The following is a 461373-nucleotide window of genomic DNA, read 5'->3' as shown; positions in this document are numbered from 1 at the left end:
TTCCCTGCCACTCGAAATCGAAGGCGATGCCCGCGTCCAGCAGCCGCAAGCGCAGGCTGCGCCCTTCCAGGCTGCTTCGCACGTCGTCGGGCAATTGCGGCGCCAGCAGGCGGTTCAAGCCTTGCACGAACAGCCAGGAGGCGGGATACGGCGGCAGCTTGGACAGCAATTCGGCCAGCGGTTCGGGCAGCCGGTATGACGCGGCGGGCTTGCTCATGGGAGGCTTGGCCGGGACGGGCAATCTTTCCAGTTGATCTTGCATGGTGCTTCCTTTCGATGCGTTCAATGGGCGGCGTGCTGGTGCTGTTCCATGCCAGGCTGGCCGTGCCAGTAGCCGTCGCAGGCGCCGGCCGGCTGGCAAGCCGCCAGCTGGGCCTGGGCGCCGATGCCGCTGACCTGGCCGCGGCGCGCGCGGTCGAAGATGGCGATGACTTGTTCCGTGTGCATGGCTTGCGGGCTGATGCGCGCCACCGACACGCCCATGTCGCGCATGGCGTCGAGTTCGCGCACCAGGTTGTAGACGAGCGCCGACTGCGTCTGCGTGCCATTCAACACGAGGAACGGCACTTCGTCGCGCGTGCGCAGCAGCAGGCCGTCCGGCTCTTCCAGGCAGCTGTAGCCGCAATCGTCCTTCGGCAGGTTGCGGTTGCGCGCCGTGAAGCAGCGCGCGGAAAACGCCAGCGGCATGCGGCCGTAGGCGAATACCTCCGTCTCCAGCCCTTCCGGTTTCTGGCGCTGCATCTCGGCCAGCGCCGTCTGTCCCATTTCCAGCGGCATCACCCAGCGCCGCGCCCCGAGGCGCGCCAGCAATTGCAGGCTGGGGCCATTGAACAGGTTCAGATGGGGACCGGCGACGAAGGGCGTGCCCTTTTCCATGCAGTGCACAGCGCCCATGTCGTTGGCCTCGACGCCGTAGCGGCCATTGCCCGTGATGCGGCGCAGGGTCGCCAGTTCCGCACCCGCCTCGATCAGCGCCTGCGTCGACAGCACCACTTCCTTGCCGGCGGCGGCCAGCATGTCGGCGATATCGAGCCAGTCGGCCAGGCGCACCTCGTGCCGGCGCGAGCAGACGGTTTCGCCCAGGTACACGATATCGACGGCCGTGGTGGCGATCTGCTGGTAAAACTCGAAAACGGTGGCGCGCGGCCAGTAGTAGAGCAAGGGGCCCAAAGAGAGTTTTAACATGCCTTTTCCAGTATTTTTAAAGTTTACAAAACCGTAGCGAGCGGTTCGCGGCGAGGCCGAGAAGCGCAGCTGTGCTAGAGCACAGCGAGCATCGCAGGCCGCGCCCCGGGACGCGCAGTAGGTTTTGCTATTTCCAGGAGCGGTGGTAGGCACCCAAGGTGTGCTGCTGGCCCTCGGCCAGCTTGTCCATGGACGCCATCCAGGCCGGCTTGACGGCGTAGCGCGCATTGCCTTCGCGGCAGGCGTCGATCGCTTCGCGCCACACGCGCGTCACCTGCGCCACGTAGGCGGGGCTGCGCTGGCGTCCTTCGATCTTCACGGCGCGCACGCCCATGGCGATCAGCTGCGGCAGCAGCGCCAGCGTGTTCAGGCTGGCCGGCTCCTCGATCGCGTAATACTCTTCGTCGTTGACTTCGAAACGTCCCTTGCACAGGGTCGGATAGCTGGCGTTTTCGCCTGGCGCATAGCGGTCGATCAGCACGCCGTTCAGGCGCGATTCGAGGCCGTTCGGTGTTTCCAGCCAGCGCACGGATTTCGCCGGCGAGCACACACCGTGGGTGTTCGGCGCCTCGCCCGTCGCATACGACGACAGCGCGCAGCGCCCTTCGACCATCACGCACAGGCTGCCGAAGCCGAAGACCTCGATCTCGACTTCCGTCTTGGCGATCAGTTGCTCGACCTGCGCCATCGACAGCACGCGCGGCAGCACGGCGCGGGCGATGCCGAAGTGTTCATGGTAAAAATTGATCGCTTCGTAGTTGGTGGCCGAACCCTGCACGGACAGGTGCAAACGCAGCTGCGGGTGGTGCTCGCTTGCATACGCCATCAGGCCCGGATCGGCCACGATCATGGCGTCGATACCGGCCTGCGCGGCGCGGTCGATGGCGCTGCGCCAGACGGCCCAGTTGTGCGGCTGCGGATAGGTGTTCAGCGCCAGCAGCACCTTGCGTCCATATTGGTGGGCGTAGCGCACGCCCTCGGCGATGGCCTTCTCGTCGAAATTGAGGCCGGCGAAATTGCGCGCATTGGTGGCGTCGCGAAAACCCAGGTAGACGGTATCGGCGCCATTGTCGATGGCCGCTTTCAAGGCAGGCAGGCTGCCGGCGGGGCAGACCAGTTCCAGCGGTCCGGCCACGCGGGTGGCGGTGGTTGATTCAAGCATCATGGTGTTCACAGTCCTGTATCGGCTCAGGGTGCAGACTATAGCCCCGCCCATACCGCCCAGTCCTTGACGCAGGTGAAGGAATGCATGCATGGCTGGCGCGCGTTCAACTTGCTTGACCTGGCTGTAAAATGCCCCACTTTTCTCCCTCACCGATTCCCCGCCATGCCCCACAAACCGCTGCTGCTATTCCTGCTCACCCTATTCCTCACCGTGCTGCAAATACAGTGGGCTTCGCCCGCCGACGGCTATGTCGAAGAAACGCTCTCCGTGCTCTCGCCCGAGGCGCTGGGCGTCTGGGCCGGCGTGCTGCTGCTGTTCCTGCAAGCCGTCTTCGCCCGCCGCGCCATGCCCGTGCTGCGCCAGGCCGGCATCTGCACGGGCCTGCTGGCCGTCTACTGGCTGCTGGCGAACTACGTCACGTTCGACGCGCGCGTGGCCAGCTGGAGCACCTTCTCGGCACGGGAAATCTGGGCGCACGTGCTGCCCGCCTCCGTCGCCAGCATCGCCGTCTGCGGCGCCATGTACTTTGGCCTGAGCTGCTTCATCCCGCGCCTGGGGCGCGCGAAAAAAAGCCGCTGACGCGCTTTCTTCACCTGCATCAAGGATTCGTCACGCAACTGCACGCGCCCTTTGACGCCACTATATTTAGTGATTAATCTCCATAAAAACACCGCATGTTGTGTTTATTGGAGGTTTCATGACGACAAATGCAGTTTCCCCCACACGCGGCCAGGTCGACGTCGCCGCGTCCATCAATGAATACCTGGACCGGCGCGACTGGCGTGTCAACGCCAACGCCAACCAGGGCTACTCGCTGGGCGGCCTGATACTCAACGTGTCGGGCAAGGTCATCGCCAACTACTGGCTCGACCAGGTGTATCCGCCGGAAGTGGGCGCGGCGCACCGCGAAGCGGCGCTGCACATCCACGACCTCGACATGCTGGCCGGCTATTGCGCCGGCTGGTCGCTGCGCACCCTGCTGCACGAAGGCTTGAATGGCGTGCCGGGCAAGATCGAATCGGGTCCGCCGAAACACATGTCGAGCGCCATTGGCCAGATTGTCAATTTCCTCGGCACCCTGCAAAACGAGTGGGCCGGCGCGCAGGCGTTCAGCTCCTTCGACACCTATATGGCGCCCTACATCCGCAAGGACAGCCTGCGCTACGAAGACGTGCGCCAGTACATGCAGGAGCTGATCTTCAACCTCAACGTGCCATCGCGCTGGGGCACGCAGACGCCGTTCACCAACCTCACCTTCGACTGGATCTGCCCGGACGATTTGCGCGAGCAGATTCCCGTCATCGCCGGCCAGGAGATGGACTTCAGCTATGGCGAGCTGCAGGTGGAAATGGACATGATCAACCGCGCCTATATCGAGATCATGATGGCGGGCGACGCCAAGGGCCGGGTCTTCACCTTCCCCATCCCCACCTATAACATCACCGAGGATTTCGACTGGCACAGCGACAACGCGGAGCGCCTGTTCGAGATGACGGCCCGCTACGGCCTGCCCTACTTCCAGAATTTCATCAATTCGGAACTCAAGCCGAACATGATACGTTCCATGTGCTGCCGCTTGCAGCTGGACTTGCGCGAACTGCTCAAACGGGGCAATGGCCTGTTCGGTTCCGCCGAGCAGACGGGCTCCCTGGGCGTGGTCACCATCAACTGCGCGCGCCTGGGCCACTTGTGGCGCGGCGACGAGCCAGCGCTGATGGCGGACCTGGACCGCCTGCTGGAACTGGGCAAGACCAGCCTGGAAATCAAGCGCCGCACCATCGAGGAACTGATGCAGCAAGGCCTGTTCCCGTACACGAAACGCTACCTGGGCACCCTGCGCAATCACTTTTCCACCCTGGGCGTGAACGGCATCAACGAGATGATCCGCAATTTCAGCGGCGACGCTTACGACATCACGTCCGCCGAGGGCCATGCGCTGGCGATACGTCTGCTCGACCACGTGCGCGCCCGCATGGTGCAGTTCCAGGAAGAGACGGGCCATATGTACAACCTGGAGGCGACGCCGGCCGAAGGCACGACCTACCGCTTCGCGCGCGAAGACCGCAAGCGCTATCCGGCCATCCTGCAGGCGGGCACGGTCGACAATCCGTACTACACGAATTCGTCGCAGCTGCCCGTCGGCCATACGGACGACCCGTTCGAAGCGCTGGAATTGCAGGACGCGCTGCAGCGCAAGTACACGGGCGGCACGGTGCTGCACCTGTACATGACGGAAGCGCTGTCGGATGCGAATGCCTGCCGCGAGCTGGTAAAACGCGCGCTGAGCCGCTTCTCGCTGCCCTACATCACCGTCACGCCCACGTTTTCCATCTGCCCGCGCCACGGCTACCTGGCCGGCAAACATGAATTCTGCCCCACCTGCGACGCGGAACTGATCGCCCGCAAGCAGTCCGATTTCGCTCACCCACTCAAGGAAACGCCATGAACGCACGTCCCGACTTCACTCCCGCCATCACCCTGCTCGATACGGAACGCCAGCGCTGCGAAATCTGGACGCGCGTGATGGGCTACCACCGCCCCGTTGCCTCGTTCAACATCGGCAAGCAGGGCGAATTCCACGAGCGCCAGTATTTTACGGAAGCGAGCGCCCGCGTGGGCCAGCCCGCCTGCCATGGCGTTTGAGCTGAAAGTGGGCGGCCTGACGCCCTTTTCCGCCACCGACTACCCGGGCAAGCTGGCGGCCGTGGTGTTCGTGCAGGGCTGCCCCTGGCGCTGCGGCTATTGCCACAATCCGCACTTGCAGGCGCGCACGCCGGAAGGCGCCATGCCGTGGCAGGACGTCCTGACCTGGCTGCGCCGCCGCGTGGGCCTGGTCGACGCCGTCGTCTTCAGCGGCGGCGAAGCGTGCATGGATCCAGCGCTGGCGCGCGCCATGCAGGACGTCAGGGCGCTGGGTTTCGGCATCGGCCTGCACACGGCCTGCATCTATCCGCAGCGCCTGCGGGAAGTGCTGCCCCTGGCCGACTGGGTGGGTTTCGACATCAAGGCGCCGTTTGCCGACTATCGTCATGTGACCCGCGTGGCCGGCAGCGGCGACCCGGCACGCGCCTGCCTGGACGCCATCCTTGCCAGCGGCGTGGCCTACGAATGCCGCACCACCACCCACCCCGACCTGCTGCCGGACGAGCAGTTGCTGGCCCTGGCCGCCACCCTGGCCGCGAAAGGCGTCGATAACTACGTGCTGCAGCAGTTCCGCGCCGAAGGCTGCGCGGACGCGGCGCTGTCCGGCCGCCCCTTGCACGGCTATCCGGCGGCGACGACTTTGGCGCAAATCGCCGCCATGTTTCCGCGATTTACATTCCGTAATCATGGCAGTTGAGCCTGCAGCCACATACTTGCTGAAAATTCCACAAAATTCCCCGTTCTGCAACGCTGAAATGTCTTGCGTACTGTAATGTATCAACTGTGCCGCGCGCCATGCGCAGCCCATCAGATTCCTCACTCCGCATTACAGATAAGCGTCATCCATGAACGATTTCACCGCAGTCAGTCCAGGCATCCCTTCCACCCACGCCGACATCCTGTACGGCCCGCCGCGACCGGATCTGCTGCGCGAGGAAGTACTGGCCGACCTGCTGGAAGCGACGGCCCGCCGCTGCCCCGAGCAAATCGCCCTGATCGATGGCGAACGCCGCATCACGTATGCGCAGCTCGATGCGCAAGCCAGCCTGGCCGCAGCGCGCCTGGTGGCGGCCGGCGTCAAGCCCGGCGACATCGTGGGCCTGTGGCTGCCGCGCGGCGCCCATCTGCTGCTGATGCAGGCGGCCATCGCCAAGGCGGGCGCCGCCTGGCTGCCCGTCGATGAAGACACGCCCGTCGAGCGGCTGCAGGTGTGCCTCGATGACGCGAATGGCTTTGGTGTCGTCAGCTGCGCCCAATTCGCGCCGCGCCTGGCCGAGGCAGGCATTGGCCGCCCCGTATGGACGGCGGAAAGCCTGCTGGTCCCCGCCGCGCCGGGCGAACTGCTGCCCGCGCGCGCAACCGTGCTGCCCGAGCACCCGGCCTATGTGATCTACACGTCCGGCTCCACGGGCAAGCCCAAGGGCATATTGATCAATCAGCGCAGCATCTGCCACTTCCTGCGCAGCGAAAACGCCGTGCTGGAAGTGACGCAAGCCGACACCGTCTACCAGGGCTTTTCCGTCGCCTTCGACATGTCGTTCGAGGAAATCTGGATAGCCTACCTGGTGGGCGCCACCCTGTGGCTGGGGCCCAAGGAGATTTCGGGCGACCCGGAAGCCTTGCCGCGCGCGCTGGCCACCAATCAAGTCACGGTGCTGCACGCCGTGCCGACCTTGCTGGCCCTGTTCGCCGAGGAAGTACCGAGCCTGCGCCTGATCAACCTGGGCGGCGAGATGTGCCCGGAATCGCTCGTCGAGCGCTGGTCGCGCCCGGGCCGCGCCATGTTCAACACCTATGGCCCCACGGAGGCGACCGTCTCGTGCAGCCTGGCGCGCCTGCGGCCCGCCGAACCGGTGACCATCGGCACGCCGCTGCCCAACTACGGCTTGCTGGTGCTGCAGGTGGCCGAGCCGGGAGAAAACCGTCCCTTGACCTTGCTGGCGCGCGGCGAGACGGGTGAGCTGTGCATCATCGGCCCCGGCCTGGCCGAGGGATACCTGGGCCGCCCCGACCTGACGGTGGAAAAATTCCTGCCCAATCCCTGGAGCACGGGACCCGATGATGCGCGCCTGTACCGTACGGGCGACCTGGCGCGCATTGATGCGGATGGCCAGGTGCTGTGCCTGGGCCGCGCCGACGACCAGGTGAAAATACGCGGCTTCCGCGTGGAACTGGGCGAGATCGAAGCCGTGCTGGCGCAGCAGGCAGGCGTCGGCACCGTGGCCGTCTTGCTGCGCAAGGATGACGGCATCGACCAGCTGGTGGCCTACATCGTCGGCAGCGACGATGCGCCGGCCGACGCCCTGGCCGCGAAAACCCTGCGCGCGGCATTGAACCTGCACTTGCCGCCGTATATGGTACCGGGCCGTTTTGAACTGCTGCCGCTGATGCCGCGCCTGACCTCGGGCAAGATCGACAGAAAAGCGCTGAAAGCCATGCCGCTGTGCGCACCGCCAGCCGGCGAGGCGGGTGTATCGGACGTGCCGGAAACGCCTGCCGAAGCGGCCCTGTTCGCGGCGCTGGCCAAGCTGTTCCCGGGCCAGGCGATCTTGCGCCAGCTGGACTTTTTCAGCGACCTCGGAGGCCACTCCTTCCTGGCCGCCCGCCTGGCATCCGCCCTGCGCGCCGATCCGGCCTACGCCCACATGACGGTGCGCGACATTTACCAGAACCGGCAGATCGGCAAGATCGCCGCCGTGCTCAATGAAGCGCCGGCGCTGGCCACGCCGGAAGCGCAATGGACGCCGCCATCGACGTGGAAGCGCTGGACCTGCGGCGCGGCGCAGGCGGCGGCCGTGCCTGGCCTCGTCACCCTGCGCATGGCGCAGTGGATGGCGCCCTTCTTCACCTACCACTTCTTCACGGGCGACACGGGCGACACCGTGCCGCGCGCCATCGCCGCCTCGATCGCCGTGTTCCTGCTGGCCACCTTGGCCGAATTTGCCATCGCGATTGCCGGCAAGTGGCTGATCGCCGGGCGCTTGAAGCCTGGCAGCTATCCGCTGTGGGGCGTCACCTACTACCGCTGGTGGCTGGCCGACCGCCTGGTCGAATCGGCGCCCGCCTACCTGCTCAGCGGCTCGTCCCTGAACAGCTGGTGGCTGCGCGCGCTCGGCGCGAAAGTGGGCAAGGAAGTCGTCATCGGCTCGATGACCCTGCGCGCGCCCGACCTGCTGGCCATCGGCGACAACGTCAGCGTGGGCAATGCCGTCAACTTTGAAAACGCCCGGGTCGAGCGGGGCCGTTTGCTGCTGGGCCAGATCGACATCGGCGACGATGCCTGCATCAGCTCTTATGCGATTTTGGAAGGCAATACCAAGGTGGGCGCGTTTGGCCACCTGGAGGGACAGTCCGCGCTGGCCGATGGCGCCGCGGTACCGGCCGGGCGCGTGTACACGGGCTCGCCCGCGCGCGACATTGGTGAGTTCGACCCTGCCAGCCACCCGCCGCGCCCCGCCGTCTCGCGCCTGCGGCTGACGGGAGAAACCGTGTTCTTCTGCTTCGGCATGGTCCTCATCGCCGTGCTGTTCTTCATGCCCGTCTTCCCCAGCTTCGTGCTGATCGACTGGTTCGACGAGCGCGAAATGATGCCATGGCTGCAGGGCCGCGACGTGACGACCCAGCTGGCCCGCTACTTCCTGCTGGCCTTCCCCGCCAGCGCCGTGCTGATCGTGCTCACCGCCCTGCTGTCGGCCGCCATCCGCTGGGGCGCGCTGCCCCGCTTGAAGCCGGGCAGCTCGCCCGTGCACAGCAATATCTATTGCGCCAAGTGGCTGGTCAGCCATATCCAGGAATCGAGCCTGAACGTCCTGCACGGCATCTACGCCACCGTGTACGCGCCGTACTGGTACCGCCTGCTGGGCGCCAAGGTGGGCAAGGGTGCCGAGATTTCCACGGCCCTGGGCGTCGTGCCCGACATGCTGACCCTGGGCGACGACACCTTCATCGCCGACGCCGTCATGCTGGGCGACGAGCAGATCGACGGCGGCTGGATGACCATGCGCCCCACTGTCATCTCGCACCGCAGCTTCGTCGGCAACGGCAGCTACATCCCGGATGGCACGGTGCTGCCCGAGCACGTGCTGATCGGCGTGCACACGCATGCGCCGCGCAATGAGCAGATGCACAGCGGCGATACGTGGCTAGGTTCCCCGCCCATGCATTTGCCCGCGCGCGAACAGGTCAGCGGCTTTGCCGAGCACCTGACGTTCAAGCCATCGCTGTTGCGCCGCCTGGGCCGCAGCCTGATCGAAGCGTTCCGCATCGTCGCGCCGCACGCCGTGGTGATCGCCGTCGGCTATACCCTCGTGCTGGACGTGATGCCAATCGCGGGTGCCGGGCGCTGGGGTGAAGTGGTGAGCGACCTGGCCATTGCCGGCCTAGCCTACGGCATCGGCAATTTCCTGGTCGTCGTGCTGTTCAAGTGGCTGCTGCTGGGACGCTACCGCAAGCACGCGGCGCCCATGTGGACGCCATTCGTGTGGATTTCCGAAGGCGTGACCAATCTGTATGAAGGCATCGCCGTGCCCAACTTCATGCGCTACCTGCGCGGCACGCCGTGGCTGCCGCTGGCCTTCCGCCTGTTCGGCTGCAAGATCGGCCGCGGCGTCTACATGGACACGACGGACATCACGGAATTCGACTGCGTGCACATCGGCGACTACAGCGAATTGAATGCGCTGACCTGCCCGCAAACGCATTTGTTCGAAGACCGCGTGATGAAGATCGACCACGTGGAGATCGGCCAGCGCGTCTACATGGGCCCGCGCAGCTCCGTGCTGTACAGCGCCAAGGTGGGCGACAACGCGCGCCTGGGACCGTTGACCCTGGTGATGAAGGGCGAGCACATCCCCGCCGGCAGCAATTGGGCGGGCTGCCCGGCTGCGCCTTTACGCAACTGATCACAGCTGATGGCTTTTACGGTGCTCTGGTCAGGGGATGGCGTGCTGGTGATCGGCATCGCCGCCGTGCTGCCGCGCTTGGAGGCCCGGTTGCGCATCCGCGCCGCCGTACGCGAGGCGGCGGCGCACTGGCTGAAGCTGGACATCGAGGCGATCTCGGTGGCGTCGACGCCGGGCGCCCCGCCCCGTTTGCTGTTTCCCGGCGGCGTTGCGGGCCTGTCGTTCAGCCATGACGAAGGACTCTCGCTGGCCGCCATCAACCTGCAAGGCGCCGTTGGCGTCGACGTGATGCGCGTGCAGGACATTGCCGACTGGTTCACTCTGGCGCGCGATTACCTGGGGCCGCAGGTGGCCGAAGCACTGAGCACCTGCACCGATGCGCAGCGCCCATTGGCCCTGGCGCAGGCGTGGACGGCGCGCGAGGCGGCGCTCAAGTGCGCGGGCAGGCAGTTGGCGGAATGGGATGCACGGCCCATAGACTGCCATTTACAGCCCCTATCCCTGCCTGCGCCTTACGTCGCGACCCTCGCCTCTTAGTCCTCCTTTCCTTTTCCAGCGCCTCCGATCTGGACGAAAATCAGTTTTGCGATAATACTGACGAGCAGTCCCAGCACCCCGATCAATTCCAGCATGGCCTTTCCTTTGCAGTGACAGCAGACCAGGCACTGTAGCGCGAACGGCGGGGCCGGGCCAATATCAAATCAGGCAGTTTCCGATCTCGAAAAGGCATACGATTGATTTCCATCAGACAGTTCCGCTACTTTGTCGAAGTCGTCGATGCGGGCAGCTACTCGCGCGCGGCGGAAAAGCTGTACATCGCGCAGTCGGCCCTGAGCCGGCAGATCAAGGAGCTGGAAAGCGAGGTGCAGGCGCTGCTGCTGACGCGCGACGCACGCCATATCGAACTCACGCCCGCGGGCCAGGTGTTCTATGAACGGGCCAAGCGCATCCTCGACGACGTCGAGGAAACCGTGCGCCAGACGCGCCATGTGGGGCAAGGCGCGCAAGGCATCATCCGCCTGCTGCATTCAAGCTCCGTCACCCTCACGCCCGCCATCGGCGCCGTGCTGAACCGGCTGCTGGCGCAGTTCCCCGGCGTTTCGCTCGATGTGTCGAAGGGATCGTCGGAAAACCAGGCGGCCGACATCGAGGAAGGCCGCGCCGACCTGGGCCTCGTGCGCCTGCCCACCTTGCGCAAGCACGCCAACATCGTCGTGCGCGAACTGTTTGCGGAAAAGCTGGTGGTGGCCGTGTCGGCGGCGTCGCCGCTGGCCGCGCTGGAACGCACGACGATTGCCGCCCTGCGCGACGAAGCGTTCGTCTCGATCCCGCACAAGGACCGCGGAGGCCTCAGCTACCTGGTGGCGGGCCTGTGCCTGGCGCAGGGTTTCTTTCCGAAGGCGGCGCGCGCCCTGTCGCGCAAGACGTCGCAGCTGAACCTGATCGAGGCCAACATGGGCATCGCCATCGTCCCCGACAGCATGCGCCTGGTGGCGCCGCCGGGCGTGCGTTTCATCGCGCTGCCGGACGAGGAATCGCATTCCGTCGTGGGATTGATCTCGCCGCGCGCGGCCAGCGGCATGGTGGCCGCATTTACGGAAGCGTTCGTGCGCGAGATGAATACACTCTAGCCTTCCGCATACAGCGCCGCATCGACGTCGCGCACGGCCGCCATCAGCAAGGCCAGCTTCATGACATCGAGCTGGCCGTCCGTGCGCACGCGCGAGCACAGGTCGATGCCGTAGGGGCGAACCTGGCGCAGCGCTTCCATCACATTGTTCGCATCGAGGCCGCCGGCCAGAAAAACGGGACGGGGGCTGGCGCGCACGAAGCGCGCGCTGACGGACCAGTCGTGCGTGCGGCCCGTGCCGCCCAGTTCCGGCACCGCCGCGCCAGGACGCCCCGAGTCGAGCAAGAAAGCATGGACGTGGGGCGCGTAGGCGGGAATCAGGTCCAGCGCCTCCGGTCCCTCCACGTGGATCACCTGCACGCGCCGCACGTGCGGCAGCAAGCGCGCCAGTTTCTCGACCTCGCCCGGGTCGATATGGCCGACGATCTGCACGGTGGACGGCTGCGTGGCGCGCACGTGTTCGGCGATGGCTTGCGCCGTCGTCTCGGACGTCAGCAGGAACGTGGCCACGGGTGGCGGCGTCCAGGCGGCGATCTGTGCGATGCGCGCGTCGGGAATCGGGCCGGGGCCGGACGGCATGGCCGCCACCAGGCCCAGCGCGTCGGCGCCGGCGGCAATGGCCAGTTGCGCTTCGTCGATGGAAGCGATACAGCAGATCTTGATGCGGGTTCTCATGGCCTTGCGTGTGCAGTCTGGATGATCAACATTACAACACAGGGCGGCGCGCGCGCCAAGACACGCGGTCAAGGCCGCGCACGATTTTGTACCAGAATAGGGAGCACCCACTTCGTCCCGACGGCAGGCCATTCATGCCGCCTGATCGCCAGCCCGCGCTGATTGACACGCGCCAGGTGGCGGACGATACTTGACATCCGGGGTTGCTATTGGAAGCCGTACATGCGTATCGTCGACTTTGAAGTCCGCAAGGAGTGTCCGCCGCAGTTATGCGACTGCGGGCGCGAGCGCCTGCTCGGCGATGCGCAGGCGGACCTGTCCATCCTGCGCCTGAACCTGACGGAAGAAAAGCGCCTGCTCGCGCACATCGAGGGCATCGCCACCCATTCGCAGCTGCGGAAACTGCAACTGCTGTTGCAGAAAAACCTGGGCGTGGAATTGCAGATTGCACCGGGCAGCGGCGAAGTGCGCACCGTGCGCGGCTTCCAGATCCGCCTGCTGGAGCGGCCCGGCCTGTGCCGCAAGACGCGCGCCGCCATTCCAGCCGCCGTGCGCCGCTGCCTGGCCGCGCATCCAGAGATCGCGTTTGCGATCTTGAATGAAAACGATTTGCTGGGCGGGGTGTGAGCCGACACCATTGTTGGCGTATGCTCGAATGTCGGATTACGCTCCGCTAATCCGACCTACGCCGCCACGCTGACGTGGATGGGGATGACCTTGCCCTTCGCTTCGCGCGCCCGTAACTGCCCGCAGCCACCTTCCACGGCCGAATCGCGCAATTTGCTCAGTCACGTAGGTCGGATTAGCGGGCACCGCGTAATCCGACACCATTGTTAGCGTATGCTCGAATGTCGGATTACGCTCCGCTAATCCGACCTACGCCGCCACGCTGGCGCGGATGGGAATGACCTTGCCCTTCGCTTCGCGCGCCCGCAACTGCCCGCAGCCGCCCTCCACGTCCTGTCCGGCCGAATCGCGCAATTTGGTCAGCACGCCGCGTGCGTGCAGGGCGGCGGCAATGGCGCGCGCCTTTTCCCAGCTGGGGCGCTTGAACGGCAAGTCGGCTATGGTGTTATACGGGATCATGTTGAGCACCGCGTACTTGCCCTTCAGAAGTTCCACGATGCCATCCATCTCGTCCTCGCCATCGTTGACGCCTTCCATCAGGGTCCACTGGTACTGCACCGGGTAGCCGGTCAGGCGCGCATACGATTCGCCGAAGTCCACCAGCTCGCGCGGCGACAGCCTGGGCGCGCGCGGCAGCAGCTGTTCGCGCAGCACCGGCTTGGTCGTGTGCAGCGACAGGGCCAGCGCCGGCTTCACCCTGCCTTGCGGCAGGCGTTCGAAGGCGCGCGGGTCGCCCACGGTGGAAAACACGAGGTTCTTGTGGCCGATATTGCCCTCGGTGCCCAGCAACTCGATCGCTTCCATCACATTGTTCAGGTTATGCGCCGGCTCGCCCATGCCCATGAAGACGACTTTTTTCACGGGGCGCAAGGTGCGCGCCAGTACCACCTGGGCGACAATTTCTCCGCTGGTGACTTGCCGGATCAAGCCGTCGCGGCCCGTCATGCAGAACTGGCATCCCACGGCGCAGCCGACCTGGCTCGATACGCACAAGCCATCGCGCGGCAGCAGCACGCTTTCCACCGTCTGGCCATCGTGCAGTCCCACCAGCAAGCGCGCGGAACCGTCTGCCCCCGGATGGGTGCTGAGCAGCTTCAGCATGCCCCGCAATTCGAGGTCGAGCGCGGGCAAGGCCACGCGCACGGGCAGCGGCAAAAAATCCTCGGCGCGGCGCCGGCCCTGGTCGTGCGGCTGGCCCTGTATCCAGTCGCGCAGCACGCGCTGTTCGTGCAGGGGCTTGGCACCCAAGGCGCGCAGGCGCTGGCGGAGGTGATCGATTTGCATGGCGTCCGAATAAAAAAAAGGCGCGCCGGAATGAAGCCAGCGCGCCGTATGACAGGTAAAAGCCTTAGACCTTCTTGACGAATTCCGTCTTCAGGCTCATGGAACCGAAACCGTCGATCTTGCAGTCGATATCGTGGTCGCTGTCGACCAGGCGGATGTTCTTGACCTTGGTGCCCATCTTGACGACACCGCCGCCGCCCTTCAATTTCAAGTCCTTGATGACGCTGACCGTGTCGCCGTCCTGCAGGATATTGCCGGCCGAATCGCGGTACACCTTGGCGCCCTCTTCGACCGCTTCGCCGGCCGTGGCCGACCATTCATGCGCGCATTCAGGGCAGATCAACTGGCTGCCGTCTTCGTACGTGAATTCGGACTTGCATTGCGGGCATGGTGGTAATGTGCTCATTTTCTTCTCTGTCTGGTGAACAGCGCGTGCTGTAAAAGCCGACATTATACTGCCTACGCCCCGCATCAGCGGGCTTGTTTCACCATCATTGTCAAGGCCGGCGAATAATCTCGATGGTGCTGTGGACGATTTCCTCGTGAATGCCGATGCGCGCGCGCAGCTCGGCGGCTGTCAACGCGGCATCGCGGCTGACGACGGACAAGGCGCACGAATACAGCTGCTTGCCGACTCGCCACACATGCAGGTCGACGATGCGCGGCGTGTCGCCGGCACTTTCCACTTCCACGGCCTCGCGGATTTCATCCACCACGGGGTGGTCCATCTCGCGGTCCAGCAAGACCTTGCCCGTCTCCTGCATCAGCTTTTTCGCCCACAGGGCCACCAGCACGGCGCCCGCGATGCCCATCACGGGATCGAGCCACTGCCAGCCGTAAGCCCAGGCGCCGGCCAGCGCAAGGATGGCCAGCACGGACGTGGCGGCATCGGCCAGTACGTGGATGTACGCGGCCTTCATGTTCAGGTCTTCGCCATGGCCATGGTGATCGTGGTGGCCGTGATGATCGTGATGGTCATGCCCGTGGCCATGGTGGTGATCGTGGTCGTGATGCCCGCCGAGGATCAGCGCGCACACGAGGTTGACCGCCAGGCCGATGGCCGCCACCGCCATCGCCTGCGGATAGTGAATGGGCTGCGGCGAGAACAGGCGCTCGAGCGAGGCGACGACCATCAGCACGGCCACGCCCAGCAACAGGATGGCGCTGGTATAACCGGCCAGCACTTCGATCTTCCACGTGCCGAAGGCAAAGCGGGGATCGCGCGCATAGCGGCGCGCGGCTGCATACGCAAACGCGGCCAGGCCGATGGCCAGCGCGTGCGAACTCATATGCCAGCCATCGGCCAGCAGGGCCATGGAGTTGTACCACCAGCCAGCGACGATTTCCAGCACCATGGTGGCCAGGGTGATCCACATGACGATGCGCGCGCGGCGTTCGGCCTTGTCGCTGGCTGCGCCAAAGACGTGTTCGTGCTGCCAGGCGGACAGGTCTTCCGCGATGTATTGTTGTTTCATGCTGGTCTTTCTGATCGATTATTTGAGGTAGGTGCGCAGGATGCCCGCGATGTCGTCGGCGCCCCTGGCCCGCTCGTCGCCGGAGATATCGGGACTGGCCACGTGCTCGCGCAAGTGTTCTTCGATGACTTCGGCCATCAGGCCATTGACGGCGCCGCGCACGGCGGCGATCAGCTGCAGCACTTCGCCGCAGTCGCGGCCCTCTTCCAGGCCCCGCTCCAGGCCTTCCACCTGCCCCCGGATACGCTTCACGCGATTGAGCAGCTTGGTCTTGTTGTGCGCCGTGTGTCCCATGATTTCATCTCGATAAATACTATAGGGGGGTATACTATCAGAAAGCACTACACTACATCGACAAGGCATGCCCGCCTCAAGGCACAGGCGCGATTTTTTGCAGCTTGCTGGCCAGCGAGGCATCGGACAGTTCGCCCAGGTGCGTGTCGACCAGGCGCCCCCGCGCGTCATAAAACAGGGTGGTGGGCAGGGCCGAGGAACCGGCCGCCTTGCCCAGCGCCGCCCCGCTGTCAAGCACCACATTGCGCAGGGTCACGCCGCTCCTGCCCAGGAAATTGCTGGCCGCCGCCGCATCCTCGCGCTGGTTCGCATACACGAAGACGATATCGGCACGCGCCTGCTGCGCGGCCGCCAGCACGGGCATCTCGCGCCGACATGGCGGACACCAGCTGGCCCACAGGTTCACCACCAGCGGCTTGCCGCCAGCCAGCGCGGCCAAGGTCGTTGGCGCGCCGTCGAGCGCATGCAGAGCCACGGCCGGCAAGGCCGCCGGCTTGTCGTAGGCCAGCGAGATCCCCGCGCTCAACATGCCCCAGGCCAGCGCGCCGGCCGCCACGCTGATGGCCAGCGGTCGGCGCATGGACGCCATGGCGGGACGCCGGCAGCGCCACGCGGCAATGGCCAGCGCGGCCGCGATACCGGCCGGCGCAAGGAAGCCGCCATCGCGGATATTGATGATGGACCAGGGCGCGGCCAGGTACTGTTCGTGCCAGCGCAAGACGAAGGCCAGCCGCGCCGCCAGCAGGCCGGCGATCAGCATGTCGGAAACGAGGGGGCCGGCGTCCGGCAACTGGCGGGATCTGCGCAGCCACCACGCCACGCCGTAAGCGACGCACAGGGAAACGAACAGCAGGACGAGGCCCGTGGGCAGGGCCAGGGGACCGATTTGCAGGGACAGCATGGGCGCTTTCATCAACAGTCAAGGCGCCCATTGTGCCTCAAGCTCCGCCGGGCAGCGCCACACGGCAAAGACGAACGGGCCTTTTTCCTACGCCATGCACCGCAGCGCGCCTACCGCGCCAGCGGGCTGGCATGGGCATCATGGGTGCCTGCACACTCGCACGGGAGCAAGAGATGAATAAAGACATCAACAAGGTGATGGCGAAGGGCGCGCCGGTGCCGGCACAGGCAAATACGGGCTGGGTCCTGGGCGCGCTGGCCCTGGGCGCGGCGTGGCTGTTTGTCCGCAGCCGCAGCCGGCAGGCGGAGCGCGCGCATCCGCCGGCGGGCCAATTTCTCGATGTGCACGGCACGCGCCTGCATTACCTGAGCCAGGGTGAAGGTCCCGTCATCGTGCTATTGCATGGAAACGGCGTGATCGCCGAGGATTTTCGCCATGCGGGCCTGTTCGAGCAGTTGGCGCGCACGCACCGCGTGATCGCCTTCGACCGGCCCGGTTTCGGCTACAGCAGCAGGCCGCGCGGCACGCTGTGGACGCCGGCCGCCCAGGCCGCGCTGCTGGCGGCCGCGCTCGAGCAGCTGGGCGTACACCGCGCCGTGGTGCTGGCGCACTCGTGGGGTACCCTGGTGGCGATCTCGATGGCCGTGCAGCACCCGCAGCTGGTGCAAGCCCTGGTGCTCGCTTCCGGCTACTACTATCCCAGCGTGCGCTTCGATGTGCTGACGGCAACGCCGGCCATCCCCGTCATCGGCGACGTGCTCAGCCATACCGTGTCGCCCCTGCTGGGGCGCCTGATGTGGCCCCTGCTGGTCAAACGCGCGTTCGCGCCCTCGGCGGTGCCGAACAGCTTCAAGCGCCTGTCGCCGTGGATGATGCTGCGGCCCGGCCAGTTGCGCGCCGAGGCGGAAGAAACGGCCATGATGATCCCGAGCGCGGCGGTGCTGCGCAAACACTACCCGGAACTGCGCATGCCCGTGTCCATCGTGGCCGGACGCGAGGATGCGATCGTCAGCGCCAGCTACCATTCCGCGCGCCTGCACGATGCGCTGGACAACAGCGCACTGACCTTGCTGCCCGGCGCCGGCCACATGATCCAGCACCTGTCGCAGCCCACCCTGCTGCGCGAAACGGCGCGGGTCGGATACGACGCCGGCATCGGACTCGGCCAGGGAGAAACCGGCGTCAGGTAAGCAGCGCCTCCTTGCGCACGAAATGCATGGCTTGCGGCTGGTCCACCAGCACGCACCGCTTGCCCGTGCGCTTGCAGTGGTCGTGCACGCGCCAGTAGGCGTCGTGGCTGACGCAGCCCGTCTGGCAAATCACCAGATCGGCCGCGACCAGGCCCGCTTCCAGGGCGGCTACGTCATCGGCGCCGTCGTCGCCGCCCGCATGGTGCAGGAAGCGCCCGCCGGCCTGCTCGATGGCCTGCTGCGCCACGTTGGCGCCGGCGGCCTGCTGGCCCGCATTCGGGTCCAGATAGCTGCCCACATACAGCACGGCTTTTTCGTGCACATCGGCCTGCATGGCTGGCATGGGCAACCACTGCTGGCGCAGCAACTCGCGCATCAGGTCCTGCACGCGCTCACCGAGCCATTCGACCTTGCGCGCCAGCCTGGCACGCGTCGGCAAGCCGGGCGCGCTGGCCGCCAGTTCGGCCAGTTCGTCGCGCGCCAGCGCCAGTTTGGTATCGCGGATCACGACCTGCGCCCGCGAGCGCATCAATTCCGATTCCAGCTGCGCGATGCGGGCCGCCTGCGCGGCCAGCTGCGCACTGCAGCGCGCCTGCGCGCGGCCATACTCTCCCATCAGCACGCGATGCTCGTGCGCGATCACATCCTCGTTGCCATACACACTGCCCATCATGCCTCCTTCACCGCCCGTGGCGCCATGGCGCCAGCCCATGCTACCCCATTGACCAGAATTATAAATGAGAATCATTATTATTTGTGTATGCGCGCGTGCGCCGTAGGGGTATGCGGGGCTGTCGGCCAGCGATTGTGCGCATTCTTTCTGGCAAACGATTCATTGAGTCGCGCTTGTTCGATCACTTTTTATAAGATGTAATCTTGCAAAAATTCATTGAGCCACCGTACGTTCACCACTCCATGTCGGCATGGATGCTGGTGTGGGGCATGGCGCCGGTGGGAGAGCTGGCTGCTAGTGCCTGAGATGAGGGGACGGCGCTGGCCGCTGCGCGGCCACCGGGGCCGCGCAGGGCGCGGCAGAATGGCGATTCGAATAGCCTCGCGCCCCCTAGGGCGCTCCGTCTTCGAATCCCACCGTTCCGTCCAGACAAATAAAAAAGCCTCCCGCAGGGGAGGCTTTTTTATTTGATTCTGGCGGAGACGGTGGGATTCGAACCCACGATACAGGTATAAGCCGTATGCATCCTTAGCAGGGATGTGCCTTCGGCCACTCGGCCACGTCTCCTAGCTGATTACTCAACTATGTCTCTGTAGCTAACTGCGCTGCAGCGACGAACGTCATAATATCGATTGCCCCCCCTTTGGTCAAGGGCGTAGGGCAATATTTTTGGATATTTAAGCTTTTTCCAGCTCGAACGCTTTATGCAGCGCGCGCACGGCCAGTTCCATGTACTTTTCGTCGATCAGCACGGATATCTTGATCTCGGAAGTGGAGATCATCATGATGTTGATGCCCTCTTCCGACAGGGTGCGGAACATTTGCGATGCGACGCCAACGTGGCTGCGCATGCCCACGCCGACGACGGACAGTTTCGACACTTTCGCGTCGCCCGTGATGCTGGCCGCGCCCAGCGATTCGCGGTTCGCTTCCAGCACGGCCAGCGCGCGCGTGTATTCGCCGCGCGAGACGGTGAAGGTGAAGTCCGTTTTACCGTCGACCGACTGATTCTGTATGATCATGTCGACTTCGATGTTCGCGTCCGCCACCGGTCCCAGGATGTGGTAGGCCACGCCTGGACGGTCGGGCACGCCGAGCACGGTGATTTTGGCTTCATCGCGGTTGAAGGCGATGCCGGAGATGACTGCTTGTTCCATGTTTGTATCTTCCTCAAACGAAATCAGGGTGCCTGAATTGGCTTCTATTTCCAGCGGCAACATCGGGTCGGTCAGCGACGACAGCACGCGCGTGGGCACGCGGTAGTTGCCGGCGAATTCCACCGAACGCGTTTGCAGCACTTTGGAGCCCAGCGAAGCCAGTTCCAGCATTTCTTCAAAGGTGATGGTCTTCAGGCGGCGCGCCTCGGAGACCACGCGCGGGTCGGTCGTGTAGACGCCGTCGACGTCCGTGAAGATCAGGCATTCGGACGCCTTCATGGCGGCGGCGATCGCCACGGCCGAGGTGTCCGAACCGCCGCGGCCCAGGGTCGCGATGTTGTCGTGTTCGTCGACGCCCTGGAAACCGGTAATGATGACAATCTTGCCCGCATCGAGGTCGCGTTTGACTTTTTCGTCATCGATCGACTGGATGCGTGCCTTGGTAAAGGCGGAATCGGTCTTGATCGCGACTTGCCAGCCAGCATAGGATACGGCTTGTTTGCCGATCGCCAGCAGTGCCATCGACAATAGGCCGACGGACACTTGTTCGCCTGTCGAGGCGATCATGTCAAGTTCACGGGGATCGGGTTGATCCATGATTTCCTTGGCCAGTCCAATCAGGCGGTTGGTTTCGCCCGACATGGCGGATGGCACCACCACGATTTGATGCCCAGCGTCGTGCCACTTGGCAACGCGCTTGGCGACATTCTTGATACGGTCAGTCGAGCCCATCGACGTACCGCCATATTTGTGGACGATTAAAGCCATAAGAGTGAAGTTTCCGCTCAAGAAGAATAAAAAAGGAGGGCTTTACTCTACATGCCGCAATGCAAAATAACAAGCTAAAAAGCGCATTAGCTCATACCGATTGCGCATATGGAAATAACCAATCCATGCAGTCCAGCCGGCTTGGGCAGCCACTTGCCAGCCACCCCGGGAGTGGCCGTGGCGGCTGCCCCTGCGCTCAGCAGGAGACCCAGCGCAAGGTGACGCGGGGACGATCCAGCAGACTCAAGCAATGGCAATCGAGGCCAATACCGGCCGCGAACAGCAATTGTTGCGCCGCACAGACAAGCGGCAGGCGTTCGCGCTCCCAGGCGGGCACGTCAAACGCCTGGTAATGGTATTTCAAGCTCTTCGTGGGTCGGTTCAAGGCCAGTTTCAGGCGCTCGCCGCCCTGGCGGAAATCGATGGTCAAGGTTTGAGATTGCAGCCAGGCAATATCGATACCCTGGCCGCCCTCTTCCACCGCATCGAAATGCAGCACGCCGCCATACGCGGGAAAGGCCAGGCTGGCCTCGCCTTTCCACACAAATTCCTGGCTGGCTTTTTCCAGGCCGGGAATGCCCGCGTCGCTCTTGTCGCGCATGCCGGCCAGGTCATCGAGCTTCGGCGTCAGGTACAACCGGTCGCGGTGGCGCCGCACGTGGCATTCTGGGTGCGTGACCAGCAATTGCGCATCGGGCCGCGCTTCCAGCAATTGCGCCAGCATTTCCGCCAGCCACGCCGTCGACGGCATGCGCAAGCCGCGCGTGCCGAACCAGTGGCGCAGCAGGTTGTAGCAGCGGTCCGCGCTCAGCTCGCGCAATTTCGCCAGTTCGATGCAGTCGCCATCGAGGCACGCCGCCAGATCCTGCGTCGCCAGTTCCGTCAGCAGGCGCTGCGCCGATTGCGCGTGCTGGGCGCTGCGGGCGAAACGCTCCTGGAAACCGGGAAAGGCCTGCGCCAGCACGGGCATCACCTGGTGCCGCAAGGCATTGCGGGCAAAGCGGGGATCGTCGTTCGATTCGTCGTGGATGTGCGCGATCGCATGTTTTTCCACGTAGCTTTCCAGCTGTTTGCGCGACACGGGCAGCAAGGGGCGCGCCATCACGAGGTCCGGATTGCCCAGCAGCTCGGGCGCGCTGTTGGCGCCATCCATGCCGGACAAGCCCGCCGTGCCTGAGCCGCGCAGCAATTGCAGCAGCACGGTTTCCGCCTGATCATCCTGGTGGTGGGCAGTGAGCAGCAAGCGCACGCCGTGCGCGGCGCACAGCTCGCCCAGGGCCGCGTAACGGCGCTTGCGGGCCGCCTCTTCCGTGCCCGTCTTCGCATTTTTTTCCAGGGTGACCTTGCGCGCCTCGAAAGCGATGCCCATGCCGGCGCACAATTGTTCACAGTGGGCCAGCCACGCGTCCGCGTTCGGACTCAGGCCGTGGTGCACATGAAACGCGTAAAGAAACACGCCGTGCTCTTGCGCCCAGGCATGCGCCAGGTGCAGCAGGGCCGAGGAATCGAGGCCGCCGCTGAGGGCGATGGCGACCGTCTCGCCGGCTTGGGGTCCGCAGACGTCCAGCGCATGGGCAAAGATATCGGCGACGGTGGCGGTTTGTTGCTTTTTCAATCAGGACTCCGGGAATGCAAAGAGGGACAGGCAGCTAAACGGATGGGTTCGTTTAGCTGGCTGTCCCTGGTGTTTGAATGCTATGTTGGCTTACATTTGGGGTCAGACCCGACGGGTCTGACCCCAGCCTTACTCGCTCGGCGTCGTTTCCTTGAACTTGCCGTAGCTCAGCAGTTTTTCGTGGCGCGCGGCCAGCAGGTCCTTGGTTTTCATGCCGTGGAACTGGCGCAGGGTGTCGGCCAGTGCGCGCTTGAGCAAGGTGGCCATCTGTTTCGGATCGCGGTGGGCGCCGCCCAGCGGTTCGTTGATGATCTTGTCGATCAGGCCCATGGCTTTCAGGCGGTGGGCGGTCAGGCCCAGCGCTTCGGCCGCGTCGGAGGCGCGCTCGGCGCTCTTCCACAGGATCGAGGCGCAGCCTTCCGGCGAGATCACGGCATAGGTCGAGTATTGCAGCATCAGCACGGCGTCGCCCACGGCAATGGCCAGCGCGCCGCCGGAACCGCCTTCACCGATGATGGTGGCGATCAGCGGCACTTTCAGCTCGGCCATCACGTACAGATTGTGGCCGATGGCTTCCGACTGGCCGCGCTCTTCCGCGTCGATGCCGGGGAAGGCGCCTGGCGTGTCGACGAAGGTGAAGATGGGCAAGTTGAACTTTTCAGCCACTTTCATCAGGCGCATGGCCTTGCGGTAGCCTTCCGGTTTCGGCATGCCGAAATTGCGCATGGCACGCTCTTTCGTGTCGCGGCCCTTCTGGTGGCCGATGACCATGCACGGCTGGCCGTTGAAGCGGGCCAGGCCACCCACGACGGACAGATCGTCCGCGTAGCTGCGGTCGCCATGCAATTCGTGGAAATCGGTAAAGATTTCATTCACGTAATCCATGGTGTAGGGGCGCTGCGGGTGGCGCGCGATCTGCGCCACTTGCCAAGGGGTCAGCTTGGCGTAGATATCTTTGGTCAGCTGCTGGCTCTTCTTGGCCAGGCGGTCGATCTCTTCGGAGATATCGACGGCCGAATCGTCTTGCACGAAGCGCAACTCTTCGATCTTGGAATCGAGTTCCGCGATCGGCTGTTCAAAATTGAGGAAAGTCGTTTTAGTCATTGTACCTCCAGGTTTTACCGGCCACGGCGCCAGGGCGCGCGGCGTCATCTATGTTTATTTTACCGTACCGGCTGGTGCACCGGGGGCTGCATCGGGTGCGGCAGGGGCGGCTGCAGGGTCGAGACTGCGCCACAAATACCACGTCGCCACGGTGCGCCACGGTTCCCAATTGGCGGAAACTTCGCGCGCATCGCTGCGGGAAACTGGTTCGCCGGAGAAATAATTGACGCTGATTCCCTGGATCAAACCGGGGTCGTCGAGCGGCAAGACATTCGGCCGGAGCAGATTAAATATCAGAAACATCTCGGCTGTCCAGCGGCCGATGCCGCGGATTTGCACCAGTTCGGCGATGACGGCTTCGTCATCCATCTGGTCCCACTGGCTCGCGTGCACGCGCTTGGCCTTGAAATGGTCGGCCAGGTCGAGGATGTATTCGGTCTTGCGTTTGGACAAGCCGCAGGCGGACAGCTGCTCGGCGCCTGCCTTCAATACTTGCGACGGCGTGCATTTCGGGCAAGCGAGCAGCAGCTTTTTCCAGGCAGCATCGGCCGCCTTGGGCGTGATCTGCTGTCCCACCAGCGAACGGGCCAGGGTGGTAAACGGGTCGCTATGGCCGACCAGGTGCAGGTCGCCAAATTGCGGGATGAGCTTTTTCATGATGCGGTCGCGCTTCATCAGCTCGATCTTCGCCTCTTCCCAGTAATGCGGCACCTGGATCACCTGCGCTTCCACCGGCGCTTCCCCGTTTTCCCTGGACGTTGGCATCATGCGCGGCGCCAGTTGGTCGAGCCGTCAGGCTTGTCTTCGAGAATGATGCCCGCCGCCAGCAAGTCGGCGCGGATCTTGTCGGACTGAGCAAAGTCGCGCGCCTTCTTCGCCGCGCTGCGCGCCGCGATGGCCGATTCGATGCCGGCCGCTTCGTCCTGGCCACCGGCGGCGGCGCCGACGGTCGCTTGCAGGAATTGCTGCGGCGTGCGTTCGAGCAAGCCGAACACGCCCGCCAGGCCCTTCAATTGACGCGCCAGGGCTGGCGACTTGCTCTTGTTGACTTCCGTTGCCAGATCGAACAGGGCGGCCACGGCCAGCGGCGTGTTGAAATCGTCATCCATCGCTTCGCGCACGCGCACGGCATGCGCTTCGCTCCAGTCGATGGCGCCCTCTTCCACCACCACGTCGGCCAGCGCCGTGTACAAGCGGGTCAGCGACAGGCGCGCATCGTCGAGGTGCACATCCGAGTAATTGAGGGGGCTGCGGTAGTGCGCGCGCAGGATGAAGAAGCGGATCACTTCGGCATCGAACTTTTGCAGCACTTCGCGGATGGTGAAGAAGTTGCCGAGCGACTTGGACATCTTTTCATTGTCCAGGCGCACGAAACCGTTATGTATCCAGTAATTGACGCTGGTATGGCCGAAGGCGCCTTCGGATTGGGCGATCTCGTTTTCGTGGTGCGGGAATTGCAAGTCCGCGCCACCACCATGGATGTCGAACTGTTCGCCAAGCAAGGCGCAGGACATGGCCGAGCACTCGATATGCCAGCCCGGGCGGCCCTTGCCCCATTTCGAATCCCATTTGACTTCTTCCGGCTCGGACTCTTTCGACGACTTCCACAGCACGAAGTCGAGCGGATCGCGCTTGCCCGTGTTCACGTCGACACGTTCGCCCGCGCGCAGGTCGTCGAGCGACTTGCCCGACAGCTTGCCGTAATGGGGGAAATTGCGCACGGCATAATTCACATCGCCGTCCGCGCCCTGGTAAGCGAGGTCCTTCGCTTCCAGCTGCTCGATCAGGCGCAGCATCTGCGGCACGTATTCAGTGGCGCGCGGCGTATGGTCGGGCGTCAGGATGCCCAGCGCGGCCGTGTCTTCATCCATGTACTGGGTGAAACGCGTCGTCAGCTGGGAAATCGTCTCGCCGTTTTCCACGGCGCGGCGGATGATCTTGTCGTCGATGTCCGTAATGTTGCGCACATAGGTGACGTCGAAACCGGAGGCTTTCAGCCAGCGGTAGATGACGTCGAACGCCATCATCATGCGCGCATGGCCGATATGGCAATAATCGTAGATGGTCATGCCGCACACGTACATGCGTACCTTGCCCGCTTCCATCGGGACGAATACCTGCTTCTCGCGCGCCAGGGTGTTGTAAATCTTTAGATTGCTCATCGTACTTTGCAAGTGGAGCGGCCGCCAGCCTGGCAAAACGACAGACAGGCGCGGACACCGGGGGTGCCGCGCCACAGAACTGCCGTGTGCGCCGAGACGGGACGACCCGCTGTATTGTTGTTCTTGTTTGTTAGAATTAGGGCGTTAGCGGTCAAGTATAACATTGATAAAAACCATACTGGCCCGATATGAATCAGGTTTTTACGATGTTCAACCGAATTTTCATTTCTTTACAATTAAAGCAAGTTTAGAGAAAAATAACGATCAAGGACACCTTCATGCAAGAAATCAAATCGAAACGCCTGTCTTTCCTGGCCCGTTTTTGCACCCTGTTTGCCGGCCTGACCCTGGGCAGCGCCGTCGTGGCAGCCGCCCCGGCGACGGCCCTCGACCCCACGCCACATGTGGCCCTGAAAACCACCATGGGCGAGATCGTGCTGGAACTGAACCAGGAAAAAGCGCCGCACAGCGTGGCCAATTTCTTGCAGTATGTCAAAAGCGGTTACTACAAGGGCACGGTGTTTCACCGCGTCATCGACGGCTTCATGATACAGGGCGGCGGCTTCGACAAGAACATGAAACAGAAAGCCACCAAGGCGCCGATCAAGAATGAAGCGCAAAACGGCTTGCAAAACGTCACCTACAGCATCGCCATGGCGCGCACGGGCGACCCGCATTCGGCCACCGCGCAATTCTTTATCAACGTCAACGACAATGGCGCGCTCGACTACCCTGGCCGCGACGGTTTCGGCTACACGGTGTTCGGCAAAGTCGTCAGCGGCATGGACGTGGTCGACAAGATCAAGGCCGTGCCCGTTGCCGACAAGGGCCCGCACCAGAACGTGCCGGTCACCCCCGTGGTGATCGAATCGGCGACTTTACTCAAATCCGCGCCAGCAAAACTGTAAAATAGCGTTTTTGCGGCGCCGGCCTGCCTGGCGCCGCTGAATCAATTATTCATCCAATTTATTAAGGATCATCATGACCTCCGTCATCATCACCACCAATCTGGGCAAGATCACCGCTGAACTGGACGCCGAGAAAGCGCCGAAAACGGTTGCCAACTTCCTGGCCTACATGAAAGCCGGTCACTACGACAACACGATTTTCCACCGCGTCATCGACGGCTTCATGATCCAAGGCGGCGGTTTCGAGCCAGGCATGAAACAAAAGCCAGCCGACACCACCGTGGAAAACGAAGCCAAGAACGGCCTGAAAAACGATACCTACACGCTGGCCATGGCCCGCACGTCGGATCCGCATTCGGCATCGGCCCAGTTCTTCATCAACATCAAGAACAACAGCTTCCTCGACTATCCAGGCCAGGACGGCTGGGGCTACGCCGTGTTCGGTAAAGTCACCGAAGGCAAGGAAGTCGTCGACGCCATCCGCGCCGTGAAAACCTCGCGCGCCGGCATGTTCGCCGACGTGCCAGTGACGGACGTGATCATCGAGAAGGTAGAAGCCGCGTAATCAGGCTTCAGCATCATGAATAACAGGCATTGCAACGTTTTCGCCTCTCCATGCACATCACTTTTTGGGAGCGTTGAACGATGACAATGCCTGCCGCACTCTTTATTTCCGACCTGCATCTGCAGAGCTCGCACCCGCGCACCAGCGCGGCGTTTCTTTCTTTCCTGGAACACCATGCGCAATATGCGCAAGCGCTGTATCTATTAGGCGACCTGTTTGAATACTGGGCCGGCGACGATGACCTGGAAGACCCGTTCAATGCGCGCATGACGGCCGCCATCCGCGCCGTCAGCGATGCTGGCGTGCACGTCTACTGGATCGCCGGCAACCGCGACTTTCTCGTCGGCTCCGGCTTTGCCGCCGCCGCCGGCGCCACCCTGCTCAGCGAACCGCACGTGGCCACGATAGCGGGCCAGCGCATCGTCCTGCTGCACGGCGACGCCGAATGCACGAAAGACGTGCAATACATGGAATTTCGCGCCATGGTGCGCCAGCCCGCCTGGCAAAAACAGTTCCTGTCCATGCCGCTGGCGCAGCGCAAGGCCATCATCGACGGTTTGCGCAAGAGCAGCCGCGAGCACAATGGCGAAAAATCCATGGACATCATGGATGTCACCCCCGATGCTGTGGCGCAAGTGTTTGCCGAACATGCGAGCACCGTCATGATTCACGGCCATACGCACCGCCCCGCCCTGCACCAGGTCGGCCATACCCTGCGCTATGTCTTGCCCGACTGGGAATGCGATGTCACGCCGCCGCGCGGCGGCTGGATCGCCATCGATGCGCGCGGCAACATCACGCGCCACGACCTGAACGGCAACATCATCGACTAGGCCCGCGCCGACGGCGGCACGGGCGTTTGTCCGATAGCCGCGCCCGCCTGGGCTTGCTGTAATGGCGCCATGCATACTGTTTACATCGGCACGGCCGGCTGGAGCATTTCCAGCGCCGCCGCCAGCCACTTCCCCCTCGATGGCAGCCACCTGCAGCGCTATGCCCAAGTGCTCGACTGCGTGGAAATCAACAGCTCGTTCTACCGCCCGCACCAGGGCGCCACCTATGCGCGCTGGGCCGACAGCGTGCCCGCTCATTTCCGCTTCAGCGTGAAATTGCCGCGCAGCATCACGCACGAACGGCGCTTGCGCGATGGTGAGGCCGAACTCGATCGCTTTGCATCGGAAGTGGGGGAATTGGGAAACAAGCTGGGCTGCGTACTGGTGCAGCTGCCGCCCAGCTTGCGTTTCGAGGCGGATGTGGCCTTTGACTTCCTGACTGCGCTACGGCAACGCTTCGATGGCATGCTCGCGTGTGAAGCGCGCCATCCCAGCTGGTTCGAGCAAGGCGCCACCGAGCTGTTAACAATGCAGCGCATCACGCGCGTGCGCGCCGATCCGCCCGCAGGCCAGCCGGGCCCGCACGTGCCGACGACGGATATCGCCTACGTGCGCCTGCACGGCAGCCCGAGAATATATTATTCGGACTACCCTGCCGATTACCTGGCGACGCTGGCCGCCGAATTGCACGCATCGGCGCAGACGGACAGCTGGTGCATCTTCGACAATACGGCGGCCGGGGCCGCTCTGTTCAATGCGCTGGATCTGCAGGCGCGGATGACCTGAAAATACGTGTTGATTTTTTGGGTCTTAGTGTTATAGTTAACTACAACACCAACTCAATACATCACGGAGCTTCGATGCCTACCGCATTTTTCACGCGCCGCGCCGCACCACCCTTATGGGAGCGCATCCCATGAGCGCGGAATGGAACGACAATAGCCCCATCTACCGCCAGCTCAAGGCCAGGGTGGTGGGCATGATGCTCGATGGCGTGCTGCAGTCCGGCGACGCCCTGCCTTCGGTGCGCCAAGTGGCGGCCGACTATCAATTGAATCCCATCACGGTGTCGCGCGCCTACCAGGAACTGGTCGACGATGCCCTGGTGGAAAAACGCAGAGGACTCGGTATGTATGTCTTGGAAGGCGCCCGCGACAAATTGCTGGCCAGTGAACGCGAGCGCTTCATGCGCGAAGAATGGCCGGCGATGCTTGAACGCATCACGCAACTGGGCCTGAACCTCGAGCAACTGCTGCAAGCGAGCCGCGACAGCGACGCACACGGAGAGAGCGCATGAATGCATTGAACAAGGATAGCGTCATCAGCGCGCGCGGCTTGCGCAAGCAATATGGCAAGCAGGTGGCCATCGATGGCATCAGCTTCGATATCGCGCCGGGACGCATCGTCGGCTTGATCGGGCCGAACGGTTCCGGCAAGACCACCACCCTGAAAGCCATCCTGGGCCTGACGGGCTTCGAAGGCGACTTGTCGGTGCTGGGGCGCGATCCCCGTGTGCAGCGCGATGCGCTGATGGACGATGTGTGCTTCATCGCCGACGTGGCCATCCTGCCGGGCTGGCTGCGCGTGGCCGACGCCATCGATTTCGTTGCTGGCGTGCATCCACGTTTCGACCGCAGCAAGGCCGAGCGCTACCTGGCCCACACCAAGCTGTCGCCGAAGATGAAGGTCAAGGCCATGTCGAAAGGCATGGTGGTGCAGCTGCACCTGGCGCTGGTGATGGCCATCGACGCCAAACTGCTGGTGCTCGACGAGCCGACCCTGGGCCTGGACATTCTGTACCGCAAGCAGTTCTACCAGAACTTGCTGGAAGACTATTTCGATGAAAACAAGACCATCGTCATCACCACACACCAGATCGAGGAAGTGGAACACATCCTCAGCGACCTGATGTTCATTCGCGACGGCAAGATCGTGCTGGCCTCGAGCATGGAAGAAGTGGGCGAGCGCTATATCGAAGTGATGGTGGGCCCGCAGCACGTCAATCCGGCGCGCGCCCTGCAGCCGATCAGCGAACGCAGCGTATTCGGCAAGTCGGTGATGCTGTTCGACGGCGTCGCCCGCACCCAGCTGGCCGCCCTGGGCGAAGTACGCACGCCCAGCCTGGCTGACCTGTTTGTCGCGACCATGAAAGGATCGTACCAATGAGTATTTCCCCTGCCAACAAGCTGCAATGGCTGATCCGGCGTGAACTGTGGGAACACAAGGGCATGCTGGTATGGACACCCGCCCTGATCGGCATCGTCATGACCGTGCTGGGCGCCTTGATGACGATAGGCACCATCGCCAAGACCAAGATGCGCACGGCGCTCATCGTCAATGGCGAGGAAGTGTCCTGGAGCACCGTCTTCAATACCCGCACTTTCGGCCCGCGCCGCACGGAAATCATCGACGCCGTCGCCAACAACTACACGTACGCGGCCGCGCCGCTGTTCCTGGCGCTGGGTTTCCTCGTGTTCTTCTATTGCCTGAGCACCCTGCATGACGACCGCCGCGACCGCAGCGTGCTGTTCTGGAAATCGCTGCCCATCTCGGATGCGCAGACAGTGCTGTCGAAAGCGGCCATCGCCCTGCTGGTCGCGCCGCTCATCGTGGCCGCCGCCGCCAGCCTGACTTCGCTGGCCCTGATCCTGATACTCAGCGGCGTGCTGGCGGCCAACGGCATCCACGTGTTTGCCGAACTGCTCGCCACCCCCGGCCTGTACCTGGGACCGCTGCGCGTGTTCGGCTTGCTGCCCGTGTATTGCCTGTGGGCCTTGCCGACGGTCGGCTGGCTGCTGATGGTATCGAGCTGGGCCAAGTCGAAAGTCTTCCTGTGGGCCGTCGGCGTGCCGCTGCTGCTGCTCATCCTGACAGTGTGGGCCGGCAAGCTGACGCAGACGGAAAGCAATGTAAGCTGGATACAGATGAATGTCATCGGACGCGCCCTGCTGGGCACCCTTCCCGGCAGCTGGTATCTGTTCGAGCCGCAACTGCTGTCGCAAATGCATGCCCTGGCAGAAGGGGGATCGCACATGACGCGCATCGATGTGTTCAGCAACTCCTGGTCCAGCCTGGCCTTGCCAGCCGTCTGGCTGGGTGCGGCGGCAGGCGCGGCGCTGATTTACGCCGCCATCCGCCTGCGCCGCTGGCGCGAGGAAGGCTGACAGCGCCATATCACCTCCCCCACAAAACGCCTCGCCCGCCGGGGCGTTTTTCATTTCTACTCCATTCAGCCCCAAAAAATAATAACTACCTTAGCGATAGTTATTCTGAAAACTCCCCATCGCCACATCAAGACTATTCATTCGATAGCATTAATTCGATATAAAAATTACAAATAATTATTTCTATCGTATTTTATTACCAATCACATTTGATAATCGACAGTTAAAAAACAACAACTAGCAATTCGATAGGAAGGCGTTTTTTTGGATAAAAAGCGCAGAAATACGCGGTCACGACAGCAGACTCAGCCGAAAACACCTGTTTCGTGACAATTCGTGAGTATTTACCCGCATGACGCCAGAGAAAATAAGACCGTTGGAAGTGATCAAAATGAAATTGGAAGTTTCAAAATTGAAACTATCCTCATAGTGGAATCCAGCACATACGTCGTGCAAACGCTGCATCCTGCCGTTACGTCTCGCCGGACCAGCCAGTTGCCGGCGCCACAAAATACAGGAAAGCGGCAACGCATAAAACGAATATGGAAATAACATTTTAAATATCGCCGCAATCGCGTTCTTTTGCCCCAACGTTTTTTTCCCAATTATGTTTTACTTGCCACTATCAACATCGGAAACACCAGAGTTCAACCACGGCCCAAGCCTCGCCGGAGCAAGCAAGGAATCGAAGCGGATTATTGATTTTTTATTATTTTAGAAAATTGTACGAATACTTAACCTTTTCCGGAGACTTTCAAATGGCCACCACCCAAAACCCAGCACAAGTTCCCGTCAATGCCGAAGGCGCTGGCGCCAAGATCGCGACGCCCGCAAAAAAAGCCGTCGACCCAAAAAACGGCGACCGCAAGCAGTATGACGAAGATGAACTGATCAAAGGGGACGATGCCAGCGCGACCATGCCGCCTGAAAATGTCGTGGAAGTCACGGGAAGCGCCGCCAACGGCAATGCCGGCGCCGTGGGCGCGGCGGCCGCTGTGGCGGCAGCCGCCCTGGCAGCCGGTGGCAGTGGCGCGGCCGCAGGCCAGGCCGGCAATGGCAGTGCCGACCTCGGCACGCCGCAAAGCGATAACAATGGTGGCGCCGCAGGCGCCGCGGGCACAGGCGCCAGTGCTGCCGGCATCCCCAGCGGCAGTGTCGTGGATGTGGCCGGCGCATCGGCTGGCGCCGGTAGCGGCGCGGGCGCTGGCGCTGCGGGTGGCCTGGGCGGACTTGGCGTGCTGGGCGCGCTCGGCGGCCTTGGCCTGGTCGCCGCCGCAGCCGGCGGTGGCGGAGGCGGTGGCGCCGCGGCTGGCGGTTCCGGCACCGGAGGCGGCACCGGTGGCGGCACGGGCACAGGCGGCACCGGTGGTACCGGAGGCGGCACGGGGACGGGCGGTACCGGCGGCACAGGTGGCACAGGTGGCTCGACCGGCGGTGGCACGGGCAATCAATCCACCACCACCGTCGTGAGCAACACGGCCGTGCTGGCCGCCGCTGCCGCCGCGGCGGCCGCCGCCAATGCCCTGGCCGATGACGCCGCAGCGGCGGCTGCAGCGGCCACGGCCGCAGCTTCGCTGGCCGCGGCAAATGCGGCCATCCTGGCCGACCAGCTGGCGGCGCAAGCGGCCGCTGACGCGGCGGCAGCCTTGCTCGCCGCCAATAGCGCCACCAGCGACGATGCGCTGGCGGCCAGCACGGCCGCTGTCGTGCCCGGCGCGCAAGCGGCAGCGACCGCCGCCACGAATGACGACAGCGCTGCCGCCGCCGCTGCCACTGCCGCCGCCATATCCCAGGCCGCCGCCACGTCGGCGCAAAATGCCGATGCGGCTGCCGCCACGGCCGCCGCCAACGCCGCCGCCGCACACGCCGCCGCCGATGCGGCGCAAACACAAGCGGACCAGACCAACGCCCCTGCCCTGCAAGCCATCGCCGATGCGGCCGACGTGGTCGCCGCCGCGGCCATCACGCAGGCGGCGCTGACCGATGCGGCCGCGCTGGCCGTCATCGCGGCCAATGACGCCGCCGCTGCAGCCGCCGCCACGGCGCTGGCCAATGCCACGGACGCCGCCGCGCTGGACCTGGCGGCAACCGCCGCCGCCAACACCGCCGTCTCCGCAGGCATCCAGGCCAGCTTTACCGATGCCGCTGCCCTGGCCCTCATCTCGGATGCGGATGCCGCCGCGTCTGCCGCCGCGACCGAACTGGCCGATGTCACCGATGCCGCCGCCCTGGCCGCCGCCGCGAGCGCCGCGGCCACGGCCGCCGCCGATGCGGCGACAGCGGCCAATGCCAGCGACGCCACGGCACTGGGCATTGCCGCCACCGCCGCCGCAAATACCTCCATTGCCGCCGATGCACAAGCAAACCTCACCGATGCCGTCGCGCTGACGATGGCAGCGGACGCCGCCGCCGGTATTGCCGCCCAGGACGCCGCCATCGCCAACGCCACGGACGCCGTCGCCCTGCAAGCGGCCGCCAATGCCGCCGCGACGAACGCCGCCAATGCACAGACGCAAGCGAACATGACGGACGCGCCCACCCTGGGCCTGATCGCCGATGCCGCTACCCTGGCGTCGGACGCGGCACAACTGCAGGCCGGCTTGACGGATGCGGCTGCGCTGGCCCTGATTTCCGATGCCGACGCTGCCGCCGCAGCCGCAGCCGCATTGGCCGCCAGTAGCGATGCCGCCGCGCTCGACGCCGCCGCCGCCCTTGCCGCCACCGTGGCGGCCAACGCCGTCGTCACAGCCAGCCTGAGCGACGCGGCCGCCCTGCAAATCACGGCCGATGCGGCCGCCAATACCTCCATCGGCGCCGCCGCGCAGGCAGCGTTGACGGACGCGGCCGCCCTGCAACTGGTTTCCGACGCCGATGCCGCCGCCGCGCTGGCCGCACAAACGACGGCCAACCAGACGGATGCGGCAGCCCTGGCAGCCGCCGACGCAGCGGCCGCCAGCGATGCCGCCAATGCCCAGGCAGTGGCCGACCAGACCGATGTGGTCGCCTTGCAGCAAGCGGCCGACCAGGCCGATGCCGATGCGGCCGCCGCCAATGCGCAAGCCAGCCTGCTGGACGTCAATGTCGCGCTCAACGCCTTCAACCTCGCCAGCATCGCCGCCGTGGCCGCCAACGTCACGGCCGGCCAAACCAGCGTGCTCGATCTGACGGCCGTCGTCAATACCCTGCAGCTCGGTGCCGATAATGCCGATATCACTGCCTCCCTGTTCGATGCCACCATCCTTGCCGGCATCTCCACCGCCGATGCGCTGACGGCAGCCGGCCTGCAAACCCTCGCCGCCGCGACCGATGCCGATGCACTCATCACTGCGGCGGCCGCTGCCGTCTCGGCGGCGGAGGTGGCCGCCGGGCTGGGCGGGATCGATATCTCGGCAGTCAGTGCTGCCGCCGCCGCACAGGCCGCCGCCGCGGCTGCCGCCGCCACGGCCCTGCTGACCGATGCCGGCGCGCTGGGCCTCGTTTCCACCACCGACGCCGCCGCCGAACTTGCCGCCCAGACGGCTGTCACCACCTTGACGGCCGCCAACACGCTGGCGCAAAACGCGCTGACGGCGGCACAATCCGTTGCCAACCTGACCGACGCCGTGGCCCTGGGTCTGGTCTCTTCCGCAGCCGACGCGGCCGCAGCCCTGGCCGTCACGACGGCTGGCCAGACCGATGCCACCACGCTGAGCCTCATCTCGAATGCCGATGCGCTGGTCGCCTCCTCGGCAGCCAGCCTGGCGGCGCTGACGGACGCCACGGCGCTGGGCTTGATCTCGACCGCCGATGCCACCGTGGCCGCCACCCTGCAGGCAACAGCCAACCTCACGGACGCCGCCGGCCTGGGCCTGCTCGCCACGGCCGCCGCTGCCGCCGCCAATACGGCGACGAATGTTGCCAACCTGACCGATGCGGTGGCCCTGGGCACGCTCTCGGCAGCGGCCACCACGGCCGCCAATACGGCTGCCGCCACCGCCGCGCTGACGGACGCCACGGCATTGGGCCTGGTCGCCACGGCCGACGCGACTGCCGCTGCCGCCCTGCAAACGACGGCCAACCTGACCGACGCAGTGGCACTGGGCCTCGTGTCGACGGCCGCCAACACGGCCGCCAGCGCCGCTGCCGCCGTCGCCAGCCTGACCGATGCCGTCGCCCTGGGCACCGTGTCGACTGCCGCCACGGCCGCCGCCAACACGGCAGCGGCCACCGCCGCGCTGACCGACGCCGTCGCCCTGGGCCTGGTGTCCACCGTCGATGCGGCCGCCGCCACCGCCGCGCAAACGACGGCCAACCTGACGGACGCCGTCGCCCTGGGCCTGGTCGCGACCGTCAATGCCACCGCCTCGACGGCAGCAGCCGCCGTCGCCGGTCTCACCGACGCCGTCCTGCTCGGTACCGCCCACACGCTCAATGTGACGGCCGCCACCGTGGCGGCCACCAAGGCTGCCCTGACGGATGCCGCCGCACTGACCACCGTCGCCAGCAACGATGCGGCCAATGCCGCCGCCCTGGCCGCCTATTCAGCTGCCCACCCGTTCGACCTGGTGGCGGCGCTGGCGGCCACCACAGCGGCCACCACGGCGGCCCTGTCGCAGGCCGTCGCGCAGTCGGCGCAAGCCGATGACGCGGCTGCCGCCTCGACAGCCGCCACGGCGGCAGCATCCCTGACCGCCCTGAACAATGCTCTCGCGGCCGACAGTGCCGCCACCGCCGCCGCCACCCTGGCCCTGACTTCCCAGGCGGCAGCCACGGCGGCGGCGCTGGACGACACGCTCGCGGCCACGGCCGCTGGCGTGGCCGCCACCTCGCTGGCAGCGGCCCAGGCGGCGCAGGCGGCCGATGCCGCCGCCGCCGCGACGGCAGCGACGGCGGCCAACGCCCTGGCCGCCCTGAATGCGGCCTTGCAGGCGGACGCGAATGCGGCCGCCACGGCCGCTGCCGCCATCACGGCGAGTGCGGCCACCGCTACCGCCATCGCCGACGATCTGGCCGCTGCGACGGCCGCCACTGTCGCCAGCGTCTCGCAAGCGGCCGCGCAAGCGGCGCAACTGGCAGACAATGCCGCCGCCAGCGCCGCCACCATCGCCGCCAACGCGCTCGCTTCCCTGAATGCAGCCCTGGCCGACGATGCGGCTGCCGCTGCGGCCGTGCTGAACTCCACCAATGCAACGGCCGCCGCGGTGGCCGCCGCCACCGCCGACACGGCTGCTGCCGCGGCGGCCGCCGTGGCCGCCATCTCGGCCGCCGCCACGCAGCACGCGCAAGCGGACGATATCGCCGCCGCCGCCGCCGCCCTCACGGCATCGATCTCGCTGGCAGCCACGCAAGCCGCACAGGCCGCCGATCTCGCCGTCGGCACGACCGCGGCAACGGCAGCGAGCGCCCTGGCCGCGCTGAACCAGGCCCTGGCCGACGACGGCGCCGCTGCCGCCGCAGCCACGGCAGCGGCCAACGCACAAACGGCCTTGAACAACGCCACGACCACACTCAACGCGGCGATATTGACGGCCAGCGCCTCGCTCGCCGCCGCCAATGCCGCTGCGGCAGACGACGCCACGGCGGCAAGCACGGCAGCCGCGGCCGCAGCGGCCCAGCTGCTTTCCGATGCGGCCTTGGTGGCCGATGTCGCCCTGGCGGCCCTTGCCACGGCGGCCAACAACGCACTGGCGGCAGCCAGCGCGGCGCTGGCCCTCGACGATGCAGCCGCCAATGCCGCGCACACGGCCGCCCTCTCGGCGGCCGCCACCCTGGCGGCGCAACTGGCCGACACGGCAGCCCTCAACGCCCATGCCGCACTCGATGCGGCCATCCTCAACCTGAACGCCGCCGTGACGGCCGATATCAACGCCACGGATGCCGACAATGACAAGACGCTGAAACTGAACCTCCTCATCGCCGCCCAGAGTGCGGCCGATGACGCGGCCCAGGCCAATGCCAATGCGGCTGCCGCCCATGCGGCGCTGGCGGCGGCCCAGGCCGACGATGCGGCTGCAGCCACCGCTGCCGCCAATGCCACTGCCGCGCATGCGGCGGCGGTCGCGGCGCAAAACGCCGATGCCGCCGCAGCAGCGGCAGCAGCGCAAGCGGCCATTTCCCTGGCCGCCACTCTCAATGCCCAGGCGGACGACGCCACCGCGGCAGCAGCCGCCACCGCCGCAGCCAATGCGCAACTGGCACTCGATGCAGCGCTGGCCGCCGACGCCGACGTCGCCGCCACGGCCGCCGCCGCGGCGGCAGCCCAGCTGGCGGCGCAAAACGCGCATGACGCCGATGTTGCGGCAGCGGCAGCGGCCGTTGCGGCCGCCATCACCCTGGCCGCCACTCAGGCGGCGCAGGCCGATGACGCGGCAGCCGCGCTGGCAGCGGCCAACGCGGCCAACGCCCAGGCGGCGCACAATGCCGCCGTCGCCGACGACCAGGCCGCAGCCGATGCCGCCGCAACCGCCGCACTGGCGCAAGCGGCTGCCACGGCAGCGGCAGCCGCCGATGCCGCCGCCACCACCAGCGCCGCCGCAGCGGCAGCATCGCTGCTCGCAGCCCAGGCGGCGCAGGCCGACGACACGGCCGCCAACCAGGCAGCGGCCAATGCCGCTGCCGCCACCGCCGCGCACACGGCAGCCATCGCCGCCGACGCGCTGGCCGTCAGCACGGCGGCAACGGCCGCCAGCGCACTGGCAGCGGCCACGGCAGCGCAGAACGACGATGACGCCGCAGCAGCCGCAGCGGCCCAGGCCGCCGCCTCGCTGGCAATCACCCAGGCGGCACAGGCCGACGATGCGGCGGCAGCGGCCGCCACCGTCAACGCCAACAATGCGATAGCAGCGGCAGCGGCCGCCCATGCGGCCGATGCCGCCGCGCCGCTGGCGCAGGCACAGGCCGCCGCGTCCCTGGCGGCCCTGCAAGCGGCGCAAGCGGACGATGCGGTCGCCGCCAGCGCGGCAGCGGCTGCGGCGCAAGCACATGCCAATGCGGATGCCGCGCAGGCGGACGACGCGGCGGCGGCCCAGGCCAATGCCGACGCGCAGGCAGCCGACGCGGCACTGGCGCAAGCGAACGCCATCGCGGCGCAGACCGACGCCAGCGCGCTGGCCGTCGTGGCGAATGCGGATGCGGCCAACGCCGCCGCCGTGCAAGCGATCGCCGACCAGACCGATGCCGTGGCGCTCACGCAGGCCGCCGATGCGGCAACGGCAGCAGCGCTGGCAGCGGCGCAGACGGCCGCCCTGACGGACGCCAGCGCACTGCAACTGGCCGCCGATGCGGCCGCGGCCGCGGCCCTGCAGGCGCAGGCGCAGGCGGACCTGACGGACGCAGGCTCGCTGACGGTGGCGGCGAATGCCGATGCTGCGGCGGCAGCGGCGGCCCAGGCCCAGGCCGACCTGACGGACGCGAGCCAGCTGTTCGTGCTGAGCCAGAATGCCCTGCACAACCCGCTGACGGTAGCCGACTTCAGCACGGGATTGCCGGCCGCCGGCGGCGACGTGATCGACATGTCGGCCATCGCCGACCTGACGGCATCGGTGGCCGTGGGCGTCAACGTGAGCACGGACTTTGGCAACAACAACCTGTTCATCTTCGACGGCACGTCCGTGTCGATCGGCGCGGCGGCCAGCGCCATCGCGGCCGACGACAGCGTCTTGTCGGGACAGGGCTACATCGTCATCGCCGATGCGCAAAACAGCGGCGCCGTGACCGTGTATCACTCGACTGACCTGAGCAACGCCAATGCCATCGACACGGCGCTGGTGCTGCTCAGCGGTGTGAACATCACGCAGCTGACGGGCGCCAACTTCGTCGTCTGAAGCAGTCCACCCACGCCAGGCAGCGCGCCTGGCACGGCAGCGGGAGCGTGCGGCAGCGCGCTCCCGCCCCTACCTTGAAATGCGTCAGGCCTGGTGCCGGAAAAATACGGGATGAGATTACGCGGTTTCCCAGCATTGTTTGTACTGCCACGCATCGCGGCCTTACTGGCGGCCATGGCGATGACATCCATCAACTCCTTCGCCCAGGCCCAGGGCGCCACCGCCTGGAGCTTCGACCAGGTCTTGCAGCAGGCGCTGCAAAGCCATCCCGCCGTGCAGGGCAAGCGTTCGGCGCAGGCTGCCGCGCGCGCCGACCTCGATGGCGCGCAATGGCAGCGCTTCCCCAGCCTGTCGGCCGAAGTCCCCACGGGTTCGCAGGAAACGGGCGGCGTGGTGCGCATCGAGCAGCCGCTGTGGAGCGGCGGGCGCATCGACGCCGGCATCGATGCGGCCGGCAGCCGGGTCGACGCGGCCGGCGCGGCCATTGAGGAAGAACGCCTGACCCTCTCGCTGCGCGTGATCGCCGCCTACACGGAAGCGCTGCGCCAGACGGCGCGCATGCGCTCGGCCGAAGAGGGGCTGGCCGAGCACCAGCGCCTGCTGGACATGATCAAGCGCCGCGTGGCGCAGTCGGTCAGTTCGCAAACGGATCAGCGCCTGGCCGAGTCGCGCGCCTACCAGGCGGCCAACGACGTGTCGAATGCGCGCCAGGCGCAGGAAAACGCGCTGGCGCAGCTGTCGCAGCTGGCCGGCAAACCCGTGCGCCTCGTCACCGCCGCCGGCATCGGCGTGGGCGAACCGCTGCCCGACGCCAGCCTGGAACGGGTCATGCGCCAGGCCATCGGCTACTCCCCTACCCTGCAGCGCCTCGATTTCGAGGCGCAGGCGGCCGATTCCGAGATCACCATGCAGCGCTCGGCCTACATGCCGAAGGTGGTGCTGCGCATGGAAAAGCCCACGGGCGGCGGCATCAATGCCGACAACCGCGCGCGCGCCATGCTGGTGCTGCAGGCGCAGCCGGGCGCCGGCTTGTCGGCCAAGGCCGGCGTGGACGCGGCTGTGGCCCGGCGCGAAGGCGCGCGCGCCGCGCACGACGTGGCCGAACGCGAGGTGCGCGAGCGTTTCACCCTGGACTGGAACGAGGCCGAGGCAAGCCGCCAGCGCCTGGGCAACGCGGGCGAGGCCAGCACCACCTCGACGCAGGTATTCGAATCGTATGCACGCCAGTACGTGATCGGCCGCAAGAGCTGGAACGACGTGCTCAACGCCGTGCGCGAAGCAACCCAGGCGCGGTTTTCGCTGGAAGACACGCGCGCGCAGGCGATTGCCGCCAGCCTGCGCCTGGCCGCGCAGACGGGCACCCTGGCCGGGCGCACGGCGCCGCCGGGCCTGGCGCGCGCGAATTGACACCGACATGATGCAGACAGGAGACAGCGTGGATACCTCCATCAAACATGGCTTGCTGACACTCGTCGAACGGGCCGCCCGCCTGACAGGCCAGCATCTGGCGGCCGCGCGCCTGGCCGACCTGCAGCGCCAGCTCGAAGATATCGACGGCAGCGGCGCGCCCGCCATGGTGCTTACCGCCATCTGGCAGGCGGCCGGGCTGGAAGGCGCGGCGCGCCCGCTGCACGAGCCGACGCCGGGCGAGCTGCCATTCGCCGTCTACAGCGCCAGCACGGGCTGGGGCTTGCTGCAGTCGCGCGGCGCCGACGGCGCCTGGCGCGGCGAAGGCATCGACGGGCGCGCCTTGCAACTGGCCTCGCTGGCAGGTTTAGCTTGCGTGGGCCTGCCGCGCCGCAGCGGAAAAAGCGGTGCCCGCCCTGGCGCACTGGATCTGGTGCGCAAGGCCCTGTGGCTGAAGAAAAGCGTGTTTGTCGACGCCGTGCTGGCCACCGCGCTGGTGACCCTGCTGACCATGGCCACCTCGCTGTTTTCCATGCAGGTGTACGACCGCGTGATCCCGAACCAGAGCTTCAGCACCCTGTGGGTGCTGGTGGTGGGCGTGGCGCTGTCGATCGGCCTGGAATTCATCCTCAAGCAGGTGCGCAGCCGCATCGTCGACCACTCATGCAATGACGTCGACCATGAATTGTCCGAATGGTTTTTCCAGCGCATGCTGGGCATCCGCATGGAGGCGCGTCCCGCTTCCGTCGGCACTCTGGCGGCGCAGGTCAAAGGCTTTGAAATGGTGCGTGGCGTGCTCACGTCGACCTCGCTGTTCGTGCTGACGGACGTGCCCTTCGCCGTGATTTTCCTCGCCATGATCACCATCATCGGCGGCTGGCTCGTGGTGGTGCCGCTGGTGGCCCTGCCGCTGGCCCTCGTGTGCGGGCTGATGTTCCAGCGCGCCATCCAGATCCATACGCGCAAGAACCTCAACGCCAGCAACCGCAAGGCAGGCTTGCTGGTGGAAGCCGTCGATGGTGTGGAAACGCTCAAGGGCAGCAGCGCCGAATGGATGATGCAGGCGCGCTGGGCCGAACTGGTGGCCGAGACCAGCCACGCGGAACAGAATATCCGCGACTATGCGGCCCTGTCGCAAAACATCACGGCCGCCTTCCAGCAGCTGACCAACGTGGCGCTGATCTCCATGGGCGCGTGGTTCGTGGCCGAGAACCAGATGACCATGGGCGCCCTGATGGCGTGCACCATCATCAGCAACCGCGCCCTGATGCCCATCGTGCAGCTGCCCGCCGTGATGGTGCAGTGGGCGCATGCGCGCGCCTCGATCGACGGCCTGGAACAGGTCATCAGCCTGCCCAACGAGGCCGACACCGCGCAGTTCGCGCTGACGCCGCGCAGCCTCGATACGGGATTGCGCTTCGAGCGCATCCGCTTTACGTACGGCGGCGCGCAAAAGGTGGCGCTGGAAGTGGAAAATCTCGCCATCCGCCCCGGCGAACGGGTCGGCCTGGTGGGCGCCATCGGCTCGGGCAAGAGCACCCTGCTGAAACTGGCCTCGGGCCTGTACCAGCCGGCCGAGGGCAAGGTGTACCTGGGCGACGTCGACATGGCCCTGCTGGCGCCGGCCGTGGTACGCGAAATGGTCGGCTACCTGCCGCAGGAAACGCGGCTGTTCAGCGGCACCCTGCGCGACAATCTGTTATTGGGACTGGCCGACCCGGGCGAGGAAGCGATCCTCGCGGCGGCAAAGCGCACGGGCCTGATCGAGCTGATACTGGGCCAGCCACGGGGACTGGCGCTGGGCATCACCGAAGGCGGGCGCGGCGTGTCTGGCGGCCAGCGGCAATTGATCGCCGTCACGCGCCTGCTGCTGGCCAAGCCGCGCATCTGGCTGCTCGATGAACCGACGGGCGCCATGGACGCGAAGACGGAAGCGCGCATCGTGGGGCTGCTGGGCGAACTGGCGGCCGAAGGCGTGACCATGGTCGCCACCACGCACAAGAACGCCCTCTTGCCCCTGCTCGACCGCCTGGTGGTGCTGCAGGCGGGACGGGCGCTGCTCGACGGCCCGCGCGACTTTGTCCTGGCCAAGCTGTCGGGCAAGCCGCAGGCCGTGCCCAGTTCCGCAACGGCGCCGGTGGCGCAAGGAGCCGTCGCATGAAACTGGCCAAGGTCGAAGCGAAAGAGGAAGCGAAACGGGGACGGGTGCTGATCTGGAGCTGCACGGCGGCGCTGGCCGGCATCATCGCCTGGGCTTCGTGGGCGGAGCTGGACCAGGTCACGCGCGCCAACGGCCAGGTGATCGCCAGTTCGCGCAACCAGATCATCCAGGTGGCCGATGGCGGCGTGCTGGCCGAACTGCGTGTGCACGAAGGCAGCGTGGTGAAAAAGGGAGCATTACTGGCCCGCTTCGACCGCACGCGGGCCGAGACAAGCTACCTGGAAAGCACGGCCAAGGCGGCGGGACTGAAGGCGGCCGTGGCGCGTTTGCAAGCCGAGGTGTTTGGCGGCGCGCCGAAGTTCCCGCCCGAACTGCAGGCGTTTCCGGAGTTTCGCGCCAACCAGCTGGCCCTGTTCAGCAAGCGCCAGGGCGCCGTGCAGGCGGAGGTGGGCTCGCTGGAAAGCGCCATGAAGCTGATCAAGGAAGAACTGGAAATGAACCTGCCGCTGCTGGAAACGGGAGACGTCAGCCGCGCCGAAGTGCTGAAACTGCGGCGGCAAGTGGTCGACATCCAGGCGCAGATCACCAACCGGCGCAACAAATATCTGCAGGATAGCCAGACGGATCTGGTGAAAGCCCAGGAAGACCTGGCCGGCGTGCTGCAGACGGTCACCCAGCGCAAGGAGCAGCTGGGTTCGACGGATATCTACGCCCCCACGGACGGCATCGTGCGCAACGTGCGCCTCACTACCCTGGGCGGCGTGGCCAAGCCGGGCGAGGAAATCCTGCAGATCGTGCCGACAGACGATGACCTGATCATCGAAGCGAAAGTCAAACCGGCCGACATCGCCTTCATCAAGCCTGGCCTGCCCACGGCCGTGAAGCTCGACGCCTACGACTACGGCATTTACGGGCGCCTGCGCGGCACCGTCAGCTACATCAGCGCGGACACCTTAAGTGAAGATAACAAGGGCAACGAGCAGCCGTACTACCGCGTGCAGATCAAGACCAGCGGGCGCAACCTGATGGGCAAGAATGGCGAGCCGATCCTGATCCAGCCCGGCATGACGGCCACCGTGGAAATCAACACGGGCCGCAAGACGGTCTTGCGCTACCTGACGAAACCGATCACCAAGACGTTCTCGGAATCGATGGGGGAACGGTAAGCTGGCGGGCTGTTAACCGGCAGGCTTCAGGCGGCCGATGACACTGGCCACCTTGGCCGTGATCATGTCGACCGCGGGGCCGTTGGCGCCATGCGGCAAGATGACATCGGCATTGCGCTTGGTCGGCTCGATGAATTGCTTGTGCATCGGGCGTACCGTTTCCAGATACTGCTCGATGACGCTTTCCACCGAGCGGCCACGTTCCGTGATATCGCGCTGCATGCGGCGGATGAAGCGCACGTCGGAAGCCGTGTCGACAAAGATCTTCAGCGACATCATGTTGCGCAAGTCTTCGTCATACAAGGCAAACAGGCCTTCGATCACGATCACGGGCGCCGGCTTGACGGGGATGGTCCGGTTGGAGCGGTTGTGCAGCGTGAAGTCGTACTCGGGCATCTCGATCGCTTCGCCATTGCGCAAGGCCTGGATATGCCGCACCAGCAATGGCCACTCGAACGCCTGCGGATGGTCGTAATTCTGCTGGCGCCGGACTTCAGGGGAGAGATGGGTTTGGTCGCAGTAGTAGTCGTCCTGCATCACGACCGAGACCATGTCGGCGCCGAAGGACGCGAGCACCTGCTGTGATACGGTGGACTTGCCACTGCCGCTTCCGCCAGCGACACCAATAACAAACGGTTGGAAGGAAATATTATTCATGCCGAATGATACCGGAAACGCGAGCGGACTGACAGGGCGCGGCGGCAAAGCCGGGCCTGTCACGCGGCAGGCACCAGCCGCGCATACAGCTCGGCCACCCGCTCTGCCGTGATGCCGTCGCGCTGTTCGATGGCCAGCGGATGCTCCGTCGGCTCCAGCTCGATGGATGGGCGCACGCCATCGTCGCGCAGGTGGACGCGGGTTTTCAGGTTCAGGGTATCCGGGTACACGGGCAGCTGAGTGCTGAGCCAGCCGAAGAAGGGGCCGATGTGCGCCCGCTGCGCGTCATTGAAGCAGGCATCCCAGGAGTCGAAGCTCTCGCCGCTCAAGGACACCCACACGCCCCAGCTGAACGGCTCATCCGAGCCATGCACGGGGATGTCGATGGTGGCGCGCACGAAACAGTGTTCTTCGTCGACGATGCAGGCGTCGCTGTCGAGCTGGCAGCGCGCTTCGCGCTCGGCCGGCGCCATCTGCTCATACAGCCACGGCGCATCGGCGCCGAAGCTGGGCATGCCCGTGTGGGTTTCGCCGCAGGAGCGGCACAGGAAGGAAAAAGTCATGCGTGCAGTGACGTTATTCGAACTGCTTGCGGAACGCCTCGAACTGCGCCGCCAGGCCATCGAAGTCGCTGCGCAGCTGCAGCACTTCCTGTTCCAGCTGCGCGACGCGACTGCCCTGTTGCGGCGCGCTGACGGCGCCGGCGTAGCCCGCCGCCGTCTCGATCTGCGCCAGCGCCTCTTCACCACCCAGCAAGTGTCCGTAGCGCGGTTCCTTGGCGCCAGGCGCGACGGCCAGCTTGGCCACCAGCGGCGGGTATTTGTCGATCAAAAATTGCAGGCCGGATTCCACTTCCGCCACGGACTTGAATTCATGCACCCTGCCGCTGCGGCTGCGGATTTCGCCCGCTGTCTGCAAGCCGCGCAGCATCAAGATCGTCAGGATGGCCAGCTTGTCCTGTTCCAGCGACCACTTGATGCGCATGCGGTGTTCGTACTTGGCGACCCGGGCGCCCGCCTGCGTGATGCCATTGACGAACTTGCGCTGCATCAGGCGCTGCAGCACGTCGTAGACGGTTTCCTCGGACAGGGCCATGACGGGGTCGCGGCTCGATAGCTGGTTGCAGCCGTTCGTCAGCGCGTTGAGCGAGAGCGGATAGCTGTCCGGCGTCAGCGCTTCCTTTTCGGCCAGCACGGCCAGCACGCGGATCTCGAAAGGGTCGAGCAGATTCGGATTGTCAGTGCTTTTTTCTGCTGCGTTTTCAGCTATGTTTGCGTCTGTAGTCATGCCTGTATCCTTAATCAACCAGCTTGTTCATTTGCTCGGAATCGAATTTATCACACTCGGGCACAGCCTGGCAGCAGATACCGGCCGCCTTCAGCGTGGCGAGGATGGTTTCGATGCGCTGTTCCTGTGCCACGGCATGCGTGATCAAGCCTTGCAGGGCTTTCGACAGCGGATCGTCGCCGTTGGGCGTGACGCCATACGCGGCGAACAAATGGGCCGTGCTGCCTTCGCGCAGGGCGCTGACATCCTTTTGCACGATGTGCGCGGGGTTGCCGACGGCCGTCGCGCCGGACGGCACGGGTTTCAACAGCACGGCGTTCGAACCCACCTTGGCGTACTCGCCCACCGTGAAGCTGCCCAGCACCTGCGCGCCGGCGCCGACGATGACGCCGCGCTCGAGGGTCGGATGGCGCTTGGCGCCGCTGTGCAGCGAGGTGCCGCCCAGAGTCACGCCCTGGTAGATGGTGCAGTCGTCGCCGACGATGGCCGTCTCGCCGATCACCACGCCGAAGCCATGGTCGATGAAGACGCGCCGGCCGATGACCGCGCCCGGATGGATCTCGATGCCCGTGATGATCCGGGCGATATAGGAAATGAAGCGCCCCACCCACTTCATGCGCCGCGTCCAGCACCAGTGCGCCCAGCCATGCATGACGATGGCGTGCAAGCCCGGATAACAGGTCAGCACCTCCCAGCCATTGCGGGCGGCCGGGTCACGTTCAATGATGCTGTTGATGTCTTCGCGCAGGTGGTGGAACATAATGAAAATGGATAAGGTGGAACGCAAATGGTAGCGTATTCGGCGGCGTGCTGCCGGAGAGGCAGATAAACAACCGCCGCCTCAAGGGCGGCGGCTGATTTTCTGGAAGCGTTACAAAACGTTCAGGGCAAGGCGCATTGCCGAAGACAGTACGAATGTACGGCGAGGCAATGCAACGCCGCCATGGACGTTTTTTAGGCTTCCAGCGCGATGCGCTGGCGGCGGGCTTCATAGAGACATACGCCCGATGCCACGGACACGTTCAGACTCTCGACGGAACCGAACATCGGGATGCTGACGAGGATGTCGCAGGTGTCGCGCGTCAAACGGCGCATGCCTTCGCCTTCGGAACCCATGACGAGGGCCGTCGGGCCCGTGAAATCGGCTTCGTACAAGCCTTTTTCGCCGTCATCCGAGGTGCCGATCAGCCAGATGCCGCGCTCTTTCAGTTCACGCATGGTGCGCGCCAGATTCGTCACGGTGATGTACGGGACGGTTTCGGCGGCGCCGCTGGCGACCTTGGCGGCCGTGGCGTTCAAGCCCACGGCGCGGTCCTTCGGCACGATGACGGCATGTGCGCCGACGCCGTCGGCCACGCGCAGGCAGGCGCCCAGGTTGTGCGGGTCGGTGATGCCGTCGAGTATCAACAGCAGCGGCGGGCCGTCGATGGCGTCCAGCAGCTCATCGAGATTGCGCGCCAGCGACAGTTGCGAGGCAAACGCGATCACGCCCTGGTGGCGGCGCGTGCCGACGATCTTGTCCAGACGCGACGAGTCGACGGGCATGACGCGCACGTTGGCAGCCTTGGCGGCGGCGATCATGTCCTTCATGCGGCCGTCGACGCGGCTGGCATCGACGAAAATTTCTTCCACGGACGACGCTTCATGACGCAGACGCGAGGTGACGGCGTGGAAGCCGAAAATCATTTTATTCTTCATTATCTATCTATCGCTTATCGCTTGTTCTTGCTTGATTTTGATACAGTTTTTGCTGCACGTGGTGCCGCCGCAGCGGGTGCCGCGGCTGGTTTCTTGCTGCGCTTCGGCGCGGCGGCCTTGGGGGCTGCCGCCTTGGGGGCTTCCTTGGCTGCAGGCTTGGCTTGCGCCTTGGCGCCGTTGGAACGGCCGCCGGAACCCTTGCCGGGTTTGCCACCATTGTTGCCGCCGCCATTGACGCTGGTTTTGATCTCGTGACGCTGCTCGGTCGCGGGACCGGGCTTGACCATCGATTTCTTTTCGCCCTTGCGCTTGCCGCCAGCTTGCTTGGCTGGCGCTTCTTCGCCCGCCAGTTCCGCATCGGTGACCAGGCGCAGGTCGATCTTGCGCGTTTCCAGATCGACACGCGCCACTTGCACCGTCAGACGGTCGGTCAGCTGGTAGCGCTTGCCCGTACGTTCGCCGCGCAATTCATGGCGCGCGTCGTCGTACTGGAAGTAGTCGGTGCCCAGCTCGGTGACGTGCACCAGGCCTTCGACAAACAGGGTGTCCAGCTGCACGAACACGCCAAAGGTAGTCACGCCGGTGATCGTGCCGGTAAACTCTTCGCCCAGCTTGTCCTGCATGAAGTAGCACTTCAGCCAGGCTTCCACGTCGCGCGATGCTTCGTCGGCGCGGCGCTCGTTGGCCGAGCAATGCACGCCCAGCGCGTCCCAGATCGTCAGATCCGTCTTCTTCGGCTTGCCATCGGCCTTGTCCTTGGCCTGCTGCTTGCGCGTGGCGTTCGACACGTTCGTGTTCAGCACGGTCTTCTCGGACAGCTTCGGCTCGTACTTCTTGCCTTGCAAGATGGCCTTGATGGCGCGGTGCGTCAGCAGGTCGGGATAGCGGCGGATCGGGCTGGTGAAGTGGGCATACGCCTCGTACGCCAGGCCGAAGTGGCCGATATTGTCCGGGCTGTAGACGGCTTGCTGCATCGAACGCAGCAGCATCGTTTGCAGCAGGGCCGCGTCGGGACGCTCCTTGATCTGCTGCATCAGGGTCTGGTAATCGGATGCCGATGGCGTGTCGCCGCCCGTCAGGTTCAGGCCGACCTGTTTCAGGAAAGTGCGCACTTGCGTGAGCTTTTCCTTGGTCGGGCTGGCGTGAATGCGGTAGGTGCCTGGGTGCTTGTTACGCAGCAACAGATCGGCCGCGCAGACGTTGGCCGCCAGCATGCACTCTTCGATGATCTTGTGCGCTTCGTTGCGCGTGCGGGGAATGATCTTTTCGATCTTGCCGGCGCTATTGCAGACGATATACGTTTCCGTCGTTTCGAAATCGATGGCGCCCCGCTCCGTGCGTGCTTTCAGCAAGGCGCGGTAGACGGCTTCCAGGTTTTGCAGGTGCGGCAGGATGTCCGCGCGGCGTGCCGCTTCGGGACCCTTGGTGTTGCCCAGCACGGCAGCGACTTCGTCATACGTGAGGCGCGCGGCCGAATGGATGACGGCCGGATAGAACTGGTAAGCCTTCAGCTCGCCCTTGTCGCTGACGACGGCGTCGCAAACGAGGGTCAGGCGGTCGACGGCCGGGTTCAGCGAGCACAGGCCGTTCGACAGTTTCTCCGGCAGCATCGGGATCACGCGGCGCGGGAAGTAGACGGACGTGCTGCGCTCGAGCGCGTCGATATCGAGCGCGTCGTTCGGTTTCACGTAATGGCTGACGTCGGCAATCGCCACGATCAGGCGGAAGCAGTTGGCGCGGCCGATCTTGACGGGCTCGCAATATACGGCATCGTCGAAATCGCGCGCGTCCTCGCCATCGATGGTCACCAAAGGCACGTCGCGCAGGTCGACACGGTCTTTCAGGTCGGCGGCGCGCACTTCGAACGGCAGCTTTTCAGCTTGCTTGAGGGCGGCGGCGGAAAAGATGTGCGGCACGTTGAATTTGCGCACGGCAATTTCAATTTCCATGCCGGGATCATCCAAAGCGCCCAGCACTTCGACGATCTTGCCGACCGGCTGCTTGAAGCGCATCGGTTGCTCGGTCAGCTCGACGCTGACGATCTGGCCGGCTTTTGCCTTGCCCACCGAACCGGTGACCAGAATGTCCTGGCCGATGCGCTGGTCTTCCGGCGCCACGACCCAGGTGCCGTTTTCCTGGATCAGGCGGCCGATGACGTGGGTATTGGCGCGGTAGGTGACTTCGACAATCGTGCCTTCCGGGCGGCCGCGGCGGTCCGTGCCGACGATGCGGGCCATGACCTTGTCGCCATGCAGTACTTTCTGCATTTCTTTCTCAGGCAGGAACAGGTCGGCGCTGGCGTCGTCGGGAATGACGAAGCCGAAGCCATCGCGGTGGCTGGTGACGCGACCGGCGACAAGCGCGCTCTGGTCGGCCAGGCTGAAAACACCGCTGGCGTCAGACCTGAGCTGGCCGTCGCGCTCCATCGCTTTCAGGCGACGGACCAGGACATCCATGGAATCGGCATGCACTTGCAGCGTTTTCCCGAGAGACTGCGGGTCGAGAGGCGCGTTGACGCTGCGGAATATGCCGAGAATGTCCTCCCGGCTGGGGATGGTGTGGGTATTTTGGCTCAAAAGTATTTCTATAGTTGTTATTGACAGTGATCAAACGGAAGACAAAGACCGATGACATCACCGTCAATATTGACACGGTGATGTCCGGTAGTGTACCGGAGGACGCCTTGGTTTGCCTAACGGACAGCGTAGCGGAAACCGAACAAGTGCCCCGCCGATGAAAAAAAGGAGAAAAGCTGCGCAATGCATTTGACTTCGGCAAATATTGCTCTATAATCTCGGTCTCTTGCAGCGACAAACCTTCACGGGAATGCAGTTGCAGGAAAGCGGTACAGGGTTGATGTGCAGTATGGAGCGAAAGCTCATCTGGCGCAAAACTCTTCAAGTCGCTATAATAGCAGAATTGTTGCTAAGTTATTTGGCAACAAGTACTCGAGCAGTAATGTAGTAAGTCACAGCAGCATCAGTGCCCACGTGGCGGAATTGGTAGACGCGCATGGTTCAGGTCCATGTGCCTTCGGGTGTAGGGGTTCGAGTCCCTTCGTGGGCACCATTACCTAATTCGCAAAAAAGCCGCAAACTTTCACGAGTTTGCGGCTTTTTTCATTTCCGCAGCGAAAAGCCCTCTCCTTCCGGCAAGTAACTCACCCGGCATGGCTGCGGACAAAAAGCTGCGGAAAACGCTGAAAAAATAGGCAGACTCAGCCTTTCTTCATAGGGAACAGCCCTTTTCAGACGAAAAAACATGTTTCTTGAAGAAAAGTGCAAAATGTTGATTGACCGAATGCGCGCCAGCCCTTATGATTTTGTCCTCGCTGCAGAACACGCAGCGACAAGCCGCAAGCAGTAGCAATGCCCACGTGGCGGAATTGGTAGACGCGCATGGTTCAGGTCCATGTGCCTTCGGGTGTAGGGGTTCGAGTCCCTTCGTGGGCACCACCAGCAACGAGTTGTTCATCGTTGTGATCCGCAGTAAAGTAGTAAGATTGCAGTAACAAGCAGCACAATGCCCACGTGGCGGAATTGGTAGACGCGCATGGTTCAGGTCCATGTGCCTTCGGGTGTAGGGGTTCGAGTCCCTTCGTGGGCACCACCAGCAACGAGTTGTTTTCGTTGTAGTCCGCAGTACAGTAGTGAGATATAGCAGTAAGCAACAAGCAGCATCAGTGCCCACGTGGCGGAATTGGTAGACGCGCATGGTTCAGGTCCATGTGCCTTCGGGTGTAGGGGTTCGAGTCCCTTCGTGGGCACCATTACCTAATTCGCAAAAAAGCCGCAAACTTTCACGAGTTTGCGGCTTTTTTCATTTCCGGACGCCGCGTTGCCACGGCATCCTCCCCCCTTATTTCGCCAGCGCCGCCTTCACGGCGTCAAGCAGGCTCGTCGTCGGACGGCCGATCAGCGCGCTCAATTGCTTGCCATGGTCTTCCAGGCCGCCCTTGGCCGTGCCCGCATCGGAGTCGGCCAGCAGATCGGCAAAGCCTTCCGGCACGCCCACGCTCACCAGCGCCGCCTTGAAATCCGCCTGCGGCAAATCCTTGTACACGATCGCCTTGCCCGACTGGCGCGCCACTTCGGCCGCGTACTCGGCCAGGGTGAACCCTTGGTCGCCAGCCAGTTCATAGATGGCCTGCGGCTGGGCCGCCGTCAGCACGGCGGCAGCTGCCGCTGCGTAGTCGGCACGCGCGGCGGACGAGAAACGCCCGTTTTGCGCCGCACCCAGCACGACGCCATGCTCGAGCACGGGCGCCAGGTGTTCCGTATGGTTTTCCAGGTACCAGCCGTTGCGCAGGAAACTGTAAGGCAGGCCGGAGGCGCGGATGGCCGCTTCCGTGATCACGTGCTCGGCGGCCAGGCCCAGCGGCGACGTGTCGGCGCGCAAGACGCTGGTATAGGCCAGCAGGGATACGCCGGCGCGCTTGGCCGCATCGATGACGTTCTGGTGCTGCTGCGCGCGCTGACCTACTTCGCTCGACGAAATCAGCAAAACCTTGCTTGCGCCCTTGAACGCCACGTCGAGGCTGGCCCCATCGTTGTAATCGGCCTGGCGCACTTGCACGCCCCGGGCGGCCAGGTCGGCGGCCTTGGCCGGGTTGCGCACGGCGGCGATGATATTGGCTGCGGGGACGGATTTGAGCAGGCTGGCGATGACGTGCTGACCCAGATTGCCTGTGGCGCCGGTGATGACGATCATGATTTCTCCTTGGTACGTGGGTGGTAAAACCCTATAATAGGACTATTACTTACTTATTGTAAGTACGTACCTTTTGGTAAGTATGAATGCAATCCACCTCAACAAGGCCAACTATCATGTCCACAGACACTCCCGGCGCCAGCCTGCGCGCCGCCCTCGCCCGGCAAACCCAGGACGCCCACCTGCTGGCGGCCACCTGCCCGTCGCGCGCCGTGCTCAGCCACCTGACCAGCCGCTGGGCCGTGCTGGTGCTGGTACTGCTGCTGAGCGGCACCCGGCGCTTCAGCGAACTGCGCCGTGAAGTGGGCGGCGTCAGCGAAAAAATGCTGGCGCAAACCCTGGAAGCGCTGGCGGGCGACGGCTTCGTGCTGCGCCAGGCGTATCTGGTGATACCGCCCAAGGTGGAATACAGCCTCACGCCGCTGGGGCGCGAGGCGGCAGAACGCCTGGCCGTGCTGGTCGACTGGATCGAGGATAATTACCCGCGCATCGAACAGGCGCGCGCCGACCTGGCAACGGCGCCCGCGGCACAAAACGCCGCGTGAACGAGACCCATCCGCATTGCCTTGAGTCATCAAGAATTATCGTTTACTCCTACTTGCCTTGATGTAATACTAGGCCCATGAAACGCGTAAGGGCGCGACACCATGAACCAGTTGATTTCTTCCATCACCGACCGGGCCAATGTACTGTTGGTCAGCAATTCGCCGAACGATGTGCGCGAACTGCTGTATGTGCTGGACAGGCATAATCTGGGCACGGGACTGGCGGGCGATATCGACGAAGGCGTGGAACTGGCGGCCGGCGGCACGGACCTGATCCTGCTCGACGCGGCCCTGGCGGGCTCGAATATCGGCGCCACCTGCATGCGCCTGCGCAATGCGGGCGGACGCCACAGCGTGCCCCTGCTGCTGATGTCGGCCACGCCCAGCGCCGAGGAACAGGGCCGCAGCGTGGGCGCCGGCGCCTCCGACTACATCAAGATGCCCTTCAACGCGCGCGACGTGGCGGAAAAAATCCTCATGGAACTGGCGCTGCACAAGGCCGAGGCGCCCGCGCCGCGTGCGGCCACGCCGCCGCGCCCCCTGCATCCGCAAACGCTGGAAGTCAATTACCACTCGATCCTGGCAGGCTCGCCCGACGCCGTGCTGCTGTTCGATATCGACAACGGCCTGCTGATCGACGCCAACCACCTGGCCGAAGAATTGTTCGGCATGCCGCTGGCCGAGCTGCTGCAAGGCGGCATGGAGCCGCTGTTCCCCCAGCATCAGAGCGACGGCCGCGCCTCGCCGCAGCTGCTGGAAGAAAAGATCCGCGATACCTTGCAAGGCAAGATCGTCGTCTTCCGCGCCAGCTGCTGCCACCGCGACAGACGCCCGATCGCCTGCGAAATCCGGCTGATGCGCCTGTCCGTGCCGGGACGCCAGCTCGTGCATGCGCGCATCATCGACTTGACTGAACGCAACCTCGCCGAAGCGATGCGCTCGGGCCAGAGCGCCCTGCTGGAAATGGTCGCCAAGGGCGCGCCGCTGATCCCGACCCTGAACCAGCTGCTGCTGCTGATCGAAGGCCAGTCGCGCGGCGTGCTCTGCTCCATCATGCTGCTCGACGACGACGGCGTCCACATGCACAGCGCGGCCGGCCCCAGTCTGCCGCCAGACTACATGGCCCTGCTCGAAGGCGTGGCCATCGGCCCCGGCGTGGGTTCTTGCGGCACGGCCATGTTCCTGCGCGAACCGGTGGTGGTCAGCGACATCATGTGCGATCCGCTGTGGGCGCCCTACCGCGAACTGGCCGCGCCGTTCGGCTTGCGCGCCTGCTGGTCGCGCCCCATCTTCGGCCAGGATGGCGCCGTACTCGGTTCCTTCGCCATGTACTACCGCGATGTGCGCAAGCCCGATGCGCGCGACCTCGAGCTGATCGACACGGCGACCGACCTGGCCGGCATCGCGATTGGCCGCATGCGCCACGAGCGCGAACTGGAGCGCCACCGCGCCCACCTGGAAGAGCTGGTGGCCGAACGCACGGCGGCCCTGACGCAGGCCAAGGAACACTCGGAACAGACGAACCGCGAATTGGCCGCCGCGCTGGAAAACCTGTCCATCACGCAGGAAGAACTGGTGCGCCGCGACAAGCTGGCCGCGCTCGGCGCGCTGGTGGCCGGCATCGCGCATGAACTCAATACGCCGATCGGCAACGGCCTGGTGGTGGCCACCACGATGGCCGAACGCACGCGCGAAATCCAGGCCAGCTTCCTCGACGGCTTGCGCCGCTCCGAACTGGGCGCCTACCTGACGCAGGCCAGCGAGGCCGACGCCATCATGCTGCGCAACCTGCAGCGCGCCGCCGACCTCGTCTCGAGCTTCAAACAGATCGCCGTCGACCGCGCCAGCTCGCAGCGCCGCCACTTCCTGCTGCGCCAGTTCGTGGCCGAGCTGATGCTGCCCCTGTCCACGCAGCTCAAGGCGGCCGGCTTGACGCTGACGCAGGACGTGCCTGAGGGCCTGGCCATGGACAGCTATCCGGGTCCGCTGGGCCAGGTGCTGAGCAACCTGCTGGAAAACTGCCTGCGCCACGCCTTCGAGGGCCGCAGCGGCGGCACCATTCACATCAGGGCGCGCGGCAGCGACGACGGCAAGACGATCACCATGTCCATCGCCGACACGGGCGTGGGCATCGCCGCCGACGATCTCGTGCACGTCTACGACCCTTTCTTCACAACCAAGCTCGGTTCCGGTGGCTCGGGCCTGGGCCTGCATGTGGCGCACAACATCATCACGGGCGTGCTGGGCGGCCATATCGACGCCACCAGCAGCACGGGCCACGCCAGCGGCACCACCTTCACCCTGCAGCTGCCCGCCGTGGCGCCGCAATCGCCCGCGCCCTGAACGGCAAGCGCGCTACAATGCCCGCAAGCATTCTTTCGGAGCACCCATGAAATACCTGATCGCCACGGCCTTGCTGGCAGTGTGCGCCTGCGCAATGGCCGGACCTGCCCCCTGGTACAAATGGCGCAGCAAGATCGACGGCACCCTGTCGTGCGCCCAATCGACCCTGGGATTTGGCTGGGAACTGGCCTCGGGACCGTACAAAGATAGCCGTTGCGAAAAACCGGCGCTTGTTAAATAATGGGGCCATGACCACACGGGGGCACCGGCTTGATTGCAAGCGATGGCATTGCGGCGTCGAAAGAGTATGGAACGATAAGAACGTATCTATTCAAACCGAGGAGACCACATGTTTACGAATCCCGAACAATTCGCATCGGCCACCAAGGCCCTGTTTGAATTCCAGCTGATGACCTTCAACACCCTCACCTCGAAGGCCGTGCAAGGCGTGGAACAGGTGCTGGCGTTGAACATGGCCACCGCCAAGTCCGGCATCGAGGATGGCATCGCCGCCGGCAAGGAAATCAGCCAGGCCAAGGATCCGAAGGCCGCCATGGCCGCCGCCGCTGCCCAGCTGCAACCGGGCGTGGCCGGCGCCAAAGCGTATAAACAGCAACTCGACGACATCATCAAGGAAATCCACACGGAATTCACCACGGCCGCAGAAGCCCACGTGGCCGAAGCGAAAAGCAATCTGAGCGCCCTGATCTACGACGTCACGAAAAACGTGCCCCCAGGCTCGGAAAACGCCGTCGCCATCGTCAAGGCCGCCATCGACAATGCCTTCCTCGGCTACGAGCAAGTGACCAAGGCCACGAAACAGGCCGTGAAGACCGTCGAAGAGCAGATCGCCAAGGCCAGCGCGCAAGTGGCGCAGGCCACGGAAAAAGCCACGACCGGTGCCACTGCTGCGCCTGAAAAAGCAGCGCCGGCGGCCAAGCCGAAGGCTGCCAAAAAGTAATCCGACGCATTGTTGGCGTTAATGGTGATGTCGGATTACGCGCTTGCGCGCTAATCCGACCTACCACCTACAAGAATCCACCGGCAGGGTCCGGTATTCGCCCCCTCCCATCCCCCCGAAATAGCCTGAGCCTAGCTGCAGAAATCCTGGCATGCCTTCGCCTCGACGGCGCCGTCCAGCTGGCGGCGCCAGGCCGCCATGCGCCACGCGGCCCAGGCGGCGGACAAGGCGCCTGCGACGAGGATCAGCCGCGTATCGATCAGGGTCAGCACGGAACCGCTGAGGGCGACGACGATGTTGGCGATGCAAAACGTCGTGGCCAGCAAACCCATCACGGCGCCCTGTCCGTGCGCGCTGAAGCGCTCGGCGCACCAGCCCTGTATCACCGTGTTGTACAGGGCATTCGGAATGCCGAACAGCACGATGGCGGCGATGCCTACCCAGATATTACCCAGCGCCAATATCCCTACGGCCAGCGCCACACCGCACGCATACCAGCAGGCCCGCAGCAGCGGCGCATGGCGGCTGGGACCGCCCGCCAGCAAGGACGTGATGGTCATCGTGCCGCACAGGCCCACATTCACCCAGGCAATCTCCTGTGCATGGTAATTGGCCGTCTCGACCAGCCACAGCGGATAGAACTCGTAAAAACTGGCCACGCCGCACGTAAACGCCAATTGCACGATGAACAGGGTGCGCAGCTCCTCATGGCGCAGCAAATTGAGCGAATGGCGGTCGCGCGCCACTTGCCACCACGACGTCGTCAATAGCGAGGGCGTTTCACGCTGTAAACCCACGGCCACCAGCACGGCGACGAGCATCAGGGCGGCGGCGGCAATCCAGAACGGTACCGTCACACCCCAATGCAGGGTCGCGCCCGCCAGGATCGGGCCCACCAGCCAGCCCAGGTAAAACGCGCCATTCAGCCACGACATGGCGCGCAGGCGCAGCGGCCCCGTCAACTGGTCGGCCAGCATGGCGCGCGCCACGGCGCCGTTCCCTTCCAGCAAACCCGTGATGAAACGGGCCACGATGAACAGAGGGTAGGACTGGATCACCAGCGCCCAGGCCGTGATGGCGTGGCCGATGGCGGCGCCCACGGCCGTACGCATCAGCAAGGGACGGCGGCCATAGCGGTCCGACAAGGGGCCCAGCAAGGCCGAGCCGATCAGCAAGCCCAGCGGGTTAATGGTCAGCGCCAGGCCGAACAGCAATTTGGACGGCAAGCCCAGGAAATTGTTGAAGGCATTCGGCGCCTCGGCCGCGAACAGGGGTGGCAGGATCGGGTATGGCAGCGAGGCGCCGATGGTCGACAGCAGCGCCAGCAGGCAGGCGGCGGAAATCAGGATGATGTTTTTCATGCGGGTTCGGCGGATGTTAGTCTGGCAAGCATACGTGACCATGCCACATAAGCAAACTTAAATGTTTATTAATGATGTCCATCGTTGCTGCCGTGAAGCGTGCGAGGCACGGCCTCGGCTATCATGCCCACACGAATCACGTTGAACGGGGCAAACATGACACTGTCAGAAATTGAACAGCAGCACGGCTTCACCTATCCCGCATTGTATCGGCAGCTGGAGCGCGACGGCATGCTGGCCGTGGGCGAATACGGGCCCGACTGGTACAAGCTCGTCTATCCCACCTTGACGGAGCGGCCCACCCTGCTGCTGCATGCGGACGATTTCGAATTGCTCAACATCGAAGCCGTCGCCGCGGAAGCCGAAACCTTGCTGGATACGGACGATTACCGGCAGATCGATCCCGCCTTCCAGTTCATTCCGTTTGCGCAAACGGGCGCGGGCGACCACTACTGCTTTTTCGCGTCAAGCACGCAAGACGGCGAGATGCCCATCGTGCTGCTGTGGCATGACGACAATGAAGCCCAGTACCTGGCGAAAAACCTGCAAGATTTCATGGTTCACATGTTGTTGAACAGCATGGCGGACCAGGATACGTACAACGGCGTCAGCGACGAAGCATTCAAGGAGCAACTGGCTAAAACCTTGGGCACGCACGCGCGCTACCTGACGGCGCGGCAAGCCGAAGTGTTGCACGCCTTGCTGGTCAGGGACATCATCGATTACGAGGTGGCGCTGCCGAAGGGACGCACGGAAACGCACCGGGGATTGCTGACCGATATCGAACTGGCCAGCCTGCGCGCAGAACTGATTCCCTGTGAAAAGTTCGACAGCTATTTTGCCTACAGCACGGCTGACTGAACATAAAATCACTGGGCAAGCGGCGGCTGAAGGTTTAAACTGTATATAAACACAGTAAAACCGTTCACCTTGCCCTATTGCCCCCCATGTTGAGAGTCCTGGAAAATCCCCTGTACTATCTGGATAATTTCCAGGACGTGCTGAACTGGATCAGCGCGCGTTACGCCGATCTGCTGAGCGTTGAAGAAACGCAGTTCATCGCCGCCTTCAGCGCACTGCCGCAGCCGTCGCGCGCCCTGTTCGTGCGCCTCGTCATGCGCAAGGGCTGCCTATTTCGCGCCAGCAAGCTCAATTACCCGGAAATCGGCGACGCGCGCGCGGCCGCCCTGCCCTTGCTGGCCACGGGCTGGGTCGAGGCTGATCCAGCGATCTCGCTCGATGAACTGTTCGAACTGCTGCTGAAAGCAGAAATCGTCCAGGCCTTCGCCCTCGCCGCCCCGCTGAAAGCGGCGCGCAAGGCCGAGCAGCTGGACGCCTTGCGCGAGCAGCATGGGGAAAGTAAACCGTTTTCCGCTTGGCATCCAGCCTGCACCGACGTGCTGTACCGCATCGGCTTGCAAGTGCTGTGCGACCGCCTGCGCCTGATTTACTTTGGCAACTATCACCAGGACTGGTCGGAATTCGTGCTGTCCGACCTCGGCGTGTACCAGTATGAAAAAGTGGAATTCTCGCCGCAGTCGCGCGGCTTTCGCACGCGCCAGGATATCGAGCACTATGAAGTGCTGCACCAGTGCCGCGAACGCTACAACGACAGCGCGCCGGCCGACGAGGTGCTGCAGGAACTGGCTGCGCTGCCCTTGTCCGAGGACAATACCTGGCTGGCCAGCCGGCGCGACAAGCTGCGCTTCCAGATCGCCCAGCACCTGGAAAAATGCCAGGACTGGCCGGCCGCCTACCGTGCCTACGCCGATTGCCGCTATCCGGGCGCGCGGGGCCGCGCCATCCGCGTGCTGGAAAAAGACGAGCAGCCGCAAGCGGCCTACGAACGCTTGACGATCGCCCTGGCCGCGCCGGAAAGCGAGGCGGAACAGCAATTGCTGCTGCGCATGGCGCCCCGTTTGCGGCGCAAGCTGGGTCATGCCAAACAGGCTGCCAGCGCGGCCGCCGCCGTGGAACGCATCGACCTGCTGCTGCCCTATCCTGAACAAGCATGCTACGTGGAAGGCGTGGTGCAGCAACACCTGATGCGGGAGGATGCGCCCGTGTATTACGTGGAAAACACCCTGATCAACTCGCTGTTCGGCCTGCTGTGCTGGCCCGCCATCTTCAAGCCCATGCCGGGCGCCTTCTTCCACCCGTTCCACCGTGGCCCGGCCGACTTGCACAGCGCCGATTTTTACCAGCGCCGCAGCAAGGACTTTGCCGCCTGCCTGGCGCAACTGGGCGACGGCAGCTACCACGCGGCCATCCGCGCCACGCTTGCCGCCAAGCACGGCATCGTTTCGCCCTTCGTCAGCTGGGACGTGCTGGACGACGGCTTGCTGGACCTGGCGCTGGCCTGCATCCCGGCCGCGCACTTGAAAAAGGCGTTCGAGCGCATCTTGCTCGACATTAAAAGCAACCGCAGCGGCTTTCCCGACCTGATCCAGTTCTGGCCGGCCGAACAGCGCTACCGCATGATCGAGGTCAAGGGTCCGGGCGACCGCCTGCAAGACAACCAGCTGCGCTGGATCGCGTATTGCGCCGAGCACGCCATGCCCGTCAGCGTGTGCTACCTGCAATGGCAGGCGGCAGCATGAGCAGCAACACTTACACCATCGCCGTGCGCGCGCTGTGCGAATTCACGGCCAAGGTAGGCGACCTGGACCTGCGTTTCACACCGTCGCCCACGGCGCAGGAAGGCATGGCCGGCCACGCCACCGTCACGAGCCGGCGCGACGATGATTACCAGCGTGAAATTAGTCTTTCCGGCGACTTCGGCCCCCTGCACGTGCGGGGACGCGCCGATGGCTACGACCCGACGCGGCGCCAGCTGGAAGAGATCAAGACCTTCCGGGGCGAACTGGACGCCATGCCCGCCAACCATCGCCAGTTGCACTGGGCGCAGGCGCGCATCTACGGCCACTTGCTGTGCCAGCAACTGAACTTGCCGATGCTGCGCGTGGCGCTCGTGTATTTCGATATCGTGAGCCAGAAGGAAACCGTCATGCACGAGGAGTGCACGGCCGAGGCGCTGCGCACCTTCTTCGAACAGCATTGCGCGCTGTTCCTCGACTGGGCCGAGCAGGAAATGGCGCACCGCGCCAGCCGCGACGCACAACTCACGGCCATGGCCTTTCCCCATGCGGACTTTCGCCCGGGCCAGCGCCAGCTGGCCGAAGCCATGTACAAGGCCAGCAGCCGCGGCTGCGGCTTGCTGGCGCAGGCGCCGACCGGCATCGGCAAGACGGTGGGCAGCCTGTTCCCCATGTTGAAAGCGACGGCCGCGCATGGCCTCGATAAACTGTTTTTTCTGGCCGCCAAGGTACCCGGCCGCCAGATGGCGCTCGACGCCTGCGCCATCCTCAAGGATAGCGCCCCGCTGCTGCCCTTGCGCGTGCTGGAATTGAGCGCCAAGACCAGCGCCTGCGAACATCCTGACAAAGCCTGCCATGGCGAATCGTGCCCGCTGGCCAAGGGTTTCTACGACCGCCTGCCACTGGCGCGCGAGGTGGCCCTGGCCAGCGGTTTGATCCTCGACAAGGAAGCCGTGCGCGCCGTCGCCTTGCAGCAAGGTATTTGCCCCTACTACCTGGGCATGGAGCTGGCGCGCTGGAGCGACGTCGTCATCGGCGACTACAATTACTATTTCGACCTCAGCGCCATGCTGTACGGCATGACCCTGGTCCACGACTGGAAAGTCAATGTGCTGGTCGACGAGGCGCACAATATGGTGTCGCGCGCGCGCAGCATGTATTCGGCCGAGCTGGCGCAGATCGACCTGAAGATGCTGCGCAAGTTCGCTCCCGAAGCGTTGAAAAAACCGCTCGACCGCCTCTCGCGCCAGTGGACGGCTTTGTTGAAAGAGCAGGATGGCGATTACCACGTGCATGCGGCCTTGCCCGACAAATTCTTTGGCGCCCTGCAAGGCGTGGCCACGGCCATCGGCGACTACATGGCCGAACACGCTACGGCCCTGGACGAGGACTTGCAGCGCTTTTACTTTGACGTGCTGCTGATCAACCGCCTGGCGGAAAGTTTCGGCGAGCATTCGCTGTTCGACGTCAGCAAAACAGACACTGGCTCCACCGTCTGCATCCGCAACATCGTGCCGGCACCGTTTCTCAAGGAACGCTTCGCGGCCAGTCACAGCACGGCCCTGTTTTCCGCCACCCTGAGTCCGTGGAATTACTACAGCGACACCCTGGGCATGCCGGCCGACACGGCCTGGGTCGACGTGGAATCGCCATTCCAGGCGGAACAATTGTCCGTGCGCGTGGCCGACACGATTTCCACGCGCTACCAGCACCGCGCCGCCTCCTTGCTGCCCATCGCCCAGCTGATGGCGAAGCAATACGCGGAAACGCCGGGCAACTACCTGGCCTTCTTCAGCAGCTTCGACTACATGGAAAAGACGGCCCACTTGTTCGCCCAGCATTATCCGGACGTGCCCCTGTGGCAACAGCCGCGCCGCATGGATGACAGTGCCCGCGCACAATTCCTCGGACGTTTCGGCCTGGACACGCGCGGCATCGGCTTTGCCGTGCTCGGCGGCGCGTTCGGCGAAGGCATCGACTTGCCCGGCGCACGCCTGATCGGCGCCTTCATCGCCACCCTGGGTTTGCCGCAGATCAATCCCGTCAACGAGCAGATCCGCCAGCGCATGGGCGACATCTTCGGCGCAGGCTACGACTACACGTATCTGTATCCGGGCATGCAGAAGGTGGTGCAGGCTGCCGGCAGGGTGATCCGCACGCAGTCGGACAAGGGCGTCGTCTACCTGATCGACGACCGTTTTTCGCGCCCGGAAATCCGGCAACTCTTGCCCACGTGGTGGGATGTGCAGCTAGCCAACCAGTAACTTCAGCTTCTGGTAGCCCGCCTTGCTCACGGGAATGCGCGTGTCATCGCGCAGGATGGCCACGTGGCTGTCTTTCGTTGCCGCCTCGATGCGGCGGATGCCGTCGATATTGAGCAGATACGACCTGTGCACGCGCAGGAACTTGGCGGGATCGAGCTGGGTTTCCAGCTCCGACAGTCGCTGGCTTTTCAGATAGGACTTGCCTTCGGAACGGATGCTGATGTAATCGTCCTGCGCCTCGATGTAGTCGATGCGCGCGCTGGCGATGACGTGGACCTTGGCGCCGTCGCGGATCAGCACGCGGTCGAGGGGCGCGGCGCGCGTGGCCGCCTCGCGCGCCAGCGTTTGCACAGCAGTGGACGCGGCCGGCGTGCTGCGGTTGGCGCGCGCATGGGCCAGCGCCTGGTCGAAGCGCTGTTCACTGAACGGTTTCAACAGATAGTCGAGGGCATGGCATTCGAACGCTTTCAAGGCGTACTGGTCGTAGGCCGTGACAAAGATCAACTTTGTCTTCGCGCCGATCAATTCGGCCACTTCAAAACCGTCCAGGCGCGGCATCTGGATGTCGAGGAACACCAGCTCCGGTTCCAGTTCCGCGATGGCCTTGACGGCGTCAAAGCCGTTGGCGCACTCGGCGACGATCTCGATATCGTCATGGCGTGCCAGGTATTCGCGCAGCACGCTGCGCGCCAGTAATTCGTCATCGACGATGGCCACCCGCATTCTTGCCTGCATCATGCTTCCTCCGTGTCGCCGGTCTGTGCCGGCATCGATAGCGTTACTTCAAACGCCGCGCCGCGCCGCGCCCAATGCACGCCCGCTTCGTGGCCATACGCACCGGCCAGGCGCTGGCGCACATTCTCCAGGCCCACGCCGTTGCCGCGCGCCGGCCCCTGATCCGCATCGACGGGATTGCGCACGGCGATCTGCAGCAAGCTGCCTGCGCGCCGGACCTCGATGGCGATCAGGCCGCCCTCCGTCAAGCCGCAGATACCATGCTTGACGGCATTTTCCACGAGCGGCTGTATCAGCATGGGCGGCAACAGACACGCCAGCGCGGCAGTGTCGATGCTTTCCGCCACCTGCAGGCGCGCGCCGAAACGCACTTGTTCGATGGCGAGAAAGTGGCGGATCAGCACGAGTTCCTCTTGCACGGTGATGTGCTTGTGCGCTTCCAGGCTCAGGCTCTGGCGAAAGAAACTGGCCAGTTGCACCGTCATCTGGCGCGCGCCCGCCGCATCGATAGACGTCAGGGCGCTGATGGAGTTCAGACTGTTGAACAGGAAATGCGGATCGATCTGCGTGCGCAGCATGCGCAGTTGCGCTTCCTGCGCCATCAGCTGCGCTTCCAGGCCCCGCTGCTCGGCCATCCTGGCGCGCACGAATTCGAGCAGCAGATAATGCACGGCGGCGGCCAGGCAATACAGCAGCGCGCCCAGGCCGAAGAACAGGGCCAGCAGCGATGGCGTCAGGTTCACGCCCAGCCAGTGCTGTTCCGTCAACAGGCTGACGCTGTTCAAAAATTGCAGCAGGGTCGCCCACAGCAAGCCCGCGAACAGGGCCGCCACGCCCATCACGCTGGCAATGGCGAACGGATGGCGGGCGTGCAAGGGATAGGCGCGGCACAAATAAAACGCGGAAAACCCCGAGCCGATCGCATACACGAGCGTGGCGGGTACCACCAGCAGCATCGCATTGAGCCAAGGCGCGTGCGCCACCCTGGCCAAGATGGAGGCCAGGGCCAGGCCCAGCGCGATGCAGACCAGGAACACCACCACGGCGCCGCGCCGCTTCGACAAGGGTCCGGACATGCGCGCCTAGTTGCGGATTTCCAGGCCGCCCATGATGGCGTAGCCCGTCACGTACAAACGCTTGTTCTGGTTCGGCGGCACGATGGTCTTTTCTTCGAAGCCGCCAAGGATGGGCGTGCCCTGCAGGACCACGCTCCAGTCGGGCGGGATCTTGATGGTGACGCCGCCGCACAGGGCAAATACGTTGAGCACGGCTTCGCCTTCGATCGATGCCTGGCGCAAGTCGATTTCGCAGCCGGCCATGATGACGTTGATATCGCCGCCCCTGAAGCGCTGCGACGACACGCGCCGCACATAGCCGCCCAGGATGGCCGTCACTTCGATGATGCTGTCGTCGTCCGCCTGGCTGCCGGCGCCGGGCGCTGCAGTGGCATCGGCCGGTTCCTTGTCCAGGGATACGGCGCCATTCCTGGCCTGGCCGAATGCGTCAGGCGCGGCGCTGGCATCGGGCGGTGCCTCAAAGTGCCGGCGGCGCTGGCGCTGCCGCCCGCCGGGCAGGGATTTCGACACGACGGCCACGCCGGCGGCAATGATGAGCAGCGGCCACAGCATGCTCCAGTTGATGTAGAACAATCCCATGGCTTTCAAGGTCCAGCTCAGGCCCAGCAAGACCATCACGCCGCCGACGATGTAGCCGGAGCGGGAATGGCTTTGCGATATTTTCAGCAAGCCGAAAATGATGAGGATGGTCGGCCAGAAACGGAAGGTATAGCGCACATTGATGAAGCCGAGGTTATCGAGCAGGAACAGCAGCCCCAGGCCGATGACGATGACGCCCAGCACGATCTGCGATGGCGAGTGCAGCGGCGGTCTATTTTTCATGCTCGGACTCCTGGTAGGCAATAAAATGTTTGTTCAACAGCGGTTCGAGCACGAGGCCCACGCCCCAGGCGATCAGCAAGGCTGGCCAGCTATTGTAGAAATTCAAGTTCCACAGTTCTTCATACGACACATACCACCAGGCGGCGAAGAAGATCAGCCACAGGCCGCTCAGCACCTGCTTGGCGGACACGGGCGTGAGCAGCTTGTTGAGGCCGAAGACGGCCAGTATCACTGGCCAATAATGCCATAGTGCATAGTAGTCATGGAGATAGATCACATCGAGCCGGTCCAGCAGGATGATGGCGCCGATGGCGATCAGCAGCACGCCCCACAGCAGCTGGGTACGGCGGTAATACGCTGGTTCAGGTTTCACGGTCACCCCTTGAAGTTGGTTGATCGTAAAGATACGCGGATTTCGGGCGCGCGAAAACAGCGCTTCGGCGAATGGCGGACAGGTGGCGGTGAATGGCGCAACGGCAGAAACAACAGACAAAAAACAGGCAAAAAAAAGACCGGCTAGGCCGGCCTTGAAGGGGTTCGCAGCACACACCGCGACCTGGAGTGGCAGTGCACAGCAGCAGAGCGCAAACGGCGCCGGCGGCGGAAATCTGGTGCCGATCCTTGAGGCGACCGGCTGACCTGCTGGAAGATCGAACATGCCGCCAACTTCACGGCAGTGCGTCTCAACCAAGCAAAGCCATCATACTCCCGATCGCAAAACAGCACCGTTCGCTAGCGCACACTGGTGCGGTTTTGCTGAGCTGCATCAACCGGCGGTGGCGTGCGGCGGCTTAAGCATATCGTTCTCGATCCACTCCAGCACGGACGGACCCTGCGGCTGCCAGCCCAGCAGCTTGCGTGCACGCTCGCCGCGCACGCGGCTGTTGGAGCCGAGGCCGTAGGAAGCCATCTCGTAGCCCCATTCGGCAATCGCTTCCGGCAGCGGCCAGTCCTGCGCAGGTCCCAGGTCCAGTGCGGTGGCGATGGCGGCCGTCATGTCGCGGAAAGCCGCTTCGCCCGATTCAACGAAGTAAAACGTGCCGGCCGGCGACTTTTCCAGCGCCAGCAGATACAGGCTGACGACATCGTCGACGTGCACGTTGGACCAACTATTGCGGCCCGGCCCCACGTGGCGCACGATGCCGCTCTTGCGCGCCTGTTTCAATAAGCGGGGCAATTGCACGCTGTCGCGCGGCAAGGCGCCGTGGCCGTAGATCAGGGTGTTGCACAGCACGCTCGCGCGCACGCCCTTGCCTGCGCTGGCCAGCACCAGGTCATCGATGGCGACCCGGGCCGCCTTGTCAGCCGTCGGTGCCGGCAGCTTGTCTTCAAAGTAAATCTGTTCCGTACCCTCGCCGCCCGACGCATCGCCCACGATGGACGAGCCGCTCGTGTGCAGAAACACCTTGTTGGTGCCGGCCAGCGCTTCAAGGATCGCCTCGACGGCGCCCCGGTGGTCGCTGCTGGCCGCATTGATGACGGCGTCCGCCGCCTTCGCCTGCTCGATGAGCAATGCGCGGTCGTTCAAATCGCCGTGCACGCCCAACACACCGATGGTGGCCAGCTCGGCCACCTGCTCTGGCTTGCGCACGAGGCCCGTCACCTGGTGGCCGGCGCTCACGAGGCCCGCCGCGATGGAACTGCCGATGAAACCTGCCGCGCCTGTCAAGAAAATCTTCATGCTTCACTCCTGTCTGGTTAGATTGCTGTCAATCACACCAGTCCAGTATGCCCGCTTTCGTCTTTCGCAAAAAGCGGCCACACGGCAAAAGATCTATGACTTTGAGGCAATAATCTTCTGTTTCAGCTGCAGGGCGGCGATGTAACGGCTCCGGTAGGCGGGATCCTCCGGCGTGAGCAAGGTGAGCCTGTCGCGCGCGCGCGTGGCGGCCACATAGAAACGGTTTTCCTCTTCCAGCGGGTCGGTCTTGCTGCGCGGGAATTCGTCGACGGCCAGGTAGGGCAAGATCACATGGTTGTATTCGAGGCCCTTGATCTGGTCGATGCAGGCGATGACCAGCTTGGCCTTGCCGGTCGAGACCGTCACGGCCTCTTCCATCTCGCCCAGCCAGCCGGCAAAGCCGCCCAGCGCCACGCCCGCTTCGCTGCACACGGCGATAAAACCGTGCAGGGAGCGGGCGACAACCCGCGCCTGGGCCGGATCGACGTAGATGCGGCGCGCCGTCTGTTCCAGCTGCATCAAGCCAAAGATGTGCTGCAGCGCGTCACCCGCCAGCGCATCGGGAGGCAGCGCACGCAGATAATCGACGGCGGCCAGGGTCAGCGCCGCCTTGTCCTGGTTCTGCGACTTGGCCAGCTGGTTCGTCAAGAAGCCTTCCAGCAAGTCGGGATAGTTGGCCACGTCGGCCTTGGCTTGCTGCAGCTCCGCGCGTGTAAACGGGATTTCCGCGAACGCCACCAGGGCTTCGAGGATCTCGCCGCGGCGCGGGCCGCTCTTGATCGCATGCAAATCCTTGCGGGCGATGGCAACCATGCCGCGCAGCATCAGCACTTCCAGGCTCAGCAGATAGCTGTTCATGTCCACCAGGCCATACGCGATGCCGCTCTGGAACAGCGCCGTTTCCACGCGGATGGCCTGGTCGCGGTCGCGCAGCAAAATGGCCGTCGTGCCCGCATGCGCGTGTTCGAGCGCGGCGATCAGCTGGGCGCTGCACGCCTGCGGCTGCGCGTGGTCATATTCGAGCAGCTCGATGTGGGTGGCGCGCGTGAGAGCCGACACGCTGGCCTTGTTTTTCAGCACGCCCACGGCCTGCGCCAATTGCGGGCCGTAGCGGTAGGATGCCGTCAATGGCAAGCGCTGCAAGGTGGGGAATTCCTGCTCGAAGCGCTGGCGCAGGAAGCGGTGGTCGGCGCCCGACCACGTGTAAATGACTTGATCCTTGTCGCCGGCGCCGCAGAAAAACGCGTTGCCGCGGCGTATCAGCATGGTCAACAGGCGGAACGACGCTTCATTCAAATCGTGCAATTCATCGGCCACGATGATCTGGAAGGCCGGCAATTGCTGGCGCAGCGGCTCGTCGCCGTCGAGCATGCGCACGAGGTCGTAGGTGGCGTCGAACGGTGCGCGGAACTGGATGTCGCCCGTGTCGGCGCCGCGCAAGCCTTCATATTCGCGCAGCCACAGGTAATGCGTGCGCGACATGCCCAGCAGCTCCAGGTTGTCGTCCAGGGAATTGCTCTCGAAGTCAGGATTCTGGAAATCGAGGCGCGCCTTGGTGCGCAGCTGCAATTTCAAGAATTCGGCGATGGCCCCGTTCGTCGTGTTGATTTCCAGCGGATAGCGGTGAGCATATTTTTCCGACACGACTTCCAGCGCTTCCCAGGCAATCGGGCGCAGCTCTTCATCGCTGCGCATGGCTGCCACCTGCATGTTTTCCAGCTGCAACAGCACCTTGGCGGCAAAGGCGTCGAAGGTGTCGACCGTCAGGCGCTTGACGACACCGAGCGGCACACCCACTTCCAGCAGGCGCTGGCGCAGGGCCACGCGCGCCGCTTCCGTGAAGACGAGGGCCAGCATGCGTTCGGGCGCGCGTCCCCGGTGCAGCGCTTCGGCCAGGCGCAGGGCCAGGGTCGTCGTCTTGGCCGCGCCGGCATTGGCGTCGATCAAGACCACCTTCTTTTGCGCCGTCTGGATGGCGACCTGCTCCGGCGTGGGCGTGATGCGTTTGGGAATGAACTGCGGGGCGTTATCTGTACTCAAAAGAATTCCTGAAATGGTTGCTACTCTCTGCGCCGTTACCAGGCGCAAGTGCGCAGGCCGGCAAAGACGTCGCCCCGTTCGGGCGCGTGGAAAGCGCGCATGCGGGGCGAATGCAGGCGCGGCGGCGTGGCGAAGGCGGCGCCGCGCAGCACCTGGTGCTGCATGAAATACGGCGCCGAATATTCGCGCCAGGCATCGACCGCAAAGCCCGGATACGGTTCGAACGGCGTCGCCGTCCACTCCCACACCTGGCCCCAGTGGAAGCGCGGGTGGCCGGACAGCGCAGCATACTCCCATTCCGCCTCGGTCGCCAGGCGGCGCCCCGCCCAGGCGCAGTACGCCTGCGCTTCATACAGGTTGATGTGGCGCACGGCTTCATTCGGCGGCAAGGTCGTGCGCTGACCGAAACGCATGGTGCGCCACTGCGTTGCTTCGCGCAGCCAGTACAGTGGCGACGAGCGCTCCTGCTGCATCAGCCAGGCGCTGCCGGCCGCGCTCCAGAACTGGCGGTTCTGGTAGCCGCCGTCGGCGACAAAATCGGCAAACTGGGCGTTCGATACGGCGCAGGCATCGATGGAAAACGGCGGCACGTAGCAGGCATAAGGCGGCGATTCATTGTCGAAGGCAAACCCGGCCCCGCGCGGCGAGCCCAGTTCGATGGTGCCACCTGGAAAAGCGATCTCGCCCGCGCCTGGTGGCAAAGCCGGGCTGGCAGCCAGCGATTCCGGCGCTTCCAGGCCCAGCCATTGCAGGCCGGCCAGCATTTCCTCGCCACACAAGTCTTCGTGCACCAAGGCCAGACGGTACGGCGCCAGGGCGCTGTCGACATTGGCTTCGCGCGACAGTTTATCGAGCACCCGGTCGAGCACTTCGCGGCAATACGTCTTCACGGCGCCCGGACTGGGCAATTCCAGCTTCCAGCGCGTACGGTGCGCCACCATGTTGGCGTCGAACAAGTCGTCGCCGCGCGTCAGTAGCGAGTTATAAATGGCGTCGGCCGGATGGCTGGAAGCGGCTTCGCGCAGGATGTACCATTCGGCAAACCAGGCGATCTGTGCGAGTTGCCACAAGGGCGGATTGAGGCGCGGATGACGGGGCATGCCGGCCACCACGTCCAGGCCGGCAGTAACGTAACAGTCGAACAGCGATAAAGTAGCGTGGCGCGCAGCCTGCAGCGACTGGGCCAGTTGTTGCGCGCCGGCGTGGCGAAAAGAGGTGTTGATTAAAGTCATGGCCTGATTGTAACGACTTATGCCAACCTTGCACTAGTCGCAGAGGAAACAGGGAAGAAGTCCTCCCCTTCCCTCGCTTACTTGACCAGCAGTTCGCCCTGCAGCGGCGTGACGACGGACTTGGGCATGCTGACGATGAAGCTGCTGCCCTTGTCGGCCACGGACTGGATAGCCAGCGTACCGCCATGGCGCAGCAGCACGTGCTTGACGATGGCCAGGCCCAGGCCCGTGCCCTGGGTTTCGCGCGAACGGCTCTTGTCGACGCGGTAGAAACGTTCCGTCAGGCGCGAAATATGCTCCTGGCTGATGCCGATGCCCGTATCTTGCGCAATGAATTGCGGTCCCGCCGGGCCATCCTGCCAGCGCAAGGTGATGGTGCCGCCGGCCGGCGTGTAGCGCACGGCGTTCGACGCCAGGTTGCCGAAGGCGCTGTACAGCTCGTCATAGCTGCCCAGCACGTCAGGGCCGTCGCATTCCATGGTCACTTCATGCTTGCCGGCTGACAAGCCCTTGGCGTCGCGCAAGACTTGCTGCATCAGTTTCTTGATATCCACGGGCTCGGGGCGCAGCGGGTAGTCGACCGACTCCAGGCGCGACAATGTCAGCATGTCCTCGATCAGATGCTGCATGCGGTGCCCCTGCTCCGTCATCAGCTTGAGGTGGGAGGCGCGCGTGGTGGCGTCCAGATCCAGCTCGGCGGAAGCGATTTCCAGGAAGCCGACGATGACTGTGAGTGGCGTGCGCAATTCGTGCGACGCGTTGGCGATGAAGTCGCGACGCATCATTTCGATGCGTTCCGTCTCCGTCACATCGTGCGTGACGAGGATCTGGCGGCGGTTCTCGAATGGAATGATTTGCACGATCAGCTTGCGGTTGCGGAAGGTGATCGTCAGCGGCTGGTCGTAGCGGCCCAGGATGATGTAATCCATGAACTCGGGGCTGCGGATCAGGTTGGTCACGCGCATGCCCTTGTCGCGCTCGTGCGTGAGACCCAGGTGTTTCTCGGCGGCCGGGTTGCACCATTCGAGGAACAGCACGTCGTCCATGATGACGACGCCGTCGGGCAGCAGGTGCATGGCCTGGCGGAAACGCGCCAGCCATTCCGTCAGCTCGGCCTGGTTTTTCTCGTCGTCGCGGCGCATGCGGTACAGGCGCGCGAAAATGCTGGTCCAGGCGCCCCAGCCGTCGGGCAGCTTGGCGCTTTGCGGATTGTCCAGCCAGTTACTCAGCTGGAACAGATACGACAGCTGTACGAACACCATCATGGCCATCAGCACGAAGGCGATGCCCAGCGCATACGTGGCGCCAAACAGATACCAGACGACGGCCACGCCCAGCAGCGCCAGCACCATGCGCAAGGCGGCCGGTACCCAGAACAGCAATTTCGGATTCATAGAGTCAAGCTTTACTTTTCAGACAACATGTAGCCGACGCTGCGCACCGTCTTGATCAGGCTTTCCGCCTCTTTCAAGGCTTTGCGCAAGCGCAATACGTGGACATCGACCGTGCGTTCCTCGATCACCACATGGTCGCCCCACACCTTGTCGAGCAGCTGGCTGCGCGAAAACACGCGCTCCGGATGGGCCAGCAGGAATTTCAGCAACTTGTATTCGGCGTGGCCGATATCGATCTTCTGTTCATCCATCATCACCGTGCAGCTGACGGGGTCCAGGGCCACGTTGCCGGCGCGCATGGGCGCCTGCGCGTGTTCCGGACTCTTGCGTCGCAAGAGAGCCTTGGCACGGGCCAGCAGTTCGCGCGGCGAGAACGGCTTGGTGACGTAATCGTCGGCCCCGCTGTTCAGGCCGGCCAGCTTGTCTTCTTCCATGCTCTTGGCGGTGAGCATGATGACGGGGATGGCGGCGAAATTGCGGTCGGCGCGGATGCGCGACAGCAGGCGCAAGCCTGTTTGATCCGGCAACATCCAGTCCAGCAGGATCAGGTGCGGCGTGCGGTGCTGGATGAATTCCCAGGCATCGGCGACGTTTTGTACGGAACAGCAATTCCAGCCGGATTCGCGCAGCGAATAGGTCACCAGTTCAACGATGGCCGGCTCATCTTCAACAATCAATACCGTGGTTTTATCAGATGCCATAAAGCTTACTCAGGGAGCTCCTCGGAAATGGCGGGAGCAGCCACCTTGGTGTGGCGGATGTCCTTGCCTTCAACCACGTAAATCACGTATTCGGCGATGTTTTTCGCATGGTCGCCGATCCGTTCGATGGCCTTGGCCACCCACAGGGTGTCGAGCGCCGCCGAGATCGTACGCGGGTCTTCCATCATAAAGGTAATCAGGTTGCGCATGATAGACCGAAACTCATGGTCGATGATGGCATCTTGTGCAATTAATTGTAATGCCTGTTTGCCATCGTTGCGCGCGAATGCGTCGAGCGCGTCGTGCAGCATGTCGGTGGCCGTATTGGCAATGCCGCGCACCATCTCGTAGTGATTGACGACGCCGTTGCCGCGCTTGTGCAGATTCTTCGCCACGCGGGCGATTTTGGTCGCCTCGTCGCCTACGCGCTCGAGGTCGGTAATCACCTTGATGGTGGCCATGATGGTGCGCAAGTCGTTGGCGGCCGGCTGGCGGCGCACGATCAAGTGGCTGCACGCGTCGTCGAGCGACACTTCGAGCTGGTTGACGACGTCGTCCTCGCGCATCACGCGATCCGCGCGCTCGGCATTGCCGATGCGGAAACACGTCATCGCGTCGAGGAACTGGGTTTCAACGATGCCGCCCATCAGCAGCACTTTCGAGCGGATCGCTTCGAGTTCGTTGTCGTATTGCTTGGATGAATGTTCGCCTATCATGCTGTCTCTCCGTATTCAGTTGTTGTGTATGCGCGGGGCGGATCAGCCGAAGCGGCCCGTGATGTAATCCTGCGTTTCCTTGCGGGCCGGATTCATGAAGATCTGGTCCGTTTCGCCGAATTCCACCAGCTCGCCCAAATACATATAGGCCGTGTAGTCGGAGCAGCGCGCCGCCTGTTGCATATTGTGCGTCACGATGGCGATCGTGTAATCCTGTTTCAGTTCGCTGATCAGTTCTTCCACCTTCGAGGTCGAGATCGGGTCCAGCGCCGAGGTCGGCTCATCGAGCAGCAAGACGTCAGGCTTGACGGCCACGCCGCGCGCGATGCACAAGCGCTGCTGCTGGCCGCCCGACAGCGACAGGCCGCTCTTGGTCAGCTTGTCCTTGACTTCGCCCCACAGCGCCGCCTTTTTCAGGGCCCACTCGACGCGCTCGTCCATCTCGCCCTTCGACAGGTCTTCATACAGGCGCACGCCGAAGGCGATGTTGTCGTAGACGGACATGGGGAACGGCGTCGGCTTCTGGAACACCATGCCGACCTTGGCGCGCAGCATGTTGACGTCCTGGTCCGCGTCGAGCACGTTGCGGCCGCGGTACAGGATCGAGCCTTCCGCGCGCTGGCCCGGGTACAGGTCATACATGCGGTTCAGCGTACGCAGCAGGGTCGACTTGCCGCAACCGGACGGGCCGATGAAGGCCGTGACCTTCTTCTCGTGGATGTCCAGGTTGACGTTATGCAAGCTTTGCGTTTTGCCGTAAAAAAAGTTCAGGCCCGAAATCTCGATGGTTTTTTTCTTTGGTGCCAGGTCTTGTGCTGGATTCATTTGCGTATTCATATGGGTTCGCTTCGCTCGGTATCTGTTTAATTAGGGACTTTTTGGCTGAACACGGTGCGCGACAGGATATTCAAGGCCAGCACGCTGAAGGTGATCAGCAGTGCGCCGCCCCAGGCCAGCGAGCGCCAGTTGTCGTACGGGCTCATCGCAAACGATGCGATGACGGACGGCAAGTTGGCCATCGGCGCATTCATGTTGAAGCTTTGGAACTGGTTATTCAGGGCCGTGAACAGCAGCGGCGCCGTTTCGCCGGCGATGCGGGCCAATGCCAGCAGTACGCCGGTGATCACGCCAGCTTTCACGGCGCGCAAGCGCACGAGGGTGGCGACTTTCCAGCGCGGCGCGCCCAGGGCAAACGCGGCTTCCAGCAGGCTGTTCGGTACCAAGCGCAGCATATTATCCGTCGTGCGCACAACCACAGGCACGGCGATCAGCGACAGCGCGATGGCGCCCGCGTAACCGGAGAAGTGTTTCACGTGGGCCACGTACAGCGCATACACGAACAGGCCGATGACGATCGATGGCGCCGACAGCATGATGTCCGTCACAAAACGCGTCACTTGCGCCAGCTTGTTTTCTTCGCCGTATTCGGCCAGGTAGATGCCGGCCAGGATGCCGATCGGGGTGCTGACGACGGTGGCCAGGCCCACCATCAGGGCGCTGCCGACGATGGCATTGATCAAGCCGCCGCCTTCGCTGCCGGGAGCCGGCGTCGTTTGCGTGAACAGGTCGATGGACAGCGCGCCGAAACCCTTGATCACCAGGGTGAACAGAATCCACACGAGCACGGCCAGGCCCAGGGCCATGGCGGCCACCGACAGGGCGATGCCGACACGGTGCATCAGCAGGCGCTTGCGGTAGACGGGATTCATGGCCGGCTTGGCCGGAGCGTCGAGAGTGCTTACTTGGCTCATTTCGTGCCTTCCTTGCGGGACATGCCAGCCAGCATCAGCTTGGCGGCGGATAAGACGATAAAGGTGATGACGAACAGGATCAGGGCCAGCGAGAACAGCGAGGACACGTGCAGCGCCGATTGCGCTTCGCCGAACTCGTTCGCCAGCAAGGAGGTGATGCTGTTACCGGCGGCAAACAGCGACCACGACAGTTTATTCGCGTTACCGATGACGAAGGTCACGGCCATGGTCTCGCCCAGCGCGCGGCCCAGGCCCAGCATGACGCCGCCGACGACGCCGGTCTTGGTGTATGGCAAGACAATCTTGCGCACCACTTCCCAGCGCGTGCAGCCCAGGCCGTATGCGGATTCCTTCAGCACGGCAGGAACGATCTCGAACACGTCGCGCATCACGGAAGCGATGAAGGGGATGATCATGATGGCCAGCACCAGGCCGGCCGTCAGCAGGCCGATGCCCATCATGGGGCCGCTGAACAGCTGGCCGATGACAGGCACGTTGCCGAGGGTAGCTTTCAGGATGGGCTGGACGTGGTCGGCAAACAGGGGCGCAAACACGAACAGGCCCCAGATGCCGTAGATGATCGATGGCACGCCGGCCAGCAGCTCGACAGCCGTGCCCAGCGGGCGGCGCAGCCAGGCCGGGCAGATTTCCGTGAGAAACAGGGCAATGCCGAAGCTGACGGGAAAGGCGATCAGCAAGGCGATGACCGACGTCACCAGGGTGCCGATGATGGGGATCAGGGCGCCGTACTGGTCATTGACGGGGTCCCATTCCGCGGACACGATGAAATGCAGGCCGAAGGTCTTGAAGGCCGGTATCGATTCCATGATCAGCGAAATGATGATGCCGACCAGGACGATCAGCACCGACAGGGCGAACAGCATCGTCACCTTGTGGAACATGAAATCCTGGAAGCGCTGCTTGCGCATGGTGGAAAGCATTTGCGCGTGACTGATGGAATCGGTCATGGTGCCGCCTGGCATGGGGATCGTGGAGGAGGTAGATTGTGCGCTCATAGTGTGCCATATGGGTGGTACTGCAGGTACTGCTATTTTTATCGTGCTCTTTTAGCCGGGAACGCCTGCAAGGGCTTGCGGGCGGTCCTGGCTAACTCCCTGCCCCGCCGTGCTGCTGGCGGGGCAAGGATGTCAGGTACTTATCTGGTCAAGCTATCGAATTAATAGATGGCTTTGCCCGATGCATCTTTCAGGTTGGCTTTCCACGATTCCTGCACCAGTTTCACGACCGATGCCGGCATCGGCACGTAGTCCAGTTCAACGGCAGCGGCGCCGCCGTTCTTGTAGGCCCAGTCGAAGAATTTCAGGACTTCTTTGGCCTTGGCTGCGTCAGCCTGGACTTTGTGCATCAGGATGAACGACACGCCCGTGATAGGCCAGCTGTTCTTGCCAGCCTGGTCGGTCAGGACCACGCCGAAGCCTGGGGTTTGCGTCCAAGGTGCCGAAGCGGCTGCTGCCTTGAAGTTTTCGTCGTCAGGCTGCAGGAAGTTGCCGTCCTTGTTTTGCAGCTGGGTGTGCGACATCTTGTTTTTCTTGGCGTAAGCCCACTCGACGTAGCCGATCGAGCCCTTGATACGCTGCACGTTGGCGGCGACGCCTTCGTTACCCTTGCCGCCCACGCCCACGGCCCATTTCACAGCCGAGCCAGCGCCGATTTTCGATTTGAATTCCGGGTTGGTTTTCGACAGGAAGTCGGTGAACAGGAACGACGTGCCCGAACCGTCGGCGCGGTGCACCACGGTGATTTCCGTGTCCGGCAGCTTGACGCCACTGTTCAGGGCGGCGATTTCAGGCGCGCTCCACTTTGTGATCTTGCCCAGGTAGATGTCGGCAACGACTTTACCCGTCATTTTCAGCTGGCCTGGGGTTACGCCGTCCAGGTTGACGATGGTGACCACGCCGCCCATGATGGCCGGGAACTGCATCAGGCCCGCTTCTTCCAGCTCTTCCGCCTTCAAAGGCATGTCCGAAGCGCCGAATTCAACAGTCTTGGCCTTGATTTGCTTGATACCAGCGCCGGAACCGACGGACTGGTAGTTCAGGCCGTTGCCCGTGTTGGCTTTGTACGTCTCAGCCCATTTGGCGTAGATCGGGTACGGGAAGGTTGCACCAGCACCTGTCATATCTGCCGCCATGACGGAAGCGGAAGAAAATGCCATCGCTGCCGAAGCACCCACGACGATAAATTTGAACATTTGCTTCATTTGCATATCAAGTCCTCAGGGTTGTTGGGGCTCAAAGTCCCGGTTGAATGCTGCGCAGTCTAGCAAGCGAATATGACAGCTTTATGACATGGCCAAAAAATCCTGAAATAATTGCCTACGCCCGGGGAATTGCCATTTTCGGCGCGAAAAATGACAGGACCGGCGACGCTTTATGACAGCTTATGTCACGCTTACGTCATATTTCATGATTACACTCACAACGCGTCATACATGATGAAATACGGCTAGAATTAACTATCTGCAAAGACAAAAGAATATGAAACCTGAACTGCACACGGAAGTGACCAAATCGGGCATCCTGCTTGACCGCGAGCTGTCGCAACTGACTTTCAACCGGCGCGTGATGGCCCAGGCGGAAGACCCGAACATTCCGCTGCTTGAGCGCCTGCGCTACCTGTGCATCGTCAGCAGCAATATGGATGAGTTCTTCGAAGTGCGCGTGGCCAGCCTGCTGGCGGCCGGCAGCATCGGCGGTTCGCTGGCCGGCCACCCTGCCCTGGCGGCCAACCTGGAGCGCATCGGCAAGGAATGCCATGCGTTGGTGGAACGCCAGTACGAGATATTAAATAGCGAAGTCTTGCCGGCCCTGCGCGAAGCGGGCGTGCATTTGCTGCGCGACAGCGACCGCAACGAGGCGCAGCGCGCGTGGGTCAAGCAGTATTTCGACCGCGAAGTACGCCCCCTGCTGACGCCCATCGGCCTCGACCCGGCCCACCCGTTCCCGCAAGTAGTCAATAAAAGTCTCAATTTCATCGTTTCGCTGAGCGGCAAGGACGCGTTCGGCCGCGGCACGGCGATCGCCATCGTCAAGGCGCCACGCGTCTTGCCGCGCGTCATCAAGCTGCCGGACGAGATTTCCGGCGATGGCGTGTCCTTCTGTTTATTGTCGTCCGTCATCCATGCGCACATCTCGGACCTGTTCGCCGGGCGCGAAGTGATTGCCTATTCGCAGTTCCGCGTCACGCGCGACAGCGACCTGTGGGTGGACGAGGATGAAGTCAAGAATCTGCGCCAGGCCCTGAAAGGCGAGCTGGTCGGCCGCCAGTTCGGCACCTCGGTGCGCCTGGAAGTGGCGCGCAATTGCCCGCCAGAATTGTCGCAATTCCTGCTCGACCAGTTCAGCCTGGATCAAAGCCGGCTGTACCGCGTCAACGGCCCCGTCAATCTGGTGCGCCTGTCGGAAATGATCGACCACGTCAAGCAGCCCGAGCTGCGCTTCCCGCCGTTCTTCCCCGGCCTCGCGCATAAAGCCATCGGCAACGACATCTTTGCCGCGCTGAGCAAGCACGACATCCTGCTGCACCACCCCTACCAGTCGTTCCAGACGGTGATCGACTTCATCCGCAGCGCCGCCTACGATCCGTCCGTCGTCGCCATCAAGCAGACGATCTACCGCACGGGCATGAACTCGGACCTGATGGAGTCGCTGATCACGGCGGCGAAGATGGGCAAGGAAGTGACCGTCATCGTGGAATTGATGGCGCGTTTCGACGAAGAGGCCAATATCAACTGGGCCGACAAACTGGAACAGGCGGGCGCACAGGTCGTGTACGGCGTCGTGGGATTGAAAACCCATGCCAAGGTAGCGCTCGTCATCCGCCGCGAAGAAGGCGCGCTGCGCTTCTACGCCCACTTGGGCACCGGCAACTATCACCCGACAACGACCAAGCTGTACACGGACTTCGGTTTGCTGACGGCCAACCAGGACCTGGCCGTCGAAGTCAATGAAGTCTTCATCCACCTGACCAGCCTGACCAAGCCGCACAACCTGAACCACTTGTGGCTGGCGCCGTTCGGCCTGCAAAGCGAGATCATCAAGGCCATCCGCAACGAGGCGAAGATCGCCAGATCCGGCCGGCGCGGGCGCATTATCGTGAAAGTCAACGCGCTGGTCGACGAATCCGTGATCCGCGCCCTGTATGCGGCCTCGACCGATGGCGTGAAGATCGACCTGATCGTGCGCGGCGCCTGCACCCTGAAGCCGGGCGTGCCTGGCCTGTCGGAAAACATCAAGGTGCGCTCCGTGATCGGCCGCTTCCTCGAACACAGCCGCATCTATTACTTCCGCAACGACCTGGCGCACGATGTGTACCTGGCCAGCGCCGACTGGATGAGCCGCAACCTGTTCCGCCGTGTGGAAGTGGCGTTCCCCGTGCTTGACCGGGCGCTGAAACGGCGTGTGATCGCCGAGGGCTTGAATCCGTATTTGAAGGATAATACAAATGCATGGGAACTGGAGCCGACCGGTCATTACGCACGCCGCAAGCCGCGCGGCAAGCAAACGCCGTTCAGCGCCCAGCAATACCTGATGCACACACTGGGCACGCCGGGCGCGGAGGTCGGCGAATAGGCAATTCTACACAGAGGAGTACAGCATGGATCTCATCTTGTGGCGACACGCAGAAGCCGAGCCGGGCGTCCCCGACCTCGAACGCGCCCTGACCGTCAAAGGCCAGAAACAGGCGCGCCGCATGGGGGAATGGCTGGCCTCGCAACTACCGGAAAATTGCCGTATCCTCGTCAGCCCCGCCCTGCGCACCCTGCAAACGGCGGAGGCGCTGGGGCGCAAGTTCAAGCTGATGCCGGAACTGGCGCCCGGCGCCGAGGCGGAAGACATCCTGAAGGCGGCCAACTGGCCCGGCGGCAAGGAAACCGTGCTCATCGTCGGCCACCAGCCCACCTTGGGCCAGGCGGCCGCCCTGCTGTTGACGGGCGAGGAGCAGGAATGGGAAATGCGCAAGGCCAGCGCCTGGTGGTTTTCGCAGCGCGAGCCAGGCGACCCCGTCAGTATCTATTTGAAGGCGGTGATGGCGCATGACCTGGTGGTGAAGTAAGGGGCGTGAAATAAGGGGGCGAAGCGGGGAAATGCGCAAAAAGTGCGCTGGGACAAATACTAGTGGCGTTCGCAACTCAGCAGCCTTGTAAAGCGCTGCCGATCTGCTAGAGTTTAATTGCATCAACTACGTGCAAGAGCCCTGCTCCCGCACATTGAGCAACCCAGCGGACAGCCGTCCAACGGCGGCTGAAAGACCATGTTAATCACCTTCCTCGTTTTTCTCTTCATCGCCATCTTCGCCGCCATCATCGGCTTTGTCGCCTTTGAACTGGTCGAAGAAATGCGCGGCAGCCACCATAAGCTGATGGACCGCTATCACGAGTAGCGCTCACCTCGGCACTATCGCATGGCGCCAGCGACGGCCCAACAGGCCCGTCCCTCGCGCCATCATCGTTTTTATACTCCCGTCTTACACTCCCGTTTTGAACTTCGTATAGATGCGCGTCATCAAGCGGCGGATATCGGCCGTGGTCGCTTCAGGCGCGGCCATGCGCTGCTTGTCGGCGTCCGACAGGAAGATGGCCTTGTTCTCGCCGATGTCCTTGCGCACATATTTGATGCTGGCCGGATTAGGGTTCGCATAGAACACCTTGTTGCTCAGGCTGGCATGCACTTGCGGGCGCAAAATATAGTTGATGAACAGGTGCGCATTGTTCGGGTGCGGCGCGTCGGCCGGGATGGCCATGGTGTCGAACATCAAGGCGGCCGTCTTCGGCACCAGCACCTGGATCACATTGCCGTTCTTCGCATCGATGGCGCGCTGGCGCGCGATATTGATGTCGCCCGACCAGCCCAGTGCCACGCAGACGGAACCGTTGGCCATGTCATTAATGTAGCCGGACGAGCTGAACAGGGTCACGTAAGGACGGATCGCCTGCAGCACCTTGCCCGCCTCCTGGTAATCGGCGGCCGTTTTCGAGTACGCGGGCTTGCCCAGGTATTGCAGGGCGGCCGGTAGCACTTCCGACGGCGAGTCGAGGAAGGATACGCCGCACGATTTCAGCTTCGATGCATATTTCGGATCGAAGATCAGTTCCCACGCGTTGTCGGGCATGGGCATGCCGCCCAGCGCGGCCTTGACCTTGTTGACGTTGATGCCCACCGTCGTGTAGCCCCATAGCCAGTCGACCAGGTAATCGTTGTTCGGGTCGATCTTCGACAGCTTGGCCTGCAGGTTCGGGTCCAGATTGCCCAGGTTCGTCAGCTTGCTCTTGTCGAGTTTACGCAGCAGGCCCGCATCGATCTGCAGGCGCGCCCACTGGGCCGTCGGCACGACGATGTCGTAGCCGGACTTGCCCGCCACCAGTTTCGCATTGAGGATTTCGTTATTGTCGAAAACGTCGTAGCGCACCTTGATGCCCGTTTCCTTCTCAAAATTCTTGATCGTATCGTCGCCGATATAGTCGGACCAGTTATAGATGTTCAGGACCTTCTCTTCCTGAGCCTGAGCGTGCGCAGGCAAGGCCAGTACGGCCGCCGCCAAGGCCAATCCCACTCCAATGCGCCGCCCTGCTTGCCATGTGTTTGCCATCGTACCGCCTCCGGAATTAGTCAGAAAATAGTGACGATGATAGCAAGAAGGGCGGCATCAGGTCTAGCCTCATACCGCCCTGCTTTCACCGCTGGGGTCAGACCCCCAACACCGCCAACGCAAAATTCAGCGCTAACAATGACGAGGGTCTGACCCCGGCCTTTGCGACATTACACCTTGTCCAGCCCCACCTGCGCACCCGTAAACACCAGGTTGCCGTTCTGGGCGTCGATGCGGATCTCGTCTTTCGGGCCGAACTTGCCTTCCAGGATCAGCTTCGACAGCGGATTTTCGATCTGCTGCTGGATCGCCCGTTTCAGCGGACGGGCGCCATACACCGGGTCGTAGCCCGCTTCGGCGATTTGCTGCAAGGCCGCGTCGGTCAGGCTCAGCTGCATGTCCATGCGCGCCAGGCGTTCTTCGAGAATCTTCAGCTGGATCTTCGCGATCGCGCCGATGTTTTTCTCGTCGAGGCCGTGGAACACGACGATTTCGTCGATGCGGTTGACGAACTCGGGACGGAAGTGCGAGCGTACCTCGGCCATCACGGCCAGCTTCACGACACCGGGATCATCGCTTTCCATCGCCTGGATTTTATGCGAACCCAGGTTCGAGGTCATGATGATGACGGTATTCTTGAAGTCCACCGTGCGGCCCTGGCCATCCGTCATGCGTCCGTCGTCGAGCACTTGCAGCAGCACGTTGAAGACGTCGGCATGCGCCTTTTCCACTTCGTCGAGCAGGATCACGCTGTACGGCTTGCGGCGCACGGCTTCCGTCAGGTAGCCGCCCTCGTCGTAGCCCACGTAGCCCGGTGGCGCGCCGATCAGACGGGCGACCGAATGCTTCTCCATGAACTCGCTCATGTCGATGCGGATCATCGATTCTTCCGTATCGAACAGGAAGGTCGCCAGCGCCTTGCTCAATTCCGTCTTGCCGACGCCCGTCGGTCCCAGGAACATGAAGGAACCATACGGACGGTTCGGATCGCTCAAGCCGGCGCGCGAGCGGCGGATGGCGTCCGCGACGGCCGTGATCGCTTCATCCTGGCCCACGACGCGCTCATGCAGCTTCTCTTCGATGTGCAGCAGCTTGTCGCGTTCGCCCTGCATCATGCGCGACACGGGTATGCCCGTGGCGCGCGACACCACTTCGGCGATTTCCTCGGCGCCCACTTCCGTGCGCAGCAGCTTCGGCTGGTCGGGGTCGAGTTTCGGGATGCCGCTGTCAGCCTGCTTGAGCTGGGCTTCCAGCTGCGGCAGCTTGCCGTACTGCAGCTCCGACACTTTCTGCCAGTTGCTCTCGCGCGTGGCCTGCTCCATCTGCAGCTTGACGTTCTCGATCTCTTCCTTGATGTGCGTGCTGCCCTGCACCACGGCTTTTTCCGCCTTCAGGATTTCCTCGAAGTCGTTGTATTCGCGCTGCAGCTTGACGATCTCTTCCTCGATCAGCCCCAGCCGGCGCAACGACGCTTCGTCTTTTTCCTTCTTGACGGCTTCGCGCTCGATTTTCAGCTGGATCAAGCGGCGTTCCAGCTTGTCCATCACTTCCGGCTTCGAATCGATCTCGATCTTGATCTTCGCCGCCGCTTCATCGATCAGGTCGATCGCCTTGTCGGGCAGGAAACGGTCCGTGATGTAGCGGTGCGACAGCTCGGCGGCGGCGATGATGGCCGCGTCCGTGATCTCCACCTTGTGGTGCAGCGCGTATTTATCCTGCAAGCCGCGCAGGATGGCGATCGTCGCTTCCACGGTCGGCTCGTCGACGAGCACTTTCTGGAAACGGCGTTCCAGCGCGGCATCCTTCTCGATGTACTTGCGGTACTCGTCGAGGGTCGTCGCGCCCACGCAATGGAGCTCGCCGCGCGCCAGCGCCGGTTTCAGCATATTGCCCGCGTCCATCGCACCTTCGGCCTTGCCCGCGCCCACCATGGTGTGCATCTCGTCGATGAAGACGATGGTTTGCCCTTCATCCATGGCCAATTCCTTCAGCACGGATTTCAGGCGTTCCTCGAACTCGCCGCGGAATTTCGCGCCGGCCAGCAAGGCGGCCATGTCCAGCGACAGTACGCGCTTGCCTTTCAGGGACTCGGGCACTTCGCCATTGACGATGCGCTGCGCCAGGCCTTCGACGATGGCCGTCTTGCCCACGCCCGGTTCGCCGATCAGCACGGGATTGTTCTTGCTGCGGCGCTGCAGGATCTGGATGGTGCGGCGGATTTCATCGTCGCGGCCGATCACAGGGTCGAGCTTGCCCTTGCGCGCCCGCTCCGTCAGGTCCAAGGTGTATTTTTTCAAGGCTTCGCGCTGGCCTTCGGCCTCTTGCGAGTCGACCTTGTTACCACCGCGCACTGCGTCGATGGCCGCTTCCAGTGCCTTGCGGGTCAGGCCGTTTTCACGCGCCAGCTTGCCGCAGTCGGACTTGTCGTCCGTCATCGCCAGCAAGACCATTTCGCTGGACACGAACTGGTCGCCCGCCTTTTGCGATTCCTTGTCGGCCAGGTTCAGCAAGGCCACGAATTCGCGGCTGACCTGCACGTCACCGCCCGTGCCCGATACCTTGGGCAAGCGTTCGATCGAGGCGCCCAGGGCTTTCGACAGGCCGCCCACGTTGACGCCGGCACGCTGCAACAGCGAGCGGGCACCGCCGTCATCCTGGTTCAGCAGGGCCGTCAGCAAATGGACTGGTTCGATATAGGGGTTGTCGTTGCCCACGGCCAAGCTTTGCGCATCGGCCAGGGCTTCCTGTAATTTGGTAGTGAGTTTGTCTTGTCGCATGAAAAGCGCTCCCGGTTAATTAGTTGTTAACCAAATTGGGGTGAGAGAGTACTTTTCAAGCATACACAAAGCAGAAAACCGATGCATTTGGGCAAAATCTACGGTGCGGGACCCGTACGATTCAAATGGCGCTTGCTTTTGCCGCCCACTTGTTTAACGCCGTCTCGTCGCTGTCGCGCGCATCGACCCAGCGCGCCCCTTCGGGCGTGTCTTCCTTCTTCCAGAATGGCGCTTCCGTCTTCAGGTAGTCGATGATGAATTCGCAGGCGGCGAAGGCCTCGCCCCGGTGAGCGGACGAGACCGCCACCAGCACGATCTGCTCCTGTGGCAGCAGGGGCCCTACACGGTGGATCACCAGCGCCCCGGACAGGGGCCAACGGCCCCGCGCCTGCTCGACGATGGTTTCGATGGACTTTTCCGTCATGCCCGGATAGTGCTCGAGCTCCATGGCCGCCACGTCCAGTCCTTCGTTCATGTCGCGCACCGTGCCGACGAAGCCGACGACGGCGCCCACCTTGGGATTGCCTGCACGCAATTGTGCGATTTCTTGACTCAAGTCAAAATCGGCTTGCTGGACGCGGACGGTGGTACTCATTTGACGTTTCCTCCGATACGGCGCAGCAGGGTTTCGATGCGGCTGGCCGTGCGCGCATCGGTGGCGGCGGCAATCGCGCACAGCTGCATCAGCTGCGACGCTTGCGTGAGCGGCTTCTGGCCCGATTTCAGCGACGATTGCAGCACTTCCACCTGCATTTTCAGGCGGTCGCGGGCAAATTCGGCGCCGCTGTCGACGCCGGCGACGATTTCCAGGCGCAAGACTTCAGCCAGCAAGCGCTCCTCGTTGGCCTGCAATTGCCGCACGTAGGCAGCGCTGCCCTCGCCCAGCGCGGCCTGGGCGGCGGCAAAGCGCTGCTGCAGGCTGCGTTCGTATTGTGCGTCGAGCGGCGGCAAGGCGCTCCAGCGCTCGCTCCATGCTTGCGCATCGGTGCCAGCGCCATCAGCCAGTGCCGCTTCCAGCGACTGCACCAGGCGCAGCTTGTCGCGCAGGGCATTGGCCTGGGCCGCGCCAGCCCGTTCGGCGATGGCGTCCGCTTGCGCTTGCACGCCGGCGACGGCCGCCTGGTAGCGCTGCTCGATCTTCGCTTCGCTGGCGCGCGGTACGGGGCCCGTGGCGTTCCAGGCGGCGCGCGTGTCGCGCAGCAAGTGATTGATGAAGGCGGTGCGGCTCTTGTCGTCGCCCTCGGGCACGACGGCCGTTTCCAGCGCGGCGCACAGCGCTTCGCGCGCATGCAGGTGTTCGCGGCGCTCGTGGTCGGCCGCGTGGGCCGTTTCCTTGCGCTTGGCGAAGATGTCGTCGCAGGCGGCGCGGAAACGCTGCCACAGCGCCTGTTCCGCGCGGCGCTCGAGCGGCAAGGCTTTCGCCAGTTCCTGCCATTTATCCTGCAAGGCTTTCAGCATGTCGACCGTGTTGCGCTCTGACGGCTTGAGCAAGCCCACTTCGACGATCAATTGTTCGCGGCGCGCCGTCTCGATCTGGCGCTGCGTATCGAGCGGCTTCGACAGGGCGTCCAGCGCGGCGCCAAATTCCGCGTCCAGGCGTTTCTTTTCCTTGCGGTCGATGGTGCCCAGGCGCGTCCACGCCTGGCGCAAGCGCTGCGAGGCGGACGCGACGTGTTTCCAGTCGGTACTCTCCTCGGCCGCCAGGGCCGCCGTTTCCGCGATCAGTTCCTGGGCCTTCGCCGCATTGCCGTGGCGCTCTTCGGCCAGCTGCTTGAAATGCTGGGCCGCCGGCGCATAGGCCACGCTGCAGGCCGCGTCGAAACGCTCCCACAAAGACTTCGGTGCGGGACCGGACAAGGTGTCGAGCGACTTCCAGCGCTCGCGCAGGCTGCCCACTTTCTTGGCCAGCTCGGCCATTGGGAGTTGCTGCGCCGGCAATTCCTCGCCCGCCTTGACCAGTTCCTCGCGCGACACGTTGCCGCCCCAGCGCGCCCAGTCGGCCAGGCGCTTGAACTCTGCGCGCACATGGGCCAGGCGGTCAGCTTGCGCCGGCGTCAAACGGCCGTGCTTGGTGTCGCGCAAAGTCTTGTCGTGTTCGGAAGCCACGTGCAGCAAGCCATCCTGCAGGGCCGCTTCCATGGCGTCGAGCACCTTGAAGAATTGCTCTGTCGCTTCTTTCGACACGGGTGCGTGTTCCTGACGCGGCTTGCGCGGTACAGGTACAGGCTCGGCATGGGCCGCTGCGGCCTCTGGCACCGCGTGCACGGGCGCCGGCGCGCTGGCCAGCACGGCCGCAAATTGCTGCTGCAAGCTGTCGGACAATGGCGACTCGGGCAGGCGCGGCAAAGCTTGCCAAGCGCGTTTCAAGACATCCACGTCAAGGGTGGCGGCGTCCTGCGCCTGCCATTCGGCCAGCGCGGCCTGACGCGCGTCGAACACGGCCTGGTGCTGCTGCAGCGCTTGCAAGGCGGACTGCGCCTGCTCGCGCGCCTGCGTGAAATCGGTTTCCAGGTGTTTCGGCACGGAGGCGCGCTCGGGCGATTGCGCATGCTGCGCATGTTCTGCGTCGAGGCGGGCCAGCGCCTGCGCCAGCTCGCCGGCGGACTGGCCGCTGGCAGCCAAGGCGCGCGCGGCGGCGACGGCGTCAATCACGGCGCGCTGCAGCGCCACTTGCGCTTCCAGGCGGGCGGCCAGCGCGGCGCGCGCGGCGGCAAACGCCGTCGCCAGCTCGGGCGTGGCCTTGATGACTTGCCATTGGCGGTCCAGCTCGGCCACCTGGTTCGGGCTCAGCTTTTCATCGTTCAACAGGCGCTGTGCCGTGTCGATGCTGGCCTGGGCGCGTTGCGTCTCGGCTGCCTGGTGGCGGATCAGGTCGATGCGGCCCTGCATCAGCTTGGCCACGCGGCGGTCGGTATTGCGCATGGCGTGGTGGACTTTTTCCAGCAAGGGCAAGGCATGGACGTGTTCGGCCGCGATCAGACGGGTATCGGCAAATTCGCTGGACATGATGAAATCGGCAGCGGCGGTTTCGTCACCAGCCACGGCATGGGCACGCGCAACCTGTTCGGCGCGGCGCGATGCGCTCTGCGCCGAGGCGGCGGCCTGTTCTGCCACGACAGGATCGGGTGCGGCAGTCTTGCTGGCAGAACGCTTGAAGAGAAATTCGAACATGACGGGTTTCGCGTGGATCAAAACCACCATCATAACAAAGCCCGGGGTATTGCATCGGACAGGTATGTACAAGTTACCAAATCAGTAACATAGTAAGCAAGCTGGCATTTCTCCTATGAGAGCGCCAGTGCAAAACCACGGACGCGTCCCCGGCGCAAACGCGAGAACGGGGTGTGCGCTCGCTCCCCGTTCAAGCCTGCGCGCGCAGCGGCTGCGGCGGCACGGGCGGCGCGGACTCTGTGCCATCCGCTATCGTTTCGGCGCTGCCGCCGGCTGCCGGCAAAACAAAGGGCAGCACCTGCGCCTTGCCACGGCGCGCTTCCTGCGCGCGCGCATCGTGGGCGAGGAACTGGTAGGCGATGGCAAACCATGTTTCGCCGACGATGACCTTGCGCGCCAGCGCGAACAGCTCGCGCTCTTCTTTTTCCAGGCGCTGCAGCAAGGCCGCGCAAAAGGCGTCGATGGCGGCGCACAGCTGCTCGGCCTGCGATTCGGAATGGTCGATGGCGGCGCCCGCGCGCTGCTGCACGACGTTGATGCTTTCCAGCGCCGCATGGTTCAAACCGTTGAGCTCATTGAGCAAACCGTCCGCATGCGGCGCGGCCTGGCGGATGGCGGGGATCAGATACATCTCCACCTTGCGCCAGTAGCCGCCCTGGTACAGCCGGCTCAGCCAGTCGCCCGCATACTGAAGTTGGGCCAGATTGAGCCTGCTCTGGTGGCGCAGCTGCACATGCATGTATTTCTGAAAAGCCAGCAGACTCATGCGGATGCTGGCCTGTTCCACCGACAGGGAAACCAATATATATGTTGCCGTAAGCATGCACTCACTCCCGAAAATGGGCTGGATATCTGATCCTGGAAGTGAAAGTGTAAAGACTACCGACAGCGGCCGGTTTGATCCTGCACAAACCCGCGACGGGCCAGCCGCGCTTTCTTTACGGCGCGCGCAAGCCGATATGCAGATTGACAACACCAGGCTCTTCCGACGGCGTGACGTCGCCGCCAAAGCTTTTCACCAGCCGCTGCATGCCCTTGTTGCGCGCCATGGCCTCGCCCACCAGCGCCTCCGTGCCCCGACTGCGGAAATAATCGACGAGCTTTTCAAACAGGATATGGCCCAGGCCCTTGCCTTTCAGGGCCGAGCGCACGGCGATGGCGAAGTCGGCGTGGATATTGTCCGGGTCGGCCACGGCGCGCACCACGCCCAGGGTTTCCGGCTTACCGTCCGGGCCCGTGTGCGTGGCGATGAAGGCCATGGCGCGGTCGTAATCGATCTGCGTCAGGCGCGCCAGCTGCGACACGGGCAGCTCGCGCATGGAAGTGAAAAAGCGCAGGCGCACGTCGTCCGGGTCCAGCGCGTGGAACAGGTCCATGTGCTGCGGCGCGTCCTCGGGGCGGATGGGGCGCAGCAGAATCGGCTGGTCCATCCACGTCACCTGCTCTTCGAGCTCCTGCGGATACGGGCGGATGGCCAGGCGGTCGCGCTGCTGGCCCGGTTGCAAACGGATGCGCGCGTCGAGGGCGATCACGCCATCGGCGTCGGCCACCAGCGGGTTGATGTCGAGTTCGGCCAGTTCGCCGATGTCGGCCACCAGTTCGGCCACCTGGATCAGCGTGTAGCAGATGGCGTCGATGTCGGCCGGCGGCTGGTTGCGGTAGCCGGCCAGCAGTTTCGACACGCGTGTGCGCGCCAGCATGTCGCGCGCCAGCACCATGTTCAGCGGCGGCAGGCCGATGGCGTGGTCGGCCGTCACTTCCACGGCGATGCCGCCCTGCCCCACGAGGATCACGGGGCCGAAGGCGGCGTCGGTCGTCACGCCGACGATCAATTCATGCGATTGCGGCCGGCGCGCCATCTGCTGCACCGTGAAGCCGTCGATCAGCGCGTCGGGCCGCATGCGGCGCACGCGCTTGAGCATGGCGGCGGCGGCCGTGCGCAGGATGTCGGGCGTGTCGAGGTCGAGCGCCACGCCGCCCACGTCGGATTTGTGCGCGATGTCGGGCGAATGGATCTTCAGCGCGACGGGATAGCCGATGTCGGCCGCCACGGCCAGCGCCTCTTCCACGTCGGCCGCCATGCGCGTGGTGGCGACGGGAATGCCGTAGGCGGCCAAAATCTCTTTCGAGCGGCATTCGCCGAGCACCGTCTGGCCGGCCGCCAGCGCGGCGGCGACGATTTCGCGCACCCTGGCGCGGCGCGGCGTGGCCGACATGGGCAGCTGCGCCGGCACCTGCATCAGGGTTTCCTGGTTGCGCCGGTACTGCACGATCTGCATGAAGCCATGCACGGCCTTTTCCGGCGTATCGTAGGTGGGAATGCCGGCCCGGTTGAAGACCTGGCGCGCGGGCGCCACGGTGGTGCCGCCCAGCAGGCATGACAGCACCGTGCGCGAAGTGGCCTTGATCAGCGGCGTGACGGCTTCGGCGATGTCGATCGACGAGACCATGGCCGTGGGCGCGTGCAGCAGCAGCAAGGCGTCCGCCTGCGGCTCGTCGAGCAGCGGCTTGATGGCGTCGGCATAGCGCTGCACGGCCGCGTCGCCGGGCAAGCCCACGGGGTTGTCGTGCGACCAGCCGCGTGGCAGCGCCTTTTCCAGCGCGATCACGGTGTCGGGCGACAGCTCGGCCAGCTTGCCCCCGCTGCTCACCAGGGCGTCGGTCGCCATCACGCCCAGGCCGCCGCCGTTGCACAGGATCGCCAGGCGCTCGCCGCGCTGCGAGCGGATATGCGTGAGGGTTTCCACGGCGTCGAACAGTTCTTCGGCCGAATACACGCGCAGCATGCCGGCGCGGCGGATGGCCGCGTCATAGACGGCATCGGAACCGGCCAGCGCGCCCGTGTGCCAGGCCGCCATGGCCGCGCCTTCCGCCTCGCGCCCCGCTTTCAGGACGATCACGGGTTTGCTGCGCGCGGCCGCCCGCGCGGCCGACATGAACTTGCGCGCGGCCTGGATATCTTCCATGTACAGCAGGATGGCGGCCGTGTCGATGTCGCCGGCCAGGTAGTCGAGCAGGTCGCCGAAATCGATGTCGTAGCTGGCGCCGAGCGAAATGAACTTGGAAAAGCCCACGCCGTGCGCGTTGGCCCAGTCGAGCACGCCCGACACCAGCGCGCCCGATTGCGACACGAAGGCGATCTTGCCGCTCGTCGCGCCGACATGGGCGAAGCTGGCGTTCAAGCCCAGTTTCGGCACGAGCAGCCCCATGCTGTTGGGCCCCAGGATGCGCAGCAGGTGCGGCTTGGCCGCTTTCAGCATGGCCAGGCGCAGCGACTGTTCGCGCACGGGATCGAGGCCCGACGTCATGACGATGGCCGCGCGCGTGCCCAGCGCGCCCAGTTCGCGGATCAGCGCCGTGATGGTGGCGGGCGGCGTGCAGATGATGGCCAGGTCCGGCGCCTTCGGCAAGTGCGCCAGCTTGCGGTAGCATTTCAGGCCCATCAGCTCGTCGTACTTGGGATTGACGGGCCAAATCTCTCCCTGGTAGCCGCCGCCCAGCAAGTTGTACAGGGCGATGGCGCCCAGCTTGCGCTCGCGCGCCGTGGCGCCGATCAGGGCCACCGAGGCCGGCTTGAACAGCTTGTTGAGATTACGGATACTCATGTTCTGGCCTCATGGTTTGCCGGAGCGGCTTGGTCACGTCCCAGTGTATAGGATGCGTTGCCAAAAAAACTTGACCTTGTCACGCGTTTCGCAAAAAATCACGCGCCTACCAGCGCGAACGGTGGCTTTCCGTGACGCCCGCCAGCTGCGCCACGATGCGCTTGGGAGACTCCGCGCTGGTGCGCACCCAGCCGCTGAACGTGCCGATGGGCTGGATGTAGCGGCTGGCGGCGATCCACAGGTTCTTGTCTTCGCGCCGCGCGCCTTCCGGCTTGAAGTGCAGGTCGAGCAAATCGTCGTCCGTCCACACATGCCACGGCGCCAGCGGATTGTCGGGATTGAAATCGAAATGCGCGCGGCCCAGCGGATACAGCTGGCCATCGAGCCACAGCGCGTTTTCATGCGCGCCGAAATAGCCGGCCTGCAGATTGAAACCGAGGTCCAGGCTGTGCGCCGAAGCCCAGCGCCACTCCGTCTCGCGCGCCAGCAGTCCGTTCGAATAATCGAAGCTGGCCACGCCGTCGTCCAAACTGTAGCCGACGGCGCCGCAGCGCACGGTGCCCCACAAGGGCAAGCCGCCCGACTTTTGCGTCGCATGCACGCTGCCCCCCTCGCCCACAGGGCCGATGGCCAGCAGGGTGGGCGCCACGGGCGGGCCGCATTCCGCATCGATGCCGAAATGGCCGCAATCGAGCCGCAAACGGTAGCGCTGCTGGGGCTGGGCCTCGATGCTGATTTTTTGCGACAAAAAACGGAAACGGCTGCTGACGCCCGCATGCGGCGCCACCGATGCGCACAGGCCGGGGATGCCATCCTGCGAAAAGCTGGCCACGATCTTGCCCTTGTGGCGGTCGAAGGCATACGCGAAGGCCGTGCTGGTCCAGCCCAGGTCGACGATGGCCACGCCGCAGAACACGGCAGGTGTCGACAGGGCCACGTAATGCCAGCGCTTGTGGTGGAACAGGCGCCAGAGACCGCCGCGCGCATAGGGCGGCGCCAGCGCGGCCCAGTCGAAGGCGTCCAGCTGGCCCGTGTAGCGGCCGAAGCATGGCTGGCCGTCGGCATCGAGCAGTGTGGGCGGAGCCGGCGGCAGCATCATGCGGCCTGCCTTGCGGCGGCGCCGCCATCGTGCAGCGCCTCGGCCAGCAGCGCACCGAAGGCTGCCGGCTGCGCCTGAACTATCTCGATATCCGGGCAGGCATGCCAGAGCGCCAGGCGCCGCACGGCGCCAGCCACGTCCTGCACCAGGCGGGGAATGACGCGCACGCCGTCTTCCAGCGCCAGCGACTTGATTTCGAAGCGCCCCTGCGCACGGTGCGCCTTGGCGTCCAGACGTCCCACGAGCGCGCCACGGCGCAAGATCGGCAAGGTGAAGTAGCCGTAGCGGCGTTTTTCAGCGGGCGTATAGCATTCGAGCCGGTAGTCAAAACCGAACAATTCCAGCGCGCGGCGGCGGTCCCAGACGACGGGGTCGAACGGCGACAATATCGTCGTCAGGGTGGGCGCCAGCTTGCCGGCGGCCGCCGCGCGCGCCAGTTCCGCGTGATCGGCATGCACGTACACGGCGTCCATCCAGCCATCGACCGTGCAGCGCAGCAGCGTACCCTCGTCCACCAGCGCCTGCAAATCGTGCGCCAGGCTGGCGCGCGACTGTTTGGTGCGGAAGTAGTCGCTGATCCAGCTGGCGCGCGCCAGGCCCAGCGCCTTCACGCTGGCCAGCAGCAGGCGCCGGCGCACCTGCTCTTCCGGCGGCAGCAAGCCGTCGTGCCAACCCGGCAGCACCCGTTCGGCCAGGTCGTAATAGCGCTGGAACTGATGGCGTTTGGCGATCATCAGCACGCCCGATGTAAACAGTACTTCGAGCGAGCGCTTTTCCGGCTTCCAGCTCCACCAGCCACCCGCCTGGCCATCCGTGCGTTCAAAGTCCGCCGAGCGCGCGGCGCCGTTGGCGCGGATATGTTCGAGCACGGAAGCGACGGCTTCGCCCTGTTCGGCCATCCATTTGACGGAGTATTTCCAGCCCATGGCGGCCGGGTCCAGCATGCGGTGGCGGTACAAGCCATAGTCTTCAATGGGCACAAAGCACGCTTCATGCGCCCAGTATTCGAACAGCGCGCCCTCGGCCAGCAATTGCTCGAGCCACGGCTGCGGATAGTCGCCCAGCCGGCTCCACAGCACCAGATACGGGCTGCGCGCCACCACATGGATGGTGTCGATCTGCAGCACGCCCATCTGGCGGATGGCGGCCAGCACGTCGGCCTTCACGGCCTTTTTACGCCGCGCCTGCAGCAAGCCCTGTGCGGCCAGGTGCAAGGCGCGCGCGGCGGCCAGGGAGAGGGGCGCGAGTATCGGTGCGGCGGGCGGAATCGGCAAGGTCAGTTCTTCCTCAAAAAAAGGGGACGCGTCGGCGGCAGGCATTTCAGGAAGATACCGCATTCCCGTCGCGCACCATGCATTTTTTTCTTGAATTTTATGGCTCTGTCATCGGCAAGTAGGGGAAATGCCGGAATCTTCCCTTGGATGTCTTGTCTGACTCTGCATACTTACCCTGCAGGAGCAGATCATGCGGTCAGCCGAATGGATCACCTTGATTGCGCAGTTTGCTCGTTTGAGCAGACGCCAGCGGCAGGCAGGCATTGCCCTGCTGCATGGCAACGCGCCACACGACGCGACCGTCGCGCTGCTGGAAAATGTGGCGCAGCCGCGATTGGCCTGTCCCGCCTGCGGCTCGGCGCACCTGCACCGGCATGGTCATGCGCACGGACTGCAGCGCTACCGTTGCGTGCCCTGCGGCCGCACCTTCAACGCCTTGACGGGCACGCCGCTGGCGCACCTGCGCCACAAGACCTTGTGGCTCGATTACGCCGATTGTCTGCTGGCATCGGATTCCGTGCGCAAGGCGGCGTTACAGCTGGGCGTACACCGCAATACCACGTTTCGCTGGCGCCACCGTTTTTTGTCGTTGGCAAAGACGGACCGGCCGCATGGCCTGCACGGCATCGCCGAGGCAGACGAGTTATATCTGCTGGAATCGGAAAAGGGATCCAGAAACATGACGCGTCCGCCCCGCCGCCGGGGCGGCCATGCCCATAAACGCGGCATATCGAACGAACAGGTCTGCATCCTGGTGGCGCGCGACCGTACGGGACAGACCCTCGATTTCGTCACGGGAAAAGGAGCGCTAACCAAGGCGCAGTTGCATCACTGTTTGTTGCCCGCCATCGACAAGGATGTGCTGCTGGTCACCGATGGTCATGCAGCCTATCGGGCCTTCGCCAGGGAAGCGGGGATCAGCCACCAGGCCGTCAACCTGCGCGCCGGCATCCGCGTGCAGGGCGCCGCCCACGTGCAGAACGTCAACGCCTATCACAGCCGTTTGCGACAATGGATGGGGCCGTTTCACGGCGTGGCGACGCGCTACCTGCCGAACTATCTGGGATGGCGTTGGATACTCGACGCCAGGCGTATCCGTTCACCGGAAACGCTGTTGAAAGCAACGCTGGGTGCATTTCCACATCTAACGGTGACATAGCCAATTTTATTCATGCTTTCGCACATTTTTACTCACCTTGCGCACCAGCATAGTGCAAAAAACCCGGGCTATATGAACAGTTGATGACAAGCGCACGAGACTTCTTGACATGCCTCATGCGCTTCTATAACTTAAGAATAATATTGCCATAAGGCAATTAAATTGTTCCCCTATCTTTGCCCCGCAAGGCGCTGCCGTGGCGGTGAAGCACGCGCAACACCATAGGCGGGGATGCGGAGGTAGCCCGTCTGACCAATCTCGCATAACCAATAAAAACAAGGAAGATCGCATGCACACATCCCTGCTTCGGCCCCGGCAGCACCAGGCCGGCTTTATCCACTTTTCCAGGCGGCGCCTGCCGCTGGCCGTGGCCCTGCTGCTGGCGGCATGCGGCGGTGGCGGCGACAAGCCGGCCACGCCCGCCATGGCCCAGCACCTGCTGGCGCAGGCATCGGCCGAAACGGCACTGACGCCAGTCGCCGCCACGGCCAGCTCGGCGGAACGGGGCGACCTGTCGGCCAGCGCCGCGATCGACCGCAACGACGGCACGCGCTGGGGCAGCGCGTTCTCCGACAATGAATACCTGACCCTCGATTTCGGCATCTCGCAGCGCATCACGCGCGTGCATATCGCCTGGGAAAACGCGCACGCCAGCGCCTACCTGCTGCAGGTATCGGACGACAATACGCACTGGACCACCATCCAGAACGTCAGCGACAGCAAGGGCGGCATCGAGGACATCACGGGGTTCGACGCGCAAGGTCGCTACCTGCGCATGCAGGGCGTCAAACGCGCGGGCCAGTATGGTTACTCCATCTTTGAAATCCAGGCATTTTCGGGCACACCCGTACTGCCGCCCGTGACGCCGCCCGTCACCGAACCGCCCCCGGTCACCATCGATCCGGGGCAGCCCGGCGTGGCCATCTCGCCCGTGGCCGCCACTTCCTCTCCCGTGGAAAACGCCGGCATGTCGGCCGCCATGGCGATCGACGGCAAGACGGGCACGCGCTGGGCCAGCAAGTTCGAGGACGGCGCCTGGATACAGTTCGACTTCGGCGCGAAGACGCCCGTCGGCTACATGAAACTGCTGTGGGAAAACGCGTACGGCAAGCAGTACGCGCTGCAGGTGTCCGACGACGGGCAGAACTGGTCGCAAGTGCGCTACGTGAGCAATGGCCACGGCGGCACCGAGGAATTCTTCAACCTGGGCATCCATGCCCGCTACATCCGCCTGCAGGGCGTGGCGCGCGCCACGCAGTATGGCTATTCGCTGCTGGAAGTGAGCTTCAAGACGCCGGGCAGCGACAACAGCCTGCCGTCGACCGCGACGTCGGCGCTGAAATTCCCCGCCAACGGCGCCGACTGGACACCGCTGCCCGCCGCCGCGCAGCCGCTGGAAAGCCTGCAATTCACGCTTGCCGACGGCACGCTGGTGACGCGCTTCGGCGCGCGCGGCCTGGCGCGCCATGGCCGCGAGCGGGGCGAGGAATGGAATGAGATCGGCTACGGTCCGAATGAAACGGTCGATCCCGTCACGGGCCTGCCGCAGGACAAGGGTCCGGGCAATTACCTCACTTTCGTGCCGCAGTACTTCAAGAACCGCACCTGGGGCGTGGAAATCATCGACAACAGCAAGGTCCGCGGCGTCACCAAGCCTACGCTGATCGTCAACCAGTACACCACCGTCGATTTCCTGTCCGGCGGCGTGGCCTTCTTCCGCGGCTTCGACCGTCCCGGCGTGACGGGCTATGGCTGGATGTCGCCCGGCGAACTGGTGGACCGCAACGTCCCCGTCTGCAAGCCGATGGCCTATCCGGCCAACGACAGGCTGACGAACGCCAACGGCATCAACGGCGCCTGCACCTTGCTGATCAAGGAGTACCCGGGCCATGGCGGCCTCGATGCCGGCGGCATGCCGAATGGCACCGACGTCAAGGCGCGCGCGCTGACGGCTGGCGACATCATCGAAGTGTCGCCATCGATGTTCTCCACCACCGCCGCGATGGCATCGAAAGGCGATGATGGCGGCATCCGCTACTACTCGTACGAATGGACGTATGTGGTAGGCGCGGGACTGCGGCCGTGGTATGGCGTGCAGCCGCGCCTCAATGGCGTGCCCCTGCCGGAAGAAACGCTGTCCGGCGGCCTCGGTTCCGTGTCGTATAACTACTCGGACAACGCCCTGTTCATGTTCCAGCAGCCGCACAACAACATCGGCATGCAGAACATGCAGCGCTTTGTCGAGGGCCGCCGCCTTGTGCACACCAACTTCACCACCGGCGAGCACAACGAAGGCGGCAACGACCGCTACGCGCCCGCCGTCGGCCTGCAGGGACAGCGCTACGGCCAGTCGGCCTGCATCGCCTGCCACGTCAACAATGGCCGCAGCCCCGCGCCGATGGCCATGAACCAGCGCCTCGACACGATGGCCGTGCGCGTCGCCAGCATCAATGCGGCGGGCCAGCAGGTGCCGCATCCGCAATACGGCACGGCGATCCAGATGAATGCCGTGTCACCGTCCGGCGTGCCGCAAAACTGGGGCAACAGCGTCAGCGTGGGCGGTTTTACGACACGCAAGACTACCTTGGCCGATGGCACGCAGGTCGAACTGCGCAAGCCGACCTTGGCCTTCGAAGGCCCGGTGCCGCAAATCGTCTCGCTACGCGCGGCGCCGCCAATGATCGGTACGGGCCTGCTGGAAGCCGTGCCGGAAGCCGACATCCTGGCGCGTGCGCGCAGCACGCCGGATGCCGACGGCGTCATGGGCCTGCCCAACTATGTGTATGAACCGGAGACGGGCGCCGTGCGCCTGGGCCGCTTCGGCTGGAAGGCCGCGAAAGCCACCTTGCGCCACCAGGCCGCCGACGCGCTGCTGCTGGACATGGCCGTCACCTCGCCCGTGTACCGCAACCGCGCCTGCACGGCGGGGCCGGTGGCCTGCGCGGCGGGCGGCGTCCAGCCGGGCATCTCGGAAGCGGACCTGCAGTCGATCACGCAATACCTGGCCCTGGTGGCCGTGCCGGCCCAGCGCAGCATCGCCAGCGGCTTCCCGAAAGGCGTGGCGCCGATCGAGGAACTCAAGGTCGACCCGCAGCAGGTGGCCGCCGGTTCGAAGCTGTTCCAGGGCATGCGCTGTGCCGCCTGCCACACGGTGGAAATGAAGACCGGTGCGGGACATCTGTTCGCGGAACTGCGCAACCAGACCATCCGCCCGTACACCGACCTGCTGCTGCATGATATGGGCCCCGAACTGGCCGACACCTTCAAGGAAGGCCAGGCGCAAGGCAGCATGTGGCGCACGGCGCCCCTGTGGGGCATCGGCTACACGGAAAAAGTCATGGGCAATGGCGGCAAGGCCGGCTACCTGCATGACGGCCGCGCGCGCAGCCTGACGGAAGCGATCCTGTGGCACGGCGGCGAAGGGACCAAGGCGCGCCAGCGTTTCGAGAATCTGTCGAAGACGGACCGCGAGACGCTGCTGGCTTTCCTCAAGTCGCTGTAAAGTCGGTCTAAGCAGCTTGCCCTGGCGGGGCCGTCATGGAAACACGACCGTCACCGCCAGCCCCCTGCCCTGCAGCCCTTCGCCAAGGATGATGTGCGCGCCATGCCGTTCGGCGATGCGGCGCACGATGGACAGCCCCAGGCCGCTGCCGGGCAGCTGTCCGCCGCCCAGGCGCACGAAGCGTTCGAACACGCGCTCGTGCAGTTCTGGCGCGATGCCGGGCCCCGTGTCGGCCACGCGCAGATAGCTGCGCCCCTCCTCCACGCCGCAGTTGACGGCCACAAAACCCGGTGTAGGCGTGTAGCGCAGCGCATTCTCGACCAAGTTACGCAGCAGCAGCTGCAGGCTGTCCGCATGCAGCGCGCACGGCGCCGGCGCCATGTTCACGCTTAGCGACAGCCCGTACTGCGCGGCCAGCGCCTGCCATTGCGCGCCCTGCTGCGCCAGCAAGTGCGCCAGGTCGCCCGGCGCCAGCGCTGTCTCCGCTTGCGACTGCGGATCGAGCTGCGCCAGCGCCAGCAGCTGGTTGACGAGGCGCGTGGCGCGCTCCACGCTGGCGCCCAGGGCGGCGATGAATTCCTCGCGTTCGTCCGCGCTGCGGGCCCGCTGCAGCACTTGCAGATTGGTTTTGATGGCGGCCAGCGGCGTGCGCAGCTCGTGCGCCGCATCGGCCGTGAAGCGCTGCTCGTTGTCGCGGCTTTGCCGCACCCTGCCGAACAGGCGGTTTATTTCCAGCAGCAGCGGATGCAGTTCGGCGGGCGCGCCCGCCAGCCTGACGTCGGCCAGTTCATCGGGCGTGCGCGCCGACACTTCATCGGCCGACGCCTGCAGCACGCGAAACACGCGGTGGATGCTCCACCAGATGGCGATCGTGGCCAGCGCCACCAGCAGCAGGCCGAACAGCGCGATGCGGTAAAAGAAGCCGCGGCTGATGTCGTCGCGGTGGCTGGTCGGCTCGGCCACCAGCAGTTGCAAAGTGCGCTGCGGGTCCCACAGCGAAAACAACCGCCAGCGCTGGCCGCCGATGCTGGTCCAGGACAGGCCGTCCGGCGCGCTGCGCGACAGGGCGATATCGGACGCCGCGTCATTGCGGTACAGCACGCGCTGCTGCGCGTCGCGCACCTTGAACAGCAAATACTGATGGGGATTCGGATGGCCGCGCAGCGGCACGTCGATCGGCCCCGTCAAGCCGTGTTTGCGCGCATCCTTTTCCACCAGCGACAGCAGCAGATGGCCCGTCTCGATCAGCGACTGGTCGAACAATTCCTGGCTTTCGCGGCGCGCTTCCACGTACACGATGGCGGCGCTGCCCACCCACAGGGCCAGGGTCAGGCCCAGCAGCACGGCCAGCAGGGTGCGCCGCAAGGACCAGGTTTTCACGCCGCCGCCAGCCGTTAAGAATCTCTTAAGAACTTCTGCGCAAGATCCGGAGCGAAATATTTTTTGGGATGCCATGTCCGCAATTGTAAATGATTCTTATTGCCTCAATGATTCCCATTAGCTTGCACAGCAACACACACCAATAACTCATCCACCATCAGGAGTTTGCATGTCCAACAGCACCCGCCGCGCGCCCCTGCCGCGTCCCACCACCCTGGCCCTGGCCGTGGCCGCCCTGTCCTGCCTGCCGGCGCACGCCCAGACGGGCGCGCCTGCCAGCATGCCGGAAGTGGTGGTCTCCGCTTCCGGTTTCGAGCAGGACATCAAGCAGGCGCCCGCCTCGATCACGGTGCTGACGCGCCAGGAACTGTCGAAGGAGCGTTTCGGCAACCTGACGCAGGCGCTGGAAAGCGTGGAAGGCATCGACGTGGGCGCGGCGGGCGACAAGACGGGCGGCATGAACATCAGCATCCGCGGCATGCCCAGCGACTACACGCTGGTGCTGATCGACGGACGGCGCCAGAACGCGGCCGGCAATGTCACGCCGAACGGCTTCGGCGGCACGCAAACGAGCTTCATGCCGCCGCTGGCCGCCATCGAGCGCATCGAGATCATCCGCGGCCCCATGTCGACCCTGTACGGCTCGGACGCCATGGGCGGCGTGATCAACATCATCACGCGCAAGGTGGGCAAGCAGTGGATGGGCTCCGTCTCGGCCGACTACACCGTGCAGCAGGAATCGGACTTCGGCGACGTGAAAAGCGGCCGCTTCTACCTGAGCGGCCCCATCGCCACCGACCTGCTGGGCCTGTCCCTGCGCGGCAGCAAGCAGCGCCGCGACGCGGCCGATATCCGCTCCCCGAATGCGGCCGGCGGAAGTACGGCAGCCAGCATGGGCGCGAACCCCGTGCGTGCGGACATCGAAAACTTTGGCGCGCGCCTGGCCTTCACGCCGAACCGCTACCACACCGTCATCCTCGACGCGGACGCGGGCCGCCAGACCTACGACAATTCGAACGGCCAGCTCGGCACCAAGACCGTACAGGGCGGCTACGGCCCGGAACAAAAATACAAGCGCGACCAGTGGACCCTGTCACACACGGGCCGCTTCGGCTTCGGCACTGTGGACAGCAGCTATATGGTGAACAAGACGGAAACCCTGGGCCGCACGATCCCGCCAGGCACGCCCGGCGCCGTCGCCGGCAGCGCGCGCACGCTGGAAGTGGAAAGCCAGGTGTTCGACACCAAGCTGGTCATGCCATTAGGCAAGCACATGGCGACCATCGGCGCGCAGTGGTGGAAGGCGGAAATGACGGACGGCGTGGCGCCGAAAAAATTCGAGTTCACGCAAAAAGCCCTGTTCGTGGAAGACGAATGGCAGGTGCTGGAGAACGTCGCGCTGACCTTTGGCGCCCGCTATGACGATCACAGCATCTTCGGCGGCCAGACCAGCCCCCGTGCGTATGCCGTGTGGAACGTGACGCCGAGCTGGACCGTCAAGGGCGGCGTCAGCAAGGGCTACAAGACGCCGCGCGTGGAGCAACTGTCGCCCGGCATCAACGGTTTCGGCGGCCAGGGCACGATCCCCCTCGTCGGCAGCCCGGAATTGAAGCCGGAAACGAGCACGACGACGGAAATCGGCACCTACTTCGACAACCTGGCCGGCTGGACGGCCAGCGGCTCCCTGTTCAACAACGAATTCAAGGACAAGATCACGACGGGCACCGGTCTCGTCAACTGTGACTACCGTCCATCGCCGAACCGTCCAGGCTGCGTCAGCTTCGGCAACTGGCCCAACGTCGATGCGTTTGGCCAGTCCGTCAACGTGGATGAGGCCGTCACGCGCGGCGTCGAGCTGAACACGCGCTTCCCGCTGGGCAAGACCTTGTCGGCCAGCGCCAACTACACGTACACGGAAAGCGAACAGAAGAGTGGCAGCAACGCGGGCAAGCCGCTGAGCGACACACCCAAGCACGCCGTCAATGCGCGCCTGTCGTGGGATATCTCGCGCGAATGGAATGGCTGGCTGCGCGCCGAATACCGCAGCGAGCGCTTCCGCGATCCGGGCACCTCGGCTTCCACGCGCGCCGCCAAGGCCGCGCTGGGCGACTACAAGGGCTACACCATGCTGCACCTGGGCACCAGCTACCAGCTGAACAAGCGCGTGACATTGAACGCGGCCGTGTACAACCTGCTCAACAAGGACTTCATCGACTACCAGCCGTACCGTGGTTCATCGGCGCCGACCTTGACCTACGCCAACCGCTATGTCAACAGCCTGGACGGACGCCGTCTGTGGCTGTCGGCCACCGTCGATTTCTGATGAGTTGATGGCTGACCAGCCATAGAGCACAACGGGCTGCCTCAGGGCGGCCCGTTTTCTTTGTCAGGCCGCTTTCGGCTTGTCGATGCAATAACCGATCGCATGCACGGTGCGTATCAAGTCGCGCCCCAGCTTCTTGCGCAGGTGGTGGATATGCACTTGCACGGCATTGCTTTCCACCTCGCCGCCCCAGCTGTACAGGTTTTTCTCCAGCTGCTCCCGGCTCAGCACGCGCCCGCCGTGTTCCAGCAGCAGTTGCAGGATGCGAAATTCCTTCACTGTCAGCATCACGGGCAATCCCCCTTGCGTCACCTGCCGGTCCGCGATATCGAGCACAAGGTCGCCGTGCACGAGGTGCTCGCGCAGGCGGCCCGCGGCGCGGCGGCAGGCGCTGCGGATGCGCGCGGCCAGTTCGTCGAGGTCGAACGGCTTGACGATGAAGTCGTCGGCGCCCGCGTCGAGGCCGGCGATGCGCTCGCCCACCGTGTCGCGCGCCGTGACGACCAGCACGGCGCCGCTGTAGCCGTTATCGCGCAGCACGCCCAGCGCCTGCATGCCGTCCTGCCCGGGCAAGCCCAGGTCGAGCAGGATGCAGCCATAGTCGTGGAGACGCACGGCCGTGTGCGCGTGTTCGGCGCTCGTGACCCAGTCGACGGCATAGCCGCCCTGCTCCAGGCCGATCTGCGTGGCGCGGCCCAGCTGCGGGTCGTCTTCGGTCAGCAAGATGCGCATGGGGAAGCGGCGCGGCCCGCTCAGTCCTTTTTCTTGATCAGGCCCGCCAGCGCGGCAAACGGATTGTGCGTGGCCGGCGCCACCTCGGCCGACAGCAAGCCCGCGCCACGGTCCGCTTCCAGGTAGCGCGAGTGCTCATTGTCGTGGCAATAAAGGCACAGCAGTTCCCAGTTGCTGCCATCGGGCGGATTGTTGTCGTGGTTGTGGTCGCGGTGGTGCACGGTCAGCTGCTGCACGTTGGCACGCGTAAATTCGCGCATGCAGCGGCCGCAGACCCACGGATACATCTTCAGCGAGCGCTCGCGGTAGCCGCTCTCGCGCTGGTCGGCGGCGCGGCGCGCTTCGGCCACGATCTTGTCCAGCCGTGCCGCATCGGGCTTTTTACTCTGCATGACAACTTTCGATATGGGAGGTAGAAGCATCCATTTTAATGAGGATGGGGGCGCAATTGTACTTTTTCTGCCACGCCGCCAGCCCGTGTCGCCACCGGCGCACCTTTTTTAGCGTGCGCGGCACCACAGATACTTGATTTAACGCAAAATAAGCCCAGCGACAGACCGCGAACAGACGATGGGCGTGGCGGCGACGGGCTTATGCGCAAGGCAGCCGATTTCGGCTATCATGCGCGCCACGCCGCCCCTCCCTTTTTCCATGAATCTAGCCTGCAAGCGCCCGTGATAGCGATAACGAGACCCCTGCAACGCCTTGCCCGCCGCCTGTACCGCATCAGTCTGGTGCCCCTGTTCGCGCTCATCCTGCTGCTGGCGCTGTGGGCGGCCGTCTACTATCAGGTGGGCCAGGAGCGGGCCAGCGCCGTGCGCGACGCCGTGGCCGCGAGCCAGTCGCTGGCGCGTACCCTGGCCGACCATACCAGTTTCACGCTGCGCCAGACCGACCATGCCACGCAATTGTTCAAGCTCAAATACGAGGAAACGGACGGCGGCCTGCGCCTCAATGAATTCACGCGCCGCCAGGGCCTGCTCGACAGCGTGCTGCCATCGAAGCTGGAACTGCCGATCGCCCTCATCGACGCGCATGGCAACGTCATCGACAGCGCCCACGCCTATCTGCCGGAAAACCTGGCCGCGCAGCCATTTTTCAGGGCGCTGGCCGCCAATGCATCCGACACGGTTTTGGTCGACACACCGATGCTCGACGCGGACGGCAAGCGCTGGACCATCCGCCTGGCGCGCCGCCTGAACGATGCGCGGGGCCGCTTTGCCGGCGCCATCGTCATCCACGTCGACCCCACGTATTTTGTCGACGACTACGACCGCCTGAACCTCGACGAGCATGGCGCGCTGATGCTGGTGGCGCGCGACAGCGGCCTGACGGTGGGCCGCATCGGCGAGCAATTGATCCTCAGCGACCGCATCGACTTCCGCATGCCGGGTCCGCCGCGGCACGCCCCCGAGGAACTGCTGATCGAGCCGCCCGTCGACGCGACGCCGCGCATCTACAGCTACCGCGAGCTGCCGCGCTACCCGCTGCTGGCCGTGGTGGGCGTGAGCCGCGCCGTTGCCCTGGCCCGCTTTGAACACCGCCGCCTGTTGTATGTGGGCGCGCTGCTCGCCGCCAGCGTGCTCATCGCCGGCTTTACGGCCCTGCTGATGCGCCAGAGCGCACGCCTGCGCCGCAGCATCCGCCAGGCAACGGAAACGCAGGCGCTGCTGCGCGCGGCGCACCACGGCAGCCTCGACTCGGTGCTGCTGCTGAAAGCCTGGCGCCCCGCCCCGGGCAAGCCGGTGGAAGACTTCATTTTCGCCGACGTCAACGAGCGGGCCGCCGACATGCTGGGCAAGCCGCGCTCCGAACTGCTGGGCCAGCGCGTGCTGCAGCAGATGCCGCTGCTGCGCGGCGAGCGTTTCTTCCAGCGCTTCGTGCTGGTGATGGAAACGGGCCAGCCGCTGGAAGATGAATTCGAGCTGCCGCTGGCCTCGGGCGGCACGCGCTGGCTGCGCCACCAGGTGGTGCCGATCACCGACGGCGTGGCAGTCACTTCGCGCGACATCAGCGCGCGCAAGCACGACGAACTGGCGCTGCAGGACAACCGCAGCTTCCTGCAGTCGCTGATCGACCATTTGCCCGTGCTGGTCTACGTGAAAAGCGCGCGCCCGGAAAACTTCGGCCAGATGGAAGTGTGGAACAAGGCGGCCGAGGACATCACCGGCCACCTGGCCGCCGACGTCATCGGCAAGACCGATTGCCAGGCATTCCCGCCCGACTTCGGCCTGCACGATGCCGAGGACGACCGCGCCATCCTGGCCGAGCACGGCGTCATCGACCATACGGAAAAGCCGCTGCGCCTGGCGGACGGCAGCCTGCGCTACCTGCGCGCCGTCTCCGTGCCCGTGTTCGACGAGCGCCAGCAGATCGAACATATCCTGTGCATCGCCGAGGATATCTCGCAGCGCCGCCAGCAAGAGCTGGAACTGCGCCAGAAACAGGCCGAACTGGCCGCCGTCAACGACGCCTCGCCGCTCGGCCTGGTGCGCCTGGACCGCCAGCGCCGCTGCACCTATGTCAACCGCACCTTTGAATCGATCACGGGCTTGCCGCGCGCGGCCGCCCTGGGCGCCGGCTGGACCAGCGCCCTGCACCCGGGCGACTATCCGCTGATGCACGTGGCGCTGGAACAGCTGACGCGCAGCCATGCGCCATTCCAGTCCACCTTGCGCTGCCTGCAGCGCGACGGCCGGCTGGTCTGGGTCTCCGTCAAAATTGCCCCCATCCTCATCGACGGCAAGATCGAAGGCTACGTGGGAACCCTGGACGACATCACCACCTTGCGCGAATCGGAAGTGGCGCTGCTGGAAAGCGAAGCGCGCCTGCGCACCATCGCCGACACCTTGCCAGCCATGATCGCCTACATCGACGCCGACCAGGTCTACCGCTTCCTGAACATCGCCTATGAACGCGAATTCGGCCTGACGGGCCGCCAGGCGCTGGGCAAGCGCGTGCGCGACACGGTGGGCGAAGCGCGCTACCGCACGGTGGCGCCGTATATCGAAAGAGTGCTGGCCGGCGAAACCCTGAGCTTCGAGGAAGAAGACGAGAAGGAAGGCATCGAGCGCTGCCTGGAAGTGATCTACATCCCGCAGATCGGCGAAGACAAGCTGCAGGTGGTGGGCTTTCACGTGATGCGCCAGGATATCACCGTGCAAAAGCGCGAAAAACAGCGCCTGCTGAAGCTGGCCCAGGTCGATGCGCTCACAGGCCTGTCGAACCGCGCCGGCTTCCAGCAAAAACTCAGCGACGCCATGCACGCGAGCCGCCAGCAGCAGCACCTGATGGCCGTCATGTACATGGATATCGACCGCTTCAAGCCCGTCAACGACACGCACGGCCACGGCACCGGCGACGCCCTGCTGCGCGCCTTCGCCCAGCGCCTGACGCACACCATGCGCGCCACCGACATCATCGCCCGCCTGGGCGGCGATGAATTCACCATCATCATGGAACAGATCACCCGGCCAGAAGACGCGGCCGTGCTGGCGGAAAAAATCGTCGCCGCCATGCAGCAGCCGTTCGAGCTCGACGGCATCACCGTGCGCATTTCGGCCAGCATCGGCCTGGCCTTCTACCGCGACGAAGACATTTCCCCCGCCGTGCTGCTGCAGCGCGCCGACGTGCTGCTGTACAAGGCCAAGCAGGATGGACGCAATACATACAGAGCTGGCGCATTGACGGCTTGATGGTTGAGAGCAAGCCCAACTGAAGGCTGGGGTCAGTCGCTTCGCGATCGGCAAGTTCCCTACCAGGAAACATGCCCCCAACGGGTCTGACCCCTATCATTCCTGCTATATTGGCGCCTGTCCTCCCTACCGTTGCCACACCATGCGCCTGCTGCACACTTCCGACTGGCATCTGGGCCAGACCCTGCACAATTTTGAAAGGGGCTACGAACACCAGTGCTTCCTCGACTGGCTGCTCGACACGCTCGTGACGGAGCAAGTCGACGTGCTGCTGGTGGCGGGCGACGTATTCGACAACGCCAACCCGTCGGCCGCCTCGCAAAAGCAGTTATATGTCTTCCTGCAGCAGGCGCGCGCGCGCCTGCCCGCGCTGCAACTGGTCGTGGTCGCCGGCAACCACGATTCGGCGGGACGGCTCGAAGCGCCCGGCCCCCTGCTGGCCGCGCATGGCACCCACGTAATCGGCCATCTGCTGCGCGACGAGGCAGGCAATATCGACCTGGAACGCCTGCTGCTGCCGCTCGCCGGCGGCGACGGGCAAGTGCAGGCCTGGTGCCTGGCCGTGCCTTTTTTGCGCCCCGGCGACGTGCCGAAACTGCCGGCCGGCGACACGCAGGACGCCTACCTGGGCGGCATCACCCTGCTGTACCGGCAATTGACGGACCTGGCGCTGGCGCGCCGCCAGCCCGGGCAAGCCATCGTCGCCATGGGCCACTGCCACATGGTGGGCGGCGAAATGTCGAACGACTCCGAGCGCCGCATCGTCATCGGCGGCACGGAAATGCTGCCGTCGGGGATTTTCGATACCGCCATCGCCTATGCGGCGCTGGGCCATCTGCACAAGGCGCAGGCCGTGGGCGATCAGGAGCACATCCGCTACTGCGGCAGCCCGATTCCCCTGTCGTTCGCGGAGGTGAATTATCGGCATCAGGTGCTGTGCCTCGATATCGATGGCGAGCAGTTGACTGAGGTGCGCGCCATCGAAGTGCCGCGCGCCGTGCCCTTGCTGCGCGTGCCCGCCACGCCGGCGCCCATCAACGAAGTGCTGGCGCAGCTGGCCGCCCTCGACGTGCCCGCGGCGCCAGCGGAAGCGCAGCCCTTCCTGGAAGTACGCGTGCGCCTCGATGCGCCAGAGCCGGGCCTGCGCACGCGCATCGAAACGGCGCTCGACGGCAAGCACGTGCGCCTGGCGAAGATCGAAACGTCGAGCGCCGCGCGCAGCAGCGCGCCCGAGAACCTGACGCTCGACCAGTTGGCACAGCTGCAGCCCGACGACATCTTCCGCCGCCTGTACCTGCAAAAATACGGCAAGGAAGCGCCACCCGAACAACTGTCGGCCCTGGCCGAACTGCTGCTGCCCGGCGCGTGAGCGCAACTGAAGAACCATGAAAATACTGAACATCAGCGGCAAGAACCTGGCCTCGCTGGCCGGCGAATTTGAAGTCGACTTCCAACAGGAGCCGCTGGCGTCTTCCGGCCTGTTCGCCATCAGCGGCCCCACGGGCGCGGGCAAGAGCACCTTGCTCGACGCCTTGTGCCTGGCCCTGTACGACGCCACGCCGCGTTTGCTGAAAGTGCTGGGGCGGGGCAGCGCCCTGCCCGACGTGGGCAAGGAAACCGTCAATGCCCAGGATACGCGCACCCTGCTGCGGCGCGGCACGCCCGACGGTTACGCGCAAGTAGACTTCGTCGGCAACGACGGCGCCAGCTACCGCGCGCGCTGGAGCGTGCGCCGCTCGCGCACCAAGGCGGAAGGGGCGCTGCAGGCCACCGCCATGAGCTTGCACCAGCTGCCCGCGCTGCAGCCCATCGGCGGTACCAAGACGGAAGTCAAGGAAGAGATCGAAAAGCGCATCGGCCTGTCGTTCGACCAGTTTACGCGCGCCGTGCTGCTGGCGCAGAACGAGTTTTCCACCTTCCTCAAGACGGAAGACAATGAACGGGGCGAGTTGCTGGAAACCCTGACGGGCAGCAGCATCTATACCGACATTTCCATGCGCGCCTTCGAGCGGGCGAAAAAGGAAAAACAGGTCCTCGAACGCCTGGGCGAAAAACTGGCCGACCAGCGTCCCCTGTCGCCGGAAGAACGGGCCGATACCGAAACGCTGTGCGGCGCGGCCGAAACCACCCTGCACACCATCGACTTGCGCAAGGCCGTGCTGGAACTGCAGCAGCGCTGGCACCAGGAGACGCACAAGCTGCAAGCCCAGGTGGCGGCGGCGAAAGAGGCGCTCGATGGCGCGGATGCCGAACGGGCCGCTGCCGAAGCGCGCCGCACGGCGCTGGCGCAGTGGGAATTGCTGCAGCCGGCGCGGCCCCTGATCGACGACGTGGCGCGTCTGGCGAACGACATCGCCAGCACGGGCGCGGCCTTGGAAGCGTCGCGCGCGCAGGCGGCGCAGGCCGAGGCCAGCGAAACGCAACTGGCGCAGGCAGTACAACTGGCGGCAGCGGCCTTGCAGGCCAGGGAAGCGGCGCAACACGATGCGGCGCCCCTGCTCGACCAGGCCAAGGCGCTCGATGCAGGTATCCTGGCCCAGCTGCCCGCGCATGAGCAGGCAAAGCAAGCGGCGCAAGGTGCCGACCAGGCCAACGAGGCTGCGCGCGCCGCGCTGCACACGCTGCAGCAGCGCCAGCAGACCGCGCAGGCGGAACAGGAAGCGGGCAGTCAGTGGCTGGCATCGCACCAGCAGTGGCAGGCGCTGGCGCAATCGTGGCAATTATGGGATCAATTGTTTGCCCAGGCCGGGCAAGCGGCCGCGCAAGCCGATGCGGCCGACGCCAGCATGGCCGCATCGGCGCGGCAGGTGCGCCAGGCCCTTGACACCACGCAGGCGGCGCAAGATGCGCTGGCCAGCGCCGCTGCCGAACTGGCGCTGCGCGATGCCGAACGGCGCGAGGCGCTGGCGGCCGTGCAAGCCATCGATGGCCTGGGGCTGCAGGAACAGCGCGGCCAACTGGAAGCGCACGCGCGCATCTTGACCAGCGCGGAAAAAACCTGGAGCGAACTGGCACGCCAGCGGCAGGCGCTGGCGCACTGGCAAGCGAAGGCGGCCCAGCTGGCGCAGGCCGCGCAAACGGAAAGCACGGCACTGGCGGCGGAAGCGGCGCAAACGGCGCTGCTGGAGGCTCGCCTGGCGCAGGCGGAAAAATCGTTGAAGGGCGCCGAAGCGGCATGCGCGGCCAGCGTCGAGCAGCTGCGGGCCAATTTGCAGGACGAGCAGCCCTGCCCCGTCTGCGGCGCGCTGGAACACCCGTACAGCCACGCCGACGATGCCTTGCAGGCGATGCTGGCCAGCTTGCAGGATGACGTGCTGGCCTGCCGCACGCAGGTGCGCGGCAATCTGGAACGACTGGCCACGCACAAGGCGGCACTAGCCGCCCATATGCGCGAACGGGCGCAAACGGCGGAAGAACTATCTGCCCTGCCGCCCGCCATCGATAGCCTGAACGCACAGTGGCAACCGCATGCGGATACCTTGCAGCTGCCGCAGGAAGACGAGCGCACGGACTGGTTCACGCAGCAGCTGGCGGCCAATGCGGCAGGCTTGCAGGCGCTGGCGCAACAGGAGGCGGCGCTGCGCCAGGCCGGCGCGCAGCGCGAGCAGACGCAGGAGGCGCACGAACTGGCGTCCAGCGAGCACGCGCGCTGCACCAGCACCGTCGCCGATGCGCAAGCGCGGCTGGCGCAGTTGCAGGCGCAGCAAGCGGGCAACGCCGACAAGGGCGAGACGGCGCGCGCCGCGCTCGATGCCTTGCTGGCGCAGCTCGATGGCGCCTTTGCCGACGCCGACGGCGCCGAGGACTGGAAAGACAGCTGGCGCGCCGGCCCGGCCGCCTTCCGCGCGGCGCGTGAATCGGAAAGCCGGCAATGGCTGAAACAGCAGGCGGACCAGGACAAGCGCGGCCACGCGCTGGCGACCCTGGCCGCGCAACTGGAAGCGGCGCTGCTGGCCGCCGGCAAGGCGCGGCACACGGCGCAGGAAGCCCATGCCGCCTTTGCCGCCGCCGACAAACAGCGCACGGCGCTGCAAGCGCAGCGCAACGCGCTATGGCAGGGCCAGAGCGTGGCCGAGGTCGAGCGCAGCCTGGCAGCGGCCATCGCGCAGTCCAAAGAACAGCTGGCGCGGCAGCAAACGGCGGCGCAGTCGGCCAGCCAGCAACGCACGCGCCTCGACGAAGCGTGCGCGCAGTTGTCGCGGCGCCTGGCCGCCTTGCGCGAACAGGAACACGGCGCCGCCGCCGCCCTGCACGACTGGCTGCGCCAGTTCCAGGAAGCCCATCCGGCCCAAGCTCCCGCCGACATGGCCGGCTTGCGCGCGCGACTGGCCATCGCGCCGGACGCCATGCGCGCCGAACGCGACGCCCTGCAAGTGATCGCCGACCGCCACACGGCAGCCGTCTCCGTGCTGGCCGAACGCCAGCAGCAGCTGGCCGCGCATGTGCAGCAGCCGCCGCAGGCGCTGGAAATGGACGTGGCCGCGCTGCAGGCGGCGCTCGGCGCCCTGCTGCAGGAACGCCAGGCGGCCAACGAGGAAGCGACGCGCTTGCGCCTGGCCATCGCGCAGGACGACGCCCGGCGCCACAGCGCGCAAGCGATGCTGGCGCAAATCGAGGCGCAAGCCGTCATCGAGCGGCGCTGGGCCAGCCTGAATGAATTGATCGGCTCGGCCGACGGCAAGAAATTCCGTAACTACGCGCAGCAATTCACCCTGGAAGTGCTGCTCGGCTATGCCAACGCCCACCTGAACCACCTGGCGCGCCGCTACCAGCTGGAACGCATCGACAACCCGAACAATCCGTCGCTGGGCCTGATGGTGCGCGACCAGGACATGGGCGGCGAGCTGCGCTCCGTGCACTCGCTGTCGGGCGGCGAATCGTTCCTCGTCTCGCTGGCCCTGGCGCTGGGCCTGGCCTCGCTGTCCTCGAACCGCGTGCGCGTGGAATCGCTGTTCATCGACGAGGGCTTCGGCAGCCTGGACACGGAAACCCTGCGCGTGGCCATGGATGCGCTCGACGGCTTGCAAGCGATGGGCCGCAAGGTGGGCGTCATCTCGCACGTACAGGAAATGACGGAACGCATCGCCACCCGCATCCTCGTGCAGCCGGGGTCCGGCGGTAAGAGCGTGGTGACGGTGCGTTAGGTCGCTAACGGCTGGCCGGCTCCCGGCACAATCTGAGCATATCCCAGCCCAGCTCGCGGCGGATCTGCTCGGGGTCGGGCGGCGGCCGGCGCTGTTCCAGCTCCGCTTTCAGCCACTTCCTGACCAGCTCCTTGGCGGGCTGTGCAGGCTTTTCCTTGTCATGCTTGTCCATGGTGCTACCTCGTCAATGGATGCCAGATGGCCTCCGTAGTGTCTCAACGTGATAGACCGGATTCAGTTGACTTCAGCGTGGCGCAGTTGCAACAGTATGTAACGGCAGGCGGAGTGGGTTAAAATCGCCGCCTTCGCGCAGCTACCGCCTGCGCCCCGCAACAGTTCAAGGAACCCCATGAAAGCCGCCCGCAGCCTCACCTTCAAGTGCGTCAAATGTCACAAATCCATGCAGGTCTACCTGCAAAAAGTCTCCGCCTGCTCGCATATCCAGCCGTACCAGGGCATTTGCGCATGTGGCGAACTCAAACGCCACGCTACGGGCCAGGCCGATGCCGTCAAGTCCTACCTGGAATCGGCGGACGGTAGCTGGTCGCACCACCACTAATGGTTAAAGAATGGGCGTAGAACGCCGTTAATAACGGTACTTCGCTCATTGAGAAATCGCCATGTCCCAGCTTCCCGCCCTCGCCAGCCGTCAACCCGCCTCGAATACGCTGGCTGGCCAGCAGCCGTCCCGCACGGGCAACAGCGCCACGGGCCTGGCCGGCTCACCCCTGATGCAGCGCACGGCGCAAGACGTCGTGGCCCTGTCGAAGAATGGCCTGGACCTGTCGGCCAAGGGGCTGTCGCAACGTACCGATGCGCTGGGCAACGCCACCGTCGACGTGGCGCAGGATTTTCTGAGCAACATGACGCGCCAGCTGTTCGGCGACGGCGCCACCATTGCCTTCGATTCCGTCGATCTGCAGGCGGGAGCCAGTTTCAGCAGCGACAGCGCCAGTGTTTCGGGCCCCAATGGCAGCAGCCGCGCGGCCGCCTTCAGCCTCGATGAAAACGCGCATTTCATCGGCAAGGGCAAGATCACGACGGCCGACGGCCAGACCTTCGACTTTGAAGTGGAAGTGCAATATCAATCGAATATCAGCGCGGGCGTGCTTGAGCAAACCCAAAACGAAACGCCGGAAGCCCCGGCATCCGATGACGGTGCCCTGCCCGCCAAACAGTTGCCCGACACGCATTTCGCCGGCAATCTGCACGACCTGTTCAAGCTGCTGGGCCAGCAATTGCAAAGCAATCTCTATCAGGGCATGTCCGACGGCGCCAGCGCCAGCGGCAACGATGGCGACCTGGCGGGCAGCCTGAGCTTGCGCTTGCTCAAGCTGGTGCAGCCGGACGCGGTGGCCGACGCCGGCAAGAAAATCGTGGAAGCCACGCCGGAAGACCAGGCGCGCGCCCGCGCGCTGGCGCTCGCCTATGGCACGGACAGCGCCGGCAGCACAGACGGCACGGCCAGCAACGTATAATGGAAGACGGCCTGCGCAGGCGACCATGCCGCGCGCCCCCTTCTATCGATTGAATCCCATGTCCGACACCTCTTCACCTACCGTTCATCCGCAGATCCACTGGAGCGAAAACGGCGCCGAACACGCGGCCCGCTGGCGCTCGGAAAGCGGCATGCCGCCGCCCAAGCGCGTCGTCATCGCCGATGACCGCACGACGGCCGACCAGGCTTACCGCCTGGCCTGCGAAGGCACGGCCATGCTGTGGCGCGGCGACTTCCAGAACGCGCGCCAACTGCTGCAGGCACTGGCGCGGCGCGCCGACCACAAGAACGACAAGCCAAGCAAGAAGGCCAAGGCCGCCAAATTGGCCAAGCCGGAACCGACCGCCACGGAAGCGTTCCATCTGCACCGCCAGGCCCAGTCGCAGCGCGCCCGCACCCTGGCCATGCTGCTGCTGCCCTTCGATGCCGACTACACGATCCCGCTGCGCCGCGCGCCGGACGTGAAACTGGCGTGCAATGAAGCGTATGGCCGCGGCGAAGAGCCGTTTATCGCCTCCTTGCGCGAACTGCTGGGCCTGATCGGCGCGCACGAATGGCGCCGCACGGGCGTGGAACTGCCGGCCCTGGGCCAGCGCATCCATCCGCACTACGGCGTGTTCGCGCCGATCCGCGGCGAATACGTGGGCCTGGTGGCGGAAGCGCCGCTGCCCGCGCGCGCCAGCCTGGCCTTCGACATCGGCACCGGCACGGGCGTGCTGGCCGCCGTGCTGGCGCAGCGCGGCGTCGCCCGCATCGTTGCCACCGACCAGGACCCGCGCGCCCTGTCCTGCGCGCGCGAAAACCTGGCCCGCCTCGATGTGGCCGACAAGGTCGAGGTGGTGCAGGCCGACCTGTTCCCCGCCGGCCGCGCGCCGCTCGTCGTGTGCAATCCGCCATGGCTGCCGGCCCGTCCCAGCTCGCCGATCGAATACGCCGTCTACGATCCGGACAGCCGCATGCTGCGCGGCTTCCTCGCCGGCCTGGCCGACCACCTGGAGCCAAACGGCGAAGGCTGGCTGATCCTGTCGGACCTGGCCGAGCACCTGGGCTTGCGCCCGCGCGCGCAATTGCTCGAGTGGATACAACAGGCGGGCTTGAAAGTCATCGACCGCCTGGACGTGAAACCCACGCACCCGCGCGCACAGGACGCCACCGACAGCCTGCATGCGGCCCGTTCGAAGGAAGTCACGTCGCTGTGGCGCCTGGCGGCGGCGTAATCGGGGGTCTAAAACCCGGCCATTGCGCATTGCAGCAAACCCCGCTATAATTCGCCTGCGGGGTGGAGCAGTCTGGCAGCTCGTCGGGCTCATAACCCGAAGGTCACAGGTTCAAATCCTGTCCCCGCAACCAATATATAAAAGCCGCTGATTCTGCAAAGGGATCGGCGGCTTTTTCCATTGCGGCGCAGCATGCCTACCGCCCTCATGCAAAGCAAATGCCCTTCGTGTCAATCCGCTCTTTCGCAATGCAACAAACTCGGTTATAATTCGCCTGCGGGGTGGAGCAGTCTGGCAGCTCGTCGGGCTCATAACCCGAAGGTCACAGGTTCAAATCCTGTCCCCGCAACCAATACATAAAAACCGCTGATTCCTGCAAGGGAGTCAGCGGTTTTTTTCATTCCGGGTCAGGCCCGCTTTTTACACGGCGACGCTGGCCCTGATCTGCCTGGCCGCCGCGTGCAGGCTGGCCGCCACTCTTTCCAGCTTGTCGGCGCCCGCCGTTTCGGACAGGGCGGCAAAGGCGCTGATATGAAACGTCGCTACCATGGCTGGCGACACTTCGAGCTCGAGCGCCGTCTTGCTCAACTCCGTCGACGCCTCAAGATAGGGCTCGCTGCCCGCCTCGAACGCCTGCTTGGTTTCCAGCAATTCCTGGCCGCCTTCGGCCTTGGCCAGGCAGGCATCGACTTTTTGCTGGAAGGCCGGCAAGGTGTCGCGCACGGGGCCGGGCTCAGGCGCCGCTTCCGGTTCCGGTTCCACTGGCGCAGGCGTGGCTGCGGCCGGCTTGCCCGCCGCCGGTATGTCGCGCATCGTCAGCCAGCGCTCGACGGCGAGGAAATCGGCAAACGGCTCGGCCACCTTGGGGTTCATCAGCCAGACTTCGCCCGTGCGCCAGTCGATCCGGGCGCCGCGCTCGTTTCTGGCCAACAGAATATCCTTGCCGCCATCGGGGTTCGACACCCGGCCGATATCGAGCCAGTTCATCAATTCCGCCTGGCGCGACATCGCGTTGACCCGATGAAAATAGGCCAGCCATAAAAATCTGGCGACCAATAGAATCAGGGCACCGCCAACCATCCACATCATTTTTCGCTCCGCTCCGCACCACATCGACAAGCCGCATTTTCTCACATGAAAGCTTGCGCTAAGGAAACTTTTACATCTACCGTGTGCAGGCGCAAATCCGGCACAGCGCGTGGCCCGGGCGCGCAGTCGCATTTCAGCAACGCCGCGTTTTCCTGATTGCCTGGCGCGCGCCGCTGCGTTATTATGAGAACAATTCTCATTTAGATTAAGCTATCCCGCCCTCTTCGCATGCTGTCCGCCCCTTCCCCTCCGTCCGACTTCCAGGCCCTGTATGCCGAGCACCATTCCTGGCTGCTGCACTGGCTGAAGCGCCGCCTGCACGATGCGGGGCTGGCCGGCGACCTGGCGCAGGATACCTTCATCAAGATCTTCGTTGCGCGCAGCAGTGCCGGGATCGCGCAGCCACGCCCTTTCCTGGCCACCATCGCGAAGCGCCTGCTGGCCAACCACTGCCGGCGCGAAGAACTCGAACGGGCTTACCTCGACGCCCTGCTGCACCAGCCGCAAGCGAGCACGCCGTCGCCGGAAGCGATGTCCATCCTGCTCGAATCGCTGCAGCTGGTCGACCGCGCGCTGGACCAGCTGTCCGCCAAGGCCAGGGCCGCTTTCCTGCTGGCACACCTGGACGGCATGACCTACGCCGAGATCGCCGCCGAACTGGACACCACCACGCATTCCGTCAAAAAATACCTGAGCAAGGCCAACCTGCTATGCTTTTTTGCCGTGCCCGATTTTGCCGCGTCCTGACATGCGCGGCGCCACCGTCTACGCACAGGGCCAGCCCATCGACCTGGCCATCGCCATGCAGGCAGCCGAATGGCTGGCCACCCTGATGAGCGGCGAAACGACGCCGGCGGAAAAAACGGCCTGGCAGCAGTGGCGCCAGGCGCACCCCGACCATGAACGGGCGTGGAAACACATCGAAAGCGTCAGCGGCAGCTTGCGCGAACTCGATGCGCAGGCCAGCCGCACAGCGTTGACACAGCGCTCCCGCCCTGCCTCGACCATCTCGCGCCGCCGCAGCCTGCAGTTGCTGGCGTGGGTATCGGCCATCGGCCTCACGGGCTGGTTCGGCGCGCGCTCGCAATATGCGCCCGACATGGCCCGCGCCGCGCTGGCCGACCTGTCCACCGGCGTGGGCGAACGCCGCGAACTGACCCTGCCCGACGGCAGCCGTCTGCACCTGAACAGCGGCAGCGCCGTCAACATCCGCTACACGGGCACGCAGCGCCTGCTGCAACTGGTGCAGGGCGAAGTGTTCATCGCCACGGCCCGCGAAACGGGCATGCCCTACCGCCCCTTCCTCGTCGAAACGGCGCAAGGCCACGCGCAGGCGCTGGGCACGCGCTACTCGGTGCGCCAGGCGGACGGCAGCACCCTGGTCGCCGTCGAGGAAGGCGCCGTGCGGCTGATGCCGCGCCATGGCAACGCCAGCCCGGTGCTCCGCGCGGGCCAGGGCGGCGGCATGACGGCGCAGAATACCTTGCCCGCGCACGCCGTCTCACCCGATGTCTGGGCCTGGCGCCAGGGTTTGCTGCTGGCCGACGCCATGCCGCTGCGCGACTTTCTGCATGAACTGAGCCGCTACCGCCACGGCTTGCTGGGCTGCGACGACGCCGTCGCCGGCCTGCGCATCTCCGGCGTCTTCCCGCTGGCCGACCTGGATGCCGTGGTGCTGTCGCTGCCCGACTCCCTGCCCGTGGACGTGCGCCTGCGCACGCGCTACTGGGTGCAGGTCGAGGCGCGCCAGCCGCGCTGAAAATATATTTTGACGCCGGCGCAAAAAAAAGTACCCGCTTCCGATTCTCGCGTGACCTGTGTAGGCAACGTTCTTTTTTGACGACTACACCACAAGGTAACCATGTCTCCTGCCATTCATTCCAAGCCGCGTATCAAACCCATGGCGTATGCCATCGAGCTCGTCTTCATCGGTTCGGCCCTGCTGCTGAACGTCCAGACGCCAGCCCTGGCGCAGGAAAGCGCGGCCGCCGCTGCGGCCAGCCTCGACTTCCAGGTGCCGGCCGGCGACCTGGCCACGGCGCTGCGCCAGGTCGCCAGCCAGTCGCGTGTCATCCTCAGTTTCACGCCGGAGCAGACGCGCGGCAAGACCTCGGCCGGCTTGAGCGGCCGCCACGACGTGCTGGCCGCCCTGAACGGCGTGCTACGCGGCACGGGCCTGAAGGCCGAGCGCAGCGCCAACGGCAGCTATGTGCTGCGCCCGGCCGATGCGGCGGCGGGTGGCGAAGCGATGGCGATGATGCCGGAAGTATCGGTCAAGGCGCAGCAGGATGCGACGGAAGGCTCGGGCGCGTATGTCTCCACCCTGCCGATCGCCACGGCCACGCCGCTGGGCCTGTCGGTCAGGGAAACGCCGCAGTCGGTCAGCGTCATCACGCAGCAACGCATGCAGGACCAGGGCTTGAACACGATCGCGCAAGTGATGGCGCAGACGCCGGGCATCACCCTGTTCTCGCTGGGCAGCGAACGCACGGGCTTTACTTCGCGCGGCTATTCGATCACCAATTACCAGCTCGATGGCGTCAGCACGCATTCGGAAAACCTGGGCCTCAATGCGATACCGTCGCAAAGCCTGGCCGACATGGCGCTGTACGACCGCATCGAAGTGCTGCGCGGCGCCTCGGGCCTGATGACGGGCGCGGGCGACGCGTCGGGCGCCATCAACATGGTGCGCAAGAAGCCGACGGCGCAGTTCCAGGCCTCCGTCGAGGGCGAGCTGGCTTCCTACGATGAGCGGCGCGCCATGGCCGACGTCTCGGGTCCGCTGAACGAGACTGGCAGCGTGCGCGGCCGCCTGGTGACGGTGTACGAAGAAGGCGACAGCATCATCGACGGCTACAGCCGCGACAAGAAAGTGGTCTATGGCGTGGTCGAGGCGGACCTGTCACGCGACACGAAGCTGACGGCCGGCGTCACGCACCAGCGCAAGCGCTCGAACGGATCCTTGTCCTACCTGGGATTCCCCCTGTTCTACAGCAATGGCGTCATGACGGACCTGCCACGCTCTTTCAGCCCGGCCGCCAAGTCGAACCGCTTCGACACCAATTCGACCGACCTCTTCGCCACCGTGGAGCACGCGCTGGCCAACGACTGGAAGCTGAAAATCTCGGCCAACCGCGTGCAATCGTCGCAGGAAGAACGCGCCGTCTACCTGAGCGTGAGTGGCGGCTTTCCCGACCAGGCCACGGGCGATGGCCTGAGCTTGAACGCCGACTACCGCGACTACCAGCTTCAGGTCAACAGCGTGGACGTCAATGTGCGCGGGCCGTTCAGCGCATTCGGCCGCCAGCACGAGCTGGTGCTGGGCATGGACTACAGCGAATTTCAAAGCACGACCGATGGCCGTTTCGACCGGGGCGTCGAAAACACGCCAGTCAACCTGTACCGCTGGAATCGCACGGCAACGCCCGTGTTTGGCGGTACCACCGTTATCTACGACAGCACGCGCCGCCAGGCCAGCGCCTACGCGGCCAGCCGCTTCAACCTCTCCGAACACCTGAAACTGATCGCCGGCGCCAAGGTGCTGCGCTACAGCGAGAACTACATCTCGGACGCGCCGTCCGTGAATTTTTACAGCGCGTCCCCGGCCTCGGAGAGCCGTGTCTTCACGCCGTATGGCGGCCTCGTATTCGACATCGACGGCACGCACAGCGCCTACGCCAGCTACTCCACCATCTACCAGCCGCAAGCATCGCAAGACCGCTACGGCAAGCTGCTGGCGCCGCGCGAGGGCAAGACCTTTGAAGCGGGCATCAAGAGCGGCTGGCTCGATGGCCGCCTGAACACCTCTGCCGCGCTGTACCAGATCCGCCAGAGCAATCTGTCCGAATCGGACCCCGGCTACACCGTGCCTGGCACGAACAATCCTGCCAACCGCGCCATCAAGGGCGCCAAGACCCAGGGCGTGGACGTTGAAGCGACGGGCGCCATCACGCCGGACTGGAATATTTCGGCATCGTGGTCGTACAGCCAGACGGAAAACAATGCCGGCAAGGCCATCCTGACCACCTTCCCGCGCCACCTGGTGAAACTGTGGACCACCTACCGCCTGCCCGGCGACCTGAATCGCCTGACCATCGGCGGCGGCGTGAACTGGCAAAGCCGCGTGTATTCGGACATCGACGCGTGGCAGATCAATAGCACCATGCACTGGGAACAGAAGGCGTACTCGGTGGCCAGCCTGATGGCGCGCTACGACGTCAACGACAAGCTGTCTGCCACCGTCAACGTGGCCAACCTGTTCGACAAAAAATACACGGCGTCCGTGTCAGACTGGTGGTACTCAGGCATGTATGGTCCGGCGCGCAAGGTGGCGCTGAGCGTGCGCTACCAGTTCTAGTATTTCACACCGGCGCAGGGCCGGTGATACAATTTTCCCGCTTCACGGGCGTTGCCGGCGATTGCCGCCAACGCCCGTGCCCATAGAGACACCCAAGGAGAATGTGTGAAGGACCTCGCCACCGCCCTGCCAGCCGATCCGGCCGACCAACCCGCCAATCCCTCGCGCCGGCGCATTTTCCAGGCTGCTTCCGCAGTCGGCCTGGCCGCCAGCCTGCCGGCGCTGGCCGACGCCGCGCCCGCCAAAAAGACCATCGCCAAGGGTTCGCTCGACGCGAAACTCAAGGCGCACGTCAAGAACGTGGTCGTGATCTACCTGGAAAACCGCAGCTTCAACAACCTGTTCGCCAACTTCCCCGGCACCAGCGCGCCCCTGTCCGCCGTCACGGCGGAACAGGCGCAGCAGCTGGACCGCGACGGCAAGCCGCTGGCCACGCTGCCGAAGATCTGGGGCGGCCTCGTGCCGAACCAGCAAAATATCGGCGGCACCGATTACCTGATCAAGGAAGACCAGATTTCCGGCCTGCCCAACGCGCCCTACAAATTGAGCGACGCGGCCGGCAAGCCCCTGCCCGAGAGCATCATCACGCGCGACCTCGTGCACCGCTTCTATAACAACCAGATGCAGATCAACGGCGGCAAGAACGACGGCTTTGCCGCGTGGGCCGACAGCGGCGGCCTGGTGATGGGCCATTACGGCGAAACGTCGAAAAACCTGAACCTGTGGCAGATCGCCGAGCAATACACGCTGTGCGACAACTTCTTCATGGCAGCCTTCGGCGGCTCCTACATGAACCACCAGTTCCTGGTGACCGGCCGCGCCAACGAATACTTCAACGCGGCCGAAACGGCGGCGAAGAAAAAGATCGCCGTACTGTCCGACGGCCCGCAAGGCGTGCGCCTGGCGATCTCGCCCGACTGCCCCGCCTCCGCGCTGGACGGCAAGCCGAAATATGTGAACGACGGCGCCATCACGCCGGACGGCTATGCCGTCAACACCATGGCCCCGCCATATCAACCGAGCTACATCCGCCCCGCCTTCGACGGCGACCCGCTGCATGCCGACCCGGCCGACGCGAACACCCTGCCGCCGCAAACCTATGACACCATCGGCGACCTGCTGTCGCGCAAGGGCGTCAGCTGGGCGTGGTATGGCGGCGGCTGGCAAGCGGCGCTCGACCAAAAAGGCGGCGGCAGCAAGCCGAACTTCCAGTTCCACCACCAGCCACTAAACTACTTCAAGCAGTTCGCGCCAGGCACGGCTGCGCGCGCCGAGCACCTGCGCGACGGCGGCACAGGCGACAGCCCGATCTCGAACAAATTCCTCGCCGCCGCCGTGGCGGGCAAGCTGCCGGCCGTGACCTTCTACAAGCCGCAGGGCAATCTGAACCTGCACGCCGGCTATTCCGATATCGAATCGGGCGACCAGCACGTGGCCAACGTCATCCAGCATTTAAAGGAATCGCCGCAGTGGAAGGACATGATCGTCGTGATCACCTTCGATGAAAACGGCGGCTGGTGGGATCACGTGGCGCCGCCGAAAGGCGACCGCTGGGGTCCGGGCACGCGCATTCCCGCCATCGTCGTCTCGCCGTACGCGAAGAAAGGCGCCGTCGACCACAGTTTTTATGACACGACGTCGATCCTGCGCCTGATCACGCGCCTGCACGACCTGCCGCTGCTCGAAGGCCTGAAAGTGCGCAACGACGCCTTTGCGTCGCGCGGCGCGCTGCCGCCGGGCGACCTGACGGGCGCTCTGAGCTTCCGCTAAGCCACCCACAATGCGGCACGCCTGTGATACACTGCGTGCCGCACTTAAATCCGCAGGACAGGTATTCCTGACGGTTGTTCCAACAATGAGCCCGACTCCAGTAGCCGGGCTTTTGTTTTGTGGATGAAGTTAAAGCGTATAGACATAGGCGGGCAGCACCTTGCCCGCCCCCTGGCTTTCGCAAGCCAGGGAAAGAGGTTAGCAAATGAGAGATAAAAAAGACAACGCCACCATCGACTTGCCCGGTTTCGGCCCGCCGCCAGCGCACGAGGCGCCTGAGCCGGCGCCGGAACCGCAACGCCGCACGCGCGCGCGCAAGGTGGCTTTGAAGCAGGTGCAGCTCGAATTGCTGGAGCCGACCGACGCCACGGGCTTGCCCGTATGGACGCGCGACGCCGGCCTCGATCTGACCGGCTTGCCCATCTGGGCGCCCGACAACTAGTACCCCAACGCCGGCGGCCGTTTGCCGCCAGCTTCCACAACCATCCGCACAAGGGCGTATAACGCCTGTAGACTGTGCCCATCCACCCGCTTTTTACCGGCTCCGCCCTTATGAACACCACATCCGCCACCACTTCTTTTTCCAGCCTGCCGCTGACGCCCGCCTTCCTGGCCAACCTGGATTCGCTCGGCTACCACGAGATGACGACCATCCAGGCGCAAAGCCTGCCGGCGGTACTCGATGGCCGCGACCTGATCGCCCAGGCGAAAACGGGCAGCGGCAAGACGGCCGCCTTCGGCATCGGCATCCTGCACAAGCTCAATCCGGCCTGGTTTGCCGTGCAGGGCCTGGTGCTGTGCCCCACGCGCGAACTGGCCGACCAGGTGGCCAATGAGCTGCGCCGCCTGGCCCGCGCGGCTGGCAACATCAAGATCCTGACCCTGACGGGCGGCGCGCCGATGCGCCCGCAAATCGCCTCGCTGGAACACGGCGCGCACATCGTCGTCGGCACGCCGGGCCGTTTGCGCGACCACCTGGGCCGCGGCACCATCAACCTGAATCACGTGCAAACCTTGGTGCTCGATGAAGCGGACCGCATGACGGACATGGGCTTTTACGAAGAAATCGCCGGCATCGTCAGCGCCTGCCCCGTACGCCGCCAGACCCTGCTGTTCTCGGCCACTTACCCGGAAGATATCCGCCGCGCCACGGCGTCGTTCCTCGTCAATCCGCTGGAAGTGACGGTCGAGGCGCAGCACGACAACGACAAGATCGAGCAGCGCTTCTATGAAATCGGCTTCGACGAGCGCAATAGCGCCGTTGGCAAACTGCTCAAGCACTTCAAGCCGGAATCCACGCTGGCCTTCTGCAACACCAAGGTGCATTGCCGCGAGCTGGCCGACGAACTGCGCCAGCAAGGCTTTTCCGCGCTGGCCCTGTACGGCGAGCTGGAACAGCGCGAGCGCGATGAAATCCTCGTGCTGTTCGCCAACCGCAGCTGCTCCGTGCTGGTGGCCACCGACGTGGCCGCGCGCGGCCTCGATATTTCCGACCTGGGCGCCGTGATCAACGTCGACGTGTCGAAGGACACGGAAGTGCACATCCACCGCATCGGCCGCACGGGCCGCGGCAGCAAGAAGGGCCTGGCCCTGTCGCTGTGCGCACCGAACGAGAAAAAATGGGTCAAGCTGATCGAGCAATACCAGAACAGCGCTGCCGAATGGCACGACCTGAAGGAACTGGCGGAAGATGACGGCATGGAGGCGCTGCCGGCGCCGATGGTCACCCTGTGCATCATGGGCGGCAAGAAAGACAAGCTGCGCCCGGGCGACTTGCTGGGCGCGCTGACGGGCGACGCTGGCCTCACCAAGGAGCAGGTGGGCAAGATCAACGTGTTCGAGTTCATGACCTACGTGGCGCTGGACCGCAAGGTGGCCGAAGCGGCCTTCAAGCGCCTCAACGCCGGTAACTCCCTTGGCCGCGACTTCGGCAATATCAAGGGCCGCAGCTTCAAGATGCGCTTTATCGAGGCGTAAGCTGCTGCAATGCACGCAGGGCCGCCATGGTCCTGCGTCCCGGGTAGCTATCCCACGCGGGATGGCGCCGGCGGTAGTAGCAGCTCCAGTAACTGATCGTGCGCCGCTCCAGCGTGTCCACATAGGCGGGGTTCTCCCGCAGGTAGCGCGCCAGCGCCTGCGTATTCCAGGCCGGCAGCGCCGCGCCAATTATCTCGACAATCTCCAGCACGTATTCGCCGCACAGGTGCACGACGAACGGCACCGTCCACGCCCGCTCCTGCAGCAACAGCTGCCTTGCACACGCTTCGCGCACATGGCCGTCATGGTGGCGCGCGCCCAGGCACAGGGCGATCACGCCCGCGTCGCCGGGCAGCCGCGTACAAGCCAGCAGCCGCTCGCTATCGTAATACGTGCGCGTCGGGATCAGCAAAGTCTCGCCATCCTGGCATACCGAAAACGACCGAACGGGCGCATGCAACTGGCCATATGCCAGCGCAGGCAACAGCTGCGCCACAGTGCCTGCCAGTGCGGCCGGAAAAGCGTCCGCTTCAGCCATCGCGAGCTTCCTTGCAGACCTTGCGCACGCCCAGCGCAGGCTGGTCCACCTTTTCAAAGATCACATTCGAATACCATTCAGCAGGATCGCCTTCGGTGGGCTTGCCCAGCGAGATATAAAAGCCGCCATGCGTGAATAGAGCCGTGGTTTCCTTGCCCGGCCTGGCCCCCTGCAGGAAGGCGGGCCAGGCCGCCCTGTCGACAGGTGTAAAACGCGCCGACAGCAGCGCCAGCAAGCGCGCATGGGTGGCCGGCGCATACGGGAACAGATACAGGTATTCAACCAGTTCACCGCCATCGGCCAGGCGCGTGACGGCGGATGTCGCCGCCTCCACTTCACTGCCAAAACGGCACAGCACCCCGCCGCTGTAGGCAAAATCGATGACGGTCGCCGGCGCGCACGCCTGCCGTTCGCGGTCGATGCCGACGGGCGGCAGCGCGCGCACTTGCGCCAGCAGCGTTTCGCTGGAAGTGGCCAGCGCGGGAAAGCCCGGGCATTCGCTGGCCGCCCGGGCGGCAGAAAAAGCAAGGCAACAACTCAATAGCAGCAAACGGCGCTTCACGGCATCTCCAGTGTCATCAAGCGGCCATTATGCCGGACATCTTCACAAAGGCCGTGCCTGTTGCCCCTGCGGCGTATCGTCGATGTCATAGCCGGCCGCGCGCGCCAGTGCGCGCAAGCGGTCCGCCTCGGCCCACTGGCGCTGCGCGCGGGCGATGGCCCGTTCCGCCATCCACGCCTGCACGGGCTGCGGCACATCTACCTGCGCCGGCTGCCAGGCCAGCAGATCGAGTCCCAGGGCCGCATCGAAGCGGGCCATCGTAGCTTTCTTTACGGCGTCCGGCAGCTCGCTTTTCAGCAGTTCCCAGGCCACGGCCAGGGCGCGCGGAAAGTTCAGGTCATCGTTGACCTGCGCCGCAAAGCGCGCCAGCCATGCAGGATCAGGGGCGGCCTCACTATCCACCTGGCCAAGGCCATGCACGCTGACGCGCAGGCGCGCCAAACCGCTGGCGGCGGCACGCAGCGCTTCATCCGTGAAATTGAGGCTGCTGCGGTAGTGGGCGCCCAGGCACAGGTAGCGGTAGGCCAGCGGATCGATGCCCTGCTCCACCAGGCTTTGCAGGCGTAAAAAGTCGCCCGACGATTTCGACATCTTCGCATCCTGTGTTTTCAGGAAAGCGCCGTGCAGCCAGAAGTTGGCCAGGCGCGTGCCGTGGCGCGCCTCCGTTTGCGCGATCTCGTTACTGTGGTGGACGGCCACGTGGTCTTCGCCGCCGCAATGGATGTCGAAGTACGCGCCCAGGTGCTTTTCCGCCATGGCCGAGCATTCGATATGCCAGCCCGGGAAACCCAGGCCCCACGGGCTATCCCACTCCATTTGCCGCTGTCCCGGCACGCCGCTGAACTTCCACAGCGCGAAGTCGCAGATGTCGCGTTTCTCTCCCAGGTCCACGCGCTTGCCCGCCTGCAGGCCGTCGCGGTTCAGACGCGCCAGTTTGCCATAGCTGTCCTGGCGCGTCGTGTCGAAATAGATCCCGTCGTCCGTGCGGTAGGTATAGCCTTTCGCTTCCAGGTCGAGGATGAAGGCGATCTGCTCCGCGATGTGGTCCGTGGCGCGGCACCAGACGGTGGGCGGCAGGATATTGAGCTGGCGCAGATCGCCCTCGAACGCGCGGGTAAATTCGGCAGCGATGTCCCAGGCGGACTTGCCGCTGCGGGCGCTGCGCGCCTCGATCTTGTCGTCGCCGCTGTCCGCATCCGACGTCAGATGGCCGACGTCCGTGATGTTCATCACGTGGCGCACCTGCAAGCCATTGAATTCGAGCGCGCGGCGCAAGCCGTCGACGAACAGATAGGTGCGCAGGTTGCCGATGTGCGCGTAATCGTAGACGGTGGGACCGCAGGCATACAGGCCCGCCTGGCCCGGGGCGATGGTTTCGAAGGGCCGTAGGCTGCGGCTATACGTGTCGTACAAATGAAGTGTCATGCGGGGCTTTCATGCGCGTTGCGGAAAAGAAAATGGCCACAGGTTTTTCAACGCTGTGGCCATCGGAATGAGGAGTAAAAAGTTTAACGGCGCCGGGCCGCATCCTCGCGAAGCCAGGTACACGGACACAGCGCAGCGGCGGCGCGGTATGCAAGGACTGGAGGGAGGATGGAAGAGATCATGGGACAATATCGCATGCGCGCGGGCGGGCCGTCAAGCCCTCCTGCGGCGCCAGCTTATTTTTTCGCCTGTTCGATATGCGGCAGCAGCACCGTCAGGATGCCCAGCAGCGGCAGGTAGGAGCAGATTTTGTACACATAGGCGATGCCCGCCACGTCGGCCAGGTGGCCCATCGCGGCGGCGGCGATGCCGGACACGCCGAACATCAGGCCAAAGAAAATCCCCGCGATCATGCCCACCTTGCCCGGCACCAGTTCCTGCGCGAAGACGACGATGGCGGAAAACGCGGATGAAATCACGAAGCCGATGATCACCGTCAGCACGGCCGTCCAGAACAGGTCGACGTAGGGCAGCAGCAGGGTAAATGGCGCGGCGCCCAGGATGGAAATCCAGATCACGCGCTTGCGGCCGATACGGTCGCCGATGGGGCCGCCCATGAAGGTGCCGGCCGCCACGGCGGCGAGGAACAGGAACAAATACAGCTGGGCATCGCCAAGCGACAGGTGGAATTTGTCGATCAGGTAGAACGTGTAGTAGCTCGACAGGCTGGCCATGTAGATGTACTTGGAAAACACCAGCAGGGCCAGCACGCCCAGCGCCCCCATCACCTTGTTGCGCGACAAATTAGGGCCGTGGCCGCCCGCCTTCGGCTTGAAGCTGGCCAGGTGGCCGCTATACCAGTGGCTGACCTTGTACAGCACGCCGATGGCCAGCACTGCCAGCAGGCTGAACCAGGCGATATTGCCGTGGCCACGGTTGACGATGACGGCGGCCGCCAGCAGCGGTCCCAGCGCGGAACCGACATTGCCGCCCACCTGGAACAGCGACTGGGCAAAGCCGTAGCGCCCGCCCGAGGCCATGCGCGCCACGCGCGACGCTTCCGGGTGGAAGGTCGAGGAACCGACGCCGATCAGGCCCGAGGCGATCAGCAAGGTGGGAAAGGTCGAGACGACGGACAGCATCAGCACGCCGGCCAGGGTAAAGCACATGCCGACGGGCAGCAGGAATGGCAGCGGACGGCGGTCCGTGTACAAGCCGATCCAGGGTTGCAGCAAGGAAGCCGTGCACTGGAACGTCAGGGTTATGAGGCCGACCTGGGTAAAACTGAGTGAAAACTCAGCTTTCAGCATCGGATAAATCGACGGCAATAATGCCTGGATCAAGTCATTGAGCAAATGCACGAAGGCGACGGCGCCCAGGATGTGCATGGCCAGACCGGATTGTTGTTGGGAACTATGAAGCGAAGGAGCCGCCGGCACGGACTTGGCCAATGCTGGAGCAGTTGTGGTTGTGTGCATGTGTCATCCGCAATAATCGGGCTCGGCGGGCGGCCCGGCAAAGAAGCCAGTATAGTATGGTCACTGAACTGATAACTTCCAATAATCGTCGCCCAAGTGACAACTAGGTGACAATTAAGAGCGCATCCAACGACCAGCATGTACACCCAACCCCTCGTCCAGACCCACCCCGATGGCGTGCCGTTCAGCCGCAGCACCAGCTCGCACGATTACCAGCACGTGCCGCGCCCCGTGACGGCCATGTCCCGGCAATATGCGGCGGGCGACTACACGGCGCCGCACAGCCATGTGCGGGCGCAACTGCTGTATGCGACGGAAGGCGTGATGCGCGTGTCCACCGAGCACGGCGTATGGATGTTGCCGCCGCGGCGCGCCCTGCTGATCCCCGTGGGCATCGTGCATGAAGTCCACATCTTGAGCGAACTGAGCATGCGTACCGTGTACATCGACGCACAGGTGGCGGCCCGATATGGTGCCGATTGCAAGGTGCTGGAAGTGAGCCGGCTGCTGCGCGAACTGATCCTGGCCTTGCTGGCCGAACCGGTCGAATATGCGCTAGAGGGGCGCGGCGACTGGCTGGCGCACCTGATCCTGTCGGAACTGGCGGCGGCCGATACCGTGCCCCTCGCTATCCCCTGGCCGCGCGACCGCCGCCTGGTGGCCGTCTGCTCGGCCATCATGGACGCGCCCGGCAGCCGGCGCAGCATCGAGGACTGGGCGCAGGATGCGGGCGCCAGCGCGCGCACCCTGATCCGTTTATTCCCCAAGGAAACGGGTCTGCACTACCGCCAATGGCTGCAGCAAGTCCACCTGGCCGAGGCCTTCTGCCGCCTGGACCGGGGCGAAGGCGTGGCCGCCATCGCCTATGCGCTGGGCTACGCCAGCCCCAGCGCCTTCAGCGCCATGTTCCGCCGCATCCTGGGTCGCACGCCGCAGCACTACCTGAGCGAGTGGCGCGCGGCCGAGTAAACGAAAAAAGCAGCCCGTGGGCTGCTTTCGTCAAATCGTTTGCCGGCAATCGGGCGGTAGGCCAGCCGCGTAGGTCGGCTTAGCGTGGCAAGGCCGCGCGTAAGCCGACAAGCTGCGTTGCCGGCATTGTCGGCTTACGCCCTGCGGGCCAAGCCGACCTACTCTTTTTCGCCGGCAATCAGGCGGTAGGCCAGCGCACCCAGCAAGGCGCCGATGATCGGTGCCAGCCAGAACAGCCACAGCTGGCTCGTCGCCCAGTCGCCCACGTACAGGGCCACGCCCGTGCTGCGGGCCGGATTGACGGAGGTATTGGTGACGGGGATGCTGATCAGGTGAATCAGGGTCAGCGCCAGGCCGATCGGCAGCGGGGCGAAGCCGGCCGGTGCGCGCTTGTCGGTGGCGCCCAGGATGACGATCAGGAAGAACATCGTCAGCACGATTTCAATGACCAGCGCCGACAGCATCGAATAGCCGCCCGGCGAGTGGGCGCCGAAACCGTTCGAGGCAAAGCCCTTGCTCACATCGAAACCGGCCTGGCCGCTGGCGATCACGTACAGCACGCCGCCAGCCACGATGGCGCCCAGCACTTGCGCGATGATGTATGGCAACAGTTGATTGGCAGGGAAACGGCCGCCTGCCCACAGGCCGATCGAGACGGCAGGATTCAGGTGGCAGCCCGAGATGTGGCCGATGGCGTAAGCCATGGTCAGCACCGTCAGGCCAAACGCCAGCGCCACGCCGACAAAGCCGATGCCAAGACCAGGGAAGGCCGCGGCCAGCACGGCGCTGCCGCAACCGCCCAGTACCAGCCAGAACGTGCCGAGAAATTCGGCGCCATATTGTTTCATGATGTATTCCTTTACATTGTCGAAAAAACGTACCCAGGGGACGACCAGTCAGACCGCTCATTCAGCTCGCCCTCACCGTATGGCGATGGCAAGGCAAAAACACCAGCAAAGTACGGCTGCGCAATCGCAGCAGAGCGCGCATAATGACATATTGTCATTATCAAGGCAATATTAATCTGATACGACAATATCAATAGTTTTTATGGAATCAACTATTCTTTTGATAATTTTACTGGCGCCGGGCGGCGCATGTACTTTTGCGGCGCCTCCAGCGGCGTAAAACCAAAGCCAGCATACAGGCCATGCGCATCGTCGGTGCCCAGCATCCAGGCGACATCGCGCAAACGCGCATCGCCGAGCACGGCGGCCACCATCTGCTTGCCATAGCCGCGCCCCTGGTATTGCGGCAACACAAACACGTCGCGCAGGTACGCAAAATCCGTGTAGTCGGTGACGACCCTGGCGAACGCCACTTGCTGCCCATCCACATAGCCGCCGAAACACAGCGCGTTGGCGATCCCCTTGCGCACCGTGTCGATTGCCACACCGCGCTTCCAGTACGACTGCTCGCTCAGGTAGCGGTGAATCATGGGCACGTCCAGTTCGTTGCGCTCGCTGGAAATGTGCAGTGGCGCGTGCATCAGTTCTTGTACAGCAGTTCGGCTTCTGCGATGCTGGGCTCGCCGAAGTAGACGGTGCGCACGCCGCCCTTGCCATCGCTGCCCATGTACACGCCCGTCATGCTGCGCGCGGCCGGGTCGTACAAAATCGAATAGCGGTGGCCGCAATTGTGCGGTTCGCAGACGCTGCTCAGCAGGCGCGCCTTGCCGTCGATCTCGACCGGCTTGAGCGGGCTGGCCACGCCATCGGGCACCCAGCGCTGCCGCTTCAGGCCCGCCTTTTTCAAGCCGACATTAAAAGCCTTGCGAAAGGCGTAGTCCGCCTTGTAGACGTCGGGAAAATACGGACAGGTAGCGCCGCCGTCGCAACTTTGCGCCTGCTCGATCAGCGACAGCCTCGGCGTACGGGCCTGCGCCGGCATGGCGGCCAGCGCCACGGCAGCGCCCAGGAACAGGGGCAAGAGCAAACGTGCGGACATGCAATTTCCTAACAATATCGAATAATGCCGAAAGCATAGCAGAATGGCATGCTTGTGCGCGCGCCTCAGGGAGAACAGCGGATGCCGACCACCCCGTTGACCTTGCCTTCGGGCCAGCCCGTCTCGCGCCAGCGGTACACGCCGGGCGCGACGATGATCAATTGCCATTCCACCAGCTTGCCGGCGGCATTGAGGCGGGTTTCATTGTCATAGCGTAACGTCAGGCTACGCTCCGTTTCCGCCACCACCGTCGCGGCAAAGCGGTTGGTTTCGCCCAGCTTGCTTTTCCACGTGCGGTCGTTGAAGATCGCCAGCCGCTGATGGTCGTCTGACAGCTGCATGCGCGTGAAGTGGCGCGCTTCTTCGCACACACTATTTGTATTCACGCTGTCGGACCAGCTGCCGGACAGTTGCTCGGCATCGAAAGGAGTCGGGGTGGCGGCCACGGCCGCACTCAGCAGCAAGGTTGCAAGCATAGTTTATCGAAAGAAAACGAAAGGAATCATCATGGTCGGCGCAGCGCCAGGGTGATGCTTGATGGCAGTGCGGGCGTACGCCGGTGCAAAGTCGCCTGCTCGTAGGCATACGCCATCGCAATGAGCGGCTTCTCGCCGTGGGCAGGACCGATGAAGGACAAGCCGACCGGCAAGCCCCCGAGCACGCCGGCAGGCACCGTGATGTGCGGCAAGTCGGACTGCGGCTGCGCTACGCCGTGGCAGGTCGGCCCCACCAGCGCATCGAGGCCATGCGAGCGCAGCAGCGCGTCGATGCCGCCCGGCCCGGGCGCGGGAGGCAATTCGATCAGTTCCGCGCCCTGCTCGCGCAACACGTTCAGCGCCTGCTCGATCAGGGCATCGGTGCCGGCGCACAGGCCGAACAGGCTGCGCGCCACGCCGATGCGGCGCCCGCGCAAGCCGGCGGCATCAAACACCATGCCATCGGCCAGGCGCTCGCCGCTCAAGGCGGCAAGCAGCCAGGCCGCCTCGCGCACGCTGGGCGCCATCGGTCCGGCAGTGGCTGGCTCACCACCCTGCCCGCCAGCGGCCCTGCCCGTGGGCTTGATGGCGACCAGGCCGCAGTTTGAAGCAGGCGCGACGATGGAGCCGTCCGCCGCGCTGTCGACGGCCAGGATGGTGAGTCCGGCCCAGCTGGCACTGGCATGCGGCACGCTGACGGCCGCCCACTGGCGCAAATTGCTTTTGCCGATGATGACGGCGCCGGCCGCGCGCAAGCGCGCCGCCACGAAGGAATCGCAGCTGGCGTGCGTGGCCAGGGGCGCCTGCGTGCGCGTCTTCATGCGGTCACCCGTGGCGATGTTGTCGCGCAAGACGACGGGGATGCCGTGCAAGGGGCCGCGCACCTTGTGCACTTGCCGCTCGCGGTCCATTTCCAGGGCAATTTTCAAGGCGTCGGGATTGATTTCAATGCCGGGATAGGCGCGCGCGCCGATGCTGCACAGGGAGCGGATGCGGGCCAGGTACTGCGACGTCAGTGCATGGGAACTGAGTTTGCCTGCCTGCATCATCTGCTGTTGCGGCAAGACGCCGGCGTCGAGCAGATGGGCCATGGGGCTGGCCGGCGCCGTGGCACGGGCCAGTACGGGGCGCGACACGCTCCGGGACGCGCCACTGCGTAACATCTGACTGCGCTGCATCGTATCTCCAAGAAACTTCAATGTTTCTACCGCAATAATGTGCTAGCCATAGCATAGCAGTCCTTGCAAGCTAATAGTTGTGATAAGGAATTATTTTCCAAGCAAAAAAAAACGCCGCCCGAAGGCAGCGTTTCTTGATGGTCCAGTACTGGAGCAAATCAGTTGCGTACGACACGCTTGTATTCGTTGGTGCGGGTGTCGATTTCGATGACGTCGTCCTGTGCCACGAACAGCGGTACTTGCACGGTGTGGCGGTGAGCGTCGATGGCGTTTTCGATCTTGGCTTCTTTCAGGACGTTGCCCGAAGTGTTGCCTTTGACCGCTGGCTCCGAGTACACCACTTGACGGGCGATGGTCGTAGGCAGTTCAACGGAGATAGCTTTGCCGTCGTAGAAAATGGCTTCGCATTCCATGCCATCTTTCAGGTAGTTCAGCGCTTCGCCCAGGTTTTCTTCTTCGATTTCGTACTGGTTGTACTCGGTGTCCATGAACACGAACAGCGGGTCGGCGAAGTACGAATACGTCACTGGCTTTTTATCCAGAACAACAACGTCGAACTTGTCGTCGCCGCGGAACACGTTTTCCATCGGGGTGTTCGTCAGAAGATTTTTCATCTTCCATTTGTAGGTGAAGCCCGTGCGGCTCGAACCGTTGACATCAGAACGCAACACGATCATAGGCTTGCTGTCGACCATGATGATATTGCCAACACGAATTTCTTTTGCGGGTTTCATAGGAATGTACGTAAAAAGTGGGTTGCATGAAGACCATCTGCCGCCTGTGCGCCATCAGCGCCGCAAGCTTGCGTTTGATCGGTTAAAAATACGTTAGAAATAACCGGGCATTTTACCTTAATTTTGGGCAAGCGCCTATCTCGTCGCGCCAGCGAACGCCAGCAAGTTACTTGCCAGATCGCCATTAGCCTGCATCTGCCGCTGCCAGGCCTGCGCGCACGCCCGGATGCGCGGCAGATCGGCCTGCAATGCGGGCCACAGCTGCGCCCACGGCAAGGCGTCCGCGCTGGCGCCATTCCAGGCCAGCGCCGCCTGTACCAGGCTGTCGATGGGGCCGTCCGCATCCGCCGCATAGCGCTGCAGGAAGGCGCGCAATTTCACGTGATGCAGGTTTTCATCCTGCAAATAGATATGCCAGAGAAACGGCTGGCCGGCCCATTGCGCGCGCACGAACGAGTCCTCGCCGCGCACCAGGTTCACGTCGCAAGCCCACAACAGGCGGTCGTAATCGTCCTGCGGCACGAAAGGCAGCACGCGCACGGTAAGCGCGCCGCGCGTGCGCGCCACACCGGGCACCGCCGCATCGTCGCCGATAAACGCTTGAACGGCATCGAACGCGACGCCTTCCGGCACCAGGCAGGTCACGGGCTCGCTGCCCGCCTGCCAGGCAGCAAACAGCTCGGCGACGGGAGCGGATGGATAGCAGAACAGCGACACTTTCAAGGCGCGCATGTCCGCCGCCGTCACGCCGAATTGCCCGAGGAATGCCGCCATGGCGGCGGCATCGGCCTGGAACGCCAGCCGCTGCTCGTCGAGCGCCGCTTCGCGCAGCAAGCCGCCCGTTTTATCCGTGAAGCCGGGGAAGAAGAAATGCTTGATCATGCCGTGGCGCGGCGACGTCAGCGCATGGCAGCCCTCGACCCACTCTTCCGCTGTCAAGCCTTCCAGGTTCAGCCACACGGGCTGCGGCGAACACTGCGCCATGGCGGCGATATAGCCGGGCGGAATGTCGCAGGCAAAGAACTCAATGACGATATCGGCGATATCGGCGGGCGCAAACACGCCATCCTGGCCGCGCCAGTGGCGTATCGTGACGCCGGACACCTGCTGCGCCTCGGCTGCTACGTCGATCGCGGGGCAAATGCGCTGGAAGCTGACAAGATCGTCGACCCACAGGGTGACGGCCACGCCGTGCTCGCGCTGCAACTGCCGCGCGAGGCGCCAGCAAATGCCGATATCGCCGTAGTTGTCGACGACTTTGCAGAAGATGGCCAGGGATGGCGCGCGATCGGTAGCTAATGGCATATTCAAAGGAGAAGAGAAAAACGTGGCATGGCAGCCCATAACAAAAAAGCCGCACTGTTACCAGGCGGCTTTGTTGTTGGCTGATTCAGCCGGTCTGGCGTCCCCAAGGGGATTCGAACCCCTGTACTCACCGTGAAAGGGTGATGTCCTAGGCCTCTAGACGATGGAGACAGAAAATCTGTCCTGAATGCGCTGCTTTGCATCCCGACCTGTTGCTTGTCTTACTGCTTGCGAATCTGGCGTCCCCAAGGGGATTCGAACCCCTGTACTCACCGTGAAAGGGTGATGTCCTAGGCCTCTAGACGATGGGGACAGAAATCTGTCCTGAATGCGCTACTTTGCATCCTGACCCGGTACTGCAGCAATATTGCAGAAACAAAAAAAGCCTGACTTGTCAGGCCCGTTCAGCACTGCACTCTTACTTTACAACGAAATCCTGGCGTCCCCAAGGGGATTCGAACCCCTGTACTCACCGTGAAAGGGTGATGTCCTAGGCCTCTAGACGATGGGGACCTGTGCTGGCTTACCTCTCAGCGGACTCTTCGTTGAAGGCTTTGCTTAGCCCCTCAAAAAAGCGTGCGCGAAGTATAGCATGGGGTGATTCACGAAATCAACTGCCGGGGGGGTTATTTTCCATCTATTTGCAGAGATCTCTCTATGGGGACCGGATGTTGATTTAGAACGGTGGCATTGTCGGATTACGCGTGCCGCTAATCCGACCTACGCCTCTCACCCGAGGGGTATGACGATGAATAAACGGACGTAAAAAAAGCCGCTCTAGGCGACTTTGATTACTGTGTGATTTCTGCGCTGTTGGTGGAGGTAAGCGGGATCGAACCGCTGACCTCTTGCATGCCATGCAAGCGCTCTCCCAGCTGAGCTATACCCCCCGGGCGCAGAAACACTGCTACTTCTTTACTACAACACCAGACTGAACTGGCGTCCCCAAGGGGATTCGAACCCCTGTACTCACCGTGAAAGGGTGATGTCCTAGGCCTCTAGACGATGGGGACCTCGGCACTACATTTACTTCTTTACGTCTGCGCTGTTGGTGGAGGTAAGCGGGATCGAACCGCTGACCTCTTGCATGCCATGCAAGCGCTCTCCCAGCTGAGCTATACCCCCCGGGCGCAGAAATAATAAAAGCCGCACTTGGCGACTTTGTTCCACTACTTGCTTTCCATCCAGGTTCCGTTTTTACGGGCCTGAACTTACAACAATCAGTACAAACAACTGCCACTACTATACCACAACAACCTGGCGTCCCCAAGGGGATTCGAACCCCTGTACTCACCGTGAAAGGGTGATGTCCTAGGCCTCTAGACGATGGGGACCGCGGAACTTCCAAACAACATCTGCACCGCTTCAGCGACTAACAAAACCTGACTGCGATTTTGCTGCTGGTGGAGGTAAGCGGGATCGAACCGCTGACCTCTTGCATGCCATGCAAGCGCTCTCCCAGCTGAGCTATACCCCCGTTGGTGCAGAAACAAGAGTATAGCAAAGAAGTTTCACTCTGCAAATACCCTTTTTCGTCTATGAGCAACTTTTCATAGGGGCGGTTTCCGCACCGTATTTTTACGCGTATTTAAGAGCGGCGATTACAGCCACTTTGCCAGACGCGCCAGCACGGTGTCGCGGCCGAAGATCACCACTACCTGGTCGATGGCCGGGGTCTGCAACTGGCCCGTCAAAATCAAGCGCAAAGGCATGGCCAGCAGCGGCATCTTGATGGTATTGGCGGCCAGCACTTCCTTGATCATGGCGGCGACGGCTTCCTTGCTCCACTCCACCGTGGCGATGCGCTCGGCGAATTGCGCCAGCACGGGCTTGATGGCATCCGTGATGTGCTGCGCCACCAGTTCCGCTTCCGGCTGCGGCTCGCGGAAGAACAGCATCGAAGCGGCAGCCAGTTCATTGACCGTGTTGGCGCGCTCTTTCATCATGCCCAGCACTTGCGCCAGGTCCGGCGCGCCTTCGAAGACGGCGCCGACGGCGACCATTTGCGGACGGGCCAGGTCGGCCAGACGCGTGTTGTCGGCCTGCTTGATATAGTGGTTGTTCAGCCAGGCCAGTTTTTCATTGTTGAACTGGGCCGCCGATTTCGACAGGTGGTTCAGGTTGAACCACTCGCAGAACTGCTCGGTCGAGAACACTTCATCGTCGCCATGGCTCCAGCCCAGGCGCGCCAGGTAGTTCAGCATCGCTTCCGGCAGGAAGCCTTGCGCCGGGTAATCCATCACGCTGACGGCGCCGTGGCGCTTCGACAGCTTTTCGCCATCCGCACCAAGGATCATCGGCAGGTGGCCGTACAGCGGCAGCGGTGCGCCGATGGCGCGCAGGATATTGATCTGGCGCGGGGTGTTGTTGACATGGTCGTCGCCGCGGATCACGTGGGTGATCTGCATGTCCCAGTCATCGACGGCCACGCAGAAGTTGTATGTCGGCGTGCCGTCCGGACGCGCGATCACCAGGTCGTCCAGCTCGCGGTTCGAGATCGTGATCGTGCCCTTGACCACGTCGTCCCAGCTCACATCGCCATCGAGCGGATTCTTGAAGCGCACGACGGGCTTGCGGTCGGCAGGAATGGCAGGCAGCGTCTTGCCTGGTTCCGGGCGCCAGGTGCCGTCGTAGCGCGGCTTTTCGCCAGCGGCGCGCATGCGTTCGCGCATCGCTTCAACTTCTTCCGGCGACGAGTAGCAGTGGTATGCCGTGCCTTCGGCCAGCATCTGCGCCACCACTTCGCGGTAGCGGTCCATGCGCTGCATCTGGTAGAACGGGCCTTCGTCGTGGTCCAGGCCCAGCCACTTCATGCCTTCGATGATGGCTTGCACGGCTTCCGGCGTGGAACGCTCCACGTCCGTGTCTTCGATGCGCAGCACGAAGGTGCCGCCGAAGTGACGGGCATACGCCCAGCTGTATAAAGCGGTGCGGGCGCCGCCCAGGTGCAGATAGCCGGTCGGGCTGGGAGCGAAACGGGTACGGACGGGAGTAGCGGTTGTGGTCATCGAAGTAATCAGGCTTGAATAAGTAAAACGCCATTTTACTACCTAAGCAAACCCCAAAGGCAAACCCCGGGGTCAGTCACTTCGTGATCGAAATGGGGCCCACTGGGTCCCATTTCCCCTGAGGGTCTGACCCCGGTCCTTCAAGGGGCTTGTCTTATAGTGCCAGCAGCCGCCTTTTCACCTCGTCCGCCTGCGCATGCAGCGCCTGCTCGAACAGGGCCACCAGTTGCGACAAGGGCCGGTGCAAAGGCTTGACCAGATTCACGGTGAACGGCAAGGACACGGCAAAGCGGCGGATCTGCAAGCCCTGCCCCGCATAGTCGAGGGCCGTAAGCGGATTGACGATGGCCAGCCCCACGCCTTCGCGCACCATCGCGCAGACGGAAGCGGCGCTGTGCGTGTCGAGCGCCAGGCGCCGCTCCACGCCGGCCTGCGCGAAGATGGCGTCGATCTGCTGGCGATACGGGTCGACGGCGGCCAGGCTGATGAAAGGCTGGCCCGCGAAGTCCGCCGGCTGCAGCACGGCCTTGCCGGCGAGCGAATGGCCGTCGGGCAGCACGCACACTTCATCGACGGACATCAGGGTGGCGAGCGCCGTACCCGGCGGGGCATTGTCCACTTCCGTCAGGCCGATATCGTGGCGCTGCGCCGACAACCACTCTTCCAGCAGCGGCGACTCCTGCGGCGTGATGCTGATGCTCACCTTGGGAAAATCGGCGACGAAGCGCTTGCACGCCTGCGGCAGCAAGGACTGGGAAAACACGGGCAGGCAGGCGATCGACAACTGCCCCTGGTCGAACTGGCGCAGGGCCGCCGCCGTGCTGACGATGCGTTCGAGGCCGAAGTACGCGCGCTGCACTTCCTCGAACAGCTGCAGCGCCTGGGCCGTCGGACGCAGCCGCCCCCGCTCGCGTTCGAACAGGGTCAAGCCCGTCAAATGCTCGAGGCGCGCCAGCTCGCGGCTGACGGTGGGCTGCGACGTGTGCAGCATGGCGGCGGCGGCCGTCACGCTGCCCGTCGTCATGATGGCGCGGAAGACTTCGATATGGCGCAGGGAGATAGTCATGGTCATATCATAAATGAATAAGGTCAGCCTAAATGGATATTTTATGTTTAGCCAAAAAACCCGCATCATGGCCAGCATCGTAGGTCGGATTAGCGGGCAAAGCCCGCGTAATCCGACACCACCCCACAACATGACAAAGACAGCCACCATGAAACCAGTGTCAGACGCCACCCTCGCCCAACTCGCCCAGGAACACGGCACGCCATTGTGGGTGTATGACGCGGCCACCATCCGCGCGCGCATCGCCCAACTGGCGCAGTTCGACACCGTGCGCTTCGCGCAAAAGGCCAATTCGAACATCCATCTGCTCACCCTGATGCGTGAAGCGGGCGTGCACGTGGATGCCGTCTCGCTGGGCGAAATCGAACGCGCGCTGCAGGCGGGCTTTACGCCGGCGCAAACGAACGGCGCCGCCGGCGTGGTGTTCACATGCGACCTGTTCGACCGCGCCACCCTGGCGCGCGTGGCGGCGGCAAAAATCGAAGTCAATTGCGGTTCCGTCGACATGCTGCGCCAGCTGGGCCCAGTATCGCCCGGCCACCGCGTCTGGCTGCGCATCAATCCCGGCTATGGCCATGGCCACAGCAACAAGACCAACACGGGCGGCGAAAACAGCAAGCACGGTATCTGGCACGAAGAGCTGCCGGAGGCGCTGGCCGTCATCCGCGCGCATGGCCTGCACCTGGTGGGCCTGCACATGCACATCGGCTCGGGCGTCGACTACAGCCACCTGGAAACCGTCTGCGGCACCATGGTCGACCTGGTGAAGAACATGGGCCATGACATCGAAGCCATTTCCACGGGCGGCGGCCTGTCCGTGCCTTACCGCGAAGGCGAGCAGCCCGTCGATACGAACCATTATTTCGAGCTGTGGGATGCGGCACGCAAGCAGATCGAGGCGCACCTGGGCCATCCCGTGCACCTGGAAATCGAACCGGGCCGCTTCCTCGTGGCCGACGCGGGCTTGCTGGTGGCCGAAGTGCGCGCCACCAAGCAAATGGGCGGCAACCACTTCACCCTGCTCGACACGGGCTTCAATGAACTGATGCGCCCCGCCATGTACGGCAGCTACCATGAAATGTCGGTGATCGCGCATGACGGCCGTGCACTGGACGCCAGCCCCGCATGCGCCACCGTCGTCGGCGGCCCCTTGTGCGAATCGGGCGACGTGTTTACCCAGCGTGATGGCGGCGTCGTCGAAACACGTCTGCTGCCAGCAGCGCAGGTGGGCGACTACGTCGTCTTCGAAGGCGCGGGCGCGTATGGCGCGTCCATGTCGTCGAACTACAACAGCCGCCCCCATGCGGCCGAATACCTGGTCGATGGGGAGCAATCCCGCTTGATCCGCCGCCGCCAGACGGTGGCCGAACTGATCGCGCTGGAACAACTGTAAAACCGCGCCCGCGTGCGGGCATGCGCATCTGCTAACATCGTGCAACTCGATGAAAGCCCGCCATGCCCGCCACCACCCTTGCCCGCCGCAGCGGCAGTTTCTTGCTGCCCCTGCTGCTGTCCGCCGTCCTCGCCGGCTGCGCTTCACTGCCCTCGCTGGAAAGCCGCATCCCCTCCAGTGTCATCGCCGACACAAAGCACACCCAATTGGCCACGGCCATTGCGCCCATGGTGGCGCAGCATCCGGGCGTGTCCGGCATCTATCCGCTGGTCGACGGGCGCGATGCGTTTGCCGCGCGCGCCCTGCTGGCCGCCGCCGCCCAGCGCAGCCTGGACGTGCAGTACTACATCTGGCACAAGGACATCACGGGCACCCTGCTGTTCGACGCCCTGCGCCAGACGGCCGAACGGGGCGTGCGCGTGCGCCTGCTGCTCGACGATAACAACACGGCGGGCCTGGACCAGATCCTGACCATGCTGGGCAAGCAGCAGAATCTGGAAATCCGCCTGTTCAATCCCTTCCTGCCCCGCGCTCCGCGCGCGCTGGCCTTTGCCACGGATTTTTCCCGCCTCAACCGGCGCATGCACAACAAATCGTTCACGGCCGATAACCAGGCCACCATCGTCGGCGGGCGCAATGTGGGCGACGAATATTTTGGCGCGGCCGGCGACGTGCTGTTTGCCGACCTGGACGTGCTGGCCATCGGCCCCGTTGTCGATGACGTCTCGCACGATTTCGACCGCTACTGGAATAGCGCCTCGGCCTACCCGGCCAGGCTGCTGCTGACGAGCCCAGTCGAAGGCGACGCGGCCACTATCGCCGCCGAGGCGGACCGCATCGACGACACCAAGGCGGCCGAGGAATACGTGCAGGCGCTGCGCACCTCGCCCTTCGTCAAGCAGATGATGGAACGCACCCTGCCCTTCGAATGGGCCAGGACGCGCATGGTCAGCGACGACCCGGCCAAGGTGCTGGACAAGGCCAGGCCCGGCACGGGCGTGGCGGAAAGCCTGCAAAACCTGCTGGGCGTGCCAAAAAAGGAAGTGGACCTGGTATCGCCGTATTTCGTGCCCGGCAAATCGGGCACGCAAGCCTTTGCCGACCTGGCGAAAAAGGGCGTGGGCGTGCGCATCCTGACGAATGCGCTGGAAGCGACCGACGTGGCGGCCGTGCATGCCGGTTATGCGAAGTGGAGGAAACCGCTGCTGGAAGCGGGCGTGCTGCTGTACGAATCGCGCCGCTCGTGGGAAGCAGGCGATGCGCGCGAGCAGACGGGCCGCTTCGGCAGTTCCGCATCGAGCCTGCATGCGAAGACCTTTGCCGTCGACGACCAGCGCATCTTTGTCGGCTCGTTCAACTTCGACCCGCGCTCGATCGAGCTGAATACGGAAATGGGCCTCGTCATCGACAGCCCCGCGCTGGCCAGCCAGCTGGGTCTAGCCATGCGCACCACGATCCCGCAGCGCGCCTACCAGGTACTGTTGGGCGACGACGGCGCACTGTACTGGATCGCCCGCGACGCCAGCGGCGCCACCACGCGCTACGACACGGAACCGGGCACCAGCGTGTGGAAGCGCATGGGCGTAGCGATTCTGTCGGTGCTGCCGATCGATTGGTTGTTGTAAGCGGTTTTGCCAACGTTGTTGTCGGATTACGCGGGGCTTTGCCCCGCTAATCCGACCTACGCTCTTCACAAGGCCAAGGCCGGTCGTGTTGGTGGCGGCACCGAAACGCAAACAACGCCGGTCAAATTGGCGGCGGCGCCGACATGCAAACCCCGTAGGTCGGCTTAGCGCGCAGCGCGTAAGCCGACAACACCACTGCCCAAGAGCCTTAGCGCACCGCTTCCGTCAAAATCCGCCCTTCCGACGCCGACGGCTGGCGTATGCGCAGCAGATGGGCCAAGGTCGGTGCGATGTCGACCACTTCCGCGTACTGGCCATAGGCGCCCGGCTTGATCCAGCGGGGGCCGAAGACCATCAGCGGCACGTTGGTGTCATACGTATACGGCGTGCCGTGCGAGGTGCCACCGCTGCCCTTGCCGAAGTACCAGGCCGGCTTTGTCACCAGCATCAGGTCGCCCGACAGCTGGCGGTTCCAGGCGCGACGCATCAAGGTGTCCATGCGCGTGGCGACGGCTCCCGTTTCCATCTGCGTGCGCGTGTAGACTTGAGCCAGGCCGTCCTGCTGCATCAGAAAGCGGGCCGCCGCGTCTTCCAGGGTGGCGCGATGGACGCCGCGCTTTTCCGCCAGCGCGTAATCGAGGTAGATATTCGGCAGCGACGACGCCGTCACCAGCTTGTCGATGCCCAGGTTTGTCGCCAGGTGCTGGTTCAGCGCATCGACCAGTTTGGCGCCATCGATGCGCCTGGCGGAAAAGCCGCGCGTTTCGGAAAATTCCGGCACGTTGGCGAAGCCATGGTCGGCCGTCAGCACCACGAGCACGTTATCCATGCCGACTTTTTTATCCAGGTCGGCAAAGAAGCCGGCCAGCATGCGGTCCAGGCGCTGCAGATGGTCGTGCGACATCTTGCTTTCCGGGCCGTAGGCGTGATTCACATAGTCGTGCGCGGACAGGCTCACGCCGAGGATATCGGGCACGCCGGCCGGATTGCGGCCCAGGTTTTCGCCATCGATGGCGGCGCGGGCGAATTCCAGGGTCAGCTCGTCGAGGAAGGGGCCGGATTTCAGGCGGCTGTAGTACTCGCCATCGAGCTTGCCGCTGTCGCTGTAGTAGGCAAACGGGAAGGTGTTGCGCGTGCCCGGCTTGGCAGCAACAAGATCATCCCGGGCATCGCGCGCATAGGCCGAATCGGCCAGTAGCGGCGTCCAGCTCTTGCCGTAATAGCGGTCCTGCGGCTTGGCCGCCTGGTAGCGCTGCACCCACTGCGGGTGCTGCTGCATATAGTAGGTGCTGCTGGCGAAGTTGCCCGTCTTTTCCATGTACATATAGGCCGTGCCCGTTTTCCCGGCCAGCAGGATGGCGCCACGGTCCTTGCCCGACACGGTGACGACCTTGGCCTTGTCACCCGTCGAATAACGCAGTTCGTCGCCGAGGGTGCTCACGCGCAGCTTGGTCGGCGCCGTGCCGTCATCGGGCTGCGTCTCTTCGCCGATGTAATGGAAATTGCCATCCTCGGTGCAGTACACGGATTTCTTCGTGACGGGATCGATCCAGTTATTGCCGATCACGCCATGCTGATACGGGTAGGCGCCCGACAGCACGGCCGAGTGGCCGATGGCGGTGACCGTGATGCCGTGCGCCTGGTGCGCATCGCTGAACCACGCGCCCTGTTCCAGCAGGCGGCGGAAACCGCCCTGGCCGAACTGGTCGCGGTAGCGCGTCACCTGCTCTTGCGGCAAGCCGTCCACTACCAGCACCACGACCAGCTTCGGCTGCGTCGCAGCATTGGGCACCGCCTTGGCCGCATGCGCGTGGCACGCCGCCACGCCAGCGGCCAGCAGCAGCGCCTGTGCCAGTTGCCGGGAAAGGGAGAAAGGTTTCGTCATATCCGCTCATCAAAAGTTAGGCCACCGGGCAGCATACGCCGACTATATGACGCAATGATGACAGAAGCAATAACAAGAAAAAGGCCGGGGCCCATTGCTGGAACCCGGCCCGATGCCGAACAGATGAATTTGCCTGGCTTACTTGACCGTCACCTTGATGCTTTTGGCCAGCTCCGGACCATACGACTGGTGTGCGCCGTTGGCGAACTGCATCGTCAGGGTGTACTGGCCCGGCGGCAAGGTGACGTCCGTTTCCGTTTGTCCTTTGCCGAAATGCAAATGCTTTTCGTCCATGGGTATCATTTCGCCCGCCTTCATCGGCCCAGTATTGATGAGCAGATGATGGTGGCCCGTCTTGGCCGTCATGTCGCCGGCCGGCTTGACGTCCATGCCACTGACGGCAAACTTGACCTTGAACGGGCTCGCCACTGTCGCGCCATCGGCTGGCTCGACGAAGGAAACGGATTGCGCAAACGCGCTGGCGGCCAGCAGGCTACCGGCGATCACGGCGGCTGCTTGACGCAGGAATACGGTGTTCAATTGCATGATGTCTCCTCTTGTTAAATAACAACACGGACTGCATGAAACCATATTCCTGGCGACCATGGCGCCGGGGAGCTGCTGGGGTCAGTCGCTTCGCGATCGGAGCGCATCCCATTGGGATGCACTCCCCCGGCGGGTCTGACCCCATGGCCGATCATCAATCGTTCTTGATGACGATCGACGGGAATTTACTTGTCATATCCTTCGCCTTTTCCGCCACCTTGATCGCGATGGTGCGGGCGATCTGCTTGTAGATCACGGCGACGGGGCCTTCCGGCTCGGCCACGACGGTGGGCGTGCCCGAATCCGTTTGCTGGCGAATCGCCATGGTCAGCGGCAAGGCGCCGAGGAATTCCACGCCGAAGTCGGCGCACATCTTCGCACCGCCGCCGGCGCCGAAGATTTCTTCCGCATGGCCGCAGTTCGAGCAGATGTGCGTGCTCATGTTTTCCACCACGCCGAGGATAGGAATGCCGACCTTCTCGAACATTTTCAAGCCCTTGCGCGCGTCGAGCAGCGCGATGTCCTGCGGCGTCGTGACGATCACGGCGCCCGTGACTGGCACTTTCTGCGACAGGGTCAGCTGGATGTCGCCCGTGCCTGGCGGCATGTCGACGATCAGGTAATCGAGGTCGCGCCAGTTGGTCTGGTCCAGCAATTGCTGCAAGGCTTGCGTGACCATCGGGCCGCGCCACACCATCGGCTCGTCCGGATCGATCATGAAGCCGATCGACGACACTTGCAGGCCGTGGTTTTCCATCGGCTCCATGCTCTTGCCGTCGAGCGTCTTCGGCTGGCCGCTGATGCCCAGCATCATCGGTTGCGACGGGCCATAGATATCGGCGTCCAGCATGCCGACGGTGGCGCCTTCAGCCGCCAGGGCCAGGGCCAGGTTGACGGCCGTGGTCGATTTACCAACACCGCCCTTGCCGGAAGCGACGGCAATGATGTTTTTCACGTTGCTCATCGGCTTCAAGCCGCGCTGCACCGTGTGCGAAATGATTTTCGACGACACGCCCACGCTGACGTTGCCCACGCCTGGCAGCACGCGCAGGGCGGCCAGCACGGATTTGCGGATCAGGTCGATCTGGCTTTTGGCGGGGTAGCCGAGCTCAATGTCGAGGGAAATATCATCGCCGTCGACCTTCAGATTCTTGACGGTTTTGCTGGAAACGAAATCTTTATGTGTATTTGGGTCAATAACCTGGGCCAGCGCGGCCTTGACGTCTTCTACTGTGATGCTCATGTAAATCTCCGTGTGTACTACATATGTGCAATACGCGCAGTCTAGCGCAAATTTGCATGGTGCGATGGCGGCAAAAGCATCACTTGCCGGCGCTGCATCTGCTCATATTGCCTTTCCGCTGTTAAAATGTCCTATTATCCATCCCAAAAGTGCATCAATCATGACTCGCAAGCTGTTCGTCACCACTGCCCTGCCTTACGCAAACGCCGCTTTTCACATTGGCCACATCATGGAATACATCCAGGCCGATATCTGGGTCCGGTTCCAGCGAATGCAACGCGATGGCGCAGCCGGCCGTGAAGTGCACTTTGTGGGCGCCGACGATACGCATGGCACGCCCATCATGATCGCCGCCGAAAAAGAAGGTATCACGCCGCAGCAATTCGTCGCCAACATCGCGGCCGGCCGCGCCCAGTATCTCGATGGCTTCCATATCGCCTTCGACAACTGGTATTCGACCGACTCGCCGGAAAACGTCGACCTGTCGCAATCGATCTACCGCAAGCTGCGCGATACGGGCCTGATCGTCACGAAAACCGTCGACCGCTTCTTCGACCCGGTCAAAGGCATGTTCCTGGCCGACCGCAACATCAAGGGCGAATGCCCGAAATGCGGCGCCAAGAATCAGTACGGCGACAATTGCGAAGTGTGCGGCGCCGCCTATCAGCCGACCGACCTGGTCAACCCGTTCTCCGTGTTTACCAACGCGACGCCCGTGATGAAGCCGTCGGAACAGTATTTCTTCAAGCTGTCCGATCCGCGCTGCTTCGAATTCCTCAAGGATTGGCTCAACACGCCAGGCCGCTTGCAGCCGGAAATGGTCAACAAGGTCAGCGAATGGCTGGGCGAAGCCGGTGAAAAGCTGGCCGACTGGGATATCTCGCGCGACGCGCCCTACTTCGGCATCCCGATTCCCGATGCACCAGGTAAATTCTTCTATGTGTGGATGGATGCGCCCGTCGGTTACCTGGCGAGCCTGAAAAACTATTGCGACAAGAAAGGCATCGATTTCGACGCCTTCCTGAATGACCCGTCGACGGAACAGATCCACTTCATCGGCAAGGATATCGTTTCCTTCCATTTGCTGTTCTGGCCCGCCATGCTGAAGTTCGCCAATCACCCGGTGATCGACAAACTGAAAGTCAACGTCCACGGCTTCCTGACGGTCAACAACGAAAAAATGTCGAAGTCGCGCGGCACGGGCATCTCGCCGCTGCGCTACCTGGACCTGGGCATGAACCCGGAATGGCTGCGCTATTACATCGCCTTCAAGCTGAACTCGAAAGTGGAAGACCTGGACTTCAACGGCGAAGATTTTGTCGCCCGCGTGAACAGCGACCTGATCGGCAAATACGTGAACATCGCCAGCCGCTGCGCCGGCTTCATCGCCAAGCGTTTCGACGGCAAGCTGGCGTCGACACTGTCGGAAGGCGCGCAAAGCTGGATCAACCGCGCGCTGACGGTGGACGTCAACGGCGTCATCGTCGAGCGCCAGTCCAGCATCGCCGCGCACTTCGAGAACCGCGAATTCGGCAAGGCCTTGCGCGAGATCATGGAAATCGCCGACATCACCAACCAGTATGTCGATGAAAACAAGCCGTGGATCCTGGCCAAGGATGCGGACAAGACCGCGGAGCTGCATGACGTATGCACGACGGCCCTGATCCTGTTCCGCCAGTTGACGATCCTGCTGTCGCCGGTCCTGCCGGGCGTGGCGAAGAACGTGGCATCGTTCCTCAACGACGCAGAATTCACTTGGGCCGACACGCAGGTGTTCGGCGACGCCGTCTCGAACAGCATGCTAGGCCGCACCATCGGCGCCTACAGCCATTTGATGACGCGCATGGATGCGAAGATGATCGAAGCGCTGTTCGACGCGCCGCAAGCGGCCGCCGCCATTGCCGCACCGGCCGGCGACGCCGCGAATGACGCCGCAGCTCCAGTGGCAACCGCTGCCGCCATCGAGGAACTGGCGCCCGAAATCAAGATCGACGACTTCCTCAAGGTCGACCTGCGCATCGCGAAAATCGTCAACTGCGAACTGGTCGACGGCTCGGACAAGCTGCTGCGCCTGACCCTGGATGCGGGCGAAGGCCGCTTGCGCAATGTGTTCTCCGGCATCCGCTCGGCTTACCAGCCGGAAGAGCTGATCGGCAAGCTGACGGTGCTGGTAGCCAACCTGGCACCGCGCAAGATGAAGTTCGGCATTTCCGAAGGCATGGTCATGGCCGCGTCCGCCGCCGACGAGAAGGCGAATCCGGGCATCTACATCCTGAACCCGTGGCCGGGCGCCGAACCTGGCATGCGCATCCGCTAAGCGCCCACAAGGACCGATGATGAATATCGTGGTGCGCGAAGCAACGAATGCCGATGCACAGCTGATGGCCGAGCTGACCCGCGCCGCATGGGCCGGCAAGGTAGCAGCCTCGTCCAGTGGACACCACGAGACGGCCGAGCAAGTGGCGGAGCAATTGCGCCACGGCGGCGGTTTTCTGTTGCTGATCGACGACATTCCCGCCGGTTCGCTGCGCTGGATGCCGCTCGACAGCGACCCCGCCATCTGGAAGATTTCACGCATGGGCGTGCTGCCCGCCTACCGGGGCAGCCACGTCTCGCAGCACTTGCTCGAAGCCATCATTCATCACGGCCTGTCCTGCCAGGCCGAGGAATTGCGCCTGGCCGTGCGGCGCGACCAGCGCAAGCTGATCGATTTTTATGCGGCCTTCGAATTCGACCTGGCCGAAGAACTGGAATATTCGCACGCCAACCCCGCAGAACCGGCACCGATGGTGATGCGGCGTTTGCTACGTTATTGATTTTTAGCAATTTCGCCCCGGACTTGCCGATACAACAACCCGCCAAGCCGCACGGCGCGGTAAAATACGGCCGGCTGACCTTACCCATAAGACACTCAGAAGAGAATATGAAACTGCCTGCAAAACACAACAACTACGTATCCGACCACACCTTGTTCATCGCCGAACTGAAGGCCAAGAACCCTGGCATGGAAGCGGGCCAGCAAGCGGGCCGCGCCCTGCTGTGGGACAAGCCGGCCGTCAGCATCGATGAGCAGGAACGCCAGCTGGCGTCGGCCGTCAAGCAACAGGCTTACGTTTACCAGAACAAGAACTAAGATCTGGAACCGGCACGATGTTGCCTGAAGAGTCTGCAGTCACGCCGGAAGCCGACGCTTCCGGTGCCGGCGCAGTCATCGAGTCGCCCCCACCTGTCGCTGACGGCGACGGCAGCGGCGACCCTGCAACAACGGTAACGGACGCGGCGCCCGCCGCCGACCCGCTGGGCATCGCCCGCCTGTATGGCGAGCCGATGATGCGCATGCCGACGGATTTGTACATTCCGCCGGACGCGCTGGAAATCTTCCTCGAAGCCTTCGAAGGCCCGCTCGACTTGCTGCTCTACCTGATCCGCAAGCAAAACTTCAACATTCTCGATATTCCGATGGCGCAGGTGACCCTGCAATATCTGAAATATGTCGACCAGATCCGCGTGCGCAACCTGGAACTGGCCGCCGAGTATCTGTTGATGGCCGCCATGCTGATCGAGATCAAGTCGCGCATGCTCTTGCCTTCGCGCAAGAGCGACGTCGAGGAAGATGGCGGCGACCCCCGTGCCGAACTGGTGCGCCGGCTGCTCGAGTACGAGCAGATCAAGCTGGCCGCCTACGACCTGAACGCCATCCCCCAGTTCGAGCGCGATTTCGTGCGCACGCAGATTTTCATCGAGCAAAGCCTGACGCCCACCTGGCCCGACGTGGAACCGGTGGACTTGCAGCAGGCGTGGCTCGACGTGCTGAAACGCGCCAAGCTGACCCAGCATCACCGCATCAGCCGCCAGGAACTGTCCGTGCGCGAGCACATGTCGAGCATCCTGCGCCACTTGCAATCGTCGCGTTTCGTCGAGTTCAGCGAGCTGTTCGACATTGCCGGCGGCGTGCCCGTGGTGGTGGTCAACTTCGTGGCCCTGCTGGAACTGGCCAAGGAAACCCTGATCGAAATCACGCAGGCAGAACCGTTTGCCCCCATCTACGTCCGGCTGGCCTATTCGCCCGCCTGACCCCTTCCCTTTGTCACTGACCACCGTACAACGGGGTTTTAGCGAAAGCAATCCATGAAAATTATTTCCGACATCGAAGAATTGCGCGACCAGCTCAGCGGACAGCTGCGCACGGCGTTCGTCCCCACCATGGGCAACCTGCACGAAGGCCATCTGTCGCTGATGCGCCTGGCGCGCAAGCATGGCGACCCGGTCGTCGCCTCGATCTTCGTGAACCGCCTGCAATTCGGCCCGAACGAAGACTTCGAGAAATATCCGCGCACGATGGCGGCCGACATCGCCAAGCTGGAAAAGGAAGGCGTGTACGTGCTGTTCGCGCCGACGGAAAAGGAACTGTACCCGGAACCGCAGGAATACCGCGTGCGCCCGCCCGATGACCTGGGCAATACCCTGGAAGGCGAGTTCCGCCCCGGCTTCTTCGAAGGCGTGTGCACGGTCGTCACCAAGCTGTTCTCGTGCGTGGGCCCGCGCGTGGCCGTGTTCGGCAAGAAGGATTACCAGCAGCTGATGATCATCCGCAACATGGCGCGCCAGTTCGCGCTGCCGACGGAAATCATCGCTGCGGAAACCTACCGCGCGGACGATGGCCTGGCCTTATCGTCGCGCAATATGTATCTGTCGGAAAGCGAACGCGCGGAAGCGCCGGAACTGTACAAGGGACTCAATTTCGTGGCCGAAGAAGTGCGCAAGGGCAATCTGGCCGTGGGCGAACTGGAACAGGCCAGCATGCAGCTGTTGAACAGCCGCGGCTGGAAATCGGACTACATCGCCGTGCGCAAGCGCGCCAACCTGCAAGCGCCTAGCGCCGCCGAACTGGCCGCCGGCGAGCCGCTGGTGGTGCTGGCCGCAGCCAAGCTGGGTCAAACCAGATTGATCGACAACCTCGAAATTTAAGCATTGTCACAACGGGGCCATTCGGCCCCGTTTCTTTCTCTACTTCTCCATCCCTACCAATTTCAGTTCGGCAAACAGCGGCTTGTTGCTGCCGCGCGCCGCTTGCAACATGTCGTAGCTGGCCGCATCGAGCACGATTTCCTCTCCCGCCCACAGCTTGCGCTGGTTGGCAGGCAGCCTCAGGCTGCGCAGAATGGCACGTACCTGGGCAGGATCGGCCGCCAGCAGGCGAATGGCGCGCGCATGGCGCTGCGTACCCGTGAGGATAGGCAAGCCGCCCTCGGGGCCACTCTGGCTCAGGCTGACATAATCCTGGCCGCCCACGCGGTGCAAATAGGCATGCCGGCCATCACCTTCGGCAGGCGGCTGCGCGGCCGGCTCCTGCATCTCGACAGACGCGACAGGCGCAGCGGTGGTTTGCTCAAGGCTCACGCCACAGGCCGCCAACAGGGCCGTGCTCAGGGCGAAAAATAATACGGGTGCTCGGCGCATCGTGCGCTCCTTCGTGTCGGGGTCGGGGACAGAGGTGGAATACTGCAGCGATCATGGGCCAAATTATTTGACGTGTAAAGTTAACTTTAGGAAATATTTCATTCCTTTGCGCAATCTCCTGAAACCTGCGGGATCTTGCCTGTCCTGCCAGGCAGGCCAGGCATCATTGTTAATGCAATTTGCACATTGAAATCAAAACTCCCATCTTTATCCATCCATGAATAAAGATCAAAATAATGGCACTGGCTCGCGGCAACAGCATGCGGACCTCCCACCATCACAGGAGAACATCCATGAACACAACATCCAACTCTGCCAAGGTAGCCATCGTCACGGGCGCCTCGCGCGGCATCGGCGCGGCCATCGCCCGCCGCCTGGCGCGCGACGGCATCCAGGTCGTCGTCAACTACGCCAGCGGCAAGGATGCGGCGGACGAGCTGGTGGCAGCCATCATGGCCGAAGGCGGCGCCGCCATCGCCGTCAAGGCCAACGTGGCCGAGGCAAGCGACGTGCAAGCGCTGTTCGATGCGGCCGAAGCGGCTTACGGCGGCGTCGATGTGCTGGTCAACAACGCCGGCATCATGCCGCCCGCACTGCCCACTTTGGCCGAGACCGACGACGTCACCTTCGACAGCCTGTTCGCCATCAACGTCAAGGGCAGCTTCAACACCATGCGCCAGGCGGCGACGCGCTTGCGCCACGGCGGCAGCGTCGTCAATTTCTCGACCAGCGTGATCGGCCTGGCTCTGCCCGGCTATGCCGTCTACGCCGCCACCAAGGCGGCCATCGAGACGATGACGAATATCTTTGCCAAGGAACTGCGCGGCAAGAACATCACCGTCAATGCCATCGCCCCCGGCCCCACGGCCACGGCCCTGTTCTTGAACGGCAAGACGGAAGAAACGATAGCGCGCATGGCCAAGATGGCGCCCCTTGAACGCCTGGGTACGCCGGACGATATCGCCGCGGCCGTGGCTTTTTTGGCCGGGCCGGATGGCCGCTGGGTGAATGGACAAACGTTACGTGCGAATGGCGGCCTGGTGTAAGCAAGGCGCGAACTGACGAAAAAAACGCTGCCGGTTTGCACGGGCAGCGTTTTCTTGATAACGGTCAAGCCTGGATCAGGCGCCGGCTTTTTCCAGCTTCTCGAAAATCTTGTTCAGCTTTTCATCGAGGGTCGCGGCCGTGAACGGCTTGACGACATAACCGCTGGCGCCAGCTTGCGCGGCGGCGATGATGTTTTCTTTTTTCGCTTCGGCGGTGACCATCAGCACGGGCAGCTTGGCCAGTGCGGGATCGGCGCGGATATGCTGCAGCATCGTCAGGCCATCCATGTTTGGCATGTTCCAGTCCGACACGACGAAATCGAACGATTCCGCGCGCAGCTTGGCCAGGCCCATCACGCCGTCTTCCGCCTCATCGACGTTGGCATAACCCAGTTCCTTCAACAGATTCCGGACAATGCGGCGCATCGTCGAAAAATCGTCAACGACTAAAAATTTCATCTTTGGATCAGCCATGAATAACTCCGTTGTTTCTGTAGCGGTTTGTTAATAATATCGACATGAATGCCGACATTATGGTCGACACTACGGCAGCAAGTTGTAGGATAGCATTTTCGTTGCTTTTAGGCGAACAAACTTGCCTCAGATCATATAAAACGTGGCTTACACGCGCAAAGCACGCATACCATGCGCCGCCAGGTGTCCCAGCACCATGCCAGGCAGCGCCGTCAAAGCGCCGACCTCATGCGTAGCACCGACAGCGATCGCCTCGCGCGGCATGCCGAACACCACGCAACTGGCTTCATCCTGCGCAAAATTATACGCTCCTGCGGCCTTCATCTCCAACATGCCTTGTGCGCCATCCTTGCCCATGCCGGTGAGGATCACGCCGACGGCATTTTTACCGGCCGATTGCGCGGCCGAACGGAACAGCACATCGACGGACGGGCGGTGGCGGTTCACCGGTTCGCCCTGGTCGATCTTGGTCATGTAGTTGGCGCCGCTGCGCGTCAGGGTCAGGTGCGAATGGCCGGGCGCGATGTAGGCGTGGCCGGGCAGCACGCGTTCGCCGCCTGCCGCTTCCTGCACCGAAATCTTGCACAGCGAATCGAGGCGGCGCGCGAACGAGCGCGTAAAGCCTTCCGGCATGTGCTGCGTGATCAGGATGCCGGGGCAATCGGACGGCATCTGCATGAGGAATTCGCGGATCGCTTCCGTGCCGCCCGTCGAGGCGCCCACGATGATCAGCTTTTCGCTCGACGTCAATGGACTGCGCAGGGCAGGCAGCGGCGCGGCCACCTTGTCGCCGGCCGACGGCAGGGTGCGCGCGCGGATGCGCGCCTTCGAGGCGGCGCGGATCTTGTCGGCGATCATGTCCGTGTACTCGCGCATGCCACTCTGGATCGAAATCTTCGGCTTGGTGACGAAATCGACGGCGCCCAGTTCCAGCGCGCGCATGGTGATTTCCGAACCGCGCTCGGTCAAGGACGACACCATCAGTACCGGCATCGGGCGCAAGCGCATCAGTTTTTCCAGGAAATCGAGGCCATCCATCTTCGGCATCTCGACGTCGAGGGTCAGCACGTCGGGATTGGTCTGCTTGATCATCTCGCGCGCCACCAGCGGATCGGGCGCCGCGCCCACCACTTCCATGTCGGGCTGGCTATTCACGATTTCCGTCATGACGCTGCGGATCAGCGCCGAGTCATCCACGATCAATACCTTGATCTTCATAGTTATCCTTCCAGGCCTTGCGGCCCGTATTCTTTATTAAATTAGTACACCGGACAAACCGCCGCAAGCCGCACAGCGCGACGCGCAGCAGGTTTGGTCGGGTGTTTGTCAGAACAGTTCGACTTCGCCGCCCACCGGCGCGACCTTGAGGCGGCTGGCGTAATCGAGTTCGCGGCGCACCAGCGTATCGTTATGCGTCTGCATCAGCTTTTTCACCAGCACCTTGCCGCTACGGGGGAAGAAGTACACCTTGCGCGGGTGGATGTCGTTGAGATCTTCGGCCACCACGCGCATCTTTTCCGCTTTCAGGTAGTTGATGACGAAGGCCGCATTGCGTTCGCCGACGTTGATCGCCGTGAAGCCGCGCAGCACGGCGCCGCCGCCGAACACTTTCGCTTCCATGTTCTCGCGCCGCGCGCCCGCCTTCAGCAAATCGTTGATCAGGATTTCCATGGCGTAGGTGCCATAGCGCATCGACGCGGAAATCGGACTGTTCGGGTCGCTGCCGCCATCGGGCAACATGAAGTGGTTCATGCCGCCCAGGCCCGTGACGCGGTCGCGGATGCAGGCCGAGACGCAGGAGCCGAGCACGGTGACGATCAGCATGTCCTTGTTGGTAAAGTAGTACTCACCAGGCAAGATCTTGGCGGCGTCACAGTTGAACGTCCTGTCGTAATAGACGTTAGTGGCGAATTGCTCTTTGGATTCCAGGCTCATATTTCACTCTCATGTACGATGCGACGTTGCCTTGGGCGCGGCGCCCCGGGGCTGGTCGAGCTCATAGACTGTTTTACCGCGCAGCTTCAATGAATCCGACACGTACAGAAAATTCTCCGAATGGCCCGCAAACAGCAGGGCATCAGGCTTCATCAGTGGCACAAAGCGCGACAGGATCTTGCGCTGCGTCGCCTTGTCAAAATAAATCATCACGTTGCGGCAAAAGATGACGTCGAACTGCCCCGTCAATGGCCAGCCATCGGCCAGCAGGTTGAGCGGCTTGAAGGTGATCATCTGGCGCAGTTCCGGGCGCACCCGCACCTGTCCTTCGCGGTCGCCCTTGCCGCGCAAGAAAAAGCGCCGCGCACGGTCGGCCGGCATCTTGTCGAGCCGGTCCAGGTTGTAGACGCCATTGGCGGCCGTGGCCAGCACGTTCGTGTCGATGTCCGTGGCGATGATGGTGACGGGCGGCGTGAGCGTATTGAACGCCTCGCACACCGTCATGGCGATCGAGTACGGCTCCTCGCCGGTGGAACTGGCCGAGCACCAGATGGTGATCGGCCCGTTCAGTTTTTTCACATGCTCGGCCAGCAGCGGGAAGTGATGCGCCTCGCGGAAGAACGACGTCAGGTTGGTCGTCAGCGCATTCGTGAACGCTTCCCACTCGTCGCCCATGCGGCCAGCTTCCAGGTCGTCCAGGTAGCGGACGAACGAGGAGATGCCGGTCGCGCGCAATCGCCTGGCCAGGCGGCTGTAGACCATTTCCTGCTTGCTGTCGGCCAGCGCGATGCCGGCCCGCTTGTAAATCATGGCGCGGACCCGTTCAAAGTCCTTGCCAGTGAAATCAAATTCCTTGACCGAATCCGTTTTAGTTTGCGGCATTTGTTTTTACCTCTCTATGACTACTCTGACCAATGCCTTTGCAAGTATAACTAGCGGGACCGGGTTGGCGTTAGAACTCTTCCCAATCGTCGCCGCCGGCCGCCGCCAGCTTTTTCGCGGGCGGTGGCGAGCCGGCTTGCGCCGACTTTGCCAACCGCCGTGTATTTGCCGCCACACTCGGTGCCGGCCGTGCCGCCACATGCACAGGCACCAGCGCGGGTGCGGGCATGGCCGCCTGCGCCGCGCTCTCGCCATCGAGCTTGAAGATGCTGACGGCGTCGCCCAGATTCTGCGCCTGCTCCTGCATGCTTTCGGCGGCCGCCGCCGCTTCCTCGACCAGCGCCGCATTTTGCTGCGTCATCTGGTCCATCTGCGCGATGGCCTGGTTGACCTCTTCGATACCGTGGCTCTGTTCCTGCGTCGCCGCCGTGATCTCGCCCATGATATCGGCCACCTGCCGGATCGACGTGACGATCAGGCCCATGGTCTGCCCCGCCTCGTCCACCAGGCGGCTGCCGGCATCGACCTTGTCGACCGAGTCGCCGATCAGGCCCTTGATTTCCTTGGCTGCGCCGGCCGATCGTTGCGCCAGATTGCGCACTTCCGACGCCACCACCGCAAAACCGCGCCCCTGTTCGCCTGCGCGCGCCGCTTCGACGGCCGCATTCAATGCCAGGATATTCGTCTGGAACGCAATGCCGTCGATGACGCCGATGATGTCGACAATCTTGCGCGAGCTGTCCTTGATGGAACCCATGGTATCGACCACTTGCGCCACCACCTTGCCGCCCTGCTCCGCCACCGACGACGCTGACACGGCCAGCTGGTTGGCCTGGCGCGCGTTGTCCGCGTTCTGCTTCACGGTCGACGTCAGCTCTTCCATCGACGACGCCGTCTCTTCGAGCGAACTGGCCTGCGTTTCCGTGCGCGCCGACAGGTCCGCATTGCCGCTGGCGATCTCGCGCGAGGCCACGGTGATGGTTTCCGTTCCCTTGCGCACGTCGCTGACCGTCTGCACCAGGCTCTCGTTCATGTCCTTCAATGCCTGCTGCAGCGCGCTCGTTTCATCCTTGCCTTCGACCACCACGCGCGACGTCAGTTCGCCGGCCGCCACCTTCTGCGCCACGGCCACAGCGCCGGACAGCGGCACCGTGATCGAGCGCGTGATGAAGATGGCGCACCAGGCGCCGATCGCCACCGCCGCGCCGCCCAGGATGAACAGTACCGTCATCAGGCGCGCATCGGCCGCCAGCGAGTCGTCCATGAAGCTTTGCTGCGCCACGTGCTGCAAGTCGAGCAGCTTGTTGATATCGGCCAGGGTCGTCTTGTTCAAGGGATCGATGCGGGTGGCGATCACCTTCGCCGCGCCCTCGCTGTTAAACGCCAGCACCTGCCCCATCGCTTCCTTGAAGGCGGCATCGACTTCGCCGTCGACCTTGGCGATATTGGCCAGCAGCGCCTTTTCGCCATCGGACAGGCCCAGGGTGGCCAGCTTGCCGCGCGCGCCGTCGTACAGCTTGCGCTGCGCGCGCACCTTGCCCTCTTCCGCCTGCATCAGGGCCACATCGCCCTGCAAGCCGATATTGCGCATGGCGATACCGGTTTCCAGCATCGCGCTTTTCATCAGCGACGCCTGCGTATTCTTTTCGCTTGCCAGCTCAAGGCCCGTGAGCAGCTGGGCCTTGTTACGGTAATTCAGTGCATTCGCCGAAACGATCACCACCACCAGGATGGCGAGGATGCTGCCAAAACCTATCCCCAGCCGGGTGCCTATCTTGAAATCGCGCAAACTCATTACAGTCTCCAATATTTATGTGAACGGCGCCCGTTCAACCGGACGGCGCCGTGTTGTGGCCTGGTCTCTGTCGGACCTTGCAGCCTGCCGGCGCGCCTCTAGATGCTGCTCGCGCCGGTACATGCATATCTGTAGTGATTCTTTGCGTGGTAAAAACGGCGGCGCACCGGGCGCCGCCTTGCTGCCATGCGGTGGCTTACGCCGCCAGCTTGTCGATCAGGCCCATCTCGCTGCTCGACATCAGCTTGTCGATGTCGACCAGGATCAGCATGCGCTCGTCGATGGTGCCCAGGCCGATCATATAGTCGGTCGAGAAGGCGGTGCCCATTTCCGGCGCCGGTTTCACCTGCTCCGGCGTCAGGGTGGTGACGTCGGAAACGCTGTCGACCACCATGCCGACGATACGGCCGCCGATGTTCAGGATGATCACCACCGTGAACTGGTCGTACACGGGCGTGCCCAGATTGAACTTGATGCGCATGTCGACCACGGGAATGATGATGCCGCGCAGGTTGATCACGCCCTTGATGAATTCAGGCGCGTTGGCGATGCGGGTGACCGCTTCGTAACCGCGGATTTCCTGGACCTTCAGGATATCGATGCCGTACTCTTCGGAGCCCAGGGTGAAGGCCAGGAATTCACGGCCGGCGATGTCCTTGCCGTCGCCCGCATTGCTTCCGGATGTTTGTTGAGTATCTGACATGGTGCGTTTTCCTATCTTTATCTATCGGTATTACGAAAAAATGGACTCGTCAGCCAGCTGGCGCGAGGAACGGATCAGGGCGGCGACATCGAGAATCAGCGACACGCCGCCATCGCCCAGGATGGTGGCGCCGGAAATGCCCACCACCTTGCGGTAATTCGATTCGAGGTTTTTCACCACGACTTGCTGCTGTCCCACCAGGTCGTCGACAAACAGGGCCGCCTTGCGCCCTTCCGTCTCGAGGATCACGCAGATGCCTTCCGAAGGGCTGGTAAAGCGCGGCGCGATGTCGAACATCTGGTACAGCGGGATCAATGGCAGGTATTCGCCGCGCACTTTCACCACCTGCCCCTTGCCGCTGATGTCCTTGATATCCTCAACGGCTGGCTGCAGCGATTCGATGACAAAGCCCAGCGGTAAAATATACACTTCGTCGCCCACGCGGATCGACATGCCGTCGAGGATGGCCAGGGTCAGCGGCAGCGAGATGGAAATCGTCGTGCCGAAGCCTTTCGCGGAACGGATGTCGACGACGCCGCCCATGGCGCTGATATTGCGCTTGACGACATCCATGCCCACGCCGCGGCCCGACACGTCGGTGACGGCTTCGGCGGTGGAAAAGCCGGGCGCGAAAATCAGCTGCCACACGTCCGCGTCGCTCATCGTCTCGGACACGTCCAGCCCCTGCTGCGCGGCCTTGGCCAGGATGCGCTCGCGGTTCAATCCCGCGCCGTCATCGGATACCTCGATGATGATGTTGCCGCCCTGATGGCTGGCCGAGAGGAACAGCCGGCCGGCCTCGGTCTTGCCGGCGGCCACGCGGGCGGCCGGCATTTCCACGCCATGGTCGATGCTGTTGCGCACCAGGTGCGTGAGCGGATCGACGATGCGCTCGATGAGGCCCTTGTCCAGTTCCGTGGCGGCGCCATTCGTGATGAAATCGACCTTCTTGCCCAGTTTCGTCGCCAGGTCGCGCACCATGCGCGGGAAGCGCGAGAAGACGAAATCCATCGGCATCATGCGGATCGACATCACCGCTTCCTGCAAGTCGCGCGTGTTGCGCGTCAGGTGGCTGACGCTGTCGAGCAGTTTTTCATGCAGCATCGGGTCAAGCGCACTGGCGCGCTGCTCGATCATCGCCTGCGTGATCACCAGTTCGCCCACCAGGTTGATCAGCTGGTCGACTTTCTCGATCGAGACGCGGATCGACGACGATTCGGCGCCGGCCTTGTCGCCTTCTTTCTTGGCCGGTTTCTTTTCCTGCTCCGCTTCGGCCACGGCGCTGGCCACGGCCGGCGCGGCGGCGCTGGCGTTGCCCGCCTTGGCCGCATCGGCGCGTATCTGTTCGAGGGGCTGGAAGAAACCGTAGCCCTGTTCGGCGTCGCTCTGCACGCCGGCGGCGGCGCGGATATCCTCGAGCGGCTGGAAGAAGCCATAACCGGGGTCCGTCGCGCCCTGCGCAGCAGGCGTGCCTGGCAGCGGGTCGAAGAAACCGTAGCCCTGGGCTTTTTCCTGCGCCGCACGGGCCGCTTCGGCTTCGCCTGGCGCCAGTGGCGGCGCCTGCGTGATCACCATGTCGTCGGGATTGAGCACGAACGAGCAGATGGCCAGGATATCGTCCAGGCTTTCATGCGTCGTCACTTCCAGCACCTTGCGCGCGTCGGGCAAGGCGGACACGGCGACATCGCCCAGCAAACCCAGTTCGGCCGCCAGCGCATCGACTTCGCGCGGCTCCATGGCCGGCAGTTCCAGGCGGATGCGATGGCCGCCGGCATGGCTGACGGCGGCTTTTTCCGCCGTATGGAAGGCCGGTGCGACGGGCGTAAGCGCAGCCACGGGCACGTCCTGCGAAAACGACTGCAGCATCATGCGCACATTTGCCACGGCATCCTGGTCGACGGCACTGCCCAGACGGTGGCCGTCGAGCTGCATCTTGAGGATATCCTTGGCCGCCAGGAAGGCGTCGACGTGTTCCGCCGTCAGGGCCATCTGGCCCTGGCGGATACGGTCGAGCAGCGACTCGAGGATGTGCGTCACCTCGCTCATGTCGGAGAGGCCGAACGTCGATGCGCCGCCCTTGATCGAATGGGCGGTACGGAAAATGGCATTCAGGTCTTCGGCGTCGGGCGCCGCAATATCAACGGCCAGCAGCAGCCGTTCTTTTTCAGCCAGCAGTTCTTCGGCCTCATCGAAAAAGACCTGAAAAAACTGGCTAATATCGATGGTCATAGGGTGACTCCGTCAATTGCATCGTTGCACTGCGCGGCTGGCATCAGCCGATCACCTTCTTGACCACTTCGATCAGGCGTTGCGGATCGAACGGCTTGACCAGCCAGCCATTGGCGCCGGCGGCACGTCCTTTCGATTTCATCTCGTCCGACGACTCCGTCGTCAGCATGAGGATGGGTACCTTCTGGTAGGTCGGCAGTTCGCGCAACAGCTTGATCAGTTCCAGGCCATCCATGCGCGGCATGTTCTGGTCCGTCAATACCAGGTCCACGGTTTGCAGCTTGGCTTTTTCCAGTCCGTCCTGGCCGTCGACGGCCTCCACCACCTGGTAACCGGCGGCTTTCAGGCTGAACGCCACCATCTGGCGCAATGAGCTGGAATCGTCCACTGCAAGTATCGTTTTGGCCATCTTTGCTCCCACTTATTCCGGGCATCCTGCCCGAGTATTTGATTAATCAATCCATGCAACCACAAGCGCTCCGCACTGGCATGCTAGAACAGCTCGATGTCGCCACTTTCCAAATGCTGTTGACTGACAGCCTTGCGCAGCACGCTGCGCAACTCCAGGCTTTGAATCGCCAGCGCCATGCTGACCCGCCCCAGCAAGGCGACAATTTCTTCATTGTCGCTCTCCGGCAACATCTCCGCACCATGCTCGCCCAGGGTCCCGAGGAACTCGCGCAAGCCCGTCACGCGCTTCAAGGTGCGCTCGATCAGCTGGCTGGTCATGTCCTGGAATTGCATGCTGGTGATGGCCGCATTCACATAGCCCCCCACCTCATCCTGCAACGCCAGCAGTTTTTCGCGCTGCTGCTCGGCCGGAATACCGCCGTCGAGCAGCAAGGCGATGGTGTCTTGCTGCGCAGCGACGGCTGCGTGTATCGCCATGAAATTGAAGGACAGCTTCTCGATCGCCTCTTCCAGCAAGATGCCGGTCTGCACCAGGTCGGTTTCCACCTCCGTCAAGTGCTTGCGGCCATGGTCCGACACGCCAGACAGCAGGCGCTTTACATGCGAGCCAAGTATTTTCTTTCTTGTCATAAAGGTCTCATTGTTTCAATACACCACGCGTCGACAGCCTTGCGTGTTATTTTTTCGCCGCTGCCGGGGCGGGGACTGGCGCCGCGGGCGGCGCACCGGCCGCCAGCCCTGACGCGACAGCGGCGGAAGCGGCATCGGTCACCGGCAGCTCGATCGCCGAACCATCGCGCAGGACATTTTCTTCCGTGCGTTTGTTCATGACGATGATGCTGATGCGCCGGTTGATCGGATTGAAGGGGTCGAGCTTGTCCAGGTGGGCGGCCGAACCGAGCCCCACCACGCGCAAGACTTTTTCTTCCTTCATGCCGCCGATCACCAGTTCGCGCCGCGACGCATTCGCGCGGTCAGCCGACAATTCCCAGTTGCTGTAGCCGGCATCGCTCATGTAGGGCGTCGAATCCGTATGGCCGGACAGGCCGATGCGGTTTGGCACTTCATTGAGCACGAAGCCGATCGCGTGCAGGATTTCCTTGGTATACGGTTGCAGATTCGCATTGGCGAGCGCAAACATCGGACGGTTCTGCTCGTCGACGATCTGGATGCGCAAGCCTTCGCTGGTGATATCGAGCAGCAACTGGTTCTTGTATTTTTTCAGCAGGGGATTGGCGTCGATGGTCGCTTCGATGCGCGCCTTGAGCGCCTGCAGGCGCTTGCCCTCTTCGCGCTCGAGCGCGGCCTTGGCGGAATTGAGGTCGAACGATTTGCGCTGCTGCTCTTCCTGCGCCTTGCGCACCTGCCCATCCTGGCGCGACAAGTCCTGGCCGCCGCCCTGGATCACGGAATTGCTCTCGCCGCTGCCTGAGCCGCCCGCCATCGCCACTTTCAGCGGCGTCTTGAAGAATTCGGAAATGCCGTTCAAGTCGCCCTTCGAGGTGGAGCCCAGCAGCCACATCAGCAGGAAAAAGGCCATCATGGCCGTGACAAAGTCGGCGTAGGCGATCTTCCACGCCCCGCCATGGTGCCCGCCAGCCGTCTTCTTGATACGCTTGACGATAATCGGGCGCATGCCTTCATCGGCCATGGCGTCCCCCTTCCGTGTGCTGCAAATGACTCATGGTATCCAGGCGTATATTCACTGCTTACTTCGTTTTCGATTTCTTGATATGGTCTTCGAGCTCGTTGAACGTCGGGCGCTCGGTCGAGAACAGCACCTTGCGGCCGAACTCCACGGCCAGCGCCGGCGCATAGCCGTTCAGGCTGGCCAGCAAGGTCACTTTCACGCACTGGAACATCTTGCTCGACTCTTCCAGCTTCTGCTCGAGCAGGCTGGCCAGAGGACCGACGAAACCATACGCCAGCAAGATGCCGAGGAAGGTGCCGACCAGCGCGTGTGCGATCAGCATGCCCAGCTCGGCCGGCGGGATGCCCACCGACTCCATCGTGTGCACCACGCCCATCACGGCGGCAACGATACCGAACGCGGGCAAGCCATCGCCCACCTTGGCGATCACGTGGGCCGGCACGGCGCCTTCGTGATGGTGCGTCTCGATTTCGTTGTCCATCAGGTTTTCGATCTGGAACGCGTCCATATTGCCCGACACCATCAGGCGCAGGTAATCGGTCATGAATTCGACGATGTGGTGGTCGGCCAGCACGGCCGGGTACTTGGAAAACAGCGGGCTTTCCTCGGGCTTGTCGATATCGCCTTCGATCGACATCAAGCCTTCCTTGCGCACCTTGCTGAGCACCTCGAACAGCAGGGACATCAGTTCCATGTACAGCTCTTTGGTATAGCGCGAACCCTTGAACAGGCTCGGCAAGGCTGCGATCGTCGCTTTGATGGCCTTGTTATTGTTACCAACAAGGAAGGCGCCCAGGGCGGCGCCGCCGATCATCAGCAACTCCAGCGGCTGGAACAGCGCCGCCAGATGGCCGCCGGCCATTGCGAAGCCGCCAAAGACCGAGGCGCAAACGATGATGTATCCGATTATGACTAACAAGTGCCCTGACTCCCAATAATGGCCGGGGCTGTGTGCCCGGCATGTTCAAACCTGTTCCTGTCTTCTGGCGGCTGCGCCGCCGGCAAGGACAGTGGCAAAAAAGTAACCGAAAGTTAATTGAAATGCTCTGCTTTTCAACGCAATTCCGAGAAAATGCCGTGTGGAACTACAATAACGTGAGATTGCCCCACGGGCAAGCAAATAACGCAGACAATTGCTTAAAAGCACCATATGTAAAGCAAAGGACCACCCTCTGTGGCGGCGATGGTCTTATCGGGCTTGCGTGCCGCAATCTGGAATTCGTAACTAAGAAGCATGCTACCGGGCAACATTTCCCTTTCCGCCTTGCTCCACAGGGCTGCCATCGCCGCCGGCGACAGGTAGGCAAACACCACGTCGTAGCGGCCGAAATCGAGCGCTTCGTAGTCGCCGCGCAGGAAGCGCGCGCGGCTGCCCGCCAGCTTCGCGCGCAAGCGGCTTGCCAGCCACGGCAGCGGCGCCAGTTCGATGCCGAAGAACTGCCCGTCGGACCGGCGCCGCGCCAGGTCCAGCACCAGGCCGCCCAGGCCGCTGCCGATATCGATCAGGCGCACGCCGGGACGGTCCGCGATCAGCCCGGCCACGGCCTGCCACACCTTCGGCCCCGACGGATAAAACGGCACTTGCGTGCGAAATGTGGACCAATACAGGCTCAGCAGGAAAACAAAGGCCGCCAGGAACACGGCCGGGGGCAAATCGAGCAGGCTGGCGGCCAGCAAGGCGGGCGCAAACAGCAGGCCGATGGCGCACCACCAGCGCGCCAGTCCCGCGCGCCACGTGATGAGCGCCGCCAGCACGCCCTGCACCAGCGCCACGGCCGGCAGCGACATGGCGACGCCGGCGCGCGCCAGGCCATATACCAATAACAACATCAAGGGAAAGGCCAGCACCTGGATCAGGATGGCCTTGAGCGCGGGCGCGCGCAGGATTTGTTGCAGCATGGGCAAGTTAAAGGAGGAAAACGCCAGTGTAAGCGAAAGCACCATGAAAAAACCGGAGTCCGGTCTGGCGACCGCTCCGGTTTTTACTGAGGCTATATTGGGACAATAATTCGGGCAGTATCAGGCGGCGACACCCGGCGATGCACCAGCGGCCGCTTCATCGCGCGCCTTCTTGGTCTTGCCTGCACGCGAAGGCATGTGGCACAGGCCGCACACATAATCGGCGTTCAGGTCGAGGCAGTTGACGACGAACTTGCCGCCGCACTTGCCGCAGGGCGCCATGTCCAGCATCTTGCTGCTGAAAAAGCGCACGAGGGTCCAGGCCCGGGTCAGCGACAGCAGCGGCTCTTCGCCCGCTTCAGGCGGCATCTGTTCCAGATACAGTTTATAGGCCTTCATCACGGCTTCGATGCCCGTGGCGCCGGCGTGGTCGACGAGGAATTTGTGGATATTGATGAACAGCGAGGAATGGATATTCGGTTGCCAGGTGATGAACCAGTCGGTGGAAAACGGCAGCATGCCCTTGGGCGGCGAGACGCCCTTCAATTCCTTGTACAGATTCAGCAGGCGTTCGCGCGACAGCGAGACTTCCGTCTCCAGCAGTTGCAAACGGGCGCCCAGCTGTATCAATTCGATGGCCAGCTGGATTTCCTGCGCTTCCGATACGACACTTTTCTTGGCCATGCTGTGTACTCCGCGACTGACTGATACTAACTAACTGCTACTGACTGAAATCTTGCTGAATCAAGCGATTTCTTCGACGCCCTGACCAGCCATCAAGATGGCTGCATGCGACTGGGCCAGCGAACGGTCTTTATTGTAGTTCGTCAACATGCCCAGGATGGCGCTGTCGTCAAAGCGGAAGCGGGCCAGCATCATGTTGCCGCCAGCAAGCTTGAGGATCTGCGCATTGCTCATGCCTTCGATCAGTTCGGCGATTTCGGCGGCGATGCCCAAACGGAAGATGGCCGTTACCTTGTCCGCACGAATCATTTGCTGGGCCAGCATCAGGTAGCTCAGGTTAGCGTCGCGAATCTCAGCCATCATGTCGTTAGCAGTCATTTCCATCTCCTCAATCCGTTGAATTCAGCTGGCATTGTTTGTTGCCAGTGAGATACATTCTGCAGGAGCAACATTAAACGCAACAGAGGCGCAGCGCTGTATTTTTGGTCGGGGAATAGCGGATGGGATCGTAGGTGTTTGTCTGACAAACACTGCTCGATCATGGTCGCACGCCAGTAACGGCGCGGATGTCGGTGGTTGGCTGCATGCCGGATTTAGCCAATTTTTGGCCTGTAAAAAATATCACTTTTTTACAACAACTTGATCGGAATCAAGCCTGTCTACCTAGATAACGGCTGCCTTGGCGGGAACTTTAGGGCTTTTTTGAAAAATATTTCAAAAACCTGCATTCTTTTTTGGCCGGTTTGACACCGTTCATGTAATCGTTGACGGCGGCGCCTGGCGAAACTTTAGGGTTATTTGAAAATATTTTTAAAAATCGTGATTTTTTTCGTTGACGCCCCGCAGGCTGGCACTTCGCGCGCCTCCTCGAACGCGGAAATGCCGCTTTCCGGCGTGGATTTGCTACACTGCCTGCTTCCGCACAATACTTTAAGCTTCAAGCAATATCGTGCCACTGAGACAAGTATCAATATGAAAGCCACCATGATTTCTCGACATGACTGCAGCGCACGCGACCTCGACGATCCCTTGGCGCCCTTGCGCCAGCAATTCGACTTGCCGCAAGGCGTGATTTACCTCGACGGCAACTCCCTGGGCGCGCGGCCGAAAGCGGCCCTGGCCCGCGCCCAGCACGTCATCACGGCAGAATGGGGCACGGACCTGATCCGCAGCTGGAATACGGCCGGCTGGTTCGACCTGCCCAAGCGCCTGGGCGACCGCCTGGCCCCGCTGCTGGGCGCCGGCACGGGCGAAGTGGTGATCACCGACACCACCTCCGTCAACCTGTTCAAGGCCCTGGCCGCCGCCCTGCAGATGCAGGCCAGCGATCCGGCACGCGCCGCGCGGCGCATCATCGTCAGCGAACGCAGCAACTTCCCCACCGACCTGTACATGGCACAAGGCCTGGCCGCCTGGCTGGACCGCGGCTACCAGCTGCGCCTGGTCGACAGTCCCGAGGAACTGGCGCAAGCGATAGCTGCCGATTGCGCCGTCGCCATGCTCACGCACGTCAACTACCGCACCGGCTACCAGCACGACATGGCCGCCATCAGCAGCCATTGCCACGCGCAGGGCACGCTGGCGCTGTGGGACCTGGCCCATTCGGCCGGCGCCGTGCCGCTGGACCTGAACGGCGCCGGCGCCGACCTGGCCGTCGGCTGCACCTACAAATACCTGAATGGCGGCCCCGGCTCGCCCGCCTTCATCTGGGTGCCGCAAAAACACCAGGCGCGCTTCCGCCAGCCTTTGTCCGGCTGGTGGGGCCACGCCACGCCGTTCGCCATGGACCCGGGCTTCGCGCCCGCCGACGGCATCGCCCGCGCCCTGTGCGGCACGCAGCCGATACTCTCGCTGGCCCTCGTCGAATGCGGCCTCGATATCTTTGCGCAAACAAGCATGGAAGCCATCCGGCGCAAGTCGCTGGCCCTGACAGACCTGTTCATCGCGCTGGTGGAGCAGCGCTGCGCCAGCCATCCGCTGGGTCTCGTCACGCCGCGCGAGCATGCGCGCCGCGGCAGCCAGGTCAGCTTCACGCACCCGCATGGCTATGCCGTCATGCAGGCGCTGATCGCGCGCGGCGTGATCGGCGACTACCGCGAACCGGCCATCATGCGCTTCGGCTTCACGCCCCTGTACACGAGCTTTGCCGACGTGTGGGATGCCGTGGAAATCCTGCGCGACATCCTCGACACACTAGCCTACGACATCGCCGCCAAGCGCGATGCCGTCACCTGAATCCCCCCATGAGCGACGACAAGAATATGAACAAGGAAAACACCAGCGGCTGCCCCATGCATGCGGGCGGCCAGGATGCGCAGTGGCATGGCGCGCAGATGGATTTCAGCGAATCGATGAGCTACGGCAATTACCTGGCGCTGGACCGCATCCTCACGGCCCAGCATCCGCTGTCACCGAACCACAACGAAATGCTGTTCATCGTGCAGCACCAGACGAGCGAATTGTGGATGAAGCTGATGCTGCACGAAATGCATGCCGTGCGCGCCAACCTGCAAAGCGGCGACCTGGCGCCCGCCTTTAAAATGCTGGCCCGCGTGGCGCGCATCATGGACCAGCTGGTGCACGCCTGGGACGTGCTGGCCACCATGACACCGCCCGAATACACGGCCATCCGCCCCTACCTGGGTGCCTCGTCCGGCTTCCAGTCCTTCCAGTACCGCGAGATCGAATTCATCCTGGGGAACAAGAACGCCGCCCTGCTCAACGTACACACGACGGCGCCGGACACCTACAAGGTGCTCGACGCCGCCCTGCGCACGCCCTCCGTCTACGATGAAGCCATCAAGCTGCTGGCGCGCAGCGGCCTGCATATCGCCCCCGAGCGCCTGGACGCCGACTGGACCCTGCCGACCAGCGCCGACGCCTCCGTCAAGGCGGCGTGGCTGGAAGTCTACCGCGACCCGTCGAAACACTGGGCCCTGTACGAGCTGGCCGAAAAGCTGGTCGACCTGGAAACGGCCTTCCGCTTCTGGCGCTTCCGCCACGTGACGACGGTCGAGCGCATCATCGGCTTCAAGACGGGCACGGGCGGCACGGCAGGCGTCAGCTATTTGCGCAAGATGCTCGACGTGGTATTGTTCCCTGAGCTATTCGCCCTACGCACGGAGTTATAACTTTAAGGAGCATTGATGTCGCCTCTCGTCCTGACCCTGGCCGGCCTGTGGAATTCCGGGCCGCAGCACTGGCAAACCCATTGGGAAGCGCGCCACCCGCAATGGTCGCGCGTGCCGCACGGGGAATGGCAGACGCCGGACAAGGACGAATGGGTGGCGGAGCTCGACCGCGCCATCGCCGCCTGCGAGCGCCCGCCCGTGCTGGCGGCGCACAGCCTGGCCTGCACGTTGGTGGCCCATTGGGCTGCCAGCGGCTCGCCGCACAAGATCGCCGGCGCCTTCCTCGTCGCCCCCAGCGATGTGGAAGCGCCCTCCTACCCCACCGGCACGACGGGCTTTGCGCCGATGCCGCTGCAAGCCTTGCCGTTTCCCAGCCTGGTGGTCGCCAGCGGCGATGATCCCTACGTCAGCTTCGCGCGGGCACGCGCGTTTGCCGCCGCCTGGGGCAGCGATTTCACCATGATCGGCGACGCCGGGCATATCAACGGCGACGCCGGCTACGGCCCGTGGCCAGACGGCGAACAGCTGCTGCTGGACTTCTGCGCCGCGCACCAGCCCTGAACAAGGGCGCGCACACGATAGACGCGCGCCCATTTGCCCACAAGTAAGAACGCAGGCAGAATCGTGGCCTTTCCATTGCGGCGCCCCGGCGCCAGCCTCACGATGAAACGTCTGCTTCTGCCCTTGCTGCTCTGCTCCGCCTTCGCCCACGGCGCGCCCTTCTACGAAGGCAAGACCCTCGCCCATCCCGCCATCACCACGTCGCAGGACAGCGGCTTCGACATCGCCTTTCTCAAGGAAAAAGAGGGCGTCAACGGCTATTATTGCGAATGCAAGAGCGACACATCGAAACCCATTTTGCTCGACCAGTTCGGCAACGCCGTCATCCGTTCCGTCTTCTACGCCTCGCTGGACAAGGAATCTGACGACAGCGTGCAAACCATGCTGGTGCTGTTCCGGCAGGACGGCAAGAACGGCTTGCGCGCCTACCGCTACCACCGCAGCTCCGGCAAGTACCGGCGCCTCGACGGCTTGCAGCCGGCCCTGAACCGCATCGTGGCGCAAGGCGCCGCGCCCAACGCGGGCCAGGTCAAGGCGGCGCTGGCCAAGCTGGCGCCGATGGACTACAGCGTCGCGCGCGGCAAGAGCGGCAATGCGGACTTCGACGCCATCGACCATACGCAGGGCACCGTCGTCGGCTACTACAGCGACGAGGGCAAGCCCGTGGAGGCTGGCAGCCAGGACGCCATCATCTACAAGAAAACCTTCGAGAAGAAAGGCGACCGTTTTCTCACCGCCAGCTACACCCTGTACAGCGATGCGGGCGCCGGCATCCTGCGCAATTACCGCCTGTGGCAAGTGACGTGGGAAACGGCGCCGAAGCAGTTCACGGGCAGCCAGGAAGGCCCTTCCGTCATCTACAGCCTGGCCTGGGACGACGGCTCGGTGGTCGAGCGGGGCCAGTACGCGAAAGGCAAGCGCCAGGGCCTGTGGGTGCGCGAAGGCATGCACGAAGGCAGCGAAAAAGGCCATTTCGTCGATGGCCTGCAGGAAGGCATGTGGTACTTCAATTACCCAAAACAGAGCGAGAGCGGCATGTACCGGGCCGGCAAGCGCGAAGGCCGCTGGACGGTCGTCAACTATGCCGATGCGGAGGAAGTGACGGGCTTCGACACCTACGCGGGCGGCCAGCTGAACGGCCCGCACGAACGCCGCATGGGCGGCAAGCTGCAAACGCGCGGCAACTACGTGAACGGCTCGCGCCATGGCGCATGGATCACGGAAGACGGCGACGGCAGCTTCATCGAAGGCTTGCGCGACGGGCCATGGAAGCTCAAGCTCAAGGACAAGGCCACGCAAAGCGTCACTTTCGTGCAAGGCAAGAAACAGGGCGAAGCGATCGACACGGATGCGCAGGGCGCGCTGCGCCTGCGCGACCATTACCAGGCCGGCGTGCTCGAAGGCAGCCGCACGCGCTATCTGGGCCCGGCCGGCAAGGAATACGTGGTCTACACGGCCACCTACCGCAACGGCCAGCTCGATGGGCGTGAACAGGCATTCGACGACAGCGGCAAGATCCTGCGCCTCGATACCTTGTGGGAGATGGGCAAGAAGCAGGGCCTGGACGCGCGCTACTACCCGAACGGCAAGCCGGAGCGCCTGGCCGTCATCGACCAGGGCCGCCTGCTCACGCACCTGCGCGAATACTATGAAGACGGCCAGCTGCTCAACGACATCCACCGCTGCACCTTCAAGGAATACGGCAGCACGCGCGACGACGTGTGCGAGTACCACCATATGTACTACCCGGACGGCAAGCCGCAGTATTACTACGCCTTCCAGTACGGCCAGCGCCAGGAAGGCTATTCGAATTACCCGAACGGCAAGCGCAAGGATGAACTGCTGGTCGACCGCACCGCCGACACCTCGGTCTTGAACGTCTATTACGAAAGCGGCCAGCTCAAATGCACAGAGCCGCGCAGCGGCCACAGCACGCGCACGGTCAACGGCGAGACCATGATCAGCTATGCTTCGTCCGACCGCGACGGCGACAATATCTGCTACCACCCGAATGGCAAGGTGGCCAGCATCTACACCTTCCGCAAGCGCGTGCTCGTGGAGTGCGGCAAGCGCTACGACGACACGGGCAAGCAAACGTTTCCGGGGCCGGAAGGCTGCCCTCCTCCCAGGAAAGTGGACTACCCGATAGGACTATGACCATGACGCAAGCAACACAGCCGCTACGCATCCAAAATCCCGAACGCATCGACGCCAGGGCGATCCGCGCCGCCATCGCGGGCGGCCAGCAGGTACTGGTGCAGTTCGATACCCTGGGCGAGCCGGAGCCGCTGCTGGCCGACCTCGACGCCCTGGCCGCCACCTGCGGCACGGCGCTGACCATCCGCATCTACGGTTACGACCCGAGGGTGTTCGATGCCCGCATCCTGCGCGCGCTGCCGCATGTGGCCAGCCTGTCCATCGACTGCCACTGGCAAGCCATCCATCTGGAAACCCTGGGCGAGCTGCGCCACCTGAAGCGCCTGAGCCTGGGCGTGTACAAGCTGGCGCAGGCCGACATCCTGCAGCTCGATAATTTGCGCGGCCTCGAATACCTGAACCTGGGCGAGTCGGCCAAAAACAATATCGACCTGGCGCCGCTGCGCCACTACACGCAGCTGGCCAGCCTGGTCATCGAGGGCCACGACCAGCATATCGAGACCGTAGCCGGCCTGCCGGCGCTGCACGAGCTGTCGCTGTACCGCATCAAGAACAAGGTGCCATTGGATTTCATCTCGGAGATGGCCCGCCTGGACCGGCTGCTGTTGCAGCTGGGCGGGCGCGAGTCGCTCGCGCACATCGAGGCGCCCCTGTTGCGGAAACTGGAAGTGGTACGCGTGCGCGGTCTGGAAACCCTGGGCGACATCGGCCGCTTCCCGCTGCTGCAGGCGCTATGGGTGGAAGACCAGATCAAGCTGCGGCAAATCGCGCTGGGGCCCAATCCCGTGCTTGAGCGCCTGCATCTGCACACCTGCAAGACGCTCGAGAGCCTGCCCGGCCTCGCCGCCCTGCCCGCCCTGCGCCAGCTGTCGGCATCGGAAACCATGCTCGACATCGACGCCCTGCTGGCGCATGGCTTGCCCGCGTCCCTCACGCATGCGCGCCTGCGAACGGGCAAAAAAACCCGCGACGACGCCATCGCCGCGCAGCTGGCGCAACTAGGCTACGAGCAGCCAGGTCCCTGCTAGATCAGCGGCTGGCGGCCAGCTTGCGCTGCCATAAAGCCACGTCGATCATGACGCCATCGGCGCCCGTGTTGCGGATATAGACGCGGTAGCTGCCCTGCCCCATGTTGCCATCGAGGTAGGCCGTGCGCTCATTGCGCTGCAGCCGGGCGCCCTTGGCCAGCTGGCGATAGCGCTCGACCACCGTGTCGAAACTGGCATAGCTGCGCAGCGCCACTTCCAGGTCGCGCGGCGGGCGGCCTTCCGCATGGTCGAGCACATTGTTCTGTTTCTTGCCCTTCAAGGTGAGCGGATAGGCAAACACGCCCGCGCCGGCCGACGTCAGCACCGTGGATTTATCGAGCAGCAGCGGCAGCAGCGCCGGCGGATACGCGGGCGGCAGCTGGGCGCGGTTCCAGCCCGGCAGGGCCGGTTGCGCCAGCACATATTCGACCGTGGCGATCTTTTGTCCATCGGCGCCCGCTTCCTTGTCGCCCGCGATCAGCGCCAGCATGGGCGGCAATTGCCGGGCCCAGGCCAGCAAGGGCGCCGCATCGCCGACCAGCATGCCCTTGCGGTGGAACACGGTCAGCACGGCATTCGGATCGGGATTACAGACCTTCGCCAGCGGCTGGCCCTCCAGGCGGCAATGCCCGTTGACGAGGCCAAAGGCGATGACGGCGCCGCGCTTGTCGAGCAGCATGGCACCGCGTTCGCGGCCCTGCTTGCGGTCATTCATCGACGCCAGCAACTGGCGGCCGTCGGCCAGCACGGTGCGCGTGGCGTCGCGCTTTTCGCTGATCGCTTCGAGCGCCTGCGCCAGCAGCAATTCATCGTCTTCCGTATAGCTGCCGCGCGCGTAACCGAAGAAATCGAACAGGGCCGCGCGCACTTGCGGGTCTTCGCTCAGGCGCGGCAAGGGACCGCCGGCCAGCAAGGACGACAGGCTTTTCCCGGCCGGCGCCGAGGGCGCCGCCGTGGCGCGGGCGGGCTGGGAAAGGATGCAGGCCGCTGCCAGCAAGGCGCCGCCCAGGGTGCGGTAATTCGAAAAAATGATATGCATGATTCTGTCTGTCGGGGATTTGGCCGCTCTTGCGGCCACGCATGGCGCGCCGGCGATTCTAGCATGGCGCCAGCCCCCATGCCGTGCGGCTGGCGGACGGCGCGTGCGCCGGCGCGGCTGTTATGATGGCTGCAATGACCATCTCTCCTACCGCTTCGACACTGCTTGTCCTCCTGCCCGGCATGGATGGCACGGCCAGCCTGTTCCACCATTTCGACGCCGCCTTGCGCGCGCACAGCGCCATCGATACCTTGGCCATCGCCTACCCGGCCGCGCCACTCGACTATGCGGCGCTGGAAGCATTCGTGCGCGAACGCTTGCCGCGGGACCGCCCTTTCGTCGTGCTGGCCGAATCGTTTTCGGGACCGCTGGGGGCGGCTTTGCGCGCCGATCCGCCGCCTGACATGCGCGCCCTGGTCCTGTGCTGTTCGTTTGTGCGCAATCCGCGCCCGGTGCTGGCGCCGCTGCGCCACCTGCTCGGCCTCGTGCCCTTTGGCGCCATGCCCGGCTTCGCCCTGCGCCAGGCGCTGCTGGCGCCCTACTCCACGCCGCAACTGCAGGCGGAACTGGCAACGGCGCTGGCGCAAGTGCCACCGGCAACGCTGCGCCAGCGCCTGCGCGCCGTACTGGAAACGGACGCCTCGCGCAGCTTCGCGCGCGGCAGCCTGCCCGTGCTGTATCTGCGCGCCCGCCACGACCGCCTGGTGCCGCCCGCGAACGCCGTGCAGATACTGCGGCAGGCGCCGGGCGCGCAAGTGATTGATATTGCCGCGCCGCACATGCTGCTGCAGGCCGCGCCGGAAGCGGCCGCCGTCGCCGTCGCCGCTTTTATTACGGGACTGTCAGCCGCGCAAATATCGGCTTAAACGCGCGCTGGCCAGCACGGCCAGCCAGCTCAAGCCGCCCGACAGCACGCTGAAGTAGATCGCCCGCAGCGGATGCTGGGGCAGCAGATACGCGAGCACGGCCGCACCCAACAAGCCGCACAGCACAGGCTTCCACCAGCCGGGCGGCAGCAGCGCCAGCAGCAGATTCGTGCCCGCGTACACGTAAAACACGAGCAGCAGGGCCAGGCCGCCGGCCACGCCGCGCGAGCCCAGGCTGCCGAACAGCTGCGTGTACAGGAAAAATCCCAGCCAGCTCAACACAATAAACAACAGGCAGCCCAGCGCATGCGCGCCCAGGCCCGCCATCAGGCGCTTCTTCATGGCCATCATCCGTATCGTCCCGTGCAAAGCCGCATCATAGCGATTTTGCCGGCAATGCGACCGGTTGACTTACCTACCTACTAGATGGTAGACTTATTTCGAACCCGGTATTTCACCCGGCAATCTTTTCGCGCCACGGCGCATTCGACCTTTGCGAGGCATTACATGCATCAACTGTTCACCCCCTATGACCTGTCCGGCATTTCCCTGGCCAACCGCGTCGTCATGGCGCCGATGACGCGCACGCGCACGCTCGAAAACAATCCCGATGCGCTCACCGCGCTGTATTACGCCCAGCGCGCCTCGGCCGGCCTGATCGTCACCGAGGGCTTGCCCGTCTCCGATGAAGGCCGCGGCTATCTGTACACGCCGGGCATCCATAGCGACATACAGGGCCAGGGCTGGCGCCAGGTCACCGATGCCGTGCACGCCAAGGGCGGCAAGATCTTCGCCCAGCTGTGGCACGTGGGCCGCATGTCGCACGTGTCTATCCAGCCAAGCAATGTGGCGCCCGTGGGCCCCAGCGACGTGGCGGCGGAAAACACCACCGTCTACGCCTGGATCGAGCCAGGCAAGGCGGGACCGGTACTGCCCAGCGTGCCGCGCGCACTGACCGTCGACGAGATCGCCCGCGTCACCGCCGACTTCGTGCATGCGGCAAAAGTCGCTATCGACGCTGGCTTTAACGGGATCGAGATCATGGCCGCCAACGGCTTCCTGTTCGACCAGTTCCTCAGCAGCGCCGTCAATACGCGCACCGACCAGTATGGAGGCAGCATCGCCAACCGCCAGCGCTTTTTGCTCGAGACCATAGACGCCCTGTCGGCCGCCATCGGCAGCGGCAAGGTCGGCGTACGCATCTCCCCATTCGGCCGCCTGTACGACATGCGCGCCTATGCCGATGAAGCGCAAGTGTGGAGCAGCGTGGCGCAGGCACTCGATACGAGGGAGCTGGCCTATGTGCACCTGAACTACCAGCCGACCATCACGGCGGCGGAAGTGCCACCCGGCTTTGGCGCGCAATTCCGCCAGGACTATCACGGCACCCTGATCGGCGCGGGCGGCTTCACGCAGGAACTGGCGCGCAGCGAGCTGGAAAAAGGCGACCTCGATCTGATCGCCTTCGGCATGCCGTTCATTTCCAACCCGGATCTGGTGGAGCGCATGCAAAACAACTGGCCGCTGGCCGACAGCGACCGCTCGACCTATTACGGCGCCAGCGGCGCCCCGTCCCACGGTTATACCGACTATCCCGCCTATGGTGCGGCGCCTGCCAGCAATATGCTCAATGGCATCAACGTGGCGGCATTACAGCAATTCGCCCAGGGTGTGGCAGGGCATCCCGACAAGGGCGAGGCGCGTTTCAACGTCAAGACCCGCTGGCAACACCAGACGCGCAGCGTGGCCACCGTCAGCCACTATGTGCTGGGCGGTGAAAAGCATGCGCGCCATTTCGAGATCGCCTCGGACGAACCGCATGAATTGCTGGGCCAAAACACGGCGCCCAATCCGCAAGAGCTGCTGATGGCCGCCCTCAATGCCTGCCTGTCGGTCGGTTACGCAGCCAATGCGGCGGCCATGGGCATCACCGTGCACAGCCTGGAAATCGAAACGGACGGCAAGCTGGACCTGCGCGGCTTCCTCGGCCTGGACGAGAACGTCAATCCCGGCTACGACGAAGTCAGCTACGTGGTGCGGCTGCGCACGGATGCCTCGCGCGAGCGCGTCGAAACGCTGCACCAGGCCGTCACCAAAACGTCGGTCAACCTGGCCAATTTCTCGAAGGCCATCCGCATGCTGCCCACCCTGGAAATAATCGAGGCCTGATACCCATCCCGGGAATCATCTAGCCACCAACCCGCGCGCAAGCGCCTACATAGCGAGGAAATCATGGAAGACTGGAAACAAGCTCGGCAAGACATCAACACACGTGCGATGCAACTGAACGCACTGACGCCCGACACCATGAAAGGCATCGCCGCACTGGGCGGCGCTGGCGACAAGACCAACCATCTCGATGCGAAAACGCGGGAACTGATCTCGCTGGCAGTGGCCGTCACCACGCGCTGCGACGGCTGCATCGCCTTCCACGCTGCCGCCGCCAAGAAGCTGGGCGTGACCGTGGAAGAAATTGGCGAGGCGCTCGGCGTGGCGATCAACCTCAATGCGGGCGCCGCCGTTGTGTACAGCACCCACGTGCTGGACGCGTTCGACAAGGCTTGATACCGCCGCGTCAGCCGGCCTGGCTTGCGTGCACGCCGGGCCGGCCACTCAAGGAGCAACCATGAAAAACAACACACAAGCGCTGGTCGTCGACATCTGGTCCGATTTCGTCTGCCCCTGGTGCTGGATCGCCAAGCGCCGCTTCGAGAAGGCCCTTGCCGCTTTCGAACACAGGGACGCCGTGCAGGTCAGGCTGCGCGCTTACCGCATCGCACCGAACCATCGGGCCGAACCGATCAAGGCAGCCTTGCTGAAAAAGTTTCGCGATCCGATGGCCGCCGAGGGCATGCTGTATTCGGTGCAGTCGCATGGAGCGGCCGAAGGCCTGGACTACCGCTTCGACACCATGCTGTTTGGCGACACCATGGACGCGCACATGCTCGTCAAGGCCGCCGGCGACACGGCTTTGCAACAGCGCCTGGTCGAAGTGCTGTATGCGCAGAGCATTTCGCACGGCAAGTCGCTGTTCGACCGCGATTCCCTCGCCCTGCTCGCGGCGCAGGCGGGCGTGCCTGCCGAGGCGGTGCAGCGCGCGTGGTCGACACCGCAATTGCGCCAGCAGGTGCAGGACGATGAGCGCAGCGCCTCGCGCATCGCTTCCGGCGTGCCGCTGTTCGTCTTTGGCAATGGGACGCACATTTCCGGCGCGCAGCCGCAAGAGGTATTCCTGCAGGCACTGGAAAAAATGCATGCCAGGTCCCAGGAGAACCTGGCCGCATCGGCCGGGGAAATGTGTGGCCTGGACGGCTGCATCCTTCCCTAAGCGCTGGCGGCGGCTTCGCTGGCAGGTCCCGCCGTGTCCAGGTAGCCGTGGACCGCGCGTCCCAGACGCCGCGCAAGCGACGCCATATCCGTTTCTCCCCGCAACGCCGCGGCGTCGATGATGCCGCGGCATAGCGCAATCACGTCAGCGGCGGCCATATCAGGATCGGCGACGCCATGACGCGCCAACAGCCCCGCGAGCTGGCCGGCAAGCGCATGCCGCAAGGCGTCGTCCTCATGCTGCAACGATGGCGACGACGGCGCCGATTCCAGCGCGAGGGCAAGCGCGGGCCGCCTGAACTGGTGCGCCAGGCCGGCCATCACACCCTGTTCTATCGCGAGCGGCAGCTCACCCTCCAGCGCCATGGCTAGCCCCACGTCGTGCAGCAGCATCGCGCGTTCGCGGCGTACCAGTTCGGCCAGCAGCGCCTCTTTCGACGGGAAGTACTGGTACAGCGAGCCGATACTGACGCCGGACAGCTCGGCAACGTGATTCGTCGTCAACGCGGCCCAGCCCCGCACCTCAATAATGCGAGCAGCCGCCTCCACCATCGCCGCGACGGTGGCAGCCGATCGGGCCTGGGACGGCCGTTTGCGGGGCTCCGCACGCGCTGCAGTTTTTGCCATGAATGCGAGTAGCGGAAGTAGGTAGTAAAACTTATTCTAAACGTTCCGCAAACAACTGTCCTTGCCGATACGAGAACGCCATGCACACCTACACATTCCTGCTGATACTGCACGTTGTCGCCGCCATCGCCTTCATCGGGCCGATGATGCTGACGCCGCGCCTGCTGAACCTGATATGCGAGCCTGCCGGCCGCGACACCTTGCATAAGCTCCACCAGCAGATCGCCGTCGCAGGCTGGATACTGCTTGCCGGCGGGCTGGTGCTGCTGTACCAGCAAGAATGGGCCTGGCTGCACATGGGCTGGATGCAGCTGTCCCTCGCGCTTTTTATCGGCGCGCAAGCCATCGATCATTTTTGGGCGGACAAGGTGGAAGAAGAAATGGAACAGGGATACGCGCAGGCGGGCGCCAGGCTGAAAACCTGGCTATGTATAAAGCTAGCCGTATTTTTGACCATCTGCGCGCTCATGATCGCCAAACCCGCCCTGTTTGCCTGAGCGGGCTGGCCCGCGCTACGCCAGATTGTCGAGCATGTAATGGAAAGCGGCCAGCGGATCGGTCGACGGCCCCAGGGCCCAGCCGATAAAGCTGGCGCCTTCCAGAGCGCTGAGCAGCATGAAGGCGTAATCCTTCGGCGCTTTCCGCAAGGTCCAGCCGTGCAGCTGCGCCGCCTGCACGAGATTGTTTTCCATCCAGTCCAGCTGCTGCGCCATCAGCTGCCTGCCCAGGGCCTGCAGCGATTCGGGCAGCGCCGCCATTTCGGCCGCGAGCGCGCCGCACAGCGGCAGCAAATGGTCGTTGGCGCTGGCCAGGAACAGCCCGCCGAATTCGCGCAGGCGTTCGACCGGATCGGCATGCGCCGCATCGATCGCCTGCAGCTTTTCGGTAAACACCTCGATATATTGCGTGATCAAGGCCACGCCAAGGTTTTCCTTGGTGGGGAAATGGTGGTGGATACTGGCCTTGCGTATGCCGATTTCTTCCGACAAATCGGCATAACTGAAAGCGGCGTAGCCTTTCGAACGCAGGTGAATCTCTGCGCTTTTCAAAAGGGCGTCGCGGGTACTCACTGACATGACAGGCTCCTGCACCAACGGCCATGCCGGCCATTGACGGATTAAATTCAACAAGGGGCAATTATGCCTGAAGTCGCCGCAGCCAGGGCTTGGGGCATGCGCATGAAAAAAGCCGGCCCTTTCACGAGGAAAGGGCCGGCCTGGATGCATCAGCCGCCGTGTCGGATTACGCTTGCGCTAATCCGACCTACGTACCACGGCAAAGGAATTACTTCGCCGAATTGAGCAGCAATTCGTTGAGGCGTTTCACGAAACTGGCCGGGTCGGCCAGCGAGCCGCCTTCGGCCAGCATGGCCTGGTCAAACAGGATGTTGGCCCAGTCGCCGAACTTGCCGCCTTCCGCGTCTTCGTATTTCAGGCGCGTCACCAGCGGGTGGTTCGGGTTGATTTCCAAAATCGGCTTCGATTCCGGCGCGCTCTGGCCCGCCGCTTTGAGCATGCGCAGCAGGTTGCCCGACAATTCGTTTTCATCGGCCACCAGGCAGGCTGGCGAATCGGTCAGGCGGAACGTGACACGCACGTCCTTGGCCTTGTCGGCCAGCACCGTCTTCATCTTGCCCACCAGGTCGGCGTACGAGGTTTCCGTTTCTTCGTGCTCTTTCTTTTCCGCTTCGTCTTCCAGCGCGCCCAGGTCCAGGCCACCTTTGGCGACGGAGACCAGTTCCTTGCCTTCGAAGTCCTGGATAAACGACAGCATCCATTCATCGACACGGTCCGTCAGCAGCAGCACTTCGACGCCCTTCTTGCGGAAGATTTCCAGGTGCGGGCTGTTTTTCGCTGCCGCGTAATTATCGGCCGTGACGTAATAGATCTTGTCCTGGCCTTCCTTCATGCGCGCCACGTAGTCGGCGAACGAGGTGATTTGCTCGTCGCTGTCGTTGGCCGTCGAGGCAAAGCGCAGCAGCTTGGCCAGGCGTTCCTTGTTGGCCGCGTCTTCGCCGATGCCTTCTTTCAGCACCTGGCCGAATTCCTTCCAGAAGACGGCGTACTTGTCCTTCTTGTCCTGCTCGTCCGCGTTCGCCAGTTCTTCCAGCATGCCCAGCACGCGCTTGGTCGAGCCTTCGCGGATGACCTTGACGTCGCGCGACTCCTGCAGGATTTCACGCGACACGTTCAGCGGCAGGTCGGCCGAGTCGATCACCCCGCGCACGAAGCGCAGGTAGGTCGGCATCAGCTGCTCGGCATCGTCCATGATGAAGACGCGCTTGACGTACAGCTTGATGCCGCCGCGCTTGTTGCGGTCCCACATGTCGAACGGTGCCTTGGCCGGGATGTACAGCAGCTGCGTGTATTCGCTGCGGCCTTCCACGCGGTTGTGCGTGTGCGTGAGCGGCGACTGGAAGTCGTGCGACACGTGCTTGTAGAATTCGTCGTACTGTTCCGGCGTGATGTCGGCCTTGTTGCGGGCCCACAGGGCGCTGGCCTGGTTGACGGTTTCGAATTCGTCTTTCAGGACGGTTTCTTTTTTCTCGTCGTCCCACTCTTCTTTCTGCATCACGATCGGCAGCGAGATATGGTCCGAGTATTTGCGGATGATGGACTTGATCTTCCAGCTCGACAGCAGTTCGTCCTCGCCTTCGCGCAGGTGCAGGATGATGTCCGTGCCACGGCCCGTTTTTTCGATGTTCTCGATGCTGTAATCGCCTTCGCCGGCCGACTCCCAGCGCACGCCTTCGGAGGCGTCCGCGCCGGCGCGGCGCGTTTCGACGGTGATCTTGTCGGCGACGATGAAGCCCGAATAGAAGCCCACGCCGAACTGGCCGATCAGGGCCGCGTCCTGCTGCTGGTCGCCCGACAGCTTGCCGAAGAATTCCTTGGTGCCCGACTTGGCGATGGTACCCAGGTGCGAGATCGCCTCGTCGCGGGTCATGCCGATGCCGTTGTCGGAAATGGTGATGGTGCGCGCATCCTTGTCGAAGCTGACCTTGATCTTCAATTCGTGATCGTTGCCGTATAGGGCGTCGTTATCGATCGCTTCAAAGCGCAATTTGTCGGCCGCGTCGGACGCGTTCGAGATCAATTCGCGCAGGAAGATTTCCTTGTTCGAGTACAGGGAATGGATCATCAGGTGCAGCATTTGCTTCACTTCGGTCTGAAAACCCAGGGTTTGCTTTTCGGAGACAGCCATTTTTACCTCATAGTCTTGTGGATGGGACGGATTCTACGGAGTTGGGGATGGTACTAGCGATTTCAAGAGCACCCGGAAAATGTGCTGTTTTAGCCCAGCGCGCGGGCGAAAAACGCCCACACCCGCTCGTCCTGCACCGTGGCCAGGTTCAGGCGCATGCGGGTCGACGGCAGCTGGCGCGGCGAGAACAGGCTGCCCGGCGCCAGCACCAGCCCCTCGGCCAGCGCCTTTTCGGCCAATACATTTGTGTCGCAGCCCGCATCGGCCCACACGAACATGCCGGCCGGCGCGGGATCGAAGCGCAAGCCTGCCTGTTCGACCTTGCGGTACGTGCCCTCGCGCACCTTGTCGAGCCGCGCGCGCAGGCGCTCCGCATGCTTGCGGTACAGCCCCTGCGAGAGGATTTTATACACGACCCTTTCGCCGATGTCGCTGGTGGTGAGGGTCGCCAGCATCTTGCGGTCGGCCAGGCGCTGCGCCCGCTCATTTGATGTGGCGATGAAGCCCACGCGCAGGTTCGCCGCCAGGCTCTTGGAAAAGCCGCCCAGATAAATCACGCGGCGCAGCTGGTCCAGCACGGCCAGACGCGTGGCCGGCTGCACCGCGCCACCCGGGTGCATGTCGCAATAGATGTCATCCTCGACGATGAGGAAATCGTGCTGTTCTGCCAGGCGCAGCACCTGGAACGCCTTGGCTGCCGACAGCGACGTCGAGCTGGGATTGTGCAGCACCGAGTTGATCACGTACAGCTTGGGACGGTGCAGGGCCGCCAGCTCGGCCAGCACGGCGATATCGGGACCGTCGCCAAGACGCGGGATGCCGATGACATTCACGCCCATGGCGGCAAAGGCGCCGAACATCAGCCAGTACGCGGGGTCGTCGACGAAGATGGTGTCGCCAGGGCGGGCAAACTCGCGCGCCACCAGATCCAGCGCCTGCATCACGCCCACCGTGGTGACGATCTGCTCGGGCGGGCAGGCGATTTCCAGCCCCGCCAGCTTCAGCTGCAATTGCTGGCGCAGCGGCAAAAAACCCTGCGGCATGCCATAGCCCAGCAGCAAACTGCCGGGCTGGCGGCTGACGTCGCGCAAGGCGCGCGCCACGAGGTCGCCATCGAGCCACTCGGCGGGCAGCATGCCGATGCCGGGCGCGGGAATGGCTGGCGTCTGGCGGAACATGTTACGGATCAGCCACACGACGTCCATCGGCTGCGCCACTGCTTCCTGCGCGCCAGCGGGCGCCGCCGGCGTGTTCAGGGGCGAGCGCTCGCGCACGAAAAAGCCGGCGCCGCGCCGCGATTCCAGGTAGCCGCGCGCCACCAGCTTGTCGTAGCTGGCCACCACCGTGGCGCACGACACGTCCAGGCTGGCCGCGCACTGGCGGATCGACGGCATGCGGGCGCCGCCGCGCAGCAGTTTGTCATCAATGCGCGCCGCCAGCGAACGCGCGATCTGGTCGATCAGGGTTTCGCCCGAGGCGCGCGACAGCAAGGGCAGGGACGGAGAGGCGGGTGTATTGCTCATATGACCATGACAGTATGTGGAATTATGCGTGAAAGTGTATTTGTACTGTATTGCTATTGCACCCTAGGATAGCAGTACCGGGCGCATTCATCCACATCTGCCCGCCTTTATTCCACACCACCCGCACCAGGACAGCCATGCCATCGCACGCCACACCTTCCCCCAGCCATTCCCTGCGCCTCGGCGCCGACCGCAAGGGCCTGCTGCTGGGCTTGATCGCCGTCGCCCTCTTCAGCCTGACCCTGCCCTTTACGCGGCTGGCCGTGGCCGAACTCGATCCCACCTTTGTCGCCCTGGGCCGGGCCTTGGTGGCCGCCTGCCTGGCCGGCCTGTGGCTGTGGCAGCAGCGCGCACCGCTGCCGCGCCGCGAACAATGGCTGCCGCTGGCCCTGGTGTCGCTGGGCTGCGTGGTGGGCTTCCCGTGGCTGACGTCGGTCGCCATGCGCAGCCTGCCCGCCTCGCACGGCGCCGTGCTGGTGGGCATTTTGCCGCTGGCCACCGCCGTGTTTGCCGTACTGCGCGGCAAGGAACGCCCTTCCCCGGGATTCTGGCTGATGGCCCTGCTCGGCACGGCTCTGGTGGTGGCGTTCGCGCTGCGCCAGGGCGGCGGCAGCTTCCACGTGGCCGACTGGCTGATCTTTGCCGCCGTGCTGTTGGCGGCACTCGGCTATGCGGAAGGCGGACGCCTGGCGCAAGCCATGCCGGGCCAGCATGTGATTTGCTGGGCGCTGCTGCTGGCCGTGCCTTTTGTCTTGCCCGTGGTCCTGTGGAACGCCTGGCCCCAGCGCGCGCTGATGGCGCAGGCCAGCGGCGCGGCGTGGCTGGGCTTTGCCTACATCTCCGTGTTTTCCATGTTTATCGGCTTCTTTTTCTGGTACCGGGGCATGGCGCTGGGGGGCGTGGCGCGCGTGGGACAGACGCAGCTGCTGCAGCCCTTCCTCACCTTGCTGGGCGCCGCCGTGCTGCTGAACGAGCCATTGACGGGCGAAAGCCTGCTGTTTGCCGGCGCCGTGATCGCCGTGGTGGCCATCGGGCGCAAGCTGAAGTAAGGTTTCTTGACGCCCATTTGCAACGCCGTTGCGCGTGCACATGGGCACGGCGGCGTGCAAGCCGTACAATACCGCAGCACCATGGCGACGCCTATCCGGCGCCGCTTGCGAACGCACCGCCACAAGCGGGCCAACAAATCCAGCCGGCGCAGCTCGGCATCTTCTGTGAGACTCGTATGAAAATTGAAAATCCGAATCCGATCCAATGGCGCTTTGCCGAACGCGCGGAACAGCTGCAAAGCTCGTTCATCCGCGAAATCCTGAAGATCACGCAGCGTCCCGAGATCATCTCGTTTGCCGGCGGCCTGCCCTCGCCCGCCACCTTCCCCGTGGAAGAAATGAAGATCGCCTTCGACAAGGTCCTGTCGAACAATGGCAAGGTGGCCCTGCAATACGGCCCGACCGACGGCTACCTGCCGCTGCGCCAGTGGATCGCCGACTCGCTGTCGGGCAATGGCAGCACCATCCTGCCGGAACAGGTGCTGATGACGTCCGGCTCGCAGCAGGCGCTGGACTTGCTGGGCAAGGTCCTGATCGACGAAGGCAGCAAGGTGCTGGTAGAAACCCCCAGCTACCTGGGCGCCCTGCAGGCATTCTCCGTCTACCGTCCCGAATTCGTTTCCGTCGATACCGATGACGAAGGCCTGGTGCCATCGTCGATCAACCCCGTCGCCGATGGTGCCCGCCTGTTGTATGCGCTGCCGAACTTCCAGAACCCGACGGGCCGCAGCCTGTCCGTGGCGCGCCGCGTGGAGCTGGTGGAAACCTGCGCCCACCACGGCCTGCCGCTGATCGAGGATGATCCGTACGGCGCCCTCAGCTACAGCGGCGAGCCGTATCCGAAGATGATCAACATGAATCCGGACGGCGTGATCTACATGGGTTCGTTCTCGAAAGTGCTCACGCCCGGCATCCGCCTCGGCTACGTGGTGGCGCCGATGCCGCTCGTGCGCCGTCTGGAACTGGCCAAGCAGGCGGCCGACCTGCACACGTCGCAGCTGACGCAGATGGTCGTGCATGAAGTGATCAAGGATGGCTTCCTGGACCGGCACATCCCCAGCATCCGCAGCCTGTATGGCAACCAGTGCCAGGCCATGCTGTCGGCGCTGGAAGAGCACTTCCCGGCCGGCGTCACGTGGACGAAGCCGGAAGGCGGCATGTTCATCTGGGTCACCCTGCCGAAACACATCGACGCGATGAAGCTGCTTGATGAAGCCATCGCCAACAAGGTCGCCTTCGTGCCGGGCGCGCCGTTCTACGCGAACACGCCGGACACGCACACTCTGCGCCTGTCGTTCGTGACGGTGCCGCCGGAACGCATCCGCGAGGGCATCGCCATCCTGGGCAAACTGATCGCCGCAAAAATGTAATTGCACTCTCCACGCCCCGCTTGCCGCGGGGCGTGTCCCCCGCTGCCCCGCACCAGGGGCACGCGTCTTTTCCGCCTAAAAACCGCTTTCATGATAGCAATTGCGTGTATTTATTTTTAAAAATATCATAAAAATAATACTTTCATTGCTCGCGTAACATCGATTTTTTCACCCAAAAAAATGGCGAGGCGGTATGATTTGACGGCTGTATCAGATTTGAACCCGGTCAGCATCACCGAATATGCAGCAAACGCAGGCAGCGCAGAGTACATCGAGAAGGCCGGAAGCAATGAGTCCAGGCAGTGTGGAGCATTCCCAGCGGCATGAAGCCGCCATTTTGATTGTCGACGATGCGCCGGCCAACCTTGAGCTGCTGCGCAAGCTGATGAGCGAACAGGGTTATCAAACCTATGTCGCCACGTCCGGCGAGCGGGCGCTGGCGATCGCCCAGCGCGCCCAGCCCGACCTGATCCTGCTCGACGTGCTGATGCCAGACATGGACGGCATCGAAACGTGCCGCCGCCTCAAGCAGCATCCGCTGACGCAGCGCATCCCCGTCATCTTCATGAGCGCCAAGACGGAAACGGAAGACGTGGTGGCCGGTCTCGACTGCGGCGCCGTCGACTACATCAGCAAGCCGCTCCGCATGGCCGAAGTGTGTGCGCGCGTGCGCGCCCAGCTGAAAATCCGCAGCAATAATGAAACCCAGCAGGAACAGGCCGAGCGTCTGCGCACCATCGTCAACAACATGGCCGAGGGCTTGCTGATCATCGAGGCCGATGGCCGCATCCAGTACACCAACCCGGCCTGCGACCAGTACCTTGGCTACCGCGAAAACGAACTGGCCGGGCGCTTCATCGGCGAGCTGCTCAGCCCCCTCGTGACGCAAGAATACCTCGATTACTTCGCCATGCACGCGGCCAATCCGGAAAAGGCGCACAACCACGGCACGCGCGAAGTGGCGATCCGCCACCGCAACGGCGCGGCGCTGAGCATGGACCTGACCCTGACGCCCATGTATCTGCGCCAGCCCCTGTATATCGGCCTGCTGCACGACATCACGCACCACAAGCAGTCGGAAGACGCGCTGCAGCGCGCCGCCTATCTCGACCCGCTGACGCAGATCGCCAACCGCCGGCATTTCGACAGCTTCCTTGAAAAAGAATGGCAGCGCGCCGTGCGCGGCGGCGGCGCCCTGTCGCTGGTGGTGCTCGACGTCGACCACTTCAAGCTGTACAACGACAGCCTGGGCCACCCGGCCGGCGACCTCTGCCTGCAGCAGGTGGCGCAGGCGATCGCCGCCCACGCCAGCCGCTCCGGCGACCTGGCGGCCCGCTACGGCGGCGAGGAATTCGTCTTGCTGTTCGCCGACACGGATGCCGACAGCGCCCTGCACCTGGCCGAGGCCATCCGCGCCGGCATCGAGGCGCTGCAACTGCCGCACCCGCGCTCAAGCACGTCGCCATGGATCACCGTCAGCATCGGCGTGGCCACCATCCGCCCGCACCAGCTGGACGACCGCGAAGCCCTGTTCGTCGCCGCCGACCGCGCCCTGTACGTGGCCAAGGAAGCGGGCCGCAACCAGGTCCGCGCCACGCACTCGGGCAGCACGGCCTGGGAAACGGTCAAGGCACTAGTGTTACGTTAAGGCTTGAAATACAACGCAAGATACGGCGAACCGGGAGTAGGCCCACGCCCCACGCAAAGGGACTCCGGGCCAAGCGGGCCTGAAAAATGTCGAGGGCAAGGCGCAGCGACGCAGACAGTACGAATGTACGGCAAGGAAGCTGCAACGCCGCCATCGGCATTTTCTCAGGCCCGCGTCTCCGGCCCGCCATTCTTAAAACTGATCAAAACTTACGCGACACACTCAACTTCGCATTGCGCCCCACGCCGGTAACCGCTTCGCTCAGGTAGGGCATGTAATTGCGGTTGAAAACATTATCAACCGTCAGCCGCACCTCCGTGCCGCGCCACACGCCTTGCCGGCCAATCCACGACGCAAACACGGTATGCAGCGCATAGCCTTTCGATGGCGGCAGGCGGTACACATTCCCCACCGGCAAGACGCGCTCCTGCTTCGCCACGAAACGTCCCTGCCAGCCGATGCTGGCGCCAAGGTCGGGCATGCGCCAGCCCAGGCCCGCCATCAACTTATCGGGCGCGATGGTCGACACGGGTTCGTCCTGGCCCCACGGGTCGCGCTGGGAACCGGTGCGCGTGCCGCGCTGCTTCGACAGCGAGGCGCTGGCAAACAGGCGTGGCGAGTTGTAATAGGACTCGACCTCCACCCCCTGCGTGCGGAAACCGGCCAGGTTGCGGTAGGACGACAGGGCCGGCGGCACCTTGCCCGATCCCGGCACATAGCCTTCGATCAGGATGCCCAGGCGCGGACCGATATTGTCGCTGACGCGGTTCTGGTACGCCGTCAGGCGCAGCTGCACGTCGTCGCGTTCCATGAACACGTTTTGCCGATGCAGCATGACGCCCGTGCGCACGGCCGTCACCCGTTCGACGGCCAGGTCGCGGCTGGTACCCGGCGTCGATGAACCGAGCCTGGACGACACATAATATTCATTCGAATACATCTCGTCGATCGTCGGCGCGCGCCAGCTGCGGCTCAAGTCGCCGAACAAGGCCAGCGTGCTGGATGCCTTCCAGAACAGGCCCAGGCGCGGCGACCAGTCTTCGTGCGCCTTTTCGCTGAAGTCGTGGCCAGCCGCCGCCAGCGGGCTGTTGTAGCGCGACGCCTTGTTCGGCACGCCCTCGGAAACGACTCTGTCGTGGCGCAGGGCCGCCGTCACCGTCACGTCGCCATACGTCATCGCATCCTGCAGATACAGGCCCGTGGTTTCCTGGCGCCCGGCCGGCATGTAATAGGGCTGGAAGTAGCCGTAGTTGTAGCTGGGGTCCTTCAGCGCCGTCGACGACGGGTAGTACATCAGAGTGTCGCGCACGTTCTTGTGCCATTGCAGGCCCGTCAGCAGCACGTGCGACACGGCGCCCGTGCTAAACACGCTTTCGTTGCGCACCTCGGCGATGCGGTCCACATACGAAGCCCAGCTCTCGTTGCCCAGTGACCCCAGGTAGGAACCGAGCGACGCGGAGGGCAGGCGCTTGTCATGCTGGTCCGTGTGCGAATAGCCGGCGCTGGCCGTCAGCTTGATCCATCGGTTATTCTGCGGCGCGTACTGCCACTTCACGGAATACGTATCGTCGTCCTGGTCGCGGTACACGGCCTTGCGCTGCCACGCCTCTTCCAGTCCGTATTTTTTGATTTCCGCCTCGGTCGGCGTGGGCACGTCCTCGCCCATGGCGGCAAACGGGCCCCAGCCCGAACTGCCGCTCTTCATGGCCGTCAGGGTCAAGAGCTGCTCCGGCGTCAGCCGGATATTCAGCTTGGCCAAGCTCGATGGCGCGTCGATGGCGGAAAAGCGGAATGGCTTGCCATCGGGCTTGCGCAAATCGTCGGACTTGCGCTGCGTGGTGAAGGCCATCGCATCGAAGCGGCCATCTTCCGTGCGGCCGTAGACGGCCACGGTGGCGTCGTTTTCTGCATTGTTCGAGTGGCGCGAATACTTGAGCATGGCGCCCACTTTCTCGCCCCCTTCCAGCAAGTCCTGCGCATCCTTGGTCTCGACCGTGATGACGCCGCCGAAGCCGCCATTGCCATACAAGCTCGTATGCGCGCCCTTGTTCACTTCGATCTGCTTGATCAGTTCCGGCTCGATGAAGATGGAACCCTGGCGGTATTTCTCGAAGCCCTTGGGCACGCCATCGAGGATGACTTTCACGTCCTGCACCTTGTTGAAACCCCAGATATTGAGGCTCTGGCCGCTGGGACGGGCCGTACCGGCCAGGTCCACGCCGGGCAAGGTGTCGAGCAGGGACGCGACATTGTCGGCCTGCTGGCGTTCGATGTCGGCGCTGTTGATGTACGAGCGTCCGGCCGTGCCGGCGCTGATGGCGTCGCCGAACACGCTGATGGCGGGCATCTGCACGGCGTCGGCCTTCTCGGTCTTGTCGGCCATCGCCGCCGCCCACGCGTGGCCGTGCGCGCCACCCAATGCCAGCGCCAGCGCGGCGGCCAGCGGGGTCAATCGTTGTTTGCTGCTGCTCTTCATCGCTATCCTTGCCTGGGTTTGCTTGCTGCTCGATGCTTGTGGAATGAAAAAATGCAGGGGCAGAGGACAGCGGTGCACGATCAAGCGGCGGCGTTGAAGGAAGCGTTGTGGCGGAACTCTGCCCGCGCGGACACGCCGCCGGCGCATGGCCGGCGGCGCACTGCAGTCACCGGGATAAGTTGCCTTAGTGAAATGCGGAACACATCATATATCGGATGCGAATGATTCGCAATACGATTTAATAACTAGCTATTCCGGATAGCCGGTGATGTCGGCGATCTCGCGGTACAGGGGCTGCAGCCGCGCATACATCTTCTGGTACACGCGCCGATACAGCTGCTCGTAGATCTTGCGGTGCTCGGGATGGGGCTGGAATACCTTGCCCTTGCGCGTCATCGCCTGCACGGCGGCGGGGAAATCCGCGTGCCAGCCCAGACCCACGCTGGCGGCGATGGCCGCGCCCAGGCCCGAACTTTCATACACGTGGGCGCGCGCGGCCGGCAAGCCGAAGATGTCGGCCGTCAGCTGCATGGCGGCGTCGCTTTGCGAACCACCGCCCGCGATGCGCAGCTCCGTGATCGCGATGCCGCTGCGCCGCTCGATGCGCTCCTTGCCTTCGCGCAGCGCATACGCGAGGCCTTCGAGAATGGCGCGGTAGATGTGCGCGCGCGTGTGCACGTCGCCAAAACCGATCATGGCGCCCTTCGCTTCCGGCCCCGGCACCTTGATGCCGGGACTCCAGTACGGCTGCAGCATCAGGCCCATGGAACCGGGCGGCACGGCGTCGACCAGGCGGTCGAACAAGGCTTCGGCGGACAAGCCCGTGCCATCTTCGGCCGCCGCCGCCCGTTCGCGGTCGCCGAACTGCTCCTTGAACCAGTTGACCATCCAGTAGCCGCGGAAAATCTGCACTTCCGTGCTGTAGGCGCCCGGCATGGCGGCCGGATACGGCGGAATGAAGCGCGTCACTTCCACGTACTTGCGGTTGGTCGTATTGATGGTGGCCGTGGTGCCGTAACTCAGACAGGCCACGTGCGGTTCGACGCAGCCGGCGCCCAGCACTTCGCAGGCCTTGTCGGCGGCGGCCGCCAGCAAGGGCGTGCCTTCCAGGATGCCCGTCGCCGCGGCGGCCGATGCCGTGATGGCGCCCATTCGCGTGCCCGGCGCCACCAGTTCCGGCAGCATCGAGCGTTGAATTGCCAGCGCCTGCCACTTCCAGTCGAAGCGCCCGGCCCACGCATGGCGCTTGTAGTCGAACGGGATGTACGCCACTTGCGAGCCCGTCGAATCGATGTATTTTCCGCAGAGGCGGTGGTTCAAAAAGCCCGACAGCAGCAGGAATTTGTGCGTGCGGCGCCAGACGTCGGGCTGGTGCGCGCTGATCCAGTTGATCTCGGCCTCGCGGCGAAAGTACGTGATCGTGCCGTCGAGGCGCGTGGCGCGGAAGGCGGCGCGCCACCATGGCGCCAGCGGGGGAATGTCGCGCGTGCTGCGCTGGTCCAGCCAGGTGATGGCGGGCCGCAAGGGCTGGCCCTCTTCATCCACGTTGACGACCGTGCCGCGCTGCGTCGTCACGGCCACGCCGGCCACCAAGGATTTATTGATGTCCGTGCCGCGCCACAGCTGCTGGCACGCTGCGCACACGGCTTGCCAGTAGCCGTCGGCGTCATGCTCGGCCCAGCCGGGGTGATCGGAATAGTACGCTTCGAGGAACACTTGCGCCTTTGCCGCCAGATTGCCATCGCGGTCGAACAGCAGCGCGCGCACGCTTTGCGTGCCATTGTCGATGGCGAGAATGTACGGCCCGGGGCCGGCTGCGCTGGCCATAGCTTATGCCAGGCTGGCCAGCGCAGCGCGCAGCGCGGCCAGCAGCGCTTGCGGATCCTTGTCCGGCCGCGCGCTGAAGACCGGCGCTTCCCAGTCCTGGCCCCGCACGGCCACCACGCGCAAGCGTCCCTGTTCGTTCCATGCCGGATACCAGCCCACGTCGACGATGTCGCCATTCGCGCACGTGATTTGTAGCAGGTCTTCGCCCAGGTCGTCGACGAGGACGTCCACGCTCTGGCGCAAGTCCAGCGGCGACAGGCTGTCGTAGGTGATGCGCGCGTCGCCCAGTTCCAGGGGCTGGCCAAACAGGATGGTGTCGATGATGCTCTCCTTTTTTATGGTTTTCATTCACCCTGCGGCACGCTGTAATGGCGGCGCCACAGGGCCAGGTAGCGCTGCTGCTCTTCTTCCCAGCGCGCGTCGTCCCAGCCCAGTTCACGCTGGCAGATGGCGCGCAGGCGCGGCATGATAGCAAGCGCGCCGCCGGCCAGCTGCAAACCGAGGCGCGTGCGCCGCAGCAGCAAGTCGTCCAGGTGCTGCACGTCTTCCATGCGCGCGCCCCAGCGCAGCTGCGCCCACAGGGTCTGCGTGCCGGGAATCGGCGCCAGTTCGCCATCGTGCGCCGCATCGCACAGCGCCTGCGCCCCCGCGCCATGACGGCCCAGCAGCCGTTCGCGCTGTTCGGCATCTAGCGCCAGGGCCTTGCCCGACAACGGTGGCGTGGCATCGAAAATCGGCAAGGGCCGCAAATCCGCCTGCCAGCCCGGCAGCAGCGGCGCGGCGCGGCGCAATGCGTCGAGGGCGATCACCCGAAACGTCGTCAGCTTGCCGCCCGCCACCGTCAGCAAGCCGTTTTCCAGCCATAGCGCATGTTCGCGCGCTTCCTTCGACGGGTCAAGCTGGCCGCTGCCGATCACGGGACGCACGCCGGCAAACGTGGCCAGCACATCGCCTTCGCCCAGCGCCAGTTGCGGGAACTGCCACTGCAAGGCGGCCAGCAGATACGCAAGTTCGCCGCGCGTGATGGCCGGCTCCACGTCCAGGCTGGCGCCGTGGTCGACATCGGTGGTGCCCACCAGGGTCACACCCTCCCACGGATAGGCAAACACGGGGCGGCCATCATGCGGGTGCATCAGGCTGACGGCTTGCGCCAGCGGCAGCCGCCAGGCGGGCAGCAGCAGATGGCTGCCGCGCAGGGGCCGCAGTTTCGGCGTTTCTCCGACTTGCCCGCGCAAGGCGTCGGCCCAGGCGCCCGTGGCGCTGATCACCAGGCGCGCACGCACAGTGAATGCCCTGCCATCGAGCGCATCGGTCAAGGTGGCGCCGGCGACCTTGCCACCGTCGCGCAGCAAGGACGCCACGCCCAGGTAATTGACGGCCACGCCGCCATGGCGGCGCGCTTCCTGCAGCACGCGCAGCACCAGGCGCGCATCGTCCGTCTTCGCGTCCTGGTACAGCATGCCGCCCTGCAGGCCGTCGCGCCGGATATGCGGCGCCAGCATGGCGAAATCCGCCGCGTCGACATAGCGGCGCGCGCGCCGGCCCGCCATCATGTCGTAGATGGCCAGGCCCAGCATGAACTGGCGCCGCCCCGGTTTCCTGCCCGTGTAGTCGCCAAAGGCAAATCCTTGCGGCTCGACCAGCCCGGCCGCATCCGTCAGCAAGGCTACCCGCTCGTGCACCGATTCGCGCGTCAGCGCGAACTGGCCCTGCTTCAAATAGCGCAAGCCGCCATGCACGAGCTTCGAGGAGCGGCTCGACGTGCCCCAGGCGAAATCGCGCTGCTCCACCAGCAGCGCCGTCAAACCGCGCCGCGCCGCTTCCAGCAAGATGCCGGCGCCTGTGATGCCGCCGCCGACGATCAGCACGTCCCACTTGCGCGCCAGGAGGCCGGGCAAATCGTCCCTGTTCACAATCCGCTGCCCGCGTCAGGCAGCAGTTTGCCCGGATTCATCATGCCCTGCGGATCGAACTGGCGCAGCAGCGCGCGCATGGCGGCGATGCCCAGCTCTCCCTTTTCGGCCGCCAGCCACGGCGCGTGGTCCGTGCCCACGCCGTGCTGGTGGCTGATGGTGCCGCCGTTGGCGACAATGGCGGCGCCGGCCGCGTCTTTCAGGGCACGCCAGCGCGCCATGTTTTCTTCATACGTGGCCGCCAAGCGATACACATAGGTGGTGTAGACGCTGGCGCCCTGCGCGTACACATGCGACAGATGCGTGTATGCGTGCACCTGCTCGCCATGCGCGGCCAGCGCATTGGCGCCCGCCTGCTCGAGCGCCGCCATCATCGGGGCCACGCGGGGCCAGTCGACGGCCGTCTCCACCGTGTCGATCACATAGCCGTGCTCCCACGCGCCGTTGCGCAGGTAGACGTTGCGAAAACGCCCCTGCTTCCATTTGTCGCCCATGTGCCGCCCCACGTGCACGCCGCCATGCCGCCGCGCCAGCGCCAGGGCGCCGCGCAGGGCCGCACGGGCCAGTTTTTCCTCTCCGCTGACGCCCAGCATCAGCATGCACTTGCCGTCGCCGCAGCCGCGCAGCGACAAATAACGTTCCAGCAGTCCCACCAGTTTCTTGTGCCCGGCCAGGGTCAGCATGGTTTGCGTTTCCAGGGCGTTCGACAGGCGCAGCATGCACAAGGGCAGGCGCGACTGGGCCAGCGCCCGCACGGCCGCCTGCGCCGGGCCCCAATCCGCAAAGAACACGGCATGGAACGCCTCGTATGGCGGCAGCGGCGAGACGCGCACCGTCGCCTGCGTCAGGATGCCCAGCCGCCCTTCGGAGCCAAGCACCATTTCGCGCAGGTCGATGCCTGCCGCCGAAGCGGGAAACGTGGGGATGCGCAAGGTGCCGGCCGGCGTTTCCACTTCGCCCCCCGCTAACAGCTGCTCGATGCGGCCGTAGCGCAACGATTGCTGGCCCGACGAGCGCGTGGCGATCCAGCCGCCCAGGGTCGAATACTCGAACGACTGCGGATAGTGGCCCAGCGTGTAGCCATGCGCGCGCAGCTGCGCTTCCAGGTCGGGGCCATACACGCCCGCGCCGAAAGTGGCCAGCTGCGCTTCGCGGTCCAGGTGGCCCAGCGCGCACAGGCGCGCGAGGCTGACCGACAGCACGGGGCGCGGTCCCGCCGCTACCGTCAAATGCCCGGCCACGCTGGTGCCGCCACCATACGGGATGACGGCCACGCAGGCCTGGCGCGCATACGCGAGCAGCTGGCGCACCTGCAGCGCGCTGTCGGGAAAGGCCACGCCATCGGGCACCGCGCCGATGCGGCCATGGCGCAATTTGAACCAGTCGGGCAGGCTTTGGCCGAGCGCATGGCGCACGCGCGTGGCAGGCTGGGTGTCGATCAGCGGATGCGGCGCCAGGCGCGAAGCGGGTACTTGCGCGCAGGCGTCGTCGAAGGTGGCATCGACGATGCCGCTGCCAGGCCCCAGGCGCTCGCGCAAAAACGCCAGCGCGTCCCCGCTCAGCGCATACGTGATGCTCTCGTCTCCCCAGCCATTCCAGCGTTGCATCGACATCCCCTATATTCGGCCAGTTGCGCGCCACGGCGGCTTGCTATACTGTTCTTGCCTGATTTTCTTGCTAGATCAATAGCATATGCCGCCACAGACGAAGGGTATTGGTTTTTCATGACAATCGCATTGTTCCATCATGACAAGCACTGACGGCCGGGTCGCCGGCGCCTATCTGCTGCCGCTGCTCGAAGCGGCCGGCGCGCACGGCATCGATGGCGTCACCCTGGCGCAAGCGGCCGGCGTGGCGCCGCACAGCCTGGAAGCGTCCACGCCCGGCCTGGCCGCGCGCGACTACGTGCGCCTGCTCGATGCGGGCGCGATGCTGGCGGGCGATGCGCATTTCGGCCTGCACGTGGGCCAGCGGGTGCGCATGGGCACGTACAGCGCCTATGGCTTGATCTTACTCAGCTGCAGCAACGTGGGCCAGGTGCTGGAACAGACGGCCCGCTATGAACGGCTGGCGCACGACCTGGGCCAGTCGGCCCTGCAGCGCGATGGCGCCGTCGCGCACTACCGCTGGACCAGCAACTACCCGGGCGCCAGCCGGCACCTGGTCGACAGCGTCTTTGCCGGCATCCGTGTCAGCGGCGACTGGCTGGCCGGCATGCCGCTGCCGCCGGCCAAACTGGCATTCACCCACGATGGCGGCGGCGACTTGCTGCGCCACGCGGCCCACCGCGACGAATACGTGCGCGTGCTGGGCAGCCTGCCCGCCTTTGGCGCGGGTGCCAACACGGCCACTTTCGACGCGCAATTGCTGGACTGGCCCGTGCCGAACGCCGACGTCAGCCTCTACCCCGTGCTGTGCCAGCATGCGGAACAGTTGCTGGCGCAGCGCGAGGCTGAAACGGACACTGGCGGCGCCATCGACGCGCAAGTGCATGCAGCCATCGTGGCGGGCTTGCGCCAGGGCTCGGCGCGGCTGGCCACCGTTGCCGCCGCATTGGCCGTGACGCCGCGCACCTTGCAGCGCAAGCTGGCCGACGCGGGCACCAGCTTCCAGGCCCTGCTGGACCAGGCCAGATACGGCCTGGCACGCGACTATCTGCGCGAGCCCCATTTGTCGCTGGTCGACATCGCCTTCCTGCTCGGCTACCAGGAACAAAGCGCGTTCAACCACGCGTTTCGCACCTGGGCGGGCACCAATCCCGGTGCATGGCGGCTGCAGGAAATCCTTGACAGGCAGCAAGCCCCATAGACGTGCGCGGGGCATGTACACCGCGTTTTCTCGCTATACTGGCAAAGTCAGATTTTCCACGATCACTCCAACCCGCAATGCAAAGGATTAATATGCAACTCAAAGACAAAGTCGCACTGATTACCGGCGCCGCCAGTGGCATCGGCAAGGAAATGGCCATCGAATACGCAAAACAGGGCGCCAAGGTCGTCATCGCCGACCTGGTCCTGGAAGCGGCCAGCAAGACGGCCGAGGAAATCAAGCAGTCGGGCGGCCAGGCGTTTTCCGTCGCCATGGATGTCTCGAGCGAAGAACAGGTCGACAAGGGCGTGGCCGATGCCGTGGCCCACTTCGGCGGCATCGATATCCTGATCAGCAATGCGGGCATCCAGATCATCAGCCCCGTCGTCGACTACCCGTTCGAGCAATGGAAAAAGATGCTGGCCATTCACATGGACGGCGCCTTCCTCACCACGCGCGCCTGCATGCGCGAAATGATCAAGGCGGGCCGCGGCGGCGCCATCATCTACATGGGTTCCGTGCACTCGCACGAAGGCTCGCCGTTCAAGAGCGCCTACGTGGCCGCCAAGCACGGCTTGCTGGGCCTGGCCAAGGTGGTAGCCAAGGAAGGCGCGAAAGACGGCATCCGCGCCAACGTCATCTGCCCGGGCTTCGTGCGCACGCCGCTGGTCGACAAGCAAATCCCCGAACAGGCGGCCCAGCTGAACATCAGTGAAGAAGACGTGATCAAGAAAGTGATGCTGAAAGACACCATCGACGGCGAATTCACCACCACGCAAGACGTGGCGCAAACGGCCGTCTTCCTGGCCGCGTTCCCGTCGACGGCACTGAGCGGCCAATCGATTGTCGTCAGCCACGGCTGGCATATGCAGTAAACACGCAGCGTCTCCGGCAGGCGGCGCCGTCCGCCTGTATCACCGCATCTGAAAGTTCCCAATTGCAAGACAACATTTACCGCCACCCGCGCGCGGGCTGGCCGGGGCGGCTCTTTGCCGCGCTCGCCAATTGCACGCGCTTTGCCAAGGTGCGCCAGGCCGTCATGTCGCGCCTGCCCTTCCTGACACTGCACAGCGACGTGCGCGACGTCGTCTACGTGAGCTGGCTGGTCGACGCCGAGGCCGCGCAGCGGCTGCTGCCTGCGGGCGTGACCCTGTGGCAACGCGGCGGCAAGACACCATTCACGGTGCTGACCTACCGCCACGGGCATTTCGGCCCGTCCCTGCTCGGTCCCTTACGCAAGCTGCTGCCGTCGCCGCTGCAGAGCAACTGGCGCTTGTACCTGGACCACACGCCAGCGGGTGCGCCAGCCGTGCCCTGCGTGTATTTCTTGAAAAATATCATGGACAGCTTGCCCCATGCGCTGGGCACGCGGCTGTTCAGCGACATCTTGCCGACGCACCTGGCCGCCGGCATGACGCATGAGGTGACGGCCACGCAGGCCCGCTGCAGTATTGCCAGCGGCGCCGGCAGCGCCCCGCTGCTCGACGTGCAGGCGGACATCACGGCTGAGCATGGCCTTGATGCCGACTGGCAAGCGCTGTTCGGCAACTGGCGCGACGCCGTCGCCTTTCTCGCCTGCCAGGATGCGGCCATCGCGCACGTGCCGCGCAACGGCAAGCTCGTCTTTGGCGAAATCGACTTGCCCGTCGATGTGGATCAAGTGCAGGCGCTGACGGCCTTGCGCGCCGACTGCGGCTTGCTGGGCCAGTTGCCGCCCCTGTCAACCCCGTTTGCCTTTCTCGTGCCCGAGGTTGCCTTCAAGGCGCTGTCAGAGCGTCTGCTGTAGCGCGGCGGCGCTCGGGTGGACGTACAGGCGCGGCCTGGCCGCCGCGCCGTCGTTCCAGCTTGAACAGGGCCATCGCCTGCTCCAGCTGCAAGGTCTGGTCTTGCAGCGACGCCGAGGCGGCCGCCGATTCCTCGACCAGCGCCGCGTTCTGCTGCGTCACTTCATCCATCTGCGTGACGGCCATGTTGACCTGGCCGATGCCGTGGCTTTGCTCGCGCGAAGCCGAGGCGATCTCTTCCATGATGCCGTGCACGCCCTGCACGGCGCCCAGCATCTCGGCGCTGCTGGCGCCCGCCTGCTGCGCCAGCTTCGCGCCCGCCTGCACCTGCTCCAGCGATGCCGTGATCAATTGCTTGATTTCCGTGGCGGCCGCCGCGCTGCGGTGCGCCAGGCTGCGCACTTCGCCCGCCACGACGGCAAAGCCGCGACCCTGGTCGCCCGCGCGCGCCGCTTCCACGGCCGCGTTCAAAGCGAGGATATTCGTCTGGAAGGCAATGCCTTCGATAATGCCCGTAATGTCGCCGATCTTCTTCGATGAAGCGTTAATGTCCGCCATCATGTTCACCATCTGACCGACGAGTTCGCCACCGCGCCCGGCCAGGCCGTGGACCTTGCCCGCCATGTCGCTCGCCTGCACGGCGTTGCCGCTGTTTTGCTGCACCGTGGCCGCCAGCTGCTCCATGCTCGACGCCGTCTGCTGCAGGGCCGACGCCTGCGCTTCCGTGCGGCCCGACAAGTCCATATTGCCGGCGGCGATTTCCTGGCTGGCCATGCTGATGCGCAGGAAATTGCCGCGCACGTCGCCAACGATGGAGTGCAAATTCACGCGCAGCTGGCGCAAGGAACGCAGCAGCTGCCCCATCTCGTCGCGCCGTGTCGTGTCGAGCTCGCCCGTCAAGTCGCCGCCCGCCATCACGTCACAGGCCTGGCGCGCCTGCTGCAACGGTTGCAGCACGGCGCGGTGCAAACTGTGCCAGAAATACAGGGTCGCGCACAGGGCCAGCACGGACAGGCCCGTCAGCCAGCCGCCAGCGCCGGCCGGTAGCACGCCCGTATTCCACGCCAGCTGCAGCAGCAATACCAGGCTCAGCAAGCCCAGATTCCAGCCGATGCGCTTGCCCAGCGGCAGGTCGCGCAAGCTCGCCAGCCTGGCCAGCCAGCCCGTGCGCACGGCCGCGCCCTGGCTGATGACGATGCCGTCGGCCTGCCCCGCCCTGATGCGCGCGTACAGGGCGGACGCCTGCGCCACCTGCTGGCGCGTCGGCTTGGTGCGCACGGACATGTAGCCGACGGCCACGCCATCCTCGACCACCGGCGTCACGTTCGCCAGCACCCAGTAGTAATCGCCATTCTTGCAGCGGTTTTTCACCATGCCGCTCCACGAGCGCCCCGAGCGGATGGTGGCCCAGAAATCGGCAAACGCTTCGACCGGCATGTCCGGATGCCGGAGGATGTTTTGCGGCGCACCGATCAATTCTTCCGCGCTGTAACCGCTGACGGCGATGAAATACGGGTTGGCATAGGTGATATTGCCTTGCAAGTCGGTAGTCGAGACGATGGTCTCGGTATCGCTCAAATTGATTTCGGTATCGCTGACGGGAAGATTGAGTCGCATGGTCGGATCCTTGGCTGTAGCCCTTGCTGGCACGGGGGAACGGTCAAATGCGGCACGGCAGCAAGCCGGCTGCAATCTGCACCGATACATTAATTTTAATATTTAATTATTAATTTAAATCGGCAATTTTCACGGAGGAGATTGCCTTGTGGATCTGCAAATATTGCAGACGGCGGCGTGGCCGCAGGGGATGGCAGGAATGATGCCGGAACAGCGTGGCTGTCCCGGCGGAAAGACGTTTAACGGGGCACGTAGCGCCAGTTGCCGCTCTCGAGCATGAAGGTCAGTTCCGTCTTGATGGCTTCCGGACGGCTCGGCACGCTCAATTCCGTATCGCATGCGAGGTAGCCCGTCTTGCGCTTGACGTCGCATTCGTTGACGGCCTTGACCTGCATGGTGCTTTGCGCTTCCTGCATCTGCACGTCCTTGGCCGCTTCCGGATTGCGCGCCACTTCTTCCTTGGCCCAGGCACGTATCATCGCTTGCGCCTCGGCCGGCGACGGTCCCGCGAACTTGGCGTCCTTGCGCTCGACGCCGACCCAGGTTCCACCCTCGTTACGCAAGGGCAGCACATTAAAACCATCGCGCATGCCGGCGCTCATGCCCACCAGGCACACCACTTCGCCCGGCACTTCCTGCGAGTCCTGGCAGCCGGCCAGGCTGGTGACCTTGATGACGAACGGCATGCTTGACTGCGTCTTCGCTTGTGTCTTGGCCACGCCCGCCTGCACGGCGGCGTGAATTTGGTCGAGCGTGGGCATGGTGGCGGCATGGGCCGGCAGGGCGGCGAACAGGGCGGCGGCGGTCAGGGCGATGGAAGTCAGGCGCATGAGTATCAAAAGTAGTGATCAAAGGCCGGCAGTCTAGCACTTTGCATAAAAACAGCTGTTTCTATAGGGAATTATCCACGGCATCGGGCGCGAGAAAGGCGCCGCCCGCGTCCGCCTGTCCGCGCAGGCGCAAGCCGATAGCCCGCAACATCTCGACCAGTTCGCGCAAGCGCAAGCCTTCGTCCGTCAGCCGGTATTCCACCTTGACGGGTACTTCCGCGTAGATCGTGCGCGTCAGCAAGCCCGCCTCTTCCAGCGCGCGCAAGTCCAGGGTCAGCATGCGCTGCGAGATATTCGGCACGGCGCGGCGGATTTCGCTGAAGCGCTTCGGCCCCGCCATCAGATAGCTGAGCAGCACCACTCGCCAGCGCCCGCCCAGCAGGCGCATGGCTTCTTCCACGGCACAGCCGGAGACATTGTCTTTCATGGTACGCCTTCGACATGGTATAAAAAATGTACCTATATCACATTATTCTGCCTTCTTCCAAATAGTAACCATAGCGGCTAGACTGCCCTTCCCTCAGCTCATACGGAAGTCCAGCATGGAAACCACCCTGATCTACAGCGTGCCCTTCGGCTGCTCGTTTGCCGCCATCGCCGCCCTCGAATGGAGCGGCCTGCCGTATCGTCTGGCTCGCGTGGAAGCGCGCGACCCGGCCAGCAAGCAGCATCCGGCCTTTCTCGCCATCAATCCCCTGAGCCAGACGCCGGCCCTGCTCACGCACACGGGTGCGCCGCTGCTGGAAAGCATGGCGATCCTGCTGCACCTGGCCGCCCGCGCACCAGGCAGCGGCCTGGGCTTTGCTCAAGGCACGCCAGACTACGACCGCCTCAACAGCGTGCTGTCCTTTTTGCACACGACGTTTCACGCGGCCTTCATGCCCGCCTTCCAGGCCGCGCGCGCGGCACCGGACGATGCGCGCGCGGCCGTCTGGCGCGAGATGGCCGTCGAGAAGGTGAACAAAAGCCTGGCCCACCTGGAGCGCCTGCTCGAGGGCCGCACTTGGCTGGCATCGGACACGGCGCCGACCATCGCCGACGCCTACCTGGCCGCCACGGCGCGCTGGGCCGAACCGCTGCAACTGGCCAGCCTGGCCGATTATCCGAACACGGCGCGCGTGCTGGCCGCGCTGGAACAAGACCCCGGCATCCGCTTTGCCCACGCCATCGAAGACGGCTTGCCGGCCGCCAGCCGGGGCGGTTTCCTCGGGCACGTGGCGCTCGACCAACTGGCAGCAAAGGCCGGCTAATCGGCGGTCAACTCCCGCAGCAGGCGCGTCTTTATTGCTATGATGTCGGGCTGCCGGCGGTACAGCCGGCCACGTCAATACCATATCGATAACGTCGCAATATAAAACGGGAGTTTGAATGAGTTTACGTCTGCTGCTCTTGGGAGCATTCAGTGCCGCCATGGCCACCACTGCCGCCGTGCCTGCATTGGCCGCGCCGCGCGGTTTCACCGTGGAAGACATGGTCGCCATGGAACGCGTGGGCAGCCCCGTGCTGTCGCCGGACGCCACGCGCGTCGTCTACACGGTGCGCACCACCAACCTGGACAAAAACCGTGGCAACACGCAGCTGTGGATGATCGACCTGCGCGCGCCGAACGCGGCGCCACGCCAGCTCACGCGCGGCGATGCCAGCGCCAGCGACCCGCAATGGTCGCCGAACGGCGACGCCATCTACTTCCTCTCCGGCCGTTCCGGCTCATCGCAAGTGTGGCAGCTGCCCCTGAACGGCGGCGAAGCGGCCAAGGTCACCGACCTGGCGCTGGACGTCGACACCTACCGTTTGTCGCCGCAGGGCGACCGCCTGGCCTTCAGCATGGGCGTCTTCCTCGATTGCGCGGACCTCGCCTGCACGAAGAAGCGCCTCGATGACAAAGCCAAGAACAAGGCGAGCGGCATGGCCTACGACCAGATGTTCGTGCGCCACTGGGATACCTGGGCCGATGGCCGCCGCAATGCGCTGTACTCGGCGCCGATCGATTCGACCGGCAAGGTCAGCGCCGCACCCGTCAGCCTGAGCGGCACCCTCGACGGCGACGCGCCTTCGAAACCATTCGGCGACAACGGCGAATACCACTTCAGCCCGGACGGCAAGACAGTGGCCTTCTCCGTGCGCGTGGCCGGCCGCACGGAATCGTGGTCGACCAACTTCGACGTCTACACGATTCCCGCCGCCGGCGGCCAGGCGCCGCGCAACCTCACGGCCGACAATCCGGCCTGGGACGCGAAAGCCACCTACTCACCCGATGGCCGCACCCTCGCCTATGTCGCCATGACCAAGCCGGGCTTCGAAGCGGACCGTTTTCGTCTGGTGCTGATGGATGTCGCCACCGGCAAGAAGCGCACCGTGGCCGACGACTGGGACCGCTCCGTGGCCGACTTCCGCTGGACGCCGGATAGCAAGGCTTTCCTCGTTTCCGCCGATGACGTGGGCCAGCACCGTCTGTTCCACATCGACGCGGCCAGCGGCAAGGTCAATGCGCTGACGGGCAAAGGCGCCGTGGGCGACTTCGACGTGCGCGGCAACACCATCGTGCTGGCCCAAGCCAACCTGGCATCGGGCGCGCAGCTGTACACGCGCAAACTCGACGCCAAGTCGGAAACCGCGCCGATGGTGCAGTTGACGAAACAGAACGCGGCAGCCCTGGCCGACGTGCGCTTCGGCGAATATGAACAGTTTTCGTTCGCCGGCGCGAATGGCGAGACCGTCTACGGCCACGTCATGAAGCCGTGGAATGCCAAGGCCGGTGAAAAATATCCAATCGCCTTTTTGGTCCACGGCGGCCCGCAAGGCAGCTTCGGCAACAGTTGGAGCTACCGCTGGAATCCGCAAGTGTATGCGGGCGCCGGCTACGCCACCGTCTTCATCGACTTCCACGGTTCGACCGGCTATGGCCAGAAGTTCACGGACTCCATCAGCGGCGACTGGGGTGGCAAGCCGCTGGTCGACTTGCAGAAGGGCCTGGAAGCGGCCACCAAGAAGTTCCCATGGCTGGACCGCGAGCGCAGCTGCGCGCTGGGCGCGTCGTACGGCGGCTACATGATGAACTGGATCGCCGGTAACTGGCCGGACGGCTTCAAGTGCCTGGTCAACCACGACGGCGTATTCGACAACCGCGGCATGGCTTACGCGACGGAAGAACTGTGGTTCACGGAATGGGAAAACGGCGGCCCGTACTACGACGCACCGGCCAAGCACGAGCAGTTCAACCCCGTCAACTTCGTGAAAAACTGGAAGACGCCGATGCTGGTGGTCCAGGGCGACCTCGATTTCCGCATCCCGACCGCGCAAGGCCTGGGCACCTTCACGGCCCTGCAGCGCCAGGGCATCCCAAGCAAGCTGCTGGTCTTCCCGGACGAGAACCACTGGGTACTGAAACCGGCCAATTCGCTGCTGTGGCATCACACCGTTTTGGATTGGTTGAATACCTACACGAAAAAATAGCCAATAAAGCAAAATCAGGGGTCAGACCCGGCGGGTCTGACCCCAGTTCTACGCTAGCCGCACAGCTCACGCCTGCGGCTTTTTTACGTCCATCAAACTACATCAATACGTATTAAGCGCCTTGGCAAACTTCACGATCCACAAGCGGCTTGGACGTTCGCGGTCGTCGCCGCGGGCCACGCGGATGGTGTTGGCGGCGTTGCAGCCGGCCGCGCTGCTGGTGACGATGGTGCCGTTCGCATCGACCGTGCACTTGGTCACGTCGGCGCCATCGACTTCCACGCCATTCGCGTCAAAGACCTTGGTTTTCAGGCCGAAGTCATTGTCGTTGGCCAGCGCGATGGTGGAGTCGTCGATCAGGGTCAGGCCTTCGGCCTTTTCCGCCGCCCAGCCGATAGCGTTCAAGTCCAGCAGCATGGTTTTCTTCAGCGGCGTGACGGCGGCCCAATCGGCGCCATTGACGGCCGCGCCGCCCATGCTGCTTTTTTCCAGGTCCGACGTCGCCGCGTTGAAGGCGGCGGCCGCGATGTCCGTGGCACCCTTCAGTTCGACCAGCATCAGTTTATTGAACACCTTGCCCGACGGCGCGGCGCCCTGCTCGATGACGAGGAATTTGCCGCCACCCAGCGCCACCATGTCGCCCAGCTTGGCGTTGCCCGTGCGGCCATCCTGGTAGTCGGCCGCATTGAGCGGATACGCATACATCTTGCCGCTGGTGCCCGTCACCGGGTCGAATTCGATCCAGCGCGTGAAGCGGGCGAAGCGCTCGACCTGTTCATTCTTCTTCGTCACCGAATACGGCGCAGTACCATCGGACAGGGGGCTTTGCAGGAACGCATACAGCTTGTCGTTGCTCGTATCAAGCGTCATGCCTTCCATGCCGCGGTTGGCGCGGCGCTTGGCGAACAGCGCCGGCAAGCCCTTGCCCGGCTCGTACTTGGCCTGGATGATGCCCGTGGCCGCGTCGATCTTGACGATGAACGGACCGTATTCGTCGGACACCCACAGCGCGTTGCGCTTGGTATCGACGACGATGGACTCCGAATCAAGACCGCCGGCATTGAAGACAGCCTTGCCTGCCGCGTCGAACTTCATCGCATCCATGACGGGAATCTCGGCCGAATTGCCGACGGCGCCCACAGGCACGGGCAAGCCCGAGCTGTTGACGGTGGCCGACACCTTAATCGGCGTCGAGGAACTCAGGACGGCACCGTTCTTGCCCACCGTGAGCACGCCGAACGAAGGGGTAAAGCTCGGCGACGGGAAGATCTTGCTGCCGATCGTACCCTTGCCCGATGGATCGGGCACCAGCGGGCCGTCGCCGTTCGGACCGCGGTCCGTCAAGCCATAGAATTCCAGGTCGCCCGCCGCATTCTTGCCCTTGTAGGCCAGGCCCGAACCATACGATGGCAAAAAGCCGTTCGGGAATTCGCCCTTGATCTTGGCGTTCGCGCCTTCGTACGGCACGTAGAACTTGCTGTCCGCCTGGATCTGATAGCGCGTCACCGTCACTTTGACTTCGCCGACCGGGTTGGCTTGAGTCAGCGCCTCGTTGACGGGCGCGCCCGCTTTCGAGGCCAGGGTATCTTCGAAATGCTCGCGCGCGAGGGCGCGGCGTTCCGCATCGACCGTGCGGCCGGCGAATTTCGCGCCCACGACCGCCAGATGCGCGGACAGGGCCGCGTTGAAGACGGCCGGGACGGCGGCAAAGTCCAAGGTCTTGCCGGCCAGCGCGGCCTTCACTTCCGCCGTCAGCTTGATACCGTTCGACGGATCGCTGTCCTCGTCCAGCAATTGCAGCGCCAGCAGGCGGTTGACGACCTTGTCGTCCGCCACGTTGGTGCTGGCGGCCAGCGCCAGCGGCGTGACGACGGGGCCGCATGGGGCCGAACCCAGGGCCAGGCCGCCCACGCTGAAGGCGACCGTATCGCCCGGGTTGCAAATGAACTCGCCCTTGGCATTGGTGCTGGCCTTGGCCGTGCTGCCGGCCACGTAATCGAGCCCTTCCACCGCGCCGTCGAGGAACACTCCCGTCTGCGCCACGGGCTTGGCCGGCTCATTGTGGCTGTCGCTGCCGCCACAGGCGGCCAGGGCCAGGCCGGCGGCGATGGCCAGCAGGGTCAGTTTCGGGGTGGACGTTACGGCAGTCTTCATGCATTCCTCGGCTAGGGTGGGATTGAAGCCGTGGAGGATAACTGTTCAAAGTGACAAGCCCATGACAGGCATTACGGTGGTGGCGTATCCGCAACAGGCCCGCCGATGCCGCCAAAGCGCCCATCGGCCTGGCGCCGGAATTCCTTGGGCGTGACCCCTTTCACCTGCAAAAAGCGGCGGTTGAAGTTGGCCACGTTCTGGAAACCCACGTCGTAGCAGACATTCGATACGTATTGATCCGTGTCCATCAGCAGCTGGCAAGCCTTGTTGATGCGCAGGCGGTTCATGAAATCCGTAAAGCTGTTGCCCGTCGCCTTGCGGAAGAAGCGCGAGAATTTACTCAGCGACATGCCCACCTGCTCGGCCAGCATTTCCGCCGAAATCGGCTCGCGGTAATTGTCCGTGATGTAGTTGAGGACGGCATTGACCTTGGCCAGGGTGGCATCATCGTCGTAGGAACGCAAGGAGGCGCTCGACAGCAAGCGGTAGTTGGCCGTGCGCGCCAGCTTGCTCATTAATTGCACGAATTCGGCGAAGCGCTCGGCGCCGTGCGTGGCGCGGATGCGCGCCAGATGCTGTTCGGCCTCGTGGCCCATGTCGAAAAACTCCACGCCATAGCTGGAGCGCTCGAGCAGCGGCAGCAGCTCGCGCAATTCGGGAATGACGCGCGCGGCGCCGGCCAGCGGCGCATGGGCGAATTGCACGATCATGTCGCGCAGGGCCACGCCGCCTTCCGGCATCACGTTGGATATCCAGTTGTGCGGCAGGCGCGGTCCCGTCAGCACCAGGTGGCCCGGTGAGAATTCGCCGATATAGTCGCCCACGAACAATCGCCCGCTGGTGGCGACGATCAGGTGCAGCTCATACTCTTCATGGCAGTGCCAGCGCACGCGCGAGCTGGGATAGCCATGTTCCAGGTAATTGATGATGCCGTCGTAGCTTTCGCGTTCCAGTTCGGGCGCCTTGCGCTCGCTGTCCTTCTGCCATCGGTATTCCATGCTTGTCTCTCCCAGACTGTCCCCGCCTGTGCCATCCAATGTACCTCAAAAAGCGTCACTCGCCAAAGCGGCCCAGCGCCTGCTGGCGAAATTCCTTCGGCGTCATGCCCTTCAATTCCAGGAAACGGCGGTTGAAATTGGCCACGTTATTGAACCCCGCCTCGTAGCAGATGTTGCTGACATAGCGCTCCGTCTCCATCAGCAGCTGGCACGCCTTGTTGATGCGCAGGCGGTTGACGAAGTCTGTGAAGCTGTTGCCCGTGGCGTGGCGAAAGAAGCGCGAAAACGTCCGCTCGGGCATGTCCACCTGCTCGGCCAGCTGCTTCAGCGAGAACTGGCTGCTGTAATTGTGCACGATGAAGTTGATGGCGGAACTGATGCGCGCCAACGCCACGTCGTCGTCGCTCGACTGCATCGGCACCGTCGACAGCAGCTGGTAGTCGCTGGTCTGCGCCAGCTCGCCCAGCAAGGTCAGAAATTCGATGAAGCGCGGCAGGCCGCTGCTGTCGCGGATGCGCCGGAAGCGCCGCAGCGACAGCTCGCTGACCCCAAAGAATTCCACGCCGTGCAAGGCGCGCTGCAGCAGCGGAAAAACATCCTTCAATTCAGGAATGGCGGCGGCCATCGACGCCAGCGGCGCATGCGAAAACTGGACCACCATGTCGCGCAAGGCCACGCCTTCGGGCGGCGTGTCGAGCGAGACCCAGTTGTGCGGCACGCGCGGCCCCGTCAGCACCAGGTGGCCAGGCGTGAACTGGCCGATATAGTCGCCGACAAAGACCTTGCCGCTGCTCTCGACGATCAGGTGCAGTTCGTACTCGTCATGGTAATGCCAGCGCACCAGCGCATTCGGAAAGCCGTGCTCGAGGTAGCGGATGAAGCCGAAACTGCCTTTCGGCTCGAAGCCGGGCGTGGCGTCGCGCTGCTGTTCCAGCTCCATCTGCGGCAGTGTGGCATCGGCCTTGCGTGGCATGGCGCGCCCTCCCCGTCAGGCGACGATCTGTTCCAGCGCCCCGCGCGCACCCAGTCCATACAGGCTGGCCAGAGCTTGCGCCACCGCCTGCGCAAACGCCGGTGTGTCGCTCAAGTCGCCGAACAGCTCGCGCAGGGACAGCAACGCCGCGGCGTCCGCGCCGCCCTGCAGCGCCAGCGCGCGCAGACGCACCGCATACGGGTCGTTCAGGGGCATCTCGCGCCCCTGCTCATCATGGCCTTCCAGGTAGCGGAACCAGCACGCCACGGTAAACGCCAGCAGCTTGATGGCGCCGCCCTTGGCCAGCGCTTCGCGCACGGAGGGCAGCACGAATTTCGGGATACGCGCGGAACCTTCCGTGCCGATGCGCGCCAGCTGGTCGCGCACGGCCGGATTCGAAAAGCGCTCGATCAGCGTATCTTTATAGCGGGCCAGGTCGATGCCTTCCACTTCATCCAGCAGCGGCGTCACCTCGTCATCCATCATGCGCCGCACGAGCGCGCGGATGCCAGGATCGTTCATCGCTTCGTGCGCAAACGTGTAACCGAGCTGCATGCCGATGTAGCACAGTGCCTGGTGGCTGGCATTCAAGAGGCGCAGCTTCATCTTTTCATATGGCAGCACGTCGTGCGTCATCTGCGCACCCACCTTTTCCCAGGCCGGCCGGCCCTGCGGGAATTCGTCTTCGATGACCCACTGGCGGAATGGCTCGCACACGACGGGCCAGGCATCGATGATGCCGAAGCTGTCGCGCACGAGCGCCCGGTGTTCATCGGTGGTGGCCGGCGTGATGCGGTCGACCATGCTGTTGGGGAAGCTGCCATCGGTGGCCAGCCAGCGCGCCAGCTCAAGGTCGCGCAGGGCGAGAAAGGCCAGCAGCATCTTGCGCGTGACGTCGCCATTGTTTTGCAGGTTATCGCAGGACATGATGGTAAACGGCGCCAGTCCCCGCTGGTGGCGCAGGGCCAGCGCGGCGGCCAGATAGCCGAACGAGCAGCGCGGCGCTTCGGGATGCGCCAGTTCATGCACGATGTCGGGGTGTTGCGCATCGAATTCGCCCGTGCCCTGGTTCACATAGTAGCCGCCCTCGGTGATGGTCAGTGCGACGATGCGCGTGCCGGGGTCGGCCAGCTTTTCCAGCACGGCTTGCGGGTCGTCGGGCGCATACAGGTATTCGCCGATGCAGCCGATGATGCGCGCGCGATCGCCGGCCGCGCTGCGCTCGACCACCGCGTACAAGCCATCCTGCACCCGCATGGCGTCGCGCATGGCCGCATCAATCGCCAGCAAGCCCACGCCGCAGTAGCCCCATTCCACGTTGCCGGGCAAGGCCAGCAAATCGTCGAGGTAGACGGCCTGGTGGGCGCGGAAAAAACCGCCCACGCCGATATGCACGATGCTGGGCACGAGCGTCTCGCGCACATACGCGGGCACGGCCACGTTCCCTGCCAGCTTGGCCAGGTTCGTCTGTTTCAGTTCAATGGCGCTCATTTCAAACTCCCTTTGCGGCGGCATAGGTCTTGCCGGCGCGGTCAAAATAATGGACGAAGCCCGGCTCGAACGTCAGATGCGTCTGCTGGCCCGGCTGCAGGCTGCTGCGCTCGGCGCCGCGCGAGACCACCTGCACATTGTTCGGCAAGCGCACATAGGTCAGGGTTTCCACACCCAAGGACTCCACCAGGTCGACAGTGACGGGCACGCTGCCCGGCTGCGCCGCGCCCAGGTGCACATGTTCGGGGCGGATGCCGACAAAGCCGTCGGCCTGCGCCACGCTGCCCGCTTGCGCCAGCAACTGTGGCGCCGCATCGGCCGGCACCACGTTCATGCTGGGCGTGCCGATGAACTGCGCGACAAAGCGGTTGGCGGGACGGTCATACAGTTCCAATGGCGAGCCATGCTGCTCGATCTGCCCGTCGCGCAGCACCACGACCCGGTCGGCCAGGGTCATCGCTTCGACCTGGTCATGCGTGACATAGATGGTGGTGGCGCCCAGTTCGCGGTGCAGCTTGGCGATCTCGATGCGCGTCTGCACGCGCAGTGCCGCATCGAGGTTCGACAGCGGTTCGTCGAACAGGAACACTTTCGGATCGCGCACGATGGCGCGGCCGATGGCCACACGTTGGCGCTGGCCACCTGACAGTTCCTTCGGCGTGCGCTCCAGGTATTTACCCAGGTCGAGGATGGCGGCCGCCTTGTCGACTTTCTCGCGGATGATGGCGGGATCGACGCCGGCCAGCTTCAGCGCGAACGACATGTTCTGGAACACCGTCATGTGCGGGTACAGCGCATACGACTGGAACACCATCGCCAGGTCGCGCTTCGACGATGGCAGGGCCGTGATGTCGCGCCCGTCGAGCGACAGCTTGCCGCCGTCGATCGGTTCCAGGCCCGCGATCAGGCGCAGCAGGGTGGATTTGCCGCAGCCGGACGGTCCGACAAAGACGACGAACTCGCCCTGTTGGATTTCCAGGTCGATGCCCTTGATGGCGCGGTGCTCGCCAAAGAATTTTTCGATATTGCTCAGTTGAAGGTAAGCCATGATGTGATCCTAAATTTACTTGACAGCGCCAAAGGTCATCCCTTGGACCAATTGTTTCTGGCAGAACCAGCCCAGCGCCATGATGGGCGCAATCGCCATCAGCGAAGCGGCCGACAATTTGGCCCAGAACAGGCCTTCCGGGCTGGAATACGAAGCGATGAGCCAGGCCAGGGTGCCCGCGTTGGATGCGCCCAGGTTCAGCGACCAGAACGATTCATTCCACGACCACACCATGCAGACCAGCGCCGTGGACGCGATGCCGCCCACGGACAGGGGCAGCACGACGTGGCGGAATTCATCCCACACGGTGGCGCCATCCATGCGCGACGCTTCGAGGATTTCGCGCGGCAGCTCCTTCATGCTCGTGTACAGCAGCCAGATCATGATGGGCAAATTCATCAGCATGAACATGGTGGTCAGGCCGATGCGCGTGTCGAGCAGGCCGAAGTACTGGTAGCAGATATAGATGGGCATCAGCGCGCCCACGCCGGGCATGTAGCGCGAACTGAGCATGAATTTCAGCAAGCCGATGGTGCCGCTCGTGGGAAAGAACGCCATCGAATACGCGGCCGGAATGGCGATCAAGAGGCCAATGGCCGTCGACAGCACGCTGGTAAACAGCGAGTTCCACGCGTAGCCGAAGTAATTGTCGCGCGCCAGCACTTCGCGGAAACTGTCAAACGTGGGCGTGAAGAACAGCAGCGGCGGCGTGGAAATGGCTTGCCCTTCCGTCTTGAAGGCCATCAGGCCCAGCCAGAAGATGGGAAAGAACAGCAGCAGCGCGAACAGCCAGGCGGCGGCTGTGCGGCCATACAAATTGAGTTTGCTATGCATCAAGGTCTCCTTATTTCGACAGATTCTTGCCGATGACGCGCATCAGGAAGAAGGCGGCGATGTTGGCGATGAGCACGGCGAACAGGGCGCCGGCCGAGGCCGCTCCCACGTCATACGACAGCAGTGCCTGCTGATAGATCATGAAGGTGATGGTGGTCGTGTCGAAGCCGGGACCGCCGCCCGTCGTGGTAAAAATTTCCGCAAAGATCGACAACAGGAAAATCATCTCGATCATCAGGACCACCGAGACGGCGCGGCCCAGGTGGGGGATGTAGAGGTAGCGCAACTGCTGCAGATAGGTGGCGCCATCCATGCGCGCCGCTTCCAGCTGTTCCCGGTCCATCGATTGCAGGGCAGTCATGAAGATCAGGCAGGCAAACGGCAGCCATTGCCACGAGACCATCATGATGATGGAAAACAGCGGGTGGGCCGACAGCCAGTCGACGGGTGTGGCGCCAAAGAAAATACTGATTTGTGCGAACAGGCCGTAGATCGGATTGAGCAGCATGTTCTTCCACATCAGGGCATTCACGGCCGGCATGATGAGGAAAGGCGAAATCAGGAGCACGCGCACGATGGCGCGCCCCGGGAACGCTTCATTGATCAACAGCCCCAGCGCCGTGCCCAGCACCACCGTGACCAGCATCACGGAAAACAGCAGGGTAAACGTGTTCTGCAAGGCCGGCAGGAACGAAGCATCGGTAAAGAAAAAGTGGAAATTGGCGAGGCCATGGAAAGGATGGCCGCTCGGATCGAGCATGGAATAGCGCACGAACGCGTAATACAAGGTGATCAGCAGCGGGATCACGGAAATGACGGAGACGGCGACCACGGCCGGCGTCAGCAAAGTCCGGGGGATAATGCGTTTCATAGTGTTCTCTTGGGGCAAGGGGAAATCTGGGGTCAGACCCGGCGGGTCTGACCCCTGCTTTACGCCGTTGGGGTACGCAAACTATGCAGCAGGCCTACTTGTAGTACCCGCCTTTACGCATCTCACGCTCAGCCGTCTGCTGCGACAACTCCAGCGCCTGGTCCACCGTCACCTTGCCCAGCAATGCCGCCGCCATCTGCTGGCCGGCTGCCACGCCGATTACCTGGAATTCGGGAATCGATGCGAATTGCACGCCTACATATGGCGATGGCGGCAAAGTGCTTTGCACGGCGCGCGTGGTGGCCAGGGCCTTGCCTTCGGCGGCGGCAAATTTCGCCACTTTCTGGAACTCGGGGCTCGCATAGGTCGACTTGCGCGTGCCCGTCGGCACGTTGGCCCAGCTCGTTTCCTTGGCCACCAGTTTCACGTAGTCGGGCGACGTGGCCCAGTTGATGAAGCGCTGCGCTTCACTTGGGTGCTTGGAGCTCGAAGGAATGGCCAGCGACCAGATCCACAGCCAGTTGGCGCCCCGCTCCGTCACGCCGACGGGCGACTGGGCAAACGCCACCTTGTCGGCCACCTTGCTTTGCTTGGGATCCGTGATGAACGAGGCGGCGATCGTCGCGTCGATCCAGATGCCGCACTTGCCCTGGTTGAACAGGGCCAGGTTTTCATTGAAGCTGTTGGCGGCCGCGCCCGGCGGGCCGTATTTCTTCATCAGGTCGACGTACATGGTGACCGCGTCCTTCCACGGCTTGCTGGTAAATTGCGGCTTCCATTTCATGTCGAACAGCTGGCCGCCGTAGGAATTGGCCATGGTGGTGATCAGCGCCATGTTGTCGCCCCAGCCCGGCTTGCCGCGCAGGCAGATGCCGTACACGCCGTTGGCCGGATCGTGCAGCTTGGCCGCCACGTCGCGCAGCTGGTTCCAGGACGGGCGGTCCTCGATCGTCACGCCCGCTTTTTTCACCAGGTCGCTGCGGTACATGATCATCGAGCTTTCGCCATAGAACGGCGACGCGTACAGCTTGCCGTCGCCGGACAGGCCTTCGCGGATGGCGGGCAGCAAGTCGTCGATATCGTATTTGGCGTCCGGCTTGATGGGAATCAGCCAGTTTTTCTTGCCCCAGATGGGCGTTTCATACAGGCCGATGGTCATCACGTCGAACTGGCCGCCCTTGGTGGCGATATCGGTGGTCATACGCTGGCGCAAGACGCCCTCTTCCAGGGTCACCCATTTGAGCTTGATGTCGGGATTGGCTTGCTCGAAGAACTTGCCGAGCTTTTGCATTTCGATCATGTGGCCGTTGTTGACGGTCGCGATGACCAGGTCGGTGGCGGCAAAAGCGGACGAGCTGAGGCAGCCGGCGATCAGCGCGGCAATGGCGGAACGTTTCATTGTGTGTCTCCAGTGTTTTTTGTCGTTGGCAATGCCCGATTACTTGGCACCACGACCACAATGTAGCACCGGCCTTTGATACTTTCTGATACTCCAAAACCGCAATTCGATACTCTTTTGCAAGCCCGCCATGCGCAAGAGTATCGATATGTGACAAAAACAACACTCTGAAAGAAAGTATCAGTACTTGCACGTTTTGTATCAGGGTGGTCAAAAAAGCGCTGCTAGACTTGGTTTTCGGCATTAGACCGTGTGCGGTGGCCGCCTTCCGGGGCATCACCGCTACCACCAACATTCTTCTGGAGACCGCATGAATCGCACTGCATTGAAAACTTTACCTGCCCTGCTGCTGGCCATCGCCAGCGCTTCCGCCATGGCCGACCCGATGTACCCATCCGATGCCGAAGGCTTCCACGGCTACCTGCGCGCTGGCGCCGGCAGCAATACTTCGGGTGACGGCGGTTCGCAAGGCTGCTTCGGCCTCGGTGGCAACACCATGAAATATCGTCTGGGCAATGAGTGCGACGCCTACACGGAATTCGGCTACACCAAGTCCGTTGCCCAATCCGGCGGCGTGAACTACCTGGCCACGATCTGGGTCAACGCTTACGCGCCAAACTCGGATTTCGGCGACAACAAACTGGGCATCGTCAAAGCCTATGTCGAAGCGCAGGGACTCGATTTCCTGAACGGCGGCACGGCCTGGATCGGTAAACGCTTCTACTACCGTCCTGACATCCACATGCTGGATCTGCAATACATCAACATGAACGGCACGGGCGCCGGCCTGGACCGTATTCCTGCTGGCCCAGGTAAATTCTCGTACGCCTTCTTCAAGGACAACGACATCAACACCGTGTCGCCGACCGGCGTCGTGAGCACCAAGTCCGCCGTGCGCCAGAACTTCATCTACGGCGAGATTCCCGTCAATGAAAACGGCACCCTGGACCTGGCCGCGACCTACATCATCGGCGAAGGCAAGGACAACGACGCTTTTGGCCAGAAGCACAATGGCTGGCAGCTGTCGGCATTCCACCGTCAAGCGAAAGTCTTCGGCGGCGGCAACACCTTCGGCGTGCAGTACGGCGTCGGTCCTGGCGTCGGCGGTGCCGGCAACGGCCAGTTCGGCGCCTCGGGCGACACCGGTTTCGGTTCGGACCGCAAGCGTACGCGCGTCTTCAATGACATGGCGATCCAGCCGATGGCCAACTTCGGCATGGAATTTGTCGCCCTGTGGCAAAAAGACGAGTCGAATGCTACCGGTTCCTCGACCTGGACCTCGGTCGGCGTGCGTCCTGTGTACGCGTTCACCAACAACTTCAAGCTGGTGGGCGAACTGGGCACGGACCGCGTGACGCAATCGGGCGGCCAGCCAGCCAAGCGCCTGACCAAGCTGACCATCGCACCGACGATCTCCGCCGGTCCTGGCCTGTGGTCGCGCCCTGAACTGCGCGCTTTTGTTACCTACGGCAAGTGGAACGATGCGGCGACCGCCTCGGTCAATGCGTCGAACAACGGCGGCCCGATCTATAACAACAATACCAGCGGCACGTCGTATGGTTTCCAAGTGGAAACTTGGTTTTAAGCTGAAACAACCCAGAAGCAAAGGCTGGGGTCAGACCCAACGGGTCTGACCCCGAAAAAAGGGCGGAACCTCGGTTCCGCCCTTCTCTGTTTACACTACCGGATTCAACTTACGGCAAGGCCACCGGCAATTCCGGGTACTCCTGCGTCAGCGCGTACTTGGTGCCGCCCACGGTAACCGTGTAGTTGGCCGGTCCCGAGATCGGCAGGCGGTAGTTCAAGGTCAGCGCCACGGAGCCGCCCGGCGCCAGCGATTGCCAGGCGGGAATCGCGAAGCGGGCCCGGTTGTAGTTCTTCGTGAAGCCGCCGATATTGTTCGGCCCCGTGTAGCCGGCATTGATGACCGTCAAGCCGAAGCCGGACTGGTCGCTCATGTCCGATGGCGCCGACACGGGATAGTCGAACTCCACCACGGTGCCGCCCGGCAGGGTCGTGGCCGTGTTGTTCTTCACCGTCATCACAGGGTTGATGGGGAAGTTGCTGTCGCCCAGCTTCCAGCCGCCGAGGGTGATGCTGACGTTCGCCGCCGTGCCCGGCATGGCGATTTCGGCGCGCTTGTTGCCATACGCGCCAGCCGTGCGGAAAGCCTGGTACAGCACGTCCGTCAGGGTGGTGCCCATGAAGTACTCGCCCTTGCCGCCATTGCGCGTGGCATCCCAGGCATAGTCGCCCGCCATTTCCCAGATCATCACGCCGCCGATATTGTTGTTGACGATGTACTGGGCCTTGGCCGCGATCGACTGCGTGGTTTCCGTGGAAATGAACACTTTCTTGGTCGCATTCCACAGCCACGGCGCCACCATGGTGCTGCTGTAATGCGGCACATAGGTGCCCACCAGCGCCTTGTCCGTGACTTTATAGGCGTCCAGGTAGCTCGGCACGATACCGTTCTGCAAGTTCAGCGCATGCCAGATCGGATTGCCGCCGCCCGGCGTGGGTTTGCCCTGGGAATCGAGATCAAACCACACGTTGTCGATGCCCGTTGCGCCCGTGCCGCAGGTCTTGGTGCCGGCGCACGTGACCGTGGAGCTGATCAGCGGCGTCGTGCCCCACAGGCCGTTGGTGCCGCCAGTCACATCCTTCCAGCCCCGCGTGTAGAACGGCACGCCGATATTGATGCGTCCCGCCTGCATGGCGCCCCGGTAGTAGCGGTAAGCCCAGTCAGTGTTCAGATAGCCGATGTTCTGGAACTGATAGGCATTGCCGGCACGCAGTTCGCCATCGTTGCCGTCGTCAAACAGCGCCGCGTTCGGTCCCACATACTGGTTCCATGCGCCGTGCAAGTCGTAGCTCATCAGGCTGGCGTAATCGAGATATTTTAATCCCGACATGTTTTCCTCGCCACGCAAGACCCAGCCCGAAGCGGAACCGGCGATGGTGAGCAGATAGTATTTATTGTCCTGCACGGCCGCTTCGTCGAGCTTCTGGCGCAGCACTTTCAGCAGCAGGTTGTAGCTCGTCATCAAGCCGGCCAGGCGCGGCTTCGAGACGGCGAAGTCGTTCGGATTACCCGCTTCATTGTTGGTGGTCGGGTGTTCGTAATCGACGTCGACGCCATCGAAGAAGTTGTACTGGCGCACGAAGGCCACCATGGAATCGGCCAGGGTATTGATGCCGGCCGTGTTGATGCTGCCGTCCGCGTTCGTCGTGGCCGTGTAGAAGCCGCCGCTGCCGGCCCAGCCACCCACGGAAATCATCAATTTGACGCCCGGATACTTCTTCTTGTATTGCGACAGCAAGTTGAAGTGACCCTTGTACGGCAATGACGGGTCCATGGCAGCGGCCGGCACGTTTGGCCACGTGAGGCCCGTATCGGGATTGGCGGCGCCGCTGCCGATGGCGATTTTTGACGTGGCCGGATCGACGGATGCGAACGCATAGTTCAGGTGGGTGATCTTGTCCCACGGCAGGTTATTCACGAGGTAAGTCGGGCTGCCATCGACGCCCGTGCGCCAGCTGGCAAAGTAGCCGACGATGCGCCGGTTCAAGCCATTGCTCAGCACTTCGCGGCCATTCGCGTCGTACACCTTGCAATACGGCACATTCGGCACGGCCGAAATCAGGCCGTCCGGACGGCAAGCCGTGGGAGTGGGTGTCGGTGTCGGTGTCGGTGTCGGTGTCGGTGTCGGGGTCGGGGTCGGGGTCGGGGTCGGGGTTGGCGTTGGGGTTGGGGTTGGGGTCGGAGTCGGCGTTGGAGTCGGGGTTGGCGTCGGCGTATCCGTCACAGCCCACGGGCCCCACTGGTCGGCGGCGCTGGGGACATTGCCCTGCGTCCACCATTTGGCCTTGTAGGTGACATCCTGGTAAAGCACGCACTGGCCGCCCGTGTAGACGGTGGCGGCATCCCAGACGGCGCACGCCTCGACGGCGGCGAGCAAGGTGTTCGGGGTGGCGGTCGTACCGTCCTGGCCGCCGCCTCCGCAAGCGACGAGTACGCCGCTGAGCAGGGCCATCAATAATGCATTCGATTTCATGTTGTATTGGTCTCCGTTATGGTTTTACATCGAGAGCTGTTGCAGGCCCCTCGAGGGGCTCTTGTCAACTGTTATCCCTGGCTGGCTGGTCCTGCCTTTACTGCTACTGCAACTTCACATTCCAGTTGGCTTCCACGCATTTCACGTAGTTCCCCGCCAGCAAGGCGCTGTACGGGGTTTGATAGCTGACCAGCTGGCATTGGTTCTCGCCACCGGCGCTCCAGTTCTTTTCCCAATAGATGTTGTAGGAAGCGGAACTGGCCGGGGTGAAGCGCTGCATGTTGGCGCAAGACAATTGTTCGCCGGAATAATCCCAGCCCATGTCGGCGGCAAACTGCTTGTAGTAATCGATGCGGTTTTGCGCGGCCTGTTTTTCCGTGCCCTGCCCGCATTCGGCGTTGATGATCATGATGGTGGTGGCGAAGTTATTGCCGGCGCCAGCCGTCGTATCGGCCGCGTTCGGCACCCACGTGCCGTCAAGCACGTGCAGCATCGATGGTTTCGGCGGTTGCGGATAGACAAAGAAGAACGTGGCCGACGCCAGGTTCAGCCACGTCGAGGCCACCAGGTCCGGATTCTTCAGCAGCACGGACTGGTCGCCGTCATGCATGGCTTGCGAGAAGGGACCGTAGTTGTAGTTGTACGACAGCTGCTTGGCGCCGCGGCCGAAATATTTCTTGAAGCTGCCGTCGGCATTCTTGCCGCAGGTCCACACCTTGTTGAAGACGGGGTCGGCGCACTCGACGTTGTAGCCGCAGCCGGCGCCCGTCTCGTCGCAGCCCAGTTCGCGCAAATACTTCAAGCCCTGGCGCCATTGCGGCAGCGGGCTGCTGGCGTTATGGTCGCCCGTTTCCTGCACGAAGTGGGCGAACATGGTGCTCAGGCTGTGGCGGCAGATGGCGTCCGCATTGCGCCCGTCGCTGTAGTCGTCGCACACGGCGGGAAACTTGGCCACGGCTTGCAGGAAGCGCTGATATGTATAGCTGGCATCGCGCGCGGCAAAATAGTAATCCCACTTCGCCGCCGGCAGCAGGCGCTCGACCCGCTTGACGTTGAGCGGGTTGCTGGCCAGTCCCGGCTGCACGGCCTCGACGGCCGTATTGCCCAGGGTGCGGATCGACGCCTTGACCTTGCGGAAGAAATCGTTGTTCGTCAGCGCCGCCTCGTTCGCCTCGGCCTGGGTCTTGGTAGGCACGCCTGGCGTTGGTGTCGGCGTTGGCGTGGGTGTTGGAGTAGGCGTAGGAGTCGGGGTCGGCGTCGGGGTGGGCGTGCTGCTATCGAGGCTCCACGGCCCCCACTGGTCGTTGTTTGGCGCCGTGCCCTGCACCCACCATTTGGCGCGGTACACCTTGCCGTCATAGACGGCGCACTGGCCGGCCGTGTAGACGGCAGCGGCGCTCCAGGCCACGCAACTGTCGCTGGCGGCCGTGGCGGCCAAGAGGGTCGATGGGGGTTCGGTGGTGGAATTGCCGCCGCATGCGAGCAGCGCGCTGCCCAGCAGGCCTGCCATCAAAGGCGAGGCCAGCCGGCTAATTTGCCGTGTCTTCACAATGTCTCCTGAACGTTATACGAAAACTATCGAAGTAGCTTTTTATGTTGTACGTAAAGAAAGCACAGCGAAGCATCGGCTTTCTGCACAGAGAATGCGACGCCCTAAATTGGTAGTCAAGTGGTTTTATATAACGGTGTTTTTTACAGTACCAGTGCATGTGACCGCTGCATTGGCAAGCGATGCGGCGGCGAATGGGACAGGTAAAAAAAAGCCCGCTGCGCAATGGCAGCGGGCAATACCGCGCGGTATGGGTGGCGGCAAGTGGTATTACGGGTTGCCGCGCGTCCGGGACGAACTTATCGGTTCAGCACGTACCTCGCCAAGGCCGCCGCATCCGCTTCGCTCAGCTGGCTGAACGGCGGCATCGGCACGGGGCCCCATTTGCCGGTGCCGCCACTGCGGATGTTGGCCGCCACGGCGGCGACTCCATCCTTGCCCTTGTACCTGGCCGCCACTTCCGCAAAGCCGGGGCCGACCACTTTCTGGTCAAGCGCATGGCAAGCCATGCAGCCGTTCGCCGCCAGCAAGGTTTTCACATCCTTGCCGCTGGCGGCCGGGACAGCGGCTGCCACGGGTTTGGCGACGGCCGCAGGTAAGGCGGCGCCCCGCTCCACGCCATAGGTTTTCACCAGGTAATCGACCATGGCCGGCACGTCCGCGTCGTCAAACTGGGCGCCAAACGGCTTTTTCATCTTCTTGACGGTCGCTTCCCAGTAGGCGCGCGGCGAAGCGGGCGGCTGGCTCGATGCATACTGGGCCGCGTGGCACGTCATGCAATTGCGCTGCACCAGCTGGTAGCCGGGCAATTCGCTGGCTTTGTAGGTCGCCGTTTCCGGCGGTAAATGGATTTCCAGCGCGCACGCGCCGCCCGCCGCCGACAGTGCCAGCGCGGCAAACAAGATCTTCATATGGTTCTCCTCAGACTGCCTGGATGCGCGTGGTTTCCACCACGTTGCGCATATAACCCATGGGATTCCACAGGGCTTTCATGGGCTGGCTCTGGCCGATGCGGTTGACGGCGCGCACCATCAACACGTGCTTGCCCTTGCGCGGCGCCTTGATGACCATCGTCCACTCGCGGAACGAAAAACGTCCCAGGTCCTTGCCCAGCTTCGCTTCCTGCCACGTCTGGCCACCGTCAGACGAGACAGTCACTTCGCTGATGCCCTGGCCGCCGTCAAAGGCGATGCCGCGCAGGGCCAGGTCGCGCCCCGCTTTCACTTGCGCGCCATCGTGCACGCTGGTGATGAAGGAGCGCACGTTGAGGCGGCTGATCGGCGTCGTCTTGCCCACGGGCGCGCCTGGCTCGATGAAGCCGGAGCCATTGTCGGGGATGCGGTAGCCCGTGCTCATCCAGAAGCCGTCGAACGGTTTGTCGAGCACCGTGATGTCGCTCAGGTGCTTGACCCAGTAGGTGCCATAGAACCCCGGCACGATCAGGCGCAGCGGGTAGCCGTTGAGGAAAGGAATGTCCTCACCATTCATGGCCCAGGCCAGCATCACGTCACCGGCCATGATGTGCTCGACGGACAAGGCTTTTTGAAAATCGGGGCCGTCGCCCACGGGCGGCGTTTCCAGGCCATTGAAGGCGACCTGCACGGCGCTGGCCGCGATACCGGCCTTTTCCAGCACGGTTTTCAGTGGGATACCCGTCCAGCGGGCATTGCCCATGGCGCCATTGCCCAGCTGCCCGCCGTTGGCGCGCGGGGAAAAGAAACCGCGGCTGTTGCCCGAACATTGCGTGACAGCCACCACGTCGACCGGATCGGCCAGCTGCTTCAGTTCGGCCAGCGACAGTTCCAAAGGCGTCTTCACGAGGCCGCCGATGCGAAGGCGGTAGCTGCCGCCGTCTATGCTGGCGGGCAAGCCGCTCCAGTGGTAGCGCACGAAGAACGCATCGTTGGGCGTGATCGCACCTTCGCTGAAGACGCTGAACGGCGTTTCCAGCTGGGGCGGACGGCTGGTCAGCAGGATCAGCGGGCGCTTTTGCGGGAAAGCCACCAGTTCGCGCTCGCCATTTTCAAACGGCAAAGTCACTGAGGCGGACTCCGCCAAGGATGGCCCCGCCACGGCGGCGGCGCCCAGGGCAGCCGTCGTGCGCAGGAAGCGGCGCCGGCCTGCGGGCAACAAGGTCGTGTCAGACATGTTTGAGCTCCACTTTGGCTTCGTTGTCGCCGTTGCGGTCGTCGTTGACGAGCTTCTTGATGTAGTACATGACGCTCATGATGACCACGCTCAACAGGCCGAACCAGAACGACACGCGCTGCTCCGTATCGGACGACACGCTCATGGCGCCGAGGATCACCAGCATGGCGAAGATGGTGAAATACGTCAGGTAGGGGAACAGCCACATGCGCACCTTGATGCGTTCCGGGCATTCGCGCTCGAGGCGGCGGCGCAAACGCAATTGAGATATCGCAATGAGCAGGTAGACGAACAGGATCAGGATGCCGTAGGAATTGACGATGAAGGGGAACACGAGGTCGGCCGACACATACGATACGGCAATGGCGAAATAGGCGAACAAGGTGCTGAACAAAATGGCGCGGATCGGCACGCCGTTCTTGCTCAGCTTGACCAGGCCCGTCGGGGCATCGCCACGGCGCGTCAGCGCAAAGATCATGCGCGACGAGGCGTACAGGCTGGAATTGAGGGCCGACAGCACGGCCGTCAAAATGATGGCGTTCATGATGTGGGCCGCGTACGGGATATTCATGACGGTCAGGGCGCTGACGAAGGGCGTGGCGATGGCTGGCGAATCCCATGGCACGATGCAGACGACGACAAACATGGAACCGACATAGAACATCAGCACGCGTGTGATGACGGAATTGGTGGCACGGGCGATGGCCTTGGCCGGGTCCGACGTTTCGGCGGCGGCGATGGTGACGATCTCGGCGCCCGAATAAAAGGCCGTGGCGGCGACGGCGCCACTGAGCACCGGTCCCCAGCCGTGGGGCATGAAGCCGCCGTTGCTGGTCAAGAAACCCAGGGTCGGGATGCTGTTGGGCAAGCTACCCGTGATGAACAGGGCACCGACGAACAGGAAGACGATGATGGCAACCACCTTGATCGAGGCGAACCAGAATTCGAATTCGCCGAACGCTTTCACGGAGAACAGGTTAAGGATGGTCATCGAGACGAGCAGCACCAGGCTTATCGACCATGACGGCACGTCGGGCAGCCAGAAGTTGACGAGCTTGGCGCCGGCGATGGCTTCCAGGGCCACGACGACGACCCAGAAATACCAGTACATCCAGCCGCTCATGAAGCCGAGGAATTTCGAGACCTTCGGCTTGTCGTCGAAGGCCAGGCGCGCATATTCGTAAAAGGAGCCGACCACGGGCAAGGACGAAGCCAGCTCGCCCAGCATGCGCATGATCAGGACGACGAGGCCGCCCGTGAGCAGGAAGGACAGGATGGCGGCCGGGCCGGCGGCCTTGGCGATGACGCCGCTGCCGACAAAGAGGCCGGCGCCGATCACGCCGCCAATGGCGATCATGCTCATGTGGCGTTGCTTCAGCGAGTGCTGCAAGCCGGTGTTGTTGTGGTTGTCGCTAATCATGTGTGTCTCCTAGTAATATCTGAAGCTCGGTGCGCCCTGGCCTGCTGCGGCATGTTTCTGCCGCGCGGCTTTGTTTTATTTAGGCAACACCGTCAAGCAGCATCGATACATCATCAAATCAGTCTGGTTGGCTGCATGCCATAAGTCAATCTGGAAATGCAGCGGCCCGGCGCGGTCGCCAAGAGGCAAGCGCGCTGGAGAGTAAGTACGGGGTATTGCTGGGTTATTACTGGTTAAAAAAAATGGGAGCGGCGGCAACACTTGTGGCGTGCGCGCCACTCCCAGGAACGTCTTACACCTTGCCCTTCCATGGCACGAGGGTACGTTCGAGGTAACGCATCATCAAATCAAACAGGAAAGCGAAGAAGCCAATCACGATAATGCCCATGATCACCACATCGCTGGCCAGGAACTCGGAAGCGCTGAGCACCATGTAGCCGAGGCCGCGCGTGGCCGCCACCATTTCGCCGGCCACCAGGGTGGTCCAGCCCACGCCGATGCCGATACGCATGCCGGTGAGGATTTCCGGAATCGCGGCACGCAGGATCACGTGCACGATGACCTGGAAACGCGTGGCGCCCATCGAGTACGCCGCGTGGATTTGCTCCAGCGACACGGAGCTGACGCCAGCGCGGGCCGCGATGGCCATCGGCGCGAAGATGGCCAGGAAGATCAGGTAGACCTTCGAAAACTCGCCGATGCCGAACCAGATGATGACCAGTGGCAAGTAAGCGAGCGGCGGCAGCGGACGGTAGAACTCGATCAAGGGATCGAAAATGCCGCGTGCCACGCGGTTGACGCCCATCATCACGCCGATGGGAATGGCGAACAGGCAGGCCAGGCCAAACGCGCCGAACACACGCACCAGACTGGCGACAGTGTGTTCCCACAGGGTGGCGCCGCCGAAACCGGTGGTGGCCGCCATGATGAATTTTTCATAGACGGCTTGCGGCGACGGCAGGAACAGCGGCTTGACCATGCCGCTGGCCGTCACGCCAAACCACAACAGCAATACAGCGATGACGGTGACGGTGGCGATGCGGCTGGAATTGCCCTGCCCCGGCGCCCCGAACGCTTCGCCTGGCATGGCGCAGCGGGGAGCGAACAGGCGGCCAAAGAAGCCAGCGCGCTTGGCGGTAGTGGGAGGAAATCCCACGGCGGATGGGCTATGCATGGGACACCTCCAGCTCTTTATTGACGGCGCGCTCGTCACCATAAATGATGTTGAGCACCGTTTCGCGCATCTTGATGAAGTCCGGGCTCGATTTCACGGCGCGCGCATCGCGGCATTCGAGGAAGCGCTTGTTGAAATCGAGTTCATACGTGTGCGTGATGCGGCCCGGACGGGGCGACATGACGATCAGCCGGTTCGCCAGGAACAGCGCCTCGTCGACGCTGTGGGTAATGAAGAAGAACATGGTGCTGGACTTGGCCCAGATATCGAGCAGCAATTCCTGGATGGTTTCGCGCGTCAGCGCGTCGAGCGCGGCCATCGGTTCATCCATCAGCAGCATGGCGGGATTGCTGGTCAGGGCGCGGGCGATGCCCACCCTTTGCTGCATGCCGCCCGACAATTGATAAATCATATTGTCGTGAAAGTCCTTCAAGCCCACCAGCGCGAGGTTTTTTGCCGCCTGTTCGCGCCGCACGGCTTTAGCCACGCCTTGCAGCTTCAAGCCGAATTCCACGTTTTCCATCACGTTCAGCCATGGCAGCAAGGCATGTTTCTGGAACACGACGCCACGGTCGGCACCCGGCCCTTCCACCTTGTTGCTGCCCAACATGATTTCGCCCTTGGATGGGGCGATAAAGCCCGCCATCAGGCTGAGCAAGGTGGTCTTGCCGCAGCCCGAGGCACCGAGCGCGACGACGAAGTCGCCGCTATTGATGGTGAGATTGATATTATTTAAGGCATGTACGCGTTCACCGGCCGTCTTGCCCGGATAAATCACGCTGACATCCTTGACGTAGAGATTTTCCATCATGTGCCCCGCATAGGTGTAGTCACTTCAGTTCAACGCACTCTGTTCAGTCAGCGCGCCCGCAGGCGCGCCATCGCACAACGTTTACTTCAGCAGGCCGGCGGCCTGTGCATACCTGGGTGTCACATACTTGGCGTAATCTGTTGCCAGGGTGTCGATCTTGCCTTCGCCCTTGAGGAATTGCGCCGTGGCCAGCAAGGCTTGCGCCACGCCGCCCTTGGCCCCGCCGCCGAGCCAGGCCGGCGAAGCCTGCTCTTGCAGCGATGGGTAGGCGTACAAGGCCACGGAAGCGGCCACGTCCTTGGCGGCCGCGCCCGAATGCTTGACGTTGGCTTTCACTTGCGGGGAATCGATGGTCCACGCCTTCGGATTGGCGCGGTAGTCGGCGTCGGCAGCGGCCATCACCTTGACGAACTTGGCCATGAAGTCGGCGTTCGCTTCGCCCCAGGCGCGCTCGACGGCCATGCCGTCAAACGTGGCCTTGCCCTTCTTGCTCAATTCGCCGGACGTGACGAGCACCTTGCCGTTTTGCTTGAGCTTGCTCAAGGCTGGGTCCCACACGAAGGCGGCGTCGATGTCGCCGCGTTCCCAGGCAGCGGCGATCTGGTTCGGCTGCATGTTGAGCAGTTTCACTTCCGTGGGCTTGATGCCCCACGTTTCCAGCGCGAACATGGTGTGGAAGTGCGTGGTGGACACGAATGGCACGGCGATCTTCTTGCCGCGCAAGTCCGTGGGCTTGGTGATGCCGGCGCCATTGCGGGCCACCATCGCTTCCGCTTCATTGATGTCGTCGATGATCCAGAACAGCTGCAGGTCGACGCCGCGGCTGACGGCCGCCGTCAAGGGACTGGAACCGATGACGCCGATCTGCACGTCGCCGGACGCCATGCCGGTGGCCACCTTGGCGCCCGAGTCGAACTTGCGCCAGTTGATTTTATAGCCGGTGGTTTTTTCCACTTCGCCGCTGGCGATCGCGACGAGGAAGGGACCGTTGATTTCCTGGTAGGCTATCGTCACTTCCTTGCTTTGCGCGAAGGCGGTACCGCTGGAAGCCAGGGCGGCACCCAGCACCAGGGTGCCGAGGACGGCGCGGCGCATCGTTGAAAAACCTGTTTTGCTCGGGGTTTTGCTCGTATTTGTGTTCATGTCTCACTCCAAGTTATTGTTATGTGTGAACGTTCGGGCAATAACATCCTTGCGGATGGCGCCGCTGGCCGGTCTATGCCAGCTCATGCGACGACTTGAACTGCAGTGCTGCTTTTAGAAAACTTCATCCTTCAGGTGATACCAGCGGTACAGGAAGCGCTGGCCCAGGCGGCGGAACGGGGCGAAGGCTTGCGACTCGACCAGTTCCATCATGTTCGGGTACGGCAATTTCGAATTGAAGATCGGCAAGCCCGTGTCGCTGGCCTTGCCCGCGATGCGCTCGGCCATGCGCCGGCCCGCCTGCGCCGAGTACATGACGCCGTTGCCGCCGTAACCGAGCGAATAGAAAATCGATTGCTTCGGGTCCGGTTGCACGATGCGCGGCATCATGTCGTGGCTGACGTCGACCCAGCCCCACCACGAATAATCGATGGCGATGCCGGTCAGCGCGGGGAACTTGCGGTGCAAATCGTTGATCAAAAACTGTTTGTACTTGTCGTCCGGCGCGTCGGCGCCCGTGATGGCGCTGCGGCTGCCGATCTGCACGCGGTTGTCCGGCATCAAGCGGTAGTAGTGGCGCAGAATGCGCGTATCGGTGATCACCTGGTGGGTGCGGAAGTTGCACGCCTCGATTTCCGCTGGGGTCAACGGACGCGTGACGAGCGAGTTCGACAGAATCGGCAGCAGGCGGTTCTTCACTTGCGGATGCAGATGGGGCGAGGTGTAGCCGCCCGTGGCCACGGCCACGGAACGGGCACGCACCACGCCGCCCGGCGTTTGCAGATAATGCACGCCGTTGCGCGTTTCCCAGCCCATCACGGGGCTGGACGGGTGTACCTTGGCGCCCAGCGCACGGGCCTTGCGCAGGTAGCCGAAGGCCAGCTTGCCCGCGTGGATGCCGATGCCTTCAGGCTCGTGCAGCGCGCCGGCCGCTTCCTTGTCGTCGACGAATTCGCGCTTGACGGTGTCGGCGTCGAGGATGCGCGCGTCGTACTTGAATATCTCGCGCATGATCTTGGCTTCTTTTTCCAGCGCGGGCATGGCTTTCGCCTTGTGGGCGATGTACAGGTGACCGCCTGGTTGCGGCTCGCAATCGATGTCGGCCGTGATCTTCTTGAACGTTTGCATCGCGTCGCACACTTCCGCGTGCAGTTTCAAGGCCGTGTCCATGCCATAGCGGTCTATCCACTGCGAGCGCTTCAGGCGGCCCGTCGTGCATTGCGCCTGGCCGCCGTTGCGCGTGCTGCAGCCCCAGCTGACCCGGTTCGCTTCCAGCACGGTCGCCTTGATGCCGTGTTCCTGGGCCAAAAAGATGGCGCAGGAGAGGCCAGTAAAACCCGAGCCGATGATGGCCACGTCGACGTCGATGTCATGCGTGATGGGGCCGTCGTCGGCAGGCGGCTCGCCGGCCGTGCCGATCCAGTAGGTGGGCGCGTAGGCATTGCCGTGGCCGGGGCGCTGGGCCACCAGCGGGTCGTAGGCGGGATCGTAGGACGTGCGGGCGGCGGTGCTGTTGCCCAATACGTCAGATGGGGTGTCGACAGGTTTGTTCATGATCATTCCCGGTGAACGTGCTGGCTCAGGCTTTGTTGCCGGTAGCGACCGGTGGGCGATCCTTGCGGAAGGCATTCTTCACGGCGATCTTGCCGTCGCGGAAAGTGAAGATGTCGACCATGCGCGCTTCGATGCGCGTGCCATCGGCCTTGGTGCCGGCAAACGTCGACTCCGTCACACCGCGCTCGCCGCTGACGAAGTGTTCTGGATTCAGCCAGGCGGCGTCGGGGAAGGTTTGCCAGGCCAGCTCGAATCCGGCGCGCACGGCGTCGCGGCCGACAAAACTCTTGCCCAGCAAATCAGGTCCGGCCACGGCGTGGAATTCGCAATCGTCGGCCATGGCGGCCATCAGGGCATCGATATCGTGGCGGTTCCAGGCATCGCCGAACGCTTGCAAAAAGTCGATGGTGACGGCGTCGGTGTGCGGTACAGGGTGGTTCATGGTGGTCTCCGTAAATCGTTTTTGATACGCTACGTTCCGTTTTTTGTCTTTTATTGAATTTAAGCCTTAAGCATGGGCTTGTCAAATCAAATAATCCAAAAAACGGGACGCCTTGTATTCTTTAGTGAAATTATGATACTTCCGTGACAATGTGTGAGAATTTCGTCACAGCGCTGTGTCGGATTACGCCGGGCTTGCGCCCGGCTAATCCGACCTACACACACGCCATCCGCTGTGCGTAGGTTGGATTAGCCCGCCAGGGCGTAATCCAACACTCCAGCAGCAAATCAGACGTAATCTTTATATTTATCCAGATGCCGCACTGGTTTACTCAGCGCATCGCGGCGGAACGGGTCGCCCAGCTCGCGCGTGCACATGATTTCAATGATGGTGGTCTTGCCTTCATTCATCTGCATGTCGATCGCCTTTTTCAAGGCCGGGCCCACGTCTTCCAGCTTGTCGACCGTGATGCCTTCGGCGCCCATGGCCCGCGCGATTTCCGCGAAGCTCTGGTTGTCGAGTTCACCGGCAACGAAGCGGCGGTTGTAGAAATCGACCTGGTTTTTCTTTTCCGCGCCCCACTGGCGGTTGTGGAACACGACGGCCGTGACGGGAATGTTGTGGCGCACGCAGGTCATCGTTTCCATCAGGCTCATGCCCCAGGCGCCATCGCCCGCATACGACACGGCCGGACGGTGCGGTGCGGCCACCTTGGCGCCGATGATGGTCGGGAACGCATAACCGCAGTTGCCAAAGCTCATCGCCGCAAAGAAGCTGCGCGGCTTTTCAAAGCGCAGATAGCTGTTCGCCACCGAATTGATGTTGCCGATGTCGGTCGACACCATCACGTCTTCCGGCATGGCTTTTTCCAGCTCGCGCAAGACCTGGCGCGGGTGCAGGTAATTGCCCGGCTCTTTCTTTTGCTCTTCGATCATGTCCAGGCTGTACGCATCTTTTTCATGCGTCCAGTTCGTCAGCTCTTCTTCCCAGGCCGATTTTTCCGCCTGCACGGTGGCATAGCGCTCGTCGCGCGTCGCGTCGCAGTCGAGGGACTTGCCATCGAGGCGTGCCAGGATGGCTTTTGCGGCCGCCTTGGCGTCGCCGCAGATGCCGACGGAGATTTTCTTGACCAGGCCCAGCATCTTGTTGTCCGCGTCGATCTGGATGATCTTCGCGTTCTTTGGCCAGTAATCCATGCCGTGCTGCGGCAAGGTGCCGAACGGGCCCAGGCGCGAACCCAAAGCGACGACGACGTCGGCCTTGGCGATCAGTTTCATGGCAGCTTTCGAACCTTGATAGCCGAGCGGACCGCACCACAGCGGGTGGCTGGCGGGGAAGGAATCGTTGTGCAGATAGCTGTTGACGACGGGTGCACCGAGGCGCTCGGCCAGGGCCTTGCATTCCTCGATGGCCTCGCCCATGACGACGCCGCCGCCCGAGATGATCACGGGGAACTTGGCTTTCGCCAGCAGTTCGGCCGCATCGTTGAGGCTTTGTTCGCCGCCGGCGCCACGGTCCAGGCGGTTCGGTTTTGGAATCTCGGCCTTGATTTCGCCATAGAAATAGTCGCGCGGGATATTCAGTTGCGTCGGGCCCATTTCCGACATGGCGCGGTCAAAGCAGCGGCCCGTGAATTCCGCCATGCGGGCCGGATTCGTCACGTGGCCTTGATACTTGGTGAATTCCTCGAACATCGGCAGCTGGTTCGCTTCCTGGAAGCCGCCCAGGCCCATGCTCATGGTGCCCGTCTCCGGCGTGATGATGACGACCGGGGTATGCGCCCAGTAGGCGGCGGCGATGGCGGTGACGCAATTGCTGATGCCGGGGCCATTCTGGCCGATGACGACGCCATGGCGGCCCGAGACGCGGGCATAGCCATCGGCCATGTGGCCGGCACCCTGCTCGTGCACGACAGGGATCAGCCGGATGCCGGCGGGAGCAAAGATATCCATCGGGTCCATGAAGGCCGAGCCCATGATGCCGAACATGTCGGTCACGCCATTGGCGGCCAGGGTTTCCACGAACGCTTCGGAAGGCGTCATCTTTTGCGGGCCAACAGGTATCGCGGCTGCGGCGGCTTTTTGGTCGGTCATGTCATTCATGGGTGTCTCCTGGTCTGTTGTAATGAACTGCAGTGTAGTGAGCAACTTATTTATCAAAAATCGGTATATTTTGTTCCGAAATTTGATATACAATTCAATTTAAGCGTTCGGCAATCAAAAGTCAAACAGAATTTCGAGGAAACGGTACAATTTGAGTTCGAAAATGAAATAACACTCAGACAGACAACCGAGGCCACCATGGACATGATTTCATCCCCAAAACTTGAGCCGGAAAAACTGGAAGGCGACACGCCCACGATGCGTTTGTTTGCTTTGCTGGAAGTGATTGCCGAAAAAGACCAGTTGCTGTCGCTGCAAGCGCTGGTGGAAGAAACGGGCTTGCCCAAGCCCACTCTGCACCGCATGCTGCAACAGCTGGAAAGCGTGGGCGTGCTGCAGCGCGAAAGCGATGGCCGCCACTACAGCACGGGCGTGCGCCTGCGCCGCCTGGCGTCGAACCTCTTGATTAACAACACGTTCCATGGCGCCCGCCGCATGGTCTTGCGCCAGCTGGTCGAGGAAGTGGGCGAAAGCTGCAACCTGACGGCCTTCAGCGGCAGCGAAGTGGTGTACCTGGACCGCGTGGAAACGGCGGCCCCGCTGCGCTTCTACCTGCATCCCGGTTCGCGCGTGCCGGCCCACTGTTCGTCGAGCGGCAAGCTGTTCCTGGCGCAAATGACCCCAGTGCAACGGCGCCGCCTGCTGGGCCACATGGAATTGACGCGCTTTACGGACAAGACGGAAACGGACCCCGTCAAGCTCGAGCGCGAACTGGAACTGGTGCGCCGTAACGGCTATGCGCTGGACGACGAGGAATTCCTGCCCGGCCTGCTGTGCGTGGCCGTGCTGGTGCCGAACCCGAACGGCCGCTCGAACCTGGCCGTGGCGATCCAGGCGCCCATCATCCGTTTGACGCACGACAAGGCTTTACATTTCTTGCCAGCACTGCAGCGCGCCGCGCAAGCCCTGGCCGCCATCGAATCGGAAACCATGCCGACGACGGGCGGGGACGACGATGCATTGCAATCAAGTAACTCCGCAGCTCACACATAACCGCCGTAGCGCCCATGCTGCGGTTTCACAGGAGAACAAGGTGCCAGATTCACGCCAACATCCCCCCGCCGCAGCGGCGCAAACCTTGCAGTCCGTGCGCAGCCTGTTCGATATCGACAGCGACCTGCTCGTGCCCGTCTTCACGGAACGCGACCCGCACGTGCCCGACATCGATCCCGCCTACCGCTTCAACAAGGATGTCACCCTGGCGATTTTGGCCGGCTTCACCCACAACCGCCGCGTGATGGTGCAGGGCTTGCACGGCACGGGCAAGTCCACGCATATCGAGCAGGTGGCGGCGCGCCTGAACTGGCCTTGCGTGCGGGTCAACCTCGACGGCCACATCAGCCGCCTGGACCTGGTCGGCAAGGACGCCATCGTGCTGCGCGAACAGCAGCAAGTGACGGAATTCCAGGAAGGCATCGTGCCCTGGTCCCTGCAACGGCCCGTGGCCCTGATCTTCGATGAATACGATGCGGGCCGCCCCGACGTGATGTTCGTCATCCAGCGCATCCTCGAGCGCGACGGCAAGTTCACCCTGCTCGACCAGAACCGGGTCATCACGCCCCATCCCCACTTCCGCCTGTTCGCCACCTCGAACACGGTGGGCCTTGGCAACTTGAACGGCATGTACCACGGCACGCAAGTGCTCAATCACGCGCAGATCGACCGCTGGAACATCGTTGCCACCTTGAACTACTTGCCGCAGGAGGAAGAAACGCAGATCGTCCTGGCGCGTGTCCCCGCCATGAACGACGAGGCAGGCCGCCAGCTGGCCGCCGCCATGGTGGCCGTGGCCAGCCTCACGCGCCACGGTTATGCGGCGGGCGACCTGGCTTGTCTGATGTCGCCAAGGACCGTCATTACCTGGGCGGAAAACTGCCAGATCTTCCGCGACCCGGCGCTGGCCTTCCGCCTGTCCTTCCTCAACAAATGCGACGAGGCCGAGCGGCCCATGGTGGCCGAGTATTACCAGCGCTGTTTCAATGAGGAATTGCTGGCGAGCCAGGCATGAGTACGGAAGCGACGGCGCCCGCCGCCTACACGCGCGAGCAGCAGGAAACGGATGAACTGTGCGCGGGCGCCATCCGCGCCCTCAGCGCTTCTCCCTCGATACGCTACCGGGGCCAGCGGCTGCACGACGGCCACCGTCCGCTGCCCATCCATGCGGCCCATCTGCAGCCCGATGCGGCGCTGCAGGATTTGCCGTCGCTGCGCGGCGCTGCCGACAGCGTGGCCCTGCGTCTGCTGCACACGGATGCGGCCTTGCACAAGTCCCTGTGCCCGGCGGAACCCGTGGCGCGGCTCGTGTTTGAATTGCTGGAACAGTTAAGGGTGGAAACGCTGGCGCCCGAGCACCACGCTGGCGTGATCGGCAACCTGCGCCACCGTTTCACGGCCTGGTCGCACGCGTTCTACGATTCCGGCTTGGCCGAGGGTGCTTCGGGCTTGCTGCTGTACACGGTATTCCAGATGTGCTGGTCGCGCCTGACGGCCAGGCCCGTGCTGGAAAAGACGGAAGATTTTATTGAAGCGACACGCTGGTCCGTTTCTTCCGCACTGAGCGGCGACCTGGCGGGATTGCGCCGCCACCGCGCCGACCAAGCCGCCTTTGCGCGCCATGCGCTGGCCATCAGCCACGCCGTCGACGCCATGCTGAAAGACACGCAAACGGCGCGCGATGGCGACGAGGGCGATGCCGGCGACGCCAAGGCGCAGGCGGCCTTCAAGCTGCTGCTCGATTTCGACAGCGACAACGACCACCTTCCCGACGCCGCCCCGCTGGGCGAGAGCCGCGCCTTCAGCGATGGCGATGGCGGATACCGTGCCTACTCCACGGCATACGACCGCGAAGAAAAAGCGGGCGAACTCGTGCGCCGCGCCCTGCTGCTCGAATACCGCGAACGCATGGATGCCCGCATCGCCAGCCTGGGCATCAACACGGCCCGCCTGGCGCGGCGTTTTACGCAATTGCTGGCCGTGCCCGAGCGCGACGGCTGGTCGTTTGGCGAGGAAGAGGGGTATATCGACGGCCGCCGGCTGGCGCAACTGATCAGCTCGCCATCCGAGCGCAGGCTGTTTCGCAAGGAACAATTCCTGCCGCAAGCTGATTGCCTCGTCACCTTTCTCGTCGATTGCTCCGGTTCCATGAAGACGCATGCGGAATCCGTGGCCGTGCTGCTCGACATATTGCTGCGCGCACTGGACCAGGCCGGCGTTGCCACGGAGTTGCTGGGCTTTACGACGGGCGCGTGGAACGGCGGACGAGCCAAGCGCGACTGGCTGCGCGCCCGCTCGCCCGCCAATCCGGGCCGCTTGAACGAACTCGTGCACATGGTTTTCAAGGATGGCGATACCAGCTGGCGCCGCGCGCGGCCCGACATCGCCGCCCTGCTGAAAGCGGATCTGTACCGCGAAGGCGTCGATGGCGAAGCCGTGGACTGGGCGTGCACGCGCATGCTGGCGCGCCCGGAACGGCGGCGCATCCTGCTCGTCGTGTCCGATGGTTGCCCGATGGACACAGCCACGAACCTGGCCAACGACGAGTTTTACCTGGCGCAACATCTGAAACACGTGGTGGCGCGCCGAGAAGCGCAGGGTGCCGTGGAAATCTGCGGGCTGGGACTGGGCCTGGACCTGGGCGCCTACTACAGCCGCAGCCTGGCCACCGCCCTGCCCGCCTCGCTGAACAATGAGCTGTTCAGCGAGATCGCGCAGTTGCTCGGTGGACGCAAGCGCTAAGCCTTCAGCTCACTTCGTAACGCACCGTGTGCGCCTCCATCGGCAGCGGAATTTCCCAGTTCCACAGCATCGCTTGCAGCTTCTTGTTACTGAGCGACGTGTCGCGCTGGCCATTGCGCCGCAGTAACTCCTTGCGCGGCTGCTCCAGGTACACGAGCTCCACCTGCGCGTGGTATTTGTACAGCAGGTTGAGCGTCTTTTCACGCATCAGTTTCGACAGGTGCGTGGCGTTCCACACGAACGGTTCGCCCTTGCGCAACAATTCGCGCGCCCGCTCTTCCGCATAGTCGCCCACCTGCCCCTCGTTCTTGCCGTGCTTCAAGCCCAGGGCCGTGCGCGCATCGTCAAACGACACGACGGGCAGGCGCGGATGGTGCTTCTCCACCCACGTGTTCTTGCCCGACGCGGGCAAGCCCGACATCACGATCACGCGCGAGCCCGCTTCCTGGAACAGCGGATAGTCGGGATGCGCCTCGGCGCCGCGGAAATATTTGACGCGCGTGTGATCGTCGACAAAGGCGCGCCGCTGGCCATAGCAGCCCTCCTCGCGCGCCAGCTCGCGGAACAGCTCGATGGCATCCAAAATGCGCTGCGGATCGGGACAGATACGCCCGCGGATATCGGCCTCTGCCAGCATGGCCAGCAGGCGGATATCGACTTGCCACGACAGTTCGCGCACGGTGAACTCGGGCGTGACGCCGCGCCGCGACGTTTCCAGCGCAAAGAACGGCACCTGGTGCACATTGATCAGGCGGCAGATCTCCTCGCGCGCGGCAAACGGCACGTCGCAATCCCACAAGGCGATGCGCGCATCGAGGGCGCCCTTGCGCGAGTGGCCGGGCTGGCCGATGACGCCCGTCACCGGGTCGATCACCGTGGTGCTGCACTTGGCCACGTCGTGCAGCAAGGCGGTGAGAAACACGATTTCCTGTTCCGCCCGCGTGGCAGCCTGGTAGTCGGGCATGGCCAGCAAGGACTCCACCACCATCATCGTATGCGTCCACACATCGCCTTCCGCGTGGTACACGGGGTTTTGCGGCGTCGTCTTGGCCAGTTCCAGCTGCGGGAAGGCGGCCAGGCAAGCGTTGAAATCGGGCGACTGGCCAGGCATGGGCACCAGTTGCTGCAGGGTTTTCCAGTTCATTATTTTGTACTCCTTGAGAAAGCTGCCAGTTCGTCGAGCGAACGGCAAGTATGCAAACCCAGGCTTTCCCACGTGACGAGCGGCTGCGGCGCGTACAGGTCCACACCCTCGGCCAGCTGGTTCGGGATCAAGGGCCGCGTGCTGTGGTGCGAACCGCTGTCGAGGATGGTTTGCGTAAAGTCATGGCGCACCAGCTTGTAGCGGGCCAGTACTTGCTCGTCATCCTCCACCTTCAGGTACAGGCCTTCCGCGTGGTCGGACTTGTCCGTCTGCTTCCAGCACAGATCCAGCGGCAGGCGTTCGCGCGCCACCGCAGTTTCAAAAGCGTCGCGCCACAGACTGGACTTGGCCAGCGAATGGTGCAGCAGCTGCCACAACTGCTTCGGCGTGGCCGGCATCACCCCCGCATACAGCACGGGCACGGACAGCACTGGCGAGCCGGCCAGCATGGCGTGGCGGCGCGCCGTCGACAAAAACATCTGGCTGCGGCGGCAATACACGTCGAACTCGTTGAAGTAATGGGGCAGCCGGTCGTAAAACACGGAATGCTTGCTGTACGACCATTCGCCAAACAGCACATACTGGTCTTCCAGCAAGCCCAACAAGGCGTGTTCGTGCGCATGCGCCCACGGTTTCAACAGGTTGAACTGGCGTTCGCTGCCGCCGCCCGCCAGGTAGTGGCCGCGCGACTGCAGCAGCACCTCGCCCGCATCGCTGAACGACACGGCGGAGTTGGCGCCATCGATTTTTTCCTCGATGACGACGTACTGGCCGGCCAGCTTTTTCACGGGCATCTGGTCCGAGCCGTCGTCGCCATCCTGCAGGCGCGAGCCTTCCAGGTGCGGCGTGCGCGGGTATTTGAATAAGGGTAAAGATTGTAAAAACATAGCGTCCCACGCCGCGTTCACCGGGGCGTGTCCATACAGGGTCAGGGGTGCTGACGACGTGTTCGGGCGTGGACGATCAAGACCAGGGTCTCGGATGCGTGTGCGGGAAGAGCAAGAGCAGTGCCGCAGCAATCGAGGGCGTCAACGCGCCGAACGATGCTGCAAAGAGCATTTCGTCAGCGTTAGCAGGTGATGGCGAAGAAGCGAGGCACTTTTGGCTCCAATAAGGAAGAGGTTCGAGAAAGAACGGGGAATATAACGGCAGTTTGACTATTTTGCAAGCGCCGCACGTTTGGAAACTAGCCGAGCAATTGCGGCACGGCCGCCGCCATCAGCGAAATGCCGATCAGGGTCAGCACGGCAAACGCGATGCGGCGCATGCCGCGCTGGGCGATCGGCGGCGGGTAGTGCTTGCCGGCCATCGTGGCCAGCACGCCCACGGGCAAGGCCAGCGCACACAGCAGCAGCACTTTCGCGTCGAGCTGGCCCTGGCTGCCCGCCATCAGCGAGCGCCCGCCCGCACTGATGGCAAATAAAAAGATCAGGCTGTAGCGGATGGTCTTCAAGCTCATTTCCTGGCGGTAGAACTGGTACACGAGCGGTGGTCCGGCCAGCGAAAACAGGCCCGAGAACAGGCCGCCGCACACGCCGCTGATGAAGAAGCTTCGCTTGTCGGCCGCGCCGGGGCCAGGCGGCGCTTGCAGCAAGATGCTGACGCCGCCATACACGATGGCCCCGCCCAGCAACAGGTGCAGCAGCGGCGCATACGCCTGGTCCAGGTAGCCGAGCAGCAAGACGCCGGCCGCCATGGCCGGCAGCAAGCCGATGCTGGCGGCGCGAATGGCGCGCCAGTCCAGGTGGTGCAAGGCGCCCGGCAAGGCCACGAGGCAATTGGCCAGGGACAGCAGGCTGACGAGGGCCGCCAGCGCCGGCACGGGCGCCAGGCCCAGGCCGCTGGCCACGCCCATGACGATCATGCCCAGGCCAAAGCCCGTGACGGTCTGGAAATACGTGCCCGCCGCCACCACGCCCAGCAGCGCCAGCACGGGCCAGCTGAACAACTCAGCGCCCACCCTGAGCCTGCACGGACGTGACCGCAATCACGTTATAGACATCGTCGGCGCTGCAGCCGCGCGACAGATCGTTGGCCGGCTTCTTCAAGCCTTGCAGCAAGGGGCCGATGGCGACGGCGCCGCCCATGCGTTCGGCCAGCTTGTAGCCGATATTGCCCGCGTCGAGGTTCGGGAACACCAGCACGTTCGCGCGGCCGTTGACGACGGAATCCTTGACCTTGCGCTGGGAAATCTCGGCCACGATGGCCGCGTCCAGCTGCACGTCGCCATCGATGGCGAGCAGCGGACGCTGGGCCTTGACCCGGTCTGTTGCCGCATGCACCTTGTCGACGGCCGCGTGGTGGGCGCTGCCGCTGGTGGAAAACGACAGCATGGCCACGCGCGGTTCTTCCATCAGCAAGGCTTGGGCGCTGTCGGCGGCCGCCATGGCGATGTCGGCCAATTCCTCGGCTTTCGGATCGACCACCAAAGCGCAGTCGGAAAAGATGAAACCGCCCTTGAGGCTGTGAAAAGGTTCGCACAGCATCATCAGGAAAAAGCTCGACACGAGCTTGAAGGCCGGATCGACGCCGATGATCTGGATGGCGCTGCGCACCACGTCGGCCGTCGTGTGCACGGCTCCCGCCACGCAGCCGTCCGCGTCGCCCAGGCGCACCATCAGGTTGGCGTAGCACAGCGGATCTTGCACGGCTTTCCTCGCCTGCTCCACCGTCATGCCCTTGGCCTGGCGCAACACGAACAATTGCTGGGCGTAGTGTTCCGACTCGCTGGACTGCGCCGGGTCGACCAGGCGCACGGCGTCCAGGTCCAGCGCGTGTTCCTGCGCCAACGCCAGGATGGCGGCAGGCTGGCCGACGATGGTGATGTGGGCCAGGCCTTCCGCAGCGGCACGCGCGGCCGCCTGCAAAACTCGCATGTCGTCACCCTCGCACAAGACAATATGTTTCGGCACGGCGCGGGCCTGGGCGATGATGCGGTGCAGGGCTTTCATGGGAACTCCAATTCGGTAAAAAAATGCCGGAACCATGGAAGCATGAGGCATGGCTCCGGCACATAAAACCCGGCATGGCCGGGGTCATACAAGGATCGGTCAGGGTGGTGTCGGATTACGCCGGCACCACGCGTAGCTTGCGTAGGTTGGATTAGCCCGCCAGGGCGTAATCCAACAACACCATCACATCAAACGTAGTCTTTATATTTATCCAGATGCCGCACAGGTTTGCTCAACGCATCGCGGCGGAACGGGTCGCCCAGCTCGCGCGTGCACATGATTTCGATGATGGTCGTCTTGCCTTCATTCATCTGCATGTCGATCGCCTTCTTCAAGGCCGGGCCCACGTCTTCCAGCTTGTCGACCGTGATGCCTTCGGCACCCATGGCGCGCGCGATCTCGGCGAAACTCTGGTTGTCGAGTTCACCGGCAACGAAGCGGCGGTTGTAGAAATCGACCTGGTTTTTCTTTTCCGCGCCCCACTGGCGGTTGTGGAAGACCACGGCCGTGACGGGAATGTTGTGGCGCACGCAGGTCATCGTTTCCATCAGGCTCATGCCCCAGGCGCCATCGCCCGCATACGACACGGCCGGACGGTGGGGAGCCGCCACTTTCGCGCCGATGATGGTCGGGAATGCGTAACCGCAATTGCCAAAGCTCATCGCCGCAAAGAAGCTGCGCGGCTTTTCAAAGCGCAGATAGCTGTTCGCCACCGAGTTGATGTTGCCGATGTCGGTCGACACCATCACGTCTTCCGGCATGGCTTTTTCCAGCTCGCGCAGCACCTGGCGCGGGTGCAGGTAGTTACCCGGCTCTTTCTTTTGCTCTTCGATCATGTCCAGGCTGTATGCATCTTTCTCATGCGTCCAGTTGGTCAGCTCCTCTTCCCACGCGGCCTTTTCCGCTTGCACGGTGGCATAGCGCTCGTCACGCGTCGCGTCGCAGTCGAGGCTCTTGCCGTCCAGGCGGGACAGGATCGCTTTGGCGGCCGCCTTGGCGTCGCCGCAGATGCCGACGGAGATTTTCTTGACCAGGCCCAGCATCTTGTTGTCGGCGTCGATCTGGATGATCTTGGCGTTTTTCGGCCAGTAATCCATGCCGTGCTGCGGCAAGGTACCGAACGGGCCCAGGCGCGAACCTAAAGCGACGACGACGTCGGCCTTGGCGATCAGTTTCATCGCCGCTTTCGAACCTTGATAACCCAATGGACCGCACCACAGCGGGTGGCTGGCGGGAAACGAGTCGTTGTGCAGATAGCTGTTGACGACGGGTGCACCCAGGCGTTCGGCCAGGGCCTTGCACTCGTCAATCGCTTCACCCATGACGACACCGCCGCCCGAGATGATGACAGGGAACTTGGCTTTCGCCAGCAGTTCGGCCGCATCGTTGAGGCTTTGTTCGCCGCCGGCGCCACGGTCCAGGCGGTTCGGCTTTGGAATTTCGGCCTTGATTTCGCCATAGAAATAGTCGCGCGGGATGTTCAGTTGCGTCGGGCCCATTTCCGACATCGCGCGGTCAAAGCAGCGGCCCGTGAATTCCGCCATGCGGGCCGGATTGGTCACATGACCTTGATACTTGGTGAATTCCTCGAACATCGGCAACTGGTTCGCTTCCTGGAAGCCGCCCAGGCCCATGCTCATGGTGCCCGTTTCCGGCGTGATGATGACGACCGGCGTATGCGCCCAGTAGGCGGCGGCAATCGCCGTCACGCAATTGCTGATGCCGGGGCCGTTCTGGCCGATGACCACGCCATGGCGGCCCGAGACGCGGGCGTAACCGTCGGCCATGTGGCCGGCGCCCTGCTCGTGCACGACAGGAATCAGGCGGATGCCGGCGGGCGCAAAAATGTCCATCGGGTCCATGAAGGCCGAGCCCATGATGCCGAACATGTCGGTCACGCCATTGGCGGCCAGGGTTTCCACGAACGCTTCGGAAGGCGTCATTTTTTGCGGGCCAACAGGTATCGCGGCTGCGGCGGCTTTTTGGTCGGACAAATCGGTCATGGCTCAGTCTCCTTACGGTTTTATAAAAAATCGGTATATTTTGTTCCGATATTTGAAATACGTGTTCAATTTAACGGTTGCGAAATGTGCTGTCAATGAAAATTCATGAAAAATCGGACTGTTTCATTCCTGAATCCGGAATCCATGCATGTGCACCACTGCTGAAACAACAATGGCGGCTTATCCGCAACAGACAAGCCGCCATCTCTACCCGCGTCGCCTTGCTTAGAACTTCAAACGCATGCCGGCCGTGAAGGCGCTCGAGTTATGCCCAGGCAAGGGCACGCTGCCGCCGCTCGATGCGTCGCCGACAAAATTGGTGCCAGCGCCATCGTTGTTGATGCGCCCGTACGAGGTGTACAGATTCGTGCGCTTGGACAAGGCATAGGTGTAGCCGATGGCCAGCTGGCGCCCGCCGCGGCGCGCATTCGTGCGGTCATCCTTCTTGATGTAGGACGCCATCACGCTGCCCGCCGCGCCCACGGGGGCCGACGCGCCCAGCATGTAGCTGCGGAAATCCGTGCCCGCGTCATCCTTGTCCGTCTCATACGCGGCGTGCAGCTTGGCGGGGCCGAAGTCGTAGGTGCCGCCCAGCAAGGTGACCTTGGCCGTGTTCAGCGGCGTGTCCTTGCGGTTGTCGTGGGCCAGGGTCAGCACCAGCGGGCCGTTGGCGTAATCGATGGAAAAGTCGATGGTGCGGCCCAGGGTGTTGCTGTCCGGCTTTTCGCCCAGGCCAACCATCACGGCGGCCGACAAGCCGTTCACCTTTGGCGTCTCGTACATGATCGAGTTTTTCGTGCGCAGGCTGGCCACGCTCATCAGGTTGATCGAAGCGCCCGTCATGCCCGTCTCGAAGGGGTCGATATTGTCCAGCGCGGTAAACAGCGGGTTGTGCTGCAAGCCCAGGTTCACGGCGCCGAAGCCGCCCGACAGGCCCACGTAAGCCTTGCGCCCGAACAGGGCGCCCTGACGGTTGGCGCCCGTATCCACGTCGAGGCCATTTTCCAGCACGAAATTGGCTTTCAGGTTGTTGCCCAGGTCTTCCGTGCCCTTGAAGCCGATGCGGCTGCCCGATTGCACGCCGGTGGCCAGCTTGGTGACGGAACCGTCCGCGCCGCCGTGTTCGGACGTCAGGCCCGCGTCGAGCAAGCCGTACACGGTGACGGACGATTGGGCGCTGGCGTTGCCGGCGAAGGAGGCCAGGATGGCTGCCGCTACGAGTGTGTGTTTCATGTCATCTCCAGGTATTGTGGTTTTTATAAACGCTTGAAACGATAATCAACTGCCTTGCTACAAATCGGGCTCAGGCGATCAGCCCGGCCATCGGCGACGAGGGTGAGGCGCTCATGACGCCCGCTCTCCGGGGCATGCGTCCGGCCAGATAGGCCTCGCGTCCGCCCTGCACTGCCAGTTTCATGGCGCGCGCCATGCGTACCGGTTCGCGCGCCGCCGCGATGGCGGTATTCATCAGGATGCCGTCGCAACCGAGTTCCATGGCGATGGCCGCATCCGACGCCGTGCCGACACCGGCGTCGACCAGCACGGGCACACGGGCTTGCTCGATGATCAGGGACAGATTCCACGGATTCAGAATGCCCATGCCAGAGCCGATCAGGGACGCCAGCGGCATGACGGCGATGCAGCCGATGTCTTCCAGCATGCGCGCCTGGATGGGGTCGTCGCTGCAATACACCATCACCTGGAAGCCGTCGCGCACCAGTTCCTGCGCCGCCTTCAATGTTTCCGGCATGTTCGGGAACAGGGTCTTTTCATCGCCGAGCACTTCCAGCTTGCACAGCTGGTGCCCGCCCAGCAGCTCGCGCGCCAGCTGCAAGGTATAGACGGCGTCGCGCGCGTTGTAGCAGCCGCCCGTGTTGGGCAGGATCGTGTATTTCGATGGCGGTATGAAATCGAGCAGGTTCGGCTCACCCTTTTCCTGGCCGATATTCACGCGCCGGATGGTGACGGTGACAATCTCGGCGCCGCTCTCTTCGATGGCTAGGCGCGTTTCCTCGAAATCCTTGTATTTACCCGTGCCCACCAGCAGGCGCGACTGGTAGGTGGTACCGGCCAGGGTCAGCCCGGCCGGTGGTTGGCTGGGGGTGGCGTCGTCTCTCATCGTGGTGCTCTCCTAAGTTAAAGCTGGGGTCAGTCCCGTCGGGATTGAAATGTGCCCCATTGGGGTACATTTCCCCGGCGGGTCTGACCCCGGAACTCCTCTGCCGCAGACTGCGGCACCAAGCGTTCCCCGCAAAACGCAAAATCGACTTCCGGCCGCCGCCCCGAGACCAGCTCGGCGATCGCCCTGCCCGCGCCGCAGCCCATGGTCCAGCCCAGGGTGCCGTGGCCCGTGTTGAGGAACAGCTGGCGGTAGCGCGTGGTGCCGATGTACGGCACGTTCGATGGCGTGAGCGGGCGCAAGCCGGCCCAGTAGACGGGGTCGCTGTAATCGCAGGCATCAGGGAACAGCGCCTGCACTCTGCGCGTGATGGCGGCGCAACGCACGGGGTTCAGTTCGCGCGTGTAGCCGTTCAGCTCGCACGTGCCGGCCACGCGCAGGCGCTCGCCCAGGCGCGAAAACACCAGTTTGTGGCCATCGTCCGTCAGCGACACGGACGGTGCGCTGGCGGGGTCGCGTATCGGATATGTGGCGGAATAACCTTTGCCTGGATACAGCATCAGGCGGATACCGAGCGGCTGCAGCAGCGGTGCGGAAAAGCTGCCCATGGCCACCACGACGGCATCCGCGTATTCCAGGCGGTGGCGGCCTTGCGCATCGATGCATTCCACGCCCGTGATGCGTTCGCCATCGGCCAGCAAGCGCGTCACCGTCGTGCCGTACTGAAAATCTACGCCGGCCGCAGCCGCGCGGGCCGCCAGCGCCGTGGTAAACAAATGCACGTCGCCCGACTCGTCGCTGGCCGTGAAATCGCCGCCGACGATCTGGCTGCGCGCATGGCGCAGGGCCGGTTCCAGCCGGATCACTTCATCGGCGCTGACGGTGTTGCGCGGGCAGCCCAGTTCGCGCAAGAGCGCGGCGCCCGACTGCGATTTATCGAACTCCTGCTGGTCCGTATAGAAATGCAATATCCCCCGCTCGAGGTGGTCATACGCGATGCCCGTTTCGCGCCGGAGGGCTTGCAGACTCTGGCGGCTGTACTCGGCCAGCGCGACGATCTGGCGCATATTGCGCGACACACGCGATGGCAGACATTCGCGCAGATAATGCAGCGCCCACTGCCATTGCAGCGTATCGAGGCGGGGACGGAACAGCAACGGCGCATCGTCCTTGCCCAGCCAGCGCACGACCTTGCACAGGGTGGCGGGATTGGCCCACGGCTCCGCGTGCGAGACGGAAATCTGCCCGCCATTGCCGAAGCTCGTTTCCTGCGCGGCGCCCGCCTGGCGCTCGAGCACGCGCACATCGTGGCCCGCCTGGCGCAAGTACCAGGCCGATGCCGTGCCGACCACGCCGGCGCCGAGGACAAGGATCTTCATGGCGGGCTCGGCTCGCTTAACGGGTCAGCAGGACGGCGATGGCGACAAAGGCGGCGATCCACACGGTTTCCATCACCAGCATGATCACGGGGCGCCAGCCCAGCGAGGCCAGCGACTGGAACGACGTTTTGACGCCCAGCGCGGCAATGGCGATGACGAGGCAGGCGCGCGAAGCATTGTTGATCCAGCCATTCACTTCCTGCGGAATCAGGCCCAGGCTGTTGGTAATGACGAGCCAGACAAAACCGATCAGGAAAAAGGGCACGAGCGGCGGCGCATCGACTTCGCTTTTGCCTTCCTTGCGCTTGAACATGATCGACAGGCCCAGCACGACAGGCACGAGGCAAGCCACGCGCGTCAGTTTGACGAAGGTGGCGACGTCGCCCGTATGGTTGCTGACCAGGTAGCCGGCGCCCACCACTTGCGCCACGTCATGGATGGTGCCGCCGATAAACACGCCCGCTTCCGTCGGGTCAAAGCCCAGCAGCTTGACCAGCAGCGGGTAAACGATCATGGCCAGGGTGGACAAGGTCGTCACGCCGACCACCGTCAGCAGGGTGAATTTTTCGTTTTCCTTAGTTTGCGGCAGCACGGCGGAAATGGCCAGCGCGGCCGACGCGCCGCAGATGGCGACCGAGCCGCCGGACAAAATACCTTCCGTGATGGGGCGTTTCAGCCACTTGGCCAGCAGATAGCCAAAGCCCAAAGTGGCCACCAGGCCGCCGACGACGATCAATAACGGCGTCACACCGACCGAGGCGATCTGGTTGAAGGTGATACGCGCGCCCAGCAGGGCCACGCCCGTGCGCAGCAGCACCTTGCTGCAAAACTCGATGCCGGGCTTGCAGGTGGGGTCCGACGCGAGGAAGTGAAAAGCCAGGCCGAAGAACAGCGCGTACAGCAGCTGGGGCCCACCGTAATTGCTGGAAATGAAGGTGGCCGACAGGGCGATCACCAGTGCGATGGCCACGCCGGGCCAGCTGCGCAGCACGGCGCGGGGACGCCAGATGGCAACGGCGGAAGACAGGTAGGGGATGTTCTTGTCGACAACGCGTGTTATCGCTGAGGAGTTGGTTTTCATGCGGGTCCGCTCATAATGTTTTAAAAATTGGGACATTTCATCTCGTTTTTTAATAATACACGATGAGCTAGCGAAGTCCATGCTTTTCCATGAAAATCGAAACCGGATGTTCCGGAAACTGACGTTTTAATGATGTCAGCACCGTAAACGACGAGCGGCGCGGCCCTTCGCAGGGACGCGCCGCTCGCTACTGACGAGTTAAACTTTACTTTTTGTTCAGGCGGGTAATCAGGCTGGACGTGTCGTAACGGTTGCCGCCCGCCTGCTGCACTTCGCCATAGAACTGGTCCGTCAAGGTCGTCACGGGCAAGTCGCTGCCGTTGCGCTTGGCTTCGGCGATACAGATACCGAGGTCCTTGCGCATCAGGTCGACGGCGAAACCGAAGTCGAACTTGCGTTCGATCATGGTCTTGCCCCGGTTTTCCAGCTGCCACGACTGCGCCGCGCCCTTGGAAATCACGTCGACCACCAGCGCCGCATCGAGGCCCGCGTTTTCCGCAAAGGCGATGCCTTCGCTCAAGGCTTGCACGAGACCGGCGATGCAGATCTGGTTGACCATTTTTGTGAGCTGGCCGGAACCGGAGGCGCCCATATAGGTGACGGCGCGCGAGAACAGCGCGATGACGGGCTCGGCACGTGCATACGCTTCCGCGTCGCCGCCCACCATCACGGTCAGCTTGCCGTTTTCCGCGCCAGCCTGGCCGCCGGACACGGGCGCATCGAGGAAGAACACGCCCTTTTCTTTTGCCGCCGCGTGGATGGTGCGCGCCGCCTCGGCCGAGGCCGTCGTATGGTCGATCAGGATGCTGCCCGGCGCCATGGCGGACAGCAGGCCGCCCTCTTCCAGGATCACTTGATACAGGTCGTTATCGTTGCCGATGCAGGTGAAGACGAACTCGGCGCCCGCAGCGGCGGCGGCCGGCGTGGCGGCGCTGCTGCCCTTGTATTGCTCCAGCCAGGCGGCCGCGCGGGCCGGATTGCGGTTGTACACGGTGACGTCGTGCCCGCCCGCCGCCAGATGGCCTGCCATAGGGAAACCCATAACGCCCAAACCGATAAATGCCACTTTTGCCATATTGTCCGTCCTGTCGATGAATGAATCTGATTATTGTTGCACAAATGGCCCGCGCCAGCAGCATCGTGCCGCCAGGCGCCAACTCAGACCGCCAGGCATTAGCAATTGGCAAACATCAGCGATTTACATATGCAAGATCAAAATTATCATAAATAATTTATGTTGTATTTTTTTCTATTTAATATTACATTGAACTGGCATTACAAATAAGGAAACTTTTTGCCGCATCCTTTTCCCAACCCTCGTTAAGGAGTCGATCTTGCAAACCTCACTCACCCGCATGAAAATCATCAGCGCCGCCGCCCTGCTGTTCGCCGCCAGCGCCGCACACGCCGACATCACGGTCTTTACCAGCCAGTCCGCCTATCTGGCAGCGGCCGGCAATACCGGCGTCGATACCTTTGATGATTTGCCCATCGATGCACTCGATGGTCCGCTGTTCCGCAGCGCCGGCAGCTATGCCTACACGGCAAGCAGCGTTGGCGTCTCGCCCATCCTGTACGGCGCAGGCACGGGCAGCGACAACTGGCTGAGCACCAATAACCGTGACGACAGCGTGGTGTTCTCCAACTTTTCCAGTGCCGTACGCGGTGTGGGGGGATTCTTCTTCGGATCGAACTTTTCCGGCGAATATGCCAGTGCCCAGAGCATCACGCTGACCGCGCGCAATGCGCTGGGCGAGCTGCTCACCTACGAACTGGTATTGCCGACACAGGCATCGTTTGTCGGCTTCCTGTCGACGGGCGCCTTCTCGGACCTGGCCGTCAGCACGGCCGGACAGATCGGCATCTGGCCGACCATCAATAATCTGTCCGTGTCGGCCGTACCGGAGCCAGCCACCTACGGCATGCTGCTGGGCGGCCTGGGCTTGCTGGGCTTCATGGCGCGCCGCCGCCGGGCCAGCCAGCAGTAAGCAAAGTGGCACCTGATACGGCTGCCGGCAGCCGTATCAGGCCTGCCATCCAGGACACGATCTCGCGCCAGATTGAATGCTTTTCCATACCGCCCATCCTGCTGCCGCTTGCCTCCATTGATTGACGCGCAATGGCCGTGCATGGCGGGAAGCCTGCCAGCGCCCGATGCGCCTAAAGCGCCTGCCGGCGCAGGCGGCGCAAGCGGCTGACGGTGCGCCAGATCAGGTATGACATGGGCAAGAGCATGATTGCCTGCACGCCTGTCAGCACCATCCGCAACATATCCATCTGGCGGTCGCGGCTGCCCAGCAGATTGAATACCAACAGCAAACTGGTCAAGCCGAAATACATCAGCAAGCGCTGTTGCCTGGCAATCTTCGAGGCCGTATCCGTGTAAATCTCATTCGGCTGGCCGTCTGCCGCAGGCTTGCGCCAGCAATAACTACCCCACCAGTAAAACACCAGCTCCCAGCCGGCATCCTGGCACAGCTGGTCATACTCGGCGCTGCGCTTCCATGCAGGAAAGGAGTCGAAACGGTAGACCTCATCGGCGGGTTCGCCCCGGACAAACGTAAACCGGCAAGGCATGCGAAAGCCCGTCAAATGCCAGCCTGCCAGGGCTTGCGAACGCAGCCATTGCTCGATCTCGCCATCATCAAGCTCGATGAACCATTTATAGACATGCGACCGTTGCTCACTCATCCTGTTTCACCTCAGTATTTTGCTAAAAAGGGCGCACTCGCCTCGCCCACGCGCACCATCACCCGCAAGCGCCGCAATTGCGCCAGCAGCACATGGCGCCCCATGTCCGTCATGGTGTAGACCTTGCGCCGCTCGGCTTCCCTCACCATCACGATCAAGCCCTGCTTTTCCAGGTTGGCAAACGCCCCGTACATGGTGCCTGGCCCGATCTTGACGGCGCCCTCGCTGATGGCCTCGACTTGCTGCATGATGGCGTAGCCATGCGCCGGCTCGTTCAAGGCCAGCAAAATGTAATATGTGGCTTCCGACAAGGGCAGCAGCTTGTCTATCGATGCATCCATATTCCTCCCCAAAGGCAATAGCCGATATAGCGTAAATCGTTATATCGTCATCTGATATATCGATAAGTGATATAGCGACTTACGCCATAGTAGCACGACAGGCTGGAATGTCTGCACTTTTTGATAAGTTCGGAAAGAATTGGCGCCACCGCCGCTATGGGCAGTGGCCGCTACAAAAGAAAAAAATTACACCAGGGCACGCAGGGCCGTCATCAGGGCCGCGCACTCGCCCACGTTGCCGATGCTGATGCGCAAATACTGATTGATACGCGGTGCATTGAAATGGCGCACGATCACGGAACGGGCGCGCAAGCCTGCGGCCAGTTGCGCCGCGTCATGCTGCGGGTGACGGGCAAAGACAAAGTTGGCCACCGACGGCAGCACCTCGAAACCCAGCGCCGCCAGATCCGCCGTCAGCTGTTCGCGGCTGGCGATCACGGCCTGGCGCGTCTGCTGGAAATACGCTTCGTCGTGCAGCGAGGCAACGGCACCGGCCAGCGCCAGCCGGTCCAGCGGATACGAGTTGAAACTGTTCTTCACTCTTTCCAGTGCCTCGATCAGATCAGGATGCCCGAAGGCACAGCCGACGCGCAAGCCGGCCAGCGAGCGCGATTTCGAGAACGTCTGCACCACCAGCAAGTTCGGATACCGTTCGACCAGGGTCACGGCGCTCTGGCCGCCGAAATCCACATACGCTTCATCAACCACCACCACGGCGTCGGGATGGTCGCGCAGCAACGTTTCCACGCCAGCCAGCGGCAAGTCGACGCCTGTCGGCGCGTTAGGATTCGGGAAGATGATAGCGCCGCACGGCTCCTGATAGTCTTGCGGGCGGATGCGCATGGCATCGTCGAGCGCTACCGTGAGGTAATCGATGCCGTACAGCTTGCAATACACGGGATAGAAGCTGTAGCTGATGTCCGGGAACAGCAGCGGCGCATCGTGCTTGAGCAAGGCCATGAAGGCCAGCGCCAGCACTTCGTCGGAACCGTTGCCGACGAACACCTGCGCGCTGTTCAAGCCTTGGTAGTCGGCCAGGGTTTGCTTCAGTTCGCTGGCCGTGGGATCGGGGTAGAGGCGCAGGCTGTCTTCAGTTGCTTCGCGCAGCGCGGCCAGGACTTGCGGCGATGGACCGTAGGGGTTTTCGTTGGTGTTGAGTTTGACCAGGTCGGGCAGTTTCGGTTGCTCGCCAGGGATATAGGGGGTCAGCTCGCTGACGATGTTGCTCCAGAATCGGCTCATTGCTTTTATTGGTGGGGTCGGGATGGGAGGGGGTAGATTACCATAGGCTGAGCGGGGTCAAGGTGGGTGGCGACGGCGAGGGGTAGCGTGGACGGCATCGGCATCGGCCGAAGCTGAAGAGGACGCAGCATGAATAGCATGCACAAACTGAGCGATCCGTGGCTGCGGCCTGACGCGCTGGAGCGACAGACACGCCAGCGCAAGATCAATGCATGGCTGCAGGTTGCCGCCAGCCTCAGCGAACAAATCGCTGCCGAATTGCAGACTGCAACAGACCAGCTACAGGGCGAAGGAATGGCCGACCTGCAACGCGCGATGGCACTGGCGCAACGCTTGGCGAGGAATAGCAAGGCCATGCACGATACCCTCGGGACACTGTTTGACAGGGGTGAAAAATGCGAGGAGCATCGAGTGAAAAGCATGGAGGATTGCACCATGGACGAGCAGGTCAATACACTGGCAAAAGACATGGCTGGTGTGAAGCTGGACGTTGCTGATTTGAAGGTGGATGTGGCTGGCATCAAGGTGGATGTGGCAGACCTGAAAACGGATGTCGCCGGCCTGAAAACGGATGTCACTGTCCTCACGACGGATGTCAGCAGCTTGAAACTGGACTTGGCGGTGGTGCGCTCCAATTATGCGACCAGATCTGATGTGGCTGAGGCGAAGTCGGCTGTCATCCTGTCGTGTGTGGGGACGATGATTGCGCTGGCAGGTGTGGCGTTTGCGGTGGCGCGGCTGGTGCACTAGCTTGCGTTGGTGGGGGTGCTGGCATTCAAAGCTGAATGGAGGAAAAAACGCCTTGCGCTGCGCGCTTTGGGCGGTTTTTCTACCTGCATTGATACGTCGCAGGCTTTTTTGCATCACTAATAAAAAAAGCTCCCTTGCGGGAGCTTCTCTTATGTATTCTGGCGGAGAGGGTGGGATTCGAACCCACGGTACGATTTAACGTACGCTTGATTTCGAGTCAAGTACATTCGACCACTCTGCCACCTCTCCGTTTACTGCGGTCTATTCATTCAAACTGGCGTGCCGGTTTGAACGAGGCGCTATTTTAGCATGGGTGTTGTTGGGTTGGGTAGGGGTTTATTGGTGATTTGCAATTGAGGGCTGGCATTTAGAACCAAACCCAATTTGACGATTCGGGGAGCCTCGCGCGAGTACGCGCTCGTCTTCGAATCCCACGCGTACGCCCCGCAGGGGGCGTACTCCTTTCCGCCGCCACAAATAAAAAAAGCTCCCTTTCGGGAGCTTTCTCTATTTGTTCTGGCGGAGAGGGTGGGATTCGAACCCACGGTACGATTTAACGTACGCTTGATTTCGAGTCAAGTACATTCGACCACTCTGCCACCTCTCCATTTGCTGCGGTCTTTCCCGCATTGCTGCGAGAAGGCAAGATTATAGCAGCCCGCAGCGAAAAGAAAAGGACTATTTTAGGCCTTCAGATGCGTCAGGCCGCCCATGTACGGGCGCAGCACGGCCGGGATCTCGACGCTGCCGTCTGCCTGCTGGTAATTTTCCAGCACGGCGACCAAAGTGCGGCCCACTGCCAGACCGGAGCCGTTCAGGGTGTGCGCCAGTTCCGGCTTGCCGGCGGCGTTGCGGAAACGCGCTTGCATGCGGCGGGACTGGAAGGCTTCGCAGTTCGACAGCGACGAAATTTCGCGGTAGGTGTTTTGCGCCGGCAGCCACACTTCCAGGTCGAAGGTCTTGGTGGCGCCGAAACCCATGTCGCCCGTGCACAGCGACATCACGCGGTATGGCAGGCCCAGGCGTTGCAGAATCGTTTCCGCGTGGCCGACCATTTCATCGAGCACCTGGTACGAGGTGTCCGGATGCACCACTTGCACCATTTCCACCTTGTCGAACTGGTGCTGGCGGATCATGCCGCGCGTGTCGCGGCCATAGCTGCCCGCTTCCGAACGGAAGCATGGCGTGTGGGCCGTCATTTTCAGTGGCAATTGATCGAGCGCGAGGATTTCATCGCGCGCGATATTCGTCAGCGATACTTCCGACGTCGGGATCAGGTAGAAGGTCTCGCCCTCGCCTTCCGCGCCGCCTTTTTTCACCGAGAACAGATCGGCTTCGAATTTCGGCAGCTGGCCCGTGCCGCGCAAGGAATCGGCGTTGACCATGTACGGCGTATAGCATTCCGTGTAGCCATGCTCGTCCACGTGGGTGTTGAGCATGAATTGCGCCAGCGCACGGTGCAGACGGGCGATGCCGCCCTTCATGACGGAAAAGCGCGAACCGGTCAGCTTGGTGGCCACTTCGAAGTCGAGACCCAGCGGGCCGCCCACGTCGACGTGATCCTTGACCTCGAAATCGAAGCTGCGTGGCGTGCCGACCTTGCGCACTTCCACGTTGCCCGACTCGTCCATGCCCACAGGCGACGATTCGTGCGGCAAATTCGGCACGGCCATGATGAAATCGCTCAGCTTGGCTTGCACCACGGTCAGGGCCGCTTCATCGGCTTTCAGCTCATCGCCCAGGCCGGCCACTTGTGCCATCACGGCCGAGGTGTCTTCCCCCTTGCCTTTCAACATGCCGATTTGCTTGGACAGCGCATTGCGCTTGCCCTGCAGCTCTTCGGTGCGCGTCTGGATCGCCTTGCGTTCGGCTTCGAGGGCGGTAAAACCTGCCACGTCGAGCTGGAATTTGCGCGTCGCCAGGCGTTCTGCGACGGTGGCGATGTCTTTACGGAGAAGTTGGATATCTATCATGGGTGGATGGCGGTGCCGATGTATCGAAAGCACTCATTGTACCAAGACCCGTTCAGTTCTTTATGAGTTTTGCACATGGCCGGCCATCGTCATGGCGGCATGGCTGGGCACTCGCGCCCGCTTTACATCCAGCGCTTAGATAAAGGCGGCTTTTTCGGCAGCGGTCAGGCGGCGGGCGCTGACGGTGACGACAGGCATCGTGCTGTCGGCAGCCTGGGCGATCACAGTGCTGCTGGCGCTCACTTCCACGGTATTCGCGCCGGCGGTGGCGAAGCTGGCGCCGATGGCAATGATGGCGGCGGCGACAAAGGTGATTTCCATGTTTTTCAGTGCGTTCATGATGTAACTCCTGGTTGGTTTGTGTGGTTGACTGCTGCTGGTATGGTGGTACTTTAGCCAACGGCCACAAACAACGCCACCGGCTTGCGACCAGCAGCGAAAAACAGGGAGTGAACGGTGAAAAACAGGGACTGAAGCGCAAAGAATAGTTACAAGGCGTCCTTGACCAGGCGACCGAGACGGTCAATCGCCTGCTCAATGCGCGGCGTCCACGGATTGCCGCAATTGAGGCGCAGATAATTGCCGAACTTGCCCGAGGCCGAGAACAACTGGCCCGGCATGTACGCCACGCCGTCCGCGATAGCCTGGCCGTGCAGGGCCAGCGCATCGATTTGCGGCGGCATCTGCACCCACAGCACGAAACCGCCCTGCGGCTCGGACAGCATGCAGTCCGCCGGAAAGCTGGCCGCCACGGCGTCGGACATGCGGGCGATGCGCTGCACCAGGGTGCGCCGCATCTTGCGCAGTTGCTGGTCGTAGCTGCTGCCTTCCAGAAAATCGGCCAGCACGGCCTGGAAGAAATGGCTGGTGGCGCCGCTCGACACGGTTTTCAGCAAAGCCACTTCCTGCGCGAAGCGGCCGGCCAGCACGTAACCGACACGCGACGCAGGAGTAATCGCCTTGGAAAACGAAGAGCACAGCAGCACATTGCCGCTCGTATCGTAGGCTTTCACGGGCCACGGCCGCTGTGGGGCAAAGCACAAATCTCCATATACATCGTCTTCCACCAGCGGAATATTGAATTCCGACAGCAGCCCCGCCAGGCGCTTCTTGTTTGCTTCCGGCATCACGCAACCGAGCGGGTTGTTTGCGTTCGGCACGAACAAACACGCCTGCACGAGGCCTGCGCGCAGGGCCAGCTCGAGCGCGTCGAGCGACGGCCCCGTCTTCGGGTCGGTGGGGATTTCCAGCGCCTTCATGCCCAGGCTTTCGATCATCTGCAGCAGCACGAAATACGTGGCCGACTCGATGGCAATCGTGTCGCCCGGTTTGGCGACGGCACGCAGGCACAGGCTGATTGCTTCCGTGCAGGAATTCGTCACGACGATCTCGTACGGGTCCAGCTTGCCCCAGTCCAGCGCGCGGCGCGTCACCTGGCGCAGGAAATTGCTTTCGCTGACGTCGTAACAGCTGACCTTGCTCAATAAAGCGGGCTCGCGCCGCGCCACGGCGCTGATGGTGCGCTGCATGCGCTTGATGGGCAGTATCTCGTCGGGCGGCCAGGCCGTGCCCAGCTGTACGATATCGGGCGCCTCGTTTTCCTTCAGCACGCGCATCAACAGGTTGTTGATGCCGACAAAGGCCGGCTCCTTCAAATGCTGGGCGTCCGCGCTGCACGGGCGGCGCGGCGCGCGGTGGCGCACGAAATAGCCGGACTGGGGCCGCGCATCGACTTGCCCCCGGTCTTCCATCAGGCGCAAGGCTTGCATCACCGTGCTGACGGAAATGCGCTTTTGCTGCGCCAGGTGGCGGATCGACGGCAGGCGGTCGCCGGGCGCGAACACGCGCGAGTCGATCAAGGCGCCCAGTTCGTTGGCCAGGTGCTCGTACAGATTCAAATGCGCGCTCATGTTCATCCCTTCAGTATGCGGCTCGAGCGCGTGGCCGGCACAGATACAGTTGCCGAGTTTTTTGACAAGCACAGTGTACGACAAGGGACACTGTATGCATCACAATTTCGTTTTCCTGCATCTGTCATGGTTCGCGGCAAGCGCCTAAGCTGTTCCTGTCAGCACAACAGGAGCGATGCCATGCATACCGACCACGAATTACGCAGCGAACGGCCTTTGCGCCTGGAAAAAGCGCACGCCAGGGTCATCGAATGCCTGTCCGGCACGGCGTGGATCACGGCCTACGCCCAGTTCGAGGATTGCGTGCTGCGCAGCGGCGAACGCTACACGATACCGAACGACGGCCTGGTGCTCGTCGAAGCCGTGGGTAGCGGACACATCCGTGTGCATGGGACGGCCGCACCGCGCCCCACCCTGCTGCGCTGGCTGAACCTGGCACTGCCTCACACACTGATCACAAGGAATACATGACACAAGCTCCACTGCGCGTCCTCGTCACGGGCGCCGCCGGCATCATCGGCACCGCTTTCTGGAAGCGCCGGCACGGAGAATTCTCCCTGCGCCTGGCCGACCTGCACACAGGCAAGCTGGCCGAAGCACCCTGCCCATCCATCAAGCTCGACGTGGCTGACTATGCCGCCTGCCTGGCCGCCTGCGCCGATATTGACGTGGTGCTGCACCTGGCCGGCGTGCCGCACGCCAGCGCCGATTTCGATGCGCAATTGCTGCAGCCGAACATCGTCGGCACGCACAACATCTTCCGCGCGGCACAGGAACAGGGAGTGAAAAGAGTGGTGCTTGCCAGCAGCGCGCAAGCCATCGAAGGCTATCCGCTGGACGTGCAAGTGCAGGAAAGCATGCCGGCGCGCCCCGCGAACATGTATGGCGCCAGCAAGGCGTTTGGCGAAGGCGTGGCCTCGGCCTTTGCGCACCAGCACGGCATGACGGCGATTGCCGTGCGCATCGCCAACGTGGCCCACTTTGCGCCAGGCCAGCAGCACAGCGCACGCGACATCGCCGCCTTCATCAGCGAGCGTGACGTGGTGCAACTACTGGCCCGCTGCGTGACGGCGGACGTGCCGGCCGGCTACCACGTCGTGCATGGGGTGTCGGACAACCGCTACAAGCGGCTGTCGATTGCGGCGACGCGCCAGCTGGTCGGCTATGCGCCGCAGGATGACGGTTTCACCCTGCTGGGGCTGTAACCTCAGCCCTTGCCGGCTGGTTTTCCTGCTTTTCTGTCCAGCTCGCGCAGCCACGCCAATTTATCGGCGATCTTGCTTTCCAGACCGCGCGGCACGGGCTGGTACCAGCCCGGTTCGGCCATGCCGTCCGGGAAGTAGGTTTCGCCAGCCGCATACGCATCAGGCTCGTCGTGCGCGTAGCGGTAGGCGTGGCCGTAACCGAGTTCCTTCATCAGCTTCGTCGGTGCATTGCGTAGATGCACGGGCACTTCCTTCGACTTGTCTTTCTTGACAAACGCCATCGCCGTATTGAAGGCGTTATAGCCGGCATTGCTTTTCGCGGCAATCGCCAGGTAAATCACCGCCTGGCCCAGCGCCAGCTCGCCTTCGGGCGAACCCAAGCGTTCATACGTTTCGGCCGCATCATTGACCATGGTCAGGGCGCGCGGGTCGGCCAGGCCGATGTCTTCCCAGGCCATGCGCACGATGCGCCGCGACAGATAGCGCGGGTCGGCGCCGCCGTCGATCATGCGGCAAAACCAGTACAGGGCAGCATCGGGGTTGGAGCCACGCACGGATTTATGCAGCGCGGAAATCTGGTCATAGAAATTGTCGCCACCCTTGTCGAAGCGGCGCGAATTGAGGGTCAGCGCATTGTCGACGAAGGCCGCGTCGATCCTGGTCGTACCCGTCGAGCTGGCGGCCGTCTCGGCCTGTTCCAGCAAATTCAGGAAACGCCGCGCATCGCCATCCGCATAGCCGATCAGAGTATCGGCGGCCGCCTCATCAAAGCTCAAGTGCGCCAGGGCCGTGGACTGCGCCTTGGCCAGCAACTGTTTCATCTCGTCTTCGTTAAGCGATTTCAACACATACACTTGCGCGCGCGACAGCAGTGCCGAGTTCACTTCAAAGCTGGGGTTTTCGGTGGTGGCGCCAATAAACGTCACCAGGCCCGATTCGACGAAGGGCAGCAAGGCATCCTGCTGCGACTTGTTGAATCTGTGAATCTCGTCGACGAACAATAATGTGTGCTTGCCGAACTGGTCCAGGCTGTGGCGTGCCTGATCCATGGCCGCGCGGATATCTTTTACGCCGGCGAACACGGCCGACAGGGCGATGAACTCGCTGTCGAAGGCATTGGCCATCAGGCGCGCCAGGGTGGTCTTGCCCACGCCGGGCGGCCCCCACAAAATCATCGAATGGGCCTTGCCCGCCTCAAACGCGAGACGCAGAGGCTTGCCCACGCCCAGCAGATGCGTCTGGCCGATGACTTCATTCAGGGTAGCCGGCCGCAAGGCTTCGGCCAAGGGCTGGCGCGGTGCGGTGGAAAAGAGATCCGCCATATTGAGTTACCTAATAAGAATGCAAAAGCCCCGCATTGCTGCGAGGCTGGCTCATACGCAAGGCGCGACAGTCTTAATTGTTGATGACGTCGGCGCCCTTGGGCATGACAAATTTAAAGTGATTGGCAGATAAGGCCGGATTTTTCTGGAAGTTCTTGAACGCCAGCACCGACGTCTGCCCGAACGAATCGCGCAATTCCATCGCTTCCGGCACGCCATTGCGCAGGCCGATGGTAATTTCGTCGAACGTCGTGTCCTTGGCTTTCGGTGTCGCTTTCAGCCATTCCAGGCCATCGCGCGTGCCCGCTTCGGCCAAGGTAAAGTTCTTTTCCAGGTCGTTGCTGCCGAACAAAATCGCCGCTGGCGAGGAACCGAGCGCGTCGCCCAGTTTCTTGACCGTCACCTGGCTCAAGTCCTTGTCGTAGATGTACAGCTTGTCGCCATCGGCTTGCAGCAGCTGCTCGTACGGCTTCAGATAGGTCCAGATGAACTTGCCTGGGCGGGCAAACTCGAACGTGCCGCTGGCCGGCGTCGACACTTTCGCCTTGCCGCCGGCGTCAGCCTTCTTGACCTGGCGCTGCACGAACTCGCCCTTGGCCGACTTGGTGCCGGCCGCAAAGCTCTTGAATTGCTCAAGCGCGCTGGCCGAGGCGCTGGCCGCAAACAGCAGGCTGCAGGCAACGCTGGCCGCGCCGATCATCATTTTTGCTGCGAAAGTCGTGTTCTTCATTCTGTTTACCCTTGTTCACTACTGGCCGCCGGCACCAGGATTTCCCTGTTGCCATTGGATTGCATGGTTGATACCACCCCGCTCTGCTCCATCTGCTCGAGCAGACGGGCGGCGCGGTTGTAGCCGATGCGCAAATGACGCTGCACCAGCGAAATCGAGGCGCGGCGGTTTTTCAGCACCACCGCCACCGCCTGGTCGTACAGGGCATCGGCCTCGCCGCCGCCCTCGCCAGGCACGCCGCCTTCAGCGCCGTCGCCTTCCAGGGTGCCGCCTTCGAGGATGCCCTCGATGTAATTCGGTTCGCCCTGCAGCTTGAGATGGCTGACAACGCGATGGACTTCTTCATCGGACACGAACGCGCCGTGCACGCGCATCGGCAAACCAGTGCCGGGCGGCATGTACAGCATGTCGCCCATGCCCAGCAGGGTTTCCGCGCCCATCTGGTCGAGAATGGTGCGCGAGTCGATCTTCGACGATACCTGGAAGGCGATACGCGTGGGGATGTTCGCCTTGATCAAGCCCGTGATCACGTCTACAGATGGGCGCTGTGTGGCCAGAATCAAGTGCAAGCCGGCGGCGCGCGCCTTTTGCGCGATACGCGCGATCAATTCCTCGACTTTTTTACCCACCACCATCATCAAGTCGGCCAGCTCGTCGATGATGATGACGATGGTCGGCAGTTTTTCCAGCGGCTCCGGCGAATCCGGCGTCAGGCTGAACGGATTCGGGATATGTTCTTCACGCTTTTTCGCGTCGGCAATCTTCGCGTTGTAGCCAGCCAGGTTACGCACGCCCATCTTGCTCATCAGCTTGTAGCGGCGTTCCATCTCGTTCACGGCCCAGTTCAGCGCGTGGCCGGCCTGGCGCATGTCGGTCACGACGGGCGCCAGCAAGTGCGGAATGCCTTCGTAGACGGACATTTCCAGCATCTTCGGATCGATCAAAATCAGCCGTACGTCGAGCGGGTCGGACTTGTACAGCAGCGAGAGAATCGTCGCATTGATGCCCACGGATTTACCGGAACCGGTGGTACCGGCCACCAGCAAGTGGGGCATTTTCGCCAGGTCGGCCACGACGGGTTTACCCGCGATATCCTTGCCCAGCGCAATCGTCAGGCTGGAGACTCCATCGTTGTAGACCTTGGAGCCGAGGATTTCCGTCAGGCGCACGATCTGGCGCTTGCTGTTCGGCAGTTCCAGCGCCATGTAATTCTTGCCAGGAATGGTTTCCACCACGCGGATGGAAGTCAGCGACAGCGAACGGGCCAGGTCGCGCGCCAGGCCCACGATCTGGCTGCCTTTGACACCCGTGGCCGGCTCGATTTCATAGCGCGTGACGACGGGGCCGGGGTAAGCGGCCACTACCTTGGCATCCACGCCAAAGTCCGACAATTTCTTTTCGATCAGGCGGCTCGTGAATTCCAGCGTTTCCACGGACACGGTTTCCACCACGGGCGGCGCTTCATCGAGCAAGGACAACGGCGGCAGCTTGCCATCGCCCAGGTTCTCGAACAGATGGGCCTGGCGTTCCTTTTCCACGCGCTCCGATTTCACCACCGTCACCACCTGCGGCTCGATCTTGACAGGCGGCGCGGCCACATGCTTCTCCACGTGCTTGGCACGCTCGATCACCACCACTTCGTCGCGGCGCACGGCGGCCACTTCGCCCTGGCGGCGGTCTTCGCGGTCCTGGTAGCGCAGCACGAACCAGTTGACGGCGTCTTCGATGGCGCCGCCGATGCGTTCAGCCACTTGCAGCCAGGATACGTGGAAGAACAAGCTGAAACCCAGGCCGAACAGCAGCAACAGCAGCAAGGTCGCGCCCGTAAAGCCAAAGGCCACGTGGGCCGAGTGCCCGACCAGCTGGCCCAGCACGCCGCCCGGATCGCGCGGCAGCTGCACGTGCAAGCTTTTTGCCATGCGCAAGTATTCGAGTCCCATGCTGCCGATCAGCATGATGGAGAAGCCGACGATGCGAATCAGCATCTCGACATGGTGCTCGCGCTCCACCTCTTCCTCTTCCAGCAGGAAGCGCTTGCTCAGGCGGCGATAGCCATGCCATACCGTGCGCAGCAGCCACACGCACCACCACCAGGCGGAAAAGCCGAAGATATACAGCAGCAAATCGGAAAAGGTCGCACCGAGCTTGCCGCCCAGGTTGGCCACCTTGTCGACATTGGTGGCGTGCGACCAGCCGGGGTCGAGCTTGTTGAAGCTGGCCAGGATCAGCACGAAATACAAGGCAAACGCGGCCAGCGCGAACCAGCGCGCCTCGGACAGCAGCCGCACCAGCCGGTTGGGCAGCGGGCGGCGTTCGACCGGTTTTCGGGTGTAGCTATTTTGATTGGCCTGGGCTGGTTTAGTCATTCTGGGAAGCGCTGCAAGGTGAAAAATGTTTCTGAAAGGGAATTTCCCATAATAAGGAAGTATTCTAAGCCATATATGCCCCGGACGGCCCCACGATTCGTCGCTACAGGCGGCTTGGTCTATAATCGTGGATTGCTTGCGCAAGCGCAATACGCCCTTGTTCTTCGCGCGTATGCCCCCAATTCGGATAGACCCCACTCATAGAGAAGCCTCCCATGACCACTACCAAACACGCCCGCGTTTTGATCCTCGGCTCCGGCCCAGCCGGCTACAGCGCCGCCGTCTACGCCGCCCGCGCCAACCTGAACCCGATGCTGGTGACCGGCGTGGAACAAGGCGGCCAGTTGATGACCACCACCGACGTGGAAAACTGGCCTGGCGACCCGATGGGCGTGCAAGGCCCGGACCTGATGCAGCGCTTGCTGCAGCACGCCGAGCGTTTCAATACGGAAATCGTGTTTGACCACATCCACACCACGTTCCTCAATGAAAAACCGATCCGCCTGAAGGGCGACAGCCACGAATACACGTGCGACACCCTGATCATCGCCACGGGCGCGTCCGCGCAATACCTGGGCCTGCCATCGGAAGCGGAATTCATGGGCAAGGGCGTATCCGCCTGCGCCACCTGCGATGGTTTCTTCTACCGCAACCAGGAAGTGGCCGTCGTCGGCGGTGGCAACACGGCCGTCGAAGAAGCGCTGTACCTGTCGAACATCGCCAATAAAGTCACGCTGATCCACCGCCGCGACAAGTTCCGCGCGGAAGCGATTTTGATCGACCGCCTGAACGCCAAGGTTGCCGAAGGCAAGATTGTGTTGAAATATAACCACACTCTGGACGAAGTGACGGGCAACGAAGGCGGCGTGACGGGTCTGAACATCAAGTCGACCATCGACGGCAAGGTCGAAGCCCTGAGCGTGCATGGCGTGTTCATCGCCATCGGCCACAAGCCGAACACGGGCATCTTCGAAGGCCAGCTGGACATGCACAACGGCTACATCAAGACCAAAACGGGCCTGGAAGGCATGGCCACGGCCACCAGCGCACCGGGCGTGTTTGCCGCCGGCGACGTGCAAGACCACATCTACCGCCAAGCTATCACCAGCGCCGGCACCGGTTGCATGGCAGCACTGGACGCCCAGCGCTACCTGGAAGGCCAGGAGTAAGCGTCGCATGGCGTCGATGAAAGACTTTGCCGACCTGAAAGCGGTCAGCAAGCAACTCAAGGAGCAGGCGGACGCGCGCGCGCAAGCCGCGGCTGAACGCGCTCAGCAGGTCAAGGTGCAGGCCGTGGAGAGCAATCTGTTCAAGGCCAGCATCGGCGGCGTCAAGCGCCTGCCCGAGTCGGACCGCTACGTGCCCAGCCTGCCCAAGGCGGGCGCCATGGCGGCCCAGCAGCCGGCGCGCAAGTTGTCTCCGGAAGAGGACGATGCGGCCGTGCTGCGCGAGTCGCTGTCGGACTTGTTCGAAGTCGATCATTACCTGGAAAACGATCCGGCCCTGAACTACGCCCGCCCCGGCGTGGGATCGGACGTGGTCAAGAAGATGCGCAAGGGCCACTGGCCCATCCAGGATGAGCTGGACTTGCACGGCTTGCGCCGCGACGAGGCGCGCGACGGCATCGGCGCCTTTTTGAACCAGGCGACGCGGCGCAAGCTGCGCTGCGTGCGGGTCATCCACGGCAAGGGTTTCGGCTCGAAAGGCCAGGAACCGGTCTTGAAATCGATGGTGCACAGCTGGCTCGTGCAAAAGGATGAAGTCATCGCCTTTTGCCAGGCGCGCCGCTCCGAAGGGGGCGATGGCGCGCTGGTCGTATTGCTTTCTTCGGCCCTGCAGCCCATCCGCTGAGCACCGCAGCAAGAAATTACAATTCAGTAACAAGTTAGCTCATGCGCACGGCCCCCGTTTGTCACCATTCGGGGCCGTGTCATGTTAACCTGTGACAATTATTTCCTGCTTAGCGTCTCGTTCACGCGCTCCACCCATGATGCCACCCCAATTGCCGCCTGGCTCGCTGATCAAGATCATTGAGGTCATCGCCATCCTGGTGGGCGCGTTTTCCGGCTTCATCGAAGCGCGCCGCAAGCGCATGGACCTGGTCGGCGTGTTCGTGGTGGCCTTCATCACGGCATTTGGCGGGGGCACTTTGCGCGACATCCTGCTCGACAAGCGGCCATTGTTCTGGGTCTCGCACCAGGAATACGCGATTCTCATCTTCGTGCTGGCCCTGACGGCCGCGCCCTTGATCCAGCACTTGCGCCAAATCGTCTCGGAACGCCTGATCGTCATCGCCGACGCCATCGGCCTGGGCATGTTCGCCATCGCGGGCGTGGCCGAAGCGACGCGCGCCGGCATGCCGCTCTTCATCGCGTCGATGATGGGGGTGATTACGGGGATTTTTGGCGGCGTGATGCGCGACATCGTCTGCAACGAAGTGCCGATGGTATTTCGCGACGGAAAACCGTACGCGATCTGCGCGTTCTTCGGCTGCTGGGCTTATCTGCTGCAGATGCACTTCGGCGCCGAGCACGACTTCGCGCTGTGGACCAGCGCCAGCGGCATCACGATTCTGCGCCTGATTTGCTGGAAATTCGATATGCGGCTGGGGCGCTGATGCGCCAACCGGCAACGTTGTTGGCGGCGCATGTCGGCTTACGCGCTGGCGCGCTAAGCCGACCTACGGCACGACACACATTGCTGCGCGTAGGTCGGATTAGGCTCAAAGAGCCGTAATCCGACAACATTGCTGGCCCAGACTTACACCGCGTCCGGGCCGGTTTCACCCGTACGGATGCGTATCACCTGCTCCACATCGCGCACGAAGATCTTGCCGTCGCCGATCTTGCCCGTGCGGGCTGCCTTGATGATGGCGTCGACCACCAGTTCCGACACGCTGTCATCCACCACCACTTCGACTTTGACTTTCGGCAGGAAGTCGACCACATACTCGGCGCCACGGTACAGCTCGGTATGGCCCTTCTGGCGGCCAAAGCCCTTCACTTCCGTCACGGTCAAGCCCGTCACGTTCACGTCGGCCAGCGCTTCGCGTACTTCGTCAAGCTTGAATGGTTTGATGATGGCGGTAATCTGTTTCATGGCTACTCCTTAAAATTGTTAGATTGTGGACAGATGGCTGCTTATTCGTAGAACTTCGACGTGATCGGATAACGCCAGTCGCGGCCAAAGCCACGGTGCGTGACGCGGATGCCCACTGGCGACTGGCGCCGCTTGTATTCATTGATCTTGATCAGGCGCGTGATTTTCGCCACGTCGGCCGGCGGGTAGCCAGCCTCGATAATCTCGGCGATCGGCCGGTTTTCTTCCATGTACAGCTGCATGATGCCGTCGAGTACGTCGTATGGCGGCAAGGAATCCTGGTCCAGCTGGTCGGCGCGCAATTCAGCCGACGGTCCGCGCGTCAGGATGCGCTCGGGTATCACGTCCGACGCGCTGTTGCGGTACGCGCACAAACGGTAGACGAGGGTCTTCGCGATATCCTTGATCACGGCAAAGCCGCCCGCCATGTCGCCGTACAAAGTGCAATAACCGACAGCCATTTCGCTCTTGTTGCCCGTCGTTAGCACGATGCTGCCATGCTTGTTCGACAGGGCCATCAGCAAGGTGCCGCGGATGCGCGCCTGGATGTTTTCTTCCGTCGCATCTTCCGCCAGTCCGGCGAACTCGTCAGCCAGGGTGGCGCGGAAGGCGTCGAAGGTGTGCTTGATCGGAATTTCATCGTAGCGCACATTGAGGCGTTTTACCATGTCGCGCGAATCGATCCACGAGATATCGGCCGTAAATTGCGATGGCATCATGACGGCGCGCACCTTGTCGGCGCCCAGCGCATCGACGGCAATCGCCAGGGTCAGGGCGGAATCGACGCCGCCCGACATGCCGATCAGCACGCCAGGGAAACCGTTCTTGCCGATATAGTCGCGCACGCCCAGCACCAGCGCCTGGTACACCTGCGCCTCGGTGGTCAACGGCGCGGCCAGCGGCTGCCGCACGGGCGTGGCGCCGTCGAATTCGACCAGCTGCAAGTCTTCCTCGAAGTGGCGCAGCTGGGCGCACATCGTGCCGGCCGCATCCATCACGAAGGAGTCGCCGTCGAAAATCAGTTCATCCTGGCCGCCGACGAGGTTGGCGTAGACCAGGGCCATGCCTTGCGCGCAGACGTTCCTGCGCATGGTGTCATAGCGCAGATGCTGCTTGTTCATGTGGTAGGGCGAGCCGTTCGGCACCAGCAGCACTTGCGCGCCGGCCGCGCGGGCGCGCATCGGCGCGTGCTCGAACCACGTGTCTTCGCAAATATTGATGCCGAAACGCACGCCCTTCACGCCAAACACGAATGCCTGGTCCGACGACGTAAAGTAACGCTTTTCATCGAACACGGTCGTGTTCGGCAAATCATGCTTGCGGTAGGTGCCCAGTACTTCGCCGTTCAGCAGCACGGAGGCGGCGTTGTGGCGCACGCCTTTCTCGTCTTGCAGGGGCAAGCCCACCACCACGTGCAGATCCTTGAACTGGGCCAGGTCGGCAGCCAGTCCCGCAAACGCTTCCTGCGTTTTTGCGTAGAATGCATTGCGCAGCAATAAGTCCTCGGGTGGATAGCCGACCAGCGACAGTTCCGGCGTGAGCACGATATCGGCGCCCGCTTCAAAGGCGCGGCGGGAAAGGTCGAAGATCTTGGCACGGTTGCCTGCCAGATCGCCGACCGTACTATTCATTTGAGCAATTGCGACTTTGACTGTCATGATGATGATGGATATTTTCGTTCTATTAAACAAGACAGGGGCGCGCAGGCCGGTGGCGGCGCCCCGAGAGTGATGAATGCACACTACAACAATGAATTATCGCACGGCTATCGTCACTACCCTGGCTGAAATTGGCGAAGCGGCCTGGTCTGAACTGCTGGCACGCCAGGCGGAGGCCAATCCCTTCCTTTCCTACGCCTTCTTGCACGCGCTGCACGAGTCCGGCTGCGCCAGCGCGGATACGGGCTGGCAGCCGAATTACCTCGTGCTGTGGCAAGGCGAAACCCTGGCCGCCGCCCTGCCCCTGTACCTCAAAATGCACTCGTATGGCGAATACGTGTTCGACTGGGCCTGGGCCGACGCCTATCGGCAGCATGGCCTTGAATATTACCCGAAACTGCTGTCCGCGATTCCATTCACGCCCGTGAGCGGCACGCGCCTGCTGGCCCGCGATGGTCAGGCCCGCGCCGCCCTGCTGGCATTTCTGCAGGCGCAGCAGCAAGCGGCCGACGTATCGTCCTGCCACATCCTGTTCCCGCCGGAAAGCGAAGCGCGCCAACTGGAGGAAGCTGGCTACCTGATGCGTAGTGGCGTGCAGTTTCACTGGCTCAATCCCGGCTACACGGATTTCGAGCAATTCCTCGCTACCCTCGAGCACAAGAAGCGCAAGAATATCCGCGCCGAGCGGCGCAAGGTGCGGGAAGCAGGCGTCACCATGCGCCAGGTACGCGGAACGGAGGCCACGGACGCGGACTGGAAACTGTTCCACCGCTGCTACAGCAATACCTATGCGGAACACCGCTCCTCGCCCTATCTGTCGCTGGACTTCTTCCGACGCCTGGGCGCCAGCATGCCGCAGAACATCTTGTTGGTGATCGCCGAGCGCGAAGAGCGGGCCATTGCCGCCTCGCTGGTGATCCACACGGCTGACACCCTGTATGGCCGCTACTGGGGCGCGCTCGAGCACGTGCCCTGTCTGCATTTCGAGACGGCGTACTACCAGCCGCTGGAGTTTTGCATCGCCAATGGCATCGCCACCTTCGAAGGGGGCGCCCAGGGCGAGCACAAGATGGCGCGCGGCTTCCTGCCGCAAAAGACGTGGTCCGCCCACTGGCTGGCGCACCCGGCCTTTGCCGACGCCGTGCAGCGCTTCCTCGAACGCGAACGGGGCGGCATCGATGCCTACCTCGATGAATTGAACGAGCACAGTCCGTTTCGCGCATAAAAAAACGCTCCCGGCCATGACTGGCGGGGAGCGTTCTTCTTACTCGGTGTTCTTAGGCTTTGGCGGCGTCGGTCTTGAACGCTGCAACGCCGTTCAGGATTTCTTCCTTGGCCACTTCAGGGCCATACCAGCCGTCGATCTTGACCCATTTGCCTTTTTCCAGATCCTTGTAGTGCTCAAAGAAATGCTGGATCTGGCGCAGGCGCAGTTCGTTCAAGTCTTCCGGCTTTTGCCAGTGGCTGTAGATCGACAGGACCTTGTCGACTGGCACGGCCAGCACTTTTGCGTCTTCGCCCGACTCGTCGGTCATTTTCAGCACGCCGATAGGACGGCAGCGCACGACCACGCCCGGGATCAGCGGGAACGGGGTGATGACCAGCACGTCAACCGGGTCGCCATCCGGCGACAGGGTGTTCGGCACGTAGCCGTAGTTGCACGGGTAATGCATGGCGGTACCCATGAAGCGATCGACGAAGATCGCGCCGCTTTCCTTGTCGACTTCGTACTTGATCGGATCGGCATTCATCGGGATTTCGATGACGACGTTGAAATCGTTCGGCAGGTCGCGGCCGGAAGAGACGTTATTCAAACTCATGGGATTCCTCATTAGCAGGTGGTGTTTTAACCGCGCAATTATAGCGAAGTACAGGCCGCTTGTGCGGCGCAGCAGCGGCTCGCCGGCGTTTTGCGCGTCCTGCCAGCAACAGTGACGCGCCCGGCCTGTTGGACTGCGCAGCCTGCCGTCGAGAGTAGAAACAGATCACCGAAAATAATAAGTAGAAACACTTAAGCATTACTACGGTCAGTCCCGAGTTAATATCGTCAATATCCGCCTATGTTCATTTCAATATCACCATGCGGCAGACATGGTTATTATATTTGATATTGCATTTTATGCAGCCACTTATAACAACAGCGCCAGTCTTATTCTCCCCGCAATACGGGCGCATGACGACGTCGCCGCGTCAACACACGCCTCCAGCCCGGGAATCTCCTCTTCCAGCATAATATTTGCGCTTATTTGAAGCATTTATTTATTCAAATGGCGAACCTTCCAAAAAATGGCACGACCAGAAGACAATCATCAATTCTGATAAACTGTCACATTCTGGTGTTTCCAAAACTTCGCATACTCTGCAAACAAAGCCTTCGCTAGATTCAATATGGCGCATCACGCGCCACCGATAAATCCTTGCAAAAAGGAATATGATGATTCCCTCTTTCCGGCCCGGGCCTTTATTAAAGGTCACCGGCGTTATTTTCATTCTGTTTGGCCTCGCCCTGCTGGGCGGCGGCATCTGGCTGGCCTCTCTGGGCGGCTCCTGGTACTACCTGCTGGCCGGTATCGGCATGCTCGTTGCCGGCGCGCTGGTCTTCCAGGGCAAGCGCAGCGCGCAACCGTTCATGGCGCTGCTGCTGCTCGCCACCCTCATCTGGTCCGTCATTGAAGTGAAATTCGACTGGTGGCAATTGCTGCCGCGCCTCGACATCTGGTTTGCCGCCGCCGTCTGGCTGCTGCTACCCTTCGTCAACCGCCGCCTGGCGCCAGCCGCCGCGGCGAAACAGGGACAAGCGGGCAAGACGGCGCTTTCCGCCGCCGTGGCCCTGACCGTCATCGCCGGTGTCATCGCCCTGTTCCAGGACTACCATGACCTGCATGGCGACGTGCCTGCCGAAAACATGGCCGCCACGGCCACGGGCGACCTGGCACCCGGCGTCGAGCACAATGACTGGTCCGCGTATGGCCGCTCCGGCTATGGCGACCGCTATGCCCCGGCCGCGCAAATCACGCCGGCGAATATTTCCGGCCTGAAAGAAGCCTGGACCTACCACACGGGCGACTTCAAGGGACCGAACGACCCGGGCGAGATCGCCAACGAAGTGACGCCGCTGAAGGTCAATGACATGCTGTATTTGTGCACGCCGCACAATATCGTCATCGCCCTGAACCCGGACACGGGCAAGGAAATCTGGCGCCACGATCCGAAGATCAACCGCGACGCGGCCAGCTACCAGCACATGATCTGCCGCGGCGTGGCGTACTGGGACGTGAACGCGGGCCGCGCGAAGAACAATCCAGCCCCCGAAGCTGCCGGCATGGAATGCCCGCGCCGCATCCTGGCGCCAACCATGGATGGCACCATGATCGCCGTCAACGCCGATACGGGCGAGTCGTGCAAGAGCTTTGGCAACAACGGCGTCGTCAACCTGTACAAGAACATGGCGATGATCAAGCGCGGTTTCCTGATGCCGACCTCGCCGCCGGCCGTGTCGCAGAAAATGGCCGTGATCGCCGCCAGCGTGACGGACAACCATTCGACGGAAGAGCCATCGGGCGTGATCCGCGGCTACGATCCCGTCACCGGCAAGCTGATGTGGAACTGGGACCCGGCCACGCCGGAAGATACGCAACCCTTCCCTGAAGGCAAGAACTACACCAACAACTCGCCGAACTCGTGGGGCGTGGCCAGCATCGATGAAAAGCTGGGCATGGTCTACATCCCGATGGGCAATGAAACGCCCGATACCTGGGGCGGCAACCGCAACAAGAATGGCGAGAAATTCAACAGCGCCATCGTCGCGCTGGACCTGGCAACGGGCAAGGTGCGCTGGGTCTACCAGACCGTGCACCACGATATCTGGGATATGGATATCGGCGGCCAGCCGAGTCTGGTCGACATCGACACGCCGAAAGGCAAAGTGCCATCCGTCGTGGCCACGACAAAACGCGGCGACATCTACGTGATCGACCGCCGCGATGGCAGCCTGGTCGTGCCGGCGCCGGAAAAACCCGTGCCGACGAGCAATCCTGCCGCCGGCGACACCCTGTCGCCCACGCAGCCGTTCTCGGCCCTGACCTTCCTGCCTGAACGCAACATCAGCGAAGCGGACATGTGGGGCACGACACCGTTCGACCAGCTCGCCTGCCGCATCATCTTCAAGGAACGCCGCTATGAAGGCCCGTTCACGCCGCAAACGGCTGGCAAGGGCGCCGTCATCTCCCCGGGCCCATTGGGTATCTTCGAATGGGGTGGCGCGGCCATCGATCCCGTGCGCCAGTTGTTGATCGTCAACCCTGACTACATGGGCTTCCTGGAAAAACTCGTACCGCGCGCGGAAACGACGGCCAAGGGCGGCACCGGTGGCGAAATGGGCTTGCAGCCGCAGACGGGCGTCCCGTTCGCCGTGGAAATCAAGGCATTCCTGTCGCCGCTGGGCTTCCCGTGCCAGGCACCGCCGTGGGGCTATGTGGCCGCCGTCGACCTGCGCACGATGAAAAAAGTGTGGATGCACAAGAACGGCACCACGCGCGACAGCGGTCCCGTGCCGATCCCGCTACCACTGGGCGTGCCCAGCCTGGGCGGCATGGTCACCACCGGTGGCGGCGTGACCTTCCTCAGCAGCACGCTCGACTACTACATCCGCGGCTACGACGTCAGCAACGGCAAAGTGATCTGGAAAGCCCGCTTGCCAGCCGGTGGCCAGGCTACGCCGATGAGCTATGTGTCGAACAAGTCGGGACGCCAGTTCGTCGTCGTCATGGCCGGCGGCCACGGTTCGCTGGGCACGAAGATGAGCGATACCCTGGTCGCGTATGCCTTGCCCGAAGGTGCCGCCGTACCGAAAAAGTAAAGCGCGAAGAAGTAAAGTAGCAAGCTAGCAGCGCAAAAAAAAGCCGTTCAGTCTGCACTGAACGGCTTTTTTACGTCTGAAGAAACAAGTGGCTTACAGGATGGTTGCCAAGGCGCACTGCCGGTAATGGGCGGCAGCCTGTTCCGTCTGCTGCAAGGCGTCGTGCATCTGCGCCAGCTTCAGGTGGGCGTCGCGCACCATCTGCGGCTCGTTCGCGTCCGACAAGGCCTGCTCCAGGTGGCGCTGGGCCTTGCCCCACAGTTTTTGCTTGAGGCACAAAGTGCCCAGGGTCAGCGCCAGTTCCGCGTCGAGCGGACGCTGTTTCATCCATTGCTCGCAATGCTCGATCTGCAGCAGCAGGGCCGGCGTGCCGCTTGGCGCCGCCGCTTCGCGGTAGGCGCGCACAACGCGCTCGTCCCAGTCGGCGGCCAGCGACTCTTCGCACACGAGGCGCGCTTCATCGTGCAAGCCGCGCGCATTCAGGGCCGTGGCGGCGCGGCAGGCGATGTACGGCTTGACCCGGTCGCTGCTGGGCACGGTGGACCACACGCGCATCAAGGATTCCGCGTCATGCGACGGGTCGGACAGCAAATGGTCGTAGGCCAGCTCACGCAGGCGCGACGACAGGGCCGGATGCAGGGCGCGGTGCTTGTCGAGCGAGCGCACCAGGCGCAGCACTTCCGGCCAGTTCTTCGCCTGCTGTTCAGCCTTGAGCGACCATTGCAGCGCGTGGATGTGGCGCGTGCCGCTGGCATTGAGTTCGCGCACGGCGGCCAGGGCCGCTTCCGGCTGGTGGTCGTCGACCAGCAATTCCGTCACCGTCATCAACCGGGCCGTCTTCAGGCTGGCATCGCCTTCGACGCGGGACAGCCAGCTGTCGCGGCGTTCGGACTGGCGCATGCGGTGCGCGGCGCGCGCGCCGATCAGCGCGGCCAGGCCGGCGTTTTCTTCCAGCTCGGCGGCGCGCAAGGCAGCTTTTTCCGCATGGCCGAAACGGCCTTCGAACAGGGCTTTCAAGGCTTCGCGCAAGCCTTTGTTGCCGTCACGCTCACGCTTGCGCTGGCGGTAGGCCGCCACTTGCGCCGGCATGCGCACGGTGGCGCGCACGGCGCGCACCAGCAGGTACAGCAGCACGAACAGCACGACCTGCAGCAGCAGGAAGAAGTTCAGCGACAAATCGATGCGGTACGGCGGATAGAACAGCACCACGTTGCCGGGGTTGAAACGGGCCGTCACGGCGATACCGATCGCCGCGGCCATCAGGGCGAGTAACCAGAGAAATAGACGCATGGGCTCAGGACTTCGCTTTGTAGTTGCGCACAGCCGTCAGGCTGTCGGACAAGGTTGGCATTTCGATGGCCAAGTTGCTGCCCTGCACCTGGCGCAGCAGTGCTTGCGCCGTCTGCGTGCTCTTGGCGCGGGTGTCGAAATACTTGGCCAGCGCATCCTGCGCAGCGATCAAGTCGTTACGGAAAGCCGTTTCATTGCGCGACAACAAGGCCATGCGGGCATTGAGCAGGCGCAGCTTGACGTTTTCACGCAAGAAATACGATTGTGTCGGCGACAGCATCAGCGCTTCCGGCGTATCGACGCGGCGGATACGGATCAACTGGCGCACGTCGGCCCACATGTCGCCGCTCCAGGTATTGAAGCCGTCGCGTACTTTTTGCAGCATCGGTTCCGGCGCAGGCGGACCCACCAGCTTGCCGGCGGCATCGCGCACGGGCTTGGCCTTGCCCGGTTTTTCCGGCGCGGCCGGCAAGGCCGGCGTTTCGTCGGACAGCATCGGCAGCGAATCGATCTGGGCGATCACGGCGTCGAGGCGCAGGGCTACGCCCGTCGAATCGACGCTAGGCAGGGCCTTGAGTTTTTCCATGTCGCGCCCGATGGCGCGGCGGATGGTGATGAATTGCGGCTTGTCGGAACGCGACAGGCTGCGGTCCGCATTTTGCAGGGCGATCAGCGCGCCGGGCACGTTGCCGGCCAGTTGCAGCTGCTGGCTGGCCGTCGACAGCACTTGCTCGATTTCCGTCAGCGCCCACTCGTCGCGGTTCTTCGACAAGTCGTTATACAGTTGTTCCAGGGCCAGCTGCTGGCTTTGCGTTTCGCTCTGGCGGTTTTCCAGCGCGCCCACCTTGATTTCCAGCTCTTTCGTGCCTTCTTGCACGTTGCGCGCCAGCACGCCCGTTTCGGCATTGCTGACATCGCCCTTTTGCAGGCGCTTGGCCACTTCTTCGCGCAGGTTGCGGATCTGCTTGCTGGTCGACCAGCTTTGCGCAGCCAGCAGCACGGCCAGCACGATGACGGCGATGCTCATGGGCTTTTGCAGCTGTTCCAGCAAAGTCGGCGCGCGGCCGGCAGGTTGGTCGGCCGCCTGCGGCGCCGTCTTCACGGCGCTGCCAGGCGTTGCATTCGGTTCGGAGAGTGTAGGCATTTCGTTCATGGTCGTGATTGTAACGCGGCGAGCACTCCTGCGTCGCCTGATCCTGTCAGGGTGACACGGGCAAAACCCAGGGCCGCCGCCGTTTGTGCAATGCGGGCGTGCGGCACGATCAGATGCTGCTGTTGCATTTTTACAACAGCCGTCTTTTCAGCATCCATTTCGCCCAGCAGCGCCAGCAAACCGCGCAGCGCTTCCGAGCTGGTGATGATCCAGTCATTATTATGCTGCAACAGCTTTTCCAGGGTCGCCCGCAAGGCCGGCGTCAGCGTCGGCACCTTGCGGCGGTAGGCCGTGACGAACTCGACTTCGGCGCCGGCCGCGCGCAAGCCGTCGGCCAGGTAATCGCGTCCGCCATCGCCGCGCACGATCAGCACGCGCTTGCCGCGCAGGGCCGGCAAGTCCAGCGCCAGCAGCAAATGTTCGGAATCGCTGCGCGCCGTATCCAGCGGGCTGGTGATGGACGCGTTGGCCTCCGTGACGCCATGCGCGGCCAGGGCCATCCGGCTGCCCTCGCCCACGACGGCCAGCGGCACGCCGGCGGGCCAGGCGGACAGGTGCGCAAAGACGCAATCGATGGCGTTCGGCGAGACGAAGGCCACCAGGTCAAACTCGCGCAGGCGCGCCAGCACGGCTTGCAGCTGCGCGCATTCGTGCTCGCCGTCAAGCGCGTGGATTTCCAGCAGCGGCAGCAGCTGCACGGACAAGCCCAGCGCCGCGATGTGGGCGGCCAGCGGCCCCGCTTGTTGCGCGGGCCGCGTGATCACCACGGTGTCAGGCATGCGGCGCCAGGCCTTCATGGTTGTCGGGCGTGATGGCGCACGAGGCGAGGATGCCGGCGGCGTCTTGCCCGCGCAGCAGTTCGGCCACTTGCTCGCCCAGCTGTTCCGGCGCGCGGGCCGGGCCACTGACGTCGGCACTGGCCATGCGCGCGCCGTCCGGCGTGGCGACCATGGCGCGCAAGCGCATCTGTTCGCCTTCGACTGTAGCGAACGCGGCCAGGGGAATCTGGCAGCTGCCACCGAAAATCTTCGACACCTTGCGCTCGGCCGTGACGGCTTGCGCCGTGGCCGCGTGGTTCAGCGGCGCCAGCAGGCGCACGAGGTCGGCGCCGTCCGCGCGCCCGCTGCGGATCTCGATCGCCATGGCGCCCTGGCCTGCCGCCGGCAGGCTGTCTTCCGGCGCCAGCACGGCGCGGATGCGCGATTCGAGTCCCAGGCGCTTCAGGCCGGCGGCGGCCAGGATGATGGCCGCGTAATCGCCACGGTCCAGCTTGCCCAAACGCGTATCGAGGTTGCCGCGCAGGGGCAGTATGGTCAGGTGCGGGTAGCGGGCGGCGATCAGCGACTGGCGGCGCAGGCTGCTGGTGCCGACGACGGCGCCCTGCGGCAGCTCGGCCAGGCTGGCGTAATCGTTCGACACGAACGCGTCGCGCGGGTCTTCGCGCTCGAGGATGGCGGCCAGGGCAAAGCCTTGCGGCAACTCCATCGGCACGTCTTTCAGCGAATGCACGGCCAGGTCGGCGCGGCCCTCTTCCATCGCCACTTCCAGCTCCTTGACGAACAGGCCCTTGCCGCCTACCTTGGACAGGGCGCGGTCCAGAATCTGGTCGCCGCGTGTGGTCATGCCGAGAATTTCAACGCTACACTGCGGATACAGGGCGGCTAGGCGCGCACGCACGTGTTCGGCTTGCCACATGGCCAGACGGCTCTCGCGCGTGGCGATCACCAGGCGGGCAGGAATATTCAATTCGTTCGGGGTCAATTCGGATGCTTTCAAAACAAGTTCTTTCGCTGTGGCTGTCGTTGTCATTGTCGTTGCCATTTCGCCCGTCCGATATCAATTTGTATCGGAATGGCGCCCGGCGTCGCTATAATCGTTATCCCTTGGCCTAGAAGGCCAAGTCAGGCTAGCGTCCATGTTGAAGACCACAAATTTTATCATGCGCCCCCTCCCCTCTGCGGCCAAACGCCCGGTGCGATCCACATTCCCTTGCTTTTACACTTACTTTGGTTCTTTATTATGCTCAATGACGCAGTAGCACCAGAAATAGTTCCAGCGGCCGGCTCCGACAAGGACGCGCCGCTGAAAGAAGACATCCGCCTGCTGGGCCGCCTGCTGGGCGACGTGCTGCGGGAACAGGAAGGCGACGCCGTCTTCAATGTGGTGGAAACCATACGCCAGACTTCCGTACGCTTCCGCCGCGAAGCGGACGCGGACGCGGCCCTGGAACTGGACGCCATGCTCAAGGAACTGAGCCGCGAACAGACGATTTCCGTCGTGCGCGCCTTTTCCTACTTTTCGCACCTGGCCAACATCGCGGAAGACCAGCACCACATCCGCCGCCGCCGCGCCCACCTGCTGGCCGGCTCGCCGGCGCAAAAGGGCAGCATCAGCTTCGCGCTGAAAAAACTGCGCATGGCCGGCGTGCCGCGCAAGACCGTCGACACCTTCTTCCAGGACGCCCTGATCGCGCCCGTGCTGACGGCCCACCCGACGGAAGTGCAGCGCAAGAGCATCCTCGACGCCGAGCACGACATCGCCCGCCTGCTGGCCGAGCGCGACCTGCCGCAGACGCCGAAAGAACGGCAAGCCAACATGCAGCTGCTGCGCTCGCGTGTCGCCACCCTGTGGCAGACGCGCATGCTGCGCTACTCGAAGCTGACGGTGGCCGACGAGATCGAAAACGCCCTGTCCTACTACCGCATCACCTTTTTGCGCGAACTGCCGGGCCTGTATGACGATATCGAGGAAGACATCGCCGCCGAGTACCCGAACGGCGACGGCACGATAGAACCGATTAATGCCGCCTACGTGCAGATGGGCAGCTGGATCGGCGGCGACCGTGACGGCAACCCGAACGTCAACGCGGGCACCATGCAGCACGCACTGGCGCGCCACGCCACCACCATCCTCGATTTCTACCTCGACGAAGTGCACGCGCTGGGCGCGGAATTGTCCGTCTCGACCCTGATGGTGGGCGTGAGCGCCGAACTGCAGGCGCTGGCCGACCAGTCGCCGGACGCTTCGCCGCACCGCAGCGACGAGCCCTACCGCCGCGCCCTGATCGGCATCTATGCGCGCCTGGCCGCCACGGCCCGCGCGCTGGGCGCCACCAACATCCTGCGCAAGGAAGTGGGCGCGGCAGCCGCCTATCCTGACGCGGCCGCCTTTGTGGCCGACTTGCGCACCATCGTCGCCTCGCTTGAATCGCACCACGGCGCCGCCCTCGTGCGCCCGCGCCTGGCCACCCTGGCGCGCGCGGCCGACATCTTCGGTTTCCACCTGGCGTCGCTCGACATGCGCCAGACCTCCGACGTGCACGAGCGCGTGCTGGCCGACCTGTTCGCGAAAAGCGGCGTGGCCGCCGATTACACGGCCCTGTCCGAGGAGGACAAGCAAGCGCTGCTGCTGAACGAACTGGCCCAGCCGCGTTTGCTGTATTCGCCCTACATTGCCTACGCCACGGAGACGGATTCCGAGCTGGCGATCCTGCGCGCGGCGCGCGACATCCGCCAGCGCTACGGTGCGCGGGCCATCCGCAACTACATCATCTCGCACACGGAAACCGTGTCCGACTTGCTGGAAGTATTGCTGCTGCAAAAGGAAACGGGCTTGCTGCGCACCGACTGGAAGGCCGGAGGCGACGGCGACAGTACGTGTGAACTGATGGTCATTCCCCTGTTCGAAACGATACCCGACCTGCAGCGCGCGGCCGGCATCATGAGCCAGGTCATGGCCTTGCCCCTGGTAAAACAATTGATCGCCAAGCAGGGACAGCTGCAGGAAGTCATGCTCGGCTATTCGGATTCGAACAAGGATGGCGGCTTCCTCACGTCGAACTGGGAACTGTACAAGGCGGAACTGGCGCTCGTCTCCGACTTTCAAAAGGCCGGCGTCAAGCTGCGCCTGTTCCATGGCCGCGGCGGCACGGTGGGCCGTGGCGGCGGACCCAGCTACGAAGCTATCCTGGCCCAGCCGCCGGGCACCGTCAACGGCCAGATCCGCCTGACGGAACAGGGCGAGATCATCGCCTCGAAGTTTTCCAATGCGGAAATCGGCCGGCGCAACCTGGAATTGCTGGTCGCCGCCACTCTGGAAGCGAGCCTGGCGCCGCAGGAAGCCAATCCGGCCCGCAACAGCCAGCTGGCGCAGTTCGAAGCCGTGATGGCGCAACTGTCGGACCTCGCCTATCACGCCTACCGCCACCTCGTGTATGAAACGCCGGGCTTTACGGAGTATTTCTTCTCGGCCACGCCGATTGCGGAAATTGCCGAACTGAACCTCGGTTCGCGCCCCGCCTCGCGCAAGGCCAACCAGCGCATCGAAGACTTGCGCGCCATTCCCTGGGGCTTTTCCTGGGGCCAGTGCCGCTTGCTGCTGCCGGGCTGGTTCGGCTTCGGCAGCGCCATCGAGGCCTGGATCAATCAGGCCGACGGCGCCGCGAAGGATGACAGGATCGCCACCCTGCGCGCCATGTACGCCGAATGGCCGTTCTTTGCCACCCTGCTGTCGAACATGGACATGGTGCTGGCCAAGACCGACCTGGCGATCGCCTCGCGCTATGCGGAATTGGTGGCGGACCAGGGCTTGCGCGAACGCATCTACAAGCGCATCACGGACGAGCATGGCAACACCTTGCGCTGCCTGGTGCTGATCACAGGCAATACGGAACGGCTGGCGGGCAATCCGCTGCTGGCCCGCTCGATCCAGAACCGCTTCGCCTATCTCGATCCGCTGAACCACTTGCAGGTGGAATTGATCAAGCGCAACCGCACCCTGTCCAACGCCGGTAAAGTCGACGAACGGGTGCACCGCGGTATCCAGCTGTCGATCAATGGCGTGGCGGCAGGCTTGCGCAACACGGGCTGATCACGTCAAGCTGCCATCGGCAGGCAGGGGCCGGCACCGCAAGGGCCGGCCCTTTTGCTTGCCCAATGGAAAAATATTCTCAAGAAAGCAATATTTGGTATTACACTAGCGTGGAATATCCTCCCCCCACTCCGGCGCCAGGCGCACCGCAGCGGCCAACCACGACGCCAGGAATGCGGATGAGCAAATGGTCGATTGAAACGCTGGGTGCGGCATGCGCCGCCATCATCCTGGTCGTGCTGGGCTGGCTGGCGGGCGCGGCCTGGCAGGAACTCAACTTCTGGGAACATGTCTGGCTGTCGCTGCTGCTGGCGGCCGCTGGCGGCATCGCACTGTGGCTGCTGCGCGTGCTGCGCAACCACCTGGCCAGCACGCGACTGCAGCTCGACGCCAGCGCCATGCGCTACCGCGACCTGAGCGAGACGGCGCAGGACGGGATGTGGCAAACGGATGCGGAAGGCACGATATTGCATCTCAACCAGCGCCTGTGCGACATGCTGGGCATCCCGGCGGAAAAGCTGCTGGGCCACAAGATGAGCGAATTCCACGATGAAGCGACCTTGCTGCGCCTGTGCCCGCTGAGGCGCACGCAGGAACACAGCTGCATGGGCGAACTGCAGTACTGGCACAGCGACGGCTCGGAACGCTGGGCCATGATCAGCGGCCGCTGCCTGTACGACCAGCTGGGTGCCCTGACGGGCGCGCTCGTGCTGGCCAACGACATCACGGAACACAAGCGGGCCGAGCATGCGCTCAGCGTCGCCCATGCGGAGCTGGAAAGCCGCGTGGCCCTGCGCACGGCCCAGTTGCTCGACGTGAATCTCCAGCTGTCCGCGGAAATCGCCATGCGCGCGCAAACGGAAGCGGCCCTGGCGCGCAGCGAGGAGCGGCTGCAGGACATCATTTCCATGATGCCCCTGTCGCTGTTCCTCAAGGATGCCGATTCGCGCATTTTGCTGATGAACCAGGCTTGCGAACAGCAATGGGGCGTGCGCCAGCAGGACATCGCCGAAGGACGCGACCTGCAGCACTTTCCCAAGGAGCAGAACATGGGCTTCCACGCGGCGGACCGGGAAGCATTTGCCAGCCGCAAGGTGGTGATCCGCGAAGAATTGGTATGGAACGCGCAGTTGCAGGAAAACCGCCTGGTGCAGACGCACAAGAAACCCGTGTTTGACGCCCACGGCCGGCCGCAGATGATCATCGCCATGGCCATCGACATCACCGACAGCAAGCGCAACGAGGAAAACCTGGAACGCACCCTGGCCCAGCTGCGCGAATTGACCGACCACCAGCAAACCATCAAGGAAGAAGAGCGGCGCCGCATCGCGCTCGACATTCATGACGACCTGGGCCAGAACCTGATGGTGCTGCGCATCGATGTGTCGCTGCTGCACGCGCGCACGGCCAAGGGCCATCCGCGCCTGCACCGCCACGCGCAGCGCGTGCTCGACACCATCGATACCACCATCCGCTCCGTGCGCACCATCATCAATGACTTGCATCCCAGTACTCTCGAGCTGGGACTGGGCCCGGCGGCCGAATGGCTGATCCGCCAGATGGAGGGCCGCGGCGCCATCCGCTACCGGCTCAAGCTCGACAGCGAGGCGCCGGACCTGGGCCTGGACCAGCGCCAGACGTCGGCCATCTTTCGCGTGCTGCAGGAATCGCTGTCGAACATCGTGCGCCATGCCCAGGCCAGCGAAGTGGAAGTGGCGCTGGCGCAGGACGCGGACGCCATCGTGCTGCGCATCAGCGACAACGGCATCGGCATGCAGCCGGGCGACCACGGCAAGCGGGCCGCCTTCGGCCTGAAAAGCATACGCGAACGTGTCCACGCGCTGGGCGGCGAACTGCGTATCGACAGCCAGGCCGGCCAGGGCACGGTGCTGGCCATCCACCTGCCGCAACCCAGGAAAGGCGCGCCGGCCGAGAATGACGAAATACAAAGATTATTAAAAACAGTAGCAAATTAAGTATCAATTTTAAACATAAAAAGTATAGTAAGTTTTTTCTTTGAGGAAACTATCATGCCGCCACGGTTCTCCCGGCTCCCCGCCCCACTGCTCGGCCTGTGCCTGCTGGCCGCCGTCTCCACCGCCAGCGCCACCATCTATGCCGAACGGGGCTTTGGTGAAAGGGATGGCAATGGCAGCATCGCGTCCGACCTGAACCCGGCGGGCCTGGTGGCCGGCATCATCATGGAGGAAGAAGGACGGCGCCGCGCCGTGACGTACCAGCATGGCCGCATCCGCGAGCTGGGCACCCTGGGCGGCGATGAAGGTTTCACCAAGGCCATCAATATCCATGGCGTGGTGGTCGGTTCGGCGCAGACGGCCAGCGGCGCCTGGCACGCCTTCCGCTACGATGCGGCGGACGGCATGCGCGACCTGGGCACGCTGGGCGGCACCAGCAGCTACGCCACGGCCATCGCGCGCGGCGGCCAGGTGGCCGGCTATGCCGATACCAGCGGCGGCGATTTCCACGCCTTTGTGACGCAAGCCGACCACAGCCTGCAAGACCTGGGCACCCTGGGCGGCGCCAGCAGCTATGCCAGCGGCCTGAACAGCCATGGCGTGGTGGTGGGCACGGCCCAGCGCGACGATGGCTACCGCCGCGCCTTCGTCTACCGCCCCGGCGCGGGCATGCAGGAAATCGGCACCCTGCCCGGCGGACGCATCAGCTCGGCCACCGCCATCAACGACGCGGGCCTGATCGTGGGCGCCTCGGAAACGGAGAAGCGGCGCTGGCACGCGTTTGCCTGGGACGGCAAGCGCATGCTCGACCTGGGCGCCATGATCGGCCAGGGCGACAGCTACGCCACGGCGGTTAATGCGGCCGGACACGTGGTCGGCAGCGTCAACATCAACGGCTATGAACCGATGACCTTTGTCTACAAGGAAGGCGTGATGACGGTGCGCCGCCGCGACGACGGCCTGTACCTGACCAACAAGATCACGGACGCCGGGCTGGTGGTGGGCGCCATCTACACGGGGCATAAATTCCAGGCCTTCGCCGTGCCGTCGCAAGCGTCGCCGCCACCGCCGCGCCGCAACCCGCTGGACTGGCTGTTCCTCACCTTCATCCTCGGCGCCAGCGGCGTGGCGCTGTACAAGCTGCAGCGCCATCACCGCGCCGGCCTGCCAGGCCAGCGCACATATTTTATGTAAGCAACGCTGGAGATGGACGAAAAAAAAGAGGCTTGCGCCTCTTTTTTTGTTGCTTGCCCTACGCTTAGTTTTGCGTCAGGAAGGTTTTCAATTTATCTGAACGCGAAGGCTGGCGCAGCTTGCTCATGGCTTTCGCCTCGATCTGACGGATACGCTCGCGCGTCACGTCGAACTGCTTGCCCACTTCTTCCAAGGTGTGGTCGTTCGACATTTCCACGCCGTAACGCATGCGCAGCACTTTCGCTTCGCGCGGCGTCAGGGAATCGAGCACTTCCTTGATCACGTTGCGCATCGATGCGTGCAGCGCGGCGTCCAGCGGCGCCAGGGTCGTGTTGTCTTCGATGAAGTCGCCCAGTTGCGAATCGCCATCTTCGCCCATCGGCGTTTCCATGGAAATCGGCTCTTTCGCGATCTTCATGATTTCGCGCACCTTGTTTTCCGGCATTTCCATCTTGACGGCCAGGGTCGCCAGGTCCGGCTCGCTGCCCGTTTCCTGCATGATCTGGCGCGAGATGCGGTTCATCTTGTTGATCGTTTCGATCATGTGCACCGGCACGCGGATGGTGCGGGCCATGTCGGCGATCGAACGCGTGATCGCCTGGCGGATCCACCAGGTGGCGTAGGTCGAAAACTTGTAGCCGCGGCGGTATTCGAACTTGTCGACGGCCTTCAGCAGCCCGATGTTGCCTTCCTGGATCAGATCGAGGAATTGCAAGCCGCGGTTGATGTATTTCTTGGCGATCGAAATGACCAGGCGCAAGTTGGCGACCGTCATTTCGCGTTTTGCGTGACGCGCACGCTTTTCGCCGGCAGCCATCTGCTTGTTGATCTTGCGCAAGTCAGCCAGCGGCAAGGCCACGCGCGCTTGCAGGTCGATCATCTTCTTTTGCAGTTCCTTGACGGCAGGCACGTTGCGGCTGAGGATGGCGCTGTACGGATACTTGCAATCGACTTCGCGGTCGACCCATTCCAGGTCGCATTCATTGCCCGGGAACACCTTGATGAAGTGGGCGCGCGGCATGCCGCATTTGTTCACGCACAGTTCCAGTACGGCGCGCTCGATGTGGCGCACTTCTTCCATCTGGCCGCGCAGGGTGTCGCACAGCTTTTCCACGACCTTGGCCGTGAAGCGGATGCCCAGCAATTCCTGCGAAATGGCTTCCTGCGCCTTGATATAGGCTTTCGAGTTATAACCCTCGGGCGCCTTGCGCATCTTGTCGTACTGCGTCGAAATGACGTTGAATTTCTCCAACGCATTCTTTTTCAGCTGCGCCAATTGCTCGCTCGAGAAACCGGCCGCGCCGCCATTGGCGTCGCCGTCTTCTTCCTCGGCTTCTTCTTCCTCTTCCTCGTCGTCACCGCTGGCGGCGGCAGGCGCGGCGGCAGCGGCTGGCGCCGGGGCATTGCTTTCGTTCAGATCGACGAAGCCGTCGACCACTTCATCGACCTTGATTTCGTCGCGCGCGATTTTTTGCGACAGCGCAACGATTTCACCGATGGTGGTCGGGCAGGCGGAAATGGCCTGGATCATGTCTTTCAGGCCGCCTTCGATGCGCTTGGCGATCTCGATCTCGCCTTCGCGCGTCAGCAGCGCCACGGCGCCCATTTCACGCATGTACATGCGCACGGGGTCGGTGGTGCGGCCGAAGTCGGAGTCGACGGTCGACAAGGCGGTCGCGGCAGCCGCTTCCACTTCATCGTCGCTGGTGACGGTGGCGACGTTGTCAGTCAACAACAGGCTTTCCGCGTCAGGGGCGCGCTCGTAGACGGCGATGCCCATGTCGTTGAAGGTGGCGATGATGCCTTCGATCGCTTCCGGATCGATGATGTTTTCAGGCAATTGGTCATTGATCTCGGCATAGGTGAGGAAACCGCGTTCCTTGCCCATGTTGATCAAGCCCGTGATCTGCTTGCGGCGGCGTTCGAGGTCCGCTGCCGAGGCTTCCGGATCGCCCAGTGCATCGGCCAGGCCGCCCTTGGCCTTGCGGTCGCGCGCCTTCGACACGGCCTTCAGTTCGGCGCGTTCGACGGCGTTCAGTGCCGCCACTTCATCGTTTTCCGGCGTGAATTCGCTTGGTTTGCGGCCACGACGGCCTGGCACCTTGACGGTTGGCAGGAAATAATTCGAGGTATCGATGGCGGCCAGGGCATCGGCGTCCGTGGTTTTGCTGACCACTTGCGCGCCGGTGATGATGGTCACGGGCGCCGCTTCCGGCTTGGCGCGCACGACTTTCGAACGGGCTGCCGTCACCACTTTGTTCGTGGCGGCGCTTTCGCTGACCTTGCGCGGCGCGGCCGGAGCCTTGGCGCCAGGGGCGATCTTCACGCTTGGCGTCTTCGCCGGGGCGGGTTCAGCGGCCTCGGTCACGTCGGCAACAGCCTCGGCGGCTGGCGCGCTGACGGCCGCTTCCGCAGCCGTATCGGCCGGTGGCACGGCGGCCAGGCGCGAGCGGCTTTTCTTCACCACGGTGACGACGGTCGGCGCCGTCGTGACGGTGGCTTCCGGATTCGCTTGCGCATTATCGATGAAGTAAGATAAAGTCGTTTTGGGTACGGCAAGTGGTGCCGCGGCTGGGCGTGGCGCCTTGGCGGACAACGTTAAAGTTTTTGGCGTATTCTTCATGAGATATCTCTTAATGCGAGACCAGATGGTGTCGGCGCGAAGTGAATGATTCCACCTAAGCCTGCGAAACCGGACTCGATGGAGCGTATTGTTGCGGCTACCGTGTTAACGGCAGCGGCGCCTGTCTATCGGGACGTTCAAAGCCCGCGCATCCGTCATGCGGAACGGCGGGGCCGAAGCCGGGTCAGATAAATAAGCGATGTACATTGCGGAATGAAAAAAAGCCCGTACCAGAACGGGCTTGAATCTATTGTTGTTCAGTGAAGACACAGCGGAGAGCAAGATTATGCACGAAGGCCAGTTATCTGGATAATTGATAAGAGGAATATCCGATATCAAAAATACTAATAATTGGGATCCTGTACCGCACTGCTCCTATCCCCTGCACACCTGAGCCAGACCGTCAAATACGGGGTCCAGTCATCAGCGCAAGCCGACATTATACACATTTCCCGCATTTCGCGCTGCGTCCGCTGTAGCGCGGACCCGCCTATCGCAGCGCAAGTTGAGCGCAAGTTGCCAAAAAAGACAATGCACTTGCCTGTGGCGCGTGCTATGCTCCCCTTTTATAGCCCAACCAATGATGTCGATGACCAGCTCCACGCCAGACCAGCAAGCCACCACTCCTGACACGCCAGTCGATGCAGCCCCAGCGGCGGCACCGGCCGCAGCGACCACGCCGGCGCCTGCCGGCCTGACCGCGCGCGCGCTGCTGAAGCAGTTCCAGGAGCAATTCCCGCCATTCCGCGATTGCCTGCCCTTGTCGATCGGTATCGACAAGCAGATCCTGGCACGCCTGCCGGACCTGGACCGCAAGCTGATGCGCACGGCGCTGGGCATCCACACGGGTTCGCTGCGCTACCTGCGCGTGATGGAAAAAGCCAAGGTACGCTACGACCTCGACGGCACGGCCGGCGCGGAAGTGACGCAAACCCACCGCGACCACGCCACGCAAGTATTGCAGCAGCGCTTCAAGAAGGAAGCCGAGCGCAAGAAAGCCGAGCGCGATGCAGCGGCCGCCGAAGAAGCAAACCGCTTGCGCCTGGAAAAACTGAATCAGCTGACCGCGAAATTCTCGCGCAAAGGCTGATCCGGTTTCATGGACACAGCTGCCGCACCGCCACTGCCCCCGTATCAAGGCATCGCCCTCGACCACGTCAAGCTGGTACGCACCAGCGATGATGCAAAAGCGGCCATGGCCGCCCTGCTGGCAGCGGACGCCATCGGCTTCGATACGGAATCGAAGCCGACGTTCGTCAAGGGCGAGTCTTCCACGGGCCCCCATCTGATCCAGCTGGCCACCGACGACATCGCCTACCTGTTCCAGGTGGGCAGCACGCCGGCGCCGGCCCTGGCCGAACTCAAAGCCATCCTCGAATCGACCACCACCCTGAAAGTGGGTTTTGGCCTGTCCGACGACGTCAAGCGCCTGCGCAACAAGCTCGGCATCGCGCCAGCCCAGGTGCTCGACCTGTCCGTCGCCCTGCGCGGCGGCCAACGCAACGACCTGGGCGCGAAGACGGCCGTGGCCAAGTTCTTCGGCCTGCACCTGCAGAAATCGAAAAAAATCTCGACCACCAACTGGGCCACCTCGCGCCTGACGGAAAAGCAGATCCTGTACGCGGCCGACGATGCGCAAGTGGCCCTGCGCGTGTACCGCCGCTGGATCGCCGAAGGCGGCAAGGTCACGCCGCAAAAAGCCCCGCGCGCCAGCACGCCACCGGCCCCGCCGCCCGCTCCTGCCTGAAGCTGGCGCCTTTCCGCAGCATGAACAAGAACAAGTCCATCGGCACCACGCTTGAGGCGATCGCCGCCGCCGAACAGGCGCTGGGGCGAGCGCTGCCCGCGTCCTACGTGCAATGGTTGTTGGTCAACAATGGCCGCGCGCTGGGCGCCTTGAGCATATTTCCCGTCTACGACGCGGCCAATGCGCGCAAGACGTGGGAATCAATCGAGCGCCACTACAACACGGGCTGGCAGGAATGGCTGAGGAATGTGGGTGGCGGCAACGAGGCCAGCGCCCTGCTGCCCTTCGCCCAGTTCGGCACGGGCGATTACTATTGTTTTGACTATGCGCAAACGGGGCCATCGGGCGAGCCCGTGGTCGTGCTGTGGTCGCATGAAACAGGCGCCACCAGCACGGTGGCACCCGACTTTGCGTCATTCCTCATACTGCCCGGCCGGCCGGGCTGAAACCCGGCGGCCGGCGCAGCCTTATTTGACCAGGCGCAAGGTCAGCGGATAGCGGTAAGTGATGCCATTGCTGGCCTTGACGGCCGCGACGATCGAGCACACCAGATTGGCCAGCGCCACGATCCAGAACAGGAACAGGCCGATCAGCACGAACGACAGGATGAAGCAGGCGAAATACCAGATGATCAGGGTGATCTGGAAATTGAGCGCTTCGCGGGCGTTCTCGGCCGAAAATTTATCCGCATCGTCTTTCTTGATCAGGTAAATGATCAGCGGCGCCACCCAGCTGGTGAACAGGCCGCCAACATGGGACAGAATGGCCATCGTCGTATCTTGCGTACGGCCCACTTCCGGCTGCGTGTTATCCATTATCATTCCCATCATTAGTTATAGATACATCAATATAGCAGCAATATTTCCTTTTGGAATGAAACACTTGCTGGTGCAAGGGACTTTTTTCATGTGCCGCTTGCCGCGGCCTGCGCCAGCCGCCCCAGGGTGGCGATGGCCTCTTCCAGCTGCGGACTCCACGGGTGGCCGTAATTGAGGCGAATACAGTGGCGAAACGCGCGCGTGGCGGAAAAGATAGGGCCGGGCGCAATGCTGATGCCGGCCGCCAGCGCGCTGCGGTGCAAGGCCAGCGCATCGATACCCACGGGCATTTCCACCCAGACAAAATAGCCGCCCTGCGGCCGCGTCACACGCGTGCCAGGGGGAAAATGCACGGCGATGGCTTGCAGCATGGTGTTTTGCTGCGCCGCCAGGGTCAGCCGCAGCTGGCGCAAGTGACGATCGTAGCCGCCCTGCGCCAGGTAGTCGGCCAGCGCCATCTGCAGCGGTATCGGCGCCGACAGGCTGGTCGTCAGTTTCAGGCGCTCGACCTGGCGCGCATAGCGGCCCGCCACGGCCCAGCCCAAACGAAAACCGGGCGCCAGGGTCTTCGAAAACGAGCTGCAATGCATGACGAGACCCGCGCTGTCGTGACTTTTCGTCAGACCGGGGCGCTGCTTGCCAAAGTACAGCTCGCCATACACGTCATCCTCGATCAGCGGCACGTCGTGGCGCGCCAGCAATTCGACCAGCGCGCGCTTCTTTTCCGACGGCATCAGGCTTCCCAGCGGATTCTGGAAACTCGTCATCAGCCAGCACGCCTTGGGCTGGTGGCGCTGCAACAGCTCTTCCAGCGCGGCCAGGTCGACACCATCGCGAGGGCTGGTGGCGATCTCGACGGCCTTGAGTTCCAGCCGCTGCAGCGCCTGCAAACAGGCATAGAAGCTGGGCGACTCGATCAGCACCGTGTCGCCGGGCCGCGTGACGGCTTGCAGGCACAGGTTCAGCGCTTCCAGCGCGCCATTCGTGATGACGATGTCGTCGCTGGAAACGGGCACGCCGTCGAGCTGGTAGCGCAGCGCGATCTGGCGGCGCAGTTCCGCATTGCCCAAGGACAAATCCGTGACGGTGCTCCACGGGTCGAGACGGCGCATGCTGGCCGACACGGCCCGCGCCAGCCGTTCCATGGGAAACAGATGCGGGCTGGGAAACGCCGAGCCGAAGGGCACGATATCGCGCGCGCCCACGGCGCCCAGCACTTCGAACACGAGGTCGCTGACGTCGACCGTGGTGCTGGCGGCCAGCGGATGGGAACTGTCCGGCTCGGGCGCCAGCGCGGCGCGCTGCGGCGCCACGTAATAGCCGGAGCGGGGACGCGAGACGATCATGCCGCGCGCTTCGAGCAAATAATAGGCCTGGAACACCGTCGACGGGCTGACGCCCCTGCGCGCATGCTGCTGGCGCACGGACGGTAACTTATCGCCAGGTAGCAACATCTGCGCGCTGATCATGGCGGCGACTTCTTCCGCCAACTCCTCATATCGTTTCAACCCTGCTCCTCAAACTGATCCGTAGTTTTATTGCACAACTGATCCTGTCACAGTAACAGCACCCGGTATATGCTAGGCTCATAAAAATTAGCCGGGCAGCAACACCGGTACACAATATCGACCGACGAGACAGGCTATTTTCCATGCAACTCTCCATGCTACCGCATTCCCTCTCCATGCTGGCCCTGGCCCTCATGATGCCCGGCATGGCATTGGCCGCGCCCGCTGCCATCTCCGCCAGCCACGACAGCCTGGAGCAGCGCATCAAGGCGTGCACGGCCTGTCATGCACAGCAGGAAAAGCACGACGCCTTCTTCCCCCGCATCGCCGGCAAGCCTGCCGGCTACCTGTACAACCAGCTGCTGAACTTTCGCGAGGGGCGGCGCCAGTATCCGCTGATGAACTACATGGTCGAACACTTGTCTGACGATTACCTGCGCGAAATTGCCGAGTATTTTGCGGCACAACACCCTGCCCCGCCGCCGGCCCAGCCCAGCGGCGCCGGCGCGGTCGCTCTGGCGCGGGGACAGCAACTGGTGCTGCGCGGTGACGCCGGCAAAAAGATTCCCGCCTGTATCGCCTGCCACGGCCAGCAGCTGGCCGGCGTGGCGCCCGCTATCCCCGGCTTGCTGGGCTTGCCGCGCGACTATATCAATGCCCAGCTGGGCGCGTGGAAGAACGGCATCCGCCGCGCCCATGCGCCCGACTGCATGGCGCAAGTGGCGCAGCGCCTGTCCGACGCGGATGTGGGCGCCGTCTCGGCCTGGCTGGGCACGCAGGTGGCCAGCGCCGATGCGCGCCCCGCCAGCAACATCACCGTGCCCTTGCCGCTGCATTGCGGCGGCGTGCCCGGTTCCAGCGCGCAGGTGGCGCCATGAAAAAATGGATGATCGCGGCCGCCATCGTGGCCATCGGCGCGGCCGGTGCCAGGTTTGTGCTGTACCCGGGCGACGACCCGGGGCCGCCCGCCGTGGCCAGCACCCTGAGCCAGGAACAGCTGGTCGCGCGCGGCGCCTACCTGGCCAAGGCGGGCGACTGCATGGCTTGCCACACGACGCGCGGCGGCGTGCCGTATGCGGGTGGACGGGCCTTGCAGACGCCGTTCGGCAAGGTGCTCTCGCCCAACATCACGGCGGACAAGGAAACAGGCATCGGCAGCTGGACGGCCGACGATTTCTGGCGCGCCATCCACAACGGCAAGTCGAAGGATGGCCGCTTGCTGTATCCGGCCTTTCCCTACACCAGCTACACCAAGGTGCAGCGCGAAGACAGCGACGCCCTGTACGCGTATTTCCAGAGCGTGCCGCCGCACAAGCAGGCGAACGCGCCGCACGCGCTGCGCTTTCCCTACAACCAGCAGATTGCGCTGGCCGCCTGGCGCGCCCTGTATTTCAAGCCGGGCGTGTACCAGCCGCTCACAAACAAAAGCATGGAATGGAACCGCGGCGCCTACCTGGTGCAGGGCCTGGGACACTGCAGCGCCTGCCATAGCAGCCGCACGACCCTGGGTGGCAGCGACGACGGCCTGTCGGGCGGCTTGATCCCTGTGCTGGGCTGGTACGCGCCGTCGCTGACGTCGGACGCGGAAGCGGGTCTCGGCGACTGGGATACGGCGCATATCGTGGAATTGCTGCAAACGGGCGTGTCGCCGCGCGCCACCGTCTTCGGCCCCATGGCGGAAGTCGTGCGGCAAAGCCTGCAGCACATGAGTACGGCCGACGTGCAGGCGATGGCCGTCTACCTGAAAAGCCTGCCCGGTCCCGCGCAGCCCGCACAACGGGCGCCGCGCGACACGTCGGAACAAGCGAGGCAGCAACTGGCGCTGGGCGCGAAACTGTATGAGGCGCAATGCGCTAGCTGCCACCAGGCCGACGGCAAGGGCGTGCCGCCCGGCTATCCGCCGCTGGCCGGCAACCGCGCGCTGACGACGCAGTCGGCTGTCAACGCCATCCGCCTCGTGCTCAACGGCGGCTTCGCACCCGGCACCCGCGGCAACCCGCGCCCCTACGGCATGCCGCCGTTCGGCCCCGTCATGGATGACGCGGAAGTGGCAGCCGTGGTGACGTATCTGCGGGCGTCGTGGGGCAATGATGCGCCGGCCGTGTCGGCGCTGGAAGTCAATAAATACCGCAGCGTGCCGCTGGAATAGGAGACATGAAAAAGCCGGCTTGCGCCGGCTTTTTCATGAACCACAGCAATCCTCAGCGGAACTTGCTCTTGTGCCCCGTCTTCAAGTCCAGCGCATAGCGCACGCCATTGTCCGTCAGCATGACTTCATCGGGCGGCTCTTCGCCGGCCAGGGCGCCGTCGATCAAAGGCAAGCCTTCACCCTTGCGCATCAGGTCGTCGCAGCGCTCGTACACGTTGGCGCAGCCCGTGGATGCCATCAGCGATTGCACGATGGCCACTTTCCACGCGTCGACGCCGCCGGCGTTGAATTCGCAGATCAGATAGCCTTGCACGCCGCCGAACAGCTGCACCACCAGGCCCGGCAAGCCCTCGTCCTCGCCCTTGATCAGGGTCAGCAGCTGGTTTTCGCCCGCCTTCTTGATGGCCGGCAGTTTTTTCTCGATGGCGGCCTTGACCCTGCGCTTGATCAGCGCGTGGTCGACCGGTTCGTCTTCCTTGAAGCTCCAGATGCGCGCGCGGATCTGCGACTTCGAATTGTAGGCGGCGCGGGCGATGAATTGCTTCGAGGAACTTTGCACGATGGCCGTCGAGCCGGGCTTCATTTTTTCCTGCGGTTTGCCTTCGACTTTTTCAATCGCGGACGCGTAAATCCACGATTGGCCCAGCAAGCTCTTTTCCTTGCCCTGTTTGATGGTGATGATCAGCATGTAATTCCAGTAGTGTGAGCGGCGCGTGCCGCTCGTCGTATGTCCCACCGACATGATACCTCATGCCATCCTGTCGCAGCCTCCTGCATTCCATGCCGCTGCTGGCGCAGTCTGTCGCAGGACGGTACGCAGACGCGGCCGGCTGGCATACCATGCTCTCATACCAATTCCAACAGGGAGCAAGAATGACACCGATACTTTTCCACCGCCGCCACCGCCGCCACGCCAGCGCCGCGGCCGCCCTGCTGCTGGCCGCCTGCGCGCTGGCCATCCCTGCCTCGCCGGCGCTGGCGTCGCCGCTCGACTGGATTTCCGGCAACAGCATCCAGGGCAGCGGCAAGCTGCAAAAGCAGACGCGCGACGTGGGCAGTTTCCATGCCGTGGCACTGAACGTGCCGGGTACGGTCGAACTGCGCATCGGCAACACGGACAGCGTCACCATCGAAGCGGACGACAATATTCTGCCGCTGATCGATACGGCCGTGGAAAACGGCACCCTGCGCATCCGGCCCGCCAAGCGCAACGCCAACTTCCGCCAGAGCAGCCTGACCATCGTCATCCAGGCGCGCCAGGTGGAGCGCGTCAGCGTGGGCGGCTCGGGCAACATCACGGCAACGGGTTTGCGCGCCGAGAACCTGCGCTTCGATGTGGGCGGTTCCGGTTCCATCCACGCGCGCGACCTCGACAGCCGCCAGGTGTCCATCGCCATCGGCGGCAGCGGCAGCTTCAAGGCCAGCGGCAAGACGGAGCAGCTGACGGCATCGATCGGCGGCTCGGGCAATATCGAGGCGGGCCGCCTGGTCGCGCGCGAAGTGCAGGTCAGCATCGGCGGCTCGGGCGAAGCCACCGTGTGGGCCAAGCAAGACTTGGCCATCAGCATCGGCGGTTCGGGCGAAGTGAGCTACTACGGCGACCCGCGCATCAGCCGCAGCATGCAGCGTTCGAGCAGCATCCGCCGCCTCGGCGCAGCACCGAATTGATCAACCACAATGCAAAAAGCCCGGATCGCTCCGGGCTTTTTGCATTTCAGACAGCCGGCATCAGCGGGCAGGCTTTACCGGTTCGCGGTCGATCAGGACCGTATTGACGCTGTCCGTCAGCCAGATCTGGCCATCCTGGATCGTGCATTGCAACTGCATGTTGCGCTGCGCCAGCTTGCTCATGTCTTGCGCCGCCTCGGATGGCAGGTTGATCACGGTCAAGTTCTTCGCCCGTTCCAGTTTATTCGCGATCTGCTTCCACCAGATGTGGCTCGTTGCGCCATAGCTGTAAACGATGACCTGTTCCGAACGGCCGCACGCCTTCAGGATGCGCTTTTCGTCGGGCTGGCCCACTTCGATCCACAGCTGGATGGCGCCCGTCAGGTCTTTCTGCCACAGGTCGGGCTCTTCCGTGTCGAACAGGCCCTTGGTAAACGTCAGCGCCTCGTCGGCATGGATGGCGAACGCCAGCAGGCGCACCATCATGCGCTCGTCCGTTTCGGACGGGTGGCGCGCCAGGGTCAGCGCGTGATCCTGGTAGTAATTGCGGTCCATGTCGGCGATCTGCAGATCGGCTTTGAAAATTGTTGCTTTGAGGGCCATCGTGTTTCTGTCTCGGTAAAGTGAATAGTGAAGTCGGTATCAGCGGAAAACCACCGTCTTGTCGCCATTTTTCAGGATGCGGTGCTCGACGAACCATTTCACGGCGCGCGCCAGCACGACGCACTCGACGTCGCGGCCGATGGCCGTCAGGGTTTCCGCATCCATCGCATGGTCGACGCGCTCGACGTCCTGCTCGATGATCGGGCCTTCGTCCAGGTCGCCCGTGACGAAATGGGCCGTCGCGCCGATCAGCTTGACGCCGCGGTGATGCGCCTGCGCATACGGCTTGGCACCCTTGAAGCTGGGCAGGAAGGAATGGTGGATATTGATGGCGCGGCCATCGAGCGCCTGGCACAGGCCCGGCGACAGGATTTGCATGTAGCGCGCCAGCACCACCAGGTCGATCTTGTGCGTGTCCATCAGGTCGATGATCTTCGCTTCCTGCGCCAGCTTGGCCGCTTCCGGCGCGCCGGTGGCCAGCGGCAGGTGGTGGAAGGGAATATTGTAGCTGGCCGCCAGCTGGTAGAACTCCATGTGGTTCGACACGATGGCGGGAATTTCCACGTTCAGCAAGCCGCTCTTGTAGCGGAACAGCAAATCGTTCAGGCAGTGGCCGATCTTCGACACCATCAGCATGACGCGCGGCTTGACGCGCGCATCGTGCAATTGGCCATGGAAAGCGCCGTTCAGCTGCATGGCTTGCGACAGGTCGGCGAAGTCGCTGCGCAACTGGGCGTCGCTGACGGCGCCGTCTTCCAGCGCGAAATGCACGCGCATGAAGAACAGCTGCGATTCCTGGTCGCCGAATTGGGCGGAATCGAGGATGTTGCAGCCGTGTTCGGCCAGGAAGCCGGAGACGCGGTGCACGATGCCGCGCTGGTCCAGGCAGGACAGGGTCAGGATGTATTCGGGATGCGTCATGGTCGCGGAATCAGGAAAAAGTAAGGCTATGCTCGGCTCAGCCACGCGCGCCGGCCATCGGCTGCGCTGCCGCGAGCCGGCTATTGTCGCACGGCCGGGCCTGTAAACATGCATTTTCCACACAAGCGGCATGGCTGCCGACTGCGGCGACCTGATTGACGTTCATTTGATCTGGCACAAAGTGATCGCGTTTTTCCATCTGCCGGACCCCATTCTCGCGCCAAACCGGCATCTGCCATGGAACCTGGCACGCCGTTGGGCGTCTATCTCTTTGCTTGTTTCACCATACGTCGCACCCGGCGCACCGGGTGTTTCCCGGATCAGTTTTTCATTGAGGTAGAACATGTTCACAAACAGTATTTCCCCCAGTCTCAGCCCCGCCCTGAAGTCCCATCTCGAGGCCCAGTGCAGTTTCGCCACGGAACTATCGCGCAAGATGTTCGATACGGTGCAGCAATTGAGCGAGCTGCATCTGCGGCTGGCGCAAGACCTGCTGCAGGAATGGAGCAACGCCAGCCAGCAACTGCTGTGCGCACGCGACACGGGCGAGTTCATGTCGATGGCCGCCGGCCAGCTGCAGCCAAGCGGCAACAAGCTGCGCCAGTATCAGCAGCAACTCGGCAATCTCGTCGCCAACGCCAATGTCGAAATGAACCGCACAGCAGAGAATCACCTGCCCGAAGCGCGCCGCACGGCCGTGGCCTTCGCTGACGAAGTGGTGCGCAAGACGGCGGAAGAAACGGAAAAAGCCGCGCAACGCCAGCGTGAAATGATTGAAAAAATGCATGCCACGGGCCACCGCGACGGCGCGGGCAGCAGCCGCGATACCAGCAGGCAATCCGAGCAGGCGCATTGAGCACCTGCATTGACCACTTGACCCCACTCGACAGCAAGGAGAGCGACATGGCTAGCAATCAAGGAAATGAACAGGGCAAAGGCGCTGGCAGCAGCCAGAAAACCAGCGAATCGGGCAGCGCGAAAGGCACGAGCAAACGCGGTTTCGCCGCCATGAATGAGGAGCAGCAACGCGAAATTGCCAGCAAGGGCGGCCAGGCAGCCCATCAAAAAGGCACGGCGCATGAATTCGACTCGGAAGAAGCACGCCGGGCCGGGCAGAAAGGCGGCGAAGCCGTCAGCCGCAACCGCGAACACATGGCGGAAATCGGCCGCAAAGGCGGCGAAAGCCGGCAATCGGCCCAGCGCGCCAATGAAAGCCGCAGCACGGCGGCGCGCGGCGGCGGCACTGGCCGGCAGGGCGGCAAGGACGAAGACGACAAGGGCTGACCAGAGTTGACAGGACTGCCCGGGATCAGCGGCTTGGCCCTGCAGCGCACGGCTTGACGCAGGAAGGCACGGGGCGGCCCTGGCGGCCCCATGCAAGGGCTGGCGCAGCGCCGGGGGCGGCGGTATGGTACATTCTCGCCTTACCGACACCTCCGCGCCACGTCCCGCCCTTCCCCGCATGCAGCCATCCCTGAAATACCTGAGCGCCTATTCCGAACAAACGCAAGCGCAAGTGCAGCAACTGATCGCACAGGACAAGCTGGGCGACGTCCTGTTGAAACGCTATCCGAACGCGCACGATGTGCGCAACGACAAGGCTTTGTATCAGTATGTGCAGGACTTGAAGAATGAATTCCTGCGCAATGCCGAGCCCATCAACAAGGTGGCGTTCGACAGCAAGATCCATGTGATCCAGCATGCGCTGGGCTTGCATACCTCGATCTCGCGCGTGCAGGGAGGCAAGCTCAAGGCCAAGCATGAAATCCGCGTGGCCACCATGTTCAAGGAAGTACCGCTGGAATTCCTGCGCATGATCGCCGTGCACGAACTGGCGCACGTCAAGGAAAAGCAGCACGACAAGGCGTTCTACAAGCTGTGCACGTATATGGAACCGCAGTACCACCAGTACGAATTCGACGTGCGCCTGTATCTGACCCAGCTCGACCTGTCAGGCCAGCGCCTGTGGTCATGAAGTCCTGGTCATGACATCCACGTAAAAATGCCGCCCGGCATACAACTGGGCGGCATTTTTACTGATGCGCCGGCATGGCCGGCGCCATGTTCAAGCTCAGGCGGCGTTCTTGCGGCGAAGCATAAAGCCCATCAGGCCCAGACCGCCCAGCAGCATGCCGTAGGTGGCCGGTTCCGGCACGGCGCTGACAGTGGCGGCGATATTGTCGACCTGGAAGGTGTGCAAGGCGCCTTCCTTCCACGTTGCCGACAGCAGATTGCTGAAACCTGTAAACGTGTAATCGGCAAAGGTGTGGCCGCCACCGAGGGTGAAGGTCTGGCTCACCGTGCCGCCGCCCACTTGATGGCCGACGAACGTCACGTCAAAGGAACCGGGCAAGCTCACGAAGTCGGCCAGGCTGATCGAGCTCAGCGAGAAAGCGGCGCCATCGGCACGGCTCAGGGTGGTCGTCGACAGTGGGGTCGCGCCGAGACCGGCCGAGCCGGCATAGGCGAAGCTATCCTGGTGCGCCGAGCTCAGCAGGCCGAGGAAGCTGCTGTCGAAGTTGTAGCCGCCTTCGGAGTAGGAATTGAACACGGAACCGAAGTAGCCCGGTTGTTCCAGCGAATCAAAGCCGATGGTGGTGGTTTGTGCGTGGGCGCCGCCAGCGGTAGCGAGAACGGCGGCGACAGCGGTCGCTCGCAAGAGGGTCATTGGTTTCAAAATAGCATCCTTTCGAGATGATGAAGTAGCGTGGTTGTGGCAACTTGAAACGGCTCGGCACCTTTTTTGGGGAGTCTGTACAACGCTCGTCGGTGTCCGATATTCCTAACTTTTGAACCCTGACAGTAGACCACAGCCATGATTAAAAATCATCTTCATTTTCAAAAAAACATGCTTCTAGAGCAATTTTATAGCCATATTTTTATTAATTAAGTCATTCAGCCCGATCAATTTTCCCGTGCAGAAATAAAAAAGCCATGCAGTGCGCACCGCATGGCTCTTTCAAGCGACATCAAAAATAGTTGCCTGACGGCGTCCGCACGGCCAGGCGAACATGGCCTTACGGCACGCACTCCTTCAGGCGCTGCATCAGCGCTGCCGGATCGGCGTCGGCATTGAGGAATGCCGCGTGCTGCGGGCGGATGAAACCCTGTTCTTTGCCGTTTTGCACGAAAGCGATCAAGCCATCGTAGAAACGGTCGACATTGAGCAAGCCGATCGGCTTGGCGTGCAAGCCCAGCTGGGCCCACGTCAGCATCTCGAACAGTTCTTCCAGGGTGCCATAGCCGCCGGGCATGGCGATGAAGGCGTCGGACAGGCTGGCCATCATCGCCTTGCGCTCATGCATGTCCTTCACGATGAACTGGCGCGTCAAGCCCATGTGGCCCACTTCGCGTTCGACCAGCTGGGTGGGAATCACGCCCGTTACCTCGCCGCCCAGGCGCAGCACTTCATCGGCGATCACGCCCATCAGGCCCACCTTGCCGCCGCCATACACGAGCGAAATATTTTCCGCCACCAGCACGCGCGCCAGTTCGCGCGCCGCCACGGCATAGTCCGGCGAGACGCCCGCGTTGGCGCCACAGTACACACATAAAGCCTTGATCACAGTAATCCCTACCCTTTCAATTCATCGATGGCCGCCTCGACTTCGAGGCGTTCCTTGGCGTCCAGCGCCACGCACTCGGCCGCCTTTTCATACAGGGCCAGCGCTTCCGCCAGCTTTTTCTTTCCGTCGAGCATGTTCAACGCGCGCGCATATTCGCTGTGCGCCAGCGCCGAATACGGCGTCAGGGCCAGCGCCGTCTTGAAGTGCTGGTAGCCGTCTTCCTTGTTGGCGCCGTAGGTCAGGCTGCCTATCATGGCGCCGACCTTGTCGATAATTTCCGTATGATAAATCCCAAACGCGATATGCGCTTCCGCATGCATGGGCGCTACCGTCATCGTGCGGTCCAGGCTGTTGCGCACGCGCGCGCCCATGCCTTGCGCCAGTGCCTTGACGACGGACGTGCCCAGCGCGTAGCGGCCCAGGCTGTAGGCATGCCAGTAGTAGCCGGCCGGATTGTCAGGCTGCTCGCTCTGCTGGCGCTCGCAGCGCTCGGCCACTTCCTCGTACATGTCGAGTTTCTGGCTGTCGTTTCCTTCCAGGTGCGTGGCATAGATGCAGGTGGCCTTGTGCGCCACCGCATAGCCGGGCACGCCGACGGCCAGGCCCAGCTTCACGGCGCGCTCGAAGTCGCCCGCGTGGAAAGCCAGCCAGGCTTGCAGCAGCGCAGGGTGCGTGGGAAACGGTTCCACATCGCCCGCATGCAGGCGCGGCCAGGCCGCTTCCAGGGTTTGCGGCGTGTAGACATATGCTTCGTCCGGATAGGGGAATTGTTTCCAAGCCATCTCTCTCTCCTGTAATTGACGACGTGGCGCCAGCAGCAGCGTCAGTCGTTCTTGAGTTTGGTCACATATTCTTCCGACAGTTTGCGAAACAGCAAATGCGTTTCATTGCGCAGATACGGCCCGATCAGGGACAGCACCTGGTAGCAGCCGCGCGCCAGCGCATCGGACATCGATTGCTGCTCGCTGTACTTGCGCGGGTTGCGCACGTATTCGTACGACAGCCAGTAGGTGGCGACGACGACCATATTCGTCGCCATGGCAGCGACTTCCATGTCCGACGCTTCGAGCGACTGTTCGCTGCGCAAGTCTTCGCACAGCTGGGTGGCCACCTTGATCTTGTGCGCCAGGATCAGTTTGAAATGCAGTTCCAGCTTGCGGTTGCGCGACAGCAAATCGTTGAGGTCGCGATAGAAAAAGCGGTAGCGCCAGATCAGTTCGAACATCAGGTGCAGGTACAGCCAGACGTCCTCGATATTCGAGCGGCGCCCGTCGGGCACGGTCAGGATGCGTTCGATTTCCGCCTCGAACTGGACGAAGATCGAGTTGACGATGTCGTCCTTGTTACGGAAGTGGTAATACAGGTTTCCCGGCGAAATGTTCATCTCTTCCGCAATCACGGTCGTCGTGATATTCGGCTCACCAAACTCATTGAACAGGCGCAGCGACAACTCCAGGATGCGTTCGCGGGTACGGCGTGGTGCTTTTTGTAGCATGGCGGGCAATCTCTCTGTGTTCTGCCTCAAGCATACCACCTAAGATAGTCGTAATGAAACACTGCGCCCGCTGGCGCCGGCGAAAACCGCAGGCAAAAAAAAGCCTGCGCGAGCAGGCTGGAGGAATGCGGCGCCAGCTCAGGCGGCCGGCGCTTTTTTCTTCGCCGCCGGTCTCGCGGCGGGTTTGCTCGCTGGCTTGCTTGCGGCGCGCGGCGCAGCCTTGGCCGCCGGCTTGGCCGGGGTCTTGGCGACGGCCCCCTTCGGTGAAACTTTCGGCACCGCCTTCACGGCGGGCTTGGCCACAGCCTTCGGCTTGGGCGCCAGCGCGGCCTTGGCCGACAGCGCCGCCACCTGCCGGCTCAAGGCATCGATCTGCGCGTGCAGCGCGGCGATGTCCTGTTGCGTGGGCACGCCGATCGTGGCCAGTGCGCGCGCCACGCGCTCTTCGAACACTTGCTCAAGCTTGTCCCACGAGCCGCTGGCCTGCTTGCCCACGCCATCGGCCAGTTTGCCGACGCTGCCGCTGACGTCGGCCACCTTGTCTTCGGCCCGTTTCTGGAATTCCGTGCCTTCCTTCACCAGCCGGGAAAACACGCGTCCGCCCTCTTCCTGCGCCTTGGCGAATGCGCCGAGGCCCGCTTGCCAGATCTGCTGCGCGGACGAGCGCACGGCACTCGTCAATTCCGTATCTTCCGTCAGCGCCTTCAATTTCTTCACCATCGCCAGCTCCCGTCATGTGAAAGGCCATGCCACTTCATGGATGCGTTTTATTCTAGAGAGCAAAACTAGAGACGGGAGTCTAATTCGATGGAAAGCTGCGGCGCAAGGTGCGCCAGCGCACGCGGCGGCCAGTTGCCCGCTGCGGAAAATCCTCAGGCCGCCGCTTTCACCTGGCCATGCAGCAGCTTGTGCAGGCGGAAGCCTTCGCGGATATTCTCGCGCAGCACGGCGCCTTTCCACGGCTTGGTATAGAAGCGGTCGACAGCGCCGCGGTTGATGGCCGCCATGATGGGCGTCAGATCGGCAAAGGCCGACAGCATGATGCGGAAGGTATCGGGGCACAAATGTTTGACCCGCTCCATGAATTCGGTGCCGCTCATCAGCGGCATGCACTGGTCGCACAGGATCACCTGCACCTTGTGGCGCGCCAGGATGTCGAAGCCCTCGGCGGCCGTCTGCGCCGTCAGGATGCGGTAGCCGTCCTGCGCCAGGAAGTCGCTGAGCACGTCGAGCATGAAGACATCGTCGTCGACGATCAGCAGGGTTTGCTGCTCTTCGCTGCCCGCATCCTGCGGCGCCTGCAGCAGCTTGCCGCCCATCAGCATCTGTTCGAATTCTTCCTGCGGCACGGGGCGGCTGAAATAATAGCCCTGCATCTCGTCGCAGCCATGGCGCCGCAGGTAGGCCAGCTGCGCATCGTTTTCCACGCCTTCGGCGATCACTTCCAGCTTCATGCTGTGCGCCATGCTGATAATGGCCAGCACGATGGCCGCGTCGTCCGGATTGCTCGTCACTTCACGCACGAAGGCGATGTCGATCTTCAGCTTGTCGATGGGGAAGCGCTTCAGGTAGGCCAGGCTGGAATAGCCGGTGCCGAAATCGTCGATGGAAATCTGGATGCCCAGCGCCTTCAGGTTGCGCAGCACGGCGATGGTTTCCTCGGCATTCGACATCAGCGAGCTTTCCGTCAGCTCCAGCTCCAGCAGGTCGGGCGCGATATCGTGCTTGCGGATCGCCTTGAGCACCTCTTCTTCCAGGCCGCCGACGAAGAACTGGATGCCCGACACGTTCACCGACAGGTGTACGGGGCCGATGCTGCTGGCGCCCCATTCGCTGATCTTCTTGCAGGCCTCGTCGAGCACCCAGTTACCGACGCGCACGATGAGACCCGTTTCTTCCAGCAGGGGAATGAACAGGGCCGGCGAAACCATGCCGTGGCCGGGACGGCGCCAGCGTATCAGCGCCTCGGCGCCGCTGATGCGCCCCGAGATGATATTCACCTTGGGCTGGAAGAACAGCACGAATTCCTCGTTGTCGATGGCACGCCGCAAGGCATTTTCCATGTCCAGCCGCGCCATCGATTGCGCGTTCATTTCCGCCGTGAAGAAGCGGAAGGCGTCGCGGCCCGCTTCCTTGGCCCGGTACATGGCCGTGTCGGCATATTGAATCAGGGTGTCCGCATCGGCCGCATCCTCGGGGAACACGGAAATGCCGATGCTGACCGTCACCGTCACCTCGTGGCCCTGCAAGTCGAAGGGCTTGCGCATCGCCTCGCGGATCTTGTCGACCACGCCGACGGCATGCTGTGCGCCTTCGGGCAGCAGCAGGATGGTGGCAAATTCATCGCCGCCAAAGCGGCCGATGGTGTCGCGCACACGCAGGCAATCGACAAGGCGGCTGGAAAACTGGCGCAGCAGGTCGTCGCCGATCGTGTGGCCCAGGGTATCGTTGATATTCTTGAAGCGGTCGACATCCATGAACAGCACGGCCACGGCCCACTGGTGCTCGGCCGCCTGGGCCAGCGAATGGGTCAGCGAGGCGTAGAACTGGCTGCGGTTCGGCAAACCCGTCAAGGTGTCGAAATGGGCCAGTTTCATCAGGCGCTGCTCGGCGTCCTTGCGCTCCGTGATGTCGCGCGCCACGGCCACCAGGATCCAGCTCTGCCCCGAGCGCAGGGTGCGCCGCTGCACTTCCACCGACAGGGGCGAGCCGTCCTTGCGCTGCAGCTGCAATTCCGTCATCGGGCCGCCCTGGTCGCCGGCCAGCAGCTTGTTGTACAGCTCTTCCAGCTGGGATTCGCCCTCGTGCGCGCGGCCCGGCCCCACGCGCAGGAAATCCTCGCGCTCGAAACCGAGCATGCGGCAAGCCGTCTGGTTGACGTCGACGAAGCACATGCCGGCGCGGTCGACGAGGAAAATCGCGTCGGCCGTGGCGTCCATCGCCAGGCGGAAGCGGCGCAAGTCTTCATCGAGGCGGATGCGCGCCGCCATGTCCAGGGTCAGCTGCTCGTGGTGGCGCTTGATCTCGTCGTACAGCAGCAGGTTGTCGTAGGCGACGGCGATCTGCGCCGCCACCGTGGCGGCGACCCGTTCGTCGACTTCGGAAAATTCATTCGCCCCCAGCTTGTCGACCAGGTACAGCCAGCCGTGGCTGCGCTCGCGCGAGGCGATGGCCACGCCGAGGAAGGAGTGGACGGGCGGGTGCGTGTCGGGCAGGCCCAGCGCGCCGGGATCGCCCTTCAAGCCATTGACCCGGTATGGCTGGCGCTGTTCCAGCAAGCGGTTCAAAATGCCCGTGCGCGGCGTGCTGGCGATGCGATCGAGGTTTTTCTCGGCGCCGCACGAGGAAAAATAGCTGAGCTTTTCGGCGCCCTCTTCCAGTACGCCGATACAGGCGTACTTGGAGACGCAGATATTCTGCGCCACCTTGCAGCCCGCCTCGATCAAGGCGCGCGGATCGCGTTCGGCACCCAGCTCGATGCCCAGTTCGATCAGGGCCGTCAGGCGCAGGCTCACCGCCTGCAGGCTCGACAGCGAGCGCGACAAGCGCTCCGTCATGATGCCCAGGTCTTCGGGGAGCGCGGCTTGGCCCTCGCGCTGGCTGGCCAGCTGCGAAATCTGCTGGCTGCTCGATTCGAGTTCGTCGAGGTAGCCGCTGACCTGGTGCTCGATGCCGGCCAGCTGGCCCGTGGCGGGAAGCGCCGCCCCGCCGCCCGCGCCCGGCACCGCCGGCACCTGGGGCGCCGCCGGCATCAGTCCCAGCGCCTCGTTGACGGTGCGCACGATGACTTCGGGATCGGACGGCTTGGGCAAGACCCAGCGCACGCCGCACGCCTGCGCCAGCAGGATCGCTTCCTGCTCGCGGTAGGTGGCCGTATAAAAGATGATGGGCACGTCGGCCAGCGCGGGATCGGCATGCACGCACGTGACGAATTCGTAGCCGTCCATGTTCGGCATGAGGATGTCGGAGATGATCAGGTTGGGCCGTTCGGTACGCAGTATTTCCAGCGCGTCGGCGCCGTTGGCCGCCTCCAGCAGGCGGTGGCCGCCGTAGCCGAGAAGTGCGGTCAGGAACTCGCGGTTCAGCACATGATCATCGACGATCAGGATGGTGGCTATGTCGTTTTTAACTGGCGTCGACGGCGCCCCGGGTAAAAAAGACTCCAGCTCCGCGACGAACAGGTCGGGTTCGATCGGCTTGCCGATGTAGCCATTGAAGCCCGCTTCGAGCAGGCGCTCGCGGTCCCCCACCATGGCCAGCGCCGTCACGGCCAGCGCCGGGATCTTGCGCAGCTGCGGGTCCTTCTTCAGCTCCGCCACCACGCCATAGCCATCGAGCTTGGGCAAATGCACGTCGCAAATGATCAAGTCGGGCAACTCGCTGCGCGCCATGCGCACGCCCTCTTCGCCGTCATAGGCGGCCAGCGGCGTGTACCCGAAGGCACGCAGCAAGTACACCATCAATTCCATATTGGTGGCGTTATCTTCGATAATCAGGATACGTGCGGACAATTAGCGCCCCCAATAAAAACGGCATGGACTCATTTTTCCGCATGCGCGGGCTACATAACAATCGTATAACATCTTGCCATAGATTCAGAGAAATTTCTGGCCGACGTACGCCTGCAGAACGGCTCAAGCGGCCTCATGAACAAATTTTCCCCGCTTATCTTCTGACGTTAGCTTAATACAGTACGCCAGTGGAAAACAGCATTTTCTGCCTCGTGCGTTGTTAAACATGGGCAACAGCAGAGTCAAAAGAGACAGTCTTGCCATGCAGACAAAACACAACAGGACTCAGGCGAAATGGGGAGCGGAGGGAGGCTGGGCGACTTCGCTCTTGATAGTGATTTCTGCCAGCAGCTGGCGCAGCACGCGCGCATCGCTGGCCAGCGCCACGTGGCCGATGCCGCCGAAAGCGATATTGCGCGCGCCCGGCAGCTGCGCGGACGCTTGCGGCGCGACGATATTGTCGTGATGCGAATAGATCGACGTGATCAGGGCACGCGTCTCGGGCGTTTCGCTGGCGGCCAGCTGCGCCAGCCAGCCGCTGGGCGTGCCATTGACGCGGCTCATCTGGCGCGCATTGGCGCCCGCCGCCAGGTTGGCCAGCGCCGTGCCGTGGTGCGGCGTGCCGATCGTGATGATGCGGGCCACGCGGGCCGCGCCGTAATGGCGCAGCCAGGCGCGCGCCACCAGGCCGCCCATGCTGTGGGCGACGAGAATCACGCGGTCGCTGCCCGTGCGGGCACATAGCTCGGTGATGGCTTGTTCGACCAGCGGCACGAACTCCTCGATATCGGCGTTGATCGGTTCCAGGTCGATCGCCTTGTGCACGATACCGGCCCGTGCCAGCTGCAGGCTCAGCTTAGTCCAATAGCCGCCGTTGCACACATAGCCGTGCACCAGCAGCACCGGCATGCCCTGGCCGGGGATGCTGCCGGCCGCATGCAGGCGCGGACGCAGCATGCCCCATGACGACGTCCACAGGGTGGCACGCAATTCGCCCAAAAACAGGCGCGCCGCGCCCATGGCGCCCAGCTGGTATTCAGGCGGCACGGGGCTGCCCAGGCGCCGGCTCTCCCAGAAATTGCGCACGACGATCATCGCGCGCACGGCCAGCAGCATGGCCAGCGCCAGCAGCACGGCCAGCAGCGGCGAGGCGACGCCCCACGCCTGCATGGCCAGGTACGCCAAGCCCAGCACGGCCAGCACTTGCAGCAGCATCAGCCACTTGAGGATGCGCGCGATCATGCGGCCGCCGCGACGGGAACGGGCGCGGGCTTGCCCGTCAGCGCTTGCGCCAGGCCGCTGGCCAGGCGCGCTGCCAGCGCGTAGATCGTCAATTGCGGATTGGCGCCGATCGACGTGGGGAACAGCGAGCCGTCATGTACGGACAGGTTGCGTACGCCGTGATAGCGGCCATCGGCCCCCGTCACGCCCAAGCGCGCATCGTCCGACATGGCGCAGCCGCCCATCACGTGGGCCGACACCACGCGTGCCAGCAGCGCCTTCATCGGCAAATCGCCGATGGCCTGCTTTGCCTGCGCCCAGCTCGTGTAGTGGCTGGCCAGCTCATGCACGGGATAGACGCTCCTGGCGCCGGCCGCGAACTGGATTTCCGCCATCGACAGCAGCGCGCGCCGCACGCCATCCCAGAGAAAAGGCGTGAGCGGATAGTCGAGCACGGGCGCGCCGAAACCGTCGATGGACACCGTGCCGCCCGCCGCATCATGGTGAAAGCCGTCGCGCAGCAGCGCCAGCAAGGCGTGCGCATGGGGAAATTCGCGCATGGTGCGCGCATGTTCGTCACCGAAGCCGCCCATGGTGGTGGCCATCAGCAGCGGGTGCAAGGGCGGCGCTTCGAGCTTGTAGCCGATAGGGCCATCGATGGGCGCCGTATGCAGGAAATGGTCGGAATAAATCGTCTGCGGCGCGCCCGCATAGGCGTCGACCCTTTGCTGGAACAGGCCCGCCGAGACCACGGTCGGATGCAAAAAGGTGCGCCGGCCCAGCAAGCCGTGCGGGTCGGGCGCCTGCGAGCGCAGCAGCAGCGCGGGCGAGTTGATGGCGCCGCCGGCCAGCACAAAGTGTTTCGCGCGCAGCGTCAGGCGCACGCCCGTGGGCGCCTGTCCGGCGGCGTCCAGCGCCGTCACCTGCAGGCTGTCGATGCGCTCGCCCTTGAAAGTGAAACGTTCGGCGCGCGCATGCACGAGCAGGCCCGCGCCCAGCGCCAGCGCCGACGGGATCGTCGTCACCAGCATCGACTGCTTGGCGTTGGTCGGGCAGCCCATGCCGCAGTAGCCGAGGTTCCAGCAGCCGTTCACGTTGCGCCGGATGGCGGCCGTGGGGATGCCCAGCGCCGTGGCGCCACGGCGCAACAAGTCGTTGTTTTCGTTGGGCGGCGCGGCCCAGTCGCTCACGTGCAGGCGTTTTTCCATCATGGCGAACCACGGCGCCATGGCATCGACGCCATAGCCGGACAAGCCAAAGTGCTTGCGCCAGTATTCGAGGGTGCCGGGCGGCGTGCGAAAGCTCGAGGTCCAGTTGACGGTGGTCGAACCGCCGACCGTGCGCCCCTGCAGGATATTGATCGCCTTGTCGCGCGTCTTGCGCGCGGCCGATTCCTGGTACAGCGCGGGATAAGCGTCCGCTTCGCGCATCTTGAAGTCTTGCGAGGACTTCAAGCCGCCCTCTTCGACGATCAGCACTTTCAAGCCGGCCAGCGCGAGGATTTCCGCCGTCACGCCGCCGCCGGCGCCGCTGCCGATGACGACGACGTCCGCTTCCAGGGTGCGGTCGGCGGCCAGGGTGCTGGCGTCGGTGACGTTCCAGCCTGCGGCCAGGCCGGCGGCGATCGGGTCGGGTATGGGGGATGTGCTCATGGATGCCTTATGCGCTCAGTTCGGGCAGCGGTCCCGGATAGCCGATGGCGGCCCAGTGGGCGGCATCGGCATACCAGGCGCCGAGGATCAAGTCGTGCAGGGCCAGGTAGGCCGTCTGCAGGGTGGCCAGGCGGTGCGTGCGCCACGACTGCAAAAAGGCGGCCACCTGTGCCGGGTCGGCGTCAAGCCAGCCGCCATGCACGCCAGCGACGAAGCGCCGCGCGGGCGCCAGCGCCAGTAAGCCAAACAAGTCCTGCACTTCCTGCTGCGCCGCCAGCGGCAAGCCGCGGATGGCCGTGTCCACGCCGGCGATGGCGCCATCAAGCGCCGTGGCCCGCGCGGTCGCGTCCCCAGTCAGTGCGCTGCCCAGCATCGCCGGCACGATGGCCGCCAGCGCCGCGCGCGCTTCGCCATCGAGCACGAAGCGGCCAGGCGGCGCCGGCCCGCGTACCAGCCGGTAGGCGGCGCCGCCGGCGGCCAGCACACCGGCGCCGAGCACGCCCAGTTTCAGAAACGATCTGCGTCGCATCCCCATTCTCCCTTGTTTTGTACGGCCTTTTGCAGGCCAGTGTACGCCAAAGGGGGCGGCGATCCGCGCGCAAAAACTAGAGCGACCCGTCTAGTTTGCGCGACGGGAACCACAGCAGCAACATGGCCAGCAGCGCCGCCAGCGCGCCGCCGATGGCGATGCTGGGCAAGCCAAAGGCGACGATCAGCGCACCGCCCAGCGCGCCACCGGCCGCCGTGCCCGCATTGAAGGCGGCGATATTCAAGCCCGCCGCCACGGCGTCGCTGCCAGGGCAATGCTGCTGCGCCAGGCGCAGCAGCCGCATGGTCGACAAGGTCACGAGGGCGAAGAACAGCAAGCCCAAAGTGCCGCACAGGGCCAGCATGGCCACGGGCTGGGCGCGCAGCACATAAAACGCCAGCAAGTTGAGCGCCAGCGCGGCCAGGGCCAGCACGGTGGCGCGCAGCGCGTGGGGACGGTCCGCGCACCAGCCGCCCAGCAGGTTGCCGCCGATGGCGCACGCGCCAAAGCACAGCATGGCGGCGCCCAGCCAGGCCGCATCGAGTCCGCCCAGCTGCAACAGGAACGGCGAAACATAGGTGAAAAAACTGAAGGTGGCCACGCTGACCAGCGCCGCCACGCCGGCCGCCAGCAGCAGGGGCGGCTGCACGATGGCGCGCAGGCTGGCCAGGGCCGAGACGGCAGCGGTTTCCTGGCGCACGGTCGGCATGGCAAAGCGCAAGCCGGCGCCGCCGCACAGGGCCAGCACGCCGATGACCGCAAATACCCAGCGCCACGACGAGACGGCGCCCAGCCACGTCCCCAGCGGCACGCCGCCCGCCAGCGCCAGGGTCAGGCCCAGCCAGACGATGGACAGCGCCCTGCCCGCGCGGGATGGGTCGACCAGGCTGGTGGCCGCATGCGAGGCGACAGCCATGAACACGCCATGCGCGAGTCCCACGGCAAAGCGCACACCAAGCAGCGCGCCCAGCGCCGGCGCGGCCGCCATGGCCATGCTGCCGGCCGCCAGCACGAGCATCGTGGCCACCAGCACCTGGCGCGTGGGCCGGCGCGCCAGCATGGCCGTCAGGATCGGTGCGCCGATGGCCGCCCCCAGCGCATACGCGGCAATGGCGCCGCCGGCCGCCGCCACGCTGGCGTGCAGGTCGCGCGCCATGGGCGTCAACAGGCCGGCGGCGATGAATTCGGACAAGCCAAAGGCGAAGCTGCACAATGACAGCAAATAAATAGAGGGTGGCAGCGCGCGGCTGCGCGATGAAACGATAGACATGGCAATTCCTGACAATCAAAACGCCATGCTGGCCCTTGGACCATCATCTGTAAAATATCTTATTCATCTTGAAATGAGACCCTGCAAGTCTCAATGCGAGACAGACCGCCGCAGCTGCGCCAGCAGCCGCTCGCGCACGGGGGACGTGCGCTGCGGGTCCCAGGCCATGTACAGGTCGAGCTGGCGCAACGCTTCGGGCGCGTTGCTTGCCAGCGGCAGCATGACCACGCCGGCAGGTGCGCAGGCCGCCAGGCTGGCCGGCAGCAGCGCCACGCCAAAGCCTGCCGCCACCAGTCCCAGCACCGTTTGCAAGCGGCGTGCCTGCTGCACCACGCGCGGCACGAAACCCGCATGCAGGCACAGGCTGGCCAGCTGGTCGTGGAAACCCTGGCCCAGCTCGCGCGGCGAAGCGACGAAATCGTCACCGGCCAGGTCCGCCAGATCCACCCTCGCCTGGCCCGCGCAGCGGTGGTCCAAGGGCAGCGCGATCACGATGTCTTCGCCCGACAGGCGCTCGAAGCGCAAGCCCGGCGTGCTGCGGCCCGGTGCGCGCAGCAGGGCGATATCGACCTCGTTTTTTTCCAGCCACTCGACCTGCTGCTGCGTCGATGCTTCGCGCAAGGTGAATTGCACGGCGGGCGAGGCGGCGCGAAACGCGCGCAAAGCATCGAGCACGTGGGCGTAGGGCGTGATGTGGATGAAGCTCAGGCGCAAGTGGCCCTCGATGCCTTGCGCCACGCGGCGCGCAGCGGCCACGCCCTCTTCCAGGCTGGCCAGCACCTGGCGCGCCGTGGCCAGGAAAGTGCTGCCGGCCGGGGTCAAGGCGACCTTGCGGTTCGTGCGTTCGAAAACAGGGTAGCCGAGCACCTCTTCCAGCCGCAATATCGCCTGGGACAAGGGCGGCTGCGCCATGTGCAGCCGTTCGGCCGCGCGCCGGAAATTGAGTTCCTCGGCGACGGCGATGAACTGGCGCAGCAGCCGGGTCTCTATCATGGGCCTTTTTTGGCTACCGCCAGGATATGGCGCGCGATGCCGCGCAGGATATTGACTTCTTCCGTTTCCAGCCCCGTACGCGAAAACAGGCGTTTCAGGCGCGGCATGAGCTTTTTCGGATTGTCGGCGTCGAGAAAATCGATGGCGACCAGCGCCTGCTCCAGATGCGCATACATGCCGTCGACCTGCGCCAGGCTGGCCGCGTCGCCATGAAAACCGACGGGGCTGGACATTTGCCCATCGCCGAGCGCCGCCACGCGGCATTCATAGGCGACGACCTGCGCCGCCTGCGACAGGTTCAGCGACGAATACTCGGGATTGGCGGGGATGTTGATCAGCACATTGCACTGCTCGACGATCTCGTTTGGCAAGCCGAAGCGCTCATTGCCGAAGATGACGGCCGCGTGCAAGTCTGCGCCGGCCGCCAGCTGGGCCGCGATGGCGCGCGGGGCCGTGACGGGCGGCGAAAATTCGCGCAACCGGGCCGACACGGCGGCCGCGTAATTGCAGCCTTCAAGCGCCTCGGCGATCGAGCCGACGATGCGCGCGCCCGACAAAATATCCTGCGCGCCGCTGGCGAAGGCCACCGCTTCCGCATCCGTCAAGGCATCGGGAAAGCGGGGGTTGACCAGCACCAGATCGGAAAAACCCATCGTTTTCATGGCGCGCGCGACGCCGCCAATGTTGCCAGGACGACTAGTTTCGACAAGAATAAATCGCAGGCGTTTGAAAAGAGACGTGTTGATTTCGGGCAGATTCATTTAAAATAGCGCTATTGCGCGGTATCGATACAGGAAATTTCGGGAAACGGAGTCACAAAACGCTGACGCCAGGCCGGGATTTTAACCACTTCGGCACCGCTCCGCTCTTTAATTCATTCTTGCACTCTATCGTACCGGCGCCGCAAGGCGGCCATGGGCGGTCGCGTGCTTTTAACGGAAGCTCACATGCACCCAATGCTCAACACGGCGATCAAAGCCGCCCGCCGCGGCGCCGCCGTCATCAATCGCGCCTCTTTTGACCTCGACCGCGTCGTCGTCACGGAAAAACAACATAACGATTTCGTCACCGACGTCGACCAGGCGGCCGAACAAGCCATCATCGAGGTGCTGTCCAAAGCCTACCCGGACCACGCGTTCCTGGCTGAGGAATCGGGAGCTTCCGCCAACTCGCACGACGAGAATGAATATCAGTGGATCATCGATCCGCTGGACGGCACCACCAACTTTATCCACGGTTTCCCGCAATACTGCATTTCGATCGCCCTCGCGCATCGCGGCGTCGTCACGCAAGCCGTCATCTACGACCCGGTCCGCAACGACCTGTTCACGGCCACCAAGGGCGCCGGCGCCTACCTGAACGAAAAACGCATCCGCGTCACCAAGCTCGACCGCATCTCGAACGCCCTGCTGGGCACCGGCTACGTGGCCGGCAGCGCCCGCGCGCTGGACGAATACCTGAAGATGTACGCGATCATGGGCGAACGCAGCCAGGGCGTACGCCGCGCCGGCTCGGCCGCGCTGGACCTCGCTTACGTCGCTTGCGGCCGCCTGGACGGCTTCTACGAAAAAGGCTTGAAGCCTTGGGATATCGCAGCAGGCGCCCTGATGATCACGGAATCGGGCGGCATCGTTGGTGAATTTTCCGGCGAATCGGACTACCTGTACAAGGGCGACGTCATCGCCGCCAGCCCGAAGATCTTTGGCCAGATGATCACCTTGCTGACGCCATTCGCCTGATTGCCAGGCAAGGGCTGATGTAAAGAAGCTGCCGGAGGAAACTCCGGCAGCTTTTTTTTGCCCGCTCGGCTACCCCTCAGCTGCCCCGCATGGCCGGCAGCAGCACGCGGTAAATCTGCAGGAACGCCGGGCCCATCAGCACGACCATCAGCGACGGGAAAATGAAAAAGATCAGCGGAAACAGCAGCTTGAGGGCGATCCTGGCCGCCGTTTCTTCGGCGCGCTGGCGCCGCTTGGTGCGCAGCTGGTCGGACTGCACGCGCAGCGACGCGGCGATGCTCGTGCCGAAGCGTTCGGCCTGGATCAGCAAGGTCACCAGTGCGTCCACGTCTTCCACGCCCGTGCGCAGGGCCAGATTGCGCAAGGCCTTGTCCTTGGCGCTGCCGGCGCGCAGTTCCAGCGTCACCAGTTGCAGCTCTTCGGCCAGCACCGCGCTTTTCAGGCCGATTTCCTGCGCCACGCGCGCCAGCGCCGCATCCATCGCCAGCCCCGCTTCGACGCACACCGTCATCAGGTCCAGCGCATCGGGAAAGGTCTCGAACACTTCGCGCTGGCGCTGTTTCAAACAGTGGGACAGCCAGACATTGGGCAGGTAATAGCCGAGGGCGGCCGCCGCAACCAGCCATAACAGCATATTCTGTCCGCCCTGGCGCAGCAGGAAATACACGAGCAGCGGCAAGCCCACGAACAGGCCCGTCTTGGCCGCATAAAACAGGGCCGGCGCGGCCTGGCTGCGCCAGCCGGCATGGACGAAGCGGCTGCGAATGGGCGAACTTTCCCAGCCTTCGTCGGGCAGCGACAGCCTGGCCAGCGGGCGCGTGAGGCTGACGGCGTGCGCCACCCAGCGCCGCCTCGCATGGCGCTCCCGGTCGCCGGCGGCGCCCGCATCACCGAGCGATTGCAGCCGCTGCTGTACGGCACTGCCGGCGAACAGGCGCAGCACCAGCACGGCCAGCGCGAAAACAATCAGGAACAGCAAGCCCAGCAAAGCCAGCTGCGACGCATTCATGCCGCTCATCGTGTTTGCTCTTTCATGTCACACCCGGATATGGATAATTTTTCGGATACAGAGCACGCCAACCAGCAGCAAGCCCAGCGCCACGCCGACCATCTTGCGCCCGCCCGCATCCGTGTACAGCACGGCAATGAATTGCGGATTCATCACGTACATCATCAGCGCCGCGCCAAACGGCAGCAAGCCCAGTACCCAGGCCGACATGCGCCCTTCGGCCGACAGCACGCGCACCTGGCCCAGCAATTTCAATCGGTCGCGGATGATGGCGCTGATGCTGCCCAGCAATTCAGTCAGGTTGCCGCCCGTTTCCCGCTGGATCAGCACAGCGATGACGACATAGCGCAAGTCCGTGCTGGGCACGCGCGCGGCCAGGTTGCCCAGCGCATCGGCCATCGCCACGCCAAAACTGACTTCGTCGAACACGGCGCGAAACTCGTCGGCCAGCGGCCCCGTCATCTCCTCGCCCACCATTTTCAGCGCGGTGGGAAAGGCATGGCCGGCGCGCATGGCGCGGCCCATCAGGTCCAGCGCGTCCGGCAGCTGCTGCTCGATGCGCACCAGCCGCCGGCTCCTGGCGCGGCGCGCCAGCAGATACGGCAGCGCGGCGCCGCCCGCGCCCAGACCCAGGCGCACATACCATGGCAAGGGCAGCGCGCTGGCCGCCAGCAGGCCTGCGGTCGCGCCAAGCGCGCAATAGCCCAGGAAGCCGGCCACGAGCCAGCGCATACCCGCCTGCAGCAGCAGTTGCTCGATGCGCCGCGCGCCAGGCAAGCCTTCCAGCACGCCCTGCAGAAACGGATAGCTGCTCAGCGGGCGCTGCTTGGTGATCGACAGCGCCTGTTCGCCATCGCTGGCCGTGTACATGGCTTGCAGGCGCCGCGCCACCCGCGCCGCACTTGGGCCCCGCGCCGCCTGCCACGCCAGCCAGGCGCCCGCCACCAGCAGCACGACGGCAAGGAAGAGGAACAGATAGACAAGATAGGAAAGCATGGCGTTCAGCGTCCCGCCGCGGTGGGTTCGAACAGGGCGGCCGAGACGCCGATGCCAAAGCTGTTCAGGCGCTCGAGGAAGCGCGGGCGGATGCCGCTGGCCGAGAACTGCCCGACCACGGCGCCGCCCTCGGCCACGCCCGTCTGCTTGAAGCTGAAGATTTCCTGCATCGTGATGACCTCCCCTTCCATGCCCGTGATTTCCTGGATCGACGTCACCTTGCGCTTGCCGTCGATCAGGCGCGACACTTGCACCACCACCGACACGGCCGAGCTGATCTGCTGCCGGATGGCCTTGCTGGGCAAATTCGCCGCCGCCATGCTGATCATGTTTTCCAGCCGCGTCAGCGCGTCGCGCGGCGTATTGGCGTGGATGGTGGCCATTGAGCCCTCGTGCCCCGTGTTCATGGCGCCCAGCATGTCGAGCGCCTCGGCGCCGCGCACCTCGCCCAGGATGATGCGGTCGGGGCGCATGCGCAGCGCATTGCGCACTAGCGCGCGCTGGCTCACTTCGCCCTTGCCTTCGATATTCGCGGGCCGCGTTTCCAGGCGCACCACGTGCGGCTGCTGCAATTGCAGTTCGGCCGCGTCTTCCACCGTGACGATGCGTTCCGTATGGCCGATGAAGCCGGAAATCACGTTGAGCATGGTGGTCTTGCCGCTGCCCGTGCCGCCGGAAATGAGGATGTTCATCTTCGCCTTGCCCAGGCCCTGCAGCACTTCTGCCATCTCGGCCGTCATGCTGCGGTAGGCGACCAGGTCGGCCAGGCGCAGCGGATCGGCGGAAAAACGCCGGATCGACATCACGGGACCGTCGATGGCCAGCGGCGGGATGATGGCGTTCACGCGCGAACCGTCGGGCAGGCGCGCATCGACCATGGGACTCGACTCGTCGATGCGCCGGCCCACGCGCGAGACGATCTTGTCGATGATTTTCATCAGGTGGGCGTCATCGTCGAAGCGGATGTCGGTCAGCTCCAGGCGGCCGCCGCGCTCCACATACACTTGCTTGTGGCCGTTGACGAGGATGTCCGACACGCTGGCATCCGACAGCAGGGTTTCGAGCGGCCCGAAGCCCAGCATCTCGTGCTGGATGTCGCGCGTGAGGCTCCGGCGCTCGGCGTCGTTGATGACGACCGCCTCTTCGTCCAGCAAGCGCTCGACGAGGCCGCGCAATTCTTCGCGGATGCGCTCCTGCGACAGGCGCTGCATGCTTTCCAGGTCGACCCGTTCGAGCAGCAGCCCATGGATGCGCAGCTTGAGGGCGCGGTAGCCGTGGTTGTCGATGGCCGCCGCACGTTGCGGCGCGAGCGCGGCGATCTTGGCGCTGCCGAGACGTTCGCGGATGGACAAGGCGGCGGTGGGGGAACTAGCCATGCAATGCTCCTGTTCTGGGGTGTGGGTCAAGCATGTGCATCAAGCGCGCCGCAGGACGCGGCCCAGCCAGCCCTGGCGCGCCGTGCTGGCCACGCCGCCCGCCAGGCTGGCGGCGAACTCCTGCAGCGAGCGGGTGATCGGACTGGCTTTGTCGAGCTGCAAAATCGGCATGCCCTGGTTGACCGAGGCGGCCGCCGAGGCGTAGTGATTGGGCACCGTGCGGTAGACAGCCGTGCCATACGCCGCTTCCAGGTCGCGCAGGCGGATTTCGCCGCCCTTGTCGTGGCGGTTGACGATGATGTGCACCTTTTCCTTCGCGTATTCGAGCGAGCGGAACATGCCCAGCAGGCGCTTGCCGTCGCGGATGTACGGCAAGGTCGCCTGCAGGACGGGAAAGATCATGTCGGCGTGATCGAGCGCACGCACGCTGACGGCGTCGAGGTTGCGGCCCACGTCGAGCACGATGAAATCGTACTGGCGCCTGGCTTGCCGGATGATGGCATCGATGTGTTCGGGCGCCACTTCGCTGGCATGCGCGGGATCCTCGGGCGCGGCCAGCACGCTGTAGTTGGGCAGGATGTGCAGCATGCTCGACCCCAGGAACGAGGAGTCGAGCCGGTGGATGTCGCGCGTGACGTCGGACAGCGTGGCCAGCGGCTTGTTCTCGGAAACGAAGAGCGAGGCGTCGCCAAAATGCAGGTTCATGTCGATCAGGGCAACGCGCTGCTGGCCGCCGGCGGCCAGCGCATAACCGAGGTTGCTGGCAATGAAGGTGGCGCCGCTGCCGCCCTTGCAGGAAATGAAGGCCAGCACCTTGCCGTTGCCATGCTCGCGCCGCTCCAGCTTTTCCTCGATGCGTTCGAGCGCCGCATGCAGGCTGGCCGGCACGGCGGGAAACGGCAGCACGTCGCGCACGCCCGCGCGCATGGCCTGCAGCAGGAATTCGGGCGGCTGCTGGTGGCACAGCACGATGAAGGCCATGCGCGGATGCAGGTTGCTGAGGCGCTCGATGGCGGCCAGGTCGGCGCCGTCGTTCGATGGACGGTCGAAGATCAGCACGTCGGGCAGCGATTGCGCCGCCTGCAGCGGTTCGAGCGATTCGCCTCCCGCGCTGATCTCGTCGAGCCGGTTGCGGCTGCGCAGCAGCCGCCCCAGTTCGGACAGTATTTTTTCATCCCTGGAATTGATGGCGATTTTCACGATATGCCTTGCTGATTCTGTGGTGACGGTGCCAGGCTCACGGGCGCGCCCCGACGCCGATGGTCAGGGCGGCCCCTTGCGGCGCGGGCGCGGCAAAGCTTTTCTGGTACGCCGCGTGGGCGGCCTGCGCGGCCTTGCCGTCGATACCGGCCACGGGGTCGCGGTTCGCGCCCGCCTGCGGCGCCAGCACCTGGCGCGCGCGCAGCTGCTCGACGCTGTGGCCGAACTGGCGGTCCAGGTTCGGCGTGGCGGCGCAGCCGCTGGCGGCCAGGGCGGCCAGCAGCACGGGAAAGTAAAAAGAATGCTGCATGGTGTGCTCCTATTGAATGTCGGGGCCGGCCGGCGCTGTCTGCGTGGCCGCTTCCTGCCGTGGCCGTGGTGGGGCGGCGCCTTCCATTTTTCCTTGCAAGAAGAACTCGCCGCGGCTCGGTGCCACATAGGCGTCGGTCGGCAGCACGACAGCGGCGCCATCGGCGGTATCGAGCGGCTTGACCAGGTGCGGCGTGATGATGAATACCAGCTCGGTACGGTCGGTCTGGAAATCGCTGCTGCGGAACAGCGCGCCCAGCACGGGAATCTCGCCGAGGAAGGGCAAGGCCTTGATATTGGTCGTCACATTGTTCTTGATCAAGCCGCCGACGGCAAAACTCTGGCCATCGAACAGCTGCACCGTCGTCGTGGTGCGCCGCGTGGTAAAGGCCGGCAGCACCGCATTGGCGGCGGCGCCCCCGCCCGTGGTGATGCCGATGCCTTCGCGGTTCAGCTCCGACACTTCCGGCGCCACCTTCAGGTTGATGCGCCCCCCTTCCAGCACGGTGGGCGTGAACTTGACGGCGATGCCGAATTCCTTTTCCTCGAGCGTGATCTTGTTGGTCGTGCTGTCTTGCGCGACCGGAATGAAAATCTTGCCGCCCGCCAGGAAACTGGCTTCCTGGCCGCTGATGGCCATGATGTTCGGTTCGGCCAGCACCTTGACGAGGCCGTCGCGCTTTTGCGCGTCGAGCGTCAGGCCGTTGCCATTCTTGCCGTGCACGGCGCCCAGTTGGCTGGGGTTGCCGCTTAGCAGGTTCGACAGCAGGCCGTAGCTCCAGTTGCCGCGCGTGCCGCTGATGCCCACGCTGGCGCCCAGCTGGTCGACGAGGGTCTTCGACACTTCGGCGATCTTCACTTCCAGCATGACCTGTTGCGGCGCCGCGACCGACAGCATATTGATGACCTTGACGGCGCCGCCCGCACTCGCGGCGCCGTCGGCCGCTGCGGCCGATTCGCCTGCGCCCCGCTGCGCATAGGCTTGCGCCATCTCGAGGATCTGGCTGGCCTTGACGCCGTCGCTCACCTGTCCCGACAGCACGATGCTGCCGCCGGCCGCGCCAACTTTCACGGCGCGCTCGCCAGGGAAGACATAGGCGAGCTGCGCCTGCAAGCCTTCGACGTCGATCTCGACTTCAATATCGACGATCACGGGACGCTGCTGCCGGTCCCACAGGATCAGGTTGGTGCTGCCCGGGGCCAGGCCCCAGACGAACAGCTGACTGGACGAGCCCAGCATCCTGGCGCCGGCCACGCGCGCATCGTTGACGGCGATCTGCGACACCGGCAGGCTCAGCTTGCGCAAGGTGGACTTGCCCACGGCGATGCGCACGGGCTCGCCCAGGCGGGCGATATCGGCGCCCAGCGACATGGTCGGCGCCGCCACGGGCGACATGACGGCCTGCCGGGCCGGCGCCGCCGCGATGGCGCCGCCCGGCCAGGCCAGTCCTGCCGCCAGGGCCAGGCGCATGCCCGCACTCGCGGCGTGCTTACGAAATGTATTCATCGGTCATCCTTGCTTGCCTGCTGATTGTTAAAATTGCTGGACGCTCGTATCCATGCCCTTGACGACGGTGACGCTGTCGCGCGTTGCGGCGCGTGCCGGGGCCGCCTGGCGCCGCGCCGCTCGCACCGGCGCGGGCGCCGGCACCTTCAGTTCCAGCAACGACTCCTTGGTGGCGCCGCCCGTCTTGACGGGGTCTGGATCGACCTGGTTGCGCAGCACCAGCGACAGGCTGCCAACGCTGCGCGCCAGGTCCAGCTTTTCCACCTGCTCCGGCGTCAGTTCCAGGGTCACGGCGTTGACCAACTTGGGCTTGTTGTCGTCGCGGCCGGACTCCTGCGCCACGGCCAGCACGAGGATGCGTTCAAGCACGATCTTGGAAATGGCCAGCGGCGCGCCGCCTGCCGGCCTGGCGCGGTCATCCTGCGTATGCACGAGAATGTCGACGAAATTGCCCGGCAGGGCGAAGCCGGCCACGCCCACCACGTCATTGACGCGCACGGTCATGGCGCGCTTGCCGGCCGCCACGATGGCCGACAGGCCGCCCGTGGCGCCGGGCGGCGCGAGTTTGCTTTCCAGCACGGGCTCGCCCCTGCTGACGGCGGTACGCGTGATGCGCCCGTCGAGCGCGCCGGCCTCGCCGAACGCCCCGGGCGGCATGGCGCCGGCGGGCCAATCCATGCCGCGCAGCATGGCCGGCGTCACCTTCGCGCCCACGCCGATATCGACCAGCGCGACCATCACCGTCTGGCTGGCCGGCGCGCCCTGCCCCGACATCCAGCGCGCGGCCGCCAGCACGGCGGCCCCCGCCATCAGCAGCGCCAGCAGCAGCACGATCGCAACGCGGCTATTTCTCATTGTTTTTCCTCTTGATCAAGCGTGGGGTTCCGGACGGGCGCGTCATGCATGGCCGCCGGCCGCCAGGGCCAGCCAGATGGCGGTGCCGGCGGCAATGGCGATCGCGTACGGCAAGCTGCCGCCCGGCGCGGCAGGTGCATCCAGCTGCGGCGCCTCGCCCGCCGCGGCGCGCAGCCAGCCTTGCAGCAGCAATTGGCGGGCATTCGCCAGCGCCTGGCGCAGCGTGCCCTGATACACGGCGACGGCCAGTGCCAGCACGCCGCCCGCGAGCAGACTGCACAGCACGGCAAACACGGCGGCGCGCGGGCCGAGAAAAGCTCCCACCATCGCCATCAGCTTGACGTCGCCCGCGCCCAGCGCCTTCATCGCATGCATGGGCAACAGCAAGCCCAGGCCGACGGCCATCCCGCCCAGCGCCAGCCACGGTCCGGCCGGCGTTACCCCGGGCAAGGCCAGGCTGTTGAGCAACACGCCCAGCACGGCGCCGGAAAACACGAGCCGGTTGGGAATGCGCCGGCGGCGCACGTCGTGCCAGACAGCCGCGGCAAGCAGCCCCCACAAGACTATGGCGGGGCTGAACGTCCAGAAAGAATGAGGGTCCATCGTGTACCTGATGCAAGCCGAGCGCAGCACAGCATGCGCATCGTTGGGCGGGAAGTCGGCAGGCCGGGCCGGATCGGCAGCCGGCCTGTCGGGGTGCAGCGCGGTGCGCCGGCGTTTTAGATCGCCGCGCCCGTCAGCTTGGTGCCGATCGCCTTGAAGGCGCCATCGAGGCCGGTGGTGAAATAGCCGACGGCCGTTACCAGCGCCGCAGCCACCAGCGCCGCGATCAGCGCATATTCGATCGCAGTCACGCCGTCTTCTTCGGCGATAAAGTTTTTAATGCAATTCATATTATTCCCTTTCAGGTCAAGTTTCAAACATGATAAAAACTGAAAATACAGTCTGAAAATAAAAACATCATCCTTGTTTTTATTTGCCAATTTCTGATGCGTGTATTTTATATAAACAAACATCAAATCGAATCAGAGAAAAGTCATTTTGTGCGCAGTACAAAACATCTTAATTTTTTATTCACATCCAGTACATATGTACCGTCATTCCGCAGGCATGGGCTCGGCCAGCCGGTTGCGGGTGGCGTACACATATAATTCCAGGCGGTTGGTGACATCGAGCTTGCTGTAGATCGATGTCAGATGATTACGCAAGGTTTGCTCCGAGATAAAAGCGCGCTGGGCTATCGCGCGGTTCAGCGCGCCATTTCCTTCCACCATCATGGCAACGATCTTGCGCTCCTTCAGCGTCAGCCTGGCGATCCGCTGCTCTTCCGGATCGGGCGCCGCTTCCGGCTTGTTCAGTACGCCCAGCATGCTGTCGAGCAGCGCCGGATCCAGGCACAACTCGCCTTGATACAGGCGGGCGATAGCGTCGACCATCTGCTTGACGGGCGTTTCCTTGCCCACCACCGCGCGCGCGCCGCTGCGCACGGCGCGCCCGCATGCGGCCTGGTCCTGCGTGCCGCTGAACAGCAAGGCGCGCGACACGCCATTGCCGAGCAGCTGCGGCAGATAGTCGATGGCGCAGGCGCTGGCGCCGCTGCAGCCCAGGTCGGCGTCGAGCACGATGACGTCGGGACACAGGGTCCGCGCCAGCAGCAGCGCGCTGTCGATCTCGGTGGAGCTGGCCACCACCTGCATCGCCGGCTGGGCACCGGCGAGCAACTGCTCCAGGCCCCACAGCCAGGTCTTGTGGTCCGACACCAGCATGACGCGGATGACATTTTTTGTTGACATGCTTTACCTCTTTACTTGAAGCCCACTCCCCTCGGGGGAATGTTGTTGATCCGAATCGGCTTGCCTGCCTCGCCCGCGCGCGCGCCTTCCGCGGCCTCGCGCAGGGTAAGAAGTCATGGGGGCACGAAGGAAGAGGCATCGGGCCGGCACGCGCAAACGCGGTGCGTGGCCCAGGCCAGCGGGCGCCGCATGGCGGGCGTGTGCCGATGGATGGGCAGCGTGGCCAGGGCGGACGAGGCGCGGGCGCGCCAGCGCGGCTGCCACCGCTGCTGTTGCTTACATTGCAGCATTTTTGTTGCATCACCTTGCAAAACAAGTCCTTGCCTGCACGCAGGACAATCCTGACACCAGGCCTGTTTTCATACCCGCGCATATTACTCCCGGCCTTGTAAGGACGGGGCCGGGACAATTGAAATATGGCGATTAATTTCGATTATCTTGACCTGTAATAATTTAAATGGCGGCCACGCCCTTGAAAATCGATATAGAATAATCGCCAGTCAAATGGCGCATTGCCATCCGCCCGACATTCGTCATCGCGAAACTTTACCGGATTATTCCCATGCGTTTAAAAAAGGCCGATTCCCGCATATTGCGCAAGCACGGCGGACAAGGCGGCGCCACCTTGCTTGAATTTGCCCTGATAACGCCGGTCTTTCTCATGCTGATAATCGGCATCATCGAATTGAGCATGGCTTATTTTGCCAATATGACCATGCAGCACGCGGTACGCGAAGGCGCGCGCTATGCCGTCACGGGGGCCAAGGACCTGGACCCCGACAGCGCCAACCAGCAGCGCTACCAGGCCGTGATACAGAAGATCAGGGACAGTTCCATGGGCATGTATGACAAGGTCAGCCCCGTGATCGCCGTCAACGGCAGCGATGCCGTCGGCGCCGCCATGTTCGGCCAGGCCGGCGATATCGTCGTCATTTCCGTCGATTGCCGCTGGGCGTTTGCCACGCCGATGATCCGTGCCCTGTTCCGCGATGGGCAGGCGCATTTCGTCGTGGCCGCCACCATGCGCAATGAAAGCTTTGGCGGCCTGTGATGCGCGGCTACTTTCCTGCGCGCGCCGCGCGCGGCATCGCCGCCGTGGAATTTGCCATCGTGCTGCCGCTGCTGGCGCTGCTGCTGTTCATGGTGGTCGATCTGTCACGCGCCATCCAGGCCAAGACCATCTTGCTCAACATCAGCCGCGAAGGCGCCAACCTGGCTTCGCGCTCCACGTCCGACCTGAGCGGATCTAGCCAGGCCATCATGAACGCGCTGGCGGCCAGCACGCCGCCGCTGGACATGAACCAGCGCGGCATGATCTACATCACCAAGATCATGGGCTACACGGCCAAGAGCGGCATGCGCAACATCGTGCTGGAACAGTACCGCTGGGATGCGGGCGCGAGGGCAAGCGGCTACCTGCCCGCCAGCCAGGTGTGGCAATGCGGCAGCTGGAGCAATGGCGCGTGCACGGGCATCGCCAAGGACGAGTCCGCCCCCACGGTGGCCTTGATGCGGGACCAGCTGTCCGACGGCGAACTGATCTACGCCGTGGAAACTTTCTACCATTTCGACATGCTGTTCGGCACCTTGAAATTTGGCAACAGCACGACGCCCGTACTGGGCCCCAACCTCACTTCGATGACGGTATTCTGATGCGCATTCCACACACGCGGCAAGGCGGGCAAGTGCTGATCATGGTGGCGCTGTCGGCCGTCGTTTTGATCGCCTCGGTGGGCCTGGCCGTCGATTCGGCCCTCGGCTACTTCGTCAAGGCCAAGCTCAACGCGGCCGTCGACTCGGCCAGCCTGGCGGCGGCGCGCGGCGTCACGGCGGGCAGCTCGGAAGAGGAACAGCGGACCAATGCGCGCCAGTCGGCCAAGGAATTTTTCGACATCAATTATCCGGACCAGTTCCTGCTGTCGACGCCGACCCTGCATCCGGTCGGCGTCACGTTCGACAAGGGCAACGTCACCATCGACGTCTCTGCCACCGCGTCGCTGCCCGTCTCGCTGATGGGCGTACTCGGCTTCAAGACCCTGAACGTGGCGGCCAGCGCGCAAACCATCCGCAAGGATCTGGACATGGTGCTGGTGATGGATACCTCGGGCTCACTGGCTAGCAATGCCGACGCCGTGCGGGCGGCGGGCAAGTCCTTCCTGAACAAATTCAACTCCACGGTCGACCGGGTCGGCTTGCTGCACTTCGCCTCGGAAGCGCAGATCGATGTCCCGATCAAGCAGGTCGAGCGCGGTTTCGACCGCGCCAGCATGACCATGAAAGGTGGAAAGATCGATCAATTCGCCTTTGTCGGCGGCACCAATTCTTCCGCAGGCATGTTTCAGGCACGCAAGCAGCTGAACGACATCGGACAGGTCAACCGCTCCAGCCTGCGCGTCATCGTGTTTTTTTCCGATGGCTCGCCTGCGGCATTTTCCTCGTACTTTCCCAATACGGGCGGCAAATGCAAGACGGCGGGCGCGCTGGCCACCTTTACGGCTTTGCAAAACCCCGCGCTGGTCGGTCTGTACAAGATGGCAGTGAGCGACACGCGCCAGTACGGCGACTGCGATGCCATGCAGATCACGGCGCTTCCCCCGTGGTACAACGCGAATAATGCGTACGCCAAAGCCAACGACGCGGCGCTGCGCGAATTTCCCATCGTCACCAACACACCGCGCGTCGTGACCTCGTCCCTATCATCGGCGCAGGTGCAATGGACGAATGTGCACCGCGCCTCGCGCAACCTGGTCGAGGCGATGGCGGCCAAAGCGCGTCAGGAAGGCATTTATGTCTTTACCCTGGGCATGGGCGCCTCGCTGAAAAGCAAGGAAGGACCGGACAACGAACTGGGCGAAGACTTGCTGCGCTGCCTGGCCAATACCACCGATGCGAAAGCGGCTTGCCGCAAGCCGGCCGAACCCGTGGGCCTGTACTGCTATGCGGCCACGGACAGCGACCTGAGCCCGTGTTTCACGCGGCTCGCCTCGGCCATCCTGCGCATTTCCAAGTAAGGCCAGCCCGCTCCTAGAAGGCGAAGCAGCTGCAGCCCAGGGTGCCCCAGAAGCCGGAAAAATCGCTGATCGGCACGGCCGACTTGCGCGCCCGGTCGTGGGCGTGGGCGTGCACCCCGCAGGCGCCCGCGCACTGGTGTGGCATGGCGGCTTGCACCTGCTTCACCACGGGCCGGTAATGGCCGGGCACCGTGCGCACGGGCGACCATTCGGGCAGCACGGGAATCGGCGGCGGCGCCAGTGTCGTGAATTCTGCCTGGCCGTAGACGACCTTGCCGCCCACCATGGTCAGCACGGATTCGATCGACTTGATCGCCTCTTCCGGCACCGTGAAATAATCGGCCGACAGCACGGACAGGTCTGCCAGCATGCCCTCGCGGATGCGCCCCTTCTTGCCTTGCTCGCTGGAGAACCAGGCGCTGCCCGCCGTCCACAGTTCCAGCGCCGTGTCGCGCGACAATCTGCCCGCCGCATCCGTCAGGGCCAGGCCGCCCACGGTGCGCCCCGACACCAGCCAGTACAGCGCCGTCCACGGGTTGTAGCTGGCGACCCGGGTCGCATCCGTGCCGCCGCCCACGGGCACGCCCGCGTCGAGCATGCGCTGCACGGGCGGCGTGGCCTTGGCCGCGTCCGCGCCGTAACGCTCGACGAAGTACTCGCCCTGGAAGGCCATGCGGTGCTGGATGGCCAGGCCGCCGCCCAGCGCCTTGACCCGGTCGATATTGCGCGGGCTGATGGTTTCCGCATGATCGAACAGCCAGTGCAAGCCGCCGAACGGCGTGTCGCGGTTGACCTTTTCGAATACGTCGAGCATGCGGCTGATCGATTCGTCATAGGTGGCGTGCAGGCGGAACGGCCAGCGCTGCTCGACCAGGTGGCGCACGACCTTTTCCAGCTCGTCTTCCATGCCGGCCGCCAGCTCGGCGCGCGGCTCGAGGAAATCCTCGAAGTCGGCGGCGGAAAACACGAGCATTTCGCCGGCGCCGTTATGCCGGTAAAAGTCCGTGCCGTCACCGGGCTTGATCATGCCCGTCCACCTCTGGAAGTCCTGCAATTCCGCGCCCTTGTTTTGTGTGAACAGGTTGTAGGCGATGCGGATGGTCAGCTGTTCTTTTTGCGCCAGCTCGTCGACAACGGCGTAATCCTCGGGATAATTCTGGAAGCCGCCGCCCGCGTCGATGGCGCTGGTGATGCCGAGGCGGTTCAATTCGCGCATGAACTGGCGCGTGGAGTTCACTTGCAATTCCAGCGGCAGCTTGGGGCCTTTCGCCAGCGTGGCATACAGGATCATGGCGTTCGGGCGGGCGATCAGCAAACCTGTCGGGTTGCCGGCCGCATCGCGTACGATCTCGCCGCCGGGCGGGTTCGGCGTGTTCTTGTCGTAGCCGACGGCGCGCAGTGCGGCCCGGTTCAGCAGTGCGCGGTCGTACAGGTGCAGGATGAAGACGGGCGTGTCGGGCGCGGCCGCATTGATTTCATCGAGGGTCGGCATGCGCTTTTCCGCGAACTGGAACTCCGTCCAGCCGCCCACGACGCGCACCCATTGCGGGTTCGGCGTACGCAAGGCCTGTTCCTTCAGCATGCGCAAGGCATCGGCCAGCGAGGGCACGCCTTCCCAGCGCAATTCCAGGTTGTAGTTCAAGCCGCCGCGGATCAGGTGCAGGTGCGAGTCGTTCAGGCCGGGAATCACCGTGCGGCCAGCCAGGTCGATCACCTGCGTGGCGGGGCCGCGATGGCGCATCACGTCTTCCACGTCGCCCACGGCGAGAAATTTGCCATCGGCGATGGCGACGGCGGACGCCAGCGGCTGCGTCCTGTCGACCGTGTGGAAACGGCCGTTGAGCAAGATGGTGTTTGCGTGCATGGGAACTCCCGGATCAAATGAAAACACGGCCCCGCCGGCGGGTGGCGGAGCCAAAATCAGCGAAAAATCAATGGCCTTCGCTGGCGTTGAACATCGATTTGGCGTAGATCAGGCCCAGGCCATAACCGCCGCCGTGCGCCACGGCCGTCGCCACCGTCTCATTGTAGGTCTCGCCGCGGGCCCAGTCGCGCTGCAGTTCCAGCAAGTATTGCACGGACGTCATCGGCTGCGCACCCGCCTGTATCATGCGCTGCATGGCCATCGCATGGGCTTCGTCGGAGACGTCGCCGCTGGCGTCGGCAATCACGTAGACTTCAAAGCCCTGCTCCAGCGCCGACAGCGCAGGGCCGACGATGCAGACGGAGGTCCACAGGCCGGCCAGCACGATCTTGCCCTTGCCGTAGCCATTCACCTTGTCGGCGATGCGCGCATCTTCCCAGGTATTCATGCTGGTGCGGTCGATCGGCGCCTGATCCGGGAAGACGGACTGGATCTCGTCGAAGATCGGGCCGGAGAACGATTTGGCGGCCACCGTCGTCAAAATCGTCGGCACCTTGAATTCCGCCGCCGCCTTGGCCACCAGGGCCGCATTATTGCGCAGCAGGGCCAGGTCGATGGAGCGCGTGGCGAACGCCATCTGCGACTGGTGGTCGATCATGATCAGGGTATGATCGTTCGGGGTCAGCAGTTTTTTGGCGGCTTGGGCGGTGGCGATAGGCATGATGTTTTCCTTAGTGAAAATAATTGAATATAAAAATACGGATGTCGTTATACGGTGCTGCTGCTCCTGCCCTTGCGTCACGTTGTGTGTGCCGGGCCAGTGCTATGCAGTATGGACGAGATACTTTGAAAACAAAAACGGAAAGAATGCCAAGCTATGTGCAATTTTTTCGATAATACAAAATAACCGCGGCAGCGATCTGTTCGTCAAGGGGGAAACATGGGATTTGAATTCAGGGTTACGGCCAGCCTGGCGCCGGAACAGCGCCAGCACATCGCGCAGCTGCTGGCGGCACGGCCGCAGGCGCCCGGCGCCATGCCCGATACCGACGTCAGGCTGACGGAGGCCGGCCTGTATATCTGCCAGTACCTGCGCCCTGAGCCGTGGCACGGCCTGGAAGCCCTGCGCGCCTGGTTTGATACGCAGGGCGTGCGCTACACTGTCGGCGAGATCGACGACTAAACGCCTTTTCTTTACTTGCGACATTGCAAACCTGAAACAAAACAGGCGCGTTTTTGCCAGGCTGTTATACTTCGCGTGTGCGGCACATATGACCAGTCCCCTTGCCGCTGTCTTTCGACCCCTAATCTGATTGCCTGCGACTGGCGCCTCACGATGGCGACAGGCCGATCTCACAATAAAGTTACCATGTCCTTTTCCTCCCTCGGATTGTCCGACGCTATCGTACGTGCCGTTACCGAACACGGCTACACCGTGCCGACCCCGATCCAGTCGCAGGCGATTCCCGCCGTGCTGGCTGGCGGCGACTTGCTGGCCGGTGCACAAACCGGTACCGGCAAGACGGCCGGCTTCACCCTGCCCGTGCTGCACCGCCTGTCGACGGACGCCAATGGCGCATCCATCACCAGCAACACCTCGACGCGCCCTATCCGCGCCCTGATCCTGGCCCCGACGCGCGAACTCGCCGCGCAGGTCGAGGAAAGCGTGCGCGCCTACAGCAAGTACACCAAATTGAACTCGACCGTGATTTTCGGCGGCGTCGGCATCAACCCGCAAATCAAGCAGCTCAAGCATGGCGTCGACATCCTCGTCGCCACGCCGGGCCGCTTGCTGGACCACATGGGCCAGGGCACGGTCGACCTGTCGAAAGTGGAAATCCTGATTCTCGACGAAGCCGACCGCATGCTCGACATGGGTTTCATCCGCGACATCAAGAAAGTGCTGGCAGTACTGCCGCCAAAACGCCAGAACCTGCTGTTCTCGGCCACGTTCTCGGAAGAGATCAAGGCCCTGGCCGACGGCTTGCTGAACAAGCCAGCCATGATCGAAGTGGCGCGCCGCAATTCGACCGTGGAAGTGATCAAGCAAAAGATCCATCCGGTCGACCGCGACAAGAAGCACCCGATGCTGTCCTACCTGATCAAGTCGAACAACTGGACGCAAGTGCTGGTATTTACGCGCACCAAGCATGGCGCCAATAAACTGGTCGAACAGCTGGGCGCGGACGGCATCGGCGCCCTGGCCATCCACGGCAACAAGAGCCAGTCGGCGCGCACGCGCGCGCTGTCCGAGTTCAAGGATGGCACCTTGCAAGTGCTGGTCGCCACCGACATCGCCGCGCGTGGTATCGATATCGACCAGTTGCCGCACGTCGTCAACTACGACTTGCCGAACATTCCGGAAGACTATGTGCACCGTATCGGCCGCACGGGCCGTGCCGGCGCCAAGGGCGAAGCCGTGTCGCTGGTCTGCGTGGATGAGCACGAAATGTTGAAAGACATCGAAAAGCTGATCAAGCAAACCCTGCCGCGCGAAGTCATCGAAGGCTTCGAGCCCGACCTGAACGCCCGCGCCCAGCCTGTGCAATTGCGCAGCGGCACCGGTGGTCACCGCAACAACAGCCGCGCGCCAGCGGGCGCCGTCGTGCGCGTGAAAACTGGCGGCAGCGGCGCCAAGCCACGCAGCGCCGGCCCATCGGGCGGTGGTGGCGGCGGTAACCGCAGCGGCAATGCGCCGCGTTCGGCAGCATCGCACCGTTCCGGCGGTCGCGGCCGTTAATACCCGCGGGTAAGCGTATCGCAGCAATCAAAACCGTTCCAGGACTTGTTTCTGGAACGGTTTTTTCATGCCCGCCACCAATTGCCGATTTGGGCTAGGATAGTGTCCATTGCCCCCACCTGCGTGCCGCCATGCCGAACTTCGCTGCCAACCTCAGCATGATGTTTACCGAACTGCCCTTCCTCGACCGCTTTGCCGCCGCCAGGGAAGCGGGCTTCGATGCCGTTGAATTCCTGTTTCCCTATGCCGTCGAGGCGCGGCAGATCGCCATGCGGCTGGAAACTCACCATCTGCAGCTGGCCCTCTTCAACTTTCCGCCCGGCGACTGGGAGCATGGCGAGCGTGGCATTGCCTGCGACCCGCGCCGGGGCGAGGAATTCCGCAGCAACGTGCAGCTGGCGCTCAACTATGCGCTGGCGCTCGGGGCAAAACAGCTGCACTGCATGTCCGGCATCGTGCCGCCCGGCATGAGCCTGGAGCGGGCGCGGCAAAGCCTGATCGGCAACCTGCAATTTGCGGCCGAAGCCTGCCGTCCGCATGGCATCAACGTGCTGATCGAGCCGATCAACCACCACGACATGCCCGGTTACTTCCTGAACCATAGCCAGCAGGCGGCCGACATCATCGCCGACTGCCAGCGCAGCAATATCTTCCTGCAGTACGACATTTATCACATGCAGCGCATGGAGGGCGAGCTGAGCAACACCATCCGCGCCATGCTGCCCCTGATCCGCCACATCCAGATCGCCGACACGCCGGGCCGCCACGAACCGGGCACGGGCGAGATCAACTACCGCCACCTGTTCAAGCTGCTGGACCAGGTCGGCTACGCAGGCTGGGTCGGCTGCGAATACCGTCCCGCCAGCGACACCGTTGCCGGACTGGGTTGGCGCGAGCAATTGACGGGCGCCTGATCGCAGCCTGCTTGCGCCCGCACAAGGCGGGTAGCGCAGGCCGGCACGACAATACCTTTCCATACAGTATTTCCTGTCGAGAGGTGACGTGTTTGCCATGCCCGCCCGCCATCGCCGCGCTCTTTACCTGCACCTGTACCTGAGCCTCTTCCTGGCTGCCGTGCTGTGTGGCTGCGCCACGGCGCGCCCCGAGCTGGCGCACGTGCGCGCCCTGGCGGCCGGCACCGATGCCTTGAGCGCCTTCAGCGAACTGTCGCAGCGCCACGTGGACAGCTACCAGCGCACCCGCCCCTATCTGTCGCCGGCCGAAGACGCGCGCGAACGCCTGCTCGATGCGCAGCGCCGCGCCGCGCAGGCGGACGCCGCACGCCTGGCGCAAGCCGTGCGCCTGTACCTGCAGGCGCTGGGCCGGCTGGCCGATACCGACGCGTATGACGTACAACCGGAACTGGCCGGTGCCGGCGCCGCCCTCCGCGCCTGGCCGGGCAGCGGCATCGACGACCGCCATGTCAGCGCCTATATCCTGTTGCTGCAGCAACTGTCACGCCTGGGCGGCGGTGCCGGCCAGCAGGCGCACCTGGCACAAGTGCTGCACGATGGCGACGCGCCGCTGCAAGCCTTGCTGGCCGCGCTCGACAGCTTGCTGGCGCTGTACGACAAAAGCGGCGACAACGAGCGCGACATGGTGCTCGGCTTGCTCGACGTGGAAATCGCGTATGCGGACACGCCGCAGCAGCGCCTGCTGACCGTGCTGGCGAAAAACATGCAGCAAAGCAAAACCGAGGAATACCGCCTGGCTGGCTTGCGCCATACCCTGGCGCGCCGGCAACTGGCGGCACTGGGGCGCGAACACGCCCGGCTCGCCGCTACCCTCACCACCACGGAGGCACAATGGACGGATCGGTAGGCAGGAGCAGCAACAGCGAACGCCGCGAAGCGGCCCTCAGCAGCGCCATGCGCGTCGAGCAACTGGCCGACAGCCTGTCGCAGGCGGCCGTCACCCTGCACGGCGCCGTCATGCGCGCCATCCGCAAGCGCGCCAGCCAGGGCGCCGACGGCATCAGCCACAGCCAGGCGCAAGCCGTCTTCGCCCTGGAAGTAGCCTTGCGCCAGCAAGCCAACCAGCTGTATGCCGATGCGGCAGGGCACACGGTGGCAGGGCTGGAGACGGCGCAGCGCCAGCTCAGCGGCCTGCTCGACACGGTACGCCTGCGCATCGCCCGCAACGACGACGTGCGGCACTGGATCAGCCTGGCGACGAGCTTGTTGCACCTGGGCAGCGCCGTGCTCGCCGGCAATCCCGAGCGCATCCTCAGCACCTTGGGCAAGGTGCGTGAGCGGCTGCAAGAGATGGCCCCGGAGTGATTGAAATCGGCCGGCGAGCGCCTATACTGGGACCTCCCCCGCGTGGCAATCGTGCCTGCGGGACGATGACCAGAGGAGACCAAGATGCGTATCGAACCGTATTTGCAATTCAATGGAAACTGCGCGCAAGCGCTCGAATACTACCGCCAGCACCTGCATGGCACGGACCTGTGCCTGATGCCATTCCGGGGCACGCCGGGCCAGGAGCAAGTCAAGGAAGACTGGTATGACAAGATCATGCACGGCTCCGTGCAGCTGGGTCCCACCATGCTGATGGGTTCGGACGGCGGCTGTACCGAGGATGGCGCCAAGGGCATGCACGGCAGCTCGATCTGCCTGACCGTCGATACGCCGGAAGAGGCGGAACGGGCCTTCGACGCGCTGGCGCGTGACGGCACCATCCAGATGCCCATGGAAGAAACGTTCTGGGCCAAGCGCTTCGGCATGCTGAAAGACCAGTTCGGCGTCGCCTGGATGGTCAACTGCCTGAAAGAGCCAGCATAGAACGGCCGCTGCCAGCCTGCGCCGCATCAAACGCGGCGCGGGTGGTAGCGCAAGCAGAGCCGCCAATCTTGGACTACCATGATGGAAGTAACCTCTACCGGGTGATGGCCATGAATGGATTGCCGCAAGACCAGTTGCAGCGCCTGCAGGGCGTGCTGGAGCAACGCAAGCTGGCGTTGCTGGAACAGATCGAGAACGAAGCGGCCGAAGCGGACGCGCGCGCCTCCCTGCTCAATGAAATCGAAGCCTCGCCGGCCGACAACGCCAGCGTGCGCACCTTGAACGCCCTCGTCAGCGAAGCGGCCGAGCACAATCAGGCGCAGCTGGCCATCATCAAGCACGCGCTGGCCAAGTTTGCCGATGGCAGCTACGGCCTGTGCGACAACTGCGGCGAAGCCATCGGCCTGTCGCGCCTGAACGCCCGTCCGGAAGCACGGCTGTGCATCGATTGCCAGACGCGGCTGGAAAAAGCCCGGCGCCCGGTACCGTAAGGGGAGCGTAACGGCGGCACCACAACAAAGGGCAAGGCATCGCTGCCCTGCCCCCTGTACTCCAGCGTAACCGCCATACTGCCTGCCATCCTCCGTCGGCGTCTATGCGCCGGCTGGGTGGACGGGTCTCCTCTACTGCCATTGCCTCTGCGCAAGCTGTACGCTTGCTTAACTCATGTGCTGTCCGCCATTGATGGCGATGTTCGCGCCCGTCACAAACGCCGCCTCGTCCGACGCCAGGTAAGCGACCAGGGCCGCCACTTCGTCCGGCTCGCCCAGGCGGCCCAGGGGAATTTGCGGCAGGATCTTCGTTTCCATGATATCGGCGGGCACGGCCGTCACCATCTGCGTGCGCAGATAGCCGGGCGAGACCGTGTTGACGGTGATGCCGTGGCGCGCCACTTCCAGCGCCAGCGCCTTGCTGAAACCATGCACACCCGCCTTGGCGGCTGCGTAGTTGCACTGGCCAAACGCGCCCTTCTGGCCGTTGACGGACGAGATATTGATGATGCGGCCCCATTTATGTTCGAGCATCGGTTCGAGCACCTGCTTGCTCATGTTGAACAGGCTGTCGAGATTGGTACGCATGACCTCGGACCAGTGCGGCAATTCCATCTTGCGCATGCTCTGGTCGCGCGTGATGCCGGCGTTGTTGACGAGCACGTCGATGCGGCCGAACTGCGCCAGCACGCTGGCCACGGCCTCGCTGCAGGCAGCGAAATCCGTCACGTCGATGGCCAGCGGATGGAAATAATACTGCTGCGCCTGCTGCTCGTCGAGCCAGCTTGCCACCCGCGCATTGTCCGGCGTATGCGCGGCCACGACGGCAAAGCCCGCCCCATGCAGGCGGCGGCACAAGGCCGTCCCCAGGCCGCCCATGCCGCCCGTGACCAGCGCTACCTTTTGTTCCTTCATGACTGTCTCTCCCCGCTTGTTATGGTTGTTCTGCGTGGCATCAAGTGTAGGAGCAGTTTTTATTGCCAGCCTTGCGCCAGATCAAGTGCTCAGCCTGATGCAGTCGTGCGCGGCCGGCACCCCGGACTGTGCCAGAATGGCCGCTACTGCACAGCGAGAGGACAAGCCATGACGTACAAGACCGTATTGCTCCACATCGACGACAGCGCCGGGCGCGCCGCCCGCATCGAAGCGGCGGCCAGCATCGCCCAGGCTTGCGGCGGCCACCTGACGGGTGTGGCGCTGACGGGCGTGTCGCGCCTGCTGTACCAGAACCAGCCCGACCTCGATGCCGACCCGAACCTGAGCTTGCACCTGAACTTCCTGCGCGACCGGGCCACGCACGCCCTCGACGGTTTCGAGGCGCAGGTGCGCGCAGCCGGCGTCGCTTCGTTCGAACAGCGCGTGCTCGACGACGAGGCGGCGGGCGGCATCAGCCTGCTGGCCCGCTATGCGGACCTGGTCGTCATCAGCCAATACAATGCCAAGGATAAATCGCCGTCCGTGATGCGCGACTTTCCCGCCTACGTGCTGCTGCATTCGGGACGTCCCGTGCTGATCGTGCCGTATGCGCCGCCGCTGCCCCTGCTGGCGCCGCCGGCGGCCGCGCGCAATGTACTCATATCCTGGAACGCCAGCAAGGAAGCGAGCCGCGCCGTGAGCGCCGCCCTGCCCCTGCTGCAGCGCGCCGGCCAAGTCCACGTGGCTATCTTCGACGCCCAGGTGCATGCCGCCGAGCACGGCGAACAGCCGGGCGCGGAACTGACGCAATACCTGGCGCGCCACGGCGTGGAAGCGCGGCTGCATTTGCTCGATGGCGGTGGCGTGCGGCGCGGCGATATCGGCGAAGCGCTGCTGTCGCAGGCGGCCGACCTGTCGGCCGACTTGCTGGTAATGGGGGCGTATGGTCATTCGCGCCTGCGCGAAACCATCCTCGGTGGCGTCACGCGCACAATTCTGCAAAGCATGACGATCCCCGTGCTGATGGCGCACTAGGGTGTATTGAAAGCGGCGGGCTAGCCGCCCTGCCAGGGCTGGCTGCGGATCTTTGCCACCTGGCGCTGCGCCAGCCACTGCCACAGCTGCAGCGCGTCGTCCTGCGGCAGGGCCGACATGTGGCGCGGACTGGCCAGGGCGATTTCGCAATCGCGGTCCGACCATTCCTCGAAAGTGACTTCGCCTCCGCTAGCGACCTCGACCTGATACATCAAGCCATCGTCGTAACCAAAACGCAACAGGACGGCGGCCGGGCTGCCATCCTGCGCCACGGCTCCGCCGCGGTAGACCTCGGCCAGCGCATCGGCCAGCTGTGCCGGCGAGGGCGCGCAGATGTCGCGCCCATCGGCCCGTGTCAGAATGAACCATGCCTGTGTCATGACGCGACCTCCTATTCATACCCGTTAGCATGCGAGGCAAGTACTACAGGCAGTCACCTTGGTCCAGTGTCACTTCGGGCGCGCGGAAACTATCCCTGTCGGCATTGTTTACCAATAATTACGAATACTAACAAGGATCATACCTAAATTTCATGCAGCGCGGAATTTATGCATATTCCGCGGCTGGCGCGCCGATTCACGCCACCAGCACGGGTATGCTGAGTGGATCGAAATCCAGCCAGTCGCCATTGGCGATCGTGCCTTCCGCTTCCTCGATGTGCTCGGCGCCGAGACGGTGCAAGGTCTCGAGCGCCCGTTCGCGCTCCTCAAGGCCACCGAGCGCGACGGCGATCAGCATGCCCGGATGGCGGGGCTGGCGACGATTTTCGCCATTACCCTCGCCATTTGCTTCGGGTTCGCCCGCGTCTTTCATTTTATTGAAACTGTAGAGCGAACCCACATGGGCGCCCACGAGCGCCCCCACCACCGGGCCCAGCGGCCCCGTCGCCAGGGTGGTGGCCGCGCCGATGCCGGCACCGACGGCGGCCCCGACGGCCGCGCCTTCCACTACGCCTTCCGGCGTTTCCTTGGCCCCAGGCGACATGTCGCGGTCGCCGCCAAGCGCGTGCAAATCATGCTGGCCCGGCTGGTTGACAAAGAAGGAACTGATGCGGCTGTCGGGAAAGCCCGCCTGGTTCAGGGCCGCGCGCGCGGCGTCGATCTGCTCCTGCAACTGAAAATGACCTGCGATGATGCGTGACATGATACGGCCCTCCTGGTCGGCTGCTGGCGCACCGTGCGCCGCTACGATAGCGTGCGCTTGCCGCCGGCGAAATACCGTTCGCTTGCGCACACAGCCGCCAATCATGCGGCTGCGCCGTACGGGCTACGGATATCGGACAGGAATTGTTGTGCGCGCAAAGCCCATTAGCTGTTCTAAGGCGCCAGCGCCTTCGTCTCGCCAGCGAGGCGGAGGATCGCCGCTTTTGCGCCCACGGCGCCCGGATAGCGGGGATCGAGCCGCAGCGCCTGCCGGTAGGCCTCGACAGCCTGCGGGCGCAAGCCTTGCTCGACATAAAACTCGGCCAGGCTATCCTGCAGATTCGCGTCGCGCGGATGCAGGCGGACGGCCGCCTGCAGCACGGCCATGCCTTGCGCCACGGCGCCGCTGCCTTTCAAACGGTAGGCTTCCAGGTTCAGCGCCGCCGGGTTGGCCGCACCGAGCGGATCGCGCTCCAGCGCCAGGCGCAGGGCGGCGAGGGCCGCTTCCGTCTTGCTTGCGCGCAGCAGGGTCAAGCCTTGCAGCGCATGTGCGCGGTCGCTGAGCGGATACAGTTCCACGGCCAGGCGGCTGGCCGCCAGCGCCGTATCTATCTCGCCGCGCGCGGCCGACGCTTGCGCCAGTTCCTGCAGCTCGGGCACGAAATCGGGATAGGCGCGCTGGCCACGGAAGGCCGTGCGCAGCTGGCTATCGAGCGCGGCGATGGATGGGGCCGCGGCCGGCCAGGCGATGGCGGCCGTGCGGTCCCAGCTGCCGGCCAGGGTCATGATGGCTTGCTCGAAGGCAGGGTCGAAACGGGGCAAGGCGCCGGCCTTTGTTCCTTGCGACAACAGGACATAGTCGCGCGCAAACGCCAGCGCGCCGCCGCGCGCGTATTGATTCAAGTCGACGCCCGACTGGCGCAACTGCCCGGCCATACTGGCGCCGGCCGTGAGAAACACGCGGCCGCCTGCGGGATGGCGGGCCGCGTCGATGAAGGCGCGCGCCGCCCTGGCATCGGGCGCCAGCGCTTGCCGGTTGATTTGCGTAAATGCTTCGCGCGTGGCGGCCGCCTCGGCATACGGCTGATCCGTGCGCTCCGCGTATGACCTGCCCTCTTCGAACAAGCCTTGCGCCACCTGGTACGCGCGCTGCGCGCCCGCATCGGCGATATACGTGTTCAGCTGCCACGCTTCGCCCGTGACCACCTCGAACAGGCGCTGCACGAACGCCTCGGGATTGACGCGCTCGAGATTGGCGGCGACGGCAATGGTGAGCTTGCGCGAGGGAAAACTGTACAGATAGGTGACGGTCTCCGGCTGCTGGCCGCTGTGGGCAATCGCGTAGCGCCCGCCCGTCGGGACGACTTCCCAGCCCATGCCATAGTCCGTCAAGCGGCCGGCGCGCGTGGCCATCGGCTGCACCATGGCGGCCACGCTGGCCGCCGAGAGTATCTTGCCTTCATGCACGCCCCTGCCGAACGCCAGCATGTCGGGCACGCTGGCGCGCGTGCCGCCGGCGGAAAAGCGGCTGCTGATGTCGACGAATTCCGCATTTTTCCACTCCTTGCCGGCCAGCCGGTAGCCGCGCACGCGATGGGCGATCACGGCGTCGGGGTCATCCATCACGATCGTGTCCATGCCCAGCGGCCCCCATACGTGGCGCCGCATGTAGCCGCCATAGCTTTCGCCCGAGGCACTCTCGATGACGGCACCCAGCAGGTTGTAGCCGTAGCTGGTGTAGCGAAAGCGCGTGCCCGGTTCGGCGATCAGGTCGAACTGCTCGAAGACGGCGATGGACTGGCGCGTATCCTTGTGCTCCTTGAAGTGCTTCTCCGCCTTGCTGTTACGGTAGGCGTCGATGCCGCCCAGGTGGCCCAGTAACTGGCGCACCGTCACGGGAAACGGTTTGACGGGGAAATACGGCACATACGTTTGCACGGGCGCATCCAGGTCGATCTTGCCCTGTTCCACCAGTTGCAGGATGGCCACCGCCGTCATGGGCTTGGTGACGGACGCGAGCCGGTAGCTGGACCGGGCTGTGGCCGGCACGCGGTTTTCCAGGTCCGCATAGCCATAGCCTTTGACCCATTCCACGTCGCCCTGGCTGAACCCGACGGTCACGCCCGGGATGCGTGCCTTGTCCATGCGCTGGGCGACCCAGCCGTCGAAATCGGCCAGGCGCGCGGCCAGAGCAGCGGAAGGAGCGGATGAGGGAGCGGCGGCGGCTTGCGCCGCGCCGCAGAACAGCGCCAGCGCGCCGGCGAAACCGTAGTATTTGCTGCTTTGCATAATTAATATTCCATGGTGAGGGCCGTGTCCACAGCACGGCGCTGATGCATGGTAAGTGTCTTTTACACACTATTGGCGGGCCGTGCACGAAATGCACGTGGCCCGCATGAACGGCACCGAAGTGGATGAAAATGTTGCAAAGGGTTGGCAAATGAGCAGCTACAATGCCCGCCATGCCCTCCTGCTTCCGCTACCTGCTGCTGTGCTGCCTGGCCTTGCCCTCTTTCGCCATGGGCATGGACAGGCTATCGCTGGCCGAAGGCTGGCGCGCCTGCGGCACAACCAGCACCACGCCCGCCGCCTCGCTGTACCAGTTGCTCAAGCCGGGCCTGCTGCTGTGCGTCGAGCGCGACCTCACTGTGGCCGCCACGCCCTCGTCGACGCAGCTGCTGGTGCTGTCGGCGCTGGCTTCCAGCGAAGTCTGGCTCGATGACATATTGATCGGCAGCAATGGCCAACCGGCCCGCCAGGCCAGCGGGGAACGCGCGGGCGACATCGATTTCGCCATCCACCTGACGCCACGGCAGTTGGCCATGGGCAGACATCACCTGCGCCTGCTGCTGTCGACGCAGCAGGCGCCTGCCCGCCTGGCGTCGCCACTGTACGCGCTGTACCTGGTCGACCGGCAAGGCTACCGCGCGGCGCTGGCCTGGTACCGGCTGCCGCCGCTGCTGCTGGCCGGGGCCTTGGGTGCCGTCGCCCTGCTGTTTCTCGCCTTGACGGCGCTGTACCAGCGGCAGCGGCACTGGGCCATGTTTGCCGCGCTGTGCCTGGTGGCGGCGCTGCTGCTGGTGGTGGAACTCTGGCGCAGCGTTGCCGGCTATGCCTATCCCATGCATTTGCCGCGCCTGTACGCCGTCAGCGCCCTGACCTGGCTGTTTTCCGCCTTGCTGCCCCTGTATTTTTATACGGCATACCGGCTGCCGCGCTGGCCGCTGGCGGCGGCGGTACTGCTGGCGGGCATCGCGCTGGCCGGCGCGCTGCCCGCGCATTTCGACTCGCGCTGCTGGTCGATGTTTCTGACGGGTCTGGCAGCGAGCCTGGCGCTCAACCTGGGCGCCCTGTGGCGCCGCCTGCCGGGCAGTCTCGGCGGCACCTTGATCGCGCTGGCCTCGTGCGCCCTGTTCCTGCTGACGGGCAGCCAGTTTGCCGAAGGGGGCTTCGCCCTCGTCGTGTGCTTCATGCTACTGCCCCTGTGCGCGCAACTGCTGGCCCAGCTGCTGCGCGAACGCAGCAAGGCGGCACGCGCCCAGCAGCTGGAAAACCAGCTCTTGCGTAAAAGCATGCAACCGCATTTCCTGATGAATTCCCTGAGCCTGATCAGCGAACTCAACGCGCAATCGCCGCAGGCGGCCGAAACCTTCATCGAGGCACTGGGCGCCGAGTTGCGCATGCTCAACGAATTCGCCCAGCAGCCCAGCATCGCCCTGACGCAGGAACTGGCCCTGTGCGAGAACTACCTGAGCATCATGGGCACGCGGCTGCAGCAGCAATGCAGCCTGCAGCTCAATGGCGAGGCGGCGGGCATCACCGTGCCGCCCGCCACCTTGCTGACGGCGCTGGAAAATGCGTTCAGCCACAACCGCTACCGCCATGGCGCGGTCTTTATCCTGAGCATCGCACAACGCGCGCAAACGCACGTGCTCACCCTGCTGCTGCCCGAAGGCGAGGCGCGACCGCATGCGGGCAGCGGCGTGGGCGAACAGTACATCCGCGCCAGCCTGCACGCCGTGTTTGGCGATGCGGCCCGCTATGAGCGTGAATATGCGAGCGAACAGCAGCAGGCTGGCTGGCGCCTCACGTTTACCTTGCCGGCGGCGCCATGAATGTGTTGATACTGGAAGATGAACCGCTGATCGCGCAAGGCCTCGAACGCGAGGTGCGCGCGCATTTCGGCGCGCGCCTGACGGCGCTGGTGCTGCATGACAATGTCCCGCAAGCGCTGGCCGCGCTGGCCGAGGAACAGGTCGACTTGCTGCTGCTGGACTTGAACCTGCATGGCGCGGACGGCTATGACTTGCTGCGTCTGGCCCAGACAGCCCCGTTCCAGACCATCATCGTCTCGGCCCACGCGGAACGCTCGATCACGGCCTTCGAGTTCGGCGTGCTCGACTTCGTTGCCAAGCCTTTCAGCCGCGAGCGCCTGCACAAGGCGCTGCAACGCTACACGGGACGGCATACGGAAGCGGCCTCGCTGGCCGTCAAGAAACGCGGCGCGCTGGAATGGATCGCCATGGCCGACATCGACCATGTGCAAGCCGATGGCCACTACAGCAATATCGTGCTGCGCAGCGGCGAACAGTGTTTTCACGACCTGGCCATCGACAAGCTCATGGCCCTGCTGCCGCCCCACTTCCTGCGCGTGCACCGCTCCTACATCGTCAACAGCCTCGGTTTCAAACGGCTGCAGATAGCGGCAGGCGGCAAATACGCGCTCGACACGCAAACCAGCACGGGCATACCCGTGTCGCGCAGCAGTTATCCCGCGCTGAAACAGCGGCTGCTGGGCTGAATACTTACCAATGTGCCGCGTAGTTGGGAAACGGCGAGGCCATGTGCTCGGGCTCCACGGGTGGCGCCATCCAGTCGCGCGGGTCGACCTTGTAGTACTGCAAGAATTGCGCGTACAGTTCTTCGTGGTGCTCGGCCATCTGGTACGGTTTTTCAAAGAAGGTTTCCGTGGCCACGGCAAAGAATTCGGCGGGATTCGTGGCGCCGTAATGGTCCATCACGCTGTGCTGCTGGTAGATGGCGTCGTGGCGCAGGTTGTCGAAGTCGCGCGACAGCACGGTGGCCCAGCTGCGGTAGCTCGACACGCTGGGCAAATACGGCGCGCCATTCGCGGCGCCCGATTCGCTGTCGAGCTGGTGGGCAAATTCATGCAGCACGACATTGTGCCCATCGGTCCAGTCGGCCGCGCCGCGCTGCACATGGTCCCAGGCCAGCACGACTCTGCCATCGCCCCAGGATTCGCCCAATAGCCCATTGGCCGATGGCGTCACCACGCCGCCCGGCCCCACTTCATCGCGCGTGACGATGAATTCCGTGGGATACACGAGGATGGTGTCGAGTTCCGGATACACCTGCGTCTGGCGGTTCAGCAGCAGCAGGCAAGCCTGGCCGGCGATGGTATAGCGCATCTCGTCCGTGATCTCCAGGCCGCCGCAACCGACGAATTTCTTCTGATACAGGAATTGCACGACGAGACGGCGCAATTGTTCCTGCAGCGGCGCCGGCATGCGCGGATACACGGGAATATTCTTTTCCAGCACGGCCAGGCCTTCAGCCGGCAAGGGCCTGGCCAGGGCCCGCTTCAAGCGCCAGCGGGGTAACCACAGCGAAAAGACGATGGCGGCCGTGACGAGGGCGATCCACAGCAGCGGGTTCATGCGAAGTCCCGTTTCAGGCAAGGCAGTGGCAGACACGATAACGAGGCGGCGTAGGCAGACAAGGACAAGCTCCTTCAAGTGAACCCGCGCGTTGCGGGCAGCAGTCCAGCCCACATGGGGATGCTTGCAGTCTTTTCAATCAGACGACATGAAACGGCCTGTCCCAACGCCAAAAGCCGGGTTGCAACCCGGCTTTCGACATGCATCTGAGAATCAAAACCACAAGCATTCCGCCCGCCGGCCGCCAGGCGGCCGCTCAGACGCGTTTTTACTCGGCAGATTTTTGCTGCGGCGCTCCGAACAAGGCTGCCACCAGCGGATCGCGCGTCACGGGACCGCGGTTGACGCGGATGGCGTAATGCGTGTCATCGGCCAGGATGTGGAAGTGACGGCCGCTGCCTGCCATGCTTTGCTCGCGCAGGCCGGGACGGTCCTTGCGCGGTGGCGCGCCTTCGCGTTTTGGCTGGACGATGGCGGCCAGGAAGGCGCGCACGCGCTCAGGATCCGGCGTCAGCTGGTACACTGCCTTGCCCAGGTAGGTGGCGGTGCCTTCGATGTAGCGGGCCAGTTCGATCACGCCCGCTTCGCGCAGGTCGCGGATGTATTTGCGGGCGCCCGATGGCGAAAACTTGAGGAACCAGGCGATTTCGTCTGCCAGCATCTCGTGCAGCGACAATTCGCCGATCAGCTTTTGCATGTTTTCGATGCGGCGCAGGGTGGCCGACGTCGAACGCACGCGCTCGATCGGTGCCATGGAAATGGGATTCATGCGTTCCGGGGGGATGGGTGCTGCGCGTTCTACCATTTGCGAGCCTTTTTCGGGGCTACGAAGTTCCTGGTGCGCTGCCTTTAATTCGCTCTTCACGTGAGACTGAGTCATTGCATGCATTTGAATACTCCTTTTAAACGATTGCCGGTAGCCCGGATTGTTAAGTTCTTGGCAATTTTTATACCAGAACGCAACGAATCCTGAGCGTCTGGACACAGAATGCCATCCTGATCCTCACTGGTCTGTGCGTTAACGAACATTAGAAGCAAGAAAGTGAAAAATATTGCCTTGTTGAATTATTTCTCTCAATGCATCTATAAAAGACATCTAAAAACCGTGCGCTCGCATACGCGCACAAAGTGAAATAGCGAACAGAAGCGTCGCCATCCTTGCAATAAATTCAAGCTTCGCGCGCGGCACCCGCTGCCCGCATCGCGCCAATCTTGATACTTTGCAAAGGAACCATCATGAATATGCCCAGTCTGCTGGCCGCCGCCGCCCTGATCACCTTGTCCGCCTGCAAAAAACCGGCCGACGCGCCGCTGCCCGAAACGGCGCCCAACCCCGCTTCCGCCCCCCAAGTGATGCCGCCACCCGTCGCGCCAGCCACGCCGGAAGCCGGTCCTGGCAGCACGACGCCGCCTGCCCCGCTGACGGACCCGGCCACCGCGCCGGCACTGCCTCCCGCCACGGCACCGAAGTAAGCCCGGCAGACGGAGCCCATCCATCAGGCGCCCGTGCGGCGCCGCCCCTACTCCACGGGGGAGTTACGCGTTGCCAGCCTGTTTGCAACGCGTTTTTTTACGATTGGAGTCGGTCGCGCCATGAAGGTTCACCTGCTGTGAGCCCGCAGCCGACATCGAACCCGCCCGTCAAAATGCGGCAATCCGCACAGTCTTTCCCCTCGCCGTGCGGAAAGGCGGAATCTCGCCATTTCCCAATTTCAATAGATTCAAATTAAACCTTTATAAACAATCACTTGCAATAAACGCCAAAATGCGCTCCACTGGCACGGAAGATGCTTTTATATTTTCATAGCCGCCATCAGAGCGGCGGCCTGACCCACTATATAAAAACCATCTACCTTTTGGAGACAACAGCATGGCAAGCACCTTCCGCATCTCGTCCTTCCTCAACACCAAGGCACTGGCCGTGGCCGTCGCACTGGCCGCGCAATTCCCGCTGGCCGTCCACGCGGCCGATACCGTACGCCTGGGCAACCTGAAATTCGCCCATTACGGCGCCGTCGCCTACATGAAGGAAATCGCGCCGAAATACGACCTGAAGATCGAAGAGCGCATTTTCGCCAAGGGCCTCGACATCGTGCCGGCCATGATCGCCGGCGAAATCGACGTATCCGCCAGCGCGCTGGAAGCGGCCATCACGGGCCGCGCCACGGGCTTGCCCGTGTACCTGGTGGGCGGCTTTGCCAAGGGCGGCGTGCAGATCGTCGGCCGTCCCGACCTGAACATCAAGGGTATCGCCGACCTGAAAGGCAAGAAAGTCGGCGTCACGCGCGGCGGTCCGCAGGAAATCCTGCTGTTTGCCGAATTGACCAAAGCCAAGCTGACCTGGTCCGACAAACCGGGCAAGGACGTGCAGATCCTGTACATGGGCTACCCGGACCTGAACCAGGCGCTGCTGACCAAGGATATCGACGTCATGAGCCAGTCCGAGCCGTACTCGACCCAGGCCATCCACAAGAAATATGGCGCGGCCATCATCAAGCCCTACGACACGCCGCTGGGCGAGCCCGTGCGCGCGCTCGTGATGACGGAAAAAATGTACAAGGAAAAGCCGGCCGTGGCCCAGCGCTTCATGGATTGCTTCGTCGCCGCCACGCGGGCATTTTTGGCCGACCCGAAACTGGCGGAAAAATACGTGCGCGAATCGATGTTCAAGAACCAGATCACCTCTGACGATTACCGCGACGCCATCGACAACGCCATCTTCACGGAAGACATCACGCAAAGCCACGTGCAGCTGACCACCGACTACATGGTGAAATTCGGAGTGGGCCGCATGGCCAAAGCGCCTGCCGCCAAGGATTGGGTCAAGCTGGATCTGCTGGAAAAAGCCAAGAAGTCCTACGCACCTCGCTAATCTGAAAGTGTCACGATGAATATTCAAATGATGAAACGCTTCGCGCACGGCGCCGCCGTGCCCGTCGCCGTGCTGCTGCTGTGGCAAGCCATGTCCACGTTCGGCTGGATCAACCCGCAAATCCTGCCCTCGCCCGTCGCCGTGGTCGTGAAGTGGTATGAATACCTGATTCCCATGGAAGCGTACACGCCCGAAGCGGGCAATTACCTCGTGTGGATGTTCTCCGGCGAATTGCCGCACGACGCCTGGGCCAGCCTGTCGCGCGTGCTGGGCGGCTTTGCCATCGGTGCCGGCCTGGCTTTGCCGCTAGGCTTGCTGATGGGCACCAACAAGACCATCTATAAACTGTTCGACCCGCTGGTGCAGGTGCTGCGCCCGATTCCGCCGATCGCCTACATTCCGCTGGCAATCTTGTGGTTCGGCCTGGGCAATCCGCCCGCCTTCTTCCTGATCAGCATCGGCTCCTTCTTCCCCGTGCTGATGAATACCATCGCCGGCGTGCGCCAGGTCGACGGCATCTATATCCGCGCCGCACGCAACCTGGGCGCCAGCCAGATGACGATGTTCCGCCGCGTCATCCTGCCGGCCGCCACGCCGTACATCCTGGCCGGCGCGCGCATCGGCATGGGCACGGCCTTCATCGTCGTGATCGTAGCGGAAATGATCGCCGTCAACAGCGGCCTCGGTTTCCGCATCCTGGAAGCGCGCGAGTACTTCTGGTCCGACAAGATTATCGCCGGCATGTTTACCATCGGCCTGTTCGGCCTGGCCATCGATATCGCCATGAATGCCCTGAATAATCATTTGCTGCAGTGGCACCGCGGCCTGGAACACTGAGAGGAACGGCCATGACCACGATCAATATCAATGCAGTCAATAAAATCTTCACCACGGGCGGCGCGGACGTCATCGCCCTGAAGGACATCAACCTGGAAATCGCCAGCGGCGAATTCATCTGCCTGCTGGGACCGTCCGGCTGCGGCAAGTCGACCCTGCTCAACGCCATCGCCGGCTTTTCGCAGCCGACGTCGGGCCAGATCCTGGCCGGCGGCAAGCTGATCACCGAGCCCGGCCCCGACCGCGGCATGGTGTTCCAGGAATACGCGCTGTTCCCCTGGATGACCATCGAGAGCAATATCGCTTTTGGCCTGGAAATCGCCGGCAAGACGCCGGCCGAGATCAAGGAGCGGGTCGACATGCTGCTGAGCATGCTGGGCTTGACGGAATTCCGTGCCCGCTACCCGAAAGACTTGTCGGGCGGCATGCGCCAGCGCGTGGCCATCGCCCGCGTGCTGGCCCTCGATTCGCCGATCATGCTGATGGATGAACCGTTCGGCGCGCTGGACGCCTTGACGCGACGCAACCTGCAAGATGAATTGCTGAAAATCTGGAAAGTCTTCGGCACCACCATCGTGTTCGTCACGCACTCGATCGAGGAATCGATCTACCTGGCCGACCGCACCATCGTCATGACCTACCGTCCCGGCACCATCAAGCGCGACGTGGCCATCGACCTGCCCCGCCCGCGCGACCCGAGCGACCCCGAGTTCAACCGCCTCAAGCGCATGCTGGGCGAGATGGTGATGGAAGAGCAGCAGCGTCATCACAATGCCGAAACCATGGCCAGTACCGCCGATTGAGGGAGCTTGATTAAGCGACCGCAAACTTATTTGGGGTCTGACCCGGCGGGTCAGACCCCAAGGCCATTCGTCCCCCTGCTGGCCGTGGGGTCGCTGGCCGTGCTGACGTGGGCGTCGTATGCCTGGGTCAAGCAGCGCCAGCTCGACGAATTGCACCGCACCCTCGATTCGCGCGCGGAACTGTATGCGGCATCCATCGGCGGCGCCCTCAACAAGTACGAATTCCTGCCCCTGGCCGTGGCCCAGAGCGATGCGGTGGCGCAATTGCTGGAGCAGCCCAGCGCCGACAAAGTCACGCAAATCAACGCCTACCTGGTCGACATGAACCGCCGCGCAGGCGCCTTTGCCGTCTACGTGCTCGACGACAAGGGCACGACCCTGGCGTCAAGCAACTGGCAAGACCGCAGCTCGTACGTGGGTGTCAACTACGGTTTCCGTCCGTATTTCAAGAACGCGATCGCGGGCGGCATCGGCCGCTTTTACGGCATCGGCTTTTCCACCTTCGAGGCCGGCTATTTCATTTCGCAGCCCGTGCAGCGCGACGGACGCATCATCGGCATCGTCGCCGCCAAGGTCAACCTGGACTGGATCGAGCAATCGTGGCGCACGCCCGGCGCGGGCGAACAGATCTGGGTCAAGGATGCAAATGGCGTGATCATCCTGGCCACCACGCCCGCCTTCAAGTTCAAGACCCTGGCCCCGCTGTCGCCGGACGCGAAGAAAGACATCAGCGAACAGCGCCAGTTCCTGCAAGAGAATCTCCCCATCCTGCCGCACCGCGTCAGCCGCCAGTTCGCCGACGGCGCCAGCGTGATGACCCTGGAACGTCCGCAGACGGGCGATACCCCCGCCCTGTCCGGCAGCGCCGACTACCTGGCCGTGAACCGCGCGCTGGGGCCGCTGCAATGGCAGATCACGGTGCTGGCCGAGCTCGACCAGGTGAATGAGGCGGCGCGCAACGCGGCCATCGCCGCCGCGCTGGGCTGGGCCTTGCTGCTGCTGGCCCTGATGTATGCGCGCCAGCGCCGGCGCCGCATCGCCGACAAGCTCAATGCGCAACAAACCCTGGCGCGCGCCTATGAACAGCTGGAAATCAAGGTAGAACAGCGCACGGCCGACCTCGTCCACGCGAACGGCCGCCTGCAAGCCGAGGTGACGGAACGCGAGCGGGCCGAGCAAACCTTGCGCTATGCCCAGGCGGAACTGGTGCAAAGCGGCAAGCTGGCGGCCATCGGCCAGATGGCAGCCGGCGTCACGCACGAGCTGAACCAGCCGCTGGCCGCCCTGCAAACGTTTTCCGACAATGCCAAGGTGTTCCTGGCGCGGGGCCAGATCGACGATGCGCTCGATAACCTGTCGACCATTTCCGACCTCGTCAAGCGGCTCGGCTATGTGACGTCGCAACTGAAAGGTTTTGCACGGCGTAGCGACGATGCGCGCAAACCCGTCAGCGTACGCCAGGCGTTCGCGCAAACCATGCTGCAAATCCGCACGCGCAAGAACTCGCAGCGTTTGACCCTGCATGAAAGCTGGCTGGAGGACGACATCATCGTGCTGTGCAACGCCATTGGCCTGGAACAGGTGTTTACCAACCTGATCACCAACGCCATGGATGCCGTGCCGGAAAACGAGCCCGTGCAAATCTGGTTCCAGGTGCGCCGCGAAGGCAGCCTTGCCGTGCTGCATATCACCGATAATGGCCCCGGCATCCCGCTGGCCTCGCTCGACAAGATCTTCGACCCCTTCTATACCACCAAGGAACACGGGCTGGGCTTGGGATTGTCGATCAGCGCAGGCATACTGCGCGCTGCCGGCAGCGCCCTGGCCGTGCGCAACCGCAGCGCGCAGGAAGGGGGCGGCGCACAATTTACCATCACCCTGAGCTGCGACCCGGGGGAGAGAGACAAGGAAACATCTGATGCACGAGAATAATTTTGAAGGCATGCAAGTGCTGCTGGTGGAAGACGATGCCGTCGTGCGCAAGGGCGCCCGGCAATCGCTGGAACTGGCGGGCTTGCAAGTGACGGCTGTCGCCACGGCCGAGGAGGCGCTGCCCTATCTGGTGCCTGAATTTGCGGGCATTTTATTGAGCGACATCAAGCTGCCGGGCATCGATGGCTTGAAACTGCTCGATATCGCCGTGGCACAGGATGCCAGCCTGCCCGTCATCCTTGTCACCGGCCACGGCGACGTGTCGATGGCTGTGGGTGCCATGCGCCGTGGCGCCTACGATTTCATCGAAAAACCGTTTTCCGCCGACTTGCTCGTGGAAGTGTGCCGCCGCGCGCTCGACAAGCGCCACCTTGTGCTGGAAAACATGAACTTGCGCCGCCAGCTCGAGCAGCGCGTCGGCATCGAAGCACGCATCGTGGGCCGCAGCGCCGCCATGGCCAAGGTGCGCCAGCTGGTGCTGAACCTGGCGCCGAAATCGGCCGATATCATCATCCTCGGCGAAACGGGGACGGGAAAAGAACTGATCGCCCGCTGCCTGCACGACTTCAGCGAGCGGCGCGATCATCCATTCGTGGCGATCAACTGCGGCGCCCTGCCCGAATCGATCTTCGAATCGGAACTGTTCGGCCACGAGGAAGGCGCGTTTACAGGCGCGCAGCGCCAGCGCATCGGCAAGATCGAGTACGCGAACGGCGGCACCCTGTTTCTCGATGAAATCGAAAGCATGCCGCTGGCCCTGCAAGTGAAACTGCTGCGCGTGCTGCAGGAGCGGCAGGTGGAGAGGCTCGGTTCCAACAAACTCATTTCCGTCAATTTCCGCGTGATTGCCGCCGCCAAGGAAGACTTGAATGTCTTGGCGGAACAGGGGAAATTCCGTCCCGACCTGTATTACCGCCTGAACGTGGCCAGCCTGACTTTGCCCGCCTTGCGCAACCGGCGCGAGGATATCCCGCTGCTGTTCGAGTTCTTCGTACTGCAGGCGGCGCTGCGCTACGGCCAGCCGGCCGCCCTCGTCAGCGGTGAACTGATCGCGTCCCTGATGGCGCAGCGCTGGGCCGGCAATGTGCGCGAGCTGCACAATGTGGCCGACCGCTTCGTGCTGGGCTTGCTCGACGACACCCTGAGCCCGGCCGGCTGCCGCGAAGCGTCGCTGGCCGAGCAAGTGGACACGTTCGAAATTTCCATCATCGAGGAAGCCTTGCGCCGCCACAACGGCAACGTCATCGACGCGGCGGCCAGCCTGAATATTCCCAAGAAAACCCTGTACGACAAGCTCAAGCGTTTCGATATTTCGACCGAGCAATTCCGCTGACGCCTGCGCCACGGCCAGCCATGCACCCACAGCCGCGGGCGGCGCGCTCCTACTTGCCGCCCTGCCCGCGCATGCCAGAATCGTGACTCCACTTCATGCCACGAGAAGGAGTTCCCATGAAACCATCTGCATTGATGCTGGCCGCCTTGCTGCTGGGCGGCGCAGCCGCCATGGCTCAGGCGCAATCGACGGGCAATAGCAATACCACAGGCAACACCGGTAACACGGGCACGGCGGCCCAGCAAGATACGCAGCAAAATACGCGACAGGACGACACGGCGCCGCGCAAGCATGACAAGAAACAGAAGCAGAAATCCGGCAAATCGCGCAACAACGATACGACGGGACAATCCACCAGCGGCACCAATTCGGGCGGCGGTACCCCGGGCAGCGCCGGCCAGTCCGCAGGCAACGCCGCGCGCAGCGGCACGCAAAACATGAACGGCAATACGGGCGGCACAGGCACGTCAGGAACTTCGGGCACGTCAGGGACATCGGGGACTTCCGGCAATACCGGCAACTCTGGCACCTCGGGTAACACCGGCAACACGGGCAATTCCGGCACCTCGGGCAACACGGGCGTGGTGCCGCCGCGCCAGCCCGGCCGCTAAGCGCCAGCAACGCGGCACGGGATAGCCATGACGGCGCTGCAGGCCGCGCTGCTGCTGCACGGCTTGCTGGGCGGGGCCGACGTCATCCTCAACCACGAGCTGCTCGTGCGGCTGCCATCGCGCCCGGGCGCAGCCGCCGAGCAGCGCCTGCACAGCGCCCGCGAAGTCATCTTCGGCCTGCTGTTTCCCTCGCTGGGCCTGTTCAGCTGGCACGGCTGGCTGGCCTGGTGGCCCGTGGCACTGCTGCTGGCGGAGATACTGGTCTCGCTGCGCGACACCGTGGTCGAAGGCGACACGCGCCGCTTGCCCGTGCCCGAACGCATCCTGCACGTCCTGCTGTTCATCAACCTGGGCGTGATCGCCACCTTGCTGCTGCAGGCGCTGCCCGGCTGGCTTGCCCTGCCGGCCGCCATGCAGGCCCTGCCGCCCGGCGGACCCGGCCAGTGGCTGGCCGCCATGGGCGCCATCTCGCTGGCATGGTCCGTGCGCGATGGCCTGAGCGCGCGGCGCCTGCGCTTGCGTGCAGGCCGACATGCGTGAACACTGGCAATATGCTCACACGCGCATGCGGCATATTCCTACTTGGAAACGGCAGCACGCATGTGACAATCTAGGCTCGACAGCAACTTCCAACTTCCCATACAGGACACGCACCATGAAAACTCCCGCTCTCTTGCTGGCCGCCACCCTGATGACCGTGGGCGGCGCCTGGGTGCAAGCCCAGTCGACGACGAATCTGAACCAGACAGGCAACCACACCAACAATGCCAGGGACCCGGGCCAGCAATCGGATGCCTCCGACAAGCTCGACAACAAAGGCAAGCTGGTCCACGACGGCAAGGCCAGCAAAACCCGCACGGACAAGCGCACGCGGCGCGGAAAACAGACGGCCAATCATGGGGTCAAACCGCACAGCGGCACGCCCACCGAGCCGCCAGCGTCCACACCTGCGGTGCCCAGCATCCCCGTCGCCCCCGTGAAATAGCATCAGCGCTGCGCCACGTTGCTTCCAGTCACGCTATCATCGCGCTTTTACAAGATAGCCAGGAAGACAATGAAAGCAGCATGGTGTGGAATGATGGTGGCAAGCGTATTGGCGGCCGCGAGCGTACAGGCGGCCCCCACGGTGGGCCAGTGCATGGAACTGACGACGGGCATCAAGTTCAGCAAGAACAATGGCGATGCGCAAGTCAACATCGAAGAAATGTTCGAGGGCAAGAAACAAAAGGGCACGCAACTGATCCTCAACGGCGGCGTGCTGCTGGCCACGTCCTACCAGGACATCCGCGATGGCCAGGTATTCCTGACGGGCAACGTCCACTACAATGAAGACGGCACCGTGCGCAGCAAGAACGTCTACACGCCGCAGTCCGCCATCCCCGCCAACATGCGCCCCGGCCAGGAAGTGCGCGTGCAATTTTCGGACACGCAAACGAGCACCCACTACCCGCTGGCGGGCCTGTCCGACAAGATCACCACCTCGACGCGCACGGACGAGCGCAATTTCTCCATCACCTTCCTGGGCTGGGAACGCCTCGAACTGGGAGGCCGCCGCTTCCCCGACGCCTGCAAGTTCGAACTGCATGACGTGGGCGGAAAAAGCAAAGGCAAAAGCGGCGAATACGTGTGGTACGCGCAGGGTTTCGGCGTAATCATGACGGACAAGCTCGACAAGAATGGCGAGGTGCAACCGGCGTATCGGATTGCGCTGACGAACATCCTCAGCGCACCGTAAATATTTTTTGATTATATTGCGCTAGAAGCTGGCCAAGGACACGGTTCACCCCGCCTAGTTCAGCGACGCCAGCGCATTCCCCCGCACCTGAAACGCCACCTGCGCCACCGTCTTGCCCGCATCGTCGACCAGCGCCAGCAGATGCTTGCCCGGCACGGGGTGCCAGCTGATGCTGTCAAGCGCCGCGCCCAGGTCCTTGCCGTCGAGCACCCAGCGCAAGGCATGGCTGCCCTGTGCCTGGAAGAACACGCGCTGCAGGGCGGGCGGGATGTCGGGGTCGATGGCGAGGATGCTGTCTTCGGCCGGATACACGATGGCGGGCGGCTTCACGGTGTCGCCCAGAACGGCGATGACGGGGCTTTCCGTGCCGGCGATAAACCATTCGCGGCGCGGCGCTTCGAGCGCGGGCTGGTACGCCACCATCTGCTGCAATACGCCTGGCGGCGCTTTCGGGGCGTGGCTGGGCACGTTCTTGTGCAGGTAATCCATGACGTCGCGCCACACGGGCGCGGCGCCCGTCACGCCCGATACGTCCCACATGGGCTTGCCGTCGAAGTTGCCCACCCAGACGCCCACCGTGTAGCGCGCCGAGTAGCCCATGCACCAGTTGTCGCGCATGTCCTTGCTCGTGCCCGTCTTGACGGCGCTCCAGAAATTCGTCCCCAGCTCGTTGCGCAAGCCAAACGTCATGCTGCGCGCAGCGCGGTCGGCCAGGATATCGCCAACGATGAAGGCGGCGCCCGGCTCCATCACGCGGCGTTTATCCTTGCCGGCCTGGCCCGGCTGCAGGCTGGCCGTGCTGTACAGCCCGCCATTGGCCAGCGCGCGGTAGGCGTTGGCCAGTTCCAGCAAGGTCACTTCGGACGAGCCCAGCGCCAGCGACGGGCCGTAGTACTCGGCCGGTTCCGTCAGGCTCGACAGGCCCACTTCCTTGAGGCGGTTATAGAAGCCGTCCTGCCCCGTCAGCAGCACCGTGCGCACGGCGGGGATGTTGAGGGAACTGGCCAGGCTGGTGCGGGCGCTGACGTATCCCTTGAAATTGCGGTCGTAGTTTTGCGGCGCATACATGCCCGACGCCGTGGCGACGTCGAGCGGCGAGTCGTCCATGACGGACGCTGCCGTCATCAGCCTGCGCTCGATCGCCAGTTCATATAAAAACGGTTTTAATGTGGAACCAGCCTGGCGCAGGGCCGCCACGCCATCGACATGGCTGCCGCCCGCATTGCCGACATAAGCGAGGATCTCGCCGCTGCGGTTATCAAGCACGATGATGGCGCCATCGTTGACATTGCGCTCGCGCAAGGAGGCCAGCTGCTGGCGCAGGTTTTCCTGCGCGAAGCGCTGCAAAGGACCATCGAGCGTGCTGGCGACCTGCGCACCGGGCTGCTTCAGCAACTGCTGCGCCACTTGCGGCGCCGGCGCCAGCTCCGCGGCCAGCGCGTTGCGCTGCAAGGCCGTCTGCACGCGCTGGCCGATCAGCTGGCAGCTGCTGTCCATGCGCCACTCTTTCGCCAGCGCGCAAGCGCGCCGCGTGACGGTGGCCGGCGGCGCGTTCGGCGCGCGCACGAGGCTGGCCAAAATGATGGCGTCCGTCTGGTTCAGGCCTGACGGCGCCTTGCCGAACAGGCTGTACGAGGCGGACGCAATGCCCTGCAGCTCGCCGCGGAACGATACCAGATTCAAATACGCTTCAAAAATCTGCGCCTTGCTCCAGCTGTCTTCGATGGCTTGGGCCGCGCGCATCTGGTCCCACTTCTGGCGCAGGCTGCGTCCGCCCGAGGACGCCTGCAAGTCCGCATCGAGCTGGCCCGCCAGCTGCATGGTGATGGTCGAGGCGCCCCGGGGCTTTTTCGAAAACAGATTGTCCCAGGCGGCCGTGGCCAGCGCGGACACATCCACACCGCCATGCTGCATGAAGCGCTGGTCTTCCGCCAGCAGCACGGCTTGCTGCACAGCCGGTGAAATATCGGCCAGCGGCACCCACGGCAGCCGCCGCACCTTCATGTCCACGCGCAACGATTGCAGCGGCGCGCCGCTACGGTCGAGCAACTGCGCTTCCGAACTGCGGTAGGCGGCCTGCACCTGGGCGGGCGTCAGGACCGCCTCGGCGAAAACCGGGCTGGCCAGCAGGCAGCCTATCAGTAAAACCTTGCCTTTCACTGCCCCACCTTCACATTCGCGTTCGGCGACTCGCCAAACATTTCGGGCGAATACATGGCTTCGATGCGCGTGGCCGGCAGGCTGAAATCGCCAGCATTGTTCAGGCGCACCGTGTATTCCACGCTCCAGCTGCCCTTCGGCACGAACGCGTAATACGCGCGGAAGGCGTCGAACGCGCGTTCCTCGAACGTGGGCCAGACCCAGCCCGTGGATTTCTCGCCGGCCGTCATCAGCTGCGAATCACGGCCCAGGCCATTGCCCAGCACGGTGGCGCTGGCGGGAATCGGGTCGTCGACCACGACCCAGCTCATGTCCGCCTGCGCCGACAAATCCAGGCGCACGCGGTAGACGTCGCCGCGCGACCATGCACCCGCCGTCTTCTGTTCCACCGGCGTCATGGTTTTCTTGATCGTGTAGCCGCTGGACACAGGTGCCTTGAGCGGGATCGCCGCCAGGCTTTGCACGGTGGCCCACGGTTTGCCCTTGCCGCTGTGCGCCAGGCCCAAGGTATCCGTGCCCTTTGGCCACGATTGCAGCACGGGGCCCACTTTCGCCGCGCCATTCCACACGAGTGCTTGCGTATCGCCGCCCAGCTTGACGGCGCTGGCGCCCGTCACGGGCGTGGATTCGAATTTGGCCGAAAACTTGTTGATGGCCAGGGTGCCCCAGGCGTTGGCTACCGTCGTATCCCAGCGGCCCTTCTTCTGGCGGCCCATGCTGCCGCGCACGAGGCGGCCGATGTCATCTTTCCACGCCGGGTTGTCCATCACGGCCAGCAGCAGGCGGTTGGCGTTGACGTCGCCCGAGACCATCAGCCACCACCAGTTATCCTTGCGCTCGGTGGAGAAGCCCATGGTCGTGCCCTGGAAATTCAGGCGTGAACGCAGTATCTGCTGCGCCTCGGCCAGCAGCGCATCGCGGCGTGCCAGGTTTGGCGTGCGCTGCAGCAACAGGCTCCAGTCGATCACGGCCGAAGTCGGCCACAGGTTCGGGTTGATGCTGATGCTTTCCAGCGCATCGGGCGGCACTTTATTGGAACGCGACAGCGCTTCCAGTGCGGCGAGCTTGCGCACGGCCAGGTCCGTCGTGTCCAGCGCGGAACGGCGCACGATGCGGCCCTGCACGAAGGCCGTCAAGGCTGCTTCCATGCGGTTTTTCGTCTGTTCGGGAATCGCATAGCCCGCTTCTTTTGTAGCCGACAGCACGTAGGCCGTCAAGCTGTCGCTGCCTTGTTCCATGATGGGGAAGTATTTCAGCATGCCGTCGCTGTCCAGGTAGGCGGGCAGGCTGGCGGCCAGCTTGTTCCACGCCTCCTCGTCTTGCAGCGCGATGGCCTTCGACGTGTTTTGCTCGAAGCAGGTGTACGGATACGCGGCCATGTACTCGCGCACACCTGGCAGCTCACCGCCGAGCTTGGCGACAAAGCTGGTCTGGATACCACCCCGGCCCGGCAAGGCGCCGGCCGGCATTTGCACAGACATATTGATGGGCTTGTCGACTTGCTGCAAGGTGGCCTGGTAGGTGCGCACGGGCGTGGCCTGGCCCACCTTTTGCGTGATTTTCAGTTTATCGGTATGGCTACCTGCCTTGGCGCCGATTTCCCACACAATCTGCTGCGCACCGAGCGGCACCTGGTAATCCCAGCCTACTTCGCGCGCTTCGCCCGCCGCCAAGGTCAAGCTCTGGCGTGGCAAGGCCTTGCCCGCCGCGCTGGCGTTCAGGTCCACGCTCAAGGACGCGGCTGAGGTGTTGCGCACGGTGAAGCCTGCGCGCAACTGGTCGCCTTCGCGCACGAGAGTCGGCAAGCCCGACATCAGGATCAAGTCTTGCGAGCTGCGGATATCCGTGCTGCCCGTGCCAAACAGTTCCTTGCCGGCGCTGGCGATGGCGACGACGCGGAACGCCGTCAATGAATCGTTGAGTGGCACTTGCACCGTGACTTCGCCCTTCGCATCGAGCTTGACAGTCCCCTTCCAGAACAGCAAAGTGTCGAACAGTTCGCGGCTGGCGCCCTTGCCGCCGCCACCGCCGGCCGGGAAAGCCTTGCGGCCGAAGTGGCGCTTGCCGATCACCTGCATCTGCGCCGTCGCCGTTTCCACCTGCAGGCTGCGCTGCGCCATCATGGTATCGAGCAACTTCCAGCTATCGTTGGGCATCAGTTCCAGCAAGCCCGTATCGACGGCCGCCAGCGCCACTTCGGCGCCGGCCGGCAACGGTTTACCGTCGGCGCGGCGCACGCGCACGGACACCTCCGCCTTGTCACGCGTCTTGTACACCTCCTTGTCGGACACGACCATCACGTTCAGTTCATGCGCCTGCCACCCCACGTTCAGCGGTGCGATGCCCATCTTGTAGGCCGGCTTGCCCAAGTCCACCAGGGCCGTCGGCTGCACGCCATCGACCCTGCCCCGCACGACAAACACGGACACATACACATTCGGCGCATAGTTTGGTTTGACCGGGATATTCACCACCGGTTCCCGGCCATTGAGCTGGCGCACATAGGTATCGAGAATGCCTTCGCGCTCGACCGTGATCAGCGCCGTGCCCGAACGGAACGGCATGCGCACCTGCAAGCTTGCTTCCTGGCCTGGTTCGTAGCGTTTCTTTTCAGGCAGCACATCGATGCGGTCATTGTCGCTGGCGTTGAACCACCAGTCGCCGCTGCCGGCCACCCACGTTTCGCGGTTGGCGACCGCCGCGTTGCCGGCACTGTCCTGCGTGCTGGCGCGCAGGACAAGATTGCCGCTGGCGGGCGCCTTCACGTCGCACATCAACAGGCCCTTGCCATCCGTCTTGCCCGCGCATGCAGGGCCCAGCTTAACCACTTCGCTGCTGTTTTCATATGCATAGAAGCCGCCAATCAGCCGCCGGCGGTGCGAATAGCTGTTGCGTTGGAAGAAATCAACGGCGACTGGGGCATTCGCCACGGGCTTGCCATTGGTGCCGAGCACGGCCACCGTGAACTTGAAGGCATCCTTGCTCAAGGCCCAGGCGTCGGGCTTGATGCCGATCAGATAGTTTGATGGCCACAGCGGGACGCGCGTGGCGACCGATGCCGTCTCGCCATTCGCATCCTGGAACGCCATTTCCGCCACCAGGTCGCGCGGCGTGGACAGCTGCGGCAGCTGGTCGATGACGATGCGCGCGCCGCCCGCCTTATCCAGGGTCAAGCTTTGCGCGCGCGCGGCCGCCGCGCCAGCACCGGCATGCCCGCCATTGCCCTCGTCCTGCCACCCGCCCTCATCGTCATCGTAACCGGTGCCCTGTTTCACAAGACCTTCCTTCACGTCGCCATTGCTGAAGCTATAGTCGGGATAATCGGCAAACGTCACGCTCTTGTCTTGCAGCACCGTGCGCAGCTTGACGGGCGCGTTGGTGGCCGCGCCGCCGGCCAGATACGTGATTTGCGCATCGAGGGCCAGCTGCCTGGCCTGCACGGCGGGCGCTTTCGGCCCTTGCAGCACGGCTTTCATGGTCGGCACGCGGAACGCTTCCACGCGGAAACTGCCGGATGGTCGGCCCGCCATCGTCACGCTGTACTCGCCCTGCTTGGCGTCGGCGGGGATGACCCAGTCGCTTTCCGCCGTGCCGCTGGCGGACCAGCGCAGCGGCAATTGATAGTTCTGGTCGCTGCCCTGGTGCGTGATGACGACGGAGGTGGCGCTGCCGGGACCGTTGTTCTTGTCGACCAGGCTCATGCCATCGCCCGTGTGCTTGCGTATGAAATGCTTCATGTGCACGGTTTCACCGGCGCGCAGCAAGGTGCGGTCAAATACCGTCGCCAGCAAGGTGTTGTCGGCGCGCGTGTCGTCCGTGGGCAAATTGAAACGCCACGCTTCGATGCCGCCCACCCAGTCCGACAGGGTGAACGTCATGTCGCCGCCGCTGCGCGCACTGATAAAGTAGCGGCCGTTGTTCTTGCAGCTGGAATTGGCCAGTTCGCCGGGAATGTGCGCCACACCGTCCGCACCCGTGGCCCCTTGCCACAGCAGCTTGCCGGCGCAGTCGCGCACGGCCACTTGCGCCTTCGCAACAGGCGCGCCCTTGTCGAGCGACGTCACCCACACGAGCGACGATTGCGCGCCATGCTTGAAGTGGGCCGCCAGATTCGTCACCAGCGCGGCCGTACGGATATAGGCCGTCGTCGGTTTGCCCAGCAGCACTTTGCCAAGGATGGGGCTGGCCAGTTCGACCACGTAAAAACCCGGTTTTTGCAGCGGAATGCCGATCACTTCAAAAGTTTTCTTGCCATCGGGACGGGGCAGGCTGATAGGACGCGTGCCGGCCGCGCCCACCAAGACGGATTTGCTCATGTTGCCCGCATATTGCGCGTACGGCTGCCAGTATTCGCCCCCGTCGCCGTTGCCGGCCAGGCGCTGCATCCACTCGATGATGAACTTGTCGTCATTGTCGGGAACGCGCAAGGTGGCGCCCGTGGCGGCTGCGGATGGCTGGACGACTTCCTTGCCCGACAGCACGGGTTCGATATTGCGCACCGTCACGGGCAGCAAGCCGTCGCCCTTCGCTTCGATGATGCCGAACGGGGCCGGGAATTTGAGCAGCGGCGGCTGTTCCCCCGTGCGCACCGTCATGGGGAAGCGCGCGCGATTGAGCAAGGCGCGGCCCGCGTCATCCGTCAGCTTCGGCGGCAGGCTCAAGACAAAACTCGCTTGCACGGGAAAGGGGCCGTTGAAGGCGGCGCTGTACAGGAATTCCGCCTTTTCCTCCTCTTTTGAAATCGTCGGCGCATACGTCTTTCCTCCCCCCTTCAAGGTCATGGCGCGCACCTGCGCGGCGCTCACGGGCGCGGAAAACTGCACGCGCATGGGCAGGAAGGGTATGCATTGCTCCTTCGGGTTGCTGCGCTCGCAGCTGAATTTGGCCGTGAAGTCGGGACGCGTTTTGAACCGCAGGGTTTGCGCTTTCTCCGTGGCGATGCCGCTGGCACTGGCGATGCCCTCGCCCCACACGAGCGACACCTTGGCGTTGGCGGGGAAGCTGCGCTTGCATTGCAGCACGGTGACGGGCAACGGCGGCGCGCCCTTGCTGGCCACGGGCATGCCCGCTTTCCATACGACGCCCCGCTTCTTGAAATACACGGTCAGGTAGCGGTCGAGAAAGCTCTTACGCAGGGTCAATACCTGCTCCAGTTCCTTGCCTTTGAACAGGCGTACGGGAATCTTTTCATTGATGCCATCGGCGCGGCAATACGCGTTGGCGGCCACGCTGGCCTCGTTCGGCGCGGCGTCCAGGCCCAGCACGAAGATCTGGTTTTCATCGATGTACGGCTGGCCGTCATACGGTACGGCCTCGACGATGGCCGGGCCGCCCGTGGTGAAACGGTACGACGTCGTCCCCTGCAAGGCCTGGCCCGCCTGGTCCTTCAGCCCCGGCTTCAAGGCGAAGCTGCAGGCCACGCCGGCCGGCAAGTCGCGCTCGAAATCGAAGTTCCAGTTGCGCTCGTCGGCCCAGCGCCCCGCGCCCGCCACGACGGCAGGCTCGGCCTTGCCGCAATCGATGGCGAACGGCGCGGGCAAGCCCATGTCGCCGAACGGCACCATCGGCGTGGCGAACTGCGCCCGTACCTGGCGTACGGCCTTGACCGTGCCGCTCGGTGAAAACACGGATACGCCGCTATCGGCCCAGGCCGGCGTCGCCGAGCCCAGCGACAGCAGCAGGCACAAGGCCCCCAGTTTGCCAGTCAGCGGGGAAGAAAAAATACGGGGCAGGTCAGGCACGGGTGACTCCTTGATGAAAAGTGGCGGAGCTGGCTGCGGCGCGCAAAAGTTGCTTGGCGGAAGCCTGGAAAAGCAACGGAACGCGGCAGGAATACAACATCAATGTAATATTAGTTATCAAGCTCATCATTGTTGCTAATATACAGTGGCATGCAGGTGACAAGTCGTACGATTGCCTCTTGCCGCGGCGCCAGGAAGTGGCGTGCTTGTAAAAGTTTCACCTAGCAAATTAGTTTTTTTCAACAGCAAAGTCATTGTCGTGAATCTGCAACACCATTGATATACCGCAATGCTTTGTGCGCCAGCGCACCGACCACCTGAACCTGCAACCGTATTCTCTAGTCCAACAGCAGTGCATTTATCGCAAGAAAACGCACCTGGAAGTGTGGTCGATCTCTAGCAATAGCACGTGTAGCAAGATGTCGTTTTGATGCCGTAGAGAAAATCTCTTATCAACGTTGGGAGTTACTTGTGAATAATCTAAAAAAAATCGCCGTTGCCGCCGCAGTCCTGTGCTCTGCCCTCGGCGCACAGGCCCAGGAAATCAATCCCTCCTGGTATATTCAACCTAGCATCAACGCACTCAAGCCAGATTCCGACTTCGCCACGGATAAAACCGGCTATGGCGCAGGCTTGCGCTTCGGTAAGCCTGTTTCCCAGGACTGGGATATCCAGCTGGGCACCACGTATGCACGTTCCAAGGATGGCGGTCAGCGCTACCAGCAAAATACGCTGGGCGTAGACGGCTTGTACATGTTCTCGCGCAAAGCCTTCCGTCCCTTCCTGCTGGTCGGTGCCGGTATGCAACGCGACAAGGACACCAGCTTCGCCTTCGGTGAGCGCAGCAAGAGCTCGCCATACGCCAGCGTGGGCCTGGGTTTCCAGTCCAGCATCACCGATCAACTGTCCGTCCAGGCTGACGTGCGCAACGTCCACGGTTTCCTGCGCGGCAACACGTTCGACCCGAGCAGCAAGGCTAACAACTACTACGTCACCGTGGGCCTGAATTACGCGTTCAACAAACCGCCAGCACCGCCGCCACCACCGCCACCGCCGCCAGTGCGTGAAGAAGTGGTCGTGGTCGTGCCGCCGCCACCGCCGCCACCGCCACCAGCACGCTTTGAAAAAGTGACGATGTCGGCAACGGAACTGTTCGCGTTCGACAGCGCCAAGCTGGGTCCGACACAGACCAAGCTCGACGAAATCGCACGTGTGCTGACGGCAGCACCGGACGTCAACAACGTCGTCATCAGTGGTTATGCCGACCGCATCGGTTCGCCCAAGTACAACCTGAAACTGTCGCAGCAGCGCGCTGATGCAGTCAAGGAATACCTGGTCGCCCACGGTGTCGCCGCCAACCGCCTGACGGCCGAAGGCAAGGGCTCCACGAATCCTGTCGTCACGTGCAACAACAAGAAACGTGCCGACCTGATCAAGTGCCTGGAACCAAACCGCCGCGTTGAAGTGGAGCAAATCACCATCGAACGCCGCGTGCAGTAAGCTGAACAGTGGTACGCCACTTGTGAATTAAAAAAAAGGGGCTCACGCCCCTTTTTGCATTGAAAGCCACCATGAATTTCTCTACCCGCTATCCCAAACTGGCCAGCCTGGCGCCGTTCAGCAAGCAGATGCGCAGTGTCCTCGTCTGTTCCGTCACTGAATGGCTGGAACACCGCGCCTCGAGCAAGGGCGCCGCCCTCGCCTATTACACCCTGTTTTCCATCGCCCCCATCCTCGTGCTGGTGATCGCCATCGCCGGCTTTTTCTATGGCCCGGCCGCCGCGCGCGGCGAGCTGATGGGGCAATTGCAGGGCTTGCTGGGCACGCAGGGCGCCGAAGCCATTCAGCTCGTGCTGGCCGGCGCGAAAAACCATGAACAGGGCCGCATCGCCACCCTCATCGCCAGCGCCCTGCTGCTGTTTGGCGCCACCAGCGTGTTTGCCGAACTGAAAGCCAGTCTCGATGAAATCTGGCAAGTGCCGCCCTTGAAGGAAGCGGGCGCCTGGGACATGCTGCGCACGCGCCTGCTGTCGTTCGGCCTGGTACTGGTGCTGGCCTTCCTGCTGATGGTGTCGCTGGTGGTCAACGCCGCCATGGCCATCCTCGCCAACTTCTGGGAAGGCGTGTGGAAAGACACGGCCGTGCTGTTTACCATCCTGTCGAACCTGATCGGCTTTGCCGTCATCGCCAGCCTGTTTGCCGTCATCTATAAAATGCTGCCGCGCGTGCGCCTGTCCTGGCGCGACGTGCTGATCGGCGCCATCGGCACGGCTTTCATGTTTTCACTGGGGAAATATGCGATTGGCGTGTATATTGGCAATAGCGGCGTGGCCAGCAGCTATGGCGCGGCCGGTTCGCTGGTGGCGCTGCTGCTGTGGGTATATTACTCGGCGCAAATCTTCTTCCTGGGCGCCGAATTCACGCGCCAGTTCGCCCTGCAACTGGGCAGCATGAAGGATATGCCGAAGACGGAAGACGGCGACCTGCAAGTGAAGATATTGAAACGCCACCAATCGTAGGCAGTCTGCACGTAACAACGGCGCCCGCGGGCGCCGTTGTTCTTATGCAGCATCAACTTACTCGCCCAGCAATTCCGCCACCACTTCCATGCCCTGCACGCGCTCGGCCACGACCTTCACGATGACGATGATGGGTACGCCCAGCAGCAAGCCCCAGACGCCCCACAGCCAGCCCCAGAACAGCAGGCTGATGAAGACGGCCGTGGGGTTCATGCGGGCGATGCGCCCCGTCATCCACGTGGTGACAAAAGTGCCGACCAGCGTGGCGATGGCCATCGACGTGCCCGTCACCAGCAAGACCATTTCCAGCGATTCGAACTGCAAAAAGGCGACGAGCCCCGTGGCGATGGTGATGAGCAAGGGGCCGAAGTACGGCATGATGTGCAGCAAGCCGGCCACGATGGCCCAGGCGCCCGCGTTTTCCAGGCCGATCACGCGCAGGGCGATCCACATCAGGACGGCCAGCAAGCCATTCGTGACGAGCAGCATGAACATATAGTTCTGGATCGAGGTATTGATGTCTTCCAGGATGTGCACGGTGACCTTCTTGCGGCTCAGCGACGGTCCCGTCAGCTTGACGAGCTTGCGCTTGAAGGTGTCGCCCGACAGCAGCAGGAAAAACACGAGGAAGATGACCATGGTGGCCTGGCTGACAAAGCCCACCAGACCCAGCGAGCCGGCCCAGACCCAGTCCATGATCTTGAAATTGGGGCCTTCGGACGCTGCCGCGGCGCGGCGGTTGTTGCGGCGCGCCTCGGCGCCGGCGGCCACTTGCTCGATCTCATTGGCCACGGCCTGCATCTTCTGGAAGGTGCTGTTCTTGCCACCCGTATTGGCGGCGATCAGGCGCGACAGTTTATGCGTGGCGGCTGGCAACTCTTCAACGATGGATTCGAATTCGCCCTGCACGCGCTCGACCACGACGATGGAGCCGAACAGGATCAGGGCCGTGACGACCGTGGTGCCGATGGCGCGCGGCAGGCGCAGCTTTTCCAGCCAGGCAACGACGGGATTGAGGGTGTAGGCAATGAAAATGCCGAAGATGACGGGAATGAGGAATTTCTGTGCCCACTGCAGCGCATAAATGAAGCTGACGGTGGCGATGATGCCCAGCGCCATGCCACGCGCATTGACATGCAGCGGCAAACGCAAGGATGCGTCTAGGTGCTCCACGGGCGTGCCGGGAGGTGGCCCGGCAGGCTCGGTGGAGGCAGCCGCCACCGGCTCGGGCGGGGTATCTGAAGGCTGGATATGCATGCGATTCCCGCGACGGTCGGTGGTGGGCCGCAGCGCCAGCCGTGGGGCTGGCCGCTGCGGCAGGTCAGGCCATTACTTGACGCGGATGTCGTTTTTCACCGACTTCACGCCCTTGACGCCACGGGCAACTTCACCCGCTTTGGCGGCATCGGCTGGCTGGGCAACGAAGCCGCTCAGCTGAACCACGCCCTTGAAGGTTTCCACGTTGATTTCCGTCGATTTCAGGGTAGGCTCATTGAAGATGCTGGCCTTCACTTTGGTGGTGATCGCGGCGTCGTCGATGTACTCGCCCGTGCCTTCCTTGGTTGGGGTCGAAGCGCAACCTGCAACGGCGAACAGGGAAGCGACGAAAAGGCCAGTAGCGATAGATTTAGTGAATTTCATGGTTTTTTCCTTAGGAGTGGTCAATCAATGTGCTCACAATGAGCTTCTTATACCAGTGTGGTGACTGCGCGCCGGATGGAGCTCAGTAGCCAAACTGGGTTTTTGCAGCCTTGATACAGTCATCCTTGGCTGCGCCGGCTAATGCATCGCATTTTTCTGTCGCGACCTTGTACTCGGCTTTTCTTTTTGCTTCACGCGCATCGCTGCGCGCTTCGATGACTTTCTTGTCCGCCTTGGCGTCGGCCAGGGCCGCCACCTTGGTGGACTTGGCCAGCTTGACGCAGACATCCTTGTCGTTGCCGGTCACCGCATTGCAGCGCGCCAGGTCGACGTCGTAATTGGCATCGGCAATCTTGATGCGCGCCTTGGTGTAGGCGCGCAGGGTATTCGTATATTGCGCCTGGGCCACGGCTTCATCGTAGGTACGCACGGCCTTCGCTTCGGCGATGCAGACATCCTTCGGGTTGCCCGTGATTTTTTCGCACTCGGCATGCGCCAGCTTGTAGTTCAGGGCCGCCTGTTCATTGGCCGCCTTGTAGGCTGCTTTTGCTTCCGGCGTGGCGGCCACTGCCTGGCCGCCCCAGGCGGCGCATGCCAGGCTGACGACGATGGCGGTGAAAAGCTTATTCTTGTTCATATTGTATTTCTCCCTGGTGGTACCAAACATGTCTGCTTGGCATGACTACCGTTTTACGTGGATAGTCGCCGCTCTTCTGTACGCTGCCGTACACAAGTAATTTATTTTGAAAGCGAAAGGGATACAGGGAGAAATAACAACGTTTTGGTGGATCGCCACGGTAAAAAATACCATTTTTGGCAGCAAATAACTACGTGCGGCAGCGTACAGACCCGGGACGGGGGCATGACTAAGATGGCACTACACCCTCACCTCGTCAGGAGAATAAAATGAAAACCAACGCCACCTTGGCCGCACTGATGCTCGCCGCCACAGCCGTACTCAGCGGTTGCGCCACCGGCCCTTCCCAGTCACAACAGTATTACCCGGCCAACCAGCCTGAGTCCGCCATGTACGGCACTGTCGATTCCATCCAGATCGTGCAGGGTGGTGGTCAAACCAGCGGCGCCGGCGCCGTGGTCGGCGGCATCGCCGGCGCCCTGCTGGGCAATACCATCGGTTCAGGCAGCGGCCGCACGGCCGCCACCGTGGCGGGCGCCGTCGCCGGCGGCGTCGTGGGCAACCAGGTCGAAGGCCGCAAGCAGCAGGCACAGGCTTACCAGATCAGCGTGCGTCTCGACAACGGCGAATACCGTACCGTGGTGCAAGACAACGCCAATGATTTGCGCCCGGGCAACCGCGTGCGCGTCGTTGACGGCCGCGTCTACCGCTATTAATCCGCTGGCCGGGCTTGCCAGCAAGCCTGCGCCGGACCATGCACCAACAAGGAGATACCATGGGCACCATCATTCTGATCATCTTGATCCTGGCCCTGGTCGGCGTCCTGCCCACCTGGCCGCATAGCCGCAACTGGGGTTACGGCCCCAGCGGCATCGCCGGTCTCGTCGTAGTGATACTGATCCTGCTATTACTGACAGGCAGGTTGTAAAAAAAGGCGCTACGGCGCCTTTTTTATTTCAAGGAGGAAATATCATGACTATCCACAAGACACTCTTGGCCGCCCTGTTCGCCTGCAGCCTGGCGCCGCTGGCACTGGCCCAAACCGCCACGCCGCAGCCGGGCGACCCGCAACGCTGGTACCAGGAAGACAGCACGGCGCAAGCCCAGCTGCGCACCCTGCGCAAGGAAATCGCCGCCGCCCTGGCCGAGGCCAAAAAAGCCTGCCGCCTCGAACCGTCCGCCGCGCGCGCCACCTGCCTGAAGGATGCACAAGACACGTACCGGCAAGACATGGCGAACGCGGAAAAACTGCGCGCAGCGGCGCATACGCAGTGATGCAGAAATGCAGAAATGCGCCGCACTCTTGGTCTGTACTCTTGCAACGCCTTGGCAAAACCGACGCGCAGCAGGTTTTGACAGGCGTTACTAAGCAGCGTCGCGCTCGTAGGGTGGCAGTTCGTGCACCACGAGCGGCGTATCTTCCGTGACAAAAGCCAGCCAGCCGGCCGCCTTGATCGCGCGCAAGCCGTCCTGATAGCCCTGCTCCCAGCGCCATTCGATCGAGCCCTTGGAGAAATTGATATCCTTGGCCGCCATGTGCCAGTCGCGCCCCGCATACGGGAGGCGCACGATGTGCATGGTGCTGTCGCAACCGAGCGCCACCAGTTCTTCCGTCTGCTGGCGGTTGTGCTTGGTGTCGGGCAGGCCGGCATACAGTTCGCGCAATTTGCGCTGCAAGGTGTGCGTGTTCACATAATCGGCGATATGCCGCTTCGAGCGCGACGCGAAGGTGACATCCTTTTGCCGCGTCTGCACTTCATCGAGGGTGGTCGGTTCCGGCCCTTCCGAGCTCCACAGATCCACCATGAAGACCAGGGTGTCGACGTGGGGCGTGTCGTCGAGCACGGTTTCCAGCGGCGTATTCGAGTACAGGCCGCCATCCCAGTATAAATCGCCATCGACGCGCACGCCGGCAAAGCCGGGCGGCAAGGCTCCGCTGGCGCGGATGTGATCGGCCGTCAGGGCCTGCTGCTGGCTGTCGAAACTGGTGAGGCTGCCGCATTTGACGCGCAGGGCGTTGACGGTCAGGCGCATGCCGCCCGGCTCGTTCAGGTAATCGAAGTCGACCAGTTCCTCGAGGGTGCTGGCCAGTTCGCTGGTGTCATAAAAACTGGCCTCTTCCGGCTTGACGGCGATTCCGGCAGGAAACAGGCTGAAGGTGCGCGGCTTGAAGAAGCCGGGCACGCCGCGCAGCACCGTATCGAGCGTGGCCAGCCAGATGTTCGAGCGGCGCTGCTGGTCGGAGACCAGGTTCATGTCGATGCTGTCGCGGTGCGCCACGCGCTGCCAGAACTGTTTCAGGCGCACGAGCCGGTCTTCGTGCTTGTTGCCGGCCAGAATGGCGGCATTGATGGCGCCGATCGAGGTGCCCACCACCCAGTCGGGCGCCAGGCCATGTTCGTGCAGCGCGTGATAGACGCCGGCCTGGTAGGCGCCCAGTGCGCCGCCGCCCTGCAGCACCAGCACGATGCGCAGGCGCGAGGGATTTAACTGATTGATCGGTGTCTTCGAATGCGTCATCAAGATGGCCCCTCTGTCCGCCGCGCGGAATGCGGCGTGAATCATTGTAAGGGATTGCGTGTATGCGCGCCGGACCTTGGGGGCAGGCAAAAAAAAACGCCGTCAATGACGGCGTTCCTGTGCAACACGGCTGGCGTTCAGCGCTTGCGGCGCAGCCAGCTGGCGGCAACGGCGGCAACGGCCACGAGGACCAGGGCCGGCTTGACCAGCTTCTTGCGTCCGATAAACGATAGCGCCGTCAGCACATAGGGCATGGCGCCTTGCAGCCGCATGCCGCCCGGCGCCAGCAGGGACTCGACGCGGTGACCGGCAAAGCCGACCGCCGTCTCGACCACGCCCTGCAGCATCGACTCGGGACGCAATGCATAACCCACGTTGGCGCGCGCATGCACGATGCCCACGCGGTACATTTCGCCCTGGGCGATCAGCAGGCGCTTGCGGGCGGCTTGCGCCGCCAGTTTGTCGGTTTCCGACATGAATTCTCCTCGTGAGGCAGCTTACATCAGCATGTCGCGGTCGGCCTTCAATTCCGCCATGGTGGCCGGCATCGACAGCTTTCCTTGACGCAGCATGGCGCGCGCATACATGACGAGCGCGATGGCCAGCAGTACGAACACGACCGTCATGATCGCCAGGATCTTCCAGCCCAGGCTATCCCAGGCGAGGAAAACGATCAACACGCTGCCGTAAGCGATGGCAAACAAGCCCGCCACCGTCGCCAGCGCGAAAATGACAATCAGCTGCAACATGTGATTGCGCACTTCCGACAATTCGATGGTGGCCAGTTCCAGCCGCGACAACATCAGTCCGACGGCGTTTTTGGCCAGGCCGGCGACCGAGCCGATCAATCCCGGCCCCTGGTGAGACGAAGCAGACTTGTCCATATCGCTCCTGTATGGGATTACTTGCGGCCCAGGATGAAGCCGACCAGCACGCCGACGCCAGCGGCAACGGCCACCGTGCGCCATGGGTTTTCCTTGACATAGCCGTCTGCCTGGGCAGCCATCTGCTTGGTGGCAACGATGGCCGACGCTTGCGCTTCATGCGCCTTGGCCAGGGCGGCGTCCAGGGTTTTCATGCCCTTGATGCGCACTTCATCGGCTTTTTCGCCAGTCAGGGCAGCAGCGGCGCTGAACAGGGCTTGTGCATCCTTGACGAGGGTTTTGACATCGTTATTGACGGTGGTGATATTATTTTCCAACATGGTTTAGCTCCTTAGCTGTGGATGAATGTAGTTACTATACCTACTTTACTCAAAAACACTATTCCATTAGATCGCGCATATCATCGGCGTGCTCTTCTTCAACAGCCATGATTTTGATCAACAAATGGCGTGTGGTCGGGTCTTTGTCGCCGATTTTCACGATCATCTGGCGATACGACTCGATCGCTACCCGTTCCGCGATCAGATTGGCACGCACCATGCTCTGCACGTCTTCGGAGTCATCATACTCGGCATGGCTACGCGCAAGCAATGTTGCAGGATTAAAATCTGGCTTGCCATTCAATTGCACGATGCGTTCGGCCAGCCAATCCGCATGTTCCTGCTCCTGCTGCGCATGCTCGAGGAACTCGGCCTTGATGCTGCCATTGTCGCGTCCGCTTACGGTGTAGTAATGGCGTTTATAGCGTGCGATACACACCAGCTCGGTGGCCAGCGCGCCATTCAACAAGGTAATCAACTCCTCGCGGTCGGCCTGGTAGCCGGCCGTCACGGCGCCGTCGTCCAGGTTTTTCGCGGCAGCGCGGATGGCCGCCGTATCGATGCCAGCTGGAATCTCAACAGATGTTGGTGTCATGATGCTTCCTTTCAATACTTGCGTGGGTATCCACCGGCCAGGTTGCGGCCGGTGCTGCCTTTGGCTTACAACGCCCCAAGGCGTTTAACGGCGGGCGGGAATCGCCGTGTTGTCCTCGGACAAGACGATTTCCACCCGGCGATTCAGTTGGCGGTTTGCCGCCGTGTCATTGCCGGCGGCCGGATAGGCGGCGCCATAGCCTTTCGTGGCGATGCGGTCGCGGCTGATGCCTTGCTCCAGCAGCGCATTGCGCACGGATTCGGCGCGGCGTTGCGACAATTCCAGGTTGTGCGCGGAGCCGCCCGTGCTATCCGTGAAGCCTTCGATCAGCACGGTGCGCTGCGGGTTGTTTTTCAGCACATCAGCCAGCTTGCGCGCCGTATTCGCGCCATCGGCCGTCAGGTTCGCCTTGTCGGTGCCAAACAGCACGTCGCCCAGGGTGATCACCATACCGCGTTCGGTTTTCTTGGCGGCCAGGTCGGCCAGCTGCGCCTCGAGTCCGGCGGCGCGGGCTTGCGCATCGCGGGCCGACGCTTCGGCAGCTTGTGCCTGGGCCTTGGCCGCTTCCGCATCGGCCTGCGCCGACTGGGCGCGGGCCGTTGCCTGGTCAGCCTGCTGCGTGCGCGCATCGAGGCGCAATTGATCGCGCTGCTTGCCGGCGTTGGCGATATCGGCTTCCGCAGCTTTCTGCTTGGCGACTTCTTGCGCCGTGGCTATCTTTTGCTTGGCCAGGTAGGCCAGCTTGTCGACTTTTTCGCTATCTTCCTGGCGCGTGGCGGCCGCGTTCGCCGCTTCCAGCGCAGCGCTCGCTTCGCGGAATTCGCGTGGCGCATAGGTCGACACGATCGGGTTCGATTGCGCCGCCATGTAGTCGCCGCGGGTCTGGTCGAGCAGGCTGGTGGTGGTCGGTGCGGAGCTGCAGGCGGCGACAAAGGCGGCCATGGCCAGCAGGCCGGGAATGGTGGTGTAAGTAGCTTTTTTCATGATGGGGTCCTAGTTATTGTTATTAGTTATTGTTTTGGGGCTTGCTGATTGGCGCGGTCGAGCTCTTCGCGCATGACGCGGATGTTCTCGTTGATCTCGTCGGCGGCGCTGGTGGCCTTGGCCGAGTTGGCCTTGCTTTGCGCCAGCTTGGCATCGGCTTGCGCCTGGTCGGCCAGGTCGCGTGCCGTCTTGTAGTCGCGGTCTTTCAGCGCCTGGTTGGCCATGCGCATTTTTTCGCGGGCCGAACGCATTTCATCGGGCGCCAGATCGGCGGCGCCGGCGCTGGCGGCGTTATCGACGGCGGCGCGCGACACGGCGACGTCGGCCGTGGCTGGCGTTTTCAGACTGGAACAGCCCGTCATCAGCACAACGGCGGTGGCGCAAGCGGCCAAGGCGGCCAACGGGGACATCTTGAAATCTCGGTTTGTCATTTTTCTTCTCCTGGAGAATGTAAGCAGTAAGGTTCATACGTCGGTGCATCTGGAATCAGGAACGGCGTTTGATGTAGACGTTATAGGCTCCGGCTCCCCGCATATCCGTTCGGTGCCGCACATAGGGTAGGAAATCGACAATACTTGCATGGGCAACGTGCGCTAGCGCACGTGCCCGACAGTAAAACCTGAAACAGCCCCGGCCTTAGGACGATTCCTGTAGCATCGCGACTACTTGTCCAGAAAGAATCCGCTCATGCCGCTCTCCCGCCGTCAGAAAATCGCCCTCGCCAGCACCGCCGTGCTCATCGCCGTGCCCGTCACGGCTTCCATCGTCCTGCTGAACATGGACTGGAACCGTGCCAAGCCCTGGCTCAATGCGCGCGCCAGCGAAGCGCTGGGCCGGCCGTTTGCCATCGAGGGCGACCTGGCGCTGACGTGGCAGCAGCCGACGGCTGGAGGGAAACAAGGCTGGCGCGACTATTTGCCATGGCCGCACCTGCAGGCCAAGGATGTGCGCCTGGGCAACCCGAGCACCATGGCTGGGACGGATGACGAAGCGCAGCTGGCCAGCGTCAGCCAGCTGGCGTTCTCGCTCAATCCGCTGGCCCTGCTGGACAAGAAAATCATCATCCCGCAATTGCGCTTCGACACGCCGCAGGTGCGCTTGCTGCGCAACAAGGACGGCAAGAACAACTGGACCTTCGACAAGCAGGAACAGCCGTCGCCGTGGCAGCTGGAATTGCAAAGCGTGGTCTTCAGCAAGGGCACCGTGACCCTGGATGATGGCGTCAGCAAAACGGCCATGCGCGCCGATGTCGACACCATTGCGGGCGACGCGCGCTACGGCATCGCTTGGACGCTGTCCGGCAAATACCGTGGCGAAACCGTCAAGGGCGGCGGCAAGGCGGGCGGCGTACTGTCGCTGCAGCAGCAAGGCACGCCCTTCCCCATCCAGGCCGACATGCGCGCGGGCGGCAACAGCATGGCCATCGAAGGCACGCTCACGCGTCCGGCGAACCTGGCCGCGCTCGACGTGCGCCTGAAGCTGTCCGGCCCCAGCATGGCGCGCCTCTATCCCTTGACGGGCGTGCTGCTGCCGGAAACGCCGCACTTCAGCACGGAAGGCCATTTGACGGGCACCCTGGCGCCGCGCGGCGGCGAGTGGGTATACGACAAGTTCAGCGGCAAGGTAGGGTCAAGCGACATCAGCGGCAAGCTGGCTTTTTCCGCCAGCACGCCGCGCAAGCGCCTGACGGGCGAAGTCCACTCGCGCCTGCTGCAATTTTCCGACCTGGGTCCGCTGGTGGGCGCCGATTCCAGCGCCAGCAAGAAGGAACGGGGCGTGGCCTCGACGCAGCCGGCTGGCCGCGTGCTGCCGGTGGAAACGTTCAAGACGGAGCGCTGGACCAGCCTGGACGCCGACGTGCGCTACACGGCCGACAAGATCACGCGCGACGCCGAGCTGCCGATCAGCAAGCTCGACACGCATGTGGTGCTGACGGATGGCGTGCTGTCCTTGACGCCGCTCAACTTCAACGTGGCGGGCGGCACCCTGACGTCGCAGATCAAGCTCGACGGCAGCGGCAAGGTCATCGCCAACGGCATCGCCGCCGAACTCAAGGCCAGCGCGCGCCATTTGCACATCCAGCAACTGTTCCCCCGCCTGCCTGCCCTGCAGGCCAGCGTGGGCGAAATCAATGGCGACGCTTCGCTGTCGGCCACGGGCAATTCCGTCGCCACCCTGCTGGGCAGCTCGAACGGCGAAGTGCGCGCGCTGATCAACCGGGGCAGCATCAGCAAGCTGCTGCTGGAAGAAATGGGCTTGAATATCGGCAGCGTCGTGCTGGCCAAACTGTCTGGCGACAAGCAGGTCAAGCTGAACTGCATGGCCGCCGATTTCGCCGTCACCAAGGGACTGATGCGCACGCGCCAGTTCATCGTCGACACGGATGACGCCGTCCTGAATATCGACGGCACGGTGAACCTGGCCGATGAACGGCTGGACCTGACCCTGCGGCCGGACAGCAAGGGCTTGCGCGTCTTTTCGCTGCGCTCGCCCCTGTATGTGCATGGCACTTTCAGCAAACCCGACGTGAGCGTCGACAAGGGCGTGCTGGCCCTGCGCGCCGGTGGCGCCCTCGCGCTGGCCGTGGTGGCGCCCGTGGCGGCGCTGCTGCCGCTGGTCAATGCCGGTCCCGTCGAGGATAGCGAATGCGCGGCACTGCTGGCCCAGGCGCGCGTCAAGCCAGTCGCCCCCAAGCCGGGGAAAGCCGTACGCAAGGTGCGCTGAACGGGGTGTGGGTGCCTTTACAATTGTTACACACCTATGTGCGTTGCCGAACAGACCCTGCCTTGTCGCAATCCTATCCTGTGATCGTGCCTGAAACACACGGCGTCACGAAGTCATCCGGCCCATACCATGCCGGCGCCACGAGGTCCGAATTCATAGGAGAACTATCATGCAAATCATTAAAAAAATCGCCGCTACCACTTCCGTTGCTGCCCTTCTGCTGAGCCTGACGGCTTGCGCCAACATGTCCGGTCAGGATAAAAACACGGCCATCGGCGCCGGCGTCGGCGCCGTTGCCGGTTCCGTGCTGACGGGCGGTAGCGCTGTCGGCGCAGTCGGCGGCGCCGCTGTCGGCGGCGTGATCGGTAACCAGGTCAAGCCGAAGTAATCGATGATGAAAAAAGCGGGGTGGGTGCGCAGGCGCCCGCCCCGCTTTTTTGCGTCTGCGGTATAAGCTTTAAAAAAAACAGGAATCAGACGAAGACGTTGGCCATGCCGATGGTGCCGCTATCCTTGACCAGCTCGTAGCAGCGGCAGGAAACGGCTTCCAGGCCGGCCGAATCGAGGATCTCGATATTGCCGCGGCTGTAAGTGATGAGTTTTTGCTGTTGCAGCGCACTGGCCGCCTTGGTCACACCGACCCGCCGCACACCGAGGGTATGGGCGAGGAATTCATGCGTGAGGTGAAATTTTTCGGACTGCAGGCGGTCGCGCGTGATCAGCAGCGAACGGGCCAGGCGCGCCTCGAGCACGTGGAAGCGGCTGCACACGGCAATCTGGATGGCTTGTGCCAGCAGGGTGTCCGTGTAGCGGTACAGCAAACGCTGCAGGGACTCGAGCTGGGCGAACTCGGCGCAGAAATCGGCCCGCGCGATGCGGCTGGCCGTGCCGGAACGTTGCACGACTGCGCGCACTTGCGCCAGGTCATGACCGAGCGCGACGGAAGCGCCCAGGACGCCTTCGCGGCCGACGGAGCCCACTTCCAGGGTCATGCGGCCTTCCGCCACGGCCAGCAGCGAGATCAGACAGTCGCCGGGGAAATAGATGTGGGCGATAGGCTGGCCAGGTTCGTACAGCACCTCGCCCACCTCGACGGTGACGGTATCGAACAGCGCCGTCAGGTGCCGCAAGTCGTGCTCGGGCAGGCTGGCCAGCAAGCGGTTACCGGCGTCAGGCGCGCCCATGGGCGACCCCAGGCCGGATCGGCCTGTATCGCGGGACAGGGTCGTGCTGGCGTTCGTTAGTGGCATTGCTTTTCCTTGGTGTCGTTACAACTCGACATAATTTTTACCTAGCCTACGGTGCGGTACCGTCCCTGTATGTACGGTGACGCACGGAAGCGGGGCAAGCGGTACAGCACACTGGCCGCATGCACGGATAACACGCACTACCCATTTAATTATTTTAAAAACAAGGAGCCTTCCATGACCACCACCACCAAATCCCTCCATCCGCTGGTGCTTGCCGCCGCCGTCGCCGTCCTGCTGTTTTGCGGCGTCGGCACGGCGGCCCTGATGGGCTGGCTGCCTTCGTCCCAGGGCGATAGCCAGCCGCTGGCAGCGAGCACCTCGGCCGAGCAGATGGCCAGCCTGCAGGCGAACCAGCCGCCAGCGAACCTGCAGCCTGCCGGCGCGCAGCCGCTGGCCGCCCTGCCGCCACAGCAGCAGCAACAGCAACAGCAACAGCAGCAACCGGTGCGCCAGCCACAGCCCCAGCCGCAACCACAGCAACAATACGCAGCAGCCCCGGCGCCGCAAGTGTGCAGCAATTGCGGCGTGATCGAAGCCATCCATGAAGTCAATACGCGCGCCGAAGGCAGCGGCGTCGGCGCGGCCGGCGGCGCCGTCGTCGGCGGCTTGCTGGGCAACCAGGTAGGCGGCGGTCATGGCAAGCAACTGGCTACCGTGCTGGGTGCCGTTGGCGGCGCCGTGGCCGGCAACCAGATCGAAGGCAGCGTGCGCGCCACGCGCAGCTACAACATCGTCGTGCGCCTCGATAACGGCAAGACGCGCACCGTGCACCAGAGCGCCGCGCCGAACTGGCGCCAGGGCGACCGCGTGCGCATCGTCAACGGCGGCTTGCGCGCCATGGGCTAAGCGAACCGCGGCGGCGCCGCTGCCGCGATTAGTTGCAAATTCAACACACGCCCGGCCTGTCCGGGCGTTTTCTTTTTGATAATGTTCGTTGGCGTACAGATGAGCTTGCCGTCCCGCGAGATGATGCACTCAAGAAAGTTCAACGGATGTCTTCAAGGAGATGCGATGGAAAACGACAAGACAGGCAGTCGCCGGATCTGGCTCGGCTTTATCGGGGGCGGCGCATTGGCCACCGCGCTCGGCTTCTGCGCGCTGGACCTGGCGCCCGTGCAAGCGAGCGCGCCCGTGTTTGGCGTGATGCTGTTGCTGACGGGCGGCATGGTCAGCTGCCTGGCCGGCGCCATCGGCCTGGCCGGCATGCTGGCCTGGATACCGGGCATGGATGGCGAACAGGAACGGCCGCCGCTGCGCGAGCGGAATCTGGCCAAATAAGCTGGCTAAATCAGGAATAAGTTGGGTAAATAAGGCTTGTGTACGGCACCGTACAGAAAATTTCAGAAACAAAGTAGACAATAAGTCATGGCATCAGCGCTCAGCGACCCAGTCGCCGCGCAATGACAAAAACCGATGACAGCGCACGGCCAAGGCAGCCGCCGTCATCCACACATTACTCTCGGAGGACACATCATGCTGTATACAATCGCCGTCGTACTCATTATTCTTTGGCTGCTGGGCCTGGTAACTTCCTATACCATTGGCGGCTTCATTCACATTCTGCTGGTGGTCGCCGTGATCATGGTGCTGCTGCGTTTGATCAGCGGGCGCGGTTTATAGAGGCCAGCGCACTGGCCAGACAGGGCGGCGCGCGTGCAAACGGCGCCGCCTTTTTGCCGCCTTTTGCATACAGTGCGTGCGCACTGGCACGCCGCGGCATTTTGCAGTAACGTGTGCAGGTAATTCCTGGGTATGTCCCAATAACAAAACAAGGAGAAAATCCATGAAAGAAACATTCAAAAAAGGCCCTGGCGCCAAATCCCTGATCGGCATGCTGGTGATCGCATTGGCCGCCACCGGCTGTGCGGACATGTCCTCGACGCAGCGTGGCACGGCCACGGGCGCCGGCATCGGCGCGGGCCTGGGCGCCTTGATCGGCGGCACCACCGGTGGCGGCAGCAGCGGCCGCACGGCCGGCGGCGCCCTGATCGGTGCCGCAGCTGGCGCCGTGGTCGGCAATATCTGGTCGAACCGCATGGAAAACCAGAAGCGCGCGATGGAACAAGCGACACAGGGTACTGGTGTGCAAGTGTCGCAAACGGCCGATAACCGCCTGAAAATGGAAATCCCGAGCGACATTTCCTTCGATACCAACCGCGCCGACATCAAGGGCAACTTCCGCCCCATCCTCGACCGCTTCGCCGCCACCCTGAATGAAAACCCGAACACGACGGTCAGCATCATCGGCCACACGGACAGCACGGGCAGCGATTCCATCAATGAGCCGCTGTCGGTGGAACGCGCAGCGCACACGCGCGACTACCTGTCGATGCGCGGCGTCTCGCCGACCCGCGTCGTGACGGAAGGCCGCGGCGCCCGCGAGCCGATCGCCTCGAATGCCGATGCATCGGGACGCGCACGCAATCGCCGCGTGGAAATCTATGTAGCCGAGCTTGCCCCACGCTAAGCTGACACGCATCAATAAAAAACCCGCCGGCAAGGTAACTTGCCGGCGGGTTTTTTCCATGTAAAACAGCTTATTTCGACGTCGTTGCCTTGGCGCCGCTTTCACCCTCTTTCGCCACCTTGGCGAAGTCGCCCGCCACCACCACCGAAACGGCCGATGGCTTCAGGTATTCGCGCAGGCCCTGGTTCACTTGTGCCAAGGTCAAGGCGGCCACTTTCGCTTCCAGGTCCTTGTCGTACGCCATCGTGCGGTCCTGCGCCAGGTAGCCAGCCAGTTCGCGCGCCAGGCCCGCGTCCTGCGTGCGGCCCACTTCTTCCGATTGCAGCCAGCCTTTCTTCGCTTCAACCAGTTCGGCTTCCGTGAAGCCGTCGGCCAGCACCTTGGCGATTTCCTCGCGCAGGGCCGCTTCCACCTTGACCGTGTTTTGCGGCGCGCTGATGGCATACGCCATCCAGTAGCCGGCCGGCTCGCGCGACGGAATGCTCACTTGCGAACCGACGCCGTACGACAGGCCTTCCTTCTGGCGGATGCGGTCGGCCAGGCGGCTGCGCAAGGCGCCGCCACCCAGCATGTGATTGGCCATCAGCAAGGCCGGATAGCCGGCGGCATCATCCTTGAGGGGAATCGGCTGGATGGCGAACAGCACGCTGTTGGCCTTGTCCGGCGTTTCCAGCGTGACTTTCTCGCCGCTGACAGGCTTGACGGCGTCAAGAATGCGTACATACGGCTGCTGCGCCTTCCAACTGCCGTACAGGCTGGCCACTTGCGCCTTCAGCGCGGCCGGATCGAAGTCGCCGACAGCGGCAAAGGTGGCGTTCGAGGCGCCATAGTAGGCGCCATGGAAGGCTTTCACATCGGCAACCTTGATGGCTTTCCATTGCGCCAGTTCCGCCGGCAAGGTGGCCACGTGGCGCACATGGCCTTCCGGCGTGGCGTCGAGCAGGCGACGGAAGGCGTTCACGGCCAGCGGCTGCGGTTCAGGCAATTCCTGCTCCGCGCGGCCGACGCGCTCGCGCTGCAATTCCAGGAATTCCGTTTCGCTCAGGGCCGGCTTTTGCAGCACTTGCGCCAGCAGGTCCATGGCGGCCGGCAAGTTCTCGCGCTTGCCCGTCAGCATGGCGGTGACGCCCTCGGCGCCGCCCGAAATCGCCACTTGCGTACCCAACTGGTCGAACTTGTCCTTCACTTCCTGGCGCGACAGTTTATCCGTGCCGCGCGACAGCAGATTGGCCGTGTAGCTGCCCACTTGCCCCTTGCCGCGCAAGCTCTCTTCGCTGCCGATCTGCAATTTCAACACGATGCTGACGGTATTGCCCTTGGTTTTCTTCGGCAGCAAGGCGCCTTTCAAGCCATTCGGCAAGGTGAAGCGCGTGGTGCGCGCTTCGATATTGTCGGGGCTCGGGTCGAACGCTTCGCCCTGCGCCACGACGGCGCGGCCCGTGTAGCCGGCCAGTTGCGGCGCCACGTCGGCATAGGCCGGCACGACGGTGCGGTCCGGCGTATCGGTAGGGATGAAACGGCCCAGGGTGCGGTTCGAGCTCTTCAGGTATTTCTCGGCCGCCGCCCGCACCTGCGCCGTCGTCAGCTTGTCGAGCTGGTCGCGCTGCAGGAAGAACAGACGCCAGTCGCCGGCCGCCAGCGATTCCGTCAGGGCGATCGTCATGCGCGCCGTGTTCGACGTGATCAGTTCGACCTGCTTGTTCAGCTGCTGTTTCACGCGCGCCACTTCCGCGTCCGTGACCGGCTGCGACTTCAAGTCTTCCAGCACTTTCAGCATGGCCGCTTGCGCCGCGTCGAGGTTGCCATCGACAGGCACCAGCGCGCCGAACAGGTTGTAGCCCGGCTCCAGGTTGCTTACCGAGTTGTATTCGATCTTGCTGGCCAGCTTGGTTTCCACCAGCGCCTTGTGCAGGCGGCCGGCCGGTGCATCCGTCAGCACGTGGCCGAGCACCTCGATGGCGACGGCGTCCGGATTGCCGGACGGCGCCACGTGGTAGCCGGCGCCGACGAACTGCGTGCCGCCGCTGCGGCGCACCGTCACGGCGCGCTCGCCATCCTGCACCGGTTCGGCCGTGTAGGTCGGTTCGATCACGCGCGTCGGTTTCGGGATTTTGCCGAACAGTTCATTGATCTGCTTCAAGACCTTCGCCTCATCGAAGCGGCCCGCCACCATCAGCACGGCGTTATCGGGCTGATAATATTTATGGTAAAACGCGCGCAGGCGGGGAATGTTCACCTGCTCGATGTCGGAACGGGCGCCGATGGTCGACTTGCCGTAGTTGTGCCAGTCGTAGGCGATGGCCTGGATGCGCTCGCTCGTCACGCCGATCGGGTCGCTCTCGCCCATCTCGAACTCGTTGCGCACGACCGTCATTTCACCCTTCTGTGTCTTCGGATTCCACAGGTCGTTCTGGTCGATGGCCGCGTTGACCATGCGGTCCGCTTCCATGGCCAGCATCTGGCGCAGATTGTCGTCGTTGGCGGGGAAGGTGGCGTAGTAATTGGTGCGGTCGTACCAGGTGGTGCCGTTGAACTGCGCGCCCGTCGAGTTCAGGATCTCGACCGGGGTTTTCGTGCCCTTCTTGATGCCGAAGTTGGCGCTGGGCTTGAACAGCAAGTGCTCGAGCAAGTGGGCCATGCCCGTTTCGCCATAGTTTTCATGGCGCGAACCGACCAGGTAGACGATGTTGGTGGTCAGGGTCGGCTTGCTGGCATCGGGGAACAGCAGCACGCGCAAGCCATTGGCCAGCCGGTATTCGGTAATGCCTTCGACGGACGTGACCTTGACGGCGGCGGCGCGATTAGGCGCGGCCTTGCCGGTTTTCTGGGTCGGTGCCGCTTCGACGGGGGTGGCGGCCAGGATGAACGACGGCGACAAGATGCCGGCGGCAAGCAGGAGGGCGGTAATTGGTTTCAAGGCAGAGTCCTGGTAACACTACATGATTGGGCAAGGCGCAACAGCAAGCGCCATGGAATACATACTGAGTGCAAGAATGATCACGGAGCTTGCGCTGCGTCTTCGCCACTACGTGAAATTATTGCCATTTCACAATTTACGTCATGCTTGTCACTTGCGCAAGTCCCTGTCATCAAGCTGTTATCTGCCCGTGTTATACTCCACGGTTCCAGAACTATCTGCCTGTATATGAGACGAGCTCTCGTCCTGCTCTGCCTTTTTGTTTTCATCGCTTTGCCCCAGGCGTTCGCCAGCATGGCCTACGCCAGCCCCTCCCCATTCCAGCACCTTGATGTCGCCGGCGTTACCGCCACGCCTGCCGCCGATTGCCACGATGCCGGCCAGCCCGGCGACAGCTGCGACGCCAACGAATGCGACAACGATCCCATCACGCTGTACCCGAGCTCGCGCCAGGCCGTACCGTTTTACGCCATCATTTGGCAAGCGGGACCGGGCGCACTTTCCGAAGCGGACGTGCGACTGGCCACCCGGCCGCCGCGCGTCCGCCACTGAGACGAACACGGCAGCACCCATCACGCCCGGGGCACCAGCCGCCAGGCAAGCTTGATACTTACTGACTTTACAAGGTTACACACATGGAATGGTTATTTGACCCGACAATCTGGGTCGGCCTGCTGACGCTGGTCGTACTGGAAATCGTACTGGGCATCGACAACCTGATTTTCATCGCCATCCTGGCCGAGAAGCTGCCGCCGCACCAGCGCGACAAGGCCAGGGTGCTGGGCCTGACCCTGGCCCTCGTCATGCGCCTGGGCCTGCTCTCGCTGATTTCCTGGCTGGTCACCCTGACGACGCCATTGTTTTCCATATGGACATTCTCGTTCTCGGGGCGCGACCTGATCCTGCTCCTCGGCGGCATGTTCCTGCTGTTCAAGGCCACCAGCGAACTGCACGAACGCCTCGAAGGCGTCACGCACGCCCAGACGGGCCCGAAAGTCTACGCCGGCTTCGGCCTCGTGGTGGCGCAGATCGTCGTGCTCGACGCCGTCTTTTCGCTCGACGCCGTCATCACGGCCGTCGGCATGGTGGAAAACCTGTACGTGATGATGGCGGCCGTCGTCATTTCCATCGTCGTCATGATGCTGGCCTCGAAAGTGCTGACGCGCTTCGTCAACGCCCACCCCACCGTCGTCGTGCTGTGCCTGAGCTTCCTGCTGATGATCGGCCTGTCGCTGGTGGCCGAAGGCCTGGGCTTCCACATTCCGAAAGGCTATCTGTACGCGGCCATCGGCTTTTCCATCGTCATCGAGTTCTTCAACCAGCTGGCGCGCCGCAACTTCCTCAAGCTGCAATCGAACGCCCCGCTGCGCGACCGCACGGCGCAAGCCGTGCTGAGCCTGCTGGGCGGACGCAAGGGCCGCGAAACCGTCGAAGAGCACGAAGTCAAGGAATTGCCCGACGTCTCCGCCTTCGGCGTGGAAGAGCGCAACATGGTCAGCGGCGTGCTGACCCTGGCCGAGCGCTCGATCCGCTCCGTGATGACGCCGCGCGGCGACGTGTCGTGGGTCAACCTGAACGACAGCAGCGACAAGATGCTGCAGCTGCTGCGCGACACGCCGCACAGCATGATTCCTGTCTGCAATGACGACCTCGACAATGTGGTCGGCATCGCGCGCAGCAAGGACCTGATCGAGGACCTGGTGTCGCACGGCAAGATCGACCCGGCCAGCATGCGCGAAGCCGTCGTCGTGCCGGAAGCGGCCGGCGTGCTGAAAGCCATGGAAACGCTGAAGCGCTCGCGCGGCCAGCTGGTGCTGGTGGTCGACGAGTTCGGCACGGTGCAAGGCGTGCTCACGCCGATCGACATCCTCGAAGCCATCGCCGGCGAATTCCCCGACGAGGACGAGCAGCCCGACGTGGAAGTGCTGGGCCCCGGCCACTGGCGCATCGACGGCGCGACGGACCTGCATTACCTGGAGCAAGTGTTCGAGACGGAAACCCTGGTCAGCGAAGACGGCGAATACAACTCGCTGGCCGGCTTCCTGCTGGCGCATTTCGAAAACATGCCGGCCGTGGGCGAAGTGCTGGAACTCGACGATCTGCGCTATGAAATCCTCGAGGCCGACGAGCGCCGCATCGCCAGCGTCGACGTGCGCCGCATCGAGCCTGATCACAGTTTGTAACACAATGGCAAGCGTGCCCCGCTTGCCATGCCGTATGCTGGGGTCTGCCTTTTTTGGAGACGCCAACATGAAACATTCTTTGCTACGCCTGAGTCTGCTGGCTTGCGCCGCCTTGGGCAGCCAGGCCAGCGCCCAGGCCGCCTCGCCCTCCACCACCATCAAGGCGGGCCTGTGGCAAGTCGACAGCAAGATGGCATCGCCCGACGCCGCCACCGACAACGCCATGTCCATGGTGTTGCAGCAGCTGGGCAACCTTCCTCCCGATCAACGCAAGCAGCTGGAAAGCATGGCGGCCAGCCGCGGCATGGCCATGCCCACCGTGGGCGCAGACGGCGCCGTGCGCGTGACGGCGTGCGTGACGCCGGAAATGGCCGCGCGCAAGCAGATTCCCACGGGTCAGCCCGGCGATTGCACCTCGAAGAACAAGGATATCGCGGGCGGCATGCACGTGTCGTTCACGTGCGCGAATCCGAAATCGAGCGGCGAAGGCAAGGTCTTGTTCAGCGGCGAGCAGGCGTTCAACATGCAGCTGGCGGTGACCACCAGCGCGCGCGGCACGCCGGAACAGGTGAATGTAACGAGCAACGGCAAGTGGCTGGGAGCAACGTGCCCTGCGCCATCAAGCGCTGCTGGTCAGAAACCGTGACGGAAGCCCATATTGAAGGCGGCATCGCCGCGGCCCGCATCGCTGGCATTGCCCACCGTGTAGCGGGCGCCATTCTTGTTGTGGATCTTCGCGTAGGACGCGTAGAAATCGCTGCGTTTTGACAGCGAATACGTGAGGCCGACGGCCACCTGCTTGGCATCGCGATCAGCCAGGTCGCGGTCATCCTTGCGCACGTACGAGGCCAGCAGCTTGAAGCCGCCCACGGGCACGGACACGCCCAGCAAGGTGTCGCGGCTGTCCGACGACGACATCGACAGGGCCAGCGAGCTGTAGGCATTGTTCGGGTCCCATGGGGAACTGCCATAGCCCTTGTTCACGCCCACGGCGGCAAAGGCGGTGGCCACTTTCAGGTCGATATTGGCCGCGATCAAGGTGTTGCGGGCCGACATGTCGATGGCGGGCAAGGTGCCGGAAGCGAGGATGAAGTTGTTCTTGCGCTGGTGCGACACGCTGACATTCACGGCGCCGGACGAATAGCCGAGGGTGGCGCCATACGCGCGGTTGTTGGCGCTGCTGTACGGCGATTCGCCGAAACTGTAGATGGCGCTGGCGGTCACGCCGCGCAAGGCGGGAGTGACGTATTTGACGGTATTGTCGTAGCGTTTCACGCTGTAGCCGGCCAGATTGCCGGCGCTGCCGGCCATGCCGCCCTTGAACGGGTCGGCCACGTCGGTCAGGGTCAGGTATTGCAGGTTGTACTGGCGCCCCAGGGTCAGCGCGCCCAGGCGGCTGTCGAGGCCCACGTAGGCCTGGCGGCCGAACAAGCGGCCCTCTTCCGACTGGCCCGTGTCGTTCTGAATGCCCGTTTCCAGGGTAAACACGGCGGAGACGTCGTTGCCCAGCGCTTCGCGGCCCTGCACGCCCAGGCGCGAGCCGGACGCGACGCCGCCGGACACCTTGGCGCCGGCGCAATTGGCGACGCAGCCGCGTTCGGCCACGATGCCCGCGTCGAGCACGCCGTACACGGCAACGTTACTGGATGCGGCACTGCCTGCGCCATCGGCAGCCTGGGCCGTCGCGCCCAGCGCGAAAGGCCCCATCCCTATCACAGCAAGCGCAAAATACGAGGTCTTCATGATAAATATCTCGGTAACGTGAGTTGAAACTTCCCGGTATTGATCAGGACATGCGCTGTGTGTCTGATCTCAGTGTTACCTTATCCCCGCTTTTTGTCCAGCCATCCGTGCGTTGTACAACAGAAACTTCAGCTTAGCCCCAGGAAATGCGTCGTACACTGACAACACGCAAGATTGACCATGATTGGTGGCAATTTGCGGCAAAATGGCGTGAATTGCAGGCCCTGCCGTAAAGCAATGTTCGGTGGCGAACGTTGCGCGATCTGACGCAGGCGGTACACTACTGGTTTTACCGACAGCGGCTCGCCCGTTTTTTCTGCATGCTAGCTATCCTCGAACGCATTGACCCCAACTCCAGCAATATCGACTTGCTGGTGGAATTATTCAACTCACTGCGTCCCAAGCGCTCCCACGACAGCGCTACCGCGATTGCCAACGTGCGCACCCTGCGCCAGCTACTCAAAGGTAACCCCGCGCAAGCGCGCGCCCTGCACGAATACGTGCTGCGCGTGCTGGCCGCGCGCCGCCACGCCAGCCTGTACACCGATATCGGCGTGCTGTCGAACAGCGGTTTTTTCACGGAATTGAAACGCCGCATCGCCTACCGCATGCTGCCGCCCGCCCTCGGCGATGAGTACCTGAACGACGCGCTCGACCAGGTGCTGTACCTGAAGACCGATTATTTGTGGATCAGCAACGTGCCGGCCACGGACTGGCTGGAACTGTTCGACGTGCTGACCAGCGACGATATCGAACTGGCCGTCGGCGATGGCAACATCATGCTGCCCGGCATGCTCGACGCCATCCGCACCCTGTCCTACCGCGTCTGCGCCATGGGGCTGGAACCGGAACTGACGCGTTTCCACAATGAAATCGAAGTGTTCCAGTCGCCGTTTATGGTGCAAAACACGGAAGTGAACGCCTACCTGGACGCCTACACCAGCCTGCTGCACGGCGACATCGAGCACATCGAGGACGCGCGCCATTTGCTGGTGATGCTGGACCAGTGCGACGCCGTCATCGCCAAGATCCGCAAGAAAGCGCTATACCAGGGCACCAGCATTCCCCTCACATATTTATTGGTGGCGCTGGCGCAAAGCATCGAACGCCTGCGCAAACTGCTGTTCCTCGTCGACACGAGCGGCGAGCTGCCCGCATCGAACAACGTGGACATCGCCGCCATCACGGTCGACGCCACGCAGGACTTGTTGCACCCGCAACCCGTCAGCCGCCGCCGCGCGGGCGCCGTCGGGCTGGCACTGGAATTGATCCAGGCGCACAACAACAAGTACAAGGTCAGCGACCTGTTTTCCGACAATATCAACTTGCTTGCACGCAATGTGACGGAAAACGCCAGCCGCACGGGCGAACACTACATCGCGGAAAACCGCCGCGAAATGGGCGCCATGTTCCTCTCGTCCGCGGGCGCCGGCATCATCATCGGCTTCATGGCCCTGTTCAAGATATTGATGTCGTATCTGCGCTCGGCGCCGCTGGTCGAAGCGTTCATGTTCAGCATGAATTACTCGATCGGCTTCATGTTCATCCACTTGCTGCACTTCACGGTGGCCACCAAGCAACCGGCCATGACGGCCTCGCGCATCGCCGCCGGCCTGCACAGCAAGGATGGCCGGAATATCGACCTCGACAGCATGGCCGAACTGATCAACAAGGTCTTCCGCACGCAAAACATGGCCGTGCTGGGCAACCTGGCCACCGCCATTCCCACGGCCTGGCTGATCGCGCTCGGCTACAAGGCGATCACGGGGCACAACCTGGTCACGCCCGAGAAGGCCATGCACTTGCTGCACGATATCGACCCCATCGGCAGCCCCGCCATCTTCTACGCGATGATCGCCGGCGTGTGCCTGTTCGTCGCAGGCCTGATTTCCGGCTACTATGACAACCAGGCCCTGTACACGCGCTGGGCGCAACGCATCGCGCAATTGCGCGGCCTGGGCCGGGTGATCGGCCAGGAGCGCTTGCAACGGCTGGGCCTGTATCTGGAAAACAACCTGGGCGGGCTGATGGGTAACTTCTATTTCGGTATCTTGCTGGGCTCCATCGGCACCCTGGGCTTTTTGATCGGCTTGCCTATCGATATCCGCCACATCACCTTCTCGGCCGCCAACTTCGCCACGGCCCTGGTGGGCCTCGACCACAACATGAGCTGGCAACTGGCCGTCAAGTCGCTGTCGGGCATCTTCGCCATCGGCACGGCCAACCTGCTCGTCAGCTTCGGCCTGGCCCTGTGGGTGGCCCTGCGTTCGCGCCAGGTGCGCTTCAAGCACGGCATGCAATTATTGAAGATTCTGGGCAAGCGCTTCCTGCGCTCGCCCATCGTCTTTTTCTTCGGCTCGAAAAACCCGCCGCCGCTGGCACTGGTCGACGAGTCGGCAAACCTGTCATTGACAAACAAGGCTCAAAAATGACCGCTAGGCGCATGCAACCCTGCCTCACCGCCCTACTGCTATGCTGGACCTTGGCTGCATGCGCCTCGCTGCCCGATGTCAAGAACCTCAACACCACGCTGGAACCGGTGGCCAAGCCCAAGGTGATCACGGGCAAGGGGGCCGTGCTGAACGTCAACAGCCGCGCGGCCCTGCTCAACAAGCGCTGGGCCAAGTCCGGCATGGACTTGAAGACCCAGGCCGCGCTGGAAGAGGCGGCCACGGGTGTACCTTTGATCAAAGGCAACAAGGTGACCCTGCTGTTTGACGGCCCGCAAACCATGGCCGCCATGTTCCAGGCCATCAGCGACGCGAAGACCAGCATCAACCTGGAAACGTATATCTTCGACCAGGATCCGCTGGGCCTCAAATTTGCCGACATGCTGATCGAAAAGCAGCAAGCGGGCGTGACGGTCAACATCATCTACGACAGCGTGGGCACCATCGGCGTGCCGCAAGCGTTCTTTGACCGCATGCGCGCGGCCGGCATCCACCTGGTGGCCTTCAACCCCGTCAACCCAGCCAAGCTCAAGGGCGACGACTGGAAGATCAACAACCGCGACCACCGCAAGGTGCTGATCGTCGATGGCAAGATGGCGTTTACGGGCGGCATCAATATCAGCGATACCTATGCGAAAAGCTCGCTGTTCCGCTCGAAATCGAAACCCACGGACAAGAAGGACGTAGGCTGGCGCGATACCCACGTGAAAGTGGAAGGCCCGGCCGTGGCCGCCTTCCAGTGGCTGTTCATCCGCACCTGGGCCCAGCAAGACCAGGCCGACCTGCCTGACGCCAATTATTTCCCCGTGCTGTCGGAAGTGGGCGACAAGCTGGTGCGCGTTGTGGCCAGCGAGCCCGAGGGCGGCTTTGAAATCTACAAGGCGTATATCCTGGCCATCCAGGAAGCAAAGAAATCGATCCACATCACGTCCGCCTACTTCGTGCCCGACCAGCAGACGGTCGACGCCCTGATCGCGGCGGCCAAGCGGGGCGTGGACGTGACCGTGGTGCTGCCCGGCGTGTCCGACAGCGGCCTCGTGTTCCATGCGGGACACGCGCTGTACGACCAGCTGCTGGCTGGCGGCATCCGCATTTTTCATTTGAAACTGGCCGTGCTGCACGCCAAGACAGCCGTCATCGACGGCGCCTGGTCAACGGTAGGCTCGACGAACATCGACATGCGCAGCTTCCTGCACAACAGCGAACTGAACGTGATCGTGCTCGGCGACAGCTTCGGCCGAGAGATGGAAAACGCCTTCCAGGAAGACTTGCGCGACTCGGAAGAAATCACCAAGGCGAAATGGGAAACGCGGCCGCTCTCCGACCGCATGAAGGAGTGGGCGGCGCGTTTCATGAATTACTGGCTGTAAGCACCGATGGGGCAACTGGATATTTGCATGGATATGCACTATATTGCACCAATAGTATGACAATCGTCGTGCTGCTCATCTCTGGAGTTGACTACCATGGCTACCGTGCGCAAGACCATTACCTTGACGGACCAGCAAGACGACTGGATCAAGGCGCAGATTGATGCGGGGCGCTATACCAACGACAGCGAATACATCCGCGACCTGATCCGGCGCGAACAGGAACGCAGCGCCGAACTCGATGCGATCCGCGCGGCGCTGATGGAAGGAGAGGCAAGCGGCGAACCCCAGCCTTTCGACGCCAAGGCGTTCAAGCAGAGAATGCTGGCGGCGCATGGCTGAATACCGGCTGACGCCTGCCGCCGAGCATGACCTTGAAGCGATCTGGGCTTATACGGTACAGCGCTGGGGCGTACAGCAGGCCAGTCATTATCTTGACAGCATGACGGCGGCCTTTGATGACCTGGCAGGCGCGCCAGGGACCGCGCCGGCATGCGAGCAGATTCGGCCCGGCTACCGGCGCCGCAAAGTCGGACGGCACATGATTTATTTTCGCATCACGAACTATGGCATTGCCATCGTGCGTATTCTGCATGACCGCATGGATGCGGCACGCCATCTTTAATGAAATCACCATCCGACGCGACGCGACGCCTCACAGCGGCCGCAAACTGGCCCACACCCCGCCCTGGCGCTCGAACGCTTCCGTGCTGACTTTTTCAAAGTCGGCGCTGTCTTCATTCCAGCTGTAGCGCTCGACCCTGATACAGCTGTTTTCCACACGCAGCACGTTGAAGGAGTTCGACTCGCCCCTGCCCCGCGTGGATGTGGCCGTACCCGCCTGCACCATCAGGGCCGCGTAGCCGGCGATCTTGTAGCGCTCGGCTGTGTTGCCCGCCACGCTGGCATGCAAATGACCCGCCAGCAATAAATCCACGCCGCATTCGGAAAACATCTGCAAGGCTTGCGGGGCGCGGTCGACCAGGTCGTCTTCATCGAAGTTTTCCGGCAAGTCGAATGGATGGTGGGTGACGATGATGCGCGTCAGGCCGGGCGGCAAACTGCCCAGGCGTTCACGCAGAAAATCGATCTGCTCGTGGCTGATGCGGCCATCCTTGAACGTCAGGGAACGGGCCGTGTTGATGCCCAGCACAGCGATTTCCTCGTCCACATATTCGGGCGACAAATCGTCCGTCACATGGCGCCGGTACTTCACCAGCGGCGTGAGGAAGCGGGAAACGACGTTGTACAGCGGCACATCATGGTTGCCCGGCACCACGATCTGCGGCCCCGGCAAGCTGTCCAGAAATTGCCGCGCTTGCTGGAACTGGGCGCTGCGAGCGCGTTGCGTCAGGTCGCCCGAGACGACGACTACGTCTGGTTCCAGGCGTTCGATCAGCGCGCGCAAGGGCGCCAGCAGGTCCGCATCGACCCTGCCAAAATGCAAGTCGGACAAATGCACGATGGTACGCATGGCTTTACTCCCCAGAAAGTGCCGGTGCGGGCACCAGCACGGCCAGCGCGGCCTTGCGGATGCGGTACTGCAGCGGCGTATTCATGATCGTCACTTCGCCATCGGTCGCCACGCGCAGGCGGCGGTGGTGCGTGGCCACCTCCAGGTCGGTGGCCGTCAGCACATCAAAATCCTTGGCCTGCGACAACTTGCCGAACAGCGCGTGCAAGGCCAGCTTCAACAAGCCCAGGCGGCCAGGACGCTGCGCCACGTACAAGCTCAGCTGGCCGCCATCGAGCCGTTCGCGCTCGCCGATATTCAAGCCTTCCATCATGTATTCATTATTACCGATGAAGACGAATGGCGTGCGCCGCGCATGCACGGCGTCGTTGAGTGTCAGTTGCACGCTGAGGAATGGGTAGCGGCGCAAGGCAGCCAGCAGGGCCCAGCTGAAGGCCAGCCACTTGCCCCGTCCCAGCCGCCGCTGCTGCTTTTCGCGGTCGCGCACGATATCGGGATACAGGCCCAGGCTGGAATTGTTCAGGAAGATACGGCCATTGACTTCGCCCACGTCGACCTGGTGCGGCACGCCCTGCGCCACGTTGGCAATCGCCGCATCGAGCTCGAGCGGAATATTCAAATCCTTGGCGAAATGGTTCAAGGTACCCAGCGGCAAGACGCCGAACGGCGTGCCGCTGCCCACGACAACGGACGCGACGGCGTTGATGGTGCCGTCGCCGCCGCCGGCTACGACGATGGGCGCGCCATCGCGCAGGGCTTGTTCGGCCGTGGCGATCATCTCGGTGCCGCTTTGCGCCAGGGTGATGTCGGCGTCGAGGCCCACGGCGGCGAATTTCGCTTCGAGCTGCTGCGCCCAGTCGGGCGCATAGCCGCAGCCGGCGCCTCCGTTGATGATGACTGCAATTTTGCTCAGGACAGTTTCCCCTTATTTGGTTTGCCGGATATGCCGGCGCCGGCGCAGGGTCGACACGCCGGCGATGCAGATGGCCAGCCAGCCATAGCTTTCCGCCATGGCCGCCAGCACATCGCTCAGGTAATGCGCGCCCAGGTAGATGCGGCTGAAGCCCACCAGCGCCGCCATCAGGAAAGCGCCCAGAGCGATGGCGATACGCTTGCCCCAGGCGCCCGGCGCCGTCTGGCAAATCAGGTAGGCGGCCAGCAAGCCGTACAGGGCTGTCGAGGTGGCAGTATGGCCACTCGGAAAGCTGTAGGTGCTCAGGGCCGTCTGCAGGATGGGCTCGTCAAAGCTGGGCCGCGCGCGGACAAAAATGTACTTTAGCAGCAGGTTCAAAAACATGACGCCCGGCATGGTGATGACGAGGGTAAACAGCCAGTAATCGGCGCCCTTGCGGTGCAGATACCAGCCCAGCAAGGTGGCCAGGATGATGGCGCCGATCACGCCATGCATGTGCGTGACGACCAGAAGGCAAGTGGTGATCCACGGCACGGCATGCTGGTTGAACCACTGCGCCACCTGCAAGTCGATCACGGTAATTTGCTCCATGCCCATCACGGCTTCGGCAATCTCGTGGAAGACGACGATGGCCACCAGCATCAGGGCCACGCCCACCGTCATATGCAGGCCCAGCTCGCCCTCGGGCGACAGGCGCGCCTCGACGAAGCGGCGCAGTTTCGTGGTCCAGCCCGTGGTCATGCTCATGTCATTTTTCTCTTGCAAACTCATCTCTCTTTCCTGTTCCCGGTGATGATCAAAAAAACCACACCAGTAAAAAAATACTGTTTATTCATACAGTAGCTGTGTATTCATACAGTAGTTATGCTATTCTGATGACTCGTTCAACACATCTCCCTCAAAGGAATTGTCATGGCAACATTGAATAGCGGTTTTGGCTCACGGTTCGGCCTGGAATACGCCCCAAGCTCTTTCCTCGTCCGCATGGGCAAGCGCGAAATCCTCGTCTGCCGCGACTTCCGCAAGCGCTACTACACCGTCAATCCCCTGATCGAGTGCGGTACGGGCATCGAGCCGGGCTATGTTGAAGTGCTGCTGATGCGCCGTTGGTTGCTCATTCTATCCAAGGCACATTAAGAATGACTTTAAAACAAGGTACTCGTACCCTGTTGTAAAGTCAGCTCCGTCCGGCCACGCCGGGAGCGCGCCAGTACCGGCCAGCGGCAACGCTGGCCGACCCCTCATTACTGTGTGCGTTCCGGTGCGGCCGGGCTGGCAGGTGTTTGCACTGGCAGCGTCGTGTCAAACACGTTCGCTTCGTACCAAAGCGTGACGAACAGCACCATCACGACGGGGCCGATGAACAGGCCCACGAGGCCCAGGGTTTCCACGCCGCCCAGAATGCCGAACAGTACGGCCAGGAAAGGCAAGCGGGTGGCGTTGCCGATCATGCCGGGGCGCACGAAATGGTCGGCCACGAATAGCACCACGGTGCCCCACGCGGCCACGCCGATGGCGGCGCCCACACTGCCCTGGAAGACCAGCAAGGCAGCCGCACACAGATAAGCGAGCGGCGCGCCGAACGGGATGATGGCCAGGATGCCCGTGGCAAAGGCCCACAGGGCCGGCGACGGCAAGCCGGCGATGGCGTAGGCGATGCCGATCAGCACGCCTTCGGCCAGGCCCACCAGCACCAGGCCGTTGACGGTCGCGCGGATGGCGGTGGGAATTTTTTGCGCATAGCGGCCCCACCGTTCGGGGCGCAGGAAATGGCTGCCGACGGCCGTGATCTGGCGCGTCAGCGCTTCGCCATCCTTGTAGAAGAAAAACAGGCATAAAAACGCCAGGCCAAAATCGACCAGGCGGTGGAACACGTCCGCGCCCAGCACCTTGAGCATGTCGCGCGCGGAATGAAAGCCGCCCACGGCGCTGCCCGCAAAGAAGTGGCCGAGGCCGTGGGGCTGGCTCAGGGTGGCTTGCCACCAGTCGCCGATGGCGCTGCCGGCCAGCGGAATGTGCGCCACCCAGTCCGGCACGGGCAAGCCGTCCGTATTCGCATGCACGACGAAATTGGCCAGCACGGGCACTTCGCGCGCCGCCTGCGCCACGCCGAACAGCACGGGAACGATGAAGATGCAGGCGAACGCCAGGGTCAGCACGGCCGCCGCCACGATGGGGCGCTGGCCCAGGGCCGCGCGCACGCGCAAATACAGGGGCCAGGTGGCCACGCACAGGATGCCGGCCCACACGAGCGGCAAAAAGAAACGCTGCATGACGAACGCCGTCACGGCGATCAAGGCCAGGGAAAAACCTGCGCTGACAATATCGCGCTGAGTATCGTTCATGCCACTCCATTCGTGCCCGGCGCCATGGAGCGCCAGTATTGGCTACGCGCCAGTTGCGCAGGCGTAGCGTAACACGGCGGCATTCCGCTTTAGACGAGGCCCAGTTCCGCAGGCTTGACGCCGGCAAACACGTGGTCGAGCTGCGCGGGGGTCAAGCCGAAGGTGCGGCGCAGCAAGCCTCCCAGCACGGCCCGGTACTCATTCAGCACGGGCATGTCGCGGTTCTGGAACAGCGTCGCCTGCGAAATCGCCACCTGTTCGCCCGCCACCTGCTTGCCTTTGATGCCGCCGCCCAACACCCAGAACACGCTGCCGTGGCCATGGTCCGTGCCGCGGTTGCCGTTTTCGCGGAAGGTACGGCCAAATTCGCTGACCACGACGACCACGGTATTGCGCCACTCGCTGCCCATTTCCTGCGAGAACGCGGCCAGGCCACGCCCCAGCTCATCGAATCGCCCCGCCAGATAGCCGTTCGCGCCGCCCTGCCCCACGTGCGTATCCCAGCCGCCCACGTCGACGAAGCCCAGGTTGTATTTATCCTTCATCAAGCGGGCGATCCGCTGCGCTTCCAGTTCAAAGCCCTTGGTACTGATGGCGTTGCGGTTGGCCGCCTGCATCTCGCCCGTCAATTCCTTCGTCACATCGTCGCGCACGGCAAATCCCGCACTGACCGGTTGCTGCAGGGGCGTGCCCTTGTACATGGCCGCGATGACTTGGCTTTGACGCGCATCAATGCCCGACTTGCCCACCGAGCGCAATCCCATGTTCGGCACTTGCACGCCGCCCTGGAAGATCAGCGGCAACTGGTCCGTGAAGGAAATGGCGTGGTTGCCTTGCTTGGCATTCAAGCTTTGCGCCAGCCGGTTCAAAAAGCCTGAGCGGAAATCGCGGCGCCCGCCGATCTCTTGCCCCAGTTCGATGCTGTCCTGCGTCTCGAAGTGGCTGCGCGTCAGATCCGTCGTGCCCGCAAACGGAATGAAGGCCGCCTCGCCACCCATAAACATGGGATAGATGGTTTCGCGCAAGGCCGGATGCAGGGCCCAGTCGGTCGTCAAGGCCAGCGCGCCGTTTTCCTCGCCCGGTTTCGCGATGGCGATATTCGGCCGCGAGGCATAGTAAAAATCGCTGCCGATGGGCACCAGCAGATTGTTTGCGTCATAGCCGCCGCGCAAAAAGACGAACAATAGCTTCGCATTCGTGGCGGGCGCGGCCAGCAAGCTGCCCGCATGCGACAACAACGGCGCGGCGGCCAGGGCTTTCAACAAGTCACGACGGTTCATGACAATTCCTTTCAGCGGTGCATCATTTCGGGCGACGAGAGCAGGAAGGTATTCCACTCCTGCGGCGAAGCGGCCTGCTCCAGGGCTTGCCGCGTGGCCGGGCTCAAGGTCGGCTGCAGCGACTGGTAATACAGGGCGCTGGCCAGCTGGGGAAACGCCACCTTTTCCTGCGGCTGCGGGCCATCCGTCTTGAACAGGCCGGCGCTGCCCGAGCCGATAGTGCGGGCGATATCGAAACGCGTCGTCATCTGGCCGGGGCTGGCCCAGGAGGCATCCGTCAAGGGATAACCGTCCGGCGTCTGGCGGCCGTACAGAGGCTGGCCCATGCGCGAGAGCCAGCTCAGCATGGGGCCCGCATTCAGGATGGGCTTGTCGTCATAGCTGAGGCGCACGGCCGACACCACGTAATGCATGGGGTCCTTGAATTTCTTGCCCAGCGACTGCTTGAATTCGGGACTGTTGAACATGGTTTGCAGCACGTCGGCGATCATGCCATCGCTCTGCTGGAAGGTGGCCGCCATGCGCGCCACCAGAGGCGCGGGCGGATTATCGCCGACGAAATACTGGGCCAGCTTGCCGCTGATGAAATGCGCGGTGGCGGGACTGCGGCTCAAACGATCCAGCGCTTCATCGAGCTCGGCCAGTCCCCTGCCCTTCACCGTTTGTCCTAGGAATTGTTTATCGCCGTAATCGTGGCGGTTCGGGTTGAATTCAAACAAGCCCCGGCGCACGTATTGCGACTGCAGCGCCGGTTTCACCTTTGGCGTATCCGGTCCCAGGTTAACGCCCACGCCTGTCAAGATGCGCGCCAGTTCCTGCACGTCCGTCTGGCTATAGCCGCCGTTGACGCCCAGCGTATGCAGTTCCATCAACTCGCGCGCATAGTTTTCATTGATGCGCTTGGCGGCATTGGCTTCATTGTCCAGATAGCGCAGCATGGCCGGATGGTGGACGGTCGCGCCCAGCAAGTCGCGGAATTTTCCCAGCGCGTGCGGCGCGATGGCGTTCGCCTCGTAATCGCCAACCATGGCGCGCAAGTTGTGCTTGCCCTGGTGCACGCTGAAATGGTTGAGCCAGAACCAGCTCAGCTGCTGCTGCAGCTGATTAGGCGAATACACGTCCAGCAATAGAGAACGCGTAGCCGCTTCGCGCGCCAGGCGGTTGAGCTCCTGCTGGTAATCTTTTTGCGCCTGCTGCTTGGCCATGTCGTCCATGACGGCAGCCGACTCCTTGCGCTTTTGCTCCACGGACATGACGAGCTGATCGAGGGGCACCTGGCTGATCGTCATGGCGTCGATCTGGGCCTGCACGGCGGATGGCAGGCTGGCTTTACCCGGGTGCAATTGCGCCTGCAGATAACGCTGCCAGCCTTGCGCCTGCATCTGGCGCGCGCTGCCGGCGTTCACGCCCCAGCTGACCCTTTCCAGCAAGGCAATGTCCTGCGCGGAACTGGTCTGTGCACGATGATCGGCCTGGACGGCGGGTCCGGTGGCGGCACAGCCGGCCAGCAACAGCAGGGAAATCAAGGTTGTCGGCAACAGTCGGTTGGGGGTCATGGCGGTCCTTCAAGCGGTTTCAACCAGAATGCCTGAGGGTACGCCCAGGTTGACCTGCGCATGATTGCCATTTGCAACGAGTTGTAATCAATAATGTTATTTATGCAATTCCGCGCACTTGTCGCGCAGGAAGTCGCGCAGCTGCAGCACCAGCGGCGTCACTTGCGCCCGGTGCATGCAAAGCAGTTGCAAGGGCGCGGCCTCGCCCGCCACCTCGGGCAGCAGCACGTGCAGGCGGCCGGCGGCCACGTCGCCGGACACATCGAGCCGCGATTTATAGGCGATGCCCAGGCCTGCCACGGCCCAGCGGCGCACCAGGTCGGCATCGTCGGCGCTGCGGTTGCCGCTCACATCTATCGTCACCTGCTCGCGCTGCGGCAGGCGGTAAAAGGTCCAGCGGTCGTGCAAGCCGTCTTCCAGCGCGAAGCGCAGGCAATTGCGCTGCGACAAGTCTTCCAGCTCCAGCAGGGGTCCATGTTCGCGCAGGTAGACGGGCGACGCCACCAGTACCCGGTCGTTGGCGGGCGCGATGGGCATGGCGACCATGCTCGAATCGTCTTGCTGGCCATAGCGGATGGCCACGTCGACTTGCTGGCGCACCATGTCGGCCACCCGGTCGCTGACGCTGAGCTGGTAATGCAGCTTCGAATGGCGCGACTGGAATTCGTCGAGCCAGCCCAGCATCAGATTGCGGCCCAGGTCCGAGGGCATCGCAATTTTCAAGGTTCCGCCGAAACTGTCCTTGCCGGCCAGCAGCGCATCGTGGCCGGCGCGCAGCAGGCGCAAGGCTTCGCGCGCGTGTTCCAGGTATTGCGTGCCTTCCGCCGTCAGGCTCAGCGAACGGGTCGTGCGGGCCAGCAGGCGCAAGCCCAGCTCCCCTTCCAGGCGCTTGACGGCGGCGCTGGCCAGCGCGGGCGAAATGCCGATCTCGCGCGCGGCCGCCGACAAACTGCCGCGGTCGGCCGTGCGGACAAACACCTGCAAGTCATCGAGTCGCAGCAATTTTCAGTATTCCTTTGAAAGTGTTTCGGTACGCGCCCCCTGTTTCCAGGGCGAGAAAATGGCCATGATACGTCAAGCCCGTATGGCCATGCCAACAATGGCGTCGGATTACGGTCCTTCGGACCTATTCCGACCTACGCCTACTCCATCACTGCTACCGAAAGAACACCCATGAAAGCCATCGCCTACCGCCACAGCCTGCCCATCACGGATGCCGGCGCCCTGCTCGACATCGAGCTGCCCGTGCCCGCCGCCACGGGGCGCGACCTGCTCGTCGCCGTCAAGGCCATTTCCGTCAACCCCGTCGATACCAAGGTGCGCAAGAACCGCGCGCCGAAAGACGGCCAGCCGGAAGTGCTGGGCTGGGATGCGGCCGGCGTCGTCACGGCCATCGGCCCCGACGTCACCCTGTTCCAGGTCGGAGATAAAGTCTGGTACGCGGGCGCCATCAACCGTCCCGGCAGCAACAGCGAATTCCAGCTGGTCGACGAGCGCATCGTCGGCCACATGCCGGCCAGCCTGGACTTCGCGCCGGCCGCCGCCCTGCCCCTGACCGCCATTACGGCCTGGGAACTGCTATTCGACCGCCTGCAGATCAGCCGCGACAAGAATCTCACCGGCAAGTCGCTGCTGGTGATCGGCGCGGCCGGCGGCGTCGGTTCCGTGCTCGTGCAACTGGCGCGGCAACTGACGGGCGTGACCATCATCGGCACGGCCTCGCGCGCGGAAACGGCGGACTGGGTCAAGAAACTGGGCGCCCACCATGTGATCGACCACAGCCTGCCGCTGGCGCAGGAAATCACGCGCCTGGGTTTGCCGCCCGTCGATTACGTGATCAGCCTGAACCAGACCGACAAGCATTTCGAGCACATCGTGGAACTGATCGCGCCGCAAGGCAAGTTCGCCCTGATCGACGACCCCGAGCATATCGACGTGCGCAAGTTCAAGGGCAAGAGCGTGTCGCTGCACTGGGAACTGATGTTTACCCGTTCGCTGTTCCAGACGGCCGACATGATCAAGCAGCATGAATTGCTCGAGGAACTGGCGCAGCTGGTCGATGCTGGTATCATCAAAACCACCCTGGCCGAGCGCTTCGGCACGATCAATGCCGCGAATTTGAAGCGCGCGCATGCCCTGCTGGAAAGCAACACGGCAAAAGGCAAGATCGTGCTGGAAAATTTCCAGTAATCAGGTAATCAAAATGGCCCGAAAATCATTAACATTCGTCAATGTCGGGCCCGTGATCACGCTATCGCCCAGCGCCTGGAAGAAGCCGTGGCCATCGTTGTTGTCCAGGCTGTCGCGCGGTTTGATGCCTTGCGCCCAGGCCCGTTGCAGGGTGTCGGGCGCCAGGACCGCGCCGGCGATGTCTTCCTGGCCGTCGACGCCATCCGTGTCGCCGGCCAGCGCGTAGATGCCCTCGTGTCCATCGAGCGCGATGCCCAGCGCCAGCAGGAATTCCACATTGCGCCCGCCGCGGCCATTGCCGCGCACGGTGACCGTCGTTTCGCCGCCCGACAGCAGCACGCACGGAGCGGGAAACGGCTGGCCACGCAAGGCCGTTTGCAGCGCGATGCCAGCCATTACCTTGCCCACGTCGCGCGCCTCGCCTTCCAGGCTGTCGCCCAGGATATACGGCGTGACACCGGCTGCGCGCGCCACCGCTGCTGCCGCTTCCAGCGCCATCTGCGGCGTGGCGATCAGGGTCGTGCGCGTGCGCGCCAGGCGCGGGTCATCGGGTTTCACGGATTCACCGCGCCCGCTTTCCAGGGTCTTTCGTATGCTGTCCGGCAAGTCCATGCCATAGCGGCGCACGATGGCCAGCGCGTCCTCGCACGTGGTCGCGTCGCCCACCGTGGGGCCGGAAGCGATGTCGCCCAGCTTGTCGCCAGGCACGTCGGAAATGGCCAAAGTGATGACTTGCGCCGGATGGCAGGCGGCCGCCAGTCTGCCGCCCTTGATGGCGGACAAATGCCGGCGCACGCAATTCATTTCGCCGATGCTGGCGCCCGACGCCAGCAGCGCGCGGTTCAGCGCCTGCTTGTCTTCCAGGCTGATGCCGTCAAGTGGCAAGGCCAGCAGCGACGAGCCGCCGCCCGAAATCAGACACAGCACCGTATCGTCAGCGTGCAAATTGCCGACCAGTTCGAGCATGCGGCGTGCCGCGTCCATGCCGGCCGCATCGGGCACGGGGTGCGACGCTTCGACGATCTCGATGCGTTCGCACGGCACGGCATAGCCGTAGCGCGTGACGACGAGCCCCGACAACGGCCCCGGCCAATGCCGTTCCACGGCTTGCGCCATGGCGGCCGACGCCTTGCCCGCACCGATGACGATCAGCCGGCCCTTGGGCGCGGGCGGCAGATGGGGCGGGATGCAGTGCGATGGCTGGGCCGCGGCGATGGCGGCCTGAAACATGGCTTGCAGCAAGGCGCGCGGTGGCGGTGGCGGTGGCAGGGTCGTCGTCATGGTCTATTCCTCCGGTTCGATCAGCGGTTCACTTAGCGATTAACGATGCGCGCGGGAACGCGCAGCACCAGTATGGCGCCCAGCAGCATGACTGCGGAAAGAATATACAGGGCCACGTCGGTGCCGCCCGTCGCATCCTTGATCCAGCCGACGAGGAAGGGGCTGACGAAACCGGCCACCTGGCCCAGCGAATTGATCAGCGCCAGGCCGCCGGCCGCCGCCGCGCTGCCGAGAAACGCCGTCGGCAAGGGCCAGAACATGGGTAGGCCGGACAGCGCGCCCATGGTCGCCAGCGACAGGCCGATCAGGGCGACGACCACGTTGCCGTGCGCCTGGGTCGCCAGCAGCAAGCCGCACAGCGCCATCAGCAAAGGGCCGCTCAAATGCCAGCGGCGTTCCTTGTGCTTGTCGGCCGAACGGCCCACCCAGATCATGAAGATGCTGGCGCACAGGTAGGGAATGGCGCTGATCCAGCCCACGGCCACGGGGCTGGCGAAACCCAGCGACTTGACGATGGTGGGCAGCCAGAAGTTGATCGCGTACACGCCCATCTGGATGCAGAAATACACGAGGCCCAGCATCCACACATGCTTGTTGCGCAGCACGCTGGCGAAGGTGTCGGCCGTATTCGCGCCGTTGCGGCGCTGGCGTTCGTCCTCGTCGAGGTCGGCGCGCAGCAGCTGCTTTTCTTCGGCATTGAGCCACTTCGCCTGGGCGATGCCATCGTTCAGCAGCACGTAGACGAGAAAGCCCAGCAGCACGGTGGGAATGCCCTGCAGCAGGAACATCCATTGCCAGCCGGCCAGGCCGCCGTGGCCCGCGAACGATTGCATCATCCAGCCCGACAAGGGGCTGCCCAGCAAGCCGGAAATGGGGATGGCCGACATGAACAGGCCCATGATGCGGCCCCGGCGCGACGCGGGATACCAGTTCGTAAAGTACAGCACGATGCCGGGGAAGAAGCCCGCCTCGAACACGCCCGTGATGAAGCGCAGCGAATAGAACGCGGCCGGCGTGGTGACGAACATCAGGCAGGCCGAGGCGATGCCCCAGGCGATCATCAGGGTGCCGATGACCTTGCGCGCGCCCAGGCGGTGCAGCAGCAGATTGCTGGGCACGCCGCTGGCCACGTAGCCGATGAAGAAGATGCCCGCGCCCAGGCCGTACACGCTTTCGCTCCATTGCAGCGCATCGAGCATTTGCAGCTTGGCAAAGCCGACATTCACGCGGTCCAGGTAATTGAACAGATAGCAGATGAAGATGAAGGGGATCAGATGCAAGGTGACCTTGCGGTAGGCGCCTTCGCGCACGCGGTCCTGCGCGGACGCGCCGGCGGACAGGCTGGCGCCTGGATGGGTGGTCATGGGTGTCTCCTGACTATTTTTTTATGGGATACGGCCAGCCCATCGTACAATCGCCGGCAGAAACAGTCATCGTGCGGATGCATGAAGAAATATTGGTGCTTTATACGATGATTCCATGCAAATGCACAAGACGGACCACCATATGCCGAATATTGACCTTCCCCTGGCGCAGGACATCGTCCAGCGCACCATGCACATCATTCCCTTCAGTGTGAACGTCATCGATGCGCGCGGCGTGATCCTGGCCAGCGGCGATCCGCAGCGCGTGGGCGACCTGCATCCGGGCGCGCAACTGGCGCTGGCCCGGCGCGCCAGCGTGGAAATCGGCGCGGCCGACATGGCCAGGCTGCCGGGCACGCGGGCCGGCATCAACCTGCCCCTGACGGTGCGCGGCGAGATTTGCGGGGTGCTGGGCCTGACGGGCGAGCCAGATGCCGTGCGCCAGTTCGGCGAACTGGTGCGGGCCATGGCGGAAATGATGCTGGAGCAGGCGCGGCTGGTCAGCGAGTTGCAGCATGAAAAGCGCTACCGCGAGGAATTCGTGTTCCAGCTCGTCTACCGCACGGGGATTTCGGACGCCAGCATGCAGGCGTGGGCGGCGCGTCTGGCGGTCGATTTGCGCGTGCCGCGCGCCATGTTCGTGCTGGAAATACCGGATGCGGGCGAAGGCCCGGGCGAGCGGCTCGACCAGGTGCTGACGCAGTTGCAGCAAGTGCAGTCCGACCTGTCGGCCCGCTGGCCTGCCTTGCTGATGGCCGTCGTCTCGCCGGGCGAACTGGTGCTGCTCGACGCCTTTCCCGCCAGCGGCCCGCAGCAGGCGCGCGCGGCGCAAGCCAGGCAGCGCCTGCTCGAACTGCACCAGGTGGCACAGCAGGCGCTCACGCCACCGGCCACCCTGGCCATGGGCGTGGCCTTGCCGGGCCTCGATGGCGCCACGGCTTCGTATGAATCGGCGAAGCAGACGGCGCGCGTGGGGCGCGCCCGCGATGGCGGGCACACTACTTTTTCTTATCTGGAACTGAGCCTGCCCGTGCTGCTGTCCGGCCTGCAAGCGGGTTGGCAGGCCGAGCAATTGCGCCAGACCCTGGCGCGCCTGCTGGCGCACGACCGCAAGTCGGGCACCCTGATGCGCACCCTGGCTACCTGGTTCCGCCACCACAGCCACCCGATGGCCACGGCCAGGGCCCTGCACATCCACCGCAACACGCTCGATTACCGGCTGCAAAAGATCGCCGAATTGACGGGGCTGGACCTGGACGACACGGATGACCGCCTGCTGCTGTATGTCGCCCTGCAACTGAATTGACAGATGCCCGTCTACAATGTCGGCTGACCGCACAACAGGAATAGCATGAACGACGCCATCGAATGGACCAGTCTTGCCCGCACTTTCGGGCTGTTTACCGTTACGGCCGTGGCCGAACTGCTGGGCTGCTACCTGCCCATGCTATGGCTGAGCAACAAGGGCAGCGCCTGGCTGCTGTTGCCGGCCGCCCTCAGCCTGCTGGTCTTCGTGTGGCTGCTGACCTTGCATCCGGCCGCCAGCGGGCGCGTGTATGCCACGTATGGCGCCATCTATATCGCCACGGCGCTGGGCTGGCTGTGGCTGGTGGACGGCGTCACGCCCGCCTGGACCGACGTCGCCGGCGTAGGCCTGGCCTTGGCCGGCGCCGCCGTCATTGCCATGGGGCACAAGGCGCAGTAATTACGCCGCATGCCGGCGGAAGTTGGTTTCCGCCGACCACGCCGCACTGGCGCGGGCCAGCAACACGGCTTCGCCATCGGCCAGCCAGTCGTCCGCATCGGCGATCTTCCACATGGCTTGCAGCAGTTTGCGGCGCAAGTCCGGCTCGGTGATTTCATCGAGCAGGCTGTCGATCACGCCATTGGCCAGTTGCACGGCGCCATGCACGGTCGATGTCAGCATGTCATCGCACAGGTCTTGCAGCAATTGCTGGAAGGCGGCCGGCTCCAGATCGATGTGATCAAGGATCTTGCTGCGGTGCATCGCTTGCAGCTCGGCGCTGGCCAGGTTGCCATCGACCACCATCATCAGGGCCAGAATACGTCCCGCTGCCTGGGGACTGTTCATTGCATAGGTACGCATAGTTCCACTTTCCATTCTTGGTTAAAAAGCGCGCCCCGCCATTGCAGGGCGCGCGGTACGGCATTTACTTCTTGTCGCTGCGGGTGATGAACACGCTGGCCACGCAGCTAGCCACGATCAGGACCGCCACCACCAGCAACGAGGCTTCGACGGGCACGTGATACCACGGCATGATCAGCATCTTGGCGCCGATGAACACCAGCACCATCGCCAGGCCATACTTGAGCATGTGGAAGCGGTCGGCCACGTCCACCAGCAGGAAGTACAGGGCCCGCAATCCCATGATGGCGAACAGGTTCGACGTGAAGACGATGAACGGGTCCGTCGTGATGGCGAAAATCGCCGGGATCGAATCGACCGCGAAGACCAGGTCCGTCACCTCGATCAGGATCAGCACGAGGAACAGCGGCGTGACATAACGCAAGCCACCCTTTGCCACGAAGAAACGCTCGCCGTGGTCGCCGTCGGCCACCCGCAAGTGGCGGCGGGCAAAGCGCAGCACGGGGTTGTTCGCCACGTCCGGTTCCGCATCGGCCGCCACCAGCATGCGCATACCGGTCACCAGCAGGAAGGCGCCAAACAGGTACAGCACCCAGCTGAACTCGCTCACTACCCACGCACCGGCCATGATCATCACGGCACGCATGACGATCGCGCCCAGCACGCCATAGATCAACACGCGGCGCTGGTACTGGATCGGCACCTGGAAGGCGCTGAAGATCAGCAGGAAGACGAACACGTTATCGACCGACAGGGCTTTCTCGATCAGATAGCCGGAGAAAAATTCCAGCGCCTTCTGGTTGGCGATCTCGGGACCGGCCGTGCCGTTCAGGTACCACCACAGCCCGCCGTTGAACAGCAGGGCCAGGCTGACCCATACGAGCGACCACGTGGCCGCTTCCTTGACGCCGACCTTGTGCGCCTTGTTGCCGCCAAAGACGAACAAGTCCAGCGCCAGCATCACCAGGACAAAGGCGATGAAACCGGCCCACATGGGTGCCGTCGCAATACTTTCCAGGCCGTTCATCGGCGGCCTCCGCAACTGTCTGTTTGTATCCAGAAGTCCATGACACTCTCCTTGCATGAATTGAGCAGCCATCATAGTCTGAATATAAACATCGAACAAATCGAATATAATTTAAGAATACATCGAAAAACTCGATGCATTAATCCGCCGGGAAAAACCATGTCGACACTCAACTTCAAGCACTTGCGCTATTTCTGGATGGTGGCCAAGACGGGCAGCATCGCGCGCGCGGCCGAGCAGCTGCACCTGACGCCGCAATCGATTTCCGGCCAGCTCAGCGAGTTTGCCGACACCCTGGGCGTGGAACTGTTCCGCCGCAGCGGGCGCCAGCTGGAATTGACGGACACGGGCCGGCGCATCCTCAGCCATGCCGAAAGCATTTTCAGCACGGGCGATGAATTGCTGGAAATCGTGCGCGACCAGTCGCGTACGACGACGACGACCTTCCGCGTGGGCTGCGCCGATTCCGTCTCGAAACTGATCGCCTGCCGCCTTGTGGAGCCGGCGCTGGGACTGGCCGAGCCGCTGCGCATCATTTGCCGCGAAGGCCGGCTGGCCAGCCTGCTGGCGGATCTGGCCGTGCACCGGCTCGACCTCATCATGGCGGACCGTCCCATGCCGGCCCACTTGAGCGTGCGCGGCTTTAACCATTTACTGGGCGAAAGCGGCATGACCCTGTTCGGCACGCCAGCCCTGGCCGCCACGCTGAACGGCGGCTTCCCGCAATGCCTGGACGGCGCGCCGCTGCTGCTGCCCGGCGAAGACTTCGCCATCTACGGACGCTTGCTGCAATGGCTCGGCGACAACAACCTGCACCCGCGCATCGTCGGCGAGTTCGACGACAGCGCCATGATGAAGGCGTTTGGCCAGTCCGGCGCCGGCCTGTTCTTCGCCCCCACCGTCATCGCGCCCCAGGTGTGCGAGCAATACGCCGTGGTGGCGCTGGGCCGGGTCGACAGCCTCGTCGAGCAGGTGTATGCGATCACCACGGAACGGCGCTTGCGCCACCCGGCCACCATCGCCATCAGCCAGAGCGCACGGCGCGAGCTGTTCGTGTAAATCCGTTCAGCCGCTGACGGCGATCTTGCCCGGCTGCCCGCCCCGCTCCAGCAGCGCATGCGCGCGCCGCAAGGTGGCCGCGTTCATCGGCGACAAGCGCTGCCGCAGCGTATGGCGCAGCACGCCATCGTCCAGCAGCCGCGCCACGCGGTTCAGGATGCGATGCTGCTCGATCATGTCTTCGGTGGCAAACAAAGGCCGCGTAAACACCATTTCCCAGTGCAAGGAGATGCTCTTGCCCTTTAGCGACGCCGCATCGAAAACATCGTGGTCGTCGATGACGGCCAGCTTGCCGTGCGGCGCGATGAGCTCCACCAGTTGCGCGATATGTTGCGCCGTGTGCGACAGCGCCGCGATGTGGCGCACGGGCGCTACGTTCAATGCCGCCACCTGCGCCGGCAGGGGTTGTGTATGGTCGATCACGTGGTGCGCGCCCATGGCCCGGCACCAGTCGCCGCTGTCGCCGCGCGAGGCCGTGGCAATCACCGTAAAACCCGTCAGCTGGCGCGCCAGCTGGATCAGCAGCGAGCCGACGCCGCCCGCGCCGCCCAGCACCAACAGGCTGCCCCGCTCCTGCCTGTCGCCAGGCGCGATGGCAAAACGCTCGAACAGCAGCTGCCACGCCGTCAGCGCCGCCAGCGGCACGCTGGCCGCCTGCGCAAAGTCCAGGGTCGCCGGCATACGCCCCGCGATGCGCTCATCGACCAGGTGATATTCGGCATTCGCGCCCGCGCGGTCGAACGAACCCGCGTAATACACGACTTGCCCCGGCGCGAACAGGGTCACTTCGCTGCCCACCACATGCACGACGCCGGCCGCATCCCAGCCCAGAGTCGTGACGGCATCGGGTACCGTCACCAGCCCCGCGCGCACCTTGGTGTCGAGCGGATTGACGCCCACGGCGCGCACCTGCACCAGCACGTCGCGCGGGCCGGGCACGGGCATCGGGCCTTCCATGTCGAACAGGCCGCCTTGTTCGTCCACACTGCTTCCTTTCTTGAAACCAATCATCTTCATGGCATGCTCCAGGTAAATCCGCATGGTAAGCAGCCACGCGAGAAAGAAAAATATGCTTCAATGCGTTTCACACCTGACCAAACTGTCATGAATCATGCAAGACATCGATAATCTCTCCGGAGTGGTTCTGTTCGTGCAACTGGCGCAGGCGGGCAGCTTTGTCGCCGCCGCGCGCCAGGCCGGCATTTCGCCGTCGGCCGTCAGCAAGAGCCTGGCCCGGCTCGAGCAGCGGCTGGGCACGCGCCTGTTCCAGCGCAGCACGCGTCAGCTGAGCCTGACGGCGGAAGGCAAGCTGTTCCTCGCACGTAGCGAACGCATCCTGGCGGAAATGCAGGCGGCGCAGGAGGAACTGGCGGGCACGCTGGCGCCGCGTGGCCGCCTGCGCCTAGGCTTGCCGGAACTGGGCAGCGTTTTCCTGCCCGCGCTGGCTGATTTTTCCCAACGACACCCAGCCATCGCCCTCGACCTGGACTTTTCGGACGCGCTGGCCGATGTCGTCGGCGATGGTTTCGACGCTGTCATCCGCATCGGCGCACCGCGCGATTCCCGCCTGGCCGCCCGCAAGCTGGGCCAGTTCCGCTCCTGCCTCGTGGCCTCGCCCGCCTACTTGGCGCGCCACGGCACGCCCAGCCATCCCCTTGAACTGCAACAACATGCCTGCCTGCACTACCGCTTCCGCCACAGCGGCAAGGTCGAACAGTGGCAGCTGCGCCAGCAAGCCGAGGCGCCGGCGCCGGATTTGCCACTGTCCATGGTCTGCAACAACGTCGAAGCGCGGCTGCACTTCGCCCGGCAAGGCCTGGGCATCGCCTGGCTGCCCGACTTTTATGTGCACTCGGCCATCGCTGACGGCAGCCTCATCGAAGTGCTGAGGGACTACGCGATCGCCGCCCATCCGGCCCACAGTTGCTGGCTGCTGTGGCCATCCGGGCCGCACCTGGCGCCGAAAGTACGGGCGCTCGTCGATTTCCTGGCCGAAACAGACATACTGTTGTCAGCCGCCCACGGAAGATGAGGCTCAAATACATTTGAGCAAATACATCTATATAATGGCAAGTCTCCCCGACGCCCTGCGCGCCCCTTCCTGGACTTGCCGCAATGAAGCACTTGCACGATATTCCCTCTGCCTTCAAGCATGAATTTGCCAACCCGCGCCTGTGGTGGTCGCGCGCCGTCGTCGTCGGCATGGCCGCCATCGCGGGGCTCGTCGTCGTCGGCTTTACGTGGCTGGCGGAGGAAGCGCTGGACCTGTTTCTCTTTTTTAACGGCAAGGCCTGGTGGTTCGCCCTGCTGTGGACGCCGGCCTGCGCCGCCCTGCTCGTCTGGCTGACGCGCCGCTACGCGATGGGCGCGGCTGGTTCCGGCATCCCGCAAGTGATGGCGACGCTGGACCCGGCCGTGGCGCCCGAGCAGCGCTCGCTGTTCGTGTCGCTGAAACTCAGCGCCGCGAAAATCGTCCTGACGGCGGGCGGCTTGCTGGGCGGATTGTCGCTGGGGCGCGAAGGACCGTCCGTGCAGATCGCCGCCGGCGTGATGCTGGCCGCGCGCCGCTGGCTGCCCCGTCACTCGCAGGTGAGCGCCCATTCCCTGCTGGTGGCCGGCGGCGCGGCCGGCATCGCGGCTGCCTTCAACACGCCGCTGGCCGGCGTCATGTTTGCCATCGAAGAATTGTCACGCTCGCCCGAGCAGCGCAACAGCGGCCTCATCGTCGCAGGTATCGTGCTGGCCGGCATGATGGCCGTGTCGATCCACGGCAACGCCACCCACTTCGGCATCATCCACCCGGGACCCATCGGCCTGGCGCTGGCCTTGCCAGGTTTACTCGTCACTCTGGTGGCGGGCGTGGCGGGCGGCCTGTTTGCGCGGCTGCTGCTGGCGTCCGCCCGGGGCAATCCGCTGGGAAAATTGTCTGCGTGGAGAAAAGGCCGGCCCGTGCTGTTCGCCGCCGTCTGCGGTGTGCTGGTGGCGGCCATCGGCATCGCCAGCCATGGCGCCACATTCGGCAGCGGCACCGTGGCCACGCGCGCCATGCTGGAAGGCTCGTCCGACGTGGCGCCCGCCTTTGTCGCCTTCAAATACGTGGCGACGTGGCTGACCGTGTGGTCGGGCGTGCCGGCAGGCATTTTCGCGCCCTCCTTGGCCATCGGCGCCGGCATCGGCCACGATATCGCCGTGCTGCTGCACTACCCGCATGCGCCCGCCCTGATCGCGCTGGGCATGGTGGGCTTCCTGGCCGCCGCCACGCAGGCGCCGCTGACGGCGTTTATCATTGTCATGGAAATGGTCGACGGCCACGGCATGGTGCTGAGCCTGATGGCCTGCGCCGTGGTGGCCAGCACGGTGTCGCGCGTGCTCAGCGAGCCGCTGTACGGTGCGCTGGCGCAGCTGCAGTTGCAGCGGCTGCCGCTGCAGCAAGCGGGCCGGGAAACTACATCGTAAACGGAAACGGCTGCATGCCCGCCTGCCTGTCATCGGGGGCGACGACGGCCAGCAAGGCACTCAAACCCTGGTTCAGGTGGGCCAGGCTGGCAGCGTCCAGCTGGGCCAGGGCGCTGGGCAGCAAGCCGCGCGCCGGCTGCGGTGCGCCGGCGATCACGGCCTGCCCTTCCGCCGTCAGGGTCAGGGTCACCACGCGCTGGTCGGGCTGGTCGCGCGCCTTGCGCACATAGGATTTTTTCACCAGTGCCTCGACCAGGTTGCTGGCCGTCGTCTGGTGGATCGACATCTTGCCGGCCAGCTCGCCCATGCGCAGGCCCGGCCGCTCCAGCAATTCCTGCATCACCCACAATTGCGCGCCCGACACACCGCATTGCTTCTCGATCTGCGCCGAATGCCGCTGCGCCGCGCGCATGACGACGCGCATGTTTTGCAAGGCCATGCCCTGCGCCCTGGCTATCGCCGATACTTCCGCTTCCGCCACCATTGCCTCCAGTTATCCCGCCGGCTTCGCGCCTGCTGGCGGGCCGGAATCCGTACATGATACCTGCAATGGCGGGCGTCCCCCTACTGCCTATTGACCGGCGGGCACTTGCACTCCGGCCTGCCAAGTCTTCTCCCACACCTGTTTACCCCGCTTATCCCAGCGGCGCTCGATGCCGTGCTTCTTGCCGTGCTCATACGGCACAAGCTGCAGCAGACTGCCGTCGCTCGCCCAGACTTGCAGCAAGCCATGGCGCTGGCCATCGCGCATCGGAATGACCTTGGCGCGCACGCCGTTGTCATACCATTCCGTGACATCGCCCTGCTCGCGCCCCTGTGCGTCCTGCTGCCAGGCGATCGACGGCTTGCCATTGCGGCCCCACTTCTGCATGCTCAGCAGCTTGCCCTTGCGGTACAGGGCCTTTTGCGCCAGTTGGCCATTGTCATGGCTTTCAAACGACCAGCCATCGGCTTCGCCATCCACCCAGACCTTGCGCGCGAGCACCTTGCCATCTTCGGCAAGAGTAAGGAATTCGCCATCCTGCTTGTCATTCATAAAATGACTGCGCTGGAACAGCTTGCCATCAGCGTAAAACACTTCCTGCAAGCCATGCATCTTGCCGCCTTTCAGGAAGGCGCGGCTGCTCATCCTGCCATTCGGCCCGTACGATACGTACTCGCCATCGGCCATCTGCTTGCCGTGGTAGCTGATACGGTTCATCAGTTGGCCATTTTCATGGTAATTCTCGGAGATGCTGTCGCGCCCGTTCGCCAGCACGGTCACGCGCTGCTTGACCTGCCCGTTTGCATAGAATGACGTGCTGCCCGTCAGTACATTGCCCTGGGCATCGAGCCGCTCATCGCGGGCCAGCTGTCCATTCGGGTAATACCACTTGCGCAAGTGGAGGAAGCTGGCCTGGCTCAGATCGGGGCCGGTGGCGTAGGTTTCCAGCGCCACCGTGCCCGGTGCATCGGGGAACTCCAGCAGCACATGCCAGGCGCCCAGCGCCTCGTCGCGCACGGGCGCCGTGCGCAGCGCATAAGCGGCGTGGCGCACATCGCTCGCCGCATAGTCTTCGTCCAGATAGACGCTCTTGTCCTGCGCCTGCTGTTGCCCCTGTGCCGGAGCCTGCTCCTGCGCCGCCAGCGGCACCGCCGTCATGAGCGCAGCCAGCAGCACCAGGCGCATGGTCCGTCGATATGGCTGGCCGGTCCCAATATGCATGTTAGCCACTACTTCGCCGCCACCGGCTGGCCATCCTGCCATGCCTGTTCCAGCACCAGCTTGCCGGCCTTATCCCAGTGGCGCTCGATGCCGTGCTTCTTGCCGTGTTCATACGGCACGATTTGCCGCGGGCTGCCGTCGCTGTACCAGGTTTGCAGCAAGCCGTGGCGCTGGCCTTTGACGAACGGGGTCACGCTGGCGCGCACGCCGTTGGCATGCCACTCCGTCGTATCGCCGTGGTCACGCCCCTGTGCATCTTTATGCCACGCAAAAATGGGATGGCCATTCGCTCCCCACTTTTCCAGGCTGAGCACGTTACCTTTCTGGTACAGCGTCTTGTTCGACAGTTTTCCATTGCCATGGCTTTCAAACGACCAGCCATCGGGCTGGCCGTGCACCCAGACGGTTTTGGCCAGCACCTTGCCGTCCTGCGCATACGTGACAAACTCGCCCTCGCGCTGGCCATCGACGAACTGTCCCCGTTGGAACAGCTTGCCATCGTCATAAAACGATTCCTGCACGCCATCCATCTGGCCATTGCGTTGATACGAGCGGCTGCTGACGGCCCCGTTCGCGCCATACGACACGTGCTCGCCATCGGCCATCTCGTCGCCGTGATACAAGATGCGGCTCATCAGCTGGCCATTCTCGTGATACGTTTCCGAGATGCTGTCGCGCCCGTTCGGCAGCGCCGTCACCTTCTGCTTGACCTGGCCGTTTTCAAAGTACACGCAGCCGCCGAGCAGCTCCTCGCCCTGGTCATTGAAATAGGTTTCGCGCAGCAACTGGCCATTCTCGTAGTAGGACTTGCGAAAACGCACGAACTTGACCTGGCTCAAGTCCAGGTCCGTGGTGTAGGTTTCAAAGGCCAGCACGCCCGGCGTGTCGGGAAATTCGAGGCGGATATGCCAGGCGCCCAGCGCCTCGTCGCGCACGGGCGGCGTGCGCAGCGCATACACGGCGCGGCGCTGGTTGCTTGGCATGAAATTTTCATCCAGATACATAGTCTGGTCTTCCTCCTGTAGGGTTGGCGTTGGCGCCGCCGGCGACTCCTGCGCCGCCAGCGGCAAGGCTGCGCCCAGCGCGGCGGCCAGCAGCCAGCGCATCGTTTGTTGATTTTTCATGTTGTTCCATTGTTCATGTTGCTTTGCGGCCACCATCATAAAGGCAAGCGCCCTGCGCCATGGGCACGATTGCCGCCCCATGAAAAAAGGCCGGGACGGACCTGCTGGTCCGGCTCCGGCCCGGCGGATGCGCTGGCACGCCAGACGCGCCACACCTCAGCCCACGCTATCCTTGACTGGCGACAACTGGCTCGCATGCAGGCGCGCATACGCGCCACCCTGCCGCAGCAAGTCGCCGTGGCTGCCCGATTCCACCAGGCGCCCGCCCTGCATGACGACGATGCGGTCGGCGCTTTCGATGGTGGACAAACGATGGGCGATGACGATGGTGGTGCGGTTGCGCATCAGCACTTCCAGCGCGGCCTGCACGGAACGCTCCGACTCAGTATCGAGCGCGCTGGTCGCTTCGTCCAGAAGCAAAATCGGCGCGTCCTTGTACAGGGCGCGCGCGATCGCCAGGCGCTGGCGTTGTCCGCCCGACAGGCGTGAACCGTTCTGCCCCGCCTGGGTGGCGTAGCCTTGCGGCAGTTGCATGATGAAGTCATGCGCATAGGCGGCGCGCGCCGACGCTTCGATGCGGGCCTGGTCCGGGGCCGGGTCGCCGTACGCGATATTCGCCGCCATCGTGTCGTTGAACAAAATCACATCCTGGCTGACGAGGGCAAACTGGCGCCGCAGGGCCAGCAAGGCGTAGTCTCGCACGTCGACGCCGTCGAGCAGGATCTGGCCGCCGCTGACGTCGTAGAAGCGCGGCAGCAAGCCCAGCAAGGTCGTCTTGCCGCCGCCGGAACCGCCCACCAGGGCCACCGTCTCGCCGGCGCGAATGTCGAGCGTGATATCGCTCAAGGCCGTGGGCGCATCGGGGTCGTCGCTGTTGTAGCGGAACTGCACGTTCTGCAGGGACAAATTGCCCTGCACGGCCGCCGGGGCCACTGTGCCCGGGTCCGGTTCCAGCGGCGTGTCGATCAGGCCGAACACGGACTCGGCCGCCGCCAGGCCCCGCTGCAGCGGCTCATTGATCTTCGTCAAATTCTTGATCGGCGACTGCATGGCCATCAAGGCGCCCATGAAGGCAACGAAGGCCCCTGGCGTGATGGCGCCGCTTTGCGCGCGCAGCATGGCGAAATAGATCACGGACGACAGGGTAATACCGACGAGCATCATGATGAAGCCGGAATTCATGGCCGACGTGGCCGCATGCTTGACGGCCAGCTGGCGGTTGCGCTTGACCACGTCGACGAAGCGCGCCTGCTCATAATCCTGGCCGCCGAAAATTTTCACCACGCGCTGGCCGGCGATGCTTTCGTCGAGCACGGACGTCAGCTCGCCCACGGCTTGCTGCGAACTCTTGCTCAAATGGCGCATGCGGCGTCCCGCCAAGGTCACGACGATGGCCACGATGGGCATCGACGCCATGCAGAACAGGGCCAGTTTCACGTCGATGCTGAACAGCAGGATCAAATAGCCGACGGTGGCGACGGAATCGCGCACCATCACGTTGAGCACGTTCAAGCCCGCCTGCGACACCTGACTGGCGTCGAAGGCCACGCGCGACTGCGTCAAACTGGTGGTGGTGGTGTCGAAGAAGCGGCTGGGCAGGCGCATGATGGTGGCGAACATTTTTTCGCGCAAATCGGCCTGCACCCGGCTCGATAGCCAGACGGAACCGTAATCGCCGGCAAAGCTCGACACCATGCGCAGCACGGCCAGGCCCAGGATGGTGGCGGGAATCACCCACAAGTCCACCTGCCCCGCCTGTGCCGGCAAGAAACGGTCGACCCAGCCCTGCAGCATGCCCATCACGCCGGACGCGGGCGCGACCTGCGTGCTGGCCGTCGTACGCATGGCATCGACGACGTTTTGCAACTGGCGGATTAACAACACATCGGTGGCGGACGCCACGCCCACGGCCAGCAAGGTGGCGGCAACGATGGCGCCATAGCGGCGAAACTGGCCGGCCAGGCGGAAAAACAGGAGGCGACTTTGCTGCATGCAGGTGAGAAAAGTGAGGGTAAAGCGTGATTCTAACCGCTGCCAGACTTACCTAGAGGAAAGTCGCACCTTGCCGGTGCAGAACCGGCAAGGGAACAACACGGACGATCAGCTCTTCGCCACTTTCCACGCGGCCGTGCCGGCCTTGCAGACCTTCAGCTTGAGCGTCTGTTCCTGGCCCTTGGCGCTCAAGCCCACCTGCACCTTGCGGCACGTTTGCGCATCCGTCTTTTCCGTGTCGCTGGCCGTGATTTCGGCGGCGATGCGCACGGAATTGCGCAAGCCTTCATTGCTCCATTGCACGGTTTCGCCATCTTTCTTGTCATTGAGCACGTCGGTGACGGCCTTGACGAAGACGGGCTTGTCATTCTTGTTCAGGTAAGCCATCGGCGTATCGGCCAGGAAACCCAGGCCGACGGCGGAAGCGGAAGCGCTGAAGACGACGCTGCCGAAGATCAGGGCGGACAGCAAGGTGGCGGGACGAATACGCATGAAAAACTCCTAGTAAAAGTAAAAATCGGAACCGCCGGGGCGGCCCTTAGCCGGGATCCGCCGGCGAAATACCCACGGTCAGCAAGGCATCGATGCTGGGCACGAAATAGATCGCCGACGACAGCGCCGTGGAAAAATCCAGCAGCCTGTCCGTCTTGGTGACGCCATCATAGCCTACACCGTACATTTGCCGCAGCATGCCCATGGTCACCGTGATGTCCTTGCAAAAACCGACAAACATGACACCCGCCTCGCTGGCATTGGCGTAATTGGCATTGCGGCGCACGATATCGACTTCCTCGCCATCGCGGATGAACTGATTGCGGCCCACGTGGGAATCGACGGGCAGCGGCGACAATTCATGGCTGCCTGCCTTGGTGCGGCCCCACACCTGCTCCGCCGCGTGCACGGGCAAGGCGCGCAGGCGTTCCACGTCCATGCGCCATTTCTGCAGCAGCACGGTCGAGCCGCCCGCACCCGCCTCGCCGTCCGGAATGATGGCCACGCCGTTGGCACGAAACGGATTCGGATTGGCGACGCCGTCTGCAAAGCCGTCGAAGGTCACGTTATTGTGATACGGAAAACACACCTGCTCGCTGGCCAGCTCTGCAAACGGACTCAGCAAAGTGAGCGTCGTGCGCATGCTGTCGTACAGGTTGGCCGCGTTCGACTGCGTGATCCAGACCCAGAAATCGTGCTGGGTGGCCGGCGCCGTCTTGCCGTTGGCGCCCACCAGGTCTTGCGCGAACGATGCCATGTTGTCCGGCACGCAGCCGGGGCAAGCGGCGCGCCACAGATCGGGCTTGAATCCCAGTACCACGTTGGCCGTGCCACCCGTCAACTGATGGTGGCGGTTCAGGGTGGGGTCGAGGATGCCCGTGACTTCGGATTCCCACAGCTTGCCCAGCAGCTTGAACAACTGCCGCATATCGACGCCGGCCTTCACATTGAACTGCAAATGCACTTCGTCGCGCGCGACGACAGACAGCATGCTTTGTGGGATTGCCATCAAATGTTCCTTTTTTACTTTCTGTGTGGATATTAAACCAGAACTGCCGAACGACAGTTTCATTTCGACAACATGCGGTGGCCGCAGCCATACCGCCTCCATGAATTGGACGATAATGCAATGACGTAGAGCAAGAATCAAAGAATGGATACCAATGAAATTGTATGAAAAGCTCGTCAGCGAGATCGAGCAACTGGTGGCCAAGGGCGTGCTCTTGCCCGGCGAACGCATTCCCTCCGTGCGCCAGACCAGCCAGCAGCACAAGCTGAGCATCACCACGGTGCTGCGCGCCTACGTCAAGCTGGAAAGCATGGGCGTGATCGAAAGCCGGCCCCAGTCCGGCTACTTCGTGCGCCCGCGCGCCGGCGATGTGCAGACCGCCGACCTGTGCATGCAGGCCTCCCAGCCCAGTCCCGTTCCGGCGGAAGTGCACGTCAGCCGCCTGGTGCTGTCGACATTGCGCTCGATTGGCTTGCACGATGCCATCCCGCTGGGCTCGCCCTACCCCGACCCGTCGCTGTTTCCCTGGGAACGCATCAACCAGTATGCGGGTGCCGTGGCGCGCCGCAACCGCGTGTGGAACATGACGGACGACCTGCCGCCGGGCAACCCGCAGCTGATCCGCGAAATCGCCCGCCGCTACATGGAAAACGGTCTGGCCGTCGATCCCGATGAAATCATCGTCACCGTGGGCGCCACGGAAGCGATCAACCTGTGCCTGCAAGCCGTGGCCAAGCCGGGCGACACCATCGCCGTCGAGTCGCCCACCTTCTATGCCATGCTGATGGCCGTCGAACGGCTGGGCATGAAGGTGGTGGAAGTGTCCACCGATCCGTACGACGGCATCAGCATCGAAGCGCTGGCCGACATCATGGCCCGGCAGCCGATCGCCGCCGTCATGGTGATGCCGAACTTCCAGAATCCGCTGGGCTTCCAGATGTCCGACCAGCGCAAGCGCGCCCTGGTCCAGCTGCTGGAGCAGCACGACGTGCCCGCCATCGAAAACGGCGTCTACAACGAACTGTATTACGGCGACGCCCACCCGTCCTCGCTCAAGTCGTACGACCGCAAGGGCATGGTGCTGCACTGTTCCTCGTTTTCCAAGAGCCTCAGTTCCGCGCAGCGCGTGGGCTGGGCCCTGGCCGGGCGCTACCGGGGCAAGGTGGAGGAACTCAAATTCCTCAACACCCTGGCCACGTCCTCGTTTCCGCAACTGGCGATTGCCGAATACCTGCAAAACGATGGCTACGAACAGCATCTGCGCCGCACCCGCAAGGCCTATGCCCAGCAGGCACGCATCATGGCCGCCGCCGTGCTGCGCTTCTTTCCTGCCGGGACGAAAATCTCGCATCCGCAGGGCGGCTACGTGCTGTGGGTGGAATTGCCCGGCGACATAGACTCCATGCAACTGTACCGGCGCGCGCTGGAATGCAAGATCACGGTGGGCCCGGGGCGCATGTTTTCCGTCAGCCAAGCCTACAGGCATTGTATCCGCCTCAACTACAGTTATCCGTGGAGCGTGGACGTCGAGCAAGCCATCATTTTGCTGGGCAAACTCATCACCGAATTCCTCTAGACCATTCACCCGCCCACCAGCGACATGCGCACGGTGGGATACTGCTTGCGCCCGCCAAGCTGGGCCAGCGCACCGCGCACTTCCGAATAGCGGTCGCCACGGCGCTGCCAGTGCTGGCGCAGCAGAGTTTCCAGGCCTTGCGCCGAGTCCAGCTGGGGCCGCAGGTCGAGGCCGTCCTGGGCGAACAGGCAGGTAAACAGCTTGCCATCGGACGACACGCGCACCCTGCTGCAGTCGCCGCAGAACGGCTGGGACACGCTGGAAATGAAACCCACTTCGCCTCCGCCATCACGGTAACGGTAGCGGCTGGCCGTCTCGTGCAAGACAGGCTTGCCTTCGGCCAGCGGCACGAGGGGGAATTCGGCCGCGATCAGCGCGCGCGCCGCCTCGGACGTGACGACATGCGTGCGCGACCAAGCGCCGATGCCGCCCACGTCCATGAATTCGATCAGGCGCAGGATCACGCCCGTGTGGCGGAAGCGGCGCGCCAGCGGCACGATCTGGCTGTCGTTGACGCCTTTCTGCACGACCATGTTGACCTTCACGGGGTTCAATCCCACGGCTTGTGCCACCTCTATGCCGTGCAGCACTTTCTCGACGGGAAAGTCGACGCCATTCATGCACTGGAAAATACCGTTGTCCAGACTGTCGAGACTGACGGTGACCCGGTCCAGGCCTGCATCCTTCAACGAACGCGCCTTGGCCGCCAGCAAGCTGCCATTCGTCGTCAGCGCGATGCTCACGGCGCGCCCGTCCGGCGTTGTGAAGCGCGCCAGGCGCTCGATCAGCTGCTCCAGGTTCTTGCGCAGCAGCGGCTCGCCGCCCGTGATGCGGATTTTATTCACGCCGAGGCGCACGAAGGCGCGCGCCATCGTTTCGATCTGCGCGAAGGACAGGCGCTCGCTGGAGGGAAGAAACGGATAATCGCTCGGGTACAGCTCGGCCGGCATGCAATAGGTGCAGCGGAAATTGCACTGGTCGATGACGGAAATGCGCAAGTCCGTCAGGGGGCGGCCCAGCATGTCCACGCATGGTTCACTATGGCCTGGCTGCGGATACCTGATGGTGTTCATTGTGCTTCCCCTTGATGTGCATTCGTCTGGAAGTAGCATAGGACGAAAGCAGGCACTCAAGGAGGTACAGTCCGGTGCCAGGCGATAGAGTACAGATTCGGCTTTACTCTCCTTGCGGTGGCGCGAACACGCTGGCGCACAGCTCGGTGCCCGCCGCGCTCAAGGAAGCGCTGCCGCCGCCATTCTCCCCCGTCGTCACGCTCACCAGCCCCGCGCTGGACAGGGCATTGAGCTGGCGCAGCAAGGTGCTCATCTGTATTCCTGCCCGCTTGGCCAGCTTGGCCAGTGACCACGGTTTTTCCGGCGCATCCCGCCGTGCTTCCCACAGCAGTGCCAGCAGCGCGATCAGCGCCGCGTCGATTCCCTCTTCCTTGTCTTCCTTGTGCATGTTCTTCTCCTTGTCCTCATCATAAATCACGGCCGGCGCCGGCGCGACCGGCATCCTCGTCTTGCCATCTGTACTCTGTTTTTTTAGCCGGAACTGTGCGCCTACGGGGCAGTCCGCCCCCCCTACCATGTGATTGTCCCATCGCACATCACCAGGAGAGTCATCATGAGCAAGCCAAAGTCCGACGCGCGCATCGCGCCCTACACCCATGCCGCGGCCGGTTGGGGTGCCCTCAAGTACGTGGCCATCAACCTGTTCAAGGAAAAAGTCAGCGCGGGCAATTACCGCTCGCTGTTCGAGCAAAACCAGCCAGACGGCTTCGACTGTCCCGGCTGCGCCTGGCCCGACCGCGAACACGCGTCGACGTTCGAGTTCTGCGAAAACGGCGTCAAGGCCGTGGCCGCCGAATCGACGAGCAAGCGCGTGCGCCCCGAGTTTTTCCAGGAGCACACGGTCACCGAACTGATGGAGCAGTCGGACTATGATCTGGAGCAACATGGCCGTTTGACGGACCCCATGGTGTACGACGCCGCCAGCGACAAATACCAGGCCATTTCCTGGGACGACGCGTTCGCCCTCGTGGCGCACCACCTGCACGCGCTGGACGACCCGAACCAGGCCGCCTTCTACACGTCGGGCCGTGCCAGCAACGAAGCGGCGTTCCTGTACCAGCTGTTCGTGCGCGCCTACGGCACGAACAATTTTCCCGACTGTTCCAACCTGTGCCACGAAGCGACGAGCCGCGGCTTGCCGGCAACGGTGGGCATCGGCAAGGGCACGGTGCTGCTGGACGACTTCGAGCATGCGGACACCCTGCTGCTGTTCGGCCAGAATCCGGCCACCAACCATCCGCGCATGCTGGGCGAACTGCGCGAAGCGTCGCGCCGCGGCGCCGTCATCGTGTCCATCAACCCGCTGCACGAACGGGGCCTGGAGCGCTTCACGAGCCCGCAGCACCCGCTGGAAATGCTGACGGGCGGCAGCACGAACATTTGCTCGCTGTTCATCTGCCCCACCCTGGGCGGCGACTTCGCGCTGATCAAGGCCATGGCCAAGCGCGTCGTCGAGCTCGATGACGAGGCCATCGCCCACGGCCAGGAGCGCGTGCTCGACTGCGCCTTCATCGCCGAACACACGACGGGCTTCGACGCGTTCGCGGCCGACCTGCGCACCGAAAGCTGGGATTTGCTGCTGGCCGAATCGGGCGTGGCGCGCGACAAGATAGAGGAACTTACGCAGATCTACGTGAAGGGCAAGGCCGTCATCGCCACCTGGGGCATGGGCGTGACGCAACACAAGAACTCGCTGGCCACCGTGCAAATCCTGTCGAACTTGATGATGATGCGCGGCAATATCGGCAAGCGCGGCGCGGGCCTGTGTCCCGTGCGCGGCCACTCGAACGTGCAGGGCGACCGCACCATGGGCATCGAGGAACAGCCGACCAAGGAATTCCTCGACCGCCTGGGCCTCGTCTTCAATTTCGAGCCGCCGCGCCACCACGGCTACGACGCCGTCGGCACCATCGCCGCCATGCTGGAAAAAAAAGTCAAAGTGTTTGTGGCGCTCGGTGGCAATTTCTCGATGGCCACGCCGGACACGCCACGCACGTGGGACGCGCTGCGCTCATGCGACCTGACCGTGCACATCTCCACCAAGCTCAACCGCAGCCACCTCGTACACGGCAAGGATGCGCTGATCCTGCCCACCCTGGGCCGCACGGAAATCGACGTGCAGGAAGGTGTGGCACAAGGCGTGACGGTGGAAGACTCGATGAGCATGGTGCATATCTCGTTCGGCATGAACCAGCCCGCTTCGCCCAATCTGCGTTCGGAAATCGCCATCGTGGCCGGCATGGCGCAAGCGACCATCGGCAGCGAAAAGATCGACTGGCTGCGCTATGCCGGCAACTATGCGCTGCTGCGCGATTCTATCGAACAAGTCTTCGACGACTTTTTCGACTACAACTTGCGCGTGGCCAAACCGGGCGGTTTCCACCTGAAAATCGCCTCGCGTGAACGGGTATGGAAGACGGACAGCGGCAAGGCGCAATTCCTCGTCAACGCCATCGAACTGGACACACCGATCCACCGTGCACGCCAGCAATATGGCGAGCGCCTGATGGTGCTGATGACCACGCGTTCGCACGACCAGTACAACACGACGATCTACGCCATGGACGACCGCTACCGCGGCGTGTTCGGCCAGCGCCGCGTGGTCTTCATCAACAAGGACGATCTGGCCATGCTGGGCTTTGCGGCCGGCGACTGGGTCGACCTGATCGGCGTGTGGCATGACGACATAGCCCGCCGCGCCGACCGCTTCCTGCTGGTCGAGTACGACATTCCGCGCGGCTGCATCGGCGCCTACTACCCGGAAACCAATCCGCTGGTGCCGCTCGACAGCGTGGGTGAAGGTTCGCGCACGCCGACCTTCAAATCCATCCCCGTGCTGCTGTCGCCTTCGGCCGCCCTCAGCTGATCAGGAGAACGCCATGTTCGGTTTCGATACTCTGGACCTGTCGCGCGCGCAATTTGCGATGACGGCCATCTTCCACATCCTGTGGCCCATATTGACGATCAGCCTGTCGCTGTTCCTGTTCGTTGTCGAGGCGCTGTGGCTGCGCACCAGCGACCCCGTCTACTACCGCCACGCACGCTTCTGGAGCAAGCTGCTGGTGCTGAACTTTGCCGTCGGCGTCGTCAGCGGGATTCCCCTCGAGTTCCAGTTCGGCACCAACTGGGCGCCGTTCTCGCACCACTCGGGCCAGTTCATCGGCAACATCCTCGGCTTCGAGGGCGCCATGGCCTTCATGCTGGAAGCGGGCTTCATCGGCGTCATGATGTTCGGCTGGGGCCGCGTACCGAAGGGCGTGCACTTGTTCGCCACCGGCATGGTGGCGCTGGGTTCCAGCATTTCCTCGTTCTGGATCATGGTCGCCAATTCCTGGATGCAGACGCCGGCCGGCGTGCGCGTGGTCGACGGCAAGATCGTCGTCACCGATTACGTGGCCGCCATCTTCAATCCCGACATGGCCTGGGCCGTGGGCCACATGTGGGTGGCCGCCGTGGAAACGGGCTTGTTCGTCATCGCCGGCATTTCCGCCTGGTGTATGTTCAAGCGCCGCGAACCGGCCTTCTTCGCCCGCTCGTTCAAGCTGGCGCTGATGCTGCTGCTCATCATCGCACCGTTGCAGGTCTGGCTCGGCGATTCGAGCGGCGTCGATGTCTTCAAGACCCAGCCCGCCAAGGGTGCGGCCATCGAAGGCCACTGGCACACGAACCGCGATGGTGAAGGCGCGGCCTGGTCCTTGCTGGCCTGGCCCAACCAGCTTGAACAAAAGAATGACTGGTCGATCGAAGTGCCCGGCATGCTCAGCGTGATCGCCACGCATAGCGCCACGGGCAAGATCACGGGCCTGGCCGACATCGCCCGCGAAGACCAGCCGCCCATGCTGCCGCTGCTGTACTACGCGTTTCGCGCCATGGCCGGCATCGGCATGTGGTTCGTGCTGCTGTCGTTCTGGACCTTCGTGGTCTGGCGCAAGGTGGGCGGACGGGTGGAAGAGTTCGTGCGCAACCGCAAGCTGCTGCTGGCCTGGGTGCTGACGATACCGCTGCCCTACATCGCCGTCGAGTGCGGCTGGATCGTGCGCGAAGTGGGACGCCAGCCATGGGTCGTGTACGGCCTGCTGCGCACGCGCGACGCCGTCTCCGACGTGGCGGCCCATGCCGTGGCCGGCAGCATGCTGATGTTCTTCGTGTTTTACATCGTGCTGTTCGTCACTTTCTTTGTGTTTGCCAAGAAATGGCTGCAACAAGGCCCGGACGTGGCACTGCCGCTGCCGGACGCTACTCATGCCGTGGGCTACTGAAATGCGCCGCTACCAATCAAGGAGTTTGTAATGGAGATGAATTCGCATGCCATGCTGGGCAATGCCTGGTTCGGCCTGATCGGCCTGATGCTGATCTTTTACGTCGTCACGGACGGTTTCGACCTGGGCGTGGGCATCCTCAGCCTGTTCACCCGCCGCGAACAGGAACGCAACCTGATCTTCCAGTCCATCGAGCACGTGTGGGACGCCAACGAAACCTGGCTGGTGGTGGTGGGCGGCGCCCTGTTCGGCGCCTTTCCCAGCGCTTACGCCACTTTGCTGGAACAGCTGTACATCCCCATCATGCTGCTGATCGCCAGCCTGATCATGCGCGGTGCCTCGATCGAGTTCCGCCATGCGGCCGGCAACAAGCGCCTGTGGGACCTGGTCTTTGGCGTGGGCAGCCTGCTGGCCGCCGTGGCGCAAGGCGTGGTGCTGGGCGAAATCATCACGGGTTTGCAGCCGGGCTGGCTGAGCGGCATCTTCACGGCGTGCACGGCGCTGGGCGTGGTGGCCGGCTATTGCCTGCTGGGCAGCACGTACCTGATCAAGAAGACGGGCGGCCAGCTGGAAGCGGCGGCGCGCCGCTACGCGACGGCCAGCGTGCTGGCGACTGTCGCAGCCGCCATCGTGCTGTCGGCCGGCACCATGGTCTTCAGCGCCATCGGCCACGACCGCTGGGCGCAGCCGGGCGTGTTCGGCGTGCTGCTGGCCCTGGCCGCCATCGCCGCCAGCGCTTTTATTTACATCCTGTGGGCCGTGCACGTGAACGGCGTGCGCGGCCCGTTCCGCGGCGCCATCGTGCTGTTCCTGGCCTCGTTCGCGGGCCTGGCCATCAGCTTTTTCCCCGACCTCGTACCGGGCAAGCTGAGCATCGCGGCGGCCGCCTCGGATGAGCCGACCCTGATCTTCATGCTCATCGGCATGGGTGCCATGCTGCCGATCATGATCGGCTACAACCTGTTCCAATACTACGTCTTCGAGGGCAAAGTCGTGCCCCGGAAACATTAACCGGCATCACGGCATGCGTCTTCCATCATGATTATCCGCCCCACCACCAACTGGTTTCGCATGCTGTTCGTATGGGATGGCTCGGTGCTGCAAGCCATCATCCCGCAATTGCTGCTGATGCTGGTCGTCAGTTCGCTGGCCTTGCTGACGGATGGCCGTATCTTCGGCGTCAAGATTCCGCTCGATACGGCGCCATTTCCCATGGTCGGCATCAGCCTGGCGATCTTTCTCGGCTTTCGCAACAACGCCAGCTATGCGCGCTTTGTCGAGGCGCGGCATATCTGGGGGCAATTGCTGATCGCCGCACGGGCCCTGGCTTCGCAGGCGATCACGTATCTGCCGCAGGAAACGAGCGGCCTGGACCGCGAGTTGCTGCTGCGCCGCCTGACCGCCTTCGTCTACGCGCTCAAGCACCAGCTGCGCCAGACAGATCCGCAGCAAGACCTGGCGCGCTACCTGCCGGCCGAGGAAGTGCAGCGCTTGCAAGGTATCCACTTCAAACCCGTCGCCGTGCTGCATGCGGTACGGGCCATGCTGTACGACGCCGTGCGGCGCCAGCCGGGCCAGACGCAGCTGCTGTGGATGCTCGACACGCAGCTCAACGACCTGGCCGCCACCGTGGCCGGCTGCGAGCGCATCAAGAACACGCCGATTCCATATCCGTATGGCGTGCTGGTGCACCGCACCGTCTACATGTACTGTTTTTTACTGCCGCTGGGCCTGGTGGACGCCATCGGCGTGGCCACGCCCCTCATTTCCGTCTTTGTTGCCTACACCCTGTTTGCGCTGGAAGCCATCGCGCAACAGATCGCCGAACCGTTCGGCCTGGCGCCCAACTGCCTGGCCCTGAACGCCATGACGCGGGAAACAGAACGCTCGCTGCTGGAATTGAACGGCGACCCGCTGCCGCCATCGATCCAGCCCTGCCCGCGCTATCAAATCAATTAACGGGAGAACAGCATGGACTTTGATACCACTACCACCGAACGCGACGGTTTCCTGGAAGTTCCCATGGTGCGCCACCAGGCCGGTGTGGCCACGGCGGGCCACGACATGGTGGCCGAGGAGTATCCCGTAGCCCTCGTCTACAACGGCATCGCCCACGCGGTGATGATGGCTACGCCGCGCGACCTCGAGGAATTCGCCGTCGGCTTTACCTTGACGGAGGGCATCGTCGGCAGCGTACGCGACATCTACGACCTCGACGTGTGCTGCGGCGAGGACAGCGCGGAAGTGCGGCTGACCATTGCCCAGCCGGATTTGATGCGGCTCAAGGGCCGCCGCCGCGCGATGTCCGGGCGCACCGGTTGCGGCGTGTGCGGCATCGAAAGCCTGGCCCTGCTGGACCTGGTGCCGGAAAAGATCACGCGTCCCCTACCGCCGCTGGTCGCCAGCAGCGCCATCCTCGGCCGCGCCGCGCGCGAACTGCTGCCCTACCAGGAGCTGATGCACAAGACGGGCGGCGTGCATGCCGCCGCCTGGTGCACGGCCGAGGGCGCCATCGTGAAAGTGTTCGAGGATGTGGGCCGGCATAACGGCCTGGATAAACTGATCGGCTACCTGGCCCTGCACCGCATCGCCATGCACGACGGCTTCGTCTTCCTGTCGAGCCGCGCCAGCTATGAACTGGTGCGCAAGTCGGCGCGCATGCATATCGGGCTCGTCGCCACCATCTCGGCGCCCACCTCGCTGGCCATCCGCATCGCGCGCCAGGCCGGCATGCAACTGGCCAGCTTTTGCCGCCGCGACGGTTTTGTCGATTACACGGCAGACGAGGTGCCACCGGTGGGCTGAACATTGGCAAGCCCGCACGGCTGCCGCATAATGCGGGCATGTTCAAACTGACTTTTCTCGGCACCTCTTCCGGCGTGCCCACGCGCTACCGCAACGTCACGTCGCTGGCCCTGCAAACCACGCACAACCGCGACTGGTGGATGATCGATTGCGGCGAAGCGACGCAGCACCGGCTGCAGCGCATCCCCCTGTCCGTGCACGACCTGGTCGGCATCTGCATCACCCACGTGCATGGCGACCACAGCTACGGTCTGCCGGGCCTGCTGGCCAGCGCCTCGATGACGGGACGCAAGAGGCCCCTGCTGCTGATCGCCCCGGCCGCCATCAAGGCCTGGATCGATGCCACCTTGCTGCACACGGAACTGTTTTTGACGTACCCGCTGATCCATATCGACGTGGACAGCGCGCAAGTCGTGCATGAAGCAGCGGGCTTGACCATCGAGCGCCACGCGCTGTCGCACCGGGCGCCAAGCGTTGGCTACCGTTTTGCGCTGGAAACAAGCAGGTGGAAGCTGGACAAGCCGGCCCTGCTGGCGGCCGGCGTACCGCCCGGTCCCGCCTGGGGACTCTTGCAGGCGGGCCAGGATGCGACACTCGACGATGGTACGGTACTAGCGGCCGGCGCTTTCCGCCAGACGGAAACGCAGCGCGCCACGGTGGTGATCGGCGGCGACAACGACACGCCGTCGTTGCTGACGGACGCCTGCGCCGGCGCGCAACTGCTCGTGCATGAAGCCACCTACACGGAAGCGATGCTGCAGAAAGTGGGTCCCGGCCCCACGCACAGTTCCGTGCAGCGCGTGGCGCAGTTCGCCGAAGCGGTGCGCTTGCCAAACCTGATCCTCACCCACTTCAGCGCCCGCTATCACCATGCGGAAGGCATGGCCGAGCTGGAAGCGGAGGCCCGGCTGCATTACTCGGGCGAACTATTCCTCGCACGCGATTTCGACAGCTATGAACTCGATGCGGCCGGTGTGCTGAGCAAGCTGCCGGCAAAGAAATCTAGTGGGGATTGACGCCATATTGGGCCGCATATTCGGCCGCCAGTGCGCGCGCCGCTTGCTGCTGTGAGGGCGTAAGGATTTCCAGCAACTGGTCGCGGTTCTTGATCGATTGCGTACTGCCCGCCTCGGCCGGCATGGCGATCCACGCGTACGCTTGCACATAATCAAGTTCCACGCCCTGCCCTTGCGCGTACAGCAAGCCGTATTCATTCTGCGCCGACAGGGAACCGGCTTCGGCCGCCTGCTTGTACCAGAACGCCGCCTCGGCATAGTCTTGCGGTACGCCATCGCCCTTGCGGTACGCCTGCGCCAGGTTGAATTGCGACTGGCCATCGCCCGCCTCGGCCGCCTGGCGTCCGTAAGCCAGCGATTGCGCCATGTCTTGCGCGACGCCATCACCGCTCGCATACATCAGGGCGAGGTTGGCCAGCGACGGCGGGAAACCCGCTTGCGCGGCGGCCGTGAACAATTCCACCGCTTTCGGCAAGTCTTGCGTCACGCCATGCCCCTGGTAATACAAGCTGGCCAGTAAATGCTGGCCGGCCGGGTCGCCAGTGCGCGCGGCCGCGTCGAATTGCCTGAACGCCTCGGCGTGGTTATCGTCGTTATAAGCGAGGATGCCCGCTTCATTCAAAGATTCGGGAGAGGATGTCATCAGAATTCCTTATTCGGGGATTTTTTGGCATTGTACACAGCACTGTTCCGCGCAGAATGCACGATAGGGAATGGTGTGGCGCGTTGCCCAAATCATGCGTTATGATCATTCTCCGCATGATGCAATCTAGCCATTGCGCCCAATTGCCTGCCCAAGAATATCGCCATGAAACTGATTGCTCTGCTTTTATCCCTGATTTCCACCTCGGCTTATTGCGGCACCTTGCACCTGGACAAAGCCGCGACAGGCAAAGTACGGCAAGCCACGGATATCCGCTATGCGAATCACGATGAAAAACAGACCTACCAGCTGAAAATCGGCAAGCAGTGGATCAATGGCAGTTGCAGCAGCAGTGGCACGGGCAATTTGCACGCGCTGCTGCTGGACATGAATTTCGACGGCCAGGCCGACCTGTGGGTCACCGGCTACACGGATAGCCAGGGGCGCATCCGCTGTTCCGATGTGTGGCTGTGGGATTCGCCGGCGAAGCAATACCGTTTCAACAAACCACTATCAGCCATTCCGAATTTGGATATCAGCATGGCCGATCGAGCAATCAAAGGCGGCATCCCCAATTGCGGCTGCGCGGCACAATGTTTTTATGAAGACAGCTATAAGTGGCGGGCTGACAAATTAATCGCCACCGCCCGGCGCGAACAGGATTGCGAACGCTACCGTGAATATCGCTTGAATGAAAAAAACGACTTGATCATCGTCAAGGATGAAATCATCGATAGCGGTAATCCTGGCCAGCAAGCCATCGAAAAGAGAAATGTAGTTGACTGGCAGCGCCATGCGCACATCATGCGCAAATCCTGGGAGTGATATTTACCCCCAATCCGACACCATCGAACAACACATATGACGACACATCCAGCATCGATTACTTTTCATGCCGCCAAAGAGGAAGACACGCCGGCCTTCATCGAATTGCGCGGCAAGACGCGGCAAAATGCCATCCCAAAAGAACGTCTGGCGGAAGTCGGTATCACGGCCGATTCCTGGGCGGAAATGATGCGTTCGGGCAGCCTGCCTGGCCAGGTCTGCCATCACGACGGCCAACTGGTCGGCTACTGCTTTGGCGAGCGCGACACGGGCGAAATCATCGTCCTGGCCCTGCTGCCGGAATTCGAAGGCTTAGGCATCGGCAAGACCTTGCTGGAACTGGTAATGGCGGAACTGCGGGCCCAAGGCCATCAGCGGCTGTTCCTCGGCTGCTCCAGCGATCCCGCCTCGCGCTCCTACGGCTTTTACCGCTACCTGGGCTGGACGGCGACGGGCGAGACGGACAAATATGGCGACGATGTGCTGGAGTTCATGCTCAACTGACAACAAGGGAGGGGAGGACCGTCATCGCCTCTGTCATGCGCAGCCCGTCACTTTTCCCACAGCCACTTGCGCTCTACATCATGACGATATCGGCATATTGGCGACAGCTATTCCACTGTTATCAAAAAAACTCCTGTTGACAATTTCCCGCCACACGTGAATTGACAGCAAGGCAACAGCCTTGAATCACAGGTGGCCCGCCCGAAGCGGCATGTTCTCTCATGCCCACCGCCTCACGCTGCGCGCGCGTCCTTCCGTTCATCACCTGCTGAAAAAACGGAAATTTCAGTAGCATCTATTTGTTAAGAAAATCTTTACTGTTGTAAATAAGAGCAACAGTACTAGATAAAATTGACATTGCCTGCATAGAAATGTTTTTATGTGTCTGCTAGGTAAAATGAATATCACATTTTACAAAAATGACTGCACTTGAACGGTCAACTAGATCGGGTTGGCAGGCGCGCGCTTATCGCGATGCGCTTGTTTCAACAGTTTTTCGCATAAAAACGGGTCCTGAGAATGACCTGTACGGAGAAGTGAATTGACTAAGAAGTTTGTTTTGAAGCGCAGCGTCGTCGCTGTCGCATTGACATTATCCTCATCCCATATGGCATTTGCACAGGAAGCACCGGCAGAGCCGGCCTTGCAAAAAGTCCTGGTAACCGGTTCGAACATCAAGCGCACGGAAAAAGAAGGCTCCTCGCCTATCCAGACCTTGAATGCCAAGCAGATTGCCGCCACCGGCGCCAATACTGTGGCCGAACTGTTGCACTCGATCCCTGCTTTCGGCTCGGGCTCGTCGGTGGACGTGACCGACGGCGGCTTCGCCCGCGGTGCGGCAACCGCCTCCATGCGTGGCCTCGGTTCGTCTTCCACGCTGATTTTGCTCAATGGCCGCCGCATCACCGCATCCGCCTATGCCGACCCGAACCAGGGCAAATCGGCCGTCTATGACTTGAACAGCATTCCCGTGTCGGCCATCGAACGCGTCGAAGTATTCAAGGATGGCGCCTCGGCCGTGTATGGTTCCGACGCCATCGCCGGCGTAGTCAATTTCATTACCAAAACCAAGTACACGGGCGCCGAAATGAGCGCCAGCATCAGCGCCAACGACGACGGCGAATTTGCCCGCAAGAGCGCCAGCGGCATCTTCGGCTTTGGCAAGGACCGCTTCAATGCCTTCGTCAGCTTTGACGTAGCCAAGCGCGACAGCACCATCATCAAGAACGAAAAGGACGTCGAGAGAGGCATGTATGCCGACATCAACGGCCGCCTGAACCCGTTCTCCAGCAGTCTAACCACGTCGCCTTTCTTCTACGCTGAGACAGTGCCAGGCACGAAGAAATTCGCCACCACTTACGCCCAGCGCGCGCAAATCGTCAATCGCCTGGACTGCCCTACGTCGCAGCAAATTACCGGCAACATGGCGGCGCACAACATGCTGGCAAGCGACCCGCTGGTAGGCCGCACCTTCTGCAACTTCAACATCGACGATTACGCCGAAGTGCAAAGCGCCGGCAAGGACGCCAACATCCTGTCGCGCGCCACATTCGAGATCAACCAGGACATGACCGCCTTTGCCGAAGCCGGCTACAGCCGTTCCGAGCGCACCTATCTGCGCGTGCCAACGGCCTTCCGCAGTACGGCTTCGACCACCGTGTATCAACTCAACGGCGCACCGCAGCAGTTCCAGATGATCTTGCCGGTAGGTCATCCTGACAATCCGTTTTCGACGCAGCGCGCCGCGGTCGGCTACCGCGTCAGCGCCCCTGGCGGCGCTGTCAATCTGAACGAAACCTATCGCTTGCTCGCCGGCGTGCGCGGCACGGCTGGTGCATGGGACTGGGAAACGGCCGTACTGTGGAACCGTGCCGAGCGCGTCGAAAACTGGAACGGCATGCTGTATCGCCCGACCCTGGAAAAAGTCATGACGCAAAACTGGACCCTGGCGCAGGTCAATGCCGATCCTAGCGTCACGCGCGACCTGGAAAACCGCGGCTATGCCCAGGTAACGCAAGTCGACGCCAAGGCCAGTACCGCATTTGGCCAGCTGGCCGGCGGCCAGGTTGGCGTGGCCTTTGGCGCAGAATTCCGTCAAGAAAAAATCGGCCTGACGCCAGACATGGCGACCCAGCGCGGCGACATCATCGGCCTGGCCAACTCGTCGGCCGACGGCCGCCGCAATGTCAGCTCGACCTTCATCGAAGTACGCACGCCGTTTGCGAAATACTTTGAAATGGACTTTGCCGGCCGTTACGACAAATATCCTAACCTGAAGGCCAACTTCGTGCCGAAAGTCGGCGCCAAGTGGACCATCAGCGACCGCGTGGCCGTGCGCAGCACCTATGCCGAAGGCTTCCGCGCCCCTGCGCTGACCCAGGTTTCGCCTGGCGGCGTGCAGTCGTTCAGCAACGTGGTCGACCCGCTGCGCTGCCCGGACGGCGTTCACCCTGCCTCCGGCGCCGATATCAGCGATTGCAAGAAAGGCATTTCCAGCCTGTCCGCAGCCACGCCTGATCTGCGTCCTGAAACATCGAAGAGCTACTCCCTGGGCCTGATTCTGGCGCCGACCAAGGAAATCGACGTGCTGGTCGATTACTACCGCATCAAGAAAGTGGATGAAACCGCCTTGTTCAGTGCGCAGTACATGGTTGATCGTCAAGACCGCTACCCTGGCAGCGTCATACGCGACAACAATCCGGTCAACCTGGTGACCGATGGCAATGGCAACGTGGTGCCTAACTCTGGTCCGATTTCCCAGGTCAACCGTTCGTATGTGAACCAGGGCAGCACCGAAGTGCAGGGCATCGATTTCGAAGTGGCGTACCGCAAATCGCTGGGCGATCTGGGCCGTCTGACCGCCAACCTGAACTGGAGCTATCTGATGAGCTTCAAGCGCGCCGAGCGTCCGGGCGAAGTGGCAACCGACACCTCCGGTGCGAACGGCGGCCTGTCCGACTATGCGACTTCGGTCGGCGACAATCCGAAGAACCGCGGCAACCTGTCCGTCAACTGGACGCGTGGCGACCACTCGCTGACGACGTCGGTAGATTTCGTCGGTCCCGTATCGTTGCTGCGCCGTAGCGACAACGACGTGGTCTACGAGAAACCATATTGCCAGTACGGCGTGGGTCAACCGAAGTCGGCATATGGACTCGGTGGCTTGCCGAAGTACAGCAACTACATCAGCAGCTGCGACGTGAAGAGCTGGACGACGACCAATATGGCGTATTCCTACACGGGCTTCAAGGATCTAACCTTGTCGTTCAATATCAAGAACCTGTTTGATATCAAGGCGCCATACGATCCACGTTACGCAGTGGAAGGCTTCAATCCACAGTTGCACAATGGTCAAGGCCGCTACTTCCGTATCAGCGCCAACTACCACTTCATGTAATCGCCTGCTGCCGGCGTGATGGTGCGCCGATAGCCAAGGGCTGAGTCCTGTCTTGCACAGGCTTCAGCCCTTTTTAGTTTCAGAAGGGGGATGCCGATGGTTCACCCAGGCACTTAGCCCGGTCTTGGCGTGTTCAATAGGTAATGAGCGTGGCGCACAGGCGATGCGCCGATTATCGTGCTTCGCGGAGGAAAGCGAAGAGTGGACGGTTTCAGCCGCCGACAAGCAGTTTGCCGCCTGGCCACCATCGGCTCATGGCGTCCTCTTGTCCGCGCCATTTTCCTTGTCAGCCGCCGCCAGCCCCCCAGTCATTCCAGCCTTCGCCAAACAGCTCGCCCGCATTCGAAGGCTTAGGCATCGGCAAGACCTTGCTGGAACTGGTAATGGCGGAACTGCGGGCCCAAGGCCATCAGCGGCTGTTCCTCGGCTGCTCCAGCGATCCCGCCTCGCGCTCCTTCGGCTTTTACCGCTACCTGGGCTGGACGGCGACGGGCGAAACGGACAAGTATGGCGACGATGTGCTGGAGTTTCGCTTTACAGCCTAGGCGGTCAAGCGGCTGACATCCCACACGCGCATCACCTGCGTAATGGCAGAGTCAAACACGGCGTAGCCAACGCCATCGCGGGCCTGGATCGCCACGCCCGATAAAAAGCTGTCGAAGACGGACGCCAGCGCCACTGCATCCATATCTGCTGGCAATTCGCCGCTGGCCATGCCCCGCTTGACGCAGTGCACGAAGCCGGCGCGCGTGCGGGCGCGCGAAGCCGTCAGCGGTGCAGCCACGGCCGCATGCTCGGCCGTCGGCGCGCTCATGCAGCCGAGCGCCACCATGCAGCCGGGCGGGTGGCCCGGCTCGGACTGCATGCTGGCCGACTGGCGCAAGGCCTGCTCAATGGCCGCGCGCGGCGCCAGGCTATCGTCCCACAGGCATTCCGTCACGCGGGCAAACGTGTCCAGATAGCATTGCGCCGCCTCGCGGAACAGCGCTTCCTTCGAACCGAACGCCGCATAAAAGCTGGGCGCGGAAATGCCGCCGCCCAGGCTCGCCTTGAGCTGGCTCAAGGACGTCGATTCATACCCCTGTTGCCAGAATAAAAACATGGCCTGTTCCACCGCTGCCTGCCGGTCGAACGTGCGCGGCCGTCCCATTTGCGCCATCCATCGCTCCTTCTCATCTGCTTATACGCTACTTACATACTACTCGATACAGAAGTCGTTGACAACGCGGCGCGCCATCGCCTATATTTATACTGATCGATACATATATACCGCTATAACGGTCGTGGGATTTCTGCGCCCGATTACTTTACAAGGATGTTTGCCGTGAATCACGCCACTATCACTACCGGAACCAGCCCAGTGCTGGCCGACCGCCTCCCCGTTGCCGGCCTGCTGGCCCTGGCCATGACGGGTTTTATCTGCATCGTTACTGAAACCTTGCCCGCCGGCTTGCTGCCGCAGATCAGCGCGGGGCTCGACATCAGCGCCGCGCTGGCCGGGCAAATGGTCACGGCCTACGCGCTCGGCTCCCTGCTGGCGGCCATTCCGCTCACCATCGCCACGCGCGGCTGGCGCCGCCGCAACGTGCTGCTGCTGACCATCATCGGCTTTCTCGTGTTCAATACCGTCACGGCCTTGTCGTCGCACTACTGGCTGACTCTGGCGGCCCGCTTCTTTGCCGGCATGGCGGCCGGGCTGGCGTGGAGCTTGCTCGCCGGCTACGCGCGTCGCATGGTGGCGCCGCATCAGCAAGGCCGTGCCCTGGCGCTGGCCATGGTGGGCGCCCCCGTCGCCCTGTCCCTGGGCGTGCCGCTGGGCACTTTGCTCGGCTCGCTCGTCGGCTGGCGCGCCGCGTTCTGGATCATTTCTGCACTGACATTGATCCTGATCGCCTGGGTGCTGGCGAAGGTGCCCGACTACCCGGGCCAGTCCGTCCATGAACGCCTGCCCCTGCGCCGCGTCTTCACGACGCCGGGCGTGCGCCCCGTGCTGGCCGTCGTCATCGCCTGGATGCTGGCCCACAACATTCTCTACACCTACATCGCCCCGTTCGTCGCGCCGGCCGGATTGACGCGGCGAATCGACCTGGTGCTGCTCGTCTTCGGCGCCGCCGCCATGGCCGGCATCTGGATCACGGGCAAGCTGGTCGAGCGCCACCTGCGCGCCACCGTGCTGGCCAGCCTGGTCGTGTTCGCCGTGACGGCCCTCGTGCTGGGCCTCGCGTCGTACATCCCCACCCTGATCTACGTGGGCATGGCCATATGGGGACTGAGCTTTGGCGGCGCGGCAACGCTTTTACAAACGGCGCTGGCGGACACGGCCGGCAGCGGCGCCGACGTGGCCTTGTCGATGAATGTGGTGGCGTGGAATGGGGCGATTGCGGCCGCGGGCGTGGTGGGTGGCGCCCTGCTGGAAACCTGGGGCGCGGGCGCTTTCCCGTGGGCGATGGTGAGCTTGCTGGTGCTGGCCTTCCTTGTCGCCTGGTCGGCCCGCGAACACGGTTTCCGGCCGGGACGGCGCAGCGGCGGCGCGCCCGTGACCGGGCATTGAAAGACCCTATTTAAATAGCTGCCGGTACGTTCAGAATGCGGGGCACGTGGCCTGTATGCGCAAGGAAATCGACGAAGGCGGCATGCGACAGCGCCACCGTGGCCGTGTTGCGCAGCGGATGAGCTTGCACTGAATCAGCGTCCCACACAGCCTGGTCCAGCAGCAGTTCCACCGCCTGCGCGCTGTCGTGGATCAGCGCAAACAGACTGACGGCCCCAGGCGTGATGCCCAGGTGCTGCAGCAGGCGTTCGGGCGAAGCCATGCTCAGTTTGCTCGACGGCAGCAAACGTCCCAGCGCCGCCAGGCCGATGCGCTTGTCGAAAGGCACGATGACGAGAAAATGCCGCCGCCCCTTCTCGTCGCGCACGAACAGATTCTTCACCATCAAGCCGGGCATGGCTGGCACATGAATCAGTGCTTCATCGATGGTGTGCACGGCCGGGTGCTCGACGAATGGGCAATCGCCGGCATTGCTTTCCAGCCAGCGGGACAGGGTTTCTTGCATGGTGATTCCTCAGCTCGGACGCAATGAGGAATTGTAGCGGGTCAATGCGTGGCGGGGATTGCCATCAAGGCTTATTCTCCGGCTCCTTGTCGGCCCTGTCGGCCGCCGCCAGCCCCCAGTCATTCCAGCCTTCCCCAAACAGCTCGATCGGGTGCTGCGTGCGCTCGGAACCATTGCCACAACGCATGGCGTCCGGCGGGCAATACTTGTCGCAGCCCCAGCAGATGCGTTCGGGGTTCTTGGGGTTCAGGGGAAAGGGCTTGGCCATGGGGGGGACGCAGTCGGTTGAAGTCTCCTTGTTGACTCTAGACCTGGCGCGTGAGGCGGTCAAACGAATTCCAGTGAGGAATTTGTCCGAGGTCAATTCTATGCAGATGGCTCGTGTGGCTGAAAGACACAATACCCTTCCAGCACGATACGCGCCACATTGACACTACCGTCGGCGGCCGGCTGCTCCTTGAGTTCGTCCAGCGCATACACCATCGTCACCATGGCGCCAGGCACGAACAGCTTGGTGTCCTGCTTGCGGTGCGTGTAGATGCTCTCGTCGAATGTCGAGCCATCCGCCAGGCGCAAGGTAAAACTGTTGACTTGATCGCCACGCCGGCTATCCTGGCCCGCGAAATACATGCGCTCGATCCTGCCCGTCACCGTTTGCGTCTGGATGCGCCCGGCTTTGATGCTTTCCCACCACTCGTCCGAAGCGAACAGGCCTTGGCTGCCTTTCAGGCCCATGCGGGGCCTGGAACTGTCGAGAGTGAGAGATCGGGTCTTGGCGATACGGGCCGGGTCTTGTGCCAGGGCTTCGGCGAGGGTGTAGACGGGTTTCATCAGGGCGCAGGAATGGCTTGAAGCGCTCACTCAATGTTTGCGCCGAATGACGAAAGCATTGCCGGCAGGCTCAAAACCAAGTGTCGGATAGTAGGACATGGCATCGGGGGCGGACAGCAATATCAAGGACACTTCCTCGCCGATGATGGCCTGGGTGCGTTTGACAAGTTCTTTGCCGATACCGAGGCCCTGGTACTGCTTGTCTACGGCCAGGTCCGAGAGGTAGCAGCAATACGCATGGTCGGTCAGCGAACGGGCCAGCCCCACAAGCTCGCCATCCACCCATGCCGACAGCACCAGGCAAGGCGCGGCAAACATGCGCGCGATTCGAGGGAGGTTGCTGGTGGGCCGCTTGATGCCGGATTGATCGAACACGCGAACAACGTCCAGCGGATCAAGGGGAAAGTTATGACGATATTCGATAGTGGTGTTTTTCATTGGTTCACGGGTGTAAGAAGATTGCGCGTGGGAGACCTTTGCCATGGGGATAGTATCACCAGCGATGATTGAGGCATATGGACGCTACGGCATCAGTGAGCAGCCTGGGGGCCTCTTGTCCTTGCGCCGATGCTTGGCCGCCTGTACTGCGGGCGGAGGCGGCACCGCATCGCCGGGATGTCCATTCAGTTATTAGGGCGCCTCCAATCTGTTAAAATAGTTGAAAATTTTAATGATCAAATCATGAATAACCTGAACTTTTCAAATACAAAGAATGTGCTGAGCAAATGAAAGCCATTATATTCTGCACCAGCTTTATAAAAGATGCCCCATCATGGGGAAGTCGGTATCAGCGGTGGCTCGATTATTACAAAGATGTTCCTATCAATGCGGTAAAGAAGATAATGATTGATGATGGATCGCCATTTCTTCCACCTGCCGAAATCATCAATACAGTTTCCCATAGCGCTCCGCTGGCGTCGAATGGCGATAAAAATCTCATCATTCGCTTCGATAACAATCTGGGACGACAAAGCGGGGCCGACTACCCTGGCTGGTGGCGTAGCTTTCTCCACTCGGTCAAGGTGGCAAATGAATTAGGCGTGGATAAGATCATCCATATCGAGTCGGATGCCTATATCATGACGCCGCGCCTGGTGAATTTCATCAATGAAATCGAATCAGGCTGGAACGTCCTGTGGTCCCCGCGCTATCGCTTTCCGGAAACTGCCATTCAAGTTATCTGCAGAGATCAATTTGAAATTTTTGAGAAATTCAAGGAAAACCATCCCGATTATTCATTCCCGGATATTGCGGAAAGGTTGCTTCCTTTCACCACTGTGCACAAGCAGTTCAAAGGCGACCGCTACAGCGATTTCACGAAAAACAGATGGATATTCCGCTCAAAAAAATTCAACAAAATCCCCATTTTTAAACATGTGTTTTTCTGGGAAACCATACCGCCGGATGCGGACTTTGTTACGCAGGGTATTGGCCGTCAGGAGTTTGTTTATAGACGCGGTGAAGCGGCTTGATTTTGTGAGGGTGGCGAAGTTGCCGATTTGGATAGTAAATATGTTGCTACCGTTACGATTGAATAAACGCGTGTGCACCGCCCTTGTCGGCGTTCTTGCCGCCGGTACCGCATCGGCATTCGCTGCTACGCTTGACAAGGATCGGACACGCGGTGACATACATGGCTTGTTTGAAATCAGGGATGCAGCAGTAAAATTCATGGCTGCCGAGAATTCCAAAAATGGAACAAGCTGGCAGGTATTGGAGCCGAACCGGAAGATTCTGGTGGCAAAATGTGCGGTAGCTTTGCGGGTGAAATGGGTTCCGAAGAGCCATGGCCTGTCTGGACCGAATGTTGCTGTGAATTGCGACAAGACCGTAAAGCCCACGATACAACATAAATGGGAAGTGTTTGTGCCGGTCGATAAGGGGCCGATCGCGCGTAAATGATCAGGTGAGGATTGAAGAAACGAACTGATGTGTTGGGTGCTGTGAAAGCTGGCTCAATCGAAATCTGATTAGATAATCGAACGCGCGCCCACAGCGCGCGGAGCTGCCGCGCGGCGGCAACGGCTTGACCACGTTCAGCATTATCAGAGCGAAGCTCCGCCAAGGACGAGGCTACAGTACTTGGGCGGCACTACTCCGCCGTAGTCGGATCAATGACCGAGATGACCTCCGACACGCGGCTTGCAGGGAAGCCGCCTAGCTGGGCATGTTCGCGAACCAGTTCTTCATTTGCAGCGATGTAAACACAGTAGATTTTATCGCCGGTCACATAACTTTGGAGCCATTGAATTTGTGGTCCCATCTTGTTTAGTACACCGCATGACTTCTGAGAAATGGCTTGAAGCTCTTGCTCTGATAACTTTCCAGCCCCGGGAATATCACGCTCAATAACATACTTTGGCATAGCGCTCTCCTTATGAGGTTTCCTGGCGAGTACAGCACTCGCCGGTGCCATGCGTCACACATGCCGTGACGTCTATTCGTTATACACCACGCTGGCTGGTTAGTGTTATTGGAATTGCCACAAAATGCAGATACGCGCCCATGCGGCGCGCGGGGCTAGCCACTAGCCGCATCGGGGAATGGCTGCCGCATCACTCGATATCGGCCGCCTATTCTTTGCCATCATGGGAGGGTCATGTCCAAACCGACCATCCTGACAACGACGAAGGTGACGAGTCCCAGGCCCATGAGCAATAGCACGAAGCCTGCGACCACCTTCCCACTCGCGCGCAGCACAGCGCGATTCTGCTTCGCCTTGTCCTTATCCTTCTTCCCTTGATCGTAATGCCACTTGATGGCGAAGAACATGCCCGTGCCGAGCACGAGAGCCTTGAAGGTAACGAAAACTATAGGGGTCCAATCCAGCATTTTAAGTATTTCCAGTCTATTACTTGACACTATCTATCGTGAGGAGCACTGCCTCAAAACGCTGCTTCAGCAGCTTCTGCTCCAACCATCCCCCAGGCATCCTGTTTGACTCTTTCATTATAGCCAGCTATGAAATAACCATGGCATCAAGCGCAGCGACGTGCCGAATGCAGATGAGAGAGGAGAAACGTCAGCGACTGCCATGCAAGATTGGTGTTGCTGCACGTTATGATGCATACTACCTCAAAACAATTTCCATACATTGAGACAAAATGTCCCAGTTGAAAACCATACAAGATGAACATTTGACTATCTGGTTGCCGCGATTGCTGCCGCACGGGGGGCCACGTTTTTTGCAGATTGCCGACGCCTTGCAGGCGGCGGTGGCAGATGGATCGTTGACACCGGGCGACCGTCTGCCTCCGCAGCGCCACCTGGCAGCACAGCTGGACGTCGATCTGACGACGATCACGCGCGCCTACGACGAAGCCAGGCGCCGCAACTTGCTGGAGGGTCGCGGCGCCCGCGGCACTTATGTCGCGGCGCCAAAAGTCGAATTGACCGCTATCCTCGACCTCTCCATGAATACCCCGCCACCGCCCGATGGCGTGGACTTCGACGACATGCTGAAACAAGGTTTGTCTCAAGTATTGATGCGGGCAGACAATGAATTGCTGATGACTTACCACTTGGGTGGGGGAAGCGACTCCGACCGTCAGGCTGGCGCCAAATGGCTGGCACCGATGTTTGGACATCTGGATTCTCGACAGGTTGTCGTCTGTCCCGGTGCGCAAGCGGCGATCGCCGCACTGATCCTTGCGCTGACGGAACCTGGCGATGTCATCCTGGCAGAACCGACGAGTTATCCCGGCTTGCGTGCCGCAGCGACCCAATTCGGCCGGCACGTCATTGCCGTGGAAGCGGACAAGCACGGGATGCTGCCCGAGATGCTTGAGCAAGCATGCAGCCAGCACAAGCCCCGGCTGGTCTACCTCAATCCGACATTACAGAATCCGACCGCCATTACCATGCCGGAACGCCGGCGCAAGGAGCTCGCCAGCATCGCACTGCGCTGCAATGTACGCATCGTCGAGGACGATCCCTATTGGCTGCTTGCCGATGCCCCGCCACCACCTGTCGCCACGTTTGCACCGGAACAGGTAGTCTACATCTCCACCCTGTCAAAATGCCTGACGCCCGGCTTGCGTGTCGCCTTCGTGCTGATACGCGACCCATACGAACGCGAACGCTTCCTGGTCGCCCTCAGATCATTTGCGCTGATGGTCGCTCCTTTGACGGCCGCACTGGCCACGCAGTGGATACTCGACGGTTCGGCTGACGGATTGCTGGCAGGCGTACGCAAGGAGGCGCGCCTGCGCCACCGGATGGCCCGCGATATTCTGGCGGGACGCTACAGCGGCGCTGGAGACGGCCTGCATGTATGGCTCGAGTTGCCGGCATATTGGAATTCCTCACAGCTTGCGCATGCAGCCGCCAGCTACGGCATCGCAGTCACGCCGGCGGAGGCATTCGCCACTGGCAGCGGATCCGTGAATGCCATTCGTATCTCTTTAGGCAGCATCAAGGACCGTGGACGCTTGCAGGCGGGTCTGCAACGGCTGTCTCATCTGCTTGCGCGGCGACCCGAGTCATTTAGTGCTGCTGTGGTTTAAGTGTTTGCGGGCCGGTGTCAGTTCTCGGTCAGTTTGAGCTAGTCCGGCTTTCAGACACAGACTAATGCATTGGGCGCTGTGAAAGCTGGCGCAGCCGAAAAGCTGATTGGAACCACGAACGCGCGCCTGCGGCGCGCGGGGCTGCCGCGCAGCGGCAGCAGGTGGAGGATTCGGGGCGGGCTGGGCCGGTAGGCCCAGCCCTTCGAATCTCACACGCAGGGCGCGCAGGCGCCCTGCTCGCTTCCGCCAGGCAATAAAAAACCGCCCGAAGGCGGTTTCTTTATTTCTTGGCGGAAGCGGTGAGATTCGAACTCACGAACAGTTTAACCCGTCGCTAGTTTTCAAGACTAGTGCCTTCAACCACTCGGCCACGCTTCCAGATGGCAGCATTATACATAAAGGTCCGTGGCTTACCAATGGCTAGCACCGTTTGCCCGACAGGAAAGAGCGGGCATGCTTTCCTTACACGCCCCAGTTTTCCCGCAGCGCCTTCTCGAACTCCACGGCCGGCAATGGCCGCGAGAACAGGTAGCCCTGCACTTCGTCGCAGCCTGAGCTCTTCAGGAAGGCCAGCTGCTCGGCCGTTTCCACGCCTTCGGCGATCACTTTATGGTGCAGTTGCTGGGCGATGCTGATGATGGTGCTGGCGATGGCGCAGTCGCTGGCGTCGGTGGGGATGCCGGTGGTGAAGGAACGGTCGATCTTTAACGTATCGATGGGGAAGCGTTTCAGATAGGACAGGCTTGAGTAGCCGGTACCGAAGTCGTCCAGGGACAGGGCCACGCCCAGCGCCGTGATGCGGTCCATGATGCCGATGACTCTCTCGATGTTGTGCATCAGGGTGCTTTCCGTGATTTCCAGTTCCAGCCAGGCCGCTTCCAGGCCGTAGCGGGCCAGGGTCGCCGCCACTCTGGCGGGCAGCGCTGCCGTGAATTCGCGGGCGGAGACGTTGACGGCCAGGCGGATCGGCGGCAGGCCGGCCAGTTTCCACGCTTGCGCCTGGGCGCAGGCCGCTTCCAGTACCCATTCGCCCACTTGCACCACCAGGCCAGTCGATTCGGCCAAAGGAATAAACTCGGCGGGCGGGATCATGCCGTGCTGCGGGTGGTGCCAGCGCACCAGCGCTTCGGCGCCGATGATGCGGCCGCTGCCCAGGGCGTATTTCGGCTGGTAGTGCAACAGCAGTTGCTGTTCCGACAAAGCCTGGCGCAAGCCTGTTTCCAGGCGCATGCGCGCCTGCATGCCCAGGTTCATGTCCTGGCTGTAGAACGCCACGCTTTCCGCTTCGCCGCCGCTGTCCTGCTTGGCGCGGTACATCGCGATGTCGGCCAGGCGCAGCAGGGTTTCCGCATCTTGCGCGTCTTGCGGATACACGCTGATGCCGATGCTGGCGCCCACGCGCAAGTCGTGGCCTTCGATCAGGAACGGCTCCACCAACGAGGCCAGCAGCTTTTGCGCCACCATGCTCGCTTCGAAATGCTGGCCGATGTCGAACAGGCCGACGGCGAACTCGTCGCCGCCCAGGCGCGCCACCAGGTCTTGGTCGCGCAATACCTGGCGGAAACGCAGGGAGACCTGGCGCAGCAGTTCGTCGCCGATGCGCCGGCCCAGGGTGTCGTTGATCAGCTTAAAACGGTTCAGGTCGATGAACAGCACGCAGCCGAGCATCTTGCTGCGCTGCGCCACGGAGAGGGCCTGGTCGACCAGCTTGGCCAGCAAGGTGCGGTTGGGCAGGCTGGTCAGCGGATCGTAATACGCCAGGTGGTGCAGCCGCTCTTCGGCCAGCTTGCGTTCCGTGATGTCCGTCAGGTAGGCGATGAGTCCGATCGGCTTGTCGTCCAGATCTTGCAGCGGAGACAGGGACAGGCTGGCCCAGAAGACCTCGCCCGACTTCTTTCGGCGGCGCACCTCCATCAGGCGCCCTCCCTGCTCCAGGAAGGCGTCGTGGAAACCCGTGTCTTCGTCGTCGTACAGGAACAAAATGTTGCGCCCCACGGCTTCCACCGAGGTGTAGCCGAACAGGCGCTCGGCGCCCTTGTTCCAGCTCGTGATGTAACCGGTCAAGTCCATCGTCAGTACGGATTCGTGCAACTGGTCGAGGATTTGCGTCTGTTGCGCCAGCAAGGCTTCGACTTGCGCATAGGCATGGGTCGAGCGTTGCGCCAGCGAATGCACTTGCAGGACGCCGGCCGTCAACGATGCCAGGCTGGCCAGGTGGCGGCGGTCGGCGTCGTTATACAGCGGGCGGCCAGCCACGCTGTAGTGGCCGAAACAGTGGCCGTCGAAACTGACTTCTTGCAGCAAGGTGGGCGTATCGCGGGGAAACGATGCGGCCGGCACAGCGGCGTCCGTGCCGGCCGCGGGCAGGAACTGGCCATGCGGGCTGGCCATCACCGTGCTGGCGATACGGCCCAGCTCAGCGACCAGCGCGGGGCCGCGCAAACGCACGACGGCGTCGCACAGGGCGGCGCTGTCACCGAGGAAATCCGACACCGGAAACAGGGCCATGCTAGAGGTTCCGGCTGACCTGGATGGCCCATTGGTAGGCCTGCAGCAGGCTGCGCCAATAGGTTTCTCCATCGATGCCGGCGCGGCGCAAGCGGTCGGGCGGTGGCGTGGCGCTTTCGACCAGCGCCAGCAAGGTGCCCAGCTCGCCATTGCGTTCCAGCAAGGCGGCGCTGACTTCCGGCGCCAGGTTCAGGGTGGCGATGATCTCTTGCATCGGCATGCCCAGCAGGACGTCAAGCAGCGAAAATACGCCCGCCATGAAGGCCAGGTCCTGCGCTTCGCGGTCGCCGCCGCGCAACTGGCACAGCGCTTCCATCTGCGCCGCGCGCACGGCCGCCAGTGGCAGCAATGCGTGGATCTTGCCGTCGTCCTGTTGCCGCGCATACAGCAGCAGTTGCAGCCAGCGCTGCAGCTGGCGCCGGCCCAGCAGGGTGATGGCCTGGCTGAAGCTGGTAATCGGCGCCGTGAAACCGAAGGCGGCTGAATTGACCAGTTTCAATAAATGATAGCTGAGGGCCGGATCTTGCTTGAGCGGCACTTCCAGCTCGTGCGCGTCCGCATCGCGGGCCAGCAGGCCCAGCAGCGACATCAGCCGGCGCCGCGACGTGGCGTCTTCCGGCTCGCCTTGCTGGCGCGCATGCTGCAAGGCGTAATCGCCGGCAAACCAGCTGACGCCAAGTTCTTGCAACGCGGCAATCTGCCCCCCATCGGCGATGTTGTAGGCCAGGTGCGGCCCCGGCAAGGGCAGCAGCTGATGCAGGGCCGGGTGTGCGCCTGCCGCGTCAAAGCTCAGCGCGCGCGCGTCGACTTGCGCCGCCACCACGGGATTGGCGTCGGCGCCATCGAGAAGGATGCGGTAGCCGGCGTCGCGCCATTGCCGGCATTTTTTCTGGAGTTGCTTGTCGCCGGCAAGCTGGGCCGGCAAACGGAAGATGGTGCGTTGCGGCGCCAGTTGCGCCAGCACAACCTCGTCCACGCCATGCGGGTCGGCCAGGGGAATGATGCAGTCGAGCGGCGCCAGGAAGGCATACGCATCGGCAGCGGCCAGCGCCGCCAGCAGCGGCGCCGTCGAGGCCTGCGGTACATGCACGGTGACAGCGACCCACTCGTTATGAGCATTGGCCACTGCTTGTAATCCCACCAACGGAAACAGGTTTGATTCAGACGCTGACATCGGTATCTCAGTGTGGGTAGGGCGCCATAGTAAATAAACTGACCAGCATTGGCAACCCTGGCCCGACAGAGATGCCCTCGACAGCGAGAATCATTCTATCTGAATCTCACCCACGAAACAGTTTAATTTTGGCAATAGATGTTCAAAAAGAACATTCCCCCGCGAGACCCGCCTGCCATGCGGGTCAGCCAAAAACCCGGTACCGCGCACGCATGCTCAGGCGCTGCCGCCATGCGCGTGCTCGACCGCGTATTTGATCAATTCAGCCTGCCCTTCGATGCCGAGCTTGCGCTTGATGTTCAGCCGGTGCGTCTCCACCGTGCGCACGCTCAGGTCGAGCGCGCGGGCGATCTGCTTGTTCGACTGGCCTCCCGCAATGTGCTGCAGCACCTGCTGCTCGCGCGTGGTGAGGAAGGAATCGTGGACTTGCGGGCGCGACAGTTGCCGCGCCAGGGCGGCGCTGTAATAAATGCCGCCGGACATCACGGTCTCGATGGCAAACACAATATCTTTACCTGGAGCATCTTTGAGCACATAGCCGCGCGCCCCGGCGGCGATGGCTTGCGACACGTATTCGAGCTTGTCGTGCATGGACAGAATCAGCACGGCAATCTGCGGAAACGCCTGCTTGAACAGGGCCGTCGCTTCAATGCCGTTCGTGCCGCGCATATTGATATCCATCAGCACGAGGTCCACCTGGTGCGTGCGCGCCTGGCTCAACGCTTCGTCGGCGCCGCCCGCCTCGGCCACGACGTCGAAATGCGCGACCGCTTCCAGGCGCGCGCGCAGGCCGTCGCGCACGAGGGGGTGGTCGTCCACCAGCAGGATGTTGATCTTCTCGGTCATGGTTCTCTATTTTAATGTGGAGGAAAGCTCGAGCCGCGCCAGCACCACGGTGCCGGCCAGGGACGAGGTGATGTGCAGGCTGCCGCCGATGGCTTCCATGCGTTCCGTCATGTTGCGCAGGCCGATGCCGCGCTGCGGGTGCAAGGCGATGCCGTCGAAATCGAAGCCGCCGCCATTATCCCGGATGCGCAACTCCACGGCCTTGCCCGACTCGTGCAGGCTCACTTCCACGCCGCGGGCGTGGGCATGGCGCTCGCAATTGGTCAGCGCTTCCTGGGCGATGCGGAACAGCACGGTATTGACCATATCGGGCAAGCCCTCGCCCGCCGCCGCGGGGCTGGCCGTGAAACTGGCTTGCGCGCTGCTGCTGTCATTGAATTCATGCACGAGGTGATCGAGCGCGGCGGCCAGGCCCAGGTCATCCAGAATGGCCGGGCGCAGATTGTGCGAAATGCGCCGCACCTCGCCCAGCACCTTATTCAGTTGCTCGGCCGCCCGCTCGAAGGTGGCGGGCGCCTTGTCTTTCTGTTCCGCATTGCCGCCCAGGCGCGCGATGCCCGCCTCGATCTGCAGCTTGATCGACACCAGCCACTGGCTGATGCCGTCATGCAAGTCGCGCGACAGCCGCGCCCGCTCTTCCTCCTGCGATTCCACCACGCGCTGCGCCAGCACTTTCAGCTTGGCGTCGGCCACGCGCAGTTCGCGCAAGTTCAGCACGAGGCCGCAGGCGGCCACCAGCAGGGAACCGAGGATGGCGATGGCGGCAATCAGCTCCATGGTCGAGCGGATATTGCGCGACTGCTGGGCATCGACCTTGGCCAGCGCCTGGTCCACGTCATCCATATAAATGCCGGTACCCATCATCCAGCCCCATTCCGGCATCAGGATCACATAGCCGAGCTTGGGCGCGGACTTGTTCGTCGACGGCTTGATCCAGTTGTAGCGCTCGAAACCGCCGCCGCTCTTGGCCCGCTGCATCAGGCGCTGGATGGTCAGATTGCCTTCGGCGTCGCGCAATTGCCACAGGTTCTGCCCCACCAGTTCGGGCTGGCGCGGATGCATCAGCGACTTGCCCTGAAGATCATAGATGAAGAAATAGCCATCGTCGCCATAGCTGAGGGCCGACAGGATGCGCTTGGCCTCCTCTTGCGTGGCGTCATCCTTGCGCCCCGACTGGTACAGCGAGGCAATGGAATGGCTGGCCAGGGTCACGTAATGCTTGAGCTCGGCTTCCTTGCTGGCCAGATACGCTTGCTGAATGGTGGCGCGCTGCTGCTCGGCCAGGGTAATCGCCTGGTGCCGCACGGCAAACGCGATGGCGCACAGGGCGAGGATGAGCGGCGTGATGGCCAGGAAGATGACTTTCTGTCTGAGTTTCATGGCCTTGCGCGCTCCGGCGGCGTCGATGCTGGTGGGAATGCGTGATTTTACGTCGCGGCGCGGCGATCGGTCTGCGTAGTAATACTGAGCGTTACTGCGTAGTGCTGCGCTTGCGGCAATTATACGATTCCTGAATACTCGCCATAAGCTGCAGATACCACGAATTCACACCCAAACTGGCGACGACCAGGCTCGGCAGCACACATCATCGCACGGCACAGCGCCCGTCACATCTCTGGAGGAAGCATGAACCGCATTTTCAAACAGCTCGGCTGGGCAGCGCTTGCGCTGGCAGGCGCCGGGTCCTTGGGCGTCGTCGCCCTGCAACGCGGCGAATCGATCAGCGCGATCTGGATCGTCATCGCCGCCGTCTGCGTCTATCTGATCGCCTACCGTTTCTACAGCCTGTTCATCGCCGACAAGGTGCTGGGCCTGGACTCGCGTCGCATGACGCCGGCCTTCAAGCACAACGATGGCCTCGACCACGTGCCAACCAACAAATATGTGCTGTTCGGCCACCATTTCGCGGCGATTGCCGGCGCCGGTCCCCTCGTCGGCCCCGTGCTGGCCGCACAGATGGGCTATCTGCCCGGCATGCTGTGGATTTTGGCTGGCGTCGTGTTCGCCGGTGCCGTGCAGGATTTCATCGTGCTGTTCATTTCCATGCGCCGCGACGGCCGCTCGCTGGGCGACCTGATCAAGGCTGAACTGGGCGAAATTCCCGGCATGATTGCCTTGCTCGGCTGCTTCATGATCATGGTCATCATCCTGGCCGTGCTGGCATTGATCGTCGTCAAGGCGCTGACTGGCTCCCCATGGGGCAGCTTCACCGTGATGGCGACGATCCCCATCGCCCTGTTCATGGGCGTGTACTCGCGCTTCATCCGCGTGGGCCGCATCGGCGAAATTTCCATCATCGGCTTCGTCTTGCTGATGCTGGCCATCATCGGCGGCCAGTACGTGCAGGAACACGCGGTATTGGGCCCGATGTTCACGTTTACCGGCACGGAACTGACGTGGATGCTGATCGGCTACGGCTTCATCGCCTCGGTCCTGCCCGTGTGGCTGCTGCTGGCGCCGCGCGACTACCTGTCTACTTTTCTTAAAATCGGCACCATCCTGGGCCTGGCCATCGGCATCATCGTCGTCGCGCCTTACCTAAAAATGCCGGCCATGACCAAGTTCATCGATGGCTCCGGCCCCGTCTGGTCGGGCAATCTGTTCCCCTTCCTGTTCATCACCATCGCCTGCGGCGCGGTCTCCGGCTTCCACGCGCTGATTTCCTCGGGCACCACGCCGAAGATGATTGAAAACGAAAGCCATGCCCGCTTCATCGGCTATGGCGCCATGCTGATGGAATCGTTCGTCGCCATCATGGCCCTGGTGGCCGCCTCGACCATCGAACCAGGCATCTATTTCGCCATGAACAGCCCGGCCGCCCTGATCGGCACAACGGCCGAGTCCGCCGCACAGGCGATCTCGCAGTGGGGCTTTTATGTGACGCCGGAAATGCTGACGCAAACGGCCAAGGACGTGGGCGAGCACAGCATCATCTCGCGCGCCGGCGGCGCACCGACCCTGGCCGTCGGCATGGCCCAGATTCTCTCGGGTGCCATCGGCGGCAAGGCCATGATGGCCTTCTGGTACCACTTCGCGATTTTGTTCGAAGCGCTGTTCATCCTGACGGCCGTCGATGCGGGCACGCGTGCCGGCCGCTTCATGCTGCAAGATTTGCTGGGCAGCTTCGTGCCAGCGCTGAAACAGACGGAAAACGTCATCGCCAACCTGCTGGCCACGGGCCTGTGCGTGGCGGCCTGGGGCTACTTCCTGTACCAGGGCGTGGTCGATCCATTGGGCGGCATCAACACCCTGTGGCCGCTGTTCGGCATCGCCAACCAGATGCTGGCCGCGATTGCGCTGATCCTCGGCACGTGCGTGTTGTTCAAGATGAAACGTGGCCAGTATGCGTGGGTCACCATCACGCCGACCATCTGGCTGCTGCTGTGCACCTTGACGGCGGGCTGGCAAAAGATTTTCGACGCCAACCCGCGCGTCGGCTTCCTCGCGCACGCCAAGAAATACTCGGCGGCACTCGATGAAGGCACCCTGCTGGCGCCAGCCAAGTCCGTGGCGCAGATGCAGCAGATCATCTTCAACGATTACCTGGACGCCGGCCTGGCCGCCTTCTTCGTGGTGGTCGTCGTCAGCGTGCTGTTCTTCGGCATCCGCACCATCATGAAGGCGCGCGCCGACAGCAAGCCTAGCACCAAGGAAACGCCGTTCCAGGCCTTGCCCACGGTGCAATGATGATCGACGAAATCATCAAGGCTGGACGGTATCTGGGGCAAAGCATGCGGCTCATGTGCGGCTTGCCCGAGTACGACACCTACGTGGCGCACCGGGAAGTCACCCATCCCGGCGAGCCGATGATGACGTATGAAGAGTTCTTCCGTGAACGGCAGGAAGCCCGCTACGGCGGCGCCGGTAAGCGTGGTGGCTGCTGTTAGTTGTGGTGACACCTGCCCCAGCCTACTGCGCGTCGGTATAGGTGGCCTGCGATGCTCACCGTACTTTAGTACGGTTGCGCTTCTCGGCCACCTCTCCCTTCCGCTCGCTACGGCTGGATCAGGTGTTGTAGCTCAGCAATAATTTGAGGGCGGTCTTGCGAGACCGCCCTATTTGTTTCATCTCGTATAAGTTTCCCTCCCCTCTCCTTCCTTAGACCCACATCAATATCATGGTGTGTCTTCGCGTCTATATTTTTCCAATAGGAAATTAAAAAACAGTCAACAGTCCGACCGGAGAAGCGCCGCAACCATGTTCAATTTCCAACGCTCCAGCATCAGCCAGAAGCTGACCATGATTTCGGTACTGTCGTCGGGCTGCGCGCTGCTGCTGGTGTTCGTGGCGTTTGCGCTGACGTCCGTGCTCAGCCACAAGGACGATGAAGGCAAGCAGCTGCTGTCGCTGGCGGGCGTGATCGGTGCGGCCAGCGCGGCGCCCTTGCTGGCAGGCAAATCGGCGCAGCCGCAGGCGGAACAGGTGCTGGCCGCGCTGGCCGCGCGCGACGAGGTCGCCCAGGCGGCCCTTTTCGACCGGAACGGGCGCCTGTTCGCCCTGTACCGCGCGCCGCAGCATGCCGATGGCCTGGCCACGCCGGAGGACCTGGACCCGGCCCTGCTGGCCGACATGGCCGTGCAGCCCGTCACGCAAGGCACGGGCACGACCCTGGCGCCCGCCATGCGCCTGTACCGCCCCGTCTACCGGCCAGGCGAGCAGCAGCTGCAGCAGCTGATCGGCGCCGTGCTGATCGAGACGGACCTGAACCACATGTGGCGCGACATCGGCCGCCACGTGGGCGCCATCGGCGGCGCCACCGTGCTGTCCTTCCTGATCGCCGTGTTCCTCGCGCGGCGTTTCAAAAGCGTGATCGCCGAACCGATCACCAAGCTGATCGACACGGCGCAAAAAGTGTCGAGCAGCCAGACCTACAGCCACCGCATCGCGCACCAGCGCAGCGACGAGCTGGGCGTGCTGATCGACAGTTTCAACGACATGCTGGCGCAGATCGACAGCCGCGACAGCACCCTGGCCAATTACCGCGACCAGCTCGAGCGCCAAGTGGGAGTGCGCACGGCGCAGCTGGAAAAGGCCAAGGATGCGGCCGAGGCCGCCAGCCAGGCGAAGAGCGCGTTTCTTGCCACCATGAGCCATGAAATCCGCACGCCAATGAATGGCGTGCTGGGCATGACGGAGCTGCTGCTGGCCAGCCCTTTGAGCCCGCAGCAGCGCCACTACACGAGCATGGTGCAGCGCTCGGGGCAGAATTTGCTGGTGATCATCAACGACATCCTCGACTTTTCCAAGATCGAGGCGGGCAAGCTGAGCGTGGAATACATCCGCTTCAATTTCCGCGAATTGCTCGACGACATAGAACACGTGTTCGCGCCGCAGGCGCAAGCGAAAAACATCAGCCTGGAATTCAACATCGCGTTTGACATTCCCATCGCCATCTGCGGCGACCCGAACCGTTTGCGCCAGATCATCGTCAATCTGCTGGGCAACGCCATCAAGTTTACGGAAACGGGCAAGGTCACCGTGAAAGTGACCGTGTGCAGCGAAGACGCGCCCAGCGTGGGCTTGCGTTTCGAGGTGCACGACACGGGCATCGGCGTATCGAGCGAGGCGCAGACGCGCATCTTCGAATCGTTCTCGCAGGCGGACGGCTCGACCACGCGCAAGCACGGCGGCACGGGCCTGGGATTGACAATTTCGAAACAGCTGGTGGAACTGATGGGCGGCACTATCGGCGTTGATAATGCTTTAACGCAAGGATCGATCTTCTGGTTCGAAGTAAATTTCGATAAGCGGCGAGTCGACAGCGACGACCCGTCCTTCAACCTGAAAACCACGCGAGGGTTACGCGCCTTGATCGTCGACCACACACCGGCCACGCGCGCCGTGCTGGAGCGGCAACTGGCCAGCTGGCACATCGTCAGCGACAGCGCCGGCACGGCCGGCGACTGCCTGACCAAGCTGCACACGGCCGCGCAGGCGGGCACGCCGTATGGCGTGGCGCTGCTCGACATGGAATTGCCGCGCACCAGCGGCCTGGCCCTGGCCGCCACCATCAAGAGCGACCCGCTGCTGGCCGACCTCAAATTACTGCTGCTGAGTACCGAACAGGCGGCAGCCGACCCGGTGCAGCGGCGCGAGGCGGGCGTGGCCTTCCAGCTGATCAAGCCGGCCCGCGAATGCGACCTGTTCGACTGCATCGTCACGCCGCCGCGCGCCAGCGAGGGCATGCGCATCCATCCGCCGCATGCGGCGCGGCAAGTGGGCCGGCGCCAGCGCCGCCGCGTACTGCTGGCCGAGGACAATCCCGTCAACGTGGAAGTGGCGCTGGCCATGCTCGACAGCCTGGGCCTGGACGTGGTCTGCGCGCGCAACGGCGAACAGGCCTTGCAGGCGGCGCAGGCCGAGGATTTCGATTTGATCCTGATGGATTGCCAGATGCCCGTAATGGATGGCTTTGCCGCCACGGCGGAAATCCGCCGCCACGAACAGCAGTGCGGCCACGCGCGCGTGCTGCCCATCGTCGCCATCACGGCCAATGCGCTGCAGGGCGACCGCGAAGCGTGCCTGGCGGCCGGCATGGACGATTACCTGAGCAAGCCGTTCACGCAGCAGGACCTGGGCCACACCATCGCCCGCTGGATCACCCTGCCGCGCGCGGCCACCGTGCACCACAGCGAAGCGCCGGAGCGGCAAGCGCCTGTGGAGGTGCAGCCCGCACCGCCGCCCGAGCAAACGCCGACATCGGCCCAGCCGCTGAACCGGCAGGCGCTGGAAAACATCCGCGCCCTGTCCGGCACGGATGGCGATGCGCTGCTCGAGCGGGTCATCCTCGCCTTTACCAGCGAGACGCCGCGCCAGCTGAGCGCCATGCGCGCGGCGATTGCCGGCGCCGATGCGGAAGCGCTGCGCAAGGTGGCGCACAGCCTCAAGTCGGGCAGCGCCAACGTGGGTGCCGACAGCCTGGCGCAGCTGTGCAAGGAAATGGAAAAACTGGGCCGCGCTAGCAGCACCGAGGGCGCGGCTCTCCTGCTGCAGCAGATGCAGCAAACCTTCCTGACCGTACGCGAATCGCTGAACGCCATCCTCGTGAAGGAACACTGACATGACAGCGCCCCTCTCCCCTCCCCGCGGCCTGGTGCTGGTGGCCGACGACGATCCCGTCATGCGCTTGCTGATGCGGCAAATGCTCACGCAGGTGGGCCTGGACGTGATCGAGGCCGAAGATGGCGTGCAGGCGCTGGCCAGCTACAAGCACAGCGGCCCGGACCTCGTCATGCTCGACGTCGACATGCCGGCCATGGACGGCTTTGCCGTGTGCCGCGAAATCCGCCACCAGGAAGTGGGCGGCACGGTACCCATCATCATGGTCACGGGCGGCGACGAGCTGGAAGCCGTTACGCGCGCCTACGAGGTGGGCGCGACGGATTTCATTTCCAAGCCCATCAACTGGCCCATCCTCGGCCACCGCGTGCTGTACGTGCTGCGCGCCAGCGACGCGATCGCTCGCCTGCGCATCGCCGACGCGCACAACCGCGCCGTGCTGGCCGCCATCCCCGACACCTTCTTTCGCCTCAACAGCGAAGGTTTTTATCTCGACTACGAGCAGGGTCACGATGCCAGCGCCGGCTTTTCCATCACCGACTGCGTGGGCAGCCATATCCGCGACGTGCTGCCGCCCGAAATCGCCGCGCGCCTGCTCGACCAGACGCACGCCGTGCTGGCCACGCAGCACATCGGCTCGGTCGACTACACGCTCACGCACGAAGACAGCACGCGCCACTTCGAAGCGCGCCTGGTGGCGACGGGGGCCGATGAAGTGCTGGGACTGGTGCGCGACATCAGCGAGCGCAAGCGCACCGAGGAGCAGATCCGCCGCCTCGCCTATTGCGACAGCCTGACGGGCATTCCCAACCGGCAGGCGTTCCTGGAAACCCTGGAGCGCGAACTGGTGCGCTCGAAAGAGCACGACAAGAAATTCGCCGTGCTGTTCATGGACCTCGATGCCTTCAAGCGCATCAACGACACCCTGGGCCACGACGTGGGCGACCATTTGCTCAAGGTGGTGTCCGAGCGCCTGCGCGAAACCATCCGCCCCAGCGACCTGGTGCTGCGCGCCGAATACGAGCTCGATGGCGTCTTTGGCGGCAGCAACCTGGCGCGCCTGGGTGGCGACGAATTCACGATATTGATACCCGACCTGGAACGGGTGGAAGATGCGCTGAACGTGGCGCACCGGGTCAAGGAAGCCATGCGCCGGCCGTTCATGATTGAGGCGCACGAGATTTTCGTCACGGCCAGCATCGGCATCTCGCTGTATCCGGAAGATGGCGAGGACTGCAACTCGCTGCTCAAATATGCGGACACGGCCATGTACCACGCGAAGAACTGCGGCAAGAACAATGCCAAGCTGTACAGCTCTTCGCTGACGATGGAAATCATGAGCCACGTCAAGATGGAAGTGGGTTTGAGGAAAGCCTTGCAGAACAACGAACTGTATTTGCTGTACCAGCCGCAGATCGACGTGCCCAGCACGCAGATCGTCGGCGTGGAAGCGCTTGTGCGGTGGCGCCATCCGGAACGGGGCATCATTTCGCCCACGGAATTCATCCCGCTGGCCGAAGAGACGGGGTTGATCGTGCCCATCGGCGAATGGGTGCTGCGCACGGCCTGCAACCAGGCCAAGGCGTGGCAAAACGCTAGCGGGCGCGCCATCCGCATGGCCGTCAACCTGTCGGCCAAGCAATTCAAAGATGAAAACCTGATGCAGATCGTGCTCTCGGCCCTGGCCGACACGGGCCTCGATGCGCGCCTGCTGGAACTGGAATTGACGGAAGGGACCTTGATGGACGATGCGCGCGCCACCATGGTGACCCTGGAGCAATTGCGCGGCATCGGCGTGTACCTGTCGATCGACGACTTCGGCACAGGCTATTCGTCAATGAATTACCTGAAACGCTTCGACGTGCGGGCCTTGAAGATCGACAAGAGCTTTATCGCCGGCTTGCCGCAGGATGCGGAAAACGCGGCCATCACGCGCGCCATCATCGCCATGGCGCATGGTTTGAAGATGGTGGTGGTGGCCGAGGGCGTGGAAACGGATGAGCAGCTGGTGATGCTGGAAGAATACGGCTGCGACATGGTGCAAGGCTATTTCCTGGGCTACCCGTCGCCGCACGACACGATCACGGCCATGCTGGCCAGGCAGACGAAGCAGCTGGCCAGCGTGGAAACTAGAGCACTTCGAAGGCAAGGATTTGCGTGACTTGCAGCGGATTAAAATTGTCATCGGAAATCAAAACCAGACTGCGGCGGCCGTTTTCCAGGCGCGGCCCCCAGCTGATGCCTTCGATATTGTCGACCCGTGCCAGGCCGATCTTTTCCAGGTCCAGCAGCAAACGCTTGCGCGCCGGCACATAGGACGCGCCCGCCAGGGCCGGCAGCGCCTGCACATCGGTGGCGCCCTGCGTTTCCATTTCGTAGATGCGCACGTGGTTCGTATAGACGCCGTCCGCGTTGGCCACGCCGGCCCGCTCCACCACCAGCAACTGATGGTCGTTGACGGCGAGGATTTCCGACACGCCATTGTCCGCCTCGCGTCCGGGCCCGGGCCGCGACGCCACCGGCTCGACCGGATACGCATACTGGCCCAGGACCTTGCCCGCGCGGTCCAGGCGCGTGATGCGCACGATGGAGCCGTTGTCGGGCGTGGCCAGCGGGCCATCCTGGTACAGGGCCGCTTCCATGCCCAGCCACAGGCTCTTGCCATCGCTGGCAAACGACAGCGCTTCAAACGTCATGTTGTTGCGCGAGCCAACCTCGTCCTTCGAGACATTGAACATCGCCGGTGTCGGCAAGGTGGCCAGGTAACGGCCGCCGCTGTCGGCATGACGCACGAACGGATGCAGGCCCACCTTGCGGTTGCCTTCGCTGCCGTACCACAGACTGCCATCCTGCGGATCGACGCGGATGGTTTCGATATCGGCCACCTGGTCGCCCTGATCCAATTTTGCATGCGCCAGGTTCGGATAGCGGCTGCCGTCGGGCTGCGTGAAGAAATGCACGCTGTTCAAGGTCACGCCCGCGAACGCCTTGCTGTCGTAATTCAAGACAGCGCGGTAGAAGCGGGCCGGATTGATTTCCGAGCGGTCATCGCTTTCCATCACCCAGCTCTTATTGGCCGCATCGTAATCGATGCCGGACAAGCCGCCCACTGTGGTGCCCTCGAACGCCTGCCTGAGCGCGATACGCTGCTCGCCGATCAGGCGCAGGCCCGTAATCGGCGCGTCATGCGGGAAGCTGGCGCAGGCGGAGAGGAGGATAGTGCTGGATGCCAGGACAAGCGCACGGTGAAAAAAACGATGCATGATAGATATCAGATGAGTTGCGTAGGTCGGCTTAGCGCGAAGCGCGTAAGCCGACAACATTATTAATTTGGCCAGCGGTGGCGTCGGATTACGCGGCGCGCCGCCGCTAATCCGACCTACCTTCCCGACATCATTCCACTACACCACCCCATCGGCCTTCAGCCGCGCGATGGCCGCCGCATCGTAGCCGAGCGACGCCAGCACCTCGTCGTTGTGCTGGCCCAAAGTCGGCCCCAGCCACTGCGTCTTGCCCGGCGTGGCGGACAGTTTCGGGCTGATGGCGGGCAATTTGACGGGTGTGCCGTCAGGGAACTGATGCTGCTCGAACATCTCGCGGGCAAGAAATTGCGGGTCGCTCATCATGTCGCGCACGGAGTAGATTTTGCCGGCCGGCACATCCGCCGCCTTCAGCACGGCCAGCGCGCTGTCTATCGTGTGCTTGGCGCACCAGGCGCCGATGGCGTCGTCGATTTCCTGCGTGCGCGCGACCCGGCCATCGTTGCGCGCCAGTTGCGGGTCGCCCGCCATGTCGATGCGGCCCATGGCCAGCATCAAGCGCTTGAAGATGGCGTCGCCATTGCCGGCAATCACGATATTTTCGCCATCGCCCGTCGTGTAGGTATTCGAGGGCACGATGCCGGGCAGCGAGCCGCCCGTGCGCTCGCGCACCACGCCCGCCTGGTCGTATTCGGGCACCAGGGATTCCATCAGGTTGAACACGGATTCGTACAGGGCCACGTCGACCATCTGCCCTTCGCCAGCGACCGCACCACCGGTCACATCGCGGTGGCGCAAGGCCATCATGGCGCCGATCACGCCGTGCAAGGCCGCCACGGAGTCGCCGATCGATACGCCGACGCGCACGGGCGGACGGTCGGCAAAGCCGGACACATAGCGCAAGCCGCCCATCGATTCGCCGATGGCGCCGAAACCGGGCAAATCCTTCATCGGCCCCGTCTGGCCAAAGCCGGACAGGCGCACCATGATGAGGGATGGTTTGATCTGCTTGAGCTGTTCGTAGCCGAGATCCCACTTTTCCAGCACGCCGGGGCGGTAGTTCTCGATGATGATGTCCGCTTCCAGGGCCAGCTGGCGCGCGATGGCGCGGCCTTCCGGCGACTTCAGGTTCAGGGTGACGCTTTTCTTGTTGCGCGCCTGCACCGACCACCACAGCGAGGTGCCATCCTTCAGTACGCGCCAGGTACGGATGGGATCGCCGCCATCGGGCGACTCGATCTTGATCACGTCGGCGCCGAATTCAGCCAGCATGCGGGCACAGAACGGCCCCGCGATCAGGGTGCCCAGTTCCAGCACTTTAATGCCTTGCAATGGACCAGTGGTCGCGGAGGATTCTGTCATGTTGTAATCAGGTTGCCCTGCGGTCGAGCATCGCGCGGGCAATCGTGCCCGCGTCGACGTATTCCAGTTCGCCGCCCACGGGCACGCCGCGGGCCAGGCGGCTCACGCGCAAGCCCCGCGCCTTCAGCATTTCGCTGATGTAGTGGGCCGTCGCTTCGCCTTCATTCGTGAAGTTGGTGGCCAGCACCACTTCGCCGACCACGCCATCGTTGGCGCGGTTCAATAATTTTTCAAGGTGGATGTCTTTCGGGCCGATGCCGTCCAGCGGAGAGAGCCGTCCCATGAGGACGAAATACAGGCCCTTGTAGGTCAGCGTCTGCTCGATCATCAGCTGGTCGGCGGGCGTTTCCACCACGCACAGCAAGCGCTTGTCGCGCTCTTCGTCGAGACAGGTCTCGCACACTTCATGTTCGGTAAAGGTGTTGCACAGGCCGCAGTGATGCACGGCATCGACGGCCTGGAACAGGGCGCGCGACAGCATGGCCGCGCCTTCCCTATCGTGCTGCAACAAATGAAACGCCATCCGCTGCGCCGACTTGGGGCCGACGCCGGGCAGGCGCCGCAGCGCCTCGGTCAAGAATTCAAGCGACTTGGACATGGATCAACCTTGCCCCGTGCCATAGATCGAGCGCATGCGGTAGTGCATCAGAATGGCATTTTGAAGCCGGCTGGCAAGTTCATGCCGCCAGTCAAGCCTGCCATTTTTTCAGCGGAGGTCGCTTCCGCCTTGCGCACGGCGTCGTTGAAGGCGGCAGCCACCAGGTCTTCCAGCATGTCCTTGTCGTCGGCCAGCAAGGACGGGTCGATGGAGACGCGCTTGACGTCGTTCTTGCACGTCATGACGATTTTCACGAGGCCGGCGCCGGACTGGCCTTCCACTTCCACCAGCGCCAGTTGTTCCTGGGCTTTTTTCATGTTGTCTTGCATTGCTTGCGCCTGCTTCATCAGGCCAGCCAGTTGATTTTTCATCATGAGAATGCTCCGTTCAATTCAGTTTATGAGTTTTGTTAATCATTAATGCAGGGTCGGCGCGGCGGAGCCGGCCGGTGCAGGGGTAATCGTTCCCGGCACAACAAAAGCGTCGAATGCACGCTTCATGTCGAGCACGAAGGGATCGCTGGCGATGGTTTCTTCCGCTTGCAGCTGGCACGCCTCGCGGTGGGCCTGCGCTTCCGCGCTGGCCGTGTACCAGACGGCGCCCAGTTCCGTGTCGACATTGACCTTGCGGCCGAAGCGCTCGCTGAGCACGGCCGCCAGTTTTTCCACGTTGGCCGGACTGCGCCACGTATCGATCGGCACGCGCAGGCGGAAAGTCGTGCTGTGGCCGTCGTGCAGGCATTCGATCAGCTCGGCCTGCACGGCCAGTTGCTGGGCGATGCCACGCAGGGGCAGCACGGCGGCAACGGCTGGCCAGTTGCCGTCCCAGTCCAGGCCCGGCACGGGTGTAATCACATATGGCCCGCTCGGTGCAGCTTGCTTGGCGGCACGCTGCGGCATGATGACGGCCGGCTGTTCGCTGCTTTGCGCGGCGGGCGCCGACACGGCAGCCGAGGCGCTGTCGTCGGAAAATTCGGTGACCCACGGCGGCAAGTCGTCGTCGGCGGGCGCCTGCTGTGGCGGCGGCGCGGCAGGACGCGCCTGCTGCACGGGTGCCGTAGCGGCCACTGGCGCTTCCATCACGGCGACCGGTGGCGCATCGTCCCACGGCGCAGGCGCTTTCGCGGCGGCGGGTGGTGGCGGTGCTGCCTGGACCGGTGCGGCCGGTGCCACTGGCGCTGCGGAGACAGGTTCCGCTGCCGGTGCGGGGGCAGCCGGCTTGGGCGCCGACGATGGCGCCGATGGCGCGCTGCCCGGACGGCCTTTCGAGGCGGCACGGGCCGCTTCCAGCGCCGCATTGATGGCGGCGCGGGCGGAACTGATGGGGGCGCCCGAAGCTGCCGGGGCGGCCGCAGCCGGAGCGGCAGGTGGCGGCGCTGCTGGTGCTGGCGCCGGGGCGGCTACAGCTGCTGGTGCCGGTGCCGGAGCGGCCGCGCGTGGTGGCGGCGCTTCGCTGCGGGCCATGCTGGCGGCAGCGGCTGCGACCACGGCGGGCGGGGTCACGGCTGCATGGCTGGCCACGCTGTTCGTGGCGGCGCGGGCGGCCGGTGCGGATGCGCCGGCCGCGGCGCGCGCGGCGGCCACGGCAGCAGGACGATTGCCCGATACAGAAGCTGGCGCGGCAGCAGGTACACCTTCGGCGCCGCCTATGCCGGGCCGAAAGGCCAGCATGCGCAGCAAGGTCATGGTAAAGCCCGCATATTCGTCGGGCGCCAGGCCCAGTTCATTGCGGCCATGCACGGCGATCTGATAAAACAGCTGGACTTCTTCCGCGTCAAACGCGGCAGCGAGGCGGACGATGTCCGCGTATTCGGGTAAATCCTGCGGCAAGGCGGCGGGCACGGTTTGCGCCAGCGCAATGCGGTGCAACAAGGTGCCCAGGTCTTGCAGGGCGCCGTTGTACGACAGGCTGCGCGACGCCATCTCGTCGGCCACGGCCAGCAGATCGGCGCCATCCTGCTGCGCCAGCGCGTCGAGCAGGCGCACCAGGTACGATTGGTCGAGCGCACCGAGCATGCCTTGCACGGCGTCCAGGGTCACCGCGCCGGCCGCGTAGGCAATGGCCTGGTCCGTCAGGGACAGCGCATCGCGCATGGAGCCGTGGGCGCCCTGGGCCAGCAGGCGCAAGGCCGGCTGTTCGAAGGTGATGCCCTCTTGCCCCAGGATATTGTCCAGGTGGCTGATGATGTGGCCGGGCGGCATCTGCTTGAGGTTGAACTGCAGGCAGCGCGACAGCACGGTCACTGGAATCTTTTGCGGGTCCGTCGTGGCCAGGATGAACTTGACATGCTCGGGCGGTTCTTCCAGGGTTTTGAGCATGGAATTGAACGCGTGGTTCGTCAGCATGTGCACCTCATCGATCATATAGACCTTGAAGCGCGCATTGCTTGGTGCATACACGGCTTGCTCGAGCAGCTGCGCCATTTCATCGACGCCGCGGTTCGACGCCGCATCCATCTCTATATAGTCGACAAAGCGTCCCGCGTCGATCGCCGTGCACGCTTCGCACTGGCCGCAAGGCTGGGCCGTGATGCCGCCCGTGCCATCGGGGCCGATGCAATTGAGCGACTTGGCCAGGATGCGCGACAGGGTCGTCTTGCCGACGCCGCGCGTGCCCGTGAACAGATAGGCGTGATGCAATCGGCCGCTGTGCAAGGCATGCGTGAGCGCGCGCACGACGTGCTCCTGGCCGACGAGCGTCTCGAAATTCTTGGGGCGGTATTTACGGGCGAGGACTTGATAGGACATGCTGAGATTTTACCATGCGATTTTGCGGGTGATCCTGCGCGGCGGGCGCAAGCCTCATGGCCGGGCCAGGACAAATCTGGCAAACGCGGCAAAGCAGCAATTGTATAACATGGCCAGCTAGAAACAGTGAAAACACGGCAAGCCCGGCAATGCTGCGGATCGACAAGAAAACGGGGCCGTAAAAGCAAAAAAGCTGCCCATGGCAGCTTGATTGTTGATCCTGATAAAACATTCCCGAAGGAGGCGAGCCTGATCTGCGGCACTCATGGTTAATAGCCGTGGCTGCTTCGTTCCCGACCTGACCAGGTTAGCCATGCCACGATGCGCAGGGGCCCGCCAAGGACAATTATAACCGACCTGCGCAAGATTGGGAAATTGCCGTGTGAATGCTGAGTAGGTCGGCGTAGGTGGGCGTAGGTCGGCTTAGGCCGCAGGCCGTAAGCCGACGCTACTGAGCAAGCAAACCACGAACAAGCAAGCACCGCAACGTCGGCTTACGCGCTGCGCGCTAAGCCGACCTACGTCACTACCTATAAACCCAGCTCCTGCCAAATCCCATCCACCTTGGCCTTCACTTCCGGCGTCATGGCAATCGTCGTGCCCCATTCGCGCGTCGTTTCGCCCGGCCATTTATTCGTCGCGTCGATACCCATCTTGCTGCCCAGACCGCTGACCGGCGAGGCGAAGTCCAAGTAGTCGATGGGCGTGTTGTCGACCAGGGTCGTGTCGCGGATCGGATCGACACGCGTGGTGATGGCCCAGATGACTTCTTTCCAGTCGCGGATATTCACGTCTTCGTCGACCACGACGATGAACTTGGTATACATGAACTGGCGCAAGAAGCTCCACACGCCAAACATCACGCGCTTGGCGTGGCCCGCATACTGTTTCTTGATCTGCACCACGGCCATGCGGTAGCTGCAGCCTTCGGGCGGCAGATAGAAGTCGGTGATTTCGCTGAACTGCTTTTGCAGCAGCGGCACGAACACTTCATTCAGCGCCAGCCCCAGCACGGCCGGCTCGTCCGGCGGTTTGCCTGTGTACGTGGAGTGGTAGATTGGATCGCGGCGCATGGTGATGCGGTCGATGGTAAACACAGGGAAACTGTCCTGCTCATTATAGTAGCCCGTGTGGTCGCCATACGGCCCTTCCAGCGCATGCTCGTAGCCGCTCGGATGGTTTTCGTCCGGATAGATATGGCCTTCGAGCACGATTTCGGCCGATGCCGGCACGCGCAGCTCGCTGCCGATGGCTTTCACCAGCTCCGTGCGGCTGCCGCGCAGCAAGCCGGCGAACTGGTATTCGGACAGGCTGTCCGGCACCGGCGTGACGGCCCCTAATATAGTAGCGGGATCGGCACCGAGCGCGACGGCGATCGGATACGGCTTGCCCTTGCTTTGAATCGCGTGCTCGCGGAAGTCCAGCGCCCCGCCCCGGTGCGCCAGCCAGCGCATGATGACCTTATTGCGTCCCAGCACTTGCTGGCGGTAGATGCCGAGGTTTTGCCGCTTCTTGTTCGGCCCCTTGGTAATCACCAAGCCCCAGGTGATCAGGGGGGCGACGTCGCCGGGCCAGCAATGCTGGATCGGCAGGCGCGCGAGGTCGACGTCGTTGCCTTCCCAAACGATTTCCTGACACTTCGCGCCGCGCAACTCCTTCGGCGACATGTCCCACACGGATTTCACCAGCGAGCCCAGGCCCAGCAGATCCTTGAAATCCTTCGGCGGTTCCGGTTCCTTCAAGCGCGCCAGCACATGGCCGATCTTGCGCAACTCGCTGACGTCTTCCGCGCCCATGCCCAGCGCCACGCGGCGCGTGGTGCCGAACAGGTTGCCCAGCACCGGCATGGTGTGTCCCGTCGGATTATTGAACAGCAAGGCCGGTCCGCCCGCGCGCAAGGTGCGGTCGCACACTTCCGTCATCTCCAAAATCGGTGAAATGGGGGTCGAAATGGGCTTAAGTTCACCCATTTGTTGCAGTTGAGAAATAAAATCTCGTAAATCTGAATATTTCATGTGTTTTTAATTTTTTTTGACGTCGGACGCCGTTGCTGAAGGATCTATGCCAAGTAATTGATTTTATTGGCTTTTAGCACAATGCAAGTCAAAAAGTAAGACATAAAAGTAATAAAGAAACGATTCTTTAGTATTGACTTGATATAAAACGGCTTCTACAATTCGCCCAACTTGAAAGAGCACGCCGGCCCAGAGCTTGATTTTAGCGTTTCTCTTTCATTCACGGAGTCGGGGCTCCACATGACATTTTAAGGAGTGTTTTCAAAAGGCGTCTGCCTTACCCCCGGTAAAAGTTGTATTGCGACTGATCCAATACCAGCATGGGACCGATCAGCTCAAGCAAGCAATGACGGCGTTTCTCGCACGCATCCATACGCGGCGGAAACGATGATATTTCTGATGCACGGCATTGGCAGTACCCACAACACCGCGACACCGCGGAGGGACTGCCTGTTGACGCGACATTTCGGGGAACTCTATGACTCATCGTAGCACTGAAGCAGCATTACCTGCTTCAACCGTGGCTGGTCAGCCAGCGTTGGCGCGTTTGCGCGCCCGCGCACAAGCCATTTCGGCACGTGGCGTTTTAACCACTGCGCAACACACACTGACAGTCTTCGGCATTTCCGCCCTGGCACTGATCGCCCTGCTGATGTTCCGCCCTGACCTGGGCAAGCAACTGACGCACAGCCTGTTCCCGCTGCCAATGGCAGAAGCGCAAGCCGTTGAAGCGCCGGCCCTGTCGGCACTGATGGAAGCGCCCGCTTCCGTACAAACGGCCGCCGCCAGCGACGCGCCGCTGAGCAAGGAAGAAAAAGCCTTGCTGGGCACGCAAAAGCAGCAGCAATGGGTCACCAACTGGCTCTCCAAGCGCTACCGCGTGGCCAACGACGCGACCAATATGCTCGTGTCGACGGCGTACCTGACGGCCCGTGAAATCAAGCTGGACCCGCTGCTGATCCTGGCCGTGATGGCCATCGAATCGGGCTTGAACCCGTTCGCGGAAAGCCCCGTCGGCGCACAAGGCTTGATGCAAGTCATGTCGAAAGTGCACCATGAGCGCTTCCAGGAAATGGGCGGCGTGCAAGCAGCCCTGAACCCCGTCGCCAACATCCGCGTCGGCTCCCTGATCCTGAAAGACTACGTCACGCGTGGCGGTTCCGTCGAAGCGGGCTTGAAAACCTACGTAGGCGCCGCCAACTTCGCCACCGACTCGGGCTACGGCTCGCGCGTGCTGGCCGAATACCGCCGCCTGAAACAAGTGTCCGCCGGCCAGCGCGTGCCGACCACGACACCGGTGATGGCATCGAACACGCCAGCGCCAGCCAAGGCACCGGCAGCGGTAGCGGAAAGCGGCATCACCATCAAAGTATTACCCCACAACGAGATCGCCGGCCTGTGACCCTTTAAAAGCCCTCACAGGGGCATCCAAAAAGCAGCACCCAATGAAAAAGCCACCGCACGCAAGTGCCGGTGGCTTTTTTATTGCCCTGCGGCAGCAGCCGCAGGGATTACGCTATATTACTTGCGCTTATTGGCGTTGACTTCTTCCTCGCGGAATTTCACTGCCAGCTTGTCGAGCACGCCGTTCACATACTTGTGGCCGTCGATACCGCCAAACGACTTGGCCAGCTCGACCGCTTCGTTGATGACGACGCGGTACGGGATTTCCATGTTGTTCTTCAGCTCGAAAGCGCCGATCAGCAGGATGCCATGTTCGATCGGCGACAGTTCAGCGATATTGCGGTCGATCAATGGTGCCATGCTTTCGCGCAGCGCCAGCGAATCCTTGATGGCGCCGTACAGCAGCACCGTGAAATGATCGCCATCGGCCTTGTCGAAACCGTGGGCCGCGCGAATATTGTTCACGACGGTGGTCGCGTCTTCATTGTTCAGCAGCCACTGGTACAAGCCCTGCAGCGCAAACTCGCGCGCGCGGTGACGCGGCGTGCGGTTTTTGCTGGGATTGGCGAGCAAATTTTTCTCAGTCATGATTGTTACCTGTTCTTAAATACGTATTTACTGCAGATAGTGACGAATACCGCGGTGCGCTGCCAGGCAGCACACTGCGGCGCAAGCACGATTAATCCTCGTCTGTGTCTTGCAACTCTTCCAGCGCTTGCGCCAGATTGGCCATTTCCACTGCCACGCGTGCCGCTTCGGCTCCCTTGACCAGCATGCGCACTTCCGCCTGCTCGTCGTTTTCGGTCGTCAACACTGCGTTGGCGATCGGGATGCCGTAATCGAGACCGACGCGCGTGATGCCCGCGCCCGATTCGTTCGATACCAGCTCGAAGTGGTAGGTTTCACCGCGAATCACGGCGCCCAGTGCGATCAGGGCGTCGAATTGCTCGGTTTCTGCCATTTTTTGCAGAATCAGTGGGATTTCCAGGGCGCCCGGCACGGTCACGTGCAGGATATCTTCATCGGCCACGCCCAGCTTGCTCAACTCTTCCAGGCATGCCGACAGCAAGCCACCACCGACGATTTCATTGAATCGTGCCTGGACGATACCGACGCGCAAACCTTCGCCGGCAAAATTGGTTTCATATGCTCCTACTGTCATCATAAGCCTCTTTAATCTGGTGGTTCAGGGCGACACACACATGCCGCCATCGTTTACTCTCACATTGACGCCTGACAAAATCGTAGCGAGCGGCAGCGAGTTGTGGTCGAGAAGCGCAACTGTACGAAGGTACAGTGAGCATCGCAGGCCGCAAATCGCGACGCGCAGTAGATTTAGTTAGGCGTCTGGCCAGGATGGCACTGAAAACCGGTTACTTCCAGGTCGAAACCGACCATCGACGGCATCTTGCGGGGGCTGGCCAGCAATTGCATCTTGCTCACGCCCAGGTCGCGCAGGATTTGCGCGCCGATGCCATAGCTGCGCAAGTCCATGCTGGCGGCGCGGCCTTTCGGCTTGGCTTGCGGCGTGTCCAGGGCGGCGAACTGGGCAAACAGCTCGCTCGACGTCTCGCCGCAGTTCAGCAAGACCATCACACCACGCTCGGCCTGCTTGATGGCGGCCATCGAGGCGGCCACCGTCCACGAGTGGGTGGTCGCTTCGCTTTCCAGCACGTCCAGCAGGGAAACGGGCTGGTGCACGCGCACCAGCGCTTCCAGGCCGGGAGCCAGGTCGCCATGCACGAGGGCCAGATGGGCCGACGCGCTGGGCTTGTCGCGGAAGGCGATCAAACGGAATTCGCCATGCGCCGTGTGCAGGGTGCGCTCGGCAACGCGTTCGACCAGGGACTCGGTCTGGCTGCGGTAATGGATCAGGTCGGCAATCGTGCCGATTTTCAGGCCATGTTGCTCGGCAAACACCAGCAAGTCCGGCAGACGCGCCATGGTGCCGTCGTCCTTCATGATTTCGCAAATCACGGATGCGGGCGTCAAGCCGGCCATGGCCGTCAGGTCGCAACCGGCTTCCGTATGGCCTGCGCGCATCAGCACGCCGCCCTTTTGCGCTTTCAGCGGGAAGATATGGCCGGGCTGGACGATATCGCTGGGCTGCGTGCCCTTGGCAACAGCCACCTGGATGGTCTTGGCGCGGTCGGCGGCGGAAATGCCCGTCGTCACGCCTTCGGCCGCTTCAATGGAAACAGTAAAGTTGGTACCGTAGGCGGTGCCGTTGCGCGAGGTCATCATCGACAGGTTCAGCTCGTCGCAACGCTCTTCCGTCAGGGTCAGGCAGACCAGGCCACGCGCATGCGTGATCATGAAATTGATGGCTTCAGGCGTCACGAAATCGGCGGCAAGCACCAGATCGCCTTCATTTTCCCGGTCTTCTTCATCGACCAGTATCACCATGCGGCCGGCGCGCAATTCAGCGACGATCTCTTCGGTGCTGGATATAGACATTGTTCATCCTCTTATGACGCCTGCCAAAACCTGCTGCGCGTCGGTATAGGCGGCCTGCGATGCTCACCGTACCTTCGTACGGTTGCGCTTCTCGGCCACCTCTCCCTTCCGCTCGCGACGGTTTTGCCAGGCGTTGTTAATGTAACTAAAAACTGAACCTAAACCTGAAACATCAAGCGAGAATATTCCGCGAATTTCCGGGAATTTTCTTATAACCTGCTATTTTAAAGGATTTAGCGCTTGCAGACCTGAAATAAGACAGTCCAGCAACACCAATATGCAGGCCGCCTCCCTGCCTGCCCCACAAAGCGCCGATTCCCCGATCCGGCGCACACGGCGGCGGCAAAGCGCGCGCCGCCGGCCTTGCAAAGAGCATAAGATCAGCCAGTCACCGCCACGGCGCTGATACCCCACTCGCAGCGACACCCCACACAGGAGCGGCAATATGAAAACCAACGGATCGGCCATCTGGTCAGGCGGCATCAAGGATGGCAAGGGCGCCATCAGCACGCGCAGCGGCGCCTTGCAGGAATATCCCTATGGCTTTGCCAGCCGCTTCGAAGGCAAGCCGGGCACGAATCCCGAGGAATTGATCGGCGCCGCCCACGCGGGCTGTTTCACCATGGCCCTGTCGCTGATCCTCGGCGAAGCGGGCCTGACGGCGGAAAAGATGGAGACGACGGCCGAAGTGACTCTCGACAAGGTCGACGACGGCTTCGCCATCACGGCCGTCCACCTGATCCTCAAAGCGAAGATCCCGGGTGCCGACCAGGCGAAGTTCGAGGAATTGACGGGCAAGGCCAAGGCTGGCTGCCCCGTATCGAAGCTGCTGAAAGCCAACATCACCCTGGACGCGACCCTGCTGCCCTAGATTTTAGGCACGGGCTTGACAGGTTCCACGGCAGCGACGGGCGCCACCAGCGGCAGGCGCGAGTCGCTGGCCGGCACTGGCCGGTTCATCAGGCCGGGATTCAGGGCTGCATTGTTCAGGTTATAGGCGGCAATGGCCGCCGCCACGGATGGGTCTTGCGATGAGGGCAAGGGCACGGCCTGGCCCGCTGCTTGCGCGGCTTGCTGCTGCGCCTGGGCATTTTGCTGGGCCAGCTGGGCCTGGGCCGTCGCCTCCAGTCCTGCTTGCGCCTGTAACTGGGTATCGCGCGCCTGGGTCTGCGCACGCGCGGCCTCTGCCTGCGCACGCAGCTGGGCATCGCTGTCGGCCAGCTGTGCCGAGGTCAGCCGTGCACGCTCCATCGCATCGGCTGCCGCCTGTGCCTGCTCTTCGCGCTGCGTCTGTTGCAATTGATCCTGGCGCAATGCGTCCAGGCGCGCGTCTTCCTGCCGCGGGGCCTGGCGTTCGGCGTCCAGGCGCTGCGTGTCGATATCTTGGGCGTCAAAACGCTGCTGGCCGGCCTTCTGCGCCTGCTGCAGATCCTGGCCGGCTGTCGCCGGTGGCGGCCGCAGTTCCTGCAAGTCCAGGTTCAGCTCTTCCGCTTCCAGTTGCTGCTGCAGTTCCAGCTGCCGCTGTGCGATGGCAGCCGTTTGCGGCGGCGCCACGTCGACGGCCTGCGGCTGCGTGGCTTGCGACGCCTGCACGGCGCCGGACGGCAATGTTTCGCCCGTTAAATCCGCTTCGACATTGGCCTCCAGCGGCGCGCCCTGCTGCCGGGCCAGCACGGCGCCCACCTGTGCCAGCACGTCCGTTCCCTGTTGCAAGGCGTCCAGGGTGGCATTGCTGTCCGCCGCATAGGCGGCTTGCAACGTTGGCGCATCGACATCTTCATTGCGCAAGTCGATGCCGATACGGGCCAGCTGCGCTTGCGTGAGCAAGCTGCCGTCCTGCGCCAGCGCGGCGGCCGCATCCGTCGTGCCGTCGCCCGACAATAAATCATAGCGCTGCGCCAGGCTGCCCGGCGTGTCGCCGGCCGTCGCCAGCTGGCTGGCGTCGATGCCGCTCGTTTGCAGCTGGGCGAACGATTCCGTCAACTGCCGCGCCAGCGCCAGCAAGTCGTCATTGACATTCACGGGAGTATTTGCCGCCCTGGCCTCTTCCGTGGCGCCTTGCAAGGCCAGCAGTTGCCGGCGCGACAAGGCCACGCCGGACAGGAACTGGCCCAGCGGGGAGATGTCGACCTGGGTCGAGGACTGGATGGCAAGGGCCGCCGCCGCGCTGGACGGCGGCACGGGCAGCGCAGGCGCCAGCGGCGCCAGCGGTACCGTCTCGCCCACGCGGGACGTGGCCGGGATGGTGTTGGGCACGGTTGCGCGCGAAATCGGGTCCATGGCTAGCCTCCACTGCGGAAAGCTTCATAGTATGCGCGTCTGAAAGAAAAGCAACACACGCTTGGCAAGGCCGCTGGTGTGCTGCTTCAAGCTGTGGTGTTAAGCGGCAGCCTTGTCCAAGGACAACATGCGCTCGACATAGCGGGCGATCAGGTCGATTTCCAGGTTGACCTTGCCATCGACCGTCAAGTGTTTCAGGGTCGTCATGGCAATCGTGTGCGGGATCAGGTTGATCGAGAAACGGCAGCCGTTGACGGCGCCCGCGCCCAAGTCTTCCACCCGGTTGACGGTCAGGGACACGCCATTGACGACGACGGAACCCTTGAAGGCCAGGTATTTCGCCAGCTCATGGGGCGCTTCGATCACCAGTTCCCACGATTCGCCCACGGCTTCGAACTTGCGCACGATGCCCAGGCCGTCAACGTGGCCGGAGACCAGGTGCCCCCCCAAGCGCTCGGCCAGGGTCAGGGCTTTTTCCAGGTTCACTTCCGTGGTGGTATCGAGGCCCACGGTGCAATTGAGGCTTTCACGCGAGACATCGACGGCGAAACCCGTGTCCGATTTTTCCACCACCGTCATGCAGGCGCCATTGATGGCGATCGAATCGCCCAGGGCCACATCGGCCAGCGGCAAGCCGCCCGCGTGGATGTTCAGGCGCACGCCTGCATCGAGGCCGCCGTCGAGCGGCTGCACGGTTTCAATCTTGCCGATGGCGGCAACAATTCCTGTAAACATGAACTAACCCTATAAAGTGTAAAAGTATTAATTGCGCTGGGCGAATCTTGCAAGGATACGCACATCTTCGCCCACTTGCTGAACCTGGTGAAATTGCAAAGTGCGCTGTTGCTTGATATCCGTCAATGCGGGCAAGTCAAACATGCCTTGCGCATCGCCCAGCAAGGTGGGCGCCAGGTAGACCAGCAACTCGTCGACGCAGCCTTCGCGTATCAGCGAACCATTCAGCTTGGCGCCGGCCTCGACGTGGACTTCATTGATTTGCCGCCGTCCCAGTTCCAGCATCAGCGCGGGCAGGTCGACCTTGCCGTCCCCGTTCGGCAGCACGATGACTTCCGCACCGAGCGCCTGCAGCTGCGCTTCCTTTTCCGGGTTGGCGACGGCCGCCACGATCCACGTGCCGCCACCTTGCAGGATGCGCGCGTCGAGGCTGATGTCGAGCCGGCTGTCGACGACGATGCGGCGCGGCTGGCGCGGCGTCTCCACGGCGCGCACGTTCAGTTGCGGGTCGTCCGCCTTGACCGTGCCGATGCCCGTCAGGATGGCGCAGGCGCGCGCGCGCCACGCGTGGCCGTCGGCGCGCGCCTGCGGCCCCGTGATCCACTGGCTTTGCCCATTGTGCAAGGCCGTCATGCCGTCCAGGCTGGCCGCCGTTTTCATGCGCACCCACGGCTTGCCGCGCTGCATGCGCGAAAAGAAGCCGATATTCATTTCATAGGCCTCGTCGGCCAGCACATCCGTGGTGACGGCGATGCCGGCCGCTTGCAGCTTGGCCAGCCCCTGCCCCGCCACCAGCGGGTTCGGGTCCGTCATGGCGGCCACGACGCGGCCCAGCCCCGCGCGCACGAGTGCATCGGAGCATGGCGGCGTGCGGCCGTGGTGGTTGCACGGTTCCAGGGTGACATAGGCGGTGGCGCCGCGCACATCGTTGCCGCGCGCCGCCGCATTGGCCAGCGCTTGCACCTCGGCATGATCCTGCCCGGCCGCCTGCGTCACGCCGGCGCCGATCACCTGGCCATCCCTGACGATCACGCAGCCGATGCGGGGATTGGGCGAGGTCGTGTACAGACCGCGCGCCGCCCATTCCAGCGCCAGGCGCATGCCATCGATATCGTTAAGTATTTCCACGGGCTACTTTGCTTGAAGGTGAGTAATTGGTCAGTCTTGCTACGAACTGTCGGCCACGCCGCTGCAATTGGCCGCCTGCTGCTGCGGGTCGCACACGCGCACCCTGCCCAGCATATTGATTTTAATATGGCGCACCTGCTTTCCCAAAGCCAGGGACAAGGTACCCCAGCGCGCCGCCAGACTATTGGTCGCGCTGCAACTGCGTCCTGCGCCATTGTAGGCGATATAAAACGGCGCCGTGGCCGACGAGAACACGAACTGTGCCGTGATGCCCTCCGGCAGCGGTCCCTGGCGGAACAGCAATTCGTCATCGCCATCGAACGCCAGGCTGGCATTGCGGTCGATGAAGACCAGCCAGCCCGTGCGCCAATCCGTGCCACCGGGCCCGGCCGGCATCAGCAGCACGCGCTGCCCGCGCGCCATCGCCTGCGCCCGCGTCAATTCGATGGCAGAGAACAAGTCCGTGGCCGCCGCGCGCACTTGCTGGCGCGCCAGCACCTGCTGCAAGCTGGGCATGGCGGCGGCCGCCAGCAGTGCGGCAATCGCCAGCACGGCCAGCAATTCGAGCATGGTGTGCCCGAGGGTACGCCCGAATGTGTGCCTGCTCCGCGGTGGCCGCTTGCGCGTGGTCATGGCTTAGGGCCAGCAATGGCTGGCCGGGCCGCTGCTGCCGCGCTGGCCCGTGCTGCTCAAGGACATCACGCCGCAATCGGCATCCTGGAACTGCGCATCGACCTTGGACGTGCCCGGCAGGGCGCGCAACAGCACGCATTGCCCGATCGCCAGGCCGGGACAGGCCAGCGCCTCGATTTCATATGCGCTGCCGGCCGCACCTTCTTCGCCCGACCACCACGGGAATTGCTGCGCCTGCGAAGCCGGCGACGACGAGGAAAACGCGAGATAGTGATTGTTTTGCGAGTAATAGCGCTCCTGCTGTTGCATCAGCCGCAGCAGGGCCGCCTGCCCCTGCACCCGCTTGGCACGCACGACGTGACCGTGATAAGCGGGCACGGCCAGCGCCAGCAGCAGGCTCATGATCGCCAGCGCGGACAGCAGTTCGATCAGGCTGAAGCCCAAGACGGCAGACGGGGCGCCACCGTTTGCTGCGGCCCGGTTCCGGCTTGCCAGCGCTCCCATGCGACCTCCCTTCTTCCCAAAAAAGCGCCAGCCGATACGCAGCACCCGCCTTGCCGAGCCTATTTTTTCTTGGCCGCCTCGTGCAATTCGCGCCAGTTCGCCACTTCGCGCCAGCTCAGGCGCCGGGCCGGCAGCGGCGCGCTGACAACCTTGAGCACCGCCCCGCTGGCAGCGCCGGGCAAGCCCGGTTGCAGCACGGCCAGTTCCTTGCGCCCCTCGGCCCGCCCTGCCGCCGTCGCGGCACCCACCGTGCTGTTCAGTTCCAGCGCCAGCGGCGGCGCACGCGCCAGGCCATCGTACAAGCGTCCCGTCTGCGCGCCCGCCTGCACGACCCCGGCGCCATCGGCGGCAAAACCGCTCAGCACGTCGAGCACGTACAGGCGGGTGACTGGCGTGG

Annotated in this window: 405 protein-coding genes, 18 tRNA genes, 1 other RNA gene and 1 pseudogene (2 of these 425 cut by a window edge); 174 read left to right on the top strand and 251 right to left on the bottom strand. The window is 63.3% G+C overall.

The features are described from left to right. The 3 genes from ubiT to ubiU form a co-directional block, all read right to left on the bottom strand. Positions 1–262, bottom strand: partial view of a ubiquinone anaerobic biosynthesis accessory factor UbiT gene (gene ubiT, locus OPV09_RS11435; protein WP_080698764.1) — the beginning only. Its footprint begins 266 nt before the window's first position; only the first 262 of its 528 coding nucleotides appear in the window; it begins with the start codon at positions 260–262; its stop codon lies beyond the left edge, outside the window. A gap of 20 nt (positions 263–282) precedes the next feature. Continuing rightward, positions 283–1185, bottom strand: coding sequence for a ubiquinone anaerobic biosynthesis protein UbiV (gene ubiV, locus OPV09_RS11430; RefSeq protein ID WP_034757937.1), 903 nt, complete (start codon positions 1183–1185; stop codon positions 283–285). 127 nt (positions 1186–1312) lie between these two features. Beyond that, the gene (gene ubiU, locus OPV09_RS11425; protein WP_413774577.1) at positions 1313–2350 is read right to left on the bottom strand and encodes a ubiquinone anaerobic biosynthesis protein UbiU; all 1038 of its coding nucleotides are present in this window, start codon (positions 2348–2350) and stop codon (positions 1313–1315) included. 162 nt (positions 2351–2512) lie between these two features. Here ubiU and OPV09_RS11420 point away from each other — a divergent pair, with 162 nt between their 5' ends. The 7 genes from OPV09_RS11420 to OPV09_RS11390 all read left to right on the top strand — a co-directional run bounded on the left by OPV09_RS11420 (position 2513) and on the right by OPV09_RS11390 (position 11525). Then, a complete protein-coding gene (locus tag OPV09_RS11420) occupies positions 2513–2929 on the top strand; it encodes a hypothetical protein (protein WP_338681740.1) in 417 nt (138 codons plus the stop codon). Between the two features lie 118 nt (positions 2930–3047). Beyond that, positions 3048–4796 (top strand): ribonucleoside triphosphate reductase, encoded by a 1749-nt coding sequence (locus OPV09_RS11415; RefSeq protein ID WP_338681739.1) that lies wholly within the window; start codon positions 3048–3050, stop codon positions 4794–4796. Continuing rightward, positions 4793–4993: an anaerobic ribonucleoside-triphosphate reductase gene (gene nrdD / locus OPV09_RS11410; protein ID WP_034757000.1), complete on the top strand. Its 201-nt coding sequence runs from the start codon at positions 4793–4795 to the stop codon at positions 4991–4993. Before OPV09_RS11415 ends, nrdD begins: the two co-directional genes overlap by 4 nt. Next, positions 4983–5690: an anaerobic ribonucleoside-triphosphate reductase activating protein gene (locus OPV09_RS11405; protein ID WP_338681738.1), complete on the top strand. Its 708-nt coding sequence runs from the start codon at positions 4983–4985 to the stop codon at positions 5688–5690. The genes nrdD and OPV09_RS11405 overlap by 11 nt, the downstream gene beginning before the upstream one ends. Positions 5691–5838: 148 nt before the next feature. Then, entirely contained in the window at positions 5839–9894 is a 4056-nt protein-coding gene (locus OPV09_RS11400; RefSeq protein ID WP_338681737.1) for a Pls/PosA family non-ribosomal peptide synthetase, read from the top strand. Between the two features lie 21 nt (positions 9895–9915). Then, entirely contained in the window at positions 9916–10431 is a 516-nt protein-coding gene (locus OPV09_RS11395) for a 4'-phosphopantetheinyl transferase family protein (RefSeq protein ID WP_338681736.1), read from the top strand. Between the two features lie 197 nt (positions 10432–10628). Continuing rightward, positions 10629–11525 carry a LysR family transcriptional regulator gene (locus OPV09_RS11390; protein WP_338681734.1) on the top strand — a complete coding sequence of 299 codons (897 nt, stop codon included), beginning with the start codon at positions 10629–10631 and terminating at the stop codon, positions 11523–11525. Here OPV09_RS11390 and OPV09_RS11385 read toward each other — a convergent pair. After that, positions 11522–12199 (bottom strand): phosphoribosylanthranilate isomerase, encoded by a 678-nt coding sequence (locus tag OPV09_RS11385; protein WP_338681733.1) that lies wholly within the window; start codon positions 12197–12199, stop codon positions 11522–11524. The genes OPV09_RS11390 and OPV09_RS11385 overlap by 4 nt on opposite strands. Before the next feature lie 222 nt (positions 12200–12421). Here OPV09_RS11385 and OPV09_RS11380 point away from each other — a divergent pair, with 222 nt between their 5' ends. Further along, positions 12422–12826 carry a hypothetical protein gene (locus OPV09_RS11380; protein WP_338681731.1) on the top strand — a complete coding sequence of 135 codons (405 nt, stop codon included), beginning with the start codon at positions 12422–12424 and terminating at the stop codon, positions 12824–12826. 249 nt (positions 12827–13075) lie between these two features. Here OPV09_RS11380 and OPV09_RS11375 read toward each other — a convergent pair whose 3' ends face one another. The 5 genes from OPV09_RS11375 to OPV09_RS11355 all read right to left on the bottom strand — a co-directional run bounded on the left by OPV09_RS11375 (position 13076) and on the right by OPV09_RS11355 (position 16780). Next, positions 13076–14110: an RNA methyltransferase gene (locus OPV09_RS11375; RefSeq protein WP_338681729.1), complete on the bottom strand. Its 1035-nt coding sequence runs from the start codon at positions 14108–14110 to the stop codon at positions 13076–13078. A gap of 64 nt (positions 14111–14174) precedes the next feature. Next, positions 14175–14516 carry a zinc ribbon domain-containing protein YjdM gene (locus OPV09_RS11370; protein WP_034756972.1) on the bottom strand — a complete coding sequence of 114 codons (342 nt, stop codon included), beginning with the start codon at positions 14514–14516 and terminating at the stop codon, positions 14175–14177. A gap of 91 nt (positions 14517–14607) precedes the next feature. Beyond that, positions 14608–15585, bottom strand: a complete 978-nt coding sequence (dmeF, locus tag OPV09_RS11365) for a CDF family Co(II)/Ni(II) efflux transporter DmeF (RefSeq protein ID WP_338681726.1) — start codon at positions 15583–15585, stop codon at positions 14608–14610. Between the two features lie 18 nt (positions 15586–15603). Then, the gene (locus OPV09_RS11360; protein WP_034784058.1) at positions 15604–15879 is read right to left on the bottom strand and encodes a metal/formaldehyde-sensitive transcriptional repressor; all 276 of its coding nucleotides are present in this window, start codon (positions 15877–15879) and stop codon (positions 15604–15606) included. Between the two features lie 76 nt (positions 15880–15955). Continuing rightward, positions 15956–16780 carry a TlpA disulfide reductase family protein gene (locus tag OPV09_RS11355; RefSeq protein ID WP_338681725.1) on the bottom strand — a complete coding sequence of 275 codons (825 nt, stop codon included), beginning with the start codon at positions 16778–16780 and terminating at the stop codon, positions 15956–15958. Between the two features lie 173 nt (positions 16781–16953). On the opposite strand from OPV09_RS11355, the gene OPV09_RS11350 reads away from it, so the two are divergent. Next, positions 16954–17970 carry an alpha/beta hydrolase gene (locus tag OPV09_RS11350; protein WP_338681723.1) on the top strand — a complete coding sequence of 339 codons (1017 nt, stop codon included), beginning with the start codon at positions 16954–16956 and terminating at the stop codon, positions 17968–17970. On the opposite strand, the gene OPV09_RS11345 is transcribed toward OPV09_RS11350, so the two are convergent. The 7 genes from OPV09_RS11345 to cysS (OPV09_RS11315) all read right to left on the bottom strand — a co-directional run bounded on the left by OPV09_RS11345 (position 17963) and on the right by cysS (OPV09_RS11315) (position 25449). Beyond that, entirely contained in the window at positions 17963–18682 is a 720-nt protein-coding gene (locus OPV09_RS11345; protein WP_425324040.1) for a DUF2325 domain-containing protein, read from the bottom strand. The two genes, OPV09_RS11350 and OPV09_RS11345, sit on opposite strands and share 8 nt — an antisense overlap. A 435-nt stretch (positions 18683–19117) precedes the next feature. Beyond that, positions 19118–19210: transfer RNA gene (locus OPV09_RS11340), tRNA-Ser, on the bottom strand. Between the two features lie 110 nt (positions 19211–19320). Next, positions 19321–20568: an aspartate kinase gene (locus tag OPV09_RS11335; RefSeq protein WP_034756957.1), complete on the bottom strand. Its 1248-nt coding sequence runs from the start codon at positions 20566–20568 to the stop codon at positions 19321–19323. A gap of 196 nt (positions 20569–20764) precedes the next feature. Beyond that, positions 20765–22183: a tRNA lysidine(34) synthetase TilS gene (tilS, locus tag OPV09_RS11330; protein WP_338681721.1), complete on the bottom strand. Its 1419-nt coding sequence runs from the start codon at positions 22181–22183 to the stop codon at positions 20765–20767. A 129-nt stretch (positions 22184–22312) separates the two neighbouring features. Next, a complete protein-coding gene (locus OPV09_RS11325) occupies positions 22313–23287 on the bottom strand; it encodes an acetyl-CoA carboxylase carboxyltransferase subunit alpha (RefSeq protein WP_034756951.1) in 975 nt (324 codons plus the stop codon). A 54-nt stretch (positions 23288–23341) separates the two neighbouring features. Further along, positions 23342–24055 (bottom strand): DNA-3-methyladenine glycosylase family protein, encoded by a 714-nt coding sequence (locus tag OPV09_RS11320; protein WP_425324038.1) that lies wholly within the window; start codon positions 24053–24055, stop codon positions 23342–23344. Then, positions 24052–25449, bottom strand: coding sequence for a cysteine--tRNA ligase (gene cysS / locus OPV09_RS11315; protein WP_338681718.1), 1398 nt, complete (start codon positions 25447–25449; stop codon positions 24052–24054). Before cysS (OPV09_RS11315) ends, OPV09_RS11320 begins: the two co-directional genes overlap by 4 nt. 278 nt (positions 25450–25727) lie before the next feature. Between cysS (OPV09_RS11315) and OPV09_RS11310 the strand changes: the two genes are divergently transcribed. The 11 genes from OPV09_RS11310 (at position 25728) to OPV09_RS11260 (ending at position 43455) form a co-directional block, all read left to right on the top strand. Next, positions 25728–26357 (top strand): peptidylprolyl isomerase, encoded by a 630-nt coding sequence (locus tag OPV09_RS11310; RefSeq protein WP_338681717.1) that lies wholly within the window; start codon positions 25728–25730, stop codon positions 26355–26357. 73 nt (positions 26358–26430) lie between these two features. Next, positions 26431–26922, top strand: coding sequence for a peptidylprolyl isomerase (locus tag OPV09_RS11305; protein WP_034756945.1), 492 nt, complete (start codon positions 26431–26433; stop codon positions 26920–26922). Between the two features lie 86 nt (positions 26923–27008). Beyond that, positions 27009–27755 carry a UDP-2,3-diacylglucosamine diphosphatase gene (locus tag OPV09_RS11300; protein WP_083292839.1) on the top strand — a complete coding sequence of 249 codons (747 nt, stop codon included), beginning with the start codon at positions 27009–27011 and terminating at the stop codon, positions 27753–27755. A 69-nt stretch (positions 27756–27824) separates the two neighbouring features. Continuing rightward, positions 27825–28541 carry a DUF72 domain-containing protein gene (locus OPV09_RS11295; protein ID WP_338681712.1) on the top strand — a complete coding sequence of 239 codons (717 nt, stop codon included), beginning with the start codon at positions 27825–27827 and terminating at the stop codon, positions 28539–28541. Positions 28542–28671: 130 nt separating this feature from the next. After that, positions 28672–29052, top strand: a complete 381-nt coding sequence (locus OPV09_RS11290) for a GntR family transcriptional regulator (RefSeq protein ID WP_230518790.1) — start codon at positions 28672–28674, stop codon at positions 29050–29052. Continuing rightward, positions 29049–29921 (top strand): ABC transporter ATP-binding protein, encoded by an 873-nt coding sequence (locus OPV09_RS11285; RefSeq protein WP_034756930.1) that lies wholly within the window; start codon positions 29049–29051, stop codon positions 29919–29921. The genes OPV09_RS11290 and OPV09_RS11285 overlap by 4 nt, the downstream gene beginning before the upstream one ends. Further along, a complete protein-coding gene (locus OPV09_RS11280; RefSeq protein WP_331777705.1) occupies positions 29918–30919 on the top strand; it encodes a hypothetical protein in 1002 nt (333 codons plus the stop codon). The genes OPV09_RS11285 and OPV09_RS11280 overlap by 4 nt, the downstream gene beginning before the upstream one ends. A gap of 758 nt (positions 30920–31677) precedes the next feature. Further along, the gene (locus tag OPV09_RS11275) at positions 31678–38721 is read left to right on the top strand and encodes a hypothetical protein (protein WP_338681711.1); all 7044 of its coding nucleotides are present in this window, start codon (positions 31678–31680) and stop codon (positions 38719–38721) included. Positions 38722–38901: 180 nt separating this feature from the next. Further along, entirely contained in the window at positions 38902–40128 is a 1227-nt protein-coding gene (locus OPV09_RS11270; protein ID WP_338681710.1) for a TolC family protein, read from the top strand. A gap of 28 nt (positions 40129–40156) precedes the next feature. Continuing rightward, positions 40157–42289 carry an ATP-binding cassette domain-containing protein gene (locus OPV09_RS11265; protein WP_338681708.1) on the top strand — a complete coding sequence of 711 codons (2133 nt, stop codon included), beginning with the start codon at positions 40157–40159 and terminating at the stop codon, positions 42287–42289. After that, the gene (locus OPV09_RS11260; protein WP_219329792.1) at positions 42286–43455 is read left to right on the top strand and encodes an HlyD family type I secretion periplasmic adaptor subunit; all 1170 of its coding nucleotides are present in this window, start codon (positions 42286–42288) and stop codon (positions 43453–43455) included. The genes OPV09_RS11265 and OPV09_RS11260 overlap by 4 nt, the downstream gene beginning before the upstream one ends. 12 nt (positions 43456–43467) lie before the next feature. Here OPV09_RS11260 and udk read toward each other — a convergent pair whose 3' ends face one another. The 6 genes from udk to rnr form a co-directional block, all read right to left on the bottom strand. Next, positions 43468–44112, bottom strand: a complete 645-nt coding sequence (udk, locus tag OPV09_RS11255; protein ID WP_319992652.1) for a uridine kinase — start codon at positions 44110–44112, stop codon at positions 43468–43470. 59 nt (positions 44113–44171) lie between these two features. Continuing rightward, complete coding sequence (locus OPV09_RS11250; RefSeq protein WP_338681705.1) at positions 44172–44675, bottom strand: DUF2199 domain-containing protein; 504 nt, start codon at positions 44673–44675, stop codon at positions 44172–44174. A 13-nt stretch (positions 44676–44688) separates the two neighbouring features. Then, a complete protein-coding gene (locus OPV09_RS11245; RefSeq protein WP_046684714.1) occupies positions 44689–45399 on the bottom strand; it encodes a YceH family protein in 711 nt (236 codons plus the stop codon). 10 nt (positions 45400–45409) lie between these two features. Next, positions 45410–46159 carry a serine O-acetyltransferase gene (cysE, locus tag OPV09_RS11240; RefSeq protein ID WP_338681703.1) on the bottom strand — a complete coding sequence of 250 codons (750 nt, stop codon included), beginning with the start codon at positions 46157–46159 and terminating at the stop codon, positions 45410–45412. A gap of 194 nt (positions 46160–46353) precedes the next feature. Next, positions 46354–47097, bottom strand: coding sequence for a 23S rRNA (guanosine(2251)-2'-O)-methyltransferase RlmB (rlmB, locus tag OPV09_RS11235; protein WP_034756912.1), 744 nt, complete (start codon positions 47095–47097; stop codon positions 46354–46356). A 14-nt stretch (positions 47098–47111) separates the two neighbouring features. After that, entirely contained in the window at positions 47112–49673 is a 2562-nt protein-coding gene (gene rnr / locus OPV09_RS11230; RefSeq protein WP_331777700.1) for a ribonuclease R, read from the bottom strand. A 408-nt stretch (positions 49674–50081) separates the two neighbouring features. Between rnr and OPV09_RS11225 the strand changes: the two genes are divergently transcribed. The 4 genes from OPV09_RS11225 (at position 50082) to OPV09_RS11210 (ending at position 50866) form a co-directional block, all read left to right on the top strand. Continuing rightward, positions 50082–50166 (top strand) — tRNA-Leu (locus OPV09_RS11225). Between the two features lie 301 nt (positions 50167–50467). Beyond that, positions 50468–50552 (top strand) — tRNA-Leu (locus OPV09_RS11220). A 69-nt stretch (positions 50553–50621) separates the two neighbouring features. Further along, positions 50622–50706 (top strand) — tRNA-Leu (locus OPV09_RS11215). Between the two features lie 75 nt (positions 50707–50781). Further along, positions 50782–50866 (top strand) — tRNA-Leu (locus tag OPV09_RS11210). Between the two features lie 89 nt (positions 50867–50955). On the opposite strand, the gene OPV09_RS11205 is transcribed toward OPV09_RS11210, so the two are convergent. Continuing rightward, positions 50956–51807 (bottom strand): SDR family oxidoreductase, encoded by an 852-nt coding sequence (locus OPV09_RS11205; RefSeq protein WP_338681699.1) that lies wholly within the window; start codon positions 51805–51807, stop codon positions 50956–50958. 116 nt (positions 51808–51923) lie between these two features. On the opposite strand from OPV09_RS11205, the gene OPV09_RS11200 reads away from it, so the two are divergent. The 4 genes from OPV09_RS11200 to phaP all read left to right on the top strand — a co-directional run bounded on the left by OPV09_RS11200 (position 51924) and on the right by phaP (position 55656). Continuing rightward, positions 51924–52352: a winged helix-turn-helix transcriptional regulator gene (locus OPV09_RS11200; RefSeq protein WP_070304194.1), complete on the top strand. Its 429-nt coding sequence runs from the start codon at positions 51924–51926 to the stop codon at positions 52350–52352. 102 nt (positions 52353–52454) lie between these two features. Beyond that, positions 52455–54695 (top strand): ATP-binding protein, encoded by a 2241-nt coding sequence (locus OPV09_RS11195; RefSeq protein WP_338681696.1) that lies wholly within the window; start codon positions 52455–52457, stop codon positions 54693–54695. A gap of 46 nt (positions 54696–54741) precedes the next feature. Beyond that, positions 54742–54936, top strand: coding sequence for a hypothetical protein (locus OPV09_RS11190; protein WP_034755105.1), 195 nt, complete (start codon positions 54742–54744; stop codon positions 54934–54936). A gap of 108 nt (positions 54937–55044) precedes the next feature. After that, positions 55045–55656 (top strand): TIGR01841 family phasin, encoded by a 612-nt coding sequence (gene phaP, locus OPV09_RS11185; RefSeq protein ID WP_331777697.1) that lies wholly within the window; start codon positions 55045–55047, stop codon positions 55654–55656. Positions 55657–55787: 131 nt separating this feature from the next. Here phaP and OPV09_RS11180 read toward each other — a convergent pair whose 3' ends face one another. Further along, on the bottom strand, positions 55788–57017 hold the full coding sequence (locus OPV09_RS11180) for an MFS transporter (RefSeq protein WP_219329798.1): 1230 nt from the start codon (positions 57015–57017) through the stop codon (positions 55788–55790). A gap of 156 nt (positions 57018–57173) precedes the next feature. Here OPV09_RS11180 and OPV09_RS11175 point away from each other — a divergent pair, with 156 nt between their 5' ends. The 3 genes from OPV09_RS11175 (at position 57174) to OPV09_RS11165 (ending at position 61878) form a co-directional block, all read left to right on the top strand. Beyond that, the gene (locus tag OPV09_RS11175) at positions 57174–57878 is read left to right on the top strand and encodes an SMI1/KNR4 family protein (RefSeq protein ID WP_338681691.1); all 705 of its coding nucleotides are present in this window, start codon (positions 57174–57176) and stop codon (positions 57876–57878) included. Between the two features lie 86 nt (positions 57879–57964). Then, complete coding sequence (locus OPV09_RS11170; protein WP_338681689.1) at positions 57965–59617, top strand: VRR-NUC domain-containing protein; 1653 nt, start codon at positions 57965–57967, stop codon at positions 59615–59617. Then, positions 59614–61878 carry an ATP-dependent DNA helicase gene (locus tag OPV09_RS11165; RefSeq protein WP_338681687.1) on the top strand — a complete coding sequence of 755 codons (2265 nt, stop codon included), beginning with the start codon at positions 59614–59616 and terminating at the stop codon, positions 61876–61878. Before OPV09_RS11170 ends, OPV09_RS11165 begins: the two co-directional genes overlap by 4 nt. Here OPV09_RS11165 and OPV09_RS11160 read toward each other — a convergent pair. The 14 genes from OPV09_RS11160 to pstS all read right to left on the bottom strand — a co-directional run bounded on the left by OPV09_RS11160 (position 61864) and on the right by pstS (position 76253). Further along, positions 61864–62601 carry a LytR/AlgR family response regulator transcription factor gene (locus OPV09_RS11160; RefSeq protein ID WP_034755089.1) on the bottom strand — a complete coding sequence of 246 codons (738 nt, stop codon included), beginning with the start codon at positions 62599–62601 and terminating at the stop codon, positions 61864–61866. The genes OPV09_RS11165 and OPV09_RS11160 overlap by 15 nt on opposite strands. 11 nt (positions 62602–62612) lie before the next feature. Next, positions 62613–63689 carry a sensor histidine kinase gene (locus OPV09_RS11155; RefSeq protein ID WP_070304186.1) on the bottom strand — a complete coding sequence of 359 codons (1077 nt, stop codon included), beginning with the start codon at positions 63687–63689 and terminating at the stop codon, positions 62613–62615. 6 nt (positions 63690–63695) lie between these two features. After that, on the bottom strand, positions 63696–64511 hold the full coding sequence (locus OPV09_RS11150; RefSeq protein ID WP_338681685.1) for a LiaI-LiaF-like domain-containing protein: 816 nt from the start codon (positions 64509–64511) through the stop codon (positions 63696–63698). Next, entirely contained in the window at positions 64501–64884 is a 384-nt protein-coding gene (locus OPV09_RS11145) for a LiaF transmembrane domain-containing protein (RefSeq protein WP_223278947.1), read from the bottom strand. Before OPV09_RS11145 ends, OPV09_RS11150 begins: the two co-directional genes overlap by 11 nt. Positions 64885–65277: 393 nt before the next feature. After that, positions 65278–66192: an NAD-dependent epimerase/dehydratase family protein gene (locus OPV09_RS11140; protein ID WP_219329802.1), complete on the bottom strand. Its 915-nt coding sequence runs from the start codon at positions 66190–66192 to the stop codon at positions 65278–65280. 93 nt (positions 66193–66285) lie between these two features. Next, positions 66286–68232 (bottom strand): ATP-dependent helicase, encoded by a 1947-nt coding sequence (locus OPV09_RS11135; RefSeq protein ID WP_338681681.1) that lies wholly within the window; start codon positions 68230–68232, stop codon positions 66286–66288. Between the two features lie 35 nt (positions 68233–68267). Beyond that, entirely contained in the window at positions 68268–69464 is a 1197-nt protein-coding gene (gene senA / locus OPV09_RS11130; RefSeq protein WP_338681679.1) for a selenoneine synthase SenA, read from the bottom strand. Between the two features lie 77 nt (positions 69465–69541). Continuing rightward, complete coding sequence (gene phoR, locus OPV09_RS11125) at positions 69542–70858, bottom strand: phosphate regulon sensor histidine kinase PhoR (protein ID WP_034755076.1); 1317 nt, start codon at positions 70856–70858, stop codon at positions 69542–69544. Between the two features lie 11 nt (positions 70859–70869). Continuing rightward, complete coding sequence (locus OPV09_RS11120; protein WP_034755074.1) at positions 70870–71559, bottom strand: response regulator; 690 nt, start codon at positions 71557–71559, stop codon at positions 70870–70872. Between the two features lie 5 nt (positions 71560–71564). Continuing rightward, the gene (gene phoU, locus OPV09_RS11115; protein ID WP_034755071.1) at positions 71565–72275 is read right to left on the bottom strand and encodes a phosphate signaling complex protein PhoU; all 711 of its coding nucleotides are present in this window, start codon (positions 72273–72275) and stop codon (positions 71565–71567) included. Between the two features lie 42 nt (positions 72276–72317). Then, positions 72318–73100 carry a phosphate ABC transporter ATP-binding protein PstB gene (gene pstB / locus OPV09_RS11110; RefSeq protein WP_373631409.1) on the bottom strand — a complete coding sequence of 261 codons (783 nt, stop codon included), beginning with the start codon at positions 73098–73100 and terminating at the stop codon, positions 72318–72320. Between the two features lie 38 nt (positions 73101–73138). Then, positions 73139–74026 (bottom strand): phosphate ABC transporter permease PstA, encoded by an 888-nt coding sequence (gene pstA, locus OPV09_RS11105; protein ID WP_034755067.1) that lies wholly within the window; start codon positions 74024–74026, stop codon positions 73139–73141. Further along, complete coding sequence (gene pstC, locus OPV09_RS11100) at positions 74023–74994, bottom strand: phosphate ABC transporter permease subunit PstC (protein WP_235194289.1); 972 nt, start codon at positions 74992–74994, stop codon at positions 74023–74025. The genes pstA and pstC overlap by 4 nt, the downstream gene beginning before the upstream one ends. 209 nt (positions 74995–75203) lie before the next feature. After that, the gene (gene pstS / locus OPV09_RS11095) at positions 75204–76253 is read right to left on the bottom strand and encodes a phosphate ABC transporter substrate-binding protein PstS (RefSeq protein ID WP_034755063.1); all 1050 of its coding nucleotides are present in this window, start codon (positions 76251–76253) and stop codon (positions 75204–75206) included. Positions 76254–76524: 271 nt separating this feature from the next. Here pstS and ppk1 point away from each other — a divergent pair, with 271 nt between their 5' ends. The 3 genes from ppk1 to OPV09_RS11080 all read left to right on the top strand — a co-directional run bounded on the left by ppk1 (position 76525) and on the right by OPV09_RS11080 (position 79429). Continuing rightward, on the top strand, positions 76525–78618 hold the full coding sequence (gene ppk1 / locus OPV09_RS11090; RefSeq protein ID WP_034755061.1) for a polyphosphate kinase 1: 2094 nt from the start codon (positions 76525–76527) through the stop codon (positions 78616–78618). 25 nt (positions 78619–78643) lie between these two features. Beyond that, positions 78644–79102 carry a phosphohistidine phosphatase SixA gene (gene sixA / locus OPV09_RS11085; protein WP_034755059.1) on the top strand — a complete coding sequence of 153 codons (459 nt, stop codon included), beginning with the start codon at positions 78644–78646 and terminating at the stop codon, positions 79100–79102. Positions 79103–79300: 198 nt separating this feature from the next. Further along, complete coding sequence (locus OPV09_RS11080; protein WP_256267160.1) at positions 79301–79429, top strand: hypothetical protein; 129 nt, start codon at positions 79301–79303, stop codon at positions 79427–79429. 84 nt (positions 79430–79513) lie between these two features. Here the strand turns inward: OPV09_RS11080 and OPV09_RS11075 are convergent, their stop codons facing one another. The 8 genes from OPV09_RS11075 to OPV09_RS11040 form a co-directional block, all read right to left on the bottom strand. Beyond that, positions 79514–80635, bottom strand: a complete 1122-nt coding sequence (locus OPV09_RS11075; RefSeq protein ID WP_338681673.1) for a polyamine ABC transporter substrate-binding protein — start codon at positions 80633–80635, stop codon at positions 79514–79516. 170 nt (positions 80636–80805) lie between these two features. Next, positions 80806–83412 carry an ATP-dependent chaperone ClpB gene (clpB, locus tag OPV09_RS11070; protein ID WP_034755055.1) on the bottom strand — a complete coding sequence of 869 codons (2607 nt, stop codon included), beginning with the start codon at positions 83410–83412 and terminating at the stop codon, positions 80806–80808. A 121-nt stretch (positions 83413–83533) separates the two neighbouring features. After that, a complete protein-coding gene (gene moaE, locus OPV09_RS11065; protein WP_338681670.1) occupies positions 83534–84007 on the bottom strand; it encodes a molybdopterin synthase catalytic subunit MoaE in 474 nt (157 codons plus the stop codon). Beyond that, on the bottom strand, positions 84004–86583 hold the full coding sequence (locus tag OPV09_RS11060; RefSeq protein ID WP_338681668.1) for a DUF349 domain-containing protein: 2580 nt from the start codon (positions 86581–86583) through the stop codon (positions 84004–84006). Before OPV09_RS11060 ends, moaE begins: the two co-directional genes overlap by 4 nt. Positions 86584–86773: 190 nt before the next feature. Next, entirely contained in the window at positions 86774–87406 is a 633-nt protein-coding gene (locus OPV09_RS11055) for a hypothetical protein (RefSeq protein ID WP_319992636.1), read from the bottom strand. Between the two features lie 115 nt (positions 87407–87521). After that, on the bottom strand, positions 87522–90188 hold the full coding sequence (locus tag OPV09_RS11050) for a bifunctional acetate--CoA ligase family protein/GNAT family N-acetyltransferase (RefSeq protein ID WP_034755051.1): 2667 nt from the start codon (positions 90186–90188) through the stop codon (positions 87522–87524). Between the two features lie 106 nt (positions 90189–90294). Then, positions 90295–91287: a DUF2804 domain-containing protein gene (locus tag OPV09_RS11045; RefSeq protein WP_338681663.1), complete on the bottom strand. Its 993-nt coding sequence runs from the start codon at positions 91285–91287 to the stop codon at positions 90295–90297. After that, complete coding sequence (locus tag OPV09_RS11040; protein ID WP_338681662.1) at positions 91284–92561, bottom strand: winged helix-turn-helix domain-containing protein; 1278 nt, start codon at positions 92559–92561, stop codon at positions 91284–91286. The genes OPV09_RS11045 and OPV09_RS11040 overlap by 4 nt, the downstream gene beginning before the upstream one ends. Positions 92562–92751: 190 nt before the next feature. On the opposite strand from OPV09_RS11040, the gene OPV09_RS11035 reads away from it, so the two are divergent. Together OPV09_RS11035 and OPV09_RS11030 are read left to right on the top strand one after the other, a co-directional pair. After that, positions 92752–93720: an IS1595 family transposase gene (locus OPV09_RS11035; RefSeq protein WP_338681661.1), complete on the top strand. Its 969-nt coding sequence runs from the start codon at positions 92752–92754 to the stop codon at positions 93718–93720. Positions 93721–94009: 289 nt separating this feature from the next. Next, positions 94010–97222, top strand: coding sequence for a di-heme oxidoredictase family protein (locus OPV09_RS11030; RefSeq protein WP_338681659.1), 3213 nt, complete (start codon positions 94010–94012; stop codon positions 97220–97222). Positions 97223–97255: 33 nt separating this feature from the next. Here the strand turns inward: OPV09_RS11030 and OPV09_RS11025 are convergent, their stop codons facing one another. After that, a complete protein-coding gene (locus OPV09_RS11025) occupies positions 97256–98602 on the bottom strand; it encodes a sensor histidine kinase (RefSeq protein WP_338681657.1) in 1347 nt (448 codons plus the stop codon). A 169-nt stretch (positions 98603–98771) separates the two neighbouring features. Between OPV09_RS11025 and OPV09_RS11020 the strand changes: the two genes are divergently transcribed. Further along, positions 98772–100925, top strand: coding sequence for a TonB-dependent receptor domain-containing protein (locus OPV09_RS11020; RefSeq protein WP_338681656.1), 2154 nt, complete (start codon positions 98772–98774; stop codon positions 100923–100925). Between the two features lie 63 nt (positions 100926–100988). Here the strand turns inward: OPV09_RS11020 and OPV09_RS11015 are convergent, their stop codons facing one another. Next, positions 100989–101657 carry a response regulator gene (locus OPV09_RS11015; RefSeq protein ID WP_338681655.1) on the bottom strand — a complete coding sequence of 223 codons (669 nt, stop codon included), beginning with the start codon at positions 101655–101657 and terminating at the stop codon, positions 100989–100991. A 20-nt stretch (positions 101658–101677) separates the two neighbouring features. Beyond that, positions 101678–102049, bottom strand: coding sequence for a YajD family HNH nuclease (locus OPV09_RS11010; protein ID WP_034755042.1), 372 nt, complete (start codon positions 102047–102049; stop codon positions 101678–101680). 201 nt (positions 102050–102250) lie between these two features. On the opposite strand from OPV09_RS11010, the gene OPV09_RS11005 reads away from it, so the two are divergent. The 3 genes from OPV09_RS11005 to OPV09_RS10995 all read left to right on the top strand — a co-directional run bounded on the left by OPV09_RS11005 (position 102251) and on the right by OPV09_RS10995 (position 110496). Next, positions 102251–105352 carry a PAS domain-containing protein gene (locus OPV09_RS11005; protein ID WP_338681654.1) on the top strand — a complete coding sequence of 1034 codons (3102 nt, stop codon included), beginning with the start codon at positions 102251–102253 and terminating at the stop codon, positions 105350–105352. Between the two features lie 142 nt (positions 105353–105494). Beyond that, positions 105495–106721: an exonuclease SbcCD subunit D C-terminal domain-containing protein gene (locus OPV09_RS11000; RefSeq protein WP_338681653.1), complete on the top strand. Its 1227-nt coding sequence runs from the start codon at positions 105495–105497 to the stop codon at positions 106719–106721. Between the two features lie 16 nt (positions 106722–106737). Next, positions 106738–110496, top strand: coding sequence for an AAA family ATPase (locus tag OPV09_RS10995; protein WP_338681652.1), 3759 nt, complete (start codon positions 106738–106740; stop codon positions 110494–110496). Positions 110497–110500: 4 nt separating this feature from the next. Here OPV09_RS10995 and OPV09_RS10990 read toward each other — a convergent pair whose 3' ends face one another. Then, on the bottom strand, positions 110501–110668 hold the full coding sequence (locus tag OPV09_RS10990; RefSeq protein ID WP_166449232.1) for a hypothetical protein: 168 nt from the start codon (positions 110666–110668) through the stop codon (positions 110501–110503). 177 nt (positions 110669–110845) lie between these two features. On the opposite strand from OPV09_RS10990, the gene OPV09_RS10985 reads away from it, so the two are divergent. The 5 genes from OPV09_RS10985 to OPV09_RS10965 all read left to right on the top strand — a co-directional run bounded on the left by OPV09_RS10985 (position 110846) and on the right by OPV09_RS10965 (position 113563). Beyond that, positions 110846–111055: a hypothetical protein gene (locus OPV09_RS10985; RefSeq protein ID WP_034755039.1), complete on the top strand. Its 210-nt coding sequence runs from the start codon at positions 110846–110848 to the stop codon at positions 111053–111055. 61 nt (positions 111056–111116) lie between these two features. Continuing rightward, positions 111117–111974 carry a hypothetical protein gene (locus OPV09_RS10980; RefSeq protein WP_338681650.1) on the top strand — a complete coding sequence of 286 codons (858 nt, stop codon included), beginning with the start codon at positions 111117–111119 and terminating at the stop codon, positions 111972–111974. A 25-nt stretch (positions 111975–111999) separates the two neighbouring features. Further along, entirely contained in the window at positions 112000–113211 is a 1212-nt protein-coding gene (locus OPV09_RS10975; protein ID WP_338681649.1) for a class I SAM-dependent methyltransferase, read from the top strand. Between the two features lie 56 nt (positions 113212–113267). Then, positions 113268–113344, top strand: a tRNA-Met gene (locus tag OPV09_RS10970). A 142-nt stretch (positions 113345–113486) separates the two neighbouring features. Next, a tRNA-Met gene (locus OPV09_RS10965) sits at positions 113487–113563 on the top strand. Between the two features lie 68 nt (positions 113564–113631). Here the strand turns inward: OPV09_RS10965 and OPV09_RS10960 are convergent. Further along, positions 113632–114300, bottom strand: coding sequence for a hypothetical protein (locus OPV09_RS10960; protein WP_338681647.1), 669 nt, complete (start codon positions 114298–114300; stop codon positions 113632–113634). A 228-nt stretch (positions 114301–114528) separates the two neighbouring features. Here OPV09_RS10960 and OPV09_RS10955 point away from each other — a divergent pair, with 228 nt between their 5' ends. From OPV09_RS10955 to dbpA, 6 genes are all read left to right on the top strand, one after another. Beyond that, on the top strand, positions 114529–115047 hold the full coding sequence (locus tag OPV09_RS10955; RefSeq protein WP_338681645.1) for a sigma-70 family RNA polymerase sigma factor: 519 nt from the start codon (positions 114529–114531) through the stop codon (positions 115045–115047). Between the two features lies 1 nt (position 115048). Then, positions 115049–116059: a FecR family protein gene (locus OPV09_RS10950; RefSeq protein WP_338681643.1), complete on the top strand. Its 1011-nt coding sequence runs from the start codon at positions 115049–115051 to the stop codon at positions 116057–116059. Positions 116060–116161: 102 nt separating this feature from the next. Next, entirely contained in the window at positions 116162–118657 is a 2496-nt protein-coding gene (locus OPV09_RS10945; protein WP_338681641.1) for a TonB-dependent siderophore receptor, read from the top strand. Positions 118658–118762: 105 nt separating this feature from the next. Continuing rightward, on the top strand, positions 118763–120427 hold the full coding sequence (locus OPV09_RS10940; protein WP_331777669.1) for an acid phosphatase: 1665 nt from the start codon (positions 118763–118765) through the stop codon (positions 120425–120427). Positions 120428–120632: 205 nt separating this feature from the next. Beyond that, positions 120633–120869, top strand: a complete 237-nt coding sequence (locus tag OPV09_RS10935; protein WP_034758223.1) for a hypothetical protein — start codon at positions 120633–120635, stop codon at positions 120867–120869. 110 nt (positions 120870–120979) lie between these two features. Continuing rightward, positions 120980–122404: an ATP-dependent RNA helicase DbpA gene (dbpA, locus tag OPV09_RS10930; protein WP_338681640.1), complete on the top strand. Its 1425-nt coding sequence runs from the start codon at positions 120980–120982 to the stop codon at positions 122402–122404. Here dbpA and OPV09_RS10925 read toward each other — a convergent pair. The 4 genes from OPV09_RS10925 to OPV09_RS10910 form a co-directional block, all read right to left on the bottom strand. After that, positions 122391–122942, bottom strand: a complete 552-nt coding sequence (locus tag OPV09_RS10925) for a hypothetical protein (RefSeq protein WP_338681638.1) — start codon at positions 122940–122942, stop codon at positions 122391–122393. The two genes, dbpA and OPV09_RS10925, sit on opposite strands and share 14 nt — an antisense overlap. Further along, complete coding sequence (locus tag OPV09_RS10920; protein ID WP_338681636.1) at positions 122935–123504, bottom strand: hypothetical protein; 570 nt, start codon at positions 123502–123504, stop codon at positions 122935–122937. Before OPV09_RS10920 ends, OPV09_RS10925 begins: the two co-directional genes overlap by 8 nt. A 42-nt stretch (positions 123505–123546) precedes the next feature. Beyond that, positions 123547–124929, bottom strand: coding sequence for a cysteine--tRNA ligase (cysS, locus tag OPV09_RS10915; RefSeq protein WP_338681634.1), 1383 nt, complete (start codon positions 124927–124929; stop codon positions 123547–123549). A gap of 236 nt (positions 124930–125165) precedes the next feature. After that, a complete protein-coding gene (locus tag OPV09_RS10910) occupies positions 125166–126407 on the bottom strand; it encodes an MFS transporter (RefSeq protein WP_072454775.1) in 1242 nt (413 codons plus the stop codon). A gap of 138 nt (positions 126408–126545) precedes the next feature. Here OPV09_RS10910 and OPV09_RS10905 point away from each other — a divergent pair, with 138 nt between their 5' ends. Next, complete coding sequence (locus tag OPV09_RS10905; RefSeq protein WP_070301578.1) at positions 126546–127376, top strand: AraC family transcriptional regulator; 831 nt, start codon at positions 126546–126548, stop codon at positions 127374–127376. Positions 127377–127534: 158 nt separating this feature from the next. Here the strand turns inward: OPV09_RS10905 and aqpZ are convergent, their stop codons facing one another. The 17 genes from aqpZ to OPV09_RS10820 form a co-directional block, all read right to left on the bottom strand. After that, a complete protein-coding gene (aqpZ, locus tag OPV09_RS10900) occupies positions 127535–128224 on the bottom strand; it encodes an aquaporin Z (protein WP_058048505.1) in 690 nt (229 codons plus the stop codon). 212 nt (positions 128225–128436) lie between these two features. Then, a complete protein-coding gene (locus OPV09_RS10895; protein ID WP_338681632.1) occupies positions 128437–128865 on the bottom strand; it encodes a GNAT family N-acetyltransferase in 429 nt (142 codons plus the stop codon). After that, positions 128865–129323, bottom strand: a complete 459-nt coding sequence (locus tag OPV09_RS10890; RefSeq protein ID WP_319992615.1) for an Ivy family c-type lysozyme inhibitor — start codon at positions 129321–129323, stop codon at positions 128865–128867. The genes OPV09_RS10895 and OPV09_RS10890 overlap by 1 nt, the downstream gene beginning before the upstream one ends. Before the next feature lie 65 nt (positions 129324–129388). Further along, positions 129389–129799: a hypothetical protein gene (locus OPV09_RS10885; RefSeq protein WP_139143284.1), complete on the bottom strand. Its 411-nt coding sequence runs from the start codon at positions 129797–129799 to the stop codon at positions 129389–129391. Positions 129800–129828: 29 nt separating this feature from the next. Beyond that, positions 129829–130935 (bottom strand): amidase family protein, encoded by a 1107-nt coding sequence (locus OPV09_RS10880; protein WP_338681630.1) that lies wholly within the window; start codon positions 130933–130935, stop codon positions 129829–129831. Between the two features lie 200 nt (positions 130936–131135). Further along, positions 131136–131711 carry an elongation factor P gene (locus OPV09_RS10875; RefSeq protein WP_034758247.1) on the bottom strand — a complete coding sequence of 192 codons (576 nt, stop codon included), beginning with the start codon at positions 131709–131711 and terminating at the stop codon, positions 131136–131138. Positions 131712–131846: 135 nt separating this feature from the next. Beyond that, positions 131847–133016, bottom strand: a complete 1170-nt coding sequence (gene earP, locus OPV09_RS10870) for an elongation factor P maturation arginine rhamnosyltransferase EarP (protein ID WP_338681628.1) — start codon at positions 133014–133016, stop codon at positions 131847–131849. Positions 133017–133111: 95 nt separating this feature from the next. Continuing rightward, positions 133112–133187: transfer RNA gene (locus tag OPV09_RS10865), tRNA-Glu, on the bottom strand. A 66-nt stretch (positions 133188–133253) separates the two neighbouring features. Beyond that, positions 133254–133329 (bottom strand) — tRNA-Glu (locus OPV09_RS10860). Between the two features lie 124 nt (positions 133330–133453). Further along, positions 133454–133529, bottom strand: a tRNA-Glu gene (locus tag OPV09_RS10855). A 301-nt stretch (positions 133530–133830) separates the two neighbouring features. Next, a tRNA-Ala gene (locus OPV09_RS10850) sits at positions 133831–133906 on the bottom strand. Between the two features lie 47 nt (positions 133907–133953). After that, a tRNA-Glu gene (locus OPV09_RS10845) sits at positions 133954–134029 on the bottom strand. Positions 134030–134065: 36 nt separating this feature from the next. After that, positions 134066–134141, bottom strand: a tRNA-Ala gene (locus tag OPV09_RS10840). Positions 134142–134274: 133 nt separating this feature from the next. Then, positions 134275–134350, bottom strand: a tRNA-Glu gene (locus tag OPV09_RS10835). A 67-nt stretch (positions 134351–134417) separates the two neighbouring features. Beyond that, a tRNA-Ala gene (locus tag OPV09_RS10830) sits at positions 134418–134493 on the bottom strand. A gap of 124 nt (positions 134494–134617) precedes the next feature. Continuing rightward, positions 134618–136024 (bottom strand): glutamate--tRNA ligase, encoded by a 1407-nt coding sequence (gene gltX / locus OPV09_RS10825; RefSeq protein ID WP_338681626.1) that lies wholly within the window; start codon positions 136022–136024, stop codon positions 134618–134620. Positions 136025–136178: 154 nt separating this feature from the next. Further along, positions 136179–137090 (bottom strand): LysR family transcriptional regulator, encoded by a 912-nt coding sequence (locus OPV09_RS10820; RefSeq protein ID WP_319992611.1) that lies wholly within the window; start codon positions 137088–137090, stop codon positions 136179–136181. Between the two features lie 148 nt (positions 137091–137238). On the opposite strand from OPV09_RS10820, the gene lysA reads away from it, so the two are divergent. Then, positions 137239–138483 carry a diaminopimelate decarboxylase gene (gene lysA, locus OPV09_RS10815; protein WP_338681623.1) on the top strand — a complete coding sequence of 415 codons (1245 nt, stop codon included), beginning with the start codon at positions 137239–137241 and terminating at the stop codon, positions 138481–138483. A gap of 62 nt (positions 138484–138545) precedes the next feature. Next, entirely contained in the window at positions 138546–140108 is a 1563-nt protein-coding gene (locus tag OPV09_RS10810) for a phospholipase D family protein (protein WP_338681621.1), read from the top strand. Between the two features lie 208 nt (positions 140109–140316). Here OPV09_RS10810 and OPV09_RS10805 read toward each other — a convergent pair whose 3' ends face one another. The 3 genes from OPV09_RS10805 to apbC form a co-directional block, all read right to left on the bottom strand. Next, positions 140317–141993, bottom strand: a complete 1677-nt coding sequence (locus OPV09_RS10805) for an alkaline phosphatase family protein (protein WP_338681619.1) — start codon at positions 141991–141993, stop codon at positions 140317–140319. Positions 141994–142131: 138 nt separating this feature from the next. Then, positions 142132–142539 carry a DUF4399 domain-containing protein gene (locus tag OPV09_RS10800; protein WP_072454785.1) on the bottom strand — a complete coding sequence of 136 codons (408 nt, stop codon included), beginning with the start codon at positions 142537–142539 and terminating at the stop codon, positions 142132–142134. A 154-nt stretch (positions 142540–142693) separates the two neighbouring features. Then, positions 142694–143782 (bottom strand): iron-sulfur cluster carrier protein ApbC, encoded by a 1089-nt coding sequence (apbC, locus tag OPV09_RS10795; protein WP_034758315.1) that lies wholly within the window; start codon positions 143780–143782, stop codon positions 142694–142696. 160 nt (positions 143783–143942) lie between these two features. Between apbC and metG the strand changes: the two genes are divergently transcribed. The 5 genes from metG to panC all read left to right on the top strand — a co-directional run bounded on the left by metG (position 143943) and on the right by panC (position 148750). Next, positions 143943–146099 carry a methionine--tRNA ligase gene (gene metG, locus OPV09_RS10790; protein WP_338681615.1) on the top strand — a complete coding sequence of 719 codons (2157 nt, stop codon included), beginning with the start codon at positions 143943–143945 and terminating at the stop codon, positions 146097–146099. Positions 146100–146118: 19 nt separating this feature from the next. Next, the gene (locus tag OPV09_RS10785) at positions 146119–146598 is read left to right on the top strand and encodes a GNAT family N-acetyltransferase (RefSeq protein ID WP_034758490.1); all 480 of its coding nucleotides are present in this window, start codon (positions 146119–146121) and stop codon (positions 146596–146598) included. Positions 146599–146705: 107 nt separating this feature from the next. Continuing rightward, the gene (locus tag OPV09_RS10780) at positions 146706–146915 is read left to right on the top strand and encodes a DUF3460 family protein (RefSeq protein ID WP_034778041.1); all 210 of its coding nucleotides are present in this window, start codon (positions 146706–146708) and stop codon (positions 146913–146915) included. Between the two features lie 17 nt (positions 146916–146932). Next, complete coding sequence (locus OPV09_RS10775; protein ID WP_338681611.1) at positions 146933–147856, top strand: ScpA family protein; 924 nt, start codon at positions 146933–146935, stop codon at positions 147854–147856. A gap of 54 nt (positions 147857–147910) precedes the next feature. Then, a complete protein-coding gene (gene panC / locus OPV09_RS10770) occupies positions 147911–148750 on the top strand; it encodes a pantoate--beta-alanine ligase (protein WP_058048494.1) in 840 nt (279 codons plus the stop codon). A gap of 39 nt (positions 148751–148789) precedes the next feature. Here the strand turns inward: panC and OPV09_RS10765 are convergent, their stop codons facing one another. Beyond that, a complete protein-coding gene (locus OPV09_RS10765; protein ID WP_139248389.1) occupies positions 148790–149242 on the bottom strand; it encodes a hypothetical protein in 453 nt (150 codons plus the stop codon). Between the two features lie 293 nt (positions 149243–149535). Here OPV09_RS10765 and OPV09_RS10760 point away from each other — a divergent pair, with 293 nt between their 5' ends. Beyond that, the gene (locus OPV09_RS10760) at positions 149536–150288 is read left to right on the top strand and encodes an SDR family oxidoreductase (protein ID WP_338681610.1); all 753 of its coding nucleotides are present in this window, start codon (positions 149536–149538) and stop codon (positions 150286–150288) included. Positions 150289–150363: 75 nt separating this feature from the next. Here the strand turns inward: OPV09_RS10760 and cheY are convergent, their stop codons facing one another. The 14 genes from cheY to flhD all read right to left on the bottom strand — a co-directional run bounded on the left by cheY (position 150364) and on the right by flhD (position 163329). Continuing rightward, on the bottom strand, positions 150364–150762 hold the full coding sequence (cheY, locus tag OPV09_RS10755; protein WP_026132837.1) for a chemotaxis response regulator CheY: 399 nt from the start codon (positions 150760–150762) through the stop codon (positions 150364–150366). 147 nt (positions 150763–150909) lie between these two features. Continuing rightward, positions 150910–151980: a protein-glutamate methylesterase/protein-glutamine glutaminase gene (locus tag OPV09_RS10750; RefSeq protein ID WP_035826603.1), complete on the bottom strand. Its 1071-nt coding sequence runs from the start codon at positions 151978–151980 to the stop codon at positions 150910–150912. A 108-nt stretch (positions 151981–152088) separates the two neighbouring features. Continuing rightward, positions 152089–152697: a chemoreceptor glutamine deamidase CheD gene (cheD, locus tag OPV09_RS10745; protein ID WP_034758343.1), complete on the bottom strand. Its 609-nt coding sequence runs from the start codon at positions 152695–152697 to the stop codon at positions 152089–152091. 9 nt (positions 152698–152706) lie between these two features. Continuing rightward, positions 152707–153579, bottom strand: a complete 873-nt coding sequence (locus OPV09_RS10740; protein ID WP_034758347.1) for a CheR family methyltransferase — start codon at positions 153577–153579, stop codon at positions 152707–152709. Between the two features lie 70 nt (positions 153580–153649). Next, complete coding sequence (locus OPV09_RS10735; RefSeq protein ID WP_331777650.1) at positions 153650–155374, bottom strand: methyl-accepting chemotaxis protein; 1725 nt, start codon at positions 155372–155374, stop codon at positions 153650–153652. 196 nt (positions 155375–155570) lie between these two features. Beyond that, positions 155571–156077, bottom strand: a complete 507-nt coding sequence (locus tag OPV09_RS10730; RefSeq protein ID WP_034758356.1) for a chemotaxis protein CheW — start codon at positions 156075–156077, stop codon at positions 155571–155573. Positions 156078–156107: 30 nt separating this feature from the next. After that, the gene (cheA, locus tag OPV09_RS10725) at positions 156108–158306 is read right to left on the bottom strand and encodes a chemotaxis protein CheA (RefSeq protein WP_070306147.1); all 2199 of its coding nucleotides are present in this window, start codon (positions 158304–158306) and stop codon (positions 156108–156110) included. A 43-nt stretch (positions 158307–158349) separates the two neighbouring features. Then, entirely contained in the window at positions 158350–158715 is a 366-nt protein-coding gene (locus OPV09_RS10720; protein WP_034758362.1) for a response regulator, read from the bottom strand. Positions 158716–158798: 83 nt separating this feature from the next. Further along, on the bottom strand, positions 158799–159347 hold the full coding sequence (locus tag OPV09_RS10715) for a chemotaxis protein (RefSeq protein WP_070219714.1): 549 nt from the start codon (positions 159345–159347) through the stop codon (positions 158799–158801). Between the two features lie 46 nt (positions 159348–159393). Beyond that, a complete protein-coding gene (motB, locus tag OPV09_RS10710; RefSeq protein ID WP_034758370.1) occupies positions 159394–160368 on the bottom strand; it encodes a flagellar motor protein MotB in 975 nt (324 codons plus the stop codon). 58 nt (positions 160369–160426) lie between these two features. Continuing rightward, positions 160427–161287: a flagellar motor stator protein MotA gene (motA, locus tag OPV09_RS10705; RefSeq protein ID WP_034758373.1), complete on the bottom strand. Its 861-nt coding sequence runs from the start codon at positions 161285–161287 to the stop codon at positions 160427–160429. A gap of 218 nt (positions 161288–161505) precedes the next feature. Continuing rightward, complete coding sequence (locus tag OPV09_RS10700) at positions 161506–162267, bottom strand: class I SAM-dependent methyltransferase (RefSeq protein WP_338681607.1); 762 nt, start codon at positions 162265–162267, stop codon at positions 161506–161508. A gap of 120 nt (positions 162268–162387) precedes the next feature. Further along, positions 162388–162951 carry a flagellar transcriptional regulator FlhC gene (flhC, locus tag OPV09_RS10695; RefSeq protein WP_338681606.1) on the bottom strand — a complete coding sequence of 188 codons (564 nt, stop codon included), beginning with the start codon at positions 162949–162951 and terminating at the stop codon, positions 162388–162390. Between the two features lie 60 nt (positions 162952–163011). Beyond that, complete coding sequence (gene flhD, locus OPV09_RS10690; RefSeq protein WP_034758381.1) at positions 163012–163329, bottom strand: flagellar transcriptional regulator FlhD; 318 nt, start codon at positions 163327–163329, stop codon at positions 163012–163014. 606 nt (positions 163330–163935) lie between these two features. Here flhD and kynU point away from each other — a divergent pair. From kynU to OPV09_RS10665, 5 genes are all read left to right on the top strand, one after another. Then, entirely contained in the window at positions 163936–165186 is a 1251-nt protein-coding gene (gene kynU / locus OPV09_RS10685; RefSeq protein ID WP_338681604.1) for a kynureninase, read from the top strand. A gap of 8 nt (positions 165187–165194) precedes the next feature. After that, positions 165195–166082 carry a tryptophan 2,3-dioxygenase gene (gene kynA / locus OPV09_RS10680; RefSeq protein ID WP_034758384.1) on the top strand — a complete coding sequence of 296 codons (888 nt, stop codon included), beginning with the start codon at positions 165195–165197 and terminating at the stop codon, positions 166080–166082. A 15-nt stretch (positions 166083–166097) separates the two neighbouring features. Beyond that, a complete protein-coding gene (locus tag OPV09_RS10675; RefSeq protein WP_331777645.1) occupies positions 166098–166643 on the top strand; it encodes an alpha/beta hydrolase in 546 nt (181 codons plus the stop codon). A gap of 102 nt (positions 166644–166745) precedes the next feature. Next, entirely contained in the window at positions 166746–168800 is a 2055-nt protein-coding gene (locus tag OPV09_RS10670; RefSeq protein ID WP_338681603.1) for a hypothetical protein, read from the top strand. A gap of 2 nt (positions 168801–168802) precedes the next feature. After that, positions 168803–169828 (top strand): hypothetical protein, encoded by a 1026-nt coding sequence (locus OPV09_RS10665; RefSeq protein WP_338681602.1) that lies wholly within the window; start codon positions 168803–168805, stop codon positions 169826–169828. Between the two features lies 1 nt (position 169829). Here the strand turns inward: OPV09_RS10665 and OPV09_RS10660 are convergent, their stop codons facing one another. Further along, on the bottom strand, positions 169830–170867 hold the full coding sequence (locus tag OPV09_RS10660; protein WP_338681601.1) for a hypothetical protein: 1038 nt from the start codon (positions 170865–170867) through the stop codon (positions 169830–169832). Positions 170868–171001: 134 nt separating this feature from the next. On the opposite strand from OPV09_RS10660, the gene OPV09_RS10655 reads away from it, so the two are divergent. Continuing rightward, positions 171002–171733, top strand: a complete 732-nt coding sequence (locus OPV09_RS10655; RefSeq protein ID WP_338681600.1) for an alpha/beta fold hydrolase — start codon at positions 171002–171004, stop codon at positions 171731–171733. Here the strand turns inward: OPV09_RS10655 and OPV09_RS10650 are convergent. Further along, positions 171710–172075 carry a hypothetical protein gene (locus tag OPV09_RS10650; RefSeq protein WP_319992595.1) on the bottom strand — a complete coding sequence of 122 codons (366 nt, stop codon included), beginning with the start codon at positions 172073–172075 and terminating at the stop codon, positions 171710–171712. The genes OPV09_RS10655 and OPV09_RS10650 overlap by 24 nt on opposite strands. A gap of 165 nt (positions 172076–172240) precedes the next feature. Between OPV09_RS10650 and OPV09_RS10645 the strand changes: the two are divergent. From OPV09_RS10645 to OPV09_RS10630, 4 genes and pseudogenes are all read left to right on the top strand, one after another. Continuing rightward, positions 172241–173335: pseudogene (locus tag OPV09_RS10645) on the top strand (alkene reductase); the annotation flags it as partial. A gap of 21 nt (positions 173336–173356) precedes the next feature. After that, positions 173357–173902: an OsmC family protein gene (locus OPV09_RS10640; RefSeq protein ID WP_338682270.1), complete on the top strand. Its 546-nt coding sequence runs from the start codon at positions 173357–173359 to the stop codon at positions 173900–173902. Positions 173903–173965: 63 nt separating this feature from the next. Further along, positions 173966–174298: a carboxymuconolactone decarboxylase family protein gene (locus tag OPV09_RS10635; RefSeq protein WP_331777641.1), complete on the top strand. Its 333-nt coding sequence runs from the start codon at positions 173966–173968 to the stop codon at positions 174296–174298. Positions 174299–174359: 61 nt separating this feature from the next. After that, entirely contained in the window at positions 174360–175061 is a 702-nt protein-coding gene (locus OPV09_RS10630) for a DsbA family oxidoreductase (RefSeq protein WP_338681599.1), read from the top strand. On the opposite strand, the gene OPV09_RS10625 is transcribed toward OPV09_RS10630, so the two are convergent. Further along, the gene (locus tag OPV09_RS10625) at positions 175058–175687 is read right to left on the bottom strand and encodes a TetR/AcrR family transcriptional regulator (protein ID WP_338681597.1); all 630 of its coding nucleotides are present in this window, start codon (positions 175685–175687) and stop codon (positions 175058–175060) included. The genes OPV09_RS10630 and OPV09_RS10625 overlap by 4 nt on opposite strands. Positions 175688–175767: 80 nt before the next feature. Between OPV09_RS10625 and OPV09_RS10620 the strand changes: the two genes are divergently transcribed. Further along, a complete protein-coding gene (locus tag OPV09_RS10620; RefSeq protein WP_034758401.1) occupies positions 175768–176184 on the top strand; it encodes a hypothetical protein in 417 nt (138 codons plus the stop codon). 15 nt (positions 176185–176199) lie between these two features. On the opposite strand, the gene OPV09_RS10615 is transcribed toward OPV09_RS10620, so the two are convergent. The 3 genes from OPV09_RS10615 to OPV09_RS10605 form a co-directional block, all read right to left on the bottom strand. Further along, positions 176200–176763: a TetR/AcrR family transcriptional regulator gene (locus OPV09_RS10615; protein ID WP_046684796.1), complete on the bottom strand. Its 564-nt coding sequence runs from the start codon at positions 176761–176763 to the stop codon at positions 176200–176202. Between the two features lie 208 nt (positions 176764–176971). Next, positions 176972–178891, bottom strand: a complete 1920-nt coding sequence (gene htpG, locus OPV09_RS10610; RefSeq protein ID WP_046684797.1) for a molecular chaperone HtpG — start codon at positions 178889–178891, stop codon at positions 176972–176974. Positions 178892–178980: 89 nt separating this feature from the next. Continuing rightward, positions 178981–180414 (bottom strand): PLP-dependent aminotransferase family protein, encoded by a 1434-nt coding sequence (locus OPV09_RS10605; protein WP_338681595.1) that lies wholly within the window; start codon positions 180412–180414, stop codon positions 178981–178983. 137 nt (positions 180415–180551) lie between these two features. Between OPV09_RS10605 and OPV09_RS10600 the strand changes: the two genes are divergently transcribed. From OPV09_RS10600 to OPV09_RS10590, 3 genes are all read left to right on the top strand, one after another. Then, a complete protein-coding gene (locus OPV09_RS10600; RefSeq protein ID WP_338681594.1) occupies positions 180552–181463 on the top strand; it encodes a DMT family transporter in 912 nt (303 codons plus the stop codon). A gap of 176 nt (positions 181464–181639) precedes the next feature. Continuing rightward, positions 181640–182833, top strand: a complete 1194-nt coding sequence (locus OPV09_RS10595; RefSeq protein ID WP_338681593.1) for a PLP-dependent aminotransferase family protein — start codon at positions 181640–181642, stop codon at positions 182831–182833. 289 nt (positions 182834–183122) lie between these two features. Continuing rightward, entirely contained in the window at positions 183123–184481 is a 1359-nt protein-coding gene (locus OPV09_RS10590; RefSeq protein WP_034758415.1) for a diguanylate cyclase, read from the top strand. Positions 184482–184683: 202 nt separating this feature from the next. Here OPV09_RS10590 and OPV09_RS10585 read toward each other — a convergent pair whose 3' ends face one another. The 5 genes from OPV09_RS10585 to OPV09_RS10565 all read right to left on the bottom strand — a co-directional run bounded on the left by OPV09_RS10585 (position 184684) and on the right by OPV09_RS10565 (position 192304). Further along, complete coding sequence (locus OPV09_RS10585; RefSeq protein ID WP_338681592.1) at positions 184684–186957, bottom strand: TonB-dependent hemoglobin/transferrin/lactoferrin family receptor; 2274 nt, start codon at positions 186955–186957, stop codon at positions 184684–184686. A gap of 249 nt (positions 186958–187206) precedes the next feature. Then, on the bottom strand, positions 187207–188784 hold the full coding sequence (locus OPV09_RS10580; RefSeq protein ID WP_338681591.1) for an FGGY-family carbohydrate kinase: 1578 nt from the start codon (positions 188782–188784) through the stop codon (positions 187207–187209). Between the two features lie 3 nt (positions 188785–188787). Next, positions 188788–189132, bottom strand: coding sequence for a hypothetical protein (locus OPV09_RS10575; RefSeq protein WP_338681590.1), 345 nt, complete (start codon positions 189130–189132; stop codon positions 188788–188790). After that, a complete protein-coding gene (locus OPV09_RS10570) occupies positions 189129–190697 on the bottom strand; it encodes a glycerol-3-phosphate dehydrogenase/oxidase (RefSeq protein WP_338681589.1) in 1569 nt (522 codons plus the stop codon). The genes OPV09_RS10575 and OPV09_RS10570 overlap by 4 nt, the downstream gene beginning before the upstream one ends. Further along, positions 190694–192304 carry an FAD-binding oxidoreductase gene (locus OPV09_RS10565; RefSeq protein ID WP_338681588.1) on the bottom strand — a complete coding sequence of 537 codons (1611 nt, stop codon included), beginning with the start codon at positions 192302–192304 and terminating at the stop codon, positions 190694–190696. Before OPV09_RS10565 ends, OPV09_RS10570 begins: the two co-directional genes overlap by 4 nt. A 139-nt stretch (positions 192305–192443) precedes the next feature. Between OPV09_RS10565 and OPV09_RS10560 the strand changes: the two genes are divergently transcribed. The 3 genes from OPV09_RS10560 to OPV09_RS10550 all read left to right on the top strand — a co-directional run bounded on the left by OPV09_RS10560 (position 192444) and on the right by OPV09_RS10550 (position 195291). Further along, positions 192444–193505: an AraC family transcriptional regulator gene (locus OPV09_RS10560; RefSeq protein ID WP_219329853.1), complete on the top strand. Its 1062-nt coding sequence runs from the start codon at positions 192444–192446 to the stop codon at positions 193503–193505. A gap of 92 nt (positions 193506–193597) precedes the next feature. Continuing rightward, complete coding sequence (locus OPV09_RS10555; RefSeq protein WP_034758426.1) at positions 193598–194380, top strand: 3-hydroxybutyrate dehydrogenase; 783 nt, start codon at positions 193598–193600, stop codon at positions 194378–194380. Between the two features lie 62 nt (positions 194381–194442). Continuing rightward, positions 194443–195291 carry a DUF2071 domain-containing protein gene (locus OPV09_RS10550; RefSeq protein ID WP_338681585.1) on the top strand — a complete coding sequence of 283 codons (849 nt, stop codon included), beginning with the start codon at positions 194443–194445 and terminating at the stop codon, positions 195289–195291. Here OPV09_RS10550 and OPV09_RS10545 read toward each other — a convergent pair. The 3 genes from OPV09_RS10545 to OPV09_RS10535 form a co-directional block, all read right to left on the bottom strand. Then, positions 195263–196906 (bottom strand): methyl-accepting chemotaxis protein, encoded by a 1644-nt coding sequence (locus tag OPV09_RS10545; RefSeq protein WP_338681584.1) that lies wholly within the window; start codon positions 196904–196906, stop codon positions 195263–195265. The two genes, OPV09_RS10550 and OPV09_RS10545, sit on opposite strands and share 29 nt — an antisense overlap. A gap of 239 nt (positions 196907–197145) precedes the next feature. After that, complete coding sequence (locus OPV09_RS10540) at positions 197146–197736, bottom strand: hypothetical protein (RefSeq protein WP_034758432.1); 591 nt, start codon at positions 197734–197736, stop codon at positions 197146–197148. A 61-nt stretch (positions 197737–197797) separates the two neighbouring features. Then, positions 197798–198163, bottom strand: a complete 366-nt coding sequence (locus OPV09_RS10535; RefSeq protein WP_034758434.1) for a winged helix-turn-helix transcriptional regulator — start codon at positions 198161–198163, stop codon at positions 197798–197800. Positions 198164–198278: 115 nt separating this feature from the next. Between OPV09_RS10535 and OPV09_RS10530 the strand changes: the two genes are divergently transcribed. Both OPV09_RS10530 and OPV09_RS10525 read left to right on the top strand, forming a co-directional pair. Further along, positions 198279–198986, top strand: coding sequence for a glutathione S-transferase family protein (locus OPV09_RS10530; RefSeq protein ID WP_338681582.1), 708 nt, complete (start codon positions 198279–198281; stop codon positions 198984–198986). Positions 198987–199104: 118 nt separating this feature from the next. Next, entirely contained in the window at positions 199105–201189 is a 2085-nt protein-coding gene (locus OPV09_RS10525) for a prolyl oligopeptidase family serine peptidase (protein WP_425324036.1), read from the top strand. Between the two features lie 102 nt (positions 201190–201291). On the opposite strand, the gene OPV09_RS10520 is transcribed toward OPV09_RS10525, so the two are convergent. From OPV09_RS10520 to OPV09_RS10485, 8 genes are all read right to left on the bottom strand, one after another. Continuing rightward, a complete protein-coding gene (locus tag OPV09_RS10520; RefSeq protein WP_338681581.1) occupies positions 201292–203343 on the bottom strand; it encodes an esterase-like activity of phytase family protein in 2052 nt (683 codons plus the stop codon). A gap of 71 nt (positions 203344–203414) precedes the next feature. After that, positions 203415–204341 carry a helix-turn-helix domain-containing protein gene (locus tag OPV09_RS10515; protein WP_046684811.1) on the bottom strand — a complete coding sequence of 309 codons (927 nt, stop codon included), beginning with the start codon at positions 204339–204341 and terminating at the stop codon, positions 203415–203417. Positions 204342–204396: 55 nt separating this feature from the next. Beyond that, the gene (locus OPV09_RS10510) at positions 204397–205314 is read right to left on the bottom strand and encodes a helix-turn-helix domain-containing protein (protein ID WP_070306093.1); all 918 of its coding nucleotides are present in this window, start codon (positions 205312–205314) and stop codon (positions 204397–204399) included. Between the two features lie 15 nt (positions 205315–205329). Beyond that, entirely contained in the window at positions 205330–206805 is a 1476-nt protein-coding gene (locus OPV09_RS10505) for a mannitol dehydrogenase family protein (RefSeq protein ID WP_338681573.1), read from the bottom strand. A 1-nt stretch (position 206806) separates the two neighbouring features. Beyond that, positions 206807–207853 (bottom strand): ABC transporter ATP-binding protein, encoded by a 1047-nt coding sequence (locus tag OPV09_RS10500; RefSeq protein WP_338681571.1) that lies wholly within the window; start codon positions 207851–207853, stop codon positions 206807–206809. Between the two features lie 15 nt (positions 207854–207868). Further along, the gene (locus OPV09_RS10495; protein WP_338681569.1) at positions 207869–208687 is read right to left on the bottom strand and encodes a carbohydrate ABC transporter permease; all 819 of its coding nucleotides are present in this window, start codon (positions 208685–208687) and stop codon (positions 207869–207871) included. A gap of 10 nt (positions 208688–208697) precedes the next feature. Then, the gene (locus OPV09_RS10490) at positions 208698–209558 is read right to left on the bottom strand and encodes a sugar ABC transporter permease (RefSeq protein WP_338681568.1); all 861 of its coding nucleotides are present in this window, start codon (positions 209556–209558) and stop codon (positions 208698–208700) included. Positions 209559–209652: 94 nt separating this feature from the next. Beyond that, positions 209653–210957 (bottom strand): ABC transporter substrate-binding protein, encoded by a 1305-nt coding sequence (locus OPV09_RS10485; RefSeq protein ID WP_034758460.1) that lies wholly within the window; start codon positions 210955–210957, stop codon positions 209653–209655. A 310-nt stretch (positions 210958–211267) separates the two neighbouring features. Between OPV09_RS10485 and OPV09_RS10480 the strand changes: the two genes are divergently transcribed. After that, the gene (locus tag OPV09_RS10480) at positions 211268–212542 is read left to right on the top strand and encodes a maltoporin (RefSeq protein WP_034758463.1); all 1275 of its coding nucleotides are present in this window, start codon (positions 211268–211270) and stop codon (positions 212540–212542) included. Positions 212543–212651: 109 nt separating this feature from the next. Here OPV09_RS10480 and OPV09_RS10475 read toward each other — a convergent pair whose 3' ends face one another. The 11 genes from OPV09_RS10475 to xsc (OPV09_RS10425) form a co-directional block, all read right to left on the bottom strand. Further along, complete coding sequence (locus OPV09_RS10475; protein ID WP_338681567.1) at positions 212652–215015, bottom strand: chitinase C-terminal domain-containing protein; 2364 nt, start codon at positions 215013–215015, stop codon at positions 212652–212654. 103 nt (positions 215016–215118) lie between these two features. After that, on the bottom strand, positions 215119–216564 hold the full coding sequence (locus tag OPV09_RS10470; RefSeq protein ID WP_338681566.1) for a glycoside hydrolase family 19 protein: 1446 nt from the start codon (positions 216562–216564) through the stop codon (positions 215119–215121). A gap of 299 nt (positions 216565–216863) precedes the next feature. Then, positions 216864–217475, bottom strand: coding sequence for a c-type cytochrome (locus OPV09_RS10465; protein ID WP_338681564.1), 612 nt, complete (start codon positions 217473–217475; stop codon positions 216864–216866). A 10-nt stretch (positions 217476–217485) separates the two neighbouring features. After that, entirely contained in the window at positions 217486–218712 is a 1227-nt protein-coding gene (locus OPV09_RS10460) for a molybdopterin-dependent oxidoreductase (protein ID WP_338681563.1), read from the bottom strand. Next, a complete protein-coding gene (locus OPV09_RS10455; protein WP_338681561.1) occupies positions 218705–220132 on the bottom strand; it encodes an amino acid permease in 1428 nt (475 codons plus the stop codon). The genes OPV09_RS10460 and OPV09_RS10455 overlap by 8 nt, the downstream gene beginning before the upstream one ends. A 292-nt stretch (positions 220133–220424) precedes the next feature. Further along, positions 220425–221219: an ABC transporter permease subunit gene (locus OPV09_RS10450; RefSeq protein WP_051959683.1), complete on the bottom strand. Its 795-nt coding sequence runs from the start codon at positions 221217–221219 to the stop codon at positions 220425–220427. A 79-nt stretch (positions 221220–221298) separates the two neighbouring features. Beyond that, the gene (locus OPV09_RS10445) at positions 221299–222114 is read right to left on the bottom strand and encodes a taurine ABC transporter ATP-binding protein (RefSeq protein ID WP_035828937.1); all 816 of its coding nucleotides are present in this window, start codon (positions 222112–222114) and stop codon (positions 221299–221301) included. Between the two features lie 84 nt (positions 222115–222198). Continuing rightward, positions 222199–223260 (bottom strand): taurine ABC transporter substrate-binding protein, encoded by a 1062-nt coding sequence (gene tauA, locus OPV09_RS10440; protein WP_338681560.1) that lies wholly within the window; start codon positions 223258–223260, stop codon positions 222199–222201. 114 nt (positions 223261–223374) lie between these two features. Next, positions 223375–224814 carry an NAD(P)/FAD-dependent oxidoreductase gene (locus OPV09_RS10435; RefSeq protein WP_128139933.1) on the bottom strand — a complete coding sequence of 480 codons (1440 nt, stop codon included), beginning with the start codon at positions 224812–224814 and terminating at the stop codon, positions 223375–223377. A 25-nt stretch (positions 224815–224839) separates the two neighbouring features. Then, a complete protein-coding gene (locus OPV09_RS10430; RefSeq protein WP_070305089.1) occupies positions 224840–225256 on the bottom strand; it encodes a nuclear transport factor 2 family protein in 417 nt (138 codons plus the stop codon). A 287-nt stretch (positions 225257–225543) separates the two neighbouring features. After that, positions 225544–227349, bottom strand: coding sequence for a sulfoacetaldehyde acetyltransferase (gene xsc, locus OPV09_RS10425; protein ID WP_425324051.1), 1806 nt, complete (start codon positions 227347–227349; stop codon positions 225544–225546). 213 nt (positions 227350–227562) lie between these two features. Here xsc (OPV09_RS10425) and OPV09_RS10420 point away from each other — a divergent pair, with 213 nt between their 5' ends. Genes OPV09_RS10420 through OPV09_RS10410 form a run of 3 tightly spaced genes read left to right on the top strand, consistent with a single transcriptional unit; the run spans position 227563 to position 231153 of the window. Next, positions 227563–228411 (top strand): IclR family transcriptional regulator, encoded by an 849-nt coding sequence (locus OPV09_RS10420; protein WP_425324035.1) that lies wholly within the window; start codon positions 227563–227565, stop codon positions 228409–228411. A gap of 40 nt (positions 228412–228451) precedes the next feature. After that, positions 228452–229426: an AAA family ATPase gene (locus tag OPV09_RS10415; protein WP_319993587.1), complete on the top strand. Its 975-nt coding sequence runs from the start codon at positions 228452–228454 to the stop codon at positions 229424–229426. Then, positions 229423–231153 carry a cobaltochelatase CobT-related protein gene (locus tag OPV09_RS10410; RefSeq protein WP_338681555.1) on the top strand — a complete coding sequence of 577 codons (1731 nt, stop codon included), beginning with the start codon at positions 229423–229425 and terminating at the stop codon, positions 231151–231153. Before OPV09_RS10415 ends, OPV09_RS10410 begins: the two co-directional genes overlap by 4 nt. A gap of 4 nt (positions 231154–231157) precedes the next feature. Here OPV09_RS10410 and OPV09_RS10405 read toward each other — a convergent pair whose 3' ends face one another. The 10 genes from OPV09_RS10405 to OPV09_RS10360 form a co-directional block, all read right to left on the bottom strand. After that, complete coding sequence (locus tag OPV09_RS10405; protein WP_338681553.1) at positions 231158–232297, bottom strand: AAA family ATPase; 1140 nt, start codon at positions 232295–232297, stop codon at positions 231158–231160. Then, positions 232297–233184, bottom strand: coding sequence for an RNA ligase family protein (locus OPV09_RS10400; RefSeq protein WP_338681551.1), 888 nt, complete (start codon positions 233182–233184; stop codon positions 232297–232299). The genes OPV09_RS10405 and OPV09_RS10400 overlap by 1 nt, the downstream gene beginning before the upstream one ends. Positions 233185–233483: 299 nt before the next feature. Beyond that, positions 233484–234245, bottom strand: a complete 762-nt coding sequence (locus OPV09_RS10395; protein ID WP_338681550.1) for a sulfite exporter TauE/SafE family protein — start codon at positions 234243–234245, stop codon at positions 233484–233486. A gap of 1 nt (position 234246) precedes the next feature. Then, positions 234247–235248 (bottom strand): phosphate acetyltransferase, encoded by a 1002-nt coding sequence (pta, locus tag OPV09_RS10390; protein WP_072454827.1) that lies wholly within the window; start codon positions 235246–235248, stop codon positions 234247–234249. 188 nt (positions 235249–235436) lie between these two features. Next, on the bottom strand, positions 235437–237251 hold the full coding sequence (xsc, locus tag OPV09_RS10385; RefSeq protein ID WP_338681549.1) for a sulfoacetaldehyde acetyltransferase: 1815 nt from the start codon (positions 237249–237251) through the stop codon (positions 235437–235439). Between the two features lie 225 nt (positions 237252–237476). Beyond that, positions 237477–238484, bottom strand: coding sequence for a porin (locus tag OPV09_RS10380; RefSeq protein WP_338681548.1), 1008 nt, complete (start codon positions 238482–238484; stop codon positions 237477–237479). 70 nt (positions 238485–238554) lie between these two features. Beyond that, the gene (locus OPV09_RS10375; protein WP_034758622.1) at positions 238555–239370 is read right to left on the bottom strand and encodes a thiazole synthase; all 816 of its coding nucleotides are present in this window, start codon (positions 239368–239370) and stop codon (positions 238555–238557) included. A gap of 29 nt (positions 239371–239399) precedes the next feature. Beyond that, positions 239400–240749 carry a D-amino acid dehydrogenase gene (locus OPV09_RS10370; protein ID WP_338681547.1) on the bottom strand — a complete coding sequence of 450 codons (1350 nt, stop codon included), beginning with the start codon at positions 240747–240749 and terminating at the stop codon, positions 239400–239402. Positions 240750–240765: 16 nt separating this feature from the next. Further along, positions 240766–241830, bottom strand: a complete 1065-nt coding sequence (locus OPV09_RS10365; protein ID WP_080698798.1) for a YeiH family protein — start codon at positions 241828–241830, stop codon at positions 240766–240768. Positions 241831–242035: 205 nt separating this feature from the next. Further along, positions 242036–242905 (bottom strand): NAD(P)-dependent oxidoreductase, encoded by an 870-nt coding sequence (locus tag OPV09_RS10360; protein WP_072454830.1) that lies wholly within the window; start codon positions 242903–242905, stop codon positions 242036–242038. A gap of 259 nt (positions 242906–243164) precedes the next feature. On the opposite strand from OPV09_RS10360, the gene OPV09_RS10355 reads away from it, so the two are divergent. Then, a complete protein-coding gene (locus OPV09_RS10355) occupies positions 243165–243818 on the top strand; it encodes an FxDxF family PEP-CTERM protein (RefSeq protein WP_254671686.1) in 654 nt (217 codons plus the stop codon). Positions 243819–243990: 172 nt separating this feature from the next. Here OPV09_RS10355 and OPV09_RS10350 read toward each other — a convergent pair whose 3' ends face one another. The 3 genes from OPV09_RS10350 to hisC all read right to left on the bottom strand — a co-directional run bounded on the left by OPV09_RS10350 (position 243991) and on the right by hisC (position 246104). Further along, positions 243991–244521 (bottom strand): DUF2812 domain-containing protein, encoded by a 531-nt coding sequence (locus OPV09_RS10350; RefSeq protein ID WP_338681546.1) that lies wholly within the window; start codon positions 244519–244521, stop codon positions 243991–243993. Positions 244522–244532: 11 nt separating this feature from the next. Beyond that, a complete protein-coding gene (locus tag OPV09_RS10345) occupies positions 244533–244862 on the bottom strand; it encodes a PadR family transcriptional regulator (protein ID WP_034758635.1) in 330 nt (109 codons plus the stop codon). Between the two features lie 186 nt (positions 244863–245048). Continuing rightward, entirely contained in the window at positions 245049–246104 is a 1056-nt protein-coding gene (gene hisC, locus OPV09_RS10340; protein WP_338681545.1) for a histidinol-phosphate transaminase, read from the bottom strand. A 129-nt stretch (positions 246105–246233) separates the two neighbouring features. Between hisC and OPV09_RS10335 the strand changes: the two genes are divergently transcribed. Continuing rightward, positions 246234–246854 (top strand): hypothetical protein, encoded by a 621-nt coding sequence (locus OPV09_RS10335; RefSeq protein WP_338681543.1) that lies wholly within the window; start codon positions 246234–246236, stop codon positions 246852–246854. 159 nt (positions 246855–247013) lie between these two features. Here OPV09_RS10335 and OPV09_RS10330 read toward each other — a convergent pair. The 5 genes from OPV09_RS10330 to OPV09_RS10310 form a co-directional block, all read right to left on the bottom strand. After that, positions 247014–247103: transfer RNA gene (locus OPV09_RS10330), tRNA-Ser, on the bottom strand. A 268-nt stretch (positions 247104–247371) separates the two neighbouring features. Continuing rightward, a tRNA-Ser gene (locus tag OPV09_RS10325) sits at positions 247372–247461 on the bottom strand. A 76-nt stretch (positions 247462–247537) separates the two neighbouring features. Beyond that, positions 247538–248827, bottom strand: a complete 1290-nt coding sequence (gene serS / locus OPV09_RS10320; protein WP_314606863.1) for a serine--tRNA ligase — start codon at positions 248825–248827, stop codon at positions 247538–247540. A 135-nt stretch (positions 248828–248962) separates the two neighbouring features. Further along, positions 248963–249166: a hypothetical protein gene (locus OPV09_RS10315; protein ID WP_034786145.1), complete on the bottom strand. Its 204-nt coding sequence runs from the start codon at positions 249164–249166 to the stop codon at positions 248963–248965. A gap of 149 nt (positions 249167–249315) precedes the next feature. Then, positions 249316–250737, bottom strand: a complete 1422-nt coding sequence (locus OPV09_RS10310) for a PLP-dependent aminotransferase family protein (protein ID WP_338681541.1) — start codon at positions 250735–250737, stop codon at positions 249316–249318. Positions 250738–250917: 180 nt separating this feature from the next. On the opposite strand from OPV09_RS10310, the gene OPV09_RS10305 reads away from it, so the two are divergent. Then, positions 250918–251208 (top strand): DUF2917 domain-containing protein, encoded by a 291-nt coding sequence (locus OPV09_RS10305; protein WP_072454835.1) that lies wholly within the window; start codon positions 250918–250920, stop codon positions 251206–251208. After that, positions 251205–251942 (top strand): NAD(P)-dependent oxidoreductase, encoded by a 738-nt coding sequence (locus OPV09_RS10300; protein ID WP_338681538.1) that lies wholly within the window; start codon positions 251205–251207, stop codon positions 251940–251942. The genes OPV09_RS10305 and OPV09_RS10300 overlap by 4 nt, the downstream gene beginning before the upstream one ends. A gap of 2 nt (positions 251943–251944) precedes the next feature. On the opposite strand, the gene OPV09_RS10295 is transcribed toward OPV09_RS10300, so the two are convergent. The 3 genes from OPV09_RS10295 to OPV09_RS10285 form a co-directional block, all read right to left on the bottom strand. Then, a complete protein-coding gene (locus OPV09_RS10295) occupies positions 251945–253264 on the bottom strand; it encodes a replication-associated recombination protein A (protein ID WP_338681536.1) in 1320 nt (439 codons plus the stop codon). Positions 253265–253337: 73 nt separating this feature from the next. Continuing rightward, positions 253338–253994: an outer membrane lipoprotein chaperone LolA gene (lolA, locus tag OPV09_RS10290; RefSeq protein ID WP_070304041.1), complete on the bottom strand. Its 657-nt coding sequence runs from the start codon at positions 253992–253994 to the stop codon at positions 253338–253340. Positions 253995–253999: 5 nt separating this feature from the next. Further along, positions 254000–256360: a DNA translocase FtsK gene (locus OPV09_RS10285; RefSeq protein WP_319993321.1), complete on the bottom strand. Its 2361-nt coding sequence runs from the start codon at positions 256358–256360 to the stop codon at positions 254000–254002. A 215-nt stretch (positions 256361–256575) separates the two neighbouring features. Between OPV09_RS10285 and trxB the strand changes: the two genes are divergently transcribed. From trxB to OPV09_RS10270, 3 genes are all read left to right on the top strand, one after another. Further along, a complete protein-coding gene (trxB, locus tag OPV09_RS10280) occupies positions 256576–257529 on the top strand; it encodes a thioredoxin-disulfide reductase (protein ID WP_034758671.1) in 954 nt (317 codons plus the stop codon). Positions 257530–257536: 7 nt separating this feature from the next. Then, the gene (locus tag OPV09_RS10275; protein WP_338681533.1) at positions 257537–258211 is read left to right on the top strand and encodes a Smr/MutS family protein; all 675 of its coding nucleotides are present in this window, start codon (positions 257537–257539) and stop codon (positions 258209–258211) included. Between the two features lie 136 nt (positions 258212–258347). Then, positions 258348–258977, top strand: coding sequence for a trimeric intracellular cation channel family protein (locus tag OPV09_RS10270; protein WP_034758680.1), 630 nt, complete (start codon positions 258348–258350; stop codon positions 258975–258977). A 143-nt stretch (positions 258978–259120) separates the two neighbouring features. Here the strand turns inward: OPV09_RS10270 and OPV09_RS10265 are convergent, their stop codons facing one another. Both OPV09_RS10265 and OPV09_RS10260 read right to left on the bottom strand, forming a co-directional pair. Then, positions 259121–259459 (bottom strand): P-II family nitrogen regulator, encoded by a 339-nt coding sequence (locus OPV09_RS10265; protein ID WP_034758685.1) that lies wholly within the window; start codon positions 259457–259459, stop codon positions 259121–259123. Between the two features lie 41 nt (positions 259460–259500). After that, positions 259501–261117: an NAD+ synthase gene (locus OPV09_RS10260; RefSeq protein WP_338681532.1), complete on the bottom strand. Its 1617-nt coding sequence runs from the start codon at positions 261115–261117 to the stop codon at positions 259501–259503. A 91-nt stretch (positions 261118–261208) separates the two neighbouring features. Here OPV09_RS10260 and OPV09_RS10255 point away from each other — a divergent pair, with 91 nt between their 5' ends. Next, a complete protein-coding gene (locus tag OPV09_RS10255) occupies positions 261209–262342 on the top strand; it encodes a GNAT family N-acetyltransferase (RefSeq protein WP_034758694.1) in 1134 nt (377 codons plus the stop codon). Between the two features lie 52 nt (positions 262343–262394). Here OPV09_RS10255 and ppa read toward each other — a convergent pair whose 3' ends face one another. After that, positions 262395–262937 carry an inorganic diphosphatase gene (ppa, locus tag OPV09_RS10250; RefSeq protein ID WP_034786159.1) on the bottom strand — a complete coding sequence of 181 codons (543 nt, stop codon included), beginning with the start codon at positions 262935–262937 and terminating at the stop codon, positions 262395–262397. A 611-nt stretch (positions 262938–263548) separates the two neighbouring features. Between ppa and OPV09_RS10245 the strand changes: the two genes are divergently transcribed. Further along, positions 263549–265975: a membrane-bound PQQ-dependent dehydrogenase, glucose/quinate/shikimate family gene (locus tag OPV09_RS10245; protein ID WP_338681527.1), complete on the top strand. Its 2427-nt coding sequence runs from the start codon at positions 263549–263551 to the stop codon at positions 265973–265975. Between the two features lie 93 nt (positions 265976–266068). Here OPV09_RS10245 and OPV09_RS10240 read toward each other — a convergent pair whose 3' ends face one another. Genes OPV09_RS10240 through hemC form a run of 4 tightly spaced genes read right to left on the bottom strand, consistent with a single transcriptional unit; the run spans position 266069 to position 270194 of the window. Beyond that, positions 266069–267265, bottom strand: coding sequence for a heme biosynthesis protein HemY (locus OPV09_RS10240; RefSeq protein ID WP_080698801.1), 1197 nt, complete (start codon positions 267263–267265; stop codon positions 266069–266071). A gap of 4 nt (positions 267266–267269) precedes the next feature. After that, positions 267270–268418, bottom strand: coding sequence for a uroporphyrinogen-III C-methyltransferase (locus OPV09_RS10235; RefSeq protein WP_058049383.1), 1149 nt, complete (start codon positions 268416–268418; stop codon positions 267270–267272). Then, on the bottom strand, positions 268415–269197 hold the full coding sequence (locus OPV09_RS10230) for a uroporphyrinogen-III synthase (protein ID WP_338681523.1): 783 nt from the start codon (positions 269195–269197) through the stop codon (positions 268415–268417). Before OPV09_RS10230 ends, OPV09_RS10235 begins: the two co-directional genes overlap by 4 nt. Further along, positions 269190–270194: a hydroxymethylbilane synthase gene (hemC, locus tag OPV09_RS10225; RefSeq protein WP_338681521.1), complete on the bottom strand. Its 1005-nt coding sequence runs from the start codon at positions 270192–270194 to the stop codon at positions 269190–269192. Before hemC ends, OPV09_RS10230 begins: the two co-directional genes overlap by 8 nt. Positions 270195–270437: 243 nt before the next feature. On the opposite strand from hemC, the gene ppc reads away from it, so the two are divergent. The 3 genes from ppc (at position 270438) to OPV09_RS10210 (ending at position 276457) form a co-directional block, all read left to right on the top strand. After that, on the top strand, positions 270438–273287 hold the full coding sequence (gene ppc, locus OPV09_RS10220) for a phosphoenolpyruvate carboxylase (RefSeq protein WP_338681519.1): 2850 nt from the start codon (positions 270438–270440) through the stop codon (positions 273285–273287). A gap of 179 nt (positions 273288–273466) precedes the next feature. Then, positions 273467–275263 carry a PAS domain S-box protein gene (locus OPV09_RS10215; RefSeq protein ID WP_338681518.1) on the top strand — a complete coding sequence of 599 codons (1797 nt, stop codon included), beginning with the start codon at positions 273467–273469 and terminating at the stop codon, positions 275261–275263. A 54-nt stretch (positions 275264–275317) separates the two neighbouring features. Next, complete coding sequence (locus OPV09_RS10210) at positions 275318–276457, top strand: HAF repeat-containing protein (RefSeq protein ID WP_338681517.1); 1140 nt, start codon at positions 275318–275320, stop codon at positions 276455–276457. A gap of 64 nt (positions 276458–276521) precedes the next feature. Here the strand turns inward: OPV09_RS10210 and rpoD are convergent, their stop codons facing one another. Next, positions 276522–279080 carry an RNA polymerase sigma factor RpoD gene (gene rpoD / locus OPV09_RS10205; RefSeq protein WP_070304051.1) on the bottom strand — a complete coding sequence of 853 codons (2559 nt, stop codon included), beginning with the start codon at positions 279078–279080 and terminating at the stop codon, positions 276522–276524. Positions 279081–279660: 580 nt separating this feature from the next. Here rpoD and OPV09_RS10200 point away from each other — a divergent pair. The 3 genes from OPV09_RS10200 to OPV09_RS10190 are packed head-to-tail and all read left to right on the top strand — an operon-like array spanning position 279661 to position 281273. Continuing rightward, positions 279661–280170 (top strand): ProQ/FINO family protein, encoded by a 510-nt coding sequence (locus OPV09_RS10200; RefSeq protein WP_034758713.1) that lies wholly within the window; start codon positions 279661–279663, stop codon positions 280168–280170. Positions 280171–280179: 9 nt separating this feature from the next. Beyond that, positions 280180–280827: a 3'-5' exonuclease gene (locus tag OPV09_RS10195; protein ID WP_070304052.1), complete on the top strand. Its 648-nt coding sequence runs from the start codon at positions 280180–280182 to the stop codon at positions 280825–280827. Between the two features lie 20 nt (positions 280828–280847). Then, positions 280848–281273 (top strand): SMI1/KNR4 family protein, encoded by a 426-nt coding sequence (locus OPV09_RS10190; RefSeq protein ID WP_072456552.1) that lies wholly within the window; start codon positions 280848–280850, stop codon positions 281271–281273. A 21-nt stretch (positions 281274–281294) separates the two neighbouring features. Here OPV09_RS10190 and OPV09_RS10185 read toward each other — a convergent pair whose 3' ends face one another. Continuing rightward, positions 281295–281642, bottom strand: a complete 348-nt coding sequence (locus tag OPV09_RS10185; RefSeq protein ID WP_034758731.1) for a DUF4870 domain-containing protein — start codon at positions 281640–281642, stop codon at positions 281295–281297. Between the two features lie 89 nt (positions 281643–281731). Next, a complete protein-coding gene (locus OPV09_RS10180) occupies positions 281732–283153 on the bottom strand; it encodes a PLP-dependent aminotransferase family protein (RefSeq protein ID WP_338681513.1) in 1422 nt (473 codons plus the stop codon). Between the two features lie 155 nt (positions 283154–283308). On the opposite strand from OPV09_RS10180, the gene OPV09_RS10175 reads away from it, so the two are divergent. Continuing rightward, positions 283309–284031 carry a c-type cytochrome gene (locus OPV09_RS10175; RefSeq protein ID WP_425324034.1) on the top strand — a complete coding sequence of 241 codons (723 nt, stop codon included), beginning with the start codon at positions 283309–283311 and terminating at the stop codon, positions 284029–284031. After that, positions 284028–285302: a cytochrome c gene (locus tag OPV09_RS10170; RefSeq protein WP_338681511.1), complete on the top strand. Its 1275-nt coding sequence runs from the start codon at positions 284028–284030 to the stop codon at positions 285300–285302. Before OPV09_RS10175 ends, OPV09_RS10170 begins: the two co-directional genes overlap by 4 nt. A 52-nt stretch (positions 285303–285354) precedes the next feature. Here the strand turns inward: OPV09_RS10170 and OPV09_RS10165 are convergent, their stop codons facing one another. Next, complete coding sequence (locus OPV09_RS10165) at positions 285355–285990, bottom strand: SAM-dependent methyltransferase (RefSeq protein WP_034758744.1); 636 nt, start codon at positions 285988–285990, stop codon at positions 285355–285357. A gap of 185 nt (positions 285991–286175) precedes the next feature. Here OPV09_RS10165 and OPV09_RS10160 point away from each other — a divergent pair, with 185 nt between their 5' ends. After that, positions 286176–286970, top strand: coding sequence for a head GIN domain-containing protein (locus OPV09_RS10160; protein WP_338681510.1), 795 nt, complete (start codon positions 286176–286178; stop codon positions 286968–286970). 60 nt (positions 286971–287030) lie between these two features. Here the strand turns inward: OPV09_RS10160 and OPV09_RS10155 are convergent, their stop codons facing one another. Both OPV09_RS10155 and purU read right to left on the bottom strand, forming a co-directional pair. After that, positions 287031–287573: a YaeQ family protein gene (locus OPV09_RS10155; protein ID WP_034758748.1), complete on the bottom strand. Its 543-nt coding sequence runs from the start codon at positions 287571–287573 to the stop codon at positions 287031–287033. Positions 287574–287612: 39 nt separating this feature from the next. Continuing rightward, complete coding sequence (gene purU / locus OPV09_RS10150; RefSeq protein WP_034758753.1) at positions 287613–288494, bottom strand: formyltetrahydrofolate deformylase; 882 nt, start codon at positions 288492–288494, stop codon at positions 287613–287615. A gap of 343 nt (positions 288495–288837) precedes the next feature. On the opposite strand from purU, the gene OPV09_RS10145 reads away from it, so the two are divergent. The 3 genes from OPV09_RS10145 (at position 288838) to OPV09_RS10135 (ending at position 290469) form a co-directional block, all read left to right on the top strand. Continuing rightward, a complete protein-coding gene (locus tag OPV09_RS10145; protein WP_072456539.1) occupies positions 288838–289350 on the top strand; it encodes a phasin family protein in 513 nt (170 codons plus the stop codon). Positions 289351–289397: 47 nt separating this feature from the next. Next, complete coding sequence (locus OPV09_RS10140; protein ID WP_034758763.1) at positions 289398–289778, top strand: KGG domain-containing protein; 381 nt, start codon at positions 289398–289400, stop codon at positions 289776–289778. Positions 289779–289956: 178 nt separating this feature from the next. Continuing rightward, entirely contained in the window at positions 289957–290469 is a 513-nt protein-coding gene (locus OPV09_RS10135; protein WP_034758768.1) for a YgjP-like metallopeptidase domain-containing protein, read from the top strand. Between the two features lie 96 nt (positions 290470–290565). Here OPV09_RS10135 and OPV09_RS10130 read toward each other — a convergent pair whose 3' ends face one another. The 12 genes from OPV09_RS10130 to OPV09_RS10075 all read right to left on the bottom strand — a co-directional run bounded on the left by OPV09_RS10130 (position 290566) and on the right by OPV09_RS10075 (position 304492). Further along, a complete protein-coding gene (locus tag OPV09_RS10130; protein ID WP_051991989.1) occupies positions 290566–291162 on the bottom strand; it encodes a PEP-CTERM sorting domain-containing protein in 597 nt (198 codons plus the stop codon). Between the two features lie 349 nt (positions 291163–291511). Further along, positions 291512–292057, bottom strand: a complete 546-nt coding sequence (locus OPV09_RS10125; protein ID WP_338682260.1) for a TIGR00730 family Rossman fold protein — start codon at positions 292055–292057, stop codon at positions 291512–291514. A gap of 11 nt (positions 292058–292068) precedes the next feature. Next, a complete protein-coding gene (locus OPV09_RS10120) occupies positions 292069–292842 on the bottom strand; it encodes a hypothetical protein (protein WP_034758773.1) in 774 nt (257 codons plus the stop codon). A 41-nt stretch (positions 292843–292883) separates the two neighbouring features. Beyond that, on the bottom strand, positions 292884–293555 hold the full coding sequence (locus OPV09_RS10115; RefSeq protein WP_034758777.1) for a TetR/AcrR family transcriptional regulator: 672 nt from the start codon (positions 293553–293555) through the stop codon (positions 292884–292886). A gap of 138 nt (positions 293556–293693) precedes the next feature. Next, entirely contained in the window at positions 293694–294275 is a 582-nt protein-coding gene (locus tag OPV09_RS10110) for a phasin family protein (RefSeq protein ID WP_338681506.1), read from the bottom strand. A gap of 152 nt (positions 294276–294427) precedes the next feature. Further along, entirely contained in the window at positions 294428–298066 is a 3639-nt protein-coding gene (locus OPV09_RS10105) for an EAL domain-containing protein (protein WP_338681504.1), read from the bottom strand. Positions 298067–298351: 285 nt separating this feature from the next. Then, positions 298352–299308 (bottom strand): esterase/lipase family protein, encoded by a 957-nt coding sequence (locus tag OPV09_RS10100; protein WP_338681503.1) that lies wholly within the window; start codon positions 299306–299308, stop codon positions 298352–298354. Then, entirely contained in the window at positions 299305–300939 is a 1635-nt protein-coding gene (locus OPV09_RS10095) for a GMC family oxidoreductase (protein ID WP_338681502.1), read from the bottom strand. Before OPV09_RS10095 ends, OPV09_RS10100 begins: the two co-directional genes overlap by 4 nt. Before the next feature lie 7 nt (positions 300940–300946). After that, complete coding sequence (locus OPV09_RS10090; RefSeq protein WP_338681501.1) at positions 300947–301474, bottom strand: hypothetical protein; 528 nt, start codon at positions 301472–301474, stop codon at positions 300947–300949. Positions 301475–301544: 70 nt separating this feature from the next. Next, the gene (locus OPV09_RS10085) at positions 301545–302738 is read right to left on the bottom strand and encodes an MFS transporter (RefSeq protein WP_338681500.1); all 1194 of its coding nucleotides are present in this window, start codon (positions 302736–302738) and stop codon (positions 301545–301547) included. A gap of 90 nt (positions 302739–302828) precedes the next feature. Further along, on the bottom strand, positions 302829–303731 hold the full coding sequence (locus OPV09_RS10080) for a LysR substrate-binding domain-containing protein (RefSeq protein ID WP_338681499.1): 903 nt from the start codon (positions 303729–303731) through the stop codon (positions 302829–302831). Beyond that, complete coding sequence (locus OPV09_RS10075; protein WP_070304070.1) at positions 303728–304492, bottom strand: RNA methyltransferase; 765 nt, start codon at positions 304490–304492, stop codon at positions 303728–303730. The genes OPV09_RS10080 and OPV09_RS10075 overlap by 4 nt, the downstream gene beginning before the upstream one ends. Positions 304493–304687: 195 nt before the next feature. Between OPV09_RS10075 and OPV09_RS10070 the strand changes: the two genes are divergently transcribed. Continuing rightward, the gene (locus OPV09_RS10070) at positions 304688–305470 is read left to right on the top strand and encodes an inositol monophosphatase family protein (protein WP_034758799.1); all 783 of its coding nucleotides are present in this window, start codon (positions 304688–304690) and stop codon (positions 305468–305470) included. A gap of 76 nt (positions 305471–305546) precedes the next feature. Here OPV09_RS10070 and OPV09_RS10065 read toward each other — a convergent pair whose 3' ends face one another. The 10 genes from OPV09_RS10065 to OPV09_RS10020 form a co-directional block, all read right to left on the bottom strand. Continuing rightward, positions 305547–306488: a type II secretion system F family protein gene (locus tag OPV09_RS10065; protein ID WP_338681497.1), complete on the bottom strand. Its 942-nt coding sequence runs from the start codon at positions 306486–306488 to the stop codon at positions 305547–305549. Between the two features lie 18 nt (positions 306489–306506). Continuing rightward, entirely contained in the window at positions 306507–307475 is a 969-nt protein-coding gene (locus OPV09_RS10060; RefSeq protein ID WP_338681496.1) for a type II secretion system F family protein, read from the bottom strand. Between the two features lie 5 nt (positions 307476–307480). Beyond that, positions 307481–308827 (bottom strand): CpaF family protein, encoded by a 1347-nt coding sequence (locus tag OPV09_RS10055; protein ID WP_338682259.1) that lies wholly within the window; start codon positions 308825–308827, stop codon positions 307481–307483. Between the two features lie 63 nt (positions 308828–308890). Further along, the gene (locus OPV09_RS10050; RefSeq protein WP_338681495.1) at positions 308891–310051 is read right to left on the bottom strand and encodes an AAA family ATPase; all 1161 of its coding nucleotides are present in this window, start codon (positions 310049–310051) and stop codon (positions 308891–308893) included. Between the two features lie 37 nt (positions 310052–310088). After that, the gene (locus OPV09_RS10045; protein WP_034758814.1) at positions 310089–310361 is read right to left on the bottom strand and encodes a hypothetical protein; all 273 of its coding nucleotides are present in this window, start codon (positions 310359–310361) and stop codon (positions 310089–310091) included. Positions 310362–310370: 9 nt separating this feature from the next. After that, positions 310371–311867, bottom strand: coding sequence for a type II and III secretion system protein family protein (locus OPV09_RS10040; protein WP_338681494.1), 1497 nt, complete (start codon positions 311865–311867; stop codon positions 310371–310373). Between the two features lie 27 nt (positions 311868–311894). Then, positions 311895–312722: a Flp pilus assembly protein CpaB gene (cpaB, locus tag OPV09_RS10035; protein ID WP_338681493.1), complete on the bottom strand. Its 828-nt coding sequence runs from the start codon at positions 312720–312722 to the stop codon at positions 311895–311897. Positions 312723–312764: 42 nt separating this feature from the next. Then, complete coding sequence (locus OPV09_RS10030; RefSeq protein WP_338681491.1) at positions 312765–313325, bottom strand: A24 family peptidase; 561 nt, start codon at positions 313323–313325, stop codon at positions 312765–312767. A gap of 116 nt (positions 313326–313441) precedes the next feature. After that, positions 313442–313615: a Flp family type IVb pilin gene (locus OPV09_RS10025; protein ID WP_070304077.1), complete on the bottom strand. Its 174-nt coding sequence runs from the start codon at positions 313613–313615 to the stop codon at positions 313442–313444. Between the two features lie 204 nt (positions 313616–313819). After that, positions 313820–314515, bottom strand: coding sequence for a response regulator transcription factor (locus OPV09_RS10020; RefSeq protein WP_338681489.1), 696 nt, complete (start codon positions 314513–314515; stop codon positions 313820–313822). Positions 314516–315077: 562 nt separating this feature from the next. On the opposite strand from OPV09_RS10020, the gene OPV09_RS10015 reads away from it, so the two are divergent. From OPV09_RS10015 to OPV09_RS10005, 3 genes are read left to right on the top strand one after another with little or no spacing between them, the layout of a single operon-like run. After that, on the top strand, positions 315078–315566 hold the full coding sequence (locus OPV09_RS10015; protein WP_338681487.1) for a TadE/TadG family type IV pilus assembly protein: 489 nt from the start codon (positions 315078–315080) through the stop codon (positions 315564–315566). After that, positions 315566–316168 carry a TadE/TadG family type IV pilus assembly protein gene (locus OPV09_RS10010; protein ID WP_338681485.1) on the top strand — a complete coding sequence of 201 codons (603 nt, stop codon included), beginning with the start codon at positions 315566–315568 and terminating at the stop codon, positions 316166–316168. The genes OPV09_RS10015 and OPV09_RS10010 overlap by 1 nt, the downstream gene beginning before the upstream one ends. Further along, the gene (locus OPV09_RS10005; protein ID WP_338681484.1) at positions 316168–317526 is read left to right on the top strand and encodes a vWA domain-containing protein; all 1359 of its coding nucleotides are present in this window, start codon (positions 316168–316170) and stop codon (positions 317524–317526) included. The genes OPV09_RS10010 and OPV09_RS10005 overlap by 1 nt, the downstream gene beginning before the upstream one ends. A 13-nt stretch (positions 317527–317539) precedes the next feature. Here OPV09_RS10005 and OPV09_RS10000 read toward each other — a convergent pair whose 3' ends face one another. Together OPV09_RS10000 and OPV09_RS09995 are read right to left on the bottom strand one after the other, a co-directional pair. Continuing rightward, the gene (locus tag OPV09_RS10000; RefSeq protein WP_338681482.1) at positions 317540–319390 is read right to left on the bottom strand and encodes an amidohydrolase; all 1851 of its coding nucleotides are present in this window, start codon (positions 319388–319390) and stop codon (positions 317540–317542) included. Between the two features lie 67 nt (positions 319391–319457). Further along, positions 319458–320111, bottom strand: a complete 654-nt coding sequence (locus OPV09_RS09995; RefSeq protein ID WP_070304083.1) for a hydrolase — start codon at positions 320109–320111, stop codon at positions 319458–319460. Positions 320112–320330: 219 nt separating this feature from the next. Between OPV09_RS09995 and OPV09_RS09990 the strand changes: the two genes are divergently transcribed. The 7 genes from OPV09_RS09990 (at position 320331) to OPV09_RS09960 (ending at position 325404) form a co-directional block, all read left to right on the top strand. Beyond that, entirely contained in the window at positions 320331–320573 is a 243-nt protein-coding gene (locus tag OPV09_RS09990; protein ID WP_338681479.1) for a hypothetical protein, read from the top strand. Positions 320574–320759: 186 nt separating this feature from the next. Next, positions 320760–322130 carry a DEAD/DEAH box helicase gene (locus OPV09_RS09985; RefSeq protein ID WP_034758850.1) on the top strand — a complete coding sequence of 457 codons (1371 nt, stop codon included), beginning with the start codon at positions 320760–320762 and terminating at the stop codon, positions 322128–322130. A gap of 131 nt (positions 322131–322261) precedes the next feature. Beyond that, complete coding sequence (gene otnI, locus OPV09_RS09980) at positions 322262–323044, top strand: 2-oxo-tetronate isomerase (RefSeq protein WP_331778833.1); 783 nt, start codon at positions 322262–322264, stop codon at positions 323042–323044. 97 nt (positions 323045–323141) lie between these two features. Continuing rightward, positions 323142–323951, top strand: coding sequence for a hypothetical protein (locus OPV09_RS09975; RefSeq protein WP_338681475.1), 810 nt, complete (start codon positions 323142–323144; stop codon positions 323949–323951). Then, positions 323936–324409: a hypothetical protein gene (locus tag OPV09_RS09970; protein WP_051992001.1), complete on the top strand. Its 474-nt coding sequence runs from the start codon at positions 323936–323938 to the stop codon at positions 324407–324409. The genes OPV09_RS09975 and OPV09_RS09970 overlap by 16 nt, the downstream gene beginning before the upstream one ends. Positions 324410–324493: 84 nt before the next feature. Then, entirely contained in the window at positions 324494–324913 is a 420-nt protein-coding gene (locus OPV09_RS09965; RefSeq protein WP_034758858.1) for a VOC family protein, read from the top strand. A gap of 110 nt (positions 324914–325023) precedes the next feature. Beyond that, complete coding sequence (locus OPV09_RS09960; RefSeq protein ID WP_034759509.1) at positions 325024–325404, top strand: TraR/DksA family transcriptional regulator; 381 nt, start codon at positions 325024–325026, stop codon at positions 325402–325404. A gap of 168 nt (positions 325405–325572) precedes the next feature. On the opposite strand, the gene phbB is transcribed toward OPV09_RS09960, so the two are convergent. Continuing rightward, the gene (gene phbB, locus OPV09_RS09955) at positions 325573–326319 is read right to left on the bottom strand and encodes an acetoacetyl-CoA reductase (RefSeq protein WP_034758859.1); all 747 of its coding nucleotides are present in this window, start codon (positions 326317–326319) and stop codon (positions 325573–325575) included. 168 nt (positions 326320–326487) lie between these two features. Here phbB and OPV09_RS09950 point away from each other — a divergent pair, with 168 nt between their 5' ends. Next, positions 326488–327354 carry a universal stress protein gene (locus OPV09_RS09950; protein ID WP_072456452.1) on the top strand — a complete coding sequence of 289 codons (867 nt, stop codon included), beginning with the start codon at positions 326488–326490 and terminating at the stop codon, positions 327352–327354. A gap of 20 nt (positions 327355–327374) precedes the next feature. Here OPV09_RS09950 and OPV09_RS09945 read toward each other — a convergent pair whose 3' ends face one another. From OPV09_RS09945 to OPV09_RS09935, 3 genes are all read right to left on the bottom strand, one after another. Further along, a complete protein-coding gene (locus tag OPV09_RS09945) occupies positions 327375–327734 on the bottom strand; it encodes a hypothetical protein (protein WP_034758862.1) in 360 nt (119 codons plus the stop codon). Between the two features lie 196 nt (positions 327735–327930). Then, positions 327931–328497 (bottom strand): glycine zipper domain-containing protein, encoded by a 567-nt coding sequence (locus OPV09_RS09940; protein ID WP_338681473.1) that lies wholly within the window; start codon positions 328495–328497, stop codon positions 327931–327933. Positions 328498–328670: 173 nt separating this feature from the next. Beyond that, complete coding sequence (locus OPV09_RS09935; protein WP_338681471.1) at positions 328671–330785, bottom strand: serine hydrolase; 2115 nt, start codon at positions 330783–330785, stop codon at positions 328671–328673. A 164-nt stretch (positions 330786–330949) separates the two neighbouring features. Here OPV09_RS09935 and OPV09_RS09930 point away from each other — a divergent pair, with 164 nt between their 5' ends. Together OPV09_RS09930 and OPV09_RS09925 are read left to right on the top strand one after the other, a co-directional pair. Further along, a complete protein-coding gene (locus tag OPV09_RS09930; protein ID WP_338681470.1) occupies positions 330950–332611 on the top strand; it encodes a sensor histidine kinase in 1662 nt (553 codons plus the stop codon). Next, the gene (locus OPV09_RS09925) at positions 332608–333297 is read left to right on the top strand and encodes a LytTR family DNA-binding domain-containing protein (RefSeq protein ID WP_338681468.1); all 690 of its coding nucleotides are present in this window, start codon (positions 332608–332610) and stop codon (positions 333295–333297) included. Before OPV09_RS09930 ends, OPV09_RS09925 begins: the two co-directional genes overlap by 4 nt. A gap of 4 nt (positions 333298–333301) precedes the next feature. On the opposite strand, the gene OPV09_RS09920 is transcribed toward OPV09_RS09925, so the two are convergent. Continuing rightward, complete coding sequence (locus OPV09_RS09920; protein WP_338681466.1) at positions 333302–334174, bottom strand: M90 family metallopeptidase; 873 nt, start codon at positions 334172–334174, stop codon at positions 333302–333304. Between the two features lie 268 nt (positions 334175–334442). Continuing rightward, on the bottom strand, positions 334443–334943 hold the full coding sequence (locus OPV09_RS09915) for a winged helix-turn-helix domain-containing protein (RefSeq protein WP_223278908.1): 501 nt from the start codon (positions 334941–334943) through the stop codon (positions 334443–334445). A 467-nt stretch (positions 334944–335410) separates the two neighbouring features. Here OPV09_RS09915 and OPV09_RS09910 point away from each other — a divergent pair, with 467 nt between their 5' ends. The 10 genes from OPV09_RS09910 (at position 335411) to OPV09_RS09865 (ending at position 344297) form a co-directional block, all read left to right on the top strand. Next, entirely contained in the window at positions 335411–335647 is a 237-nt protein-coding gene (locus OPV09_RS09910) for a hypothetical protein (RefSeq protein ID WP_034758874.1), read from the top strand. 397 nt (positions 335648–336044) lie between these two features. Next, complete coding sequence (locus tag OPV09_RS09905; protein ID WP_070304092.1) at positions 336045–337046, top strand: ABC transporter substrate-binding protein; 1002 nt, start codon at positions 336045–336047, stop codon at positions 337044–337046. Positions 337047–337073: 27 nt separating this feature from the next. Continuing rightward, positions 337074–337883, top strand: a complete 810-nt coding sequence (locus OPV09_RS09900) for an ABC transporter permease (protein WP_370385376.1) — start codon at positions 337074–337076, stop codon at positions 337881–337883. 11 nt (positions 337884–337894) lie between these two features. Then, a complete protein-coding gene (locus OPV09_RS09895) occupies positions 337895–338686 on the top strand; it encodes an ABC transporter ATP-binding protein (protein ID WP_034786306.1) in 792 nt (263 codons plus the stop codon). 30 nt (positions 338687–338716) lie between these two features. Further along, positions 338717–340618, top strand: coding sequence for a sensor histidine kinase (locus tag OPV09_RS09890; protein WP_338681462.1), 1902 nt, complete (start codon positions 338717–338719; stop codon positions 340616–340618). Further along, positions 340605–341951, top strand: a complete 1347-nt coding sequence (locus OPV09_RS09885; protein WP_081368342.1) for a sigma-54-dependent transcriptional regulator — start codon at positions 340605–340607, stop codon at positions 341949–341951. Before OPV09_RS09890 ends, OPV09_RS09885 begins: the two co-directional genes overlap by 14 nt. A 116-nt stretch (positions 341952–342067) precedes the next feature. Beyond that, the gene (locus OPV09_RS09880) at positions 342068–342562 is read left to right on the top strand and encodes a hypothetical protein (protein ID WP_139248464.1); all 495 of its coding nucleotides are present in this window, start codon (positions 342068–342070) and stop codon (positions 342560–342562) included. A gap of 27 nt (positions 342563–342589) precedes the next feature. After that, positions 342590–343102 (top strand): hypothetical protein, encoded by a 513-nt coding sequence (locus OPV09_RS09875; RefSeq protein ID WP_072456438.1) that lies wholly within the window; start codon positions 342590–342592, stop codon positions 343100–343102. 115 nt (positions 343103–343217) lie between these two features. Then, positions 343218–343547, top strand: coding sequence for a hypothetical protein (locus tag OPV09_RS09870; protein ID WP_152546559.1), 330 nt, complete (start codon positions 343218–343220; stop codon positions 343545–343547). A gap of 90 nt (positions 343548–343637) precedes the next feature. Then, a complete protein-coding gene (locus OPV09_RS09865) occupies positions 343638–344297 on the top strand; it encodes a hypothetical protein (RefSeq protein ID WP_338681458.1) in 660 nt (219 codons plus the stop codon). A 54-nt stretch (positions 344298–344351) separates the two neighbouring features. On the opposite strand, the gene pbpC is transcribed toward OPV09_RS09865, so the two are convergent. Continuing rightward, positions 344352–346457, bottom strand: coding sequence for a penicillin-binding protein 1C (pbpC, locus tag OPV09_RS09860; protein ID WP_338681456.1), 2106 nt, complete (start codon positions 346455–346457; stop codon positions 344352–344354). After that, positions 346454–352198, bottom strand: coding sequence for an alpha-2-macroglobulin family protein (locus OPV09_RS09855; protein ID WP_338681455.1), 5745 nt, complete (start codon positions 352196–352198; stop codon positions 346454–346456). The genes pbpC and OPV09_RS09855 overlap by 4 nt, the downstream gene beginning before the upstream one ends. Before the next feature lie 471 nt (positions 352199–352669). On the opposite strand from OPV09_RS09855, the gene OPV09_RS09850 reads away from it, so the two are divergent. Then, positions 352670–353698 carry an OmpA family protein gene (locus OPV09_RS09850; protein ID WP_070304100.1) on the top strand — a complete coding sequence of 343 codons (1029 nt, stop codon included), beginning with the start codon at positions 352670–352672 and terminating at the stop codon, positions 353696–353698. Positions 353699–353769: 71 nt separating this feature from the next. Next, on the top strand, positions 353770–354717 hold the full coding sequence (locus tag OPV09_RS09845) for a YihY/virulence factor BrkB family protein (protein WP_034758909.1): 948 nt from the start codon (positions 353770–353772) through the stop codon (positions 354715–354717). A 57-nt stretch (positions 354718–354774) separates the two neighbouring features. Here the strand turns inward: OPV09_RS09845 and OPV09_RS09840 are convergent, their stop codons facing one another. From OPV09_RS09840 to OPV09_RS09830, 3 genes are all read right to left on the bottom strand, one after another. Further along, positions 354775–355974 (bottom strand): AI-2E family transporter, encoded by a 1200-nt coding sequence (locus OPV09_RS09840; protein WP_425324033.1) that lies wholly within the window; start codon positions 355972–355974, stop codon positions 354775–354777. 72 nt (positions 355975–356046) lie between these two features. Beyond that, entirely contained in the window at positions 356047–356358 is a 312-nt protein-coding gene (locus tag OPV09_RS09835) for a BON domain-containing protein (protein WP_034758914.1), read from the bottom strand. 82 nt (positions 356359–356440) lie between these two features. Beyond that, positions 356441–356995 carry a hypothetical protein gene (locus OPV09_RS09830; protein WP_034758917.1) on the bottom strand — a complete coding sequence of 185 codons (555 nt, stop codon included), beginning with the start codon at positions 356993–356995 and terminating at the stop codon, positions 356441–356443. Between the two features lie 269 nt (positions 356996–357264). On the opposite strand from OPV09_RS09830, the gene OPV09_RS09825 reads away from it, so the two are divergent. From OPV09_RS09825 to OPV09_RS09815, 3 genes are read left to right on the top strand one after another with little or no spacing between them, the layout of a single operon-like run. Next, complete coding sequence (locus OPV09_RS09825) at positions 357265–357711, top strand: glycine zipper 2TM domain-containing protein (protein WP_034758920.1); 447 nt, start codon at positions 357265–357267, stop codon at positions 357709–357711. A 59-nt stretch (positions 357712–357770) separates the two neighbouring features. After that, a complete protein-coding gene (locus OPV09_RS09820; protein WP_010396415.1) occupies positions 357771–357923 on the top strand; it encodes a DUF3309 family protein in 153 nt (50 codons plus the stop codon). Positions 357924–357967: 44 nt separating this feature from the next. Beyond that, positions 357968–358270 (top strand): hypothetical protein, encoded by a 303-nt coding sequence (locus OPV09_RS09815; protein WP_338681452.1) that lies wholly within the window; start codon positions 357968–357970, stop codon positions 358268–358270. A gap of 90 nt (positions 358271–358360) precedes the next feature. On the opposite strand, the gene OPV09_RS09810 is transcribed toward OPV09_RS09815, so the two are convergent. The 7 genes from OPV09_RS09810 to OPV09_RS09780 all read right to left on the bottom strand — a co-directional run bounded on the left by OPV09_RS09810 (position 358361) and on the right by OPV09_RS09780 (position 362729). Further along, positions 358361–359515 carry a patatin-like phospholipase family protein gene (locus OPV09_RS09810; protein WP_139090914.1) on the bottom strand — a complete coding sequence of 385 codons (1155 nt, stop codon included), beginning with the start codon at positions 359513–359515 and terminating at the stop codon, positions 358361–358363. 137 nt (positions 359516–359652) lie between these two features. Continuing rightward, positions 359653–359991, bottom strand: coding sequence for a hypothetical protein (locus OPV09_RS09805; protein WP_034758933.1), 339 nt, complete (start codon positions 359989–359991; stop codon positions 359653–359655). A 21-nt stretch (positions 359992–360012) separates the two neighbouring features. After that, entirely contained in the window at positions 360013–360399 is a 387-nt protein-coding gene (locus OPV09_RS09800; RefSeq protein WP_034758936.1) for a phage holin family protein, read from the bottom strand. A 17-nt stretch (positions 360400–360416) separates the two neighbouring features. Next, positions 360417–360719 (bottom strand): DUF883 family protein, encoded by a 303-nt coding sequence (locus tag OPV09_RS09795; protein WP_034758939.1) that lies wholly within the window; start codon positions 360717–360719, stop codon positions 360417–360419. 58 nt (positions 360720–360777) lie between these two features. Beyond that, positions 360778–361314: a ferritin-like domain-containing protein gene (locus tag OPV09_RS09790; protein WP_070304102.1), complete on the bottom strand. Its 537-nt coding sequence runs from the start codon at positions 361312–361314 to the stop codon at positions 360778–360780. Positions 361315–361398: 84 nt separating this feature from the next. Continuing rightward, on the bottom strand, positions 361399–362298 hold the full coding sequence (locus tag OPV09_RS09785; RefSeq protein ID WP_034758945.1) for an OmpA family protein: 900 nt from the start codon (positions 362296–362298) through the stop codon (positions 361399–361401). Between the two features lie 26 nt (positions 362299–362324). After that, complete coding sequence (locus tag OPV09_RS09780) at positions 362325–362729, bottom strand: DUF4398 domain-containing protein (RefSeq protein ID WP_051992010.1); 405 nt, start codon at positions 362727–362729, stop codon at positions 362325–362327. 256 nt (positions 362730–362985) lie between these two features. Here OPV09_RS09780 and OPV09_RS09775 point away from each other — a divergent pair, with 256 nt between their 5' ends. Next, on the top strand, positions 362986–365022 hold the full coding sequence (locus OPV09_RS09775) for an AsmA family protein (RefSeq protein ID WP_338681448.1): 2037 nt from the start codon (positions 362986–362988) through the stop codon (positions 365020–365022). A 169-nt stretch (positions 365023–365191) separates the two neighbouring features. Further along, positions 365192–365410 carry a glycine zipper 2TM domain-containing protein gene (locus OPV09_RS09770; protein WP_034758955.1) on the top strand — a complete coding sequence of 73 codons (219 nt, stop codon included), beginning with the start codon at positions 365192–365194 and terminating at the stop codon, positions 365408–365410. An 85-nt stretch (positions 365411–365495) separates the two neighbouring features. On the opposite strand, the gene OPV09_RS09765 is transcribed toward OPV09_RS09770, so the two are convergent. Next, a complete protein-coding gene (locus OPV09_RS09765; protein ID WP_081368341.1) occupies positions 365496–366272 on the bottom strand; it encodes a Crp/Fnr family transcriptional regulator in 777 nt (258 codons plus the stop codon). A gap of 174 nt (positions 366273–366446) precedes the next feature. On the opposite strand from OPV09_RS09765, the gene OPV09_RS09760 reads away from it, so the two are divergent. The 4 genes from OPV09_RS09760 (at position 366447) to OPV09_RS09745 (ending at position 368739) form a co-directional block, all read left to right on the top strand. Beyond that, entirely contained in the window at positions 366447–367118 is a 672-nt protein-coding gene (locus OPV09_RS09760; RefSeq protein ID WP_338681445.1) for a glycine zipper 2TM domain-containing protein, read from the top strand. A gap of 165 nt (positions 367119–367283) precedes the next feature. Then, positions 367284–367550 (top strand): hypothetical protein, encoded by a 267-nt coding sequence (locus tag OPV09_RS09755; RefSeq protein WP_070304104.1) that lies wholly within the window; start codon positions 367284–367286, stop codon positions 367548–367550. 195 nt (positions 367551–367745) lie between these two features. Next, entirely contained in the window at positions 367746–367892 is a 147-nt protein-coding gene (locus OPV09_RS09750) for a lmo0937 family membrane protein (RefSeq protein WP_010396376.1), read from the top strand. A gap of 211 nt (positions 367893–368103) precedes the next feature. Beyond that, a complete protein-coding gene (locus OPV09_RS09745) occupies positions 368104–368739 on the top strand; it encodes an OmpA family protein (protein ID WP_070304156.1) in 636 nt (211 codons plus the stop codon). 70 nt (positions 368740–368809) lie between these two features. On the opposite strand, the gene OPV09_RS09740 is transcribed toward OPV09_RS09745, so the two are convergent. Next, a complete protein-coding gene (locus OPV09_RS09740; protein ID WP_338681440.1) occupies positions 368810–371656 on the bottom strand; it encodes a pitrilysin family protein in 2847 nt (948 codons plus the stop codon). A gap of 294 nt (positions 371657–371950) precedes the next feature. On the opposite strand from OPV09_RS09740, the gene OPV09_RS09735 reads away from it, so the two are divergent. The 3 genes from OPV09_RS09735 to OPV09_RS09725 all read left to right on the top strand — a co-directional run bounded on the left by OPV09_RS09735 (position 371951) and on the right by OPV09_RS09725 (position 374485). Beyond that, complete coding sequence (locus OPV09_RS09735) at positions 371951–372208, top strand: hypothetical protein (protein ID WP_034758969.1); 258 nt, start codon at positions 371951–371953, stop codon at positions 372206–372208. A gap of 83 nt (positions 372209–372291) precedes the next feature. Further along, on the top strand, positions 372292–373839 hold the full coding sequence (locus tag OPV09_RS09730; RefSeq protein ID WP_331778819.1) for a TerC family protein: 1548 nt from the start codon (positions 372292–372294) through the stop codon (positions 373837–373839). A 67-nt stretch (positions 373840–373906) separates the two neighbouring features. Further along, on the top strand, positions 373907–374485 hold the full coding sequence (locus OPV09_RS09725) for a DUF3617 domain-containing protein (RefSeq protein ID WP_338681439.1): 579 nt from the start codon (positions 373907–373909) through the stop codon (positions 374483–374485). Here the strand turns inward: OPV09_RS09725 and OPV09_RS09720 are convergent. Continuing rightward, positions 374473–375582, bottom strand: a complete 1110-nt coding sequence (locus tag OPV09_RS09720) for a porin (RefSeq protein ID WP_338681438.1) — start codon at positions 375580–375582, stop codon at positions 374473–374475. The two genes, OPV09_RS09725 and OPV09_RS09720, sit on opposite strands and share 13 nt — an antisense overlap. Positions 375583–375902: 320 nt before the next feature. Between OPV09_RS09720 and OPV09_RS09715 the strand changes: the two genes are divergently transcribed. The 4 genes from OPV09_RS09715 (at position 375903) to OPV09_RS09700 (ending at position 380027) form a co-directional block, all read left to right on the top strand. After that, on the top strand, positions 375903–378014 hold the full coding sequence (locus tag OPV09_RS09715) for a site-specific recombinase (protein WP_338681437.1): 2112 nt from the start codon (positions 375903–375905) through the stop codon (positions 378012–378014). Then, positions 378011–379402 (top strand): cardiolipin synthase, encoded by a 1392-nt coding sequence (cls, locus tag OPV09_RS09710; protein WP_338681435.1) that lies wholly within the window; start codon positions 378011–378013, stop codon positions 379400–379402. Before OPV09_RS09715 ends, cls begins: the two co-directional genes overlap by 4 nt. 96 nt (positions 379403–379498) lie before the next feature. After that, on the top strand, positions 379499–379744 hold the full coding sequence (locus OPV09_RS09705; RefSeq protein ID WP_034758982.1) for a type II toxin-antitoxin system ParD family antitoxin: 246 nt from the start codon (positions 379499–379501) through the stop codon (positions 379742–379744). After that, the gene (locus OPV09_RS09700; RefSeq protein WP_338681432.1) at positions 379737–380027 is read left to right on the top strand and encodes a type II toxin-antitoxin system RelE/ParE family toxin; all 291 of its coding nucleotides are present in this window, start codon (positions 379737–379739) and stop codon (positions 380025–380027) included. Before OPV09_RS09705 ends, OPV09_RS09700 begins: the two co-directional genes overlap by 8 nt. Positions 380028–380057: 30 nt before the next feature. Here OPV09_RS09700 and OPV09_RS09695 read toward each other — a convergent pair whose 3' ends face one another. The 3 genes from OPV09_RS09695 to OPV09_RS09685 are packed head-to-tail and all read right to left on the bottom strand — an operon-like array spanning position 380058 to position 382560. Further along, positions 380058–380876, bottom strand: coding sequence for a metallophosphoesterase family protein (locus OPV09_RS09695; RefSeq protein WP_070304111.1), 819 nt, complete (start codon positions 380874–380876; stop codon positions 380058–380060). 4 nt (positions 380877–380880) lie between these two features. Further along, positions 380881–381789: a diacylglycerol/lipid kinase family protein gene (locus tag OPV09_RS09690; RefSeq protein ID WP_413774603.1), complete on the bottom strand. Its 909-nt coding sequence runs from the start codon at positions 381787–381789 to the stop codon at positions 380881–380883. Between the two features lie 12 nt (positions 381790–381801). Beyond that, complete coding sequence (locus OPV09_RS09685) at positions 381802–382560, bottom strand: phosphatase PAP2 family protein (RefSeq protein WP_254671690.1); 759 nt, start codon at positions 382558–382560, stop codon at positions 381802–381804. A 141-nt stretch (positions 382561–382701) separates the two neighbouring features. Here OPV09_RS09685 and OPV09_RS09680 point away from each other — a divergent pair, with 141 nt between their 5' ends. Continuing rightward, positions 382702–382926 (top strand): hypothetical protein, encoded by a 225-nt coding sequence (locus OPV09_RS09680; RefSeq protein ID WP_010396348.1) that lies wholly within the window; start codon positions 382702–382704, stop codon positions 382924–382926. Positions 382927–383033: 107 nt separating this feature from the next. Here the strand turns inward: OPV09_RS09680 and OPV09_RS09675 are convergent, their stop codons facing one another. The 4 genes from OPV09_RS09675 to OPV09_RS09660 form a co-directional block, all read right to left on the bottom strand. Then, positions 383034–384134, bottom strand: coding sequence for an AI-2E family transporter (locus OPV09_RS09675; RefSeq protein ID WP_070304113.1), 1101 nt, complete (start codon positions 384132–384134; stop codon positions 383034–383036). A gap of 89 nt (positions 384135–384223) precedes the next feature. Then, positions 384224–385414, bottom strand: coding sequence for a DUF1501 domain-containing protein (locus OPV09_RS09670; RefSeq protein ID WP_070304114.1), 1191 nt, complete (start codon positions 385412–385414; stop codon positions 384224–384226). Positions 385415–385425: 11 nt separating this feature from the next. Further along, positions 385426–386970 carry a DUF1800 domain-containing protein gene (locus OPV09_RS09665; protein WP_219329650.1) on the bottom strand — a complete coding sequence of 515 codons (1545 nt, stop codon included), beginning with the start codon at positions 386968–386970 and terminating at the stop codon, positions 385426–385428. A gap of 96 nt (positions 386971–387066) precedes the next feature. Beyond that, positions 387067–387972: a LysR family transcriptional regulator gene (locus tag OPV09_RS09660; RefSeq protein ID WP_338681422.1), complete on the bottom strand. Its 906-nt coding sequence runs from the start codon at positions 387970–387972 to the stop codon at positions 387067–387069. Positions 387973–388143: 171 nt separating this feature from the next. On the opposite strand from OPV09_RS09660, the gene OPV09_RS09655 reads away from it, so the two are divergent. Continuing rightward, entirely contained in the window at positions 388144–389160 is a 1017-nt protein-coding gene (locus OPV09_RS09655; RefSeq protein ID WP_338681420.1) for a zinc-binding alcohol dehydrogenase family protein, read from the top strand. On the opposite strand, the gene OPV09_RS09650 is transcribed toward OPV09_RS09655, so the two are convergent. Then, positions 389161–390441: a glycerate kinase gene (locus tag OPV09_RS09650; protein ID WP_338681419.1), complete on the bottom strand. Its 1281-nt coding sequence runs from the start codon at positions 390439–390441 to the stop codon at positions 389161–389163. 32 nt (positions 390442–390473) lie between these two features. Then, complete coding sequence (locus OPV09_RS09645; protein WP_338681418.1) at positions 390474–391805, bottom strand: MFS transporter; 1332 nt, start codon at positions 391803–391805, stop codon at positions 390474–390476. A 142-nt stretch (positions 391806–391947) separates the two neighbouring features. On the opposite strand from OPV09_RS09645, the gene OPV09_RS09640 reads away from it, so the two are divergent. Then, positions 391948–393111: a sugar diacid recognition domain-containing protein gene (locus tag OPV09_RS09640; RefSeq protein ID WP_338681417.1), complete on the top strand. Its 1164-nt coding sequence runs from the start codon at positions 391948–391950 to the stop codon at positions 393109–393111. Positions 393112–393156: 45 nt separating this feature from the next. Beyond that, positions 393157–393510, top strand: coding sequence for a YnfA family protein (locus OPV09_RS09635; protein WP_139090895.1), 354 nt, complete (start codon positions 393157–393159; stop codon positions 393508–393510). Here OPV09_RS09635 and OPV09_RS09630 read toward each other — a convergent pair whose 3' ends face one another. Both OPV09_RS09630 and OPV09_RS09625 read right to left on the bottom strand, forming a co-directional pair. Continuing rightward, positions 393511–393912, bottom strand: coding sequence for a TerB family tellurite resistance protein (locus OPV09_RS09630; RefSeq protein ID WP_338681414.1), 402 nt, complete (start codon positions 393910–393912; stop codon positions 393511–393513). Positions 393913–393976: 64 nt separating this feature from the next. After that, positions 393977–394939, bottom strand: a complete 963-nt coding sequence (locus tag OPV09_RS09625) for a TerC family protein (protein WP_314606932.1) — start codon at positions 394937–394939, stop codon at positions 393977–393979. A 159-nt stretch (positions 394940–395098) separates the two neighbouring features. On the opposite strand from OPV09_RS09625, the gene nhaR reads away from it, so the two are divergent. Continuing rightward, positions 395099–395998 carry a transcriptional activator NhaR gene (nhaR, locus tag OPV09_RS09620; protein ID WP_034759014.1) on the top strand — a complete coding sequence of 300 codons (900 nt, stop codon included), beginning with the start codon at positions 395099–395101 and terminating at the stop codon, positions 395996–395998. Between the two features lie 6 nt (positions 395999–396004). Here nhaR and OPV09_RS09615 read toward each other — a convergent pair whose 3' ends face one another. Beyond that, positions 396005–397015 carry a zinc-binding alcohol dehydrogenase family protein gene (locus OPV09_RS09615; protein ID WP_338681409.1) on the bottom strand — a complete coding sequence of 337 codons (1011 nt, stop codon included), beginning with the start codon at positions 397013–397015 and terminating at the stop codon, positions 396005–396007. Between the two features lie 94 nt (positions 397016–397109). Between OPV09_RS09615 and OPV09_RS09610 the strand changes: the two genes are divergently transcribed. Together OPV09_RS09610 and OPV09_RS09605 are read left to right on the top strand one after the other, a co-directional pair. Continuing rightward, on the top strand, positions 397110–398030 hold the full coding sequence (locus OPV09_RS09610) for a LysR family transcriptional regulator (protein ID WP_338681407.1): 921 nt from the start codon (positions 397110–397112) through the stop codon (positions 398028–398030). 83 nt (positions 398031–398113) lie between these two features. Continuing rightward, complete coding sequence (locus OPV09_RS09605; protein ID WP_338681406.1) at positions 398114–399454, top strand: chloride channel protein; 1341 nt, start codon at positions 398114–398116, stop codon at positions 399452–399454. Here OPV09_RS09605 and OPV09_RS09600 read toward each other — a convergent pair. The 6 genes from OPV09_RS09600 to OPV09_RS09575 form a co-directional block, all read right to left on the bottom strand. Further along, positions 399444–399893, bottom strand: coding sequence for a MarR family winged helix-turn-helix transcriptional regulator (locus tag OPV09_RS09600; protein WP_235194348.1), 450 nt, complete (start codon positions 399891–399893; stop codon positions 399444–399446). The genes OPV09_RS09605 and OPV09_RS09600 overlap by 11 nt on opposite strands. A 132-nt stretch (positions 399894–400025) precedes the next feature. Further along, positions 400026–401159, bottom strand: coding sequence for a toxin-antitoxin system YwqK family antitoxin (locus tag OPV09_RS09595; RefSeq protein ID WP_338681403.1), 1134 nt, complete (start codon positions 401157–401159; stop codon positions 400026–400028). A gap of 8 nt (positions 401160–401167) precedes the next feature. Beyond that, a complete protein-coding gene (locus tag OPV09_RS09590) occupies positions 401168–402283 on the bottom strand; it encodes a toxin-antitoxin system YwqK family antitoxin (protein ID WP_338681401.1) in 1116 nt (371 codons plus the stop codon). Between the two features lie 156 nt (positions 402284–402439). Continuing rightward, positions 402440–404275 (bottom strand): lipid A export permease/ATP-binding protein MsbA, encoded by a 1836-nt coding sequence (gene msbA / locus OPV09_RS09585; protein WP_034759026.1) that lies wholly within the window; start codon positions 404273–404275, stop codon positions 402440–402442. A gap of 108 nt (positions 404276–404383) precedes the next feature. Beyond that, positions 404384–404767, bottom strand: coding sequence for a hypothetical protein (locus OPV09_RS09580; protein WP_046682396.1), 384 nt, complete (start codon positions 404765–404767; stop codon positions 404384–404386). Positions 404768–404813: 46 nt separating this feature from the next. Further along, on the bottom strand, positions 404814–405776 hold the full coding sequence (locus OPV09_RS09575; RefSeq protein WP_338681400.1) for a Dyp-type peroxidase: 963 nt from the start codon (positions 405774–405776) through the stop codon (positions 404814–404816). Between the two features lie 154 nt (positions 405777–405930). Here OPV09_RS09575 and OPV09_RS09570 point away from each other — a divergent pair, with 154 nt between their 5' ends. After that, on the top strand, positions 405931–407352 hold the full coding sequence (locus tag OPV09_RS09570) for a PLP-dependent aminotransferase family protein (protein WP_034759030.1): 1422 nt from the start codon (positions 405931–405933) through the stop codon (positions 407350–407352). 5 nt (positions 407353–407357) lie between these two features. Here OPV09_RS09570 and moaA read toward each other — a convergent pair whose 3' ends face one another. After that, positions 407358–408425, bottom strand: coding sequence for a GTP 3',8-cyclase MoaA (gene moaA / locus OPV09_RS09565; RefSeq protein ID WP_051992023.1), 1068 nt, complete (start codon positions 408423–408425; stop codon positions 407358–407360). 103 nt (positions 408426–408528) lie between these two features. Then, a complete protein-coding gene (locus OPV09_RS09560) occupies positions 408529–408813 on the bottom strand; it encodes an Rrf2 family transcriptional regulator (protein ID WP_034759551.1) in 285 nt (94 codons plus the stop codon). Positions 408814–408978: 165 nt separating this feature from the next. Between OPV09_RS09560 and OPV09_RS09555 the strand changes: the two genes are divergently transcribed. The 6 genes from OPV09_RS09555 to OPV09_RS09530 are packed head-to-tail and all read left to right on the top strand — an operon-like array spanning position 408979 to position 416505. Continuing rightward, a complete protein-coding gene (locus OPV09_RS09555) occupies positions 408979–411291 on the top strand; it encodes an FdhF/YdeP family oxidoreductase (RefSeq protein ID WP_034759036.1) in 2313 nt (770 codons plus the stop codon). Positions 411292–411304: 13 nt separating this feature from the next. Then, positions 411305–412684: a cytochrome ubiquinol oxidase subunit I gene (locus OPV09_RS09550; protein ID WP_338681398.1), complete on the top strand. Its 1380-nt coding sequence runs from the start codon at positions 411305–411307 to the stop codon at positions 412682–412684. Between the two features lie 30 nt (positions 412685–412714). Beyond that, positions 412715–413695: a cytochrome d ubiquinol oxidase subunit II gene (locus OPV09_RS09545; protein ID WP_034759042.1), complete on the top strand. Its 981-nt coding sequence runs from the start codon at positions 412715–412717 to the stop codon at positions 413693–413695. 27 nt (positions 413696–413722) lie between these two features. After that, complete coding sequence (locus tag OPV09_RS09540; protein ID WP_034759046.1) at positions 413723–414643, top strand: bestrophin family protein; 921 nt, start codon at positions 413723–413725, stop codon at positions 414641–414643. 12 nt (positions 414644–414655) lie between these two features. Continuing rightward, positions 414656–415489, top strand: a complete 834-nt coding sequence (fdhD, locus tag OPV09_RS09535; RefSeq protein WP_034759049.1) for a formate dehydrogenase accessory sulfurtransferase FdhD — start codon at positions 414656–414658, stop codon at positions 415487–415489. Positions 415490–415527: 38 nt separating this feature from the next. Next, the gene (locus tag OPV09_RS09530) at positions 415528–416505 is read left to right on the top strand and encodes a ribonuclease Z (protein WP_034759052.1); all 978 of its coding nucleotides are present in this window, start codon (positions 415528–415530) and stop codon (positions 416503–416505) included. Here OPV09_RS09530 and OPV09_RS09525 read toward each other — a convergent pair. Then, complete coding sequence (locus OPV09_RS09525) at positions 416492–417148, bottom strand: tetratricopeptide repeat protein (protein ID WP_070304131.1); 657 nt, start codon at positions 417146–417148, stop codon at positions 416492–416494. The two genes, OPV09_RS09530 and OPV09_RS09525, sit on opposite strands and share 14 nt — an antisense overlap. A 165-nt stretch (positions 417149–417313) precedes the next feature. Here OPV09_RS09525 and OPV09_RS09520 point away from each other — a divergent pair, with 165 nt between their 5' ends. The 4 genes from OPV09_RS09520 (at position 417314) to OPV09_RS09505 (ending at position 422419) form a co-directional block, all read left to right on the top strand. Then, positions 417314–417973 (top strand): XAC2610-related protein, encoded by a 660-nt coding sequence (locus OPV09_RS09520; protein ID WP_070304132.1) that lies wholly within the window; start codon positions 417314–417316, stop codon positions 417971–417973. 36 nt (positions 417974–418009) lie between these two features. After that, positions 418010–418477 carry a GNAT family N-acetyltransferase gene (locus OPV09_RS09515; protein WP_338681394.1) on the top strand — a complete coding sequence of 156 codons (468 nt, stop codon included), beginning with the start codon at positions 418010–418012 and terminating at the stop codon, positions 418475–418477. Positions 418478–419084: 607 nt separating this feature from the next. Further along, entirely contained in the window at positions 419085–421874 is a 2790-nt protein-coding gene (locus OPV09_RS09510; protein WP_338681393.1) for a TonB-dependent receptor, read from the top strand. A gap of 143 nt (positions 421875–422017) precedes the next feature. Then, a complete protein-coding gene (locus OPV09_RS09505; protein WP_338681392.1) occupies positions 422018–422419 on the top strand; it encodes a GNAT family N-acetyltransferase in 402 nt (133 codons plus the stop codon). On the opposite strand, the gene OPV09_RS09500 is transcribed toward OPV09_RS09505, so the two are convergent. Beyond that, on the bottom strand, positions 422416–423033 hold the full coding sequence (locus OPV09_RS09500) for a TetR/AcrR family transcriptional regulator (protein ID WP_338681391.1): 618 nt from the start codon (positions 423031–423033) through the stop codon (positions 422416–422418). The two genes, OPV09_RS09505 and OPV09_RS09500, sit on opposite strands and share 4 nt — an antisense overlap. A gap of 156 nt (positions 423034–423189) precedes the next feature. On the opposite strand from OPV09_RS09500, the gene OPV09_RS09495 reads away from it, so the two are divergent. Then, on the top strand, positions 423190–424425 hold the full coding sequence (locus OPV09_RS09495; protein WP_425324032.1) for an MFS transporter: 1236 nt from the start codon (positions 423190–423192) through the stop codon (positions 424423–424425). A 10-nt stretch (positions 424426–424435) separates the two neighbouring features. Here the strand turns inward: OPV09_RS09495 and OPV09_RS09490 are convergent, their stop codons facing one another. The 4 genes from OPV09_RS09490 to OPV09_RS09475 form a co-directional block, all read right to left on the bottom strand. Continuing rightward, entirely contained in the window at positions 424436–424930 is a 495-nt protein-coding gene (locus tag OPV09_RS09490) for a prolyl-tRNA synthetase associated domain-containing protein (RefSeq protein ID WP_338681390.1), read from the bottom strand. 64 nt (positions 424931–424994) lie between these two features. Then, a complete protein-coding gene (locus tag OPV09_RS09485; RefSeq protein ID WP_338681389.1) occupies positions 424995–425198 on the bottom strand; it encodes a DUF3079 domain-containing protein in 204 nt (67 codons plus the stop codon). A 98-nt stretch (positions 425199–425296) separates the two neighbouring features. Continuing rightward, positions 425297–425791: a hypothetical protein gene (locus OPV09_RS09480; protein WP_338681388.1), complete on the bottom strand. Its 495-nt coding sequence runs from the start codon at positions 425789–425791 to the stop codon at positions 425297–425299. Next, positions 425792–426244, bottom strand: a complete 453-nt coding sequence (locus OPV09_RS09475; protein ID WP_254798629.1) for a GNAT family N-acetyltransferase — start codon at positions 426242–426244, stop codon at positions 425792–425794. It lies immediately after the preceding gene. A gap of 242 nt (positions 426245–426486) precedes the next feature. On the opposite strand from OPV09_RS09475, the gene OPV09_RS09470 reads away from it, so the two are divergent. Continuing rightward, a complete protein-coding gene (locus tag OPV09_RS09470; protein WP_152546563.1) occupies positions 426487–427233 on the top strand; it encodes a hypothetical protein in 747 nt (248 codons plus the stop codon). Positions 427234–427273: 40 nt separating this feature from the next. Next, the gene (locus OPV09_RS09465; protein ID WP_338681385.1) at positions 427274–427663 is read left to right on the top strand and encodes a hypothetical protein; all 390 of its coding nucleotides are present in this window, start codon (positions 427274–427276) and stop codon (positions 427661–427663) included. A 190-nt stretch (positions 427664–427853) separates the two neighbouring features. Here OPV09_RS09465 and OPV09_RS09460 read toward each other — a convergent pair whose 3' ends face one another. Continuing rightward, entirely contained in the window at positions 427854–428126 is a 273-nt protein-coding gene (locus OPV09_RS09460) for a DUF4242 domain-containing protein (RefSeq protein WP_319993241.1), read from the bottom strand. Between the two features lie 221 nt (positions 428127–428347). Continuing rightward, a complete protein-coding gene (locus OPV09_RS09455) occupies positions 428348–428593 on the bottom strand; it encodes a hypothetical protein (RefSeq protein WP_034759085.1) in 246 nt (81 codons plus the stop codon). 272 nt (positions 428594–428865) lie between these two features. On the opposite strand from OPV09_RS09455, the gene OPV09_RS09450 reads away from it, so the two are divergent. Next, on the top strand, positions 428866–430266 hold the full coding sequence (locus OPV09_RS09450) for a PLP-dependent aminotransferase family protein (RefSeq protein WP_338681381.1): 1401 nt from the start codon (positions 428866–428868) through the stop codon (positions 430264–430266). A 288-nt stretch (positions 430267–430554) separates the two neighbouring features. On the opposite strand, the gene OPV09_RS09445 is transcribed toward OPV09_RS09450, so the two are convergent. From OPV09_RS09445 to OPV09_RS09425, 5 genes are all read right to left on the bottom strand, one after another. Further along, positions 430555–430644, bottom strand: a tRNA-Ser gene (locus tag OPV09_RS09445). Between the two features lie 84 nt (positions 430645–430728). Continuing rightward, positions 430729–432774, bottom strand: coding sequence for a putative bifunctional diguanylate cyclase/phosphodiesterase (locus OPV09_RS09440; RefSeq protein WP_338681379.1), 2046 nt, complete (start codon positions 432772–432774; stop codon positions 430729–430731). Position 432775: 1 nt separating this feature from the next. Continuing rightward, complete coding sequence (locus OPV09_RS09435) at positions 432776–433900, bottom strand: EAL and HDOD domain-containing protein (RefSeq protein WP_338681377.1); 1125 nt, start codon at positions 433898–433900, stop codon at positions 432776–432778. Positions 433901–434164: 264 nt separating this feature from the next. Next, complete coding sequence (locus OPV09_RS09430; RefSeq protein WP_046682340.1) at positions 434165–434794, bottom strand: response regulator transcription factor; 630 nt, start codon at positions 434792–434794, stop codon at positions 434165–434167. 6 nt (positions 434795–434800) lie between these two features. Beyond that, a complete protein-coding gene (locus OPV09_RS09425) occupies positions 434801–436174 on the bottom strand; it encodes a cache domain-containing protein (RefSeq protein WP_338681373.1) in 1374 nt (457 codons plus the stop codon). Between the two features lie 246 nt (positions 436175–436420). Between OPV09_RS09425 and OPV09_RS09420 the strand changes: the two genes are divergently transcribed. The 4 genes from OPV09_RS09420 (at position 436421) to OPV09_RS09405 (ending at position 444014) form a co-directional block, all read left to right on the top strand. Then, positions 436421–438481, top strand: a complete 2061-nt coding sequence (locus tag OPV09_RS09420; RefSeq protein WP_070302432.1) for a carbon starvation CstA family protein — start codon at positions 436421–436423, stop codon at positions 438479–438481. Continuing rightward, positions 438481–438681: a YbdD/YjiX family protein gene (locus OPV09_RS09415; RefSeq protein WP_010396213.1), complete on the top strand. Its 201-nt coding sequence runs from the start codon at positions 438481–438483 to the stop codon at positions 438679–438681. Before OPV09_RS09420 ends, OPV09_RS09415 begins: the two co-directional genes overlap by 1 nt. A 310-nt stretch (positions 438682–438991) precedes the next feature. Then, positions 438992–441853, top strand: coding sequence for a hybrid sensor histidine kinase/response regulator (locus OPV09_RS09410; RefSeq protein WP_338681372.1), 2862 nt, complete (start codon positions 438992–438994; stop codon positions 441851–441853). 1 nt (position 441854) lies between these two features. Then, a complete protein-coding gene (locus OPV09_RS09405) occupies positions 441855–444014 on the top strand; it encodes a putative bifunctional diguanylate cyclase/phosphodiesterase (RefSeq protein WP_338681371.1) in 2160 nt (719 codons plus the stop codon). Here OPV09_RS09405 and OPV09_RS09400 read toward each other — a convergent pair. The 7 genes from OPV09_RS09400 to ubiD all read right to left on the bottom strand — a co-directional run bounded on the left by OPV09_RS09400 (position 443983) and on the right by ubiD (position 451835). Further along, positions 443983–445116 carry an esterase-like activity of phytase family protein gene (locus OPV09_RS09400; RefSeq protein ID WP_338681369.1) on the bottom strand — a complete coding sequence of 378 codons (1134 nt, stop codon included), beginning with the start codon at positions 445114–445116 and terminating at the stop codon, positions 443983–443985. The two genes, OPV09_RS09405 and OPV09_RS09400, sit on opposite strands and share 32 nt — an antisense overlap. Positions 445117–445254: 138 nt before the next feature. Beyond that, positions 445255–446475, bottom strand: a complete 1221-nt coding sequence (locus tag OPV09_RS09395; RefSeq protein WP_338681367.1) for a CaiB/BaiF CoA-transferase family protein — start codon at positions 446473–446475, stop codon at positions 445255–445257. A 7-nt stretch (positions 446476–446482) separates the two neighbouring features. Beyond that, positions 446483–447073 (bottom strand): recombination mediator RecR, encoded by a 591-nt coding sequence (gene recR, locus OPV09_RS09390; RefSeq protein WP_034786598.1) that lies wholly within the window; start codon positions 447071–447073, stop codon positions 446483–446485. 47 nt (positions 447074–447120) lie between these two features. Then, on the bottom strand, positions 447121–447447 hold the full coding sequence (locus OPV09_RS09385) for a YbaB/EbfC family nucleoid-associated protein (RefSeq protein ID WP_034759121.1): 327 nt from the start codon (positions 447445–447447) through the stop codon (positions 447121–447123). Positions 447448–447489: 42 nt separating this feature from the next. Then, positions 447490–449820 carry a DNA polymerase III subunit gamma/tau gene (gene dnaX, locus OPV09_RS09380; protein WP_338681360.1) on the bottom strand — a complete coding sequence of 777 codons (2331 nt, stop codon included), beginning with the start codon at positions 449818–449820 and terminating at the stop codon, positions 447490–447492. A gap of 239 nt (positions 449821–450059) precedes the next feature. Next, positions 450060–450158, bottom strand: an RNA gene (gene ffs, locus OPV09_RS09375) — signal recognition particle sRNA small type. Positions 450159–450350: 192 nt separating this feature from the next. After that, complete coding sequence (gene ubiD, locus OPV09_RS09370) at positions 450351–451835, bottom strand: 4-hydroxy-3-polyprenylbenzoate decarboxylase (protein ID WP_083292446.1); 1485 nt, start codon at positions 451833–451835, stop codon at positions 450351–450353. A 478-nt stretch (positions 451836–452313) separates the two neighbouring features. Between ubiD and OPV09_RS09365 the strand changes: the two genes are divergently transcribed. Then, the gene (locus OPV09_RS09365; protein WP_051992030.1) at positions 452314–453237 is read left to right on the top strand and encodes a lytic transglycosylase domain-containing protein; all 924 of its coding nucleotides are present in this window, start codon (positions 452314–452316) and stop codon (positions 453235–453237) included. A 119-nt stretch (positions 453238–453356) separates the two neighbouring features. Here the strand turns inward: OPV09_RS09365 and nusB are convergent, their stop codons facing one another. The 3 genes from nusB to ribBA form a co-directional block, all read right to left on the bottom strand. Next, positions 453357–453827, bottom strand: a complete 471-nt coding sequence (nusB, locus tag OPV09_RS09360) for a transcription antitermination factor NusB (RefSeq protein ID WP_034759129.1) — start codon at positions 453825–453827, stop codon at positions 453357–453359. A 91-nt stretch (positions 453828–453918) separates the two neighbouring features. Then, positions 453919–454401 carry a 6,7-dimethyl-8-ribityllumazine synthase gene (gene ribH, locus OPV09_RS09355; protein WP_034759563.1) on the bottom strand — a complete coding sequence of 161 codons (483 nt, stop codon included), beginning with the start codon at positions 454399–454401 and terminating at the stop codon, positions 453919–453921. Between the two features lie 173 nt (positions 454402–454574). Beyond that, positions 454575–455696 carry a bifunctional 3,4-dihydroxy-2-butanone-4-phosphate synthase/GTP cyclohydrolase II gene (gene ribBA / locus OPV09_RS09350; protein WP_034759133.1) on the bottom strand — a complete coding sequence of 374 codons (1122 nt, stop codon included), beginning with the start codon at positions 455694–455696 and terminating at the stop codon, positions 454575–454577. A gap of 445 nt (positions 455697–456141) precedes the next feature. Between ribBA and OPV09_RS09345 the strand changes: the two genes are divergently transcribed. After that, complete coding sequence (locus OPV09_RS09345; RefSeq protein ID WP_034759136.1) at positions 456142–456567, top strand: OsmC family protein; 426 nt, start codon at positions 456142–456144, stop codon at positions 456565–456567. On the opposite strand, the gene OPV09_RS09340 is transcribed toward OPV09_RS09345, so the two are convergent. From OPV09_RS09340 to OPV09_RS09315, 6 genes are all read right to left on the bottom strand, one after another. Continuing rightward, positions 456564–457976, bottom strand: coding sequence for a hypothetical protein (locus OPV09_RS09340; RefSeq protein ID WP_338681356.1), 1413 nt, complete (start codon positions 457974–457976; stop codon positions 456564–456566). The two genes, OPV09_RS09345 and OPV09_RS09340, sit on opposite strands and share 4 nt — an antisense overlap. Positions 457977–458075: 99 nt before the next feature. After that, positions 458076–458711 (bottom strand): riboflavin synthase, encoded by a 636-nt coding sequence (locus OPV09_RS09335; protein WP_034786589.1) that lies wholly within the window; start codon positions 458709–458711, stop codon positions 458076–458078. A gap of 27 nt (positions 458712–458738) precedes the next feature. Next, on the bottom strand, positions 458739–459839 hold the full coding sequence (ribD, locus tag OPV09_RS09330; protein ID WP_319993189.1) for a bifunctional diaminohydroxyphosphoribosylaminopyrimidine deaminase/5-amino-6-(5-phosphoribosylamino)uracil reductase RibD: 1101 nt from the start codon (positions 459837–459839) through the stop codon (positions 458739–458741). A 39-nt stretch (positions 459840–459878) separates the two neighbouring features. After that, positions 459879–460409, bottom strand: a complete 531-nt coding sequence (locus OPV09_RS09325; protein WP_338681354.1) for a GspH/FimT family protein — start codon at positions 460407–460409, stop codon at positions 459879–459881. Between the two features lie 66 nt (positions 460410–460475). Continuing rightward, entirely contained in the window at positions 460476–460976 is a 501-nt protein-coding gene (locus tag OPV09_RS09320; RefSeq protein WP_338681352.1) for a type IV pilin protein, read from the bottom strand. Between the two features lie 59 nt (positions 460977–461035). After that, positions 461036–461373 carry the end of a pilus assembly protein gene (locus OPV09_RS09315; RefSeq protein ID WP_338681351.1) on the bottom strand. The gene runs 3520 nt beyond the window's last position, so 338 of the gene's 3858 nt are visible here — the last part of the coding sequence; its start codon lies beyond the right edge, outside the window — the gene reads right to left on this strand; it ends in the stop codon at positions 461036–461038.

Origin of the sequence: Janthinobacterium sp. TB1-E2 (assembly GCF_036885605.1) — a bacterium.
GTDB lineage: Bacteria > Pseudomonadota > Gammaproteobacteria > Burkholderiales > Burkholderiaceae_D > Janthinobacterium > Janthinobacterium aestuarii.
This window is presented reverse-complemented; position numbering and strand designations above follow the sequence as displayed.

Coding starts and splice junctions, on each gene's coding strand:
- ubiV (WP_034757937.1), bottom strand. CDS start 1,185: ATGTTAAAACTCTCTTTGGGCCCCTTGCTCTACTACTGGCCGCGCGCC.
- ubiU (WP_413774577.1), bottom strand. CDS start 2,350: ATGATGCTTGAATCAACCACCGCCACCCGCGTGGCCGGACCGCTGGAA.
- OPV09_RS11420 (WP_338681740.1), top strand. CDS start 2,513: ATGCCCCACAAACCGCTGCTGCTATTCCTGCTCACCCTATTCCTCACC.
- OPV09_RS11415 (WP_338681739.1), top strand. CDS start 3,048: ATGACGACAAATGCAGTTTCCCCCACACGCGGCCAGGTCGACGTCGCC.
- nrdD (WP_034757000.1), top strand. CDS start 4,793: ATGAACGCACGTCCCGACTTCACTCCCGCCATCACCCTGCTCGATACG.
- OPV09_RS11405 (WP_338681738.1), top strand. CDS start 4,983: ATGGCGTTTGAGCTGAAAGTGGGCGGCCTGACGCCCTTTTCCGCCACC.
- OPV09_RS11400 (WP_338681737.1), top strand. CDS start 5,839: ATGAACGATTTCACCGCAGTCAGTCCAGGCATCCCTTCCACCCACGCC.
- OPV09_RS11385 (WP_338681733.1), bottom strand. CDS start 12,199: ATGAGAACCCGCATCAAGATCTGCTGTATCGCTTCCATCGACGAAGCG.
- OPV09_RS11380 (WP_338681731.1), top strand. CDS start 12,422: ATGCGTATCGTCGACTTTGAAGTCCGCAAGGAGTGTCCGCCGCAGTTA.
- OPV09_RS11375 (WP_338681729.1), bottom strand. CDS start 14,110: ATGCAAATCGATCACCTCCGCCAGCGCCTGCGCGCCTTGGGTGCCAAG.
- OPV09_RS11370 (WP_034756972.1), bottom strand. CDS start 14,516: ATGAGCACATTACCACCATGCCCGCAATGCAAGTCCGAATTCACGTAC.
- dmeF (WP_338681726.1), bottom strand. CDS start 15,585: ATGAAACAACAATACATCGCGGAAGACCTGTCCGCCTGGCAGCACGAA.
- OPV09_RS11360 (WP_034784058.1), bottom strand. CDS start 15,879: ATGGGACACACGGCGCACAACAAGACCAAGCTGCTCAATCGCGTGAAG.
- OPV09_RS11355 (WP_338681725.1), bottom strand. CDS start 16,780: ATGCTGTCCCTGCAAATCGGTCCCCTGGCCCTGCCCACGGGCCTCGTC.
- OPV09_RS11350 (WP_338681723.1), top strand. CDS start 16,954: ATGAATAAAGACATCAACAAGGTGATGGCGAAGGGCGCGCCGGTGCCG.
- OPV09_RS11345 (WP_425324040.1), bottom strand. CDS start 18,682: ATGGGCTGGCGCCATGGCGCCACGGGCGGTGAAGGAGGCATGATGGGC.
- OPV09_RS11335 (WP_034756957.1), bottom strand. CDS start 20,568: ATGGCTTTAATCGTCCACAAATATGGCGGTACGTCGATGGGCTCGACT.
- OPV09_RS11325 (WP_034756951.1), bottom strand. CDS start 23,287: ATGACTAAAACGACTTTCCTCAATTTTGAACAGCCGATCGCGGAACTC.
- OPV09_RS11320 (WP_425324038.1), bottom strand. CDS start 24,055: ATGATGCCAACGTCCAGGGAAAACGGGGAAGCGCCGGTGGAAGCGCAG.
- cysS (WP_338681718.1), bottom strand. CDS start 25,449: ATGAGCAATCTAAAGATTTACAACACCCTGGCGCGCGAGAAGCAGGTA.
- OPV09_RS11310 (WP_338681717.1), top strand. CDS start 25,728: ATGCAAGAAATCAAATCGAAACGCCTGTCTTTCCTGGCCCGTTTTTGC.
- OPV09_RS11305 (WP_034756945.1), top strand. CDS start 26,431: ATGACCTCCGTCATCATCACCACCAATCTGGGCAAGATCACCGCTGAA.
- OPV09_RS11300 (WP_083292839.1), top strand. CDS start 27,009: ATGCCTGCCGCACTCTTTATTTCCGACCTGCATCTGCAGAGCTCGCAC.
- OPV09_RS11295 (WP_338681712.1), top strand. CDS start 27,825: ATGCATACTGTTTACATCGGCACGGCCGGCTGGAGCATTTCCAGCGCC.
- OPV09_RS11290 (WP_230518790.1), top strand. CDS start 28,672: ATGAGCGCGGAATGGAACGACAATAGCCCCATCTACCGCCAGCTCAAG.
- OPV09_RS11285 (WP_034756930.1), top strand. CDS start 29,049: ATGAATGCATTGAACAAGGATAGCGTCATCAGCGCGCGCGGCTTGCGC.
- OPV09_RS11280 (WP_331777705.1), top strand. CDS start 29,918: ATGAGTATTTCCCCTGCCAACAAGCTGCAATGGCTGATCCGGCGTGAA.
- OPV09_RS11275 (WP_338681711.1), top strand. CDS start 31,678: ATGGCCACCACCCAAAACCCAGCACAAGTTCCCGTCAATGCCGAAGGC.
- OPV09_RS11270 (WP_338681710.1), top strand. CDS start 38,902: ATGACATCCATCAACTCCTTCGCCCAGGCCCAGGGCGCCACCGCCTGG.
- OPV09_RS11260 (WP_219329792.1), top strand. CDS start 42,286: ATGAAACTGGCCAAGGTCGAAGCGAAAGAGGAAGCGAAACGGGGACGG.
- udk (WP_319992652.1), bottom strand. CDS start 44,112: ATGAATAATATTTCCTTCCAACCGTTTGTTATTGGTGTCGCTGGCGGA.
- OPV09_RS11250 (WP_338681705.1), bottom strand. CDS start 44,675: ATGACTTTTTCCTTCCTGTGCCGCTCCTGCGGCGAAACCCACACGGGC.
- OPV09_RS11245 (WP_046684714.1), bottom strand. CDS start 45,399: ATGACTACAGACGCAAACATAGCTGAAAACGCAGCAGAAAAAAGCACT.
- cysE (WP_338681703.1), bottom strand. CDS start 46,159: ATGTTCCACCACCTGCGCGAAGACATCAACAGCATCATTGAACGTGAC.
- rlmB (WP_034756912.1), bottom strand. CDS start 47,097: ATGAAGAATAAAATGATTTTCGGCTTCCACGCCGTCACCTCGCGTCTG.
- OPV09_RS11205 (WP_338681699.1), bottom strand. CDS start 51,807: ATGATCGTCATCACCGGCGCCACAGGCAATCTGGGTCAGCACGTCATC.
- OPV09_RS11200 (WP_070304194.1), top strand. CDS start 51,924: ATGTCCACAGACACTCCCGGCGCCAGCCTGCGCGCCGCCCTCGCCCGG.
- OPV09_RS11195 (WP_338681696.1), top strand. CDS start 52,455: ATGAACCAGTTGATTTCTTCCATCACCGACCGGGCCAATGTACTGTTG.
- OPV09_RS11190 (WP_034755105.1), top strand. CDS start 54,742: ATGAAATACCTGATCGCCACGGCCTTGCTGGCAGTGTGCGCCTGCGCA.
- phaP (WP_331777697.1), top strand. CDS start 55,045: ATGTTTACGAATCCCGAACAATTCGCATCGGCCACCAAGGCCCTGTTT.
- OPV09_RS11180 (WP_219329798.1), bottom strand. CDS start 57,017: ATGAAAAACATCATCCTGATTTCCGCCGCCTGCCTGCTGGCGCTGCTG.
- OPV09_RS11175 (WP_338681691.1), top strand. CDS start 57,174: ATGACACTGTCAGAAATTGAACAGCAGCACGGCTTCACCTATCCCGCA.
- OPV09_RS11170 (WP_338681689.1), top strand. CDS start 57,965: ATGTTGAGAGTCCTGGAAAATCCCCTGTACTATCTGGATAATTTCCAG.
- OPV09_RS11165 (WP_338681687.1), top strand. CDS start 59,614: ATGAGCAGCAACACTTACACCATCGCCGTGCGCGCGCTGTGCGAATTC.
- OPV09_RS11160 (WP_034755089.1), bottom strand. CDS start 62,601: ATGCGGGTGGCCATCGTCGATGACGAATTACTGGCGCGCAGCGTGCTG.
- OPV09_RS11155 (WP_070304186.1), bottom strand. CDS start 63,689: ATGTCCGGACCCTTGTCGAAGCGGCGCGGCGCCGTGGTGGTGTTCCTG.
- OPV09_RS11150 (WP_338681685.1), bottom strand. CDS start 64,511: ATGAAAAATAGACCGCCGCTGCACTCGCCATCGCAGATCGTGCTGGGC.
- OPV09_RS11140 (WP_219329802.1), bottom strand. CDS start 66,192: ATGAAGATTTTCTTGACAGGCGCGGCAGGTTTCATCGGCAGTTCCATC.
- senA (WP_338681679.1), bottom strand. CDS start 69,464: ATGACTTTAATCAACACCTCTTTTCGCCACGCCGGCGCGCAACAACTG.
- phoR (WP_034755076.1), bottom strand. CDS start 70,858: ATGAATCCGAAATTGCTGTTCTGGGTACCGGCCGCCTTGCGCATGGTG.
- OPV09_RS11120 (WP_034755074.1), bottom strand. CDS start 71,559: ATGGCATCTGATAAAACCACGGTATTGATTGTTGAAGATGAGCCGGCC.
- phoU (WP_034755071.1), bottom strand. CDS start 72,275: ATGATAGGCGAACATTCATCCAAGCAATACGACAACGAACTCGAAGCG.
- pstB (WP_373631409.1), bottom strand. CDS start 73,100: ATGAATCCAGCACAAGACCTGGCACCAAAGAAAAAAACCATCGAGATT.
- pstA (WP_034755067.1), bottom strand. CDS start 74,026: ATGAGCCAAGTAAGCACTCTCGACGCTCCGGCCAAGCCGGCCATGAAT.
- pstC (WP_235194289.1), bottom strand. CDS start 74,994: ATGACCGATTCCATCAGTCACGCGCAAATGCTTTCCACCATGCGCAAG.
- pstS (WP_034755063.1), bottom strand. CDS start 76,253: ATGCAAATGAAGCAAATGTTCAAATTTATCGTCGTGGGTGCTTCGGCA.
- ppk1 (WP_034755061.1), top strand. CDS start 76,525: ATGAAACCTGAACTGCACACGGAAGTGACCAAATCGGGCATCCTGCTT.
- sixA (WP_034755059.1), top strand. CDS start 78,644: ATGGATCTCATCTTGTGGCGACACGCAGAAGCCGAGCCGGGCGTCCCC.
- OPV09_RS11080 (WP_256267160.1), top strand. CDS start 79,301: ATGTTAATCACCTTCCTCGTTTTTCTCTTCATCGCCATCTTCGCCGCC.
- OPV09_RS11075 (WP_338681673.1), bottom strand. CDS start 80,635: ATGGCAAACACATGGCAAGCAGGGCGGCGCATTGGAGTGGGATTGGCC.
- clpB (WP_034755055.1), bottom strand. CDS start 83,412: ATGCGACAAGACAAACTCACTACCAAATTACAGGAAGCCCTGGCCGAT.
- moaE (WP_338681670.1), bottom strand. CDS start 84,007: ATGAGTACCACCGTCCGCGTCCAGCAAGCCGATTTTGACTTGAGTCAA.
- OPV09_RS11060 (WP_338681668.1), bottom strand. CDS start 86,583: ATGTTCGAATTTCTCTTCAAGCGTTCTGCCAGCAAGACTGCCGCACCC.
- OPV09_RS11055 (WP_319992636.1), bottom strand. CDS start 87,406: ATGCTTACGGCAACATATATATTGGTTTCCCTGTCGGTGGAACAGGCC.
- OPV09_RS11050 (WP_034755051.1), bottom strand. CDS start 90,188: ATGAGTATCCGTAATCTCAACAAGCTGTTCAAGCCGGCCTCGGTGGCC.
- OPV09_RS11045 (WP_338681663.1), bottom strand. CDS start 91,287: ATGATGCTGCCGCCGGCTCCGCCCACACTGCTCGATGCCGACGGCCAG.
- OPV09_RS11035 (WP_338681661.1), top strand. CDS start 92,752: ATGCGGTCAGCCGAATGGATCACCTTGATTGCGCAGTTTGCTCGTTTG.
- OPV09_RS11030 (WP_338681659.1), top strand. CDS start 94,010: ATGCACACATCCCTGCTTCGGCCCCGGCAGCACCAGGCCGGCTTTATC.
- OPV09_RS11020 (WP_338681656.1), top strand. CDS start 98,772: ATGTCCAACAGCACCCGCCGCGCGCCCCTGCCGCGTCCCACCACCCTG.
- OPV09_RS11015 (WP_338681655.1), bottom strand. CDS start 101,657: ATGCGCATCTTGCTGACCGAAGACGACCCGCAGCTGGGCCGCGCCACG.
- OPV09_RS11010 (WP_034755042.1), bottom strand. CDS start 102,049: ATGCAGAGTAAAAAGCCCGATGCGGCACGGCTGGACAAGATCGTGGCC.
- OPV09_RS11005 (WP_338681654.1), top strand. CDS start 102,251: ATGCGCAAGGCAGCCGATTTCGGCTATCATGCGCGCCACGCCGCCCCT.
- OPV09_RS11000 (WP_338681653.1), top strand. CDS start 105,495: ATGCGCCTGCTGCACACTTCCGACTGGCATCTGGGCCAGACCCTGCAC.
- OPV09_RS10995 (WP_338681652.1), top strand. CDS start 106,738: ATGAAAATACTGAACATCAGCGGCAAGAACCTGGCCTCGCTGGCCGGC.
- OPV09_RS10990 (WP_166449232.1), bottom strand. CDS start 110,668: ATGGACAAGCATGACAAGGAAAAGCCTGCACAGCCCGCCAAGGAGCTG.
- OPV09_RS10985 (WP_034755039.1), top strand. CDS start 110,846: ATGAAAGCCGCCCGCAGCCTCACCTTCAAGTGCGTCAAATGTCACAAA.
- OPV09_RS10980 (WP_338681650.1), top strand. CDS start 111,117: ATGTCCCAGCTTCCCGCCCTCGCCAGCCGTCAACCCGCCTCGAATACG.
- OPV09_RS10975 (WP_338681649.1), top strand. CDS start 112,000: ATGCCGCGCGCCCCCTTCTATCGATTGAATCCCATGTCCGACACCTCT.
- OPV09_RS10960 (WP_338681647.1), bottom strand. CDS start 114,300: ATGATGTGGATGGTTGGCGGTGCCCTGATTCTATTGGTCGCCAGATTT.
- OPV09_RS10955 (WP_338681645.1), top strand. CDS start 114,529: ATGCTGTCCGCCCCTTCCCCTCCGTCCGACTTCCAGGCCCTGTATGCC.
- OPV09_RS10950 (WP_338681643.1), top strand. CDS start 115,049: ATGCGCGGCGCCACCGTCTACGCACAGGGCCAGCCCATCGACCTGGCC.
- OPV09_RS10945 (WP_338681641.1), top strand. CDS start 116,162: ATGTCTCCTGCCATTCATTCCAAGCCGCGTATCAAACCCATGGCGTAT.
- OPV09_RS10935 (WP_034758223.1), top strand. CDS start 120,633: ATGAGAGATAAAAAAGACAACGCCACCATCGACTTGCCCGGTTTCGGC.
- dbpA (WP_338681640.1), top strand. CDS start 120,980: ATGAACACCACATCCGCCACCACTTCTTTTTCCAGCCTGCCGCTGACG.
- OPV09_RS10925 (WP_338681638.1), bottom strand. CDS start 122,942: ATGGCTGAAGCGGACGCTTTTCCGGCCGCACTGGCAGGCACTGTGGCG.
- cysS (WP_338681634.1), bottom strand. CDS start 124,929: ATGACACTTCATTTGTACGACACGTATAGCCGCAGCCTACGGCCCTTC.
- OPV09_RS10910 (WP_072454775.1), bottom strand. CDS start 126,407: ATGCACACAACCACAACTGCTCCAGCATTGGCCAAGTCCGTGCCGGCG.
- OPV09_RS10905 (WP_070301578.1), top strand. CDS start 126,546: ATGTACACCCAACCCCTCGTCCAGACCCACCCCGATGGCGTGCCGTTC.
- aqpZ (WP_058048505.1), bottom strand. CDS start 128,224: ATGAAACAATATGGCGCCGAATTTCTCGGCACGTTCTGGCTGGTACTG.
- OPV09_RS10895 (WP_338681632.1), bottom strand. CDS start 128,865: ATGCACGCGCCACTGCACATTTCCAGCGAGCGCAACGAACTGGACGTG.
- OPV09_RS10890 (WP_319992615.1), bottom strand. CDS start 129,323: ATGTCCGCACGTTTGCTCTTGCCCCTGTTCCTGGGCGCTGCCGTGGCG.
- OPV09_RS10885 (WP_139143284.1), bottom strand. CDS start 129,799: ATGCTTGCAACCTTGCTGCTGAGTGCGGCCGTGGCCGCCACCCCGACT.
- OPV09_RS10875 (WP_034758247.1), bottom strand. CDS start 131,711: ATGAAACCCGCAAAAGAAATTCGTGTTGGCAATATCATCATGGTCGAC.
- earP (WP_338681628.1), bottom strand. CDS start 133,016: ATGCCATTAGCTACCGATCGCGCGCCATCCCTGGCCATCTTCTGCAAA.
- gltX (WP_338681626.1), bottom strand. CDS start 136,024: ATGACCACAACCGCTACTCCCGTCCGTACCCGTTTCGCTCCCAGCCCG.
- OPV09_RS10820 (WP_319992611.1), bottom strand. CDS start 137,090: ATGACTATCTCCCTGCGCCATATCGAAGTCTTCCGCGCCATCATGACG.
- lysA (WP_338681623.1), top strand. CDS start 137,239: ATGAAACCAGTGTCAGACGCCACCCTCGCCCAACTCGCCCAGGAACAC.
- OPV09_RS10810 (WP_338681621.1), top strand. CDS start 138,546: ATGCCCGCCACCACCCTTGCCCGCCGCAGCGGCAGTTTCTTGCTGCCC.
- OPV09_RS10805 (WP_338681619.1), bottom strand. CDS start 141,993: ATGACGAAACCTTTCTCCCTTTCCCGGCAACTGGCACAGGCGCTGCTG.
- OPV09_RS10800 (WP_072454785.1), bottom strand. CDS start 142,539: ATGCAATTGAACACCGTATTCCTGCGTCAAGCAGCCGCCGTGATCGCC.
- apbC (WP_034758315.1), bottom strand. CDS start 143,782: ATGAGCATCACAGTAGAAGACGTCAAGGCCGCGCTGGCCCAGGTTATT.
- metG (WP_338681615.1), top strand. CDS start 143,943: ATGACTCGCAAGCTGTTCGTCACCACTGCCCTGCCTTACGCAAACGCC.
- OPV09_RS10785 (WP_034758490.1), top strand. CDS start 146,119: ATGAATATCGTGGTGCGCGAAGCAACGAATGCCGATGCACAGCTGATG.
- OPV09_RS10780 (WP_034778041.1), top strand. CDS start 146,706: ATGAAACTGCCTGCAAAACACAACAACTACGTATCCGACCACACCTTG.
- OPV09_RS10775 (WP_338681611.1), top strand. CDS start 146,933: ATGTTGCCTGAAGAGTCTGCAGTCACGCCGGAAGCCGACGCTTCCGGT.
- panC (WP_058048494.1), top strand. CDS start 147,911: ATGAAAATTATTTCCGACATCGAAGAATTGCGCGACCAGCTCAGCGGA.
- OPV09_RS10765 (WP_139248389.1), bottom strand. CDS start 149,242: ATGCGCCGAGCACCCGTATTATTTTTCGCCCTGAGCACGGCCCTGTTG.
- OPV09_RS10760 (WP_338681610.1), top strand. CDS start 149,536: ATGAACACAACATCCAACTCTGCCAAGGTAGCCATCGTCACGGGCGCC.
- cheY (WP_026132837.1), bottom strand. CDS start 150,762: ATGGCTGATCCAAAGATGAAATTTTTAGTCGTTGACGATTTTTCGACG.
- OPV09_RS10750 (WP_035826603.1), bottom strand. CDS start 151,980: ATGAAGATCAAGGTATTGATCGTGGATGACTCGGCGCTGATCCGCAGC.
- cheD (WP_034758343.1), bottom strand. CDS start 152,697: ATGAGCCTGGAATCCAAAGAGCAATTCGCCACTAACGTCTATTACGAC.
- OPV09_RS10740 (WP_034758347.1), bottom strand. CDS start 153,579: ATGCCGCAAACTAAAACGGATTCGGTCAAGGAATTTGATTTCACTGGC.
- OPV09_RS10735 (WP_331777650.1), bottom strand. CDS start 155,374: ATGAGTTTGCGCGATTTCAAGATAGGCACCCGGCTGGGGATAGGTTTT.
- OPV09_RS10730 (WP_034758356.1), bottom strand. CDS start 156,077: ATGTCAGATACTCAACAAACATCCGGAAGCAATGCGGGCGACGGCAAG.
- cheA (WP_070306147.1), bottom strand. CDS start 158,306: ATGACCATCGATATTAGCCAGTTTTTTCAGGTCTTTTTCGATGAGGCC.
- OPV09_RS10720 (WP_034758362.1), bottom strand. CDS start 158,715: ATGGCCAAAACGATACTTGCAGTGGACGATTCCAGCTCATTGCGCCAG.
- OPV09_RS10715 (WP_070219714.1), bottom strand. CDS start 159,347: ATGACAAGAAAGAAAATACTTGGCTCGCATGTAAAGCGCCTGCTGTCT.
- motB (WP_034758370.1), bottom strand. CDS start 160,368: ATGGCCGATGAAGGCATGCGCCCGATTATCGTCAAGCGTATCAAGAAG.
- OPV09_RS10700 (WP_338681607.1), bottom strand. CDS start 162,267: ATGCTGCAACAAATCCTGCGCGCGCCCGCGCTCAAGGCCATCCTGATC.
- flhC (WP_338681606.1), bottom strand. CDS start 162,951: ATGGCCAAGAAAAGTGTCGTATCGGAAGCGCAGGAAATCCAGCTGGCC.
- flhD (WP_034758381.1), bottom strand. CDS start 163,329: ATGACTGCTAACGACATGATGGCTGAGATTCGCGACGCTAACCTGAGC.
- kynU (WP_338681604.1), top strand. CDS start 163,936: ATGATTTCTCGACATGACTGCAGCGCACGCGACCTCGACGATCCCTTG.
- kynA (WP_034758384.1), top strand. CDS start 165,195: ATGAGCGACGACAAGAATATGAACAAGGAAAACACCAGCGGCTGCCCC.
- OPV09_RS10675 (WP_331777645.1), top strand. CDS start 166,098: ATGTCGCCTCTCGTCCTGACCCTGGCCGGCCTGTGGAATTCCGGGCCG.
- OPV09_RS10670 (WP_338681603.1), top strand. CDS start 166,746: ATGAAACGTCTGCTTCTGCCCTTGCTGCTCTGCTCCGCCTTCGCCCAC.
- OPV09_RS10665 (WP_338681602.1), top strand. CDS start 168,803: ATGACGCAAGCAACACAGCCGCTACGCATCCAAAATCCCGAACGCATC.
- OPV09_RS10660 (WP_338681601.1), bottom strand. CDS start 170,867: ATGCATATCATTTTTTCGAATTACCGCACCCTGGGCGGCGCCTTGCTG.
- OPV09_RS10655 (WP_338681600.1), top strand. CDS start 171,002: ATGACCATCTCTCCTACCGCTTCGACACTGCTTGTCCTCCTGCCCGGC.
- OPV09_RS10650 (WP_319992595.1), bottom strand. CDS start 172,075: ATGAAGAAGCGCCTGATGGCGGGCCTGGGCGCGCATGCGCTGGGCTGC.
- OPV09_RS10640 (WP_338682270.1), top strand. CDS start 173,357: ATGCTCAATGGCATCAACGTGGCGGCATTACAGCAATTCGCCCAGGGT.
- OPV09_RS10635 (WP_331777641.1), top strand. CDS start 173,966: ATGGAAGACTGGAAACAAGCTCGGCAAGACATCAACACACGTGCGATG.
- OPV09_RS10630 (WP_338681599.1), top strand. CDS start 174,360: ATGAAAAACAACACACAAGCGCTGGTCGTCGACATCTGGTCCGATTTC.
- OPV09_RS10625 (WP_338681597.1), bottom strand. CDS start 175,687: ATGGCAAAAACTGCAGCGCGTGCGGAGCCCCGCAAACGGCCGTCCCAG.
- OPV09_RS10620 (WP_034758401.1), top strand. CDS start 175,768: ATGCACACCTACACATTCCTGCTGATACTGCACGTTGTCGCCGCCATC.
- OPV09_RS10615 (WP_046684796.1), bottom strand. CDS start 176,763: ATGTCAGTGAGTACCCGCGACGCCCTTTTGAAAAGCGCAGAGATTCAC.
- htpG (WP_046684797.1), bottom strand. CDS start 178,891: ATGGCTGTCTCCGAAAAGCAAACCCTGGGTTTTCAGACCGAAGTGAAG.
- OPV09_RS10605 (WP_338681595.1), bottom strand. CDS start 180,414: ATGAGCAATACACCCGCCTCTCCGTCCCTGCCCTTGCTGTCGCGCGCC.
- OPV09_RS10600 (WP_338681594.1), top strand. CDS start 180,552: ATGCCATCGCACGCCACACCTTCCCCCAGCCATTCCCTGCGCCTCGGC.
- OPV09_RS10595 (WP_338681593.1), top strand. CDS start 181,640: ATGAAAATTGAAAATCCGAATCCGATCCAATGGCGCTTTGCCGAACGC.
- OPV09_RS10590 (WP_034758415.1), top strand. CDS start 183,123: ATGAGTCCAGGCAGTGTGGAGCATTCCCAGCGGCATGAAGCCGCCATT.
- OPV09_RS10585 (WP_338681592.1), bottom strand. CDS start 186,957: ATGAAGAGCAGCAGCAAACAACGATTGACCCCGCTGGCCGCCGCGCTG.
- OPV09_RS10580 (WP_338681591.1), bottom strand. CDS start 188,784: ATGGCCAGCGCAGCCGGCCCCGGGCCGTACATTCTCGCCATCGACAAT.
- OPV09_RS10575 (WP_338681590.1), bottom strand. CDS start 189,132: ATGAAAACCATAAAAAAGGAGAGCATCATCGACACCATCCTGTTTGGC.
- OPV09_RS10565 (WP_338681588.1), bottom strand. CDS start 192,304: ATGCAACGCTGGAATGGCTGGGGAGACGAGAGCATCACGTATGCGCTG.
- OPV09_RS10560 (WP_219329853.1), top strand. CDS start 192,444: ATGACAAGCACTGACGGCCGGGTCGCCGGCGCCTATCTGCTGCCGCTG.
- OPV09_RS10555 (WP_034758426.1), top strand. CDS start 193,598: ATGCAACTCAAAGACAAAGTCGCACTGATTACCGGCGCCGCCAGTGGC.
- OPV09_RS10545 (WP_338681584.1), bottom strand. CDS start 196,906: ATGCGACTCAATCTTCCCGTCAGCGATACCGAAATCAATTTGAGCGAT.
- OPV09_RS10540 (WP_034758432.1), bottom strand. CDS start 197,736: ATGCGCCTGACTTCCATCGCCCTGACCGCCGCCGCCCTGTTCGCCGCC.
- OPV09_RS10535 (WP_034758434.1), bottom strand. CDS start 198,163: ATGAAAGACAATGTCTCCGGCTGTGCCGTGGAAGAAGCCATGCGCCTG.
- OPV09_RS10530 (WP_338681582.1), top strand. CDS start 198,279: ATGGAAACCACCCTGATCTACAGCGTGCCCTTCGGCTGCTCGTTTGCC.
- OPV09_RS10525 (WP_425324036.1), top strand. CDS start 199,105: ATGAGTTTACGTCTGCTGCTCTTGGGAGCATTCAGTGCCGCCATGGCC.
- OPV09_RS10520 (WP_338681581.1), bottom strand. CDS start 203,343: ATGAAGACTGCCGTAACGTCCACCCCGAAACTGACCCTGCTGGCCATC.
- OPV09_RS10515 (WP_046684811.1), bottom strand. CDS start 204,341: ATGGAATACCGATGGCAGAAGGACAGCGAGCGCAAGGCGCCCGAACTG.
- OPV09_RS10510 (WP_070306093.1), bottom strand. CDS start 205,314: ATGCCACGCAAGGCCGATGCCACACTGCCGCAGATGGAGCTGGAACAG.
- OPV09_RS10505 (WP_338681573.1), bottom strand. CDS start 206,805: ATGAGCGCCATTGAACTGAAACAGACGAACCTGGCCAAGCTGGCAGGG.
- OPV09_RS10500 (WP_338681571.1), bottom strand. CDS start 207,853: ATGGCTTACCTTCAACTGAGCAATATCGAAAAATTCTTTGGCGAGCAC.
- OPV09_RS10495 (WP_338681569.1), bottom strand. CDS start 208,687: ATGCATAGCAAACTCAATTTGTATGGCCGCACAGCCGCCGCCTGGCTG.
- OPV09_RS10490 (WP_338681568.1), bottom strand. CDS start 209,558: ATGAAACGCATTATCCCCCGGACTTTGCTGACGCCGGCCGTGGTCGCC.
- OPV09_RS10485 (WP_034758460.1), bottom strand. CDS start 210,957: ATGAAACGTTCCGCCATTGCCGCGCTGATCGCCGGCTGCCTCAGCTCG.
- OPV09_RS10480 (WP_034758463.1), top strand. CDS start 211,268: ATGAATCGCACTGCATTGAAAACTTTACCTGCCCTGCTGCTGGCCATC.
- OPV09_RS10475 (WP_338681567.1), bottom strand. CDS start 215,015: ATGAAATCGAATGCATTATTGATGGCCCTGCTCAGCGGCGTACTCGTC.
- OPV09_RS10465 (WP_338681564.1), bottom strand. CDS start 217,475: ATGAAGATCTTGTTTGCCGCGCTGGCACTGTCGGCGGCGGGCGGCGCG.
- OPV09_RS10460 (WP_338681563.1), bottom strand. CDS start 218,712: ATGTCTGACACGACCTTGTTGCCCGCAGGCCGGCGCCGCTTCCTGCGC.
- OPV09_RS10455 (WP_338681561.1), bottom strand. CDS start 220,132: ATGATTAGCGACAACCACAACAACACCGGCTTGCAGCACTCGCTGAAG.
- OPV09_RS10450 (WP_051959683.1), bottom strand. CDS start 221,219: ATGCCAGGCGAAGCGTTCGGGGCGCCGGGGCAGGGCAATTCCAGCCGC.
- OPV09_RS10445 (WP_035828937.1), bottom strand. CDS start 222,114: ATGGAAAATCTCTACGTCAAGGATGTCAGCGTGATTTATCCGGGCAAG.
- tauA (WP_338681560.1), bottom strand. CDS start 223,260: ATGAACACAAATACGAGCAAAACCCCGAGCAAAACAGGTTTTTCAACG.
- OPV09_RS10435 (WP_128139933.1), bottom strand. CDS start 224,814: ATGAACAAACCTGTCGACACCCCATCTGACGTATTGGGCAACAGCACC.
- OPV09_RS10430 (WP_070305089.1), bottom strand. CDS start 225,256: ATGAACCACCCTGTACCGCACACCGACGCCGTCACCATCGACTTTTTG.
- xsc (WP_425324051.1), bottom strand. CDS start 227,349: ATGACCGACCAAAAAGCCGCCGCAGCCGCGATACCTGTTGGCCCGCAA.
- OPV09_RS10420 (WP_425324035.1), top strand. CDS start 227,563: ATGATTTCATCCCCAAAACTTGAGCCGGAAAAACTGGAAGGCGACACG.
- OPV09_RS10410 (WP_338681555.1), top strand. CDS start 229,423: ATGAGTACGGAAGCGACGGCGCCCGCCGCCTACACGCGCGAGCAGCAG.
- OPV09_RS10405 (WP_338681553.1), bottom strand. CDS start 232,297: ATGAACTGGAAAACCCTGCAGCAACTGGTGCCCATGCCTGGCCAGTCG.
- OPV09_RS10400 (WP_338681551.1), bottom strand. CDS start 233,184: ATGTTTTTACAATCTTTACCCTTATTCAAATACCCGCGCACGCCGCAC.
- pta (WP_072454827.1), bottom strand. CDS start 235,248: ATGAAAGCCCTGCACCGCATCATCGCCCAGGCCCGCGCCGTGCCGAAA.
- xsc (WP_338681549.1), bottom strand. CDS start 237,251: ATGACCGATTTGTCCGACCAAAAAGCCGCCGCAGCCGCGATACCTGTT.
- OPV09_RS10380 (WP_338681548.1), bottom strand. CDS start 238,484: ATGAAACACACACTCGTAGCGGCAGCCATCCTGGCCTCCTTCGCCGGC.
- OPV09_RS10375 (WP_034758622.1), bottom strand. CDS start 239,370: ATGAGAGACGACGCCACCCCCAGCCAACCACCGGCCGGGCTGACCCTG.
- OPV09_RS10370 (WP_338681547.1), bottom strand. CDS start 240,749: ATGAAGATCCTTGTCCTCGGCGCCGGCGTGGTCGGCACGGCATCGGCC.
- OPV09_RS10365 (WP_080698798.1), bottom strand. CDS start 241,830: ATGAAAACCAACTCCTCAGCGATAACACGCGTTGTCGACAAGAACATC.
- OPV09_RS10360 (WP_072454830.1), bottom strand. CDS start 242,905: ATGGCAAAAGTGGCATTTATCGGTTTGGGCGTTATGGGTTTCCCTATG.
- OPV09_RS10350 (WP_338681546.1), bottom strand. CDS start 244,521: ATGAGTGAGCAACGGTCGCATGTCTATAAATGGTTCATCGAGCTTGAT.
- OPV09_RS10345 (WP_034758635.1), bottom strand. CDS start 244,862: ATGGATGCATCGATAGACAAGCTGCTGCCCTTGTCGGAAGCCACATAT.
- hisC (WP_338681545.1), bottom strand. CDS start 246,104: ATGAGCCGATTCTGGAGCAACATCGTCAGCGAGCTGACCCCCTATATC.
- OPV09_RS10335 (WP_338681543.1), top strand. CDS start 246,234: ATGAATAGCATGCACAAACTGAGCGATCCGTGGCTGCGGCCTGACGCG.
- serS (WP_314606863.1), bottom strand. CDS start 248,827: ATGATAGATATCCAACTTCTCCGTAAAGACATCGCCACCGTCGCAGAA.
- OPV09_RS10315 (WP_034786145.1), bottom strand. CDS start 249,166: ATGAACGCACTGAAAAACATGGAAATCACCTTTGTCGCCGCCGCCATC.
- OPV09_RS10310 (WP_338681541.1), bottom strand. CDS start 250,737: ATGAGCGCGCATTTGAATCTGTACGAGCACCTGGCCAACGAACTGGGC.
- OPV09_RS10305 (WP_072454835.1), top strand. CDS start 250,918: ATGCATACCGACCACGAATTACGCAGCGAACGGCCTTTGCGCCTGGAA.
- OPV09_RS10300 (WP_338681538.1), top strand. CDS start 251,205: ATGACACAAGCTCCACTGCGCGTCCTCGTCACGGGCGCCGCCGGCATC.
- OPV09_RS10295 (WP_338681536.1), bottom strand. CDS start 253,264: ATGGCGGATCTCTTTTCCACCGCACCGCGCCAGCCCTTGGCCGAAGCC.
- lolA (WP_070304041.1), bottom strand. CDS start 253,994: ATGAAGAACACGACTTTCGCAGCAAAAATGATGATCGGCGCGGCCAGC.
- OPV09_RS10285 (WP_319993321.1), bottom strand. CDS start 256,360: ATGACTAAACCAGCCCAGGCCAATCAAAATAGCTACACCCGAAAACCG.
- trxB (WP_034758671.1), top strand. CDS start 256,576: ATGACCACTACCAAACACGCCCGCGTTTTGATCCTCGGCTCCGGCCCA.
- OPV09_RS10275 (WP_338681533.1), top strand. CDS start 257,537: ATGGCGTCGATGAAAGACTTTGCCGACCTGAAAGCGGTCAGCAAGCAA.
- OPV09_RS10270 (WP_034758680.1), top strand. CDS start 258,348: ATGATGCCACCCCAATTGCCGCCTGGCTCGCTGATCAAGATCATTGAG.
- OPV09_RS10265 (WP_034758685.1), bottom strand. CDS start 259,459: ATGAAACAGATTACCGCCATCATCAAACCATTCAAGCTTGACGAAGTA.
- OPV09_RS10260 (WP_338681532.1), bottom strand. CDS start 261,117: ATGACAGTCAAAGTCGCAATTGCTCAAATGAATAGTACGGTCGGCGAT.
- OPV09_RS10255 (WP_034758694.1), top strand. CDS start 261,209: ATGAATTATCGCACGGCTATCGTCACTACCCTGGCTGAAATTGGCGAA.
- ppa (WP_034786159.1), bottom strand. CDS start 262,937: ATGAGTTTGAATAACGTCTCTTCCGGCCGCGACCTGCCGAACGATTTC.
- OPV09_RS10245 (WP_338681527.1), top strand. CDS start 263,549: ATGATGATTCCCTCTTTCCGGCCCGGGCCTTTATTAAAGGTCACCGGC.
- OPV09_RS10240 (WP_080698801.1), bottom strand. CDS start 267,265: ATGCGTCTATTTCTCTGGTTACTCGCCCTGATGGCCGCGGCGATCGGT.
- OPV09_RS10235 (WP_058049383.1), bottom strand. CDS start 268,418: ATGAACGAAATGCCTACACTCTCCGAACCGAATGCAACGCCTGGCAGC.
- OPV09_RS10230 (WP_338681523.1), bottom strand. CDS start 269,197: ATGCCTGACACCGTGGTGATCACGCGGCCCGCGCAACAAGCGGGGCCG.
- ppc (WP_338681519.1), top strand. CDS start 270,438: ATGCTCAATGACGCAGTAGCACCAGAAATAGTTCCAGCGGCCGGCTCC.
- OPV09_RS10215 (WP_338681518.1), top strand. CDS start 273,467: ATGAGCAAATGGTCGATTGAAACGCTGGGTGCGGCATGCGCCGCCATC.
- OPV09_RS10210 (WP_338681517.1), top strand. CDS start 275,318: ATGCCGCCACGGTTCTCCCGGCTCCCCGCCCCACTGCTCGGCCTGTGC.
- rpoD (WP_070304051.1), bottom strand. CDS start 279,080: ATGAAGAATACGCCAAAAACTTTAACGTTGTCCGCCAAGGCGCCACGC.
- OPV09_RS10200 (WP_034758713.1), top strand. CDS start 279,661: ATGATGTCGATGACCAGCTCCACGCCAGACCAGCAAGCCACCACTCCT.
- OPV09_RS10195 (WP_070304052.1), top strand. CDS start 280,180: ATGGACACAGCTGCCGCACCGCCACTGCCCCCGTATCAAGGCATCGCC.
- OPV09_RS10190 (WP_072456552.1), top strand. CDS start 280,848: ATGAACAAGAACAAGTCCATCGGCACCACGCTTGAGGCGATCGCCGCC.
- OPV09_RS10185 (WP_034758731.1), bottom strand. CDS start 281,642: ATGGATAACACGCAGCCGGAAGTGGGCCGTACGCAAGATACGACGATG.
- OPV09_RS10175 (WP_425324034.1), top strand. CDS start 283,309: ATGCTACCGCATTCCCTCTCCATGCTGGCCCTGGCCCTCATGATGCCC.
- OPV09_RS10170 (WP_338681511.1), top strand. CDS start 284,028: ATGAAAAAATGGATGATCGCGGCCGCCATCGTGGCCATCGGCGCGGCC.
- OPV09_RS10165 (WP_034758744.1), bottom strand. CDS start 285,990: ATGCTGATCATCACCATCAAACAGGGCAAGGAAAAGAGCTTGCTGGGC.
- OPV09_RS10160 (WP_338681510.1), top strand. CDS start 286,176: ATGACACCGATACTTTTCCACCGCCGCCACCGCCGCCACGCCAGCGCC.
- OPV09_RS10155 (WP_034758748.1), bottom strand. CDS start 287,573: ATGGCCCTCAAAGCAACAATTTTCAAAGCCGATCTGCAGATCGCCGAC.
- purU (WP_034758753.1), bottom strand. CDS start 288,494: ATGACGCATCCCGAATACATCCTGACCCTGTCCTGCCTGGACCAGCGC.
- OPV09_RS10145 (WP_072456539.1), top strand. CDS start 288,838: ATGTTCACAAACAGTATTTCCCCCAGTCTCAGCCCCGCCCTGAAGTCC.
- OPV09_RS10140 (WP_034758763.1), top strand. CDS start 289,398: ATGGCTAGCAATCAAGGAAATGAACAGGGCAAAGGCGCTGGCAGCAGC.
- OPV09_RS10135 (WP_034758768.1), top strand. CDS start 289,957: ATGCAGCCATCCCTGAAATACCTGAGCGCCTATTCCGAACAAACGCAA.
- OPV09_RS10130 (WP_051991989.1), bottom strand. CDS start 291,162: ATGACCCTCTTGCGAGCGACCGCTGTCGCCGCCGTTCTCGCTACCGCT.
- OPV09_RS10120 (WP_034758773.1), bottom strand. CDS start 292,842: ATGGCTTGGAAACAATTCCCCTATCCGGACGAAGCATATGTCTACACG.
- OPV09_RS10115 (WP_034758777.1), bottom strand. CDS start 293,555: ATGCTACAAAAAGCACCACGCCGTACCCGCGAACGCATCCTGGAGTTG.
- OPV09_RS10110 (WP_338681506.1), bottom strand. CDS start 294,275: ATGGTGAAGAAATTGAAGGCGCTGACGGAAGATACGGAATTGACGAGT.
- OPV09_RS10100 (WP_338681503.1), bottom strand. CDS start 299,308: ATGATCGCGCGCATCCTCAAGTGGCTGATGCTGCTGCAAGTGCTGGCC.
- OPV09_RS10095 (WP_338681502.1), bottom strand. CDS start 300,939: ATGAGCACATCCCCCATACCCGACCCGATCGCCGCCGGCCTGGCCGCA.
- OPV09_RS10090 (WP_338681501.1), bottom strand. CDS start 301,474: ATGGGGATGCGACGCAGATCGTTTCTGAAACTGGGCGTGCTCGGCGCC.
- OPV09_RS10085 (WP_338681500.1), bottom strand. CDS start 302,738: ATGTCTATCGTTTCATCGCGCAGCCGCGCGCTGCCACCCTCTATTTAT.
- OPV09_RS10080 (WP_338681499.1), bottom strand. CDS start 303,731: ATGATAGAGACCCGGCTGCTGCGCCAGTTCATCGCCGTCGCCGAGGAA.
- OPV09_RS10075 (WP_070304070.1), bottom strand. CDS start 304,492: ATGAATCTGCCCGAAATCAACACGTCTCTTTTCAAACGCCTGCGATTT.
- OPV09_RS10070 (WP_034758799.1), top strand. CDS start 304,688: ATGCTCAACACGGCGATCAAAGCCGCCCGCCGCGGCGCCGCCGTCATC.
- OPV09_RS10065 (WP_338681497.1), bottom strand. CDS start 306,488: ATGAGCGGCATGAATGCGTCGCAGCTGGCTTTGCTGGGCTTGCTGTTC.
- OPV09_RS10060 (WP_338681496.1), bottom strand. CDS start 307,475: ATGCTTTCCTATCTTGTCTATCTGTTCCTCTTCCTTGCCGTCGTGCTG.
- OPV09_RS10045 (WP_034758814.1), bottom strand. CDS start 310,361: ATGCAGCATTCTTTTTACTTTCCCGTGCTGCTGGCCGCCCTGGCCGCC.
- OPV09_RS10040 (WP_338681494.1), bottom strand. CDS start 311,867: ATGAATACATTTCGTAAGCACGCCGCGAGTGCGGGCATGCGCCTGGCC.
- cpaB (WP_338681493.1), bottom strand. CDS start 312,722: ATGAGAAATAGCCGCGTTGCGATCGTGCTGCTGCTGGCGCTGCTGATG.
- OPV09_RS10030 (WP_338681491.1), bottom strand. CDS start 313,325: ATGGACCCTCATTCTTTCTGGACGTTCAGCCCCGCCATAGTCTTGTGG.
- OPV09_RS10025 (WP_070304077.1), bottom strand. CDS start 313,615: ATGAATTGCATTAAAAACTTTATCGCCGAAGAAGACGGCGTGACTGCG.
- OPV09_RS10020 (WP_338681489.1), bottom strand. CDS start 314,515: ATGTCAACAAAAAATGTCATCCGCGTCATGCTGGTGTCGGACCACAAG.
- OPV09_RS10015 (WP_338681487.1), top strand. CDS start 315,078: ATGCGTTTAAAAAAGGCCGATTCCCGCATATTGCGCAAGCACGGCGGA.
- OPV09_RS10010 (WP_338681485.1), top strand. CDS start 315,566: ATGCGCGGCTACTTTCCTGCGCGCGCCGCGCGCGGCATCGCCGCCGTG.
- OPV09_RS10005 (WP_338681484.1), top strand. CDS start 316,168: ATGCGCATTCCACACACGCGGCAAGGCGGGCAAGTGCTGATCATGGTG.
- OPV09_RS10000 (WP_338681482.1), bottom strand. CDS start 319,390: ATGCACGCAAACACCATCTTGCTCAACGGCCGTTTCCACACGGTCGAC.
- OPV09_RS09995 (WP_070304083.1), bottom strand. CDS start 320,111: ATGCCTATCGCCACCGCCCAAGCCGCCAAAAAACTGCTGACCCCGAAC.
- OPV09_RS09990 (WP_338681479.1), top strand. CDS start 320,331: ATGGGATTTGAATTCAGGGTTACGGCCAGCCTGGCGCCGGAACAGCGC.
- OPV09_RS09985 (WP_034758850.1), top strand. CDS start 320,760: ATGTCCTTTTCCTCCCTCGGATTGTCCGACGCTATCGTACGTGCCGTT.
- otnI (WP_331778833.1), top strand. CDS start 322,262: ATGCCGAACTTCGCTGCCAACCTCAGCATGATGTTTACCGAACTGCCC.
- OPV09_RS09975 (WP_338681475.1), top strand. CDS start 323,142: ATGCCCGCCCGCCATCGCCGCGCTCTTTACCTGCACCTGTACCTGAGC.
- OPV09_RS09970 (WP_051992001.1), top strand. CDS start 323,936: ATGGACGGATCGGTAGGCAGGAGCAGCAACAGCGAACGCCGCGAAGCG.
- OPV09_RS09965 (WP_034758858.1), top strand. CDS start 324,494: ATGCGTATCGAACCGTATTTGCAATTCAATGGAAACTGCGCGCAAGCG.
- OPV09_RS09960 (WP_034759509.1), top strand. CDS start 325,024: ATGAATGGATTGCCGCAAGACCAGTTGCAGCGCCTGCAGGGCGTGCTG.
- phbB (WP_034758859.1), bottom strand. CDS start 326,319: ATGAAGGAACAAAAGGTAGCGCTGGTCACGGGCGGCATGGGCGGCCTG.
- OPV09_RS09950 (WP_072456452.1), top strand. CDS start 326,488: ATGACGTACAAGACCGTATTGCTCCACATCGACGACAGCGCCGGGCGC.
- OPV09_RS09945 (WP_034758862.1), bottom strand. CDS start 327,734: ATGACACAGGCATGGTTCATTCTGACACGGGCCGATGGGCGCGACATC.
- OPV09_RS09940 (WP_338681473.1), bottom strand. CDS start 328,497: ATGTCACGCATCATCGCAGGTCATTTTCAGTTGCAGGAGCAGATCGAC.
- OPV09_RS09935 (WP_338681471.1), bottom strand. CDS start 330,785: ATGCAAAGCAGCAAATACTACGGTTTCGCCGGCGCGCTGGCGCTGTTC.
- OPV09_RS09930 (WP_338681470.1), top strand. CDS start 330,950: ATGCCCGCCATGCCCTCCTGCTTCCGCTACCTGCTGCTGTGCTGCCTG.
- OPV09_RS09925 (WP_338681468.1), top strand. CDS start 332,608: ATGAATGTGTTGATACTGGAAGATGAACCGCTGATCGCGCAAGGCCTC.
- OPV09_RS09920 (WP_338681466.1), bottom strand. CDS start 334,174: ATGAACCCGCTGCTGTGGATCGCCCTCGTCACGGCCGCCATCGTCTTT.
- OPV09_RS09915 (WP_223278908.1), bottom strand. CDS start 334,943: ATGAATCCCATTTCCATGGCACCGATCGAGCGCGTGCGTTCGACGTCG.
- OPV09_RS09910 (WP_034758874.1), top strand. CDS start 335,411: ATGAATATGCCCAGTCTGCTGGCCGCCGCCGCCCTGATCACCTTGTCC.
- OPV09_RS09905 (WP_070304092.1), top strand. CDS start 336,045: ATGGCAAGCACCTTCCGCATCTCGTCCTTCCTCAACACCAAGGCACTG.
- OPV09_RS09900 (WP_370385376.1), top strand. CDS start 337,074: ATGATGAAACGCTTCGCGCACGGCGCCGCCGTGCCCGTCGCCGTGCTG.
- OPV09_RS09895 (WP_034786306.1), top strand. CDS start 337,895: ATGACCACGATCAATATCAATGCAGTCAATAAAATCTTCACCACGGGC.
- OPV09_RS09885 (WP_081368342.1), top strand. CDS start 340,605: ATGCACGAGAATAATTTTGAAGGCATGCAAGTGCTGCTGGTGGAAGAC.
- OPV09_RS09880 (WP_139248464.1), top strand. CDS start 342,068: ATGAAACCATCTGCATTGATGCTGGCCGCCTTGCTGCTGGGCGGCGCA.
- OPV09_RS09875 (WP_072456438.1), top strand. CDS start 342,590: ATGACGGCGCTGCAGGCCGCGCTGCTGCTGCACGGCTTGCTGGGCGGG.
- OPV09_RS09870 (WP_152546559.1), top strand. CDS start 343,218: ATGAAAACTCCCGCTCTCTTGCTGGCCGCCACCCTGATGACCGTGGGC.
- OPV09_RS09865 (WP_338681458.1), top strand. CDS start 343,638: ATGATGGTGGCAAGCGTATTGGCGGCCGCGAGCGTACAGGCGGCCCCC.
- OPV09_RS09845 (WP_034758909.1), top strand. CDS start 353,770: ATGAATTTCTCTACCCGCTATCCCAAACTGGCCAGCCTGGCGCCGTTC.
- OPV09_RS09840 (WP_425324033.1), bottom strand. CDS start 355,974: ATGCATATCCAGCCTTCAGATACCCCGCCCGAGCCGGTGGCGGCTGCC.
- OPV09_RS09835 (WP_034758914.1), bottom strand. CDS start 356,358: ATGAAATTCACTAAATCTATCGCTACTGGCCTTTTCGTCGCTTCCCTG.
- OPV09_RS09830 (WP_034758917.1), bottom strand. CDS start 356,995: ATGAACAAGAATAAGCTTTTCACCGCCATCGTCGTCAGCCTGGCATGC.
- OPV09_RS09825 (WP_034758920.1), top strand. CDS start 357,265: ATGAAAACCAACGCCACCTTGGCCGCACTGATGCTCGCCGCCACAGCC.
- OPV09_RS09820 (WP_010396415.1), top strand. CDS start 357,771: ATGGGCACCATCATTCTGATCATCTTGATCCTGGCCCTGGTCGGCGTC.
- OPV09_RS09815 (WP_338681452.1), top strand. CDS start 357,968: ATGACTATCCACAAGACACTCTTGGCCGCCCTGTTCGCCTGCAGCCTG.
- OPV09_RS09810 (WP_139090914.1), bottom strand. CDS start 359,515: ATGACGCATTCGAAGACACCGATCAATCAGTTAAATCCCTCGCGCCTG.
- OPV09_RS09805 (WP_034758933.1), bottom strand. CDS start 359,991: ATGTCGGAAACCGACAAACTGGCGGCGCAAGCCGCCCGCAAGCGCCTG.
- OPV09_RS09800 (WP_034758936.1), bottom strand. CDS start 360,399: ATGGACAAGTCTGCTTCGTCTCACCAGGGGCCGGGATTGATCGGCTCG.
- OPV09_RS09795 (WP_034758939.1), bottom strand. CDS start 360,719: ATGTTGGAAAATAATATCACCACCGTCAATAACGATGTCAAAACCCTC.
- OPV09_RS09790 (WP_070304102.1), bottom strand. CDS start 361,314: ATGACACCAACATCTGTTGAGATTCCAGCTGGCATCGATACGGCGGCC.
- OPV09_RS09785 (WP_034758945.1), bottom strand. CDS start 362,298: ATGAAAAAAGCTACTTACACCACCATTCCCGGCCTGCTGGCCATGGCC.
- OPV09_RS09780 (WP_051992010.1), bottom strand. CDS start 362,729: ATGACAAACCGAGATTTCAAGATGTCCCCGTTGGCCGCCTTGGCCGCT.
- OPV09_RS09775 (WP_338681448.1), top strand. CDS start 362,986: ATGCCGCTCTCCCGCCGTCAGAAAATCGCCCTCGCCAGCACCGCCGTG.
- OPV09_RS09770 (WP_034758955.1), top strand. CDS start 365,192: ATGCAAATCATTAAAAAAATCGCCGCTACCACTTCCGTTGCTGCCCTT.
- OPV09_RS09765 (WP_081368341.1), bottom strand. CDS start 366,272: ATGCCACTAACGAACGCCAGCACGACCCTGTCCCGCGATACAGGCCGA.
- OPV09_RS09760 (WP_338681445.1), top strand. CDS start 366,447: ATGACCACCACCACCAAATCCCTCCATCCGCTGGTGCTTGCCGCCGCC.
- OPV09_RS09755 (WP_070304104.1), top strand. CDS start 367,284: ATGGAAAACGACAAGACAGGCAGTCGCCGGATCTGGCTCGGCTTTATC.
- OPV09_RS09750 (WP_010396376.1), top strand. CDS start 367,746: ATGCTGTATACAATCGCCGTCGTACTCATTATTCTTTGGCTGCTGGGC.
- OPV09_RS09745 (WP_070304156.1), top strand. CDS start 368,104: ATGCTGGTGATCGCATTGGCCGCCACCGGCTGTGCGGACATGTCCTCG.
- OPV09_RS09735 (WP_034758969.1), top strand. CDS start 371,951: ATGGCCTACGCCAGCCCCTCCCCATTCCAGCACCTTGATGTCGCCGGC.
- OPV09_RS09730 (WP_331778819.1), top strand. CDS start 372,292: ATGGAATGGTTATTTGACCCGACAATCTGGGTCGGCCTGCTGACGCTG.
- OPV09_RS09725 (WP_338681439.1), top strand. CDS start 373,907: ATGAAACATTCTTTGCTACGCCTGAGTCTGCTGGCTTGCGCCGCCTTG.
- OPV09_RS09720 (WP_338681438.1), bottom strand. CDS start 375,582: ATGAAGACCTCGTATTTTGCGCTTGCTGTGATAGGGATGGGGCCTTTC.
- OPV09_RS09715 (WP_338681437.1), top strand. CDS start 375,903: ATGCTAGCTATCCTCGAACGCATTGACCCCAACTCCAGCAATATCGAC.
- cls (WP_338681435.1), top strand. CDS start 378,011: ATGACCGCTAGGCGCATGCAACCCTGCCTCACCGCCCTACTGCTATGC.
- OPV09_RS09705 (WP_034758982.1), top strand. CDS start 379,499: ATGGCTACCGTGCGCAAGACCATTACCTTGACGGACCAGCAAGACGAC.
- OPV09_RS09700 (WP_338681432.1), top strand. CDS start 379,737: ATGGCTGAATACCGGCTGACGCCTGCCGCCGAGCATGACCTTGAAGCG.
- OPV09_RS09695 (WP_070304111.1), bottom strand. CDS start 380,876: ATGCGTACCATCGTGCATTTGTCCGACTTGCATTTTGGCAGGGTCGAT.
- OPV09_RS09685 (WP_254671690.1), bottom strand. CDS start 382,560: ATGAGTTTGCAAGAGAAAAATGACATGAGCATGACCACGGGCTGGACC.
- OPV09_RS09680 (WP_010396348.1), top strand. CDS start 382,702: ATGGCAACATTGAATAGCGGTTTTGGCTCACGGTTCGGCCTGGAATAC.
- OPV09_RS09675 (WP_070304113.1), bottom strand. CDS start 384,134: ATGAACGATACTCAGCGCGATATTGTCAGCGCAGGTTTTTCCCTGGCC.
- OPV09_RS09670 (WP_070304114.1), bottom strand. CDS start 385,414: ATGAACCGTCGTGACTTGTTGAAAGCCCTGGCCGCCGCGCCGTTGTTG.
- OPV09_RS09665 (WP_219329650.1), bottom strand. CDS start 386,970: ATGACCCCCAACCGACTGTTGCCGACAACCTTGATTTCCCTGCTGTTG.
- OPV09_RS09655 (WP_338681420.1), top strand. CDS start 388,144: ATGAAAGCCATCGCCTACCGCCACAGCCTGCCCATCACGGATGCCGGC.
- OPV09_RS09650 (WP_338681419.1), bottom strand. CDS start 390,441: ATGACGACGACCCTGCCACCGCCACCGCCACCGCGCGCCTTGCTGCAA.
- OPV09_RS09645 (WP_338681418.1), bottom strand. CDS start 391,805: ATGACCACCCATCCAGGCGCCAGCCTGTCCGCCGGCGCGTCCGCGCAG.
- OPV09_RS09640 (WP_338681417.1), top strand. CDS start 391,948: ATGCCGAATATTGACCTTCCCCTGGCGCAGGACATCGTCCAGCGCACC.
- OPV09_RS09635 (WP_139090895.1), top strand. CDS start 393,157: ATGAACGACGCCATCGAATGGACCAGTCTTGCCCGCACTTTCGGGCTG.
- OPV09_RS09630 (WP_338681414.1), bottom strand. CDS start 393,912: ATGCGTACCTATGCAATGAACAGTCCCCAGGCAGCGGGACGTATTCTG.
- OPV09_RS09625 (WP_314606932.1), bottom strand. CDS start 394,939: ATGAACGGCCTGGAAAGTATTGCGACGGCACCCATGTGGGCCGGTTTC.
- nhaR (WP_034759014.1), top strand. CDS start 395,099: ATGTCGACACTCAACTTCAAGCACTTGCGCTATTTCTGGATGGTGGCC.
- OPV09_RS09615 (WP_338681409.1), bottom strand. CDS start 397,015: ATGAAGATGATTGGTTTCAAGAAAGGAAGCAGTGTGGACGAACAAGGC.
- OPV09_RS09610 (WP_338681407.1), top strand. CDS start 397,110: ATGCAAGACATCGATAATCTCTCCGGAGTGGTTCTGTTCGTGCAACTG.
- OPV09_RS09605 (WP_338681406.1), top strand. CDS start 398,114: ATGAAGCACTTGCACGATATTCCCTCTGCCTTCAAGCATGAATTTGCC.
- OPV09_RS09600 (WP_235194348.1), bottom strand. CDS start 399,893: ATGGCCTTGCAAAACATGCGCGTCGTCATGCGCGCGGCGCAGCGGCAT.
- OPV09_RS09595 (WP_338681403.1), bottom strand. CDS start 401,159: ATGCATATTGGGACCGGCCAGCCATATCGACGGACCATGCGCCTGGTG.
- OPV09_RS09590 (WP_338681401.1), bottom strand. CDS start 402,283: ATGAAAAATCAACAAACGATGCGCTGGCTGCTGGCCGCCGCGCTGGGC.
- msbA (WP_034759026.1), bottom strand. CDS start 404,275: ATGCAGCAAAGTCGCCTCCTGTTTTTCCGCCTGGCCGGCCAGTTTCGC.
- OPV09_RS09580 (WP_046682396.1), bottom strand. CDS start 404,767: ATGCGTATTCGTCCCGCCACCTTGCTGTCCGCCCTGATCTTCGGCAGC.
- OPV09_RS09575 (WP_338681400.1), bottom strand. CDS start 405,776: ATGGCAATCCCACAAAGCATGCTGTCTGTCGTCGCGCGCGACGAAGTG.
- OPV09_RS09570 (WP_034759030.1), top strand. CDS start 405,931: ATGAAATTGTATGAAAAGCTCGTCAGCGAGATCGAGCAACTGGTGGCC.
- moaA (WP_051992023.1), bottom strand. CDS start 408,425: ATGAACACCATCAGGTATCCGCAGCCAGGCCATAGTGAACCATGCGTG.
- OPV09_RS09560 (WP_034759551.1), bottom strand. CDS start 408,813: ATGCACAAGGAAGACAAGGAAGAGGGAATCGACGCGGCGCTGATCGCG.
- OPV09_RS09555 (WP_034759036.1), top strand. CDS start 408,979: ATGAGCAAGCCAAAGTCCGACGCGCGCATCGCGCCCTACACCCATGCC.
- OPV09_RS09550 (WP_338681398.1), top strand. CDS start 411,305: ATGTTCGGTTTCGATACTCTGGACCTGTCGCGCGCGCAATTTGCGATG.
- OPV09_RS09545 (WP_034759042.1), top strand. CDS start 412,715: ATGGAGATGAATTCGCATGCCATGCTGGGCAATGCCTGGTTCGGCCTG.
- OPV09_RS09540 (WP_034759046.1), top strand. CDS start 413,723: ATGATTATCCGCCCCACCACCAACTGGTTTCGCATGCTGTTCGTATGG.
- fdhD (WP_034759049.1), top strand. CDS start 414,656: ATGGACTTTGATACCACTACCACCGAACGCGACGGTTTCCTGGAAGTT.
- OPV09_RS09530 (WP_034759052.1), top strand. CDS start 415,528: ATGTTCAAACTGACTTTTCTCGGCACCTCTTCCGGCGTGCCCACGCGC.
- OPV09_RS09525 (WP_070304131.1), bottom strand. CDS start 417,148: ATGACATCCTCTCCCGAATCTTTGAATGAAGCGGGCATCCTCGCTTAT.
- OPV09_RS09520 (WP_070304132.1), top strand. CDS start 417,314: ATGAAACTGATTGCTCTGCTTTTATCCCTGATTTCCACCTCGGCTTAT.
- OPV09_RS09515 (WP_338681394.1), top strand. CDS start 418,010: ATGACGACACATCCAGCATCGATTACTTTTCATGCCGCCAAAGAGGAA.
- OPV09_RS09510 (WP_338681393.1), top strand. CDS start 419,085: ATGGCATTTGCACAGGAAGCACCGGCAGAGCCGGCCTTGCAAAAAGTC.
- OPV09_RS09505 (WP_338681392.1), top strand. CDS start 422,018: ATGAGCGTGGCGCACAGGCGATGCGCCGATTATCGTGCTTCGCGGAGG.
- OPV09_RS09500 (WP_338681391.1), bottom strand. CDS start 423,033: ATGGCGCAAATGGGACGGCCGCGCACGTTCGACCGGCAGGCAGCGGTG.
- OPV09_RS09495 (WP_425324032.1), top strand. CDS start 423,190: ATGTTTGCCGTGAATCACGCCACTATCACTACCGGAACCAGCCCAGTG.
- OPV09_RS09490 (WP_338681390.1), bottom strand. CDS start 424,930: ATGCAAGAAACCCTGTCCCGCTGGCTGGAAAGCAATGCCGGCGATTGC.
- OPV09_RS09485 (WP_338681389.1), bottom strand. CDS start 425,198: ATGGCCAAGCCCTTTCCCCTGAACCCCAAGAACCCCGAACGCATCTGC.
- OPV09_RS09475 (WP_254798629.1), bottom strand. CDS start 426,244: ATGGCAAAGGTCTCCCACGCGCAATCTTCTTACACCCGTGAACCAATG.
- OPV09_RS09470 (WP_152546563.1), top strand. CDS start 426,487: ATGAAAGCCATTATATTCTGCACCAGCTTTATAAAAGATGCCCCATCA.
- OPV09_RS09465 (WP_338681385.1), top strand. CDS start 427,274: ATGTTGCTACCGTTACGATTGAATAAACGCGTGTGCACCGCCCTTGTC.
- OPV09_RS09460 (WP_319993241.1), bottom strand. CDS start 428,126: ATGCCAAAGTATGTTATTGAGCGTGATATTCCCGGGGCTGGAAAGTTA.
- OPV09_RS09455 (WP_034759085.1), bottom strand. CDS start 428,593: ATGCTGGATTGGACCCCTATAGTTTTCGTTACCTTCAAGGCTCTCGTG.
- OPV09_RS09450 (WP_338681381.1), top strand. CDS start 428,866: ATGTCCCAGTTGAAAACCATACAAGATGAACATTTGACTATCTGGTTG.
- OPV09_RS09440 (WP_338681379.1), bottom strand. CDS start 432,774: ATGGCCCTGTTTCCGGTGTCGGATTTCCTCGGTGACAGCGCCGCCCTG.
- OPV09_RS09430 (WP_046682340.1), bottom strand. CDS start 434,794: ATGACCGAGAAGATCAACATCCTGCTGGTGGACGACCACCCCCTCGTG.
- OPV09_RS09425 (WP_338681373.1), bottom strand. CDS start 436,174: ATGAAACTCAGACAGAAAGTCATCTTCCTGGCCATCACGCCGCTCATC.
- OPV09_RS09420 (WP_070302432.1), top strand. CDS start 436,421: ATGAACCGCATTTTCAAACAGCTCGGCTGGGCAGCGCTTGCGCTGGCA.
- OPV09_RS09415 (WP_010396213.1), top strand. CDS start 438,481: ATGATCGACGAAATCATCAAGGCTGGACGGTATCTGGGGCAAAGCATG.
- OPV09_RS09410 (WP_338681372.1), top strand. CDS start 438,992: ATGTTCAATTTCCAACGCTCCAGCATCAGCCAGAAGCTGACCATGATT.
- OPV09_RS09405 (WP_338681371.1), top strand. CDS start 441,855: ATGACAGCGCCCCTCTCCCCTCCCCGCGGCCTGGTGCTGGTGGCCGAC.
- OPV09_RS09400 (WP_338681369.1), bottom strand. CDS start 445,116: ATGCATCGTTTTTTTCACCGTGCGCTTGTCCTGGCATCCAGCACTATC.
- OPV09_RS09395 (WP_338681367.1), bottom strand. CDS start 446,475: ATGACAGAATCCTCCGCGACCACTGGTCCATTGCAAGGCATTAAAGTG.
- recR (WP_034786598.1), bottom strand. CDS start 447,073: ATGTCCAAGTCGCTTGAATTCTTGACCGAGGCGCTGCGGCGCCTGCCC.
- OPV09_RS09385 (WP_034759121.1), bottom strand. CDS start 447,447: ATGATGAAAAATCAACTGGCTGGCCTGATGAAGCAGGCGCAAGCAATG.
- dnaX (WP_338681360.1), bottom strand. CDS start 449,820: ATGTCCTATCAAGTCCTCGCCCGTAAATACCGCCCCAAGAATTTCGAG.
- ubiD (WP_083292446.1), bottom strand. CDS start 451,835: ATGAAATATTCAGATTTACGAGATTTTATTTCTCAACTGCAACAAATG.
- OPV09_RS09365 (WP_051992030.1), top strand. CDS start 452,314: ATGACTCATCGTAGCACTGAAGCAGCATTACCTGCTTCAACCGTGGCT.
- nusB (WP_034759129.1), bottom strand. CDS start 453,827: ATGACTGAGAAAAATTTGCTCGCCAATCCCAGCAAAAACCGCACGCCG.
- ribH (WP_034759563.1), bottom strand. CDS start 454,401: ATGACAGTAGGAGCATATGAAACCAATTTTGCCGGCGAAGGTTTGCGC.
- ribBA (WP_034759133.1), bottom strand. CDS start 455,696: ATGTCTATATCCAGCACCGAAGAGATCGTCGCTGAATTGCGCGCCGGC.
- OPV09_RS09345 (WP_034759136.1), top strand. CDS start 456,142: ATGAAAACCAACGGATCGGCCATCTGGTCAGGCGGCATCAAGGATGGC.
- OPV09_RS09340 (WP_338681356.1), bottom strand. CDS start 457,976: ATGGACCCGATTTCGCGCGCAACCGTGCCCAACACCATCCCGGCCACG.
- OPV09_RS09335 (WP_034786589.1), bottom strand. CDS start 458,711: ATGTTTACAGGAATTGTTGCCGCCATCGGCAAGATTGAAACCGTGCAG.
- OPV09_RS09325 (WP_338681354.1), bottom strand. CDS start 460,409: ATGCTCGAATTGCTGGCCGTGCTGGCGATTGCCGCACTGCTGGCGGCC.
- OPV09_RS09320 (WP_338681352.1), bottom strand. CDS start 460,976: ATGGGAGCGCTGGCAAGCCGGAACCGGGCCGCAGCAAACGGTGGCGCC.